Consider the following 461,373-nt stretch of genomic DNA (forward strand, 5'->3'; position numbering starts at 1 on the left):
GCCCAGGCGATCAAACAGGTGGTCCTGATCGCCTTGAAATCCCCCCGCTTCCTTTATCCGACGTTGGACGCGGATCGTTCCGTCAGCCAGCGGGCTGCCAACCGTTTGGCGCTGACCCTGTTCGATTCGCTGCCATCGGGCCCTTGGTTGAACGAGCAAGTCGCCAAAGGCAATCTAGAGAAGCGTGACCAGGTCGAAAAAGCGGCTTGGCGGATGGTTTCGGATTATCGCTGCGAAGCCAAAATCCGTTCGTTCATCTACGAGTGGTTTGATCTGGCGCATATCGAGGAAGTCACCAAGGATGGCGATGCCTATCCAGGATTCGACGATCGGTTGGTCAGTGACCTACGTCACTCGTTTGCCGCGTTTGTGGATCACGTGCTGGCCAGCGATGGCAGTGATTTTCGCCAACTGTTGCAGGCGGATTGGACGTTCACCAACGACCGCTTGGCCCAGTACTATGGCGATGCTTGGAAATTGGCGGACGTGCAAGCCGAAAGCGACGAAGCCAAAGATGGTCAGAAAAGCGATCCGCCAAGCGGTCACCCCCTAGGGCGCAGCGTCAGTGACGCCAACGTGCATGTCGGATTACTGACACACCCGTTGTTGATGAGCGACCTTGCCTATCACCGGACGACGTCCCCGATCCACCGTGGCGTGTTTTTGACACGTCACATTTTGGGGCGGGTGCTGCGTCCGCCGAATGAAGCGTTCACGCCGCTAAACCCTGATTTGCATCCGGGGCTAACGACTCGCCAACGCGTCGAATTGCAAACGGGCGAAGTGAATTGCCAAGTCTGTCATGTGAAAATCAATGCCCTCGGCTTTGCCCTGGAAAACTTTGATGCGACCGGACGTTTTCGAGATCTGGAAAACGACAAGCCGATCGATGCGACCGGTGGCTATTTAGCACGTGACGGCGGCAGCAGTGAATTCGTCGGCGCCCGGGAATTGGGCGATTTTCTGGCGGGCAACGAGGATTGTCACCGATCATTCGTAGAGGCGGCCTTTGAATATTTCGTCAAACAACCGATCGCTGCCTTCGGTGCAGATCGTTCGGACCAACTGACCGAGTCCTTCCAAAAAAATGGATTCAATGTGCGGCAACTGATCGTAGACATCGCCGTCATTGCGTCCGAGCGGAGTCCCGGCGGCACGCCGCGGACGTAATCGTTACAGTAAGGAGCGAAACCGAGTCGATGGTCGACGCTTCTTCGAACCAGCAAGCAATCAATCAACTTTTTCCGAACGTTTCAACGCAGGACCTACCGATGACTACCGCGTCTTCACGTCGTGACTTTATTGTCAAGCTTGGCGTCAGTGCAGCGGCAGCAAACTTTGCGTTTGCACTGCCTAGCCTGGGGTGGGCTGCCTCGGCCACCAAGAAAAAACGTTTGGTGTTTGTCTTCACTCCCAACGGTGTCATTCCGGATCATTTCTGGCCCGACGAAGAAGGCACGCATGGTGACTTGAAGCGAATCCTAGCGCCGTTGGATCCCTTCAAGCAACAGATGCTGACTCTGGAAGGCGTCGACAACAAAATCAAGGGTGACGGTGACGGTCACATGCGCGGGATCGGTTGCCTGTTGACGGGCGTCGAACTGTTCCCCGGTGACGTTCAGGGCGGATCCGATACGCCGGCCGGATGGTCGATGGGGATCTCGGTCGATCAACACATTCGCAACAAACTGCAAGCCGACGCGCAGACCCGGACTCGATTTGGGTCGCTTGAATTTGGCGTCATGGTTCCACAGCGTGCCGACACATGGACACGTTGGTCCTATGCCGGTCCCAATCAACCGGTCGCGCCGGTTAGCGATCCCTACCAGATGTTCAACAAGCTGTACGGTCAAACTCAGAACCGCGCGATGTTGGCCAGTGTGTTGGACGATCTGCGGGAAGACTTCAAGAGCATCGAAAAGATGGTCAGCGCCGAAGACCGTCAGATGCTGTTGCAGCATGTCGACATGGTCCGCAGTGTCGAAAAAGAATTGAAGTCCGAACTGGCCCACCAGTCGAAAGAGAAAGAAGCTGGCCACTCGATCCCCAAGCTGCCGCCGAACATCGAAGAAGAAAACGACAACATGCCGACGATCGCTCGGATGCAGTCGGATCTATTGGTCAACAGTTTCGCTGCCGACTTTGCTCGCGTTGCCAGCGTCCAAATCACCAACAGTGTCGGCAACGCTCGGATGCGATGGTTGGATATCAACGAAGGCCACCATGCGATTTCGCACGAACCCGACAGCAACGAATCGGCGTACGAAAATCTGATTCGAATCAACACTTGGTACTGTGAACAGATCGCTTACTTGGCGAAACGATTGGCGGACACTCCCGAACCAGGCGGTGATGGATCCCTGTTGGACAACACGACGATCGTTTGGACGAACGAACTGGGCAAGGGGAACTCTCACACTCGCAACAGCATCCCGTTCGTGATGGTCGGCGGCGGATTAGGAATGAAGATGGGACGAGCGATGAAGTTCGACCACGTTCCACACAACCGATTGTTGCTCAGCCTGACCGAAGCGATGGGATATCCCGAAAAGTCGTTCGGTAACCCGGACTACTGTGGCGACGGTTCGCTGACCGGTCTGAATGGCTAATCGCCAGCGAGCGTTCGAGCCGGTACAGCGCAAGGCGATGCGTCGCCTGCGCTGTTATCCCCGTTCGTCAGTTTGGCCGTCAGTTTAGGCCTTCGTCAGGGTGGATCTGGCTACTGACCGTCTGAACCGTTGGCCCAACCTTGGCGAACGATGTCCCACAGCCGCGTGTCGGTCAACGAATCTGCCACAAGCTGGGCACCGTCAAACGACTGGCCGCGAGTATGTTGGCTCGGGATCGCAACCGTGTAAGCTCCTGCGGCCACGGCCGCTGCACAACCATTGCCGCTGTCTTCCAGTACCAGCATCGATGCGGCCGGGATGTCCAAATGGTTGGCAGCCGACAGGTACATCTCTGGATGCGGTTTGCCACGGCTGACGTCATCGCCGGTCAACACGAACGTCAAGTCGCTGTGCCAATCGACCGAGGGCAGAATGATGTCGACAAATCGTCGTCGGCTGCTGGTCGCAATCCCAAACGGAATGTCCATCTGTTTCAGAAAATCGATCCAGGATTGCAGTCCGGGCATCGGTTGAATGTCACCCGACAATTGCTGGTAGTAGAGTTCGTCGGATTCCATTAGCAGGTCGTCGGGGGAATCGTCCAGTTCGTGAAAGTCGATCATCTGTTGCATCGCGGCAACGCCCACGCGTCCCATCATCCGCTGTTGCAATTCATGGCTGAATCGGTGGCCACGGCGAGAAAGAACGGTGTCACCGACAGCCCAGAACAAGCGTTCGGTGTCAAACAGTAGACCGTCCATGTCCAGGGCAACGCCAAGGATTGGGTTATGCATCAGGTTATCGTTCCGGTGTGATGGAAATCAAAACGTAGCGAATGTCGCCAAGACTTTCGGCCCAACCCTCCCCCCATTTCCATGATCCCGCCTCTCCATGACCTCGCCTGTCGACGATCCCGCCCCTTAACGACCGGACACGAATTCGGCCCTCGGAATCACTCCTCGCGAAGTCCCTCTTCGACCTGAGGCAGGTCGTCCAGGCTGTCGAGTCCGAACAGGTAGAGGAATCGTTCGGTTGGATAATAATGAGGCTCGGCGCGACCACCGCCCTCGGGTTTGACACGGTCGAGTCGCAGCAGTTGTCGGCGGACCAATTGATTCAATAGCGAAGCGCTTTCGCGACCGCGTTGGTCTTGCACCTTTTGAAGGGTGATGCCGGGCTGATAGGCCACCAACGACAGGACTTCGATTGCCGTTTGCGTCAGCTTTGCTTCGCGTATCTTGCCCATGAACGACCGGCGGACGCTTTCGACCTCGGGTGCCACGGTCATCCGGTAACCCTGGTCGTCGCCGACGATCCGCAGCGCCTGGTCGTGTTCGCGATACGATTGGTTCAGTGAACTGATCATCTCGATCACCTCTTCGGGGGTGACATCTCGCATCAGCGACGCCAGCCGATGTTCGGAGATCGGTTTCCCCTCGGGATGCCCCACGAACAGGGCGCCTTCGATGATGGTTTCCGGTGTCACCAGATGGTCTTCATCGGGATCCGGGGCGTCGTCGATCAGCGCGGCGTCAAGATCGTCGTCCTCAATCGGTGTTTCGGGATCGACAACCGGCGCGAATGTTTCGGGATCGTGTTCGGCCGCGGCACGGGCGTAGGCTGCTCCCAAATCGTCTAGCGAAAGTTCATCCTGGTCGTCGCCGAATTCTTCACCCGGCGATGGTTCTTCATCATGGATCACGCGAAGGCTCGTCAGTTAGCGGGGACAACAATCGGAAACGGTTGGATCGCGACGCACGATCGACCGAAAATCGACGGGGCGTCGTGCGAGTTCACTAGGTGGCTACAAGGTCGTCTGAATTTAGCCGACCTGGTCAGCGTTTGGTTGCCTAAACCCATTCTTGGGTGGTCGGCTTGATCACGATCTCTGGCACATTGGCACGTGGCGGCAGGTGACAGATCGAAAGGATCACCGACGCGATGTCTTCGGGCTGCAAAATCGCATCTTTGTGTTCTTGGCTGACCGGCGAAGGTCGGTTGTCCAAGATCGGTGTGTTCACTTCGCCGGGGTAAACGTTCGTGATCCGAACGCCTTCTTGCCGGACTTCGTTCGAAATGGCGGTACCGAGCGCCGTCATCGCAAACTTGCTGGCACAGTAGACGACGCCGCCTAGCGAAATCGCACGCTTGCCAGCGACCGACGAAATGTTGATCACCAAACCGTCTTTGCGAGCACGCATCGCGGGCAGGACTTCTAGGATGCAGCGATAGGCACCCGTGGCGTTGATCTGCATGACGCGATCCCAATCTTCGGGGATCATTTCGGCCATGGTCCGCTTTTGGATGTTGATTCCGGCGCTGTTGACCAGGATGTCGACTTCACCCACGTTTTCGTGAACGTCTGCAAAGAATCGTTGGATGCTATCGGCGTCGGCGACGTCGATTTGCACCGCGCGAATCTTGTGCTCGCTTTCCACCGACGCGGCTAGTTCTTCCAACGGTTCGATGCGGCGACCGCCAACGGTGACCTTGCATCCGGCCTGTGCCAGAACTGTTGCGATTCCAGCGCCGATGCCAGTACCACCACCGGTGATAGCCACGACCTTACCAGCCAAATTTGTCACGATGAACGTCTCGTTAGATGGGGGGAACGGCCGTGAACCTTTTCGCCGGCCGATCGGCAGTTTACCAAAGCGGTTCGGTTTCCCAAGGTCCGAAGAACACGGAAACCCATCGGCGGCGGCGTCCTAGCCCTGGTTGCCGACCGCCCAAACGGATGCCAACGAAAAAACGTGACAACCCTTTTCAGAATTGCCACGTTCGGATCATCGGAACGAGAGCTCCGCACGGTTTTAGCGAGCCGTCGAATAGCCGTCGGGAAGAGTCGCGATTTGCGGGGTCGAATCGATGTTCGCGGCATCCAGTGGCCGGTTCACCATGTTGACCGGTTTGGCTCTCGCGATCCGGGCCGGGTTGTTCATGAAGCTGCCGCCCGTGCCGTTGAATCCAACCGCCTTTTCACGTTGGTCCAGGACGGTTCCGCTGCGAAATGGCCCCACACCCAACACGTAGGTGTCGTTGTTGTGGGTCAGTGCCGTCGATTCGCCGCCCAGCCCCATCGCTTTGCCCGTCTTCGGGTCATAGCAAACCAGCCCCAGCTTGGCGGTTCCCATTTGAGTGTTGCGTGAAGCGAATTTGATCTCGGGCAATTCGATTGGCATGCCAGGGATTCCCAATGACGGGATGCCCACAAAACTCTCTTGCGAATCCGTGCCCACTCCGCCGCTGCGAGCTTCTAGCACGAGGTCGGCGGCATCGGCGGACGCTGCGATACTGCCGCCTGCCTTCAAAATTCGGTGGCGAAGCGATCCCACCAGGTATCCCTTGTCGACCGAATCGAGGTACTTCTCTTCGATGAAAATCTTGTAGCCGGCAAAGTCTTCGAATTGAACGTTCGACATCGCTCGGTCGATCGCGGACGAAATCAGGACCTGTTCCGAGGCGGTTCGCGCCGTGTTGCTGGTCTTGGTGGTCGCGCATCCCGATGCGGTGATCGTGGATGCAGCGATGGCGATCAGAGTCAGAGCCGCCAAGGGGCGTTTTCGAGGTGTGTTATTTCGCAAGTGACGCGGCATCGCCGTTGGGTGGTTGGATTTCATGGATCTTCATTTCTCAGAGGAGACTCGCCCATCTTCAATCGCTGTCGAGCGAGGGGGGCGTTTCGGCTGCCGCAAAGGCGCCGTACCCATGGGATCGGCGTTTGTGTTCGTACGACCACAGGTGAACAATTGACAAGCAGAAGGTTGACGCCCGGTGCCTGGCTTGCCTGCTTTCGCTAGTCGCTGCCAAACTGCCCTGTTTGACAGTTGGTGTTTTGGTTCCTGGTTCCTAGTTCCTGGTTCCTGGTTCCTGCGTGGGCCGCACTGGGTGGATGGATACGGGGATGGTCGGGGGAATAGGCGGCAGCAAGGTTCGCATCTGCGTTTCTGGCCCGCCAATCAGCCGCCTGATCGGCGTTACCGCACCGCTGCCCTTCGCCGCAGATGAACGTAGAAAAACGTCTTTCGCGGCATCTCGTTTTTTAGGTAGCTTCGGCGATAGACTTCCGCCGAATCCGACTCGTCGGTGATGGCTTGCGATGTTGTCCCGAGGATGAGAGCCGAGCATGACTCCGACAGAGAAACGCACCGTTGCGGCCGAGGTTCCGATTTTTGGGAAGCCGATCGCCGAAGAAGTCGCTCGTTTTCGGATGGCCAGTCTGTTGTGGATGGCGGGCATCACGTTGTTGATGGTGCCGATGGCAACCTTGGTCGACGTGTCGATCTCGCGTTGGTTTTCACACGATCCATTGCCCAAGGAAATCGCCGAAGTCCTGGATCTGTCCAGTTACTATGCCCACGGTGCCGGCGTCTTCTTGATTTTGTTGGGCGTGATCGTTTTGGCGCCTCAGCGTCGTTGGTACGTTCCTCGCCTTGCAACGTTGGCGATGGGCAGCGGCGCGGTGGCCACATTGACTAAGATGTTCGTGCTGCGAATGCGTCCGAACAGTTTGAATTTGGACGCAGCCGGTTTCGACTATGCGTGGGTATGGTCGTTCGATTGGAAACTGGATCACATCGCGAATTTTGACGCCAGCATGCGAGCGTTTCCGAGTGCTTCGCTAGCGACAGCGACGGCGTTGACCGCTGGGCTTTGGGTGGTGCTGCCGTTGGGGCGGTGGTTGTTTGTGATGATCTGTATCGGCACGATGTTGCAGCGATTGGCCTGCGGTGCCCACTTTGTCAGCGACCTGTTTGGGTCCGCATCGATCGGGCTTGCGTGGGCGTTTGTTTGTTTCCACCCCAGTCTATTGGGCAGCCTGTTCGACAAGATGGAACCCGATCGCAGTCCAAGACGCCGCCGCCGACGTTATTCCGGCGATGGACGCATGATGATGGGATCGGAACGCCAGGGATCATTGATGACCGGCCCGAAAGAAGCAGCCATGGATCCAGATTTCAGCGACAGCGAATCGGCTGCGGTGGACCGTGGCCAGGACCGCTTTGCCGCTTAGATCACGCGGCGTTCATTTTTTGCTGCGCAGTTCATCCCGCAACGGCTGGATGATTTGACGCGGTACAAACTTGGCCAGTTGTTCGTCGTCATCGCTCAGCGCTGCGATCTGTTTCAGGAGCGAACTGCTGACGTGCGCAAACCGTTCGTCCGCCATCAGGAACAGGGTTTCGATTCCCGGATCCAACTGGTGGTTGGCCATCATCATGGTGAACTCACCTGCGATGTCGGTCAGGGGGCGGATGCCACGGATCATGACGTGGGCGTCGACGCTGCGGACAAAGTCGACGGCCAAGCCTTCGAATGTCTCGACGCGAACGTTGTCCAGGTCGCCGGTCACCGCACGGACCAAGTCGACTCGTTGCGAAGGTGCGAACAGCGACCTTTTTTCAGCATTGATTCCGATTCCGATCACCAGCTGATCGAACAGCGGCGCTGCACGCTGGATGATGTGCAGGTGACCAAGTGTGACCGGGTCGAATGATCCGGTGTATACGGCTGTGCGTGATTCGGTGGTCACGGGCATGAAAGGATCCGTCGTGGATATTTTGATCGATGATTTTGGGATCGATGCGAAAGTTTCGATCTATACAAATGATTTAGCTACGTCGACCAACCGGGCGATATCATCGGCGTCATTGTACGCATGCACGCTGGCACGGACCCCGCCGCCGCGGCAACTGACGACGACATTTTTTTCTAGGCCTCGTTCTCGGAATTGCCCCGGATCAATTCCCGGCAATTGAAAGTTCAAGATTCCGGTTCGGTTTTCGTGGTGCGACGGAAACGCGGTCAGGGCACCCAGCCCGCGAAGTTGTCGGTCCAGTTCCTCGGTCAAACCGATCACGCGTTGGCCGATCGCTTCGGTCCCGTGGACACGGCGAACTTGCAGGAACAGGTCGATGCTTGCCCGCAGAGCCGCGCCGCCAACCATATTGGCCGAACCGGATTCGAATCGCTTCGCATCGTCTCGGAGGTTGAATGATGGGACAGCATAGTTAGTGGAATCTTTGACGCTGCCCCAGCCGACGTTGATGCAGCGAAGCCGATCGATATGTTCGCGGCGAATCATGGCCACGCCGGCGCCCTCGGGTCCCAACAGCCATTTATGTCCGTCCGCCGCCAGGAAATCGACGGGCGTTTTCCCCAGGTCTAGCGGATACATCCCCAGCCCCTGAATCGCATCCAGAAAAACCAGCACTCCACGGCGATGAGCCTCGCGGACCAGAGTATCGATATCCATTCGAAACCCGGTGGCGTAGCCGACCCAGCTGACGGCGATGATGCGGGTTCGGTCGTCCATTTGGTCGATCAGATCGGCCACGTGGACTTCGCCGCCGCCCGATTGCGTGTTCCGTCTAGGCACCACTCGCAGTTCGACACCCCGGGATTGTTGGTTCATCCACGGAAAAAGATTGCTGGGAAATTCCCCGTCGGGAATGATGACGTTGTCCCCGGGCTGCCAGGGCCAGCCTTCGGCAACCAGGTTGATCCCGGTCGTTGTATTGGGGATCAGACAGATTTCGCGGGTGTCACAGCCCATCAGTTCGGCCGAAGATTCTCGCAATCCGCTCAAATTCGACGCCCATTGTGGCCAAACCGTGTCGCCCTGATGGGCCGCCTGATTCGACCATTGGCTGATCGCATCGGCCGCCGGCTGGCTTAGCGGGGCCACCGCAGCGTGGTCAAAATACGCCCATTTGCCCGTGATAGGCATCTGTGATCGCCACCAAGACCAAGGATCGGTACGCAAAATTTCGTTGCTCCCAACCGACCCAGACCCCGCGTCCGATGGTATCCTTGTCGATCCATCATCAGAAATGGAAGTTTTTTCGGTGCCTTTTGGGGCCGTTGTCATCCGTTCATTCCATCAAAAAGCACGTCAAGTCCCGGGCAATCGTCACAGACAGAAGCTGGCGAGCCCAGGTTTACTTTAGCGGCCTTTGGTAGGCTTGGGAAACCAGAGGATTTGCAACTATACTGCGACCCACCTTTGACTCTGGCACCTTTGATGAACCTATTCTTACTCCTTCATTCGCAACGAGGTAATTGATGCCCAAGGCTCTCTGTCTCATCAGCCTTGTGGCGTCGATTCTGATCGTGGTGTTGTTTTTAGCCGACGCCGCGATGGGTTTCCTCGGAATGCAAGACGTCGCGCCGCTCCGATCGGCCAACCTGATGATGGATATCGCATTCGTCGTCCTGGGGGGCGTTCTGATCTACCTCAGCTGGGCGACCTTCCGCGAACAGCGCTGATCCGCCGATTCTCGGCCCGGCTGATCCGTCGGCCCGCCCATGACTGGCGAACGACGCAGACCCCGGCTAGCGGATAACGCAGACCCCGGCTAGCGGATAACGCAGGCCCCGGCTGGCGATCGATCCGTCGACGCGCAACTGTCGACGCGGAATATCCACTGCGATCGGGCCACTGAACTTTTCCTTGCCCTCGCTTCATCGGGGCTGATGCATCCGGATTGGGATGTCGGCAATTCGTCATCGTCACGACGTGGCTGCGCTGTGCTGAAATTCCCAAGCTGGACGGCCAGTGTTTCGATGTGTATCGGCTGAAAGCGGCATAGCCAACGGTTACAATCGGTCCTGTTCAACGATTTACAAATCAAAGCAGGTACAGATGCGAATTACACGTCGAAAGTTTCAGCAGATGACAGCCGCGTCGATGTGCGGCGGTTTGGCTTCCCTGGCGACTCAACCGTCGGGGCACGGCACCGCATGGGCAGACCAGGCGAAGCCTAGCGATACCGGTCCGCTGGAAACTTTCGTCCCCACACGTGCGATCACCCGCGGCCCGCTGAACCACTGGTTCGGCTACTACGACAAGCAAGAATTTGATCCGACGGGACGGTTCGTGCTGTCCAACGAAATCGATTTCGAAGGGCGTTCACCCACGGGCGACGATTCCATTGGCGTTGGATATGTCGACACTCACAACGACGATGCGTGGACATCGCTTGGCCGCAGCAATGCCTGGGGGTGGCAACAGGGTTGCATGCTGCAGTGGGTTGGCCAAAACGGCGACCGAATTCTGTGGAACGATCGCCAAGAGGATGAATTTGTTTGCCGGCTGTACAACAAAACCACCGGCGAAATCAAAACCTTGCCGCGTCCGATCTACACAATTTCGGCAGACGGGCGTTTCGGATTGTCGGTCGATTTTCGGCGGATCGATAACCTTCGTCCTGGGTACGGCTACGACGGTCTAGCGGATCCGAACGTGGCCGATCGGGCACCGCAGGATTCCGGCGTCTGGCGCGTGGATCTTGAAACCGGTGAATCGAAACTGATTTTGTCGCTTGCCGATGTCGCCGCGATCCCTTGGCCGGATGGCGATCGTCACGCCGACGCATGGCATTACTTTAACCATCTGTTGATCAATCCCTCGGGAACACGATTCACCGTGCTGCACAGATATCGACCTGGATTCGATCCCAAAACGCTGCAGTATCAGGGTGGCTTCGTCACGCGGATGTTCACCGCCGACGTCGATGGTGGCAATCGGTACGTGTTGGACCCCAGCGGGTACACGTCGCACTTCATCTGGAAAGATGATCAGCAGGTCACGATGTGGACCAAGCCCGAAGGCCGTTCCAACGGGTTCTATACCCTGACCGATCAAACGGATCAGATTGTCGCCGTTGGCGCCGACAAGATGCCGGGCAACGGACACAACACGTACCTGCCGGCCCCGTATAGCGACTGGATCCTTAACGATACCTATCCCGACCGAAAAACGTCGCGTCAGACCGTCTATCTGTACCACGTGCCAAGCGGCCGAAGAGTCGACCTCGGTCACTTCCCCGCGCCCAAGGCATACCGAGGCGAATGGCGCTGCGATACTCACCCCCGAAGCAGCAGCGATGGCACTCAAGTCGCAATCGATAGTCCCCACAATGGCGGTCGCCAAGTCTACGTGATGGACATCAAAGAAGTCTTGCAAGGTTAGTCGCCCGCTGCGGCTGACTAGATCCTATGGTCCTGGCTGCCAAAGTCCGCCTCGCTGGCTTGCCACGAAAGCGATGTGCCGCCGCCGGGCAGGCGGAGCACTCGCCTGCAAAACGAGCGCCCCGCGATCGCGTTTCCTGTGCCTCTGGTTAGATGTCTGGCATTCGTTTCGCATCCGGAGCAAAGATGATCTTTCGAATCAAAGAAAAGTTCTGGTCATGGGGCAATGACTTCAGCATCGATGACGCCGATGGGAATCTGTGCTACTACGTGGACGGGAAAGCGTTCTCTTGGGGAGACAAGCTTTCGTTCCAGGATCGCGACCGCAACGAGATTGCGTTCATTAGCCAAAAGCTGTTTTCGTGGAAGCCGCGATACCAAATCATCATCGACGATGCGGTGTTCGCCGAGGTGATCAAGGAATGGACTTGGCTGAGGAAAAAGTTCACGTTGGATGTGCCTGGCCCGAACGACTACACGATCGACGGATCGTTTTGGGAGCATGAGTTTACGTTTCAGCGCGCGGGAAGAACGGTAGCAACGGTCAGCAAGAAGTACTGGTCGTGGACCGATTGCTACGGCGTGAACGTGATCGATGACGGCGACGCCGTGGCCGTGCTGTGCGCCTGCATCGTGATCGATCAGGTTCTGCACGACGAGTCGAGCCGCAGCAGTGCGAACGACTAAGTCGCGCAAGCCGCCGGATGGTTCGCTACGAAGAATCAACGCGGAACCGGCAAACCACGAATCACACGAATGACACGAATGGGAAATGCCCGTCGCCATTGTAGATTCGTGTCATTCGTGTGATTCGTGGTTTGGAACGTCTTCCCCGCTCTCGTATGGGCGCACCCACACCGGTCGAACCAGGGTATGAGTGCACGGGATGGTTCGCTACGAAGAATCGACACGGAACCGGCAAACCACGAATCACACGAATGACACGAATGGGAAATGCCCGTCGCCATTGTTGATTCGTGTCATTCGTGTGATTCGTGGTTTCGAACGTCTTCCCGCTCTCGTATGTGCGCACTCATATTGGTCGAACCGGGGAATGAGTGCACGGATTGTTCGCTACGAAGAATCGACACGGAACCGGCAAACCACGAATCACACGAATGACACGAATGGGAAATGCCCGTCGCCGCGTATTCGTGTCATTTGTGTGATTCGTGGTTTCGAACGTCTTCCCCGCTCTCGTATGCGCGCACTCACATTGGTCGAACCGGGGAATGAGTGCACGGATTGTTCGCTACGAAGAATCGACACGGAACCGGCAAACCACGAATCACACGAATGACACGAATGGGAAATGCCCGTCCCCATCGTAGATTCGTGTCATTTGTGTGATTCGTGGTTTCGAACGTCTTCCCGCTCTCGTATGCGCGCACTCATATTGGTCGAACCGGGGAATGAGTGCACGGATGGTTCGCTACGAAGAATCAACGCGGAAACGGCAAACCACGAATCACACGAATGACACGAATGGGAAATGCCCGTCGCCGCGTATTCGTGTCATTTGTGTGATTCGTGGTTTCGAACGTCTTCCCCGCTGTCGTATGCGCGCACTCACACCGGTCGAACCAGGGTATGAGTGCACGTGCTGTGATCTCGTGGATTCAGCTCGAGCTCTGCATGCGATCTACACGAAATGATCGACGGTGCCACGGGTGGCTAGCAGCTTGCAGGCGACTCACTACAATTCAGCGAAAGGCAGCTTGAATGGATTGATCTGTGTTCGAATCCGCTGAATCACTTCTGCCAAAACTTGGCTATTGAAATCAAAGAGACTTGTGTGGACTTCCCTGTAATCGTGACAGTAGTATTCGGAGCCTTTGTGGTCTTTGGAGGAATCATGGGCTACGTGAAAGCTTCAAGTAAGGCTTCCTTGATCGCAGGCAGCATCACTGGCGGACTCCTCCTTCTGTCTGCATTGCTGATCGCGAAAGACATCACAGCCGGGACCATTTTAGCGATCGTGGTTTCACTTCTGCTGATCGGTCAGTTTGGCCCCACGTTGCTCAAGAAGCTCAAGGTCATGCCGAACCTGCTGGTCGTCATCCTTGGGTTCATCACTGTGGGAACCCTCGTTTTCAGCCTGTTCCGATAGGACCTATCAGCGGACTGCTGTCATGCAGCAAATCCGCGTTCGTCTTGCTGCCTCGCAGTTCTACAGTTTTTCGGTCAACAGGTTTTCGGTCAACAATTTGTTGTCGATCAACCAATCGCACATTCGTTGCGGCCAGTCGCCAGCGGCGGTTTGAGTGCCGGGGCGGAATCCGAATCCGTGACCTGCGTTGCTGTAGACGTGCATTTCGCAGGGCACATCGGCCTGCTTGTATTGCAAGTACACCTTGGCCATGCCGATGGAGATGTCATCGCGATCGTGGAAGCCAAATGCGATGAACGCCGGTGGCATGCCGGGCTTCACCGTGAACGTGCTCGATTTGCCAGGATAGATCAGCCCCTCGAAGTCGGGCCGACTACTGACACGCTCGATTGGGTCATCGCTGCTGGCATCGCCGTCCTGCGGATTCATTCCGGCATAAGCCGCCAATTCACCACCGGCGGAAAATCCGACGATGCCGATTCGATCTGGATCGATATTCCAAGTCGCCGCGTTGGCTCGTACGGTCCGAATCGCACGGCGTGTGTCGTCCATCGCATCGCCTTCCAGCGTGTAAGTCGAATCCGGTTCGCGGCACAGTCGATATCGCATCACAAACGCAGCGATGCCATGGTCAGCAAACCACTGTGCGAGTGCGTCGCCTTCGTGACCCAAGCAGAGTTTTTGGTGGCCGCCGCCAGGGGCAATCAAGATCGCGGTACCGGTCGATTTCCCCTGGGCAGGAAGATACGGCGTGATTGACGGGTGATGAACGTTGCTGACATTGGTCCCGTCCAACTTTTCCGGTTCGTGCATCCGGTCGACAGAGCCAGGGGCGCCGCCGGTCCACAGCGGAATTCGTTCAGGGGAATCAGCCGCCGACGAATCGGCTGAACCACCGGCCAAAAGGAAGCTGAACAAGCAAAGCGATAGAAGTCGTGTCATGGTCGCGCCAGAGTCGCTCGGGGAATGGATTTCATCAACATTGTAAACGCAGGGAACCGATGTTGATCGATCCACTGCAAAGCCACCAAGCACTCGGGTTGGCGACCGTCTCTTCTTCAAACTCGTTGGTTGTGGTTGAAGCGGTATGTGGTGCTGACCGTCAATGGCATCAAGATTTGAGTTGCGAGTTGCGAGTGTGGAATCCATTCGCGAAAACTTAAACTCGAACTCGAACTCGAACTCGAACTCGAACTCGAACTCGAACTCGAACTCGAACGATTCTTCCCTACCAACAACCGAAACCCGCCAGCCCTGGGATCATCCCGAACCCGCTCGCTGGCCAGACCGCAACCGCGCTCGGCTAACTCAAAATTCGATTCCAACGACCTACTTCGCCTTCGCTGCCTGCAGCATCTTCCGCACTCGCGCTTGTTCTTTTTCAAGTGCCCCGGCTGGGATTGGCATCGGCGTAAAGTCCGGCGATGGTCGGAGCGTTTCTTCGGCAGGGATCGATCGCATGCGGAGGTTGCGATACCACACCGGTTGGCCATGATCTTGCAGCCATAGTTCACCGCCACGACCGGTCAGATCACCGCCGCGAATCGTCAGCAATTCCACCATCGGTGCCCATTTGGGATCGGTGTAATCGAAGTCCAATACTTTTTGGCCATTGAGCCAATGTTGGATCACGGTTCCCTTGCACACCACGCGGCCGCTGTTCCACTGGCCCACAGGCCGCGTCGCATCTTTGTTGGGGGCCATACAGAAGAACAACGACGCGGCAGCTTGCCGAGGGTTTTCACCGTAGGGACTATCGATGTTGTCCAGCACTTGATATTCCACCTGGCCCGGTCGGTAATAGACGCCGCTGTTGCAGCCCTTGGACACTTTCCACTCGAACCGCAACTCGAAGTCGTCCGGCACGGTTTGGCCTTTGTAGGTCAACGGTCCACCCGACTCGGCCCGATAGTAGGCTCCGTCTTCAAGACGCCAATTTCCACCATGTTCCCAGCCGTCGAATGAATCGTCACTTGAAAGCGGTACGAACCCACGGTCTTTTTCCCGTTGACGATTCGTGGCTGCATCGCCCGCCAGCGGGCGGCTGATCAACATCTTCCGTTTGGATTTTGGCGCCACCATCTTCTTTGCCAAAATGTCTTCTTCGGTGAAGCGTGCCATCAAAATTTCGCCATCTGCCGACCGGTTGCGATCGTACGAGAGATAGATTGTGCCGTCGGGGGCTTGGAAACCATCGGGATAGGAGATCCCCTTGCGATCATCCAGAACCAAACCACCCTTCCACGACTTGCCATCGTCTTCGGAAAGCCAAGCACTCAGTTGCACTCGCCCGCTGTGCGAATCAAGTTTGTCGCCATGTTTCACCAGCAGGATCCGACCCGAGGCGAGTCGGCGGAAGTGGAACCGTGCATTGGGGTGTCGAATTCCATCCGGCCGAGTCGCTGTCGACCAAGTACGTCCATGGTCGGTGGATGTGGATTGCATGATCCCTTTGGCGGTGCGTATCAGCATCCAAAGTGACTTATCTTCCCGCTCGACAATCATGTGTTCGTGCCAATCCGGCGACGGTACTTGGGCGGCACCGCGACGCGTCCAAGTCTGGCCTTCGTCGGTCGATACAAACACGTTCGCACCGCGCAGGGGATCCAGTTCGGCAAAGCAACCTTTGAATTCACCCAGACCGCCTCGTTGGTCCAATGAAATGGGCAGCATCCATTCGCCGTTGGAAAGCACGGTCGGCTTGTTCAGTGTGACGCCATGCCAAATTCGTTTGGGTTCCGACCACACCGGTTCGTCGGCGTCGGGGTTTTCACAGATCGTCGCCCATACGCCGCCGCGTCCGTCAAACATGTCCATCGATTGATCAAAGAAGATCCACAAACGGCCCAGTGGATCGGTCCACAAGTTTCCGACAAGCGTGCTGCGTTTTCGTGGCAGATCTTTCGAATCCGTATCGATGACCAAACGCGGCGGCGACCAGCTCTCGCCGTCATCGTCGCTGGTGGCCAGCACGAAAAATGCATCCGGGCTATCGCCGCCGGCTACCCAACATGCCCACAGCCGTCCGCCGGGGGTGCGTTCGATTCCGATCGTCATGCCGTAGTCAAGTTTGTCAAAGCCGTACTGCGGCAGCGGCGTCGTATTCAGAACCGGCGTGTCGAGCGCGTGCGCTGCGATCGCTTCCAGTTCCGCAATTCGCATCGATTGGGTTTGTGCGAGCGTTGTGGCCGAAGGGGCAACAAAAAACGCGATGACGGCCAGGGAATGCAGAACGGTGGGCAGGCGAAGCATGAAAGGTGGGCTCTGAGGTGGGGCAGGATTCTGGATTTGGGAGGCAGGGTGACGGGCATCGATTCCGATTTCTCCGATAGCCAAGATCGGTCGTGCGCAACGTCGGGCAATGGGATGGCACCAGCGAAACCGGTGGCGAACACTCCATTTTTCGTGCTGCGGTCGCTCATTCTAATCATAGCGGCGGTGTGGGATGGGCATGACGGACCAGAAGTCGCCATCGGCACGCGGGTTGGAACCCGACCAAATCTTCCGTTGGCGAGTCGCCGCGATTGACAGATTCGGGTGGGGGGCGCATGGTTAGCTACGCTTCGCAGGCCGTTCCTAGCTAGTACCCGTGCATGCACAACCTCGATCAGGAATCATCGTTCATCCGTCGATCGATCTCGATCCTCGCGCTGGTTGTCGCTGGCGAAGCCGTCTTCTTTTTGCCGTTTGTGCTTCCCCGCGTTTTCCGTCCGACGCTGTTGGATGTCTTCGGTCTGACCAACCTAGAACTAGGGATCGCATTTTCGGTTTACGGAGTGGTCGCGATGTTGGCGTACTTCCCGGGTGGGCCGCTGGCAGATCGGTATCCGGCGAGAAAGCTAATGGCGTTTGCGTTGCTGGCGACATCGATGGGCGGCCTGGTGATGACTTCGATCCCATCGTTGGCGGCACTGAATGGGTTGTATGGTTTTTGGGGTGTGACGACGATCCTGTTGTTTTGGGCGCCGTTGATTCGAGCAACACGTGCGTGGGGCGGGGCCAAACTACCGGGTCGCGCCTTCGGGATACTCGACGGAGGCCGTGGATTGGTGGCTGCGGCCATTGGCAGCGGGGCGGTGGCGCTGTTCGCATTCTTCATGCCCGACGAAGTTCAAAGTGCATCTCCGGAACAGCGGGAAAGCGCCTTTCGAAACGTGATCTTGCTGTTTTCGGGAATCACGTTTGCCGCGGCGGTATTCGTGTGGTTTGCACTTCCACAGCAGAGCAGCACGCCGCGTGAAATGCCGAACCGATTCGAACCGAAAGGACTGAACCGTGTAATACGGATGCCGACGGTGTGGCTGCAAGCGATCGTGGTCGTCTGCGCGTACGTGGGTTACAAGGGGCTGGACGATGTTTCGCTGTACGCCCACGAAGTCTTGGAATTCGACGAAGTTCAATCGGCCAGGGTAGGCACACTTTCGATGTGGATGCGTCCCTTCGCGGCGATCGCTGCAGGCCTGCTTGCCGATCGCTTTGGCGTCGCCCGATTAACGACTCTAAGTCTGTTGATGCTGGCGCTTGGCAGCACCATGATGGCAGCGGGTACGTTTCGTCCCGGCATGACAGCGTTCTTTTTTGTGACACTGATCGCCACCAGCTCAGCAGTGTTCGCTTTGCGAGGACTGTATTACGCGATGATGGAAGAAGGTCGCGTGCCATTTGGGGACACCGGCAGCGCGGTCGGCATCGTATCGGTTGTCGGATACACGCCTGACATTTTCATGGGACCACTGATGGGGATCCTGCTGGATCGATGGCCGGGGCCGTTAGGCCACCAGTACGTGTTCGCGGTGCTGGCCGTATTCGCGTTGGTCGGTCTGTTGGCATCGATTCTGTTTTGGCGTCTTGTGCAACGATCGATCCAAGAACCGATCCGACCAGCGACGTCGCCCTAGTCCTGGATACCATGTTGTTCCAGGAAATCTTCTGGAATCGAAGCCGTCAGACGCCCGACCAAGGCATAGTAGAACAGCTGCGTCCCTTCCATCGACAGGCGATGTCGGTAGAGTTCTAAATGATAGATGTCGAGGTACTTCGAGAAGATCAATTCGCGAACGAGACGCGAAAACCCTGTGTTCTCGGAAGGATCCAGGAACGTTTCTTTAATATTGAAAGCCAGCCAACCGTCGGTCTGAACCAGCTTCACCGCATTGAAAAACGCTCGTGGTGGGATGTCGCCAAAGCCGAGTGCTGCGACGCAGGTTAGGCAGTTGAACCGCCACTCGCGGATTTCATCCAACACGTCCGGGTCGGGGCTTGCGAAGTCGTGGACATAGTAGTCGTCATAGACCGTGGATCGGTCTCGGTACGCCGCATCGCGAGCTTCGGGAATGATATCCGCACCCACCAGTCGGGCGACGCCGTCACGTTTCAGCACCTCGCCCATCATTCCATTACCAGCTCCCAAATCGATCACGCGCAACTCGGTTACCGATTCGCGGGCGGTATTGAGTGCACGTTGCAGCAGATCGGCAACTTTCTCGGGCGAGTTGCAACGAAGTCGCTCGTAAAACAGCTGTTCGTACAAGCCGGGCCGCTGGTAGATTTCTTCGTAATCGTGGAACCGCAATCGTTTTTCTTCACCATCCTCCATCAGGGTAAAGAAGACTTCGTCTTGCCCTAGTTGTTCGGAATTGGATGGCGGAAACTGGATTCGGTGGCGTTTAGGCATAGTAAACAGCGTACCGGTACAGGGTGCCGCAACAAAGGCCCCGCAACCGAGTCACGGCGAATTCGCCAGTCTGCAGAACGGGCATCGATCCAATCAGCGCCGCCTCCGTCGTGGGATTCGCCAAAATTCCCTTCATTAGTAACCCCGGCTGGAAATGATTTCTGGCGAAGACCACTACGTTGGCGGTGGCGATCAATGTCTTAGCCAATACCGATTGAAAGTTTGCCTGGACCAAATTTTGTTACGCGATACGCAAAAACTCTCGGAATGATTGCCGCAAAGATCGCCCTTCTTGAGACTACTTATGTGACGGGCTTCATCGGGAAGCGCTTTCCGCAAAACTAGAGAGGGCCCCGTTGTGTCAAGCGACCGAGAGATCATCGAAACAGTACTCGCCGGCGAGACCAATGCGTATGCGGCGCTTATTAGCCGCTACGAACGTCTTGCTCGCGGGACCGCCAAGCGAATCGTTCAGGATGACCATCTGGTCGACGATATCGCTCAGGATTCTTTCATCGCAGCATTCAAGGGGCTTTCGACGCTTAGAGATCATGGCAGTTTTCCTGCATGGCTGGTGGGGATCGTTCGACGTCGCGCATCGTCAACCGCCGCAAAGCAGATACGCAATACGCCCGCTACGCTCGACCCAGATACCGCAGTCGATTCCAGCGGATGGACCAGCAGTTCGATGGAACTGTTGGAATTGATCGATCGACTGCCTGATCAAGAGCGGATCGCTATCGCACTGAAGCACTTCGAGGGGCACAGCGCCCAGGAAATTGCCGACATGCTCGGCTGCCCCGTCGGCACCATTACAAAACAACTTTCTCGCGCACGCCAGCGACTACACGCATGGCTAACCCAAGAGGAGTGTAGGAAGCATGAGCCAACTCAATGAACTGGATGCTCGTTTGGAGCAACTGAAAATCGACTTGTCTGGACCTCCCGATTTCACGCAACAAGTTCTAGCGAAGATCGCGAATGAACCAGTCAATGAACGCGTTAAAGTCGACCGATCGGCACGCGGATCACTCCGACGCTTTGCAGCGTTGGCGACCGCCGCCTCGCTGCTGTTTGCCGTCGGTTGGTGGATGATGCAGCCAAAGTCGCTGTACGCGCAAGCGGTTGCGGCCTTGCAGAAGGTGGACGTGGTCCATGCAACCGGTTGGGCAACAAAAGTGATTCGCAAATGGCCGTTGGAAAACGGTACAGACACAGGCGAAGGGAGACACGCTATCGACGCTTGGTACTGGACCGACGGAGATCGAAACGTGCGGTCCTATGAAGCGATGGGGCCGATCACGATTACTCGTAACGCCGAAACGTTGAACGAATATCAAAGCGATGCTGACTTGCTTTTTGTGATGAAGGGAAATTCGAAAGATTCCATCAGTCGATTCGAAACGTTGAGCAAATTTTTGCGGCTGTTGAAGTTAGAGGGGAACGAGATGATCGATCTTGGATCACGTGAAATGGACGGCAAGAATCTTCGCGGAACACGATTGAATCGGTATGGTGTAAGCACGGATTTCTGGTTTGACGACCGCACGAATCTGCCCGTGTCCTTGACGCGAAACCGTGTCGTGGATGGGCAGCCGGTCACTGAGCTTGAATTGAACCTTTCGTTTGATGAACCTTTGCCTGATAGGATCACTTCGTACTCTCCACCGGCCACCGAGAACGTTCGGTATGGGGGGCAGATGGATGACAAGGTTGCCGTTTGGAATCAGCATGTTCAAAATGTCGGCGCCGCCATGGTTCAGCAACCATCGTTACCGTTGCCAAGGATCGTCGAGCGGATGGAACAGAAAGTCTTTTCGTTCCAGCATACGAAGCTGACTCCGGACGGACGTTTCTGGGTTGTTCCGTTGGACACTGGCCAAGCGGAAGAGATGAATGTGCGAGATTTCGTGCGTTTCCGCGTCGCGAGTCCAGAAGACGAGCGTGATTTGTATCGGTGGCGTGTTGAAGGGGACCTAGCAGACGTCACCTTTGATCGGTCTGACCTGGTTTGCGAAAAGAACACACCATGGCAGGATTGGACCTCTTTCACGCTGGCAACAGTCGGTTTGGAATTCACGATCGTAGAAGAGGAACGCCAGTTTTGGATCGCTAAGCATGACGGCGTGACCAACAAGTCGTACAAGGAAGTCAATCCACCGGTCCCCGCTCTCGTCGAAGGTGGGCGCCGGCTACGGGGCGTGGTCAAGTTAGGCGTCGGCCATCGGTTGCATCCCGTTTCATTGCCGCAACTTATTCAAGACTTCCACGAGCTGCAGAACGCCCGAGTGATCGGTGGCACACACCCGATCATTGTTGATCAGACGGGGCTTCCGAAACCGCCCGAGTTTGACCGAAGCAAGTACGATTCGTGGGACGCCTACACAAAGTCTGTGAACTACGACCAGTATCTGGTCGCTAGCGATTCGCCCTGGTTTGTCGGGAAGGGATCCCTTCCGATGGCTCGACAGTGGTACCAGGACGAACTCGGAATCACGTTCGAATCGGAGACGCGAAAGCTGAAGACTTACATCGTTCGTCGCAAGAAGTAAACTTCGACCAAGCGGACTGGTTTTATCGGTACGGAATCCGTCGCGACGAGTGGTTTGGCAAATGCTGAACCGCTCGCTTGCGTTTACCGATGGTGCTTTGGCACGTCATCGATTTGGCGGGACGCAAAGCGGAGGACTTTGATGGGCTGGATTAGCCGTTTTCGGATCGGTCCTGTCGATCCATTTCTTCTTCGTACGCCAGGTCGATCATGTGCAGCACGGAATCGACGTCGGCGGACTCGGTCGAAAATTTGAACTTGCCGGTCAGTTTCAGATCGGGATCCAGTTCGCTCTTTTCGTGCAGTTCCCACATCTCTTCGGCGTAGTGAGAATCCGCTAGTTCCGGTGCATACTGTGCGTAGTACTGCGTGATGTTTCGAACATCACGCTGCAGCATCGTCTTCGCATTGTTGTTTCCGGATGCGTTGACGACTTGTGGGAAGTCGATGATGACAGGTCCCGATGCATCCTGAAGAACATTGAATTCCGATAGGTCGCCGTGCACCAGTCCAGCGCATAGCATGCGCAGCACATAGGTCATGACGGTGGCGTGATCTCTGACCGCTTGTTCGGCCGACATCGAGATGTCGTTCAACCGCGGTGCTACGCCGCCTTCGCCGTCAGTGATCAGTTCCATCAACAGCACGCCATCGAAGAAACCGTATGCCTTGGGAACTCGGACACCGGCAGTGGCCAGTTTGTAAAGCGCGTCCACTTCGGCCCGTTGCCAAACGACTTCCTGTTGGTCGCGTCCGAATTTCGAACGCTTTTCGATCGCCCTTTGTCGGCGGCTGTTCCGGATTTTCCGGCCTTCCTGGTACTGAACGGCATTCTTGAAACTGCGTTTGGCTACATCCTTGTAGACCTTGGCGCAGCGAGTCTCGTCGCCGCAGAGGACAAGAAAAACCTGAGCCTCTTTGCCGCTCATCAGTGAGCCCAGGACTTTGTCGACGAGCCCGTCTTCGATCAGGGGTTGGATACGCTTAGGGACTTTCAAGATGCTACCGATGGGGAAAGCGTGGGAGCTTCCGCAGGGAAGGGATTGGTCAATGGCCAGGAGACAGCGTCCCGGATGCAACGCAGTGTCCCTGAATTAACACTGCATTCCGAGCGTAAGGTAGCACGACGTCTCAATTGTCGCAAAGAGGCTGTCAGGCGGGCCCTGGAACCGTCGATCCCGCCGAGATCGCCAATCGGTCGTTGGCTTGCTTTGCCACAGGGGGGGCGGTCCGGTTTTAGCCTGCGAATCGATCGATAATGTGGTCTGCGATCGCGATCGATGCGGTGGCAGCCGGCGATGGTGCGTTAAGGACATGGATCGCATGATCACTTTCCTCGATCAAAAAATCATCGATCAATTGCCCGTCGGGCGAAACCGCCTGTGCCCGCACACCCGAACGGCCCGGTTTCAGGTCGCTGGGCCGGATCGAGGGGATCAGGCGTCGCAGGGCGGCAACGAAGGCAGCTTTACTGGCCGAACGATGCATTTCGCCCAGTCCCATCCGCCAATGTCGCTTTGCCAGCGATCGGAAACCCCGGAACGCGATGCTGTCGATCATGTCGCCTAGATGGACGTCTCGCCATCGATACCCTGACCGCGACAAGGCAAGCACCGCGTTGGGGCCGCACTCGACACCCCCATCGATCATCCGCGTGAAATGAACCCCTAAAAAGGGGAACGATGGATCGGGGACTGGATAGATCAGATTGCGGCAAAGCGATTCACGGCCGGCGACCAGATCATAGTATTCACCTCGAAATGGCACGATTCGCACCGTCCGCGTACCGCCAGCCATTTCGAATATTCGGTCACTTCGTAGGCCGCCACAGTTGATCATCCGGGCGGCTTGGACGGTATCGCCCGAACGCGATTTCAGCGTCAGCGATTGCCCGACACGTATGATCTGCTGGACCGAGAAACCGACGCGCAACTCGCCTCCCGATCGGCAAATCACATCACGCATGACTTGGCAGACTTTGCCATAGTTCACGATGCCGGTTCCGGGCACGTGCAGCGCCGCTAGGCCCGCCACATTCGGTTCCATCAACCGCAGGTCATCGGTATCGATCCGTTGGTGGGGAACCTTGTTCTGGACGCCTCGCTGGGCGATCGAATCCAAACGATTCAGTTCGTTTGGAGTGGTTGCGACGATGACCTTGCCGCAGCGGTCCCACGCGATTTGGTGCTGATCGCAGAACGATTCCATCGCGGCTTTGCCGATCAAACACATCCGTGCCTTTTCGGAATCGGGGCGGTAATAAATGCCCGAATGCAACACACCCGAATTGTGACCACTTTGATGTTGGCCCACGTCCTGTTCGGCCTCGACGACCAGCACGCGCTGATCCGAAAACCTTTGGCACAGCCTCATCGCCGTGGCCAGTCCGACAATCCCACCGCCGATGATGATAATGTCGTGGTGCTGGGGCACGAGGAATCAGTCCTTGGGATCATGAACGTGAAAGCCACGATGATCGTCAGACAGGTTCGTCAATGCAACCCAGCGTTGGATTCATGGTTGGTCTGGCACCTGCACCGGGAATTCGCCAAAATTGACTCTCGCCGCGTGCCCACCGATCGTGTATCCGGTGGGGGACCAGCGTTTTGACGGATGGAGTAAAATCCATGTATCTGCGTCCCCCTGGGGCGAGGCCAGTGCACGCTCGGGGGTGGTGGGACGTGATCCAATCGCCCCGTATCCACCGGTCAGCGGTTAGCGGTCAGCGGTTAGCGGTCACCGGTCACCGGTTAGCGGCCAGCGGTCGGGCGACCTCGGCTTGCGGCAATCCCCGCGTCCGGTGGCGATAGAACACGGCGGACCGGTTTTGTGAATGAATTCGAAAAGGTACTCGATGGGCTGGATGACGATGCGTTGGATCATTGGGTTGGCGGTTTGCTTGGCCGCGAGTGCGCCGACAAACGCCGAATCGGATTCCGTGCTTGCGCCGCAAAGCGGTGCCCAACCAACTTCGCTTCGGCAGGCTCAGCAGCAGCTCGAACAGGGGCATTTGGATCTGGCTGCGGAGAACTTTGCGTCCATCGCCCAGTCAGCCACTCCGGGCTCGGTTGCCTTTGACGTCGCCACCTACAACCAGGCGATCGCACTGTACGGTTTGAATCGGTACGCCGAGGCGGCCGAGAAATTCCAGGCGGCGTCGGCATCGGACGATACGTCCATCGCTTCCCGAGCACGTTACAACCTTGGCAATGCGATCTACCGCCAGGCGATCGCAATCGTGCAGGACGAGCAATCCGGTCAAACTGACGCGGCGATCCAGCTGCTTCGGGCCGCGGTGGGGCATTATCGCAGCGGGCTACGACTGGATCCATCCGATGAAGATGCCCGCGCTAATATAGAAGCAGCGGTGCGACTGATCCAGCGTCTCGAGGACAGCGATCCACCGGATTCAACCGATCCAGAAAACCCCGAAAATCAACCGGAAGACGAAAATCAACCGGAAGACGAGAATCAGCCGGAAGACGAGAATCAGCCGGAAGACGACCAGGAGAAGGCCGAACAAGATCCACCGTCCCCATCCGATGAATCGCAGGCCGATGATTCAAAGCCAGATGATTCGCAGCAGGCCTCCGGCGATGCTTCGACAAAATCGAAACCGCCCGAAGATGCGGGTTCCGAATCTGAAAAATCAAGTGACTCGGGGCAGTCGCCTGAACGGTCCACCAGTGGTAGTTCGTCCGAGGGCGATTCGTCGTCGCCATCGAACGATTCAGCAGAAGAATCAGCCGACGATTCATCGATGGGCGAACAGTCCTCGGGAGCACCAGACGATTCAGACGCTCAGCCGAATCAGTCCCAAGGAGACCAAGCACAGGGAGACCAAGCACGGGGAGACCAACCACAGGAGCAGTCGTCGCCTGATGGTGAAGGTCAGCCAGCCGCCGATGCGGCGAGCCAAGCCGATCCTTCGGAACAAGCGGACCCCACCGATCCCACCTCGCCGTCGGGCACCGATCAGGCGTCGGACGAAGAGAAGTCCGGGGAAGATGGCAGTCGAGGCGATTTGACGGCTGCGAATGCGGATCCGAGCGATGGTGGACAGGCATCGGGTGCACAGGATGCCGGCCAAATTGTCGAGGCGCCTGTGACCGGCGATATGACGCCGCAGGAAGCACAGAAAATGCTGCAAGCGATTCGCGACCGCGACATGCTAAGGCGGTTCCAGCGGCGGGAAGCGATGCGTCAGCGCCGAGTCATTGTCGACCGTGATTGGTAAATATCAGTACATCTGGATCTTGTGTGACCATCGAAGTTGTTGTTGGCAAGGAGCGGTAGCGTGATGCGGACGTGGTTAAGCGTTGTACTTTGGATTGGACTGGTCGGATCCGCCTGCGCAAACGCGGCGGAAGTTGCGATCGCGATTTCGTCCCCGCAGACCTATGTCGGTAAGTCGGTAACGTTGCAGATCGCTGTCGACGGCAATCTGAAAAGCGAACCGGAGATTCCCGATGTCGATGGATTGTTGATCGAGCCCGCTGGGCAGTCGTCTTCGAGACGACAGATGATCGGCAGCGACGGACGAGTCCGTCTGCACAATTCGTTGGTGTTGCAATACAGCGTCACACCGCAGCGAGAGGGGGAGTTTGTGATCCCGCCGATCAAGATCCATACAGAAGGTTCGCGGACGATCACCAAGGCGGTGCGATTGGGGGCCACGAAGAGCGAAACTGGCGATCTGATGTACGTCGCAATTCGTGGCGGCAAGGACCGTGTTTTCGTTGGTCAGTCGGTCGATCTGACTCTGCAGATTTGGGTTCGACCCTATCAAAACGAAGACTACGGAGTCGAACTAAGCGAGGGTCAGACCTGGGGCCTGATTTCTCGCAGAACCCGTTGGGGGCAGTTCGGAGATGTGTTGCAGGACCTGGCCAAGCAGAGGCGGCGACCCGGCCATGGTCGTGAAGTCTATCGCAAGGATGCCGACGGGCTGGATCGCAAGTATTGGTTGTACGAGATCAGTGCAACCGTCTATCCGACCCATACCGGACGTATCGATGCGGACGACATCCGCATCGAAATGGATTACCCGACAAAGATCGGACGTCAACGCGATCCGTTCGAAGACTTTTTTGGCGATTCGGGATCGCCCCTGGGTGGTTCCATGTTCGGTGGAATGATTCCGACGGATTCGTTGTTTCGATCTCGCTCTGGTTTAGCTGTTACCGAAACTCGCCCGATCGCGGCGGAAGCCGTCGTGGATCCGATCGATGTGGTTGCCATTCCTCAGGATGGTCGCCCCGCGAGCTACCGTGGCGCCGTTGGCCGGTACACAATCGACGTCGAAGCAAGCCCACGGGATGCAAACGTCGGTGACCCGATCACGTTGACGATCAACGTCCGCGGCACCGGTCCCCTGGATTTGGTCCGGGCACCAGACTTGGCATCCCAGTCGCAGCTTGTCGATGGCTTCAAAGTGGCGGACGACGACCTGGCTGGTTACGTCGATGGCAACCAAAAGACTTTTCAAACCACCATTCGGGCTCGGCGGGAGGGACCGCAACAAATTCCCCCGATCGAGTTCAGTTACTTTGACCCCGATGCCGAAAAGTTTGTCACCGTGGCGTCGGATCCCATTTCGGTCGACATCCAACCAGGCGACTTGCTGAAGCTGGACTCGATCGTCGCTGACCGAAAGGCTGCGCCGATTGCCGATGCCACGGAACCGTTCCGGTGGGATTCATTCGCAGGGACAACGGTGAGTGACCGGGGCTTTTCGGCCGATGAACTGATGTTCCAACGCGGCAACCACCAACCATTGGGGATGCGATCGATGCTGTGGCTAGGCCTAGCACCGATGCTATGGGTTTTGGCTTGGGGATTCGCATCACGCCGGTGGTTGTTCGGATGGCGTTCATCGAAGCGTCGATTTCATCAAGCGATTGATTCCGCACAGACCGCCAACGAGGTTGCGGCGGCGTTGGCTGTCTATCTTGCCGGTCGGTTGAAGCTAGATGGTGATCATGGTTTGGATGACAGAGTGGTGGGGACGCTGCGTCGGGACGGGCAGAGCGAACTGGCGATCAGGACCGAACGAGTGATGTCGATGGGCCGCAGCGAAGGTGCTGTGATCGCCGATCCCACAGGCGATGCGGGTTTGCAGTCGATGAAAGACGAGGCCCGCAAGATCGCGGCAGCGGTGAGCACGAAAACTGGATCGCGGCCGCTACGCACGGGGCAGCTTCGTACCACCGCCGTACTGGGCGTCGTCTTCGCGGGTAGCCACCTCTTTTCGTCCGCGGCGGCGGCTCAGGACCAGTCGTCGCTGTTGAGCGATCAACAGCAAATCGCGATCGCACGGGAAGCGGTCGATTTGTATCAACAGGCGATCCAGGATCCGGGCACCAGCGATTCGATGCAGCAATTCGAGTTGGCGGCAGAGCGATACAAATCGTTGGCCGAAGGCGGCTTGGTGAACGACCGGCTGTACTTCAACTGGGGCTTAGCGGCCCAGAAATCGGGGCGCGTCGGTGAAGCCATCGCCGCCTATCGCAAGGCGCTGCGGATCAATCCCGAAAACGTGCGTTACCACGACCATCTGGCCCAAGCCGAGAGCGACGCCGGTGTCGATCACAATCCGACCGTATCGGCCTGGTTTGCTTGGGCAAACGACCGCCTGTTGCGAGTGGTCCGACCTGCGGCGATGCGAGTCATCGGGCTGGTCGGATGGTGGGTGTGTTGGGTGGCATTGGCGGCGTCGGTGTTGATTCGAACTCCCGTGCGGCGTGCTTGTCGAATCGTCGCGGTCATCGCTGTCTTGGTTGCCGCGCCGGCGGCGGTTTCGTATTGGTCACGCGTACTGCCTTTGGCACGTGACGGTTCGGCCGTGATCGTTCATTCCCCGCTACAGATTCACGAAGGGGACGGGAAAGAGTTTCCGGTTCAGGACGAGCTGATCGACCGCAATGGAGAATTGGTGCGTGTGGTGGAGCAGCGGAAAGGTTGGGTCAAGATTCGTCGCCGCCAAGGATCCGAAGGTTGGGTGCCGGACTCGCAGTTGACGGTGATCTGAATCGCTGGCTTGAAAGGGTGTGCAGGCCGTCTGTCCGGGAACGGAAAGCGGCCTCGGACGCTAGCGAACCTTCGTAGGGGAAGTCGTCAACGGTTTGTCAACTGAGTCGAACTTTCAGCGGCAATGGTGATCCGCATTGGCCGTGATGCCACGGGCATTGGGGGGCCGGCCGCTCACGGGATCACGGCTCGCTCAATCGACACCCCCTCAACGGTTTGTCGATTCAAGCCAGTTGCAAATCTTAGTGCTAGCGTTAGGACGCAAGCCTTCCGGTCTTTGCCGACATTTCACCGAACGGATCGCGCCGTTTCTTTTTTTCCCCTCACTCTAACTCTCCCCCGCAAACCGCTGCGCGGCGGGGGCGAGATGACTTGAATCGCGACACTGATGGATCGCTCGTTGCTAAAAAGGAAGTCGCCGTTCGGGCGATAGCGGCCTGCTGATTCAATCGTTTTCCTGAACTTAGCGTGCAGATCCTAGCCCGAAGCGTGAGCGAGGGATCAACGGCTCACTGAATCGACACGACGTCTAGACTTTCGGTGATCCCAGCCTTTCGTTCAGGCGCAAGCGGCTTGCCGATTGGAGGCTTCTGTTTCCGTAACGCGCAAAAAAAAACGGCAACGTGCTAGAAGCACGTCGCCGTTTTGTGATTCGATTCAAATCGGTTCGCTTACTTGGATGCGACCAAGTCAGCTTTCTTCTTGGCTTCGATGATGTCTTCTTGGATGTTCGATGGGACTTGGCGATAGGTCGCCAGTTCCATGGTGAACGTTCCCTGACCTTGGGTCATGCTTCGCAGGTCGGTGGCGTAGCCGAAGGTTTCGCCCAATGGGACTTCAGCCTTGATGACACAGTTGCCTTCGATCACGTCGGTGCTGGTCATCAATCCACGACGCTTGATCACGTCGCCAACGACGGGGCCCTGGAATACTTCCGGGCACTCGATTTCGACGTTCATGATCGGTTCGAGCAGTTTCGGTGCAGCCTGCTTGAAGTATTCGCGGAAGCAACCTTGGGCAGCGGTATAGAAAGCCTTTTCCGACGAGTCAACTTCGTGGAAGCTACCGTCTTCGAGGTCGATCCGAGTTCCCACCACGGGGTATTCAGCGACAGGGCCCTTTCCAAGGCTATCGCGGAATCCCTTTTCGATCGCTGGGATGTACTGCTTTGGAATGCGTCCACCGGTGACGTGATCTTCGAATTCGAAGCTGTCTTCGCTGTCCGATTCGATCGGCATCAGTTTGCCCTTGATGTGTGCAAACTGTCCCGAACCACCCGATTGCTTCTTGTGCTTGTAATCGAACGAAACTTCCTTGGTCGGGCTTTCGCGGTAGCTGACCTTGGGGGCACCCACTTCGATGTCGACGCCGTATTCGCGACGGATCCGTTCGACATAGACGTCGAGGTGCAGTTCGCCCATTCCGCTGATCAGGATTTCCTTGGTTTCTTCGTCGGTGAAGACGCGGAACGTAGGGTCTTCCTTGCGGAAACGTTGCAGGGCCTTGCCCATCTTGTCGCTGTCGCTGCGGTTCTTCGGGTTGACCGAAACCTTGATCACAGCGTCCGGGATGAACATCGATTCCAGGGTACAGAAGTCACGCTCGGAAGCGTACGTGTCACCACTGGCCGAATCGATCCCCATGACGGCGACGATATCGCCGGCGGAGGCCGAGTCGATTTCTTCTCGCTTTTCACTGTGCATGCGGACGATGCGGCTGAATCGTTCGGTGCGTCCGGTACGTTGGTTGACGTATCCGTCGCCTTTTTTGATCGTGCCTTGGTAGATACGCATGAAGGTCAACTGGCCGAAGGGATCTTCGACGATCTTGAATGCCATGCCAACGAAAGGACGGGTGCTGTCGGGCAGCAGTTCGATTCGCCGTTCTTCGTCCGAAGGGTCACGACCTTTGATTTCGCGATCCAACGGGCTGGGCAGGTAACGGGTGACGGCATCCAGCAAAGGTTGAACGCCTTTGTTCTTGAACGCGGTTCCCATGTAGACCGGGGTTGCACCAGCGTTGACGGCATCACGGGTGACCTTGTAGATCAGTTCCTTGGTGATTTCGTCTTCGCTAAGCAGCTTTTCCATCAGCTCGTCGCTGTACATCGACAGGGCTTCGAGCATTTCGCCGCGTTTTTCTTCGGCTTCGTCTTGCAGGTCGGCCGGGATCGGCACGGTCTTCACGATTTCGCCTTCATTGCCTTCGTGCAGATAGGCGACCATTTCGATCAGGTCGACCACGCCACGGAAGTTGTCTTCGGCGCCGATTGGAATTTGCATCATGAACGCGTCGGCGTTCAGCTTGTCGCGCAGTTGTTGCACAACGCGGTAAGGGTTGGCACCGGTACGGTCCATCTTGTTGATGAACGCCAGACGTGGAATTTGGTACCGCTTCATTTGGCGGTCGACCGTGATCGATTGGCTTTGCACGCCACCGACGCTGCACAGGACCAGCACGGCTGCGTCCAGAACGCGAAGCGACCGTTCCACTTCGACGGTAAAGTCAACGTGTCCGGGCGTGTCGATCAAGTTGATCTTGTAGTCTTTCCATTCCACCGACGTGGCGGCACTGGTGATCGTGATCCCACGCTCTTTTTCAAGCTCCATGTGATCCATCGTCGCGCCGTCACCGCCACCTTTGACCTCTTCGATCTTGTGGATCCGGCCTGTGTAGAACAGGATTCGCTCGCTGAGGGTCGTTTTCCCCGAGTCAATGTGAGCGCTGATCCCGATGTTTCTTGTTTTCGCCAGACTCATAACTTTTCACCTAAACGTGCGTGCGAGTCACCGAGGTCCTTGGGGATACGGACAACATTGCCGCATCTGAAATTTGGAATGCCCAAGACCGTGGCTTTCGCACGCTCAGTTTTCTTAAAATTGCGTCGCCAAATTCAGCATGACCGGCATTCACCGGTCAGCATCAGGCTGTCGCTTGTACGGAACGTGTGTCGAACAGGGTGTCGTTTCGGACACGGCGGAGCTGCGTCGCGTTCGCCGATCGGATCGCCTTCTGTGGCATTCTGCCAGGACAGAGGGATTTTGGGAACGCCACCGAAGTGCGGGCGCACCCTGACCGGCGACCTGGAATTTCACCAATTATCGAAACGATTGGGAAATATGGCAAAGCTTGTGCGCCAGCGGAAGGGCAAATCTTGGTCCAAATATCCCCTTGCGACAAACTTTTTCACAGGACATACTTTTCGGATCGGTTCAGCCAGCACTGGTTGCCGATAGGTGAGTCGGTGGCCCTGGAATGTAACGTTCCTTGGATGACCGCCGGCCAATGTCCGTTCACCCCCCCTGTTAAGAAGTACTTGATGGCTCCACGCCCGATGAGCACGCGTAGTCGTGCCCGCAAACGTAGTCGCGTCCGATCGCGAACCAAAAAGAAAGATCCGATCTTCGTCGATGGCCACCGCCCGCGGCCGATGTACGTGGATTACAAGGACATCGACCTGCTAAAGAAGATGATCAATCGCCAAGGTCGCATCGTCGGCCGTCGCAAGAGCGGTTGTACGGCTGCCAGCCAGCACGCGGTCAGCGCTGCTGTCAAACGCGCCCGTTTCATGGCTCTGTTGCCGTACGTCGGCGAGTAGACCGTCGGATGCGTGATGGCGGTGTTTTCCTAGCTTGGACGATCTAAATCGCCATCCCTTTTAGCGTCGATTCTGTGTTTAGTACCCAACGCCGCGTCGAGTTTCGTGATACCGACGCGGCCGGAATCGTTCACTTTTCGGCGTTTTTCCCAATGATGGAATCCGCCGAGCATGAAATGCTGCGGTCTTTGGGCATTTCTGTGCTGCCAAAGCCGGTCGATGGCCAACATCCGATCAGCTGGCCTCGTGTGGCCGCCAATTGCAATTATTTGTCGGCGGCCCGCTTCGAGGATGTGCTGCGAATTGACGTCCACGTGGCGAAGATCGGTTCCAGCAGCGTTCGCTACGAATTTCGCTTCTTGCGAGATCCGGTGCCGGAATTGGCCGACCGCCCCAATGTCGCTGGATCGCCGGATCGCCATCAGGATAGCGCTGGATCAGCACCCAGCGACGGTGTTTTGATTGCCGAGGGCAGTATCACGGTCGTCTGCTGTCTGATGACGCCCGATGGGCTCTCGAAAACCCAGATCCCGGCGAACCTGCGAGAGTTGTTCCAAAAGCATCAATGATGGCAAACCTTTTTGGGTTCTGATGCGTAACAGGCTCATCGAACCTTCCCGACCCACGGTCGGTGGCGCCGATCATTTGTCTTGAAACGCTTTTCCCCCCCTGTTGCTTAAGAAACGGTCGGTGGCTCGAAATGAAGTCCTGCCTCGCTGAATGGATGTCTGGAACGAACGGATTGATTGGCGGCTGGGCCGTCTCGGATATCACGACGCCGGGAGTCTCTGACGCCCATTTGTCGAATTTCGGGATGATCGATGCAGCGTCGTCCTTGGCCGGTTCGAGCCTCTTTCTGGCTCAAGGTGCCAACTGGGTCCCCGCCTGGCTGACGCCGCTTTATCTAATCGCCGTCGGTCTGTTGTTGGGCGTGGTCGTGGCTGCTGTGGTCTACGGACTGCTATCGCTATTGTCATTCGTCCCGGTGCTGGGGCGATTGGCGGATACACCCAAAATCGCGATCACGGCATCCTTGGTCATCGGTGGAATCATCGGGGCCGCGTTGTGCATGGTGTATGTGCCCATGGTGGGTGGGGATGATTTTGCCTATGCGTTGATCATGCCGCTGATGACCATCGGGCTGCTGCTGGGGTTCGGGTTCATCTACGGGATGTGGCATCGAACGCGATCGGAATGGTTCGAGATTCTGGGCGAAGGGGTCGTGCCGTACCTATTAAGTGTGGCCGGTTTGTTCATCGTGATTGGTTTGGCGTCGACGCCACTGGTCGTCGAACCGATGAACTTTGTCCGGTCGATTCCGGCGGTCAACTTCTTTGGTGATGGGACGACTGAATTATCGGTCACCGTGCCGGGCGTGGGAGATGGGGACGCGGATGAATCGCCGTTCCATCCGGCCAACGTCAACTACAATCTTCGCAATATGTCGGTGTTGAAAATCCGCAGCGACAAAACGGTCTTGTTGGCCGACTCCGGCGATACCTCATCGTTTTCCAGCGTCCCGTACCGGGTCAACGCTGACGATGAGTTGGTGTTTCGGTCCGCCGAACGCGAAACGCCACCGGTTCCCGTAGACGCGACGCGGCTGCACATTCAGAACCGTGAAATCAATCCAGCGACCGTTGTCTTTACGATCACCAGTCTGCCACCGATTCCGCAGGCGTCGTCGATCGTCATGTTGGCGGTGTCGTTCTTTTTGTCGATGACGGCGATCATGGCGTTCCGCCAGGCGGCGCCTCGCGTTTGGGCGTTGGCTCTGTCGACTGCCAAAAACGAGATGGCTCAACCGCTGTATCTGCTCCTGTTGGCGCTGGGCATGTTCGGTGTGGTGTTCTTTGGATTCTATCCATTCAACACGCTGGGTGACGACATTCGATTGCTGAAGGATAGCGGTGTCACGCTGATCATGGTGATGGGCATGTTGCAGGCCGTTTGGAGTGCAGGGACAACCGTCAGCGACGAAATCGAAGGGCGTACCGCCCTGACCGTGCTCAGCAAGCCTGTCAGCCGTCGATCGTTCATCCTGGGCAAATACGCCGGGATCATGCTGTCCGTGTTGGTGCTGTTTGTGATCATCGGCGCGGTGTTGCTGATCGTGATCAGCTACAAGCCAATCTACGATGCTCGCGAAACATCGCGTGCCGCCACGACTTGGCAAGTCGGTCACGAAGAAATCATGACGACGATCCCGATCCTGGGACTGTACTTCATGGAAACGATGGCGATCGGTGCGATTTCGGTGGCTCTGGCCACTCGTCTGCCGCTGCTGGCGAACTTCATCACCTGTTTCGTGATCTACGTGATCGGCAACCTGACCTCGCCCTTGGTCGCTTCGACGGAGGGGAACAACGAATTGGTTGGCTTTGTGGGCAAATTGATAGCGGTGGTGGTGCCCAACCTGAACATCTTTAACGTCCAATCCGCGGTGGATGCTGGAAATCCGATTCCGCTGATCTACTTAGCGGGTGCATTCAACTATCTTGTATGTTTCGCAATCGCGATATGGATGCTCGCGATGTTGCTTTTCGAGGACCGCGACTTGGCCTGATCGGTTTGCCGATTTTGACCAACGCTGAACCGAACGATTTCAGATTCCCAAAACCCACAGCCGGGAGCCGAAGAGGTTGAGCCGATTCAGCACGCTATCGCAGCCAAGAAGTGAACCACAAGCCCGCGGCGCCGTTTTAGCCTACCTATGGGCGGCGTTGGCTGGATTGTTGGTTCCGGTGTTAGTCATCTTGGTGGGCGTGATCGCGTTGCTGTTGAATTCCAACGGGCTAAGCGGTACCGAAGTTCGTTTGGGAGCCTTCCTGCGGATCCCGATCAGCAACACGCTGACCGAGTTGGCCCCGCTGACTCAATTGACCTGGTTGGTCGGGCTGACGTTCATGGTCGCTACGATCTTTTCGGTATCGGTCTGGCTCCATCGCCGGGCCGCCGATGCCCGCGCCTGTCGAATCGTTAAATCTTTGCACCAACGGGTGCTTCGTCAGAGTCTTCGACGCGCCGAACTGGAAGGCGCCGCGGCGCAGCATGTCCGCGCGGAATTGTTGATCGGCAAACAGTTGCCGCTGGTTCAGAAGGGACTATCGCTGTGGTACCGCGCGGTTCCTCGCAGCCTGTTGACTCTGGTCGGATGTGTCGCCGTCGCGTTGATGATCAATGTTTGGTTAGCACTCTTGGCGGTGGTCAGTGGCGTTTTGCTGTGGCAATTGTCGCGTCGATTGCGACGTAACGATGAATCGGAATTGAACCACTGGGAAGTCCCGCGTTCGCGACGACGGATGGCGGAACTGGTGGGGCAGGCGCCTTTGCTGGCTCGACTGCATTCCCAGGGTTTGGCGGACCACGCGTTTCAGGCAGAATTGGAATCCTTGTATCGCCGGATTTACGACGAAGATGCGCGGCTGGGCCGAATTTGGCCGATCCTGTTCTTTGCATTGTCCGCGGCCGTTGCGGTGATGTTGCTAGGGCTGGGGGTGAACCTGTTTGGCGTCGACAACGGTCTTAGCCTTCCCGCCGCGCTGGCGATCGGCTTGGCGCTGGGCGGCGCCATCGCAGCAGCGGGGCGATTGATAGGGTTGGCTGCCCAGTTAAGCGATAGCGGCGAAGCCAGTGACGCGGTCTACCAGTACTTGCACCGCAGTAGCGAGATCGCACCAAGCGAACAACGCGTTGGCCTGGCTGGGCTACGCGACGGCGTTGAAATCCGCGACGTGACGCTGGGGGATTCCAACGGCAACCCGATCCTAAGCCACCTCAGTCTAAGCCTGAAACCGAAGTCCTTTGTCGCGATTCTGGGCACCGACCCGGTTCCGACGCGAGCACTGACAGAACTGTTGATGGGATTCGGAACGCCCAGCGAAGGCCGCGTCGCCTTGGACGGCATCCAATTGCGTGACGTGCACCCACAGGCATTGGCCCGGCACGTGATGTGGATCGAACCGGATGGTCCGGTTTGGGAAGGGACCATCATGGAAAACATGCGTGGGGACGACGAATCGATCAACAACAGCGATCTTGTGGCGGCGCTAGAAGAAGTGGATGTGTACGAGCGGTTGCAGCGGATGCCCGACGGGCTCAGCACGATCATCACGCCTGGCGATTCTTCGTTGACGGTCGAAACGACTTATGCCATGGGGGTTGCCCGAGCGCTGCTACACAAGCCACCGATCGTCCTGGCCAGCGAACCGCCACCGCCCGCCGAACACCTGACCAATGATCCTTGCTTGGCAGCGCTGCGAAAGCTCAGTGAGAATGGTTCGCTTGTTGTCGTCCTACCACGACGCCTGCAAACGCTTCGCTCGGCTGACCGAGTGGTCCTGTTGAACGGCCCGCGTTTGGTCGGTGAAGGAAAGCATGCCGAGTTGCTAGCCGACAGCGATCTGTATCGCCACCTGAATTACCTGCTGTTCAATCCCTATCGCCACTCCAAGGTCTAGGGCCGAGTAAGCTTTTCTCGGCCGAAGGGAATGAGCTTCGCTGCAAACGTCGTAGCGGAAGTCGTCAAGACTTTCGTAAGTCATGCCGATTCCGAAACTCTTGACGAGTTCCGTTACCTGAACACGAAGCTGCCATGGCACCGTGGCAAGGTGCAAGCGTCGTAGCGGAAGTCGTCAAGACTTTCGTAAGTCACTTCGATTCCGAAACTCTTGGCGAGTTCCGCTACCTGAAAACTAAGCTGCAACGGCACCGTGGCAAGGTACAAGCATCGTAGCGGAAGTCGTCAAGACTTTCGTAATTCACGCCGATTCCGAAACTCTTGACGAATTCCGCTACCCGAACACGAAGCTCCCACGGCACCGTGGCAAGGTGCAAGCATCGTAGCGGAAGTCGTCAAGACTTTCGTAAGTCACTTCGAATCCGAAACTCTTGACGAGTTCCGCTACCTGAACACGAAGCTTGCATGGAATCCTACGACGTTGCTGAAACTAGACCGCGAAATCTGCCGGGGCAATTTCTTCGCTGCGGCTTCAATCTCCCGGGCTGCCAACGAGTGGATCGCATTGGTCCACTCGCTGGCGTCATCCGGTTTTCGTCATCCGGTCTCTCTTCGAAGACCGGCGAACCGCTTAGTTCTTTGTCGTCGGCTGCTCTAGCAGTTTCAGCAACGATGCGATGATCTTATCGGACGCTTTCAATTCGACGCTGTTGGTGCCCAACCACGTTTCGTAGCCGCCAAGTCGATGTTGATACGGGGTCGGCAGGTAACCGAACGATCCGTTTGCTAGTTCGATGGTGAAAGTTTCCCCTGTTGGGCTGCGGTCTTTCAGTTCCAATCCGATCTCTGCGAACGCTTCGAACGGGATCGCTGAGATCCCAAGGTCGCCGATCCGAAACGCCTGCAAGGGGACTTCGATTTGCTTCGGCGATTCCAAGATGTTGGCGATACGCCCGGCGTAAATTTGTTCCTTCTTACGCGGGCCGTCGGACTTGGTGTCCTTGGCTTCCATGTAAGGTTTCAGGTGTTCCAGCATCTCGGGGGTCGGCTGTCGCACTTTCAGTGGAAGATTAGTCGAAGCCGCGGCCAGGGGCACCCAATCATGGAACGTTAGATCGTTGTGTGCTTCGGCGACACGGCTGGCAACCTTTTCAGCAACCTCCGCCATTTTTTCATAGCTCTTGTACTTCTTGGGGTTCTTGTCTGCATAGTTATTGTTGTTGATGTCGCCACTGGTGCCATTGCTCAGGATGCCGACAAAGGGTGGCGTTTGTTCGCTGGCGTTCAGTTTCTTTTCAATCTTGTTTGCAAAGTAACCGAAGTAATCCGCGGAAATGTCACCGTTGGGGACACCGCCGACGTAGTGCAACGAATAGTTGGCCAACAACGCGATCGGACGTCCATCGGTGCTTTGGACCGAGATGAAACAGATTTCGGGGTCGGTTGGACCAGCCGGACGATCCAACGCCTCGTGACCACGCGGTGGGTTCATGCGCACTTGGTCGACTCCGCCAAGCGGATTGTTCAGCAGGGCGACGTTGTTGACGTGCCAGCGGCGATTGAAGACTTCCGAAGGTTCTTCAGTCCGTCCCCAACCGATTCGGGCTGGTTCCATGTTCGCGATCGCGCGACGAACACCATCGGAAATTCGATGTGCCACGAACTTCTGGTAGTCATTGAGTTCTTTCGTACGGATTGTCTTCGACGATCCGCGTGCCGACGTGGCCGAGTGGGTGTGCGTGGACGCCATCAGCACGTGGCTGGCCGGCATGCCCGTTGCAGCGAGCACTTGTTCCTTGGCCGCATCGAATACTTCGGCGGGGATGCCGACGTTGTCACAGATCACAAATGCTAGCCGGTCTTGTCCATTATCCAGGACAAGGCAGCGGGCATGCAGTTCGTCGTGAACGTTCGTCGCAGGGATCGGTTCCCAGTTACCAACAATCGAATCGCCCAAGGGCGGCGTAATGTTGCTGGTCGACGCACCAGCCAGGAAGACCTTGTCGGACTCATCTGCATGAGTGAATCGGCTAGGCAGGATCAGAAACGCGGCAACGGCCACGGCTGAAAATACAAACGTGCTTGGCTTCATTGGGGGGCCTTGGAGGTGGCGGGGGATGGAGAGGGAGTTGTGTCTGTGGCGCTAGCGCCCGGGATGGCATGGATGGTCCAGTAGATTTCTTCGTCGAAAGAATCGCCGCGCGCGTCTTCAATGCTGACAAGCAATCGAAGTTGATCGACCGGTCGAATGTCGGGAATGTTCAGTCGAACCTGCTTTCCATCCGCCGAAAGCTGGACGGAATGGATCTCAAGCTGCTGCGTCCCAGGCTGATCGGTACGCGGATCGTACTGGTCCGAACCGTAGTTTTTGCTCCATTTGTAGTTCCACTGCAGCCCGCTGAACGCATCCGCGGTCGTTTCGCAGTTGTCCGAAACTTGGAAGTTGAAATCCAGTTCGATGCCATCGGCGGTAACGCGTGCGTCGGTGATCATTCGCGGTGGGACGCCAGTGTAACGAACTCGCTGGATTCCTCCGTCGGCAAGCCCCGCACGCCCGCCACCGTTCCAACCCTGCAGACCAGCGGCGTAGACCTGGCCGTCATGCGGATTGACGTTGCCACGCATGATCCCGGTGACGAAATCCAACGGCAATTTGATGATCGCTGCCTGCGAAGTTTCGCCCACGTCTTGGATCATCAGATAGGACATCCATCCCTTTCCAAAACTGGTGTGCAACAGATGGTTGGCAAGCGGTCCGAAACGCGGATCATCGACCCAGATTTCACCGCCGGATGAATTGTCAAACTCTTGCGGCATCCACACCAACGGTTGATCAAAACTCTTTGGTGGAACCACGGCGTCGATATCTATTTTGCCGCCATCGGGTGCCCAATACGGTGCCTTGTTGTAGGTCGGAACCCAACCGAAAAATGCACCCTTGCGAACCAGGTTGATCTTCGATGCTGGCATCCACTGGCCCTGGTTGTCGCTGACTGTCAGTCGGCCGCCGGGCATGCTGCCCATGCCGTTGGGAGACCGGAAGCCCGTGCTGACGACTTCGCGTTGACTGCCATCGGGCGAAATTTTCCAAACCGCGCCCGGCAGCGAAAAGTCCGCACCATGGCCGCTCTTGGCGTAATAGAAATTGCCCTCGTCATCGACCTGCAAATCAAAGTTGAAGGCGTGGAAATTGGTCGATACGTCGGTGTCAGCGCTGAAACTGTTGTAAAAGTCCGCCTCGCCATTTCCGTTGACGTCACGCAGTCGCACCAGACGGTCTTTGCAGGTGACGAACACGTCCTCGCCCACGACTTTGACACCCATGGGCTCGTAAAGTCCAGCGGCAAAGCGTTTCCAGCGAAGGTCCAGCAGTGTTTCGTCGATGCCCGAAACAATCCAAATGTCGCCACCGTGAGTCGACACGGCCATCCGCCCATCGCTAAAGAAATCAATCCCAGAGGTTCGGAACCAGGTGTTCGATGGCGTGCTGTCGGGAAGCGATAGCGTGTCCAACGCATAGCCGGATTTTTCAAGTCCTAGATAACCGACGGTATGAATCGTTTCGGGCCACCGCAGCGGCCCACCTTCAGTCATTGACTTTAGATCAGGAACCAGCTCTGTCGGTTTGATTTCGGCAAAGGCCGGCGAGGCGACCGATGGCGACGGATTCGCGCTGACCGTGATACGCACTTGCCTAGGCTGGTCGTCCGGTGCAATGGACAGCACCAAACGTGACTGTTCGTCTTGTTCCCAACGAATGCCGCCGATGTCGCCATCCATTCGGACTAACATCGACGAACCATCCGCTGCGGATGCCGCAATTCGAACCGTGTCCGATGTGCCCGGTTCCTGTTTGAACTTGGCTGACTTGGGAGATGAACCCACGCACAACACCAAGGGGCCACCGGGTTCGATGGCCATGTCATGAATCAACGTACCGGGATCCGGGGAACCGAGACGTTCTAAGATTTCGCGACCGTCAATCGAATAGCTCAGCACGACGTCGCTACCGTGCAAATAGTGGCCGTGATACTGCATCCATTTCGCTGGCAGTGGCCCGCGTGGCAGCAGTCCCTCTTGTGAATAATCGATGGTGGGCGTGCCGCCATCGGCATGTCCCCAACGCCATCCGGACAGCGATTCGATGGATTCGCCCGCCGGATTCGCGGTGCCTTCGCCGCGCGGCAGCGAATGCTGGGTTTGGCTAAGGTCTAGAAAATCACCCGACCAAACCTCCGCTACATCCATTGTGTGCAGATCGACCGCAGCGGTGGTTTCGCCCAAGCGGATATTCAGAACGCTTGCGTAGTCACGTCGCAATTGGGATGCAACGGCCGGACCAAAATCACGTTCGACCAACTCGACTTCGGTCCCATCCTTGGTGCCTTCGGGAAGCGATGCCAAGTAATCCTTGTCGACCGTGAAAAAGTCGTCGTTGCGATCCTTCATGAAGGCCTCGCGAATGTAGTGAACCACCTGATAGCGTTGTTTGGGCGACAGGTACGACATCGGCGCCATCAATCCATTGCCCTTGGTCAATGTCATGAACATGCGATAGGGATCTGATCCGAACTTCAGCTTTTGGGTCCCGAATGCACGCGCGGTTGCCAGCGATGGTGTGTTCCCATCGTTGCCGTGGCAATTGGAACAATCACCATGGAAAAGCAGTTTCCCGGCATCGAAGTCGTTGCTTCTTAACCCTTGCAATATGCCCGCATGGTCGAGGTCCAACGAGTCGTCTTTGACCGCTAGATCATCTGCGGACGGACGCAATTGATTGGCGGTGGCGATCCCGCCATCGGCGACTTCCATGACGTAGCGGACTAGGTCAAGAAACTCTCGCTGCGATTTCAGTGATGCAACGATCCCGTCGGGCATCATCGAAGTCGAGTTCTTTTTCATCACTTCGATATCATCGCGGTCGACAATGAAATCTTTGTTCAAATCCTGTGCCAGCCGTAGCGTCACGGATTCATCCGATTGGTCGGCAAGCATTCCCGTGTGGACATTGCCATCGACCGTGATCAATGAATACGTTTCAAAACCCTTGCGAATATGCAGCGATGGTTTCAGCAACGCGTCGACCCAGTGTGCGTCGGTGGCGGCCGGCCCAAGTGCGGCCAGGTTGGGGCCCAGCGGAGACACCTCGTCGCCGCTGCTGTGGCATCCCACGCAGTTTGCAGACGACTTAAAGAACACAACCGCGCCCCGTTTTGCGTCTCCTCGCCGCCTCGCGTCGGCGGCAAGGTCCGCAGGGGCAGAACTTTCTAACTGGGCCAACAACGACGGTGGGTGTCGCAGCGTTTCGGCACCGGCGGTACCGGTCAGGATCGCGGTATACGCGGCAACCAAAACACAGAGTATCGATAGCCGAATGGGACCAGTCATCAAACGGATTTTGCCAAAGGAGTCAAAGGGCATGAAGGTTCAGCTCGCGTTCATTAAATATTGGATCAAGTCAGCCATCGCTTGACCGTCCAGCTTTTCTTCAAAGCCCTCTGGCATGATCGATAGGCCCGTCGATCGCATTTGGTCGATGTCGATCTTCAAGACCGTTTGTGCTTTCCCGTCGCTGCCGCGAAGCGTCACACTGTTGCGATTTTCGTCGACCAGCATTCCCGAGAACACCTGGCCTTGGTTGGTCAGCACGACAAAACCGAGATACTGCGGATTGACTTCGCGGTTGGGGGCCAAGATCCCGGTCAACAGAGTTTCTGCGCCGCGGGTCTGGACGGCAACCAGGTTAGGACCGACCGCATTGCCCACGCCTTCGACGATGTGGCACGCGCTGCAGTGCTGTTTGAACAGTTCCTTCCCACGGTTCGTGTCGGCTGCCATCTGCAGCACCGGGCGGTATTTGCGAATCCATTCGGTTCGCTTTTCTTTTTGCTGTTCCGTTTGGGCGGTGGCCGGTCCAGCATCGGTGGATCGATCCGCGGTCGGTGCATTTTGATCGGTCGTTGCATGCGGCGATCGACTGCGTGCATCGATCTGTTCTTTCAACGATTTCAGGAAGACCTGTGCATTGGGGCCTTCGAATCGATCGCTGTTTTGCAGTTTCGTTCGCAGCGCGTCGGCATCCGCCCCGATCGCGATTGCCACAGCAAAGCGAATATCGGGCGAATCAAGATCGTGTTGAATCATCGACGCTAGCGTGTCGACTTTCCGTGGACCGGAAAATTCGGACATCGTGAACGCCAACTGATATCGCACTTCGATCGATTCGTCATCGCTAAGTGCAAACAATGCATCCGTGATCGGACTGGATACCTTGCTAGGGTCTGCGATCACCGAACGAGCCAGGCGAACGGCGTGGCGTCGCACCTGCGGATGATCATCACCCAGAGCGATCAACAAGTCCGCTTCGCTCAGCGAATCCAATCCGTCAAGCGCGTACATCGCATGCATCCGCCCCAACGGATCGGGGCAGGTTTCCGCCAGCGCCCGTATCGCAGCAGTGGCATCCAAATCACGCCGCTGGTAGATCAGTCGGGCGGCTGTCTCGCGGTGCCAAGCGTTGGGGCTGGCCAGGTTCTGTACCAGTACATCGGTGGGCTGGTTCTGTAGCCAAGTCACCTGTTTCGGATCGGAATCGATGGCAGATATTCGATAGATTCGACCGCGGTCGCGTCCGGCCGTCAGATCCAAGTGCTTTTTGATTTCCGGTGGCAACGACTTGGGGTGTTCAATCACCTCGCGATAGACGTCAATCACATGCAAGGTTCCATCCGGTGCGTTGGCGAACTGTGCCGGTCGAAACCAAATGTCGCTGGATGTTACAAATTCACTTTCTTGGTCGATCCGTTTACCGATAAAACGGATGCCATCGGGATGCAGGCGTTTGCGGTGAATCAGGTTGCCGCCGACGTCGCCGACCACGGCCAACCCTTTCCACTGGTTTGGCCAGGCATCACCGCGGTAGATGGTGACACCGGTCGCACCGGTGAAATATCCTGCGGCTCGTCCGCCGCCTTCGATCGGCCCCGACGCTTTGCCGGACACACGCAGTTGAGTGCGCAAAATTCGCCACGGTTCGACAGGGCTGTCGCGGTACACTTCTGCTTGCGGGCCATCCGCAGCGATCGAGATTCGTGCCGGTGGCGTGATCACATAGGGATTGCCGGCAATGTCTTGTTCGTCGTACAGGACCTGTTGCAGGTGATCGCTGTTGCTGGAAACGAATTTGCGTCCCCAATCGTCAAATGACATGCCGTGCTGCGCGGCGCCGCTGGTGGGTTCGAACTGAAACGTGCGTGGGTTCAGGGCAAGGTCACGTCCGCGGATGCTGACCGTCGACGAATTCGGATCGCTGTAGGCGGGGCGAATGTCGCCACCAGTACTGCTGCAGGCAATGTGAATGCGGTTATCGAGTCCCCATCGGAACGAATTCATCAGTCCCTGAACATTCGATGTACCGAACCCCGTCAGTACCCGCTGCTTTTGGTCGGCAACACCGTCGCCGTCGGTGTCTTTCATGTACCACAGGTCGGGGGCATCACCGATGAATAGTCCGCCGTCATAGGGGAACAGCCCCGTTGGCCACGCCAAACCGTCCGCAAAGATGGTGCGTGCATCGTAGACGCCATCACCGTCGGTGTCTCGCAGCCGAGTGATTCGCGACACCCCATCATCGCGATCTTCGCTGTATCCGCGCATCTCGCAAACAAACATCGCTCCGGACGCGTCCCATTCGATCGCGACAGGGCTATTGACCAACGGCTCGGAAGCGACCAAGTCGACCCGGAATCCGTCGGCAACACGCAGCTTTTCGATGGAATCGGCGGCGGCGGTCGGCGCGATTCGAGGCAGTTGGTCCGCGTACTGCGGATCATCCGCGATCGCGGCACTGCAGCCCATCGACCACAAGCTTGCCATCAGGCATGTACGTAGGCGGCGAATGATCATTCTTTCGGCTCCGGTGCATCCAGAAGGACTCGCATGCCGTCCATCAGGACCTGTTCGGTTTCGGGAGCCACGTTGGAAGCCTTTTGGCTGGTTTCATAGCCACCCTGCCCGTAGGCAGCTTCGGTGCCGATGTATCCCGGGCCGTAATCGCCGTAGGCCGCCATGGCGACATGCAGATCAGGACGCATGGCTTTGGCCGCCAACTGGTACTCGACGAACAGTTCACCGGGCATGTGCAACACTCGGACTTTACCAACCGACAGGCAGCTTAGCGGAATTTGGTAACCACTTTCGCAGCGAAGCAACCACGCCAATTCGTCCGGTGCGCCAAAGTATTCATTCGTGCCCCACTGACTTAGTTGCTCTGTCAGCGTTTCGCGATTCAGATGAACCGCGGGTGGCAGCGCAACTTTGCATTCGGACCACGAAACGTCGTTCGGGCCAATCGGGAAACGTTCACAGTTTGCCAGTGCCGAGGTCATCGCATCGGCGATTCGGTTCGCTAGGACCATGCGGTTCCCGTGCGAACCGTCGTTGTACTTACCGGCGCCAATATTGCCGCCGGCGCCGTTGAAATGGACATGCAGTGCGGTCGGCACGCTTTGCCCCATCATGAATCGGGCGATGCCCGGAAAGTCTGGGCTAGGAATCCCAGTGCGATAGTAGCTTTGGGGATGGCAGGCGTAATAGGTCAAGACCGCCATCGGTTTATCTTGGTTCCAAAACGATAGCGAAGTTAACTGACGGTCGATGGTGCCTTCGGGAAGAGCTCGCAGCTTTGCATCACGCGTCGCTGTGTAACGGGTCGCCACCACCTTTCCGGTTTCGTCTTGGATTCTGCGGTTGGATGCCACTTTTTCGACGTCGGCTGTACCGATCCCAGCGTGGGTGATCGGCGTCGCATTGGGCACTGCGTCACGGATGGCGGTCGTCAATCGGTCGATCACCCGGCGTGCAAAAGCGCCGTCATGGGCGCCTAGGTCAGCGGACCCGACCTGGTTCAACAACGATTCGGCACCAAAGTCGCATCGTGGTGCATCATGTTGATGCAAGGTGTGGACGACGACGCGTGATGGATCGGTTCCTGCGGCGGTCGCGATCCGTTGGCGAAATACATCTTGGCTTTGGTTCCCGATGCCAATCCAATCGACGGCGCACATGACAATCGGTTTGCCGGATCCCATCAACACGATGCCGCGACAGCGAAGGCCCAGTTCGTCGACACGGCGGACTGGATCGTATGCCATTGCAAAACCAATATCCGGCGTCGCATCCACATCAAATGTTGCCAAGGATAGCTGTGCCCGTTCGCTCGCTTGATTCTCGGGCGATTCGTCGCTGTACCCGGTCGCGGGTACGATGCACAAACTGAACGTCACGGCCATCACGGCAATCAAACGCACTGGCTTGATTGCACGCGGGCGCATATTGGGATCCAATCGCATGGGGAATCTTGTGTCGAAGGTGGGTGGATGCTCGATCGCGGACCGATGGTGCGCAGCTTCAAGCGGTGGGAATGGAAAAGTGTAAACCCTAGAGACCGGCGACACAAACTTTTGCGTCACCGGAGGGGAACGATTAAAACGAGTTCCACGCGGATCCGACTTTTTTTCTGGTGACAAGGGATACCATTCATGCGGCCGACCCGAACCTGTGCACAGCGACTGGCAATACCGCGACGAGCAATACAGCGACTAGGAATGTTGTTGGCCGTCTTTGCGACCATCCCGGTTGCGCCGGCCAGTGCTGACACTGCGGCCAGCGATGCGCCTGCCAAGCGGATGAACGTGCTGTTCATCATTGCCGATGACCTGACGTCCACCGCCTTGTCGTGCTACGGGAATTCGGTGTGTCAGACGCCGAACATTGATGCGCTGGCCGATCGGGGAACGCGGTTCACGCGGGCCTACTGCCAAGCGACCTACTGTGGTCCATCGCGAGCGTCATTCATGTCCGGGTATTACCCCCATGCGACTGGCGTGCTGGGGTACACCAACCCACGCCCCCAGATTGGTGATCGCCCCATGTGGTCTCAGCATTTCAAAAACCACGGGTACTTTGCGGCGCGGGTCAGCAAGATCTTTCACATGGGGGTTCCCGGCGGAATCGAAACCGGCGGTGATGGCCGCGACCACGATGGCGGCAATGGTGCCGATGACGAACTTTCATGGACCGAGCGATACAACAGTCCAGGGCCGGAATGGAAGGCTGCTGGCGACGGAGAAACGTTGGAAGGCAATCCCGATGGCACGCGTCCGGTCGTCGGCGGCAACACTTTCGTGGTGGTCGAAGCCGACGGCGATGATGAAGTCCATTCCGATGGAAAGACGGCTGCCAAGGCGTGCCAGCTATTGCGAGAACACGGCGATGATCCATTCTGGTTAGGAGTTGGGTTTGTCCGTCCGCACGTGCCATTTGTTGCACCACGCCCGTACTTTTCCGACTTCAAACCCTTCGACGATTTGTCGTTGCCCGACCGCGTCGCCAACGACTGGGACGATATTCCCAAGGCTGGGATCAACTACAAAACCAGCCGCAATATGAAGATGGACTTGCGGCGGCAACGCAAGGCGATGGGTGGCTACTACGCATCGGTCGCATTCATGGATGCACAGGTCGGTAAGGTGCTTGCCACACTTCGCAGCGAAGGACTGGAAGACAACACGATCGTGATTTTCACCAGCGACCATGGCTATCATCTTGGCGAGCATGATTTTTGGGCGAAGGTGTCGCTGCGCGAAGAGTCGGCTTCGGTACCCTTGATCGTTCGCGTTCCCGGCAAGCAACCCGCCGTTTGCAATAGCTTCGTCGAACTGCTGGATCTGTATCCTTCGATTTCGAAACTATGCGGATTGCCGGTGCCCGATCATCTGCAGGGCAAACAGATCGGCAGCCTTCTGGATGACCCCGACGCGAAAGTCCGCGACGTCGCGTTCAGTGTCGCTCCGATGCGGAAAGGTTTCCTGCTGCGTGATGACGATTGGGCGTACATCCAGTATGGCGAAGACGGTGCCAAAGGCGCCGAGTTGTTCGACATGCACGCCGACCCCAAGCAGTTCACCAACCTGATCGATTCGCCTGAACATCAGCAGGTTGCCGAACGCTTTCGTCGGCTGTTGGCGGTCAAGCTGCAGCAGGTTCGCGACAACGACTTGGATCTTTCGACGATTCGTCGGTGAGGTCGTCGTCGTTGGTAGGCTGCGGATGACACGAATCTTTCGCGGCCAGTAGCCAGCCTGTGCGACCGGATCGCGCCGACTATAGATCGGCGAGTTCACCGTTGCTGTCACCAAAACTTTCCAGTTCCATGCCGTGCTTTCGCAGCATCGATAGGTACAGGTTGCAAAGGGGAACTTGTCCTTCGGCGGCCAAGTGTCGGCCCGGTTGAATCGCCCCGCCGCCACGGCCCGCCAACAGAATCGGCAAGTTGTCGGGATCGTGTCGGTTGCCGTCAGAGAAACTGGAACCGAACATGATCATGCTGTGATCCAGCAGCGTTCCGTCACCTTCGGGGACCGCTCGCATTTTTTCGATCATTCGCGCAAACCGCGCGACGTGCCATTCATTGATCTTCTGATACTGAGCGATCTTGGTTTCGTTGTTCTCGTGGTGCGACAGTTCGTGGTGGCCGCCACTGACGCCGTCGACGAACGAGAAGTTGCGTCCGGAAACGTCGTTGGCAAACATGAACGATGCAACGCGAGTCGAATCCGATTGGAACGCTAGTACCATCAGGTCCAGCATCACATCGATGTGTTCAGGAAACTCGGTTGGCATCCCGGGTTTCGATCCGGCGAAGGCCTTTTCCGCGGGACTCGGTTCATAGGAACGGTCACGTTCGTTGCTGGCGAATTCGATTTGCCGTTCGACCGAACGGACCGAATCTAGATATTCGTCCATTTTGAATTGGTCATCGCGGCCAAGTTTCTTGCGAACGCTGGTGGCGTCTTCGAGGACATAGTCCAGCAGATTGCGATAGGACGCTGCGGTTTCCGTATCGCTGTTGATCCGCTGGCCGAACAATCGTTCGTAGACGACTCGTGGGTTGATTTCTTTGGCGACGGGGCGCGTAGCGGTTTGCCACGAAATATGCGAACCGTACAACCGAGTGTATCCGACGTTGCTGTCGATGCCGCTGATGACCGGTTCGGTGCCCAGTTCCAGTGACGGCAATGGCGTTTGGTCTTTCATGTGACTGGCCAGCAATTGGTCAATCGAAACGCCGCCGCTGCTGATGTCTTTGCCCGTGGTTTTGGCGACCGGCATACCTGTCAAATAATTGGCGGTCTTGGCATAGTGGCCGTCACCACCGTGGCTGTTCTTTTTGTCCAATCCGGAAAGCACCAGACATTCGCTTTTCACCGACTGCAACGGACGCAGCGACGGCGACAGTTCGTAGTCCGAACCCGTGGTGGTGGGGACCCAATCCTTTTCCCAGACACCGTTGGGAAAGTAAATGAAAGCGCTGCGAAGCGGCGGTGATGGATCTTGGGCAGATTCGCTTTCCGCCGATGCCAAGGAAGCAAAAAATGGAATTCCCAGCATCGCGCTCGATCCGCGCAGAAACTGTCGCCGGTTGGGATCTGTTTTTGATGGTTGTGTCATTGGACTTGCATCATCGAAGGTTGGATCGGGATCTGGTCGGGAATCTGTATCGGCGCCGCATCGTGTTTTACTTCGCAGGGGCGTCCGGCGTCGCAGGTTTGAAATAGCGATATTGGAACGGGTAACTGGTAACAATCGTTTCGATAATGGCCGATGATCGATGTTGCCGCTTGGCTAGCGTTTTCTGGCAATCCTCGATCACGCATTTGTCGAATTCGTTCAAGCTGCGACCGAGTGCGAAGCCCAGCATCTTTCGCGACAAGTGTTTTTCGAATTCACCGGAACGTTTCAATAGAATCTGTTTCAGTTCGACAGGCCCACTGAACGTTTCGCCGGATGGCAGTTTTCCGGAGGCGTCGATCGTTTGTCCACCGTCGTCGGTGCGCCAACGCCCCAATCCATCATAGTTTTCGAGTCCGAACCCAAGTGGATCCATTCGGTTGTGGCAGGAAGCACAGGCCGGGTTTTTTCGGTGTTCTTCCAGTCGCTGTCGCTGAGTCAAGTGTTCCGCTGATTCGGTCTCTTCCAATGCGGGCACACCCGGTGGCGGTGGCGGAACCTTCCCGCCTAGCAATTCCTCTAGAACCCAACGGCCGCGAAGCACCGGGCTGGTTCGCCGGGGGTACGATGCCGAGGTCAGTACGGCGCCCAGGGTCAGCACACCGCCACGACGTCCATCATCGGAATCGACGCGTTGCCAGTTTGCATCGGCCGGTAAGTCCATCCCATAGTGAGATGCAAGTTTGCCGTTGATTTCAATCTGGTCGCTGTCGATCAGGTCCAACACCGATTGGTTTTCGCGAAACACCCGGCTGACCAAGCGGACCGCTTCCTCGTGCATATCCCTAGCAATGCCGGGATCGTAATCGGGAAAGACCTCCGGGTCGGGACGCACGCTGGAGGTAAAGTGGGTCAATCCCAGCCACTGCAATCCAAAGCTCTCGCCGATGGCGCGGGCGCGATCGTCGGCAAGCATTCGCTCGGTCTGTGCCAAGATTTGCTCGTTCGTGCGAAGTTGGCCCCGGTCCGCCGCGTCCAACAGTTCGTCGTCCGGAATCGATGACCACAGGAACAGGGCTAACCGTGTCGCCAATTGGTGATCCGTTAGGCGTTGGACACCGCCTTCGGGTTGTTCGGTTTCAACCACAAACAGAAAGTTGGGTGACACTAAAATGGCGGTCAAAGGTTCAGCGATTGCGGTATCGAAGACCTGACCTCGGTCAATCGAAGCATCGAACAGAGCCAGCAATCGTTCGACCTCTTCTTGCCCCACCGAACGACGCCATGCGCGGCGTGCCAGCTGCGACACAATCTTGGCGGCGTTCTCACGGGTCTGTGGATGGCCGTCGCCATCGCCCATGATCCGGGGGCGATTCGGGGAATCCGTGCGCAGGCATTCCGAGATTACCGAGTTTGCAATTTGCAGATAACGTTCGACGTGGATGGCGGACGTGAACAACGCATCGCCCGCGGTATCGAACCCTTCGCCGCCGGACCCGTCGGATGGAATCGACGACGGATCCGCCACCGATACTCCGACCAAGTCGCGTACTGCGTTGCAGTATTCGGTCCGCGTCAATCGACGACTCATCACGTAACCGCGGTACCAAGCTTTGGTTTCATCGGTGGCAAGTTGCGAACAGATGTCTCGCTCGGGCTTGGAATCGATCCATCGGTGCAGCAACGATTTTTGCTGATCGTTCAGTCCCGGACTGCCTTCGGGAGGCATCTCGTTCAAACGCAGCCGCTTGCCAACTTGATCCCAAACATCCGCTTTGGTTTCCAGGTGTGTTTCGGCTGCGAATTTTGCCAAGTCAAATCCGCCATCCGCTTCGTCGCCATCGTGACACTCGGCGCATCGTTGCTTCAAAACGGGCAAAACTTCATCGACGTAAGCTTTTTCCCAAGCGACCAACGCGGCTTTATCGTCGGCACACACCGTGGTGATGCGGGCAGCAAGCGGTAACAGGACCACGCATGCGAACATGGCGATCACTCGAAATCGCACGAAAGGCATCGGCGAATCAGGGGAGTTTTTAGGTGGGGATTCGAGGCAGGACCGTCCACTATAAACGGCTCGATCGGACGCGTCTATCATAGAAATCAGGCCAAGGGGCGCTTGCCCAAATGGGCTACACTGGCCAGCCTGGCAACAAACCGTTTCCCCCCCAGTGAGAATGAGTCGATGATGAATGCAGCGTGTTTTCGATATGGCGTGTTGTTATGGATGTCGTGTGCCTGGGCCAGCGGGGTTTTGATCGCTGCGGATGCCAAACAAGACGGTGATGCCAATGGCGCCGATAGCCGTGTGTTTCGAGCCGGCGCCTTCGCGATGGACATCACACCGGTGACATTGCCGATCGGATCGGCCGGCAGCATGACGCCTCGAGAGGTAACTCGAGTTCACGATCCGCTTCATGCGCGTTGTTTGGTTTTGGACGACGGGAATTCGCAAATTGCGTTTGCGATTTGCGATAGTTGCATGATCCCGCGCTGGGTGATGGACGCAGCGAAGGAGAAAGCATCGGAAAAGACGGGCATTCCGGCTGACCGTATTTTGATTTCGGCAACCCACACACACACTGCGGTCACTGCGACACATGTGTTCCAAAGCCCAACCGAAACCGAGTATTGCGAGTTTTTGGCGGACAAGATCGCCGACGGTATCGCTCGATCCATCGAATTGCTTCAACCCGCCAAGATCGGTTGGGCGGTCGGAAACAATCCCCGACAAGTCTTCAATCGCCGCTGGTACATGCGTCCCGGATCGAACGTTTCGGATCCCTTTGATCAAGGCACCGACCGAGTGCGAATGAATCCACCACGCGATAGCAAAGAACTGCTGAAACCGGCCGGATTGGTTGACCCCGAAGTCGCGATCTTGGCGGTCGAGTCAACCGAAGGACGACCTATCGCGGTGCTTGCGAACTATTCGCTGCACTATGTCGGTGGTGTGCCAGCGGATTCATTGTCGGCCGACTATTTCGGCGAATTTGCCCGCCAGCTTGCCAATCGCTTTGCTGCGGAATTTGAGTCTGATTCAGCGTCCAAATCTGGCGACAACGAACCCGCGTTTGTCGGAATTATGTCAAACGGCACCAGCGGCGATATCAACAACATCAACTTCTTTGAAGGCATGCCTCAGCAGGACACGTTCGAACAGATTCGTTTAGTCGGTGCCGACCTGGCCGATACCGTGCACTCGACTTACCAACGAATCGAGTTCTACGACTGGGTGCCCTTGCAGATGCGCGAAGCCGAACTGAATTTGGGCGTTCGCCGTCCCAGCGATGATGATGTTCGCCGGGCAAAAGAGGTGCTGGCCGCCGCGGGAGACCCGCCGTATCGCGACAGACAAGCGATCTATGCCAACGAAACAGTGGATATGGCAAAGTATCCCGAGTCCGTTTCAGTCAAGTTGCAAGCGATGCGAATTGGCGATCTTGGGATCGTGTCGTCACCCTGCGAAACGTTTGTCGAAACAGGACTGGCGATCAAGCAGCAAAGCGCGTTGAAGCCAACCTTTACGATCGAACTTGCCAATGGATACAACGGCTATCTGCCGACGCCCGAGCAGCATGCCTTGGGGGGATACGAGACTTGGCGAGCGAAGTCGAGCTATCTGGCCGTGGATGCGGAACCACAAATCCGGGCGACGCTGCTAAAACTGCTGGGCGAACTAGTCCAGGAATGATCCGGCGTCGTTCGTGATGCGTGCGGGTTACAGCGATGCGTAGCGGACTGGTCAGCGGTTCGACGGATGACCAGTCGGATGCGTTTGGTTCGTAGTGCTGTGCTGTGCTATCAGGAGCAGAAGCAGAAGTTCGAGTTCGAGTTCGAGTTGCAGACTGGTGTCGAGTTCAAAAACTTAAACTCGAACTTAAACTCGAACTCGAACTTCTCTTCCTTTCAGTCCCCCCCACACCGGTCATCGCCGACGATTGGATCCTGTGGTCCAACCGGTGACGACTTTCACCTAGCCAACAAGTCGAACCCCGCAGCGTTCTATTTCGCTGGTTTCGCGGCGGCGTTCAACGTGACTTCGACCACGATCGGCAGGTGATCGCTGGCGAAGCGACCTTCGGGGGTCTTAGGGTCCAACGTTGTGTGCGAAAGCACTTGGACCTGATCGGTGACCAGGACGTGGTCAATGCGTCGTCCGTCTTGAATCGCCTTGAAACCGTTCCAGGTTCCAGTGGGGCCGCTGGCGGGAGTGATCGTCTGGGTGCGAGCGCTGCGTAGGGGGGCAACGGTGCCTGAACGTAGATTCTTCAGCGGCTGGGAATCGTCGGTCGCATTGAAGTCGCCCATCACGACGACTGGGACATCGCCCGACTTTTTGTCGACCAAGCTGGCGATGCCCTTGCCCGAATTTTCCCGTGCTTGGCTGCCACGGTGGTCAAAGTGCGTGTTCAAGATGTACCAGCGGTTCGCGTTGGCACGGTCTTCCAACAGCATCCAGGTGACGGTGCGTGGCAGTGCGGCGTCCCAGCCCTTGGAACCCGCGACGTCGGGGGTCTCCGATAGCCAAAGGGTGCCCTGGTCGATCGCTTTGAACCGATCACGACGAAATCCGATGGGAGCCGACTCGCCGCCGGTTTTCCCGTCGTCACGTCCGAGACCGTACCACTGAAATCCTTCCGTGCCCGCTTTGACGGCGTCCAACTGATCCTTGACCACTTCCTGCAATCCAACCACATCCGCCTTGGATATTGTCGAGATCACGGTGTCGCTGCGATTGGCCCACACGTCCTGGCCGTCGTTATTGTTCAGGTAGCGGATGTTGAAGGTCATGACTTCGAAGGGGGCGGCCTGATTCGAATCCGCCCCGGAATTCGTCTGGGCAGGCGCAGCCGATGAAAAGACGGACAAAACCAGCAATGCGAACGCGGATAGGCGGGCAGCGGAGGAGGCGATTCGGTGGGGCACGGTCAACGAGTCCTTGAGTGGAGGTACGGGGAAGGAATTTACATTAGAATCCAGGGACGGCCCCAATGCGACACGTTGGCGTCGCATCCCGTGGACAAGTCGGGGTGCAGACCGCCGGCGGCCAATATCGGCTCGGCCAGTGGTTGTTCCATCTTTCCGGATCAACGCCCCCCCTGGTGTCGTACACGCCCCCCTTTCCTGCCCACCATTTTTCCCACCTTCCACTGATCGGCATCCATGATCATCTCCCGTTTGCGACCGACTGCGATCGCGTTTGTTTTCCTCGCCTCCCAGAGCCTGCTATCGCTCTGCGGAATCTCACACTGCGAATCGGCCACTGCGGCCGACGATAATGGCCGGTCCGGCGCATCGAAGGCGCCGGCGTCAGATCCATCGCCATCGCCGGTACGTGTTTTGGCGGTCGGGAACAGCTTCACCCAGAACGCGACTCGGTTTCTGGAGCCTCTGGCGGCCGCATCCGGGCACGATCTATCGGTGCACCGACTAACGATTGGCGGATCCTCGCTGCAACAGCACGCCGCCAAAGCGAAAGCGTTTTCGGTCGACCAAAGTGATCCACAAGGACTGTATCGCAGTGGTGCTAGTTTGCAGGAAACCTTGCAATCCGAAGACTTTGACTTCGTCACCATCCAACAAGTCAGTTTCAAGAGTCACGACATCGGAACCTATCGGCCGCACGCGAACGAGCTGGCCGACGTGATCCGCCGTTACTCGCCCGCGTCGCAGTTGTTGGTGCACCAAACTTGGGCCTATCGAAGTGACGATCCGCGTTTCAGTGGCAAGTCGCCCAAGGCTGGCGAGCCAAGCGACCAGGCCGAGATGTATCACGGTCTGACCAACGCGTACCGCACCATCACGCAAGAACTAGGTGCCAAACGGATCCCGGTGGGCGATGCGTTCTTCCTGGCTGACACCGACGAAAACTTTGGTTATCGCGAACCCGCGGATTTTCAACCCAAGTCGCTGGTTTCGCCTGCGTTGCCGGATGCAACCCATTCGCTGCATGTCGGTTGGAATTGGGGCACGGCGGACGGAAAGCCACAGCTGCGGATGGACGGGCACCACGCCAACACCGCGGGCGAATACTTGGGCGCGTGCGTCTGGTACGAATGCGTCTTGGGAGTCAGTTCAGTGGGGAATTCGTTTCGTCCCGAAGGAATGGATCCACAGTACGCGAAGTTTCTGCAGTTGACGGCCCATCGTGCGGTCGCAGGTGCAGATGATGCTCCACGGCCCGCCGCAAAACGCAGTGCCAATGGTCAAGTCGCCGCAGATCCGAATCCGCAGCAGTACCGGCTCGCGGCGCGAGCGAGTGAATTGGACGACCGAGTCAAGGCACATCCCAAGATCGACTTTTTGATCGAAAAGGGCGGCAAGCCTCAAGATGTTCAAAATGCGTCGGTGGATACTAGAGTCCCGTCACAGGGCAAACTGGTGATCTGGTTGATGGGTCACAACACGGCTTTGTTCGATCGATTGAACAGCTATGGACTGCATGCGATCCAAGTCAGCTATGCGAAGCAGTGGTTCGGAAAACTCTGCCGCCCTACCCCTCGCGACGCTTACGCGCGTGGAAACATTCGCCTAGAAGCTGCCACCGGACTCGATTTCAGTGACGAACTGGATCTGACAGTGCCAGACGGTGCAGCGGAGCGGACTCGCCAGATGATCCGTTGGCTTGCAAGCGAAAACCCACAGGGGCAATGGTCGCAATTTCTTAGCGACGATGGAAAACGAGTCCGCTGGGACAAAGTGATCGTATCGGGCAGTTCGCACGGCAGCACGACCGCTGCTCGCTTTGCCAAACATCAGCGTGTCGATCGCGTCGTGATGCTATGCGGTCCCCGTGACCAAGATCAGGATTGGCAGTCATTGCCATCAGCGACACCTGCCAATCGATTCTTCGGTTTCAGCCATGTGCTCGATGGCGGTTGGTCGGGAGATCACTATTGCCGGTCCTGGGAAATGCTCGGAATGCATGCGTTCGGACCGATCGTGAACGTCGACGACACCGACCCTCCCTACAGCAATACGCGGCGACTGATTTCGGCGGCGGATGTCGGTGGCGATGCCGGCAAGGCTCACTCTTCCGTCGTGCCGGGCAGGGCATCCCCCAAGAATAAGAAAGGGGAGTTTCTGTTCGAACCGGTGTGGCGATATCTGTACACACATTCGGTCGACGAAGTTGGTGCACCAACCCCCGAAGACAGTGATTGCCTGCGCGAACACGTCAAGTACTAACGCTGTGTCAGTCCGGAAGTGCCGGTGCACGACCTGCGCCGCCGCGTGACCCCGCACCGCCCCAACCCGTAGCGCAAGTCGCCAAGACTTTCGGCCCACCCCAGGCTGAGCCGTTTGGGCGATCGCCCCAACTCGTAGCGCAAGTCGCCAAGACTTTCGGCTCACCCCACGCTGAGCCGTTTGGGCGATAGCCCCAACTCGTAGCGCAAGTCGCCAAGACTTTCGGCCCACCCCACGCTGAGCCGTTTGGGCGATCGCCCCAACTCGTAGCGCAAGTCGCCAAGACTTTCGGCTCACCCCACGCTGAGCCGTTTGGGCGATCGCCCCAACTCGTAGCGCAAGTCGCCAAGACTTTCGGCCCACCCCACGCTGAGCCGTTTGGGCGATAGCCCCTACTCGTAGCGCAAGTCGCCAAGACTTTCGGCCCACCCCACGCTGAGCCGTTTGGGCGATAGCCCCAACCCGTAGCGCAAGTCGCCAAGACTTTCGGCCCACCCCAGGCTGAGCCGTTTGGGCGATCGCCCCAACTCGTAGCGCAAGTCGCCAAGACTTTCGGCCCACCCCACGCTGAGCCGTTTGGGCGATCGCCCCAACTCGTAGCGCAAGTCGCCAAGACTTTCGGCCCACCCCACCCGAATTTCCGTATGGACCGGCGGACCGCAGATCGTCACGGCCTGTCGATCAAACCCCGTTTCGAATCTGAACGTGAGCCGTTTGGGCGATAGCCCCGGTTCTTGGGCGACGAAACCGAGGCTATCGCCTAACGGCTCATTCATCGAAAAACCGCCAACCGTTCCGCCCTTCACTCCAACGGCTATTGGAGATTCCGATTCGCCCGGCTTGATTCTTCCCAATTCGTTGATCACTCGCAACGCATCCAATGCCGTCACATTCTGGTCGCCGTTTTGGTCGTAGTACACGCCCGGCCATGACGTGACGCCTAACGGGTCGTCCAGCAGACCGTCGTCCGAATTTCGTGACGACCCGAGTTCATTGATGATCACCAACGCGTCCAGGGCCGACAGATTTCCATCGTTGTTGATATCGCTGGGCCGCAAAGAGTTCTGCCAAGGTCGCTGGAAATTCAGGGTCAGTTCGGCTGACGAATTTTCGTTCTCGGTCGGGGAAGCAATCTGCCGTGCGGCGCCCGACGAAGTGCTGAGCGATGTCAGTCGCCACTGCGAAAAATCGACAACCGATAGCGTGTCGTTCTGGTCACCCACAATTTCCAGTGATCCCAGGATTCGATCGGATCCGAATTCGGCTGACCCGATTTGAAACAGGTCCGCCCCGCCCTGCCCCGACGCCGTGATCCGCACACCGACCGGCAGATCCAAAATTTCGATGATGTCGTCGCCGTCCGCGGTGCTGACCTGCCACTCGGCGGCGCGGGTTGCGCTGTCTAGTGCGCTGATCGAAACCGTTTGGCGGGTGCCGATTGCAGAGATCCCAAACGAATGGCTGGGCGATGCCGTGGTGATCGTGAAACCGCTGGACAAGACGATTTGATTGACACCGTCCGCTGGGACTGCATCGTCTTGAACGCCTATGACTGCGTCGTCAATGTCGAACTGCCACTGGCGTCCATTGGCGCTAGACGTATCGACGATTTCGCTGACACCGGTGAACGATAGGTTGGTCGATGGCGGGTCGCTCTGGTTCGCTAGACCAAACGTTGCCTGGATCACGCCGGTTTGGTCGTCCAAGCTGGCATCGATCTCGTTGATATCCGAGCCGACAAGATGAAGGATGCCGCCATGAACTTCCGTCGATTCAAATCCATTGAACCGGACGGGCACGTCGATCGGGCCACCATCAAAGTCAATGGTCAATGTGTTGGCGTCCAGCGATCCCGTGATCAGTATGTCGGTCACCTGGCCAATGTCAATCGAATCGATCACGTCGTCGGTGTCCGAGTTGCGAATCACCCAATTGCCCCCCGCGCGTGCCAGGGTGATTCGAGCGGCGCTGGATGCAATGGCCCATTGGGCCGGTTGGACGACAGTGGATGTGAACGAAATAACGATCCGCTGATTGTCGTCTGCATCTTCTGAACCGTCGCCGGTTGGGCCACTGACTTGGACATCGATTTCGACGTTGCCCTGGTAGGCGTCCGGGACAGTGACGGTCAGTTCGCCAGTGGCGGCATCGATCGAGGCTAGGACGTCCGACGGCGACCCGACGACGCTGGCCGAGTAGACCACGGGATCGTTTTCGATATCGACGCTGGCCAACTGGATCGTCATCGGTACGCCACTGGTTCCGGACAACGGTTGCGGGATCGGCAACAGGAACGGTGGGCTGTTGACTGTGTCCGCGATGACCGTGACTTCGACGGTTTCAGAGTATTCGTTCCCGTCCTGATCGGTCACGGTGAATGTGACCGATGTCGTGCCGGTCTGCAGCCCCGTCGGCCTTAACATCACGACGGCGTTTTCGGTATCGTCGAAGACCTCCATCATGTCGATTCGAACGTCGAATATCGGGCGGTTCTGGACTCCATTGTTGACGGCGGTCTCGCTGATGGATTCACGGACGTCGAACCCTTCGACCAATTGGCCGAAGACCGAGTGATTGAAATCTAAGAAGCGAGTGGGAGTTTCGGTGATGAAGAACTGAGAGTCGTTGGTGTCATCGTCGCGTTTGGCGAACGACAAGACGCCTTCGCGGTTGTGTTGCAGTTCAGGGTGAAAGTCGTCGTCGAAATCGGGAAGAGACGATCCGCCGGCTCCGGTGCCGGTGGGGTCGCCTGCTTGGATCACAAAGTCATCGACAACACGGTGGAAAGAAATCCCGTCATAGAATCCCTCTTGCGCAAGCTGAATCACTCGACCCGACGCGGTCGGTGCACGCTGTTCGAACAACTCGAACACCATGTCGCCGTAGCCTTCCATGTCGAAACGGATCGATCGATTTCCGCTCGGCACCGTTGCATCGATCAGGCTGGGATCGGCAACCGATACGGTGACCGTCAGCGGGCCGCCATCCGGGTCGAAAGCGTCGATGGGAACATGCAGCGGGCTGCCGGTTTGGACGACCAGGTTCCCGATCGCTTCGAATGTCGGGAGGTCGTTCTGCGGGATTGGAATGCCAGCAGCGGTGGCCAGGGTTTCCAGTGTCTGAGGGCCGACCAACTCGGTTCCGTCGGTAAATTTCCAGGTCGGGATCGACGTGATGCCTTCGGCCAAACCGATCTCGTTCAAGGTTCGTTGAGGCGTCGATACGTCAACGTAGTTCAGGTCGTTTCCCCCGTCGCCGAAGGCCTGTTGTTGCTGGGTGCATGGGGCACACCAGGCGGCGCCGAACAGGATAGCGCCGGCATCGCGAAGGTCCTTGGCAAATTGGACCAGATCGACCGGCAGTTCACCCTCGGCCGAATCATGGGCAGCACTGGCCTGCATCGGCCAAGCGACTTCGGGATGGTCGCTTGTGGGGGAAGTCGCCGAATGCGCCTGCAGGGGCGCGATGCCGGCCGCCAACGACGGTACCTGTGTGATGGGTGCGACTGGCAACACGGCAGCTGAATCCAAGCCGGCGGTCAGCATTCGACGGTTTTCAAGCGTCTCGAAATGCAAAACCTTGCGTCTTCGCTGCCGGCTAGCACGGCCTGCTGCGAGATGTTTAGGAGAAGGCGTCAATGGAGTTCAGGAAAACGGGGCCAGCGGATTGGGGGGCGTCAGCAATGAAGTTCGTCAATTCTAGTCACTGTCGCAATAGGCTTTTTGATCCCGCGGTTGCCATGCCGGATCGGTCGCGGCGATGAATTTGCAAAACGGTACAGGAAATAGTCGGTTTGCCGATTGTTTTCCTGGGCGGCGACAGTACATTTCGCAAATGCGCCTTTGCATTCTCCCTGAATCAATCCAGCCTTTGCCCCGTCAATGACAACAACTCACGCCTGTCTTTCTTCCTTTCCTTGGTTTGCAAAGATGGCAAAAGTGAGCTCGGCGGTTGTGCCCGCTTGCTTCTGTGCCAAGCCGCCCCTTGGCTGGATGGTTCTATTCGTTTCGATCATCACGGCGGCGAGTGTTCCCGCACCGGATGCGAGTGGCCAAGATTGGTTGGCGTGGCGCGGTCCACACAACAACGGCACGGTGGACCAAGGTGGTTTGATCGAACGATTCAATCCACGTGGGGGACCCGACAGCGGCGTCGTTTGGAAAAGCGAACAAGGGGCGGGAATCTCGACTCCTGTTGCGATGAACGGTCGCCTATTCACGATCACTCGCCATCAGCCGGGAACGCCGACCGAGGCCGAGAAGGTGGTGTGCTTGGATGCCGAATCGGGCCAACTTGTATGGGAGAATGTCACCAATGTCTTTCTGTCGGATGTGCCGGCTGAACGCGTCGGCTGGTCCCATGTTGCCGCCGACAAACAGACCGATTCAGTCTTTGCGATGGGCGCGTGCTGCTTGCTAAAGTGCATCGACGCGGACACCGGTGACACGCGGTGGAGTCGATCGCTGAGCGAAGAATTTGGGATGCTTAGCACCTACGGTGGCCGAACCAATACGCCGGTGATCTTCGATGATCTGGTGATCATCAGCGGGGTGACGACGGGCTGGGGCGATGACGCGCAGCCGGCGCATCGATTCTTAGCGTTCGATAAAATCAGCGGCGAATTGATTTGGAAGACTGCCACCCGCACGTTCCCCGAGGACACCACCTACAGCACGCCTGTGTTCGGTGTCGTCGCGGGGAAGGGTGTGATGGTATCGGGCTCGGGAGACGGTTCGCTATACGTGTTCGATCCGCGAACCGGCGCTCGCTTGGGCAGTGTCCAAGTTTCGCGCCGCGGCGTGAACACGTCGCCTGTGATCTCCGATGACGGTCGCGTCTTCATTGCACATGGCGAGGAGAACCCGACCGGTACGTTGATGGGCGCGGTCGTGGGTGTCGATCTGGACGGATTGGCGTCGGGATCGACTGGATCGGAACTATGGCGGACCGAAGAATTGATTGTCGGCAAGAGTTCGCCGCTGTTGGTGGGTGATCGATTGTATGTAGTGGAGGACTCGTCTCGGCTGCACGTTCTTGACGCCGATACCGGCACCGAGATCGGTGAACCGTTGAAACTGGGCACATCGATGCGAGGCAGCTTGATCTTTGCCGACGGTAAGATCTACGCGTGCACCGCCACGGGTTACTTCTATGTCTTGCGCCCGTCGACCGATGGCGTGGAAGTGGTTTCCAAGACGCGATTGCCCAAAGGACATGACGTCGGTGGATCACCAATCGTGGCCTTCGGGCGAATCTATTTGCCAACCACCGGCGGAATCTTCTGTTTGGCAACCGAGGCGGCGGCGAACGTTTCGCCAGATTCGGCGGATGGCCCAGCTGCTAATGAATCAGCTGCTAATGAATCAGCTGCTAATGAAGCGGCCGTCGACGAAGCGGCCGTCGACGAAGCTACCCCAGTCGCATCCGATTTGGAGGTGACGCAGTGGCAGATCGTTCCGGCCGAAGCGATCGTGCAGCCCGGGCAGCACATGGTCCTGCGTCTGATTGGTTACAACTCGGCTGGGCGAGCGGTCCGCGAATCCCAACCATCGGTTCAGTGGACCGTCGACGGGGATGGAGCGATCGATGAAAACGGGAATTTGACGGTCGGCGATTCATCCCACCACTCTGCGTTGACGATCAAGGCCGTCGTCGGGGATGCAGTGGCCACTGCCCGCTATCGGATCATCCCTGCCCTGCCCTGGAATTTCGATTTCATCGACGGGCAAGTTCCGATCACGTGGATCGGGGCCCGCTATCGGCACGAGGCTCGCCAGATCGACGGAAATCACGCGATCGTGAAGATCACCACGATTCCCAAGGGAACACGGAGCCAGACTTGGTTCGGATCACCCGAAATGAGCGACTACACGGTCACCGCCGATGTTCAGGCGGCCGCTGGCAACGCCAAGTTGCCGGACATCGGATTGATCGCCCAACGCTACACGATGGACTTGATGGGGGAATCCCAACAGCTGCAGATCCGGACCTGGTCGGCTCAGCTGCGAATGGCGAAGAGCGTTCCCTTTCAATGGACCGCGGGAACGTGGTATCGGTTGAAGTTTCGTGCAGCCAACGAAGACGGCAAGGCAGTGCTGCGGGCAAAAGTTTGGCAGCGAGATTCGGACGAGCCCGAGAAGTGGACTCTGGTCGCAACCGACGATTCCCCCAATTTGACCGGCAGCCCCGGTCTATTCGGCAATTCAACCAATGCCGAGATCGTGATAGGGAACGTCGCCGTCGATTCCAATGCTGGCGAACGCTAGTGTTCGCAAACGTCGTAGCGGAAGTCGTCAAGACTTTCGTCAGCCATGTCGAATCCGAAACTCTTGACGATTTGCCGATCTAGTGAGCCGTGATCGCGCGAGCGGCCGGGCATTTTCCGTTGTCAGTCGCCTCACGGCCAGCGGCACTCTGAATCGACGCAAATGATTTGCGCCAGAAAGAGGTTCGAGTCAAACGTCGTAGCGGAAGTCGTCAAGACTTTCGTCAGCCGTGTCGAGTCCGAAACTCTTGACGATTTGCCGATCTAGTGAGCCGTGATCGCGTGAGCGGCCGGGCATTGTCAGTTGTCAGTCGCCTCACGGCCAGCGGCACTCTGAATCGACGCAAATGATTTGCGATCGGGAAGAAGTTTGCGTCAAACGTCGTAGCGGAAGTCGTCAAGACTTTCGTCAGTCATGTCGAGTCCGAAACTCTTGACGGTTTGTCGATCTAGTGAGCCGTGATCGCGTGAGCGGCCGGGCATTTTCCGTTGTCAGTCGCCTCACGGCCAGCGGCTCTCTGAATCAACGCAAATGATTTGCGCCGGGAAGAAGTTCGAGTCAAACGTCGTAGCGGAAGTCGTCAAGACTTTCGTCAGTCATGTCGAGTCCGAAACTTTTGACGGTTTGTCGATCTAGTGAGCCGTGATCGCGTGAGCGGCCGGGCATTTTCCGTTGTCAGTTGCCTCACGGCCAGCGGGTCGCTGAATCGACGCAAATGATTTGCGCCGGGAAGAAGTTCGAGTCAAACGCCGTAGCGGAAGTCGTCAAGACTTTCGTCAGTCATGTCGAATCCGAAACTCTTGACGGTTTGTCGATCTAGTGAGCCGTGATCGCGTGAGCGGCCGGGCATTTTCCGTTGTCAGTTGCCTCACGGCCAGCGGCACTCTGAATCGACGCAAATGATTTGCGCCGGGAAGAAGTTCGAGTCAAACGTCGTAGCGGAAGTCGTCAAGACTTTCGTCAGTCATGTCGAGTCCGAAACTCTTGACGAGTTGTCGATCTAGTGAGCCGTGATCGCGTGAGCGGCCGGGCATTGTCAGTTGTCAGTCGCCTCACGGCCAGCGGCTCTCTGAATCGACGCAAATGATTTGCGCCGGGAAGAAGTTCGAGTCAAACGCCGTAGCGGAAGTCGTCAAGACTTTCGTCAGCCATGTCGAATCCGAAACTCTTGTCGAGTTCCGCTACCCGAAAACCGAAGTGCTCGTCCAAACGCATGGCGAGCGGCTCTCTGAATCGACGCTAATGATTTGCGCCGGGAAGAAGTTCGAATTGAACGTCGTAGCGGAAGTCGTCAAGACTTTCGTCAGCCATGCCGAATCCGAAACTCTTGACGAGTTCCGCTACCCCAAAACCGTAGTACGCGTCCAAACGCATGACGAGCGTCTCGCTGAGTCGACGCAAATGATTTGCGCCGGGAAGAAGTTCGAGTCAAACGTCGTAGCGGAAGTCGTCAAGACTTTCGTCAATCATGTCGAGTCCGAAACTCTTGACGAGTTGCCGATCTAGTGAGCCGTGATCGCGTGAGCGGCCGGGCATTGTCAGTTGTCAGTCGCCTCACGGCCAGCGGCTCTCTGAATCGACGCAAATGAGTTGCGCCGGGAAGAAGTTCGAGTCAAGCGTCGTAGCGGAAGTCGTCAAGACTTTCGTCCGTCATGTCGAATCCGAAACTCTTGTCGAGTTCCGCTACGCGAAAACTGAGGTGCTCGTCCAAACGCATGACGAGCGTCTCTCTGAATCAACGCAAATGATTTGCGCCGGGAAGAAGTTCGAGTCAAACGTCGTAGCGGAAGTCGTCAAGACTTTCGTCAGCCATGTCGCGTCCGAAACTCTTGACGAGTTCCGCTACGCGAAAACCGAGGTGCTCGTCCAAACGCATGACGAGCGGCTCTCTGAATCGACGCAAATGAGTTGCGCCGGGAAGAAGTTCGAGTCAAACGTCGTAGCGGAAGTCGTCAAGACTTTCGTCAATCATGCCGAATCCGAAACTCTTGACGAGTTCCGCTACCCCAAAACCGTAGTGCACGTCCAATCGCACGGCCAGCGGCTCTCTGAATCGACGCTAATGATTGGCGCCGGGAAGAAGTTCGAGTTCGAGTTTAAGTTCGAGTTTAAGTTTGTGTCGTGCCAATCAATACGCCAAAAAACTTAAACTCGAACTCGAACTCGAACTTGAACTCGAACTTTTCTTCTTCTTCTTCTTCTTCTTCTTCTTCTTCTTTCACTCCTGTTCTCGACGCAAATACTGCCAGTACCCGTCGATCGAGTTGCACCGTCAACTTCGATTCCAAGTCCTAGCGATTTCTGCCCGGACTCGGTGGCAGGGCGAATCGTGTGATCGCACTGTCGCCTGTGCATCAAAAAATGCGACCCTTTCCCGATTTTCTTCGTCACGCTCGTGTAGCGAGTCCTTCCAGCGGCTAGCCTTAGCGGTTCGGCGGATATGTTTTTTCGCTTGATCATTCGATCGCGACCGCCTGTTACTGATCCGCGACTAAGGAAGAGAAGAATCGATGCCCAGCCGTTTGTTCATTTGGTCTTTGACCGCTGCTCTGGCCGGGTTCCTGTTTGGTTTCGATACCGTCGTGATCTCGGGAGCCGAAAAGACGATCCAAGAACTGTGGTCGTTAGGCGAATTCGAGCACGGCTTGGCGATGAGCATGGCGCTGTGGGGGACCGTTTTCGGTTCGTTGATCGGCGGCTACCCGACGGATCGATTTGGGCGAAAAGCGACGCTATTGTGGATCGGGATTTTTTACGTGGTGTCGGCGGTCTGGTCCGGCCTCGCGACCGACGTGTACTCGTTCATGGTGGCACGTTTCATCGGTGGTGTGGGAGTCGGTATATCGACGGTTGCGGCTCCGCTTTACATTTCTGAGATCGCGCCGCCGGAGCGTCGTGGTCGCTTGGCGGGCATGTTTCAGTTCAACATCGTGTTTGGAATCCTGGTTGCGTTTGCATCCAATGCGGCAATAGCCGGGATCGGACCCAACGCGTGGCGATGGATGCTGGGCGTCGAAGCGATCCCCGCGGTCATCTACAGTTTGATGTGCATCGGGCTGCCAGAGAGTCCCCGTTGGCTGATCGTTCGGCGTGGGGATGTCGCCCGTGCCAAGCAAACCATCGCGGCGGCCAATCCAGACGCGACCGAGGCGCACGTGAATGATCTGGCTGAGCAGATCGAAACTTCCCGCGATGGTCAGGCGACCAGAGGCGGATTCTGGAATTTGCGTCTCCGCGGCCCCGTCAGCTGGGCGTTTTTGATCGCGTTTTTCAATCAGCTTTCGGGGATCAACGCGATCCTGTATTTCGCACCGCGGATCTTCGAAAAAGCGGGGATGGGGGAACAAACGGCTCTGTTGCAGTCGATCGGAATCGGCGTCACTAATCTAATCTTTACCTTTGTCGGATTGTGGTTGATCGACCGACTAGGCCGGCGGACGCTGATGTTCGTCGGGTCGATCGGATACATCGCATCGCTGGGGCTGTGTGCGTGGGCTTTCCAAAGCGAAACCTTCGCCATCGTGCCGATGTGCATCTTTGCGTTCATCGCAGCGCACGCGGTCGGTCAAGGTGCTGTGATCTGGGTGTTCATCTCCGAGATCTTTCCCAACCAATATCGCGCGGTTGGTCAGTCCCTGGGGAGTTTCACGCACTGGATCTTTGCGGCCCTGTTGACGTTGTTCTTTCCTAGCATGGTGACGGCGTTTCCCGCGTCACTGGTGTTCTTGTTTTTCTGTTTGATGATGGTGATTCAATTGTTGTGGGTCATCTTTGTGATGCCCGAAACCAAAGGGGTCCCGCTGGAACAGATCGAGCGGAAGTATGCGGCCAGCAAGTCAACGCGATAGTCCCATTCGGGATGCCGCGGTGTCGTGAATCCTGCGGCATCCCTGTTTATCGCGAACCGCTACTTCGATTTAGCGGACTTGGTCGCAGCCTGGTTCAATCGATCCGTCAATTGTTGTTTCAGCTGGGCGACAACTTCGGGTTCCTCTTTCGCTAGGTTGCGAGTTTCGCCTTCGGGAGTTCGGTGATCGTACAGTTCTAGCGAACCGTCGCGATGGACGGTCAAACGGTGGCTTGGGCTACGAATGGTTTCCGCTTTGCTGTTGTAGGCGATCGCAGTGCCATCGTGATTGGCGTTGTTCTTGATCGCAGGGACCAGCGACTGGCCGACCAATCCATCGGGAGCGTTCAGGTTGGTCAGTTCGCACAGCGTTGGAAACAGGTCGACCGTTTCGACCACTGCGTCGTTGGGCACACCATCGCTGGCGGTGCCGACAGCGCGAATGATCAGTGGCGATCGCAGCGATTCTTCGAACAAGGCATGCTTGCCCCAGATCGCGTGCTCGCCCAAGTGCCATCCGTGGTCGCCCCATAGCACGACAACGGTATTGTCGGCCGCTGGGCTGGCTGACAACTGATCCAGAATACGGCCCACCATTGCGTCGGCGTACGAAACGCAGGCAGCGTAATGGCGACGCACTTCCAACGCGAACTCGGCGTCCTGGTTTGGATTGCGGTCCCATCGGTTGTAGGTCATGAATTCACCCGACCCGTGCCACGTCGTCTTTCCCGCCGGTTTGGTGGGGTGAGGGATCGCTGGCAGTTTGGCATCGCGATAGGGCTGCATGTACTTTGCCGGTGCACCAAAGGGCAGGTGTGGGCGGATAATGCCGACGGCCAAGAAAAAGGGTTGGTCGCCGTCGTTTGCCAGCGCGTCCAGTTGGCTGATCGCTTCGTTGGTGATCAAACCATCGGGGTAGATTTCGTCGGCGCCTGTGGTCGACTGGAACACGTCCATTTTAGATCGATCCACGCGGATCTCGCCATTGGCAAGCCCGTGCATCGCGCCACGCGGATGTTGCCATGGACCTGCCGGCAATAGATGGCGGTCCCAGGCACCGGGCATCTCGGGGATCGCGGGATCATCCCAGTTCGGCCCGCCACGGCCGCCGGGGTGGTGCGATACTTTGCCTACCGAAACCGTCGCATAACCGTTCTGCCGAAACCATCCCGGCATGCTGACCGGAACCGGTTTGTCTTGTTCCATTTGTTCGGCCCGCTGGAACAATGCGTTGTTGGAACGTCCACCGTAGACGCCGGTCAGCAGCGCGTTGCGCGATGCACCACAAGTGGGAGCTTGGACGTAATGGTGCCGAAATAGGCGACTTTGCGACGCCAGCCGATCAATGTTCGGCGACTGGATGTAATCGACTCCATAGCATCCTAATTCCGGGCGCAAATCATCGATGCAGATCAAGAGCACATTCGGACGCTGGGCCGTCGATTCCGCGTGGACCAATAGGTTGGCGGCTGCGATGACCGCTAAGGTGGCGATGGTTCGAAACATAGTCCAAGCAAGGTGGATGGAGGTGGGGATAGACGCGCGACGGCGATGGATCAACGCATCAAATATAGATGGAATCCAACACCGATCGCCACCATCTTAGGTTCTCGGCGGACTGCATGCCGCCAATTCAGCAATCCGACTCGAAGGTTTTGACGCGAAGGTTTCCGCGCCAAGTCCCAGCGATTGGGATCAGCTGATTTGGCTCGATGGCTTGGGTGGGGCGTCTGTGCCGTCAGGCTTCGAAGCGTTGCTTGCAGACTCGAAAAAACGAATGCAGTCTCGACGGAACAACACGTACCCGGCGGCGATGGTCACCAAGCAGTACAAGCCGATTGTCCACGGCGACACTCCCGCCGAAAGCATTCGTGGAGTATCCAACAGCGGATCACCCGACACCCAGGCTAGCGCCAAATAAGAACCGTTGGCAAGCACACAGAAGTCGGCGACCAGCCAAGCCCATCGGTATCGAAGCACCGACGCGATGACCAAGGGCGCGACAACACCAAAGATCGGGCCGGACCATAGCGTCAGACGAGGGACGGGATCCGGTTGATGGATCGAATAGGGCAGTCGCCACGGGGCCAAGTCAAAGTCTGTTAATTCCGCGCCACCGATGAAACCGCCGATGATGTGCCCGATCTCGTGAGTCACACACATCACCACCCAGGACACGACCATCCAGAACGCGAACGTCATAGTGGTCTTGGGATTCGGCATCGTTGCAACCCGAGGAAAATGCAGGAAAGCGATCGGCGTCGGTGCAGTCTAGTCAATGCACGGTCAATCAGCTTCGCAAACGAGTGGTCTGTGCCAGCTAAATCTTTGGGTTAGCGGCCTGCTGATCTGATCGTGTTCCTGAACTTAGCGTGCAAGTCAAAACCCGAAGCGTGAGCGAGGGATCCTTTCGAATCCCTCGCTCACGCAGCGGGTTACTAAATCAGCAGTTCGCTAGCGCCTAAACGGCTAGCTGTGCCGACCCTAAAACGAAGGTGTCCCAGACCACTAGAAGTTGATCGAAAAGCGACCGTTGCCGAAACTGATGCCACGGCTTCGTGGTACCGAGATGCCATGTTGCGGAGCGTGATGACCACCGTGATGTCCCGCACCATGACTGCTTCGGTAAGACCGTTGGATGTCCGAGTACGTGCGGTAGCTGCGAACCGGAGCAACGGTGGGACGGGTGACAACGACACGACGAACCGTGTGACTGCTGGTTTGCAGCGAACGCAAATCGTCTTGCAAATGATGGATGCTATTTTCAATCGAACCTAACAGCCGATGGACATGGGATGTGTGTCCGTGAATGTGGCCGTGACCATGGTTCGCTTCGTGTTCAATCCGGCCAATCACGCTTTCCAAGTGATGGAACTTAGAATCGATTTCCGCTAGGTCGGATTGCAGGTGATGCAGGCTGCCCTCGGCATGTGCGACGTCATGCATGTGACTGGCCAATCGGCTCAGGTCGCGGGCGTCCGCTTGGAGGTGTCGGTATTCACGTGAATGGCGATAGTGGCGGGTCTCGTTGACCAACTGCTTGGTCTCGCGGTCGATGGAAAGTGCCAGTTGATCGATATGGTGATACGTGTCAGCAAATGCGGATGTGGCGGACATCGAAAGGATGATTGCCAGTGCTGCGGCGATTTTGGTGATGGGTGTCATGGGAGGACTCTCGGGTCGAAGTGAAAAAGGTGCCGCCGGGCTTATGCCCGACAGCAGTCCTTTCACGCAGCGCCCGTGCCAAACTGTTTCACAGCAAGCCAAACAGCGTCCAAGACGGCGGTTTTTACGGTGTTTCACGAGCATTCACGCCGGCAATGGCGGCGCCGACATGTGAGGTCGTTTTGAGCACACTGTTGATTCGCGTGTCGTCAGATGGACCGCGTTGGGGCGAGTTGGATCAGGGGGCCAGATCGGAGGGGATTGGCGACCGCATCGCGGCGCTGTCCGCTAGGGGCCGCTGAAATCATGGAGTACGGACCGTCCGATGCCTGTTCCCTGGTTGCCCGGATGTTTCGCAGCGAAACAATCAAACCTACACGGCGGAATCGATCGTCAATCGAAACAAAGTACTGATGCCAAGACGACTTTACATTTGCTTTCTGGGTTTGCTCGCCGCGGCGCCACCACTGGCGACCGACATGTACTTGCCGGCGATTCCATCGATCACCCAGCAGTGGCAGGTCGAGACGTCACAGCTGCATCTGTCGTTGGTTTTGTGGTTCGTCGCGTATAGCGTGACGTTGATGGTCTGGGGCAGTCTGTCCGATCGGTTTGGTCGGCGTCCGATATTGCTAACCGGCTTGGCGTTGTTCACGATTTCGTCGCTGCTGTGCGGTCTTTCGCAAAACGTGATGCAATTGATCGCTTGGCGTATTCTGCAGGGGACAGGGGCGGCGGGCGCTTCGTCGATGGTGATGGCGATCGCGCGCGACCAGTTCGAAGGAAAGGAACGGCAACGAGTGCTCGCATGGATCGGCGTCATCCTAGGAGTCGCGCCGATGGTCGCACCGTCGATTGGCGCTGCGATCATGCAGTTCGCAAGTTGGCGCTGGATCTTTGTGATGCAGGCGACACTGTCGACATTGACGTTGGTGTTGGCGCTGGTGATGTACCGCGAAACGGCCTTGGCGTTGGAGGCAACCGGGGTGGCCGGCATGTTCCAACGCTACGGGCGGCTGGCGATGAACCGAAATTTCATCTTCATCAGTGCGACGACCGCCGTGCTTGCCGCGCCGCTATTAGGCTTCGTCGCATTTTCGCCAATCGCATTCATGATTCATTTTGGCATGAACGAGCAACAGTTTGCGTTGCTGTTTGGCGCCAATGCAATTTGTGTCATCCTCGGTTCGGTGGCATGCACCAAGGTGATCCATCGGTATAGCGAATTTCGATTGCTGACGATTGCCTTTGTAGGCTGTTGCGTCGGCGGCGGTGTGATTTTGGTCACGGGGAATTCCGGGTGGCCATACTTTTCCGCTGGCATGGCGCTGTATTCATTCTTCTTTGGTTTAAGTCGACCCTTGGTGACTCACTTGGTTCTAGAACAAGTGGATCGAGACATCGGAGCCGCGTCGTCCGTGATCGTGTGCCAACAATTCCTTTGCGGTGCCTGCGGGATGGCGATCAGCACGTACCACTGGGACCAACCCTTTGTGGTTTTTGGAATTTTGGCCACGGTCAGTCCATTGGTGACGTTGGCGTGTTGGCCATGGATTCTGAGATGGATTTCGCATCCGGTGCCGTCGGAACCACAGGCTCAAGTCAATCGCGTCCGATAGCGACGCGCTGATCCGTCTGGCGACTTTGCGGTCCGTCTGGCCGTGATGTTTGCGTGCGCATCAGCATGACCGGGGGCGAAGACTGGTTTGCGACTAGCTGTGGTTCCGCTGCAAATTTCAAATCCAATCCGCGCAGCAAACGCCGCTCGGTTAGGCCGAAGCTGAAACCGGGTTGCCACTTCGATACAATTTTGGTCAGCCGAATCGAAACCGATCGGCTACCTGTGCGGATTTTCTAAGCCCCATCTCGGAACCCCAAGAGTCTGCTGTTATGACACGCAAAGAAGCGCACCAGTTTGATCAGGCCATCATTGATCTATACGACGACTACGCACACGGTCGATTGACACGTCGCGATTACGTCAAGCGGTTGGCGGCGTTCGCAGTGGGCGGCTTAACGGTCGAAACCTTGGAACAATCGCTCGCCCCCAACTACGCGCTGGCTCAGCAGGTCAAGCCGGACGACGCACGCATCGTCTCGGAAATGATCACATACGATTCGCCCCACGGTGGTGGAAAGATCAAGGGACTGTTGGCTCGGCCAGCGAAGGGGGAAAAGTTTCCGGCCGTGTTGGTGATCCACGAAAACCGTGGCCTGAATCCGTACATCCAAGACGTCGCGCGGCGATTGGCCGTGGATGGATTCCTGGCGCTGGCCCCCGATGCGTTGACTCCGCTGGGTGGTTATCCGGGCAATGATGACGAAGGGCGGGCCATGCAGGCTCGTCGCGACGGAGCCGAAATGACACAGGACTTCATCGCAGCGGCAAAGTGGTTGGATACAAGCGATCAATCGACCGGCAAAGTCGGTGCGGTCGGATTCTGTTATGGCGGCGGCGTTGTCAATCAATTGGCCGTGATGATTCCCGACGTGATCGATGCGGGAGTTCCGTTCTATGGGCGCCAACCCGATGCAGCCGAAGTGTCCAAAATCAAATCACCGCTGATGATCCAGAACGCCGGTTTGGACAAACGGATTTTGGCCGGGGCGGCGGCTTATGAGGAAGCATTGCAGGACGCGGGAGTCGAGTATCAGTCGTTTGTTTATGAAGACGTCAATCACGGATTCCACAATGACACGACCCCACGCTACGACGCAGCGGCGGCGAAGTTGGCGTGGCAGCGGACGATCGCATTCTTTCGGCGGACGCTAACGAGTTGATGCGGTTGTGACGCATCTGCGACAGACAAGCCGTTTCGAACCAACTTTCAAGATGTTCGCGGCTGTTTTTGGGTTGCTGCCCTGGTATCCTCTAACGATCATCATGGGCCGGGGCAGTCCCACCATCCCGCCTTCCCACCTATCCGCCGCGCGTCGGCACCGCCCTGCCCTGCTGCATAGCCGCGGTGCTGCCCCGCCCGCCCCTGCCCCGCCCACCACATCCGCAATCTAGAGTCCTGGTCGTTCGTTGGACGAACATGGCTCCCCGCCTGAGAAAACGGAACCGTGCCCCCACCAATCCCTGACGTACCAGCGATTTCCAATCGCTCGGCAAGCTTCCCGATTTCGGCGGGCTTGGCTCTGGCTGTATCGACCGCTGTTGTCTTGTTATCGGCTGGCTGCCGACCGGCGGACGTCGCCGATGACGGTGCCGACCAGTCTTCCGAAATGCCGACGATTTCAGCCGACACCTTCACCGTGCAGCTGCAGAGTTGGCCGACGATTGTCCGTAGTCAGGGAAGCCTGCATCCGGATGAGCACGCGGTGGTCGGCGCAAAGATCGGTGGTCGCGTGGATTTGGTGCACGTGGAAATCGGCGACTTTGTCCAACAGGACGATCCGCTGGCGACATTGGATCAGCAGGAAACGCTGCTCCGTATCGTTCAAGCCGAAGCCCAATTGTTGCAAGCCCGTTCGACGGTGGGATTGCTGGAAGGTCAGTCGGCCGACGACTTGGACCCGAAAAATGCACCTCCGGTTCGCGAAGCAAAAGCGATTTGGGATGAAGGGGTCGCCGCGTTTGAACGAGCCAAAACACTCAATCGCCGCAACGCCATGTCGGCTGCCGAATTCGAACAAGCGGCAGCCGCCGAGCGAGTTTCCGAGGCCCAGTATGTTTCTTCGCTCAATAGCGTGGCCGAGCGACTGGCGTCGATTGCCGTCCGCCGGGCCGAACTAGCGATCGCTAAACAACAGCTGGCGGATTCCGTCGTGCGCGCCCCGTTCACTGGCTATATCCAACAACGCGATATCGCCCCGGGGACCTATGTGGCGACGGGCCAGCCGATCGCGGTCATGGTACGCACCAGCCCGCTGCGTTTTCGCGGCGCTGTTCCTGAACGTCACGCCCAGGCGTTGCGTTTGGGCCAGGAGGTCCGATTGACCATCCAATCGGTGGAAACACCTTCGATTGCAACCATCACACGGATCAGCCCCATGCTGGACCCGCGTTCGCGAACTCTGATGTTCGAAGCCGAAGTGGGCAACGATGACCATCAGCTACGCAGCGGGTTGTTCGCCGAAGCAGAGGTGGTGATCGATCCGGCCGCCCAGGCGATCGTGTTGCCGGAATCTGCGGTCGTGGAGTTTGCGGGCAACCAAAAAGTCTGGAAGGTCATCGAAGGCGTTGCGGCGGAACAAACCATCGTGACCTCGGATCGTCGCGACGGATTTCGCCGCGTTGACGATGGCCTCGTCGTTGGCGATCAAGTGTTTGTCGACGGTTCGCAAGGCATGGTCGCGAAGGTGTCGGTTCCTGGTCCACAGGCCGTTGTTGCCGCCAACGAATCGGCGACGGGCGATTCGAAACACCTCGGCGACGGGGCCGGCAAGACCGACGCCGCCGAGGTTTCGGATTCAAGCGTTCCCGCCAATTCTCGCCCGCAAGACGATCCGAACACGCGAGAGTCTTCATGATGTGGATTCGCCACAGGGTGTCGACTGCCCTGGGACCTGACCGCAGGACGCCCCGGGCCGAAATTTCCAACGCCGCCCTGCCCTGGGCAAAGCAAACCAGCCCCTGGAACCTGATCGCTGGTCAACTGATCGCTGGTCAACTGATCGCTGGGTTCGCCTGCGCTTGTCACCTGATCGCCTGCCAGCACGGAGACCGCCATGTACTGGCTCGCTGAAGTCTCGGTCAAACGACCGGTGTTCGCGCTGATGTTGATCACAGCCTTGGTGGTCGCTGGAATTGTGGCCTTTCCTTCGCTAGGCGTTGACCGATTTCCCAGCATGGATATGCCGGAAATCTACGTCAGCACCGAGTACGTCGGGGCGGCGGCCGAGGAAATTGAATCGGAAGTCAGCAGCGTCATCGAAGATGCGGTCGCGACCGTCGCAGGGATCGAAGAATTACGATCCATTTCACGCGATGGTCGTTCGTTTGTAATCATCACTGTCGAACTCGACCGCGACATCGACGCTGCGATTCAAGACGTGCGCGATGCGGTCGCCGGGGTGGTCAGACGATTGCCCGCGGGCATCGAACCGCCCGTCGTCGAAAAACGCGACATGGAATCGTCACCCATCATGACGTTGGCCGTTTCGGGGCAACGTTCATCACGCGAACTATTCGTGTTGGCCGAACGGAACGTCAAGAACGTCATCGAATCGTCACACGGTGTGGGCGAGGTCGTCATCGCGGGGGCAGCCGACCGCGCCATCCAAGTCGACATCGACGCCGACCGATTGGCGGCCCATCAGCTATCGATCCTGCAGGTTCGCGAAGCCCTGGTGCGACAGAACGCGGAAGTGCCCGGTGGCCGCGTCGACGAAGGCGGTCGCGAATTGACGATGCGGACGCTCGGGCGGTTCGAGAACTCTGCCGATTTTGCCGACCTGGTGGTGAACACCGTGGATGGCGTCCCCGTTCGACTAAGCGACCTGGGCAGTGTCACCGACGGCACCAAAGAAGTTCGCACGTTGGCTAGTTTGAATGGTCAGCCAGCGGTGGTTTTGGAAATCCAACGCCAATCGGGACAGAATACCGTCGCTGTGATCGATGCAATCAAACAGCGACTGCCACGTTGCAACGCTCTGCTGCCCGATGATGTTACGGTCACGATCATTCAAGACCAGTCGCGTTACATTGTCGAAGCGCTTCACGAGATTGAACGTCACTTGATTTCTGGCAGCATCCTGGCCTGCCTGACGGTGTTGTTGTTCATGCGATCATGGCGATCGACCGTCATTGCAGCGGTCGCCATCCCGGCGTCGATCATCGCGACGTTCGCGTTCATGCGGTGGTTCGATTTCACGTTGAACAATGTCACGATGCTGGCGTTGGTGTTGATGGTAGGCGTGGTGATCGATGACGCGATCGTTGTGCTGGAGAACGTCTTTCACTGTATCGAAGAAAAGGGGATGGACCCGATCGAAGCGTCCATCCAAGGCACCCGAGAAATCGCATTGGCGGTCTTGGCGACCACCGTGTCGCTGGTGATCGTATTCTTGCCAGTGTCGTTCTTGTCCAGTGTTACCGGACGAATGCTGTTCCAGTTCGGCGTTACCGCGACCGTTGCGATTCTGATTTCGATGCTGATCAGTTTCTCTTTGACGCCGATGATGTGCAGCAAGTTGTTGCGACGAAGCAAGAAAGTGGATGCGGGCGACACCGCGGCATCACGCCGAGGATTTTATTCCTATGTGGAACGCAGCTATCTGTGGATGTTGGCGTTGTCACTGCGTTTCCGTTGGGTCGTGCTTGCCGTCGTCGTTCTGGTGATCGCGTCGAATGTCCCGCTAAGCCAACTGGTACAGCGTGATTATGTTCCGCTGAATGTCGATGAATCCGAATTCGAAGTGCGTGCCGAGGCGCGTCAGGGGGCCAGCATCTTGGCCATGCGGCAGGCGATCGAAAGAGTCGAATCGGTGCTTCGCAACGTCGAAGGCGTCGAAACGGTGTTAGCGACCGTCGGGACGCGTGGCGGAGGCGACGTGAATCGAGCCGGATTTTTCATTCGATTGCAGGACAGCAAGCAGAGATCGTTTTCTTTGTCCCGGTTGGCAGACGGATTGTTGGCCGGAGACGTCGGGGCGGCGTGGCGTGGGAATTTTACCCAGCGTCAGAAAATGACCGAGATCCGCGCTCTGCTAAAAACGATTCCCGACTTGCGATTGTCGGTGCGAAATCTGACCTCGCTTCGACAAGGCGCCCCGGTCGACATTGACTTTGCGATCACCGGTTCGGATGCCGATCGATTGTTGGAATTCAGCGACCAGCTTCGGCAACGTGCCAAGCAGATCCCGGGGCTGGTGGACGTGATGTCGACGCTGCGAATTGACAATCCGGAATTGCTGGTTCACATCGATCGACCACGGGCGGCCGCGATGGGTGTAGCGGTTCAAGAAATTGCAGACACGTTGCGAGTCGCCGTCGGTGGCGACGATCGTGTTTCTCGCTACTTGGATCGATCCGCCGGGGATGCCTACGATGTGGAGTTGCGGTTGGTCGGCATGGACCGAAACGACGTGCCATCGATCTCGCAACTGTTCGTGCGGACCAACCCGAACGCCGCCAGTCGACCGAGCGAAAATTTGGTAGCTCCCGTGTCGACATTGGCAAGTCGCAACGTCGTCGCCACCAACACGGTGCCGGGAATGGCATCGCTGACGCGATTGGACAACGTCGTCACCTTCGACGTCAGCACGTCGGCATCGCGGATCGACCGGCTTAGTCGGCAGCGAATGGTAGCCGTGCGAGCCAACATTGCAGACGGCTATGCCCTGGCGGACCGGATCGCGGCGCTGCAGGCAGCAGCCGACGAAATCGGAGTGCCGCCCGGTTTCAATGTCGAGGTCTTGGGGGGTGGGCGTGAATTGGAGCGGACGATCGCCGATTTCGGTTGGACGTTCCTGTTGTCGTTCGTGTTCATGTACATCGTGTTGGCGGCCCAATACGAAAATTTGGTTTACCCCGTTATCATCCTGTTGTCGCTTCCGATCGCCGTTCCGTTTGGTTTGATCAGTCTGTACTGGGGTGGTGAGACTCTGAACTTGTACTCGGCGCTTGGGATTTTGGTGCTGTTTGGCGTCGTCAAGAAGGCCGCCATTTTGCAAGTCGATCACACCAACACGCTTCGTTCTCAAGGACTGCTGCGACACGACGCGATCATGCTGGCCAACCGTGATCGATTGCGGCCCATTTTGATGACCACGATCTCGTTTGTTGCCGGTCTGCTTCCACTGTTGATCGCCACCGGTCCGGGAGCCGAGGAACGTCGCTCGATCGCGGTGTTGGCGGCCGGGGGGCAAACGTTGTCGTTGCTTTTGACCCTGCTGGCGATCCCCGTGCTGTACACTTTCGTCGATGATTTAAGCCGGATCGCTTCAAGAATTGGAAAAGGAAGCTCGGCAAACGAAGCCTAGGTTTTTCCAGTTTTGCATTGCACATGAAAACTTATCAGCACTGGATCGATGGCCAAGATGCAGGCGAACCCGACGCGTGCGAACCCGACGCAGGGGTTTTTGATGTACTGAATCCCGAGGATGATTCGGTGATCGCCACGGCGGTTCGCGGCACGGTCGATGACGTGGCCCGTGCCATCGCTGCGGCGGACGCGGCATGGGCGACTTATCGAAAAACGAGTCCGAGCCAGCGGGAAGGATGGCTTTTGGCAGCCGCCGATCTGCTGGAATCCGATGGGCAGCGGCTGGTGGAGCTGTTGGTTTCCGAGGTCGGTTCACCGATCAGCAAGGCGCGGCGGGAGATCGCCACGTCCGCCGGTGTCCTGCGATCCGCCGCCGGGACCTGCCGCCGCCAAACCGGGCAAACGATCCCAACCGATGTTCCGGGGCGTGTCAGCTATAGCGTCCGCTGTCCGTTGGGGGTGGTCGCGGGGATCACGCCGTTCAATGTGCCGCTGATCAAAGGAATCAAACACAGTGCGATGCCGCTAGCGACCGGCAACACCGTGGTGCTGCTGCCGTCGCCCCAGGCCCCCGGTGTGGCGATCGAGATTGCCCGACTGTATCACCAGGCGGGATTTCCGCTGGGTGCATTCAACGTGGTGTTGGGCTATGGCGATCAGATTGGCGACGCGTTGACGGGGGCATCTGCGGTTCGCGCCGTCGGTTTTACCGGATCCAACGATGTTGGGCGGCACATCGCCGGCCGGTGCGGTGCGAGCCGAAAACGGTTCACTTTGGAAATGGGCGGCAAGAATCCGTTGATCGTGATGGACGACGCGGACTTGGACCAAGCTGTGAAGGCCGCCATTGCAGGGGCGTTCCTGTTTCAGGGGCAAATCTGTATGTCATCCAGCCGGATTCTGGTCGCTCGATCCATCATCGATTCATTCACGCAGCGACTTGCCGCGGCGGCACAAGGTTTATCGTTGGGGGACCTGCGTGAACCTAGCACGATGATCGGCCCCATCATCCATGAACGTCAACGCAGCAAGATTCGGCGGCACGTCGATGACGCGATCCGGCGCGGTGCCACGCTGGTCACCGGTGGCAAGTGGGTTCAGAATCGATTTCAGCCGACCGTGCTAAGTAATGTCCCGGCGGATGCTGTGATTCACCGCGAAGAAACGTTCGGGCCGGTGGCAGTGATCGAACCCTTTGACGCCGTCGACCAAGCGATCGATTTGGCAAACTCAACCAACTTCGGTCTGACCGCGTCGGTGTTCACGTCCAGTCTGAAAACAGCGCTGCGCTGCGTCGATGAAATCGATGCGGGAATGGTCCACGTCAACGAGATGACGATCCAAGAAGAAGCTCACGTTCCGTTTGGCGGGAACCGCGACAGTGGGTTTGGACGCGAAGGCAGCGAAGTGGGCATCGATACCTATACCGAGTGGAAATGGGTGACGATCCACGGCCTGGGTTAGCCAACCCATCGTCCGCAATCGCCTGATGCTGTTTTGTCGGCCACCCGATGATCGTGCAAGAAAAAAGTGTCCGACCCAAATGGCACTGAATCTGCGGCAGGTCTTTGCCGAGTGAGATCGACCATCGGTTGACAGTAAGCAGGTTCAATAGCTCGGAGCCTGGCAACGACCTCACGCCGGCCTTATACCATTTCCACCCACCGATTCGGCGGAAGAGCCAGAAGTTTTAACCACGAATCACACGAATGACACGAATATGAAAGGCACTGTTCCTTTCCCATTCGAGTGATTGGTGTCATTCGTGGGTTTTGCATTTTGGTTCGGCGCTGCAATGCAGCACAGCCCAATCGTTTCACCGCGTGGGCAACGCCCCGCGCGTCCATACACTGAAACGCGCGGCCCGCCGGGCACACGGCTAAACGACGCGCAGCAATGCAACACAGCCCAATCGTTTAACCGCGTGGGCAGCGCCCCGCGCGTCCATGCACTGAAACGCGCGGCCCGCTGGGCACACGGCTAAGCGACGCGCTGCAATGCAACACAGCCCACAGCCCAATCGTTTAACCGCGTGGGCAACGCCCCGCGCGTCCATACACTGAAACGCGCGGCCCGCCGGGCACACGGCTAAACGACGCGCTGCAATGCAACACAGCCCAATCGTTTCACCGCGTGGGCAACGCCCCGCGCGTCCATGCACTGAAACGCGCGGCCCGCCGGGCACGCGGCTAAACGACTCGCTGCAATGCAGCACAGCCCAATTGTTTCACCGCGTGGGCAACGCCCCGTGCGTCCATACACTGAAACGCGCGGCCCGCCGGGCACACGGCTAAACGACGCGCAGCAATGCAACACAGCCCAATCGTTTCACCGCGTTGGCAACGCCCCGCGCGTCCATACACTGAAACGCGCGGCCCGCCGGGCACGCGGTTAAACGACGCGCTGCAATGCAACACAGCCCAATCGTTTAACCGCGTGGGCAACGCCCCGCGCGTCCATACACTGAAACGCGCGGCCCGCCGGGCACACGGCTAAACGACGCGCTGCAATGCAGCACAGCCCAGTCGTTTAACCGCGTGGGCAACGCCCCGCGCGTCCATGCACTGACACGCGCGGCCCGCCGGGCACACGGCTAAACGACGCGCTGCAATGCAGCACAGCCCAATTGTTTCACCGCGTTGGCAACGCCCCGCGCGTCCATACACTGAAACGCGCGGCCCGTTGGCCAAGTTGGGAAAACCATCGTAGGTTTGCTGATACTTCGAGACGAAAAGTAATCATTCGATTGCCTGGCTTCTTCACGAAGCGAATCGAGCCAATCGGTGTGATCGAACGACTACAAGCGATTACTGTATCCACGAGGCTGCTGAAAGTTTGTTCGATTGAGATGCCCGAACTCCCCAACAGGCTGTGCGAAAAAGTGAGCGACGGTGATCCGGAAATCGACCTCAATCACTTCCAATGCGTCAGCAATGATGTCTCGTCGATGAACATCGAAACGATAAGCGTTGTCGATGTCTCGGTAAGTCGTTCCTTCATAGAACGTATGCCGGTTTGGTTCAAAGGCGAGTGCATAGCCACTGTGCCGGTAGTAGCCGAGGTGGTTGAGAAACTCTTTGCAGTCTGGTTTATCATCAATGACCAGTCCTCTCGATTCGAGCAACGCCATTTGGTCGTCAATCGAAAGCCAATCCTTGTCGTAAGACTTTGTCATTCGTCGCTCCCTGTCTTGGGGAGCGGAGGAAGAGGCCAGCCAAGATGCACACAAGTGTCGATATCGACGCTCAAAGCAGTAGCGGCAGTAGCAACACGGGTTTTCCCGCCCAAGGGTCCTTAGGTTGATCAAGAAACCCGCCTTTTATGCACGTCACTGAAGTGGCGATGGACCAGTTCCAGGAGAGATGCAGCGTGAGTGTTGCATGAAGTATCGGTTTCGTCTCGCCGAGAATTGCGGTGGACCATGGCTCGGCTTCGTGATTGACACTGAATTGTCGCCATTTTGGCGGAAAAACCGCGAAAACTCCTTGCTTGACCACGACGTTCTATTTGGAAAATTGTCGGAAACATTCGAGGATTGTCTGCTGGTGCCGTCATTTTTACTCCTCCATCATCCGGTGAAAGCTGAATAACAGCGTTACGCTAGTTCGCTGGCGTAGTTGTCCTTCGATTTGCTCGAGCAGTTCGTCTCGACGTTCGTCGATCTCGTCTTGGGCTTGATGCAACCGTTTGGGGCGTTCTTTATCAGTGTGTTCCGACGTCTTGGTGTGCTACTGAGCGGCTAGTATCAGCCGATGAGGAGGCCAGAGCGGCGACCTCTCTAGCCTCTCGAATTTCTTTGTCGATTTCCTTGATTCCCAATCCCAAGCCCTGCTTCAACTCGTCGGACCAGCGACCCGGCTTCAAAACCTCATCGTCAAAATGCAGGAAATTACGTTGTTCGACTTCTTTGACACGGCTGGTCATTTCCTCTTCACGATGAGCTGAAAAATCGGGGTGCTTGTTTACGTAGCGGAAAATTGGTGTTCGTGAATTTGGGCTGAATCGACCAAAATTCGTGAGTTATGGATGTGCGCAGGATCACGACCGATTGCCCCGATTGGAAGCCGTTGCTCGAAAAGCAGCAGGCGATCATTGACATGCTAGTCAAGCAGGTCGAGTTGCTTGCTGGCCGTCTCGAAAAAGTCGAGTGCGAAGGAAAGCGTCAGGCCGCTCCGTTCCGTAAGAAGCGCAGAGCCGATCCGAAGAAGCCAGGACGCAAGAGCGGTGAAGACCACGGCAAGTATCATCGCTGAGCGGTGCCTGAGAAGATCGATGAAACCTACGATGCGCCGCTTCCGAAATACTATCCTGACTGTGGGCACGGCGAACTGACCAAGACCGAAACGCTCGTTCAGTTCCAATCCGGTATCCTCCCGTCGTCATCAATCGACATTTCAGTATCGACGCGGGTACTTGGCATTTCGGCGTGGAGTGAATGACGTGTTGCTCGAGGCATTCGAATGCCGTATCCGATTTCGGCGAGATGCGATGACCGCTCATGGGATGAAGGTAATTGCCGGGCGATTGACGATGCAGATGTGGGACTTGGTCCTCCATCGGAAAACGCACCGCGGTAGCGAACGCTTCGCGAAGTTCCTTGCAAATCATTTCGACGACCTGTTCACGTTATTGCGACATCCCGGTGCGGCTGCAACGAACTGGCGAGGCGAGCAAGCCATCCGTCTAGCGGTCGTGTATCGAAAAGTCTGGGGTGCAATCGAACCAAAACCGGAGCACTTGCTTAATCAAGAATCGTGAGCGTGATGCAAACCTGCAGACAACGACTGGCCGGCCCCCTCGATTTTATCTATCGTCAACTGACCGCGACCAGCCCGCTGGCGATGCCACTACCCAACACCGCTCGTTAAACAAGTACGGTCGATTTTCAATCCACGCGCCCGTGAAGGGCGCGACTCGTATCGCCTTCTGGTCCGTCCTCTTGGCACATGTTTCAATCCACGCGCCCGTGAAGGGCGCGACTTGGCATGACGTCCCGTTTCCATCGATCGCACCAGGTTTCAATCCACGCGCCCGTGAAGGGCGCGACCGTTCGCAATCGACAACCCGCTCTGGCTGCATCAGGTTTCAATCCACGCGCCCGTGAAGGGCGCGACAGTGAGCCTGCACGATCGCAACCGGGTCGTCAGCGGTTTCAATCCACGCGCCCGTGAAGGGCGCGACCGGCTGCCCGGCCAAGTAACCTCGACCTTGCTGCGGTTTCAATCCACGCGCCCGTGAAGGGCGCGACATCCAGCGGGTCCATTCTTTCGTCCGCTTCGGCGCTGTTTCAATCCACGCGCCCGTGAAGGGCGCGACATCGCCGATCCTGCGGACTGGTCTGCGTCACGACGTTTCAATCCACGCGCCCGTGAAGGGCGCGACCACCTAACGCATGAATAACTGGTCATGGGTGTGGTTTCAATCCACGCGCCCGTGAAGGGCGCGACGAAAGATCGACCTCAGCGGTTTGGCTGATGTCCAGTTTCAATCCACGCGCCCGTGAAGGGCGCGACACCACCGCAATCCGTCCAACACAGGCCGCGAGTTTGGGTTTCAATCCACGCGCCCGTGAAGGGCGCGACCTATAGCGATCTGCTCGACAACGCGGACTTCGAGGTTTCAATCCACGCGCCCGTGAAGGGCGCGACCGCGGCGTTGACGGGTCGCAGAAGGGCATGGTGGGTTTCAATCCACGCGCCCGTGAAGGGCGCGACAAAACGGAATCGAACATCCGCTTGCGACTCTCGGTTTCAATCCACGCGCCCGTGAAGGGCGCGACAAGTTCAGATTGTCCTCATCGACGTAACGGAAAACGTTTCAATCCACGCGCCCGTGAAGGGCGCGACGTGGAGTCGAGGGTGGATTCCTAGACGGCTCGATGTTTCAATCCACGCGCCCGTGAAGGGCGCGACCGGGAGAAGGATTTTGACGCCGTTCTTATTTGATGGTTTCAATCCACGCGCCCGTGAAGGGCGCGACATGTGATTACTGGTGCGGTCATGCGGTTGGGTCCGTGTTTCAATCCACGCGCCCGTGAAGGGCGCGACGCGCTAAACAGCCTAGTGGCATCGTCGCTATCCTGTTTCAATCCACGCGCCCGTGAAGGGCGCGACGATTCCTAGACGGCTCGATGAAACTGTCGGGGATGTTTCAATCCACGCGCCCGTGAAGGGCGCGACAGTTGATGAGTTGAACTTGTAGCTCTCACCAACGTTTCAATCCACGCGCCCGTGAAGGGCGCGACCTGCTGTACTGCCACGGAAACAACGGCAGCGACGTTTCAATCCACGCGCCCGTGAAGGGCGCGACACGAATCCCTTGGCGTTCCACGTAACGCGACCAAGGCGACGTTTCAATCCACGCGCCCGTGAAGGGCGCGACGGGTTTCGCTCGTGTTGCTGCCTGCTTCGGCATCGGTTTCAATCCACGCGCCCGTGAAGGGCGCGACCGACGGCAAGATCACGTCGCCGATCGCCGACCAGTTTCAATCCACGCGCCCGTGAAGGGCGCGACACCAATGCTGAAATCATTTTGCTTTCCTCGTTAGTGTTTCAATCCACGCGCCCGTGAAGGGCGCGACTTGGCTTGAAGAAAGGTCCGCAAAGTGAGCATTCGAGTTTCAATCCACGCGCCCGTGAAGGGCGCGACTCGAAGCGGACGATGGGGTAAGCACGCCGTATGATGTTTCAATCCACGCGCCCGTGAAGGGCGCGACATAAATGCGGTGGCAGGCCCTTCGATCCTTGGCCAGTTTCAATCCACGCGCCCGTGAAGGGCGCGACCGCCTACGTCAACGAATCGACGGCGGCTCAATAGTTTCAATCCACGCGCCCGTGAAGGGCGCGACCATCGTACGCAGGCTCAGTGTTCACGCTTGACGGTTTCAATCCACGCGCCCGTGAAGGGCGCGACGACGGCGAAGGCAAACGGGCTCCAGCGGCCAAGCTGTTTCAATCCACGCGCCCGTGAAGGGCGCGACATCCAGATCAAGCAAATCGAGATCATGAAGGCCAAGTTTCAATCCACGCGCCCGTGAAGGGCGCGACGGTCCGGAGATCCGGTCGAGTACGCCGCATTCACTGGTTTCAATCCACGCGCCCGTGAAGGGCGCGACCGCTGGGAGCATCATCGAACTGGCGCACCTGAACGGTTTCAATCCACGCGCCCGTGAAGGGCGCGACTCGCCGCACCGAGTAATCCCGACGAGGTGTGGGTGTTTCAATCCACGCGCCCGTGAAGGGCGCGACGGGCCATCGCTGGCCAGGCTCTGCAGATCGCCGGGTTTCAATCCACGCGCCCGTGAAGGGCGCGACACGAAGTCCAGGTTGCGATGTTGAAGACCAGATTGTTTCAATCCACGCGCCCGTGAAGGGCGCGACGTTGATCGTCTTGGCTGGTGTTGCCACGTCGAAGAAGTTTCAATCCACGCGCCCGTGAAGGGCGCGACCTCGTTTGTGATGATTGAAATGCTAGTCTTCTCAGGTTTCAATCCACGCGCCCGTGAAGGGCGCGACCATTGGACTGGATCCGGTAGCTTGATCACGTCACGTTTCAATCCACGCGCCCGTGAAGGGCGCGACGCAAATCGAAGAACAAGCCAAACAGCACCGGGAAGTTTCAATCCACGCGCCCGTGAAGGGCGCGACTGATTTACTGCCATGGCAACAATGGTTCCGACGAAGTTTCAATCCACGCGCCCGTGAAGGGCGCGACCGTCCACCGGCCGCCGGCAGGACGGTCGATGGATGTTTCAATCCACGCGCCCGTGAAGGGCGCGACGCAACAGCGACCCGGGGTTGGTGTGGTGAAAGTGGTTTCAATCCACGCGCCCGTGAAGGGCGCGACGAACTAGCCGCGAAGGACAATTGATGGACTGGTTGGTTTCAATCCACGCGCCCGTGAAGGGCGCGACCAAATCGGGTTCGTCGCACCCAAGCCGTACATGCGTTTCAATCCACGCGCCCGTGAAGGGCGCGACCGACCGTTTTTTGTACCGGGATCAGCACGGCCAGCGGTTTCAATCCACGCGCCCGTGAAGGGCGCGACTGTCCGAGACATCGGTCGTTAATTGCATCTCTGATGGTTTCAATCCACGCGCCCGTGAAGGGCGCGACGTTGGACGGCCGCATGCAGCCCACGATCGAACGCGGTGTTTCAATCCACGCGCCCGTGAAGGGCGCGACATCCAGATGACGATGCAGGATCCGACCGTCGTTGTTTCAATCCACGCGCCCGTGAAGGGCGCGACGAAGCGACCGGGCAAAGCCTCCAATCGGCGATGATGTTTCAATCCACGCGCCCGTGAAGGGCGCGACTGGTTCTTTGCACAACCGAACGAAGCTGGCGAGTGGGTTTCAATCCACGCGCCCGTGAAGGGCGCGACGCGAAGGAACGTCATTGCCGCAGGGTGGGACCGGTTTCAATCCACGCGCCCGTGAAGGGCGCGACTTGTGTCTGTGATGAGGAACGGCAAGTGATCGATGTTTCAATCCACGCGCCCGTGAAGGGCGCGACAGCACGATTCACGGTCAGCGATTGTTCTCTTGGGAGTTTCAATCCACGCGCCCGTGAAGGGCGCGACTTCTACCGCACTGGAAAGAACGGATCGAAGACAACGTTTCAATCCACGCGCCCGTGAAGGGCGCGACGGACGTGATCCAGGTGCCGAACGAGTCATCTGTGTTTCAATCCACGCGCCCGTGAAGGGCGCGACATTTCTTGACCGCAAGTGTCGCACGCCACCTTGGTTTCAATCCACGCGCCCGTGAAGGGCGCGACGATATCGACTTCGCGTTGTCGGCTTCACGCAGCTTGTTTCAATCCACGCGCCCGTGAAGGGCGCGACCCAGTCAGGCGAACGTCATGGACAATCGTAGCTCCGTTTCAATCCACGCGCCCGTGAAGGGCGCGACCTGGCGTGGACAACTTGCAAATCGGAGTTGCGAGTTTCAATCCACGCGCCCGTGAAGGGCGCGACCGTGATCTTGACGATGACGAGCGGATCGAGCGGAGGTTTCAATCCACGCGCCCGTGAAGGGCGCGACATGGTGTCCTCGAAGTGGCGTGATTCCAGATCCAGTTTCAATCCACGCGCCCGTGAAGGGCGCGACCGGACTGTTCGTCGGCGTACAGAACCTTGGCCGGGTTTCAATCCACGCGCCCGTGAAGGGCGCGACCACAGCTAAAACACGAGGAATCGCTACTGCAAAAGTTTCAATCCACGCGCCCGTGAAGGGCGCGACATGACCTGATCAGGAACTCGGGGATGAACTCAGGGTTTCAATCCACGCGCCCGTGAAGGGCGCGACATGCAAATCATCCCGACAAACATCAGGAAGAACATGTTTCAATCCACGCGCCCGTGAAGGGCGCGACTTGGGGGCCTTCGTCCGGCCGAAATCCTTTCGCGGGTTTCAATCCACGCGCCCGTGAAGGGCGCGACTGCAGTTCGTGATTGCGTTCGTTCAGGCTTGCGAGTTTCAATCCACGCGCCCGTGAAGGGCGCGACCGCCACCAGCCCGTTGCTGACACGTAGGCATTCAAGGTTTCAATCCACGCGCCCGTGAAGGGCGCGACACGGGATCTTGAAGCGATGGCACCTGTGCAAAAAGTTTCAATCCACGCGCCCGTGAAGGGCGCGACTTTTGATGGTCCGCTGACCGAGCAGGATTATCGGTTTCAATCCACGCGCCCGTGAAGGGCGCGACTCACCTTTCGTGTTTGAAAATTCATCGTCCCTAGTTTCAATCCACGCGCCCGTGAAGGGCGCGACGCTTTGCGTCGGCAGCCAGAAATACCGGGTGCCTGTTTCAATCCACGCGCCCGTGAAGGGCGCGACTTTCGAGCGGCATTGATAACGGCCTTCAAGTCGAGTTTCAATCCACGCGCCCGTGAAGGGCGCGACCCGCCATCCCGGCGGCACAACAAACGAATGCAAAAGCGTTTCAATCCACGCGCCCGTGAAGGGCGCGACGCAAGTCGTCAGCCGAACGGTCAGCGTTGATCGGTTTCAATCCACGCGCCCGTGAAGGGCGCGACCGCCATCCCGGCGGCACAACAAACGAATGCAAAAGCGTTTCAATCCACGCGCCCGTGAAGGGCGCGACGGCATCTATATAATCCATCTAGCCGCACAACAAAGTTTCAATCCACGCGCCCGTGAAGGGCGCGACCCTGGCAGACGGACAAAGCCAACTGATCGACGAGCTGTTTCAATCCACGCGCCCGTGAAGGGCGCGACGTTGGCTACTCGTCCGAACCCATCCGAAGCAAGAGTTTCAATCCACGCGCCCGTGAAGGGCGCGACTTTTCGTTAGCTGCACGGATGAAAGATTAGCAACGGTTTCAATCCACGCGCCCGTGAAGGGCGCGACACTTTGGCCGGCAACCCCGAGTCGATCATCTTCTGTTTCAATCCACGCGCCCGTGAAGGGCGCGACACCGGTGAATCGAATGCCGGACCTTTGCCCGCTTGTTTCAATCCACGCGCCCGTGAAGGGCGCGACACGTCATAAATCGACTGACGCGGGTCGGCATCAGTTTCAATCCACGCGCCCGTGAAGGGCGCGACAATCCAATGCACCCGATTGGCCGGTCGGGTTAATTTGTTTCAATCCACGCGCCCGTGAAGGGCGCGACCGCCGCTCGGATCCGGGCGGCGTTTCTTTTCACCGGTTTCAATCCACGCGCCCGTGAAGGGCGCGACAGTCGCATCCTTGCCCGCTGGTGTTGAGATCATGTTTCAATCCACGCGCCCGTGAAGGGCGCGACACCCATTCCTAGCGGCGCTGTTGGATTCTTTTTTGTTTCAATCCACGCGCCCGTGAAGGGCGCGACTTGATTTACTGCCATGGCAACAATGGTTCCGACGAAGTTTCAATCCACGCGCCCGTGAAGGGCGCGACCTGCACATAGCAAGACCTCGATAACAAAGAATTGGTTTCAATCCACGCGCCCGTGAAGGGCGCGACGACCTGCTGCCATGGATTTCGACATGGAAAGAGGTTTCAATCCACGCGCCCGTGAAGGGCGCGACGTCGTCGAACTCGTCTTGCTCCAGCGACAGATACAGTTTCAATCCACGCGCCCGTGAAGGGCGCGACTCCATGACGTTCGCCTGACTGGGATCAACACGCCGGTTTCAATCCACGCGCCCGTGAAGGGCGCGACTCATTTTTTGACGTGATAAACAAAACGCTATCCGGTTTCAATCCACGCGCCCGTGAAGGGCGCGACCTGGATTGCGACAACGGGCCGAAACCGAAATCGGTGTTTCAATCCACGCGCCCGTGAAGGGCGCGACGACATCGGCCGGAGACCTTCCGCCGTCACTGCGAGTTTCAATCCACGCGCCCGTGAAGGGCGCGACCCGATCGCTGGTCGAATGACGCTCAGCGGTACCGTTTCAATCCACGCGCCCGTGAAGGGCGCGACTGCGGTGGTCGTTCGACGCAGCCACCGTTGCCTTTAAACGTAGCGATTCGCGAACCAGGCGTGTAGTGCGGCATTACCCGGCTTCCTGATCAGACGCTATCGATTGAAGTGCCGCCCCGGCGGGCTTGAAACCGCTTTCGCGAACCAGCCAGCTTTGGCGTGGGCGCTTCACGTTCGCGGTCACGCCAAAAGTGTCCCGCCACTGAGGTCCGTTGAGGGGTTCGTGCCAATGTGCTCCACCCGCTCACGCCATTGATTGCCCAGCCGGTAGAAACGCAGGCTGTCCTCCTCCGGCTCCATCGTATCGAGCAGCCGCGCACGGCATTCGACCCACTTCGCATGATCCAAATCCAACTCGAAAACGCTGTTTTGAACCCGCTGGCCATAGTCCAAGCAAATTTTGGCGATCAAACGCAAGCGACGTTTTCCCGCCGCGCTCGCCGTGCTCACATCATACGTCACTAACATCACCATCGACGCCACCTTTGAATCGTGCTGATTTCAATCTTGTCACCAACCGATGTTCACTTCCAAATGAACGCCGGGTATTCGTCCAAATCGCCTCGCAGATGCCGTGCGAGCAACCGTGCCTGCAAGTGCACCAACAGCCCCATCGTGGTTTTCTCGCCCAAGAACGGATGTTCAATGGTGTCTTGCTTGCGGGTTTGATAGGCCGTCAGTACCGTTTTTCGGGTCTTGTCGTCCATTCGCACCGCTCCCGATGAAGTCACCTCGAAGCCTTTGCAACTGACCTGTTTACGATTGATCAGTGAGAACGCCAAACGGTCCGCCAAAACAGGGCGAAATTCCTCCATCAAATCCAACGCACACCCCGGCCGCCCCGGACGATCGCGATGCAGAAATCCCACCGCAGCGTCGAGCCCACATGCCTCGCAAGCGCTGCGGGCGTCGTGCGCAAGCATCGCGTAAAGAAACGACAGCAATGCGTTGATCGGATCCAGTGGCGGTCGTCTCGATCTTCCTTTCATTTGAAACCCGTCCACGGATGTCAAATCACCAAAGGACGCAAAGTATTTTGACGCCGACTCGCCCTCATACCCCCGCACTGTGTCCGCGTCATCGGCCTTGGCGACCCGCCGCAAGATCGGTGCCAGCTGTTTCGCGGCCAGCTTTAACCGGCTTGATCGGTCCTCGTCCTTGGCGTCACGGGCCGCCCGCAGCAGTACACTGCGAGAGTTCGCAATTTTGCCGGAGATGCAATTGCGTGCTATCCGTGCGGTCAGCTCGGGGTCGTCGGCCGCCCGGTACTGTTGGCGCCGAAGTAGCACGTTGCCAGGCGAGAACCCGACGACGGCGGCTCGAAACCGTCCATGCGGCGACATCAGTGAAATCGACACACCGGCTTCGGCACAGGCGGCGGCCAATTGCGAACTGAATCCAACCCGACCAAAGCAAACGACGCTATCCAAATTATGCAGTGGCACACGAAGCAGCGTTTTCTTCTCGAACCGAACTTGCACAGCCGCACCGTCCTTGGCCAAGTAGCTGCCTTCAGTGGTTACAAATAGTGTGTTCAGATGACGCTTCATTCGTCCGTCGTTTCGTCTTGGAGATGGGCATTCAATTGTCGGCTCATAAAGCGGGCCACACTGCGGTCACCGCCGGTGGCATCCGGCAAGCAGAGGTCGATCAGCGAACACTTCTCACACGCCTTGGTTCGGACCGCCGGAGGTGTCACGCGGCCTTCGATCATGGTTCGCAACGCATCGATGGTTTGCATCGTGCGTCGACGAAGATCATCATCGAAGACGACCTCGGTTCGCCGCCGCCGAGTGCCATAAAAGAGCGCACCTTCGGTTACCCCGGTGGAGCACATTTCCTCCAAGCACAAAGCCTGAGCACACAGTTGAACGCGATCGCAATCATTCGCCTTGGGTTTGCCACGTTTATACTCGACCGGGATGATGCGGGGGGAATCAGACGAGTCACGTGGATGGTGAAATTCCACGATGTCTGCCTTGCCGATCAACCCCAGTTCCAGCGACCGGATCGGCAGCGCCCGTTCGACGCGAATGCGAACGCCATCGTGTTGCGGTCGAGTCTCGTGCGTCGGCGAATCTGCCCGCTCGTGCAACAGTAACCCCTCCATCGTCAACTGGTTTTCAGCCCAAACCTGTTCCAGGTGAATCAGGGCGCATTGCCTGGGGCAAAACAGGTAGTGCTGCAAAGCCGAAATCGGCAGCAATTCGTCATCGTGGTAGGTCATAGATCGTGCGGTTTTAGAATCGAATGTTGCCAGGGTTTACATCCGCAATGTGGATTCCCATCCACCGAAATTCAGCAAGAATCTTCTCCACAGTCGGCCAATTGTCTTCGAAATCCTCGGACTTTTCCTCTCTCCAATCCCGCCACACTTCGGGCGAGTAATCCGGTGGCTGGTCCAAGTAGGCTCCGCCAAAGTCGAGACAGAAGGGAGGCCGGACGGTGGACATTTCGATGGCCAGCAGATCGTCGTCATGGCCAAGCAGCTGGGGAACTTGGTGGCCACAGACTTCGCTCGCGTCCAGATCTTGCAGACGCAGGTAGACGCCGACTTCGCGGTCATAGGCAACCTGGCGGAGATGAAACTTGACTGCGTAAAGACTCAGATGGCGTGGATTTTTTGCGGTAAAAACGGTACCCTGAGTACCGGTGCCGAGCGATCGTCGCAGCACCGCCAGATGCTTTTGGCAGTACTCTTCGATCTGTTCTTCGTAACCAACGGGTAAATCCATGATCGCGTCCAATCTTCCTCGTTCAGCCGAAGTTGAGTTGTGGTTGCATTGTGGCGGGAAGCGATACGAACTGGGTCAGGTCGGTGGGAACTTTGCCATTCTTGCAAGACACGAGGCTATTGTCGGCGGGGAAGCGGTTGTCGAAACAATCATCGACGGCCAAAGCGATCATTTCCCCGTTGGTGTCATCGAAGACCACACTGCAGAGTCAAAGCGAATCACCTTTTCGCCGCCCTCCACGCAAGACGCTAGTGGTGGCTAAGCACCATGGTTCCGCGTCTTACCGTAACGAAATGAAGCAATCAAAACATCCGCTCAATCGAAATGCCTGCGGGAAGATCGGCTTCGTCAATTTGGACGTCGTAGTCATCGCTCGAACGTGCCGGCGTGGTGACGTCTTTGCGAACAACACTGACGCGTTTTTGTAGCTGATGAGCTGGGGCGTTGCCCAATGCGTCGTCGTGTTGAAACACGACTAGTGCTTGCGGCGTCATCTGCCCACGGCTAGCCGAGCGATCCAGTTCAAACATGTTTTGCAGCGACTTCCAGAAAAGTTGCAAATCGTCTTCGCTGAAACCGGTTTGACGTGCGAAGAATGGATTGATAAATCCGTGGCAACGATACATGCCGTAAGGAACTGTGAATTTACGTCCCATTGTTCGATTGTCGCCATCTTGTTTTTCGGCTTCTTTTTCCGTGGCTACAGCACAGCGTGTGATTGAATGTTCTAGCGAGACAATTGGGTCAATGCTTCGGGAGAACGCCATTTGAACCGGACCTCGCACTTGGCCACAATTGACCTTGGTGCTCATCACCGCACCGAACGTGCGCACGTCAAAGAAATTTTGGCACATCCAATCGCGACATTGATCAACTTCGGTGCGTTTCGCCTTTGCCGCGTCCAACTTCAACGCTTCATAGGCTCGGGAGTGTTGATTGTTCAACACTGCCCGCTCCTTCACATAAATTTCAAACGGTGGCGCTTCGTCCTTTACGTTGGCGACGAAATTGCGAATCTTCCGTTTCAAACAAACGTCGGTGACGAGCCCGTGTCCGGTTTCCGGATCGACGCGTGGAAGGTTGCCCGCATCCGGGTCGCCATTAGGGTTGCCATCGGTAACATCAAACAAGAAAACAAAATCGTATCGGTGGTCCATGATGAATCCTTGGGAGGGTGAATCAAAAATCGAGAAAGGGGCGTGAGAGTTTATTGGACGGTTTCAGCCGGTTTTTCTTTCTTCGTGAAAAAGTCTTGCCGCTGATGGTAGTAACCGATTGAAAATAGACCTTGGTCAACGATTCCAAGATGCGAAGGGAAATCATGCAGACGTCCCATGATTTCTTGGATTCGTTTTTCAGCGACAACCTTCTTACCGCCTTCGAGCTTACCGATGTGGTGCTGGTTCATTCGGATCAGTCGCGGGAAAACCGTTCCGGGCGTGGCAGATGCCGCTCCGAAGTAGCGATCTTTGATTGTGGCGTTGAGGCCGGGCAGGGCGTCTTCCTGCGCGCGTTCCAGGCACGCAAACAATCGCCCAAGTAGATAGGCAGGGTCGGGGCGTTCGCGATCGAGCATGACGGAAATTTCCTTTTGGTGGTTGTGGTTCAAAATCGCTTTGATTGTGGCTGCCTTGACGTGTCGAATTTCCTGTTCGGCACGGATCCGACGCAGGATTGCAGCGAGCAGGGCCTCGGGATAGCGACCGCCTGCAAGAACACTGCGAAGCAAAGCGCCGCCAAGCAACGGCGGCACTTCTTTGGATTCGCGAGCCGTTTGAGCAAGGATCATCCACAAAGGAATCCAATCGGAATCCTTTCCGCCGCGAACGATTTCAAGCCTTCGTTGATGCTCAGCGACTCGGCTGACCATTTCGATTGCCGAACCGGAGATCCAAAACCGTATTGATAGCCGCGAGGCGTTTGGGGACAAACCGAGCACATGAAAAGCGGCACCGGGATCCGGCAGAACTGCGTTGCCGTCTATGGCTTGACTGAGCACATTGCCAACTGCCGCAGCACGCCCTTCATCTTCGAACCGTCCAGGGTCAAGTCCAAACGAAAACACATCTTCAGCGATCGTGTCCTTGGCGTCAGACCAAAATACGCAAGTCGCATCACCGACTTGGAGGGTCCGACCGTTCTTGCGATCGAGCAAGTAATTCAGTGCGGTGGTGTATTTGAATGCGGCCTGTTCGCCGACAGGAGAATTGAAACTTTGAGTTTTGCCGAAACTTTCAAATGCCGATTTGTTAAATGAGACGATCGAGGCACCAGACGATTGGGCGTCGCGGACACCTTTGATACTGCCGTGCAATCGAGCCAGTGATGTCCGTTCACCGGTGACTAGGCAAATTCCTGACACGTCATCGCCGTCGCGGTTCATCTGGTAGCCTGACCAAAACCGACGCAGTGGGCTGCAATCGTGCAGGAACTGGCGATCACCGTCGATCCTAAAAACCCCGAAGCCGGTTCCCAGTTCGTCAATCAATGCCCGTTGCTCGACTGAAAGACTCGACAGTTCCCAGGACGAATAGAACCGACAGAGTACGACGTAATCATCGTCTTCGATCGAATCGGCAAATTCCAAGTGCGTTTGTTTGGATGCTTCGAAACATTTTGAAACGCGATCGACTTTCTTCAGTCGCTTCTTTTCATCAGATTCACTTTCGCCGATCGGCGGATCACGAAGTTCCGGCGACAGGTACCCCAGCAAGTACTCCGCTTTGTCCCAAAGGAACATCGCCTTCACGCCGCTGGTTCGTCCCTCGAATGGCAACCGAAGTGAACGCGGGATCTTGCGTTTACCCTCGGTCGATCGCAGGTCATTGATCGCGGCAACAAGACCATCGCGAGAAAGCACAATCTCAAAAGTGACTTTTTGCGGGGCGAAACCTTCCTGTGCGATTTCGATTTCCGGGTCCCTGTCGATGACGTCGTAGTACTCGCACAAGCGTTGCAGAATCATGACCGCACCTCCTCGCTTTGGATCCGCGGAACCTCAATCACACCGTCGATCATGGTCGCGCGAAAGAACTTGGGTGTCATCTCGTGCTCAAAGTCAATGTCGTGCAGCATGAACCCCATATCACGCTTGCCCTTTAGAGATTCATCAACCGCCGGCCCATCTCCTTCGTACCAAGCAAAATTTGCGACAAATTCACGACAACCGAGGTAGGGTTGTTGAAAGCATTGTCCTTTGGATGCCCGCCGTTTGAACATCTCGAAGTGCTTTTGCGGGGCTCCGTTGCCATTGCGGACTTCGTAGTGTGCTTCAATCAAGTACTCGACATCCTGCAATAGCGTAGCGGCACGTTGCTGCCGATCGTCTTCGATGATTTGCATCAAGGGTTCAGTTTTAGTACCGCTCAAGTACGGTTTCAGCGTCCGATCCGAGGGGCCGACGCTACCCAGTTCGTTGCGGCGAATGTTGGTGAAGCGAATCGGCTTCAGGACGTGCAACCGATCGATGACCCAGACGATCTGCGGCTTCCAATAGATGGCTTCCAATACGCCGCGTGCCGCCGATGGTGTGATCACGTCGTATGACACGCGCTCGACCTTCATCTCAGGCCGGGTGAAACAGGCAAAGTCGCCCCAAATTCGCAGGGCAACTCGATTTTTTGATAGGTCCATCGATTCCTCTCGTTTTAGCGACGACTTCGCGTTAGTTCTATACGTACCTAAAACGCGTGTCAAGGGTTGTAACTAAACGGATTGTCGCGAGACTTAATTGCACTATTGAGAACTCAGCCAATCGACTTCCGATTTTTCGTCGTAGTGGGCATCCGTTCTTTGGTTAGGAGCATTGGCGTCCCGTGTCGCTGGATAAACCAGCGTGGATTGAAACGCGTTAGGTCTGTACGTTTTCGGAGTTAGGTAGACGCAGCGGCATTGCCGCTGTGTCTACCTGAGGATTGTCGATAGAGTCGTGCGTTGATCAGCACTCCTCCACGCAACTCTGCCACTGCCTCAGCACATCAAGTCACTTGGCGGGACAACTCCGTCAGCTTTCGATAGCACCAGTCCAAGTTTTTGGTCGTACAAATGCCGCTGCGTCAGCGTGTTGTAGCCATGGAAGGACAATACCGCGCCGGCAGCGTGCAGTTGCACCATTTCGTGACGGCGCAGGTTGATCGAATAACGTTGCAAACGGCGTCGTAACTTTCGGTCAGGCGGATAATCCGATTCACTTAAGCTTCGGATTAATTGCTCGCCTTTTTTCCAGGGTACGTAGAGTGTTTCAGCTACTTCTTCGATGAAGCGATAACGGTCGGCGATCTGACGAAACTGAAATTCCATTCTGCTGGGATCACGACCGATCGCGTCCATCACCTGACGGAAATCCCAGCGTTCTTTTTGCTGCCAATAGTGCAAGCGGAAGTACGCTTCGATGGCTTCAGGACTGAGTAAATCGTCGAACTGACGAGCTATTTCTAGACCATGATCGGCCGACATTCGCAGCGTGCCCGGCGGTGGTCGTCGCTCGCCTTGGAAAAAATACACGCTGCCTTCGGCGGCACGTCCTTCGCGGTTGCAACGTCCAGCGGCCTGAGTTAACGAATCGATGCCACACACGTCGCGGAACACGACCGGGAAGTCGACATCTACCCCGGCTTCAATCAATTGGGTGCTAATAACACGACATTGCAAACCCTGGTCCAGTCGGGGACGAATCTGTCCGTCGAGCACATGCAGCCGGTGCGCCGCACACATTCGTGTGCTCAAGTGAAAGTTCGCGCTGGACTCATCAAGTTCCGCAAACAGCTTGCTTGCATGCGGCCGAGTGTTGACAATGCAAAGGACCCGATCTTCGGCATTGATCCGGGCGACAAGCTGCTCGTCGCTCAGCGCGCCGATCGGATGTACGGTTGTCCGACGCAATCGGTCATGGAGCTTCTCGGTCATCGGAATGATGTTGCGGATCTCGTGCAAGCCGATCGCAAAGTCTTCTTGCCACTGAAACGCTGGCTGGGTGGCGGTGCAAAGCACGACCGTGCAACCGAACGATTCGACCAATTCGCGAATGGCCAACAATGTGGGCGTCAGCAATTCGACCGGCAACGATTGCACTTCGTCCAGGATGATGACCCGCCGTGCGATCCGGTGGAGTTTTCGGCAGCGTGAGGCTCGACACGCGAACAACGATTCAAAGAGTTGGTTGTTGGTGGTGACCACCAAAGGCGCGTCCCAATTCTCCGATTGTAGACGACTCTGAGTGGTTTCCTGTTCAGGGTCAGTGTTGCTGTGGTGTTCCAGCACAACGCCTTCGCCAAGCGATTCGAAAACACCGCGATACACCTTTGCGTTCTGTTCGATGATGCTCGTGAACGGGATGCCGACGACGACACCATCGAGTCCATGATGCGCGGCATGACGCAGCGCGAACTGCAAGGAAGCAAGCGTTTTGCCACCACCAGTGGGAACGTTCAGTGAAAATAATCCGGGGACGAGTTCAGCCGCATCGACACATGCTTTGCTAACTTCGTCACGAATCTGATTCACCGGTGAAGGCTCCGCTTCGGAGCGAAGGCATCCAAGGTGATTATCGATTGCTTTTGCCAAATCGGTCATGTTCGCCGAAACGTTTGCCCGATTGATTGACTGCTCTGGCGACATGAACGCTTCGGTGGACAGAAAGTCAGCATCGACCAAAGCTGAAAATATCATACGAGTCAAACAGGTGACTCGAAACGAAGCGATGCGATGCTTACAAAACGTCTCGCGCGTGTGAGGCGGTCGAATGGGAATCGATTCCGGAAGTCCTAATGCCTCCAGACCCTTTGTCGCCTCGGCTCGCCAGCACGGTACTTTTTTGTCGAGTCGTTGCTTCAAGCCTGATCGCCCCGTCGCCACGTCCCAGTCCGGCAAACCCGCGTGATGTCCCGCCAACGTATAAGCGATCAATTTTCCAAGTGGCGAAGACTTGCTACAGGCCAACTGAGCACCCGCAGTCGAATGATCGACTTTGCCTGAGACTTCCGAACTGTGAACATCTGAATCGCCATTGGACGCTAAATAGCACTGAAAGTCTTCACTATACTTTCCAATGTCGTGCCATCGTCCGAGTAGGTCCCCCCAGGCAGCAAGTCCAGGGTCGATTCGATTGAGAAAACCAGCAGAAAGTTTAGCGACTGCCTGCTCGTGCTGCCCCAGCGTCTCCCACTTCGATCGATCGGGATTGCCGGGAAGGCTGTGGGCGTAGTGGGGCATCGCAGTTCGCATGGGCAGCGGTTCGGGAAAACCAATGTTTTATCACGACCGATGACACGTCTGGTCACTCCGCGATCGAATTCTATCTAGCCCTTTTTCCCTGCAGCACGGACCCACAACTGCCATGAATGAAAGCCGTGGGGTGCTGAGTGTGAAACGAAGGGGCATGGTAAGAGCTCGTCGGATCTTGTTTGACTCCGGTCGGTCGTTTGTTCGTAGTACCAGCGTCAGCCGAAGTTTTTTTGGCTCGGTTAGCTCCGATTTCTCGGGTCCGCTTCCGCCTGAAGGCGGTACTACAAACAGAGCCAATGCAGCGTGTGTCGCCTGACCGTGAACGGCGAACCTAGTGTCTGGAACAGGGTGTCAACCTATTTGGTTGGCCGCTGCATTTGTGATCGGCTAGCGTATTGCTGCTTGCCGGATTGGATCCATCGCCGGGTGGGACTGGCGCCTGGTTGATCTTTTTCGTTCCCTCGTCGCTGCCGTCGAAGGGCCGCATCTGTTCAATCGTGCGCAAGCCATTCTCGCTACGTTGATTGCAGACTCGGTACATCGCGGTGACGATGTCGTACTGGCGGTCGCCCCGAACCATTACACAAGGACTAGCGGCCTGTCGGTTGAGTGCAGTTTCAAATTTTGATGTTAGCCGTTTGGTCGCTAGCCTCCGGTTCTTGGGTGACGAAACCGAGGCTAGCGCCTAAACGGCTAACTAAACCGACAGCCCGCTAGCCGCGGATGAAGTGCCATTCGTGCCAGGGCGCTCGTACCGCAAAAAGTCCTGGCACTTTCTCGGATCCCCAGATCACCGAGCATACAGTCATTCGGCGGCAGCCTTCGACGATAGGCCCGCATCAGTGGGTCTAAGACTGAATCGCCCGAAAGTCTGATTGTTGACGATCGACGCGACGATCGGCGACGTTGACCGGGACCGAGCGGACGATCTTTCCGTCATGTATGATCGCCACCTGACGAGGTGACACCGGACGAATGGACACAGAGTCATCGCTTAGGAACGACGAATAAATAGTCCTCGCCACATCGCCTATAATGTGATCTACCGTTGCGGTGGGAGGCACCGCTCAGAATTCACACGGAGGGTAATTCCATGGCGTTTCAATTTGAGTCCCCGTACTCCAAGCAGATCGAAGAACGCATGAAAAATGTTTTCGATAGCTTGTCTGAAAAGGATCGTCGCCGCTACGCCGCCATCGAGACGGAGAAGCTTGGATATGGTGGTCAACGCTACATCTCAGAGCTATTTGGTTGTTCCGAGCATGCGATCCGGCATGGTTTGGATGAGATTGAATCGCTGCCCGAGGATCCTCTGGGCGATCGACAACGGGCTGAAGGTGGAGGAAGAAAGCAGAAAATTGACGAGGAACCAGAGATCGAAGATCAACTCTTTGAAATCGTGGATATTCACATCGCTGGCAGTCCCGACGAACCCGATATCATCTGGACTCATCAGTCGCCGCAAGCGATCGCTGCGACGTTGACGCACGATGGCACACCGATCAGCGCGCCCACGGTGGCCGATTGGCTCGAAGGCCAAGATATCCGTCGACGCAAAATTGAAAAGTCGATTGCCGGCGGACAGAGCCCCGATCGCGATACACAGTTTCAGGAAATCGATCGATTCCGTTCGCTCTTCCGAGAGGCTGGCGACCCTGTTTTCTCCATTGACACCAAGGCGAAAGAGCTTCTTGGCACGATGTATCGCGACGGCCGTGCCTACCTGAGCAGTCCGATGCGAGCATTCGATCACGACTATCCGAGTTGGTCCGATGGCGTTTTGATTCCCCACGGAATCTACGACCCGGTTCGCAACCACGGACACCTTAACTTGGGGCTCAGTCACGATACCAGCGAGTTTGCCTGCGATAGTTTTTGGTGGTTCTGGCGTCGTGTCGGGCGATTCCATTATGCAGGGGCCAAAAAGATACTTTGGTTGTGTGACGCCGGTGGCAGCAACAATGCTCGGTACTGGATCTTCAAAGAAGACTTGTCTCGCTTGGCTACGCGGATCGGACTGCCGATCCAGGTTGCTCACTACCCGCCATACTGCAGCAAGTACAATCCGATCGAACGGCGGTTCTTCTCACAGGTGGGCCGAACTTGCAGCGGGCTGATGATGCGATCAGCCGAGTTTGCAGCAGAGCTAATGAGACAAACGTCAACAGCGACCGGTCTGAGCACGACCGCCCATATCATCAAACGAGCCTACGAACTCAAACGCAAGGCAACCGAGGAATTCATGACACGAATGCCAATCACATTTTCGAACCTACTGCCTCGACTAAACTACACGGCCAACCCTTCATAGCAGCGCGTCTTATTTATTCGTCGTTCCTTAGGCTCGTCTCATGCCGACATCGATTCGCTCTTTGACTCACTTCTTCAGTAATCTATACCAGAAAACTGCTCAAGACCTGAGTCGCTAGTCGGGTTATTTGTCTAGACCTCTATGGCCAGCGGCGAATGCCTGAATGATCGATCGAGATGAGTGGAATAACCATGAGTGCTTCCGATGAAGGCGTCGCCGCTGACTTTGAATATTCTCGCTTCGAGTCCCGGCTTGGGTTGCCCCAAGGTGACGACCGGCAATTGAAGGATGCGGCTGTCGCTGTTCGCCAGGAGTATCGAGATGGGTCACGGTGGAAACGCTTGAGTTGCCACCGCGTCAGCATCTTTGCTGAGAAAGATCGTGGGACCATTTTCGTCGTTCATGTCGGCTCGTCGGTCGAGTTTGATTGGACCTGGGAAGGAGCGAAAGCGTTTCGCCCGAAGTCGCTTGACGACGACGGACGTGACTCTGATCGGTTTTATGAAGAAGCCGACTATGAGGACGACATTGTCTGGTCGAGTGAGATCGTCGAAGTGGACGAGCGGAACGGTTGCTTGTTCATCAGTCTTGATGATCCTGAAAGGACGCCGACGGCCGGACCGTTCTTTGTTCGTCCGTTTGAGTTCATGTCGGTCTTGGACGCGGTCTATAACGCAGACGAGTTTGAAGAGGTTCGCAGGCATATACCGGCGAGACTGAACGCCAGCGAGGGCGATGTGCATCCGAGAGTGGCGCTGCCGTGTGAGTTCGGCTTGCCAGAGTTGCGTGATTGGTGGCAGCACGCGTGGAGCGTTCTTTGGGGACCGCCCGGCACCGGCAAAACTTGGACGACCGGGCAGCAGATCGCCAAGGTCATGCAAGATGAGAGCGAGCGAGTTCTGGTGGTATCGACGACCAACCGAGCGACGGATGCCGTCGCTATCTCCATTGGCGAAGCGGCAAAGGGATTCTGCCCTGATGAACTCGGTGATGACACGCTGCTGAGAATCGGGAAGGGTGCGTCGTACCAAACGTTCGTCGGAAAAGAGCTCGATCCGATGCTCCGGGGAACCGAGTCGGAAGTCTTGTCACAGATCGATGGACTGGCACAGCAACTGCAACTGTTTGAATCGTCCGAAGACAAAGCCCTGACACGAAAACGGATCAGCGAACTGCGAGCCTCCGGTAACGACCAAAGCAACCGAATCTTTGTGGATGCTCAGCGACGAGTGGTGGTCGCCACCGCATTCAAAGCGATGAGCTATTTGAAGGACGAGTCCATCCGCAAGATGGTCGAGGATGGCGGCGCCCCTTTCACCACAATTTTCATTGACGAAGCGGGGTTGATCTCCAGGGCAGCGGTCGCTGCGTTGTCGCTGTTGGCCGCCAGACGAGTCGTGTTGGTCGGGGATTCAAAACAATTGGCTCCGATCAGTCGAATCTCACGGATTCTGCCAACTCGCCAGCAAACGTGGTTGGCGAGCAGTGGGCTGAGCCATCTGGACGATACGGAAAACATCCCCCACGCGGTTCACCTCCTTTCGCAGCAGCGGCGAATGCACCCGGACGTTTGCAGGGTCGTGTCGAGCTACCAGTACGATGGCGTGTTGACGACCGCACCGGACCGAGCCGAGTTGGAATCTACGCTTTCGCCATTCATTGCCGGTCAATCGAGAGCCATCTGGTACGTCCTGGATGAAGAGGATGCCAGTCTCGCTTCCATTCGTGCCGCACGTGGACCGGGCAACCGAAGCTGGGTTCGTGGAGTAACGCAGTCAGTGCTGCAAAAGCTGTTTTCGGATGCCGATGTTTGCTCAGCAAACGGCTTGTTCATCTCGCCATTCAAAGCCCAAGCTCAGCAGGTCGGGAAGCTTCTGGCTGGTTGGGGGATGACGAATTGGGAAGCTTCGACCGTCCACAGTCAACAAGGTTCGGAAGCGGACATTGTCATCTTTGATACGGTCAATGCGGGCAGTGGGACGTGGCAAGTCCCCGAATGGAAAAGGCTTGTCAACGTTGCACTTAGTCGGGCCAGGGAAGCGGTGATTGTTCTAGCAAGTCGTAGCGAGATGGAAGAACCGTATCTGCGCCCACTGAAGAAGGACATGACCGCAGCGTTCCTTGCGCGAGACGACGAGCGTTTTGTTTGGCGAAAGCCGGGTCATCGAGAGTCAGGTCAACGAGATCCAGGCCAAACGGTAGGGTTCGGAGCATCGATTGCGGCTGAGCAAAAGGGAAGCTACAAGAAAAAGGCATCTTGTCGCATGGGCGATCAGTTCGTTGATCGCAAGGGAATGAAGCCCATTCTTTCCCAAGAACAGCAACGGCTGACCAATCTTGAACTTGATGGAAAACCCCGCTTGGTTCGTGGAGTAGCGGGCAGCGGAAAGTCGATTGTTCTTTGCAATTGGCTCGCCAAGACGGCGAAGCGTTTGCAAGATCAGAAGGATGCCCGTATCTGGGCCGTCTACGCCAATCGAAGTTTGCAAAAGCTGCTTCGCGAATCGATTGAATCGGCATGGACCAGCCTTAACGAAGGAGACCTTTTCGATCAATCAGAGTTCCCTTGGGATAAAGTGTCGCTGCTTCATGTGAAAGACGTTTTGGCCGGGATGCTGCCAAGCGTTCGGATGTCGATCGAGTCGATTGGTTTTGATTACGACCGTGCCGCCGAGGAGTTCCTGAATCGTCAGGATGTGGACGATCTGCTTCCCCGTTGCTCGGCTTTGTTCATCGATGAAGCTCAAGACATGGGACCGGCAACGTTGCGGTTGCTGTTGTCCATCGTCGAGCAAGCGGACGAAGGAGACGCCAACAGTCGTTCGGCACATATCTTCTACGACAACGCACAAAACGTTTACGACACCAAGACTCCGAAGTGGTCCGAGTTCGGTCTCGACATGCGTGGTCGTTCGACGATCATGCGAGAGAGCTTTCGGTCAACCACGCCGATCACCGAACTTGCTGTCAACGTGCTGAGCCGACTTTCGGAATCAAGCAAGCGACAAGATCAGCAAGAATTGCTTCAACTGGGATTGCTGGAGAAAATCCATCGAAACGACGAAGACTGGTTGCGAGTGCGGTACAACCAGATCGATGGACCGAAACCGATCTTCCATAGCTTCGAGAACCGAAGCCAAGAAATGGCTTCGATTGCCGGTCACCTAAAGCACTTAATCCAGAACGATGGGATTTCGCCAACCGATATCTGCCTCATTTACAACGGTCGAGTTCGGAACGTTTTGCAATCCAATCTTGCACCGGCACTTGCAGCGATCGGTGTCGAACTCTCTTTTCAAAAGAATCGTTCGTTCGAAAGACAGCCCAACACACTGGTTGCCACCACTCCACATTCGTTCAAAGGTTACGAATCAGAAGTCGTTGTGATCCCGTGCGTGGACCACTATGTGGCTCCCGAAGGCAAAACCTTGAAGAACAGCCTTTACGTGGCAATGACTCGCGCTCGCTCGCTGCTGGCAATCTATGGAGTGAACCGTGGATCGGAAGCGAGTCGAAAGATTGGCGAAACGATTGGTACGTGTATCGCGATCCAAAACACTCAGCCGATCGTTCAGGATTTGGGCGATGGGTAGCCAGGAGTCTTTCGATTGATTAGCCGTTTTGGCGCTAGTACCGGTTCATAGGTGACGAAACCGAGGCTAGCGGCCTGCAGATTTAGTAACCCGCTGCGTGAGCGAGGGATTCAACAGGATCCCTCGCTCACGCTTCGGGTTATGATTTGCACGCTAAGTTCCGGAAAACGAATTAGCACGCCGCTAGCGACTAAACGGCTAACTAAATCGACAAACCGTCAAGAGTTTCGGCCTTGCCATGATTTACGAAAGTCTTGACGACTTCCGCTACGACGTTTGCCCGAACGTCTAGCTGGCATTGCGCAAACTCACTCAGTCCTAAACGACTTCGATGATCGCCTTGATGACACCGGTTTCTGGCTTAGTGAACGATTCGAAATCGTTCAGGACGCCGTCAAAGCTGGTTCGGTGCGTGATCCACGGATCGGTGTTGATGGTGCCGTCTTCGATCAAACCGATGATGCGTGTGAAGTCTGGTGGAAGCGCGTTTCGCGACGCCTTGATCGTGGCTTCGGGACGGTGCATCACCGGATGTCGGAACGACAATTCGTCGGTCGTGATTCCCACGTAGACCAGCGTTCCGGTCGGTGCCAGATACTGGAACGCGCCGGACATCGAATGCTTGTTGCCGGTTGCGTCGGTGATGACCTGATACATATCGCCGCCGGTCAATTCCTTCATCCGATCGATTTCGCTGCCGTCGCCTTTGAACAGGACCGTGTTTTCGATTCCGTAGTTGTCTTGGACGAACTTCAATCGGTCGGGATTCATATCCATCACGCTGACGGTCGCGTCGGTCAAGCGAGCGAACTCTAAAGTCGCCAGCCCGATTGGGCCCATCCCGATGATCAACGCATGATCGCCACCGGTCGGTGCGCCTCGGTCGTTGGCGTGACAGCCGATGGCCAGGGTTTCGACCAATGCCAATTGGTCGTAGGTCAGTTTGGACGACGGGTGCAATTTGTCGGCGCGAACCAAGAACGATTCGCATAGTCCGCCGTCGCACATCACGCCGATGACCTTCAAGTTCTGGCAGCAGTTGATCGCCCCTCGGCGACAGGCATAACATTCGCCACAGTTCATGTAGGGTTCGATGCTGCAGGCGTCGCCCGACTTGACGTTGGTGACGCCATCGCCGACCGAGACGACTTCGACGCCCAGCTCGTGTCCCGGGATCCGCGGGAAATCGAAGAACGGAAACTTGCCCAAATAGCAGCTGACGTCGGTGCCGCAAACGCCCATGCGATGGGTTTTGACCAACGCCATGCCGGGGCCGGGTGCGGCCGGGGCGTCGATTTCGATGGACTTGAGTTCTTTGACGTTCGAGATCTGAATGGCGCGCATTCTATTTCCAAGCGTAAGAAAGGAGTTGCGGGTTGGTTGGGAATGGGGGTGTCGTTGTGTGGCAGATGCATGGGGATGTCAGGCCCCTGCGGGTGCATCAAGCCAGGCTGTAGGCTCGGATAGCGTTGTCGGCAAAGATTGCTTGTTGTTCGTCAGCCGTCAGTTCCGCGGCTAGTTCGCGTACGGTATCCAGCCAACGGCGATGATGGGTCTTTAGCAGACAGACCGGCCAATCGCTGCCGAACATCAATCGGGACGGTGTGAACGCTTCCAATGCGACGTCCCAGTACGGGCGGATCGTTTCGATCGACCAGTCGGCATCACGCACTTCCGTGGCGACACCCGAGAATTTGCAGGTTAGGTTTGGTCGCCGAGCGAGTTCGCGAAGATGGTCGGCCCAAGTTTGATCAAACTCTGCTGACGCGATTGTCGGCTTGGCGATGTGATCCAAGACCATCGGCAAATTGGTATGAAGATCTGCAAACTCAATCGCCGCAGGCAATTGTTTAGCGAAGATCAAAACGTCGTAGACCAATCCACGATCGTGCAGTTGAGAAACACCGCGATTGAAGTCCGCGCCCAATAGGAATCGGTCGTCGGGTTCGTCTTGGACCACATGTCGAATGCCCTTCAGCTTTGCGACACCCTCGAAGCGATCCAGCGCGTCGCCAACATTGGGATCCGCCAGCGGAACCCAGCCGACGACGCCGCGAATCAGTGGTTCGTTGTCGGCGATTCGCAACAGTTCCTCGGTCTCTTGAACCGTTTGCCTGGCTTGCACCGAAACAAACCCATCGACGCCGCTTTCCGCGGCAACTTGACGTAGTTCGTCGCCAAGAAAGTCCCGCCGCAGGACCGACATCGATTCGTCGATCCATCCGTATTGTTCGGCCGAATACTTCCACAGGTGATGGTGGGAATCAATCAACATGCTGAAATCATCTAATCAGAGAAAGCCAAAGGGTGACATTGCGACGGTACAAGTTACCGCAAATCGCGACGGGGTTACCCCAATAATGCGCGGGCGATGTTGATGTAGATCACAATGCCCAAAATGTCGACGATTCCCGCCACGAACGGGTTGCTCATCATCGCCGGGTCCAGCCCTAGCCGTTTGAAAACGATGGGCAACGTCGCCCCGCACAGGCAACCGCAAACGATGACCGACAATAAGGTGAACGGAATGACCATCGCGGCACGCGGCGACGGTGCGATGAACAGGGCAACCGCGAAGCCGATCATGGCAAGAAAACTGCCCAACCCGAACGCCACGATGACTTCACGTCGCAGCACTTCGGGCCAGTCGCGGAACTTGACCTCGCCGCTGGTCATGGCGGTGATGACCAGGGTGGCCGACTGGCTTCCAGAGTTGCCGCCGGCGCTAATGATCAACGGAATGAACCACACCAACCACGCAAATTTGTCGAGTTCGACTTCGTAGTGTCGCAGTGCGAACGCAGTCAACAGGGCGGCGAAGAATAGGATCGTCAGCCATAGACCGCGTTTCCACGATAGCGTCCACAGACCGACCTTCAGAAAATTTCCCTCCAGCGGCTCGACCGCAGCGATCCGCTGAGCATCTTCGGCGAGTTCTTCGCGGACGACATCGATTACGTCATCGTGAGTGATGATGCCCAGCAGTTGTCGGCCGCTGTCGACGACGGGGATGGCCAACAGATTGAATCGTTCGACTCGTTCGGCAACGGTTTCTTGGTCATCGGACACCAGGGCCGCGATGACATCCGATTCCATGATTTCGCCAAGCGTGCGTGTCGGCGTTTTCAGCGAAGAAACCAATTGACGCGTGGAAACGACACCGCGAAGCAGATTTTTATCGTCGACGACGTACAGGTAGTAGATGGTTTCCAGTTCGCTGGATTGCCGCCCCAATTCCTCCAACGCTTCGCGAACCGTGAGGTGTTCCTCTAGCATCGCCACTTCGCTGGTCATCAGCGCGCCGGCGGTTTCGTCCGGATAGGACTGCAACCGTTGGATGTCGCGGCGGTCCTCCAGCGGCAGCAGCGGCATGATCTGGTCGGCACGCTGGCCCGACATCTCTTGGATCAAGTCGACGCGATCGTCCGAGGGAAGTTCTTCGATCAATTCGGCCGCTTGGGCCGACGGCGACTGTTCCAACAGCGTCAGTTTGCGTTGATGCGGAAAGTAGCCAAAGATTTCCGCTCGTCGCGTCGGGTCGGCAAACTGGAGCACCTGCCAGACCTCATCGTCTGCGAGTCCCTCCATGAACTCGGCAGTACGACCAGCGTTGAGCGCTTGGCAAAATTCTTCGAGTTCCGCCCGGTTCGCAGCGGCCAGCATCTCTCGCAGCTCAGGCAAGAATAGCGTGTTGTACATGGCCGGGACTTTGGGGGAACGAAGGATCGATCAAAACGTTGGCTGAAGAACAACCTTCAACAGCAATGGTGAGCCGCTGGCCGTGAGGCCACGGGCAATTCCCGGCCTGCTGACTTAGTTAGCCGTTTAGGCGCTAGCCTCGGTTTCGTCATCCAAGAACCGGGGCTGGCGGCCTGCACCTTTCGTAACCCGCTGCGTGAGCGAGGGATCTAGTGGTATCCCTCGCTTACGCTTCGGGTTGTGATTTGCACGCTTAGTTCAGGAAGACGACTGAATCAACAGGCCGCTAGCTTGCTAACGGCAAACATTCATCATCCAACACAGCGCACCTTTGGTAACCCGCTGCGTGAGCGAGGGATCTAGTAGTATCCCTCGCTTACGCTTCGGGTTGTGATTTGCACGCTTAGTTCAGGAAGACGACTGAATCAACAGGCCGCTAGCTTGCTAACGGCTAACATTCATCATCCAACACAGCGCACCTTTCGTAACCCGCTGCGTGAGCGAGGGATTTGGTAGGATCCCTCGCTTACGCTTCGGGTTGTAATTTGCATGCTTAGTTCAGGAAGACGACTGAATCAACAGGCCGCTAGCTTGCTAACGGCAAACATTCATCATCCAACACAGCGCACCTTTGGTAACCCGCTGCGTGAGCGAGGGATTTGGTAGGATCCCTCGCTTACGCTTCGGGTTGTGATTTGCACGCTTAGTTCAGGAAGACGACTGAATCAACAGGCCGCTAGCTTGCTAACGGCTAACATTCATCATCCAACACAGCGCACCTTTCGTAACCCGCTGCGTGAGCGAGGGATCTAGTAGTATCCCTCGCTTACGCTTCGGGTTGTGATTTGCACGCTTAGTTCAGGAAGACGACTGAATCAACAGGCCGCTCGCTTGCTTTGGCTGACATTCATCATCGAACAGTGCGAACCGTCCTCTTTGACCACCCGCGTATCAGTTGCTGACGCGTTCGACGTATTCCCCGGTCCTGGAGTCGATCTTGATGACGTTGCCTTCCTTGATGAATCCAGGGACCAAGAACTCGGCTCCCGTTTCCACGATCGCAGGCTTGGTGACGTTGGTCGCGGTGTCGCCCTTGGTGCCCGGTTGGGTTTCGGTGACCTTCATTTCGACTTGGTTGGGGGCTTCGACGATGATCGCGTTGCCGTTGTAAAGCGTCATGGTGCAAACCATTCCGTCCAACAGGTACTTCCAGATATCGCCAGCCACATCCGCGGAAACTTCGTACTGTTCGAACGTCGTTTGATGCATGAACACAAAGTCTTCGCCCTGTCGATACAGGAACGAAACCGATGTGGTTTCGACGTCGGCCGATTCCAGCGAATCGCCGCCCTTGTAGGTCCGGTCCAGGCTGTTCCCGCGGACCAGGTTTTTCAGGCGGCATTTGTACATCGCGTTCCCCTTGCCCGGTTTGACGAACATCATGTCCGTCATCAAGTAGGGTTCGCCGTCGATTTGGACCTTCAGCCCTTTTCGGAAGTCACTTGTGTTATAAGTAGCCATAAGATTTGCAGGCTCCGTGTCGAGGAGTCAAAGAGGTAAAATTGTGCGGGGGATATCGTTGATTCGAGTGACTGAGAACGACCGCAACGAGCATCCGGCGGTCCAACCATCGCAGGCTGAGTTCCCAGGTTCAACGAACCAGGTGGGCGAAATTCTAACGGGAACGACGGATCTTGTCCCGGTCCCTTCGCAGTCGCCCCAAAACCCCGAAAATCCGGGCGTTTGCGGCGAAGTCAGTTGGCAAACCGCGATGAAGCGGGCCATCCGCCGGTCGAACCAGTTGCGGGCAGCAGTCGGGTTGCCGGTGACCGCAGAACCGCATGCCGAGGCGGATTTCCCTACTTTTGCCCCCCTGGAATACGTCCGCCGGATGATCCCCGGCGATCCCCACGATCCGCTGCTGCGTCAGGTGCTGCCCATCGCTGCAGAAGACCAGACCGATCAGCCCGGGTTTTCCTCGGATCCGGTCGGCGACATGGGGGCGTTGGTGGCCGGCGGCCTGTTGCACAAATATCACGGCCGAGCCCTGGTGGTGACGACGGGAGCCTGCGGGGTCCATTGCCGGTATTGTTTCCGCCGCGAATTTCCCTACTCGGAATCGGGCTCTCAAAACCAGGACTACGCGCCAGCGATCGAATACCTGAGCCGGAAAACCGACATCGACGAAGTGATTCTCTCCGGTGGCGATCCGCTGACGTTGGTGGACGACAAAATCGATCGTTTGCTGAGTCAGCTAGAAGCGATCCCGCACCTGCGTCGGCTTCGCATCCATTCGCGAATGCCGATCGTGATTCCCCAGCGGATCACCGAACTGCTGGTCCGCCGTCTTCGGCAGAGCCGGCTGGCTACCTGGATGGTTGTCCACGCGAACCATCCGGCGGAACTGGATCACCACGTGATCGATGCCTGTGGACGTTTGGTGGATGCAGGGATCCCCGTCCTGAACCAAGCGGTGCTGCTGCGCGGGGTCAACGACGATGCCGACACGCTGGAATCCCTGTGTCGGCGTTTGGTCGATCATCGGATCCAACCGTATTACCTACATCAACTGGATCGTGTCACCGGTGCGGCTCACTTCGAAGTCAGCGAAGCCGAAGGTCAATCTTTGGTCGATACGCTGCGCACCCGTTTGCCTGGGTATGCAGTGCCGACCTATGTGATCGAACAATCCGGTCAGGCATCCAAGACGCCGATCCCCTAGGCAAACCGCCGTCGATTTGGCGTCGGCTCGCCATTTCGACGCAGTCCACTTTTTTGGCAACCGCACCGATCCTGTGAACACTTGATGTACGTTTTCGAAAACCCTGTGCTGCAGCGTGAACTGTTGGTCAATCTTCGGACCAACCGTGCGTTTCTATTGTTGGCGGCTTACCAATTGTTGTTGGCGGCCGTGGTGTTGGTTGCCTGGCCGACGGACCAGCGATTGGATTTGACGACCAATCCGCCCAGTGCGAAAAAATTGGTCAACATCTTTTTCTTGGGCCAATACGTGATCGCGTCGTTGATGGCGCCAAGCTTTGCAGCCGGGACGATCACCGGCGAAAAAGAACGCCGCACCTACGAAATGCTGTTGGCTAGCCCGCTGCGTCCCGGTGCGATCGTGTTCGGGAAAATGGTCGCCTCGTTGACTCACCTGGGCATGCTGATCCTGGCGTCGCTTCCGATCATCGTGCTGTGCTTGCCGCTGGGCGGGGTCAGTGTGTACGAGGTCTTGGCGGCGTATTTCTGTTTGATTGTGTCGGTGATTTTGTTTGGTGCGATCGGCGTTTTCTGCAGCAGCTATTTTTCGCGGACCAGCAGTTCGTTGGTGGTCAGTTATCTGATCATCCTGCCATTGGTGATCGCCGCGATCTTGTTTTGGTGGTCGCTGGAAAGTCAGGGGGAACTGAGACTGAAGTTGGCCGTGCTGGTCTTGCCGGCGTTCATGTTGACGGCCGTCATCTTGATGTGTTCGGCGGCTGCCGGGCGGATGCTGTATCCGCCTGATGTGGGCAGCGAAGGCAAAGAGGTGATCGACCTTGCGAAAGAATCCGAAGAGGCGGTTGGATTGGTGATCCAGCCGGACCAATTCCCCGATCGTCTGTTCGCGCCGCCAAAGAAACAGGAACTGATGCTGGATGGGACCAATCCCGTCTATGACAAGGAAATCCACAGCGAAATCTTTAGCCAAGGCACTTTGATGCTGCGGTTGGTGATCCAGATCAGCATGCTGTTGGCGATTCCGTTGATGGGCGTGTTCTTGTTTTGGATGATGGACAAGTGCGCCTGGTTCGCCGTCTACGTGATCGTGTTCAACCTATTGGTCGGTCCCGTATTTTTGGCCGGCAGCATGACGAGTGAACGCGAACGCGAGACCTTGGATTTGTTGCTGACGACGACGCTGACGCCCTGGCAAATTTTGTGGGGCAAGTTCGTGGTTGGATTCCGAATTTCCGCGGTGCTGACGGGGTTCTTGTTGTGGCCGCTGTTGTTGGGAACGGCGCTGAACACCAGTTTTTGGACCAACTGGGCAGCCGTGGTCGGAATGTTCTTGGTCGTCTTGATGGTGTGTCTTGTCAACGCCGTGGTGGCACTGACCAGTTCGTTGTTCACCAAGAAGACCTCGATCGCCCTGCTGACGACCTATGTGATCTTGCTGTTGCTATACGTGGCACCGCCAACGATCGTTTCGCTAATGCAGATCCTGGAATTTGCACCGGAGAAGATTGCCACGGCCCAGTGGACCGGCATCACCAGCCCATTCTCGGCGCTGTTTTCGATCCCGCTGGACGAGAATTTGAAACGAGAGCCGGATAGCGAGCCCGCGAATATCGGCAACTTGAAAGTCTTGATCGGCTATTTCGTATTCAGTCTGACGTTGGTCCTGGCGTCCACCGGAGCGATGGTGGCGAGGTTAAGAGCCCGACGCGGACTGTCCGAATAGGACCTTTTGCACGTCCATTTTCGTTTAGCCGCGTGGGCACCGCCCCGCGCGCGTCTGCTGCATGAACGCGCGGCCCGCTGGGCAGCGGCTAAACTAGATACTGACTTCGGATCGCCGCCCTCACTGGGGTGGGACGTCTAAGGATAAATCGAATCTTCGCCAGCATCCTGCGGTGACCCAGACAGCTACGCCGGCGATGCCCCAGGTGGCGGCGACGGCGCCGGTCACCATGGCAATGGCTGCGGCGGGTTGTGGCAGGTTCGATTGGCACCACGTGGCCCATCCGGCCAGTATCGCTAACGAAGCGATCATCAGCGCGGCCTTGCCCAGGAACGTCAATTTTGCCCGGATCATCATCGCAATCCCCTCTGCCTTTTCGTGATGAGGGAATGCTAGGAACAGTGCGTTTTCGATGGCAAATGTGAATAAGGACAACGCGGAGAGCATTCCGGTCCACAACATCACGGCGGACCATCCGGGCATCGTCACCGCGGCTGCAATGGCGATGGTGATCCACTGAAACAGGCAAGTGATGAACACTGGGATCGCCAGTTGTCCGATCACCATGGCGATCGGTCGCACCGGCAACGATCGCAGCAACTGCATTCGTTTGAGGTCGCGGCGAAAGTCGATGCGCAGTGCGGGTGGCGCCAACAGGACCGTACACAAGGCAATGCCGCCGACCACAAAGAACCATTGGTCGGTGATCCGTCCGGTCGCCAGCGGCGATAGGCAAAGCACTGTGGGGACGACGAAACTGAAGACGATGGTGCCCGAGTATCTGCGCACGCTGATCCATTGACGCGACATCACGGCCGCCGCATCAGCCCAGCCCCAGCGACTGAGCCAGTTGGAGATCCCGACGAAGCTTGGGCGGTGGTTTGGATCCGCTGAAAGATCTTGATCGGAACTGCGGTAGTCGTTGCGTTGTAGGTGGGCAAGTTCGGCTTGATGGGCGGCTGTGCGACTGCGCGAATCGATTCCGACCAGCGTCAGAATGGCAAGCGGCAGAATCGCGATCGCCGATGCAAACTGGACCATCGTCCACATGCCGTAGGTTTCGGCGACGGCCAGGTGGGCTGTGGGAATCCACGGCAGTGACATCCACTGGACCGCGTCGCTAGCGGCCGTTTGCCCGATCGCCGAGAACAGATGGATCACATAGGTGACGGTGGGGGCGCCCATCGGCGTCATCGCAACCGTCCGCAGAATGACCTGCAATGCGATCGCGGTGGCGATCAAGGTTGTGACGACTCTAAATTTTCGTCGCCCGGTTTCCGACAACGAAGACGCCCAGCGACCGACTGTCAGCCGGACAATCTCCATCAACAATAGTGACGTGAAGACGCCGATGCACATCAATTCAAGATGCTTTGCATCGACCGCCAAGACGACGGCCAACAAGGCGGTCTTCAAGGCGGTCGAAAAGACCAAGCCGGCAACGTGGTAGATGGCTAACGACGAACGGCGAATCGGGGCACCGCCCAACCAAAGAATTTCGGCCGGACTCATTTCAAGCTCGGCGGTTTGTCGTGACCATGCGCATCGAAGTGCGTGATACACCCCGTACATCACCATTCCGCCGGAAAGCCACCATCGCATCCGCTCGGGATCCGCTGGTTGCCGGGTCGAAAGGATCCACCAACCGTTGGCGATGTACAGCACCAGAAACAACAGTGTCAAAGTCGTGGCGACGATGCGACGTGGTGATCGAATCCGGTCCATCGTTCGCGCAAACCGGAATCGACCGCGCAGCACCAACAACCGCAACAGTTCGCGGTGCGTCGCCCATTGGTCCCAATTGTCCGATTCGCGGTCGACCGGGTGTGTCGTCTCGGATGCGACCCCGATCACAACGCCGCTCCCGCCGCTGTCGCGATGGGGGGCATGGGCAGCGCAGCGACATTGGCGGCGATGCTTGGATCAGTCGTCCCAGGCGATGTTGCGGCAAAGTAAGCCGCTTCCAATGTTCGCGCGTGGGGGAAACGTAAACGAAGATCCTCCGCCGCCCCGAAGTACTCGGCTTTTCCATTCTGCATCACCAACAGGTGGGTGCAGACGTCTTCGATCATCGCCAACAGGTGGCTGCTGATGATCACTGTCGCCCCGGCAGCGGCTCGTTGATGAATCGATTCCAACAGGGTGCGAATTCCGGGGGGATCCAGGCCGGTCAGTGGTTCGTCCAGCAGCAGCACGTCCGGGTCGTAGAGGTACGCGCAGGCCACGGCCAGTTTTTGACGCATCCCACGTGACAGCGTCGTGGCGCCGGCGCGTCGTTTTTTGATCAGGTCGAATTGTTCCATCAGCGCGACGCACTTGGCGGCGTGATTTTCGACCCCGTAGACACGCCCGATAAAATCCAAATGCTGCTCGACGGTCAGGTCATCGAACAACGGTGGATCATCGGGAACGTAGGCGAGCCGGCGTTTGAGTTCGATGGGATCGTCGCCGCAGGGGATTCCCGCGACTTTCAGGGAACCCTCAGTGGCGCGAATCAGACCCGCAATGCAACGCATCGTGGTTGTCTTGCCCGCTCCGTTGGGGCCGACCAGTCCGCAGATTTGTCCGCGACCGAGTGAGAACGAAACGCCATCGACGGCTAGATAGTCTTCGTATAGTTTCCGAAGCGATTCAACGATGATCATGGGCAGCGGCGATGGGTTTCCAGGCGTCTACAATCCGGCGTTTGTCACTGAAAACTTAGCACGTAACTTTGTGCCACCTACAGAATCCGATCCGACGATAGCGGTTGCACCGATCGTTTCGGCAAATTGCCTCGAAATCGATCAACGGCGAAATCATTCAACATGTCCAATCTTGATCAACGTCCAAGTCCGGCTGACCTAAACCAGGAAATCTCTGGCCAGGAAACAGTCGGCGAAACGATCCCCACCCCGGCGGCGCCAAGCGATGCGCTGGCCACCGGTTCGCGACCGCCCTCCCCTGCGGTGGTGGATGCGGGCGACAGCCCCTCGCCCTGGGCACCCTTGGCGGTTCCGCTGTTTCGTGCTTTCTGGCTGGCATCGCTGGTTTCGAATTTGGGGACCTGGGTTCATGAAATCGGTGCCGGCTGGTTGATGACCAACCTGGATTCGTCTCCCGAAATGGTTTCGGCGGTCCGCGTTGCGATGTCGTTTCCGATGACGGTGTTGGCGATCCCGGCGGGTGTGTTGGCGGATCGAATTGACCGGCGGCGGCTGTTGATCATCACTCAGTGGGTGATGCTGACGACGACCGCTACTTTGGCCACATTGACGCTGACCGGTCAGATTACCGCTTGGACGCTGCTGGGGCTGACGTTTGTGATCGGTCTGGGCATGGTGCTGCATGTGTTGACTTGGCAAGCAACCATCCCCGAACTGGTGCCGCGGTCACAGCTATCGCGGGCGGTTGCGTTGGGCAGCATCAGTTTCAACTTGGCCCGATCCGTCGGTCCGGCCATCGGCGGCATCTTGATCGCCGTGTCGGGCCCCTGGATCGCGTTCGCCGCCAACGCGTTGTCATTCGCGGCCGTGTTGACGGTGTTGATGCGATGGAAGCGAGAAAACACCGAGTCGTCCAACGGGCTTTCCTACCGCCGGTCGCTGGCCGAGGGGATTGCCTACGTTCGAAACCACCGCCAGATGCGGCGAACATTGATGCGGTTGTCGATGTTCATGCTGCCTGCGTCCGCGTTGTGGGCGCTGTTGCCGTTGGTCGCCCGACAGCGGCTCGGTTGGGATGCCGAGGGTTTCGGATTGTTGGTGACCACGGTTGGTGCGGGGGCGGTCAGTGCGGCATGGTTGCTGCACCGCATGCATGCCAAGATCGGGACGGACCGTACGATCGCGATTTCCGTACTCGCGTTCGCTGGCGGAATGCTGGGGATCAGTTTGGCGACCGGCGCCGCCGCTGCGATGACGTCGATGTTCGTGATGGGGGCGTCGTGGATGACGACGCTGACCACGCTGAACTCCGAAGCCCAATTGGCGCTGCCGAATTCGATGCGGGCCCGAGGGATGAGCTGCTATGTGACCGTGATGGCGATATCGATGGCCGGTGGATCCGCCATTTGGGGGCAGATTGCCGGCGCAATCTCGGTACCCGCCGCCCAACAGGTCGCGGCCGCCACGTTGGTCGTGACGGCTGCGGTGATCGCCTTGGGGACGCTGCGTCCCCCAGAGACCGATGGCCCCCCAACCGCCTAGCTGAACATGTAGCCTTCTTCACCATGGTCGGTGACGTCCAGGCCGCGTTGTTCACTTTCGGCAGGCACTCGAAGTCCGATCACGATGTCGATCGATTTCAGCAGCACGAAGCTGCCGATTCCGGCGAACAGGAAGGTGATCAGCACGGCCACGATCTGCCCGATCAACAAGGTTGGGTTTCCGCCCGATTCGATCAGGCCGATCGGCGTCCCCTCGCTGACATCCAAGCACGCTCGTGTAGCAAAGACACCGGTCAGCACTGCGCCCAGCGTTCCGCCCACGCCGTGCACACCGAATGCGTCCAACGCATCGTCGTACTTCAGCAGGAACTTCAACTTGGAACATGCCCAATAGCAAACCACGCCGGCCATCAGTCCCATGAAAATCGCTGGCATCGGTTGCACGAATCCCGCCGCAGGGGTGATGCAGACCAATCCGGCAACGGCACCAGAACTAGCACCCAGGACGGTCGGTTTGCCTAGCACGACCCATTCTGTCATTGCCCAGGCGACCGCGCCGGCGGCGGCCGAAAAGTGAGTGACCGCGAACGCGCTGCTGGTCAATCCATCGGACAACATCTCGCTGCCGGCATTGAACCCGAACCAACCGACCCAAAGCATCGATGCACCCAGTGCGGTGTAGGTCAGGTTGTGGGGTTGGATCGGTTCCTTCAGGAAGCCCATCCGTGGTCCGATCAGGATGGCTGCGACCAGGGCCGAGATACCGCTGCTGATGTGCACGACGGTTCCGCCGGCAAAGTCCAAGGCACCGCCGGCAATGCTGCCTTCGTTGTACGATAGCGGTCCGCCGTCCCAAACCCAGTGGCATAGCGGACAGTAGATCAGTGTCCCCCAGACAATGGAGTAAACCACCATCGCGCTGAACTTGATTCGTTCGGCGAACGCACCGCAGATCAGTGCAGGCGTGATGATAAAGAACATGCCTTGGAACAGCATGTGAGTCAGTCGGGTCATCTCGCCTTCCATCGGCGTGACCGGTTCGCCCAAGGTTTCGCTGTAAACTCGCTGGACGCCGTTCATGAACAGGTAGTCGCCGTTGCCGATCCAGCCGCCATCGCCACCAAAGGCCAGCGAATAGCCATAGATGGCCCAGATCACGGTCATCAGTCCCATCAAAAAGATGCACTGCATCATCACGCTTAGCACGTTCTTTCGCCGAACCAGTCCGCCGTAGAACATGGCCAATCCAGGGGCGGTCATGAACAACACAAGCGCACAGCAGACCAACATCCACGCATTGTGCGCGGCATAGGGTCCGTTGGCGATTTCGTCGTCCGTCAGCGCGCCTTCGGGGACGTCCGAGGGCGCTGAAATGTCACTGACGACCACTTGGGTCACTTCGTCCACCGCAGCTTCCACTGCGGCCGTATCGGCTTCCTGCCCCAGGGCGGAGGACATTGGCAATGCCAGGACGAACAATAGCCCTGCGCTGAAAATCAGACGTTCAGATAGATACACCGTGCTCACCTAAGTAATTCGAATTCCATCGTTTCATGATGGCAACATCTCCGAATGTGATTCGCAAACCGAAGGTCAGCGAAGCGATCCGCGAACGGCTGGCCGCCTGTCGCCCCCAAGCCTCGAAACCCGAGCGTTCGATTCCGGGGGGACACCAACCGAGCACCTAAAAAGATGTTCGGGAAAAGGACCGTCTGGCATGTCGAGACGGCATCGCCAAAAAGGATACGTGTTGAAGATTGTGGTGGCAACGCGTCCGCTGCAATACGGGGGTGATCGTCCCGGAACGCCTGGTGACCAGACCGCGGGAATCCGTGCTGTGCAGGCATCGGCGGACTGCGGTTCCCCGAAGTGCCGATCTTTGCGGCCGGGGGGGGAACCCCAGCGAATCAATCGTTATTCGCCGTCGCTAAGCACAGCCATGAAGGCTTTTTGGCTGATTTCGACGTTGCCAATCGCCTTCATTCGTTTTTTGCCTTCCTTTTGTTTTTGCAACAGTTTTCGTTTTCGCGTGATGTCGCCGCCGTAACATTTGGCGGTCACATTTTTTCGCATCGCCGGCACGGTTTCTCGCGCGATCACGCGGCTGCCGATGGCGGCTTGCACGGCCACTTCGAACATGTGCCGTTCGATCTCTGCTTTCAACTTCTTGGCAACCGCTCGGCCACGGCGATCGGCATCGGCCCGATTGCAAACAATGCTGAGCGCATCGACGCGGTTGCCGTTGACCATGATGTCCATCCGGCAAAGGTCGGCCGGTTCATAGCCAACCATTTCATAGTCCAGCGTCCCATAGCCGCGTGTACAGCTTTTGATTTTGTCGTGAAGGTCGTAGACGACTTCGGCCAAGGGGATGTCGTAGGTCAACATCGCTCGGTTGGCACCGAGGTATTCTTGGTTCTTTTGGATCCCGCGTCGTTCTTGGCAAAGCTTCATCACCGCGCCGATATAGTCGCCCGGCACGATCACGTTGCAGCGGACGATCGGCTGGCGGAATTCTTCGATGTCGCCCGGATCGGGAACATCCTGCGGCTTGTGAATCGTGACGGTCTCGCCACGTTTGTTGACCACTTCGTAGGTCACGTTGGGCGCCGTTTGCACCAAGTCGATGTTGGATTCGTTTTCCAGTCGCTGCTGGATGATTTCCATGTGCAACAGCCCCAGGAATCCACATCGGAATCCAAACCCCAACGCGTCGCTGGTCTCGGGTTCAAATTCGAAGCTGGGGTCGTTCACGGCCAGCCGTTCGAGGGCGTCGCGAAGTTCGGAAAAGTCCTGGCCATCGCTGGGGAACAAACCGCAATACACCATCCGCTTGGGACGCGAGTATCCGGGCAATGCCGGGGCGTGTTTGTCGCCGGTGATGGAAACCGTGTCGCCGATGTGGACGTCCCCGAGGCTCTTGATGTTGCAAATCAAATAGCCGACTTGGCCGGCCGAGAGGGTGTCGCAAGGTTCCCGCTGGGGGACGAACTGTCCCAGTTCCACCACTTCGTGCTGGCTGCCGGTGCGGATGAACTGAATCTTTTGACCCTTGCGGACGGTTCCCTGCATGACTCGCACATAGGTGATTGCACCTCGGTAATCGTCATAGTTGGAATCGAAAACCATCGCCTGCAGCGTTGCATCGGGATCGCCCGACGGCGCCGGGATCTTGGCAACGATGGTTTTTAGCAATTCATCCACGCCAATCCCGGTTTTGGCACTCACACGCACACAGTCGTCTGGATCAGTGCCCAGCGCGTTCATCATTTCTTCGGCGACTTCCTCGGGCCGTGCCATCGATAGGTCGATCTTGTTGATCACCGGCACGATGTGCAGTTCGTGTTCCATCGCGGCGAACGCATTGGCCACCGTTTGCGCTTCGACGCCTTGGAACGCGTCGACCAACAACAGGGCGCCTTCGCAACATGCCAACGATCGCGAAACCTCGTATTGAAAGTCCACGTGGCCGGGGGTGTCGATCAGGTTCAGTTCGTATTCCTGACCGTCCTGTTTGTACCGCATCCGGACCGCACGAGCCTTGATCGTGATGCCACGTTGCTGTTCCAGTTCCAGATCATCCAACATCTGCTCTTTTTTGTCACGGTTCATCACCGTGCCGGTATGTTCAAGCAGACGATCGGCCAGCGTGCTCTTGCCATGGTCGATGTGTGCGATGATGCAAAAATTGCGAATATTGGCTGTCATGATTCTTGTGAAATGTTGACCTTGGTGTGACCTCGGGATTTCCACGAAGCCTGCGGGTGCAGAATACCGTTGCCCATACAGAAATGGATGCGGCCCGCTGCTGTTCTGGACGGCTTGGCGTTTTCAGCCGTCCCGATCTATCCAACCTGTTTGCTCTGTTTTCGGGCGTATCCGGCAACGCCCAGATAGCCGGCATCGGCACCGAGCGACGCGAATTGAATCGACGTGCCCTCAAAAACGTTCTCGAAGGTTCGGCTTCGAAATTCGTCCGAAATGCCTTTCAAGAAACGTTGCCCAACCGGGCAGTTGGCGCCACCAAAATTCATGGCTCCGCCAAACACGACGGCGCCCGGGTCCAGGGTGTGCACGAAAGTCGTCACACCGATTCCCAGCCATCGCGCGGTTTCGTCGATGATTTCGAGTGCCAGTTCATCGGACTCCACCGCGGCTTCGTAAACTTTCTTTGCCGTCAGTTCGTTGTTTGTGCCGTGCAGGTGGCCTGCCAACAGGCTGTTGCGGCCCTCGGTTAGTCGTTGACGGGTTCGCCCGACCACGGCACTGGCCGATGCGTAGGCTTCCAGTTGTCCGCGTCCCCCACCCCACACGCACAGTTGGGCGGTCGGCGATGAATCAACAATGATGTGACCGCATTCGCCGCCAAAGCTGTTCACCCCGTTGACCATTTCGCCATCCAGGATGATTCCGCCGCCGACACCGGTTCCCAGGGTCAACAACAGCATCGATTGATCGTTTTTGCCGCTGCCGAGCCAAAATTCGCCGAAGGCCGCCGCGTTGGCATCGTTCAAAAACGAGACGGGGCGTTCCAGCATTTTGGCGACGGTGTCGCGAATCGGGAAATCCCACCACGTTGGCAATTGCGGCGGAGCCACCAGGTACCCACGGGGCAAATCCATCGGTCCGGGGGCCCCCAAGCCAACGCGTTTGACTTGGTGTGAAATATCGAATTGTTCTTCGTAGTCGTTGACGACTGCTGCGACCCGCTGCATCGCTGCGGTGGGCCCCTCGTTTTCGCGAGTCGGCATCGTTTCGAACGCAAGGGTCTGGCCTAGATCGTCGACCAATCCGATCTTGATCCCTGTCCCGCCGACGTCGATCCCCCAAAAAAAGGGAGCTTGCGCACTAGAAATCGGCGTGATGTCGGGATTTTGGGCCATGAGCCTGTTTGCAGGTCGGTAAAGTGTGTCTTCGGCTGGCAATCACGCTTGGGTGACTGGTGCCGTGCGGACGAAAAATCAACGCGAAGTATAGGAACGGTCCCGTTTTGTCACAACGAGCATTCTTTTTATGGCTGACTTTACCCCCCGGGGTGGCAACGTGGCTGTCAGGCTGGACGCTGTTGAGACGCGACGATGAAAGCTGTTTTTCTGACCGCCGGGGCTGCCGGGATGTACTGTGGCAGCTGCATGCACGACAACGCGATCGCCCGAGCAATGATCGCTCAGGGCGTCGATTGCTTGCTGCAGCCGGTCTACACGCCGATCCGGACCGACGAAATCAGTGTCGCCAGCGACGAGGTTTTCTTTGGCGGGATCCAGATTTATCTGCTGCAACAAATGCCGTGGCTTCGTTTTGTGCCGGGGCCGCTGCGACGAACGCTCGATTGGCCGCCGCTGCTGCGATGGGCGACCGGCCGGACCCATTCGACGGACGCTGCGAAGCTGGGTGATTTGGCGGTGTCGATGTTGCGGGGCGAGCAGGGGCGGCAGGCCAGTGAAGTCAAACGGTTGGCGCACTGGTTGGCCGACGATATTCGTCCCGATGCCGTGCTGTTAAGCAACCTGTTGATCGGCGGATCCCTGCCCGCGATTCGCAGCGCTCTGCCGAACACGCGTTTGGCCGTGATGCTGCAGGGCGACGACATCTTTCTGGATTTCTTGCCACCCAAACAGCGTCAGCAGGCAATCGAACTGTGCCAGGAGCTGGTCCCGTCGGTGGATCGATTCATCGTGCACAGCCAATTTTATGCGGACAAAATGCAGCGGATGCTAAACATCCCGGACCACCAATTGGTCGTGACTCCCCTGTCGATCGACGTTGCACCTTTTGCCGAAACGATCACGCCATTGCCGAAGCCGGCCGACGAATTCCGACTCGGTTACTTGGCTCGAATCGCCCCCGAGAAGGGTCTGCACCATCTGGTGGACGCGTTCACCCGCTTGGCGGCCGACGACGAACACCATGACATGACTCTGCACGCCGCAGGTTGGTTGGGCGGGAATCATCAAACCTATTTGGATGATCTGCATGCCAAGATCGAACAAGCGTCGCTGAGTCACCGATTTACCTACCACGGCAGCCCGTCGCTTTCGGAAAAAATCGCTTACCTGAGTTCGCTGGACCTGCTTTGTGTGCCCACCGATTACGAAGATCCCAAAGGGCTATTCGTGCTGGAAGCACTGGCCGCGGGCGTCCCCGTATTGCAGCCCGACCACGGCGCGTTTGGTGAATTGATCACGTCCACCGGCGGCGGGCAGACGTATCGACCAGGCAACCTTGACGATCTGATTCGCGCGATCGAGGACACCAAACGCAACCCTCAGCAGCGGTCCCAATGGGCCAAAGCTGGATATGACGCGGTGCATCAGCGACACTCGGTTCAGCAGTCCGCGGCTGATCTGGCCAAGATTTTGTTCGACTGATTTTGGAGAGAGGCGAGGGAGGTAAGTTGCGAGTTGCGAGTTGCGGACTGGAATCGGCTTTGGAAACTTAAACTCGAACTCGAACTCGAACTTAAACTCGAACTTTCTTTCTTTCCTTCCTTCCTTCCTCGTCCTTCCGATCCTGGTCCCACCGCGAATCGCTTGACCGAAACTCTAAGGCACAAGAAAAACTTGCAGTTTGCGACAGCCATGCGCCCCCAGGACCAAGCTCTGTTCAATGTCCGCTGTCTTGCTGGGGCCGGAAACGAAGACGCCGAATCCGGGCTTGGGAGTTCCGATGCGTTGATACGCTTCGTGCATGTTCGAAACGATCTCGTTTCGTGACACGACGATGGCCAAGTATTGGGGGATGAACAACATCACGCGATGCGGCAATGTCGATCCATCGACCCAGATGGCGCCGTTTTCAGCCACCATGAATTCGCCGCGGGCGATCACCCAATCCAACGACGACAATGCGTGCGGGTCATCCACCTGGCTGGCGTCCACGTTGCCCTGGATGGCGGCCGGGACGACGGACGCGATTCGGGTCGCATCGGCGAAAACGGGGTTCTTCGATAGGATCTCGCGGACCTCTTCGATCCGGTCCACTTGATGGGCTTCGCCACCGACAAAGGCCAGCATCTCGGCGAACTTGGCGATCGGGTCCTCAAATGTCGTCAACCGTGATGGGTCGATCGTTGGCAGTGGATTGGCATCGACGACGCGGCTTGTCAGTCGGTCCAGGATCGCTTGTCGGCTTTCTGTGGTCGCCATGGTTGGTTTCTAAGTCGCAGTTTCAATGATGGATGGGACGCGGCGTCACGCTTCGGCAGGGGGGGGGCTTCGGCGGGGGTGTCTTCGGCGGGGAGCTAACCGCGGTTTTTGCGATACCAGTCGCGAAAACTCTCTTTCGGCGGCAGCGGCAATTCGCGAGCGATCGTCCACTTGTTCAGCCGGTTGTGAGTTGCGAAGTGCGGCAGCCAGCGGAGGGCAGTGCGGCCGGCTTTGCCTGCCAATGCGAACAGCTTGGGATGCTGGAACAAGTACGATGCCGCCTTCATCGGTACCGTCTTGGATTTGGGCATCCGATCTTGGCCAACCAACTCTTTTCGCCACGCCAACAGTTGGTGGTGCAGCGGGATTTTGACGGGACAAACGTCGGTGCATGATCCACATAGGCTGCACGCATATGGAAGGCTTTTGTGAGCCTTCGAATCGCGTGCCGGCGACAGCACCGATCCGATCGGACCGGGGACGGTGGTGCGATAACTGTGTCCGCCACTGCGTCGGTACACCGGGCATGTGTTCATGCAGGCACCGCAGCGGATGCAGTGCAGCGCGTGGCGAAACGTTTCACTTTCGCGAAGCTTGCTTCGGCCGTTGTCGACCAACACGATGTGCAATTCACTGTTGGCGTCGCGTGGCCCATGGAAGTGCGACGTGTAACTGGTGATCGGTTGGCCGGTGGCGCTGCGGGCTAGCAGCCGAGTGAAGATGGCCAGATCCTGATGCCGTGGCAACAGCTTTTCGATCCCCATGCATGCGATGTGCACTCGCGGCAATGATACGCCAAGGTCAGCATTGCCTTCGTTCGTGCAGACCACGATGCCGCCGGTGTCGGCGATTCCGAAGTTCACGCCGGTGATCCCGATTTCGCCGGAAAGAAACTTGCCGCGAAGGTGCCCACGTGCTGCTTCGGTCAAATACTGCGGATCGGAAGCACCTTTGTCGGTGCCAAGGTGCGTGTGAAAGGTTTCACCGACCTCTTCCTTTTTGATGTGGATCGCAGGCAGCACGATATGGCTTGGTGTTTCGTGCCGCAGTTGAACGATCCGTTCGCCGAGGTCGGTATCAACGACCTCGATCCCGTTGTCCTCTAGATAGTGGTTCAGGCCACATTCCTCGGTCAGCATCGATTTGCTTTTGACGATCCGCAGAGTGCCGTGATCCTTCAGAATCTGGTGCACGATGCGGTTATGGTCGGCGGCATCGCTGGCCCAGTGCACGGTGGCACCCATCGCGGTCGCATTCTTTTCGAATTCGACGAGATAGCGATCCAGGTTGGCGATCGTGTGCGTTTTGACCTCGGACGCTTGTTCGCGCAGGTATTCCCATTCGGGTACCGAATGGGCCTGTTTGTCTCGTTTGCTACGCACGAACCACAACGCTTCGTCATGCCAATGCGACCGTGCTTTGTTGGTCACGAATTCGCGAGAAGCGTCGGGGTGATCGATGATCGGTAAAGCGCCCATCAGGGGCCTTTCATGAGAAAGCGGAGACTAGTTTTGACGGCTAGCAGACAGGTGGCGGGCCGTTCGCCGGTGAACCACGTCTGGGGATTCAGCAGCCGCGGCAAATCTTTACCGCAGCAAACCACGCTTGGATTATTCGGTCTTGGCTAGTTCTTTGATCGGACGCCCCACCAACACCTGTGCGATGTGCATCACTTGTGTGGGGTTCTTTTCGCGGCGAATCAAACCCTGCATGTGCATCAGGCAACTCATGTCGGCCGACACGATGACCTCGCTGCCGGTGGACAGGTGATCAGCGATGCGGTCGCGGCCCATCGATGCCGACAGTTCCGCTTCATCAACCGCAAACGTACCGCCAAAGCCACAGCACTCGTCGACACGCGTGGGCAACGACCATTCCAGGTCAGCCACCATGTCCAACAGGCTTCGCATCTTGTCCACGCGAGGTGTCATCACTTCGCTGGACGGGCCTAGTCGCAGTTCCCGCAGTCCGTGACAACTCTGGTGCAGCGAAACTCGATGGGGAAAGCGAACGTCCAATTTGCGGACTTCCAGCACGTCGTACAGGTATTCGCACAGTTCAAACGTGCGGCTTTTCACATGCTGAAACGCTGTGTCGCCGGAATCAAAGAACTGGTCGTAGTGATTTCGGACCATCGACGTGCAGGACCCCGACGGGCACACGACGGCGTCGTAATCGGCAAACATCGCGACGTTTCGTTTGGCCACCGGCCGGGCATCTTCGGTGCAACCGGTGTTGGCCATCGGCTGTCCACAGCACGTTTGTCCTTGCGGAAAGACCACATCCACGCCCAGGCGTTCCAGCAATTCCAGCGTCGCAATCGCAACGTCGGGATAGAACTGGTCAACGTAGCAGGGAACAAAAAGAGCGACGGACATGTTGCAATTCTGGCGGCAAGTCTGGCGGACGAGTAAAACGGCCCCGCCAGTATAGTCGACCGAGGGGCTTTTTCTTACTGCTTGGCCTGCAGAGCCGCGTCGATTTTGGCAATCAGCGCAATCACATCCTCATGAACCGATTCGGTGGTCGACACCACCAGCACCGGTCCCACCATTGTCGCCGTGCTAGGCCCCCCCAATGTATCCCAGGTATCGGAGACGACCGAATTCTTCAGGGCTTCCATGAAGGGTTGGTCGTAGGAAAGGATCGCCTCCGGCAAACGGTACGCCCGGACGGTCAGGCTGTGTTCGGCTGCCTCGATCGTCGTCACCATCAGCACCTCGTCACGGATGACGTACGTCAGTTCGTATTCACGCAGCATCAGTTTCAGAATGCTGCGCAGGCTGACGTTCGACAGTTGGACGTTGACAGGTTCTTCCGGGGACAGGCCGATTTCTTCGAGTGACCGCGAATCGATCACGATCGGCACGTCAAATTGGGCCGACAGAGATACGACGGCGTCGTTCAGGGGCATATCGACGATACTGACGCTGTCCCGCGAACCGAGTGCTTTCCGGATCGCTTCATGGGTGGCCGCGGCATCCACTGGAATGGATTCCGCCTTGGGGTACGCAGGTTGCCCTGGATGCGCCGATGACCGATTCCGATTCCGAGCGGGGCGAACCGATGGATGCCCGGTGTCGGCAGCAGATTTCACGGTCGGCGGCGGCGGGCTAAAAAACGGATCGGGTGAACCGCCGCCCCCGAACGGATCGTCGGCCGGTGACGCTTGCGCAAATCCAAGCGGAATGGCAAGCAAAAAGCAGGCGGCGACCAAGGTTCGTGATGCAGACATGTTTGCAACCTTCGCGAGAAGAAAAGTGGATCGAACAGAGATCCCCCAGGCCGCAATGAAGTCGATCGTGGGCTCGAGTCTCGGTTCGCCATTGGAAAAGTAGCGTTTCGCAGGCGGAAAAGCACTCAGCCGTCATTCTTGACCATCCGGTGGCGCCGATCAAGCAAATCTGTTGCGAACCGGTTGAATCCGGTCCCGGGGGCACCTGCCGTCCATGCCAGCTTTCCGGTAGTTTGTTGGCAGAATTCAAACGACTTTTGGGATCGCGGATTCGAATGCCCGACCCGCCACTGCGAACTTTCGTCGAGACGTGAATGTTTGTCCAAAAGCCGACGCCGGAAAACGATGATCGACCCAACATCGTGTTCATCATCACGGACCAGCAACGCTACGACACGATCGCTGCACTGGGGTTTCCGCATGTGGACACGCCTCATTTGGACCGACTGGTTCGCGAAGGCATCTCGTTTGACCAATGCCACGTCACGGCGGCATCCTGTGCGGCGGCCCGGGCTAGTTTGTTCAAAGGATACTATCCGCACACCACCGGCATTTTGAAGAACGCCGATACGTGGCGGCGCAGCTGGATCCAACTGCTGAACGATGCTGGCTATTACTGCACCAACATTGGCAAAATGCACTCGTGGCCGTTCCAGAGCGAACTCGGATTTCACGAACGGTTTGTGGTCGAAAACAAGGACCGCTATCTGGAAGGTCGTTACTTTTTCGACGAATGGGACCGCGCACTTCGATACCGTGGTCTGGTCAAACAGCAGCGAGAATCGTATCGGAAACGGGCCGATTATACCGAGTCCTTGGGGGCCTTTGATTGGGAACTTCCCGACGACACGCACCCCGACGTGTTCGTCGGTGACATGGCCAAGTGGTGGATCGAATCGAAACCGAAGACCGGACCATTGTTCCTGCAGATCGGTTTTCCAGGGCCTCATCCGCCCTACGATCCGATCCCCCGCTACGCTGAACCGTACCTGAACAAGACGCTGCCGATGTTGGCGGTTTCCGACGATGAATTGGATTCGCAACCGGCGGCGTTTCAGGAAATGCGTCAGCACAATTCCGAGGTGGATCACGATTCGGTCGTGATGCCGCTAGCGCCCTCGGACGCTCAACGCCACCGTCAACGCGCCTACTATCTGGCCAACGTGACGATGATCGATGAAAAGGTTGGCCAGATCATCGACGCGCTGGACGCCAAGGGATATCTGGACAACACGATCGTGATCTTCACCAGCGATCACGGCGACTGTTTGACCGACCATGGTCAGAGTCAGAAATGGACGATGTACGACCAGATCACTCGCGTTCCGATGATCGTCTGGGCGCCGGGGAAACGTTTTTCGGATCATCCCGGCGGGTTCGGCCCGGCACGGCGAATCGAGGGGTTGGTTCAACAGATGGACATCGGCCCGACCATCCTGCAGTGGGCGGGCATCGACGTGCCAAGCGACTGGGAAGCCCAATCGCTCGCCGCCGCCTTTGATCCCACCCAAACGCTAGCCGGGCGTCCTTACGTTTATTGCGAACAGGTGGGGGACGCTGTCTTGACGGGCGCCAACTTTGTGACCATGGTTCGCGACCGAACGCACAAACTTGTCCACTTCTTGGACCAGCCCGATGGGCAGCTCTTCGATTTGGTAGCGGATCCGGACGAAGTTCACAATTTGTGGAATCACCCGGCCGCTGCCAACCACCAAGACCGTTTGTTGACCGAACTTCGCGAATGGCGCATCCGCAGTGGTGTGCACACCAAGGATTGGTGTCAAGATTGGCGCTGATGCAACCGTTTGAATCCGACGAAATCCAACTTTGTCACGCAGCGATCCTGTACTTCATTAAGGACCCCAAGATGAGACTTATCGTTTTGATTGCCACCTTCGCGTTTGCATTGCTGGCGATGGTGCAGGACACAGCCGCATTGGCCCAGGAAGCAACTGCGGGCCAAGACCAGGCATCCAACCAGGGCCAATCCGGTTCAACAGACAAGGTTGCCGGTATCGACCAGTCGTTGTTCAGCAAGGCCGTTTCACCGGGCCAGAACTTCTATCTGTATGCCAATCAGGTTTGGTTGGATAAGACCGCCATCCCCGGCGACAAATCCGACTACGGCACGTTCACGATTCTGGACGACCTGACACGCCAACAGGTCCGTGTGCTGATTGAAACCGCTGCGGAAACCAAGAGTGCAAAAGGATCACCGGCGCAAAAGGTTGGGGACCTGTATCGCAGCGTCCTGGATGTCGATGCACGCGATCGCGCGGGCGTGGGGCCACTGGCGCCGATGCTGGAACTGATCGACTCGGCAACCACCATCGATCAACTGGCCGCCCGCATGGGTCAGCTGAATCGGATGGGCGTCTATGGTCCGTTGGCACCCTACGTCGACGTCGATGCACGCAACAGTGATTCGTACGCCGTGATGGTCACGCAAACCGGTCTGTCGCTACCCGATCGCGATTATTACCTGGAAGACGAGACTCGCTACGTCGAACTTCGCCAACAACTGAAAACCTACATCGCCGACATGTTGGGACTGCTGGGCACCCCGGCCGACCAAGCAACCGTCGATGCCATTTACGGGATCGAACACGCGATCGCTGAAAATCAGTGGTCCAAAACGGACAATCGCGACCCGGTCAAGACTTACAACAAGAAGTCCGCCGCTGAAATGAAGACGTTGCTGGGCGACTTCGATTGGGCTGCCTACACGCAATCGCTGGGTTTGGGCCAACAGGACGCGTTTGTGGTTCGCCAACCTAGTTACCTGGAAAACATCGGCAAGATGTTCGGCACCACTTCGTTGGATCACTGGAAGGCGTATCTGCGACTGCGTGTGATCGATACCTACGGTGACAATCTAAGCGAAGCGATCGAAAAACGACATTTCGAATTTCACCGAACGGCCATCAGCGGGATCACTGAACAGGAACCGATGTGGAAGCGCGGCGTCAACATCACCGGCAGCGTGCTGGGCGAATTGGTAGGGCAGCTTTACGTGGAAACTCACTTCCGCCCCGAAGCCAAAAAACGCATGAACGAATTGGTCGACAACCTGAAAAAAGCGTTCGCCATCCGAATCGAATCTCGCGACTGGATGGGCGAAGGCACCAAGAAACAGGCACTCGAAAAACTGTCGATGTTCACGACCAAGATCGGATACCCCGATCAGTGGAAAGATTATTCCGATCTGCAGATCGATTCGCCCGTGTTGGCCGATAACCTGATCGCCGCATCTGAGTTTGAAACCGCTCGCGAACAAAAGAAGTTGGGTGGTCCGATTGATCGCAACGAATGGCACATGACGCCGCAGACGATCAACGCCTATTACAACCCCACGATGAACGAAATCGTTTTCCCAGCCGCGATCCTGCAGCCGCCGTTTTTCAACCTAAAGGCTGACGACGCAGTCAATTACGGCGGAATCGGCGCCGTGATCGGCCACGAACTTTCGCACGGATTCGATGACAAGGGCAGCAAGTACGACGGCAAAGGCAACCTACGGATGTGGTGGACCGATTCCGATCGGGAAGAATTTGAACGCCGTGCCACCGGGCTGGTCGATCAATACAATTCTTTTGAACCCATCAAGGGAAACTTCGTCAACGGCGAGTTGACGCTTGGCGAAAATATCGGTGATCTTGGCGGCCTAAGCGTTGCCTACGAAGCCTATCGCCTGTCCCTGGATGGGAAGGAAGCACCCGTGATTGATGGCTTGACCGGCGATCAACGTTTCTTTTTGGGTTGGTCCCAAATTTGGCGACGTTTGTATCGTGAACCCGAACTGCTGAAACGACTGGTAACCGACCCGCACAGCCCTAGCGAATATCGGGTGAACGGGATCGTGCGGAACATCGATGCGTGGTACGACGCATTCGGGATCACACCGGATTCCCCGTTGTACCTAGCACCATCCGACCGCGTTCGGATTTGGTAAGTCGTTGGACGTGTCGACTGGTGTCGGTGGACGATGGATCGGTGGACGATCGATCGTCGATTGGGGTTGGCTGACATGTTGGCCATCCCAATGCGGGTCAGCGGCACCATCGGTTTGAACGATCAACGGTCCGCGGACGGATTCGCGGGCCAGCGACTCAACACAGCTCTTATCCCACTGGGCAATGCATGTCACCCGTCGAAACTGAAGTCAACCAGCGTCCTTGGGAAGAGCTTGCCCGGACGGTTGGAACCGGAAATTCAGAGACTGTCAAAGCCTATCTGGATACGCTTGCGTCGACCGAGCAGTCGCTAGCCCTGGATCGTCTCAGTGACGAAGAACGGCACGCGGTTTTGACCACGTTGGTTCCCGAGGATGCGGCGGACCTGGTCGCGCTGCTGCCGGACGTGCAGGCGATCGAACTGATCGAAGACCTGACGCCTGGCGAAGCGGCGGCGATCATTGACGAGTTGCCTAGCAACTTGAAGGCCGACTTGATCGGCGAACTAGAAGATGATGACGCGGCGGCGATTCTGAATGTGATGGAGCCGCAGGCCGCGGCCGACTGTTTGCGTCTGTCGGAATACGAAGACGACGAGGCGGGCGGGTTGATGGTGACCGAGATGCTGAAGTATCCGGTCACGTGGACCGGTGCCCAAGTGATCGCGGACCTGGGCGACAACGCCGACCTGTATCGTGATTACGACGTTCAGTACGCGTACCTTGTCGACGATCAGGAACGGTTGATCGGGGTGCTGCGGATGCGCGATCTGCTGCTTTCCAAACGCGGAACACCGATCATTGAAAATATGATCGCCAACCCATTGTCGGTCGAAGACAAATCCAAGATCGGCGAATTGATCGACCTGTTCGATCGCCATCACTTCTTTGGCGTCCCGGTGGTCACGTCCACCGATGGTAAGCTGATCGGGGTGGTGCACCGCGCGGCCGTCGAAGAGGCGCGAGCCGAGCAACATGATTCGGACTTTCTGAAAACTCAAGGGATCGTCGGCGGCGAAGAAATTCGATCGATGCCGTTGATCGTCCGGGCCCGCCGGCGGTTGGCTTGGCTTAGCGTCAACATCGTGCTGAACATGTTGGCCGCCAGTGTGATCGCGGTTTACCAGGACACGTTGTCGTCGGTGATCGCGTTGGCTGTGTTCCTGCCGATCATCTCGGACATGTCCGGGTGCAGCGGAAATCAAGCGGTCGCGGTCAGCCTGCGAGAACTGTCGATGGGGCTGGTTCGCGAATCCGAATGGATGCGTGTTTGGTTGAAAGAAGTGTCCGTGGGGATGATCAACGGGCTGGCGCTCGGCGTCTTGATCGCCGGAGTCAGTTTCGTCTGGAAAGGCAACGTGTACCTGGGGCTGGTCGTCGGATTGGCGTTGTGCTTGAACACGATGATCGCGGTATCGATCGGTGGCCTCGTGCCGTTGGTGCTGAAGCGATTCAAAGTCGACCCGGCGATCGCAGCCGGTCCAATCCTGACCACGGTGACCGACATGTGCGGATTCTTTCTGGTGCTCAGCATCGCCAGTTCGATGTTGGACAAGCTGCAATAGAACTTTGCTGCAGCTTCGAAAAAATGCGGACACTTATGTTCCTTCGCTGGACAACGCCGCTTTCGCTAGCCGTTTCGGCGCGAGCGGCCTGCTGATTGAGTGAGCCGTGATCGCGTGAGCGGCCGGGATTCCCCATTCCCCGTGGCCCATTGCCCGTGGCCTGACCGCCAGCGGCTCACCATTGCTGTCCACCATTCGAATGAATCAGCACGCCGCTAGCGCCACGATAGTGGCACTGTGCAGCTAACCGGATTTTGGCAACCACTGGGTCAGCCAGGAGGACAGATCGCCCTCGACGTCCAGGTCGATCATGATCGCGGAAAGCGGTTTGCCGCCCAAGCGATCTGATTTCAGTTTGACCAAGTCTTTATGAGTGCAAACGACGCGATCGATTTGGCTTCCCAGGCTGGCAATCCATTCACGAATTTCGGCGACCGTGTCGGGCGAATAGGGATCGTGATCGCCAAGCTGTTTGGTGGCGATTGGCGTGGCACCGCACTGCCGCACGGTTTGCTGGAACGCGTCGGGGTTTCCGATGGCTGACAGGACAGCAACGTTCTGGCCGGCCAGCGTTTCGATTGGCAAGGTGGTCTGCGGATACTCACGCAGCCCGCTGGGGCGGTGCCGAGACCGGAACACAGGCAGCTTGGGATTCACGCTTCGGACGGTGGTTTCGATCGCTTGCAAATCCGATGGTGACACGGCGTCACATCGTGTCACGATCACCAGGTCCGCGCGACCCAGGCCGGCGACGGGTTCACGCAGCAATCCGCGTGGCAGCAGGTATCCGAATCCGAACGGACAGGTCGCGTCGATCACGACGATGTCGGCGTCACGATGCAAACGTCGATGTTGAAAACCGTCGTCCATCAGGATCAGTTCGGCTTCCAATTCATCGACCGCGATCCGTGCGGCTTCGACGCGGTCAGGATCTTGGATGTGCGGCACGTCGGGCAACCGATCGTGCATCTCCATCGCTTCGTCGTTGACATCGTTTTCGCCACGTCCGTAACCGCGGCTGACGATCATCACTCGCACGCCCTGGGACCGAAACCATTTGGCCAAGTAGCACACAATCGGGGTTTTGCCCGTGCCACCGGTCGTCAGGTTTCCGACGCTGATGACGGGCACGCCTGCGGAGTGGATGGTGGTCTTGCCCGTGTCGTAGCCACGGTTTCGCCGGCCGACGACGATCCCGTAGGGGAGCGATGCCAATCGCAGTGCGGTGCGGAACAAGCCGGCGGCAGGGCCGCGTCGCTTGCCGCTCATGATTCTTTGATGATCCCAATTCATGGTCGCCACGATAACCGGTGGCAGCCGATCGCTACAGGTCGATGCCCGGTGTCAGATCAAGATCGCTGCGGAAACCATACAACCCGGGTATTTTGACTGCGGTGAATGTGTGCAGGTGCCCCGGACGGGCCCAATCGGGACTGTCCCGTCCAGGTATTTCGATGGTACGATTTGCACACTCAGTTTGCATCGCGAATAGAAAGACCCCCATATGTCCGATCCGTCCACCAAAATCATCTACACCTACACCGACGAAGCCCCGGCACTGGCAACCCATTCGCTGTTGCCGATCGTGGGCGCCTACTGCGACGCAGTGGGTGTGAAAGTCGAAACCCGCGACATTTCTTTGGCGGCTCGGATTTTGGCGAATCTTTCGGATCATCTTAGCCCGGACCAGCAACGCCCCGATTCGCTCGCCGAACTGGGCGAACTCGCGAAAAGTCCGGAAGCCAACATTATCAAACTGCCGAACATCTCGGCCTCGATCCCGCAATTGAACGCTGCGATTAGCGAACTGCAGTCCAAGGGATTTCCGATCCCGGACTTTCCGGATGACCCGCAATCGGATCAGGAAAAAACGATCCGGGGTCAATACGCGAAGGTGCTCGGAAGCGCCGTGAACCCTGTTCTGCGCGAAGGCAACTCGGACCGCCGTGTCGCGGCGCCGGTCAAAGAATACGCCCGCAAACACCCGCATTCGATGGGAAGTTGGTCGTCGGATTCGAAGACTCATGTCGATTCGATGGCGGACGAAGATTTCTACGGCAGCGAAAAATCGCACGTGATGGAAACGGCCGGCAAAATCCAGATCAAGTGGATCGGCAGCAACGGCGAGACCGCGGTCCTGAAAGACGGCCTGGCACTGCTAGATGGTGAAGTCATCGATGCGTCGGTGATGAGCAAGGATGCCCTGCGAGCGTTCTTGGCCAGCGCCATCGATGATGCCAAGAAACAAGACGTTTTGTTCTCGTTGCACATGAAGGCAACGATGATGAAAGTGTCCGACCCGATCATCTTCGGTCACTGCGTCAGCGTTTTCTACGCCGATGTGTTTGAAAAGCATGCCGCGTTGTTCGATGAAATCGGCGTGGACCCCAGCAACGGTATCGGCGACGTGTATGACAAAATCCAATCGCTAGATGCCTCCAAACAGGCCGAGGTCAAAGCGGATATCGAAGCGGTTTACGCGAAACGTCCTTCGCTAGCGATGGTCGATTCGGATAAGGGCATCACCAACCTGCATGTGCCCAGTGACGTCATCATCGATGCTTCGATGCCTGCGGCAATTCGGTCGTCTGGCAAAATGTGGGGCGCCGATGGAAAACTGCATGACATGAAAGCGGTCATCCCCGATCGCTGCTATGCCGGCATCTATCAAGCGACGATCGATTTCTGCAAAGCCAACGGTGCGTTTGACGTCACCACGATGGGCAGCGTTGCGAACGTCGGGCTGATGGCTCAGAAAGCCGAAGAATACGGATCGCACGACAAGACTTTCGAAATCGCTGGCGACGGCAAGGTCCAAGTGATCGATCCGGCGGGCAACGTTTTGATGGAACACGAAGTCCGAAAAGGCGACGTGTGGCGGATGTGTCAAACCAAGGACATTCCGATCCGCGACTGGGTTCGATTGGCCGTCGCGCGAGCACGAGCCACCGGGTCGCCAGCCATTTTCTGGTTGGACGAAAACCGGGCTCACGATGCGAATCTGATTCAGAAAGTCACCGCGTACTTGCCCGAGCACGACACCGATGGACTGGAAATTTCCATCATGTCGCCCAACGATGCGGCCACCCAGTCGTGCCAGCGTGCGAAGGACGGCAAGGACACGATTTCTGTCACCGGGAACGTGCTGCGTGACTATCTGACCGATTTGTTTCCCATCCTAGAACTGGGCACCAGCGCCAAAATGCTTTCGATCGTGCCGCTGTTGGCTGGCGGTGGACTGTTTGAAACCGGTGCCGGCGGATCGGCTCCGAAACACGTCCAGCAATTGGTCGACGAAGGCCACCTGCGTTGGGATTCCTTGGGCGAATTCTTGGCGATCGCAGTGTCGCTAGAAGACTTGGCCGAAAAGACCAAGAGTGCCGACATCCAGGTGTTGGCATCGACCCTGAATTCGGCAACGTCGCGGCTGCTGGACGAAAACAAATCGCCTGGCCGCAAAGTTGGCGAATTGGACAACCGCGGCAGCCATTTCTACCTGGCCCTGTATTGGTCCGAAGCGTTGGCGGCACAGTCCGACAGCCCTGCCCTGCAGTCCAAGTTCAGTGAACTGGCCAAGACGCTTGCCGAAAACGAAAGCAAGATCTTGGAACAACTTTCCGCCGCCCAGGGCAAGCCAACCGATTTGGGTGGTTACTACCTGGCGGACGAATCCAAGATTCGATCGGCGATGCGTCCAAGCGGAACGCTGAACGCAGCCATCGAAACGTTGGCTAGCTAGTTCCGCCGCAGTGAACGGATTCGTAGCGGCGCGACTCGGCAGCGATCGACGCCGCTACTTCGAATTCCGGCGACCTTCTTCGACCAGGTCGTCGGCTTCACTTGGTGGCTGTGCCAACATCTCGTCGGTGCTTTGAGGGTCGATTTTTCGGCAGGTCTCGGTCAGCCGATCGGCCAATTCGTCCAGCGGGTCTTCCCAGGTTTCGACCGTCGTTTCCAGCGGCGGAATGTTGGCCATTTCGTCCAACAACAGGATCATCCGCAGGCAGTGCCGAAACAGGATCCCTTCTTCTTTTTGCAGTTTGCGGGCGGTGACATATTTGTTGAAGTCGCCGCCGAATTCCATCAATTCGCCCACGATCCAGACCGGGCGAACGTTCACGTCATGAACGCGTGGGAATTCGTTTCGGAACATCCGCAGGATTTTCTCGCCGATCGTCAGCGGCCAAACCTTTTGCTCTTCGAACATCACGCGACCGAATCCTCGGTTCGTGATGTCTTCGTCATCGTTGGGATTCTTGGCACCCAATTCTTCGGATGTTGCCAACCCTAGAGTCAGCAATTGTGGATCCAGTCGCGTGGTGGCAAGCGTTCCGGCCGGCATGTCGTCATAAGATGGCATGCGGCAGAACCGGGCGACCGTTCCGGGCACCTCCAGCACGCTTTCCAGTGCAGCGATGCGTTCGCTGGGATCCGCGATCGCCAACTGGTCCGCCAAGAAGACACCGAACAATGGATTGATGCTGCGGATATGCACCAGTCGTTCCAGCCGTTCAGTGGGCGTCGCCGTCTTGGGGCGGTAGGTATCGACTTCGTACCCGCGGCTTTCGATCAATTTGGGGTCGGCGTTGTCCACCGGGTCTGGGTTCGTTTTGTCAGGTTCCTCCACACGCATTTGGTCCAGGATGTCACCGAACAGCCCTGCCGTCTTGGCGGCTTTCTTTTCTTTGTTGGTCGGTGGTGGCGGCTTCACTTCGGCCGCATGGGGCTTGGGATCCAGTTCCAGATAACCGGCGGTCCACAGCGTGATCAGCATCCGGTTCAGATCGCGCTGGGCTTCCTCGATCCCCTTGGGAGGCAGCAGGCGGCGGCCGACCATGTCGCGGATCGGTTGCACGTTGGGATCTTTGCCGAACAGGTAGGCCAGCAATCGCCAGGGCAATCGACCGCGACTTTCTAGGTTGGCCGAATCGGCCTGTTGAAGCTGTTCAAACTGAGCGGCGGTCCAGTAGGATTCGCCAGCCCGCCGTTTGGGCATCTTTTTCTTCAGCTGTTTCTTGGCCTTCATCAATCCCGGATCTTTGGTGTCCTCGGGGATCGAGTCGTATTTTTCTCGCCATCGGTTGATCTTCACGTCGTCTTCGTGAGCGAGCGAGAAGACATAGCCGACGTCATCGAATTGCGGACGACCGGCGCGGCCAAAGATCTGTTGCGCCGACGCGATCTCACACAGCTTCTTTTTGTCGCGCGGCCCTTTCAGCAGGCTCGGCAAGACGACGCTTCGGGCTGGCAGATTGATGCCCGCGGCCAACGTTTCGGTGCAGACGCAATACGCCAATAGTTTTCGCTGAAACAGTTCCTCGACCATCCGGCGATACCGCGGTAGCACACCGGCATGGTGCACACCGACGCCCCGCATCAGGATCTGTTTCAGTTTGGGGCCGGCGCCTTCGGACATGTCCGCAGCGTTCAGGTACTCGGCGAGTTCGGCTTGCCGCGTCTTGTCGATCACGCTTTTGCCCTTCAGCATTTCGGCAGTCGTCCAGCACTGCGAACGGCTGAAACTGAACATCAGGGCCGGGGTGCGGCGGGCCACGGAATCGCCAGCGGCAATCCGTTCGGAAAAATCAGCCAGCAATTCGTCGTCGACCCACGAATACTGCAGCGGAACTTTACGCTCGGTCCCGACCACCAATTGCAGTCGACGGTTGTGGGCCCGTGTAAGCCACGATGTGAACTCCATCGCGTTGCCGACCGTGGCGGACAACAGCAGCGTGCGGATATGGGCGGGCAGCAGACCGAGCGTCAATTCCCAGACGACGCCCCGTTCGCGATCGTTGAACGAGTGGAATTCGTCCATCACGACCGACGACACTTCGGTGAAGTCAAACGATTCGGTGTTCAGCAGGCGATTGAGCAAGATCTCGGCGACCACGACCAAGACCGGCGCGTCGGGGTTCACCGTGCGATTTCCGGTGACCAAGCCGACCTGGTCGGGACTGAACCCCCAGCGGACCGCTGATTGCCGCAGTTCGTCCAGTTTCTGGTCCGTCAACGCGATCAACGGGGTCGTGTAGTACATCCGCGTTCCGGTCCGCAGAGCCTCGTAGACGGCGGCTTCGGCGATCATCGTTTTGCCCGTTCCCGTGGGCGCGCAGACCAGGACGCCTTGGTCGCCGGTAAAGTAGGCCAACATCGCCTCTTCTTGGACCGGGTACGGCGCAAAGGGCAACAGGTCGAAATACTCGGCTGCTAGTTCGTCGCGGTCGGGAACCGTTTCGGATTCGGGGTGCTTGTTCGTCATGACAAACAACTTACCTTGCATGGTCACCCTGGGGCGAGACCGGGCATGCGAAGTGCAAAATATCAGGAGCTTTGGCCAGTGAACAAACCAAGACAAGATGCGACCGAAATCTGGACCGCGGGCGTCGACAGCGTTCGGGCCGAGGGGCTTGTCCGTCGGGAAGTCCAGGTCGATGGCGACGTGTTGTCGATTCACGGCCATGCATTTGATCGATCCGATTTCGACCGCATCGTTGTGGTCGGCGCGGGGAAAGCCGCCGTTGCCATGGCGACCGGTTTCGTCGGATCCGCCGCCGCGTGGCGTCCCATCACCGGGTGGGTCAACGCTCCCGAGGGGACGATGGCGGACGCACCGTCGGATCAACAGGTTGGCGGAATTCGACTGCATCCCGCCCGGCCGGCCGGAGTGAATGAGCCGACCCCAGCCGGCGTTCTTGGCACTGGCCGGATATTGGACCTGGTCGCGGCTGCTTCCCCGCGTGACCTGTGCGTCGCCCTGATTTCCGGTGGCGGCAGCGCGCTGATGCCGGCTCCCGCCGATGGTGTGTTGTTGGCCGACAAGCTTGCCGTGACGCGATTTCTGAGCTCGGCCGGCGCCGACATCGTTCAATTGAATACCGTTCGCAAACACTTAAGTGCGGTCAAGGGCGGCGGAATCCTGCGCCGCTGCCGCGCCGGGCATCTGGTCACGCTGGTGCTGTCGGACGTTCTGGGCGACCCGCTAGACCTGATCGCATCGGGACCCACCGTTGCGGATACGTCGACCGCGAAAGATGCGATCGACGTGCTGCGCAGATTCGATCCCGATCGCGAATTGCCCGCAGCGATCTATCAAACGCTGGAAGCAAAACAGCAGGCCGCGGATGCCGTCGCCCTAGACAATGTGGCTGGCGCGGTGACTGATCCATCGATCGGGCGCGAGGTGCCAAATTCCGTGTTCGTGATCGGCAACAACGCGGTGGCGGTCGACGAAGCGGGGATCCAAGCCGAAAGTCTTGGGTACAACCATGTCATGCAGGTTGCGCGGCAATGCGAAGGCGCCGCTGAAGATGTGGGCCATCACTTGGCCAAAATGATCGTGGGAATGTTGCGGTCGGATCCCGCCGATCATCGTCTGGATTGTCTGATCACCGGCGGCGAACCGGTGGTTGCATTGGCCCCGCCGGAAACTCGTGGCCGAGGCGGCCGGAATCAACAACTCGTGCTGGCGGCATACGAAGCGTTGCTGAAAATCGGGCTTCGATCCGAAGAATGGGACCGGCTTTGCTTGCTGTCGGGCGGCACCGATGGCGAGGACGGGCCGACCGACGCGGCAGGTGCCATTTTGGACGGTGATGTCCATCGCCGCGCCCAAGCTCTCGAATGGAACGTCGCCGACACGCTTGCGCGGAACGATGCGTATACGTTCTTTGACGCCGCCGGCGGTCTGTTGATCACCGGGCCGACGGGAACCAATGTGTGCGACGTCCGCGTGGCGTTGGTGTCGCCACCGAACTGATCTGGCCGATCAGTGTCCGTAAACGAATACCGGGACATAGACGCGTCGGGGAGCGTATCGGCTTTGCGTCATCGGAATGGCGGTCCACTGTGGCCGCAATGGATCCACGCCCAGCCATAGGTTGCGCTCGATCCGCGCCGATCGCTCGTCTGCCCGGCGGATGGCTCGTGCCAGTCGCAGGTCAGCCATCGCGGGGGCGACCGATTCGGACTGGGATCGTCCCTTCACAATGGTCGGCTTTTCAAGCGAATCGAACAGGTCCATGCGATCGATCGCACCGTTCGAAGCGTCGCTAGGCGGCCGCGTTGTGTCTTGGGCGAAACCGACCTGGCTTAGCGCCAATGTGCCAGAAATCGCAGCAGATGCGAAGATTTGTCGGATGTTCATGACGGGTCCAAAGCCAAAGGGCGGTCAAAGTTTGCGTTGTCCAACATTGCGAATCGACGTCCTAGGCCTGCCGGGTTGAACCGGACCCCAATCGTCTGCGAACTTCGCCGGTGGGGCGATCAGAACTGCGCGTTGTGACGGTTGTGACTTTCCGCGATCCCGGATCCGCCGCAGGCCGGTGCGTGAAAGTGGCGTTGGTAGGTTTTCCGCCGATAGGTCGGCGTCGGCGCAATCGCACCCCCCTGTATCCCTGTCGAAGCAATAAATTCGGGCTGTCGCTAGGAGAAAATGGAATGTTCGGATACGATGAAGAACCGTATTTCCCCCCTAACTGTTCGTGGAGAACCCTCGCCGTGAAATCCGTTTTCACCCTTCTGCAAGCCCTGACTGCCGCATTTGTGATGACCTGCACCTTTGGTTGTGCACCACCAGCGCCCGTCGAAGTCAACACTTCCACCGATGTGACGGAAAGCTCCAACACAACGACCGGTGCCGAAGCGCCCGGCAGCAACACGACCACCGGTGCGGACGCACCTGCAGTTGAAGAACCCGCAGCCGAAGAACCTGCTGCAGAGTAGTCACACGCACCACGCACACGCGTGTGGGACCTTTGGGGTCCATGGAATAAAAAACCCCGATGTCTGGCAGTGCCATCAGCACTGGCCGGACATCGGGGTTTTCTTTTGGCCATCGCTAGGATGGCGTTTTCACAACAGCCAGCGGCACCGGTGGGTGCCGCAATCTTAGCAACGCACTGATCAGTTCCGCCGACTAGGCGACCGGCTTTTTCATGAACGCGGTTTCCGCGGCAATGTCGCTGCCGTCTGGCACTGCATCGTTATCGATGTCGAACCATTCTTCCTTGAACTGCAGGTGTCCGCCCTTGCCGGCGTTCGCATTCTTCAGTGCGACGTTGGTCCCCAGCGCGATCACCGCATCGCCCATGGCGACTTCGGGATAGCATCGTGGCTGGTTTTCTTTGTCCGGGTTGCGGATGCAGTAGGCCCAGTGTTCGATCTCTTCGCGATAGCCGCGGCTGACCGGCCCCGAGTCTGCTGCCTTGGCGATTGGCGCGGCGAAGTCGCCACTGCTGCTGGTGTCCAACGCATAGCCACCGGCTTGCTTGGCAACGCCAACCTTGCTGCTGGTGTCACTGTTTCGGTACAGCAGTGCGTCGGTTTCTTTGTCCAGCACCAAGGTGCCCTTGGTCCCCATGACCACTTCACCCCAGCCGCCGAATCCGTTTCCGTTGATCGACGAATAGGTGACGACGACCTTCTTATTCGGGTCGTTTTCATAACCGGGAACAGCCCCGGTGCGTTCCCATTGCTTGCTGGACTTGTTCATCACGCTGGCGGGATAGTTTTCGATCTGATCGTAATATCCGACGTCGAACGTCTTTTCGTACTCTGGGCCAGGGAACTCGTACATGCAGTAAACATGGTCACCGACGGATCGGTCTTCCGGCATGATGTGCAGTCCGCCAACGGCGTGAACGCTTAGCGGGTGGACCTTCTTGCCGTCGTTTCGAAGCGAGCTAAGGAAGATGCTGACCGCGTCCAATTGGTGGCTGCCGAGTTCAGCCATCAATCCGGCACCGGTTCGGTCGTACAGACGCCAACGGTGCAGTTCTTCCATGGCGGTGACGACTTGGTCACCCATGGTGAAATCTTTGTAACCGAAGTCCGCCGGGTTCACGTTCTTGTCCGCATCCCAAGCTTGGAACATGGCCAATTCTTGTTGCAGTCGGACGATTTCTTCCGGATCGGTTGCTGTCTTCAGACGGCCTTGGCGATTGCGAATGTCGCCGGCGATTTTGTCGAACCGCTTTCCGCCGGCGCCCTTTTCGCCACCGGGCAATGGCATCTTCCAGCTGTCGGCCCCGGGCACGTTGCTGCGGTGCCACTGGGCACGGATGTGGTGCAGTTGTCCCAGAAGTCCCCAACGGATCAAGTTGATCGCGTTGTCATACTTGACGTTGTAGTGACGTTGGTGACCGGTCGCCAAGTGCAGGGGATTGCCGGCGGTGTCCTTCAATTCGCCTGCCATCCGCGACATGACTTTGCACTGGGCCACGTTGTGTGCCATCAGTTTTTCAGTCAACACGTGCAGCCCACGTTCCATCGCTTGGGCAGCGACCGGAGCGTGCAGCCACAGCGGCAGCGCGATGATGATGGCTTCGATATCGGGATCGTCTAGACAGGCCATGATCCCGCCATTGCTGCCGTCGTAAACCTTGACGTTGCGGCGAGCTTCGGCTTCGTCTTTATAGCCAGCGACGCTAAGGAGTCCGGGGCGTCGCGCAAGCGCCGATGGGCTGGACCAATCGCCGTGGAAAGCACGGTGCTGGCTGAACGGGCGAATGTCACAGATCGCTTTGACTTCGACGTATTCCGGATTGCAGCCGCCGATCAGAACGTTTCCTTCGTCGCCGGTACCGATGACCGCGACGCGTACAGGATCGTTGACCTTGCCGTAACCAAAGTACGCGGCGCCCAATCCGGCGCCACTGACGGCTCCCGCCGAAACGATGCCGCGAAGGAAGTCGCGACGGTTGACGTCGTAATAGCTGCCGACGGCGGAGTAGTAGTTGTGTTCGCCGACTTCGCGTTGCTCGCTGGTGAGTTTATCGACCATGGGATGAACCTACAGAATGAATAAATGGTTGAATGGTTGGGGGATTACCGATTTTGGATGTCGCCGGTAACCGACTTAGGTTGCGATTTCTGGTTCATCGCGGTACCAGAATTTGCGAACGATCAAGTGCAGGAAGAAATCCAGTCCCGCAAAACGACCAGCACCGGTCGATGCCAGCACCAAACAGGCCATGCATTCGATCAACTGATAGTTGCTGGAACTTGGACCCGTCGTTGGTGGGTACTGGCTCAAGAACACCGACCCCAAGAATCCGGCTGCGGCTAGCCCCGCGATCGGGGTAAAGAATCCCAACAGTAGGCACAGTCCGACTGCGATATCGAAGTACGGAATGATCCCGTCGATGACGCTGGTGTCGATCCGTCCAGTGCGTGGTTTGACCAATTTTAGGGACGCGTGGGCGTCGGCTTGTTCGGGCGTTGCGACGGCGTTTTGCGCAGCCGCGTAGTTGTCCCAGATTTTGTCAATTTGCGACAACGCGGGTGCCGCTTTACCGAGCCATTCGCGGCGAATGGTGTCCCGTTGGCCACCCAAACTGGCGACTCCATCACGCAGGGTGCGTTCGGATTCGTCCGTTTCCAAAAGTGCGATGCGATCGCGGCCCAGTTCGAACTCTTCTAGTTCCGCTGAATTCTCGGCGATCACCCACTGGTACTGCTCGACGGCGTCCTTGTAGTTGATCTGTGCCCGACGCGTCTGTGCTTCGTCGAAACCGTAATGGGCGATGATTTGGTCACGATAAACCGCCCAATAATATTGGTTGGCTGCTTCGTTTAGCCGCAGTTTGCCGTCCGCATCCCAGACCATGCCACGAAACTGGCCTGCCATCGGCCCCTTCGCATTGGCGAAAAAGGGGGCTGCACTGAAGTTCCCAGCGGCATACTTATCCATGCCCTCGCTGTAGAAGTGCCAGCCAACAGAAATACGCAACAGGACCAACATGACCGCTGCTATCAGGCTCAATAGTCGCGGCGAGAAACCCCACCCGACGCTTAAACGAAGCGGAAACAGAAATAACTTTCGCACGGAACAACTATTCCAAAAACAGGTTGAAGGTGTAGGTGGAAGCGAGAAGGGTGGCGGTGACGCGAATCGGACCCGCTAAGCCTGTCCAACGAGGTCGTCGATCGAATCCCGTCCGTAGCTTACACGAGAAACCGCCACATTCGCCACTGCGGCAACGAAATCACCGCAAACGATACCGCGAAGGCGGTCACCGGGTCACTTGGGAACCCAGCCAAAGCTGAAAACGGGTCATCCGGCCGGTGGGCTATTCCGTTTGCGTTACCGAAACGGGTCGAGCCTGGATTTGACGATCGTCGGCCGCCGGATCGTGATTCCCCTTGGTGCTTGTCGGCACGCCGATCTCGGGTTGGTCACCCTTTGTTGCCACCGCCGAATCGGTTGACGACATTTTCCGGGCAATTCCCAGGGGGGCGGCCTCAGCAGCCGAGCGGCGGAATTGCTGGACATCGATCCGCGCAGGATCAATGGTGCTGGCCAACATCCCGTACGGGTGATTCGCCGTCCGACTCCGGAACTGTTCCATTTCCGCGTCGGCGAAATCCGGATCGCCACTGTCCGGATCGGCACCGTCCAGGTCGGCGGAATCTTGGTCGGGGATCTCTTGGTTGGCGGTGCTCTGGTCAGCCAATTTCAGGGCGTCCGGTTCCATCGATTCGGGATCGGGGATCGTTTCGTCTGGCTGGGGGTCGGCGGGCTGGGGTTCGGCGGGTTGGGGGTCGGCGGGTTGGGGGTCGGCGGGTTGGGGTTCGGCGGGTTGGGGTTCGGCGGGCTGGGGTTCGGCGGGTTGATTCGTCGGTGCGGACGTCAGTGCCAAATTGCGGTTGCTGCGATAGGTCCAGGACGCTTTCCGGAAGTTCGTCAACCGTCGCTGGATTTCGCCCCTGAATTCCGGTTGGAAATCGGCGAATGGTTCCGAATCCAATTCGCCCAAGTCGACCGCCATGCGAAGGTTCGACTGCAGCAATTTGGCGACATCGGATTGCGTCAGATCGCAGCGATGAACAATCAGGCTCTTCAAACCCTGCGACTGGGCAAGCGTGTCGAGTACTCGCGAATCAAATTTGGACTCGGAAAGATCTAGCACGTCTAGCGATTCGTTCGCCAGCAGATGGCTGATGTCTCGATTGGTCAGATCGACGCCGCGAAGCGACAGACGTGCCAGTTGGCTCATTTCACAAAGTCCGCTGATCGCTGCCTCGCTAAGCGGGACGCGATTCAAGGACACCGATCGCAACGATTCGATCGAGCTAAGCCAGGCGATCGTGCGGACGTCGACATGGGTGTCGTCCAGATTGACTTCCCACAACGATTCCAGATTCTGCCAATGGTCGGTGACCGAATCATCCAGGTCGGTGCCCGGTACCACAAGCACGGTCAAGCGAATCATTTCCCCGATCTTGCGTAGGCTTTCCGTGGATAGCGACGGATAGGCAAGCGTCAGTTGGTCCAGGCCTGGGCACCGCGCCAGTTCCTGGAACAAGGAATCGTCCAGTTCCGGACCGCCAGCCGAGAACCAACGCAGGTCTCGCAGACCGGACAGCACCGCAGACGGCGGCCACGGATGGGTCACGGCCAATCCGCGCACCGAACGAGCTTGACGGATTTCAAGCTTCGACAACGGGTGTTCGATGCGTATCGTCAGACACAATTTCGGCTGGTCCTTGATCCCCAACTGATCCAACCGGACCAAGGGACCGACGTCTAGGAAACGCAAGTTCGGATGACCCTGCAAGTTGATCTCCGTCAACTGCGTGCCATTGATTCGCAAAAACGATAGCTCGGGAAACTCCTGAACGAACCACGACAATTGATCCTCGTGGATTTCGCAAAAGCCAAGATCCAACTGCGTCAGGTTTTTCATCGGCTGCAGGTTTTTTACCTGATCAAACGTGACAGTCGATTCCTTCAAAAGCAGATGCCGGATTCCCGCGTTGTTTGCCAAGCCGCTTAAATCGACATCCTTTAGCGGTAGCCCCGAAAGCGTCAGTTTGGCTGGAACGCCGCATCGCCCGATCGTATCCAACCAGGTCTGAATGCGTTCGGGCCGGTTCACATTGTCTAGCGAGTCGCCCGCGGACGAAGTCAAGAACGCGCTCAGTTCCAGTTCACGTAAACGTGGCAGGTCTTCCAGGTCCAGCGTTTGAAGGTCGCCGGCAAAACAGGTCGTTCGAACCAAGCCCGGCAAATTTTTGAGCGTCAGATTCTGGTACCAAGACAATCCCGGGACCCATCGGTTTTGCGACGACATCATCAACTCTTGAGTCACTTCGTCATCGATCGCCATCAATCGAGGCAGATTTTCGGCGTGCAAGTTGTGCTTTTGGATCCGGTCGATTCGCAGCGTTTCTAATTTCGGCAAATTTACCAGACGCAGCGTCAGCGGTTCGTCGTTCAATTGTTCCGTGCGCCGGGTCAGCGTCAAACTTCGCAGTTCTGGCCAACCTTCGATCGTTAACGAATCGCGAATGCCCTGGGCCGGACGTGAAAGTTGCAGCGTTTCCACATAGTCAGCCCATTGCGGTCGGCCCAGTTCCGACAACCGCACGTCCGTGTTGGCCAGGCTGATCGTCCGCAAACTGATCATCGAACTGGTCCGCGCGATCATCGCGGAATCCACGTCTGTCCGTTTCAGACAAATCGATGACAGCCACGGCAATTGCACCATGACGTCGATGTCCGCGTTCGACAGACTTTGGTTCGCTAACGTAAAACCGGCTAGGTGGATTCGATCGATCAACGGCGACATCGCCTGACCCTGGAATCGTCCGTAAAACGATTCGAACAGATTCAACGTTGGCAACCTGCAAACCGTTCGGATCAACGCGTCATCGGCTGCAACGCACTGAACCCGACGCACTCTGCTGAGACGTTCGACCAATCCTTTCGGCAATCGGTCAACCATCGGGGCCGGCAACCAAGCCGACATGTAACAGTTGCCGCTGCGATTGACTCGGTTGGCGATCTGTTGGTGTTCCTTCCATTCGAAATGCCACCGCGTCAACATCACCGTCGGGACCAAGACGATCAGACAAGCCAGACCGATGTCAAAGATGGTCTGCATTCGGCGCGGGTTGCCTGCCGACGCGATCCGCCGCACTCGGATTTGCACGATCGCAAAAACGATTCCACAAACGCCGATCGATACCAGAACGTTGGTCACCAATCCCAACGTCGACCAATAACGCCAACGGTTGCCGTCGGCGGCGTAATGCACGGAATAGCGGTAGGGCCAGCCCGCCATTCGTGGCAGGGCCTGGGATCCAAATCCAATCATTCCGTCGACTTCGGCAACACCTGTCCAGTGTTGGTTCGCAGCAACATACTGATACGGAAGGTTCGCCGCGATCAACAGCACCGCTGCGATCGACGCGAGCACGATTCCTGCAATCACGACCTTGCGGTCGTCTTGGATAGATAGCATCGATTCGAGTACTCCCGGACTCGTTTTCTCCGGCGTCACGAGGACAACGGATGGAATATTGATGCGAACGGGGTGCCACAGAGGGCGGGATAAGGACGACGAAGCGGTTAGCGATCGGCGACCAGATCATCCTAGCAGACGCCGAACTGGCAATGTTCTGTTGTGTCCTGCCAAGATTCGCGATCTGATCACGAATCCAGTTTGGCAGACGGTTTTTTCCAAGCACTAGCTATCATGGATCTACCGCACATCAAGGCGACCGGAGCACTCGGCCGTCCAACAAAAATCTACAAGGCAAATCCTATGGCTATCCCACCCTGGACGATCGATCTGTTGCGACGAGGGCTCAGCGACGTGGCAAAAAAGGCCCGCGAGCCTGAGGTGATGGAGAAGATCAAGAACCAAGCCAGCGAAATTCTGCAGGATTTCCCGCAGTCCGCCGCTCGCAGCATCGATGCGGTCATGCGAACCGCCGACACCGGTCGTCGATCGGTCCAACGTTGGGCCCGCCAACATACGACGGTCGCTGTCCCGATGTTGAACGCCTCGGGGACACTGCTGACCGAGCGAGGTACCGGGGTTCCGTTGGCCGACGCGGTTACCGAGATCGGGTGCGAATTGATCGGCGGCGACACGGTGGGCGGATCCGAGTTTCGCCAACGGATTCAGCGTCGACTGGATCGTTGTCTGCCAGATGCGTCAGGGCAATCGGTTGCCATCGCCCACCGGTTGGAGGCCGCGGTGGCTGCCATCACGCTGATCGGTGACAATCGCGAAATCGTCATCCATCGCAGCCAAGCGATCGGGCTTGCCGGCGGTCAATCGTTGCCCGATGTTTTGGTGGCGGCGCTGGCATCCGATGGTCAACGGAAGTTGTCGGAAGTGGGAAGTTCGAATCGTGCTGTCGAATCCGATTTCGGTTCTCGTGACCATTTCATCACGGTCTTGGCGGACGATGGCAGCCTGCCGGTGGCCGCCTTTGACTTCGACGGCCGCGACGTCATCCAAGTCGCGGTCCTGCCGATCGCGACGCTAGGACGCAGTGATCGTGATGACCAGATTCCATCGGTCGAATCCGTCTTGGCCGCGGGAGCCGACGTTGTCGTGTTTTCGGGCCAGGGTATCGCCGGCGGACCGGCCTGCGGCATCCTGGTTGGACCCAAGGACTTGGTCCATCAGATCCAGGCTTGCCCCGCGTGGGCATCCTTGGCAGCATCCGAAGCGACCATCGCGATGATGACCGTCGCATTGGAAATCACGTCATCATCGACGCCTGTATTCAGTTCATCGACGACGATGCCGATCGAAAGCTTGCTGGCGACTTCGGCCGAAAATCTAAAAGGTCGGGCCGAACGCATGGCGATCCGTCTGACCGCCGACGATGGGATCGCCCATTGTCAGGTGACCGCCGACGATGCCGGTTTGACGTCCGGTGGCCGATGGAAATTCCCCTCTCGGCAACTTCGCTTGCGACATCACCATCGGTCCGCCACCGAATGGGCCAAGCGACTTCGCGCCGACATCCCATCGGTGTTGGCAGCGGTCGATGGCGACGATCTGGTGATCGACCTGCGTTGGATCGCCGCGGCCGACGATGGCAAACTGGCGACCGCGCTCGGGGGCCATGGTGATTCGTCCGCGATCGAATCGCCGACCGATGATTCGCAGGGCACCCAGGCACCGCAGGCGGATTCGATTCGCAACAACTCCGACCTCGACGCCGCTACGATCCCCGATCCACCGCAAGCGCCCAGCTAGGCGCGTCCGGCGGAATCCGGGCTACGTGCTCGCCCGATCGATTGGGCAGGTTTGCTTTGATTTGGCTGAATCCAACACCGGTCGGGAAACCTTCTCGGCCGTGAAACCGAACCATAGCCGACAAGATTTGCCGGTTAAGCGGTTTGGACTGGATGATCGGGTCAGACTGGTCGATACCGAATGAAGGAAATTACGTAGACAACGCCAGTCTTCGATGCGCCGCTCGGGGCCTTTGGGCCACGGGACCAAGGTGCTTTGGGCCAATGTGCCTTTCGTTTGGCCAATCGGTCGCGAAACGATCGGTCACGATCGACGTCTGGTGTGGTCGTTCACGGTGAAACCGTCAGGAAAGATCATGGGCAAAAAGGATCCAGTGCCCTCGCGCCGTTATCTGGACATGTGGGCCTTGCCAGGGATGCATCCCAGCAATGTCGATATTCTGCAGCAGATGAAGACGGCCGATACCAACCATTTCACCACGCACATGGACACCGTCGGCACGGTCGCTGAACAAGATCTTGAATCCGGTTCATGGGCGACGACCCATATGTTGGGGCTTCGAACCGACGTCTGGAAAGTCGATGGCGCGGAATTGGAAGACGCGCTGGAAGTGATGCGTGATCAACGTCGTCAAACACTGAAGAAACAGATCAAGAAGACGGGGCGACTCTCCGCCAAGCAAAAAGCGGATCTGGATGCGCAGCTTGAAGATGACGACGTGATGCAGATGGAACCGGGCGAGATCGAGAAACGCCGCTTGGTTTTGAAGTTGTTCAAGACGTCGACCGATCGAGTGCGTTGGTGTGGCACGATCGAACAAGTCACCATGACCGAGGTGCACAATTCGATCGGTTCCAAACGCAATCTGCTGACGATGGTGGTGATGCTGCCGCGGTCCGAACACGTGACGTACATCCAACAGAATCACCGCACGTTCCGAATCCCATCAATTTTTACGTTTGGATTCTTCGACGGCCAACAAATGCATCACGTTGCGATCAAACGGAAATGGGTTTCGATCGGCGCCGATTTCGAAGTGGAATGCGACGGGGAATCGATTGGCGAAATCGATGGCCGGTTGTTCTCCTTTGGCGCCGATAGCTATCTCGATATCGACCCCGGACCGCTCAGTGAGAACACCGGGTTCATCGATCTGATGACTCTGTTCACCGCCAGTGTCGGGTACCACAAAGCGATGCGGAAAAGCGTCGACCGGCGAGTCAAAGCGACTCTCAGCGGCCAGTCGCATTGCCATGTCGTCTGCAACGAAGAACTAAGACTTCGCCACAACGGCCGCGCCGCCGCCTAGGGCATCCCTCACGGCGCACGAACACCGCAACACGTCCCACCAGACGTAGCGCAAGTCGCCAAGACTTTCGACGCGTCCCCACCAAGGCTCCACCAAGGCCGAAACTCTTGGCGAGTTGCGCTTGCACGTTGGTCCACCCCGTTTCGCTGCGATTGCGGCGAATCTTTGCGACTTACAGCTTGGCTTTGGGGTACGCGCCCAACACGGTTAGTCGTTGGGCTTGGGCGGCTAGTTCTTGGATCGCCGCGGCGACGGCTGGGTCATCGCGATGACCGCTCAGTTCGACAAAAAACAGGTATTCGTTGGCAGCATCTGGCGACGGGAACGATTCGATCCATGTCAGGTTCAGCGATTGTTTTTTGAACACGACCATCGCATCGGCCAAAGCGCCAGGGACGTGACTGACTTGAAACAGGATGGCTGTTTTGTCGTCACCGGTGGGGGCTTGGCGTTCTTTGCCGAGCACGGCGAAACGGGTGACGTTGTTCTGGTTGTCTTCGATGTTGACGTCGATCACATCCAGTTCATATTGCCGGCCCGCTTCCAGGCTAGCGACCGCAGCGATGCCCAATTTCTGAGACGCTAGCTCGGCCGCCGCCGCGGTACTGCTGATCTCTACCAACTGTGCGGCTGGCAGATTCTTCGTCAACCAGGCTCGGCACTGCGACAGCGCCTGCGGTTTGCTGTAGACGTGAGTGATCTCGTTTCGTGGCGATTTCGACAACAGGTTGTGGTGGATCGGCAGCAGCACCTCGCCGCAAATCTGCATCTCGCGACGAACAAACATGCCCAAGGTATCGACGACGCGGCCGTCGGTACTGTTTTCGATCGGCACCATCCCCGTCGCGACGTCGCCGCGTTGGACCGATTCAAAGACCGCTGGGATGGACGATACGGGCACCAGTTCAACGGCATCCCCGAAGTACTTGAGCGCCGCAAGGTGGCTGTAACTGTGCTCGGGGCCCAAGTACGCCACTCGCAGCTCATGCAGGGACTGCAAGCAGACACTCGATAGGTGACGCAGCAGTCCAGATACCTCATCGCTGGGCAACCCGCCGGCAAGATCACAGTGCGACGCCACGAGTGAATCGATCTGCCGCGCAGCACTGGCGACCCGTCCTACCACGGCGGCATCGTGATCCACGACTTCTGCCCGGACGATCTCTGCCCGCCGCTGGAACAGGTCGATCAGCTGAAGATCGATGTCCTGGATCAATTTCGGCGCAGCATCCTGTGGTCCCGAATCGCTGGATCCGGACTGCTTGCAACCCGACGGTTGGGGCTGGGACGATTCAGACGAAGATGGACGCGATTCGGTCATGGGCCGGGTTCATGGCGATGGAAGGGAGCAGCGGAACAGTCCGTAGCGTGATCTGCACACTAGGCTACGCGAGTCTGTCAATTTGACACACCGCACATTGGACCTTTCGAGGGCGAAATTTGAAACCTGTCAAAAAAGTATTGGAGGGATGCCTTTCGCGTGTTTCCGGGACGAAGTTGGCTAGGAACGGCCATGTTTTCGAGTTTCCGAGGCTCGCATTCCGACAAATGGCACAAACTTTGCCTTCATTGAATCTCAACGCCAAACGACGACGAAATCGACAGTCGCCGGCGACTCAAATTCAACGGACCGCTGTTGCGGTGAACCGAACAAGATAGCGTTCCCAGACAATTCAATCCCACCCGCGCGACAGAGCGACCTTTTCACGGAGAGACCTAACATGGCCCAGGGCGAAAAAATCATTGGCATTGACCTCGGTACGACGAACAGCGTTGTGGCGATCATGGAAGGCAGCGAACCCAAAGTCATCCCGAATGCCGAAGGCAATCGGCTGACACCTAGCGTCGTTGCATTCACAGACAAGAACGAAACGATCGTCGGCGAACCTGCCCGTCGACAAGCAGTGACCAACCCCAAACGCACCGTTTATTCGGTCAAGCGGTTCATGGGGCGTCGTCACGCAGAAGTCGAATCCGAAGAAAAGATGGTGCCCTACGGCGTCGTCGGAAATGCGGACGAATACGTCAAAATCGGCATTGGCGAAGACAACTACACCCCGCAAGAAATCAGCGCGAAGGTGTTGCGGAAATTGAAGGAATCGGCCGAGTCCTACCTAGGGCACAAGGTCAACAAGGCTGTCATCACAGTCCCTGCGTACTTCAACGACGCCCAACGACAAGCGACCAAAGACGCTGGCCAAATCGCCGGCCTAGAAGTCGCGCGGATCATCAACGAACCGACGGCGGCCGCGCTCGCTTATGGTCTGGACAAGAAGAAAGACGAAAAGATCATCGTCTTTGACTTGGGCGGCGGTACCTTCGACGTTTCCATCTTGGAAGTTGCCGATGCGGGCGACGAAGAACAGGAAAGCCGAGTTTTCCAAGTGGTCAGCACCAGCGGAGACGGTCACCTTGGTGGTGATGACTTCGACGATGCATTGATCAACTACGTCGCTGATACGTTCAAAAAAGACAACGCGATCGATCTGCGAAACGATCCGATGGCTTTGCAACGGTTGCAAGAAGCATGCGAAAAGGCAAAGAAAGAACTCAGCACGCTGCCTGAAACCGACATCAATCTTCCGTTCATCACGATGGACGCATCAGGTCCAAAACACCTGACGATGAAGATTTCACGCAGCAAGTTCGAAGAACTCGTTGACGACTTGGTCGAACGTTGTCGCAAACCAGTCATGCAAGCACTGGAAGATGCAGGCATGAAACCGGGCGATATCGACGAGATCGTATTGGTCGGTGGTAGCACACGTGTGCCAAAAGTGCGCGAATTGGTGAAGGCGATCTTCGGCAAGGACCCACACCAAGGTGTGAATCCCGACGAAGTGGTTGCCGTTGGCGCCGCGATTCAAGGCAGCGTTCTGGCTGGCGATCGAACCGACGTTCTGTTGCTAGACGTCACCCCGTTGACGCTGGGCATCGAAACCGAAGGTGGCGTGATGACCGCATTGGTCGAACGCAACACCACGATTCCTGTCGAAAAGAAGAACGTTTTCAGTACGGCTGCGGACGGTCAAACTGCGGTCACCGTTCGGGTGTTCCAGGGCGAGCGGAAGATGGCGACCAGCAACCGATTGCTGGGCGAATTCAACTTGGAAGGGATCCCGCCTCAACCGCGCGGAATGCCACAGATCGAAGTCAAATTTGACATCGACCAGAACGGCATCCTGGCGGTGTCGGCGAAAGAACTGAAAACCGGTAAAGAAGCATCGGTCCAGATCAAGGAAGCCGGCGCGCTTAGCGAAGACGAAATCGAACAAATGCGAAAAGATGCTGAATCCAATGCGGATGAAGATCGCAAGCAGTTCGAACTTGTCGAAGCCAAGAACAAGGCTAGCCAACAAGTTTATCAGCTCGAAAAGTTGATGAAAGAAAACGACGACAAGCTGACCGATTCGGACAAAGAACCGATGAACAAGGCGATCGAAAAGGTGAAATCCGCCTCCGAAGGCGAAGACGCCGACGCGATCAAACAAGCGACCGACGAATTGGATGCCGCGTCGCAAGCGTTCAGCAAGGTCTTGTACGAGAAGAACGAAGCAGCCGGTGGCGATGCAGCCGGCGCCGGTGCAGCCGCTAGTGCTGACACCAGCGACGATGATGCCATCGATGCCGACTTCGAAGTCAAAGACTAGTTGATCGGATCAACCGCGGCTCCGGCCGCGTTTCAATAGCGAAAGGCGGGCGTTCATTTTTGGACGCTCGCCTTTTTTTATGCGCTAATCGTTTCGGGTCAATGCGCCGTCCATCGATGCTTCTGCGTCGATGTGTCCGCGTCCTTCCACACCCGTTTGGTTCCCATTGGTCCACCCTTTGCTCTCTGTGGCCAATACAAGGAGATACACTGCCATGACATTTCGATTCGATAAGTTAACTACCAAAGCTCAGTCCATTGTTGCCGAGGCTCAGGCCAACGCGGCGTCCACCGGAAACCCCGAGATATCAACGCTTCATATCTTGTCGGCGATGTTGGACGAATCCGAAGGGATCACACGTCCACTGTTGGACAAGATGAAGGTCGATGTCGGCCAACTGGTCAGCACGGTCCAAAGCGAACTAGGACGACTGCCCGCAGTGTCGGGCGGTCGTCAACCGGCGATGGCGTCCGAACTGCAGAAAGCGTTCGACGCGGCCGCTGATGCCGCCGCATCGTTGAAAGACGAATACGTTGCAACCGAGCACCTGTTGTTAGGGTTGGTTCGTGCCGATGGCAAGGCGCAGCGGTTGCTGAAATTGGCCGGGGTGTCCGAGAGCGATGTGCTAACTGCGATGGCCGCGGTGCGCGGATCCGCTCGCGTCACCGACCAGAACGCCGAAGATACCTACCAAGCACTGGAAAAGTTCGGCATCGACCTGACTCAATTGGCCGCTAGCGGCAAGTTGGATCCGGTGATCGGTCGCGACAGCGAGATTCGCCGAGTCATTCAAGTTTTGTCGCGTCGAACAAAGAATAACCCTGTGCTGATCGGGCAGCCCGGCGTGGGCAAGACGGCGATCGCCGAAGGGTTGGCGCTGCGAATCTTCGAAGGTGATATTCCGCAAAGTCTGAAGGACAAGAAAGTCGTCTCGTTGGACATGGGCGCCCTGGTCGCCGGTGCGAAGTTCCGCGGCGATTTCGAAGAACGTCTGAAATCGGTCCTGCGGGAAGTCAAAGACAGTGACGGTCAGGTCATTCTATTCATCGATGAACTGCACTTGGTCGTGGGTGCGGGCAAGGCGGAAGGGTCGCCGGACGCAGCGAACTTGCTGAAACCGGAACTGGCCCGCGGTGCGCTGCGATGCATCGGAGCCACGACGCTGGATGAATACCGGCAACACATCGAAAAAGACGCAGCGTTGGAACGTCGTTTCCAACCGGTCTACGTCGGCGAACCCAACGTGGAAGACACCATCGCGATCCTGCGCGGGTTGAAGTCACGCTACGAATCTCACCACGGTGTGCGGATCACGGACAGTGCAATCGTCGCGGCTGCCAATTTGTCGGACCGCTACATCGCTGATCGATTCTTGCCAGACAAAGCGATCGATTTGATCGACGAAGCGGCTAGCCGGTTGGCGATCGAAAAGGAAAGTGTGCCAGAACCGATCGACCAGATTCAACGTCGGCTTCGCCAGTTGGAATTGGCGCATCGGCAGTTGGTGGCCGAAGAGGAAGATTCTGCGGTCGCCAAGCGAACCGAGATCGAAGAGGAAATGGAATCCTTGGGCCGCGATTTGGCGAACCTTCGCGAACAATGGGATGCCGAGAAAATCGGCCTCGACGATGTTCAGACGATCCGACAAGAAGCAGAAGCGCTGAAGCATCGGTTTGCGACATTGGATGCCGAAGCGAAACAGAAACAACTTCGCGGTGAGAGCCCCGAACAGATCTATCAGGAAATGTTGGACACCCGTTCCAAGCAAACCGAACTGGAGAATCGCTTGGCGGAACTGGAGTCGCGCGAAGCGGCTCCCGAACCGGACCCTGTGGATTCCAAGCGTCGCTTGCTGCGCCGCGATGTCACCGAGGAAGAGATCGCCGAGGTCGTCAGTACATGGACCGGCGTTCCCGTCACTCGAATGCTGGAAACCGAACGCGCCAAGTTGCTGGTCATGGAAGAGCGCTTGCATGCTCGCGTGATCGGACAAGACGAAGCCGTCGCAGCGGTCTCGGACGCGGTACGTCGAAGCCGTAGCGGATTGCAGGATCCGAATCGTCCGATTGGTTCGTTCCTGTTTCTAGGTCCGACCGGCGTCGGCAAGACGGAGCTTTGCAAGGCGCTTGCCGAAGTGATGTTCGACGACGATTCCGCGATGGTGCGGATCGACATGAGCGAGTTCATGGAACGGCACAGTGTGTCGCGATTGATCGGTGCACCGCCCGGATACGTCGGTTACGAAGAGGGTGGCAAGTTGACCGAAGCGGTCCGGCGTCGGCCCTATGCGGTGTTGCTGCTGGACGAGATGGAAAAGGCTCACCCCGATGTTTTCAACATCCTGTTGCAGGTGCTCGATGACGGCAGACTGACCGACGGGCACGGGCGAACCGTCAACTTTTCCAACACGGTCATCGTGATGACTAGCAACGCCGGCAGTCAGGTGATCCAACAGGTCACCGAGGAAGGCGGCAGCGAGGAAGATATGCACGTTGCGGTCAACGAGGCGCTGAAGGCAAGGTTCCTGCCAGAGTTCCTGAACCGGATCGATGACATCGTGATCTTCCACCCGCTCAACAGGGACGAGATTCGAAAGATCGTCGGTTTGCAACTGAACCACTTGGCCACCCGACTGAAAGAGAACGACCTGACATTGCAGTTCAGCGACGCAGCGATCGACGAGATTGCCAAGGTGGGTTACGACCCGACCTATGGTGCACGTCCGCTGAAGCGAGTGATCCAGCGTGAGATTCAGAACCGCTTGGCCACGGCATTGCTGAAAAATTCGTACCCGGACGGATCCGTCGTTTCGGTGGATTTCGTCGGGGACGAGTACGTCTTTACGGGGTCAAGCGAGGTGGTTTCCTAGCCTGTGGATCCGGTGAACGGTCAGTTTTGTTGATTGACCATCACCGGGGCGCGGCCCGGAATGATTCGGACTTCGATGTCATCGAGACTCTTTTGACGAAGCGTGTCTTCGTTCGGGGTCTCGATGTCATCGAGTGTCCGATCGCGAAGGTAGGGGCGGCGTGGTTCTTCATCGTCGGTGTTGGGCCCGTCTTCGTCCCAGTTTTCGTTCTCTTGCATATCACCATCGTCGCCACGCTGTTGCTTCTTCAACTGCTGACGCTCGCGGATGATTTCGTCTGGATGATCGGGTTCGTCGCGATTGGTCAACGCCGCCATCTTGGCGCCACCGGGGTCAAAGACGCTGCCGACGCGTCCCGAATCGCGATTGGTACGCTGCCAGGCTCCGCCATATGCCGGATAGGCAAGATCTTCGCAGTCGGCGCAAATTCGACATCCGCCAAGCGGCAGTGCGGCGATCATCAGCACCGCGATCGACCAGGTTTGAACCAGTCGCGGGCGGAGCGATTCCGTACGGTGGGAGATGTTTGACATGGTTCAGACTCGAAGCGTATGCGATCTCGCAAGGAAACGTCGACGCCCTGTGGCATCGATATCAGGTTGTATCGGTTAGTCAGGCAGGTGGCCTGAGTGAAACTGTTCCGGTTGGGCGAAGGTTTTTGTCTCGGCAGATCGTGCGGCCATCCTGGCAGTCGGGGGGGGGGCGATTTCGTGGAAATTTCAAGGATTTGCTAAAGTCGCCCTTCCGGGGGAACGCCTCTAGATGGCATGAAGGGACTTGGGCCGCAGGATTCGCGGCCTTCTTATCTTTTAGAACGCGGAAAATGGAGTTTCCCAGCGTGCCTGATCTTCCCCAAATTACAGCCATCATGGATGCTATTCTGCTACCGTTGATGGGAAGCGTTGCGTTGGTATTCGCCAAGATGACCCAAGGCGAAGCCGCTAGATGGGCCGAAAAACAGTTTTTCGCCGCTCTGGTCGTGATTACGATCGTGACCGTCCGTACCGTCATCATGTGTGACGAAACGTGGCTGCTGCACACCGCGACTTTGGCCACCATGATCGTGGGCGCGCTTGTGGTTCCCGGATACGATTCGTCGCTTGCCACTTAGACCGTTGACAATCATTCGCCACCCGACGCTTTGATGCCTGACCCAGATCCCACCGCGATCCCGTTCGTTGAAATCGTTCCGCCGGGCCGCGTGGATGGTCGCATCCGCCCGCCGGGTAGCAAAAGCCTGACCAATCGAGCCCTGATTTGTGCGGCCTTCGCCGACGGGAACTCGATTTTGACCGGGGCGCTGCGGAGCGAAGACACCGAAGTAATGATCGACGCGGTCCGATCGATCGGTATCAGCGTCGATGTCCAGGATGGCGGTCGGACACTGTCAGTCGATACGTCCGGACGCAGCCGTGGCGGTTCGCCCGATCAACCGACCCAGATGTTCATCGCCAACAGCGGGACAACCATCCGCTTCTTAACGGCGGCACTGTCTGCCTTTGGTGGTTGCTATCGTTTGCATGGAGTCGATCGCATGCACCAGCGACCCATCGGGGACCTGGTCACTGCCATCGACGATGTCATCGATGGATCGATCGCTGCGGTGTCCGCCGGTGGATGCCCCCCGGTTACCATTTCATCCAACGGGTGGAAGGGAGACCGTCTTTCGGTCGCAGGCAGCGTCAGCAGCCAATACCTGAGCGGATTGATGATGGCCGCGCCAATTGCCAATAGTCATTCGGCCACCAGTGGTCATTCGACTGCCGCGAATTCATCCCCCACCAAACGAATCGACGTCGTCGGTGAACTGGTGTCGCGACCCTACGTCGACATGACGGCCAAAGTCATGCAGTCGTTCGGCTCGGACGTCACCATCATCGATCACGATTCATCGGTCGCTGTGGAGACGGGCGCGGCGGCATACCAAGGCGTCCAGTACGCCATCGAACCGGATGCGTCGGCCGCCAGCTATTTCTGGGCGACGGCGGCCATCACCGGTGGCGAAATCACGGTGGACGGTCTGTGTGCGAATGCGATGCAAGGCGACGTGGGCTTCGTGGATGTGTTGGAAAAAATGGGATGCCAAGTCCGGCACACCGATGATTCGATCACCGTCATCGGCGGCCCACTGAAAGGCGTCGACGTGGACATGAACGTGATCAGCGATACGGTGCAAACGTTGGCCGTCGTCGCCCTGTTTGCCGAAGGACCGACTCGTGTTCGCGGAGTGGCGCACAACCGATTCAAAGAAACCGACCGCATTGGTGATCTGGCGTGCGAACTTCGCAAGCTGGGCGCACGCGTCGATGAACACGAAGACGGTTTGACGATTCACCCGCCGGTATCCCCCACCGCGGCCACGCTAGAGACTTATCACGACCACCGGATGGCGATGAGTTTTTCGTTGGCAGGTCTGAAGATCCCGGGAGTCAAAATTTTGGATCCCGCCTGCACGGCAAAGACGTACCCCGAGTACTTCGCCGACTTGGAACGATTGATTGGCCACGCGCATCGTTGGTCGCGTTAGCAGATTCGTAGGCGTGCCGATCGGCTGGTCAGTGGTCGATGCTGACCGTTTCGGAATAGGCCAGTTCGCCGGTGCGGCCGTCAAAGTATTGAAAGATGACCTGGGGATGCGGGAACGCCACCAACCGTTTGCCGCCTAGTTGTTGCGGCATGTTGAACACATTGTTGATCTGCACGACACAGTAGTGCGGGTACATGCGTTCCATCCGTGGCAGGTCGGGCAACAGATAGCTGCTCCAGCGGATGTCCATTTCCCGTGGACCGAACTTCCATTTGCCGGTTGCCGGTCGGCCGCTTTCGTCCAGGTCGGGGACGTGGTTGACGCTGTTGTGCGGCCCACAGCAGAACTCCCACACGTTGTCGGTCACCTTGATCGCAAAACTATTGTGCAGGTCGCCCGTCATCACGAACACTTTTTTGCCCATCGCATCCCACGCATTGATCAATTTTTCGCGTTCGTCAAAGAAACCGGTCCAGGCTTCTTCTTTGTTGGCCGAATCGGCTTCGAAACCGCCGGCCCCGCTGTGGGGGATCATGAAGGGAACCGAGGAAATCACAAAGTGAAAGTCGGCGTCGCTGACCTTCATCGTCTTTAGCAGCCAATCGTGCTGAGCTTGTCCGAGCATGGAAACGCCCGGTTTGTCACGCTGGGACACATCGTGCATGTCACGGTGGCCGCGAGTATCAAGGATGTAGAACTCGCAATTCGCCACACGATAGTTGCCATAGCTGCGTCGACCGATCGAATAGCTGATCGATTCGTCATCTACTTTGGCTGGCATGTGCAGTCGCAAACGATGCGGGTCGATCACTTCGACGATGTCGTAGACATAGGAATTGGCGGCGCCGGAATCGTCATCGAAAACCATGTCGTTCACGCCGGCTTCGGGCGTGCCCCAGTGGACATGCAAGTTCGACATTTCATGAATCGGCATCGCGGAAAAATCGGCTTCGGCATCGTACAAGACGTCGCTGCCAGCCTTCATCGCGCCGGTGCTGAAGTGAACTGGGTGGTCGAACGCCATCGGGTTTGCCCAGCCCAGGTAGTCGAACCAACCCTGAGTTCCGATGTCACGGAAAACCGTTCGGCGATGTCGTTTCCCGGCTTCACCGGATCCCCAGATGTCGTTCACCAATTCATGGTCATCGAACGTGAACATGCTAGGCACGTGACGATGCCATTTGGCCAGTTCGACGCCGCGGCTGAGATACAATTTGTAGTTTTCCCAAACGCCGACAATGGTGGGGGCAACCTCGACCACTTTGGGGTTTTCCTGGACCCCTTGGATCAATCGCCATGCTTCGGCGGGGAAGGTGCGAAGTTCTTCGTACAGCCAATCGCCGTTCATGATGTGAAAGTGGACTTTGTCCGCCCAGTCGGCGTTCAAGTGTTCGTAGGTGGTCATCCGGTGCCCGGCGCCATGCAGCGGGTTTTGGTTAGCACAGGACCCGATCTGGAATCGAAAATTGAACAGTCCCGCCGGGTTGTATTCGGCGTTGCGTGATTCTTCTTTGCTGGGCAGGGTGATGAAACTGCCGGGCAATCCATGCGGCCGCTGGTTGACCCAGATTTGATAGTGGTATCGGGTGTCGGCCTGTAACCCAGTCAGAGTCAACCATCCGGTAAGGTCGTGATCGATCGACGTCGTGCCGGGCGAGCTGATCTGGTTCAGTTTGTCAGCGGCGGTTCCATAGTGAACCTCGAATTCGCCCGCATCGGATGTCCGCGCCCAAACCCGAACCGTGCTATCGGTCGGGACCCCTAACATCGGACCGTGCGTCAATCGGATGGGATCACGGTGGGCCGTCTGCGCCATACTTTCCAAATTGGCAGAAAGGCACACGAGGGCCAGCAGGCAAAGTCGAAACGTCATGGTGTGGCTTGGCAAGAGAAGATCAGAAGGGAAGCGAGCGCTTCGTCAGAATCTGATTTTAGAGTATCCAACCCCGGTCAGGGGCCTGTGTCGACCAAGCCAATCATGGACCGCGTGTTCATTCCCGTCACAGGCCCGCCACCAAGCCACCCACCAACGTCCCGAATCCGCGCCCTCGCCCTCGCCCTGCCCCTCGTAGTCGAACCCGAACCCGAACTCGCCCTCCCCCTCGAACCCGAACCCGAACCCGAACTCGAACCCGAACCCGAACCCGAACCCGAACCCGAACCCGAACCCGAACCCGAACTCGAACTCGAACTCGAACTCGAACTCGAACTCAAACCCAAACGCGCCTCCACCGCAACCCAAAACCAATCCATCAACTCAACCGACCAACCTTCCGCCTACGGCAGCAGATCGGCAACCGCGGTTTTCCCCGCATTGTTGGCATGATCCTTGGCCGTGTCATTGTCGGCATCGACAACCGATGCGTCCGCGCCGGCGGCCAACAGTGCTTGGACCACTTCGGCTTCACCGAGCGCCGCGGCCGTCATCAGGGCCGTGAATCCTTCGGTCGTTTCGGTGGCGTTCACGTTGGCTCCCGCTTCGATCAGCGTTTGGACGGTTTCCACGTAGGGTCCCGACGATGCGTGCATCAGAGGCGTTTTGCCCTCGAAATCTCGTGCGTCAACGGCGGCTCCTTTTTCCAACAGCAGTTTGACGACGTTGGCGTGGCCGTTGTAGGCCGCCATTAGCAGCGCCGTGTACTTGCGATCGGGATCGGCCGAATTGACATCCATGCCCGAGGAAAGAGCCCGGCGGACGATGTCGATGTTTCCGTCGTGGGCGGCGACCCGGAATGCTTCGCCGCTGTACTGGACCGTGGACGAATCGCTGGTCGATTTCGGACTGCCGGCGTCCGATGCGGCATCTTCGCTGGCATCGCCATGGTCGTGATCCTGCTGGTGATCATGGTCGGCGGACTTGACATCCACTTCGTCAGCCGATGGCTTCGACGTCTCTCTGGCAGCATCGGGCGTTGCGGAGCTGTCCGCAGTGGGCGACACCGATCCGCCACAACCGGCCGTCAGCGCGACAACCATGACAATGTTGGTCCAGATGCTAATCGTCAACTTGCGGACCCCGGGCAGTTGATTTGCAGAGTTTCTATTCATGGGCTCCAGCTTACCGGATCTTCGCCGATCCGATCAGTGGATCCCCAGCCGATCAGCGGCCTGTGAGTCGATGAGGAATTGTTTTCGATTTTTGGGCGATTCGAAGAAACCAAGTTTCTGGGCAAGTGTTTCAAATGAGTCGGAAACGCAATCAACAGCCCCCCGATGCGACTTCAGACCGTTCGCACTCACGGTCAACGACGTCTTGGCCCCATTTAGGCGAGCCCATCTACCCATGTCACTGCTACAAAAACTGTTCCTTGGTTGTGTCGTGATCCCTGTCGGATTCACCACTTTGACGCCCGCGATTTCCGCCGATGATTCCGTCGTAGCGAAGCGTCGCGTCGGCTACAGCGAAGTCCGTCCGGACTGGTCACGATCTTGGGTGATCGTTTCCAAGGCCGCATTCTGGCCTCTGTGCTACGAATCGATGGAACAACTCAACAGCGCCAAAGAACTGATCGGAAGCGGCAAGAACGAGGAACTGGCGACGGCACTTGAAAAGTGCGAAGCATGGCTGAACCTTTCCGCTTCGGCGTCGATGACCGATGGCAAAGGTGGGATTCAGGATGCCGCTAGCATCTTTGGAATGGCCGCTGACGAACTCCGCTCTGGCGAAGCACCATTCACCGACGATCAGCTGAAGTCATTGATCGACCTCGGGTTTGTCTCCACCGCCAAGTCGCACGTGATGCGTGCGAAAGCCTTCGATGCGGGCAGCGGCAATGCCGACGATAGCAAACAGAAAGAGAACACGAGCACTAAAGTTCTGAAGGAAACAGCACGCGAGATCGCGGCCGAAAACCTGGATCGCGCCGCCGCACAGTATCGCTTCGATACCGTTCAATCCTTTCGTCACCTGGTCGTTGCGCAGGCCTACGTAGAGGGTGCGGTTGTCAGCGGCAAGGTAAAGGTTAGCGAAGAAATGTTGGCCACGATCCCAGAATTAGGTGCCCAAGCATCTCCTTGGGAAATGGGCGACTACACGGTGCACGAAATTCGTACACGTATCGATGCGATGCTGCCGGCCCTTTCCGCGATGCAAACCGTGCTGAAAAAAGGTCTGCCCGAGTAGTCTGACGACCACTCTGGCACCGTCACCGCCCAGATCCAATCTCCCGTTCACCGATCTCGCCTGAGATCGGATCGGGTTGGATCGGCGGATTCGCTTGACACTCGGCTCAACGCAACCGGGACCGTTCTCTCGGTCGATTGCTGGTCGGATTGGGCAACCAATTGGTTGCGAATACGCGTCAATGCTTGGACCAGTCGATCGGGTTCGAACGCAGCTCGGTGAACCAAATCGGCTTCCAATGCTTTGGGGTAGATGAACTGTTCGCGTCCGGACGGCAGCGCCGCTTCCACTCCGGTCACGGATGCGACACCCAGGTCAGCGATCTGTTTCTCGATCGCTGGATCCAGTGGCGAACCTTCGCTGCGCAATTCGTCTGCGATCGTTTGCACAGCCCACACGACTTGGCGTGCGGAATCGTAAGTCAGCATCCGTTGCTTGGGTGTTCGAGTCAGTCCCAGCAACATTTGTTTGGCGATCCGCTCGGTGACCGGTTTTCGTTCGACTTGCTCGATGGCCACTGCGATCTGACGGCGAAGTTGTTCCGCCACACCGCTGACCCGATCTGGATCGCCGAAGGGGCGGTCCGCGAACAGCCCGGTCAATTGGTTCTGGTTGGCACGCACTTCGTTGACAGGTTCCTTCGTTCCGGCCGCGTAACCATAGAACTGAAGAGCCAGGGCCAGCAGTGTGTCGGGCCATTCGTTTTCGCGGGGACGTCCGGGGGCGCCCGGAAACCCACGCCGCTGGCGGTCGCTGTTGCTGGCCAATTCATGATGGCAGGCCGCGCAATCGTACAGCGAATAGTCTGCCCACTGGTGCGAGTTCGCCGATTCGATGTACAGGTCCAATGCCTGGGCACGGGCGACCAAGGCGCCGACCAACATCTTGCGTGTGTTCCAGAAAATTTTGTCGGCATCAACCGTCTGGGTCAGTCCCGGATAGTTGGTGCGGAAGTACTCGTCGCGCCCGGCGGAATCTTTCAGCGAAGACGACAATTCCGATGGGGTCTGCCAGTGTTGTGGCATCTCTTTACAGAACGCCTGCAGTTCGATCGACGGAATCGGTGGATGTCCGGCGGCGTACATTTCGTGGGTCACAAACATGTTCTTGGATCGATTGCCGACGTGACAATCGAAACAGAGTTGTGCTTGGTTGGATGTGTCGACAAGATCTCGCATGCCGGCCGCGGTTTTTTGATCAGGCGGCAGCATTCGCCACTCAGACGCCGTCGTCAGCGAGGCGTGATCGCTGACCCATTTTTGATTGTCACCGATTTGGTGGCAGTACAAACAATCGATGCCCAGTTGTGAATCGTCGTGGGACGACAGATCAAAGCCTTGGTCGCCCTTCTGGTAGCCGCCGTGACAGGTCAAACACTGGTCGCGGAACTTTTGGTAACCCGCCTCTGTCTTGACGCTTCCCGAACCCCACAGCTTGTCGCAGATTCTGCGGCTAAGAATGTTGCTCTCACCGATCCATTGTTCCGGGACCTTGGTGAATCCGATCTGGCTGAGATCGACCGGGCGATTGTTTCTTTGCAACGCTTCGATCGCGACGCCTTGTTGGCGTTTGACCCGAGCCATCAATTTCATCAGTTCGTCTTCGCTTTGCTGGTCCGCGAAGGGCTCGATTCGACGGCGGGCGATCGTGTGCTTGTCGTTGGTCAGCCATCGATCCATTTCGATACGACGCGCAAAGTCGACAAACAATCCGGCGATCAGTTCCTCGTCCGTGGGCCCCCGGAAATGGCAACTGACACAACCTTCGACTTTGGCGGAGGTGATCCATGTCAAATAGACCGGGTCGCTTAGCCGCTGTTCCAACGTCGGCCCGGAATCTTGGGCCGAAACCGACACGGGGCTGGATAGGGCCAAAGCAACGGCCAAGGCAGTCGCGGCGCACGCCAACGGCGCCGTCATTCGAGCGGTCACGATCCGATTCATGGCGGTTCGATCGGTTGCCTTTCCCATCAAGCCGGCGGCCCAATCGGAGCGGTGGTTTGGTGTCTGTCCCATCGTGCGTTTGTTTTCGCGATCGAGGTCGTCCGACGATGGCTCGCTAGGGACGAGCCTGTTGACGTTTGCGTTGCTCTTCCAGCAACTGTTCGTCGGATTTGATTATGCGTTTCGGTCTTACCGTTTCCTTGGCCTTCGTTTCGGTGGGCATCGCTTCGGCGTTTGGATTGGTCTGTTCAAACTGTCGCTTTCGTTCCGCTTCGGATGCTGTCCAACGTGCTTCGATCCGTCTTAGGATCGATTGCAGTTCGATTCGCATCGATTCCGAAATCGTTTCGTCGTTGGTGCGATCGCCGACCGCTGATGTCAGCGGGTGTCCAGCGTCCAGGGACACCGGTCCCAACCAGCCCGCGATTTCGATTCCCAATCGCATCGTGTCGTTGACCGAAAGAGTCGGCTTCACGCCTGCGGATCGTTTTGCGTACCGGCTGACGTCGATCATTTCCGGATAGCGTAACCCATTCCGCATCCGGTCCGCACTGTTTTTGATGGGGCCATTCCACCCGCCGGGCCAGCTTTCCCGGGCGGCAACGGCCGCCAAGTAGAACTGGACGGCTGATTCCCACGTTTGGAACGTGTTTGTTTTTCCTGCGGCCGAAGCGACCACGCGGCCAAGCCGATCGCTGCGGAATATTTGCCGTTCTTGGATCCCGGCCGTCCCGTCGACCCATCGTGCCAGCGCCTGGCGGGCGGCGGCGGCCTCACCGGCGACGTGCGACGCATCCGGTGCAGGCCCCGATTCCATTTGGTCACGAACCTGGTCCAGCGCGGCCAGCAACTCGAAATCTTGTTGCGTGCCCGCACCGGTTTCCATTCGATAGTTGATCAGCCAACGTAGACCTGCGTCATTCCATTGGCTGTATCTGCCGACGGCTTTGCGAGTATCGGTGATCGGGCCTCGCTGGTTATCCAGCCCAAGGTCATGGTGGCAAGATGCGCAGTCCAGCGAAGCGAGTTCCGGCCATTGGCTCGCGGTATGCCCATCCATCGCACGGGTCTGCAACAGCGATAGCGATGCGTCGGTTGCGGCAACCTGACCCGCCAACCACAACTGGGCTTCGTATCGGGTCGAGTCCGCCGCTTCGTCGTCACGCCAGTGTTTGGGTTGCCAAGCATGGAAGGTCGCAAATTCGTATCGCAGTGCCGGATGCCCTGCCGCGATGATGTCGTGGTTCATGTCACGATCTTGATCGCCGATATGGCAGGATGCGCACATGCGAGCCCGGACGTACAGATCGCCGGCTTCGACAAATCCTTGTCCGGTGGCGTCCTGGGACGCCCAGTCATTCGCGAAATGGGTCTGGATCCAAATTTCGCTGGGGCCGTGGCACGCCGAACAACCGACTCCTTCACGTTGGAATCGATGGACGTCGTCTGGCATGCTGGCGATCGGCTGGTCGCGACAAACGGCACCAGCGACTTCGTGGGTGTTCGCGTGGCCACTGGTTCGTGGTTCGTTGTACCGACGAGTTGAATTATGGCAGGACAAACAGTTGTCAAAGCCAGCCTGGTCAACGATCTGGTCCCCCACCATGATCTTCAACCGCTTCATCATGTCGACGCTTTCATCGCCACAGATGGTTCGCCAGCTATTGGCGTGCGGATCGTTCTCTAGCCACAGCGAGTATTCCGATCCGCGGCTTGCCCAGGGCTGGGCAATGCCCGGTCGAGGCCCCGCGTGGCAGCTAGCGGTGGCGCAGGACTGTGCACCGTTGATCTTTAGGTCTTGCCGCAGCAGTGGGCCATGCCACCGGTCCAAGGTGCCCGGAATGATTGGCGAAACAGGGACGAATCGACCATCGTCAATGCCAGCGATGTCAGCCTGCGGGAATGATGGGTACTGGCCCATCGCCGGTGGTTGTCCGATCACGAACAGACCGAGCGCAAAGAACGCCTGGAAGGTTCGAGCAAATTGATCGGATCGGATGAACCACATAATGACTAACGGGGCGTCCGCGGATAGTTGGATGGGGTGGGCATCACCCCGATGTCCCCCACATCAGTCCCTATCGGCACCACCGTTGGCTGCAGCATGACCATTCCCGCATCGTTACGAGTGTCTAAAGCGTTTCCAGCCAATGAATCGGACTAACCGGAATAGATTGACATCCGCGATCTTTGCGATGTAGCTAGTTTGACTTGCCCACCGATTGGGATTAAACATGTCGCACGAACGGGTGGGAGAAAAAGAGACGCCGGGTAGCGGTTTTTGTTCACGATTGCTTCCTGTTCGGTCGCAATATCGAAACGCTGATTCCGAGCCGAAGGGCCAATAAACGTGTTGATCAATCGCGGCCAATCCAGACTACATCTGATGTTCGGAATTCCGACGCTGTTGGTGACCCTTGGCCTGATCGTCATCTATGTTCGCGAATCCATTTCGGCAGGTCAGTGGGTCGGTGGCGGCAGCGGCAGTGGTTTGTTGTGTGGAATCGCTGCGGGATTGGTCATCGTGTTCGAAATGTTGCTTTGGCCACGCAAAGCACTTCGTCGGCTCCGGTTGATCCCCGCCAAGTACTGGTTGGCTGCTCACCTCTGGTTTGGTTTGGCTTCATTGCCGCTGGCCATTGTTCATTGTGGGTTTCATTTGGGCGGATGGCTGCCGACCACGTTCATGGTGTTGTTCGTGTTGTGCATTGTCAGTGGCATCTACGGGATGATTGTCCAGAACGTGTTGCCCAAGTGGATGCTACGCAACCTGCCATCCGAAACGATCTACAGCCAGATCGATTACGTGTCCGAGCAGGCGGTCGAGGACGTTCGGCAGTTATTGATCAGCGCTTGTGGTCGAGTAATGTCGGCCGACGACCGGTTGACCGATGAACCTGAAATCGAAGCTGCCAAATCCACGGCGGTGATCGTGGGCGCTTTGCGTCAAGCGGGCAAAACCAGCGGTCGGACGTTGCAGACCCGACGCTTCAAATCGGCAACGGCCGATCGCGACACGCTTTGGACGGCATTCGAAGAGATCAAGCCGTTCTTGCTGACCGGCCGCTTGGCAGAAACTCCGGTCACCGACCAACGCAATTCGTCACAATGGTTTTCGCGTCTGCGAGGGGTGTGCGGGGAAGAGAGCGAATCGATCATCGACGTGCTCGAAAGCACCTGCCAACAGCGACGTCAATTCGATGTGCAGGGCACCGTCCACCGCTGGTTGCATGCGTGGATCCCCATCCACGTCGGCCTTGCGGTCGCTGTCACCGTTCTGTTGGCGGCCCATGTTTGGACCGCACTGAAATACTGGTAACGTTCGTATTGGCAACGGCGAAAGAATCTGATGGCTCGCGAAACCGGCAAGCAACGATCTCAACGAATCCAAATCGACTATTTTCGTCGCCGCGGTGGTCTGCAGACCTTTCGCACGGTCTGCATTGCGATCGGACTTGTCGGTGCGGGGCTGTACGCTGCCTTTGTCCTAGCCTGGGGCGGCGGTTCGCAGGTTTCGACCGGCCAAATCGCTCGTCCACACGCCGCGTTTCAAAACGATTGCCAACTGTGCCACGAAGATTTTACGCCCATGGATTCCGAGGCGATCCAGCTTGACCTGACGATGGTCGGTGTCAAACGCGAAGCATCGATCGGACGTTTGGAAGCGGCTTGCCAGGCCTGTCACCAAGTGGGCGACCACTATCGCAATGCGATGACATCATCGTTCCGGCTGCAAGACCAAAACTGCGGTGCCTGTCATTCGGACCATCAAGGTTTAGGACATGATCTTAGCGCGGTCGCCAACCAAAAATGTGCGGTCTGTCACGCCAAGCTCGCTGACACCTGCAAGGCAGCCCCGACCATCAAACCGGATGTGGCATCGTTCACCAAAGCTAGCCACGGGGACTTTGCGTCCCTGATGACTGATGACATTGGAACGATCAAGTTTGATCACCACCAACACCTGATGCCCGGTCAAGTCGACGATGGTCAAAAGGGGGCGTTTACCATTGAAATGTTGGACGCCGCGCTACGTCCGCGATACCGGAAAACGGGCCAGTCGGATTCCGATGCGGTGCAACTGGACTGCGCCAGCTGCCACACCTATGCCGGCAATCCCGACGATCTGGCGCGTTACCCTGAACGATCCTTGATCGCTGATCACGAATTGGGACGCTACATGGCGCCCGTTTCGTATCGCCAGCACTGTGCGGCTTGTCATGCGATGAACCCAGGCATCGCGACCGCCGACACGACTCCCATTCCCCATGCGGTTGCATGGTCCCAAGTGGATCTGCTGATCGCGGCCGACATCGTTGGCGTGCGATCAACCGGCCAAGCGCGCGGCGCCGGGGATGACACACAATCCACCCCGCAGCCGGGCGAAGGGATCGGCAGCCGGATCGACCGCGACGAAGCTATCTCGGCGAAGTTGGTTGCTGCTAGAAAACAGATCGAATCTCAATGTCTGAAATGCCATGACGATGCGTCGATCAGTGACACGGCGATCACTGCGGCATTGGATGGCACTGCCGCTCCGATGATTCCGCCTCGCTGGTTGATGCATGGGCTGTATGATCACGCCGCCCACCGTGACATCGATTGCCGATACTGTCACCAAGCTGCCTACCCGGTCGCCGGATCGCCCCCCCGACCAGCGATCGATCATACGATTGTGATGATCTCGGGGATCGAAAGTTGCGACGGTTGCCATCGCTCGGCAACGACCCCGACGCCCGCTTCGTTAGCCAACCCAAGTGTTGCCAACATGCTGCGCGGACAATCCACTTGGGCGGCCGACGATTGCACGATGTGCCATCGATATCACACCTCGGGTGCGCCGGCCAACCAGACCGAATCAGCCAACCTGAACGAATCGGCGATCAGTGATCTCGGCAACGAGGCCAGCGTCCACGCTGATATCCACGCTGATTTGCGAGACGCCATTTCCGCGGTCTCTGCGGGGGCGACGCCATGACGTTGAATGCCGTCGGCGTGAAACCATTTCCATCGCCGCCGTTGCTGGTTGTCGGTTGGTGGGGCGCCGGGATTCTGGCGATCGCGTTGTGGACATCCACGACAAATGCCGCGGAACCGATCCGATGGGTGGGCAGCGATTCCTGTGCTACGTCGACATGCCACGGCAACGTCGAGGGCCGTGGCCCGGCATGGAACCATGCGATGTCGACTTGGATGGCCAACGATCCGCATGCCGGCGCAGGCGACGTGCTGCGAAGCCAACTCTCACGCCGAATCGTGTCCCGGCTGAACCCGGCCGCGTCGCAGTCGCCGGATGAATTGGATCGCACACTTCGAAAACGTTGCATCAGTTGCCATTTGACCGCGACCCCCCAGGACTGTGACGATGACGCCCTACTGCCGCCCGACTTTGTGGCGGCCGGCGTATCCTGCGAAGCCTGTCACGGACCGGCCGGGCAATGGTTGACGGCGCACACGGGCCGTGACTGGGTGGGGGATTCTCGATTCAGCAATGGGCTGGGAATGCGAGACACCGAGTCGATCATCGGTCGGTCGGACACGTGTGTTCGTTGTCACATCGGTTCGCGCAGCGAAGATTCGATGGTCCGCGACATGAACCACGATTTGATCGCCGCCGGTCATCCCGCGCTGCGGTTTGATCTGCTGATTTACAACCAAAATCTGCCACCGCACTGGGATCCCCAAGGGGAACCCGAGCGACCGTTCATGGAATCGCCGATGCGAGTTCGATCGGTCAGCCGTGCAATCAATTTGGCCACCGCCGCAACGTTGTCGGCACAGCGGGCCACCGCTTTCGTTGCCGACCACAGCGTGCCATGGCCAGAGTTCGCTGATTACGACTGCTTTGCCTGTCACCAATCACTTTCGATCGAAGAATTCAAATTGCCGCCACGTGATCGGACCAAGTCGCCACTGCATGTCAGCGACGGTTTGCCGGTTTGGAATTCATGGCACACCGTCCGGCAACTGGAACTTCGCGATTCACCTGACTTGCTACAGAAACTTTCGCCGCATCAAAGTGATCCACCGCAGATTGCCAAAAGTGGTCTTTCCTTGGCTCAAAAGTATCGCCAAGTTGCCAAGTCCAAGCTGACCGAGACCGCCAAGCCCTATGATTCGATACGCGATGTCCTGCGATTGATACGGACTCGGCAACCCGTGGATTGGCACGAAGCGGCGATTTTGTATTTGGATCTCGACGCGGCAGGGCGTCAAATCGCATCCCAAGATGATAGCGCTGATGCCGGCCGCGAAATCCTGTTGGGATTAGAGGATGTGGAACGCATGCTTCGGTTCGACCCCGATCGGAGCGTCGACCAACCGTCCGTGATCCATTCACCGGCGGCCTTTGATCCCGCCATGTTCGGCCCCACGCTGGACAAGATTTTTACCGACAAGCTGCCCACCAACCTTGAATCGCCATGATCATTCCGGCCCTTTATGAACGGCAAAAGAAACGTGGCGGCTACCTAACCGACGCTGATATGAATTCGGTGGCGGAAGAACTTGGCGTTCCGCTGCACCGGATCCATTCGCTGGTGACGTTCTTTCCACACTTCACCACCACGCCTCCGCCCAAGGTCGAAGTTCATGTCTGCCGCGACATGAGTTGTCACTTGAACGGATCGGTACCGATGACGGGCGAAGTTGCCGATTGGGCCAAACAGAAATTTGGATCCGACGTGCACGTATCGGGGGTCTCTTGCCTGGGACGATGCGATCGCCCACCGGCGGTGATGATCAACGAGCAACTGATCGCGTCCACGTCCGCCCAGGACTTGAAGGATGCGATCGACGCTGTGATGGACGACCGGCCACCCAATCTAAATAGCGACTGGGAACTGGCGCAGGCCAAAGTCGGCCAGTGGGACATGGATGTCTACGACGGCAAAGGTCGCTACGACATGGTCCGTGACTATGTCAGTGGTGGCGGTGATCCCGACAAGGTTTTGTCGGCACTCGAAAAAGCAGGGCTACTAGGGATGGGCGGTGCCGGTGGTCGTGCCTATCTGAAATGGGGCGACGTGATGCGTGCCGAGGGCACGACGGGTGAAAAATTTGTCGTGTGCAACGCCGATGAAAGTGAGCCCGGTACGTTTAAAGATCGCGAGATCCTGCTTGCCGCACCCCACCTGACGATCGAAGGGATGATCATCGCGGCGCTGGTCACCGGTGCGACGCGAGGCTGGATCTACATTCGCCACGAGTATCCCGAACAGATCCAGAAGTGCCGCGAAGAAATCGACCGTGCCGTCGCATTGGGGGCCTGCGGTCGCAATATCTTCGGCAGCAGTCGCTCCTTCGAATTGGACGTCTTCCCCAGCCCCGGTGGTTACATCTGTGGCGAACAAACGGCGCTGATCGAAGCGATGGAAGACAAACGGGCCGAGCCCCGGAACCGCCCGCCCGAATTGATGACCAACGGTTTGTACGATCAACCGACGCTGCTATCCAATGTCGAAACCTTCGCCTGGGCACCGGCGATCCTGAAAGACGGCGGCCAGTGGTTTGCCGATCAAGGCATCAAAGACGGCCCGTTGACGAAGGGATCCAGCGAACGGATGACCGGGAAACGGTTGTTTTCGATCAGCGGTGATTTGAATCGACCGGGTGTCTATGAAGTTCCGACCGGGACGACGCTGGGGCAATTGATCGATGACCACTGCGGTGGCATGAAACAGGGCAAATCGATTGCGGCCGTTGCACTCTCGGGGCCGTCCGGTGGTCTGCTGCCAGCAAAGATTCCCGTCCAATATCTCAATCGCCGTTTCGTCGAAGCAAACGTTCCGGCCGACGTCAAGGAAATCGACATCCGCGACCTGCCACTGGACATCAATGTCTCCCGTGCGGTCGGATACATGTTGGGCGCTGGGATCGTCATCTATGGCGAAGGTTGCAACGTGCTGTCCGAAGCCGTCGCGAACAGCAACTTCTATCGCAAGGAATCTTGTGGGAAGTGTGTCCCCTGTCGCATCGGGTCGGAAAAAATCACCGAGATGGGCAAACGACTGCTCGACGGTGACGTCGACGAATCCGAACTGGCGACGATGCAGCCGATTGCGATGCAGTTAAGCGGTGTGATGCAGGCGACCAGCATTTGCGGGCTGGGGCAAGTCGCCAGCAACCCGTTCCAGACCTTTCTGACGTATTTCCCCGATGCCGCTCGGGCGGCGTGCAAGAAAAAGTCCTAGCAACATCGACGCTGGGCCAGACCCCGTACTTTCCAGCGTGCTGAAACACCGCGTCACCCCACTGCCCGCCGCATTCCAACGGCTCCTGTTACTTGTTCTTACTTTGTTAAGTAGATCCCATGAGCAACGCGTCCGACCCCAGCGACAAGCCCGTTAGCTTTGACGTCACCGATTTGGTCGAAGGGACAAGGCCGGATGACGAAGGGTTGTTCGCGCGGGACGTCGACGGCCAACTGATCCGTGTCGAACGGGCCACCGCGTCGGAATTGGACGAAGACGTCGCGCTAACGATCGACGGGCGGGCGATCACGGTCAAAAAAGCGGTCCCCACCCGGGACGCACAAGGCAACATTATCCGTGACGACAACGGCGCGCCCAAGCCGCGGTTCACGACCATCTACGATGCGGCAAGCGAAGCGTTTGTTCGCAAACCGGGCGACCCGCATCCGATCCCCGCACTGTGTCACAAAGAACACTTGCCCCCGGTGGGCGTGTGCCGAGTTTGCGTTGTCGAAGCGACTGAAATGACACGGCGTGGACCTCGCAAAAAACTGGTCCCATCCTGTGTGCAACGGGTCAACGCCGGGATGATCGTCAACACGATCAATAGCGAAGCGGACCCCGATGCGGCCGAACGCGTCAAAGCATCCTGCCAAACAGTCGTTGAACTATTGGTTGCCGATCACCTGCCCGATTCGCAACAACACACCACGGGCAACGAATTGGCAGCCATCGCACAGCGGATGGGTGTGACTCAGTCGCGGTTTGCTGGTCGATCGATCCAACGTGGGCAAGACAACAGCAGCAAGATGATCATGGTCGACCATGACCAGTGCATCATGTGCGGCCGGTGCCAACGGGGCTGCAACTGGGTCAAAGGCAACAACGTGATCGGGCGCGCCGAGAAAGGTTACGAGTCGCGGATTGCATTCGACTTGGATTCACCCATGGGGCACAGTCACTGTGTTTCGTGTGGCGAATGCGCTGTCAGTTGTCCGACCGGTGCGATGCAGTTTCAGCCCTCGTTCATCGAAACCCAGATCAAACGTGTCCAGGACGACATGGTCGCCGAAAAGAAGGACGGCGAGATCGTGACGGCGGACGAGCTTGTCAAAATCGACCTGTTTTCGGGGATTCCGTACAAGTTTTTGCAGTTCAATGGTGCCGCGGTGGTTCGCCGTATGATGGCGCCCGGCGATGTCCTTTGCCGCGAAGGCGAATACGGATCGACGGCCTTCATCATCCTAGATGGCGAGTTCGAGATCTTTCTGAACACGACTCGTGGCGCCGTTCGAAACGAAAAGGCCAGCGGCCTGGCCGGTCTGTTGGGCGGACTGAAAACGGTCGTCGAAAAGGTGGGCGGCCGGGCGCGATTGGCCGACGTGGGCGCGGCACAGCTTTTGGACAACCAACGTATCCTGCGTAACAAAGAAGATGTCGTCCTTGGCGAAATGACGTGCATGAATCGCTATCCCCGTAGCGCCACCGTCGTCGCCACCCAGCCGGCCGAAGTGTTGGAAATCAAACGCAACGTGCTGTACATGTTGCAGCGAAATGCCGTCAGTCGCGAAATCTTGGATCGGGTCTACCGTGAACGATCGTTGCGAGGCCAATTGGCATCGTTGCCGATCTTCGATTCGCTTGATGAAGCCAACCGTAACCTTGCCGCCGACTACCTCAGCAACAAAGCCGATCTGGTGTCCGTGGATCCCGGACAAACCATTTTCAAGCAAGGCGATCTGGCAGACGACTACTACATCAACAAACTTGGCTTCGTCAAAGTCACGCAGGCCTACGGTCGTGACGAACGCGTGCTGAACTACTTGGGCCCTGGAAACGGGTTTGGCGAGATTGGTTTGTTGAGCAGTCTTGGCAACACGTTGAAAGAATCGCTGGGCGGCGAAATTCGACCGGGGGTCCGAACGGCAACCTGTTCGGCCCTGGATCACGTCGAATTGATTCGAATCCGTGGCGACGACTTTCGTGCCCTGCTGCAACAGTTTCCTGAATTGAAACAGAACCTAGCGGCGAAGGCGAAAGAGATTCTGCAGCGTGACCAGGAAGCCCGCAGCCGGCTGCAGGCTGTCGAAGCAGATGAATTCTTGGACCAGGGTTTGTACCTAGCCCAAAGTTTGTTGGTTCTGGATCTAGAACGCTGCACTCGGTGTGACGAATGCACCAAAGCGTGTGCAGACACACACGATGGCGTCACTCGGCTGGTTCGTGACGGGCTACGATTCGACAAGTTCCTGGTCGCCAGCAGTTGCCGATCCTGCATGGACCCGTATTGTCTGGTGGGCTGCCCCGTCGATGCGATCCACCGCGGCGGTGACTCGTTAGAGATCGAGATCGAGGACTACTGCATCGGCTGCGGCCTGTGTGCGGAGAATTGCCCCTACGGCAATATCAACATGCACGGGTTCGACAAGCAGGAAGTCGATGCCAAGGGCAAACTCCGCAGCGTCTATCAGGAAGTCGACGGAAAGAAGTTGCCAGTGGTTCAACAGCGGGCAACCACCTGTGACCTCTGTCGCAGCGTCGACGGAAAACCCAGTTGCGTGTACGCCTGTCCCCACGAAGCGGCGTTTCGGATGACCGGAAAGCAACTGATGGACATGGTCAGCCGATAATCGCTAGGCCAACCGCCCAGTCCAAACACGCAAACGTAGCGCAAGTCGCCAAGACTTTCGGCGTCCCCAGTATCCAGGGCCGAAACTCTTGGCGAGTCTCGCTACCAAGACTTTCGGCCATCCCCACCATCCAGGGCCGAAACTCATGGCGAGTCTCCCTACCAAGACTTTCGACCAACCGCATCGTCCCGTAGCGCAAGTCGCCAAGACTTTCGGCCATCCCCCATCATCCAGGGCCGAAACTCTTGGCGAGTCTCGCTACCAAGACTTTCGACCAACCGCATCATCCCGTAGCGCAAGTCGCCAAGACTTTCGGCCATCCCCCATCATCCAGGGCCGAAACTCTTGGCGAGTCTCGCTACCAAGACTTTCGGCCAACCGCATCGTCCCGTAGCGCAAGTCGCCAAGACTTTCGGCCATCCCCCACCATCCAGGGCCGAAACTCTTGGCGAGTCTCGCTACCAAGACTTTCGACCAACCGCATCATCCCGTAGCGCAAGTCGCCAAGACTTTCGGCCATCCCCCATCCAGCCCTCTGTGCCAACATGCGTGAGACAACTTTGAATTTCATCAGAGTTGAGGGCATGGAGCATTCGCATGACCGATACCGCCAACAAAAAAATTGAAAAAGATCCCGAGGTGACACAGAAAGCGGCCCGTCGCCGCTTCACCGCCGACTACAAACGCCGTATCGCCCTGGAGGCCGAAAGCTGTAGCGAGCCCGGAGAAATCGGGGCGTTGCTCAGACGCGAGGGAATTTACTCCTCGGTCCTGGCAAAATGGCGTCGTCAATTGCGGGAGGAATCATTGTCATCATCGAAAAAGTCTAACGGCAAAACTTCACCAGCCGATCAACTCAAACGTCTTGAACGTGAGAACGAGCGGCTCAAGGAGAAGCTCCGCCACGCCGAGCTGATCATTGACGTCCAAAAAAAAGTCTCGGAGATGATGCAGATACGATCACACGAGAAGGACGACTGACAGCCGCCAAACAACTGAGTGAAACAGTCGGCGTCGCGGCTGCTTGCCGTGCGATGAATGTGTCGCGTGCGACGTTCTATCGTCGCCGCGACCCCGATCGACAAGCCGCGCCGAGGCCGGCGCCCGCTCGAGCTCTATCACCGCAAGAACGCCAAGAAGTACTTGATCAACTCAACAGCGAGCGTTTCGCTGATCATGCACCACGACAGGTCTACGCCAAGTTGCTCGACGAGGGCGACTACCTGTGTAGCGTGCGAACGATGTATCGCATCTTGGCCGACAATCAAAGCACACGCGAACGACGAAACCAGCTGAAGCATCCCGAGTATCGCAAACCAGAACTGCTCGCCACCGCGCCCAACGAAGTCTGGTCTTGGGACATCACCAAACTCAAGGGCCCCGAAACATGGACGTACTACTACCTCTACGTGATTCTGGACATCTACAGCCGCTGCGTCGTTGGCTGGATGCTGGCCGATAGCGAGAGCGCCGACTTGGCCAAGCAGCTGATTGAAACCACGATCGACAAGCAGAACATTCCACCCGAACAACTGATCATTCACAGCGACCGGGGACCTTCGATGACATCTCACAGCGTAGCGCAGCTACTCAGTTCGCTGGGCGTCACCAAATCACACAGCCGACCGCACGTCTCCAACGACAATCCGTTCTCGGAAAGCCAATTCAAAACGATGAAGTATCGACCTGAGTTCCCCAAACGCTTTGGCTGTTACGAAGACGGCTTGCAGTTCTGTCGCACGTTTTTCACCTGGTACAACAACGAGCACTATCACAGCGGCATCGGGTTGCTAACTCCATCATCGTTGCACTTCGGCCGCGCCGAGGAAGTAACTGCCGCTCGCACGCAGACTCTTCATGGTGCGTGGAAAAAAACACCCGAGCGTTTCGTTCACGGAATTCCCAAGCCAGCAAGTGTTCCCCAAGCCGTCTGGATCAACCCTCCCAAACCAATCGATGAACGCAAAAGGGAAGCCCCCGAGCCAACCTGCCCGGGAGCTTCCGAAGAAACGTCTTTGACGCACCCTCGATCCGATTATCCCTTGGACGGTTGCGTCCCCGCAGAGCCGCCTTCCGTTTCACCGGACGAATCAACCTTACCACCGAAAACACCTTTGAACACCCGAGCGATGCCTGAAAAAATCCCGGGGGTTTGGGGGCTGGCCCCCAAGTGCGCTGGCATCAATCACTGAACCGTTTAGAAAGTTGTCTCAATGTCGTTGACACATTCCGCAGGGCCGAAACTCTTGGCGAGTCTCGCTACCAAGACTTTCGACCAACCGCATCGTCCCGTAGCGCAAGTCGCCAAGACTTTCGGCGTCCCCCATCATCCAGGGCCGAAACTCTTGGCGAGTCTCGCTACCAAGACTTTCGACCAACCGCATCATCCCGTAGCGCAAGTCGCCAAGACTTTCGGCCATCCCCACCATCCAGGGCCGAAACTCTTGGCGAGTCTCGCTACCAAGACTTTCGACCAACCGCATCATCCCGTTGCGCAAGTCGCCAAGACTTTCGGCCATCCCCCATCCAGGGCCGAAACTCTTGGCGAGTCTCGCTACCAAGACTTTCGACCAACCGCATGATCCCGTAGCGCAAGTCGCCAAGACTTTCGGTGTCCCCATCATCCAGGGCCGAAACTCTTGGCGAGTCTCGCTACCAAGACTTTCGACCAACCGCATCATTCCGTAGCGCAAGTCGCCAAGACTTTCGGCGTCCCCCATCCAGGGCCGAAACTCTTGGCGAGTCTCGCAACCAAGACTTTCGACCAACCGCATCATCCCGTAGCGCAAGTCGCCAAGACTTTCGGCGTCCCCAGTATCCAGGGCCGAAACTCTTGGCGAGTCTCCCTACCAAGACTTTCGCGCAAACGCATCATCCCGTAGCGCAAGTCGCCAAGACTTTCGGTGTTCCCATCATCCAGGGCCGAAACTCTTGGCGAGTCTCGCTACCAAGACTTTCGACCAACCGCATGATCCCGTAGCGCAAGTCGCCAAGACTTTCGGTGTCCCCATCATCCAGGGCCGAAACTCTTGGCGAGTCTCGCTACCAAGACTTTCGACCAACCGCATCATCCCGTAGCGCAAGTCGCCAAGACTTTCGGCCATCCCCCATCATCCAGGGCCGAAACTCTTGGCGAGTCTCGCTACCAAGACTTTCGACCAACCGCATCATCCCGTAGCGCAAGTCGCCAAGACTTTCGGCCATCCCCCATCATCCAGGGCCGAAACTCTTGGCGAGTCTCGCTACCAAGACTTTCGACCAACCGCATCATCCCGTAGCGCAAGTCGCCAAGACTTTCGGCCATCCCCATCATCCAGGGCCGAAACTCATGGCGAGTCTCGCTACCAAGACTTTCGACCAACAGCATCATCCCGTAGCGCAAGTCGCCAAGACTTTCGGTGTCCCCAGTATCCAGGGCCGAAACTCTTGGCGAGTCTCGCTACCAAGACTTTCGACCAACCGCATCATCCCGTAGCGCAAGTCGCCAAGACTTTCGGCCATCCCCCATCATCCAGGGCCGAAACTCTTGGCGAGTCTCGCTACCAAGACTTTCGCGCAACCGCATCGTCCCGTAGCGCAAGTCGCCAAGACTTTCGGCGTCTCCCACCATCCAGGGCCGAAACTCTTGGCGAGTCTCGCAACGAAATTCCGCAACGAAATTCCGCCAAAATCGCCGGCTCGCACTGCCGCCGGATCGCTGCATTCTCTCCGGATAACCGGGACGACCGGGCGACCCGCTCAAACGCCCCTGCCCTACCGGGCGATCGACCGAAGCCAGCAACCGTGGCTTCATTTGGGTGCGTCTCGGGGACGGCCAAAATATAGTGGGGAACACGAGGGCTGGTCGGGGCGTCGAAAGCCTGACCGGTGGAAGACTCGGGAATCGGCTGATTTCGTGCCATCGCAGGCCGATTTGCAGCGGTTGACCGGGCCGATCCGTCCTCGTCTCGTCGCCACTTGCACCCGTCTGTCGCGGATAATTGGTTCCGGCACTGTTGAAACGATCGCGTTTTGGCCCCTATCGAATTGGGGGAAATGCAGCCCCTTGGCAGCAAATGTTAAATGGTAGGGACTACAGCGGATTTGTTTGTCCTGCCGCTTATGCGGTGCCGATTCAACCCGATGACTACCCGACCTGAGCCGGATTCTGCGTCCTTGCAGACGGCAAAACGTCATCCATCGTGCCCACCAGAGAATGCTGGTGGACCACGTTCGTCAAAAATGCTCAATCGCTCGAAATTCTGAGATTCCAGATGCGTTCTTCCCAAGCTAAGTCAGATTCCTCGGCCTCCACCGGCGGTGTTCGTCGCTTGCTCGAAAAATTCATCCTCGGCCAGTCCAGCCCTCCCAACCCCAAGAAGGGACGACTGCTGCTGGAATCGCTTGAACAGCGACAATTGATGGCCGGCGACATGGATCTGCTATTCACCGATGGCGACGGCGTGGCAGCCGCGGCGATGGATAGCCAAACCAGTGTCCAGAGTTCCAGCAGTGGCCTGCAAACCACGACCACCGCCGAGGGTGAATCGGCCCCGGACCTGGTCCAGTTTGCCAAAGACTTGGCCGATGCAGGCGTCGTTTTCTATGGTGCCGGTTGGTGCCCGGCATGCACGTCCCAAAAACAACTCTTCGGTGACGGGCAGCACAGTTTGCCGTTTGTCGAAGTCACCAATCCGGACCGCAGCCTGAATGCGACCGGGACCGCCGAAGGGATCAGCGAGTTTCCGACCTGGGATTTCCCCAGCGGAACGCGTTTGGTGGGCGTCCAGAGTTTGGCGACGCTAAGCCAAACGGCGAACGTCCCGATTCCGCAAAGCGATACGCCGTCGTTTCAACCGATCGGCAATTTGACGGTCCAGACCGGCAGCCCAATGCACATTCCCATCGATGCCTATGACCCCGGCGATGGCCCGTTGACGGTCACCGTCTCGGTTGCCGATCCGACTCTGTTAGAAGCGTCGGTGTTGTCGGGCAACCGGTCGATCCGAATCGACCTGCAAGGGTACGGCGACATGGTGTTCGAACTGTTCGAACAGCGTGCACCCACGGCATCGGGACGAGTCGCCGACTTGGCCGAATCGGGATTCTATGACGGGATCATCTTTCACCGTGTCGTTGACGACTTTGTCATCCAAGCTGGTGATCCCACCGGCACCGGCACCAGCGGTTCGACCCTGGGCAATTTCGATGACGAATTCCATCCCGAACTGCAACACAATCGCGAAGGCGTGCTGTCGTTCGCCAAAAGCGCCGACGACACCAACAACAGCCAGTTCTTTATCACCGAGACACCGACTCGGTTCTTGGACTTCAACCATTCGATCTTTGGCCAGTTAGTCGAAGGGTTTGATGTCCGTGAAGCCATCAGCGAAACCGCTGTCAACAATAGCTCTCAGAACAAACCGATCAACGACGTCATCATCGACACCATCGATGTGTTCAATGACACCGAAAACTCGGTCGTGATGCTGAAACCGATCGGGAATAAAACGGGGACCACCACGGTCACGTTTACCGTGACCGATGCAGACGGAAACACATTCAGCCAGACCAGTACCGTCACGGTCACGGCGGATTCCGAGAACAGCCAACCGTTCCTGAACAAGATCACCTCGCCAATCACCGGCACCGCTGGCCAACCCGTTACGCTGCAACTCTCCAGCGTCGACGTCGAAGGCGATTCGGTCTTCTACACCGCACGATCGGCTTCGTCGACCGCCAATGGGACCGTTTCGGTGGACTCGTCCACGGGCTTGGTCACGGTCACACCGGCCAGCGGATTCACGGGCACCATCCTGGTCGATGTCGGTGTCAGCGATACCGCGATCAGTTCCAGCCAAACGGCCGACGACAATCAACGTTTGACCTTCACCATCGAAGGCGAAAATGTGGTTGCCGTTCCGACCGCGGTCGATCTGCAAACCGGCAGCGACACTGGTACCAGCAATATCGACAACATCACCAACGCGGGCTCGTTGACTTTCCAGGTCAGCGGAGTCACCAGTGGTGCGACGGTCGAACTGGTCAACACCGCGACCGGATCGATTGTGGGAACCGCCATCGCCTCTGGAACCACGGTTTCCATCACCACGAACAACATCGCCGCACTGGGCGATGGGACCTATCCCATCGCTGCCCGCCAACGCGTCGCCGCCACGACCAGCGGTCTTTCGTCGGCCCTGTCGTTGGTCTACGACACCACCAGCCCGGCGTCGGTGATCGCCAGTGCAGCCACCCAGGCCAACGTTGGCCGAAGCTACGTGACGGATTTGATCAGCCCCGAAGAGGGCAACGGGTTGACCTATACGTTGACCGCCAACCCCACCGGGGCGACCATCAACGCAGCAACCGGCGTGATCAACTGGACCCCCACCACCGCTCAATTGGGCACCAACTCGTTCACGCTGACCCTGACGGATGCCGCTGGGAACACTCGCACCGAAAATCTAACCGTGAATGTCGCGGGCGAACCGGTCGCCGAGATCAAACTGGAAGTGACGGACCTGCAAGGCAACGTGATCACGTCGATCGCCGTGGGCCAAGAATTCCTGCTGAACCTGATCGGCGTCGACGCTCGATCGTTCACCAAACCCGGCATCTATGCCGCCTACGCCGACGTCCTGTTCGACAACAACTTGGTTCGCGTCGTGCCTGGATCGACGATCGATTACAGCGACGACTTTACCGTCGTCCCCAAGGGCACCGTTCAAGCCGGATTGATCGACGAATTGGGGGCAGTCAATAACCGGATTGTCGCCAGCAACGAAGCGGAAAGCTTGATCGCAACGGTGCGGATGGAAGCGCTGGCCAGCGGTATCGTCAACATTCGCAGCGAACCGGCGGACGAAAGCGACAGTGATGTGTTGATCTTCGGCGAGGACAACCAGGTTTCGGCGGACAACGTCGCCTATGGGAACGTCTCGCTGACCGTGGGCAAATCGTTCAATGCCAACCCCGACACGTTCTCCGTTGCCGAAGACAGCGCCGCGACCACCCTGGACGTGTTGGCCAACGATACGATCATCACTGGATCCGGAAATCTGTCCGTCGTTTCGGTCACCCAGCCTGCCGCCGGCGGTACGGTGACGCTAACCGGTGGCGTGCTGAAGTTTCTGCCCACCGCCGATTTCAACGGCACCGCAGTGTTCACCTATCGGGCTAGCGACAGCGCTGGGATCCAAGAAACTGGCAGCGTCACGGTGACCGTCACACCGGTCAACGACGCCCCCAGCGCCAACAACGATACGCTGACCGTCCAGCAGGATTCGACCGACAACGCGCTGGACCTGCTAAGCAATGATTCCTTCGCCCCAGACACCGGCGAAACGTTGACAATCACCGCCGTGGGGACAACCACCGCCGGTGGTACCGTGTCGATCGTCTCCGGTGGTGGCTCGGTTCGCTACACGCCGCCAGCCGGTTTCGTGGGAACGGATTCGTTCACCTACACGATCAGCGATGGAACGTCGACAGATCAGGGTTCGGTTTCACTGACCGTCGAATCGACCGATGATCCGCCTACCGCGATCGGCGACTCGTTCACCGTCACCGAAGACGCTGCCGAGGCCGCTTTCGACGTGATGGCCAACGATACTCGAGACGTCGACAATCAGTCGTTCGTGCTCAGCGCCGTCGGCACGCCCAGCCAGGGCGGGACCGTTCGCATCAGCGGCGATGGTTCGCAGTTTTTCTATCGTCCGGCCGCCAATTTCAACGGCACCGAAACGGTGACATACACGATTCGCGATACCGGTGGCGGGGTCGCAACCGGTACGGCGACCTTCACCGTCACCGCAGCCAACGATGCACCGCCCATCTTGGACAAAACGGTGCCGATCAATCGCGGCGGAGCGACCGAGTTCGTGGTGTTCCGATTGACCGAATTGCCCGCCAACGTGGACGCTGGCGAAACGTTGACCATTGCCACCAGCACGTCGACGACGACAACCGCTGGCGGCACGGTTCGAATCGACGCAGCCTCGGGGACCATTTTCTACACGCCACCGAGCGGCGATTTTGTCGGCACCGATTCGATGACCTATTCGATCAGCGATGGCTCACTGACCAGCACCGGTACGCTGACGCTGAACGTCGCCGACTATGCCGAGCGGAATATCGTCGTGCAGTTCGGTTCGGGCATCCAAGGCACGATCAACGGTTTGACGTTGACCGGCACCAACCTGTTGAACGAAACGGTCGAACAGGTGCTAGCGTTTAACGCCAACGGAAGCATTTCGACAACCGTGCTGCCCGGCAGTTACACCGTCAACGTGCCCGCGATCCCGTTCCTGCAGAATGCGTCCCAGTCGCAAACGATCACGATCGAAAGCGGCGCCGACGATGGTGACGCGACCATCAACATCGAACTGGGCCTGTTGAAGGCACAATACATCTCGCTTCGCGATTGGATGGGGCGTTCGTCTCGCCAATCGCTGTTGGTCGCCGTTTCACCGGGCGAAGATGGTGTGTTGGTGGTCCCTTCGGCACAGATGGATGTGATCGATCAAGCCAGCGTTTCGCTCAGTTCCGATGGTACCAACGTGACCATTCGCGGCACGACGAATGACAGTGCGTCGGCGGCATCCAAGGTCACCACGACCTTGACGACGATCAACAACCGCAACGTCCAGCCTCGCGGCGAATCCGGCGATCTGCAGCTCTATCGGGTCAGCGTCGATGAAGACGAGGTCGTGTTCAACCCCGACACCGCGGCCAGCGCGACCACCACAACGACCACGACAGGATCATCCAGTACCCAGGCGTTGCAAGCGGTTGCACCGGAGTCTGCCAGCCAGGAAACCGCCTCCGCTGCGGCGGCCTCTAGCCAGTGGTTGCTCGGTGATTCGCAGGCCGAGGGCGAGTCCATTGCGGCACAAAGTGTCACCGTTGCCGACGCCTTTGTCCCGGCGTTGATGTCGGCATCGGCCGATAGCCGAGCGGCTGTTTTGCCGCTGGAAGAAGGCGATTTGTGGGTCGAATCCGGACCGGACGATCAGGGCCAGTCGGCCATCGATCAGGACAAGATTGTCGACGCATCTTCGGTTGATTCCGCAATGCAATCGGTTGCCGATTCGTTGACCGTGATCTCGCCATCTGCCGAAGCGATGGCCGACAGCGAGTCGCTTGGAATCGACGCCATTGACCGTCTGCACAGCAGCAATTTGTAGGTTCTGGCACCCTCGGCGGCGACCGCTGGGGGGCTGATAAACGCCCGTCCATAACGCTCATGGACGGGCCAACGACGCAGGCCGAGGGACCATTTTGGCTGTGTCAAGTCGTCTAAATCGACACTTTTGGGTGTGTTCCAGATGATGGCGGCTCGCAAAAATCCCCGGAAAACGTGGGCTTTTTTGCGTCAAGCCGGGTTGCAACGATGGCGACGGGGACATAACACTTTGCCCTTAGCGATCAACGATGCGCCGGCTGATCGCGTCGAAACCATCTAAGACACTCTCAACACTACTCGAAAAGGTTTTCTCTCATGGCAAAAGCAGCAGCTGCTCCGAAGGCCCCTACCAAGACCCAGATCCTCGCTAACATCGCAGAATCAACCGAACTGTCGAAGAAGGACGTCGCAGCCGTCTTCGACGCTCTGACTGCCGAAATCGCCAAGTCGCTTGCCAAAGGTGGCCCTGGCCAATTCGCGATCCCTGGCCTGTGCAAGATCGTCCTGAAGGACGTTCCAGCCAAGCCAAAGCGAAAAGGACGCAACCCTGCCGATGGCCAAGAAATCTGGTTGAAGCCAAAGCCAGCTAGCAAGAAGCTGTCGATCCGTCCTTTGAAGGGCCTGAAGGAAATGGCCTAAGGCCTGACCTTGATCTGCGATGGTTGACCGGCTCGCTGTGCGGGCCGCGACTGTTGCAAACGATATTGAATTGCGCCTCGCCCAATGAAGTTGACCAACGAATTCGTTGGCGAGGAAACAGGAACGTGCCGCCCCCGATTGAACCAAGGGTTTGCACGTTTTCTTGCTCTCTTCCCCCCCAAAAAGATCGATAGCAGGATCTTGATTCCGCCATCTCTGCCGGGGGCTCCGACGCGGCATTCCAGAACACTCATTCAGCACTGAGTGTCCTGGGGTCGTTTCCGCAGTCGAGGCAAAGACGAGGGCAATGCTCGGTCCAGTCACGTCGACGAACCGTCTGGTCCGTCCCCTGTGGCGTCCACGGCGTTCTACGGCCGTCCGTGTGCCCTCCCATCGCTCTGCACCGCAGCTGGTCACTGTGAGCCGCTCCACGGATGTCCACAAATCACCCCGTAGCGCAAGTCGCCAAGACTTTCGGCCATACGCATCGTTCCGTAGCGCAAGTCGCCAAGACTTTCGGCCATACGCATCATTCCGTAGCGCAAGTCGCCAAGACTTTCGGCCATACTCATCATTCCGTAGCGCAAGTCGCCAAGACTTTCGGCCATCCCCACGCATCATTCCGTAGCGCAAGTCGCCAAGACTTTCGGCCATCCCCACGCATCATTCCGTAGCGCAAGTCGCCAAGACTTTCGGCCATCCCACCCCATGATCCGTTTATCGATCACCCCCGATTCCTGACGAAACCAAACCGAATCTCTTGGCGATTTTCGCTACGAAAAACCGCTCCGAACCGTGACGCCACCGGCCACTAGGGTTCCGTGGGCGGCTCTTCGGGCAGTCGTTTGATCTCCATGACCGATTCGATGCGAACGGCCTTCTTGCCTTTGAACGCACCGACGCGTGCGTTGAACTTCGGCACATCTTGAACGGCCAACTCCAGCGGCGAATTCACTTCCTTCTCGGTCGTGATCACATCGCCGACGGCTAGTTCCAACAGATCGGCTGTGCGAATTTTGGACCTGGCTAGCGTCACCACAATGTCGACCGGCGCGTCATTCATGCTGGTCGAAATGCGGCCGCGGGACTCATTGGTCGGCAACGCTTTCCCGTATCCGACCCATCCGTTTCGCGACAGCCGCGAATTGAAATTTTCGATCGTGTTGAACGGGATGCACAGATTCATCATGCCCCGATTCTTGCCCAACAGGATCTCGAACCCGACCAAAATCACGACCTCGTTGGGCGGCACGATTTGCACAAGCTGTGGGTTGCTTTCGACCTTCTCGACCTCCAGGTCCAATTCGACGATGTTCTCCCAGGCTTCGGTCAGCCGTTTTAGGAACAGGTCGACCACGCGTCCGATCAGCCGGTTTTCGATTTCGGTCAGCGGACGTCGCACCGCTTCGTTGGGATCCGGGTCGCCGCCCAACATCCGATCGATGATCGCGTAGGAAAGCGTGGGAGCGATGTCCAGGATCCAGTTGCCGTTGAGCGGTTCAGGTTTCAGCACGTTGAAACAGCTGGGGTTGTCCAAGCTGAAAACGAACTCGCTGTAAGTCAGTTGGTCGACGCTCAGCAGCTTCACTTCGATCATCGTCCGCAGCATGCCGGATACCGACGCACCAAAGTTTCGGGCCAACGATTCGTGCAGCGAGTGCATCGCCCGCATCTGGTCCTTGCCGACACGCTCGGGCCGCTTGAAGTCGTACGCGGTGACGCGCGGTGCGGCGCTGGCCGGTGCGGCTGCGCGCGGGCCCGCGGTCGGACTCTTCTCATCACTGAACTTGGGTGGTTGCGGTTTCGCGGGAGCCCCCTCGACCGTTTCCATCGCCTTCAGCAGGCTTTCGACTTGGTTCTGACTCAGTGATTCATCGGACATATCCGTGTCCCTTCCATCGGTAACGCTGGGATGACGTGGCCGGTGGGCTCCGCGTCTTGTTGGTTTCTGAATCGACTCTCGAACAACCGCTTAGGACTGGACGACACTTCTTCCTTGCACGATTCTCACTCGCGAACCTGCCCGTTGCCTCGCACCACGTACTTGTAGCTGGTCAGTTCACGCAGCCCACAGGGGCCACGAGCGTGGAACTTGTCCGTCGAAATGCCGATCTCGGCGCCCAATCCGAACACGCTGCCGTCATTGAACCGGGTGCTGGCGTTGACCATCACCGCGGCACTGTCCACTCGCGTGGTGAACACGTCGGCCGATCGCAGGTCCGACGTCACGATCGCATCGGTGTGATGCGACCCGTAGCGATTGATGTGGTTGATCGCCTGGTCCATCGAATCGACAACCGCGACGCTGATCTTGGGACCCAGGTATTCGGTGCCCCAGTCGTCGTCGGTGGCGGGGATGGAATTCGTCAGGTGCTTGGCCGCCCGCGAATCGGCTCGGATCTCGACGTCGTACTCGGCCAGTTTCTTTTCGATTTCCGGCAGCGCTTCCGCAGCGATGCCGGCGTGAATCAACAGCGACTCGCACGCGTTGCAGACGCCCATGCGTTGGCACTTGGCGTTTTGGATGATGGCGGCGGCCATGGGCACCTCGGCGCTGGCGTCGACGTAAACGTGGCAGTTGCCGTCGTAATGTTTGATCACCGGCATGGTCGCCTCGCGAGCCACTCGCCGGATCAGGCTCTCGCCGCCCCGCGGGATCGTCACGTCGATGGCATCGCCCATGGACAGGAATTCGCCGACCGCTGCGCGGTCCGTGGTCGCGACCAATTGCACCGCATCGGCAGGCACGCCGCAGCGAACCGCGGTTGCCGACAGGATGTCGACGATCGCACGGCTGCTGTGGATCGCTTCCTTGCCACCACGCAAAATAACTGCATTGCCGCTTTTGACACAGATTCCCGCCGCGTCTGCGGTGACGTTGGGGCGGCTTTCGTAGATGAAAAAGACGACGCCCAACGGGACCCGTCGCTTCAAGATTTGTAGGCCGCCTGGGCGCGTGAATCCATCGATGACTTCGCCGATGGGGTCCGGCAATGCGGCGATCTCGCGTAGGCCGGTGGCGATCCCGGCGACTCGTGCCGCGTCCAGGCGCAGTCGGTCGACCGCGGCCTCGCTCAGTCCGTAGCCGGGGGCAGCGGCCAAATCCAGCTCGTTGGCGGCAAAAATGGCTTCGGTGCCAGCTTCCAAGGCAGCGGCCGACTCGATCAGCCACTGGTTTTTGATGGTGGTGTCCAAGGCCGCCAGTTCGTAGGAAGCAGCTTTGGCAGCATCGGCGGTGCGACGGCAGTATTGGCCGAGATCAAGTTCGGCGGCGGTCGATGACATGAATCAGTGCGTAAAAGGAGGCAAATTGCGGCGGCTAGAATGGCTTGCCCCGGATTCTCTGCAAAGCGGCCGTCAAGGTCAACGTCGATCCCCGCATCGACCCGGCTTTCGGGGCCCGAAACGCCGTTGATTGCGGCCGATCGCCCGGCACAGCGGCAGCGATGGGAATCCGATCCGAATCCGGTGGGGGCCGGCGACGGCAAAAACACGTCGGCCGGGGCGTTGACGCGCCACCGCAATCTGAGACACTTTCCCGGCCCAGAAAGATCGACACGACAACGCGGCCGTGGCGGAACTGGCAGACGCGCTAGGTTGAGGGCCTAGTGGGAGTTAATCCCGTGGAGGTTCGAGTCCTCTCGGCCGCATCCGATAAACCCCGTGATTCACGGGGTTTTTTTTATGCTCCGCCGGAATTTCCCGATGTCGGCAGAATCGTCCAAATGAGCAGCAATGCCCCCTAGTTTGCGTCCGTCCCCTGAATTTGTTGCAACCAATGGTGCAACCTTTCGCGGGCGGTCGAAATCTGGAAGTGATTCGACGGCAGCTGCCGTGTCCAGCAATCGCGGATCGGTGTACGTCGTCATCGTCAAGCTGATATTGCTGTGTCGCATCGCCGCCTGAGCAACTCGAGGGGTCACGCCGGCCCGGGACAAGTGAGTCCCGAACGAGTGTCGCAGTGCATGGACGTGAACGACTCGGCCTTCGTCGTCGATCTTGGGGATTCCAGCAGCTTCCAGGTCCTTGTCCAAAATGTCAGTCAAACTCGATGAAACATGGAACACCCGATCGGAAGGCGATTTGTCCGCAGTCCATTTCCGCAGTTCGCCAGCCAAGTCAGACCGGATCGGCAGCGTCGAACCCTGTCGATTCTTTTCGTTGCCGGCTTTTAGTTTGACGAACGAAACGTCGCCAAAGGACAAATCGCCGACCGTCATCGATCTCAATTCCCCTTTTCGCAATCCGGTCAGGATCGCGGTTTTGTAGATCAACGCTCGCTCCGCCCCCAGACGCTCCAGTTTGGCCCTGCGTTCATCGGTCAGCACGATCACCCGTTGGCCCTTCTTGGGCCCGCGTCGAACGGTTTCGGCAGCAATGACGGGACGTTCCCGTGCCGATTGCAGCAGCCGCGACATTTCATCTTCGGTCAGTGCCCGAGCAACGCGGCGGCGGTCCTGGTTGGTGTCCCGCTTGCCGATGCCACCGAATGGGTTGACCAGCATCCGTTTTTCGCCCTGCATGTTCGAGCGGTGACCGTTGACCCGTTTGCCGATCAACCAGTTTCCAAACGCAACCCACGCGTCGATATAGCCGTTGTAGACCGATGCCGAAATCAATTTCGGCGGCTCTGGATGCTCGCCTTCGGTTGCCGCCTTGGGTGTTTCAGTCAGCACCGACAACCACTTTTCCAGCCGATCGGCGTTCAGATCCGACAACCAACGAAAATTGCATTCGTTGGCCGAACGATTCAGTCGCGTTTCGTAATTCTTGACGTGATGGGCGTTGCGTCCCCGATCGCGCTGATAGCCGATGTATGCGGCGATGTGGTCGGCAACCGGCGTCCTTTGGTGGTCGGCCACCTTGTCCTGATCCGGCGATAGAATCTTGGCTTTGACCAGTTCGGACCGGTCGGTCAATTCCTTCAGTATGGCTGCGGCGGCCTGTCTGTCGCGGCAACCCGTCGCGACTTCGCGAATCACACCTACGCCGTCGCGATACTTCGCTGTCCAGGTGGCTGCTTCGGTCTTGATCCGTGTGGAGCCGTCTCTGCCGGTCGTCAATTCGGCCGTGCGTTTCTTGCCGCTTCGAGTCTTCCATTGTGCGATCTGTTTGCCTTTGCGGGTGACGATTTTCGCATTAGCAGGCATCGGACGCGTTGTCTGTTTTTTTAAGAGAGCTGCCATCTTTGTCCCTCATGTGTGCAGTAAGTCTAGCTGTCGTGATCAAAAGCAAGATCGCCTGGTGCGATCAGAATTTGTTGTGCCTGGATGCTGTGAATCTGTTGGTTCATTGGCTTGTTCAGGGGATTGCCACCTAACGCCTATTAAACCACGGAAAAGTAGCGTTTTGTATGCGTTTCATGGCAGTTCCGGTCGGCAAAGTGCCGTTTAGGGGGACTGCGATTCTCGTTTTGCCCATTTCGCTCAGCGGAAAGGAATCCCCCCCCCCTCAAGTCCGCTCAATCAGCTCCGGTGCTGCCGCGTAGACATTCAATTGGTTGAATCGCTGCCTCATATGATTCATTTCGCTCGGCAATTTCTCACGCCGATGGGGAGGGTTGGGGTGGGCTAATCCCGTCCCTCTTTAGATTTGGACAATCCGTAAGAGAGACAGAACATACCCACCCCAAGTCACCCCAAAACGCCGCGTTTCGGAACGTGACATCGTCACGCCCAAAAGGCAGGCTTGGGGTGGGCTAATCCCGCCCCTCTTCGATTTGGTCAATCCGCAAGAGAGACAGAACACACCCACCCCAAGTTACCCCAAGACGTTACTCGTCAGAGCGTGCCATCGAGATGCCGCGATAGGCGACTTTATCTCGATAGGGCCCGGATCGAGGAGACAGCTTTTCGAATCGATCGGTAAGTTCTCTTCCAAATGCTGTCTTCGATAACTCACCACCCCAACGCTTGTAGGCGTCGAAAATTTCCGCACTGGAAACCGTGGCAGTCTCGTCAATCCGGCAGCGTTCTTTTAGGAAGCTACCCAATGGATCTTGACCGCCCCGATAACTGGAACCGATTTTGACGACACATTCTGGCTCAACAAATCCATGCCGCACGTAGTCTCGATAGCCAGCCATCAGCCAATTGAAAATTCCTGGGCCCTCCTCGTTGACGATCACGCGGTGGTAATCAGGGACCAAATTGACATGCTCACGAAGATCAACCTCGAACGGAATGACCTTGATGCGACGCCAGATGGCTTCGTCGGTTCCCGTCACCTGCGGTAGGTGATTCGTCGATAGCCAGAAGGTGTGGGTTCGAGGAAACGTCCAGAAGTCTTCGTGCATTCGCCGAGCAGTAATGACGGAATCGCCGGTTAGTTCCTTCACCCTCGATTCACGCATCCGGCTGCCACGCTCCGGTTCCGATATGGCCACAATCCGCTTCTGATACAGACTTGCCTTCTCGGTCGGATGTCCAGGCTTATCGCCCAGCAGCAGCGATTCGTTGGCGACAAAGCCGTAGTCCCCAGCAATTTTCAGTACGGCATTCCAAACGAACGACTTGCCGTTGCATCCTCGTCCGTACGCAATGGGCAAAATGTGTTCGCCGGGATTCCCCGCAAGCGAATAGCCAAGTATTTGCTGAACGTAACGAATCAAGCCTTCATCCTCTCGGAAGATCAGCATCATCGCCTCCCGCCAACGCGGACATTCGGCGTCCTCAACGAATTCGACGTCGGCTACTTGCGTCAACAAATCTTGCTGCTGATGCGGCCGAAGCTTTGCCGTCCTCAAGTCGTAGGTCCCATTGAGAAGATTCAAGACCATTGGATCCTGGTTCAGATGATCATGCGAAATTTGCACCCGATCATCCGCTTTCGCAAGCTCTAAAATGGCCTTGATGCCATTGGCTCGATTGGACGACTTGCAGAACTGCCGAACCGTTGAGCATTGCTCTCGACTCACGGTCAGGTCACTGGCAATCGCAGTGAAGCTCTTCCAAAGATTACGCACAAATCGTCGACAGGCACCCAGTGTCAAAGTGTCGCCAACATCCACAACAAACCTCTTGCCATCCCAGACAAGATATTTGTGCCAGCCTCGAACGTATCGAAACTCACTTCCGCAGGCGTCAACGAACTTCGTAGCCAGGTAATTCTCATTCCGATTGGTTGAATCACGCAGCCAAGAATCCCCGGTCGAACGAATGGAACCAAACGGCGGTCCCACAGGCTCAACAGAAGTGGCCTGATCGCCTTTTCCGTCGATCGCCGTGCGCTGTGCCTTGGGCGCAGGCTTGTTAGCCAAAGCCTCGTCAATCAGACGTTGCACAACGTTTGCACCATCGCGTTCAATGACGTCACGAACGTCCTTGCCCTTTTTGCCCACAATCGGTCCGGGCAATTGTACCTTGGTCGTCGATGCTGAAACACCATTGAGCTGTTCGATAGCACCCAAGGCACCTTTTTGACCAGCTGCATCAAGGTCTGGAACCAGGATGACTGTCACGCCAGCGAACAACCTCACGTACTTCTCGTTCAGCGTCGACGTGGGCAATCCGCACGCGTTGTAGCCGAGGCCAGATACCGCGGCAGCGTCCTTCACACCTTCAACGATTACCCAAACCTCACCAGGGCAAGGCAGCTTCCCGGGAAAAAACAATCCCGAGTTGCCGGCACCTTGCTTGAACTTTCCTTTATCGCCAGGATCGGCAATGAGGTCGAAGTGAGAATGGATTTCGCCAAGCTCGTTGCAAACGGGGATCCTCGCCACATCACGCCCGCCTCGTTTGGCCGAAGTGGCGCCGAAGCGACGCAGCACGTCACCATCAATTCCCTTCGCCCTAGCGACTCGGTCAACGATGTCATTCGTGGCTTCTGAACGATCCGATGCCAGTGGATGGGCCGAACCGTCCAGGAACTCAGCAATACGCCTTGCTGCGTCGCCTTGGCTTGTGCCGGCGAACGCGGCGACTGTTGCAACCACATCGCCAGTGGGCTGATCCCCCGTGCAGGTTCGGCAAGCGATTCGTCCATGGTCATTCGCATTTCCTTCTGCGGGCCATATGACCGTGTCTCCTCCGCAAACCGGACACGGATGATCTTCAGCCCCCTTTTGGATCACAGTCGACGGGAGTGGAGTTAACGCGGCGATGACCTCGCCACAACGACCAACCGATTCCCGGTTGGCTCTTTCAATCAAAGAACTCATCGGCGGCCTCCTTTCCTGATCTTTGGGCATCCATCCGAAATCCACGCCCTAACGGCACTGGGTTCCCAGCGGACGAGCCGTCCGATCCTGAAGGGACGTGGCATTCGCCCCGAGTCAGCAAGACGCCGGACGTGAGCCGGCGAGCATTGGAGCAAGGTAGCGACATCGTCAACGGACATGGCCACATCAGAAGGCGGCTGTTTAGGAAGTTGCGTCATTGCACTTCTCCTTTCCAGCCAGGATCCATTCAAGGACCTTCGGTTCGATAAAATCGGTGTCCGATTCGGGGAATCCTTCTTCAGCCAGCTCGAGCCAAGTCTGGCAGGCACTCAAATCGTCAACTGAATACAGGTTGAAACCGGACATTCGGAAGCAGGGGATCGGTCCGTCCGGCGCCGTCAGCACTACCAGCTGATACTCGCTAATTTCGAGAATTTCCGCAGCCTCAATTTGACCGACTAACTTCGTAACTTTCGACATGGGGACTCCAAAGGTTTGATGGGCCCGCGAAATGCAGGCCTCTACCTATGTCCCAGCGTTCGGGCAAATTCCGTCCGAACACGCTATTGCCATCCGTTGCCACGGCCAGGAACCTGCGGTTCTACCGACGCAAATGGCAAGCAAGAAAAAATTTTTCCGATTTGCTGTTCGCCCGAATAGTTTCCCGAATGGTCGAACGGTTTGGGGAGTATCCATCGTCGCTGGAAAAGATTTGTCCAGATACCTGAACATGGTGGAGTCTGTGAACCTGTGCATGCCTCGAAATCCCCAAGGCGAGAATCGGGAGATCGCCTCGGTTCACGGTGCAGAGGCGGTTGTGGCTAAGTGCGAGGACGGTCTGCGGATCCGACAGGGGGGCAACTGTCACGGGGCGCTCGAAAAGAAACCACCTGTGGGCGCCAAAAACGCCCCCACGCAAATGGATAACGCAAGCCAATTCGTTTTTTGGATTTACAGCCCGTTGCCCCGTCCTCGGGGCTTTAAATCCGAAGAACGAATTTGCGGACACACCTCAAATTGGTGGGGGCACGAAAAGCGCCCATTGCTGGTCCCATCGAGGCGCCCCGTGACAGGCAACGCTGACAGGAACGTCGGTGGGGAGCCTGAAGAGCGCGTAGGATCGTAAACACAGACGAACAACGCGGGTGCTGAATTTTCCGTAGATTCAGTCGAATAAAGGCTCCAGCGAAGATGATCCCCAAACTATTTGATCGGAACCGCGCCCCGTCACGGAAACGAAGCGGATTCCTCAGGCTACCCGGTGTGCGCGAGACAGCTCGTCTTCACCGTCACTCGCCGACCGATGTGGCGGGCAAATGGCTGAAACGTGTTCTAAACGGCTTGTTGAATGTTCACGCCATGTCGGGCAACCTGGCTCATTTGCAAGTGTTCCGCCAAGAGGTCGGCAAGCTTTGATTCACCGAGCTACGTGGAAGATTGCAACGCTACCGCTGTACGTGGGCAGGGATGCGTAACTTGATTGACAAGTGCCTAAAAACTTCCGGTGATGCGTAACCGTACACCAAAACCATTGTAGGCGCAGGTTTTAGGCTATTGGGTTTACCTTGCTTCCCAATGGAGAACCCTATGAATCGAGCCGAAACCGCGAAGCTTTGGACGGAGCGTCTGCAACGATTTGAGCAAGCTCAGATGACGGTCGCTCAATTCTGTTCCGCCGAAGGTGTTTCGCAGCCGTCTTTCTACAACTGGAAACGCAAGCTGCGGTCGACGCGGGATCCGAAAGTCCCCGTCGTGGCCAAGTTTGTGCCCGTCTCGTTTCAAGCCACACCGGATCGCCCCGCTCCCGCAGCCAATCTCGCGAACGCGACGATTGAACTTCCCGGTGGCATCCGCATTCGTATCGAAGTGCCAACTGATTCTCAGCCGAATCCACTGCGCAAGGATCAACCATGATCGGATTGCCTGATGGCATGCCGATCTATCTGTGCACCGAGCCGGTCGACTTTCGAAAAGGCTTTGATGGTCTGACCGGAATCGTCACCACCTCGTTGGGCAAGAGCGTCACCGACGGTTCGCTGTTTCTGTTTGTCAATCGAAAGCGAGACCGCATCAAAGCCCTCTGGTGGGAGACTGGTGGATTGACCTTGTGGTACAGGCGACTCGAGCAAGGCACCGTCGAGCTGCCAACGCCTCCCTGTGATCAAACGCACGTCACGATCGATTCGGTCGAACTGGCCATGTGGATCGCAGGCGTCTCACTGAAATCGGCCAAGACAAGACGCAAGCGAATGGTGGCGTAGGGCCGTCTGGCCGGCCAGTTCCACTTCGCATCAATCAGTTCCACTTCGCATCAACCGGCTTCGTGAGAACATTCTCGCGGGGCCGGTTTTCTTTTGGACTTTCGTGGGGACGCACTTGCGCTTTTGGTGGCGAACTTTATAATGTCGCCATCATGGATCCCAAACCACTCCCCGCCGACCTCGATGCTGCTCATGCGTTGATTCAAAAACAAGCCGTCGCACTGGAGTTGAAAGACAAGCTGATTGAGGAACAAGCCCACAGCGTCTTAGAACTTAAGTCCGACCGTGACAAACTCGACGAGAAGAACATCGAGCTGAACCTGACGATCGAGAAACTTCTCAAGCAACTTTTTGGTCGCAAGAGTGAGCGACGCATCGACTGTGACGGCCAGCTGCATTTCGACTTGGGCGAAGAGCCCACGCCCGAAGTCATCAGCGCACTCGAAGAAGCGATCTGCGACGCTCGACAAATTGTTGACGATGCCGAAGAAGACAAGAAGAAGCGACGACGAAATCGCTCCGCAACCGGCGACCGCAAGTTCCCCGAACATTTGCCGCGCTATGAACGCATCGTCGATGTGCCCGAAGGAAAACGCGAAGGCTTGACCCTGATCGGCTATGACGAAGTTGAAACGCTGGAGTGGGTTCCCGCGGATCTCAAAGTCCGACTAACCAAGTATGCCAAATACGTCCACCCAACCGACAAAGCGCAAGGCATCGTCAGCCCCGAGCGGCCCACGGGCCTCGTCGAATGGGATCGCTTCGACGCCTCGATCGGTGTCGAGGTGGTGGCCTGGAAGTACTTCTATCACCTGCCGTTCTATCGTCAACAAGACATGTTCGGGGCCAGCGGCTGGACGCCCAGTCGCAGCACACTGCAGAACATCGAAACGGCCGTCGAGTTCGCCCTGCGTCCGCTCGCCGAGCACTTGCAGAGCATTCTGAAACAAGATCCCACCGTTGGCTGTGATGACACCGGCGTGCTGTTGATTACGCCCGCCGCGATGCCGGACTTATCGGATCACCCGCGCGGTAAACGTATCACCGAGGTCCTCGAGAAGGCGATGACCACAGGCAAGCCAAGCATCAAAGCGAACTTCTGGGGCTACTACGCTTCACGGCTTCCGGTTGTCGCTTTCGACTTCACGGTTAGCCGTCACCGTGATGGTCCGGACGACGTGCTGAGTGACTTTGAAGGTAACCTGATTGGCGACTGTTGGTCGGGATTTCAGAAGATCCAAATACGAAGCGACTCGCGAATCACTTTCGCAGCGTGCTGGGCACATGCGCGTCGCAAGATCGACGAGTGCCGCAGTGCGTTCCCGATCCAAGTGGCGAAACTTGAGTCGTTGATTGGAAATCTTTACGACGTGGAGGATCAATGCAAACACCTTACTGCGCCGGAGCAACTTTCGCGACGCCAAAGCCTGTCACGTCATGTTCTGGATCAGATCGAAGCCTATCTTTCCAGTGAAGCGATGCAGTCACCGAAGGTGCTTCCCAAGAGCAACCTTGGGATGGCGGCGGCCTACGTCCGTCGGCACTGGGAGGCACTCCATCGTTTTACCGAAGATGTATCGATCCCGCTGGACAACAACGACTGCGAGCAGTTGATGAAGCGGGTGGCGACGGGTCGCAAGAACTGGATGTTCAAAGGCTCGGTGGCCGCGGGCGAACGGGCTGCAAACTTAATGACAATCATCGGGAGCGCGATCCGCAACAACTTGGACGTGCGAGCGTACTTGGATGATGTCCTGCGGCGTGCGCTATCCGGCGAAACCGACTGGCAATCAATGACGCCCCATGCCTGGAAGGCAGAACATCCCGAATCGATCCGGCAATACCGCGACGACGAACGTCGCCAAGCCGCCGACCGCAAGAAAACTCGCCGCGCCCGCCGCCGAACCCGCAAAAAGTAACCAACCCCAAGCGCCCAACTGGTGCTGGTGTACGGTTACGCATCACCAAGCAGAAGTGCTTCCCCAATATCTAACAGCGGGAGCATTTCCATTAGCCCGCTCATCGAATCTGGAATCAGCCGTCCGACGACGGATTGATCTCGATCGTTGGTCAAACGAAGAACCAGGAAGTTGTTGCACTGGCTCAGAATCGTTCTGCTGACATCAGAGGGGCGTTGACTGACAACAACAAGCGAAACGCCATATTTCCGACCTTCTTTTGCGATGCGTTCAAATGTGGCAAGGGCCTGTTTCTCAACCGCATCGGCGTCGTCTTTCACCGGTAGGTAGAGATGGGCCTCATCGCAGATGATTGAAAACGGAGTGCGTTTCTCTGGACGCAACCAAAATTGCAGATCGTAGAGCAAGCGAGCAAAGGTGCCGGTGACGATCGGAAGCACGTCAGTTGGTACTTCCGAAAAGTCAATAATCTTGATGCCGGGCCGATCCGGGTCAGACCGTAGTGCTGAGACAAGTTGTTTTGCCAGCCAGTCGTATTCCATCGCCGCTTGCGGCGGATGAAACAAAAATCCGTAGCGTCGATCGTCTAGCTTCGCCTTCATTCGTCCCAGAAATCTAGTTAGCTTTCCGTTCCAGTCACCCTTGACTGGTTTTGCTGTTTTCCCCGGCACCATCTCGGTGTCATCGTGCTCAACCCTGCTTACCAATTCCCCGATGTCGTACGGAATCGGAGAGTCGACCGTAAACGTCATTTCTGTCTCGGTTTGCTTCTCCGCTTGCAAGGTCTGCAGTTTCAAATCTCGAACGTGTGACGTAAACCTCGATGCTTGATTGGGAGCGTTTTGGTCACTGCGGTCGAGGATCATCGAGAGCATTTCGTCACGATTCAGCAACCAGTATGGAAGGAACAAGACGTCATCACCAGGCGCATCAAGATCGCCAGGCCCTGCGATTCGGTAACGGGTGGCGTAACCATTTTTTTTGTCGGCTAAAGGTTCGTACTCGCCGTGCATATCAAAGACGATGATGTTCGGGTGCTTGAGCTTACTTGCCCGTTCGAGCAGCAGCGCGACCGCGTAGCTCTTGCCCGATCCTGTGCTGCCAAGAATCGACGCGTGCCGTTGGAAAAAACGATCACCGCTCGCGACGGCTTTTGCATTCGGGTCGATGACGAAATTCCCGAGCTCTAACCTTTCTTCTTCCTTCAATTCAGCGCCAAGCAGTCCCATGAACCGTTGCAGGTTTGCTCCTTCGATGAAGTAGCAGTCACGGTCAATCTGCGGAAAGGTGTCAGCGCCCCGCTTGAACTTGTTGGGTTCGTCGCCCTGTACTGTTCGGAAGGTACCCACCAGAACCACGCGAACCACGTCGTCCGCTCGGAACCCAAGTTCAAGAGAATCACTACTTTCCTGTTCTTCGTCGAGAAACTCTTCGCGAATCGAGCGTGTTACTTTTTCGGTGATTCCGATCAGGAATTCGTGTTCGGTCGAGCCCTTCACCGCAATCAAATTGCCGATTCCGACTCTTGTGATCAGTTGCGGATCAGAGACACCAATCAACACTCGCGTAGTGTCGACCGCTGCGACCTTTCCTAGAATATCTGTGGACTTGAATTGCAATGCGGCATCAGGCATGTCCAAAAACCTCCGAAACGAAAACATTGAGGTCCCAAAGCCTTGGGCCTGGGAAGAATTTTTCTTTACCGCCATGGTAGATGACTGCGCCATCTGCTTTGGACTCTTCCGCATTAGCAACGATGGCGGTGATTGCGTTCGATTTAGTCATCAGTTCACGCGCGTTGTCGGAGAGCGAATGCGTGATTAACAAGGTTGGTGCACCGTGAATGATTTGATCATTCAAATGTGTCTGTAGATGACTATCATTGAATCCATAGCCAAGAATTAGGAATCGTGAAGCTTCGTCTATTTTGCGATTTGCTTTCTCGCGGTGAGCGTCAAATGGCCGTTCGTACCCACCCTGATATTTATTCAGTCCTGGCGTGATGATCAGTCTCTGGCCTTTTAGCGGAAAAGAACAGCGAACCGGTTCGTTGCCCTTGCGAAACCAATCAAGGCTTCCGTGCGGTTTTAAAATAAGGGCGTGATCGCAAAACTGACGCTCAACCCTCTTGTTTCGTGAGCTTACGCTTCGGCACAGGCTGTGGCGACTACCGGTAGGATCATGCTTGGCTAGGTGGTGTCCCGTAAAGAGTGAGTCGATTCCTAGTCCCATTGACTCAACTGCGATCTCAATCAATCGATCGTAATTGACCGTGATGATCGTCCTCGGAACACCATTGCTTGGCTTCAGCATGTGTGGAATAAGCTTTGAAAAACTAAGGACACGACCCTCATTCAACACCTCGTCAATGATCTTGCCTTCCTCACATAAGATTAGGTCGGCTGTGTGCTTGATGATCAGGGCCTCTAGTGCATCGTCAGGAGGATTGTCGAGCAAAATCTGCTCAAGATTGCATTGATCTTCAGAGAGTTCGTGAGCGATCTTCTCCCATCTAGTCGACGAAGCTGGAGCAATTTCCGAGGGGATTCTGGCAAGCAGGTGCTGGGCAAGCCCTGCCATCCCGGAGACGCCCTCGGCACACGAAAGCCCCGATCCGACGATCGTGACGAGTCCATCGGAAAAGTGTTCTTGGCAAAGCTGCTTGATTTTGCCCAAATTCATTACTTCACCAATCCCATCAATTTTTCATAGCTGTCGACAACGTCGTATCTGACGTTGTCGTTGGTGATCTTGGCGAAGAACTTTCGGGCGCAGTCGATCTTGGCGGATTCGATCTTCTTGAGCTCCAACGAGCTCATGCTGCCTTTGGTTTCGGCGATGAAGAAGACGTGCTTGACTTTGCCTTGCTCGAAGGCGATGGCCCAGTCGGGGTTGTAGTTGCCGACGGGCGTTGGGATCGAGAACGCTTTGGGCAGCTTGGCGTAGACAACGACTTCGGTGGACTTGTCGAGGGTTTCGACGAAGGTCCGTTTGGTTTTGCTGTCGGTGATAACGTAGTCGTAGACGTGGCGTTGGGCTTCGTACGCGGATGAGATGTCCGCTTTCTTGTCGGCGGTGAAGATGTCTGTGTAATGCTGGCCGTCGAGCGGGTTGTAGACGAGGTGTTCGATGATGATCGTCGCCTTTTGCTCGTTCATCAGACGGGCGGCTTTCGCCAAGAACTCTTCCGGGTTGATCCGGAACTGCTCGAACGTGTTGGGGAGAATCTTGGACAGAACACTGACCACGGTCTTTCGCGTTAGCTGAGTCGATTCGCTAAGCTTGCCGACGAGGTCGTATCGAATGTCCGTCGAAATGGGGGCGTCAACCGTGTCGGTTTGGTTCTCCTTCACCTCGAACGCGGTACGGTTTTCGAGGTCATCGACGGTGTTGGCCTCTCTTTGAATCCCTCGGTTGACTTCGTAACGCAGCTTGGAGACGTGCAAGTCTTGGTTCAGAGCGGACACGCAGTTGGTAATCAGTTCATTGGTCTCGAACTCCACCGCGTAGACCGCTTTGTGATTGATCCGTTTCCAAAGGTCTTGGAACTCTTTGCGGTCTAAGTTCTTCTGATTGATGGGGTTGCCCTTCGGACTTCGGCCGTTGCTGAAGTCCGGCAGCTTGGTGTCGTCAAAGACACTGTCGATCAGTCGAAAGATCGGTTCAGCCAGCGGCTGCAACTCTTCGGGAAGATCGGCCAAGGTGCCGGCTGCTTTGGCCTCGTGGTACGTCGACGTGATCCGTTTCTCAAAATCGGTGTAACCATTCTGAACCAGATAGAAATAAATCTGGGACGCCATCTTTGCGTTGACAATCGTTTCGTCCGTCTCGGTTCGGAGCAGTTTCCCTGTAAAATAGTCTTCGCTGGCGAATCTTGGCCTCGCCGACAACGAGTCACGCATTTCGCCTTGCAGCTTACTGACGAAGTCTTGGAAACTCTCGTTTGCGACAACGGTCAAAACATTGACGTCGTGGACGATGGTCGGATCGTCGATCCGCTGGCCGACCGAGTTCACGCACAGCCGCAGTCCGCGACCGACTTCTTGACGACGCGTCACGGTCGAGCCTTCGTAGTCAGTTGGCTTCAGCATTCCGATCACGAACACGTTGGGATTGTCCCAGCCTTCGCGGAGTGCCGAGTGCGAGAAGATGAATCGCACCGGTTCGTCGAGCGAAAGCAATTGTTCTTTGCGTTTCAGAATCAGTTCGTAGGCGGAAACGTCATCGGTTTCCCCTTTTGTCTCTCCACGGCCAATGACCTTCGGGTCGGTCAGCTGACCTTTCTTGTCGATTGAAAAGTAACCGGCGTGAGTTTTGGCCGTTTCGATTCCGTCGAGATACTTTTGGTACTTCTCGTCCTCGGCAAACATCGTCCGCTGTTCTTCGCGGATTTTGGCGTACTCCTCTTCAAAGTAGCGGGCATAGTCCCCATCGACTCGATTGCCATCGGCGTCGTACTGGCGATACTTCGCGACCGTGTCGATGAAGAACAACGACAGCACCTTGATGCCCTTGGCGTAGAGTTCCTGTTCCTTCTCGAAGTGGGCCTTGATGGATTCACGAATCTGTAGACGGCGCAGCGTGTCTTCGTTCGTGTCACCGCTGGTTGTTCCGGCGGTCAATCGCTCGCCGTTGGTGAATTCGACGTAGCCTTCGCCGAATCCTTCGACGCCGCGAGCGTCAATGTCGGCGACCACGAAGCCCTTGTACTGGTCAAGCTCTCCCGACGCGACGAACAGGTCCGTGCCCTTTTCTACCAGCTTGCGAATCCGCTTGATACCGCTGGCCGTTTTCTGTTCGATCTCAAGCACACCGACGGGCGGCTTGCTTTTGCTCAGACGGATACCTTCCAGGTAGACGTATCCGTTGGTGCCCTTGAGTCCCTTGGTAGCGATGCCGCGAACGGCAATCTTCTTGACCAGTTTCTGATTGTACGCATCGAGGGCATCGAGTCGGTAAACCTTGTTGTGTTCAACCTTGTGTGTCGCCGAATACCGCAGGATCAACATTGGGTTGAACTGGGCGAGTGCCTTGACGGTGGCTGGTCCACCCATGCGTTGCGGCTCGTCCAGGATCATGATCGGACGGTTTTTCTTGAGCACGTCGATCGGTCGGCGGGACTGGAAGTCGTCGCGAGCACTGAACATGATCCGTGCGGCCTTGTTCGTCGCATCCTCCTTGAACGCGTTGAACGCTTGCACGTTGATGATCATCACGTTGATGCCAGCGTCGGACGAGAAACTTTCCAGCTCGTGCAGTTGCTTGCTGTCGTAAGTGAAGCAGCGGGCTTGACGCCCGTATTGCTGCAAAAAGTGTTCAGCGGTGATCTCGAACGACTTCTGTACGCCTTCGCGAATCGCGATACTGGGCACAACGATGATGAACTTGTTCCATCCGTACTGCTTGTACATCTCGAACATTGTCTTGATGTAGCACAGTAAGTCTTGCCGGTGCCGGTTTCCATCTCGACATCGAGGTTGATTTTGCAGGTGGCGCCCGAAACCAGCGACGTTGATTCCGGAATATCCTGTTCCAGCTGGATTCGCTTGATGTTTGCGAGTAGCTGAGCGTCGGTCAGTCGCAGATCGGCGTTGCGAAAGCCTTCCAGTTCTTCGGCATCAAACAACGGCGTCGGAGCGGCGGAGGCGCTCAGGCCGGGATCGATCGCGTATTTGGGCGTCGTGATCAACGGCTGGCCCGTGAAGCAGTCGACAACCGCAGCCACCGCGTCGGTTTGATATTCTTGGATTTTGAACTGAATCTTCATGGAGTTTTTTCTAATTTATTCCTGCGTTCTTTCTGCATTTCGACCACGCAGAAAGGCAAAAATGCCGTGTTTCCCGCACTTTGCGACCACGATTCTTTCTGCAAACTCGACTTCCTTTCTGCAACACTCTTGCACGTCAACTCTGTTCCTCGCCCAACTTCCATCGGGGCTGGGTTCTGGAACCAGCGTTGTGAATCGTGCCAGCCCGCCTCATGGCCGTCAGCAGGTTGCTGACTTTGGTTCGCTTCTGTTCTTCGCCCAACGCTTCGCTCAGATTCTTCAGAAGAAGTTCGTCGACGTCTTCGCGTGACGCAGATCCAAATCGTCCTATGAAGTCTAGGATCAACTGCTTGTAGTGCGCATCGTCTTGCGCCCGCGTCCGAATGTATCGAGCCTTGTCACCTGTGATCGAAGCGACTTGCTCGGAAACGTGGAGCTGGTTCTTACGTCCCTCCACCAGCTTGGCGCGACGCAATCGCTTGAGGGCCTGACTTTCAATCGGAAGCCCCTTCTGAACACGGTCGAGCGCAAACACATCCTCCAGCGGAAGATCCGTCTTTTGAATCAGAATCCGGCTGTACGCTTCATCGACCAGTGCGCCCGGAATCGTCAAACGCACCGTACCATGTTCGGAAACGTCGTAGTCGGGCAAGGGAAAATAACGCCGAGCCTGTCCGACGTACATGCGGTGAATGCCATACCCAAGCGTGTCGATCATGTTCAACCGCGTCATCGCCTGCATCAGGAACGGATTGCGGTAGCTGCGTGGGGTCTTGGTTCCGAAAACGTAATCGTCGGGGTGCCCTTCAAAGAAGTCGCCCGAGTTCTCCAAGACGATACGGTCAAGCATCTCTGTGACGACGATGCGTGCGCCCAAGCGGTAATCTTGGTGAGCGATGCAGTTGTGGATGGATTCCAGCACGATCTTCTGGTCGTATTTGGCGACTTCGACTGCAATCAGCGAGTCCGCCGGCAAAATCCGAATTTGCACATTGCGGATCCGTTCATACAAAGCGGATGTTGCCAACAAATAAGGTGGCGTGAAGATCTCGTTGCCCTGTTCCGGACCGACCAACTTCCAAACCAACTGCGCGAGATACGGACTGAGCAAGTGCGTCGAGGTCGGCTCGCCCACCAATAGCAAAGCGGCTCGTGTGATTTGTCCGTCAATTGTCAGAGACGCACGATCCAGGAACGTTCGGTCATCCCAGCTCGTCACTTCATCCACGTCTACGGATCGAGCGTGCTTAATGGCGAAGTTCTCTCGCGCCTTTTCGATCGCATCATCCGACAAATGACGTCGCTCGGCATCGGCGACGATTCCTGCGGTCCAATCGCTTTCCAATGTTTGTCCACGAATTTCATCTTGTTTGGCAATGGAAAGCGGGCCGAGGCTTTCTCCGCTGCGGGCGTAGTAGTGCCCGTTCCAACTGATGGCGATACCACGGGGAGCTGCTGGGATCTCGAACATCAGCACCCGATCTCCTCCCACGTCGATCTCGTGAATTTCGCGGAAGCAGATGGACGGGGAACTGTCCTCAGTCATCTGTTGCTTGAGCCCATCCAGCCGCGCCCGATCGCGGCGGTAATCCGAATCGACGATTTCCCGCGTCTTATTATCAACACCAAACACCAACCACGCCGTATCAACATCACGCAGGTTGGCTTCATTGGCCAGCGCCGTTAAGTATTTTCCGATATCGGAGGTGGAGTACGAATCGCCGACATTTTTGAACTCCACGACTTCGCTTTCCCAAGCTGCAATCAGCCTGGTCAGCGTTCGTTTCAGTTCAGCGTCGGTATGTTTCGTCATGATAGTTGGATCCCAGATTTGAAACGCGGAGGGGCGGAGGGGCGGAGAAGCGGAGGTTCGCGGAGTCAAAAATTCAACACTCTCTTTCTCCGCGATCCTCCGCTCCGCTGCGTTCGACGCGTTTCAAACTCACTACAAGCTCCTCAGTTGAGTTTGTGGTGACATCTGCTTGAAGATTTGTTCGACGTTGATTTTGTCGGCGTCGGTGGCAAAGCATCCGTCGCGGAAGACGGCTCGCAGGGGTGATTTGGCCGCGATGGTTTTGACCAGCAATTCAGGCACTTCGGCGTCGAAGCAGGCGACCAGATCGGGAGCGGCGTACTCGGAGTCGTTGACGAAGAATACTTCGCAGCCTTCAATGGTCTCGGCCTTGATCGGTAATCCCAGATCCACGCCGCAGTCCAACAAGACTTGGAACAGCAGGTCTTCGCCGGACCGATCCGACTTGATGTTATCGACTAGCCCACCCAGCATCGCTTGCGAAGTGTCGGCCGGCGAGTAGTAAACGTCCTTCATGTTGGACGAGTCGATTTTCAGGACGCGGAAGCCGTGGTCCAACGATGACGACACAAGCGTGCTTTCTTCAGACGCAAGCTGTCCGACAGAACGAATGCGTTGCTTTCCAATATCTGCAATCGTTTCAAGTCCTTCGGAAGCAGTGTCTCCTTCACGACAGGGATCAGGAAGTTGAACCATAATAAAGCGACGATTCCCACCATCCTCACGATTGAGTGAAATAACTGCGTGAGCACTAGCCGCGCTGCCAGCAAAGAAATCTACAATCACATCATCGTCGTCGGGATTTGAAACAATCCGGAGCGCGTACGCAATTAGCTTGGATGGCTTTGGTGTATTGAATCCGCTATTCGGGACAAGGCGATTGAGTTCCTGCTTTGCTTGCTGATTGTGGCCGACCTCTTCATAGCTCCAGATTGTCGTTGGAACTCGACCTGATTTAACCTCGCTCAAAAAAGTCTTGTAAGATGGGACTGCATTTGTCTGCCGGAGGCCCCACCAGACTCGGTCTTGTTGCTCACGCTCTTGGTGAAGCTCTTCTGAAACGGCCCACACCCTAGTTTCTTTCGGAAGAACAGAATCACCCGCCGGATTGCGAATTGGGTAATACAGGTTCGGTCTTTCCGCGCGCGTCTTGTTGCACGTTGCATCTGTTGCCTTCCAAGGCCCGCGAGGGTCGTTGTCGGGATTCGTGTAGGCAGAGTCCTGGTCAGCTGTGCGGGGTAAAGGAATTGGTTTCCAGTCATCCTTGCTCTTGCAATACACCAGGATATGGTCATGCATGTCACTGAAATACCTCGCGTCATTTTGCGGCGAGTACTTTTTCTCCCAGATTATGTTCGCAACAAAATTGGATTCGCCAAACACTTCGTCGCAGAGCTTCCGGAGATTGCCAACTTCGTCGTCGTCAATTGAAATAAACACGACACCATCATCCTTCAATAGATTGCGTGCGATCCGCAATCGAGCGAACATCATAGTAAGCCAATCGGAATGGAAACGTCCATTTGCGATCGTGTTCGCAACCAGCCGCTTTCGCTCAAAGTCTTCTTGGCTAGAGGATGCGAGATATTCAACTTTGGACGATGAAAAGTCGTCGTCGTAAATAAAGTCATGTCCCGTGTTATACGGCGGGTCGATGTAGATCATCTTGACTTTGCCGAGGTACGTTTCCTGTAGCAACTTCAGCGCTTCGAGGTTGTCGCCTTCGATGAACAGGTTTTGGGTGGTGTCGAAGTCGACGCTTTCTTCGCGGCACGGGCGCAGCGTCTTGGAGATTGGCGCGTTGGCGGCCAGCATCGCTTCTCGCTTGCCGGGCCAGTTGAGGTGGTATCGCTCGAGCGGCCCTTCGACAATCTCGTCGGACAATTCTTGACGCAGCAAATCGAAGTCGATCTTGCGCGTGACCTGGCCATTTTCACCGGCGGCTTCGGTCACACAGTTTGGGAACAGCTCGGCAATGCAGTCGATGTTGGAGCCGACTAAATCGGGTGAGTGCATCTTGAGTTTTTCAGGCATCGGCTTCCTGCGACGTTGGTTGAATGAGTTCTTGGATTTTCTGTTGAATGCCGCGCAGTTGAGCGTTCCATTCGACTTTGCGATTGAGTTGTTTCTCGGCGTTCATCTTTTTGGTGATCTGCTCTACTTCACGGCGAAGAGCAAGGATCTGGCCGTGTCGCTCGAAGTGGGCTCGCAGGGTTTCACCTTTGTCAGCGGGAATGTCTATCATCGACCGAAGCAGGCTGGCGTAAAGGTTGGCTAGATTGAGAGATTGGGGAAGCGGCGAGCGCGACGCGTCTGCGGCCCGCCATGAGCTGGCGACGTAGTGGCTGATGACCCACGCTTTCGCGTCGGCTTCGCTGGATCGTTTGAACGCCGCTGTCTGCTGGACTCGACCGCCTGCGTGGACTTCGTGGATGGTGGGGTTGGGGATCGCCTTGTCGATGGCCATCAGCACGGCGGGATCAAGCTCGCTGCCGCTGCACTGGATCTGGATGACTTCGATTTCGGGCACGTCTGGGGTTGCAGGAATGTTAAGCGTCGCAGGGGAGAGTTTGTGGGACCAGCGAATACGGGCGACTTGGTCCGTGAATAGAGATTTGAGTTTGCGATTGTTTCGCGCACCGGCGTAGAAGCGTTCTTTATTAAGAACGCGATCGAATTTCGCGGCGGTGGGAAATCGGTACAGCACGGATTTTTGAAACGCGGAGTCGCGGAGGCGCGGAGAAAAAGAGATTGGGAGAGTGAGAGGTAGAGGGATAAGTTACTATGTTGGTTTGGGGCCTTGGTAGTTGTTGACGATGCGGTGCAGGCCGTCGATCAGTTTTGATTCGTGGAAGTTGATGAGCAATCCGACATTCAAGTTCATGAGTCTTAGGTGGGACAGAGTCTGGGTTTTATCGATTGCGTGGATTGCCTGCTTGGCCTTGAGTTCGACAACGATCAATCCGTTGACAACGATGTCCGCCCGGAACGCACATGGGTCGTGGAGGTCGTCATAGTCAATCGGGACAGGCAACTCCTCGACAACTTCAAATCCGCGTTTCTTTAGTTCGCAAGCAAGGCAACGCCGATAGACGGTTTCAAGCAACCCGGGACCAATTCGCCGATGCACCTCGATCGCCGCCCCGATGATCGCTTCGGTTAAGTCATTTCACAGTCTCCTTGGTTTTCTCAACGTTCCTCCATTTCTCCGCGAACCTCCGCTTCTCCGCCCCTCCGCGTTTCAATTCTTCTCCGCGAGATCAAAGATGACCAAGAAGGTGATGAGTTCAAAATCGTCCAGTCCCTTTATGTCACCTTCGAGCGCCGTGGTGGGGCCACCGGAGAAGAGGCTGTCGACGTCCGTTTCGGCCTTGCGGTCGATGATGCTGCTGATTGCGGTATCGAGCAGGTCGCTGTAGACCTTCATGTCGCGGCCATCGTCGGTCGCTTCGTTGAACGGTTTGCAGACTTCTTCGACGTGCTTATTGCGGCCCTTGCAGGCGGACCGGGCCAAGTCGAGCAGTCGTTTGACTTCGGTGTGGTCAATCACAACGCTGCCGTCGCTGGCGACATAGACGAGGTAATAGGGATGCAGTCGATTGTGTCCACCGACATTCACACTGGAATCGCGGTTGCGTAGCGTGAAGATGACACCGGGATGCAGACCACGATCCGGGTCGGCCGGCACGACGCTGTGCATTCCGTTGGGAACGTTGGCAAGGTCGCCGGTTTCCTTGACGTATGCCAGCAGGTCCATTCGGAAGTCATTAAGGCCCAGGTCGGTGATGGAGACGCCTGTTTTGACGTCTTCCATCTCGATGACTTCGTCTTGGAGTCGCCGGAGTTGTTCTTTTCGGTAGGCGACTTCGCTGTTTTCGGCGTTGCCATCCAACAGCACGTTGTCGTCACCGGTGGCGGTCATGTCGGCGATGACCATTCGGTTCTCGACACGTTCTTTCAGGTTGATGTAGTCATCGAGGGTGATGTCGGGCCAGTAGTTGACCAATTGGATGCACGAGTTGGGCGATCCGATGCGGTCGACTCGTCCGAAGCGTTGAATGATTCGGACGGGGTTCCAGTGGATGTCGTAGTTGATGACGCAGTCGCAATCCTGCAGGTTCTGGCCTTCGGAGATGCAGTCGGTGCCAATCAGCACGTCGATCTCGGCCGGCTCGTCGGGCATGATCAACGCCTTTTCTTTCGACCGAGGCGAGAAAAGGGTGAGGATGGACTGGAAGTCGTACCGACGTGGCCGACCGTTGGCATCCTCGATTGTGCTGCGTGGCGGGAAAGTGCCTGAGACGGTTGCGGTGTGACCGCCGCTGTGGTTGATCGTTCCAGCGGCAGCGTCCGCGTAGGCAGCGACGGCGGGTGCCAGATGCTCGTAGAGGTATTCGGAGGTGTCGGCGAACGCGGTGAAAATAAGCACCTTGCGATTGCCGGCGTTGATCGGCGAAGCGAACTTCTCTTTCACGTATCCAAGCAGGTGCTGCAGTTTGGCGTCGTCCTTGGGCGTGACCTTCTGCATCTCGCCAAGAAGCTCGTCGATGATTTCAAGATCGCGTCCGAGGTCGGCTTGCCACGAGGGCAGGTCCATGTCTTCGAGACGAATTTGCACCTTGCCGGTCGTGACGGCGTCCGGATCGAGCACTTCGTCTTCGTCGTATTCGCCTCCGCCGTAACGCGCGCCCGCATCGGCGACCTGCATCGACTTTCCAGTTCGTTGGAACTCGTCAATTTTGGCCAGCAAACCACGATGGTTTCGCTGCAGTTTTGACAGAGTGATCCGGAACGCTTCAATGCTGCTCTCCAGTCGTTTCAGCAGGTTGACGGTCATCAAGTTCTGCAAACTGCGTTCGCGGTCGATCTGCTTGAACTTGTTCCCCGTTGGCGTGTCGACATCGTACTGTTCGGCGTAGTGTGCCAGCCGGCTGGGATGGATGTACGCAACAGGTGCGTACACGGCCAACTTAAGCGACGCGAGGCTGTTGTAGATCTCGTTAAGATTAGGGACGTCGCCGCGATGCGTAAGCGGGCAGCGGTACGATTGCGGTGGCAAGCGTGTGGGGAATGTTCCAACCTCGGCGGTGTCGTAGAACGTTTGGATGTGGCGCCGTGACCGGGCAATGGTGACGCTATCGAGAAGTTTGAAGAAGTCGAAGTCAAGACTTTTCAGGATGGCATCGCCGGTTCGCTGGTCCGCTGGTAGTTTGGTCCACGAGTTGAACGCTTGCTGAGCCCGACGGAAGATTTCGCTAATATCACGTGACGTGTCCAGCTTGCGATTGATCGCTTCTGAGTCGCCCTCATAGGCTAACGCGAGTTGGTTCTTCAAGTCGTTGAAACGATTGTTGACAGGCGTGGCGGAAAGCATCAACACTTTGGTTTGAACGCCAGCACGAATGACGGCGTTCATCAATTTTTCGTAGCGTGTTTCTTTCTCGGAAAATGAATCTGCGTTGCGAAAGTTGTGGGATTCGTCGATGACGACGAGGTCGTAGTTGCCCCAGTTAACCTGGTCGAGCCGAGTGCCAAACGACTCACCACGGGTTCGGCCAAGGTCGGTGTGGCACAGGACGTCGTAATTGAAGCGATCTTTCGCGAACAGATTGGTCTTCACGTTGCGGTTGAACGTCAGCCAGTTGTCCGAAAGCTTTTTGGGGCACAGCACCAAGACGCTTCGATTGCGAAGTTCGTAGTACTTGATGACGGCAAGGGCGGTGAAGGTTTTACCGAGCCCGACACTGTCAGCAAGGATGCAACCGTTGAAGGTTTCAAGCTTGTTGATGATTCCCGTTGCAGCATCGTGCTGGAAGTTGAAGAGTTTGTTCCAGACGAGTGTGTCTTGGTATCCCGTCATTTCGTTAGGTAGCGTGTCGCCCGAAACGTCTTCGAGGAATTCCGCGAAGATGTTGTAAAGCATCTGGAAATAGATGCGTTCGGGCGAGTTTTCCTGATAGATCGACGCGATGTGGTCGCAAAGCCGATCGGTCACTTCGTCGATACGTTCGGAGTCGTTCCAGATTTGATCGAATAGTCCGATGAAAGTCTGGGTGAACGAGTCTTCTTCGCCCTTGTTGATGAAGTTCGAGACGGCATCGCCTTTTTGATAACCCAGGTCGACTGCCGTGAATCCATGCAGCGGCATGTAGACGGCATCACTGGCTACGTCCTTTGACGTGCCCGAGACGCAAGCGAATTGCTGCATCGGGGCTTTGGTCCGGTTGGATCGGAACTGTGCCTTTCGACGCATCCACTCCGCACACTCTTTTGCGATTGCACGTTGGGTAAGCTTGTTCTTGAGCTGGATTTCAAACTCGGTGCCGTAGACATTGCGTTCACGCTCGGCCTTGGGGATGAAATACTCCCTGGCAACCTTTTTACCGCTATCGGTGACATCATTCGGGATGAAGGTAGGCGACGTGAAGATGAACTGCAGAGAGTCGATCTTTTCGAGTTCTGCCCGAAGTGCCTCGAACGCGTAAATCGAAAAGCACGACGCAGCAATGCGCAGCTTTGCACCGGGACGAATCGTTCGCCGAAGATCGTCGCCAAGCAGCGAATTAATGTTGTCGATCAGCTCCATCGCTGAAATTCCCCTCACTGCCATGATTCAGTGGAACCGAGCACGCTCGATCCCTAGGTTTGACCTGAAAGTGACAGTAGCATAAGCTCATTAGAGGGGCGTCACAACTAGCCGAAGATTCGGCGGTGCTTTACGGACAGCTTTTCTATGTCAGCCAGGAAAACAAACGTCGTTCGTCCGCTTGCATTAGACAGCGAGGCTTTTGGCGAACGCGTCCGGCAGTTGCGAGGTCTTCGGTCGCTAACACAGACGGAGCTAGCTGCGCGAATGAGCGTAAGCGTTTCCTACATCAGCAAAGTCGAGAACGGGAAGCTCCATTTTGGCGACTACCCGTCGGAGAAGTTCATCCACACATTGGCCGTTGAACTAAAAGCTGACGAGGATGAGCTGCTGCTACTCGCGGACAAGGTGCCGGCTGCGATCCGCACACGGATTCGGCAACGTCCGGAACTTTTTAGGAAACTTGCCAAATTGGACAGGCAGTCGCTGGATGCAATAGAGGCGTCACTGGATGCAGCTAATTAGCGATCACGGAATCAAAGGCGCAGCGTGGAACGAAAGTTTGACTGGCTAGTGATTGGGCTCTTTCCCGCCGTCGTTGCGATAGCAGGGGTTACGCCAATTGTTCTATTCGTTACCTATTGGCGTCGCCAGCAATCGAAGAAAACAAGACAAAAGCCGCTGACTCTACCAAAGCTCCGATACGCTCGTCTCTCGTTGCACACGCGAACTGACGATCTAGATATTGGCGTCGATTCTCTGATGATTGCCTCAATGCTCGTATTGCCGTTGCCCCCGTTCACCAAACCTAGACACGGCTTGTCACGGCGATGAATGCCCACTTGGAAACACGATGCTAAAAGTCCCCTACCTTACCGATCTCGACTCGCGGGCTGCCGTCAAGGGTTCTCGTGACCCGCTCGGGATTCAGCAGGTTTGGACGCGGATGGGGCGTCATGTGGTCGGCAACCTGACAACGGTTAGCAACTCGGTTCGTGATTTTTCGACGTTACTGTTGGGCTATTACTTTGCCGAACAGCTTGCCGACGAGCTGGGGCCGGGTTCGAAATTGGCGACGTTTTTGAAATGGGAGCAGTTAGCGGCGTACTCGCGAGCCAGCGTCAATGGCGATTTCAGCTTTCGTGGAACCGAGCGTGTGAAACGAAATCTTAGCGAGAGTAACCGGGTTACTTTGTCGGATGAACGTAGTCACCAGATTCTTGCGAACCAAAAGATCTACGGCCTGTGGGGCCTATACACGATGCCATCGCGAGCCTCGGGTTTGGTCAACGGAAGCCCAACGCGTTTAACGCCGGTCGCGATGGATTTCGTTCAGACGCACTGTTTGCCGATCCTGACCAAAGCCGGTGCAGGTAAGGACGCAAGTCGAATTGTTACGTTACTCAAGGCGAAGTCGACTCGGTTCGACGTGAAGAAACCTGATGCGCCGGTCGTCGCGGCGGGGCAATTCCTGAAGCAAAACATTCGCAAAGCAGAGCGAGAGTTCTTTTACGAACATTTAGTTGAGGGTGGGCCAACGGACGCAACCGAAGGGCGGCAACGTCAACTCGCATCGTTACTTGCGGACTCTTTAAGCGATTCGTCGTTCAAGTGGACTCCCGCGACGATGCGGCATCTGGTGAAAGCTGCGTCTAGTCGCGGTGATCAATGGCAACCATTGGCGACAGATCTGGAACGCATCCGAATCACCGAGTCCGTGCTCGCGCCATCTTCGCTTCTGTTTAACTATCTGTTGGGCTCGGATGGCCAAACAATCAAAGAGATCGCTGGCGCGGTTGAGAAACAATGGGGCCGCGGCCTGACGACGATTGAACCCGGCGTGCTCGATGGGATGCACGGACAGTGGAGTGGGGGTGACTCATCGGTCGGAGATCGGTGGGTTGCGATTGGACATGCGTTGTCGAGCGGTCGTTTTGCAGATGTTGTCGAGCAACTTATGCAGCAGAACGCAAGCGTGATGACAACACGTGGAGGCGCGGCATGGGTTGAAAAGAATCGTGGCAAATTGAACGTGCGATTTAAAGATGAGAACGGAAAACTGCCCGACGAAGACAAGCTTGGCGAGCTTTGGCGTTTCCCCTATTTCTTGGACTCGCTGCGTAGTGTCGTTCGTGTTTTGAGGGAGAAGTCCAGTGACTAAGATTCCCCGTGAGGCATTGTCGGACCACTTTCAGCTTCGGATGGAAGGGCGTCGCCTGCGTTCAGCGGTGCTGATGACTTACCAATTCGATCCAGGATTCTTTGAGCAAGAAGTGCTGCCCGCGTTCTTTGACATTGGCCTTAGCCACGCTTCGCCCGTTCGGCTGTTGCAGTTGGAAGACATGATTCGCGATCTCGCCGGCGAGATCGCCGTGTATTACGACGCCGGCGGTCTGGTCGTGGGCGATGCGGGATCCGCGAAATTGGATGTCCGCTACGTACCGATCCAGCACAACGCCATTTTCCACCCAAAGAACGTGTTGTTACTGGTAGAGGACGAGGAAGCGGACGAGGGCGGCTTCCATCCGCTAACGTTGCTGGTTGCTTGCTTGTCGGCAAATTTGACGCGATCGGGTTGGTGGGAGAATATCGAATGCTGCCACGTTGAGGAAATCGCAGAAGGCGACAAGACGCGATTGAAGGATCAACTGACCAAATTCTTGCAGTCCATCAAACGACGCAGCCCCGACCAGACCAGACATGCTGCGATCGACGATGTCCTAACGTTCCTCCGAGCTAGCGAACAACGAAAACAGCGGTCGGTCGGTGGCGAATTGCTGTCGCACTTCTACCGAGGAGGCGAAAGCCTGCCTGAGTTTCTCAGCGGGCATATCGGCAATCAAATGCAAGGCTGCTATTTAGAAATCATCTCGCCCTATTTTGATGATGCCGAGGAGTGTCAGCCGCTGAATGAATTGATCCGGTTGTTCGATCCGAAAGAAGTCCGTGTATTCTTGCCGCGAAGTGGTTCCGGCGAAGCGCTCGTGCGAAAAGAGCTGTTTGAATCGGTCGGAGAGCTGCTAAACGTTGGTTGGGGACGCCTCCCCAAGGACATCATGCGACGGGGATCGCGTGAAGAGGCAGGCGAAAGGTTTGTCCATGCCAAAATCTATCGCTTCTTCACGCAGAGTCCCAAGCGTGAGATTTCCTTCCTTGGGTCACCTAATCTGACGCGTAGCGCCCATCAGAAAGACGGAAACGTAGAAAGCGGCTTCTTGGTCGAAGTTCCGACTCCGCGCCGACCCTACTTTTGGTTGAGCCCAGATTCAAAAACGCCAACTGAGTTCGCGGTTCGCGGTGAAGACGACGGGGCCAGCGATGTAAGCTCGCCGCTGAATTTGCGGTACAACTGGGACACAGAGAGAGCATCGGCGTTCTGGGATCACAAAGTAACCTCGCCGGAATTGCGAATAGCCGATCGGAACGTGGCGATCGGAAAAATCAGCCCGCTCGCTCCACGAGAATGGACTGAGCTAGAGGAAGGGGTAGCCTCCGCGATCGCGAGCTCGCTTCGTAACACTTCGTTGGTGGAGGTTCACGGCGACGGCGACAAACCGGCATTCGTTCTCATTCAAGAAGAGGGGATGTCGCACAAACCGTCGTTGCTGTTGCAACTGTCGACGGCGGACATTCTGCGATATTGGTCGTTGTTAAGTGCTGAGCAACGTGCAGCATTCATAGAAACACGAGCTACTGATTTGGCGGGGAACGGAACCGGCGATGATCTGGTGGTTCGAGCCAAAATCGCCTTGGACAACGATACGCTTTTCGATCGGTTCGCAGGATTTTTCCACGCGTTTGGCTGCCTGGAACGTGCCGTCCGAAAGTCGCTCGACGACAAGGATGATAAACTGAAGCGACAGGCAAACTATCGCTTATTTGGTCGCCGGTACGATTCGCTTGGAACGCTCCTTGATCGCATCTCAGCGCAGCGAGAAACGCTGGACGCCGTCGACGGATATGTCATTTTGATGTGTTGCAAGCAACTATGCACTGAGATTGGGAAAGACCACCCGGAGTATTGGAGCGAGCAGGCTGAGAATGCAAAGAAACTCTTGGGGCGGTTTACCGAATTGGAATCGGTCCGTGATCGGTTGCTGAAAGAGAATGGCGGCGACTTCGGTGAATTCCTGTCGTGGTTCGACAAATGGTTTTTGAAGCGAGCAAAACCGGTGGAGGCGTCAAATGGCTAACACGTTGCTTGATACAAAAGTCGCATCACAACTGCTCGACTTTGGGAGTCGAATTGGGGCAGGAGCAAGAGCAGACGAACAGCTCGAAGGAGCTGTTGCAATTCACAACATGCTGCAGTCCCACGGTGTTGCCTACCTGGCCGACGAAGTCGGGATGGGAAAAACATACGTTGCACTCGGAGCCCTGGCTCTATTTCGCCATTTCAATCCCGGCTTTCGCGTTCTTGTGCTCGCCCCACGCGGCAACATCCAATCGAAATGGATTAAGGAACAGCGAAACTTCGTTGCGAACAATGTCCGCATCTGCGATATGCGAGTCAAATCGCTTCACGGATCTCCGGCACGTCCGCTTGTTTCCTGTAGCAATTTGCATGATCTGGTGCACGAGGTAACGGCGGATCCGAATCGCGATTTCTTCGCCAAGATGACGAGTTTCAGTTTTCCGATCACAGGCAAGCATGCTGTAAATCGAGAACGGGGCGAGAAGATTCGAGACGCATTTCGATCCAGTGTTCCCTGGCTTCGCAATGAAATCTTCGATCTCCGCAGCAAGGAAGCTTTCAAAGACAATTTCGCGAAGGCGCTGTGCTGCGTTCTACCTGCGTTTGATCTTGTGATTGTCGACGAAGCTCACAACCTAAAGCATGGCTATGGGGAAAGCGTTTCCTCTCGTAACCGCTTGTTAGCTTTGGCGATGGGACATCCGAGCGCCGAGATTGACTCGAAACTTTTTCCGGGGTACACGTCGCGAGCAACACGCGTCTTGTTTCTATCTGCAACGCCAGTCGAAGAGACCTATCAGCAGCTTTGGAACCAACTGGATGTCTTCGGAAAAGCCGGCCCATACAAAAAACTCTTGGACAAGAAAATCAGCGATGAAGAGCGAAAGGCTGTTGCATCAGAATTTTTGATTCGGCGGGTGACGTCAGTGCGAATTGGCACGGACGAGTTGACCAAGAACGAATACCGGCGTGAGTGGCGACGGGGTGGCGTCGCCTCGCATGACGAACCGATCCGAGTCGAGGATCCGAAGCAACGAATGGTCGTGGCGTTAGTTCAGAAGAAGGTCACCGAGTTGCTGGGACACGAGCGATTCAATTCATCATTTCAAATTGGGATGCTTGCGTCGTTCGAGAGCTTTCTTGAAACCGCCAAGCTAAAACGAGAGGACGACGAGACAAGCAACTTTGATGACTCGGACCAGACTGAAAACGCAATGGAGAAAGAAGGTGTCGATGTCAACAACATCAACCGCCTGGCACGTTCCTACCGTAGCAAGTTTCATGCGGAGTTACCGCATCCTAAAATGGATGCGTTGGTCGAATCGCTTTCGCAATGCTGGGATACCGGGGAGAAGGCTCTTGTATTTGTCCGCCGGGTCGCCTCCGTTAAGGAGTTAAAACGAAAACTGGATGACCGCTATAACGAATGGTTGATGAATCGTCTACGAGCCGAACTGCCTCAGCGGATGCAGGAACCGTTGGAGTCACTGTTCGAGACTTTTCGACAGCAGCGGCTCGCTGCAGGAGCCAAACAACTTGATTCCTCCGCTGATGCCCCTTCGGACCGTGGCAAGGATTCGGATTCCGGAGGATTGGATACGTTTTTTGCCTGGTTCTTTCGTGGCGAAGGGCCGGCGAACGTCATCAGCGGCGCGAATATCCAACGCCGGTTTATTCAACGCGGTACCGTGTTGGCAACATTCTTTGCCGACAATTACGTAGCAGATGTTCTTAGGTGCGAACCCGCTGTGGTCGAAACTAAACTCTGCGAATTGCTTGGGTTGACGCCAACATCGCTTCGAGAGGTGCTTCAAAAAGCGGCCGGTAGATTCCTAAGCGGCGCGGCGAAAAAGCAAACTCGCGCCGATCGCTTTGACGCCGTCCAGGCTGCGGCGATTGAATTGCTAAAGGATAAGAAGTGCGATTTCCAAGAGGATGCTCGCGTTGCTTGGCACGAACGTTTTGAACGGCAAATTCACGCCAACCCTGCGGCGCAGGCGTCTGACATCGAAGGATTGCTTGCCGTCGAAACGTTCTTTACCAAGTTGCGTCACAGACCGGAACTTCGAGCTGCTCTGTGGCCTGAGCCAGTTGACGATTGCCCCACAATGCGGTTTCGCAAACGTGAGTGGCGGGGCAGTATGTTTGCATCGGTCGCTCGATTGGGTCACGCGTTTATTGATCTGTACGTCTTAATCGCGGCTCGTTTGGAAAGTCTCGATCAACGATCTCAGCAACGCGGATCCGACGATGACTTGCCGTCCAACACGGACCAAGTGACTGAATACCTCGATCTTCTCGAACAACAGCGGATGACGGATCGGAAAGCTCGGGGCTGGCGAGCATTCGATGAATTGGCCGATGTTGCGGCAAACTTTGACTTGATCGTCGATGTCAACGCTCCAGACATTCGTGACCAGCATGTCGATGATGCGGCACGGGACTTTGGCGTTCTTCTGGGTCGCCAACAGCCTGTAGGCGGGATGTCAGGAAAAGTGAATGAAACGTTGGTCCGTCAATTTCGCATGCCAGGTTATCCGCTGGTACTGTTTTCAACGGATCTGCTGCAAGAGGGTGAAGACCTCCACACGTTCTGTTCGTCAATACATCACTACGGGATATCGTGGACTCCGTCTTCGATGGAGCAACGGATTGGGCGAATTGATCGTGTTCGATCTCATTCGGATCGTCGCCTTTCCGACTTGCAAGTAGATCGGCTTGGCGGCGACGAGAAACTGCAGGTTTTCTTTCCCCACTTAGAAGACACAGTGGAAGTTTTTCAGGTCCATCGAGTGCTGGATCGTATGAACGTGTTCTTGCGGCTTATGCATGAAGGTCTTACTGTCGCCAAAACGGAACAACGAACGATCAATACGAGCGATGAATTTGCAAAATCACGGAAGCCTCCGGAGCAGATTCGGGGTCGATTGAAAACTGCGTTTCCCGTCCAAAAAACACATTTGATCGGAACTCGAGAAACGCTAGCCGCAACCAATCGTATTCAGACACAAATTCACGAACAATTTAAAGAGTTCGCGAGCCATGAGCTTTCGGGCTTGGCCATTCAATGGGAGCCAGTGGTTGCGGCAGGTGTGCTAATGGGGACAGCGAAGCTGAAGCAACGCATTCAGCCTTTTACTCTTGTCCTTGACTCCATCGACCATTTCCCATGCGTCCGGTGCATTAGTCCAGTTGGACGCGTTGATCCCGGATGCGAGATGGAGGCGGTTCTGCAAGCCGCGTCTATCAGTCCGATGAAGATTGGGGCAATCGTTAGTAAAGACGATCGCAGCTACGATTTGACGACCGAAGGTGAAGTGCTTCTGGGCGGCGATGATTCGGTGAATCGAAAGCGGGTGGCAGATCTGATTTCTCGAGTAGTGCATGATGCAGATACGCTTGAGCTGGAGCTTCTGCCGGGACGAGATGAGTCGCTGGACAAGTTTCGAGAAGAACTTCGCAAGGAGGTGTCCCATGACGACTGATTGGGTTCAGATGTCAAAGCCAGCAGACTTCAGCATCGAAGGTAGCCAAGTTGAAGTATCGCTTCGTGACGGTCGTAAGCATCGCGTCGAAGTGATTGAGAAGAACAGCGAACTCGTGCTTCGAGCTTTCGTTGTGAAACAAGCGGTCGTCAACTCGTTGCCTACCTTGCCGTTAACAATTTGGGAGCGGAACAGAAGCGTAACATTGGTCGCGTTCCGCATAGACCGAAAGAACCGATTGATTGCTGAGTGCCGCGTGCCGGCTTCTGGGCTCACGCCGGAAGAGTTTCAGTTCTATCTCCGAACCATTGCGATCGAGGCCGACCGTCTTGAATTCTTGCTGACAGGACGAGACCAAGAGTGACTGTGATAGATGTTTTTTGCCAACACGTACACTATGCTTCCCTCGAAGCGAACCCACAAACGCCAACAATAATGGAATTCTAAAGTTGAACGGACGATCTATACGCATCTTTCTCGTCGACGGTGAAGCATCGGGCCTACTCACGGCCGAAGTAATGAACTGGAGCGGCAAGATGCTGGTTTCGGCTCGAACCAAATTGGCGGAGCTTGCGAAACGAGAAGAGATTACGCGAACAGGCATCTACATTCTGGCCGGACCGGATCCAGAGAATCCGATTGGTGAGGTTGTCTACGTCGGCGAAGGCGACAACGTTTTCAAGCGTCTAGCATCGCATGACAGGGATGAGAAGAAAGAGTTTTGGACACGCTGCGTCGCGGTAATCAGCAAGGACTTAAATCTAACCAAGGCTCACGTTCGATACCTGGAAAGTCGCCTGATCTCGATGGGTTACGCAGCGGGACGAGCAAAGATCCACAATGGAACCGCGCCGCCGCTGCCACCAATGCCGGAAGCAGACGTCGCAGACATGGAAGGGTTTCTCGAGCACATTGAGTTGGTACTACCAGTACTTGGGTTTTCATTTCTGAAGCCGAAGCCTACTGTCAGGCCGACGACGAATGGGAGCGTCGATCCATCTGATGCTTCACCGGTATTTGAGTTCTCCTCAGGCGAAGCAACTGCCAAAGCCCAGGAGATTAACGGTGAATTTGTCGTGTTGAAAGGTTCCACCGCGACCCTTAAGCCGTGGGCGAGTTGGACGAGTTATCGAAATTTGAGGGCGCAGCTAGTGGATGAGAAGAAACTGGTTGAGATCCCTGCCAAAGGGCTGCTGCGATTCACCGAAGACGTCTATCTCACTAGCCCTAGCGCGGGTGCAGCGATCGTCGCCGCCGTCAACACGAACGGTCGGACGGGCTGGAAGACTTGCGACACCCGCCAAACCTACGGCGACTGGCACCAGTCGCAATTTCCAATCGACGACGGCGAATGACTCGTGAGAACCCCTACCGTTCGCCAGCTGACCCCGACCGTCGGATGGACGACTCATTGCCAAGTGAAAAAGCGACGGCAAATTCAAGGGCAGCCGGTCTGTGTGCACTTTGGGCGATCTGCTTGTCCATCACTACTGTCGTGATGGTTCTGTGGGGCCTCCTATCGAGCTGATCAAAGGCAGACTATCTGGCACCCTTCAGGCGACACCGTGGCCGTCCCGGTTCTGAACCGCGACGACTTCGACCGCCAAGCGGACCAAGGTGTCGGATTCCCACATCGCTGATCCCTGACTGCGTTCTTGCCGACGACGGTTCAGCGACGCAACTCCTCATAGAGCGAGAATTTACGTCCCTGCGTCCCTGCGTACCTACGCCGATGAGCTGGGATCTGCTTCTGTACTGCCCGGCATCGCGATGCTGTCACCCAAGTATCATCGGTGACATGAGCGCCACTAATGGGCTATGTAAAGCCTCCGCTTTACGAGGAGGGCAAATGAACCGGAACGTCAGTGGGACTAATCGCTTATCGCAGCGTCAAGCGTGTCAATCTGGTAAACCGCTTGGAAGTGATAGAGGAGCTATTAAAATGGGCAAAAACTTTTCAGCCATTTGGTCCCAGAAACATGCGGCTTGGCTACTTGCACTTGAATAGCTGTTCTATCCCCTATCAGGAAGGATCATTCGACGCTCATGAATCAGAACGCACAACTTCGGGCAGTTGCGGAGTTAGACAAAGCAGAATCAAGACTTCAGATGGCCCTGAACCAGCCAGGATTCAGAGATTTCGTTCGAACAAAATCTGCTGTGCATTTTGAATGGATGAAGGACCATGCCGAGGCTCTATTCGCACTGGAGGCGGAGAACTCGGCAAAAATCACTGATGCAATTAGGGCGGGCGGCAAACGGGCTGTTCACGACCTGCTCAACAATCCTGAAATAGAACAATTTCTGGCGACACAAGTTGGAACGTCGGAGGCTGGAAGCACGGCTGCAGCTCATCCTCTGCGGGATGATTCAGAGAGTGAAGAATTGTTTGCAAGGCTAGTTGACGCTCAACAGGCTGGTGGCATGCAGGCGGTTCATGCCCTCTTCGATAATCCCGAAGTAACGAACACACTGGCACGGTTTAGCAAAGCTAAAAAGGCTAGGGTCGAGCAGGTTGCTGAAGCCTCATCCTGCGAATCAGAAAGCGAAAGGTTCATCGCGACACTCGCTGCAACTCATGAAGAGGGATGCTTGAAGGGATCGGATGTTCTGGATCGCGGAGATGAGTACATAGAGAAGATGAAAGCTCTTGAGTCTGACCCCCGATGGGACATCAAACTTCCGCACGGCGATGAGGACGTTTCTTTGCCGATACGGTGTTTTGCTAGTGCCATCTTCTGGGATTCACGTCGGAAGAATGGCGGCGAATGCCTGGGAAATATCGACCACCAGGATGCTGCATCAAAGAAAGTCATGGAGCAGATAGACAGACTTGTTGACGAGGCCACGATTTCTGATCGCTGGCCGAGAATGGATTCTGTCGTCAATTCAGTAGTAAAAGACTTCGAAAAGACCATTGTTCACGAAGCCCCGGACGCCGACGCGATGGACTCTGCAAAGGGTTCGACGTCGAATCTCAATGGCCGTAAGCTCAGAAGAACAAACCGAATAGCGTTAACAGTTCGAAGTAACGAATCCAAAGAACTCTTTTTGATTAGAGCGTTGTCGGACCATCACGAATACGATCGCAGCCTTGGCCTAAACCACGAGCCGATTCGCTTCAAAGAACTTTGCAAACGTGCTAGTTGTTCCCCCGCAACAGCATCGAAGTTTTTCAAGGTCCACTGGGGAAGTTTCAAGCAGTACGTATACGCATGCAGATCAAAACGCGTGATTTATCAGCTACTTCAATTGAATGGCGATGAACAACGACACGCCCAACTCCATCCGGAGACGGAAGAATCGCAGTAAAAGCCGTCCTCCGGGATAATCCTTGCTCGTATGATTCACTCATATTGCTCCTGCTTTGAGTCGAGCGTGAAGCCGGACATTGGATACCGATGCATCACCGTAACCGTACACCAGCACCAGTTGGGCGCTTGGGGTTGGTTACTTTTTGCGGGTTCGGCGGCGGGCGCGGCGAGTTTTCTTGCGGTCGGCGGCTTGGCGACGTTCGTCGTCGCGGTATTGCCGGATCGATTCGGGATGTTCTGCCTTCCAGGCATGGGGCGTCATTGATTGCCAGTCGGTTTCGCCGGATAGCGCACGCCGCAGGACATCATCCAAGTACGCTCGCACGTCCAAGTTGTTGCGGATCGCGCTCCCGATGATTGTCATTAAGTTTGCAGCCCGTTCGCCCGCGGCCACCGAGCCTTTGAACATCCAGTTCTTGCGACCCGTCGCCACCCGCTTCATCAACTGCTCGCAGTCGTTGTTGTCCAGCGGGATCGATACATCTTCGGTAAAACGATGGAGTGCCTCCCAGTGCCGACGGACGTAGGCCGCCGCCATCCCAAGGTTGCTCTTGGGAAGCACCTTCGGTGACTGCATCGCTTCACTGGAAAGATAGGCTTCGATCTGATCCAGAACATGACGTGACAGGCTTTGGCGTCGCGAAAGTTGCTCCGGCGCAGTAAGGTGTTTGCATTGATCCTCCACGTCGTAAAGATTTCCAATCAACGACTCAAGTTTCGCCACTTGGATCGGGAACGCACTGCGGCACTCGTCGATCTTGCGACGCGCATGTGCCCAGCACGCTGCGAAAGTGATTCGCGAGTCGCTTCGTATTTGGATCTTCTGAAATCCCGACCAACAGTCGCCAATCAGGTTACCTTCAAAGTCACTCAGCACGTCGTCCGGACCATCACGGTGACGGCTAACCGTGAAGTCGAAAGCGACAACCGGAAGCCGTGAAGCGTAGTAGCCCCAGAAGTTCGCTTTGATGCTTGGCTTGCCTGTGGTCATCGCCTTCTCGAGGACCTCGGTGATACGTTTACCGCGCGGGTGATCCGATAAGTCCGGCATCGCGGCGGGCGTAATCAACAGCACGCCGGTGTCATCACAGCCAACGGTGGGATCTTGTTTCAGAATGCACTGCAAGTGCTCGGCGAGCGGACGCAGGGCGAACTCGACGGCCGTTTCGATGTTCTGCAGTGTGCTGCGACTGGGCGTCCAGCCGCTGGCCCCGAACATGTCTTGTTGACGATAGAACGGCAGGTGATAGAAGTACTTCCAGGCCACCACCTCGACACCGATCGAGGCGTCGAAGCGATCCCATTCGACGAGGCCCGTGGGCCGCTCGGGGCTGACGATGCCTTGCGCTTTGTCGGTTGGGTGGACGTATTTGGCATACTTGGTTAGTCGGACTTTGAGATCCGCGGGAACCCACTCCAGCGTTTCAACTTCGTCATAGCCGATCAGGGTCAAGCCTTCGCGTTTTCCTTCGGGCACATCGACGATGCGTTCATAGCGCGGCAAATGTTCGGGGAACTTGCGGTCGCCGGTTGCGGAGCGATTTCGTCGTCGCTTCTTCTTGTCTTCTTCGGCATCGTCAACAATTTGTCGAGCGTCGCAGATCGCTTCTTCGAGTGCGCTGATGACTTCGGGCGTGGGCTCTTCGCCCAAGTCGAAATGCAGCTGGCCGTCACAGTCGATGCGTCGCTCACTCTTGCGACCAAAAAGTTGCTTGAGAAGTTTCTCGATCGTCAGGTTCAGCTCGATGTTCTTCTCGTCGAGTTTGTCACGGTCGGACTTAAGTTCTAAGACGCTGTGGGCTTGTTCCTCAATCAGCTTGTCTTTCAACTCCAGTGCGACGGCTTGTTTTTGAATCAACGCATGAGCAGCATCGAGGTCGGCGGGGAGTGGTTTGGGATCCATGATGGCGACATTATAAAGTTCGCCACCAAAAGCGCAAGTGCGTCCCCACGAAAGTCCAAAAGAAAACCGGCCCCGCGAGAATGTTCTCACGAAGCCGGTTGATGCGAAGTGGAACTGATTGATGCGAAGTGGAACTGGCCGGCCAGACGGCCCTACGCCACCATTCGCTTGCGTCTTGTCTTGGCCGATTTCAGTGAGACGCCTGCGATCCACATGGCCAGTTCGACCGAATCGATCGTGACGTGCGTTTGATCACAGGGAGGCGTTGGCAGCTCGACGGTGCCTTGCTCGAGTCGCCTGTACCACAAGGTCAATCCACCAGTCTCCCACCAGAGGGCTTTGATGCGGTCTCGCTTTCGATTGACAAACAGAAACAGCGAACCGTCGGTGACGCTCTTGCCCAACGAGGTGGTGACGATTCCGGTCAGACCATCAAAGCCTTTTCGAAAGTCGACCGGCTCGGTGCACAGATAGATCGGCATGCCATCAGGCAATCCGATCATGGTTGATCCTTGCGCAGTGGATTCGGCTGAGAATCAGTTGGCACTTCGATACGAATGCGGATGCCACCGGGAAGTTCAATCGTCGCGTTCGCGAGATTGGCTGCGGGAGCGGGGCGATCCGGTGTGGCTTGAAACGAGACGGGCACAAACTTGGCCACGACGGGGACTTTCGGATCCCGCGTCGACCGCAGCTTGCGTTTCCAGTTGTAGAAAGACGGCTGCGAAACACCTTCGGCGGAACAGAATTGAGCGACCGTCATCTGAGCTTGCTCAAATCGTTGCAGACGCTCCGTCCAAAGCTTCGCGGTTTCGGCTCGATTCATAGGGTTCTCCATTGGGAAGCAAGGTAAACCCAATAGCCTAAAACCTGCGCCTACAATGGTTTTGGTGTACGGTTACGGTGATGCGGTGTTGCTGCCAACTCGAATAAAGCTGGACTGCCCCGCCATTCCACCAGCCAGCGGCACACGGGATTTCTGGCGAGAATGGGGTGAAAACCAACCCGATGCCAAATCAATCGAAGAAGCGGTCGAAACGCTTCGACGACAGACGCGGCCAAGCTAGTTCGCAGGGCGTTAGCACTTATTGAAGTTGCTGCGAAAGGCTTGGGGGATGCACTCACTGTTGTGAGCGACGTGTGCCTGTTGATCCGATTGAGGTTTTCATCCAAACAGTTTTTTTAAGGGCATGCTCGCGCGATCATTAACGCCGGGGCTCTGATTCTTGGACAGACGAGCATTCAGGGGCTTCAGTTGACACTTTGAATTCTTGTTCCGAGTGTCAACGGGCCTAGGCTGACCAGAGGAATGGGCCACGTCCCTTGCGATCGATGTACTTGATGAGTTGTCGCATCACGGCAGGAAGATTGACCGAGCCTCCCATCACATTGATGCGTTGCGAGTGAATTCCATCCAGCACGTGAATGCATTTTTCTTTTACTCTGATCGCGGCGTCCGAGTCATTTGGAACAAATGATTCATCGAAAATTCTGCGTCTGAGCATAAAGGCTACAGACATTGTTCGGTAGCGGAAATCAATGCCGCCGTATGAATTGGAGTTTTCGAAAGCACGGGTCACGGAACGGAAAATGTTTGACGCGGTCGTTTCCGAGACATAACGAAGCGCCTCAGCGCGATAAGAGGTCAGCTCTGCAATTGCCCTCGTTTGATGTGGGTTCAGTTCAATTGAGTTGCGATGTCGGTCACAGTTTTCAAGAAATCTTGCAATCGTTTCTGGAGATCTGAGACAGTTTCCGACTACTCGCAATTCGGCATCGTCGGACAGCGATCCGGTGACCAGACGTTTGTCGATAAACGACTCCAGCTCGGGTGAAGTGAACGAGGTGTAGGCAATGCAGCGAAGTGCCGTTTCTCGAAGGAAATTGTCAACGTTCGGGCGATGGATCACTGTTAGGCAACCGTCGACGATTTTACGCAATGTATCCATGTCGTCATCGGGAGGGCGCCCATTGGACCCAATCGCCGTAGTGTTTCTACCTTGCTCCGCATTGTTGTTCTGCGCGGAATTGTACTTTTCTCGAAGGGAGGTCCTTACTTCGCCAATGAGATTCGCAGTCCATGTGCTGGGCAAAGAGTTAAGCAGAATTCTGGCTTCGGACTTAACTTTTATCCATTTGTTAAGGTTCGAAAGACGTGGTAAAAGTGATGGCGCGAGTCTGGGGTAGTCAGCTAGGTATTCTTTCGCATCCAAGGTTTTACCATCGACATTCTCGTACTTCGCCATGTGGCTCAAATCTGCAACTACGGGATGACGAGTCCGAGCCATGCCAGTTGTTCGCAGTTCCACTCTGGCGTTTCCCTGCCCCGGAGTAATCGCAACGTGGAGCTCCGCCCGCTGATTGGGTTTATAGCTTGAAGGGATCGCAATCTGCGACTCCCGGACCTTTTCAAGATCTTCATGATCAATCGCGAGCGTGAGCACTTTTCCACTTGGGATTGAAAGGCCCGTAACAGGCTCAGAGCGAGCCCATCGCTTTCCGCCCATCACGTACGCGTCATCTTCGGACAATAAGGAGATCCACTCAGGTTCGCCAGTTCGACTAATGACGGTGCGCAACAGCGGCAGCTTTGTAAGGAACGATGGCTCCCCATTGTCAATCCGACGGCACTGTTCAGCTGCACCGGTAGCGAGCAAGTCATCGGGGCCCGTATGGCCGGCAACACAAATTTGCGAGGGGGAGACATGTCGACCGACAAATAGTTCACCGAGTGTTTTTCCTCCAATGCGTATGGAGGCTAACTCGCCAGTGACAATCGCGCCGTCAATTTGCCGATTTTCACGGGCCGTCTGTTGGAGGATCCCCTCGATCCACTGTTTTGCGTCTCTGAGGGCGATCGTTGGCCATGCTATCCCTTGGCAATCAACCATCGTTGAATTGGACTGCGGCATTCCCGTGATGACCTCAGGATCATAAGTCGGTGGACACTCCGCTGAATCCATTCTGTGTGGTTGACCTTTCCAATTAGCCAGTTTGCGTTTAATCCAAGGCGTTGCCCACATTTGACGCCAAGCATTTGGCATTGCTTCGCCAGGAACGGCATTATTTACTTGCTCGAGGAGAAGATCCGACATGAAGCCCGCAAGATAAGACGTGTTAGCCCCTTTGTTTTTCGACGTTCGCTTCCGAGCGGGGATGATTGTTTTCTTTCCGGCATCTGGTTCAGCAATCAATTCGATCAGTGAGTGTTCACATCCAAAAAGCCCGAGATGGAAGCAGTGAATCTGCCCAACGGGCTGCCGACTACTGGAGGTCGCTTGCTTATCGCGGAGGAATTTTCCAATGTCTTGGCCAATAAAACGATCGATCCAATATGTTGCTGCCGCGATCGGCAACCATGACAATCGCCACTTGATCCCTGTCCCTGACAATACATTTAGCAAGGTCTGTTGTTGATCCTGTTTAAGCGAATTTGGGATGACCAATCCAACTGAATGGGGCGAGCCAAATTCTCTTACAGAATCGGCCGCAGCTTGGCCGATTGCCTCCATCGGGTCGATCGATGTTTCTGTATCGACTTTCCAAACTTGCTCTCGGCGAGCCAAATCCCAGAGCAGCCCGATCGGCATTCGCCGCGAGAAGCCATCAGCAACCCTGGATTCTGGTGGCCACAGTTCGCCGGATCCAATCGGACTGGCGGGAAACCATTGGTCTAGCTGGAGCCGTTTCTGCGTTGTTGAGACACAAACCACAGCCGGTGGGACGGTTTTGGTCCCATCAACCGGAGTTTTATCAATCGCTTTGCCTGTTGCAACCACGTGAGCAGATACTGGCTCCAAGCTAAGTCCTAACGTCTTTTCATAGGACATGTCGAAAACGCTCCATCAATAATGCATTCCAGTCGTCTCTGAAGTCTTGCAGCATCAAAGGCGTTGAAGCCCACGCGACTGAGCAACTCAATTCGCCCGATTCGATACGGTCGCCGCCTCCAGTGACCACCAAGGATTTCCATCCAGGGACGTGGCCCACATGTTCCATCGCGTTCACCAAGTGTTTTGCGGTGGTGGTTGCCGTACTTTTTGGGGAAAGCGGATCCAGGTTGGACCAGATCGCGAGCCCCCGACACTCTTGTCCGATGCACGCGACAACAAAGTCAGGACAGCATCGAGATATGCTTTCGGGTACAAAACTGCATTCTCGAAGCTGACGCTGTGGTAATAGGTGAAGAGTCGAAACCTTTCCACCGAAATGAACCCACCAAGGACCAATCGAATTTAAATGGCTAAACCGTCCGCAGTTTGGTTCATCAGACAGTGATAACAGGGTCCTGTGTGCTGGAGACTCAAAGGAAAAGGACGAGAGTGAACTCGCAATTCCGAACCAAAGCCACTCACTCCAAAGCCGATCTCTCCACATCCACGTTGATTGAGTTACTTTTTCGTGCCGAACAAGTCGTTGATACGCGTCCCACAGAACTGAGTAACGTTCTTCATGCTGCAAGACATAGTTAGGCTGTGCCGTACCAACTAGTTTCCCAACGGCTGAAATTGCAGAGCGCCGAATCAACCGATCGCATAGCTTCACAAAAGTTTTGACCTTAAGATAACGTTGGCTTGCTTCGAACTCATTGTGTCTGGCGATGTAGATTTCACCGGCACGCTTGCATCGCCGAAGAAGGTCGAGGGCGACTCGATTTTCGGGCGTGTTGCAGTCTTCTCGGCGAACAACTGCCATTAGTCGCTGGCGTGGGCCTGCCTTCTCGGCCAGCGTTCTTCCCGGCTGGCGACTCATCCAGCGGATGCAGGCGGCATCGACCTGTTGTATTCGAGTCGCCAACTCGAGTTCCCTCTGCCGCCGGAGAATCACTCTTGGCTTTCGGCATACATTCTCGAGGACGTCTGGGATTTCATCGGCAAGTCGAACGATCAGCGACAAGGGCGGAACTTTCGAATGCCCAACTTGGTTCCACTGCTCACAAACGGACTTTGTCGACCGAAAGCCAAGGCCGCGATAGTCCGTCTCAGTGAATGGCCCAGTCGTCTGCCTTGTCTGAAGCAACTGATAGACCAGGTCGGAATGACGGTCGATAAGCTTGATGGCCTTCGATCCCTTTCTTGCATCATCTTCGAAGCCAGACGCGGCTAGCAAGTCATTCGCCTCATCGTCCTCGCCGCTGCTGTCCAATTTTTCAACTTCGTCTAGCAGACTTCGTGCCGGAAGCCGTTGTCGGTCGAGAATCTTAAGGTCACGACTACCCGCGGGGCCTATACATCTGACGATCGAGATGCCGTCACTAGATTCGTAATTCTTCGGCAGCTCAAATCGACGCCACAAAGAACCATCCCGTTCAATCATTTCGCCGACGGATACAAGCTCGCCTAGGCTGGGACTGAAGACTTGTTCAAACTCAGCATCGACCCAGAGAAAGGTTCTTAGCCCGTGGCTTTCTTCATGTGCACCCTTGGATGACGGCCAGGGTCCCCTGGAAAGAAAGTAAAGTGCCTCAGTATTGTCGGTGGTGGAGGGTTTCACACTGCTTGCCCCTCAATTGCCCGATCAACGCCACTCCAGGCAATCTGGTGGCCATTACGGCTTTCTCGTAATGCTTCCAGAAATTCCGCGTCCTCCAGTTCCTCAATGACACCGCGAATACGGTCCAAGGCGTCGCGAACCTCAGGATCCGATGGGTCGAGTCCTCGAAATTTGGGAAGTAACTTTTGCTCAATCTGGTCAGCCATAGCGCAATTGAAGGTTGCCTCACCAATTCGGGGATAGTTGGCGACATAGGCCCGAATCGCTCGGCTGGTCCGGTGAGCGAAGGGGCGTCGAATAATCGACATGGCCTCGTTCAAGGATTCGATTATCTCGTCGGTTCGTTCGCGATCGTGGTCCATGTCCTCTGTCGGAACCAACCAATCGTTCCAATTGCTGGCGGCTAGACGAGCAGAGGGGCGTGCGTACGTGTCACCAGTGTTTTCAAGACTCAACGTTTTGGGACGTCCGAAGCGGAGTAGGTTAGATCGGTCAATCACTTTGTCTGACAATGTTTGTGTTGTCTCGTCTTCGTTCATCGTTCCCACAAACAGCACATTTGGCCCAACGAAGACGTTCATTGTCGGGCTGCCGATCCCGGTTCTGCCGATTTCAAGTGACAGTTCAGCCTTACGCCGCGATTCCGGATTGTTTGGATCCACACCGCGACGAGTTTCTAACTTGCTTAAGAAATCACTGAAGTAGTACTCGACTCGGGCAAGGTTCATCTCGTCTAGCAGAACTAGCAGCATCTGACCCGATAAGTTTTGGTGTGAATCCGGTATCGATGACGGCCAACCTCGTCCTGCTTCTCCGGCATGCGAGTCCATTTGCACGAGTGCCCGGCCTAGCTCTGTAGCGCGAAATCGATTTTCGAGGTAGTTGAAAAATCCGAACATGTCTTGCGGACTATCCCATCGCGGTTGGACAGCCAACGGCAGGAAATTCATTCCTACGGCCTCAGCGTATCGTCGCGGAAGTTCGCTCTTACCCGTGCCGCTGATACCTGCAAGCACCGCAAGCGGCGATGCTTCCGCAACTTTCAGCGATGTGTGAAATGCATAAACCATGCGTCGGCTGAAATAGAGTCCGCAGGATTTGAGATAGGTTTCCACCTTTTCCAAACACATCTCTTCAGAATACTTGACTGCAACCTCTGCTGGTGCAATGACCGGCTGCCAAAGCTCGGAGGTTCTTTCCGCGTCGTCGCCACCGCCCGTCTGCTGAAGTAGGCGATCCCAAACCTTTTCAAGTCGCTCAATGTCCTGCTTCAATTGTAACTTTTGCTCCTTAAGTCCGTCAACTTCACCGCCGAGCTTCGATTGAGACTTCTGCAGTTGCTCGACATTTGTCGATAGTTCCCTAAGACGCTGGTCTAGCGAATTGGCTTCGTCAATCTTCTCTTGGAGGCCAACTTTCGCATGTTCAAACTCAATCTGAAGACTCGTCAGTTGTTGATCAAATTCATGTTGCGTTTCGTAGAGTTGCTTTCGCCTCTCTTGTTGGACGCGTTCCTTCTGTCTTGAAATCTCGCCCTCTAATTCCCTGAGGCTGCTCTTCAGTTCATCTCGATGCTCTTCGATTTCTCTTTCGGCTTTGCGTTTGGCTTTCATGAAATTTTGGTCCAAGACACTAAGCCGTTCTACCGACTCACCGACCTTCTTGTTGTACTCCCTTTGAAGTGTCGCGACCTGCTTCTCAATGCCTGCAATCTCTCCACGCAGACCGTCACGACGAGACAACAATTCATCGATCTGTCCACGGATTTCTTTACCGAATCCAATCAGTTCTCGAGCTCCTTGCACCTCACTTTCGTACCCCTGCAGCAAGCTTTCCGTTTCCGCAATCTTGATGCGAAGATTTTCGAATTGCGTTGCGTCGGGCAACCGTTTTTCACGTTCGTGGACCCGTTTCGCAGCCGTTCGGTAGGCAGAGAAACAGAGTCCTGTCACTAGCAGTGCGATGAAAATTGAGACTATGCTGAGCAGGCTAATAAGTTGTTCCCAGATCATTGTTGATCCTCTGTTGCATCTTTGAGATTGGGAGAGCCTAGTGCACTCTCAGCATCCGTTTCTCCAATTGATTCTTCTTTCGATTTGGGATCATTGGTTATCACCTCGGAATCTCCCACAGGTATCCGGGAAGACTCACGAGAAGCTGCAGCCAACTCATTCTCGATTGCATTCCTTCTCAATTCCAGCTTCTCTAGATCCAGAACGAGTTGCTCTCGTCGATCAGAGAGCCTTTTCGCTTCCGATTGGATATCAGCAAGAATATTCCGTGCATTTTCCGTTTGCTGTTTGACCCCAGCCAATTCGATTTTGGCGGTAGCAAGCATCGTCGTCCGGTCATTGTTCGACTTAAGTTCAGTTTCTTGACGCTTTAACTCGGCGATATTGTTTGCTAGCTGGGCGGCCGATTGTTCGAGCAGCTTTTCAGTCTCGGTAATTTCGGCTTTAGCGGATGTGTATCCTCGCTGAAGCTCACCTGTTTCGTTTTTCAGGACCAGTTGCCTTGCCTTTGTAACTTGTAATGAAGCCTCGGCTACGGCTAAGTCGTCACGGGCAATTTTGAGTTCTGCAAGCGTTGTTTCCATCAATTGCTTCGCCTCCTCTGTTCTCTTTTGTGATTCCTTTTCGGAAAGAGACAGTTTTGAAATCTGGCTTTCTCGCATGGCCAATTCAGAACGCTGTGTCTCTAGGCGCTCCAACTGAGCGGAAGTCAATTTTTTCCATGAGCCAACTTGCTTTTGGTAGTCGTTTTGAATCTGCTCGTAGTTTTCCAAGGTAGCATCGCGTTCGATCTGGTCTTCCATCACGCTCAAATGCGATCGCAACGCAACGATCTGGATGATCAGTACCAGCGTAAATATCACCAAGCTGCTAGCGAATAGAGTAGTTGACGGAAACTCGCTCGTGATTCCCTGCTCGTTAGTTTTACTAGCGCGTGAAAACGCTCTCTGCAAAAGATTCGGCTTGGCCTCGCCTCTTTTTCCTTTCTGGTGCGATGACGTTTCAACTTGAACATTTGTTTGGGTGGAGACGTGATCTAAGTCGGGATCGGGTGTGATCAACGGTGGATCGTTAAACATCGATTCAGTATCTGTGCCTCCGAAATGATCGTTGCCGCCCATCCGAGATGACTGCTGCTTCAGCAGACTCTCATCATCGGATTGGTCATCCGACTCGCGAGAAAACGTATTCATGCTGTCGTTCTAGTTCGAGGAATCATTGTCATTCACACTTCGCATGCGGATCTGCTGAGAGTTTGGCATATCTGGCGTCTGGATCATGGACTCGGCGACAGGAAGGCGTTCGATTTGCTCCGCGAGAGTGTCACTGCTGCCAGATCGAACAAATCCTGAGACCTTTCTGGAGTCAGGGTAGTTCACTCGAAAGATGACCTTCGTACCCGCATTACTCAAAACCTGGTCGTGAAAATCTCGGACATCCTGACTCGCTACTACCACTGCAATTCCGAACTTTCGCCCTTCTTTCATGATTTTGGGCAGTGTCACATCCTTAGCCAAACGATGTGCCTCATCCAACACGATCGCAAGCCGGATCCTGTCAGCTGTACCCCAAGTAAACATTGCTCGATAGAGTTTGCGGAGAGTGAACGCGCCAGCTGCAAGCTGAAGGGTTTCACTTTTCAGTTCATGCACATCGATAACCGCACCCTTTGTGAATTGCTCGGAGATTCCTTCTGTGGGATTGTCCGCAAAGAGTCCGAATTCGAAGAGTGGTCTGCATCTTGCGATCACATTCTTGACGTTTCCGTCGCCTTCCTCTTCTCGCAGGAAATTGGCGACTGAAGCAAGCGAAGGTGTCGCTCCAGCTGGGACTGCTGCGTAGGCACGCTCGAATGCTTGATAGATGGCATCTCGCTGGATATCGCCCAAACCACATACGTATTGGCAGATTTCAGCAAGTTCCCAGATCCCCTCTTTCGCCCTCGGTCCGCTTCCGTTTTTGGGTTCCAAAATGGAAAACGGCAATCCATCAGCAGCATTCAAAATTGCTGGTTTTGCAAGTTGGTTGAACGGTCCGTCTGGATCGGCAAATTCACCGTGAAAGTCCAGGACAAGTGCCGGAACACTTTGCGTGGTCAGTTCGCACAGGATTCGAGTCGTCGTGACAGACTTTCCTTGTCCGGGGATTCCGATAACGAAGAGGTGAGGGCTACCTGAAACCGACGGCCTCCAGTACGCGGGGCCTGATTCTCCGTCGCCCAAAACGATCGCGACGTCTCCTTTCCTCATATTTGTTGAATCAGAATGAGAGGAGGCTTGCGAAGCCTGATCTGTGAGATCGTCAGCGGGCCTTTCGGGCCCCGGCACCTCACAATCAGGCTCATCGAATGTCGGGACTTCTACCAGATTGTCTTGGTCTTTGACTTCTTGGTGCGAAACGAGCGGTTCGACCGGGAGGTCTACTTCACTCCGGGACTCCAGTACAGGTGCGTTCGCATCGTCATCCTGGAACAAGTCCTCAAAGAGGTCGTCTAGCTCCGAACGTTCGGGAGTCTGGGGCAGTGCAGGCGTCGGAGGCTGCTTAGGCGGTGTCTCGTGGACAATTGGGGAGGCTGAGTTGGCGTCCCGTAAGTCTGATTGAGAAGCTACTTTCTGTACGTCGTCAGAGGAAGCGATTTCTGATGAATCAACAGGCATGGCCGGTTCCGACGATGAGCGATTCTCCCCGGTCGTTGAGCCTGGCTCAGACGGTTCTTTGTCAGTGACTTCATCGAGGCCTTCAAAAAGGAAAGCCTGTTCGAGACTTGGGTTCGACGTTACGGATGCCTCAAAATCCAAGCTGATATCGCCGACGACCTCAATTTCGAGATTGCCACGGTAGAAAACTTCAGGCATAGCCGATGTGCAGACAACGATGCCCCTCTGTGTCGTTTTGATTTTGATTTGACCGTTCGTCAGACGTTCTAGGATCGCATTCCAATGATCCGTATCCGTAACGGTTCCAAAACCTTGGGCACGGCGTAAGTGATATTCGAGAATTTGGCGAAGCCGATAAAGCTGAATTGGCCGGTCGTACCGTTTGGTGTTGCACCAAAGTGACTGAACGAGCCGGTCCGTCGATTCAACTTGTTCTTGAATGGCGGCAAACACATCTGGCGAAGGACGGTGTGTCCGTCCCTTGACTTCAATCAATTCAAATTCAATTTCGTTCTGGCTGCTCGGGCGGACAAGTAAAAGATCGCATCGCCGTCGCTTTTCCGGTCGCCCCTTGCGTCGAAAAGGCGTAAACATTTCGATGTGTGAATCGACAGGGACCAAGATAGTATCGTTCAGTTTGCCATCAAAATGCAGTTTCTCGACGGCAATGGCCAGGGCCGCCGCTTCACGCTGCGACGAGCCAGAACTGAGTGCGCGAAGTGCCAGGCGACCGCTTACCTGTTGAAGCCGATGCAAGACACGAGTTACAGCCGTGTCCGAAGCATCGAATCCAAGATCGCTAAGCGTCTCGCTGATAACCTGCTCGGCCTCTTCGCGATGGCCGGTAGTGACAAACAATCGTCGGGAAAGCCCATCGGTAATGTCAGGGCTATAATCCAATAGGTACCGCATTCCGGCGTGTGACTCTACCCATGCCGGTTCGACAAATCGATCGAGTGTGATCACCCAATCCGATTGTTCATGAATCGCAGTCAATCGGCGAACGTCACCTGCGATTCCAACATTCAGCACTGGCAGTCGCGGTCCACCCCCGTGATTCAGTTCAAGAACAGACGCGAGAGCCTGTTGGTGTTTTAATAGCGTGCTCGAAAGTATTCCTGAATCGGATTCACTTGGCGCCGAAACACAATATTTCCATGGTGGGCCTCCAGGAAGTAAGCGAAACGGGCAAAGCAGTCCGCCAAGCACGGCCGTGCCTCGATCCTCAGAGACATCTTCAGTTGTTACCATGACCGTGGTGATGTCCATCAACATGGTCAGATGCGACCCGCCTTCGGCAAGTTCGGTCAGCTGCTCACTATCGCGGATAGATGTTTCCAAGAGCGGTTGAAAAGCCGATGTCGCATGGGTTCCGCCCCGCTGCTCTAGGCTTTGGCGAAGTGGTACCATTCCTGGCATCGTCGATGGTAGCGGCTGGCGAAAATGGGCGAGTAGTTCAATGCTTTCGATTCCGCCGTCATTCACCTCCCCCGATTCCTCAACGTCATCAATCTGAAAGCCTCGAACCGAATCAATCAATACTTGAGAGGCAAATGATCCGTCTCCTGCGTTATCAGTGACCACGCGAATTTTTCGCGCATGCGGGTGAAGGCTGACGTAGTTGTCGATGTGTCTCGCACTTTTTGCTAACAGTGCGTCTCCAATTCCTTGGTCGTTTGAAGACAAACTCAAAACCTGACTTACCAATGACAACGCACGTGCGGGATCTGGCCAATCAACGGGCAACGCAGCCGTCCAAAGAAAGTCAAGGCATCCGCTGGTCAGTCGTACCGCTCCGTCAATGGCGGTCGTAAGCATAGGGCAACCTGTTGGTTCGATCAGCTCAAATGAATCCAGGTCAATGTTGGCCTTGCGTTCGGACACGGCACTGGACGAACGACTTATTTCATCAATTAGGTCCGTCGTTGTCTGCAGATACGTACGGAACCAGGCGACACGAAGCGGGTGAAGCGGTGACGTCAGAGACGCCGAGATCGTCCGGCCGTCGCATCGAAGAGCAATTAAGCCCGTGTCGATCGACAATGCAAGTTGACGTTCGGAGGTATCAGCGTCGCCAATCCAGTTGAGGTAGGCGTCGACGTATGCATCGGCGGAGGCCAGTAAGTCATCGCTCCAGTGGGCGGTTGCGATCCAACGCCGTGGACCTTGGTTCCTAAGCTGCCCCCAAAAGTGCTGTCGTGCTGCTTGAAAACGTTTTCCGGCGGTTGTCTTCACAGAAGTTTCATGGTCTCGGAGCCCTTGAATCGACAAGGTTTCTCCAGCAATCGCATCGACCTCCCAGATGCCAAGCAGATTCGGGTGGTCAAGTGTTCGGCTTTCAATTTCTTTCAGCATTGGACTTAGCGAAATCCGGATCCGATCACCCGAATTCAAGCTCAACGTGAACACATTTTCTCCTGTTCCTGACCATTGAAACGCGGTCTCTGCGAGAGCCACATCCTCTCGTTCAACGGCAAGTCGAAGCTTCGCAAGTGGAATGTCGCGATTCGACTTCACCGACTTACTGGCTTCCACCTCGGTACCCGCCTCGTCATCGGACGGTCTTAATTGAATTTCTTCGCTTATGGCTTCGTAAGGTTTGTCATCATCATTTGCCAGTTCCGCTCCCGATTCAGAAAGCGCGGTTAGTCGCACTTGAACCACAATGGACGAGGTGTCCTCGGGCCAATCAACGGTCGACAGTTTGATCGTCGATCGTTTGACGGTTCCTTTTACCTTTTTGACCGGTAGTGCAACGTCCGGGCTTTCGGATGTCGCATAGAAGTCCAATGACGGAATCATTTCGATTCGCCATTTATCCAGTCCCTCGGGGCTCTTAGGGTCGGATTCCCAGCGAACTTGTATTTCCCCCTTGTGGCCAACCACGGCAAATGGCTGCGCGCCGATTTCAGTCTGAAGCAGTTTGCTCCACTTTTGAACCTTTCCTTCTGAATCCAACCAAGGCGTGAAGGCGAGTTTTCGCAGCTGCGAACGACTGCGAGAAATCAAATCCCAATTGGAGAAGAAGTACGAAGCGTCATCTTTCTCAGCAATCGCATGCATCCAAGACCGCCAATCGCTCAGTTGATGACGATCGAGCAACGACTCTATGTCACGTCGTCGCAGTCCAGCTTGTACGCCCACCTCATCGAGACGGTCGGAAAGTGAAGAATACGACTTGACCGGTCTGGCGATCTCTTTTGCCGCCCGGGCATTCGCCAGTAGGCGTTCAACTTCGAATCCAGCGTCGGGGATCAATCCGATGCGATGGCAATGCGTCGCGGCCGCTGAACGCTGACTATCCGCACAGGCGATCGTGGCACAATAGGTTGCTCGATCTTCTTCACTGATGCCTGGCAGTTTGCTCGTAACCGTCCACCAGTGCCATTAAGCGTTGCGGGTTGACGGTTACTTTTTGATTCGTCGACGGCGAGCGCGGCGGATTCGTTTGCGATCGGCGGCTTGTCGGCGTTCGTCTTGGCGATACTCGCGGATGGATTCCGGGTGCGATTCTCGCCATGTGTGGGGAGACATCGCGGCCCAGTTGGTTTCGCCGACAAGTGCTCGACGCAGGACGTCTTCCAGGTACGCGTGAACGTCCAGGTCGTTTCGAATCGCTGTTCCGATGATTGTCATCAGGTTGGCGGCTCGTTCACCTGCCGACAACGAGCCTTTGAACAGCCAGTTCTTTCGCCCCGTCGCGACACGTTTCATTAACTGCTCGCAGTCGTTGTTGTCGATCGGGATCCCAGCGTCGTCGATGAAGCGACCCAGCGCCTCCCGGTGACGACAGATGTACGCGGCCGCTTGCCCGAGATTGCTTTTGGGAAGCACCTTCGGCGAACTCATCTGATCGCTGGCCAAGTACTCGTCGATCTGCCCAAGCACATGACTCGACAAGCTTCGGCGTCTGGCAAGTCGCTCCGCGTCACCCAACTCTTTGATTTGATCTTCGATGTCGTAGAGCATGCGGATCAGTGATTCCAGCTTGGCGACTTGGATCGGGAATGCGCTGCGGCACTCGTCGACCTTGCGGCGCGCATGCGCCCAGCACGCCGCCAACGTGATTCGCGAATCGCTGCGCACACCGATCTTTTGAAAGCCCGACCAGCAGTCTCCGATAAGTGTTCCTTCATAATCCCCCAGTACGTCGTCCGGACCGTCGCGGTGGCGACTGACAGTGAAGTCGAACGCCACCACTGGAAGGCGTGAAGCGTAGTAGCCCCAGAAGTTCGCTCTGATACTCGGCTTTCCCGAATCGATCGCCTTGGCGAAGACCTCGCTGATCCGCTCACCGCGAGGATGGTTCGACAAGTCCGGCATCGTTCTTGGCGTGATCAGCACGACGCCGGTATCGTCACAGCCAACGCAGGTGTCTGTTTTAAGAAGCGATCGCAGGTGCTCAGCCAACGGACGCAGCGTGAACTCCACGGCCGTTTCGATATTCGCCAGCGTGCTGCGACTGGGCGTCCAACCGCTGCCGGCGAACAAGTCCTGCTGGCGGTAAAACGGCAAGTGATAAAAGTATTTCCAGGCCACCACTTCCACGCCGACCGAGGTGTCAAAGCGGTCACCTTGGACGAGTCCGGTCGGACGCTCGGGACTGGTGATGCCTTGGTTCTGATTGGCTGGGTGAACGTACTTGGCGTATTTATTGACCCGCACGCGAAGCTCGGGCCGAATCCACTCGAGCGTTTCGACTTCGTCATAGCCGATCAGCTTGAGACCCTCGCGCCTGTCTTCGGGTAGGTCGATGATCCGCTCGATGCGAGGCAAGTGTTCGGGGAACTTGCGGTCGTTTTTGATGAGAGATTTGGACTTGCGTTTCTTCTGTTCTTCTTCGGCATCTTCGATGACTTGCTCGGCTTCACGGACGGCTTCTTCGAGCGCGCTGACCACTTCGGGCGTGGCTTCGTCGCCGAGATCTAGAAAGAGCTGGCCTTCGCCATCGGTGCGGCGTTCACTTCGCCGGCCAAAGAGTTGCTGAAGTAGCTTGTCGACTCGGAGCTGCAGGTCAACGTTTTCCGACTCGAGTTTGTCGTTGTGATTCTTCAACTCGAGAACCGAGTGGGCTTGCTGCTCGACTTGCGATTGCAAGCTCGCGACCAACCTCTGAAGATCTTTCACATCGCTGGGGAACTGATCGTCGGTAAGTTGCTTTGTATCCATGATGTGTGATTGTACGCATCATGGATGCAAATGGTTTGGCTCAAGCGGCTTTCATTCGCTTACGTCTTGTCTTGGCGGATTTCAGTGACACGCCCGCGATCCACATGGCCAGTTCCACCGAATCGATCGTGACATGCGATTGGTCACCTTGCGGCTTTGGCAGCTCGACGGTGCCTTGCTCGAGTCGTCGATACCACAGCGTCAGCCCGCCGGTTTCCCACCAGAGAGCTTTGATGCGATCCCGCTTGCGATTAACGAACAGGAACAACGCTCCGCCGGTGACGTTGTGACCGAGCGATGCGGTGACGATGCCGGTCAGTCCGTCGAACCCCTTTCGGAAGTCGACCGGCGTGGTGCAGAGATAGATGGGAGTGCTGGTGGGCAGGCCGATCATGACCGCACCGACGTGGGGCCCGTCGCCTCGAACCGGATACGAACGCCGCCGGGGAGCTCAACGGACATCATGGTAACGGTTTCTGTCGGCGGGCTCAGTTCTGCTTGCCGGTTTGGGGGCAGACTGACAGGGATGAACCGGGGGAGCGACGGCGATGATGACGGGGTGTCGGCTTGCAGCATGCGACGCCACCGATAAAAGGAGGCGGGTGAGAAACCTTCGGCAGCACAGAACTGGGCAACGGTTTGGCTGCTCTGCTGAAATCGATCGATCCGATCGATCCAGGATCGGCGAGTGGCGGCGTGGGAACGGTCAGTCATCGGCACGAGCTCCTAGTCACGAGAGAACACAAAGCTCCAACGCTAACCCACGCGCCTACAACGGTTCTGGTGTACGGTTACGTTTGCTCAACCGAAGCGCCTTCGAGACGTATTGGCGGACATCTTCATCGAGTTCCTTTATTAGCTCCTGTTGAGACGCAAGCCAGTACTTGTCCAGGTCGAATACTGCAAATGCATTGCGTAATGAACTTGCGGTCGAATCGGTCAGGCCAGCAGGCACCAATAGAATGAATGCCTGCGGTTTCCGATTACGAAGTTCGATCGCTCTTTCTGTATTCAGCTCCGATGTCGAAAGATCCTCTTTGCTCTTGCTGGTCAGTACATAGCATCGATCCATTTCGACGTACTGGATGATGCATTCACATAGAAATCGAGCGATAGGATCGTCAAGATGGTCGACACGAAGGCAGTGACCTTGCTCTCGCTGAGTGATCTCGTTGGAAAGCTTTTTGGCCAGCCGTCGAAAGATGAGTTGTGTACCGGAATCAATCATGCGGTGGTGCCCTCAGCTGCTTTCCTGCCTAGAGAAACGGTGAGGTTCTGGACGTTGAAATCGTCAGACAGCCCTCGGAAGAATCCGGTTTGACGCAGCCGACGCTTGAAGGCGTTAAAGTTTTCGGCCGTCGCCGCACGGCTGCTCGTCGACTCCATCTCTCTGGGAGGCCGATCAATCAGAATGCCAAATCGCTGATGCATCCAAGTCAGGAATTCATCTAGTCGGATGCTGCCGACTGGCTGAGCCTCATTAATATTGGTCCGGTGACGATCGACAGCATTCAGATACACGAGCGTGCGCAACAACTCGTCCGTCAAAACATATCGCCAATTTCGGGGGCCCTGAGTGTTGCCGAGCAACAGACCATAGGGGCGGTTGAGGCCGCCAACTCCCTTGTACCATTGCGTGTAAGCTTGCACACCTTTGGTTCGTTGTGAGTTGCAAAGAATCGCGTTCAGCGCAGAGATCGGTCCGTCACGCGAGATGAGTTCCTGTAGATCAACTCTTGCTTGCTCGCGTTCAGCCTCTCCGGACAAATCGCTTTGGGTCTCGATCAAGATTGACTCCAACTCGATCTCTGCTCGGCCTTGAATGTCACTCGACTGTTCTGCTGCTAGAAGTGCCTCGAGATACTGCGAAACGGGTGTTTCGGCGTCGTGCGGAATCAACTGCTTAAGAGTATCTGAACGTTCTCGCATCCGATGCAGCGTAAACAGCCGAAGATTGTCGCGAAAGAACCTTCCCGTCGACTCTAGGTCACGTTCTACACACGACCGGGCGAGTGAATCACTTTGGCTGGTTCGATCCCCCGTCACATCGACATAAACTTCGGGGTAATATTCATCGCCTTCTGGCATCTTGCCTGTCTGGCAAAGGGAAGACACATTCCCCATCAAGCGAAGGCTATAGGTGAGCAAATCCAAATTGATCGTTGCCATCAGCATTCGGCTTACGAATGCTGGGGGCAAAAGTTGACGATATCCACGTAAAATCAATGCAATGTTTTGGCCAGCCTGTTTCGCTTGGTCCGGCAAACAGGGCCTGGGTTCACCCAATTCCTGATTGCTAATCGCCCCCGTTTCAAATTCTTCTAATACGCGAAGCGTTAGCAGGGTGTGGATATCTACTTCCGTGACGTCATCATAGTGGCCTTCGTAAGGAGGCGTGTCTTGCATCTGCAGCCCCGCGCCAAAAACGTCTTTTAGCCACTGTTGCAGATTCAATCGCCGCTCGTTCAGGGTTCCGCCGAGCCCGCAATTGCACATTGACGAGTACAGAAAACGTGGCACATTTCGCTGTCGACTGGAGGGTTTCGGCATTCCCGTTTTGTAGGTGAGCAGAGTGTTGGGACTTACGAACTCTAGTTTTTCCCGGGTCTTTCCTCGTCCGGCTCGGCCCACTGTCAATGACACCGCGCGAACCCATTGCTCCAAGAGTGCTTTGTCGTCGCCTGAAAACCCCTCGATGCTTGAATTCTTAGCTAGTCCGTCAACGTAGCTGGCGATCGACCGGCTTTCGTTTTTCCCAGACGTTCGGTTTCGGCCGCGTGTGACCACAAGATTGAAAAGCGTGGGCAGAAGTCGTTCGACATCAAAGTCATTCATCTCAATCGACAATAACAGGTCAAACTTCGTTCTCCGAAGCTGTTTTGGAATTTTAAACATGGCTGATGATCGCCTCCTCCTGACGCATGATCTTGCCTTCGCAAGACGTTACCAGACTCCGATCACCACCCGACGTCACCAGAACGACCTGGTGGGTTGGCGATGTCAACAGTTGTGCACGCAACCTTTGGAAATCCATCAACAGAGATTGGTGTTCCGCCGCATCGGGCGTGGTCCCATCCGCTGCACGCATAAGCAGTTCAAACATTTGTAAACCGATAGTCATCTCAGGCCAACCACTCACATGTCGGAGAATGAAGTGATCCGGGAGGTAATTCAAAAAGCGATTTGACGTTGTAGGTTGAATGAGTTCAAAAGCGTCCGCAGGCCATTGCCGGATCACGATCAGGGACTCATCACTTGAATCAAGCCGCAGAGCAAGTCCTTCCGCCGCTGCGTGTTTCGGGACTCGGTCTAAACGCCGAAGTCCAGTTAGAAGCCGGTCTTTCACGAGGGCAGGGTGCGTTTGACCCGACACGATGTCTCGAAACAGATGTAGAGATCGTGACGGAATCAACGTGCTCGGATCCGGCAGGCCACCCAGAACATCACGAGTGAGCTCGAAAAAGTAGCGACGCTTCAATTGATGCAATGCTTCGCGATCCTGGTCTTCGCCGATCGGATACTGGATGCCCGAAAGTGTGAATAGCGAATCCACATTTGGACGCGTTAAGCGACGCTCTAAAGCGGGATTAGAAACGCTGCCTGGATCAAGGCCCTTAAATGCATCTAGAACAAGGTCTTCACCAGATTGTGGATCGAATGCGAGGTTGTAATAGCGTCGGTGGGCCAATTCGCTCGTAGCAGTGCTTGCGTGGATGTCCGAACAACCACGATCCCCCGTGATCATCCAAGCCATTGCACTCCGTAGGTCACGAATCGTAGGACGCCGTTCGGCAAGAAAGTAGACACCGGCCAGTAGATCGACAAGCTTTTCGCGGGGCTGCGGATGTCGAAGCACTTGGGCGTTATGTCGGATTGGACATTCGTCGAATGCAGAGCAGCATCGGCAAACCTCGAAATTGTCCGGACGGACGAACGCGTCGAGTAACCCAAGGAACAGGGATTTCTGTTTGGGATCAGCCGAGATAGGGGCTCGATGCTTCAAATCGATCAGCAAGACTTCTTCCCCAGACACTTCGCCGTCCATTTGCTTTCGAAGAGCATCGCAAAGCCAACGAAAAGATAGTCGTTTCTTGGTGGTCAAATCTTTCAGCTTTCCGTCATTGATTGCCAACAACGCGGTGAACTGAATCTGGGGAGCTTTCCGTCCACTCAGCGGTTCAATCGCAGCCGTCAGCAATTCGTCCGACGAGAGATCTTCATGAGACTCCGAGGCATCGAAGACAGAGCAAAAGACGTGTTCTTCGAGCTGAATTCTCCAACCTGCCGGATTGCGTTCCAACTCCCGTGCCCCCTTAGCCAGAAGTGCGCGCCGAACCTCTTCCAAAAAGGCCGTCTTGCCATCTCCTGGATTGCCACTGAGAGCAATGCACTTCCATCTGCCATCCAGGATTTCTGGCAGTAGGCGATCGTCGAGTTCCGTTGGAACGTAGGTGTCGCGACTGAAACCATTGTCCATCCCGCGGTTGTTCGCGTTTCCGAGCGTGCTATTGCGAAAAACCTGTCGCAATTCCGTCACAAAGTCATTCGTTTCTTCTGACCTGTCCTGCGGTTCTGGAGCGATGGAGGCATTCCGCATTTGATCATCAGTTGGCTGATCGACCTCCGGTACATGCAGTTCCACTTCCTCTTGCTTTTGGCGGCGGTAGGATTCGTTATAGACATCGAAAATAGCCTTCCGCATCGTACCCGCGTTTTCAAACCGCCGCGATGGTTCAGGGCAACACGCTTTTTCGATCATCAGGCGGCACACCGATGATGTGATTGAATCTTCATCCGTCGAAAATGGGATCAGATCTGTCTTGTGCCTCTGGTTCCCTTCGACTCGGTAAGGCAAGCTACCCGAAAGCAATTCGAAGAGCACAACCCCCAGGCCATAGAGGTCGCAGGCTGGTGACCACACCGGAGATGGATGCTCGATCTCGGGGGCAAGGTAAAGCGGGGTGCCGACCCGACTGACGGCATCGGCTTGGTGTGAAGCGAGTCCTAGATCGATTAGCAAAACACGGGCGTCGTCATCCTCCGGCAACAGGATATTACCAGGCGTCACATCACGATGCAGCGTGTTTTGTTGATGCAAGTATTCCAACGCATCCAACACGTCACCCGCGATCCTTCGAGCGAGTTTTTCAAGGATCTCCGGAGTTTGGCCACGCAGGCTTCGCCAAGCGTCTTTCAGTGACTGGCCCTCTACATACTCGAACTTCAGATGGTAGGGATCGTTCGGGCCGTAGACATCAATCAATTTTGGCAAGCAAGGATGCGTCAAGCGTCTAAGTGCTTGGAATTCAGCGTCGGCAAGGTACCCATGAATATCCGGTCGAATGATACGTTTCAAAACGACCAGTTCGTTACGCACTAAGTCGCGAGCAAGGAAAGCTTCGGCCGTCCCGCCCTTGCCCAGTTTTTCCATGACCTCGTACCGAACATCCGTGGGCCGCGACTCATCTGTGGACGAGGATTCCGACGAGGCTTGCGTCGCCTTTTCGATACTGGATTGATAATCTCTAAGCGATGACGCAATCTCTGCCGCGGTGGGACGCCCGTTTGGTTCCAGTTCCAGTCCTTTATACACGGTCGATTCAATCACCGACGCGATGCTTTCGCCGATGTCTTTCCGCAAATCAATCAATGGTCCTGGTGCCCAGGTATCATCGCCTGGAGGTTCAGTCCCAGTGATCCAGTTCAATAGTACCGTCGCCAAGCTGTAGACGTCGCTTTTCGGAGATGCCGCCGATAGGTCGATACGACATTCTGCGGCGCGATAGGGATGGTCAACGTCGAAAAGGTGGGCGGTACCAACGATGGTCTCCACCCCATCGATGTGTGCGATGACAAAATCAGAAAATTGAACCGTGTTGGACTTGGAATCCCACCAAACACGATCGGGGCGAAGACTGCGGTGCACTACGCCGCTAGCGTGGACCTTTGACAAAGTCTCAAAGGCACAGATTGCCATCGGGACAATCTGTTCTGGGCTCGGACCGCTGATAGCCATTTTGCTGAATGACACTCCACGGGGAGATTCGAATGGAATCACCAGAGCCCGACCATCATCCCAGGTAAAATAGGGCGACACCGATGGACAGAGATCCGCGCGGGAAAGTCTTTTCTGAGCGTCATATTGTCGCCGCACCGAAGAATCGTCCGCCGGTGCTTCGGACAAAGCGTCTTGACCGTAGAAGACCTTAAGAATTCGTTTGCTTCCGTCTTCATGCTGGGCTCTGAAGACTTTGCAGCCGAGTTGTTCGTCTAGCGCTTCCAGAAGTTTGTACTGTGCGATTGACGCCCATTCTTTGGGACGCTGCGGAAGACGCGTCAGTGATTGAACAATTTCGTCTTTAAGTGCTCCAAATGCCGGATAGGTGCGTTGCTGATCGATTTCTTGCAATTTGCCAGCGGCATTTGATAGCGTAACGACACGTTGACGGGCTCTCGGATCCGAAAGATTGAGCGTCGCCGACGGCGAAGACATCAGAACGACCGCTTTGACTAATTCCGCACGATAGGCCGCCAGTTTTTGCGGCCAACGATTCTTCAGTACACCGGCGAGAACTTTAGCGCACATTTCGCTTTGGTTGATAGGGTTGCCGCGAATCTCACCACGCACAAGCCAACCGTTTTCGGTTCCACGAATAGCGCCCGACCAACCTTTTTCTTCGATAGTAAAAACAGTTCTCTTGGCGACACAGATAAAATCAATTTCACGACTGAGTGTGCCTGACGAGATTTGCTTGTTGCAAATCAACGTCCAGTCAGTCGGCAATTCCGCTGCCAGTTGTTCTGCAACGGCACGTTCGTTCGGTCCGGAGAAGTCGTCAAAGGAATGGATTTGTGCCATATTGTTTAAGTCGCTTATGACGTTCTGGTGATTTATTGGTTTGTTGTGACGGCCTGGAAGTCATCCGGCCACAGTTGTTTGACAACTTGCGTTCCCTGCAGAATCTCCGCAGGAATCTTTTGCGAGCTATAGACAAGGTACAAAATGTCCGCCGCACGACTGCTTGCGACGTAACGGCGACAGGCATGCTCGGGAGTGTCCATCAAGTCTGCCTGATCCCAGCCCAACACGAATACACAACTCGCTTCGTGTCCCTTGGCGACTTCAGGTGAGGCGACCTGGATACCAGCTGCCGCAGCGGCATTCAATCGCCCCGGCGTTTGAGTGTTGAAACCTCGATCAGCAAGGGCATTAATCAATTGCCGACGTCCTGGCGTGGAAAAACAGACCGCCATGATTTCTGTCGGCATCAAATTGACCTCAGAGATCAGCCGGGCCATCTCGGTGACAACCATTTCCACACACTCGTGCGGATTTTCAGCCCAAACAAGCCGAACGGGCTCGGCGTCATCGTTCTCTTTGATCTCGAAATGTCTGCTCGGTCGACATCCGAAGAAGTCTGAAAAGCCCTGGATCACGTCAGTGGATCGGTAGCTCCGATTGAGCCGCTCGAATTGAACGGGTTGCCGCCGGGCCGAATAGTCGATTGCAGGGCGGACTCGAATATTCTGGCTCGGATCGAGGGAAAGCGTCAGTCCGCCACGCCCGGGCCGAACCAATTGTTCGACCAACTCAATCAGAACGCCGCCAAAGTCTTGGGCCTCGTCGATCAGAATCGCATCGTACTGGGGCTCGAGGGGCAATCGCCTTAGCAAGTCTCGGCAGCGATGGTCCGCATCGCTGGGATCCGCCAACGACAAGTCGACGCCATGGCGAGATAGCACATCGGCAAAAACCAGAGTCTGGATATTGTCGCCGCTAAATTTCTGCTTTGGACCGCTCAATTTTGCCAGCCAACTCGAAAGTGCATCAGCGAGCGAGCGATTCCAAGTGATCAACAAGACGTTTGCGTTCTCGATTGCTTCGGATAGCCAAAGGGCACGTGCGACAAGTACTAGTGATTTACCTGATCCCGGGCCGCCTTCGATAATCGTCGTCCCCGGATTTATGCGGCTTGTGACTTCGTTCTGCAAGCGGTCCAGTGTTGCCCGACGTTCAACTCGAGCCATCCTCCCCTGATCCCGAACAAGTTCCACTCGCTTCCATTCTCGTTTCGGAAAAAGAAGACTTGAGAGCGTCGCGTAGTCAACGTCAGAAAGCGCTTCGAAATCTGGCGCAGTATTTGGAAAGTCAGCCAAATTATTTCGGAATTGGGTCTGATCGATCGGCAACAGACCCTTAAGCGATTCTGAATCTGTCGAGTCGACGCCAGGCAGCAGTACAAAGGCATCCAATTCGGCGTCCACGCCGGTTGAACCAATCAGCGTTTCCAGCTCGTCCAACGAATCGGCTAGCATCGACTCAATCTGCGTACCAAATGCGCCGCATTGCTCGATCACATTCGGAATCGAACCATCCAAAATCAGCAGAATGCGAATGTGGTGATCGCGGTCAAGCGAAACGAACAACTGGCTGCACTGGTGCCGAAGGGCTGGCTGCCCAGTTTCACCAGCATGCTGGAAACGTCGGATCGTTTCGGAAATACCGTCGGTCATTTGTATCGATTGTTCGAGTCTGTGATTTGATCAACACCTAGGCAAATCGCAGACGCCTCGTTTTTAAAGATGAAATTCATTCGTTGTCATGGAAAGCCTAGCAGACCCCCTTGTGTCAGACGCGATGAGACGACATCCAGTACGCAGCGAATCTAAAATGATCGACGTGCCATTCCTTCTTTCCGGGATGCGCATCTATTGACGATGCGATATTCCTATTGATATCCCGGCTAAAACACAATGCGAAGCAGGCATGTGCATGAACAAGGACAATGAAGCTGCGACGATTTGTCGAGGGCAAATGTCGAGTGAAGTTTTCTCTTAGATGCCATGATTCGTTCCTGGTGTTTCTGCTTGCCATCAGAGCCATGGCTGTGGGGGCAGCGATTCCCGCTGAGCCATACGGTCGCTGTAGCATTCGAGTAGAGGGGACGCGCAGAAGTTGTTCTCCATCCAGGCCAACGGGTGTCGGAGAGTACATCGCCCGGATCTCGACTTCAGCGGGGATGTCGCAGTTCGAAGTGATTCGTCGAAGAAGTGAAAATGAAGTCTCTCTATTTTTCAGCTGGTCCAGAACTCCAATCCCGTATGCAGGGTCAAGAAACCGTGGTGTCGCAGATTCGACACTGTAGGTTCTCGGTACATCAAGATCCTGTGAGAAGCTGAGATCGCGTCGGTGGGGCAGGAAAGGCAGATTGGCAGCGACGCCACTCGACCAAAGTTTGAGCATTTCTTAACCCGTCAACACTCGCGGCGAGCTTGCACCGAAACGACACGGCCAGGAGAGGTGTAGGTTGGATCCTCTCTTTCCTCCCGCCTGTGCCAGGATTCCCGATCCAACTTTTCGATGCAAAGAATCGCAGTGTCGCAAAACCGACAGCGAGAGCACGCGATCTCTCCAGAACCTATCAGGAACTGATTACACCTCGGCGGCGTACGAACTCAGGGGTGCAGCGACCGTTCACGTCCTGGCCGCGGCAACTCCGCTCACTGATGGGGTAGGAACGATGTCGAGATAAACAGGCGGCTGATCCTCCGTCGGAAAACTGGTTTCCCAACTGACGGAACGGGTAATCACGAGTGGTCGGTGGATTCCCGCCTACCGCTACAACAATCGAGTAGATATGAACGCCGGAAGTTTTGTCCATCGTGTCCGACCGACGAGGGAGAGATCATTTCACGTACCTCAAACAGCGTTGGGGAGGTTGCAGCGAAACGTGATTGATGGGGGGAGGTGAAAATGAAGTCTCGCTATTTTTTGACTCGGTCCAGAATTTCAATCCGGCATTTTGGGCAAAGAAACCATGGTGTCGGTTGGGGCCCCAGAATCGTCGGTGTACGAACTGAGAATAACCAGGTACCCGGTGGAACTGAAATCGCCTCGGCGGGTCAAAAAACCAGGTTGGCAGCGATCCTTGCACATCGGTCCATTCTTGATCCCTGTGTGTCACCGCCATCTGCTACCACGCTGTGCCATGCTCCTCCCCCTGCCCCATTGCTCTGACCACTACACGGCCTCGTCAGCTGTTGGGAACCATCGAACGCACGTTGGTCGTGTGCGTGTTTTGGCGGGACTGGCACGACCAAGGGGGCGACTGTAGGCCGAGCGCGGCGGAAATCTGGTGGGTCCGCGGTAACTGTCGTGGAAGCGTGGATGGGGCACGTTGGATCTAGATCACGTCGTCCTCGCATTCCTTTGGGTGTGCGATCTGGCTTCCATGCCCGACTGCTAGGCCCGTTGATCGATGATTCGATAGACAGTCGGCCTGCTGACGCTTGTCGCTCTCGCGATCGCGGACTTGCTCTTTCCTTCGCCGTGCAGTCTTAGGATCATCTCGACCTGGTCTTGAGTGACTGACAGGAGGCGCCCCTTCTCGGATCCTCCCCACGTCTTGCCGTCCGCCTTTGCCCTGGCCTGGCCGGCGAGCACCCTTTCGGCCCGGACTTCGGTTTCGAACTGGGCTACCGATGCCAGCACGTTGGCCATCAGCCGTCCTGCCGCTGTTCCGAGATCCAATCCATCCTTGATCGACACCAGACGCACCTTCCACTTCGGTAGGTCGTCGAAAAGGGCTGTTAATCCCTTTGCGGTTCGACCTAGGCGGTCCAGACGCCAGCAGATCAACTTCGATACGCGTCCCGCCTGCATGGCCGCTTCCAGCTTTGACCATCCTGGACGATCCATCACCTTGCCGGTGAACTTGTCCCGGTACCACTGAACCGGTTCGTCGCCAACGTGGGCTTGAACCCATTTCTTGAGATCCGCTTCCTGCGAGGCGGTGTCTTGGGCTTTGGTGCTGACGCGAACGTAAATGGCGATGTGTCTCATGCCCTTAGAATAATCGGCGAAGTGTCCATGTCAACTATAGAACACGCGATACATCCCGGTCGCGTGTTAAGCGACCTGAAACCATTGCATTTTGACCCTGAATCCGTCGAGACTGACGCTTTACAGTTTCCGTCGACGGTTCTGCCATCGATTGGACATCGAAGTGACATCAGCGTGCGTCTGAAATCGATGTGTTCTTCCAAGGCGATCGGAAGAGGCGTCATCTAGCGTTCGAAGTGAGCTGCCTATTCATGCCGCGTAGGCATAGCCCCATCCCTGGCTGAAAATGTCGTCGAAATCGATGTCCCACCATCCAGGTGAGTAGGCATCGAGTATTCGCTTGACGACCCGCTCAACCGACTCACGATGCTCATACGCCAATGGCCCCGTCTGTGTGAACTCGATCCACGCGACGTTGCGATCGAAGGCTGTGCCGTGATCATTCAACTTCGGTGAGATGCAAAGTTCACCGAAACTCCAATCAGCAATCTCGATACCACGAGCGTGCATGTGCCGCTGCCAAGCATTCGCCCATTGGTCGTCTGGAACATTCGCCCAATCATCGTCGCTATCGATGGAATTCCAAACATCGAGTTCCCGTAAACTGGCAAGTGCGTCCGCCATTTCGTCAATCATAAGTTGCATACTCTCGTTCCTCTGTGGGGTTACCGAGTCCCGTGCCGCCTCGCTTTCTGTCCGCCGTTACGCGACTCGTAATCGTAAAATCAACATCGTGTGTCGATCAGTTGATAACCCAAATTCGGCGCCCTCGCAAAGCAAAAGACGCTCAGTCCACTGGAGTCATGTTGAGCATATTCCTGCAAACTTACCGCTGGAATCGTTCGGTGAAGTGCATTTTGCGTGGTGGTCTGCTCAGCCACGCGATTCTTTCGGGTTTGGCAACGATTGCGGGCGTGGGCCAGCGATGGGATTGGCCACTGAGGAAGGGGGCTGCGCCGACTGGGCAGCGCGCCGTGTCCGATCGATCGCCGGAACCGCTGTTGCCGTGCACCGCCAAAATCGCAACAACATTGTTTTGCTTTACGGAGGTTGCAAATGAAAACGAACATCGAAATGCGGGCACTGAAGTCGCTCGTGAGCTGGAAATCGCTCTTTGCCGAGGAAGTGACCGCGGAAGCGAAGTTGCTTGCGTCACAGGGTGCTGCTCCTGAAACGGTGACGTTGGACGATTACCAGCGAGCGGCTCCCATTGCTGCAGCGACCTTGCTCGAACGAATTGCTTCCGAAACGACCGCGAGTGCTGATTCAAAAGACGTTTAGTCCATCCATCCAACCTCAGATGGAAACCGTTTCGGAAGGGCAGCATCTCACACACGCAGGAAAATGCGACGTCGGTACAAAAAGAACAGTAGGCACCATTTGACGATCAAAACGCCGACCAAAAGAACCAGTTTTTGATAGTCACCCGATACCCGGGCCACACCACCGAAAAAGAACTCTGCGATCTGGCGGAAGTCGACGAATTCCTGAGCGATGTAAATCGTAATTGCGTTGCTTCCGATCACCACCCAAAACAACGCCGCCCTTTGCCATTGCCAAACATCAATGACTAGGTAGAAAATCGCCAACAGCAGCAGGCTCCACCCGCCCGCGACCAATACAAAACTGCTGGTCCACAGATTCTTGATCACCGGGAAGCTTGCACCCCATCCGTATCCGATCACGAGACACCCGATTCCGGCTGCGGCTAGCGACAACACCTTGCGGTACGGGGTCAAGGTTGATCGCAATAGCGTTCCTGCCAGCACCCCGAGCAAGGCGGTTGCTATCGCGGGGATGGTTGAAAGAATGCCCTCGTTGTCACCATAGCCGTAGTATTTCTCTAGAATCTTTCCGGGCAACACGCTGCGGTCGATGTAGCCAGCCAAATTGCCCTCCATCGAGTAATCGCCTGCCACGCCACCGGGCGGCGGGATGAACGCGAAGATCGCCCAATACCCGAGCAGGATTGCCGCAGTGATCACCAACTGCATTCGCCAACGGGTGTGCAGGAAAATCAGTCCGGCAGCGACATAGCCGATGCCGATCCGTTGCAGCACCTGCATGTATCGCATGTTAGCGAAGTCAAATTGCAGGATACCGTTGTATAGCAGCCCCAATAAAACCAAGGCCACGCCGCGCCGAAACAATCGACCGTAGACGGCTCGTGGCGTCTCCGCATACTTTGCTAGCGAATACGGCAACACGCAGCCCGCCAGGAACAAAAACAATGGAAAGACTAGGTCGTAGAGGCGGAAACCTTCCCACGCGACGTGATAAAACTGTGACTCCAGACGTCCGCGAAACGAATCGGTATCGCTGCCAGCAAGGATCTCTCGCGCAATCGCGCTGCCACCGATGATCCACAACATGTCAAAACCACGCAGCGCGTCAATTGACACGATTCGTGGCTGAATCGTCGTTGACGATGCCGATCTTGAGTCATCGGAATGCTCTAGTGGGGATTCAGTGTTCAAAAACTTATCCCGTTCAAAACAAGTCGATGAGATCGCCACGCATCAAGCAGCGAGGGGCGAGTAGCGGCAACGACACTGGAGGCATTGCGTAGCATCTTCGCAATCCGTTCAACGTCCCGAACCGGTCGACGCTCGGCTAGCGTCGACCGCACAAGCAGGTCGATGAACTCAGGAGCGGTCAGGTCTGGCTCAATCAAGATTGTGATGTCGTTCAATTTTGGGGCACGCGGAGACTAGGTGTAAGTTCAGTCGGTTAACGGCAGCCGTCACCGGGCACGGCGAGTCGATTTTCCATTGGTAAAAACATGATGCCGTCCTTTGTGTCCACGGCATTGTTATCCGCAGCGATTGCGTCACAGCGGAGACCAGCAAAGGTAAACCGGGGTCAGATGACAAGCAATCCATTGTTCATTCTTCTGGAAGATCCGGACGAGATTCATTTGGCGAAAATACCAAGCGAACCCCATGTGCGACCATGAATACGAATCCAACGATGACCCCTCCAAGATATCCCCAGAAAGCGCCAAAGACCGAGTTAAGCACGATCATTGAGGGCAGTTCGTCAGGCGTCGGGCCGTATGGACCTACCAGGGAATAGGCAATCAGCACGATGACAAAGAAGGCCGAACCAACTAACGCCGACGCCCTGCGAGGATGTTTGGCCCCGAAGAGAATTGCTTGCCCCAATGCGACCGATGTAAAGAATGCGGCCACGATGAGTGTTGCCATCGCGGGAAAGTTGATCGCGCGCAGCAACGCAAAAACGGCGGCATATGCAGTCGTCACGACAAGCATTGTGGACAGGTCGAACTTACGGGGTGCCGAGAAGAGGCCGGCACTATCGGTTGGCGTTGCGGTGTTCGCCATCACTTGTCAGTCGGATAACGGTGCGGTTCAGCGGGCGGCGGCGAACGTCTCAACCATTGCCAGAACAGCGTCCACCGCCGCTTTGTTGCAACCGATGGTTTCCTGCCTATTTTACGGTTTTCTGCCGACGACATCGAGCCTGTCCAACGCAGCCAGCAGTGATCGCCCAGGGCAAAGTGATTCCAGTCAACGCCGTCCCGATCGCACCGAACCAAGCATACGCGGATTCCACTGACGATAGTTGAATGACACTCGATGTGCCGTTCGTTGGATTGGGCTGGATGCGTCGAGCCATTGTCATTTCGCCGTAGAACGCCGGAGCAGTCGGTACCACGAGTAGCAGTGACCAAAGCGTGCCATTGCGGAAACCGCTTTTAAATCCTTGCCATCTTGTTGGGTGTGTCGGCAGCGCAGATTCAGCCTCGGCGACAGTTGGAGGCTCATACGGATTGGAAGACGTTGTAGCCAAGGCGGCATCGGTTTCAGTCGGGGAACGGTGGTGTTCAGCGGGGACGGGCGAACGACTTGCAAGCAGACGAGAAAACGGACCACCCGTCCTCCGTTGCATAACATGGTTACCCGATTCTTACTGATCGTACACGAATCCATGGTGAATCGAAATCCAAACCATTGTCTCGCAAGTATTTCGCTTTGTCGCAGTATAGTTCAGTGCCATCTAATACGATCTTGAGTAGGGTATCGTAGTAGTGAGCATTGTAGAACGAAAAATCGCGGGCAAGTTGGATTAAACCATCCTCGATCACGCCCTGAGTCTCGAATGGGTCAGACCAGTCTTTCGAATTTGACGAACAAGATATCACGACGTCACTTTTAGGGGCATTCGGAAGTTCGTTGTCATGTGGCAGTGGCAGCGCCACCCAGTTAAGGTTGTCAATACGGCGTGGCGATTGAACAGGTGTAAATCCAAGAGACAACCAAAATGGCTTGGACGTAATCGGTGCACACTCGACGTAAAGTCCAATCAAATCACGAGACAACGCGTGGTCAATCGCATGCTTTGCAAGATATCGCCCAAAGCCCTGACGACGCATCCGGTGGTGGACTGCAAGAATATCAACGTTCCCATCACCGAGAGAAAACGCCACTGGAAGACTATCTGAATCGCGGACCAACGCAAAAAGTGATCCGTTAGTCTGGCCAGATCCGATCAACGCGAAGTTGCAGAGAAATGACGCACCATCGTTTGCCTCATGCTCCTCGGTAAGCCATTCGTGGATTCTTGCAAGGTCGTCTTGCGTTGCGGCGCGTATTGTGAATCCGTTCATGCTTTGCCTGTCGGGTAACGACCGCCATCACCGAGTACGGCGGTCTGATTTTCTATTCGTAAAACCCCGATGCCGTACTTCGGTGCATGGCATGGTTCGCCGCGTTCAAGTTTCACTCGCCGAGTGAGACGACACCCTTTGGGGTGATCGTCATTGTGCTCAAGTCTGGCCGCTGTGAAACATTAAACAATTCTGCCTTAAAGGTCTGTTGCTGTCCGGCCTTAAGATCAAGAACAATTAGCGACTCAACGTCGCTCAGCTCGCCAGCGACATGGAAGTTTAAATGATATGTACCCATTTGAACATCACGCTGCCCTGCGTTTGCAACTTTGCCAAGGAGCCGAAACCGGTCGCCAACGGCTTGTAGTTTTAGATCGGAGAATTGAACATTGCCAACGCGAACGCCATTTGCATCGTTAGCCGGCCGAGGATTGTCTTTGCCAAAGTTTGAAACGCGTTTCTCGTCGAGCCAGCCTGCGGCTTTGGTCGTAATCGCAACGATCTGACTCAATTTCATTTTGGACGGATCGAACGACGGGTCGCTGTCCTTCGCTCCCATCACTGAGATTTCGATCTGCGCGTAAAGTTCCAAGGCCAGCGGATTAAGATCATTCGCGTTCTGAACAGCATCGCTAAGCTTCCTTGAGGCAAGTCCATTTCTTATCAAGCCAAACACCCACGTACCAGTAAGCGCTATCTTCTCCTCGTCTGTTGCTGACTGCCACTCCGCATAGGTGGGGTCGCTCATCGTATTCTTTAGTGTGAACTGAGGATCACCACCCTTCTGCGAATTTTCAACGAGGATTCGTGATGATTCGTCGAGCCGATCCAACGGAATTGTCTTGGGAACGAGAAGCGTGATTGTGCCAGCGTCCTTATCGAAGCTGTGAAGCATCGCTTTTGATTCGTGCCCATCTGTTGTCTTCCAGGTTTCAAGTGTCGGCGGATCTTTACCGACTACCGTTGACCCAACAGCGATCAATGCGAGTACGCAAATTGCCCCGTGTCTAATCATTCCGTGTTGCTTCCGTTGAAAAAATAGTGTGTCGGATAACTTGTATCTCACCGGACGGACCGGATGAGAATAGGGGTTTCTGAGTGGTTCTCATCGGTTCCCATCCCAACGGAACCTATTCTCTTTGCTGCCGAGGGTCAGGGCAAGGTTTAACCCGCCCTCTTTGCTGGCGATTAAAGGCCGATCAATCACGTTTTTGATTGCCATCCTGCTTTACGTCCTACGAAGTCGGTTGTGCGATGCAAAATTGCCTGCGTTGGGGATGCCGTTGCTGCACAACACTCGGTCGACCCGCCGAGCCTTTGACCAGGTTCCCGTGTCTGCCACATGAGTCGCTGTTCATGCGGGCTCAGGATCCTATTGGAACGAAGACGCATGCTAGGTTGCTTGATCAACCAGGCATTCCGCTGCGTAGCCGGAAGACCATGTTCCACAGTCGGTCGATTTCGCCGCGTTCGATCACTTCCAGTGGCTTCAGGCCATCGAGTGCATCGTTGGGGGTCTGGAACCACAGGCCCAGCGATTCGGGATCGACTACTTCGCTGAGTGCTTGCCACAAACGATAGACCTCGTTGTAGGGGCGCTTCAGCTTGTCGGCGTTATCGCTACTGGATTCGACTTTGGCGATCGTTCGCTCCGACACGTTCACGATCCGGCCGAACATGGTTCGCGGCATCGCCAATCGGTCACGCAGTTCCAGCTTGGATTCGCGTCCAAACTGAATCAGGCCCTGGCCTTTGAGTCCTACGATTCGCTTGGAGACAATCGCGGAACGACCCGCGCCCGCTGGGGACACCTTCTTCGCCCGTGCTCTCAAGGGCGATTTCGAGCGGGATTTGGCAGTCGGCTTGGTTTTAGCTGTCATTTCGGAAGGTCCTCCTCATGAACTGTATCGACATGCCAGCACAAAAGCAAGTATTCTTTCCTGCAAATGTGCAGGATGCGAGGCCGGTGGACGCGTTTAACCGGTGGCCACGTCTAGCGGGGCAATTGGTCTGCGCCTAACACGCGGATTTCGCTGCTATTTGCCAGTTTTTCCGGGAAGATCACGATGTTCTTACCGCCCGGGTGCTGGGCCGACGGAACGATGATTCCCTCGAACCCGGCGATGCAGCATCCGCGTCCAATCGCCTGGGTCCATGATTCTTCTCCGCCGGATTGGATCGCCTGCCAGTCTTCGCCCGCCAGGTCAGCGAGTGAAAAGCCAATCGCGCCGAGCACTTCGCCGTCGGTCAAATCCAGAACCTTGCCGAGCGACACCTTGGCACCGGCGGTCACGCGAGGCTGGATCGCCGTCATCGGAAACCCGAACGCGACGAAGTTCTGGTAGGCCTCGTGAGTCGCTGTGATCACGTCCAGTGAAGCATAGATCGCGGGCAGCCCAACTCGATTCCACCGACCACCCGATCTCGCTGCTCCGGCGCCCGAGAAGAAGTCGTTCTCGTTGGCGTACTTGATTCCCACCGAGCGTACCATCACTCCGCCGAAGCCATTGGCATCGGCAAGCCGCGACGCAATCGCTTCGAAGAGTTCGATCACCTCAGGCAGATCGACCGGCGGTGCGGATTTCCTCTTACTCACGAAATTCCATCGCGGGGAAAAGTCGTTCGGACATACGGGATCCACTCGTCGGTGTTGAGAGTCTGATGATGGTCGGGCGTTGCCAGGGCGCCCAGGTGCAAGACGCAGTCGTGTCGTTTTCGCGAGGCCGACCCCATGGTAACGCCGCTGGTGCAGCCGCGATAAGAAGGCCAGTACGCAGTGCCGCGAAGCTGCCTCGAAATACGGCGTCGAAACTACTGACCGTCCGTGTTGTGTTTGGATGCGAGTTTCGCCCACGATTCTCTGGAACGCGTGAGCAAAGCGTCAATCAATCGATCGATTTCGGTCAGGTTCAGGGCGTCTGCCAAGGCATCCGCCACCAGCGAAATACCTTCGTTTTCGCCCGCAGCGATTCTCGGGTGCAACCATTGGTGCAACCAGTCGCGGTCGTCGCGCTGCGTCTTGTTGTAAGCCGCGTTCGCGTCGTTGGTGGAGGCGGTTGAGGGCCTAGTGGGAGTTCATCCCGTGGAGGTTCCGCTCCTCTCGGCCGCATCCGATAAACCCCGTGATTCACGGGGTTTTTTATGGCCGGCCGGAATTCCTCGATGTCGGGAAATTTGTTAGGCGAAGGTCGCTGGGTAGCGAACCGCTGCAAGGGTGTCGATTGAATCGAACTTTTAGCGGCGATGGTGAGCCGCTGGTCGTCAGGCCACGGGCATAGGAGGGGGGGATTCCCGGCCGCTCACGCGTCGCGGCGCACGAAATCGGCGAACCGCTGCATTTGGTTCGATCGCAACGTCGGCATTTCAATATGTAGCGGAAAGACGCCCGCCCTCCGGTGACGCAATCGGCAGCTGTCGCCGCTGGCATAAGCTGGACTTGCCGCCAGACGCCTCGTTCGCCAATTGGTTGCCTTTCGAAAATTCAATCTCCCAACTTCATCTGTCTTCGCCTCGCCTGTCGCAGCATTTACATAGCGCATGAAGTGAACAGAGTTTCGAGGAAGTGGGGCAAGGCGAACGCTCATCACCACGGATCGACGCTCATCAAAAGCGGATACCTGATGCACGTGAATGATGAGTGTGTGGTTCGCGAAGATGAGTGTTCCCTTCTTTCGGCTCCAGTCCGACTGCGTCCATATTCTTCCGTGCCGACATTTCACGATTCACTCTTTCCGCTTCGAGCAGCCCATTGGAATTCTTCCCCCGCTCTCTAACTCTCTCCCCCGCAATCCGCGGCGCGGCGGGGGGGAGATGAATTGAATCGCGACACTGATTGATCGCTCATTGTTAAAATGTCGGCTGTGCAAACGACGGCGTCCGCCAGTGACGCTGGCGTGCTGGTTCGCCGTCAAGATTGGCTGCCAGGCACGACGGACGGTCGCCACCGAATCCTTTTTTAAATTCAAAGCAATCCTCAACGAGCATCCTTCACGAGTCGTGGTGATCCATCATGGGATTTTATTCAAGAGTCGTCTTTCCTGCCTTCTACGATTGTGTGATTGACAAGCCGTATTGGGACGAGCATCGAAAGCGACAATTGGCGGATGTGAGCGGCGAGATACTGGAGATCGGTGTTGGCACAGGACTGAATCTTCCGCACTACCCTGATCACGTTCGCAGGATTACCACCGTCGATCCGAATCCGGGCATGAATCGCAAACTGGCCAAGCGGATTGCTGCGTCCGAAATCGAAGTCGATCGACGAATGCTGTCCAGCGAAGAACTTCCGTTCGATGACGAGACGTTTGACTGTGTGGTCAGCACCATCACAATGTGCAGCATCGTCAACGTCGATCAGGCTCTGGGCGAACTTTTCAGAGTGCTGACGCCCGGCGGCCGATTCCAGTTCTTTGAGCACGGAGTCTGTCCCGACCCTGCGGTCCAGAGGCGGCAAGTGCGGTGGAACTGGCTTCAGGGAATGATCGGCGATGGTTGTCGGCTTGATCTGGACCTTGCTGCATTGCTGGCGAATCAATCCTTCACCACCGTAGAGATCGACAACTTCTACATGCCGCAGACGCCTCGCACGCACGGCTACATGTATCGCGGCATCGCAACGAAATGAAGGCTCCGCCCCCAAGGACCGTTCCATGCCGTCGCTTCCACCAGTCCAATGTGCCGTTATCTAAAACGCAACTCGGCCAAGGCGTTCTTTGCGAACATACTTAGCGGCCAAGCGAATCGATTCCTCTGTTCTTTCTCGTGCGGATCGCCTCAGGCGTTCTAGACGCGATGCTTCTCGTAACCGCGACTGTCGGATCGGCCTTGGGGAAGCAATTCCCCTTTACATTGGACGAGGCCGATTCGCTTGTCGTAAGGCATGCTTCCTGAAGAGCTGGCCGATCCAGTTGTCGAGCCGCAAAATGAACGCAACCACAGCGATCGGGATTGCTGTTTGAGTTTACAATGGGCGAAACAATTCTTGGATCCGGGACGTTGCGAATTGAGTGCTCTTGGTTACTTGGGATCGATGACTTAGGTTGTTCGGCATGAAGATGAAGCAAATCGTCGAAGGGGCGGACACATTGGCAGGTCGTGCATTCGACTTGTCAATTCAAGCGATGATCGTAGTCTCGATCGTTGCGTTCAGTGTTGAAACGCTTCCGAACCTTGAACCGAAGACTCAGTCGGTGCTGGCGGCGATTGAGCTGATTTGCGTCGCTATCTTTACGGTCGAGTACATCCTGAGGTTCGCTGTAGCGGACGATCGGGTTCAGTTCGTCACCAGCTTCTTCGGAGTGATCGACCTGTTAGCAGTCTTGCCGTTCTACCTAAGCCTCGGCATCGACTTGCGATCCGTTCGCGCTTTCAGACTTCTTCGGCTGTTCCGGATCCTCAAGCTCGCACGATACAACAAAGCTGTCCAGCGGTTTCATCGAGCCATGGTGATCGCCCGTGAAGAACTCATCTTGTTTGGCGCCGTGGCGCTCATCCTTCTGTATTTGTCGTCGGTTGGCATCTATTACTTCGAGAGGGACGCTCAGCCGGAGGCGTTCCAAAGCGTCTTTCATTCGATGTGGTGGGCTGTGGCGACTCTGACCACGGTTGGTTATGGGGACATCTATCCGGTGACCGTCGGTGGGCGGTGCTTCACATTCTTTGTGTTGCTGGTGGGCCTCGGAATCGTATCGGTGCCCGCTGGCTTAGTGGCCTCTGCACTCAGCAAAGCACGAGAAGATGATTGATGACGATCTGTCTGTTGGTCCTGGTTGTGTGAACATAGCAGCCGACTCTGGGGTCGCGATGACTCGCTGACACTGACGTTGGTGGTGCCGCAGCGATTATCATGGATCAAGAACGTGCTTGGTCTCGATTCCGCCTAAAGGCGGTACTGCGAACGGTGGGTTGGTGGTGTGGTTGCCGGATCGGCGTCGCTTCGCTCCTTGATCCGGCCTACTTTTGGTGCGGTGCTTGGTGCCGATTCCGCCTGAAGGCGGTACTACGAACGGAGGGGTGGCGGTGTGGATGCCGGATCGGCGTCGCTTCGCTCCTTGATCCGGCCTACTTTTGCTGCGGTGCTTGGTGCCTGTTCCGCCTGAAGAGTGCGTTTCGCTGACGACAGCCTCGGAGAGGCGAAAGCGTTGTGCCGGTGGCCTCGGCCACCGGATTTGACATCGACCAATGATTTTCTTGTCCGGGCCGCCGGAGCGCGGCCCGGCCGAGAAGATCAGGATTGCGACAGTCATCGGTTACCGTGGGGCCTGCCCCACGGCAAATAGCTGCCGCCGCTCCGCGGCTAGGTTGGACGCTCTCTGAAGGCGGTACTGCGAACGGTGCTTGGTGCCTGTTCCGCCTGAAGAGTGCGTTTCGCTGACGACAGCCTCGGAGAGGCGAAAGCGTTGTGCCGGTGGCCTCGGCCACCGGATTTGCCATCGACCAATGATTTTCTTGGCCGGGCCGCCGGAGGGCGGCCCGGCCGAGAAGATCAGGATTGCGACAGTCATCGGTTACCGTGGGGCCTGCCCCACGGCAAATAGCTGCCGCCGCTCCGCGGCTAGGTTGGACGCTCTCTAAAGGCGGTACTACGAACGGTGGGGTGGTGGTGTGGTTGCCGGATCGGCGTCGCTTCGCTCCTTGATCCGGCCTACATTTGGTGCGGTGCTTGGTGCCTGTTCCGCCTGAAGCGTGCGTTTCGCTGACAACAGCCTCGGAGAGGCGAAAGCGTTGTGCCGGTTGCCTCGGCCACCGGATTTGACATCGACCAATGATTTTCTTGGCCGGGCCGCCGGAGCGCGGCCCGGCCGAGAAGATCAGGATTGCGACAGTCATCGGTTACTGTGGGGCCTGCCCCACGGCAAATAGCTGCCGCCGCTCCGCGGCTAGGTTGGACGCTCTCTGAAGGCGGTGCTACGAACGGTGGGGTGGTGGCGTGATTGCCGGATCGGCGTCGCTTCGCTCCTTGTTCCGGCCTACTTTTGCTGCGTTGCTTGGTGCCGATTCCGCCTGAAGCGTGCGTTTCACTTACAACAGCCTCGGAGAGGCGAAAGCATTGTGCCGGTGGCCTCGGCCACCGGATTTGACATCGACCAATGATTTTCTCGGCCGGGCCGCCGGAGGGCGGCCCGGCCGAGAAGATTAGGATTGCGACAGTCATCGGTTACCGTGGGGCCTGCCCCACGGCAAATAGCTGCCGCCGCTCCGCGGCTAGGTTGGACGCTCTCTGAAGGCGGTACTGCGAACGGTGGGGTGGTGGTGTGGTTGCCGGATCGGCGTCGCTTCGCTCCTTGATCCGGCCTACATGCTACATGCCTCGTCCTATGTCGCAGCATCCATGGATGGAGGTTGTTGGGCATCGCTGCTGGGGAAAAACATACATGGCGATTGGTGTGTCCGTTAGGATCGACGGGGTTCTCGTTTCTTGACGATTGGCGGAGATTGCAAATGTTGATTCGTAGGTTGGTTGCGATCGTGGTGGTTGCTGGCGTGTATCTGTCCGGCACTGGCTCTGTTTTGCATGCTGAAACACCTGCCAAGGATTGGATTCGGGGAACGTTGGATCAATTGCAGGTTTGTTTGCGAGGCGAGGTCTTTCTTCCGGATGGTCAGCCAGCACAGGACATGGTTCTTGGAGGTGGCATCAACTCCGTCCTGGCGTCTCAGTCGCTGAATGCCGTCGTCGATGGCAATTGCTTCGAGATGTGGATCCCGGTGAACCAACAACGGTGGCATTCGATGTGGCTGCGAGTTGCGTCGAAGGACGGCGCACTGGTCGGTTATCAACGTGTCCGCATGCATCAGATTCGTCAGGCCGCGATTGACGGCATCAAGATGACGCTGCAGCGTCCGACGCGAGAATTGAAAGTGAGAGTCACGCATCAAGGCCAGGTGATTCCCGCTGCGGCTGTCAAAGTCGATCTAGGGTTCGGGATCGAACTACACGAGCGAACGGGGGCCGACGGGATCGCGGTTTTTCGACTTCTCTCCACTCAAAAGCCGTATCGGATGACGGTGTGGACCGACGACTATCGCGTTGGCGGATTTAGTTTTAATCGAAAACCAACGCGTGACCCATCCGCAGATCAGCATGATGTGGAACTGAGCCAATGTCGCGATCAAACACTTCGGTTGGTGGATCAGGATGGGGCACCCGTGCCTGACATCCCCTTCGTGCTGCAGATGGCAAAGATGCCCTACAACAACTACATCGGAACCAACGAAAACTCGCAGTTGACAACCGATAAGAATGGCGAAGTCCACTATCAGTGGTTTCCCGATTGGGATCGGCACCATTTCTATCCCGAACTGCAAACCAGCAACTGGGTGCGGGATGGCGAGGTGGAGATGGTCGGTGGCGTTGCCGTTTGGAAGTTGAGAAAAGGGACCGTTCGAAAACGAATCATCGGCCGAACGGTGTTGCAAGGATCTTCCGAAAACAAAGGTTTCTTTGTGACTCTGCGATCGTTCCAGGGAGAACAAGAAAACCATTCGGACTTGCTAACCGTGTTCGCCGACACAAAGGGCGAGTTCGCTTTGGATGTGCTACCCAATGCAACCTACTGTGCTTGGACGCTGGATTCCCAATGGGTCGGTGAACTGAGTCACTTGATTCCTTATCAGTCAGAGAGCGATCAAGTGACGGCGCCCAAGCTTGTCGTGAAGCGAGGTCAAATGGTGAAGGTGATCGCAAGATCGGGCGAGACCGAAAGGCCATACGCGGACTTGGCGATTGGCTTTCAACGAGAGCATCGATATACGTGGCAGGAGGACGGGGAAGAACGCAGTGGCGTGGGGGGACCCCAATGGTTTGAGCCAACGAATGCCGAGGGTGTCGCCACGACGTTCACACTTCCCGGAGTGTTGCGAACTCGAGTCAGCACGCCCTTGTGGCGGACGGCAACCGAGGTCGAAGTTGCTGAAAGCACCGATCCGACGGTCATCCGATTGCATCGCGAGGTTGACAAGAAACGGACCGTGACGGGCAAACTGGTGCTCAGCGAAGCTGTTCGATCGAGTTTGGAAGGTGCTGAAATCAAGATCGGTTCCATCGATGGAGAGAATGCCGACGAGCAAGCGTTCGTCGTCAATCAGGACGGAGCGTTTTCCTTCGAGACTCGTTCAACCAAGATCGGAATCTTCGCCAGCACGCGGGATGGCAAAGCTGCGGTTGCGGAAGTGATCGAAAAGTTTGATTCACCCATCGAGTTGCGATTGCAGCCGACGGTCGACTATCACGGGCAGTTGTTGGGCGACGCCGATCAGCCACTGGCGTGGCACAAAGTCTGGGCGAGCGTCCAGATTGTGGGCGAGGTGGATTTCACCAGACGCAATTTCTTCTCCACACGTTTCTACGTAAAGCAAATCGAGACAATGACCGACTCATTCGGCAACTATACGCTCGCGAATCTGCCTAGCGAAGTGACGATTGGTCTCCGTACGGACGCGATCGACGGCTCGGCTGCAACGCGTTATCTGGACGACCTGTATCTAGAGCGCGGAGAGACCCGTCCGCTCGCCGTCAGCCACTTGGGCAAAAAAAGTGGCTCGGCGAAAGCTCCATTGGGACGTCGGTATGCAGCGACACTTCGAGACTGTTCCTTGATGGGATTTCGCATGATGCTGATCACGTCGGCTGGTGACAAACCGTCGACTGAGTTCATCGGCAAGAACTTGATGAACTATCGAAACAACCAAGATGTAACTTCGTTCATGCAGCTGGTCGTGGAGGGCAGCCCGCACGACCTGCCGCCGTCGGATATCGTATTCCTGAAGGAACAAGATTTTCCGTTGCCCGATGCTGGCAGTGTGATGGCATTCGCAATCGACTCGCGAGGCAACGAACTGGGGCGTTTGGCATTGGACGTGGCCGAGGACGGGGCAGCCGAAAAGGCCGCTGATTTCGTCCATCGGCATTTGCCGGACCAGGTCGATGCGGAGACGAAGTGGGACGAGGCGTTCGATGAAGCCAAGACGTCGCGGCGAAAGGTCTGGGCCCGCATCAGCCAACGCTATTGTGGTCCCTGTTTCCGGATGGCCCGTTGGTTAGACGACAACCAAGATCTGCTGGCCAAAGACTATGTGATGCTAAAGATCGATAATGTGCGGGACAAGAACGGAGTTTCGGTTGCCGATCGGCTGACCCGTGGTGGTCAGCACGGCGTCCCGTTCCACGCGATCTTCGATGTCGATCAGGATCTGTTGGTGGACAGTGAAGGACCGCTCGGCAATATCGGCCATCCCAGTGGTTTCGAGGGCAAAAAGTACTTGCGGACGATGCTGATGCAGACTCGTCAACGTTTGGCGGACGCAGAGGTCGACATCATCGTTGCCAGCCTAAGTGATTGAGCATTTCGCCAGGAGAGATTGGGGGGGATGCCGTCGATCGAGATCGCGTCGTCGACGAATTCCATGGGTTGGTCTTTCACGCTAAACTGATCGAATGAATGCACCGCAACCCAATAATCCGCTCCACGGGATCACGCTGGAGGCGATCCTGAACTACTTGGTCGCCGAGTATGGATGGGAGGAATTGGGGGACCGCATCCAGGTCCATTGTTTCAATTTCGACCCGAGCGTGAAGAGCAGTTTGAAGTTTCTGCGGAAGACGGCTTGGGCACGAGCGAAGGTGGAACGGTTGTATCTGGATTCGATCAGCTACGAACAGCGGCACGGTAAACGGCCCTCCGCACCGGAAGTCGGCGAGAGCATTCCCGACAATGTCTGGGATCGCGGGCGGTCGAAGTAGTCGCCACCGACGCAGGCAGCGGCAGAAAAACGAACGCCGCCAAACCGATCATCCACGAGTCGACATTACATTCGGATCGTCCGGTTGGGTTCTCGATTGAATGCTACGGTCAAATGCTTTGGGCGAAGCTTGCTGCGTTGCTGCTGCTTTTGATTTCGAGTCCAATGGTCCGTGAGGATCGCGGCGCATGATCCACCATGGCATGAACTCCAGAACAAAGTGCGAATCGCATGAGAACACTGACTGTCGCGATGCACGGTGTGACCGGGAGGATGGGGACCAACCAACACTTCATCCGATCCATTCTGGCGATCATGCGTCAGGGCGGCGTGACGACAAGTGGTGGCGAGACCATCGGTATCAAACCAATTCTTTTGGGACGCGATGCTGCGAAGCTAAAACACTTGGCTGAATCGGTTGCGAATGAACAGATCGGCCATCATGTCGACTGGTCGACGGATGTTGACAGCGTCATTTCCGACGCCAGCGTCGATATCGTGTTTGATTCGTCGAGCACACAGATGCGTGCGTCGATGGTGCGGAAGGCGGCTGAACATGGCAAAGCGGTCTACTGCGAAAAACCGATTGCGATCGATACGGACGAAGCAATCGCGCTAGCCGAAACGTGTGAATCGGCTGGCATCCGAAACGGCGTTGTCCAAGACAAGCTATGGTTGCCCGGTGTCCGGAAATTGCGAATGCTTCGCGACCAAGGTTTCTTTGGCGACATTCTTAGCGTACGCGGCGAATTTGGTTACTGGGTTTTTACCGGCCACGATCCCGATCAACCGCCTCAGCGTCCGTCGTGGAACTATCGCAGCGAAGACGGCGGCGGGATGATGATCGACATGTTCTGTCACTGGCAGTACCTGATCGGTGACCTGTTCGGTCCGATCGATCGAGTGCTTGCGCATGCCGCGGTCGACATCCCCGAACGGATTGACGAATCGGGCAAGCCGTATCCATGCACCGCCGACGATTCGGCGTACGCCATCTTTGTGACCAAGAGCGGCGTGACCTGCCAGTTCAATAGTTCATGGACCACTCGGGTGCGACGCGATGACTTGCTGACGATCCAGGTTGATGGGACCAAGGGGTCGGCGGTGGCCGGGCTTCGTGAGTGTTTGGTGCAGGACATGGAATCGACGCCGCGGCCAACCTGGAACCCCGACATTCCACAACCAATCGATTTCTACAGCGGTTGGGAACAACTGTCGGATCAGACGAATTACGACAATGCCTTCAAGATCCAGTGGGAACTGTTTCTGCGGCATGTTGCCGGTGATGGTGAATTCCCATGGTCGCTTCGCAGCGGTGCCCACGGCGTCGCGTTGGCCAACGCGGGCGAGACATCGTGGCGGCAACAGCGTTGGGTGTCGATCGAGTCATGAATGAAACGAACCCACACCAAACGACATCACCCGAACTCAGTCGTTTAGCCGTGCATACGATCACGACCAAACCCTGGTCATTTGCCGAAGCGGCAGATCAGTATTCGCGGCAAGGAATCGGTGGGATCAGCGTTTGGGTGGAAGCGATCGATGGGATCCAACCAACCACCGCACGGCAGATCGTAGACGACGCCGGGTTGAAAGTTCCGGCATTGGTGCGAGGCGGGTTCTTTTGCGCGGGCGACCAACGCCAGCGAGATGGACGAATCGATCACAACCTGCGGTTGCTAGAAACCGCTGCCGAACTGGGCGCCGAAATGTTGGTGCTGGTCGTCGGTGCGACGCCAGGCGTGGCTCTTGAAACCCAACGCGGTTGGGTGCGCGAAGGCATCGAACAAATTCTTCCGCAAGCTTCCTCGCTGAACGTGCGGCTGGCCATCGAACCGCTGCATCCGATGTACGCGGCCGACAAGAGTTGCATCAACCGAATCACGGAAGCTCGTCAAATTTGTGAAGCGATCGACGATCCCGTTCTAGGCGTCGCAGTGGACGTCTATCACGTTTGGTGGGACCCGGATCTGGCGATCGAGATCGAGTTGATAGGGGCGCAGAACCGCATCTTCGGCTTTCACATCTGTGATTGGCGTGTTCCGACCCGAGACATGCTGAACGATCGCGCGCTGATGGGCGAAGGCTGCATCGACATCCGGTCCATTCGCGCCATGGTCGAAGCCGCTGGGTTTGACGGCTGGAACGAAGTCGAAATTTTCTCGGAAGAACACTGGCGCGGGGACCAGAAGCAGTTTCTAAAGCGGATCGTCGAAAGCTACTGCGATTGCTGATCTCCCGCGCGAATGGGTTCGCAGGGAACACGGCAAAGTGCGTCTATTGCGATTACCGTTTGGAATCTTTCGCTCGATGTTGACGGAAGTGCAGGTGCAGTTCGGTCACCTTCTCTGGAAACTTGCTAGCCAAGTCGGTCATTTCCCGGGGATCGTCTTTCAGGTGGAACAGTTGCCAATCGGCTTCCGTTTTGGGGGCGCCCCGACCGTATTTGACGATCTTCCAATCTGCCAGCCGAATGGCCCAGCGATTGGTGCTGTGGTTCCATGTCCAGTACAGAGACCGAGTCGGCAACGATTGGTCATCAAATAGGACACCGGAAATGTCGACACCATCCCAAGCGGTTGACTGGGCTGGTCGATAGCCGATCAAGTTCGCAAGCGTTGGAAACCAGTCGACGATGTGCATCGGATCCGAGACCTCTTTCGCATCGATTCGCCCCGGCCAATTCGCGAACGCGGGGACATGGATACCGCCTTCCCATACATCTAGCTTTTTGCCACGCATCGGCAGCGGCTGATTGAAATCGGTCAGATGCAGGTCGTCGGGGTACGCGTTGCCTTTCCAATTGCCCTGAGGTCCGTTATCGGACGAAAACAAGATCAGCGTATTCCGTCGCTGTCCGCTGCGGTCGAGTGCAGTGACCACATCGCCGATCGCGTTGTCCAAGTGATACGCTGCCGCAAGCAGGAGTCGTTTTTCGGCGTCGGGTTCACTTTGGATCTTTCCGTCGGGATCGTTGAACCATTCGATATGGTCCTCGTTCAACCATCGATCGGGCGAATCGGGGTCTAGCTGAGTCGGGCGTTGGACAAACGTGCCTCGTTCATCCAGCGGTGTGTGGACCGAATGAAAAGGGATATACAAAAAGAACGGTTTGTCTGCGGTGCGATCACGCTGGATGATGCGGACCGCTTCGCCAGAAACAAGGTCAGTGGCATGCTGGCCGTTTTCCCATCCATCGATCAATTTGCCATTACGATGCCAGGTTTCGTAGAACTCACCTTCCCGATAGCGATGGTCGTACATGCCGACCGCACCAGCCAGCGATCCGTAGGTTTCGTCGAATCCGAAATGGTTCGGTCCGTGTTCGGGTTGGGTGCCGAGATGCCATTTTCCGCATAGATAGGTTTCATAGCCACTTTGCTGGAACATGCTGGCGATGGTCGGCGTGCCGATGGGGAATGCCGCTTCGTTGCTGGCCTGCATCGCTGGCCCACCAAACCGTCCTGGATACCGCCCCGTCATCAGTGCAACTCGAGTCGGGGTGCACTGCGGCATCACGTAATGTTGGATGAACTTTGCACCGGTGTTGGCCAGTTCGTCCAAGTTGGGGGTGTAAACGTTCGGATTGTTGTACCCAATATCCGCCCATCCCTGATCGTCGCTGATGATCACGACGACATTGGGTTTCGGTTCGGCGGCGACGAGGACCGAAGGAAGTGCCAGCAGCAATACGGGCAGGATGCGAAATGGATTCATGACGGCAGTGGGTTCGCGGAACGATTCGGACGGACTGACAAGTCGACTGCTTGGCGGCCGGATTTCGTGATGCGAACGAGTCGTCGCAGAGGATCGTTCGTCGTGTCGACCGAAGCAATGATTGACCGCCTAGAACCCGTCGCGGCCTGATTGTAGAACGATCCGCCGCGGCATGGTAATCCGCGATCCCGTGGCTCCGATTCGCAGGCAATGAATCCGACGCGCGGCAATGACGCGGTTGACGCATTGTCGCCCGGGAGCTTGACGCAAATGACCGTCAAGGCGATCGCGTGATGCTAAGCAACGAGCGATCACTAAGTTTCGTTTCTCTCTTCCGCCTCTCTCTACTCTCCCCCCCCGCAAACCGCTGCGCGGCGGAGGCGAGATGACTTGAATCGTGACACTGATTGATCGCTCGTTGCTAAGGCGATTTCCGTTCTACCGCTTCGGCGTCAATGGTGTAGCCGCGCGGGTTTCGGTGCAGCTTTTCTCCGGATTGCGGCCCATTCAGCGGAGATCCATTCAGCGGAGATCCGTCGAGCGGGGATCCGCTGATTGGGGAACCACTTGACCACGTGTAGCTTTGGGTTTGGTGGCCGGTGGCGCTGGTCGACGAGGTTTGGAACTTGGCCGAAAACCGTGACAGGAACAGTTTGCGGAACACGTTTCGTCCGGCCGGCAATAGCAGCATGAAGCCCACTGCGTCGGTGATGATGCCGGGGGTCAGCAGCAGTGCGGCCGCAAACACGATCATCAATCCGTCCTGGATTTCGCGACTGGGCATCCGCCCTTCGGCCATCGCCGATTGGAAACGGAACCAAGCCATCGCGCCTTCGCGGCGAGCCAAGAAACTGCCGAACACGCCGGTGACGATCACGATCAATAGGGTGGTCGCTAGGGACGTCGCTTCGGCGAGCTGTAGCAGCAGATACAGCTCGATCAGCGGAATCAGGACGAAAAGGACAAATAGGCGAATTAGCATGGCATGGGCCGTCAACGTGGCAGGTGCTTCAGACTTCCACCACAATGACGCACCTTCCATGCCGAAACGCCATTTTTACGGCTGAATTCGGCTCGTTGGATAGTCAAACGCTTCGCCAGGACCTATTTTGACGGCTGTCCAGAGAACCATTCATCCGATAGGGACGCACTTCATGTCAGCTTCGATTCGCACTTTATTTGCCGCCGCCCTCGTGTTGGTCGCGACCGGGTTGGTTGATGCCCAGGACGAAAAGTCACCTGCGCAGACGGCCGCCAAGCCGATTCGAGCTCTGATGGTCACCGGAGGTTGCTGTCACGATTACGAAAACCAAAAGCAACTGATCAGCGAAGGTTTGTCGGCAAGCATTGGCGATATCGAGTGGACCATTTGCGACTATGACGACAAACGCGAAACGAAGGCAGCGATCTACGAAGAGGACGACTGGATTTCGCGTTTCGACATCGTGATTCACAACGAATGTTACGGCGCCGTGGAAGACGGTGACTTTGTGCAAAGCATCGTGGATGCCCATGTTCGTTCGGGCGTTCCGGCAATGGTGATCCACTGCTCGATGCACTCGTACCGCGCCGCGCCGACCGCGAATTCTTGGCGTGGGTTGCTGGGCGTGACCAGCCGCCGGCACGAAAAGGTCAAGCGAAGTTTGAAGGTGGTGCCGACTGCCGAGGGCAAATCGGATCCGATCACCGCAGCACTGGGTGATGGTTGGTCGACACCCAATGGCGAACTGTACATCATCGAAAACGTGTGGCCCAACACCAACGTTTTGGCCACCGCGCACAGCGACGAAACCGGCAATGACGAACCGGTGGTGTGGACCAACGAATACCAAGGGGTGCGATTGTTCGGGACCACGCTAGGGCATCACAACGAAACCATTCAAACCGAACAGTGGCAATCGATGGTCGCCGGTGGATGGCGTTGGGTGTTGGAAAAGTAATCGCCGACGGCGCAACCTACATCGGACCTGTTCCCCCGCAGACGTCTAGCATGGATGGCACTGGATTGATCCCGGAAAAGATTGCGGAAAAGATTCCAACGGGCCGTGACAGACGGCTGCGCGGCTATTTCTGGCATCCCGATTCAGAAGTTCGCGGCGTCCTGGTTTTCGTGCACGGGTTGGGGGATCACGCCGCACGATGGGGTGATTTTGCGAGCGGTGTGTGCGCAAGTGGTTGGGCTGTTCTGGGGTTTGATTTGCCCGGCCACGGTCGCTCCCCCGGCAAGCCGGGCCGCGTGGATTCGTTCGATGGTTTGCTGGCGGATATCGCGACCGCGGTCGAATCGGCCCGGGCCCGCTATCCGCAATTGCCGATCGTGTTGATGGGACACAGCATGGGCGGCAATCTGGCATTGAACTTTGCGCTGCGGCAGACGGGCACCGATGCGATTGATGCGGACGCTTTGCCGCTTGCCGGGTTGGTGCTGGCCGCCCCCATGATCCAGCCGCCGCAGTCGTTGCCACGTCCCATCATCATGGCGGCCTGGCTTACCGGGCACCTGTTTCCGTGGCTGCGATTTCGGCGACCAATCGATGTTAGCGAGTTGACAGGGGACGAAGCCGAAGCGGCCGCGATCCGGGCGGACCCCGAAATGCATTCGGAGATCTCGATGTATCTGGCCACTCAATTGGTGTCGCAAGGTCGCTGGGCTTTGGACCATGCTCGCGATTGCAAGACTGCGACGCTGGTGATGTACGGTGAAGACGACACGTTGATCGACAAGACGGCGTGCGACCACTTGGCGATCCGTATGGGCGAATCGGCCACGCTGGTGAAGTGGCCGGAAACCAGGCATGCTCTATTTCACGAACGCAGTCGCCCCGCCGTTTTGGATCGACTGACCAAGTGGTTGAACCAAAGGGCCATGTGAAAACCGCCGACACGCCGGTTCGGGGGGGGGCGAAGTGATGGATCGGCCCACGCTATTCGGCGTTTCGGAATTCACCGTTGGATTGTTCCGCCAACGTTTTTAGAAACTGTTCGGTTTCACCAGCGATCGCGATCCCGATCGTATTGAACTTCACATTTCGCAGACGGTTCCGGCCGATGATGTCAGCAACGATCTGTTGCGGGTGCGTGATCCGTCCCATCGTGGGGCGTCCGTCGGAAAGCAGGAACACGACTTCCAATTCGTCGTCGAACTGCAGCGAATCGTACAGGGCGCCATAGGTGTTGGTGCGTTGTCCATATCCCAACCGATGAACGAACTTCATCGCCGCATCCTTGTTCTGCTGCGTGGCGGGAAGCAACTGGTCTTTCCATTTTCGCACGGATTCTTCGAAGAAGATAATTCCGAACTCGCTGTCGCTTGGCAGGGCTTGGACCGCTTTGGCCAGTTCGATCTTGGCCCGTTCCAATCGAGTCATCCCACCAGAATACTCCTGCATGCTTCCCGATCGATCGATCAGAAACAGCATGCGTTTAGCGTGTATATCGATGTCATAGTACTTCTGCGGCTTTCCAAAATTCATCCGCGAAGTCGATTGGGAACCAAAGCTGGCGCGTTGGATGACGACTTTGGGTTGACGGGACGCCTTCCAACGCAGGTACCTGTCTTGGTCATCCAGAAAGTGCTTTTCAGTGACCTCGGCCAACAGCGTTTCGACCTCAAAACGCAGTTGCCCTTTCAGATTGGCTTCCAAACTGGTCAGGAATTCAACCGCATCGGGATGCCGCATCAACGCCAGTGCACGGACCAAGTTGAACCGGAACCCATAGTTGGATTGGAAGATCGGGCGATCGACCTGTTTCTTTAAAAATTCGATCGTGTCTCGGCGGCGATTTTGCCCCAGCGAATCTGCTGCGATCATGGCGATCGCGTAGCTTGGATGATCCAGCATTTCGACCAGCAAACCCTCGGCGTCCGATTCGCGGATCGTTCCAATCAAATGCAACAATCGATCCAGGCTGAATGGGACAGTCCCGTCGGCGTCGACTTTATCCGCCTGGATTTTGACCGCATCGATCAAGGTGGGCAGAGCACTGCGAGCCATCTCGGGCTGCCCGCTGAACCGCATCAACGCCTGCTGTCGAACTGATTCGTTTCGCGCCGTCAATTGACGGATCAGCACTTCGCTTTGGCGGTCGCTGTCCTGTGCAGTGCTCGGCTGCACGATGATCAGCGAAGCCGCGATGATCCATCCGGTGACCAGCAATCCGTTTCGTAGCGAAGCGGCAATGGATTCATGCAGCATGACGATGCCGCCAAGACAGACGCCTAGAACACGCGTCCAGGCCAATCCGAAGGACGCCGCCAGATACTGGAATGCAAAAACGCAGGACCGAAGCATCGTCGACCGTGACCTCCATCGAGTTTCAAGACGTTGATGTGATCAATCCTAGCGACTATCGACGGACTGGCAAAACGCTTTTACGAGTTCATCGCAGTCATCTTGGCTCTTTCGATCGATGCGTCTAGGTCATCGAACATATTGCCCGCGTCCTCGTGAAAGACGCGTCCGATCAGCAGGTCAGTCACGTTTCCACGGTGCTCGGGGTGTTCCTTCATGAACCGTCCGATGCTGAATTCGCTGGTATAGAACGCTTGCACCAGTTTGCGGACCCAATTGGCGCCCTTGGCGTACGATTCGTTCCATTTTCCTAGCTGCTGACCGCTGAGATCGTCGATTTGAAACCCTTCGATGATCGCATCGCCGGCCCGGATCCCCATCTCCAACGCAAAATAGACTCCCGAGGAATAGACCGGGTCGATGAACCCGAAGGCATCCCCCACGAGGGTCCAACCGTCGCCCGCACTTTGGGTGGTCGAGTACGAAAATTCTTTCGCAGTCCGAATTTCGCCTAGCTGGGTGGCGTTTTCGAGCCGCCGCGTTAGGCCGGGGCACTGCATCAATTCATCTTGATAGACCTGTTCGGGTTTCCCCCGCCCTTTCAGCAGATAGTCGTTGTCGGCAACGCAACCGATGCTGGTGATCCCACGCGAAAGTGGAATGAACCAAAACCAGGAATTGCGACTCTCGGTGTGCATGATGATGGTGGCACCATCGTTGTCGCCTTCGCCACGGACGGCGCCGCTGAAGTAAGTCCAGATCGCAGCCTTCTTGAGGTTTGGATTGACTTCCTTGACCCCCAGTTTGTTGGCGATGAAAGATTGTTGGCCCGAACCGTCCACCACCACGCGGCATGAAATGTCGTGTTGTTTTCCATCGCGATCGCGAACGGAAACGCCGGTTGCTTTCCCGTCGGAATCGAAATGAACGTCTAGCACACGCGATTGATCGTGGCATTCGGCGCCTAGTTCGGCCGCTCGGTCGAACAGCATCTTGTCGAATTCGCTGCGTTCGACTTGCCAGGTGGTGCTGCATTCCCGGGTGTCGTGATCGCGAAAGAAGAACGGTTCAGATTCGCGTCCGTTACCGGAAACGAACTGGACGCTCTGTTTGGCTTGCCAACCGGCTTGCTGGATCCGGTCGGTTAGCCCAAGCCGTTTCAGTGGCCAATAGGTCTCTGGCATCAGCGATTCGCCGATGTGGAACCGAGGCATCGCTTCGCGTTCCACCAACAGGGTGTCCAATCCAGCGCCGGCGACAGTGGCAGCTGCCGAGCTACCGCCTGGGCCGCCACCGATCACCACAACGTCGTAACTCGATTTCATCTACGCTCGTCCTCTAGTACCACAGAATGCATTGGGAAGCTCATTTCAAAGGCCTGACACTGTATCGGTTCGTGAACCCCCCACGGTCGAGCGGGGGGCGTTGGGCCCGGACCGATATCAGCGGCCACGCAAATGGCGATCGAAAAACTGAGTGGTTTCGTCGATTGTGCGGTCCAAATCGGGGCCCCCCCAGCCGTGCCCGGCGTCGATCAAAAATTCGACTCGGCCCGGCACATCGGCGTCCGTCATCGCTTCGACCATGACCATGGCCTGGGTATAGGGTACCAACGGATCGTCGGTTCCTTGGAACAGCAGCATAGGGGCATCGCCTTTGGTGACATAGTTCCGTGGGGATGCGTCATGGAAGGCCTGTGGCCGCTCGTCCGCTGTGCCGCCCAAGAAATCGTGCACCAGCGGAGCCGTCCGCGGGTTCAAATCATGGGCCGTGAAAAGTGTTGGTCCATAGAACGAAACCACCGCCTGGACCTTGCTGGACTGGTCCGGGTTTCCGCCGTCGCCCTCCATCGCGTCCTCGGCATCCATGGTCCCCAGCATCATCGCGAGATGGCCGCCAGCCGAGAAGCCGACTGCACCGATTTGCGTCGGGTCAACGCCATACTTTGCTGCGTTGGCCCGGATGTAGCGGACGGCGCACTTCACGTCTTCGACCTGAGCCGGAAAGGGGAACTGCGGACAGAATCGGTATTGAACGGTCGCCGATACGTAACCCTGCTGGGCAAAGCGACGAATCTGGGTGATGTGAGACGACTTGTCGCCCTGACGCCAAGCACCACCGTGGATCACGATGATGCAAGGTACCGGTTGGGATGCCTCGGCCGGCGTCGCGATGTCCATGTGCAGTTCGACATCGCCGCCCATTCCGTAAACAACGTCACGCTGGATGGAGACATCGTCGGTACCCTTGGCTTGGCCGTTTGCCAGGGGGCCCGTGAACAGCGTCGTGGCCAGGCCGATGGCGGTGCAGAAGACGGGAGCGAAACGATTCATTGATACCATGGCAGCGAAGTTAGAATGGCAGCGAAGTTAGAATGGGGCAGTTTCGAAAGACTTGGGGCGCAGCAATCGCCGTTGGGCTGGCCGCGAACGACGTGGGGCGGCGTCGGACCGATTTGGATCGGGAGGGATTGTCCAGATCGGGGCGGGGTTGAAGAGGGGGGGACGAGTTCGAGTTCGAGTTCGAGTTCGAGTTCGAGTTCGAGTTCAAGTTCAAGTTCAAGTTCAAGTTCAAGAACGGGGCTCGGGGGCTACGAGGCCCGTTTTCTTGGACGGGCTCGTAGCCTTGGCTGATCCTCGACTACTCTGCTGCGGGTCGGATGCTACTCGACGGGGAAACCGCGTTTTCTTAGCAGTGCGCCGGTGTCGACGTCGCGTCCGCGGAAGCGGCGAAATCCTTCGGCGGGATCGATCGTATCTCCGACGCTCATGACATTCTGGTACAGGCTCTTGGCGACTTCCTCGTCATAGAAGCTGCCCGCTTCGACAAATCGTTCGGCCGCGTCGGCGGTCAACGCGTCGGCCCACAGATAGCTGTAGTAACCGGCCGAGTAGCTGTCGCTGCTGAAGATGTGCGCAAAGTGGGGCGTTCGGTGACGCATCGGCAGTTCGGATGGCATCCCCATCTGGGCCAACGTTTCCCGTTCGAACTTGTCGGGATCGATGTCGGCGTCACCGGCCAGGTGCAGTTTCATGTCCATCAGGGCACTGGCCAAATACTCCACCGTGTCGAATCCCTTGTTGAACGTGGATGCCTTTTTGATTTTGTCGATCAATTCTTGAGGCAATGGTTCGCCGGTTTTGTAGTGGACTGCAAACTGGTTCAACACTTCGGGAGTGTCCAACCAGTGTTCGTTGACCTGTGACGGGAATTCGACATAGTCACGCGCAACATTCGTACCGGCTTGGGATCGGTATTTGACGTCCGACAATAGGCTGTGCAAGGCATGTCCAAATTCGTGGAACAGCGTGACTGCGTCGTCCCACGAGATCAGGGTGGCGCCGTCACCGGATTTCACAAAGTTCGAATTGTTAGAAACGATCGGCCGGATCTCGGACGTCACGTTCTGCTGTTCGCGGTAGTCGGTCATCCAAGCACCGCTACGTTTTCCTTCGCGGGCGAATGGATCTAGGTACCACAGGCCTGCCAATGAACCGTCGGCTTTGCTGACTTCCCAAACCGTGACATCGGGATGGAACACGGGCAGCCCCGAAACTTGCTTGAACTGCAATCCGTACAAACGTCCGGCCGCCCACATCATGGCTTCGCGAAGTTTATCCAACTGCATGTACGGTTTGACTTCGTTCAGGTCCAAGTCGTACTTGTCCTTGCGAACTTTTTCGGCGTAATAGCGATAGTCCCAGGGTTCGATCTTGATCGATTGTCCGGCCGTCGTTTCGGCGTCTGCGATCGTCTGCATATCGGCGACTTCTTCTTTGACTCGCGCGACCGCCTTGGGCCAAACCTTCATCATCAGGTCCATCGCCGCCTGCGGATCCTTGGCCATCGTTGGTTCCATTCGCCAATGGGCGTGCGTGGGGTAGCCCAGCAATTTGGCTCGCGCCGCACGCAGTTTCAGGATCTCGGAAATGATCGCGTTGTTGTCGTGTTCATCGCCATTGTCGCCGCGGTTGTAATAGTTGCGCCAAACAACTTCACGAAGCCCGCGGTCATCGGCGTAGGTCAACACGGGATCCATCGACGAGCGAGTGTTGGTGACTGCCCACTGGCCGTTGAGATTGGATCGTTCCTTGGCGGCCGAGGCCATTGCGTCGACGACACTGTCGGGCAAACCGGTCAGTTTCGCTTCGTCGTCAATCCAGGTGACGTACCCTTTTTCATCTTCCAGCACATTCTGGCTGAATTCCGTGAACAAACGAGCCAGTCGCGTGTTGATCTGAGACAGTCTTGCCTTGTCCGAATTGCTAAGCCGGGCACCTTTGCGGATGAACGTCTTGAACAAATCATCGACCAGACGTTGTTGGGCCAAGGTGAAGGTCTTGTCCTTCATGGCGTCGCTATCGTGCACTGCGCTGATTCGTTCGAACAGCTTTTGGTTTTGGTAGATACTGTCTTCGTGAACCGACAATTTCGGCACCACGCTCTTTTCGATATCAGGAATCGGTCCCACGTTCAGGTTGGATGCATGAACAAAGAACATCGATTCCAGACGACGTAGATCCTGGCCCGCATTCTCCAGTGCCAGGATGGTGTTTTCGAACGTCGCCGGTTGCGGGTTATCGGCGATCGCGTTGATTTCTTGATCAGCCCGCTCGATCGCGATATCGAATGCCGGAATGAACTCTTCGGTACGAACCGACGTCCATGGCGGCACACCGTCATAGGGGCCTGTCCATGGTTTTAGTAGCGGCGTGTCGAGATCCATCGTGGCGGTCTTTCCTTTCGAAAGCGATTTTTGCGGGGCCGGATCGTCATCCGAAAATGAGACGGCCGGAGTCAGCAAAATCAAAATCGCGGGCATCAGGTACGGGCGTAACATCACGAAATCGGCGTCCTATGTGTCGGTGGAAGTAAAAGCGCGAAATAGTGAATGCGCGAAATCGAGCGAACCGAAGTTTAGCATCTGTTGGCAACTGTGTTGGGGACCACCGGAATCAGAACTCGGGTTGCGATTCCGCTTCGGGGGCCACCGCGGGCGGGGCCAAATGTTCTGGGAAATAGGCCTGAACCGAGTTTGCGAACGGATAGATCCGGTCCGGCATTGGTGCCATCGCAGGCACGTGCAGCGACAGACAGTGCAGTTCACCCTGCAACTGCTTCATGCTGGTCATGTCGATCGTTTCCACCGTATGGTTGGGCAGCAGGCGTCGGTAGGCCGCCACTGCGGACTGAATCATGTTCGGTGGGTCACTGTTGAAGATCGGCATCAGCACGAGGTCGCCCGAGATTACGATGTTGGTGTACGCGCTCCACGACGTGCCTTCGCGAACCGGAATGTCGATCCGGTGAACTCGCATCGGTTGCTGGCCGACAACCAGTTTGGACAATCGAGCCGCATTTCGGTCCAAGATCGCTGCGTTGATCGGGTCGGCGTGCCGGTCCAGTTGGGCCACCAAGACATCCGCTGCCGACAGGAACGTGGCGAACATGTCGACGTGCTGGGTCGATTCGGACTGCAACGGTTCCAGCACGGCCAGTTGGTTCAGGTTACAGAACTTGACGAATTGGTCGACGACCATTTTGCGGCGTTCGAACTGGACGTTCATCTGCGGCAACGGACTGGGAAAGGTGATGTGGTTGTCTTCAAAGATCCGGTTGGTCGTCAACCCGATTCCTTGACCGTTGCTGATCAAGTTACCGCCCTGCAGCGTCCACGGGACCTCGACATACTGGATCCCCGTCCGGCGGGCCCAAACCAGAGGCAGTCCATCGTCTTTGGGGCGTGTCCCCTCGTAGTAGAAGTCCAGTGCTTGGATACCCGTGGCGGTCTGCGCAAACATCGGGCCAAAGTCGCGCAGCCAAACCGTGTCTAGCGGTATCTCACAAAAATACACATGCGGAAAGTCGTTGCCCGATTCCAGCAACCAAGCGGTGGTGTCTTTGATCTGCCAGGTGTCGTTGCACAACACCATCACATTGGCATGACCGGCGGTCTTGTGGGCCACTTCGATCAGGATTTCGCGGTGGTGGGGTTGCCAGTCAGCGACGCCGAACATCAGCAACCGAGTCGGTTCGAACTCGGCCGCCAGCCGCGGATAGGGACTGGCAGCGGGCCGTACGACATGGGCCCCGCCGGCTTGATCCAGCGTCATCGTTACCGGTACATCGGCCCACCCGAATGAATGCCACAACAACATTGCGGCCATAACGCCGACGAGAAACGATTGTTTCAATCAAGCACCTGGATGTGGCAATGGACGTTGGGTGGTCAGGGACGTTGGGTGGTCAGGGACGGTGGGTGGTCAGGGACGGTGGGGGACAGGAACGGTGGGGGACAGGAACGGTGGGGGATAGGGACAGTGGGAACCCATGGGAAGGTTGCCCGTTTCGGCGCCAACAGACTTCGCCGCGAATGCCGTCCCGAAGCGATGGGGCCAACGGGGATGGCCGGTCGCTAGGCCGGGTGGGATGTCACAGTTCTCTGTTTTCGGCGTGGTATCGAACGCCGTACAAATCCAGTCGACGGTCGTTCCAGTTCAGAACGCTGCCCTGGACGCGGTGTCGACGAAGCAATTCTAGATCGACATCGTGAATGATCACCATCTCAATATTCGTATTCGCTTCGGCTCCGATGGCATCGCGGGCAAAGGTGACGTCCGACGGGGTGAAAATCGCGGATTGGGCATAGTGAATGTCGGCGTTTTCGACGGCGGGCAGGTTCCCGGTACATCCCGCGATCGCCGTGTAGACATGATTTTCGATACAGCGGGCCTGAGCGCAGGCGCGGACACGCAGATAACCATCGCGAGTGTCCGTGTTGAACGGGACGAAGATGATGTTGGCACCCTTGGCTGCCGCGATCCGGGAAAGTTCGGGGAATTCGCAGTCGTAGCAGACCTGGATGGCGATCTTGCCACAATCGGTATCGAAGACTTCGACCGCGTCGCCGCCCGACACACCCCACCACCGTTTTTCGCTGGGCGTGATGTGCAGCTTGTATTGTTTTTCGATGCTGCCGTCGCGTCGGAACAGATACGAAATGTTGTAAAGCGTTTCGTCTTCGACAACAAAATGTGATCCACCGATGATGTTGGTGTTGAACGCGACCGCCATTTCGGTGAACAGTTCCAAGTACTGTGGCGTGAACTCGGACAACGCACGCGCCGCGCTTCCGGGACGTTGCGGTGGCAAACACGAAAGCAACTGAGTGGTGAACAGTTCAGGGAACAGCAAGAAGTCGCACTTGTAGTCCCCGGCCACGTCGACAAAGTATCGCGCGTATTTGGCGAAGTCGTCAAAGTCGGTGACGCTGCGCATCTGGTACTGAACGGCGCCGATGCGCACCAGGTCGACGTTGCGACGAAAACGCCTGCCTGTCGATTTGCGTTTCAGGTCGATGTTTTTCCACTCTAGAAATGTCGCATAGCCACAGCTTTGATGGTCCGATGGAAGGTAGTCTTCGATCAGGCCTTGGACCGAAAATCCATTGGCAATCTGTGCGGTCAAAACAGGATCGAAAATCGACTTTTCGACGACGCGCTCGATGTATTCCCGTGCGCTCATTTGGTCGGCATGTTGATGGTAGCCGGGAATCCGACCACCGATGATCATGCGAGCGATGTTGCGTTGCCGACACAGTTCCTTTCGCGCGTCGTAGAGTCGGCGGGACAGTCGATTGCCACGGTACGCCGGGTCGACCATGATTTCGATGCCGTACATCGTGTCGCCGGAATCCCTGTGATTGCGGATGGATCCGTTGTCCGAGGTTTTTTTCCAATCGTGCCATTCCAGGTCGTCGTCGTAATCCAGCAACAGGCTGCTGGAGGACGCGACAAGTTTCCCGTCGCATTCGATACAGATCTGGCCTTCTGGGAAATTCTTGATCTGGCTTTTGATCTGATCTTCGGTCCACAGTTCCATACCGGGAAAGCACTTCGCCTGCATTTCCACCAGTGCAGCATGATCGTCGACTCGCATATTGCGAACGATCAGGTTCCATTCGTATTTGGACAGGTCCAGTTCAGCTTGGTCAGACATCGATCAATTCGTGTGGCGATAAATGAATACGGGAGGGACTGCCAGGCGTGCGGTGGACGCCGGTGGCTGCCGCCCAGCAGAATAGGTCAGCCCATGCGAAATCACCAGCGGCGGTCCATCGCGGTACCAATCGTCCCCGATAGAATCTGGGTGATTTGCTGGATATGATATCTTGTCGCCCGGCGGCCCGATGGAATCGCAGATCGAGCGCGGCGCCGCTGATCGAAGACACTTTTCACATGCACGAGAAATTCATGCCGATGTCGCAGGAAGCGTACGAGACCTCACGTTCACTGCGTCAGAACATTGAACGCGTGGTACTGGGAAAGCCCGACGTGGTGCAGATGTTGACGGTTGCCCTGTTGGCGGGCGAACATGTTCTGTTGGAAGACGTTCCGGGGGTCGGCAAGACCTTGGCAGCGAAGGCGCTTGCGCAGAGCATCCATGGCAGTTTTTCGCGTTTGCAGTTCACGCCCGACCTGCTGCCCAGCGACATTACCGGCAGCATGATCTATCGATCCGATACGCGTGAGTTCGAATTTAGCCCGGGCCCGATTTTTGCCAACGTCATTTTGGCGGACGAAATCAACCGGGCTCCGCCGCGGACGCAGTCGGCGTTGTTGGAAGCGATGAGCGAAGGCCAGGTTTCGATCGACGGAAAAACGCACCCGCTGCCCAAGCCGTTCATCGTCGTGGCGACTCAGAACCCGTTCGAGTTCGAGGGAACCTACGCGTTGCCGGAAAGTCAGCTGGATCGATTCCTGCTGCGTACTTCGATTGGATACCCCAGCCGCGAAACTGAACAACAGGTGATGTTGACTCACCGGATGGGCGAACCGGTCGATTCTTTGGACGCCGTGATCGGTGTCGAGGGAATCATGACTGCCCAGCGTTTGGTGCGCGAGATTCGCTTTGACGAAACACTGGTGGACTATTTGCTAGACATCGTCGAAGCGACTCGGAACCATGATGGATTTCAAGTGGGCGTCAGCACTCGTGGAGCACTCAGTTTCTATCGCGGATGCCAGGCGCGGGCGCTGACGGAGAACCGGGACTTTGTGACCCCGGACGACATCAAGGCTTTGGCGGTTCCGTCGCTATCGCACCGCGTGTTGCCAGAGGGGATTTTCCAAGGCGCCAGTCGCGAGGCGGTCGAGACCCAATTGGCGGATCTGTTGCAACAGGTGCCCGTCCCGGTTTAGCGGACCAAAGATCAACAAGCCGCCGGCTGCGTGGCATACGGGACGTTGGCGTGGGTGTTAGGATGGAAACGCTGGCCAGTGTCGCACTTTTGTCTTCTTCGGGGATGTCTGTCACGTGAAATCGACTCGCCGATCTGAACCAAGACGAAAGCACCGTCTGACCCGGTTGGGATTCCATTTTCTGTTTGTCAGTTCGTTCGCCGTTTTGGGTGGCGCACTGCGCGGGTTCAATCTGTTGCTCGTGCTGGCTGGATTGTTGGTCGGTGCATTGATCATGCAGTGGCGATGGTCCAAGCGGTCGGTGGAATCGGTGTCCGTGACGCGGCGTCTGCCGACCGAAGCGTTCGCCGGGAAGTCGTTTCGGATTCGATACCTGCTTCGCAATCACAGCCGGTGGATGCCGGTTTGGATGATGCGAGTCGAAGATCGAATCGAATCGGTCGATAAGGTCGATCAAGCTGCTGCGGTGTGCGCGGCGGGCGTGATTTCGCCGAATCAAACGGTTCAACCCTACTGTGATTGTGTGGTTCGTCGACGTGGACGCTACCGATTTGGGCCGATCCAGCTGATGACGACGTTTCCGTTTTCGTTGTTTCGATCGTTAGAAATCAATGATGACTTTGAACCGTTGCATGTGTTTCCCGAACTGTTGACGCTGCGGGGGGATTGGCGGGCGCGTTTGATCAGCCGTTCGGGCGGGATGGCAACGACGGGACAACGCAGCGGGCCAAGCGAGGGTGATTTTTTTGGGCTGCGAGAATGGCAGACCGGCGATAGCCCCAAGTGGATCCATTGGCGGACCACCGCGCGGATCGGCGAGCCCATCGTTCGCCAATTCGAACAGCAACGTCGGTTCGATGTCTGTATTTTGGTGGATGCTTTTCAGGACGCCCCGACGACCGCTGGATCCACCGGTTGGCTCAGCAAAGATCCGCGATCCAAGGAACACGATCCACTGGATCCTGATCCGTCTGCGGATGTTGAAATGGCGATCAGTTTGGCGGCCACGATCATGGTGCACCTGATCAATTCGCCGTCGAATCGAGTGGTCTTGGCCATCGCCGCCGATGAATCCGAAGCGATCATCGGATCGGGATCGGTCGTCGGCAAGCGACGAATGCTTGAATTGTTGGCGGACGTTGTCCCCAGCGCCCTGCCCAGCGTTCACGAGGCTGCCCGCCGCACGTTGCGGATCGTCGGCAATACACAGGATTTGATCGTCATCAGCCCACGATCGATGGCGGAAGCCAAGCGTTCGGATCCGAAGTTGGCCGAGGCGATCGCGCCGTGGACCCGGCGCGGTTCGTTCCGGTGGTTGGATGTTAGCAATCGTGAACTGGACCGCTGGGTCGCCCGAGACGCCAACTACAGCAAGGTGGCGGATGAAGATCGAACCGAAACCGGGACAGGGAAACCAGGTTTTGGTCGGGCCCCGTCCACCCCATCGAAATCGGGTTCGGAGGTATCGGCATGAGCGATCAGACCGCAAAGACGGATCAAGATTCACGCCGAATTGGGGCCCGTTTAAAATTCTATTTCGCAGTCCTTTCGTGTTTGGGCGGATTGGTGCTGACGTCCGGCACATCGATGGAATCGGTCACCGCGATCGCTGTTTTTCTAGCCGTGTTTGGTTATGTGTTTGTCGATTGGCTGGAACTGTTCGCGTTGCCGCCGATCGCTGCCTATGCCGCGATGGGTTTAGCGGCACTGTACTGTGTCAGCGATTTTGCGGACTTCGACGCCGCGGGCAATCATCAGATGGAGGCTGTTGCTCAACTGTTGGTGTTTGTGCAGGGGATCCTGATGCTGCAGCGGAAGACGCGCCGGATCTTGGAACAGTTGGGCGTGTTCTGCATGTTGGAACTAGTCGTCGCTGCCGTGTTTAACAACGCGATCAACTTTGGTTTGTTGCTGATTCCAATCGGCATCGTCGCCGCTTGGGCGCTGAGTTCGTTATCGGCCGTGTCAGCCTCGGACGGGTTGTTGGCCGATACAGGGCTGGACGACGACGATGATGACGGGGTGGGGCCTAGCCGCCGTAGCAAGACACGACCCAATATCCAGGTTTCGGCGCCCGATTCGGTGGCTGGCTTGTTCCGTACTGCGACGCGGTTGCCGCGAATCGCCATGTTCGCCGTCGCACCATCGGTGTTGATCGTGGGGGCCATCTTTTTCTATGCGTTGCCGCGAACAACCCAAGCGGCCAGAGGTATCAGCCGAGGCAACGCCCTGGTCGGCTTTAGTGACAAGCTAAGGCTAGAACAGATCGGCCAGATGATGCAAAGTTCGGCCATCGCGATGCGGGTGAAGCTGACCGACCGTGCCACGGGGACTCCGTACAAGGTCAACGATGGTTTCTACCTTCGTGGTCGGGTGATGGAGCGATACACGCCTCAGTTTAGTGGCCGGAAAACATCAGCAACTTGGAGCGAGCTGGGCATTGCGGCCGTTTTGACATCCAATCGATTGCCGCGGGAGTTCATCACGCGGCGCAGCACCGACGAAAACTTCTTTGATGCCGTCAATGTCTCGGTGGTTTGCGAGTCGTCGCGCAGCAGTGCCTTGTTTGCGGTTGCTCCCTATTTCCATGCCAAAAAGGATTCCGATATCGATCACTGTTGGGATCGTTGGACGCTCCAACGCAGCGATGGCAATGGCATGTCGTTTCCTCGCATGACCTACAATTTTGGCACTCACGCGTTCAACCGTGGCAACCAGAGCGATCTAACGGCCTATCAGGTGGCTGATGTTCCATTGGCTGGCCGAACTGCGGGGGCTTCAGAGACGACCCCGTCATCCGGGACGACCCAGTCATCGAATTTGAATAGGAATAGGCAGGGCCGGCAGTTGGGCGACCGGCGTGACGCGCTGGATCAGGCCGAGCGTCGCCGTGCCCAAGTCAACGAGCAACAGAGGATCGAAGGGTACATCAGCGATCTGTTGCAATTCGATCGCGAATCGATACCGACCGCAGAATCATTAGCCACGCGGCTGGCGAGGTCGGTCGACGGCAACCCCGTCACAGACTACCGGGCCGCGCGGAACATGGAACGATATTTCGCGTCCAGCGGCGAGTTTCAGTACACGCTAAATCTGGATGCTGAAACGTATCCGGGGATGGATCCAATCGAGCAATTTTTGTTGATCGATAAACGCGGGCATTGCCAGTATTTTTCGTCGGCTTTGGTGATGATGTTGCGAAGTCAGAACATTCCCGCTCGCGTCGTCGTTGGCTATCACACCGATGAATACAACGAAATCGGATCTCACTACGTTGCCCGACAACTGCATGCTCACGCGTGGGTCGAGGCGCTGATCGATCGTGACCAACTGGATGACAATCGAACGGTCTACGGGCAGCCCGAGTCGGAAAAATACTGGCTCCGTTTGGATCCGACTCCCGGAACCGGACGTACTCGCACGGAAGCGGGCGGTGTCGGGCAGGTGTTCGACATGGCGCAAAGCATGTGGGACGACTACGTGGTGGACATGGACGGCAGCCGACAAGAACAGGCATTCCTGGGCAGTCCAGCGGTCAATCCATTGCACCGATCGTACGCCCAGTTTGTGGAACGATTAAGCACCGTGGTGGGGCGAGTTCGGGCCGGTGAATTGGGCGGCGGATCGCTGGCAAGTGGCAATCTGTTTTCTTGGCCGGCGGCGGTGTTGGGATTTGGGTTGGCACTGTTGGCGGTCATCTTGTTCCGGTTGCCGACACCGGCTTGGGTGCGACGACGGATGGGACAATTGGAATCCAATCCCGTTGCCCGCCCGTCCATCGATTTTTATCGTCAGACTTTGGATCAACTGGAACGCATCGGTATCTATCGAAAAAGTGCCCAGACACCTAACGAATTGGCGGTCGATGCGACCGAGCGATTTCGGGAATCCGATGCACCATCGGACGATGAACCGCTATCCATTTTGACCGATGCGTTCTATCGACTTCGCTTTGGACGCCCCGGCAATCGCGACAGCCAGGCGACCTTGGAGGGGCCAACGGCGAGTGGGCACCTTGATGGATCAGCGGGCTTCAAGCATGATCCGGGCCAGGAAACCGATAAAGTCCAATTAGCCCTGGCTGCACTAACGCAGCGTGTTGACCGCATGGTGATCAGTCAGGAAACCGCGGAGCAGAATAAGTGATCGTGACAATCGATGGTCCCGCCGGGGCTGGGAAAAGCAGCATTGCTCGCCAGGTCGCTGACCGATTGGGTTTCGAGTTCCTGGACACCGGGGCGATGTACCGTGCCGTCACGCTGGGGGCGATCCGAGCTCAAATCGAATTTTCGGACGTCGACGCACTGGTTGCTTTCGCCGGTACCGCGGATTTGAAGTGGAAGGGGTGTCGGATCTCGTTGAACGGGGTCGACGTCACCGAAGAAATTCGCACTCCGACAGTCACCGGGGCGATCCGCTACTTGGCTGATCTGCCGGACGTTCGTCGGCAATTGACGCTGCAACAACGCCGCATCGCCGCCGGCCGAAGCATCGTGACCGAAGGACGCGATCAGGGAACCGATGTGTTTCCGGACGCCGATTGCAAAATCTTTCTGACCGCGTCACCGCACGAACGCGCGCTGCGTCGCCACCAACAATTGGCCGATGCAGGACGACACATGGCGATCGAGGATGTGATCGCAGCCCAGGATCGACGGGATGCCGAGGACCGTTGTCGCCCAGTGGGTGCGCTGCGACCGGCTGACGATGCCGTCACGCTGGACACCGACGGAATGAGTCCGGATGAAGTCTTGGACAGAACCTTGCAGATCATCGAATCCGCGGTCCAGCGGGATCAGGTCAAAGATTGCTCGTGACCTGAACCGGCGACTCGGTGCAGCGGCGATGCCTTGGTGTGCCGTTTGGGGCAACCGGGCGGTTACAGGAATTGATTCAACGTTTGATTCAATTCCGCCAAAATCCACTGGAACGCGGTTTGGATGCGAGTGGACGTTCCCAACCGGTCACCGAGACCAGGCAAAGCCATCAGGGTGAACAGGAATAGCACGAATCCGCCAAAGGCAGCGGCTGAGTAGCTGGGGTCGTCGTATTGGCGGCCACCGTAGCGGGAAAGAATCGATTTCTTTCGTTTCGGCGGTGGGGTCAGGTCTCGCAGACGACGCAGTCCAAGTTGGACATGTCCGTCGGGTGAATTGAACATCCATTGAGGGTGGACTTCAATCTTTGCACCCTCGTAATGCAGGACCCAACGCTGGCTGATCTTCAGCATCGCGGCGTAGTTCGGTGCGACTAGAACCGTGAAACCGTCGATCGAAGTCTCTTGGACTTCAGCTTTCGTTTTCTTTCGTCCAACATGGATAGTGGCCTGACGGTGATCCGACGCGATGGGGCATCGGAAGAAACCTTCGGACTGTTGCGAATCGGTAGCGGGGGCATGATTCATTTTGGCGTTACTCCGCAAATTCATCGATTGAATTGCGTCGAAGCGATGAGGAAAAGACAAGGATGCGTGGCCCTCGATCCCCCGATGTGGCCAGCAACTGAAACATACCCGGCAAATCTTGCTTAGGTCGGAAAGTTTCAGCAATCCGGATTGTTTGACAGTTTCTTGCAGGTTTTTGGAGGCGGTTGTAACGATTGCGCCAGCCGCGCAGATCGCCCACCTTGCTGGCAGGCCTCTATCGATCGACGTTTGCTAGGTCACCGGCGTCGCGAGTTTGACAGGCCGGACGCTCGGTTTGCAGGGGCGTCAGGATGGGTGGTCGGCAAAACGACGTCGGCGGTTGGCGCGGATCAGATTGACGTCGACTTTTCAGCGGCTTTTGTGGTATCAAAATGCTGCTCAATCGTCGCGAGCGGCCGTCTTTTGCAAGTCCACCGACAGGTAGCTGGAATGATGTTTTCCTACGAATCACCAAATGCTAGGCCCCCAGCGAAGGCGACCGCAGCGTGGTGGCTGCCGCTGGCCGTCGTCTGGATTAGCGTCTTGGTGGGGTGCAGCAACGCAGAAGAATCAGCCCAGCAGCGGCCGCCGAGTTCGCAAACCATCCCGGAAACCGGCCCCGCAGATCACATGTCGGCAGACCACATGGCGGCGACCGAATCGGGTGGATCGGGCCAAGCCGGATCTGGCCAAGCCGTTAAAATTCAAGAACGGCCGCCGGTCTTCCAGCTGGACAATCCGCCGGTTATCCGCGACGCGACGGCGACCGAAATGTCGCCGCCACCGATGATCACAGGATCGTCGCGGTTCGAATCATTGTCCGCACGATCAGCGGCTCCGAAATCAGCGGCTCCGAAATCAACGGCTCCGAAATCAACGGCTCCGAAATCACCCGGTTCGCAGCCTGTCCTGCAGCATGCAATCGAGCAGCCCAGAGTCGAAGCGTTGGCGATGCAGGCACCACCGTCCTCCGCGTCCGCGCCAGCACCGATGCCCAGCGCTCCGGACGGCTTCGACGAACCCATGTCCAGTTTGCCGGCTGGATCGACTCGGAACGATGAGGGTGGGTACGCGACGATCGAAGTTTTTTATGCCACGGATCGATCGCGATCGACTCTGCCACTTTCGGCCTATGAAGTGACTGGTCAGAAGCGGCTGTTCATGTCGATCTGTTTGGTTGCGTTGATGACCTTCGGATTCGCACTGTTCAACTGGTTTCGTGGTCGATCGAAATTGGCGATGGGGTCGGCCTTGATCGGAATTGCCGCCGGCTGTTTTGCCACAGCGGTCGTCACGATGGGCCAAACGAATATTGAAAAGCACGGCGTCACGTACAACGCCGATCGCGGAGTTTTGACGCGCGGGATTTGTGAAGTGACGGTCCCGAATTCACATCAACGTGGACAGGTCGAACGGCCAAGCTTGTTGCGTTTCGAGTTTCGCGAAGACCAAAGCGAGCACATGGTTTTGACTTCGGCGGTCGAGCTTGGCCAGGCCGATTTTGGCAAGCGTATGGCGGAGCGTGTGGGGCAGTCGCCTCGTCGTGATCTGCTGTTGTTCATCCATGGGTACAACGTCGATTTTCAGTCCGCGGTGCAACGGACCGCTCAGATGGCAGTCGACTTGCCGTTTGAAGGTGTGCCGGTTTGCTATTCCTGGCCGAGCCAGGGGACATTGATTGGGTATCCGATCGATGAAAACAATTCCGAATGGACGACCACGCATCTGCGAGAGTTCTTGTTGGAACTGGCGAATGAAAGCGGTGCCGAGTCGATCAATGTCGTTGCCCACAGCATGGGGAACCGAGCGATGGTGGCAGCGATGCAGCAGATCAGTTGGCAATTGCCCGAGCAGTCACCACCGCCGTTCGATCGCATCGTGATGGCAGCCCCGGACGTAGACGCCGATCGCTTTCGTCGTGACTTGGCGGGACCTCTGACCAAGGTCGCCAATCATGTCACGCTCTACGCATCCTCGGACGATCAAGCCTTGATCGCATCGAAACAGGTCCACGGCTATCCGCGGGCGGGTGAAAGCGGTGACAACATCGTGGTGGTGGCGGGTGTCGAAACGGTGGATGTCAGCGGGATCGATCTCAGCCTGCTGGGGCATAGCTATTACGGCGACAATGAATCGATGCTTCGCGAGTTGTACGATGTAGTGCGTGGTCGATTGCCGGCCAGACAACGACCCGCGTTGATCACCCGCCGCGATGGCGAACTGGTGTATTGGCAATTGGCATCTCAATCAGACGTCAACGGATCCGATGTACCACTGCGCTGATCGTTTGGGACAAATCGTCCGCAGCAATGACAAGCCAGTTCCGTCCACCAGTCACCGTTCGTAGTACCGGCTTCATAGCGCGTCCAACTTCTGACAGCCTCGGAGAGGCGAAAGCATCATGCCGGTGGCCTCTGGCCACCGGATATGGCGTCCCCCCAATGATCTTTCTCGGTCGGGCCGCCTGCGGGCGGCCCGGCCGAGAACATCAAGATTGTGTTAGCCATCGCTAACCGTGGGGCAAGCCCCACGGCAAATATCTGCCGCCGCTCCGCGGCTAAGCTGGGCGCCCTCTTCAGCCGGAATATGCCGGCTCTGGAAACCGACGCCGATTCCGCCTAAAGGCGGTACTACAAACAAAGGCATACCGCTCGGTCATCCACCAGTCACCGTTCGTAGTACCGGCTTCATAGCGCGTTCAGCTTCTGACAGCCTCGGAGAGGCGAAAGCATCATGCCGGTGGCCTCTGGCCACCGGATATGGCGTTCCCCCAATGATCTTTCTCGGCCGGGCCGCCTGCGAGCGGCCCGGCCGAGAACATCAAGATTGTGTTAGCCATCGCTAACCGTGGGGCAAGCCCCACGGCAAATATCTGCCGCCGCTCCGCGGCTAAGCTGGGCGCCCTCTTCAGCCGGAATATGCCGGCTCTGGAAACCGACGCCGATTCCGCCTAAAGGCGGTACTACGAACAAAGGCATGCCGCTCGGTTATCCACCAGTCACCGTTCGTAGTACCGGCTTCATAGCGCGTCCAGCTTCTGACAGCCTCGGAGAGGCGAAAGCATCATGCCGGTGGCCTTTGGCCACCGGATATGGCGTCCCACCAATGATCTTTCTCGGCCGGGCCGCCCGCAGGCGGCCCGGCCGAGAACATCAAGATTGTGTTAGCCATCGCGAACCGTGGGGCAAGCCCCACGGCAAATATCTGCCGCCGCTCCGCGGCTAAGCTGGGCGCCCTCTTCAGCCGGAATTTGCCGCTCTGGAAACCGACGCCGATTCCGCCTAAAGGCGGTACTACAAACAAAGGCATACCGCTCGGTCATCCACCAGTCACCGTTCGTAGTACCGGCTTCATAGCGCGTTCAGCTTCTGACAGCCGCGGAGAGGCGAAAGCATCATGCCGGTGGCCTTTGGCCACCGGATATGGCGTCCCACCAATGATCTTTCTCGGCCGGGCCGCCCGCAGGCGGCCCGGCCGAGAACATCAAGATTGTGTTAGCCATCGCTAACCGTGGGGCAAGCCCCACGGCAAATATCTGCCGCCGCTCCGCGGCTAAGCTGGGCGCCCTCTTCAGCCGGAATTTGCCGCTCTGGAAACCGACGCCGATTCCGCCTAAAGGCGGTACTACGAACAAAGACGCGTCGTTTTTTAGTGGCTTGGCGATGCTGACGGAGGGCGCGTTTTGGTTGCGATCGAAATTAGCATTCAGTCAGCAACGCGGCTGATTCCGGGGGAGGTCAGTGGATTCTATGGTCATCCCGCTGGGGCTGTATAATCTGGCTCACTCTCCCAGCCGCCTTTGTCGATCGGACAATGGATCGGCAGCTGGTTTTTCTTGCTTTTGCCTTGGCCGCCCACGTGACCCACGATCCCTTTTCTGAACAATCGGCTGTTCGATTCGAATCATCCCAGCCTGCCGGTCGTGTTCCGCGAACCAGTTTATGGGTGACCGGCGGAATCATCACCGCGTTCCTCTTTTGCCTTTGCGCGGGATTGGGCACCGCCGTTTGGTTCTTTGCAGGACAGTGGGACAGTTCGACGCCGCTAGCCGATTTACCGCCTCGTGAGGACTCGGTTTCTTCGTCGTTCGGGTCGGATGCGGAAGTGTTCAATCAAGGGTTGCTGGAATCGATCTCGCAATCGGAGGCTGAAAGAGCGGATCAACACTTTGCCGCCGACGATGCGGAATTGCCGAACCTGGCTGCTGCTTCGGATCGCGATCTGCAGGTGCGAAAATTTATTCAGCACGCGGCCCGATCGGCGAACGAAGGTGGTCCGATCCCGTTCCACCGTGACATGTTCATCGCCGCGATCGCGCAGAGTCCTGAAACGGTTGGCAGCCTTCACTGGGCTGATCGGTTTGCGATCAAGGGTTGGCTTGATGATTACGAACCGGTGCCTGACGAAACGGACCAGTACATCCGAATCGTCAATATCCACTGGGATGACAACCCGATCTTGGCGACGGTCGACGTGATTTTCTATTCGGACGAAAACCAAGCCGATTCACAGCGATGGTTCTTGGTGCACGATGACGGGAAGTGGCAGGTCTATGATTGGCTTTCGCTTGAATATGGTCGCCGGATGTCTGACGAGTACGCGGTGTACGTGGCGGGCGAGACTCGGTTGGCCGAAGGGTTGGATTTGATCATCAATCAACTGGGCGACGCTCAAACCGCCTGGGATGCCGGCCGCGAGGACGTGGCGTTGGCGGCTGTCAAAAACTGCGAGACGACGCCGACGATGCCCCAGGATCGTTCGATCGTGTTGCTGCGAATCGCCTACACGTGGATGTATTTCGGTAGGTACGGCGATGCTTTGAAATCTCTGCAGAAGATCACCGACCCGGACCGACGCTGGGGTGTTTGGCCGATGGTGGCCCTATGCCATCTGAACATGGGACGTGACGAGATGGCACTTCAGGCAGCCAACAAGGTGCTCGATCAGTCGCCGAATCACCCTCGCAGTCACTGGTTGCTATCGATCGTTCATCAACAAATGGATCGGATGGACTTGGCCGCCGACGAGGCTGTGTTGGCGTTGGCGGGATGTCCTCGCGACCAATCGTTGGTGGATTCATTGATGAGCTATCAGCGCCAGCAGGACATTCCTGCGCTGTTGGACGCGATGCGGCATTCTACGAGCGGAACCTGGACCGGACTGGCCGATTGGGCGGCCTACGATCGATCCTGGGCAGACGCATTGGTCCAAGCGGTGGATAGCCGAACGGACCTCGACATGCCCGATGGGATCCGAGTCATGATCGATGCAAACCAGGCGTGGTCGAAACAGGAATTTGGCCGGGCAGCCGAGTTGTTTCTGCAAGTTCGTTCGGAGGCGACTGATCGCGATATTCGCCGCGTCGCATCCCAAGATCACGCGGACGCAAGGGTCGAAACCAGCCAGTTCGAAGAACTGTTTCGCGAGTCCGAAGATCCCACCGCTACGTTTTCGATGCTGGTTCATTGGTGCTTCGAAGGGGACTTCTATGGGGACCCCGAGAAACTATTCTCTGCGATCGCGGCTTGGGACGAATCCGCATCTTCATCCGATGAAGATGAACGCTGGTTGACCGGGCTGCGCGGATGGTGTCACTGGCAGTTGATCGATGCGGTGACGACCAAGTTCAGTGACGATCCGAATCCCGATCTGGCTGCCGTGCACGCCGTCGCCGCGCTGGAGGATCTGTCTGCGTTCGGTCAATGGCGACAATCGGTGGTTGAATCGCAAGCCGAGGCCGACGGCATGGATGGCGAAGACGACGACGGCGACAGTGACGAATCACTGATTTCCGCGGTCGATCGTTCGATCGCATCGGTAAGGCTTTCGCAGGGCCAGTGGGCGGAAGTCTTGGATCAGTTTCCCGACGATGTCCTGATTCAAGACCGGTTGCTTCATGGATTGCGTTTGGGTGGCGCCGAGGCGATGCAGTCGGCATTGGATTCCAGCGATGATGAATCGGGACCAGAAATTGAATTTTTCCGAAATCGTTTGCGAGCCGAACTCGCTTCGCAATCAGGTGAAATGGAGGCCGCGGATCGTTGGTTCGGGAAAGCGACGGAGGCCGTGCAGGATCTAGATCCGGAGGGATACTACGGGTTGCACCCGAGTGTTTTGGAGCAGCGTGCGGATGGTCTGGTCGTGCACCGCATGCTGCCGAGCGAAGTCAAGATCGATGAGGGTGGCTTCGCTGACCTGGTTACCAGGGTTGTGCGAAGGGCCGCGCGGTGGGGGGATTCTCGATCGGTCCAGGCGTGGTCGGGGCGGGCCGTGCCGGACTCGTTCGACGCCGAGCAATTGGCAGAAATTCGTGTGCGTGTCGCTGAAACGCGATTTGCCAACGGTGATTTTGAAACGGCAGCATCGGGTCTGGGCGGCGACCCATCGTCGGACAGTCGCTGGTCACAACGGATCCATCGTTTGCGATTGCAGGCCTTGCTGGAAGCAGACGACTTCGATGCCGCATCGGAGCTGGTCAAACAGACGGTCAATCAGGCAGGGGATGCTATGCCCCAATCCGATTCTGCCGACCACCGCACACCACCGCGTGAAATGGCGCTGATCGCACTGGCCCGCCAGGATACGGTGGAACTGCAGCGATTGTTGGCGGAGTTTCCAAGCGACGTAGTGGCCGAGTGGATGGAGGGCAGTCTGCAGCGTCGATGGTTGGTGCGGATGGCGTCTAAGCCAGAGTTGCTTCCCATCTTGAATGAGTACAGCTACACGGTGGGTTCGGTGATGTCCGAATCAACGGGGCGGTTGTTCATGCCCCAAGATCACGAATTTTCAGAGCGTTCAATTTCCGCCGCCCTGCAGTCGGCTACCGCAGAAACGTTTCGGATGACAGCGTTGAAACCGTCGGATGATTCCGGCGACACGGCATGGATGGCCGATTCACCCAGCGGTCAACGGTTTCTGATCATGAACTCGACAAACAATGTGTGGACGACACCCCAGATGAGTTCCGGTTCCGGTGATGCCGTGATGATCGCGGTGTTGGACCAGATGCCACAGGCCAACCGGCGTCTGTTCCAGGTCGCCGCAGCGATGGCGGGCGATGAAGCGGTCGCGTTTTCTTGGCTCGACGAGGGGCTGAGCTGGTGGGAGGGCGATTTGCGTGATCGCATCCAGTGGGATGATCGTGTGCCGGTCGATCCAAAGGTTCTTCATCAATCCATTCAAACCAGAAAAAGATCGCCTGAGTCCGCAGAACAGGGGAGCGCGGCGGCCGAAGGTTCGGATCAGATCGCGAAGCTCCCAAGTGGCAGCGTGGTTGATTTGGTCGAAACGTGTATGGGGGCAACCAACCGCATTTCAGCGGATTTGATCGGTGTGGATCTCGATCAGGGGCGTGTGATGGTTCGCCCCCACGCAGACGGCGTGATCGATCCGTTGATTCGAAAGGACGTCGACTACTACACCCGAATCGGGCTTGTTCAACTGGCAACCCCCGATCCATAAGTATCGCAGTGGATGTCGCGGTCAAGGCCAGCGGTCATCGACGACTAGCGTACAGGTTGGATCGCCCGCACCGCTCGGGCAACGCCCAGCGCGCCTGTACGGTTGAAACGCGCGGCCCGTTGGGCACGCGGTTAAACGATGGTGTGGGCGCGCGCTAGCTCGTTTAACCGCTTGGGCAACGCCCAGCGCGCCTGTACGGTTAAAACGCGCGGCCCGCTGGGCACGCGGTTAAACGATGGTGGGTGTGCGCGCTGGATCGTTTAACCGCTCGGGCAACGCCCAGCGCGCCTGTACGGTTGAAACGCGCGGCCCGCTGGGCACGCGGTTAAACGATGGTGTGCGCGCTGGATCGTTTAACCGCTTGGGCAACGCCCAGCGCGCCTGTGCGGTTGAAACGCGCGGCCCGTTGGGCACGCGGTTAAACGATGGTGTGGGGGCGCGCTAGCTCGTTTAACCGCTTGGGCAACGCCCAGCGCGCCTGTGTAGGTGAAACGCGCGGCCCGTTGGGCACGCGGTGAAACGATGGTGGGTGTGCGCGCTGGATCGTTTAACCGCTTGGGCAACGCCCAGCGCGCCTGTACGGTTGAAACGCGCGGCCCGCTGGGCACGCGGTTAAACGATGGTGTGGGGGCGCGCTAGCTCGTTTAACCGCTTGGGCAACGCCCAGCGCGCCTGTGCAGTTGAAACGCGCGGCCCGCTGGGCGCGCGGTGAAACGATGGTGGGTGTGCGCGCTGGATCGTTTAACCGCTCGGGCAACGCCCAGCGCGCCTGTGTAGGTGAAACGCGCGGCCCGCTGGGCACGCGGTTAAACGATGGTGTGCGCGCTGGATCGTTTAACCGCTTGGGCAACGCCCAGCGCGCCTGTGCAGCTGAAACGCGCGGCCCGCTGGGCAGGCGGTTAAACGATGGTGTGGGGGCGCGCTAGCTCGCCCGCACCGCTTGGGCAACGCCCAGCGCGCCTGTACGGTTGCAACGCGCGGCCCGTTGGGCACGCGGTTAAACGATGGTGGGCGCGCTGGATCGCCCGCACCGCTTGGGCAACGCCCAGCGCGCCTGTGCGGTTGCAACGCGCGGCCCGCTGGGCACGCGGTTAAACGACGATGGTGTTTGCGGGGGCGGTGACTTTGGGTCGCGTTCCGCTATGGCTTTAGGTATCGTTGGACGCCTTCTAGGACGCCGCTGGTGGCTTTCTGTTTGGCGATGTACAGGCGGTCGGCCCAGCCTTGATTGTCGTGGACTGCGGCGACGCGATTCACTAGAGATGGGTCCGCGTTGCCTACGATGATGCTGCGGAAGCCGGCCGTCAGGGCGGCGAAGTCGTTGCCCGAATCGCCCGAAAATACGATTGAATCACGAGCGTGATTGTAGGCGTGGGCCCACCAGTCCAGTGCGCTGGCTTTGGACGTGTTTTCCGGCAATAGATCAATCAATCCATCGCCGTTGAATGGATCGACACTGGCGATCATCGTGTACGGTGCAGCCCGCTTGTGTAACAGGGACTGGACCTCGGTGGTCAGCCGCTGCAGTTGTGGTTGGTCGACGTAGAAACTTAGCTTGAATGGCCCCTGTTTGAACGGTTCCTGCAAACGCAGTCCGTCGATCGTGGACAGGTGATCGCGAAGCGTTGCGATAGGCAACGGGTGGATGATCTGGCGAAGAAAATCTGCGTAGCCGCCGATGGGTGAACAGTCGCCGTTGGCATCCACCGAAACGATCGAAGTGCCGACGTCACAGATGATCCATTTGGGACGCGGCAGTTTGCCGGATTGGAAGAGATCGCAAGCCGATTCCAAATGTCGGCCTGTGACGAACACCAGGTCCATGTCGCGGTCGGCTAAAAGCTGGTTCAGGATCGGCAAGTCGCGGTGGTTGTCGCTGTCGCCATCGAGCGGCAGAAAGGTGCCATCCAGATCCGTCGCCAGGATACGTGGCAACGATAGTGAAGCGGTCAAAGGCGAGACATCCATGTTGGTCGTCGTATCAAGGGGAAACGGTACGGTTGGCAGTCCATTCTCTACGGAGAATCAAACGCGATTGAGCCACAGGACTTGATAGGGTTCCAGGATCAGATCGCTGCTGGTGGCGAACGTCGATCCGGCCAACGCATCTTCGAAAAATCTTCCGTAGCCAGCTGTTCGCAATTTATTGCCGGATACCGATTGGGGTGTTTCGGAAAAATTGGCCAGGATGGTCAATCGGTGGCCATCGTGGGAACGCACAAAGCTAAGCAAATGTGGGTTGCCGGTTGAAATCAGTTCCATTTTCTGGCCGGCCAATGCGGGCAGCATCTTGCGCACCGTGATCAAACGCTGCAGGGAACGAAAGATTCTAAGACGCAGCGACGTGCCGCCGGAGGTCATTTGATCGTCCAGCTCTTCTAAGAATTCCCATTTCATACGCGGGCGGTGAACCCACCTTGTGTCACCAGCTTTGGCCGGGTCTTTGACAAAGTCGTAATCGTTCAGCATCCCCCACTCTTCGCCCAGATACAGCAGCGGGATTCCACCGATGCTTAGCGAGATGCTGTGCAACAACAGGATTCGGCGAATCGCCATCTCGATCTCGTGTTCCGATTCATTTTCGATCGCCAGTTCTAGGCCTGCAAGCGAGGCTAGCGTGCCAGCGATTCGCATGTCGCCCGTAGCTACGTTTTCTTGGAACGGGATTCCCCGCGCAAAGGAACCTTCAAACTGTCCCGTGTAGAAATGGTTTAGAAAGCGGCGATGGTCATAGGCATTGATCCCGACTTGCGATGCGTCTTTGTCGTCAAACGTCCAGCCGACATCGTCATGGCAGCGCAGATAGTTGACCCACGCGGTGTTTTCGGGCAGTTGGTGTCGGTGGCTTAACGATTGCGATAACAGCCGGGTTTGACGGGTCGCCAGCGATTCCCATAGCAACGCCATCAGTGTCGGGTTGTACGAAATCTGACACTCGTCTTCGCCGATGTACTTCACCACGTCATCGGGGTGTACGATCGCTTCGGACTTGAACAGCAATCCGGGGGTCGCGATCCGAGCCAGCACGTTGAAGGCTTGAATCAACGTGTGCGCCTGCGGAAGGTTTTCGCAGTTCGTTCCCAGTTGTTTCCAAATGAAAGCGACCGCATCAAGTCGAAGCATGTCGACGCCGGTGCTGGCGATGAAGAACATCTCCTCCAACATAGCGCGAAAGACGGCGGGATTGTGGTAATTCAGATCCCATTGGAAGTTATTGAAAGTCGTCCAAACCCATTTGGCCATCCCGTCGTGCCAAGTGAAATTGCCGCGCCGCACCGTCGGGAAGATTTCTCGTAGCGTGGCCTCGTAGCGGTCGGGCATCTCTCGGTCAGGAAAGATGTTGTAGAACTGCTGGTACTCGCGATCGCCGGACTGTGCTTTCTTGGCCCACAGATGTTCGTCCGAGGTGTGATTGAAGACAAAGTCCAATACCAGCGTGATGCCCGCGGCGCGCAGGTCGTCGGCCAATAGACGCAGGTCTTCGATGGTGCCCAGTCGGGGATCAACCGATCGGTAATTGCTGATTGCGTACCCGCCATCGCTGTTGCCTGGACGTACAGCGAACAGTGGCATCAGGTGCAGGTAGGTCAGCCCCAGTTGTTTGAAGTAACCGATGTGCTCGCGCAGTCGACCCAGATTTTCGCTGAACAGATCGACGTACAACGCTCCGCCGACGACCTGTTCCGATTCGAACCAGTTCGGTTCGATCACGCGGTGCCGATCGACTTCTCGCAAGCATTCGGGACGTTCGGCCCAAGCGGTGGCCGCCGTCAACAGAATCTGTTCCAAGTGATAGAAAAAGTCGTACCGATTGCCGTACAGTTCGTGCAGCAACCGAAACAACTTATCCCATTGTTGCAGCAAGCGTGATTCGAATTCTTCGCGCACCGATGCCGAGACATCGGCCGATTGCCACACGGTTTCCAGACGCGGCAGCAGACGTTCTAGCGTCAGCTGGCCTTCGAATGACAGATCCGAAATCGGTTGGTCGGCTTGATGGCTCGCGAAGCCGTTGTTATTCGTTCCGATCATTCGGGATGACGATGTTGCCTAAGAATTGGTAATAGTTGATGCCTTCTAGGATGCCTCGTGCATTGCAGCCTTCGGCAAAGTAGACGCGAGGTCGGCCACGAAGGACTTCCAGTTCCTTGCCGTGGTTGCCAACGACAACCCCCAGCGTTCGGCCAAGCAGCATCCCCTCGTCGTTGCCCGAATCGCCGACGACCAGGACGTTTTCGGGGGAAAAGCCCCATTTCCACAGCACATGACGCATCGACAGCTCGCTGCCCCCGCGGACGGGGATCACGTCCAGGTAGACGCCCAGCGACAAGATAACCTTAGCTCGCACACCGGCTTCGCGAAGGAGTTTTTTCAGATGAGCCACACTGGGGGCTTTCTCCTGGTCCAACTGGTAACAGACCTTGAACTCGCTTTGATGACGTTCCTCTTGCACGTGGACGCCCGGCAAAGAATCCAACACCGCATGAACCTCGTCCGGTTTCCACGCAAAGCCGATCTGTTTTCGCCAGCTTTGGTCGGGCGTCAAAGCGGGCCCGTAGTGCAACTGAGTGCCCGAATCGGTTTCGATCAGATCGGGCTGAGGCAGGTCCAGTTCCTGGATCATCCGCATCGCCGAATCGAGCTTTCGCCCGGTCGCGATCCCGAATCCAATCTGCGTGTTTTCTTGGATCAGCGATTTGAATTCGGCGAGCGCTTCATCGTCACCGGTCAGGGTGTTGTCCAAATCCGTGATGATGATTCGGTCGAATTCCGGTAGGCGACGGACGCGCGGACTACGCACCAATTCGGGGGTTGCCGAACCCTTCATGATGTCGGCCAGGTCCCGCACATAACGGCGTGCATGGTTGGCCCATGAATAGTGTTTTCGCGTTCCCTTGATTCCAGCCTCGGACCATTTTTCCCATTGATCCGGTTCGGTCAAAGTTCGCAGCAGAGCCTTTTCGATCGCATCGCTGTCCATCGGATCGATCAACAGGCCGTTCCCACAATTCCCAATGATGTCGCGTGGTCCACCGTCATTGGTGGCGACGATCGGCAGCCCCGTGGCGCCGGCTTCCAGTAGGGTTAAACCGAACGGTTCGGTCAGGGCCGGATTGATGAACACGCCCTTCAACCGCGTCGCCCATCGGTAAAGTTTGGGGACGTCGCTGGGGATGTGCGTCTTGGGATAGGCAACCTTGCCGTACAAGTCGTACTTGTCGATCAGATTGAAAACGTTCTTGATGATCTGTTGCTGACTCTTGGGCAATTCGGCCAGGTCATCTCGCGTGCCCATGATCATGACCAGGTTCGCAGCCTCCTGAAGCTGCTTGCTTTGACCGTACACCTCGACCAGTTTTTCAAGGTTCTTGCGTTCGTCGGGACGGGCCATCGTCAGGATGACGGGCTTGTCGGGTTCTTGTAAAAATCGTTCGATGTCACGGGTGATCGCGGGCTTCTGGTTAGACTCGTCTTCGTCGACAACACCCGTGCCTGACGAATCGTGATTGGGCGACGCGTCGTCCGATGACTCCGTGTCGATGGGCGGCGAAAACAGGCTTAGGTCGACGCCCGGCGGAATCACTTCCATCCGATCGGGTTGGTAGTGATCGTACAGTTCGTACTGCTGTTGGATCTCTTGGTTGGTGCTGGTGACGACCATTGACGCGGTTTCCAAAGCGATCTCTTCCGCTTCGGTACGCGTCGTGAATTTGTACTTTCGTTCCAGCCCATCGACGCTCTTCCGACCCACCGACAAACGTTGCAATTTCACGCGGCCCAACGAGTGTCCGGTGAAGACGTAGGGGACGTGCAGCAAACGAGCTAGTTCGGCGCCAGCGCGTCCGGCATCGGCATAGTGACCGTGGATGACGTCCGGAATCCCGTGGCGACGGAAGTGGACCAGCGTTTGGTCGACGAACATTTCCAGGTAGGGCCAAAGTGCTTCTTTCTTGAGGTAGCGTTTCGGCCCAAACGGGATGCGGATGATTTTGGCGTTTTCCGATATCTGTTCTTCGACTTGGGCGTAGCTGTCGTCGATCTTCGGGTCGATGATCTGACGCGTCAGAAGTTCAACGCTGCCGATCTCTGGCTGCAGGGCAAGTTCGTTGGCAAGTTCCAACACGTACTTGATTTGACCGCCGGTGTCCGCGTCACGTCCAAGTTCGCAGTCCTTGGCTCGGATCAGCCCATGCAAACTGATCAACGTGATTTTCAGCGGTCGGTCTTTATGGGGGAAAGTGACATGGGGCGTGGGCATCTGCAGGTTGGGTTGGGTCATTGATTTTTTCGTCCCGTTGGACCAGACGCACGACCCATGGCGGGTCACGTTTGCCGGTCAACGGAAATACGTGGGAATCAAAATGTCTTGCGACGTGTCTTCAGTGCTAAGCTCGAATCGACGACTTTCGATCCAGACGGCTCGGCATCAAGGCTGTGCATGAACCTAGAAGCTTTGGCCACAAAAGTCACGCGCCGGACGCAAATTAGCGGTTTGGAAGACCTAATACGCAAACCCTATGCCAGAGCGTTTTAGGGAAGATTCTGTCTCATTAGCGTCAACCGTTGGCACGCGAGACGACGCCGCAGCGAATTCGTCTTTCTTCGGCTACTGCGAATGGTTGCGGATCAGTCGGGCTGGTCGGTTTCTAACCAGCGGTCGCAGTCAGTGGCCTGCTGAATGAGTCGTTGTCGAGATAGCAGCGTTGCAATCAGAACCCGGCGCGTCGGCGAGTGGATCCGTCGAATCCCTCGCTCACCGGCGTGTTACCAAATCAGCAGGCCGTCAGCGACGGTTGTTTGAGGCACGGTTCGGGTTCCCTGAGGCGATTCAGATGCCTAGATTCGAATCCAATTCATCATCATCGTCGTCGTCATCGAGGTCCTGATCGCCTAGCAGGTCGTCGCCTAGCAGGTCATCGGGACCGAACAGATCCTCGTCGTAGTCCGGTTCTTCGCCGCGTTCCAACAGGTCGTCGGGAGGCACCGATCCGTCTTGGGGAACCCAGCGGATCGTTTCTCTTGGTGGATCGGACAGTGCGTCGTGGCATTCCATGGCCGCCCAGGTCACGTCGCCGGGCCCGTCGGCTGTATCGCCGTCTTCGACGTCCTCGTCATGCTGCATCATGTACAGCGATGCCGTCCGCAGGAACGCTTCGACGTCGCTGGGGTCAAACTTTTCGGAATCGTAGATCGCTTCCAGGTCGGGCAGATCAAGTTGGGCGTTGCCCACGGTGTCAATCAACGTCCACTTATCGGTGGCGTGAAATAATCGCACGTTCGTCCACATATCTAGCGGCGGCATTTCGTGGCTCCATGCGTAATTCAAGCCGCGCCGCAGTGAGTTTTCGTCTCGCAATACTTCGCCACCGGGATTGAAATAGCAGATCGCGTCGTCGTCTTCCAACAGCGTGGTGACCGCGCGGGTGATGAAGTTCAATTCGTCCAACGGGTCATAGTCGTCGGGGATCAGCGGCAAATCGTCTTCTTCGTCGGTGGGGTCTTCGGCACCAAGGACGTAACTGATCAACAGGCGTACGTGAGCGGTGTGGCTCTTGGATTCTTCCTCGCCCTCTTCCCATCCCCAGCACTGTTCCGAAGCCCGTCGCAGACAACCGGGGAACGCCAGCGGTCCGAACTGACCCAAAGACCATGCCACAAATCGTTCGGGCGATTCATCGGGGTCGCCCATGTCGTCTGGCCAGGGCGAATCCGACGGCGTGACCAACAGGTGGCCGCCAACTTCGGATCGGTAATCGAATACCAGCGTTTGGGGGGCGCTATCGTCGTCGATCGAATCGTGGCGACCGACCAACTTGAATCCCTTCAACCGCTCCTCCAGGGTCGCAATGGCGATCGGGCGACGCAGCAGCACGCACATTCCCTGCGTGAACAGACCTTTCGCCATCAATATCCTCACCAAACCCTTCGAACTACGATTAATCCATCGTTTTAACGAAACATTCGTCGCAGAACGAGGGGCACCGATTCTGGCCGCAGGCAAACCGGTGCATCAGGTCGCAACAAGCACTCGCGGCGGATCGCATGCTATGCGGCGCGTCGGGGAGGAATGTTCTGACTCCGGCGGATCGGCAGACCGACGCCTGAACCATGCCCCGGGGCGGCGGTGGAGTCGTCCGAATTTGTCGAGTCGGGATCCATCGCCCCCGATTCTTGGGTGCCAGGATTCAGGCTGCCGCGTCCCCAGGGGATCGAAATCGTAGCGTCCGATTCATCTTCATCGCGGCGAATCGTCGGTGAGTTTTCGATTTCCGATTCAGCAAGCTGCTGGCCCGTCGCGGCGTCGGATCGTTCGCTAGGCAGCGAGTATTGGAACCCCAGAATCTTTCCCAGCCGGGTTCGTCGCACGAGTCCTTCGTAGGTGGCGATCGAAAACGCCACGCTGATGGTGGCCGCGAATATCATTTTCGCCACCGGGCTGAATCCGGTGGCGAACCACTTCAAATCGATATGGGCCAGGCCCAAAATTGGGTGGTGAACCAGATAGATCCAAAACGATGCTGCGGCGACGTACTTCACGGCGGTGGAGACCGATAAAACGTGTCGCATCGCCAACCCCATGATCACCAGCGTGGCCAGGACGGCGGTGGTCGCGGTCATCACTGCCGTGATGGCGTGGGACAAGTTGGATCGGAACAGGTATTCGCCTTCGATCTGCATCGAAACCATCTGCGACGACAGATCGACGGAAATCGGTGATGGATCGACGGCCAGCAATTGCCATTGGCCCAGACGGATCGTGGCAAATCCCATCATCAATGTGGGGATGGCCAGCCGGGGTGCCCAGCGTTTTAGGCCGTCGAGTTGCGGATCGTTCCAGGCCAACGAGACACCCAGTGCGAAGAAGATCGCGTGGTAGGTCCATTTGCTGGCCACGGGCAGAAACGCGTGCTGGAACCCCCAAACCACTTCCGGGCGGAAGATCAGCACGATGCTGGCGGCTCCGGCCAGGGCGGCGATACAGATCGAATCGATGGTTCGTGAACCAGGCTGGATTTGCCGCAGCATGCCCTGCCCGAACTTGGCGGTCCGCTGCCCCCACCGATCCCAGGCTGCTTTGGCGGCAGCCAGGATCGCGACGTAGGTGAACAGATACGGCAGGAACCACAGATGGCTGAGTCCCCACAGATTTCGATCAATCGATCCGTCGAATTTTAGGCTCTTCATTTTCACCATCGGGACCGCACCATCGGTCACCCACCCCAGCACCCACAGGTACAGGTCCAGTGGCAAGACGACCAGCATTCCGAACAGCAGCGGGATCAGCAGACGTTTGGCTCGCGATCGGACGACCCCCGACGGTTGGCTGCGGCCGAGCGAACGCCAAGTGAAAAAGCCGGCGATCACCAGGAACAGTGGCATCACGATCAGTTCTAGCGACCAGAACGCAAAATCGACGGCTTCGCTGGGCGTGTCCTGCACGGTCCAACCGAGCCCTGGCATGGGATGTTTCAGGTACGGAACGCCGGCATGAAGTGCCACGACCGCGATCGCAGCGGCAGCCCGAACGAGGTCCAAGCCGGCGAACGTCGTCTCGGAACCAGAGTTTCCGATGGATCCCATGACGGGCTGGTCGGTTGGAGGCATCGGTTCACTCGCGGAAAGCAGGTTGTTGGTTCGTGTGGCCTGGGGAATACCAAATCGGAATGCCCCCAGGAAAGTCCATCCCAAAACCAGCAAACCCCCGTAGCGCAAGTCGCCAAGACTTTCGGTCTATCAGCAAACACCCGTAGCGCAAGTCGCCAAGACTTTCGGTCTACGCTTTCGGGAATCGATGTTGGAGGCCGAAAGTCTTGGCGACTTGCGCTACGGAGAGAGAGGGGGGGGGATCTTGATTCGCTGGCTGCGCGACACGCGAAATTCGCCCTCACCTGCAGAGGCTCGATTTGGATTCTGTTGTTGGCGAGCGCTTTCGGATTGGTTTTCCGGGGGTGTTGTTTGTCGGCACAGCCGCAAATACCGGACTTTTCCGCCTTGCTGTGGCTCTATGGGAGCGAATTTCGTTGACGCGGGAGGCCCATTTCGTGGATACTAAGGTCGCGGCCATCGAGGCTGCATTCGACGCTCTTCTCTTCCGGTACTCGCTGCCGATCACGCTTCTCACGGTGGAAAACCCATGAGTCATCGCAAACGTTCGTACGATTCGCGCCCGATCGCCCTGTCGGCTGATCCCGATCATGGGGGGGCTGTTGCACGCGTGTTGTCGATGGATGCGGATTCGACGACCGAGCGAAGTCGTGGAACGATGGTGTTAGCGGTTTTGATCGCATTCGTTGCCGCGATGATCTGCTCGACGCGCGTGATCGGGCAGGAAGCGCCTGCCCAGGGCAAATTTGAACATTTCCCTCTGCACCAGGCGCTGCAGAATCCGGCGATGGTGAAGAATGTCGAATCGAAAACCAAGTCTTACGCATCGACGGGAAATGGCGACACGCGGATGGTGAAGGCTTACTTCACGCTGTTAGTGCCAGCCCGATTGACCGCGGCCGATGCGCCCAAGGACATGAACGAGATTGTCAGCGACGTCAGCACCTACATCGCTCGCGCGGCCCGTTCGAATCGTCCCGAAGTCACTCAAACGATCACTCAAAACGCCTACGCTGGTCTTTCGCGCGTTGCCCAAGGGAACTATCCCCCGCCCGGGCGGATCGCAGCAATCCTGATGCTCGGTCGGCTCGATCAACGGCCCGCCAACAGCGCCGCCAAGACGCCACCTATCCCCTATCTGGCCGCACTGCCGACGCTGGTGAAGCTTTACACCGATGAAAACAACATTGATGGAGTCCGAGCTGCTGCGTTGCAGGGGATCCATCGCCAGGTCAGCTACGGATTTCCAGGAATTCCCCAAGACACTCGAACCGAAATCTCGGCCGCGATGACCGCGCTGCTGGATTCCGAACCACCGATGACTCGCACCGACGACGTGCATGCCTACCTGCAACGATATGCCGTCGACATCCTGACTTCGCTACGTGCGGCTGACGACAAGGCTTTGGGAGTCAAGTTGATTGGAATCAGCACCAAGGCCGACACGCCCGATCTGCTGGCCCTGCATTCGGCGGCTAGAGTCGGCGATTTGGGAGCGACGATGCAAGGAAAAGTGGACACCCCGGATACCGTTTTGCAAAGTTGGGCTGCGAGAGCCATGCGGGCTTTCGAGAGCGAAGTGGACCGACTGAACGCGCTGGAACGAATTCCGAACGCAGCCAGTCAGCCTAAGAAACCTGCCGATTTCTTGCGGAAGCCGAGTGAAAACACCGGACGTGGGGCTGCCGGCGGCTATGGCATGGGCGGCATGGATGGGATGGACGAAATGTCAGGCATGGAAGACATGATGATGGACAGCAGCATGGGCAGCATGGAAGACATGATGATGGACGGTGGCATGAGCGGCATGGACGAGATGTCGATGTACGGAATGGGAGGCGGAATGATGGCCGCCCAAGCCAAGCCACAGCCGCCGGAAGTGATCTCATCGCGACGCCGGCTGAACCACGTGCTGCAACAATTGCATCTGGGCGTCACCGGAAATGGTTCCGCAGGAATGCCGTCGCGTAACCCAGGCGGACTGCTTGTGTCCGTGCCGAACGAGAAAAAGAAGCTGGTCGAAGATTGGTTGACGTCGATGAAAGAAGTCGTCGATGCCCTGAACGACGATATGCTGGACGATCGCGACAAGTACATCGAAGGCTTGGAATCGCAAATTGAGATGCTGAAAGTGATCGTCGGCGATCAGGAACCCGAGCGAGCGATCTTCACGGATGACGACGATCTGGCAAACGCACCAGCCGCAGCTGAACCCGAAGCCGCCGCACCAGCCGCCGCAGTCGGCTTCAAACTGGACGAGTAATCGACCTGGGTCAGGCAACGCTCGGTATTGGACTTCGCCAGAAGTCCCATCCGCTGGCAAACCCCCCGCTGGCCAATCCGCCGATTCCCGCGGCGGATTTCCCGGGTGCCGGCGGTTTTGACCGCCGGCAGATCCGTTGCCGCTCGCTCTACTCTGCAGCTTCCTGTTCGGCTCGTGCCGTGGATGCTGCGGCAAAGTCGCCGGCTACTGCTGTCACCAACTTGCCAGGATGGATGTACTTGCGAATCGCCTCGTTGACGCTTTCGACGGTGGCATCCTGGATCTGGCGATCGTGGGCCGCGTAGTACTCCATCGTTCGGTCGTTGAACATCGTGCTGAGCAGTTCACCGGCTAACGAAGCGTCGGCGACACGACGAACTCGAGCGGACTGCAGGTACGACACTTTCGCCTTCTCCAGTTCGTCTTCGGTGATTCCCTGGTCACGAATTCGATCGATTTCTTCCAGCAGAACCTCCGTCAAACGATCCTTGTTTTCAGGGTTGGTGATCGCGTAGATCGTAAAATCGACACGTCCATCCTTGGCTCTCGCGGACAATCCGCTGCGGACACCGTACGACAAACCTTCTTGTTGGCGAACTCGATCCCCCAGACGGCTGCTGAGCGATCCACCACCGAGGATGAAGTTCCCCAGGACCAGCGAAGCATACTCGGGCTGATCGTCAGCCAAGGCGTACTGTTGGCTGGTGTAATAGACCGCGTTCGCTTTGTCTGGCGTTTCGATGATGTCGGTCGATCCAGGCAGTTCCGGATGCGGATCCCGGTCGACTCGCACGTACGCGATGTCGGTATCCCAGTCGGTCAATTCCGCCTTCATCAGTCGTTTGACTTCTTCGGCATCAAAGTCGCCAACAACCGACAGTTCACCCGCTTGGTTGCTGAAAAAGTCCGCGTGCAGTTGTTTCAGTTCGTCGATTTCGACGGCCGAATACATCGCAATTTCTTCTTCCAGCGTTTGCACGTATCGGATGTCATCAGGCCCATAGGGTGATAGCGTCCGTCGAACACTGCGCGGCGCCAAAGCTTGTGGATCCGTCGTGCTCTTTTGCAAACTGGTGACGATTTGGCGTTTCAGCACGTCCAGTTCCGTCGCATCCAATCGAGGGCGACGCACGATGTCACCGATCAATCCGATCACTTCGGGCAGGAACTCACGTTTCGTTTTGACGCTCAATTGCATCAGTCCGACGGTCGTGTTGAGCGACAGTTCGGCCCGCAGCCGAGTCAGTTCGTCTTGCAGTTCGGTGTAGTCCAGTTTGTCGGTCCCACGTGACATCACGATGCCAAGCAGTTCGACGGCACCGATTTTATCCTTCAACGTATCGGCGGTCCCGAATCGAAGGGTCAGCATCAAGGAAACCGTTTCGCCGCGTGTCTTCTTGGGCAACAACGCGTATTGGATTCCGCCAACCAGATCGCCACGCTGGGTACGAGCTTCGATGGCGTCCGGCGATGGGTCGAATTGTTCGCCCGCAGCAATCGCTGCTCGCCCCTTGTAATCCTTGAAAACGGTCTTTAAATCGGGGGCTTCGGGAACTTCGATACGGTCCGACGTTTCGCTCGGGATGAACAAGCCGACCGTTCGGTTGTTTCGCACAAAGTACTTTTGGGCCACGCGTTGAACCTGATCCAACGTCAATGCTTCGACATTATCGCGGAACAGGAAATACAAACGCCAATCGCCTTGGGCGGCCCAGTCGCTAAGGCTGACGGCGACTTTGTCCGAGTCCCCGGCGGCCAATTCGCGATGTTTCAGGATCTGTTGGACCGCACGGTCCAGTTCCTGTTGGGTGATGGGATCGGTGGCGAATGATTCTTCCATCACATCGATCAACTTGACCCGAGCAGCCTCGATCGACTTGTCGACGTTGACTTCGGCCAAGGCCATGAACAGGCCTGGTTCGGTGAACGCGTTGGCCATCGCATAGACATTCGACGCGATTTCCGTTTGGACCATCTGTTTGTACAGTCGGCCACTCGGTTCATCACCCAGGATGTAGACCAAGGCCTTCACAGCCGCAAAATCGGGGTGGCTGCTGGACGGAATGTGATAGGCCGTGCCAGCCAATTGGATTTCACCGACGCGGCGAAGCACGACGGTGCGTTCCCCATCCTGGGCAGGTTCGGTGGTGTAGGTGTCGTCGATCGGTTCATCCGGTTTGTGCAGCGAACCGAAGTACTTTTGCACGTACTGAAGCGCTTCGTCGGGATCAAATTTGCCGGCCAAGGTGACCATGACGTTGTCTGGCCGGTAAAATTTGCGATAAAACTTTCTCAGCCGTACGACTGGCACACGTTCGATATCGCTGCGGTTACCGATGGTCGAACGGCCGTAGTTGTGCCAATCGTAGGCACCGGATTGGATCCGCTGCATCAGCACTCGGATGGGCGAATTTTCGCCACTTTCGAATTCGTTCCGCACGACGGTCATCTCTTTTTCAAGATCTTCGCCGCGAATGAAGCTGTTGACCAATCGGTCAGCTTCTAGCCGGATCGCGAATTCCAGGTTGTCGCCGACCGCGGGTAGCGTCTCGTAATAGTTGGTGCGGTCGGTCCAGGTGGTCCCGTTCATCGAATTGCCCGCACCGCGTTCTTTCAACGCTTTGGGGATATCCGGATGCATCGGCGTGCCCTTGAACAACATGTGTTCCAACAGGTGAGCCATGCCGGCTTCGCCGTATCCTTCGTGGCGTGAACCGACAAAGATAGTCATGTTGACCGTCACGACTTCTTTGCTGTCGTCGGGGTACAACAGCACGCGAACGCCATTTTCAAGCTGGTATTCCGAAATGCCTTCGATTTCGGTGACCTTCACAGGGCTAACTTCGGTAGCTCCATCCACTTCGGGATCTTTCGTGTTTGCGGTAGCGGGCGACTGAGCCGTGGTTGGCTCCGAACTCGGCTCGTCTGCCCGAATCAGGCCGAGGGGGAAAACGCAAAGGCATACCAATGCGATGATACCGGCAACAAGGCGCTTTCCTTGCTTCTGCCGATCCGTGCAGGGTCGATCCTGCTTGGGACACTGTTTCGCTGCCGCCGTCGTCAAGCGATCGCAGGTCGAAACGCCCTCGACCGTCGCGGGGTGTAAATGATGGAAGGTCACAGCCATACTCCTTAGGTGTTCATTGACCCAAACGCGAGTGACGGCGCCTGTCGCACCGCTCGTCCCCTACGCTTTCCCGAATTGTAACGTCACTGCAATCACGGGATACCGGACCCGGGCGGTGAAGGGTCCGTCGACAAACCTCGCTGTGAATTGAATCTTCATGAATCATCAATGGACCCCTGTTGCCCAAGCAAGTGAGATCGCCGATGGCGAGGCGATCGAGGTCGTGGTCGGCGAACAGATCTTGGCGATCTTTCGTTCCGATGGGCAATGGTTTGCCATGGACGGGATGTGCGCGCATCAAGGCGGGCCGATCGCCCAAGGAAAGGTTGCCGATGGCTGTGTCACCTGTCCGTGGCACGGGTGGCAATACGATCTGGCGACTGGCATTCAAACCATCAATCGACAACCGTTGATGCAAACTTTCCCGATCCGCGAAGTCGACGGAACGATCGAAGTCGAACTAGAAAAGTAGTTGGCACCTGCGAACACCCGTTCCGTGTCATCGAGAACTCGGTGGATCCAGCGTTCTGCGATCAACTCGACATGCGCTAGGCGTGGTTCGCCCGAATCGGCTCGTCGATAGCATCCGATCCGCTAGGCGGCGGGCTGCCAATGTTGATGGTGGATCGATCTGGCTGCCGATCGTCGCAGCGATCCACAACGGTTCGATGCGTCGTTCCCGCTGGGGATTAAGCCGACTTGGCGGCTAGGTAGCGATCCAACGAAAGGGGCGGGTAACCGTCATAGAAGCGACGGATCCAGTGTCGGCCTTTCCAGTCTTCGAGGTGACGTTGCCACCCCATGCGGGTCATCAATCGATCGCTGATGTTGCCGTTGGACACGTGCGCGACGATCGCCGCTGCGCCGCGGATATGAGCGATGTCGTCTAGGATATGACAGGCCGCCGAAAACGACTGGTAACCGGCAAAGGTGCCGGCGCGGATATAGTCCAGCGTCAAAAACGTTGGCAATCCCAACGGTTGGTGATAGTCGATCCAGCAAACGTCGTCGTCGCTGCGGCCGTACTTTGCCTGCCACCATACCTGGGCCATGGAAACGCTGCCGCAGGTCAGTCGGCGTTGGACTTCGATCATCTTGCCACCGCGCACCAGGATGCGGCCATACCGCCAATTGCGGATCTTGGTGAAGTCGTTTCGTGGGTCGGTGGTGGCGTCTAATCGCAGCATGTTTTGTCTTTCCTGATCGACACAACCCGATCGTGTCGTATCGAAAAGTAGCACATTCTGCGGTGTCAGGCCCCGGCCTGCCCCCAGTCCAGACTCGGTTGGCGGCGGAATCGGATAGGATTATCGGGGTCACCCGATTTGCTACACGTTGTTTGTGGCTTCACGTGGTTTGTGGCTAGATGCGGTTTCCGGCGACGTGCAGAATCTTGCTAGACGTGGCGTCCACGACGCTCGACACTGAATGATCGATGCGGCCAGGCACGACGCGGTGGCAGGTCGATTGTCACGGGACGCTGCATCCGCTTGGGGCGTGACCACTTTTTCTACGGCTACGTTGGCTTGGACTGAACGAACTATGTCGAACGATGATTCATCTTCCGCAGGCAAGCCTGCGACCTCCACCGGCGCTGAATCGGAACGGCTAAAATCCAGACCGCAGCGGCCCGAAATGCACCAGCCGACAAAGCGGCGAACAGGACGCAAAAAGCACAAGGTCGTTCGCAGTCGCGGCGCTCGGCTGGCGATCTCGATCGTGCGGATCGTGATCCTGGGTTACATCTCGATTTTGGTCGCGCTGGTCTTCATGGAAGATCGGTTGGTGTATCCGGGCGCCTACATGGACGACGATTTCACCACGACCAGCGAATCGCCCGTGAAAACGGTTACCTATGATTCGCCAGGAAAGATCACTCTGGCCGGCCGATTGGTCGAACGGACCGGAAGCGGCAACGTGGTTTTGTTTTTCCACGGCAACGCGACCAAAGCCAAGTGGTTGGACCGTTGGCTGATGCAGCTGTCCGATACATTCGATGCCACGGTGATGGCGGCGGAGTACCGTGGTTTCGAAGACGATGTCACCCCGTCCGAACGCGGCGTGTTGGAGGATTGTTTTGCGGCACGCGACTTCCTTTGTCAGCGATACTCGATCCAGCCCACCGATATCATTTTGTACGGAAGATCGCTGGGGGGCGGATGTGCTGTCGCATTGGCCAGTCGCGGTGGCGCCAAGGCGTTGATTCTAGAGAGCACCTTTGACCGTTTATACAAAGTTGCCTCGGACCGATATCCGTTCGTGCCAACTCAATTGCTGATGCGAAACCGATTCGATTCGACTGCACGGCTAACGAACTACACCGGTCCCCTGATCCAAATCCACGGAACCGACGATACGATCATCGCGTTTGATCGTGGACGGGCGCTGTTCGATTCGTCGCATTCCAAGCAGCGGCACTTCATCGAAATCGAGGGAGTCGATCACAACGATGCGATGCCGCGACGGGTGATTACCGAAGCGGCGGAAATGCTAGATCAGTGGAGCTCCGATCAGCTGCCTGCGGGGGAACCGTCGGCTGCGGCCGAGCGTGAACCAGGCGATGTTGCCGACGCGCTGAGCACCGATTGAATCGCGGCCACAAGTGCCGCGGGATCTTGGTGGGTGTAGGCGACATCGGTGGTTTCTTTGGTCGCCAGTGTCTTCAGCTGACAGCGATTTTCGTCCCACTCGTTCCCGCCGGCAACGATCACGGCAGTGAATCCACGTCGGTCAGCGTACTTCAGCTGGGCACCCAGTTTTTTCGTGTCCGGATAGACCTCCACGCCGATGCCCGCCGCACGCAGGTGTGCGGCCATCTGCAGATAGTCGTCGCGGTGCGAGTGATCAAAATTCGTGATCAGCAGCGGTGCGGGAGTCGACGCCTCGGGCAGCAACTTTAGCTGCTCCATCGCAGCCAACAATCGATCCAACCCCAACGACGCGCCGATTCCGGGGAGGTGCTGTTTGGTGTACAGGCCTGCCAAGTTGTCGTAGCGGCCACCACTGCAGACGCTGCCAATTTCAGGCAAATCGTCTAGCGTCGTTTCAAAGATGACGCCGGTGTAATAGTCCAGTCCGCGAGCAATCGATACGTCCAGTTTTAGACGTCTTGCCGGTACGCCGGACGCCAGTGCCCCGCGGTAGATTTCGGTCAGTCGCTGAATTCCCTCGGCGGCGATTGGGTTGCCAGAGGTGATTTCGGGCAATTGAGCGAGCACCGATTCGGCGTCGCCGTCGCACTGAGCCAACGCCAGCACCGCGTCGGCTTGGGCCGCATCGATCTCCGCCACGCGGCACATTTCTTCGTGCGTTTTCTCTCGACCGATTTTGGTCAGTTTATCCAGGCTGCGAAGCACCGGCACCGACTTGTCGGCTAACCCGAATTGGTCCAGCAGCCCGGTCAGGATGGTGCGATTGTTGACGCTGATGGTGAAGCGATCAAATCCAATTGCTTCAAGCAGTTGGTTGATCACGGCAACGGCTTCGATGTCCGCCAGAACCGATAGTGTTCCGATCGTGTCGAAGTCACATTGGACGAACTCGCGATAGCGGCCGGCCTGCGGATTCTCGCCACGCCAAACCGGCGCGATGTGATAGCGTTTGAAGGGAGTCCCAAGGGTGCCGATGTGCTGGGCTGCGAATCGAGCCAGCGGGACGGTCAGGTCGAATCGCATTCCGACGTCGCGGCCGCCGTTGTCCTGGAACCGGTAAATCTGACGATCCGTTTCGTCGCTGCCTTTGCCCGACAAGATTTCTAGGTATTCCAACACCGGCGTATCAATGGGTGCAAAACCAAACGAGCGAAATGTGTCGCGCGCGGTTTGCATCATCTGTTCCCGCGGCATCATCACAGCCGGCAAGTAGTCGCGAAAGCCCTTCAGCGTGCGGGGTTGGATCAATGACATGCGATCAGGTTACCGGGGAGTTTCGGGTGGTTGATGATGGACGTGGACGGGACGGGGTGTCGCCGTCAAAAAATTCGTCGTCAATGATCCGGCGACGATGATACTGGCGACGATGCGACGCCTTCGTGTCGATGGAAAACGCTGCTGTGCACACACCGAGTCCGTCGACTGGGATCGGCGGTCGGTGGACCAGGACCGTTGATGGCTAACGATGGGCGGCGGCGGTGGGGCTAGGCGATCGGAAGTCCCGATGGTTTCCGGCTTCGCAGCAAATGTTCTTTCTTGCGACCGGGCTCTGGAAACTGAGGCCCGAACAGAGCGTCGGCGTATTCATCGATCTGTTCGGGGCTTTCAAAGTACTTTTCGTAGCACCAATCGTCTTCGAATTCGCATTCGGCGGTGGTGTAGTCACGGCAAATTTGGGGACGCGTTTCGTAGATCCCGCACATGTAGTCGTCACGCAGGTGTTTGCAGGTCGTGTGGACCAGCAGGTACCAGGTTTCGTCGTCCACAAACAGGCTGGCCCGGTCGTGCAACAGGTACCAACGCATGAAATCAAAGTCGCGACGTTCCACGGGTTCGTCGATCGCCAATGCGAAATAGTGACAGCACTTGGCGGTGCAGTGTTCGCACAGATTTTCGCCTTTGGGATAATCGCTGCGGCGGCGCTTGGTCGGAGGCGAAATGACGGACATGGTGCGAATCCAAAAGGTGAGCGAAATTCAACGGCGACGAAATGGCAATCAGGCAATCCAAGCCGATGGGATCCACAGCATCCGTCGGCGGATCGAAGGTTCGGCGGCTGCCGCAGGCGATTGGCCCAAAACGGTAGCAAAGCCCGGGGTCGGCAAAAAAGCCCCCACATAAGATACTGTGTCGATCCGGTCGCCCCCAGTGCGGGAAGATCCGACCGTCTGAGTGTGGAAATATTAGTCACAGGATCGATCATCATGGAAGTCGTCATCACCGCTCTGGGGCCGGACAACGTCGGTTTGGCCGACCCGATCATTCACTATGTGACCGGCCAGGGGGCCCGGATCGCCGAGATCCAGATGTATGACCACGACGAAGAACAGTTGTTCGCGATGATTTGTCGTATCGACATCCAGCGCAATCAGTACCAGCCCTTGGTCGATGCGATGCGGCAAATCGGCCAGCACACGAAATTGGCGATTCGTGTCTGGAGTTCCGAAAGACGGGCCCCGGATAAGCCGCGTTTGGCGATCTGCTGTACGTACAAGGACGATACGCCGCGGGCTGTTCTGGAAGCGATCGCAGCCGGAACGATCGGTGCCGATGCGGCGGTGTTGATTTCTAACCGAGGGAAGTTGCAGGGATTGGCCGAGGAATTCGGCGTGCCGTTTTCGATGATCGGTGATGAAAACGGGGCCGCTGACGATGCCGCGATGGTGGACGTGCTGGACGAATTCGACGTCGACTACGTGGTTCTAGCCCGCTACATGCGCGTGTTGCCTCCATCGACCTGTTGGCAGTTCGCGGGCGGTCGGATTGTGAATCTGCACCACGGGTTGTTGCCCGGATTTCCGGGGTTTCGGCCCTACCACGATGCCTTCGCCGCTCGGATGCTGACATTCGGGGCGACCTGCCATTTCATTATCCCGGAATTGGACGCAGGCAATCAAACGATCAACCAGCGGACCTTTTCGGTTTCCCCGGGAACCCCGTTGGATGCGATCATCGAACAAGGCGGCCGCGAAAATGAACCGGCTTGTTTGGTCGAAGGGGTCCGCCGGGTGGTGGATCGTGAAGTCTATCTGCACTTTCACCGCGTCGTCGCACGGTCCACTCCGTAGCGCAAGTCGCCAAGACTTTCGGTGATCCCACCGCCGATCGGCCCCACATTCCGATCGCTTTTTCGTAGCGCAAGTCGCCAAGACTTTCGGTGATCCCACATCCGAGGCCGAAAGTCTTGGCGACTTGCGCTACGGTGATGAGGATGACGACGATGATGGCGTTGGGAGGATCGATTCGGCGGCCTTTTCTTTCACCGCGTCTTCTCGCGATCCACTCCGTAGCGCAAGTCGCCAAGACTTTCGGTGATCCCACATCCGAGGCCGAAAGTCTTGGCGACTTGCGCTACGGTGATGAGGATGACGACGATGATGGCGTTGGGAGGATCGATTCGGCGGCCTTTTCTTTCACCGCGTCGTCGCGCGGTCCACTCCGTAGCGCAAGTCGCCAAGACTTTCGGTGATCCCACATCCAAGGCCGAAAGTCTTGGCGACTTGCGCTACGGTGATGAGGATGACGACGATGATGGCGTTGGGAGGATCGATTCGGCGGCCTTTTCTTTCACCGCGTCTTCGCGCGGTCCACTCCGTAGCGCAAGTCGCCCAGACTTTCGGTAATCCCACATCCGAGGCCGAAAGTCTTGGCGACTTGCGCTACGGTGATGAGGATGACGACGACGATGACGTTGGGAGGATCGATTCTGCGGCCTTTTCTTTCACCGCGTCGTCGCACGATCCACTCCGTAGCGCAAGTCGCCAAGACTTTCGGTGATCCCACATCCGAGGCCGAAAGTCTTGGCGACTTGCGCTACGGTGATGAGGATGACGACGATGATGGCGTTGGGAGGATCGATTCGGCGGCCTTTTCTTTCACCGCGTCGTCGCACGATCCACTCCGTAGCGCAAGTCGCCAAGACTTTCGGTAATCCCACATCCGAGGCCGAAAGTCTTGGCGACTTGCGCTACGGTGATGAGGATGACGACGATGATGGCGTTGGGAGGATCGATTCGGCGGCCTTTTCTTTCACCGCGTCTTCGCGCGGTCCACTCCGTAGCGCAAGTCGCCAAGACTTTCGGTAATCCCACATCCGAGGCCGAAAGTCTTGGCGACTTGCGCTACGGTGATGAGGATGACGACGATGATGGTGTTGGGAGGATCGATTCGGCGGCCTTTTCTTTCACCGCGTCGTCGCACGATCCACTCCGTAACGCAAGTCGCCAAGACTTTCGGTAATCCCACATCCAAGGCCGAAAGTCTTGGCGACTTGCGCTACGGTGATGAGGATGACGACGATGATGGCGTTGGGAGGATCGATTCGGCGGCCTTTTCTTTCACCGCGTCGTCGCACGATCCACTCCGTAGCGCAAGTCGCCAAGACTTTCGGTAATCCGCCGCCGATCGCGCCCCACATTCCGATCGCTTTTCCGTAGCGCAAGTCGCCAAGACTTTCGGTAATCCCACATCCGAGGCCGAAAGTCTTGGCGACTTGCGCTACGGTGATGAGGATGACGACGATGATGGCGTTGGGAGGATCGATTCGGCGGCCTTTTCTTTCACCGCGTCTTCTCGCGATCCACTCCGTAGCGCAAGTCGCCAAGACTTTCGGTAATCCCACATCCAAGGCCGAAAGTCTTGGCGACTTGCGCTACGGTGATGAGAATGACGACGATGATGGCGTTGGGAGGATCGATTCGGCGGCCTTTTCTTTCACCGCGTCGTCGCACGATCCACTCCGTAGCGTAAGTCGCCAAGACTTTCGGTAATCCCACATCCGAGGCCGAAAGTCTTGGCGACTTGCGCTACGGTGATGAGGATGACGACGATGATGGCGTTGGGAGGATCGATTCGGCGGCCTTTTCTTTCACCGCGTCTTCTCGCGATCCACTCCGTAGCGCAAGTCGCCAAGACTTTCGGTAATCCCACATCCAAGGCCGAAAGTCTTGGCGACTTGCGCTACGGTGATGAGAATGACGACGATGATGGCGTTGGGAGGATCGATTCGGCGGCCTTTTCTTTCACCGCGTCGTCGCACGATCCACTCCGTAGCGCAAGTCGCCAAGACTTTCGGTGATCCCACATCCGAGGCCGAAAGTCTTGGCGACTTGCGCTACGGTGATGAGGATGACGACGATGATGGCGTTGGGAGGATCGATTCGGCGGCCTTTTCTTCGGCGGCGCTTCGTTTCAGGTAGCGGGGTACCAGTTGCATTGGGTCGACCAATCGGCCCTGAATCGCCGCTCGCAATCCCAGCATCCCGACTCCGACGGCGTCACAGTCACTTTCCAGTCGTCGCTGGGCGTGGTCGCCAAACGCTTTTGCGTCGCCGGCAAACGCGTAGGTTTCCGCTAGCAGCGGCAAATCTTTCTGGAACGACTTGATCGATTGCACCTGGGTGGAATCGCGGTCGGCCGACCAATGCTTGTCGATTTTTAGATCTTCCAGCGGCGGTAAAAGTTGGCTGCGACAAAATTTCCCCTGAAAGATCTCACCACGAAACGCATCGATCGCTGCAAGCACCTGATCGACACTGGGGTGCTGGGCCATGCGGCAGGCGGCAATGGCGGCCAGCGAATCCACGCTGACCAGCGGGATTTTCAACGCGTAGGCCAGTGTTTTTGCGGTCGTGACCCCGATTCGGAGCCCGGTGAACGACCCGGGGCCATCGGCGACGGAGATGAACCCCAAACGATTGGATTCCAGCGACGGATGATCAGAGCACCACTGGATGATTTCCGCGATCGCAGGAGCCAACGAGGCCGCGGTTCGCAGTCCAGGATCCAATGAAACACGCCGCAGGACGAGTTCCTTTGAAAAAAGAGCCACCGATCCGGTTCTTGACGTCGTTTCGATTGCCAGTTGCAGGCTATGCTGTGCTTCGGCGAATTCCCCGGAGGGAGCACCGCTGGTGGGATTGCCGTGAATTTTTGATTCCCCTTACAATTTGTTCGATCACGAACCTGGTACTTGTGGCCGGTTCAGGACGACATCTGAGCCGACCGTTCGTCAACGTCTGCCCGTCACCCCCCGTTCTATTGAAATCTCAGGAAATCTCCGGTGAAGCGAGCGTTGATTAGCGACATCCACGGCAATCTCGAAGCTCTCGAGGCCGTGCTGGCCGATATCCGAGCGATGTCCGTCGACGAAATCTACTGTCTGGGTGACATCATCGGCTATGGGCCGAATCCTTGCGAGTGCCTGGACTTGGTGATTCAGAATTGCAAAGCAACGATTCTGGGCAACCACGATCAGGCAGCATTGTTTGATCCCGATGGTTTCAACCCGATGGCGTTGCAGGCGATCTATTGGACACGTGACCAGCTTGATAACGGTCCGGGCAATTCGGCTCAGGTCAACAAGCGTTGGGATTTTCTGGGCGAACTGCCGCGTCAGGTCGAAGTCGACGAGTACAAGTTTGTGCACGGATCGCCACGTGATCCGACCAACGAGTACGTGTTCCCCGAGTACGTGTTTGACACCCGCAAGATGGAAATCTTGTTCGGCAAGGTCCAACAATATTGCTTCATGGGCCACACCCACCTGCCGGGCGTGTTCACGACCGAATGCGAATTCATTTCGCCCGACGAATGTGACCACCACTATCAACTTGGCAGCGAAAAAGTGATGGTCAACGTCGGCAGCGTCGGCCAACCACGCGACGACAACAACAAGTCGTGCTATGTGATCCTTGATACTGATGCAAAGACATTGACCTTTCGACGGATCGATTACGATCGCGACAAGACGGCCGCCAAAATTTACAATGTGCCTGACCTGTCCGATGCACTTGGCGATCGGCTGAAGCACGGTCGTTAGACATAGCTTGTCCTTTCCCCGCCGCCATCGTTGGCTTGGGGGGGAAAGGTGATTAGGGGACGCCGTCGCCCCGTGTCGATGGGTATTTTCCGGTTCCGCATTCTTGACCCTGACCGTTGATACGCCGACTGTGACACGCACCGCGATCCTAAGCGATATTCACGGAAACCTGACGGCACTCGAAGCCGTGCTTGCCGACGTAGCCGACCAGAACGTGGATCGGATCGTCTGCCTAGGCGACGTGATCGGCTACGGCCCAGCACCCTGCCAGTGTTTGGACAAGGTGATGGAGTTTGATTTCTGCGTGCTCGGAAATCACGACAGCAGCGCATTGTTTGATCCGGAAGGTTTCAACATTGCGGCCGAGCAAGCGATCTTCTGGACGCGTTCGCAAATTGAATGCAGCAGCGATGGGCCTGCGGCCAGCCAACGCCGCATGAAGTACCTCTGCTCGCTGCCTCGCATGGTCGACGAAGGGTCTGCGATGTTCGTTCACGGGTCGCCGCGAAGCCCGACCAATGAATATGTGTTCCCCGAGGACACCCAGAACATCAAGAAGATGGAAAAACTGTTTTCGCTGATCAAACACCTCTGTTTCCAGGGACACACTCACGTCCCCGGCGTGTTCACCAGTGATCTGCGGTTTGTCCGTCCGGTCGACACCGGTTCGGGATACAGCATCGCCAATACCAATCAGCGATTGATGGTCAACGTGGGCAGCGTGGGGCAGCCTCGCGATGGTGACCCACGAAGCTGCTATGTGGTTTACGACGAAGATGTGCTGCAGTTTCGCCGAGTGGAATACGACATCGAAAAAGTCGTCAAGGCGATCGAGGCTGAACCCGATCTGGATGACCTGCTGGGGTACCGGCTACGCGAAGGCAGGTAACGCGCCGCCGGGTCACTTGTCGTAGATGTCGACGCCGAACGATTCCAATTTCGTGATGTGATCGGCTTTCGCTTTTTCGTCGATCGGGTTTTCGCCCAGATAGACCTCTAGGTAGGGTGCGAACCGACGATCACCTTCGGCGTCCTTCTGGCACATTTCGACCAGCGGATTCAGGTCGGAAATTTTGTTGCCCGAGATCAGCAGCATGTCCAGTTCTCGCAGTTCGACGATTGGCGACAGCGATTCGATTTGGTTTCCTCGGGCGTCCAAAGTGGTCAGCCATCCCAGTTTGGCTACCGGCGATAGATCTTTGATCTTGTTGTCCGAAATGTCCAACGACCAAATCTTGCTCAGCGGCGCGATCGGATCGATCGTTTCCAGGGTGTTCTTCGCGAGGTACAGGGTGCGCAGATTGGACATCTTTTCCAACGGCTTCAGGTCGCTGACCTGATTGTTCGACAGATCCAGCAGTTGCATCGATGTCAGGCCGGCCAGCGGTCCAATGTCGCTGATCTTGTTGCCCGCCAGCGTGACCGATTGCAGCCGTTTCAGGTCCGCGATCGGTGTCAGGTCGGTTACCTGATTGGATTCCAGGTCCAACAGCATCAGCGCCTTGCAGTGCTGAAGTCCACTGAGATCTTTGATCTTCTTGTCTTTGCCGACGACTCGCGAGATGTTGGCAACGTCTTCCGGCGTGATCGGTTCATCGTTGTAGCGTTTAGCGAACACCTCGGCTCGCACGGCAGCCTCTAAGTTCGCATCGGGAAAAATCGAAGCCGGTTTAGCATCGGCTTCCTTCGCCGGCGGTTCGTCGGCCGCTACGGTCGAACAAGTGATCAGGCTACCGAATGTGATCGCGGCGAAAATCGTCAACAGGCGTTGCATGGCAGATCGAAGCATTCAAGGAAGGGAGGGATAGGAGGTGGGATAGTTACCCTCAATTCTAATTGCCGGCGGATCCGGCGCGAATCAAGGTTTTTTGAAGGGGGGAGGTGCTCGAGTTTGAGTTCAAGTTCGAGTTCGAGTTCGAGTTCAAGTTCAAGTTCAAGCACGAGAGCTGGTGCAGCTCTGGCACCCCTCTCCCCCTCGTCGGCCGCGAGTTCTACTCGCGTCCGGCGTGGGGGAGAGGGGCCGGGGGTGAGGGGGGGCGACCGTCCAAAACCTCTCGCCGCACTTGCAGCTCTGGCACCCCTCTCCCCCTCGTCAGCCGCGAGTTCTGCTCGCGTCCGACGTGGGGGAGAGGGGCGGGGGTGAGGGGGGGGGCGAGCACGACCAAAAACGCGAGAGCAGTTGCAGCTCTGGCTCCCCTCTCCCCCTCGTCTGCCGCGAGTTCTACTCGCGTCCGACGTGGGGGAGAGGGGCCGGGGGTGAGGGGGGCGACCTTCCAAAAACTCTCGCCGCACCGCGGCGGCCGCGTTTCTAAGTCGACAGGCTGACCAAGTACTGGCCGCCGGTGGACGCAATCTGGCTTTTCAGCGTCAGGTTGGGAGCCAATCGCGACATTCGATCGACCAACCAGTCGGCAACGGCGTCGGCGTCCTGGCGGGTGGGGCAGCGAGCCATCGCTTCGCGTCCGCCTTTGCGTTCGAGTCGCTCGGCGGCTGCGATGATCGACGCTGGTTCGACAACGATCAGGTGTTCGGGCCACGCGATGACAGCGTCCTTGGCACCCTTGCCCGTGTTGCATCCCTTGTGGGCTAGCCGCTCGGGAGGAATCGGAGTTTTGTCCTGTTTCATCTTCTTCACCCGAGCCTTAGTCAAGCGGGTGTCGACGGTCGCACTGCGTGAATCGTTCGGCGGCATATCGCGGTCCACCGGTTCATCGCAAAGCCAGCATCGCCATCCATCGGTCTCGCCAATTTCGTCCAGTTGTGCCATTGGTGTTCCTAGTTCGGTTTTTTCTGGGGCAGATCAAAGGCGGCTATCGATCGCCGGTTTCCGGCAGCCATCGCCGAGTGATCGTGAATTAGTGATTCGGGTTCCAGGTCAGCACTTGTCCGTCCGCGATAAGTTTGGTCTTCAGTTGTTCGCGATCGACATCTTGGACGGCAACCTGTTGGTCAATCGCATGGCAAGCCGCGGTCGCTGCCGATTGGCTGGTGACCATCAGCACAGGTTCCATACGGATACTGGCAAAGGCTGTGTGGCTGGCGGACAACGCAAAGGTTACCAGCAGGTTATCGCATTCGCTCTGTTTGGGGACGATCGCACCATAGCCGATCTGGTAAGGCCCGAACCCGCCTCGACCGCCCGCAATCTTGCCTTCCCGAGTGACGACGCCATCTTTGACGATCCGGCGTATTTCGTGGACGTCGGTCCCATAGGATCCCAATCCCACTGGATCCGCTGCGATGGTCTTTCCAAAAGTATGCTTTTCCGTCAGCACCAGATCGCTGACCATCCGGCGGCCTTCGCGAATGTACAACTGATGCGGCCATCCGCCGGTGTCGCGAAATTCATCCTTGGGCAGTCCAAATCGACGAACATCTTGCCGCAATTTTGGGGGAACACGCGTGTCGGTCGCAAGGAAGTGCAGCAGACCGCGATGGTAGTCTTCGATCTGCTTGGCGATGACGGTTCGGCGGTCATAGGTCGCCTCGGGCCACTGCCAACTGACGCCCGGCAGATTGCCACCAATTGTGGCGGTGTTGAAATCCCATTTTGAATTTGGCAGCGGGTCATGCTTGCTGAACCATCGCAGATCCATGTCATCGCCATTGGCAATGCAAGCTTCGATGAACCGAGCGACCAACTCGTACTGCTTGGGATCGTAGTTCGCTGGCGGGGCGATCGGGATCATGTTGTCCGGATCCGTCGTCAGGCATAGTCGAAAGCAATACGCCATCACGCCGGGGGCCGCTTCGCCCTGTTGTCCGGGGGCGCCGGAGTCGACCAGCGGAAGCAGGCCGCTGGTCGGATCGCCCTTCACCACGTAGGGATCCAAGGGAAAGTCGCGATCCCAAACTCCCTGGCCGCCGGTCACACGTCCGTTGCCACGGGGTTGTAGGTGGCCGGTGCGAGGTTCGTACTTGGGTGTGTAATGGATCCCGTTGTATTGTTCGCCGTATGGGGCATTGCCTTCGCGAGTCAACGTATAGCTGACGCCCGCAGCCGCCATCAAATCGCCTTCGTAAGTCGCATCGATGAACATTTTGGATCGGATCGTTCGTCCATTCGTGGTCCGTAGTTCGGTGATCGCAGCGCCTTCTTTTTTGACCTGATCCAAGCGAGCGTTGCGCAGCACCACGACGCCCGCGTCGGCCGCCATTTCGTCAAAGACGCGTTCGGCCACGTGCGGTTCGATCGAATAGGCGCCACCGGTCGCAGGCCCCCCCTTGGACTTGAACGGTTGATCCCAGTTCAGTTGTTTGCCATAGGTCGCGACCAGCCGCGTGAAGTATTCACGAGCGATGCCGCCAATGCTTCTCGGATCGCCGATGTCCACCGCGCTCAATCCGCCCGACGTCATACCGCCCAAGTGCCCGCCGGGTTCTACCAACACCACACGCTTGCCCATCCGAGCCGCCTGAACCGCCGCAATGACTCCGCCGGAAGTACCACCGTAAACACAGACGTCGGCATCGATGTCTCGCTGGGCTGAATTCGCAGGTGCCAGCAGAGCGAAGGTCATGCACACGGCGGTGAACGGGACGCAGATGTTTCGCATGGGATCGATGGTGGATGCGGGGCGGACGGCATAGGCAGGGGAACTTGTTTGTCGAACCGGTGGCTATGCAAAATGCAGGCCGGTATCGAATGCCGGGTGGCACCAAGTTATACCGTCTGCAGGACGCCCGGATGAAACCGCTCGTTCGGTTTCCCATACCCGTTGAGGAGACGAACGATTTCCAATCGATCAAGTCAGCAGCCGCCAAGCTCGCGAGTGCTTTCGATATTGGACCACCGATCCAGTCCACTTCGTGGCTGTCATGCAGGAAGTCCCGGAGGGACGACAGCTTTTTGCCGGTGGCCCCCGGCCACCGGTGCGGATCGATCAAAGTTCGTTTCTATTGCCCCGTCCGATCGCCGCCTTTCGCGGCGATCGGACGGGGCAATAGAAAGTGTCCGCGCCGGCTGATGCCCGTGGACCAAGGTCCACGGCAGGGAGCGATCGCCACTTCGTGGCTGGAAAAACTCAAACTCAAACCCGCCTCATCGAAGCGACTGGCTCGCCTGGCTTCCGAGTCGGTGGCACTGGACTCTGGCCGGCGGTTTCCGCGATGCTTCGAATGCTACCCAACCGGGGCTGGCGTGTGGGAGCCAGGTTGGATGCTGCGTCATTCCGCCATGCGGGCCCGCACATCAAAGGCGGGCTCGCAGGTAAGTCGCGTTGCTTAGAATCGATCGCGTGGATCGGTCAGGCCGTCGGCGAGGCGACGCAGAGCTTCGGTTTCGATCTGGCGAACACGTTCGCGAGTCAGCCCCAATTCGGCTCCGATTTCTTTCAACGTTTTTGGTTCTTCGCCGCCCAGGCCGAATCGCAGTTTCAGGACCGTGGCTTCGCGTTCTTCGAGGTCGCCAAGCAGCTCCATCGCGTGACGCAGGATGTCGTGATCCAGCATCTCTTCGTCCGGCGCCTTCAGACGCTCGTCCATCACCATTTCGCCCAACGACCAACCGGAATCGGTCTGGTCGCTTTGCGGGGTGCTGTTGCTGATGCGGATTGCTTTGCGAATGATCGGCAGCTTTTTCTTGGGCAGCCCCAAGACGCGTGCAACTTCTTCGTTGGTCGGCGTACGACCGAGTTCTTCGTTCAGTCGCGCCGTCGCTCGTCGCCACTTGCTAAGCAGTTCGACCATGTACGCCGGGATGCGAATCGTTTTCGCACTGTTGATCAGTGCACGCTTGATCGATTGTTTGATCCAGTAACTTGCGTAGGTACTGAATCGCGTGCCGACCGCTGGGTCGAAACCTTCGACGGCTCGCAGCAGACCCAGGTTGCCCTCTTCGATCAGGTCCTGAAGCCCCAGGCCTTTGCCGGTGTAACCGCGAGCGATGTTGACGACCAATCGCAAGTTGGCTCGGACCATTCGGTCGCGAGCCATCACGTCGCCTTGAGCGATCCGGCCGGCCAGTTCTTTTTCTTCCTGGGCCGACAACAATGCGGTCTCGTTGATCTCCCGAAGGTAAGTCTCTAGCGGTGACTGTGCCGTCCGTGAACTGGGCGCGACACGACGACGGGTGTTGGAAACGGCTTCCTTCAGTTCGGCGTCTTCAGGATTGACGGCTGTATCGTATTGACTCATGGAATAATCGCCACGCAAGAATCGCTGGGACCAATCCAGTGCTCGATGAGGCGTCGAAAGCAGCGCGAATCCAGACCAATGGGAAGTTTGGTCTGGGCTCAGCTTTCGGTTCGATCAAACGGGAAGGATCCCAAACCAGGGAAGATGGATTGGGTGAACACTTGGTTCATCGGCGCGCCCGCCGCAGCGACTGAAAGACTTAGCTAGCAAAGCTGGATTTGCCGCCCGTTCGGATCAATGTGGTTGGTGTGGTTGAACGAATTCGCACCGATGCGCCGTCACGGCCCAGGCGTGACGCCTTTGGATCGGCCCGTGACGCCTGTTCACCACGAAAACTGCCCTGCGCCAAACGCATCAACGGCTTAGCGATTCTCATCCCTACGACCGGCCAAACGATATCGTTGCTTAGCCAACGTCAGCGAATTTCCCAAGCTCGTCACTTGGATGGCGCATTTGTCGTAGGACGCTGCTACTTTGCGACCCTCTTGGCTTGCCGTTGGATGATCGCTTCCAGTTTCTTGGCTTCGGCCTTCAAAGTGTCTGCGGGAATGACGGCCGGTTGGACATCGCTGTGACCGATGTCTTCGGTCTCCGGAATCGAACGCATTTGAAGATTGCGGTAGCACACCGGATCGTTGTGATCAATTGCCGCTGTGTTTCCAGCCATCCAGGTTTGCGCCGTTGAAAATCGGCTGCAGAGTCGTGCGAGGCGATTGGGCCGACGCGGGACTTAGCGGAACATGGATCAAACATACGCAACCAACAGCAGCCAGTAAGAATCTCGTCATCGATTGAATGCTCGTCATGGAAGTGGCCAAGGTGACAGAATGCGAACTGCCGATTGTTTGCCAGCAGGCTATTCGGCCGGTGGAAGCGTTCGTTCGATTTCATCCAGGCGATAACCGAACCCAGGTCCGCTGAGCGTCGACAGATCCAATTTCCCATCGCGGCGTCGGTAGATCCCTGGATGGACTTTCGCTTCTGGGGCTGATGCGTCGGGATAAAACTGCATCCCGTTTGATTCGACACCCATGATCGTGCCGGCATGGGCTGCTAATCGGACGTGGGGGATTTGCGCCAGCATCGGGTTGGTCAAATCTTGCACCATCAGCGGCATTCCATGTGCCTTTGCCCAGCACAGGCTAAGCAGTGCGCCGGTTTGGGTTTTGCATGTTTTCAGTGCCACGCCGGTCCAACCCAAACGTTTGCCCAACGCCACGAACCGCCAATCGTGCGCACTTTCGTCTAGGAACAGCGGTTTCCGCTGGGACACGCTATGCACGTCGATCTGATACTTTTCCAGATCGTAGGGGAATGGCTGTTCGACGTAGATGATCAGGTCGCTGATCGCCGGATGTTGTTGTTTCAGCTGGTCCAAGATGTCATTGACGTACTGGGCTTCTTGGGCGGTGCAGTTGAAGTCGGCCGAAAGGGCGTCGATGCCAAGTTCCAGAGACATTTCACCGACGCGAACCAGCCGATCGAAATCCCAGGCCGCATCATTGCCACGCAGTTTGACCTTCAAACACGTCAATCCGTCCTCGGCGATCCATTGCCTTAGCGTGACCGGATAACCGTCATCAGGCTCACTGCCCGACAAGTCCGATTGTTCCAGCGGATCCAGCCCGCCGACCAAGTGCCAAACCGGTAGCGACGTCGGGGCGTCCGCGACCAAATAATCGCTCGGGAACTGTCCTTCAAACGAAAGGCCCGTAGCCGATTCCGGTGTCGGGCCCGATTCCGGTGTCAGATAGGTAGCCAGGTCGTCTGACATGTAAGTCGAGTTGTACGTGTCATAGATATCGACGTCGTGCAATTGACCGTAGGCATCGTGGGTCGCGATGTCGAAAGCGCTGGCCGTGATCAGTGCGGCCAAGTGAGGCATGGATTGATCGCCGCGGTTGGCGTTGAACGAATCCAGCATCTGGTGCATCGACGAATCCAGAAATGCATGGCCGATTTCCATCGGATGTCCAGCGACCGGAATCGATTTCCAGGCGGACGCAATTTCAGCACAGAACTGAGTCATCGCATCGTAGCGATCGGCGTAGGTCATCGTGGCCGATGGCCATGCCCAAGTCACTGACAAAGGCGTTTCGCCCCAACCGGTTGCCGACTTGCCATCGGCGTCGACAACGGTAACCGCGACGCGTACACAGGTGACCGAAGTGACCGATTCAGGTCCGAACTTCAACGGCATCCGCATTTGAACGGGCAGGTAATGAACGTCGACTGATTCGACGCGAACATCGGTAGGTTTGCGAAATGATGGCATGGGGCAGCAACAGGGACGGATCCGCGGATGGTGAAAAGTCACCAGTGTACGGCAAAGGTCCATCGCCGGCGCGGGCCAACGTCATTCCGATTGAATCGCCCCGACCAATTCGCGAAGGTTCCTTGGGTTCTGGCCCAAATCGCCTTTGCCCAGCCGCGATTGACTTTCCGCCTGAACACGAGTGCCCTGGTCGGTCGGTTCCAGCGAAACGTTGATGTCGTCGGCGAACCCGAAAAACCGGGTGCGTCTGACCAGGTGAAGCCGGACCGGTTGGTCCGGCGTCCCAACGGGCTGCGGCAAATCATCCGCCTGCGCTGAATCATCCGATTCCAGTGTCCATCCCGACTGCGTCGAAACCCAGTTTCGTATTCGGTCGGCCACGGCCTGCGGTTGCTGATCGATTTCCAAGGGGCGCAGTTGCGGGTCGGACGCGGTGTCCGAGAGCGCGGCGTGATTGGTGGTCAATCCCCGGACGATGCTGTTAAAATTCATGCACGCCCACCCCAGGAAAGGAATCGCGATCAGCCACATGATGGGCCTACGCAGTTTGGTTCGTCTGCGGATCATCGGATCCGGTACTACAGCAAGCCATCTTTTTCGAGCATCTCTTTGTATTGGTCCCGTTCGCGGCGAGTCGCTTCGAGGTCAAAGATCAGATACTTCATATCCAATCGCAATTGCGACAGGGCTTCTTGGACCAGGTTCAGGATGCGTCGACGACGGGTGCTGCATTCGACAACACGTGCCATCGCGGGAGCCACGACTTCGCGGTATCGGGCTGGAAGCGATTCGATCGCTTTGGCCATCTCCTGCAATTCGATCGGGGTTTCGTCGGCGGTTTGGGTCTTGGATCCGATGGCGTTAGGGATCATTCAGGGTCGCTCCGAGTGAGTGCGGGGAGGCTGTTTCGTTGATAGGCCATCCATTGCATTTGCAGTGCCGCGTCCCAGCGGCAAATCACAACCGTCAAGCGAAAGTCTTTATCAGTAAACGACTTAGGTCGATTGGTTTGCTGGCGATGCGTCCACGCAACGTTGCATTTTAACAACGCGGTTTCGGCTTGCCGGCAGCACCTAAATCATGATACAGAAACGTCTTACGCCGTTGGTGGTGGCTGGCGATCCCATGTGGTGTTTGTTCAACACCGGTGTCGCATTGTCCACACACGCTCGTATTTTCGACTGGATCGGTCGGAGTCCTCGGCGAACAGATGATCGCACCAGGACGTTTGACGACAGTTCGTGACCAACACTTCCGGTTCGTCCAATGACGGACTGCGAAGTGCGAGACGAAACAAGATCGAGACGACGTCCGCGATTGTTCCGGCACCTGCCCCTGTGGTCAACAATCCAATGCCCTCAAGTCTTTCGCCGCAACGGAAATCGACGTCGGATCTGCCGACCAGGCAAAGCCTGCGTGCGCTTGCCGTGCATTTGCGTCGTTGCTGGACACTCGGTTGTTTCGTGGTCGCCTGTTGGTTCGCATCGTCGCTTGGCAATCCGGCATCCGCCCAGATCTTTGATGGCTTGGATGCGTACCCGCCACGCTGGCATCTGGACAGTTCCGATTGCCAGGCGCGCGTGATCGACCAGGACCACATCGTCGATGGCGGAGTCGATGGCGGCACCTGCGAATCCATCACCTTTGTCGCGGCCAACGGTACCGAAGCATTGTTGGTCTATCCGATCCAACCGGTTCGCCCGTTGAACGACCTGCTTGCCAAAGTGTCGGTGATGAGTGCCAGGGCCGGAGCAAAGATTGGGTTCCGAATTCGCTACCCCTACCTGCGTAACCCGGAAACTGGTCGGCCCGAATCGGTCACCGTTTACGGCGCCGAATACACGACGCCGGGCGAGTTTGCGACGATCGGAATCGGGATGATCGAGCGAGCATTGAAGTTGAAACACATGGCGATGCGTGGCGAGTATGGCAGCCAAGCCGATTTGTCAGACGCCTTCGTCGACGGTATCGTGATCAACGCCTACGCCGGGCCGGGGAAGACGGCGCTTCGGATGGACGAACTAAGTGTCGATGGGCTGGTCGACATCTCGGCTGGGATTGTCACCGGCAATGCCCGAAGTCGTGACGACTTGGACGGAGACGCTCTAGCGGGCGGGCTCCGCACTGGATTGGGCAGCGACCAACAGATGGCTGGCCGGGTTGACCAGGACGGACGAACTTCGCCCCTATCGCTGATCCAAAAACGTGCTTTCCCGGTCGGACGCATCACGCGAATTTTGCAGCACAACGGCGAACCGTTGGCTTGGGTACGATCGCTTGGTTTTGATGCCGTGCTGCTTTCATCGCCACCCAATGCGGCGATCTTGGCCGAAGCCAATCAAGCGCGGATGGCGATCTATGCCCCGCCACCGACTTCGCCCGATCCATCGATCGAAGCACTGTTGGAACCCGTTGCCGCATGGTACGTCGGGATTGGCGAAGCACTTGATAGTCGCCAAGTCAATTCCACGGCGATGACATCGGCAACTTTGCGGCGCTGGCCCACGCGTTGGCAGCGTCCATTGGTGGCCGCGCCGTCGGAAACTTGGCGCAGCTACGCGCCTTTGTTGGATGCGATCATCGACGATCTGCCGCCTCGAGTCCGTGGCGTGCGCGGCGGCGAAGAAGTCGCTCAGATGGTTGCAACGCGTCGACAGGTGGGGGATCGAGTCGAATCAGGCGTCGGGATCGACAGCATGCCGCCCGAGTCGATGCTTCGCCAAACCGAAGCGATTGCCCAAGCGATCGGAGCGCCCGCGCCCGATGGATTCCGGTGGCATTCCATGTGGCTGCAAACCATGCGGTCGCTGGAATCGACTCCTGCGGCGATCCTGTTTCGTTCCACTCGGCCGTTGTCGTCCGGGTCGATGTTCGATCACAGCCGCGCCATGTCGCTTAGCTACGTCAATCGGATGGTGGCCATGATTGCACCCTGGGTGGTTTCTGCGACACCGTCGCCGCCACCGCCGATGGTTGGCGCCCCCTATCGATGCACACGGCTGACTACCGAGGGCACCGACCTGTTGATCGCAACGTCCACGGCAACTCGCGGCAGCGAAGTGTTGGCGGGAGACGGCGAGACACTCGAAATTTTGTTGCCGCCCGACGATGCGGCCAAGACCGCTTGGCGACTGACCCACTTTTCGGCCGAACGGTTGACGCCGGAAGCCACCACGACCGGTGCCCGACTGCAAATCGTTTCGCCAGACGCGGCCGAATTGATCGTGCTGAGTTCCGATCCATCGGTCGGCGCGTCGCTGGCCCAATCGGCGTCGCGTTTCGTTCGCCAGGCCGGGTTGGACCGGTGGCAGTTGGCGATGGAATCAGTGCGGCGGACACGCGAAAGTTGGAACCGTGCGACTGCGGCGCGAGCATCCGACCGCCGGGCGCCAACGAACTTGGTCGCTGTGGCCGAACAGACGCTGCGTCAAGCCGAACCGCTGTACCGGGCAGGTGACACCGACCAGACTTTGCGGATGGCACGTCGGGCTGACGCTTGGGCGCTGCGAAGTGATTGGCAACTTGCCGAATCTTTGATGCCCGATTGGCCCAAACCGACCAGCAGCCCGCCGATGGATTTTGGCGCTGCGGAAATTCAAACCGTGTGGCGGCCGCTGATGGACGATGCCGGCTGGGGTGACAATATTCTGACCAGCGGATCGTTGGACGATGCCAATCTGATGGGCCCGGGACGGTGGAGTTTCGGGCAGCGAATGGCTTCCCGTGCAACCAGCGAAGTGCAGCATGTGGTGCGTGGCACCTATCAAGGACCCGGCGCACTGACCGCTCGCGTGACTCCCATCGGGGACGACCCATTGCCGGGTGGTTACGAAGGCACCGTGATTCAAATCCGTAGCCCGTCGGTGCGAGTCGCGGCGGGAACTGCGATCCGGATCGATGCGGTGGTTCGCACGATCGGGTTCGGGGCGCCGCATCAAGGTGTGCTGGTCTACGATTCGATTGGCGGACAGGAAATGGGCGTGCTGGTTCGTGGTCGATCGGATTGGACTCCGGTCCGTCTGTACCGACAGGCGATCGACGCCGGCGAAGTCAGTGTGATGTTCGAATTGATCGGTGCCGGCGAAACCACCATCGATGATGTCCGGCTAAGCGTTTGGGAACCCGAGTCCATCCTTCCCAAACCGGTCCCCTACCCCATCGCGACGGCGTCTAACGCAGCGGATCCCATCGCAAGCGATCCCGGCGTCAGCACAACGCAGCAGTCAAGCGACGCCCGGCGAGACGTCGGACTGGACGACATGGACGCCACCCGGATCGGCCGCGATGCAGGCGACGACCAGCCGACGCCGCGGTAGCGTCGCCTGGTAGGAAATGCCGCCGGGCCAGGGGGCATTCGGCATGGGCGATCGACCAGCGTGGTCGGGCCAGAGATATCGGGCCAGAAAAATCGGGAAAGGGGAATTGGGTAAGGAGAATCGGGGCCGCCGAACCGATTTTTGCAGCGACGGTTTCTACCCAGACAGGACTCGCAGAGACGGGGCCTGTTACAATCGCGGTGGTAGATCGATCGCGTTTGTCCATCGATCGACCGTGGACCACCATCCCCTAGAGAATCAGCCGTGCAGCAGATCAAGATCTTCAAAGGCGTCGATACAGAAATCACCGAGCTGGAGCGCCAGATCAATCGATGGATGCGAAAGAGCGGGGCTCGCGTGCTTTCGGTCACCGGGAATCTGTCACCGCAAAGTGGCGGTGGCGGCGGGCCATTGAATTCGTTCGCCGCTGGCGACGTGATGGTGATCTTGCATTACGAAATTGATGCACCCACGGGCTAATCCCTCCTCTCCTGCCCCCACTTTCGCTGGGGCAAGCTAAATCAGTTTGGGGGCTGCTGCTTAGGTTCCGCTGCTTAGATTCCGCTGCTCGGATTCGGGGAATTCGAGCGGCAGCGCGAACCAGCTCCCTGCCGGTCGCGTCCCTGGACTTCGTCTGCTGCAGTTGTCGCCCGGCGGTAATTTTCTTGACCGGGAATTGACATCGGGAGATAATGAATGCAGTCGGATCGCGATGACGCGTCGCGACAGACCCTTTTCGAACGGCGAAGGGCCCCTTCTGGTTCGCACCTGGGCCCGGACCGTCAAACCGATGATTTGAAAGGAGGTGAGCAAGTGCAAGATTGCTGTATTAGCGAACGGGGTGATAACCGTTAGCAGAGTCGGCGGACCGATGCTTCGGCATGGTCACCCCACCTCGTTCATCGGAAGATCGAACGAGCAATACCCCCGTTTGTCGAGATGAACCTTGGTCTCGGCAAGCGGGTTTTTTTATTGGGGATGGTCGACTGGTCAATGACGTACAATGATGGGTGATGTTCGGGTGTGGAATAGGGACCACCCATCGTGGAATTCACGTCGAATTCGCTGCGGTGGAAGTGGATGCCGGGGATCTGCAGTCGGACCGACCGCCATTTTTACTGCCAAAGTGCTACCCACGGACTGTGAGCGAACCGATGCGTCATCTCCTTTGCCTCTCTGCCGCTGTTGTGCTGGCGCCCGTCATCTTCCTGTCGGCCGGTTGCCAAAACGCGACCACAGCAACCGCCGCCGTGGTGGACGATTCGGGTGCGGGAAGTGAAGGCGGTAGTGACACCAAAGCCGACTCGGCGGTCGGTGAATCGGACACAGTCGAAGCAAGCAAAAGCCGTTCATCTCGCCCTTACCTGCAGACAGACACAGGAAAGACCTTGGAAAAGCAATCGAAGCCCCCCATCATCATTGGCCCCTACAATCCGCTAAGCCAGGAAGAAGCCTACGTCATCCTGCAGAAGGGTACCGAACGGCCCGGCGATGGTGGCTACACGATGACCAAGGATCCGGGCATCTACCTGTGCCGCCAATGCAACGCACGGCTGTACAAGGCCGACCACAAGTTCGTTAGCCACTGCGGTTGGCCCAGCTTTGACGACGAAATCAAAGGTGCGGTCGCTCGTCACCCCGATGCCGATGGCCGGCGTGTCGAAATCGTGTGTGCCAACTGTGATGGTCACCTGGGGCACGTGTTCAGCGGCGAACGTTTGACCGAAAAGAACACTCGCCACTGCGTCAATTCGATCTCGATGCGTTTTTTTCCCGAGGGCAAAGAGTTGCCTCCGGTCATTCAGGCCGAAGTGAAGGCCAAGGGAACGAAAGAGCCCAAGCCGGCTGAAACCGAGCCGAATGCTGCGGACGCCCCCAAGTCCTAATCCGACTTTCGGACATGGACTGCGCCCCATCGGCGGCGCCGCGATCCAGGTCACCCGCACCGGGGGTGGCCAAAAAATCCGCTCTCCACCGGCTGCCGAGCGAAATCCGCCCGCTCGAAACTCCGCCACCGGGCCCTACCCACCTGCGTTTTCCGCACAAACGGAAACTTGCTTCGCTGCCAGGCGGCACAGGCGAGCGTTTTTTGCTGATTCGTCACGCTGGTACGATCACGAACTATCATGACGGCTTGTCCACCCGTGGGTGCCTTGCTGCTAGAAAGAATTCGTTTTGACCCGTGTACTGATTACCGCCTTTGAGCCATACGATCGATGGCCCGAAAACAGTAGCTGGTCGGCGCTGGTCGATCTGACCAACTGGTATGACGGCGTTGCCGAGATCACCACGCGTCGCTACGCCGTCGATCTGACTCGAATGAGTCAGAATTTGCGGAAGGATCTGCAAGAGGATTACGACATCGCGATCCATCTGGGGCAATCGCCCGGGCACCCGCTGATCAAGCTGGAAGCGGTTGGTTTGAACGTTCGCAGCGACGGTTCGCCGCTGGTGCCAGGGGCCCCCGAGGCGTATCGGTCCTCGCTTCCGCTGGGGCGGGCCTGCAAGAAACTGTTGGACGCTGGGATCCCAAGTGAAGTTTCGCACCACGCCGGAACGTACCTCTGCAATGCCGCACTGTTTCTGAGCCAGCATTATGCACAGTCGTTCGGCATGAAAACGCGTTCCGCCTTTGTCCACATCCCGCTCGCACCCGCCCAGGCGGCTCAGAACCCCGACGCCCGACTGCCTAGCATGAGCACCCCGATGTCGAGTGCTGCGATCGCGATCATCGTGGATCAATTCGCGATGGCCGGCTGAAGGCCACGAATTGCGAGTCACGCTAAATAGCGGATCTCGCTAGTCAACGAATCAAGCGGGCCAGCGAATCAGGCCGGCCAGCGAATTCGATCTGCCCGGCTTGCCGATGGTCGGTTCATGCGGTGAAGATTCCCGCCGGATCGCCGGATCGCCGGATCGCCGGATCGACGTGTTCGCCGGCCCGACGTGTTCGCCGGCCCGCCGTGTTCGCGTGGCCGCCTGACACAGCGAGGGGGGCAGGCTCCTTGGCTCAGGTTTCTTAGCCCAGGTTTCTTGGCTGAGGTTTCTTGGCTGAGGTTTCTTGGCTGAGGTTTCTTGGCTGAGGTTTCTTGGCTGAGGTTTCTTTGCCCAGGTTTCTTTGACTCGGCGGCTCGCCCGGCTCGTTAGGTTCCGGGTTTTGCGGCGGTGGTCAGGCCTAGTTCCGACGCCAGGTTCCCGCCGACGGGGGTGTTGCCCCAGGTCGACGCCAGCATGACGCTGTTGATCCCCGATCCGATACCTAGCATGGCGGCCCGGTTTCCCGGTTGCAGCTCACCTGCGACCGCTGCGGCGGCTAGCGTCAACGGCAAAGCGACCGACCCGGTATTGCCCAGGCGTGGGAAGGTGATGCTGTCGCGTTCGATCGGCAACCCCATCGCTTCCAGCATCGCGGCGCGGTGGCGGGATCCCACTTGGTGGCACACCGATCGGTCGATTTGATCGCGGTTCCAACCCGACTGGTCGATCAATTGTTCAAACGCAGCGGCGCCGGTCGCGATCCCTTCGGCCATCAGCCGTTCGGAATCGGTGTCCATCAACGGCGCCATCTCCGATCCGGCGGTGTCCTGGTTGCTGCGGCAAAGATCGTTGAACTGAGTCCGCGAATGGGCGATCGCAGCCTCGATCGACGTCCCGCCTTGGGACAGCCGGCGATGGCAAAGCAGCCAGGCGCAGCTGCCCGAACCGATCGTCAGGGATGCGAAGGCGGGCTTCACCGATTTGCGAGTGATCGATTCATCGGCGTTCAGCGTCGCGATCGTTTGTTCCAGCAGCGGGCGGCTGTTTTCGGTTCCCACCACGATCCCGGCTTCGATTGCCCCGGCTTCGATCATCAATGCGATCTGGACGGCCCCGTTGATCAGGCCCAGGCAGGCGTTGGAGACGTCATAGACCCAGCAGCGATCGTCCAGTCCGATCCCATGGTGAACCCGCGACGCCGTGGCGGGCTCTAGAAAGTCACGGCAAACGCTGGCGTGAATCAGGCAGCCGATTTGGCTGCGGTCGATTCTGCAGTGGTCGATCGCCTGGTTGGCACTGCGGATACTCGGTTCGCTGGGCATGGTCCCCGGTTGCCAAACCCGCCGCTCGGCGATCCCGCTCATCAGCTCCAGCCGACCTTCGGGCAACTTCAAACGCTGATACAGCGGCTGCAACCGATTCTCGATCGATTGGCTGGTCCAGGTTTCTTCAGGGATTTCCGCACCGATCGACTCGAGGCAGACATTAGCAAATCGCACGCTTTAGCCTAAGTATTGGAAAACACGGATGTTTCGTGGATTGTACCGGACCAACACCTGCACAAAAAGGATCCCGCACCGATCACTTGCTAGCATTGTTTTGCAATGCTAGCACGACGGGTAGTGCTAGCGTTCGTGGTGGTGGGGAATATGTAGATAAGGTTTGGTTGGTTTGAAATCGCTTTGTACGCTCACGCACCAACAAGGACGAGGCCATGTCACCTCGCCCAACCAGCCCAAGGAATAAGGTTTAACAACGACGAGTAAGCTCTCAAAGACATCTTTTCTTTCACGTTTGAAATCCTGGGCGGGCACCAAAATCGGAGTCCAGGCAACGTATCGAGAAAGCGTCTTTGAATTGCCCGTCGATTCGGAATGAATCCGACTGCTGCCGTTTGACTGGCAGGCGTTGGAACAGACTGAGTTGAATCTTGTTCTCCTCGAGTTGGTCGATGCAAGACGATTTTGCATCTCCATATCGTTCGCGAATTCGAAGAGGACCTTCCGGATGTCGAATAAACCACTTATCGGAATGAACGCCGATTACCGCGCTGCCGCCCGCAATATGCCGGCCTACAGTTACATCGCGGCCGGCTACTTTCAGTCCATCATTGCAGCCGATGGCATTCCTGTGGTGATTCCACCCATGGACGATCCCGTCTCGATCAGTCGAGTTCTGGATTCACTTGATGGGTTCGTGATGATTGGCGGTGCCGATTTGGACCCGCGAAACGACGGCTTCATGCTGCATCCTAGCGTCCGGCCACTCGATCCGGTCCGCGAAACAAGCGATCGACTGCTGATGGCAGACATCGCCGAACGCCGTATGCCGGTCATGGGAATCGGTACCGGGATGCAATTGCTGAACGTACAACAGGGCGGAAACCTATTCCTGCACCTGAAAGAGGACTTGCCATCGGCAGTGCCTCACCATGATCCTCAAGACGCCAATCACCGTCACACGTTGGATGTGGTAAGCGATTCATTGATCGGTCGTGTTTACGGCGACGGCGAAATCCGCGTCAGCAGCCGGCACCATATGGCGATTGACGAAGTGGCACCGGGTTTCCGAGTGACCGCACGATGCCCCGATGGCGTGATCGAAGCGATCGAAAGCGAAATGATGGACTGGTTTGCTCTGGGCACCCAGTTCCACCCCGAATGTGGTGCAGCATCCGCCTTGGATATCCGCATCTTCGAAGAATTCGTTGCCGGCGTCCTAGAACGATCCGAACAAGATCTGCGATTGGTTGCTTAGAAACAGATTGCTTCGCAAATTAGGACACCACCCCCCATGCGGTGTTCCCTTGTCCAAAGTCAGTTTTGATCGAAACGGGCTCTGCCCATCGGTCCAGTAAAAGGTCAGTGTCGTTGTCCCCCGCAAATGAGATTGCCCGCAATGAAGCGGGGCTGCTGGGGATCCAGATAGAAAAGTATAGGAGAAGATTCTTCCGCTGAGGAAGTGACGGGTCGCACGGATGTGACCTTTTGCCAAGTCGACAGTTGTGACTCGGGTTGATTCGTTTTGTTCTAGCGCACGGACTCGCGCATCCATCGCTCAGCGATGGTTTAGCCATGCAAGATGCAACGGCAGGATGACACGAATAGACGACCTTAGTTCGATCACGGACGATCAAGATTCACCGCAGGATGCACTGAATCACACATGTCGAATTGGCGTTAGCCAGGATGGCTCTGAGGCCGGACGCGCAGCGAGTCGAAGCGCGTCCGGCCTCTTTTTATGCGCCAACATCAACCGCAAGCACCAGCGGGAGAGAAACCGCTGAGTCAGCAGGCGGTGGTGATCGGGGGCTGGGTGCTGGAGCGTTGAAGGTGGTGGAGCGTTGAAGGTGGTCCGCTGTGCTGTCTTCGGTAGAGCGAAAAGAGAAGTTCGAGTTCGAGTTTAAGTTCGAGTTTAAGTTGCTTGCTGGATAGCAGTCCCGAAACTTAAACTTAAACTTAAACTTAAACTTAAACTCGAACTCGAACTCGAACTCGAACTCGAACTCGAATTCGAATTCGAACTCAAACTCACGCCCCAGCCGGCCTTTCATCGCTACCGTTCCGCCAAACGCGATGACATCGCACCATCGCGGGGAGGCGGCGATCGCGGTCGGGGCCGTTAGATCGCGGCTATCAGATCGGGGCGACGACCTGCTGTTCGGCAGCGGGAACTCCGCGGACCTTGGCGAAGCCGGAGATTCCAACGATGATCGCCGCAAGGATGACTAGCACGGTCAGCCATTTCTTTCGCTGCTTGCGAAATCCAGCCAGTTTCTCGCTGCGGCCAACCAAGGCGGCGGCCAAGAAGAACACGACCAGAGCCAACAGCATTTTGATGCCGATCAGCATGTGGTACGTGCCGTCGCCTTTGTGTTGGCCGGCGGCGCGATAGAAGTTGTAAAAACCGCTGACCAGGAACAGGGTGACTCCGATGTGGACAAACTTTTTCCAGCGTCGGGTGATTTCGGCACCGAGTTGTTGGTGGGGCGAATCGTCCAGCTGACTCGCCGAGGGCAGAAGCACCAGCAAGGTAAAGATGCTGCCACCGACTAGAGTGATGGCGGTGCCGACGTGCACGATTCGTGAGAGAACATCGATCCAAAGCATGGAAGGTTTGGCCTAGCGAGAGAGAAGTGGGGCAAATTTGCGTGCTGCGGTTCACGCGTCCAAAGCGAAGGTCTACCGCGCCGTCCATCCGCCGTCGACGACCAGCATGCTGCCGGTGGTGTAGCTGGCGGCGTCGCTGGCCAGATAGATCGCGGCCCCTTGGATTTCTTCCATACGGCCCCAGCGGTTCAGCGCGACAGCGCCGACGATGTGTTTTTTGGCCTCTTCCGTATCGGCGATCGGCTCGTTCATCGGAGTCAGAAACGGTCCGGGGCAGATCGCGTTGACGGTGATTTTCTGAGGTGCCAGTTCCAGTGCCAGCGCCCGCGTCATCTGCACCACGGCGCCCTTGCTGGATGCATAAGGCGTTCGGTTGGCGAGCCCGACGATCCCCAGCGTGCTGGCCAGGTTGATGATTCGGCCATGCCCATGGAGTTTCAGTTCAGCAATCGCCGCTCGCGACGTGATCCAAACGCCATCAACATTGACCTGTTGGACGCGGCGGAAATCGTCCAGGCTAAGTTCGTTGATCGGGCCGCGGACGTTGATCCCCGCATTGTTGACCAAGATATCCAGTCGGCCGAAGTAGTCGACCGCTTGCTGGATCATCAGTTCGACGGCTGGTTCGTCGGTGACGTCGGTTTCAAATGCGATCGCGTCGACGGAGAAGTCTTTGCGAATTTGGTCGGCCGCCGATTCCGCTTCATCTGCGTGCCGGCTGACGACAGCGATCCGGCATCCGGCCGAAGCCAAGCCGGCTGCCATCGCAAACCCCAACCCCTTGGATCCACCCGTGATGACGGCCGCGCGGCCTGTGAGGTCGAACTGTTTAATTCCGGGCAGCATAATCAGGTTTCCAATCGTTTCTCGTTGAACCGCGTGCCCATCGGGCCGCGCGCCGATGGGCGACAATCGCCCCGTGTTCTCGGTGCGCTGACGGCCCCAATCCGCCCAGCTTGTGACCGGACTCGCACACTGGAGTTTGACAGATACGCGGCTGCGCGCCCACGACGAGGAGGTCGATCCCCGACGTCTCCGTCATTGCTAGGCAGGGGGTCGATCGGGACTTGCTGGCGGCTGGTTTGGTTTCGCTGGTGGGGGCTTGGTCGCGCCGGGGGGGCCAGCGTTTCTGGGGCCCATATTCTTCGGACCACCATTCTTCGGACCACCATTCTTTGGGCCAGCCGTTGCAGAGGCGGCAGGCTGGGGGCCTGGGGTTTTCGCGATCGCCGGGGTAGCACGAGCGCGGTTGGTTTGGCGGCGTTTGATGGGGGCCAGGGCGTGTTGGCTTTGGTACGCGACTTCGGCGATCAGCGAATCGACACGGTTTCGGCACACCGCATAGACTCCCAGCGAAGGGATGGCGACGATCAGTCCGCCGACCGTCGTGACCAGCGCTTGATAGATCCCTTCGGCCAGATCGCCCGCGCCCGCAGCGCCACGTGTGGTGGCAACCTGTTGGAAAGCGAAGATCATCCCGGTGACCGTGCCTAGCAAGCCGACCATGGGTGCGATGTTGCCAATCACCGACAGGTATTCGATTCGCCGCATCAGCCGCGCGGCCTGGCCAGCCAGTGAATCTTCCAACGCCTTTTCCACCTCGGTCCAACCGAATTCCAGTTCCGACAATCCCGACAACAACACGACGCTCAGCACACTGGGGGCGCGCCGGCACGCGGCATCGGCATCTGCCACGCGTCCAGTCAGCAGGGATTGGCGGACAGCATCGCTGACACCGTCGGGCACGATTTCGCTGCGTCGCAACGTCATCACCTGATCGAACAACAGGTACGCTGCCGCAACGGACAATGCAAACAAGATCAGCAGGATGATCACGCCGACGATACCGCCGGACAGCAGGATTTCGGTCCATCCATTGCCGCTGTCAGCAGCGACGGCATTGGCAGCATCCGCGCCTGTTTGGGCGACCAGGTCAATCATGTCGTCTCCGTGTCGGCAGCGCCGGCGGACAATAGAAATTCAGCGTCAGCCAGCAGGGGTTCGTCCCACCGCAGTCGCAGCACTCCGTCGCGTTGCAATTGTTCGATGGCGTCGTGGTGATGGTCGCGGATCTGCAGTTCAGCGCGACGCACTCGCGATCGGCTTTGGGCGACCGACAGGACGATCATGGCGAACAGTGCGGTCGGCAAGACGGACAGGATCAGGCTGGTCAACATCATTGCAAAGTCGGGTCTGGGGAACGAATCCAGGTTGCCCGAAAGATCTCGCAGCGTCGCGTAGCTGGCGTCAAAATAGCCGCGGTACAGTGCGATCACGGGGCCGGCCATCAGGAACCAAAAGATCGCCGTCCCAATCAACCCACACAGGATCGCGGGGGTGCGTGAAATCGAAACGCGGTCGACAGCATCTTCGAAGATCCGTTGCGATCGTTCCTGCAGCGTGTCGATTCCCGAAAGGTAGGCGACCTGGCCACGCGACGGTTCGTCGGTCAGCGACGAGGCATGTTTCTTTCCATCGCGAAGCGCCGCGACCTCGTCACGAAAGCGAATCGCAAGCGGGCCCAGTCGGTCGGCGACCGCGGCGTCGCTGCGTTTGCGTAGTCCATCGCGGACGTCGTCCCGTGCGTCACGTTCGCTGGTCAGGTTCTTGGTCGAAGTCCAAACGGCGCTGACCAACGAAGGCAGCGATCCCGAAAGAGACATCAGCACGCGATCCCACGCGCCATGGGTCAAGTTCAGGATGCCCAGCTGAGTCCGGTAGGGGAACCAAAATGCGGCGGTGTCGTTCAAGAGGGAAAGACGCAGTCGCGACCGCACGGCGGCTTGCAGCGATCCGCCGCTGCCGACCAACGATTCGGCGACCTCCAGTGGCAACTTTCTAGCCTCGTCGTTCAGCCGACGGACCGCAGCGGTTAGGTCGGGCAGTCGGTCGCCCAGGACCGAGTTCAGTGCGGATCGAAACCGAGCATCCATCGCAGAGAGTCGCGTGCTGCGGCGACGATCGCCTTCCCAGGATTCGCCGATTTCGGTCTGTAAACGTTCGGCCACCGTCTCGGCCGCCGCTTGTCCCACCGCCGCCTCGGTCTGGTCGCCGATGTCATAGTCTTGGATGATCACCGGTGACACCACGCGGCTGGTCGGTGCGGCCTTTCGCATGCGGGCGACGAAGGCGTCGATGTCCGAGTCCAGCATCGAGTCGTTTCGGACCGCATTGACGACGGGGATCACGATTGTTCCCTCGCTAGCCTCGGTCAGCATGGCCACCGTTTCGCTTCGCAGTTGCTCGCGTCGTACCATCAACAGCAGCACGCCGGCCATCGACAGTGCGCGTCGCGCGACCGCAGCAATGGCCGGTCGATCATCGGTCGCCCCCGGTGCGTCGACCAACAGATAGGGCATCCCGATCGATTGCATTTTCGCGGCCGAACAGTGAATGAACTGTTCGTTTCGCAGGTCCAGATCGGCGGGCGGGAACGGTCCAACCCAAACCAATTTTTCGGTGGCTTCGTCCAGGTTGTTGCCGCTGCGGATGGCGGATTCGGCAGCCGATCCGCGCACCAGCTGGCGAATCAGCCACGATTTGCCTTGCCCGGTGGCCCCCACGACGGCGATCACCGTGCTGCCTTGACTGCGATCTTCCAAGATCATTCGTCGTGCTTCGGCATGTTGGTCACAAAGTTCTAGCACTTCGCGGCCGGCCGGGCTGTCGCCCAACACATGCGCCGTCGCACGACGAACGCGTGTCAGGAATTCATGCCCCGGCTGCCCCAGGTGGCCAACGGGTGCGCCGGAGTTCCCAGAGGCGGATGATGGAGCGGAATGGGGCGATGGGCCAGCCGACGAACCCGTTTGCGAGCCGCCGGAATCCGATGATGAAATGAATGGGTTCACTTGGCTGATGGTCCGCCTCGGGGTAACACGTTTTTCAGTTCACGCTGGAATTCGTCGCGGACGCGGTACAGCGCAAGCGTCGGCCCGTAAGCTTCACGGGTAACGATTTTGGACGCGACCAATTTTTCGTTCAAACCTCTGACCTTGATCGACGGCATCTGCGTCTGTCTGGCCACACCAAAGGTATCGCAAAGCACGGCGTGAAAATCGGCCAACTGTTGCCGCGCCGCTTGTTGGCCAACGCTGCGAGTGCTCTGTCCACCCGCCCAAATGGTCGCGTACGCACCCAGCCCCAAGGCGGCGAATAGTTCGGGGATCGACGCGGACGCGATCACGGTGGTGCCGAAATCTAACGGGATCATCAGCACGCCAGCCAGCGCCGCCAAAGTCGCAGCAAGCGGGGTCAATCCGGCAGCCAGTTTTTTGTGCGCCGGTACCTCGCTCCACATCTTCGTAACCGCTTCGTCCAGACGACGCGGATCCAGCGATGTGAAGTCGTCGCGTTCGAATCGAAGGATCGCGGCTTCCGCGGCTTCCAACCAACGTTGCCGATCCTCGGGGTTGGTCATCGCTGGCCAGTGTTTCAACGAAGTTTCCCCACCGTAACGATCGATCGCATGCAGCAAACGTTCGGGAGTCATCAATCCGCCGTACTCGCCGCGGCGAAACTTGTCTTTGATTTCACCGGCGGCTCGTTCAGCAACGGCCGATGGAGTCAGTTGTCGAACGAAATCGCCCGCCCCGCCAAACACGCGGCGCATTTTCGAATTCAATCGCACGCCCCACCGTGCGTACCACGGCGCGGTCACCGCGAACGATTCTGACAATTGGCGAATGATCCGCTCGCTTTGATGCAATCGCAGTTCGGTGACGTCGCCGCCCAGTTCTCGATGGGCAAAGAAATCCAACGACGTCTGCAGCAAGCAATCTTGAGCCTTGGCGGTCAACCCAACCGATGCATCGGCGTCCTTGTCGATCCGCGAAAAACCATTGTCCCAGACTTCGCTGCGTAAACTGTTCTGGAGCGCTAGCCGGAACTTTTCAAACAGGGCTCCGCGGTCCAATCGGGCTGGCATGGCCGACAACAGTCGGTCATCGGCGATCGCCGCCGGTGGGTTCTGGTCTGCGTCTTCCGATACCGAAAAGAACACGGGCATGGGGTCCGCATCGGGATCCAGCGCCGGTGCCGCGGACGTGCCGCTGCGGGGGATGAATGGACCGCTGGTGGGGATCTCGAAATCGTATGCCGCGTAGATCGTTTCGATGCCATGGGCCCGCGCCAACGGCGAGAACGTTTCGTGCACCAGGTCCGGCGTCTGCTTGGGACGAACCTTGTTGACCGCCAACATCCGCGGCACGCCGGGCATCAGGTCCGCGGCGATTCGCAGCAGGTCACCCAAGGTTGCGTCGCGGGATGATTCGGCGCTGGTGACGACCAGGAACGCCGAACACAGGGTTGCCGCACGCCCCAGCAGGACGCGTCGCTCGGACGGGGATCCCAATTGTAAATCTGCATCCGAAACGATGTCGGGACAATCCAGCAATCCGATGCCGGCCTCGTCCAGCGCCGTGTCGGTCGCCACTAGCGGGACGGTCAACGCATTCCCATCGCCGTCGCGGTTGTTGTACTGCTGATGCGCCTGATCGGGATCGTCGCTCAGCATTTCCGGCGGACTGCCAACGGCGTCGCCGATCCGTGCCATCAACAGTCCCCATAGTTCAGCGTCGTTGCGCCAAGCCGACGGCAACCACAGCACGAACCGGTGGGTACCTTCGCTGTTGCTGCTGCCACGCAGAGTTCGCAACCGCCCCGCGCGGCTCAGAAAAGTCGCAACCAACGACGTTTTGCCGCTGTTCAGCATTCCGGCGATGGCGACCGTGGGCCACTGGGCCAACTTGGCGGCGGTTTGCAGTTTACGCCCCGCCGACATCAGATCGGCCATGGCTTTGGCGTCCAATCGCCTCAGCGCGCTGAGGTAGCTTTCGCGTCCCTCACTTGGGTAGGTCCGCTCTATTGCCGCGCGTCGATCATCGTCTTCCAGCAGCGAAAGCAAGCTGGACCAATCGATGGATTCGTCTTTTAGGCCTCGAAAAGATCCAAACATAGGGCTAATGCGCGGTCGTGATCGCTTCTCCATCGCTGTTAGGGGGACTGTCGTGGGTTCCGTCGGTGTCCGGTCGACCCTCGCGTGTGGGCCTATCGTCCAGTACAAGGGACCACCAACGCAAGGCGTCCATATCATCCCAATGACCGGCGTCATCGCAACTGCGCAGCGCAGCCGCCAAATCGTCCACCGAATGCGGCCTCTGATCCGGGTCTTTTCGCAAACAGCTCATCAGAACGTTCTGCAGGTCGTCCGGCAACTTCCGGTTGATCCGTTGGGACGGTCTCAGCGGGTCTTCTTTCAATTGTTTCATGCACACATCCACCGATGTATCGCTGTCGAACATCGGTACGCCGGATAGCAGTGCGTACCCGACCCCACCGACCGCATACAGATCGCTGCGTTGGTTCGACGCCGTTGCGTCGCGAACGGTTTCGGGCGACATGTACATCGGTGTGCCCGTGATCCCATCGCTGGTCGTCAATCCAAGTTCGGCGGAACTGGCGACCACGTCTTTTACCAACCCAAAATCCAACACCTTCAGCACATCGTGCATGCCGGGTTCGGTACTGATCATCAGGTTGGCCGGTTTGATGTCGCGGTGAATGATCCCGCGCCGATGGGCTTCGGAAAGCGAGCCGCAGATCTGCAGTAGCAGATGGATCACACGGGCCGGTGGTTGCTTGCCATACCGATCGACCAATCGTTGCAATGTGATTCCCTTGATGTATTCCATCACATAGAACAGGTCGCCCGCATCGGTTCGCCCAAAGTCGTACAGGTCGATGGTGTTGGGATGCCGCAGACTGGCCGTCAATTGGGCTTCGCGTTCGAATCGCGACACCGACACGCTGTTCTGTGATGCGCTGCCAAGGACTTTGATCGCGACTTCGCGGCCCAGCAGGTCGTGACTGGCTCGGTACACCGCACCCATTCCGCCGCGGCCCAAGGATTCCCCCAGCTGGTAATGGCCAATCCGTCGCTGTTGTTTTTGCGCCGTTCGCAGTCGCTTTCCCATTCGGCGCAGCAGCATCGCAAGGGCGATTAGAAATCCAGCGGCCAAGGATGCCACCACCAACAAAGCCAATAGCAATCGGTTCATCAGGTTCAGCGGTGCGTAGGCTTCTTCGGCGTTCATTTCCGAAGCCAACCCCATCGAATGGTTGCCCAGCCACGTCCACGCACCGACGACCTGGACGCCGCGATAGTCGTTGTATCCGCTGACGTTTTCGCCCGTACCGCCTCGGGTCGCTTCGTCGGCCATCACGGTCAGCGGCAACTCGGCCAATGACAAGTTGCTGGGGGTGGACTGCGTGATGTCGATGCCCGGATCACGAACCGCGACTCTTAGCGGGCTGCGGATCGCGGATTCGGACCCCAGGATCTTGGCTGCCCGCAACTGGGTTTCGAAACGGCTTTCGCTGATCAGCCAACCTCTGGAATCGAAGGCATAAACTTCGCCAGTCTGGCCGATCCGCGAAACCTGCAATAGTTGACTGGGCGGGCCCGAGGGGTCGATCAACAGTGCCAGCGTCCCAACCCACTGTTTCTGGTCCACGATCGGTGCCATTGCCGCCATCAATGCCGAACCGGCAATCGACAGGGGGCCGTCACTTTGGATCGCGATCGGACATGCGAATCCGGGGCTGATCGCTGGCTGCCCCAACCTTGCCTTTTCAGTGGTGGCTGCGGGAATCAGGAACGATTGTCCGATCAAAGCGGGGATCGACGAAGCGACGATATGGCCTTCGCGGTCAAGCAGCGTCCATCCGACATAGATGTCCGGTGCCCAGCCATCATCGATCGCATCGAGCGCAGGCCTGTTCCCTGCATCGTCGGCGGACCACTGGAACCTCTGCACCGATTCGGCGATCAATTCGGCCGATGCTTGTTGGATCCCAGGGGCCGCAGTGATGCGTTGGACCTCCCGTTGCCGATCGGAAAGCCACTGATCCAAGATGACGACGTTGGTCGCCAAATTGCTGCGCATCAAATCGCCGACCCATTGCCGCATCGACACGCGGAGCACCCAGACGACTGTCAAGGCAACCACGATCAGGGCGATCGCAAACATCGCGGCGATCCAGGGCCCGAGCTTGCGAGCCAGAGCGCTGGTCGGATGATTCAACGTCCACAACGTCTGCGCGATCGCGCTGTTGGACACCGATCCACCGGAAACCGATCGATGGGAATGGGTGCCCGACGGATCAGCCCGGTCCATCAAATGGCTGGCCAGAGCCGTTTCGATCTTGTTGAAAATGGAACGCATGGCACCAGCCTACTCGCGATGACCCTGTTTCTGGAACGGCTCGCTTTCGATGATCGCGACCAACAGGTACGCAAACTTTCCATCGGCTCGGTCGACGTCGGCGACAATCTGGTCGATCGCACACTTGTCGTAGTATTCGGTGCCTCGGCCGAGTCCGTAGATCAGCAGCTTTTCCGCCAAGCAGCGAACGAACTGTTCCCGACGATCGGTCGATAGCAACCGGCGAAGGTCTTCGACTCCCTTGAACTCAGTGCCGTCGGGCAACGCGCCGGATGCATCGATCTCGTCACGCCCGTCTCGGCTCCGCCATTGGCCAACGGCATCAAAGTTCTCCAATGCAAACCCCAGCGGATCCATCATGTTGTGGCAAGCTGCACAGGCTGGGTTGTCGCGATGCTGTTCCATCCTTTGGCGAAGCGTTCCGACCAATCGGCTCTTTTCCAATTCGGGAATATTCGGCGGCGCCGGCGGTGGAGGCATGTTCAGCAGGTTGTCCAAGATCCACTTGCCGCGTTTGACCGGGCTGGTGCGAGTCGGGTTGCTGGTGACGGTCAGAATGCTGGCGTGGGTTAACAGGCCTCCGCGCGGTGTGCCGGCTAGCGAGACTCGCCGGAAATGATCCCCGCTGACGCCGGGGATGCCGTAGTACTTGGCAAGCGTTTCGTTCAGATAGGTGAAGTCGGCGTCCAGCAAGGTGGTGACCGGCAAGTTGCCTCGCATCACGGCCGCAAAGAACGTCAGGGTTTCGCGCCGCATCAGTTCGCGGACTTCGTCGTCGAAGGCTCGAAAGATACGCGTGTCGGGATTGACGTTGTCCAGATTACGAAGCTGCAGCCATTGGCCCGCAAAGTTTTCGACAAAACGGTTGCAGCGAGGGTCTCGCATCATCCGTGCGACTTTGTCCAACAGTTTTCGTCGGTCGCGAATTTCACCGCGATGGGCTAGCAGCAACAGTTCGTCGTCCGGCATGCTGCTCCACAAGAAATACGAAATTCGCGTGGCCAGTTCATAGTCGCTGATCGGTGGCATTTTGCCCGATGGGCCGATCGATCGGTGCTGTTCGACTTTGAACAAGAAATGCGGGGACACCAGAATCGCTTGCATCGCGACCTGCAACCCTTCCTCGTAACTTCCGCCTTCCTGGCGAACGGTTTGGGCCAGCTGCACCAAACGTTGAACTTCGCCTGCGGTGGCCGGTCGTCGAAACGCACGGCTGGCAAATCGGCTCAGCACGGCCGCTGATGCTTGGTCCTCGGAAAGCTTCTCACCAGGATTCGCAAACACGATCCGCCGGTGGCTGGGTGGTAACTTTTCGGTGTCGATGAACATCGGTCGACGTTCCTCGCCCCGCACGTGCACGTGATGCAGGTGAAGATTGCGGTCCTGGCCATCTTTGTAATAGTCGTTGATGAAACTGATGTCGATCTTGCGAGTTCCCTTGCCAAGCCGCATCGTTACTTCGTAATCGGCAGCGTCTTTCTCGGGGACATCGATGATCTTTTCGAATCGACCACTCTGGATGCTCATGCGACACGGATCGGGACCGCCTTGGTCGCCGGATGCTGTGATCGTGATGGTGTAATTGCCACCGAATGGCAGCGTTGGCTGCAGCGATACCGTGCCGTTGCTTGCGATCACCACGCGACCGCTACCGCCGCCATGGTCTTCGGCGCCGATCAGGTCGGACGCTGTTTTGTCCAGTTCGTAGATCTCGCCGGGCGGAGGCGTGTAGATGGCTTTGCCGCTGATCACTTCGGCCGCGTCCAGATACTTTTCAATCAGCACCGGTGGCAAAGACAACACGTCACCGATGTTGTCGAAACCGTATCCAACATCGTCGCCGGGGAATCCATCGGATGGTTCGTAGTCGACGTCGGTCAGGTCGCGGATGGTATTGCGATATTCGATCCGGTTCAGACGCCGCAGCGCGACCTTGCCCGCGTTGGGGTTCTGGACACAGTCAACCGCATTGGCAAGTTCGTCGATCAATTTTTCCATGCGCAGGCGGTTGGCCGCGTCCATCATGTCGCCATCGGCCGGCGGCATCGATCCCAATCGAACCTGGGCCAAGGCACGGATCCACAGGTCCCGGTTCTTGGTGATATCGAGTGCCGAGTGCGTATCGGCCAGCGACACTTCGCTGCCCTCGTCATGACAATCCAAGCAATAGGTCCGCAGCAACGGCACCAACGATTCGTGAAAGGCCGATTCACGCGCTGCATCGTCGGCATTCGCGATCGTCAAGCAACCAAGGATCGCCCAAATTAGGGCAGCAGTCGTGGGGCGAAAAGCGGTCACGAAGAATCGATTCGTTCGAGGACAGATGGCGTCTACGGGCATAGCGGGCACACAATCGCAGGCTGTTCAGTTACCGCTGCCATTCTAGTCTCTTTCGTCACCAAACACGCTGGTCGTCGCAGCTTGTGCAACCGATACAAACCGACTTGCAGTGAAAAGGTCGCTTTGGACGCCTGGCAGCGGTCTTGCAACCTGCACCAACATTGCATCCAGGGGAAACGGGCGAATCTGCGTTCCGGATTTGGAACCGGACTCTACAATGGGGGTGGCTTGTCATCCCCTCTCCGTCGGTCACGCGTTTTCATGACTCAGACTATCGAAATCAAATGTCCCAAGTGTGGGCTGATGCTTCGATTGCCGCAGCCTCGCGGGCGGTCGCAAGTGGTTTGTCCCAAGTGCCAGCGAAAGATTGGCTTGTCGGCCGAAGGGAAGGTGATCAGTGCTGCGCAGTTAGATGAATTTGCCAATCTGCCAGCGCCGGTGGTCGCCAAGGCAGCGCCTAGCCGCCCCAAAAACTTCACCGCCGCCCCTGCCCCGGTTCGCCCGCAAGTGGAAACGTCGCCCAAGCCGCCGCCGGGTACCTTTCACGCTCCGCTGAATCTTCGCCCTGCCCGAAAGACACCGGCTTGGGTCAAGAAATTGATCGTGCCCAGCATCTGTTTGGCGTTGACGATGATCGCCGCGGCGGTCTTGTATTCCTATCGCGATTCGATTCCGCTGGCCAAGTACTTGCCGATCGAATCGATCGTGGCATCGATACCGTTGATGGACTCTCATGAAAAAGTGCTGAACGAATTGGGCGACGTATCCGATTCGTCAGTCGAATTGCTGCGCAGTTTGCGGGACGCCAATGGTCCCGGTGACGAACAGGCGATGTCCAAAGCGGTGGTGTCGTTGGTTCGGATGAAGGACCGCTGTGAAGATTTGCGTCGCCGCGCGGTCGCTCTGCCACCGGCCAGCGAAAGTCAGTGGGTGTCGCTGATGGAGTGGATGGAGTCGAAGTCCGAGGCAAAGAAGCAAGAACTGAAGACGTCCGTCGACAACACACCAACGCGGACCCCGTCGCGAGTGGCTCAGTCGGCGGCATTTCGTCAGGCCGCCATCGACTTGATGTTTGCGCTCTCCGATGCGGGCGATACCATTCGTTCGGCCTGGAAACCGATCCCCGAACCAACGTCGCGCGAGGAAACCATCGAGTACGAAGCGTTGATGGCGAAACGGTCGATCTGGCAAGCGGTAGTCAGTGCCGAAAGCGAAGCTGACTATCTGGCGATTGCGGACGCGTACGAAGCTGCCGCGGATCAATTGGACGCATTGTTGCCTCGGCTGGAAAAACTGGCGCCCAACAAGGCGATGTACTCCGTCGGTTCGCCCTATTTTGGCGAGTCGCTTTCCTTGGACAGTGGCATTGCGTTCGGATTGCAGCCGCTGGAAAAACAGTTCGGTGACTTGGATCAATCCGCTGTCGATCGCTATTCGATCAGCTTGTCACGGTTGACCCAGGTCGGGACACCCGGTGGGTATGGGGATTCCATGGTCGGTGGGCCGCCGCCCGGTGGCCCCGGTCGGCCGGGATCCCGATCAGGACCCAACGGCTCTGGCCGGCCCGTTTATGCTCCACCGCCTGGGTTTCATAGTGTGCCACTAGAAGAACGCATCGAACGTGCGATCCGTGGAATCCGCGCTCATCATCCGATCGATCGGACCGTGCTGATCAAAGTCGACAATCGCGTGGATGGGCCGGAGGGCGACAAACTGGTTGATTCACTCGAACAAGCCGTCCAGGCCAGAGGTTCGGCATCGTTTGGATTCGGGACAACGGGATTGATCGCGCTGTTCGGTCCGATGACTGTCCAGGCGACCGCCGATGCGGTGGATTGGGCAGACGTGTTGTCGATCGACGAAAATCAGCGCATGATTCACGTACGAACCAAGCCAAAGCTGCCAGAATGATTGATCCCATGCATGACGCTTCATCCACACCTGACAACAACACTCCGGCCGCGGGCCACGAAAGCCTGGCCCAACTGACCGCCGAAATCGAGATTCACAGCGAACCTTTCCGGCGCTTGATCAACGAAGTGGGCAAGACGATCGTTGGCCAAGAAGGGCTGATTGGACGAATGGTGATCGCGCTGTTGGCCGGTGGCCACCTGCTGATCGAAGGCGTTCCCGGACTGGCCAAGACGACTGCGGTGGCGTGTCTGTCCAAAGGCATCAGCACCAGTTTCCAGCGGCTTCAGTTCACCCCCGACCTGTTGCCGGCTGACCTGATCGGGACGCAAGTCTATCGGCCTCAGACGCAAGAGTTTGTGGTTCAGAAAGGTCCGATCTTTGCCAACATGATCCTGGCCGACGAAATCAACCGGGCGCCGGCCAAAGTGCAAAGCGCCCTGTTGGAAGCGATGCAAGAACGGCAGGTGACGATCGGCAGCGAGACGTTCTTTTTGGAAGAACCATTCTTGGTGATGGCGACCCAAAACCCGGTCGAACAAGAGGGCACTTACCCGCTGCCCGAAGCCCAGATGGACCGCTTCATCATGAAGGTGGTCGTCGACTATCCCAACCGCGATCAAGAACTGCAAATTCTGCGGCGAATGTCGAAAACCAATTCGAAAATCGAAGTGGAATCGGTCACCACGCCCGCGGAAATCATGACGGCCCGCGAATTGGTGGACCGCATCCACGTCAGCAGCCCCGTCGAAGAGTACATCGTGGACCTGGTGATGGCCACGCGGAACCCGGCCGCCTACGGAATGGATCTGGCGGAATTGATCCAATACGGGGCGTCGCCCCGAGCCACGATCAACCTGACATTGGCGGCGAAGGCCAATGCGTTCCTCAGCGGCCGCGCCTATGCGACCCCCGAAGACGTCAAAGCGATCGCGATGGATGTGCTGCGGCACCGCGTCATCATCACCTACGAAGCCGAAGCGGAAGAAAAAACGGCCCAGGACATCGTTCGAACCATCTTGCAAACCGTCCCCGTTCCCTAGTATCCCAGCGTCGGTTTCCCACTCCCTGCACTCCCCCCACCCCCGCACAACATGATTCCTCGCGAAGTGATGCAGAACATTCGCCGGATTCAAATCAACACGTCGCACGTCGTGGACGATTTGCTGGCCGGTGGTTGGCATTCGGCGTTCAAAGGACGCGGAATCGAATTCGAAGAAGTGCGTCCCTACCAAGTTGGCGACGATATCCGAACGATCGATTGGAACGTGACGGCGCGTGCGGGCGAGCCGTTTGTCAAACTGTTTCGCGAAGAACGCGAAATGTCGGTCATGTTGCTGGTCGATCTCAGCGCGTCCCAGTCCTTTGGCAGCCATCATCAGACCAAACGCGAATTGGTTACCGAACTGGGGGCGACGTTGGCGTTCAGTGCCATCAAAAACAACGACAAAGTCGGTTTGACCCTGTTCACCGATCAGATCGAAAAGGCCTTGCCACCTCGCACCGGAACGCGGCACGTGCTGCGTTTGATTCGCGAACTGCTGTATTGCGATCCCATTGGCCGTGGCACCGACCTTCGCGCCGCGTTGGATCACCTGGGCCGAACCGCTTCGCGCCGCAGCGTGGTGTTTCTGATCAGCGATTTTCAAGACGAGGGCTTCGAACGCACTCTTCGTGTCACTCGCCGCAAACACGACGTCGTGCCGATCCAAATCGTCGATCGTCACGAAGTCACGATGCCCAACGTCGGGTTGATTCGGCTTCGCGATCCCGAATCGGGCAAGACGGTTTCGATCGATTCGTCCAGCCGTCGGCATCGGCGTGCCTACGCCGAACTGATGGCCGCACGGCAGGCGTCCACCGATGCCATGTTTCGTAAAATGCGGATGGAACCGATTCGGATTTTCACCGGCGAAGACTACGTCGAACCGCTGCAGCGATTTTTTCGTCGTCGGGAGTCGCACGCGTGATTCATGGTTCAGGATGTCATATCGTTGCACGCGTGATCGTGATAATCTTGCTGGTCAACTCGTTCGCCTGGGGTGATTCGACACCTCAGACGATCATCGACGGCCCGGTGCGAATGGAAGTCAGCGTCTCCCGAACCGAGACCGCGATTGCTGTGCCGGTGACGATGACGGTTCAAATCGAATCGCCCAAAACGACCAAACTGCAGCCGCCCGCGATCGAAGCATCGTTCGGGGATTTCCAGGTCGTTGACCAAACTGCCGTCGGGCCTCTGCCGGTGGACGGTGATCCCAATCGCACGATTCATCGATACTTGTATCAGCTGGAATCGCTGCAGTCGGGAACTCTGGTCGTTGCTCCGATCCATTTTGGTTACCAGATCGCTGATGCCCCCATGGCGGCCGCGTACAGCCACATTGACACAAACCAAAATCGAAGCGGGACATTGGTTAGCCGTCCGATCCAAATCGATGTCGCTAGCTCGCTGGCACCCGATGCGGACCTGACCGACGTTCGCCCCTTGAAACCGATGGTGGTACTGCCGGAAAAGCGACCAACCGACCTCAGGTGGTGGGGACTTGGCTTGGTGATCGGGCCAGCCATCTTGGCGGCCTTCCTGTGGCGACGTCGACGACCGCGACCGGCCGACAAACTTGCGATGGCCCAAATCCACCGAATCGAATCCGAGGTAGCCAATCGCCAAATCAGCGGCGATCAAGGGGCACAGTCGTTGGCCGTCGCACTTCGTCGCTTCATCCAAGATCGCCATGCGATCCCAGCCACGGCGATGGCGACATCGGAATTGGTCACGGCCGTCGGCGAACTTGGCTGGCCGCAGGACCAGGTTGCAATTTTGAAATCGTTTTTGGGGTCCATCGATCAACGTCGCTTTGCAGCGTCCCGCTTGGGGGCGGATACAATCGACGCGGATGCTAACGATGGTCCGTCGGGGCAGGATCGTTTTGCCGGTCAGTGTCAGACCGTTCGCCAGATCGTCCGCAGCGTTTCGATCCAAAACGTCCCGGCTGTTTCGCGGTCATCTGAATCGCGGTCCTTTCGGTCACCGTCATCTGGTTCACGATCAAGTCAATCACCATCCACTGGCCCGTCGTCCAATAGCGAGGCCGAGTGATGTTTTTGCACCCGTGGTGGTTCACCCTGTTGCCGATCGTCCCCTGGCTGGCTTGGCGGATGTGGTCCGGTCGCGACCGCTCCGCACTCGGTTTCAGTTCGGTGGTGACTTCCTGGAACCAACGGCCGAGTTTGCGTCAGCGACTGGCCTGGTTACCCGCTGTCCTGATGCTGGTTTCGTTGACGCTGATGATCATTTCGCTGGCTCGTCCCCGCTATGGAAAGGATCAAACGATCGTGACCAGCGAAGGCATTGCGATCGAATTGGTCGTTGATCGCAGCGGGTCGATGAAGGCGCTTGATTTCCAGATCGATGGTCGCAATGTGGACCGTTTGACCGCGATCAAAAACGTCGCGTCGAAGTTCATCTTGGGTGATGAATCCAGCCCGATGGTCGGCGATGACGAGGAATGGGTCTCTGGGCGGGTCAGCGATATGATCGGCTTGGTTACCTTCGCAGGCTATGTCGACGCGATCACTCCGCCAACGCTGGACCACGGATTTTTGGTGGCCTCGTTGGAAAATACCGAGATCGTGACCGAACGGGATGAGGATGGAACGGCGATCGGCGACGCGATCAGTCTGGCCGTCGACAAACTTAGCTCGTTGGGACGCCAGGATCGAAAACAGGACGACGACGCAACCGCCAACGAATCTTCTACCGGTCAGGGCAAGGTGATCATCTTGTTGACCGACGGCGAAAACACGGCGGGGCAGATTGATCCTGCCGAAGCGGCCGAATTGGCCAAGGCGATGAACATCAAGGTGTATACGATCGGTGTAGGCACCAAGGGACAAGCACCCTACCCCGTCCGGCGACGACGCTCGGGACAGATTGTGGTCGACTATTTCCGCGTCAACATTGACGAAGAAACGCTAAAGATGATCGCCGACACGACTGGCGGCAGGTACTTCCGGGCCACCGATACCGCGTCGCTGGAAACGATCTACGACGAAATTGATCAACTGGAAAAGACCAAGGTCGAAACGCAGCGGTACACCGATTTTCGAGAAATGGCGGTCCAGTCGGTGCGGATCGGCGGTTGGTGGATTCCGCCAATCTTGGGCGTGGCACTTGCTTGTTTGACCACGGGCGTGCTGTTGTCGTTGACCGTGTTTCGCAGATTCAATTGACTCCGGCTGAGAAGGTTTACGGTTACACGGAATGAACATTCGCGACATCGAAGTGGGGGCGATCGGCAATCTAGTCCTGCTGGGATTGGTGGTTCTGGTGTGTGTCGCTGGTCTGCTGGGTCTCTGGGCCAAACGACGGGCGATTGCTCGTTTCGCGACCCCAGACGTCCGTGGCCGATTGCTGGGCCGGAGCTCGCTTTGGCGTGATTGGTCCTTCGTGCTGTTGTCGGCGCTGACGATGGCATTGCTGGTGTTGTGTTTGGTGGATATCCGCTGGGGGCAAGTCAGCCGATCGGTCCCGCAAAAAGGGATCGAACTGATGTTTGTGTTGGACGTCTCTCGCAGCATGTTGGCCGAAGATGTGACGCCCAATCGGCTGCAGCGGGCCAAGCAGATGATTCGCGACGTGGTCGACGAAATGGCTGGTGATCGCGTCGGATTGGTGCTGTTTGCCGGCGAAGTCAAACAGCAGATCCCGATGACCAGCCACTATGACGACTTCAAAGAACGTCTCGACGAAGTGGGTGTCGAGGACATCGTGCGAGGCGGATCGCGTTTAGGCGATGCGATCCGAGTCGCTGCGACCGGTTACTTGACGAAAACGAACGAGCATAAGGCGATGGTGCTGCTGACCGACGGCGACGATATGGAAAGTGCTCCGATCGAAGCGGCGAAGGCAGCGAACGCTGAAAATGGCGTGACCATTTTTACGATCGGCCTGGGGGACCTCCAGCAAGGAGCCCGAATCCCGGTGCGGACGCGGGCCGGGCGTGATTCGTACATGCAGTACGACGGAGAACAGGTGTGGTCCAAATTGAATCAAGAGGTGCTGTCCAAGGTGGCAACCGCAACAGGCGGCGCCTACATCCCGGCTGGAGTCAAACAAGTCGACATGGCCAGCGTCTATCACGGCTACATCTCTGCGATCGAGCAGCAGGAATTTGAAACCGCCAAGGTCAGCGCCTACGAAGCCCGGTTCGCCTGGTTCCTGGTCCCCGCAATCGCACTGATGGTGCTCCAGCTCGCGACAACGAAAATGCCGTAGCCCGCCCGCATCAACCAAGCTCAATACCAAAACTCGTACTCGTACCCCGCCCAAACCTGCGGCCAAAAAGAACGCGATCACCGTCCGAACCATTCTGATGCGGATCAGCCGCTGTCGCGAAGCGTTCTCCAGCCCGTGTCAAAGGGCGAGATGCTGCGTTGCTTCGGTGGAACGCGAAGAAAAGTTCGAGTTCGAGTTTCAGTTCGAGTTTAAGTTGCGTGCGGGAGAGTGGTCCGAGAACTGGTGCTCGAACTTAAACTCGAACTCGAACTCGAACTCGTACCCCGCCCAAACCTGCGGCTAAAAAGACGATGACCGTCCGAACCATTCTGATGCTGATCGGCCGCTGCCGCGAAGCGTTCTCCAGCCCGTGTCAAAGGGCGAGATGCTGCGTTGCTTCGGTGGAACGCGAAGAAAAGTTCGAGTTCGAGTTTAAGTTCGAGTTTAAGTTGCATGCAGGAGAGTGGTCCGAGAACTGGTGCTCGAACTTAAACTTAAACTCGAACTCGTACCCCGCCCAAACCTGCGGCTAAAAAGACGATGACCGTCAGAATCATTCTGACGCGGATCAGCCGCTGTCGCGAAACGTTCTCCAGCCGGTGTCAAAGGGCGAGATGCTGCGTTGCTTCGGTGGAACGCAAAGAAAAGTTCGAGTTCGAGTTTCAGTTCGAGTTTAAGTTGCGTGCGGGAGAGTGGTCCGAGAACTGGTGCTCGAACTTAAACTTAAACTTAAACTTAAACTTAAACTTAAACTTAAACTCGAACTCGAACTCGAACTCGAACTCGAACTCGAACTCGAACTCGAACTCGAACTCGAACTCGAACTCGAACTCGAACTCGAACTTAAACTCGAACTCGTACCCCGCCCAAACCTGCGGCCAAAAAGAACGCGATCACCGTCAGAATTATTCTGACGCGGATCAGCCGCTGTCGCGAAGCGTTCTCCAGCCCGTGCCAAAGGGCGAAATGCTGCGTTGCTTCGGTGGAACGCAAAGAAAAGTTCGAGTTCGAGTTTCAGTTCGAGTTTAAGTTGCGTGCGGGAGAGTGGTCCGAGAACTGGTGCTCGAACTTAAACTTAAACTCGAACTCGAACTCGTACTTACACCCCGCCCAAACCTGCGGCCCAAAAGAACGCGATCACCGTCAGAACCATGCGGATCAGCCGCTGCCGCGAAGCGTTCTCCAGCCTGTGTCAGAGGCGAGCCGCTGCGTTGCTTCGATCGAACGCAAATGGAAGTTGCGTTCAGGCAAGTGTTCCGAAAGCCCGCAGTCAAACTTTCATCCGGCTCAACACTGCTCAGCCCTCGCCCAGAATGCCTGGCCCTCGCATCTCAGCGCAGTGGGCGTCGACCAGCCAGTCATCTGCATTGGCGGTCGAGTGACTGGCATCGATCGTCGGCCGCAAGCCAGAACATTCGGCAGCGACGGAACATCTGCCAAAAAAATTAAACCAAATTTTCTTCGACCTCGTCATCCATCGTGACTCCCAAGCCCTTCAGGACCTCGGTCAACTTGGCGTCCAACGCGTCCAATTGGTTCAGGACATCGTCTTGTCGTTGTTCCAGTTCACGCAGCAGTTGGCCGGGTTCTTGATCGGCGACCTGAGATGTTGGCGTTGGTGACATCGATGGCTCAACAGGTGTAGCTGGGACAAAGGCGGAAGCAGGAACACGAAGCGAAAAAGCCCCGAAAGCTGCGGGATTTCGTGTTTTGCGATTCAGAGCGAAGTCCGCAGCGGCGGACTTGTGCCTGCCAAACTGATCGACCGAAACGGGCGGATTCGGGACCCGAGGTACGGTCGCACCAGTCGGCCAAGGCTGGCAAAGATTGACGATTTTTCCGCGCGTGCCGGTCCGGTAAACGGTTCGTCCGATTGGTCCGAGTTTGCTCAAGCGACCTTGCTGATTTGGTCGAATGGAAAAAGGTTGACGGTAGGCGGTATGCCCATTGCTAGGAAAGGTGATGAAAGGCTAAACTGCCGAGCCAACGCGTGCCCGCCATGTGGCGGATTCCATTGCAATTCCCTCAGTTAGGGAGAAAATTCTCTCAGATGAATTCGGAGCAAAGATGGTTAAGTTAGTAGTTCGGGACAGGGAAACGATTCAAGAAGCTGTCCGCCGATTTCGGAAATTGGTCGAGCGTAGCGGCATCAAGAAAGAGATGCGCCGCCGCGAATACTACGAAAAGCCAAGCGAAACCAACCGTCGTGCCCGCCTGCGTGCCGAGCGCCGAGCTCGCCGCACCCGCCTGTTGAGCCGCTAGGTTCGCAGGTCGCCAGCGACCGACAAGTCAAATTACCAGCGGCCCGTGAACTTCAGGGCGGCCGCCGCTGGTCTAGATCATCAGCAGAACAGATCGATTGAGTGGTTCAGGACTCCTGGCCACCGCTCAGGGGCGATTAGCTCAGTTGGCTAGAGCGTCTCGTTTACACCGAGAATGTCGGGGGTTCGAGTCCCTCATCGCCCATCGCAAAGACCCCTGAACCAATAAGTTCAGGGGTTTTTTGCGTTTCTAGTGTGCCGCTTTCAGTGCTATGCAGCCCGGTGCAGTCGTCTGCTGTGCCGCTTTCGTGTGCCGCTTTTTCATCGACACCCAGTCCGACGGATTGGGCTTTCGTGAAAGCCTCTTCGCCGACCTGCCAGTAGCTTTGCGAGGCTACTTGAATCGAGTGACCGATCCAGTTGGATACCGCTTTGGGATGGTGCCCAGCGTCGATCAGATCATTTTCGCAAGATGCCCGCAGGTTTTGAAACAGTTTCGGCCACGGTGCAAGACCGGCTCGCTTGATGATCCGCACGAATGACGTGCGAAGATTCGAGTTGTTCCGTCGATATCGCCTGATGACGTACTCAGATCCGGTCGGTGCCAGTTCCTGGACGTCACGGAGATATGGGACCAGTTCTGGGAAGATCGGACAGACTCGAATCCCACCGTCGGCGTGGTGCTCCGTCTTGATGGAGTGGATCGTCATTCGCATTTCCGACCAATTCAGATCCTCCCACTTCAATCGAAGCACTTCCGAAGGGCACCGGAGCCCCGCGAAACGGCACAGTGCGATGATCGCTCGCCATTCGGCATCCGGTGCGGCGTCTAGGATTTTGTAGATCCATTCACGCGGCACGCGGAATTGGCGGGCTGTGTTCGTGCCCGTGGTGCACGGTAAGCCGGATTCGGTGACGGGGTTCGTCTCGATCAGGTTCTTTCGCACTGCCGCCGAAAAGATCTGCTTTGCGATCCCGGTACGCCGACGGACAGTGCTTTCTGCCAGTTCGGTGCGTTTCTTCTTCGTGTCGCGGCGGTTGCCCTCAGCTTTGAGCCAGTTTCGCCACGTTTCCACGTCGTACGCTGTGATCGAGTCGAGTCGGCGGTCAGGGGTGAAGTAGTCTACGAGATTGCGTTGCACCTTCTCGATGACTTGCTGCGTTGACTTCTTCTTGATCTTGCGATTCTTGATGTATGAATCGGTCCAGCTTTGCACCGTGGCCGCTTTGGCGACGGGCTCACTGCCTGGGCGTGGGGCGACCAGATCGGCCCGCTCCAATCGGCTACGAATCACATCATCCAGTTCGCCCAGCCATGCGGCGGTGCGTTTACTGATGCCTTCGCCATCCCCACGACGGTCGGCAAGCTCCTGAACCCGATCGGAAGACTCGGCAGCAACCTTGTCGCTGACCAGCCCTAAGCGAATTGTCCTACGCTTTCCATCGCAGCATTTAACAAGAACTGACTTACGGCCACTCGGCTCGTTTCGAATTGTCGCCAAAACTATCTTCCCCATAGATACGGTTGTGCAGACGGTGAGCCGATGCGGCAGCCATCATTGTTGAACAGCAGGGCAATCACGAGCCCCGCATCGATTGAATTTCAGTGGCAGTAAGAGCACGGTCGCAGAAATGTGACTGCCGATGACCGGGTGTATCGCATCGCATGCCTTGCATAGGTGCAGCCCTGCCGATGGTAACAGTGGCCATTTTTGGTAACCAAAACCCCTGCTGGTGACGTTGTTTGCTCAAGGTGTTTACGCCATGAACGACCAACATTCTCACGAATCAGTTTCATCCGGGACTCTGCCTGCTGATCAACGCCAATGCGGGCTAAATTTTGAACGCGGGATGAATGAGTCGAGGAATGAAAATCCTTGAGCAGTGCCTTGGTCGGCGTGTCCGAATGGAACCGCGAGAGGTACATAATGCAATCAGCGCACTTATAGCCTTGATTGATCGGCTCTAAGCAGTGATTGCACAATTTGCGGTCCGCTGGCGACTCTGGATCAGCGTGAATTAATTCAAATGGAACGTCTATCGGCGTCATAGTCGGCTCCGGATGCCTGTGGCTCTGTAGTAGTTCTTGATCGCAGGATCCAAGCCGTTCAGCCCCCCGCCTTTGCGATCGCTCCCGGGCGGATGGAAGTCGAGTGAAAGGCTCCCGCCCGCAAGATCAGCCAACGCTGCCAACGCCCCAATGCTGGGGTCACGATGCCCAGTGAAGTAATGGGAAATCACCATGGGCGATGTGCCGAGTGCTTTGGCGATTTCGGCCTGAGTCTTATCCGCTAAGTGAGGTTTGATCTGCCGAAGAATCGCGGACACGCTGATGCCGAACTGTGCGGGGTCAATCGTTGTCGATCGTTTGCCGACCCCTTTGCTCCCACTCTTGGCCTTCGCTTTTACCTTCGCGGGCGACTTTGCCGCCCGCTTCTTGGTCGCTTTCTTTTTTGCCACGGTTTAGCTCTTTGCAAGACGAGTGAGGTTTGCCGATGCCACTTGCGTTGCCGATCCAATGCCGTACCAGTGTCGGTTGCCGTTGAATCGCACGCATACAGTGCAACCGCCGCCGTACGAATTGCCGTCAATCATGCGGCGGCGGTTGCAACTATCGACGATCGCAACGGAATCGAAGCACTGCGTGTTGCCGAAAGTGCCGGTCGGAACGCCGAACCCGTCGAACTTAAACATGCCACGGTTTGCGTGCAGGAGTTGGCCGTTTTGGAAGATGCTGATGGAGGGAGTGTTCATTTTCGTGCCAGGTGCGGGAGTTGCTTTCGACTCCCGAAGTATATCAAAAAGATATTCCGTAGGCAAGTAGTTGAGCCATCATTTTCTCATCAATTTTCAGGACAATCAGAACGGCTGATCGTCGTCGCCGTCGCCAATCGGCTCGGTTGCCAAGTGATAGGCACCCCGAAGTCGTTCCGCCGCCTCGGTCTGGTCGGCTCCCTCGGGGATCTCAACAATCGACCCGATGATCGCGGACGCATCGCGTGCCGAATGCAAACACTCATCGGCGATGATCGTGCCGAACTGCCCGACGATCGCGTCACGCTCAATTGTGGTGGCTTCTGGGCGAGTGTCGGCGATGAACAACCATCGCGGATGGTCTGACAACGCAACAACGTGCCGGTCGGTGGTCGACGGGATGGCATCGACGACGGCTAGGAGTGAGCGGCAGAGCCGAGTAGCGTCGGGCATGCGGTATGATTGGACTTCGTCGCGGAAATGTTATTCGCGAGCGTTTTCACGCTATGGAAGAAAGGCAAGGGGCCATCTCTGCGACTGAGTTATTTGATGCCGGTGAAAATGTTGTATTGGCTGTGCGTTCCCACCCAGTACCAAATCCTGGTTTCTTTGTCCGAAGACATGGCATAAATTGCTCTCAAATCCATTGAGATCGAAACTGAGAAGCTATCGCTTTTGTGTTTCCCCCTGCGATTTGCCGAAAGTTCATGATGACGGAAGCTCTTCGCCAAGGGGTTGGCGTCGAACGCAGGGCCAGTCAAGCGAATCAGCTCTTGAGATTGTTTAGGGAGTTTCTTATAGAGGACACGGAAAGATCTTGCCGTCCTATTTCTCGCTCGAAAACCACTCGGCAGTTTCGCCACTTTCATGCTCTCGCAACGCGTCAAGTTCCAGTTCCTCTAACGCGTCGGTCATCTCGTAGCTAGGATTTGCAATTAACCGAGCTTGATCAATGCAGCTGAGCAAGTCTTCCTTGCCATCAACCACATAGTGGCGATCTTCACATTGCTTGATCCATTGCATTGCACGATCGGACTGCCCAAGCCATTGGATAAGTGTCGAAGAAATGAAGTCTTCGAGTTCACCGAACTCTTCGCTGTCGATTGCGATCCCCATTTTTCCAGAGAGGGCAGCGAGCCGCATCTCTTGGTCGATCCAAACTAGATAGTTGAACGCATCGATTCCAGCACGCAGAAAAGACTCACAATTCAAGCAGTCAACAGCCTGTTTGCTCTCTGCGATGATCCGTTCCTCGAAAGCAACATAACCAGCAAGCCGGCGATTCGCTTCTTCAAGGTACAAGGGTTGCATGTTCATCTGTACAGATAGTGAGTTGTGGTAGTTCGTGACTCTAGGTCTGTAGTCTATTATATAGCCTATATCTCATCGGCTAGTTTTCAATGCAACATTAAAAGACGTTTGCAAGAATATAAGCCACATGGGGGGTTCCTGCAGGTGCACCCCGGCCTTACCGTGAAGCGGTAAGGCCGGGGTGCACCTAGGAATAATGCCCGATTTGCGTTCGCAGCGATCGGGAAATCGTGCTATTGGCGTGAAATCGCTGAAGTTTCTGTGTTTTTTCACCTCAGTGCAGCCACGGCTCTTTGCGACCAGTTCACGCCGTAAGCGTTGTCGACCCTTCGTGCTCGAAGATATTCCATTTTCAGCAGATCAACCGCCCGCCGTCGGACCGTTTTTTCCGATACGGCGATCGCGTTGATGCATGCCTGACGCACGGACGTGTCAATCTCTTCATTAACCAAGGCTTCGCTCGCAACGATCACGTCAACAATCGAGTCCACGTCAGATCGCTGAATGTCGATGCCTTTAAGAGATTGAGCCGCCAGCAGTCGAATCACGAAGTCGACTGCCTCACTGGTTTGGACATTCGGTCGAGTTAGCAATGAAAGCACGGGAGCAACCCTGTTCAGTTGCTGGAGACATCCAACGCCCAGCTTCAACCCGTCTTGCGACCACGGAAGCCATCCTTGTGCCTCGCCCCCGTAAAGCTGCCAGTCACTGCACTCAAGCAGATCCCATGTTCCGGCATCTTCGTAACGCCGGGGGTCGAGTGAAACTTTCATCCTGACCAACTTTCCGTCAAGACCACTCTCTACTGACTCAGCCATCCCATCAACAAGCAAGCCGCTAAACACTTTAGGGATATACACATGAGCCCGCCCCAGTCGCGTCAAGTCGGTGGACAGCTCAGAAAAGTCGGTTGCAAAGTGCGTTGACTCGGCATTGTCGTATCCGTAATTGTAGTAGCTGCTTGGCGAGACTACACCGACGATGATCACCTCTTCCCCGAGGAACTCAGTTGGCTTCGCTTTGATACGGATGAGCGAAGTTTCGTCACCGACCAGCTCGATTTTCTCTAAACGCTTCCGGTTCTTCGGCGGAACGGGGACCATCTCGACAATCTCTTTGTCGATGAATGCGAGCACGGGTTTAACCGAGTCCTCAGGAAGGTTACCTAATGCAATCAGCTTGGCTGCTGCTGCATGGCGAATTGATTGCTTCGGGTCGGATAGCTGCGACACTAGCTCATCACCACCAGCGGCAAGGAACTTTGCATAGTCCTGATCCTGCTTGCGAAGCCGCGACAACGGCAGGCTAACGGTGGACTGGTCGTCTTTTTTTAGTGTCAGAGACTCGCCATCTTCCGATATCGCGACGAAGTCTGCTTGCACCCGATGTTTCCCCGTTGAATCAACCCATTCCCGACCGTACGAACTCACGGCGATCGACAGGAAAGCAAATAGAATCGCGGCTCGCATTTTGGCTTGACCTCAAGTTAACGTGTAGTGCCTCTGTACGATCCGAGTTTATTTAACATCACCCCGCCAGTGGGGATCCGTTCGTTTTTTTATCCCATTTCGAGAACGGGACGCAATCACCCTGAATCTGCACCACCCGCTGAATCGGTGTGTGGGGCGGAATGGAAAGCGGTGCGTGCGTCGCACCGAATAGATATGTGAATGCAGATCAACCGATTGTTCGTGCGGTGTCGTCGCAGCACTGAATCATTGATCGGGCGTCCATCTCACACAGTCGTGCTTCGGCGGTGTGGTATCCGGCACGCCGATACCGTTGGGCGACTGCTTCGGCGTCCATTTCGTCGGCAAACACACGAGGGTAGACGCCCGCAAGAGGAAAGACGCCCGCATTGTAGTCGCTCGGCTGATCCTCGGTGACGACGACCCAAAAGCTGATTTCGGCGGCGTTGTTTTCTTCAAGTTCTTGAGAAAATGCCATCGTTTGAATCCCTGCGTTTGCGTGTTTGGAGTTGAACCACGCACGCATCATTGCAAGAAAAACGACGTTGTGAAGGGCGATTTTTGTCGGGTGCCGATCGGATGAATACACTAGATCGCATCTTGCATTGTTCATGTCCACATAATGCACCGGAGAATCGCCAGACGTCCGTGAATTTGGCGATCCCTCGATTTGTCTTGATGCATCTTGAAAGCAAAAATAATTTCGCTTTTTATCCTGCCGCGACGGTCGTCGATCTCGGATCGTCCAGCTTTGCCGAGATGGCTTGCAAGAACTCATTCGATTTCTCGGCAAGTGCGGTTCGCTTTTCTGCGAGTTCGCGGTCGCGTTGCTGGTCGACGTTCTTCTGAACAATCGTGTTCAGACCCGCAAAGTCAGTCCGCTCGACGGAGCCACGGCTCATTAGCTCGCCAATTTCCTTTAGCTGAACCACTGGCATCATCCGACCGTTGCCGTCACGTTCTTGAGTCACGTCGAAGGTCGATCGTTTGAACGCATCCGCCATCGCGGGGTCGTCGATCGTCTCGGCGAAGCCTTGGATCATCTTGGGCAGATCCGCAACCATCGCATCGTATTGCCTACCTTCATCGGCTCGAAGAACATCACCCCGTTGCAGGTCCGCTGCCGCCATCGTGGCACGCTTGGGCAAGCCTTCGAAGTCGATGCCGGTGGACTCGCCGAATGCTGCCGCACGGTCTGCCATGGACGCTCCCAGGCTATCTGCCATAGTTTGGAACATGTTGGCCGTGTCGCCAAGCTGACCCGCGATATTCCCGCCGACTGCGGTTAAGCCTTCGGTGATCGATGTTGTCGGCTTTTTCTCAGGTTCTTTTGTTCGCGGCGTCTGGTTGTTCACGACGAAGTCCGACGCGGCATCGACTGCCGATTTCCCAACGCCGGTTACGTCGTCGAATATCCGCTTGCCCGGCGTGACTGCACCTGCTGTGAACTTGGCGACGTCGCCGAACAATCCGCCGGTGGCTTCGTTCAAGTTGCCGTATAGCTTGGATGCACTAATAGCCAAACCGGCAACTTCGGTGGCGACGGCGGGGGCTGTAGATTTGACCGCGTTGACTGTACCGCCCGCTCCTTTGATGGCTAACTCGGCCATCATGCCTAATTGTGCGATGAACGGTCCGGCAGCTTCACTGACGCCGACCAGTGCATCGGTCAGTTCATCGAACTCGTCAGTATTCATTGCCGAGTTGAGTGATTCAAGTGACTCCTTGAGCGGTTCCATCAGAGGAAGACTTACCGACCGCGAGAACGCCTTCATCTGGTCTGCTGCCTGATCGAGTTGCCCAATTAGCAGCTTCGATTGGGCTTCCAGGCTTCCGCCGAAGTCAGTTCGAAAACCTGCGAGCAACCCGTCAATTACCTCATCGATGCTGATCTCGCCGTTCTGGCTTTTTTCGGCCAAGTCACGCGATGACATCCCCCACTGGCTCTGTGTGACGCGTTCCACATTGATTCCAAGGTCGGAGATTTGCAGCAATTCTTCCCCCATCAGGCGACCATTCGCACGTATCTGTCCGAATGCCCTCGTCAATCTGTCGAGTCCCTCCCCGAGACCAACGCTAGATGCCGCCGCCGTGTCCATCAACGTCGTCAAATCCGAAGCGAGGGACTCCGGTGCAAAACCACTAGCGGCAAGTTTCGTCGCAGCTTGGCTGATTTGTTGAAGATCGGCGGGAAGTTTCAAATCGATCGCTTCCAATTCGGCGAACAACTTCGCTGCCTTGTCACCATCTTTGAGGATGATCGAAAGAACCGACTTAGTTTTTTCGATGTCTGCGAGCGAACCGATGCCGGTGCTAAGCGTCTTGCCAACAACCGCACCGCCTGCCGCTGCACCGCCCGCCGCTAGAGCGGCACCGCCAGATATCGCGCCGCCTGCGAGCCCACCGGCTAATCCTGCCGTTGCGAACCTGCCGAAGAACCCCGTTTGGGCACCATGCCCGCCCGCACCACCACGACCACCCAGAGGGCGACCGGCAAGTGATCGGAAGTGGCGAAGCTGACGCTCGGCTTCTTTGGTATCCGCTTGGATCTTGATTGTTGCCGGTTCGCGGGCTAGTCGACGTGCCTCAGAACGGATCTGCCCCATCGCACGCGAAAACGGACGTTGGTCAATTGTGGGCGTTATCCTGGCCTGCGTGCTCGCAATTTGGCGAGCCAGCATTTTCAAAAAGAACTCGGATCGTGCCGACTTCGTGAAGGTGACCGGAACAACTGCTGAAGTAGCGGCGAGTCGTCGTGCGGTGAGCAGATCCTTTTTAAGTTTCGAAAGATCGGCACGCAGTCGGACAATGAATTTTTCGTCGGTGGTCATGGATTGGTTTTCCAAAGATGGGGTTTGTGGACTGGCTTAATTTGAAGTTTGGCACGATGCCAGAATTTCGAAGAACGTCGTTTCGTCGCGGCTGCGGTCGTACATTTCTTGGCCACGGATTCGGCTAAGCTGACGATCGATCGAAGCCGCCGCACGTGCGTGATGACCCAAGATGCCTTTCGCGGCGGACGCTGCCACGTTCGGGTCTGCGTTGACCAAGAGACCGACCAGCGTGTCAATTGCCAATCTCTCAGCATGCACGACCGATTGAACGTTGGCATCGGCTAGCTCAGTCACACGAGTCGCGAATGCCTTTCGGTACGCCGGGGTGCAACTGAGCTTGTATCCCTTCGATTCTGACCAACCGAGGGTTTCGGACGCGGTGCCGATCGAGCACCGCTCGCTGAGGACGGTAGCCGCTAGCAAATCAGCTTCCGACTGACGGTCTTTTTTTGCATTTTCTGGCATGGATTTTCATCTTCAAAAGTTCCCCCTTTGGGAATCGGTAGAGTTCACGCGTCGATAACGTCGAGCCCCAGTCGTCGCCCTGCGTCGATCAGTTCGGCCAACGCATCGCCCGCCCGATCATCGTCGTAGATGGACTGAATCCACCAGCGGACACGGTCGTCGTCGAATCGTTGCGACTCGATCGTGAACAGCAGACGCCTGGCGTGGTTTGCAAGCCGACCGACAATGATGGTCAGCATTTCCGAATCATCCTCATTCGGATCGGTGATCGTGAGTGCGTACCGATTGCCTTGCTTGTTCCGGTGCAGGACACCAATGCCGGAGACTCGTTCGAAGCGGTCGCTGATTGCGAGCATTGCGATTTCCCGACTACGGTCGACGCCGGTCAGTTCGGGGTCGATCGTCGGGCGGGTCGGCATCGCCGGATCGCCGAGCAAACGGCGTTCGTAAGCACGCCAGCGGGCATCGAGCGAGGCGACGGATTCGCCTGGGCGTCTGGCTGGTCGTTTCGGTTTGGGGCATCGCCGAGGCATCAAATAGGTCTTGTATATGAGAGGTGAAAATTTGGATTTTGGGTCGATTAGATTTAGTAATTCTCGAAACACACCATCACACCATGACACACCAAACATTCCCTTTGCTGTGTCATATAGAAAGCCGTAAATTCCCGCACCGGATCGACTCCCGACACGGCATCACACCACTTTTGCGATTTCTGAAAATTTCACTCAGATGGTGTGACATTGGCTAGATGGTGTGTCGAATCAGTAGTTGCCGATGGCGATTCCCTCCAGCTTTTCGATGTTCGTGGTTGACAACGGCCATAAGCGTTTCCGGGTCGCGGTCGATCCGTTCCCAAGTTGCGTGATCTTAGATTCGGCTCCGGCTAATCGAAGTACTTTTGCAAGACGCTTCCGGGTTAGCTCAAACATTCTGTCTTCAACCGATAGCACGCTGTGTAGATTCTCAGCGTGAAGGTAGACGGTTCCGCTGATACGAATCGACCCACGCCGACCAACCAAATCCCAATCCACTGCTGCGGCATTTTCAAAGCTAAGCCAACCTGCTGCATGTCTAAGCACAGCGGACGCGATTACGCATGTGTAGTCTTCGGACGCGTCTGGTCGCTCGACCGTCATTACTCCGGGGCGTGCCAGCCGATCAGGAAGTGTTTTCCACTTTCGGCACACCGCCATAGGTAGCGGCCTGTGTGTCTGCTTCAGAAATTCTTTTTTCATTGCGGGCAAAGATGGTGCCCAGTCCGATAGCTCACAGAACTTTTCGCTTACGGATAGGCAACGAAAGCGAAACGAAACAGGGTCACCATCGATCAAAATCAGTTCACAGTCTTGGAGACCTTGAGCCTTTTTATCTGCATTGCCGGGAGGCGTTTCACTTGCACAGCTCAAGCCGATTTCATCCGCGTCAAGAGAGTCCGCGTATCCAACCGGATCCGGCTTCCAAAATGATGCATTCGCAATTGCATCTCGGACCTTCGCTTCGCCTTCCTCTGTCAGGAGAATGTCCCGAACATCCTTGCCTTTGCTGGCGAGAATCTCGCCAGGTAAGCGAGCAACGCGAACCGACTCGGCAATGCCAAAGAGTCGTCCGCCTGACTTTTGGGCTCCGACTTGCCCCGGCATATCCAAGTCGGGCACCAGCACCACGTTTGCACCGCGAAATAGCGGTGCAAACCGCTCGTTTAGTTGGCTACCGGAATACCCAAACGCTAGATAGCCAAGCCCAGTCAACGCTGCGGCGTCCTTGACGCCTTCGACGCCGTGCCAAGTCTCGCCCGCTGCCGGGACTCTGCCAGGCAGGAACAACCCAGTATTACCTTTTCCGGGCTTGTTGAGGGCTTTATCGTTGGGAGTGAGGTCGCAGTACGAAAACATCTCGCCGTGCTCGTTCCAAAATGGCACTCGAGCCACTTCGATCAACTTCCCACCTGTCTTTCGCTTTTCTGGCTTTGCTCCAAACTTGCGGAATGCATCGAGTGGCATTCGCTTTGCTTTCGACACAGCTTCCACGATGCCCAATTTTGGCAAGGTAGGCTTTGGCTTGCCCACGTCCTCAGCCGACCAAATTCCGAGATACTCAGCGATTCGCTCAGCAGCCTCATGGCTGTCAAAACCGCCGAACTGTGAGACGGTATCGCGGGGACCGCCCGTATGAATGTTGCATCGATGGCAGTTAACGCGACCATGCTGGTCGACGTCCTCGTCAACAAAGAACGAGCCGTGTCCGCAAAGCGGGCACGTGTGATCGTTCTTCTGATTGCTGGGGCGAGGTTCTAGAATGTCTTCGCTGATGGGTGTCAAGGCACTGATGATCGATTTGCACCGACCAGTTGCTTCCGCGTCAACCTCTGTGAAATCCATCGTGAATGTAGAGGTACTCATACACCACCACCCTTCGCGTCAGGTGCTGACACATCGACGGTGATGATCTCCGCATCCTGCGGCACCATGTCGTACCATTCCGATCGCGGATCATGCCCCTCCGGTAACCAGCCGAGATAATTCGGGTCGCCATCGTCGAGCGGTTGCTGCGTCTCGGTATTGATCGAAAACAAGAACCCATCCGCCATCACCAGGGTGACAGCGGGCACCGACAGGATGCGATCAGTGTCAGCGTCACGCCAGTATTGGCGGTGCGGATGACCACCGATCGCGGTCACTTTCCCCGACGGAAAATCGTCGCCGGGTGTTGATTTATTGGGATTCTGATTGTACACTTTGGGTGTTCCATAATTGCTTGCGGTAGTTGCTGGACAAAGTCGCGACGAGATCTCCCCTCCCTCACGTAGCGACATCAATACACGCCAAACGCTCGGATCTCCCCAGGTCCGGGCGTTTGTCGTTTCTGGGGTCACGTCATTGGTCGACACCTCCGTTGATGCGACGGTCAAGCCAGTCCGATAGACCATGTACCGGCACCAAGCGACGATTGCCAACCTTTGCCGTCTGGATTTCACCATCAGAAATGATTTTGGCCATGGTGCGTTCGGACAAACTCAGCATGGATGCCGCCGTCCGAACCGACACTGCAATCGGATGCACCGGAGCTACAGAGCATCCGTCGATGACCATATCGGGGCGGATCGGCAGCGGGGCTGATGATTGTGTGGCTACCGTCATTGGCTCAGCTCCATCTGAGACTCAGACCGACTTCGGGTCCGCATATAGCAGACCAACTCAGCCAGATGGCGGTCGTCGTATCGACGCCATCCGTTTGCGGAACGCTCAATATCGGTGACGACACCGATCGCTACGGCGTGCTCGAGATGATGCCGCCGCGTGGGGCGGCCCGTTTCCCTCTCGGCTAACGAGAGTAGGGTTTTTCGGTTCATGGTTTTGCCCAAGCAGCAGGAGATACAGTTACCTATCGATAGCGATATCGATAGCCGTCAGTGCAATGCGTGTGTTGCGTACATTTTGTAACTGCGTGGCCTTGGGCGGCACTGCTAACCCAGTGGTACACCTCCGATGCCTCGGAGGTCCGGGTTAGTAGCTGAGAGACCCGCGAACCAAAACAAAGGATGGTCCACGAGCTTCACTTGGTGCGAATTTACGCTTTTGTCTGCTCCCGTCAATCAGTTTTGGGACCGCTGGCGAAAAATAGTTTCTCAGGTGCCATTCCCCTGTCATTGCGAAGCTATCGACAAGATCTCGGCTCGCTGTTTGGCGGAAAGGCCAGGCCACAACTCGATGAGCGTGCGAAGATTCGAATCCAGTGTTTCGTCTGCCAAGTGTGCCGCTTTCGTGTGCCGCTTTCTACGCGAAGCACCTGAGACCATTGAATCAGGCGATTGTTCGAGTCCCTCATCGCCCATTTACCCGCGTTTTCCCGATGTCTCGGGGATTCAGCGGGTTTCTTTTTGTCCGTGTTTTCCGGGCTTGGTGGCTCGGGACGCAATGGGGCCCCCTCCTGATTTGGTCCACGGATTGGTACACAGGATTTCTCGCGTACCACTTTCGGATCGGTTCCACCGGAAGCAGCGCGGCGGCGGTTTTCCGTCGCCATCGCGTAGTGCTCCCCAACCATGCATACTTCTCGGCCTCGTGCTTGATCCGGGTTGCACCACCTTCTGCATCGAGGGCATTCGTCCGAATCCGCTTTCTGGCAATCGCCTGGAAATCGTCACGGCCTTTCCAGCGACAATCCTATCCGCATTGGCAGTCTTTTTCTGAAACGTCAGCAGGCTGAAAGCCACGTTCACCGACGAGGCAAAGATGATGACGGCCGCCATGGAGGGAATCGTTTCCATCGCGTCGGCGAACGCTACTGCCGGTGACACTTAGCACCCACGAAAAATAAGCGTCACTAACGTCGTGGGCTTCGCCAGAATTCCCCTTCCCTTCCCCCACCTCCAACCCAACGATCAGGAATTCTGGCGAGTCCCACGACGTCGCAGGCTAAATCGTTTTCCGAGCGGACTCTTAACCTCATCCACCACGACAGACATTTCCTGCACTGGCTTATTCGTGTCATTAGTGTGATTCGTGGTTCACCGATTTGCGACTTGCTGCAGGCGTGACTCGAAATCCAACAGCGCCAAAAACGCTCGGAAAAGTCTGTCGTCGTTGACTTGATGAATCGGGATCCAACGCATGCTCCCGCTAGTCACCTTTCCGACCGGCAGGGACGTCCGCAGGAGAATGCAGCCAAGTCGTTTCAACCACGAATCACACCAATGACACGAATCGGAAGCGCACCCGCACTGGCATCGCAACGCACGATCGAAAAGCATCGAGACTAGCGTCGTGGGATTCGCCAGAATTCCCCTTCCCTTCCCCCACCGCCAACCCAACGATCAGGAATTCTGGCGAATCCCACGACGGCGCAGGTTCGATCTTTACCCGAACGGACTCGTGGCCTCATCCACCACGACAGACATTTCTAAAACTCGCACGCCGGTTCCAGCAGCGTACGCCGGCTACCTGACGCCTAGGTGCGAGTTTTAATGGGTGCGATTCTTCGATCGCCAGACCCCATACCGTCCTCATTCGCACCTCATGGTGACCGGCCGCCAGAGGTGTCTCTTGGTAGTCGGAAGTCAAGGGGATTCAATTGGCGCCCAGCTTATTGCACGCCCGGTATCAATGCAACGAAATGCGCATCTCATCATCAAACCAATGAGGGCTTGAGCATCGGCTCGCAAGTTCGCGATGTCCAAGTCCAGCTTGGCTATCCGCCGTCTGGTTTTGTTCTGGGCGACAGCCCATGCCGGGCAGCCCATTCGGCATTCCATCCGTAGATCTTCACGTGGTCGACGCAGGTGACCTCCATGTCCTGGTTCTCAAGTTGAGTCTTCGTAAGTTGGGGCGCATTTGGGGGCGAGCTGAAAAGATGCGTATGCGGGCAGTCGTTTGTGAGCAAGTCGTCTCGCAGGACATTGAGTTCATGGATCAGCAAGTCAATTCCTGCGAGGTCCGCGTGGATTGAAACCATGCTTCCATCAGAATTCGTTACAAAACTTAGCAAGTGGCGAGCTTCGATCATTGGATTCCTCTGCCAGTCGGAAAGCGTCCAGCCGTCGCAGAGTACGACCAGACGATGCTCCGTTTGTAAGAAACGATGACTTACTTTGGTGAATGAAACGCTAAACAAATCTGTGACGCTGCGGTTCGGGGGCGCTGCCGAAGAACGTCTTCCCGGTCACCGCATCGCGTCTATTCTACAGCGAATTGCCACGCTCACTGGCGGAAAGTGGGTGGCGTTCCTAGAGATCCGCCGTCCGTCGTGTCGGTAAGCGGGCGGCAAACTCGTGGGTAGGCGATCGAGAGTCCTGCGCCGTTGTATCGGGTCAGATGGACAGGCGCGAATCCGATCGGTCTCGCACCGCTACGCAGGACGTAAGTCCCGGCATAGCAGTCACGCAAGGATTGCCCCTCGGTGTCCGCACCAAGCCAGATCAGATCAAGCAAGAGGTTGAATGGGCCGAATAACCACATCATCATCCGAAAGGTCATCGTGAACAGTGACGGTCGTTCGCCTTTGGTCGTCACAATCATCAGTCCAAGCAAGCGATAGCCGATCGTGCGTAAACGGGAACGCTTCAGCGGAACCAGGTACGCCCAGGCACCCGCGGCCCCAAGGAGAAATATGTATCCAGACGGATCAATAGCCGGGGCAGCAAACCAGAATGCCGTCAGAATTGCGATCCCAAGTGCAACCCAGGCCACAACAAGCACAGCAGTGTCAACCACCATGACAGCAACGCGCTGGGAAAAACTGGCGTAGTCGTCGAGCTCGTAATACGCTCCTGTTCCAAGTGATCGGTCAAGCGTCATGTTGGGTCACGATTGATTTCATTCGGATTACGGTGGGCATGACAGGGGACGAGCGGTAACGCTACGTGGAAACAAAAGTAGGTGAAAATAAAACTCGTTTTCGAGTGCGCTTTAGGTGTGTGTCACGGTTCTGCTATTTCTTCGTGTCGCTCGTTGCTTAAGGACGCAGAAAGTAGGTTGCGAACCGCAGCAACATTTCAGCGAAGTCGGGAAATCCGTACCCCAATGCACCGCCAACGATGGTTCCGAGTACGGCGGCGGCAATCATCGAACCAGTTTCGGCTCCGCCAGTGAAGGCGAGTCCCACGACGGCAATCGCCACTCCAAGCATGGCTCCGCAGAAGACGCCAACGCAGCGAACGAACCACTTGCGGCTAAACTCGTCTGTATCTTTGGACATGAAGTTGGTGGGACAAGGGATGAATCGGCATGCGCATCGACCGCGCCCAGTCGGATGACGGTGGATATCAGCGGGGGCGAGCGGATGAGCGACTGTATTCTAGTCGCTTGTCACTCGTCTCATCGTGACGGGGAAAAATTGTCCAGCGAGAAGCACGAGTCGGTCGGCTAAATCTTGCGAATCCGCTGCAGCAAACCCCACAGTGCAACTGACGCTCCAACGCCCTAAGCGACAGGGGAACCAGCTGGACCAAATGCGAAGTACCCAAAGCCAAAGCACGCAACGCAGAATGCGGAGTAGATGTCGGGTCGACTGACGTCACGGTGAAGCATCGGTATCAACCTAGAATCGTTGAACAGTACGCATCAGCGGGGCCAGTGATTGGAGCATCTAGACGAGAAGACTGACCAACGGGCTTTTGTCTGCATGCGAAGGTTGTGCAGATCGAGTTTGCGCCCTGAAGAGACCGCCCAGCTTCCGACAGCCTCGGAGAGGCGAAAGCATCATGCCGGTGGCCTCTGGCCACCGGACGTGGCATCCCCCAATGATCTTCTCGACCGGACCGCCTGAGGGCGGCCCGGCCGAAGAGATCAAGATTGCGGCAGTGATCGCTAACCGTGGGGCAAGCCCCACGGCAATAAGCTGCCGCCGCTACGCGGCTAAGCTGGACGCTCTCTGAAGCCGGTACTACGAACGGCGCGGAACGGAGCGAACGATAGCGTTGACGGTCGTGAGCCGGGGGCTTGAGTTGCGAACAGATCGTGTTCTTGTCCTCTGCGACGAGAATGGTCAGCCGCCTGTTGAGCCTCACTCCATTGCATGATCCCGTTCATCACCTAATGGGCCGGTATGACGTGTGCGGGCAAAGGCAACCAAGGCGCTTCAACCACGAATGACACGAATCAGAAACCTACTTTCGCTGGCCTGTTCGTGTGGACGTGGTTAACCGTCTATGCGTTACCCACAAGTCAGCAGCCCGACTCCATCCGTATCTGGCCATGAAACCTGTCCGGCGCATGGCAAAGCGTTGGCCGATCTCACAAAACCCACGAATGGCCCAACGAAATTGTCCGGGTAGCAACCGCTCCGACAACGTGTCTCGCGCTTCCCACCTCCCCGCGAAAGGTTGCCATCTTCCCGATTGTTCCAAAGCAATGACGAGAAGCCGGGAATTCGCTCGGCTTGTGGTGTCCGGTGCTAGCCATGGCTACTCCGCTTTGTCCACACCGGTCGGCAATCGGTCGGCCAATCCACCGAACAAGGCGTATGCAACGAGGACGCCAAGTCCGATGTAGCACGTCGTGGTCAGTGGGATTCGGGACCAAAATGCAATCTGGGCAGCGATCATCATCGTGATCGCTGCCGGTATGCCATGCAATCCAGCACCGACAAATATCAGAGACCAGTGAGAGGATTGCTTGACGCTGCAACAATCGGTTTCGCGTGGTCGGGCGTCTGGAGAAGGCGTTGACGTCCTGTGGGACGAGCCGGAGCTTGCTTCACAGGCAACGCACACGACTGCCGAGTTGTCGATCGGTTCTCCGCATTGATTGCACGGTCGCATCGCGATTCAGCGTTGTCGATTTTGGATGGGGGAATGTCTGCGATCAGCTGGCGGCGACCGAAGATCTACCAGTTTAAAACGCCCGATTTCGACGCTCGGTTGCATCGTTCGGTGTGGCGTTTGCCGTTGCCAGTGCAGGTCGCCAAGAAGCCAACGTCTGCGATGTGTAACCTACGGCTGCCGTATTGTACGACCAAACCCGTCCGAAAAGTGTGCGATGCAGCGGGGGGAAGTCGATCAGGATCAGGTCATGAGATCCAAAAGGGAACAGTGGGCGAGCAGAGCGTGCATTGTGTTTCATCTTCCACGGGCGACCGATTCGAAAGTGGCAGTCGCGAGCGTCGCAACAAATCACGTCATCGCCCCAGCGAAGCGTCAGGATGGTTCCATACAGCTCCACAACCGGCAATTGCTGGTCGCCCGCGAATAACACCGGGCCCTTCCTCCAAAGTTGCAGCAAGTCGTCGGGAATCGTTTCGACCAAGCGATCGGTGTTGTTGTCCACGTCGGTCATGATGTGAATTCAATTTCCTTCACCGGCGTGCGGTAGCAATCACCGATGGGTGGCGAATCACTTGCAATCAATCAAGAGAACAACACCGCCGCGCCGGTGCAACGCTTAGGTGCGATTCGATCCTCGTCCGGTCATGAAGCCACACCAGTGGGAAACAGGGACCGAACGTCGCAGGCAATTCTACAGCATGACGCACACATGGGCTGCAACATCCAGGCACCAACGAGATATCGCTAGAGGCCAACAGTACTGATGAAATACATGGCGATCAGAAAAGCTAGGAAGTGTGGAAGCGTCAACGAGAGTAGTCCCCCGATGGATGGCAACCTGAAGAATGCCGGAATCATCGAGAAACCACCGATGAACAGTCCATTCGCGTATAGGGTTACGACCTGCTCACCTTCGCCTAAATCACCGAAACGATCAGAAAGCCAAAGCAAACAAGCAAACAAAAACAGCGGAACGAAGCAGGTGGCAGCGGCTAGGTAGCGAGAGCGAAAATAGCAGCCAACAATGGCACCAACAAAGGCAAAGCCGACGACGAACGGAACCGCAATCATTCCAACGTATGCGTTGTCGTCGCTTGCGAGCGAAAATGGCGTACCAGTGAGTGCAATCGCGCCCATTACCATCAGTCCAAGCGAGGCGTACCCCAGCGATGCCCAAGTCATTGCTATCGCGTCAACGGCCCAGTGCATCTCCACGTGGTGACGGACAGGACTGCCCGTGGTGTCAGTTGGTGAGTGCTGATTCAATGCGCAGGTTTGATTTTGAGGAGGACGCGATCAGTTGGGGAACGAGCTGCAATCCGATCGTCGGTCAGGTGTGAAAAATCCCAATGGTTCATGGTGGGCTCGCCAAGCAAACCGGACTCCATCCCCATCACGGATCGTTTGCACGGGGGCCCGCGGTGGATGAAGTCAGCTCGGCCATCGCCCGTTCGCGGCGATGGCAACTCCCCCGGCACACATTGCTAAGTAGGTCGTCGGTCCTAGACGCCCGATCTCGGGTTGTGGATTCACAAACGAGTTCAGCAAAACACCCGCTAACGCAAGGGCGGTGATGCCGCCAACCAAGCGGATCGCCGGGGTGCGGTGCTTGGAGCTTAAGCATGCAATCGCGATAAGCAGCGGGAAAACACTGATGACGGCAAAAATGATTGGCTGGCGTGCGCTAGACCCCGTCAGGGCAAGGAACAGTGCGAGCGAAAGCAGAAGTGTCGCGAAAACCGCAGAAACGATTCCGGAAAGCAGTGTCAGAGTTTGTCGTGTTGTCATGGCAGGTGCGTTCGGTCTCGAATTGCACGCGTGCGATTACGTGCGATGGTTTCAGTCGGAAAACGAGTTGCGATCGATCGATCAAAAAGCAGTTTACCAGATGCGGCTCGGGATACCCGCTGCGGGTGGACACAGACCGTTTCTCGGTTGCTGTCCAATCGGATAGAGGTTTCGTTGATTCCTTGGATTGATGGAACAGTCTTTCGGCTTTCGATGTCAATCTTGCACGCGCGAGTCAGCAATCGCTTGGAGTGTTTCCTGGTACATGCGGCGTCGGTAACGCTCAAGCGATCACCGTTGCTGATGACAAAAATGGTTCGCAACCATTTGGCCCGAGACGGAAGCGAGGCGAACGGATTCTGAAATTTCAGGCGACTCTTAGCTAGGAACCGACCAACATTTTCTCCGAACGGACGATTCGATCCGTGATGATCGATCGCAGTGTGCCCCACGCGTAGCAAGTGGGAATGCGGAAAAACCTGGGTCGACCGGATTTGATTGCCGTCCAGGAGAAAGGATCCTCCATTCAAACCGGAGACTTCGGCGTTTGCGCCAACGAGTGGTCCATCGCAAATTTTTGAACCCCATCCATTTTCTAACCCATTGTTCTGGAGTACCGATCCATCCTCCGATCCGCATTTGTGAAGGATGGCCTCGAAAGCAAAACTCCATGCGTTTCAATGGATCAAAGTGAAACCTGAGGTCGTCCGACTGGAAATGGCCATTTCGTCATTGGGGAAGAAAAGATTCGCGGGTTAGATGATTTGGGTGTCTGAAGATAGCGGATGACTTGTGAACCGTTCGGCCGCGATGGGGCGATGGAATAGGCGTCAGAAGATTCAACCTGCTTTGAGACTTGCCTGTGCGATGACGACTGTATGATCGTCGACCTGTCTGATTCGGCTTGCGTCGGTGGAAAGAGATTCCTCTGATTCCGAGACGGAGGCTGCTTTCCCGGCCGCGGTTTTCACCATCTTGAATCCCTCCAGCTTGCATGCTGATCCAACGGGCAACTCTGCGAATAGGAATGGGACCTCGTCGCTTACCGCCAGCGGGAAGACTTCATCGTCAGGGTAGAAAATCATCGCTTTGCTGTGCGATGAAGGTAGACCGCAATCCTGGACCTGGACCGCACGGCGGGCATCCAGTTTTCTATATCTGTGGCCTTGGAATTGGAAGTCATCCAGGTCGGACACGTCTCGGAATTCGCACTGCATATCTGATCACCATGGTAAGCCGATGGGGAAGGTGAAGGAACGGTTCACCCCCGAGAGGGCCGCAAAGATCGTGCCGGACTACCAAGTTGCGGTTGTCCATCGGGACGCGGTCGCTGTGGGCCCGGTTGCTGGGGGGCCCGGTCGCTGGGGACCCGGTGCCTATCGAGAAAGCACCAACGAACGGGACAGCACGTCAGTGAGCCATCCAGACGTCCTCGGCGACGCCGCCGACGTTCGAGGCGTGCCGGCGTAACGATGGCGAACGAAAAGCAGCAGCGTTGGTCGATCGTCGATCCGTTGACTGTTTCCGAAAAGTGGCGATTGGGAACCGCCGCAGGCATTCGTCCATTCGCGTTCTGGGAGGTAGAATCCCGACGTACCTGTTCTCCACATGCCCTGCGTGCAACCTTGTCTCTATGATCCCCAGCGAAAATCCCTATCGCCGCCAGCGATTCGTTGAGGCTGCTACGATCGCGATGGTCGTCACGCTGCTGGTGACAGGTGGCGTCCTGAACTATCGCGGATTTGGTCAGCTGCAGCAGAATCGAGGACGCATTCGACACACCAACGAAGTGCTGATGACTCTCGCCTCGACCGAAATGGCATTGAAGGATGCCGAGACGGGTCAGCGTGGATTCATCATCACCGGTGAAGACTCGTACTTGGATCCGTTCAAAACGGCAATGGCCAAGATCGACAATGTGGTGGACCAGTTGGACCAGCTGACACTGGACGATCCGGTTCAGCACAGCAAGCTGCCGCGACTTCGCAAGTTGATAGGGGAACGAATCGCAGAGCTCCAAATGGCCATCGAAGCTCGTCGCGTGGGAGGGCTGGACGCGGGAAAGGCTGCCGTGGATACCGACATCGGCAAGCAAACGATGGATTTGATCCGCACGCACATCGGCGAGATGCGAGACATTGGAACTTCCGCTCTGTCGCAGCGTCGTGAAGCAGCAGAGCACTCCTATGTCGTTGGTCGGTGGACCTCGGTTGCGGTCACGCTGGTTGGATTTTCCTTGATCGCAGGAATGCTTTTCTTGATCGAACGGAATCGGCGTCTGGATTCGCGGATGCGTTGGTTTCTTGAGCAAATCCAGGACTATGCAATTTTCACGATGGATGCCAACCACCGCGCGACAAGCTGGAATCGAGGTGTCGAACAGGTGCTAGGTTATTCCAGTAGCGAGTTCATCGGCCAAGATATCCTGACCCTGTTATTTCCTGATGATGCGATTGCCGACGGTTCGGCGGAAGCGGAATTTCGGACCGCCGCACAGCACGGAGTCGCCAATGACGATCGCTGGATGCTGCGGGCAAATCGCGAGCGGTTCTGGGCCTCGGGTGCGACCAACGCCATCGTGAACGATCGTGGAAAGCTGATGGGATTCAGCAAGGTGATGCGAGATCTGACTCACCGCAAACGGGCTCAAGACGAACTCGCGGATTTAGCGGCAAAGCTTTCGGAGGTCGATCAACGAAAAGACGTCTTCCTTGCCACACTGGCTCATGAGCTTCGCAATCCGCTTGCACCGATCAAACATGCGATCGAGCTGATGGGCATGAACCAACTTGATGACGAAGTCGAAGAACTACGACAGGTCATGTCCAGGCAGTGTGATCAAATGGTTCACCTGATTGACGACCTGCTGGACGTTTCGCGTATCAGTCGAGGGAAGATCGAACTGCGAAGCGAAGTGATCGATTTGCACAAAATTATCCAGACATCCGTCGAGTCAACGACGTCGCTGGTTTGCACCAACGAACAACACATCGAAGTGCAATGCGAAGCAGCGGAGGTTTTTGTCAATGGTGATCCCGGGCGACTGACGCAAGTCGTTTCGAACCTGTTGACCAACGCATCCAAATATAGCGGGAAGGGCTGCGAGATCAAAGTTTCGGTGTCGGTAGAGCAGACCACCGGAGGCGAGTGGGCAGTGATCTCCGTTGCCGACAACGGGATTGGCATCGCAGCGGACCAGCTTGATTCGGTCTTTGAGATGTTCGAACAGGTCAATGACACCTTGGAACGTGGCGACGCCGGACTCGGCATCGGTTTGACTCTGGTTCGCACATTGGTCGAACTGCATGGCGGCGAAGTCACGGCGTACAGCGAGGGCGTTGGGCGCGGAAGCGAGTTCGTGGTTCGGTTGCTTCGATCGAACGAGGTCGCCGCTATCGAGGAAACGAAGCCGCAACCGGCAACGCTGACCACACGACCATTTCGTGTTCTGGTCGTGGAAGACCAACGGGCACTACGAGTCATTCTCGCTCGGTTGCTCGAAAAAATGGGACATCAAGTCGAAACCGTCGAAGGCGGAGCCGATGCCATCCGTATTCTGGATCGATTTTCGCCCGAGATCATCTTTTCGGACATTTCAATGCCCGGCATGACTGGCTACGAACTGGCTAGCCGCCTGCGGAAGCGGGAAAGCATGAAAGGTGTGACGATCATCGCGATGACCGGCTACGGTCAGGCAAACGATCGTGACCAGGCAATCGAGTCCGGCTTCGACGAACACCTTGTTAAACCGGTCGATGCCGATCTGTTGAGGCTGACTCTCGCTCGAATCGCAGAAAAGTCGTAGCGGTCTCGTCGCCGGCCGGACCATCCGGTTTCGCCAACGCACCAAGCAGGATCCCGCTCTAGAAACGGCTGGACCGCCGTCGAGGACCCGATCCGCGTGTGTGAATGTCGAGAGTCCCTGTGGGCAAAGCTCTTTCGAAAAGCAAGAATCGACGGTCGCATCTGGCTGGACGGATCAGCAAGAAGCAAGTCGACGCTAACGCAGGTGTCGGCGGGCGCCACGCTGCCGCGACTGCGGTGCATCGCGGTGGCTATTTGTCTCTGGACGAATGGACGTCCAAGGGATCCATTGTCAGAGCAGCAGAGAGTTTCGCAGGATCGACGATCGCGGGGTGAATGATTGGTGACCGAAAACCACAGTAGTCGAGGACCATTCCCGTCATCAGTTGACAACCTTCAACGACCTTTCTGCACTTGGGGTTTTCATGCAGAAAGACCGGCAGAAATCGAAGGGCTTCTTCAGCAATCAAAGCAAGCCGATCGTCCCCATGGTCCGAACTCGGCGACCCTGCAAAAAATGCGAGTGAATCCGATGGGTCAATGAAGAAACCAATGCCTCCGCATACAATGGCTTCTCCAGCATCGAACCTTGGTTCCGGTCTCACGAATCGTGTTGCCGGTTTCGAAAGGAACCGTACAACTCGTGACCAAATCGTTACGGGGGGCGAACTCGGTATCGGCGGTTGGTAAGGATTTGGCGATTGAGTCAACGGGGTAAACCAAAAGCGTCAGTGTGGGGCTGCATGACACGGGATCGAGGTTGCGTCCGGATTTACGTCGCGGTGTTCAGGTTCTGTTCAACGGGCCGCATTGTATCCGATGGTCAGTCGTCACCATCGGTTGGTGCAGGTTGGCCATCGTAGGATCGATAGCCATGGCTTGCCTGTTTTGCATCGGTGCGAAGCTGGCCGGTACCGGCGATTCGCGTTGCGACGAATTCGTGAGGATTGAACCCCAGATGGCCGTACTTGCCTTTCGGGCTCAAATAACCATGGATCCGCACGCGGCAATGACGGTGTGGGTTGCCCATTCCGGGAAGAATCTGTTTGTTGTCTGAGAGGGGGGCATTCAAGCCAGACGGCATCGGTTTCCACTTTAGCCGATCTTCTTTGCACTCGCGGCTGACTGATAGCCACCACGAGTCCTTGAAATTCGGTGCGTTGTCTGGCTTGAACACCGACACCTCGAAACCAGTGATCCAGACGCCATCGTAGGTGGCTGGTGTATAGCCGTAGGAGGTGAGGACCTGATGTATTGCGTTTGGGTGTCGGTTGCGATACTCGATTCCGGCGACGAATCCCGCCGGGTCGAAACAGGCGTTGGGAAGCAATCGGGTATCACGGTATCCACGCAAAAAGTCAGAACCGAACTCGCGCACTTCCCGCTGCACATCGAGCGGTTTTGAAGACAGGGACGCAAAGTGCGACTGCGCCATCTCCTTGACGAAACGCGGAACTTCCCGAGTCGCGTCCGCTGCGGATAATGTACATGGGGTGCACGCAATCACGATCAACGGGATGCATCTTGTGGCTAACATGTCACTTCACTGATGAACGGAGCGGATTTGTCGTTTCGCATTCCTTTGAATCATCGCAGGCCAGTTCCTCTTCTGGTTCGCTTAGGTCGCTTGCGCTGCGCGATCCAACGCGTCCAGCCTGGTTCGCAGCTCACGGTTTTCGTCGCGTAGTTGGGTCAGGTACGCGCCGACAAAAAAGAAACACATGGGCATGAAGAGCATGAAGACCATCGTCGCGGAATTGTCCGAGCCGCCTTTGCGGTAGGCCCACAAGTTGGCGACCGTGGTAATCACGGCAAGCACTGCACAGAATCCTGCTGGAAGCCAGGGAGCAACTTTTTCACGCATCGGGGAGAACCTGTTGGAGACTTACTGGGCTCAGTCGTGACAACAGCGGCAATCGAAGCATACCGTCGTGTGAATGAAATCGGATTGCAATCGTTATCGCTGATGTGGAACTCTTGAGGATCTAGTTGTAGCACTGTGCAAGGCCGCCATGGTCGCACGGACGCCGATCCGTCGAATCTGTTCCCGTCATGGATGTGTTGGTGCAGCCAGCGAATCGATTCCGACGCGGCGTCATCCATCCGATCGAATGCCGGTCTGTCGATCTGCCTGCCTGTAGGTTGGAAGCGCGAGATCCCAGGCCAACAGCACAGACGACCCATTGGATCCAGAGTCCGCTGGTTGGCGGAATGGATGAATGAAGTGCATTCACGGCGAAGATCGCGTTTTCCGTTCCAGGCCGAAATGTTCAGAGGGATCCATCGGCCCGAAACGATTGATTGTGGACGTGCGATGCAGTCCAGAACGGGATCTTGCGATTTTGACTTTTTTCGGAGCGAGCGAATGGGAACAGGTTTTCGCGAGTTGTGTTGCACGGGGGCGACAGATGCGAACGAGTCGCTGTGGCGAATATTTCGTAGGGTGAGCGTCCCGCCAGTGTCACGACTGATTCAGCGATTGGATCGATCGTCTGCCGCCAGTTCTGTGGGAGGGAGTGCTGTGTTTGTTAATTTTGGAACTTCTGTGCCCAGGTTTGCAGGCCCCGCATGATCATTTCAATGGAAACCGTTCCGACATACAACGCCGTCACACGGCCCGCGATTTCGATGTATCGATGCACAAGGTGCTCTTGAGTCGACTTTGCACGATCGTGCAGGGATTTCAAGAGGAGCATTAGCGACAAGGAGATTGCGACCGCAACGATGATCGCGCCGCACGCCAAAAGCGGTTCAAGCTTTTTGCCGATCACCACACTTGCGCTCAACGTCCCAGGTCCGACCAGCACCGGCATCGCGATCGCGCCGACCAAATGTTGGGATTCCCCACGCAGCATTTCGATCGTGTTGGTTCCCTTAAAGACAAACTGCAGACCGATCATCAAGAACACAATCCCTCCGAAAATCTGAAAGGAAGCGAACTCTGCTTGAATGATGCTGGAAAATATCAGATCGCCAGCCAGAGCGAAAATGCAGAAGACAGTGGAGGCGATCAATCCAGCGCGGACCAGCACATTGCGGAAAGTGCTATGGTCGAGGCTTTGGACGACTCCAAAAAGGTAGACAATGACCAAGAAGGGGTTTAGCAAGGCCAGCAGAAGTGAAACGGATTTGACGAAGTCGAGCATCGTGTTGCGGCAAAGAACGGCGGGTACAACGAATCGCGACGCCTAGTGGACCATTTTGAAATCTGCCGTATACCCGACTCGAATTGGCCCGTCGCTGAATCGTCCATTTTGGAAAATTCGGGGCTGTGTGGCGTGTGATCGGGGAATCGCGATCCCGCGGCCTGACAAACACTCGCTGTGACCCTGATCATCTCCATGGCGATCGATCCTTTGCCTGTCCTCAGATCGTTTGCCATATCTGTGTGTCGTGACCTGACCGCTGGCTTTTCTGACCGCTGGCTTTGCTGAGAAACTAAGCTATTGCACAATCGATCTCGGACTTCTTCCCGGACTTGGACCAAGACATGACGACGCGAACCCGCTGCATTTGGGTGACGATGTTTTTGCTGCTGACCGCATCGCCGGTGGTTGGGATGGCAGATGAGGCGGCAAAACCGAACTTCATCGTGATCTACTGCGACAACCTCGGGTACGGTGACATCGAACCTTTTGGATCGACTCTGCACCGGACGCCGAATCTGAACCGCATGGCACGCGAAGGCCGAAAGTTCACTCATTTTTGCGTCACGGCTGGCGTCTGCACTCCATCGCGTGCCAGCATCATGACCGGCTGTTATGCACAGCGAGTCGGGATGCATCTGAATCCACGCGATGGTGTCGTGCTGCGACCTTTGTCCCCCTACGGATTGCACCCGGATGAGATCACAGTTGCCGAGGTGCTGAAGCAGCAGGGGTACGCCACCGCGATGGTTGGCAAATGGCACTTGGGCGACCAGCTAGATTTTCTGCCGACGCGGCAGGGGTTCGATTGGTTCTTCGGCGTGCCCTATTCCGACGACATGACGGCGCGAGTTTGGGACCGGGACGGATCCCAATGGCCACCGCTGCCGCTGATGGAGAACGAAACGGTCATCGAAGCGCCCTGTGACCGTAACGGTTTGACGCAGCGGTACACCGAGCGAGCGATGGATTGGATTGCCGATCACCAGGACGAACCATTCTTTTTGTATTTCCCCCAAGCCATGCCCGGCAGCACCAAGACTCCGTTTTCCAGTGACGCGTTTCGCGGGAAGAGTCAGAACGGACCATGGGGCGACGCGGTCGAAGAACTCGACTGGTCGATCGGCCAGATGCTTGACCAGCTGGTGCAGTTGGGCATTGCTGAGAACACGTTTGTGATCTGGACGTCGGACAACGGTGCTCCGATCCAGCGTGATCCCAGCGATCTTAGCCGCGGTTCGAACCTGCCGCTTCACGGTCGTGGTTATACGACCAGCGAAGGGGCGTTTCGAGTTACGACGATCGTCTGGCAGCCGGGCAAGGTGCCTGCCGGGACCGTGTGCGATGAACTAGCGACGACGATGGATTTGCTGCCCACCTTTGCTCATCTGGCTGGCGGTGATCCACCGTCCGATCGCATCATCGATGGGCATGACATCGCGCCGCTGCTGTTTGGCGACGCGGATGCTAAGACGCCCTATCAGGCATTCTATTACTACCATCAGGATCAATTGCAGGCGGTGCGGTTCGGGCCGTGGAAGATGTTTTTGCCCATCGCAGCGTCAGGCGGGCACCCGCATTTCAGTGGCAAGCAGAAGTCCGCGACGCTGCTGTTCAACGTGGTCGACGACATCGCTTGCCAACACAATGTTGCATCGGAGCATCCCGAGATTGTTGCCCGAATGAACGAACTGGCAGATCAGGCACGAAGCGATCTTGGTGACAAGGGCCATCCGGGGCCCGGCCAACGTCCGATCGGGAAAGCCGCCAGTGTTACGCCGCGACGTTTGCCCCAGTGATGGATGTCCGGCGTGGCGGATTCACGGCGTGATCGGGGGGGGGGCGTGACGGGGTGTTGGCGTGATCTGATCGATCGCGCCGCAGGCCAGCTATCGGGCCAGCCGGTCTTCGAACTCTAGTTTCGATGACGAGTTCAGCAGGACGTAGTTGAACTTCTTGACCGCATCGAATTTCGAGATTCGCATGTAGCGGGCGTAGAGATCGAAATCGCCACATTTCGCTAACTGGTCCAAATCCGTTTTGCCGCTCGTTTCGTGTTCGGCGACACATGCTTTGATGACGACAGGGTCCAACGTCGAAATGAATTGGTCGAACAGCGAACTGTCGCGAGTTTCCAGGACATCGGTGAACAGCGGGTTTTGACTTGCACGCCAATCCCCTTTTTTAGATCCGATCGCTACATATGCCAGCGACGAAGAGACAAACAGACACAGGGTGACAGCAGCGATACGCATTCAAGACTCCTAACAGCCGACAGGACATGGTTTCCAAGCCTAGGTTGCATTCCCACGCGAGGGGGGGGCTGCTAGGTGGTGACCGGGGTGAATGCCGCAAACAGCAGGCGGTACATTCGGACGCACCCGCACCAATCATCGTTTCGTTCTCACCGTCACTGTCCCGACGGACCACACAGAATTCCAATTCGCGGAGTGTGGGTTGGTGTCGTGGGACGTTGGAAGTCGTGAAGGGGGAGGGAGAGGAGTTCTAGGGAGGCAACTTGCGGGGACGGAATTCTGGCGAATCCCGTTACTGCCTTCTAGTTCAGGAGGTTGTTGCGGCGTGCTTTCCAGTAGGCTGCGATGTGGAAGACGACTCCGCAGCTAGAGCAATGTTGATAGTCCGTCTGTGTTATCAATTGGCGGATAAGTTCCACCGATTCGGTTTGGTTTTCAGGTGCCTCGACCATCCATTGGATCACGGCGGTTTCTCCCGCTTCGCGAGTCAGGTGCCAGACCTGGCGATACGGTCCCCACTGGGGATTGGGATAGCCGGTTTGGTTGAGCCATTTTTCGACATGTCGCCAATCGGGGCCAAGCATCTGCATTTCCTGTGGTCCCTTGTTCGCAATCGCCGTCATCGTGTGCTTTTGTTGATTGCTGGCTAGCGAAGCGACGTGGTCCATGATTTTGGAAATTTGGATCTGCAAACTTTCATCGGTTTCAAGCACGCGAAGCAATTCCAACGAAGCTTGCATTTGCAACAGCGCGTAGGCGGGCGAGTTCTTGCTGGGGGTCGCGGATTGTTCCACGGCCGGGGTGATGTATTGTCGCCAAAGCTTTCGGTAACGTTCCTGTCCTGTGGTGTCCCAAGCAGCGGCATAGATCATCGGCAAACGGGCCGCTTCGTGTGCCTGCACATTCCACATCCGGCAGATCCCCAGTGGGCATCGCGTTCCGTCGGCTCGGCAGAAGTCATAGTTGTTTTCAGGGGTTGCAAAGTCGATCATTCGGTTGGCAACGTCTGCCAGCAGTGATCCGATCTGCTGCTTGGTCGCGTCGTCGGCAAGAGGGCTGTGGTGGAATTTCCACAGACCATGAACGAAGTGGGTGACTTGGTCGCGCGACGAGTTGATGTAGACGCTTGTTTTGTCTTCGGGGCAAACGTTGCGAGCGATAAAGCCGGGGACGCCATGCACCGTTGCACTGCGATGCATGCCACTGAATACTTGGTTTGCTTGTTCGCGAAGGCTTTCGTCACCGGTAACGGCATACTGATCGCAGATCGCGCTCAGCATGGCACCACCTAGGATCATGCCGTCTTCCATTCCCGAACCGTATCCGCAGGGATTGGGATACTGGCGGCCGACCTCTTCCGCACTGGGCAGGTGTGCCAGTTCTTTTCCCGCTTCGTAGCTGCTCAGGTAGTCCATGAAAGTTTGCGAATCGGGGTGGTAGAACCGACTCCAGGCAACATCCCATGCTTGCTGGATCTGCGTTTGAATTGAGGGCGATGGGCCTTCAGCCCCAGCAGAAAGTGGAGCCGCGATCAATAGAATGGCGGTGATCCAGATTTTGAAATTCATAGGTCGTCGCACGCGTTATTCGGACGGGAGGGCAGGGGCAGTCAGTTGCATCGGACTGTCGTGGTTTCGATCGGCCAATGGCGGGGCGACATCCCAAGGACGCGGCCCAGGATCGAAATGGTAGGGCGGTTAAGTCTACCGTTTCCGGCAGCATCGTGATCGGATGATAGAATCGGATCGGCAGAAGCCAGCGATCAAGGCTTCGCAAACTTTCGCTTCAGGTGGTCGCTGGTCAGGTGTTTAAGGACATCCAATGCTTGGCATTGATTGTCGTCCCCATAATCCACGTCGATGGGCCCGATCGCCTTGGCGGCGGCAATCGCTTTTTTGTTCAGCGCTGGGGTTCGCTTGCCGATTCCCATCAACGCGCTGGCCATCGCTTCGCGTACCCACATATCTTCGGCTTGGATGGTTTGGCGGATGCGCTGGATGCGATCGGCCAGAAACGCGTCGTCCATTCCCTTGGGATTTTTCTTCGACAATTCGTAGAGCAGCGAGTATCCGCATCGCCGCTTGGCTGCATCGTCGTCGTCCATCCACTCGGCAGCGAGTTCCAACGCGAATGGAGTCTTCGCCAACGGGGCACCACAGGAAGCGAAGACGTGCGACATCATCCCGTCGCCCAACTGGGTAACCTGCGATTGGGCCTGCTGGCGAGTCATCAACTTAGGATCGTCAACGAGCATGCCCAGGATGCGAGCGTCGTAATGATCCGAATCCCAGAGGTCAGCGGCAAGTTTGTGATCCTTGCCGATCTGTTTGGCGAAGGCCCGTAGTTTGGTCAGCCCGATGCCAAAACTTTTCAGACCGCGAGGCTTCTGATTCCAGTGCGCGATTCCTCGCTCATCCCGGTTCTCTTTCAGCCACCGCAAAACTTCGTTCTTGTTCATACTCACCCGTCCCTTGAGCCATCACACCTCGCACCCATAAACGTCGCCCCGCCCGCCGCCGTGGGATTCGCCAGGAATCAATGTTCGCGACCGACTGATTTCGTGATCCGCGACGCGTCAGCGGTCGGGCATTGCCGTTGAACGTTCGACACAATCAACTGTCGGCGAGCCGACACTCTCGATTGAAAGAGCGATTCAGCGAAGGCGCATGAGCAACAGAAAATCGAATTGACGTTCTGCATCGAAGGTCGATCCATTCGCTTTTAACGTCGAGTCGGCTCTGGATTTGGCCATCCCGAACTTTCGATCGCAGACAATTGCGGCGGGGATCGTGCTTAGTCGACCAAGGCGTATAGACCGTCGCCGGTGTGTCGCAGTTTTCCGGTGTTGGCAAGTTCTCGCCACACGGCTCTGGGAAATTGGTCTGGTGGCCGGATGGCGAACACGCCCGAACGCTGTCCGGACGACATCGGACCGTGGCCCAAACGCGATTCATCGTCCAGTTGCGTCAGCTTCAGCCGTTTGCGGAACGCTTTGAGCGCCAGACGCAGCTCTTCGGCGGATGGCGGGGGCGGTGCGGCTGGCTTTTCCGCGGGTGAGTCTGGTTTGGGGGTTGGGTCCGTCATGGAGAAACTGGCTGGTTGGTGGATAATTTGGGCAATGATCGCTGAAGAGTGGGATTGCCGACCATCGATGGTTTGCGTGCATTGTCGTCTCGCGGGCGGCATGAATCAACCGATGGGGGGCGACCGACTTCGCCATCCCGCATCAGCCGTCTTCCCGACCGGCACCGTTCCCGACCAGAGATCCACCCGGACCGCAGTTTCGGTGGATGGGGGGGGCGGCGAAGAACGATCGGTCGAATGTCGGGATTGGATCGTGCAGTTGGATGATGCTGAGAAAGGAACCCGATTTGGGGGGGATCGCGGCGGCGGTTCAACGGTTCCTGGGCGGGGAATCTAGCGTCATCGCTTGCCAGACGATTTTGCTTTATGATTTCGGCCCGTATCACCGCCCAAGACCGTTTTCCAGGAAACGATTCCATGACCGATTCGCATCGTCCCGGTACTCTCGCACTGCACGCCGGCCAAGAGCCTGACTCGGCGACCAACAGCCGGGCCGTTCCGATCTACGCGACGACCAGCTTTACGTTCAACGATACCGATCATGCGGCTGCCCTCTTTGGCTTGTCGGAATTCGGCAATATCTACAGCCGGCTGATGAATCCAACCGTGGACGTGTTGGAAAAACGATTGGCGGCAATGGAAGGTGGAGTCACCGGTCTGTGTTTCGCGTCGGGCCAAGCAGCCATCACGGCGGCCGTGTTGACGCTAGCCCACAGCGGCCAAAACATTGTCAGCAGCACATCGCTGTATGGCGGCACTTGGACTCTGTTCACCCAGACCATGAAGCAAATGGGAATCGAAGTTCGATTCTTTGATCCCGATCATCCCGAACAAATCCATGATTTGATCGACGAGAACACGCGTCTGGTCTACATGGAAAGCATTGGCAATCCTAAGAACGACGTACCTGATTTCAAAGCGATCGCGGACGCCGCTCACTCGGCCCCGCACGGACCTCTGCCGTTGCTGTGCGACAATACGACCATGACGTCGATGTTGCTAAAGCCGTTCGAACACGGCGTGGACATCGTGATCTACAGCACGACCAAGTTCTTGGGTGGTCACGGGGTTCACATCGGTGGTGCCATCGTCGACAGCGGCAATTTCAAGTGGGCCGATCAGCCCGAGAAGTGGCCCGAATTTTGTGCACCGTCGCCTTCCTACCACGGTGCGGTTTTCGAAGAACACCTGCGTCCGATGGGCAACATTGCCTATCTGTTGCACATTCGTACGCACTGGCTGCGTGATACCGGCGCGGCGATGAGCCCGTTTGCGGCGTTCTTGACGCTGTTGGGTGTCGAAACCTTGCACCTTCGCATGCCCCGCCACTGCGAAAACGCTTTGGCGGTTGCCAAGTTCTTGGAAGGCCACGAAGCGGTCGAATGGGTCAACTATCCCGGACTGAAATCGCACAAGGACTACAACAGCGGCCAAAAGTATCTGCCCAACGGTCAAGGCGCCATCATGGGCTTTGGCATCAAGGGCGGCATGGAAGCTGGCAAGAAGTTCATCAACGCCTGCAAGTTGTGCTCGCACTTGGCGAACATCGGGGATGCCAAGACTCTGGTCATCCACCCAGCCAGCACGACTCACCAACAACTCTCTGCCGAAGAACAGGCCAAGGCAGGCGTGTTGCCCGAGTACGTCCGCGTGTCCGTAGGAATCGAAGATGTCGAAGATATCATCGATGACTTGACGCAGGCCTTGGCCGCTGCCACGGCATGACTGAGAGTACGCGGTCTGCTGATACCACCAGCACCGACGATATCCGATCGGCATCACCGCTAAGGCATGTCCAATCGGTCGATTTCGAAGGGCCGATTTCGTTGTCGCTCGGTGGTGAACTTTCGCGAGTCAGCTGCGCTTTTGAAACTTGGGGGCGACTGAACCAGGACGCCTCCAATGCGGTGCTGGTCTGTCATGCAATCTCCGGTGATTCACATGCCGCACGCCATGACGAAAGCGACGATCCCGGATGGTGGGAAAAGTTGATCGGTCCCGGCAAGGCAATCGATACCGATCGATTGTTTGTGGTTTGCCCCAACGTGTTGGGGGGGTGCCGCGGAACGACCGGTCCCAGCGACATCGACCCTGCGTCGGATCCGCCGCGACCCTACGGCGCCGATTTTCCACGGATCACCATCGCCGACATGGTCGACGTCCAACACATGTTGGCCGGCCATTTAGGGATCAAGCGTTGGCATGCCGTGGTGGGGGGATCATTGGGCGGTCACCAAGCGATGACTTGGGTCACACGCTATCCCAAATCAGCGCAGACATGTGTCATCATCGCGTCGTCCCCTCGATTGACCAGCCAGGCGTTGGGGTTTGATGTGATCGCACGCAATGCGATTCAAACCGATCCGTACTTTGCCGGCGGACAGTACTACGATCAGAACCATCGACCTGACACCGGATTGGCGATCGCACGCATGCTGGGGCACATCACGTATCTGTCCAGCGAAGCGATGGAGGACAAGTTTGATCCCGATCGTCACGACCCGCGGCAAATCGCATCCAGTTTCGAACAGCGGTTCAGTGTCGGTTCGTATCTGGCGCACCAGGGCGAAAAATTTACAACTCGGTTCGATGCCAATAGCTACGTGACGTTGTCGATGGCGATGGATCTTTTTGATCTGGGTGCCACTCGACTACAGTTGATGGAAACGTTCAACGATTCAGATTGTGATTTCCTGTTGGTCAGTTTCAGTAGCGATTGGTTGTTCACGCCTCGCCAGTCGCGCGACATCGTGGCCGCACTGACGGCTCTAAACAAACGGGTGACCTACGCCGAGATCACGTCAACGGCTGGGCACGATTCGTTCCTGGTGGATCGTGACATTGAACAGTACGCCGGGATCGTGGAAGCTCGCTTGGGCAAGATCGAAACTCGCCAGTCGGATCTTTCGCCGGTCGAAGAATTGATCCTGTCGCTGATCCCCAGCGGAGCGTCCGTGTTGGATCTAGGGTGCGGTGACGGCAATCTATTGGCGGCCCTGCGGGGCCGCGGCCATGATGATCTGGTCGGCGTGGAAGTGGCACAAGCCAATATTTTGAAAGCGGCCGGTCGCGGATTGAATGTCATCGACTACGACTTGAACACCGGTTTGCCTGCGTTCATCGATGCACAGTTTGATTTTGTCGTCCTGAGCGCCACCCTGCAGGCGGTTTCCAATGTCGCTGAATTGTTCGACGAGATGCTGCGGGTTGGCAAGCGAGTGATTGTTAGTTTTCCTAACTTTGCCTATCGCAAGCTGCGCGAAGACTATGTGGTTCGTGGCCGTTCGCCTCGCGCACCAGGGGAATTCAACTATCGCTGGTATGACACGCCCAACCGGCGGTTCCCGAGCATCGCGGACGTCTTGGATCTCTGTCGAGAAAAGCAGATCGAGGTCCAGCAGGAAGTCTATTTTGACTCGGAAACATCGGCCGAAATATCGCCCGAGGATGATCCGAATCTGAATGCGGACACCGCGATCTTGGTGATCTCGCAACCTGGATCGCCAACCAATCCCTAAAGCAGAGCACTGTCATGAATCGAGTTTCGTTTTCTGCGTCTCTTGTTGGCTTGATTCTGTTGGCAGTGCTGCCGCTGCGGGATTGCCACGCGGCGGATCAACCGAATGTACTGCTGATTTTAGCCGATGATCTGGGATACCAAGATCTTGGTTTTCAGGGCTCGCCGGATATCCAATCACCCCACTTGGACCGGATGGCGGGCAAGAGCATTCGGTTCACCGATGCCCATGTGACTGCGTCGGTGTGCAGTCCGTCACGAGCCGGTTTGTTGACGGGCCGATATCAACAGCGGTTTGGGCACGAAGCGAATTCGCCGCCGCATCCTCAGGGGATGGATAGAAGCGAAGCGACGATGGCCGACCGGATGAAGTCGCTGGGATATCGAACTGCCGCGATCGGAAAGTGGCATTTGGGAGCCACCGATGACCAGTACCCAACGCGGCGAGGATTCGACACGTTTTATGGTTTGCGTGAAGGAGGGCGTGGATACCTTTACGACCAAGTTCGCTACGACAAGCCGGGCAACCATCGCGCGATCGAACGCGATGGCAAACCGGTGAAGTTTGCTGGCTACCTGACCGATGTGCTGGGGCAACAAGCGATCGACTTCATCGACCTGCCATCGTCAGACCCGTTTTTTGTCTACCTGTCCTTCACCGCGCCGCACGGGCCGTTGCAGGCGACCGAAGAAGACCTACAGCGTTTCCAGCACATCGCGGACAAACGTCGGCGAACTTACGCCGCGATGGTATGGGCCATGGACCGCGCGATCGGAAAAGTGATGGACCATCTTCAGCAGATCGACCAGTTGGACAATACGATCGTATGGTTCCTTAGCGACAATGGCGGCGCAACCAACAATGCATCCAGCAACGTTCCCTTGGCGGGACACAAGGGGATCAAGTTCGAAGGTGGGATCCGGGTTCCGTTTCTGATGCACTGGTCCGGGCGTTTTCAAGCTGGTCGAACGGAGGATCGGATGGTCAGTTCAATGGACATCTTGCCAACTTCTTTCGCAGCCGCCGGCGGTGATCCGAAGGTGATGTCCGATGGAAATCGTCCGGTCGATGGCGTGAACCTGTTGCCGTTTTTGTCCGGTCGGGATGATGGTGTGCCACACCGGAAATTGTATTGGCACAAACTGTGGTTCAGTGCGATGCGAGACGGGCCCTGGAAATTGATCTACGTCCAGGACTACGGCTATGCGCTATACAACGTCGCCGATGACGTCAGCGAAACATCGAACTTGGCGGCGAGGATGCCTGAACGTACCGAAGCTATGGTGGCGGACATGAACCGTTGGAAACAGGATATGGCTCAGCCGCTGTGGAGCGAGGGTACGCGATGGTTCAAAGAGCACAGCAAGAACCACATTCGAATCATCGAAGGTGGACGCTAGCTTTCACCGTAGCGAAAGTTGCCAAAACTTTCGCCCGACGAAACCACGCGACGAAACCACGCGACGAAACCACGCGACGAAACCACGCGACGAAACCACGCGTTGAAACCACGCGATGAAACCACGCGATGAAACCACGCGTCGGTTGCGTCCAACCCCCGCGCACGATCCCCCACCGCCATCTGCTCGCCAATCACGAATCGCCGTGAAGCGAATGTCACAGCATCGGCAGAGAGACCCGGCAACCGCCTTCGGTAATTCGGGATCAATCGTCGACGGATTTGCTGGCTGCGGTTTGCGTTTGGAATCGCCGATTTAGTTGACTTCGCATTCGGTGCCGATGACACTAACGCGTTCTCGTTGGTCGGCAGATCAGGTTGCCGTTTACCGACGCTGTGTTTGCAAATCAGTCCAGAGGCCCTTTCCATGTTGCTACGTCGATCTTCGCGCCCGAGTCGGTTCGGTCCTTTTTCGGCCGGAGGTTCTGTGATTGGTCGTTGCAGATGGCTGTTCATCGCTTTCTGTTGTGTGCAAACGATCGCGTTGTTGCCATCGCGTTTATCGGCCGCCGAATCTGTCGATGCTGCCAAGCCCAACTTTATCGTGATCTTTACCGACGATCAGGGGTACAACGATCTGGGATGTTTCGGATCCAAGAAGATCAAGACGCCCAACATTGACCGTATGGCTCGCGAAGGACGCAAATACACCAGTTTCTATTCGGCGTGTTCGGTTTGTTCGCCATCGCGAACGGCGCTGTTGACCGGGTGCTATCCCAAGCGTGTTGGCATGCACCGGCACGTGTTGTTTCCGCAAAGCGATTATGGGTTGAATCCAGCGGAATACACGATTGCGGATCACTTGAAGGCCCAGGGCTACGCGACCGCATGTGTCGGAAAGTGGCACCTCGGGCACCACCCCGAAACCTTGCCGACATCCAACGGATTCGATTCGTATTTTGGAATCCCCTATTCCAATGACATGAACCATCCGGGCAACCAAGGCAAACCACGCGTGCCATCGAATCAGTTGTGGGCTGACCAAGCGACCAGTGTCACGTTGTGGAAAACACCGCTGTTTCAAGATGAAGAGATTGTCGAGTTGCCTGTTGACCAACGTACGGTCACGCGCCGGTACACCGACCGCGCGATTGAGTTTGTGAAGTCGAATCGTGACGACCCGTTCTTTTTGTATCTGCCGCATTCGATGCCGCATATCCCGTTGTACGTGCCCGATGACGTCTACGATCCCGATCCGGCTAACGCGTACACCTGTGTGATCGAGCATATCGACGCCGAGGTGGGACGATTACTAGACACTGTTCGGGAACTTGGCTTGGATCAAAATACGTACATCATTTACACCAGCGACAATGGCCCATGGCTGCAGTTCAAAAACCATGGTGGCAGCGCCGATCCACTGCGTGATGGGAAGGGCACTACGTTCGAAGGTGGCCAACGCGTGCCGTGTGTGATGTGGGCGCCTGGACGCGTGCCAGCAGGCACATCCTGTGACGAATTCACCACGACGATGGATCTGTTGCCTACGATTGCCAAACTGTCTGGCCAGCCGCTGCCCAGCGATTTGGTCATCGACGGTTTTGACATTTCAGGAACGTTCGATGAGAAGTCTTCGCCGCGAAACGAGATGGTTTTCTACAGTTCACGCGGGCTGTTGGAAGGGATTCGTGTGGGCGACTGGAAATACCTAAACAAGCAACGGGGCAAGCCTAAGAACGCGGGCAAGAATTGGAAACCGCAATCGCAGCAGTTCCTGTTCAATCTTGCCAACGACATTGGCGAGCAAGAGAATCTGTTCGAATCCCATCCTGAAATCGTCGCCAAACTGAGTGCTCGCATGAAGCAGGTCGACGACGAGGTCACCGCCAACGCTCGTCCAGTTTGGCGACGTCAGCCGGTGGCAATCGCAAAGTAAGGTCGATCTGCATCGAGCCATCCCATCGCAAAATGCGTTGCGTCCGGATCGCCGGGCCGCCCGGGCAACGCGCGGCGCGCCCGAGCACGCGGCGACTCGACGGCGGGATGTGCGCGTTGGATCGCCCGCACCGCTTGGGCAACGCCCAGCGCGCTGGTGCGGCTGAAACGCGCGGCCCGCTGGGCACGCGGCGACTCGACGACGGATGTATGCGTTGGTTCGTTTAACCGCTTGGGCAACGCCCAGCGCGCTAGTGCGGTTCAAACGCGCGGCCCGCTGGGCACGCGGTTAAACGATGGTGGGTGTACGCGCTGGTTCGTTTAACCGCTTGGGCAACGCCCAGCGCGCTGGTGCGGCTGAAACGCGCGGTCCGCTGGGCACGCGGTTAAACGACGGCGGGTGTACGCGTTGGTTCGCCCGCACCGCTTGGGCAACGCCCAGCGCGCCAGTGCAGCTGAAACGTAACCGTCCACCAGTGCCATTAAGCGTTGCGGGTTGACGGTTACTTTTTGATTCGTCGACGGCGAGCGCGGCGGATTCGTTTGCGATCGGCGGCTTGTCGGCGTTCGTCTTGGCGATACTCGCGGATGGATTCCGGGTGCGATTCTCGCCATGTGTGGGGAGACATCGCGGCCCAGTTGGTTTCGCCGACAAGTGCTCGACGCAGGACGTCTTCCAGGTACGCGTGAACGTCCAGGTCGTTTCGAATCGCTGTTCCGATGATTGTCATCAGGTTGGCGGCTCGTTCACCTGCCGACAACGAGCCTTTGAACAGCCAGTTCTTTCGCCCCGTCGCGACACGTTTCATTAACTGCTCGCAGTCGTTGTTGTCGATCGGGATCCCAGCGTCGTCGATGAAGCGACCCAGCGCCTCCCGGTGACGACAGATGTACGCGGCCGCTTGCCCGAGATTGCTTTTGGGAAGCACCTTCGGCGAACTCATCTGATCGCTGGCCAAGTACTCGTCGATCTGCCCAAGCACATGACTCGACAAGCTTCGGCGTCTGGCAAGTCGCTCCGCGTCACCCAACTCTTTGATTTGATCTTCGATGTCGTAGAGCATGCGGATCAGTGATTCCAGCTTGGCGACTTGGATCGGGAATGCGCTGCGGCACTCGTCGACCTTGCGGCGCGCATGCGCCCAGCACGCCGCCAACGTGATTCGCGAATCGCTGCGCACACCGATCTTTTGAAAGCCCGACCAGCAGTCTCCGATAAGTGTTCCTTCATAATCCCCCAGTACGTCGTCCGGACCGTCGCGGTGGCGACTGACAGTGAAGTCGAACGCCACCACTGGAAGGCGTGAAGCGTAGTAGCCCCAGAAGTTCGCTCTGATACTCGGCTTTCCCGAATCGATCGCCTTGGCGAAGACCTCGCTGATCCGCTCACCGCGAGGATGGTTCGACAAGTCCGGCATCGTTCTTGGCGTGATCAGCACGACGCCGGTATCGTCACAGCCAACGCAGGTGTCTGTTTTAAGAAGCGATCGCAGGTGCTCAGCCAACGGACGCAGCGTGAACTCCACGGCCGTTTCGATATTCGCCAGCGTGCTGCGACTGGGCGTCCAACCGCTGCCGGCGAACAAGTCCTGCTGGCGGTAAAACGGCAAGTGATAAAAGTATTTCCAGGCCACCACTTCCACGCCGACCGAGGTGTCAAAGCGGTCACCTTGGACGAGTCCGGTCGGACGCTCGGGACTGGTGATGCCTTGGTTCTGATTGGCTGGGTGAACGTACTTGGCGTATTTATTGACCCGCACGCGAAGCTCGGGCCGAATCCACTCGAGCGTTTCGACTTCGTCATAGCCGATCAGCTTGAGACCCTCGCGCCTGTCTTCGGGTAGGTCGATGATCCGCTCGATGCGAGGCAAGTGTTCGGGGAACTTGCGGTCGTTTTTGATGAGAGATTTGGACTTGCGTTTCTTCTGTTCTTCTTCGGCATCTTCGATGACTTGCTCGGCTTCACGGACGGCTTCTTCGAGCGCGCTGACCACTTCGGGCGTGGCTTCGTCGCCGAGATCTAGAAAGAGCTGGCCTTCGCCATCGGTGCGGCGTTCACTTCGCCGGCCAAAGAGTTGCTGAAGTAGCTTGTCGACTCGGAGCTGCAGGTCAACGTTTTCCGACTCGAGTTTGTCGTTGTGATTCTTCAACTCGAGAACCGAGTGGGCTTGCTGCTCGACTTGCGATTGCAAGCTCGCGACCAACCTCTGAAGATCTTTCACATCGCTGGGGAACTGATCGTCGGTAAGTTGCTTTGTATCCATGATGTGTGATTGTACGCATCATGGATGCAAATGGTTTGGCTCAAGCGGCTTTCATTCGCTTACGTCTTGTCTTGGCGGATTTCAGTGACACGCCCGCGATCCACATGGCCAGTTCCACCGAATCGATCGTGACATGCGATTGGTCACCTTGCGGCTTTGGCAGCTCGACGGTGCCTTGCTCGAGTCGTCGATACCACAGCGTCAGCCCGCCGGTTTCCCACCAGAGAGCTTTGATGCGATCCCGCTTGCGATTAACGAACAGGAACAACGCTCCGCCGGTGACGTTGTGACCGAGCGATGCGGTGACGATGCCGGTCAGTCCGTCGAACCCCTTTCGGAAGTCGACCGGCGTGGTGCAGAGATAGATGGGAGTGCTGGTGGGCAGGCCGATCATGACCGCACCGACGTGGGGCCCGTCGCCTCGAACCGGATACGAACGCCGCCGGGGAGCTCAACGGACATCATGGTAACGGTTTCTGTCGGCGGGCTCAGTTCTGCTTGCCGGTTTGGGGGCAGACTGACAGGGATGAACCGGGGGAGCGACGGCGATGATGACGGGGTGTCGGCTTGCAGCATGCGACGCCACCGATAAAAGGAGGCGGGTGAGAAACCTTCGGCAGCACAGAACTGGGCAACGGTTTGGCTGCTCTGCTGAAATCGATCGATCCGATCGATCCAGGATCGGCGAGTGGCGGCGTGGGAACGGTCAGTCATCGGCACGAGCTCCTAGTCACGAGAGAACACAAAGCTCCAACGCTAACCCACGCGCCTACAACGGTTCTGGTGTACGGTTACGCTGAAACGCGCGGCCCGATGGGCACGCGGCTAAACGATGGCGGATGTACGCGTTGGTTCGTTTAACCGCTTGGGCAACGCCCAGCGCGCTAGTGCGGTTGAAACGCGCGGCCCGCTGGGCTCGCGGCGACTCGACGACGGATGTACGCGTTGGTTCGTTTAACCGCTTGGGCAACGCCCAGCGCGCCGGTGCAGCTGAAACGGGCGGCCCGATGGGCACGCGGTTAAACGATGATGGGTGTACGCGCTCGGTTCGTTTAACCGCTTGGGCAACGCCCAGCGCGCTAGTGCGGCTGAAACGCGCGGCCCGCTGGGCACGCGGTTAAACGATGATGGGTGTACGCGTTGGTTCGTTTAACCGCTTGGGCAACGCCCAGCGCGCTAGTGCGGTTGAAAAGCGCGGCGCGCCCGAGCACGCGGCGACTCGACGACGGATGTATGCGCTGGTTCGTTTATCCGCTTGGGCAACGCCCAGCGCGCTAGTGCGACTGAAACGCGCGGCCCGCTGGGCACGCGGCGGCTCGACGACGGATGTACGCGTTGGATCGCCCGCACCGCTTGGGCATCGCCCAGCGCGCTAGTGCGGCTGAAACGCGCGGCCTGCCCGAGCACGCGGCGGCTCGACGACGGATGTACGCGTTGGATCGCCCGCACCGCTTGGGCAACGCCCAGCGCGCTAGTGCGGCTGAAACGCGCGGCCCGCTGGGCACGCGGCGACTCGACGACGGATGTACGCGTTGGTTCGTTTAACCGCTTGGGCATCGCCCAGCGCGCCGGTGCAGCTGAAACGCGCGGCCCGCTGGGCACGCGGTTAAACGATGGTGAGTGTACGCGCTGGTTCGTTTAACCGCTTGGGCAACGCCCAGCGCGCTGGTGCGGCTGAAACGCGCGGTCCGCTGGGCACGCGGTTAAACGACGGCGGGTGTACGCGCTGGTTCGTTTAACCGCTTGGGCAACGCCCAGCGCGCTAGTGCGGCTGAAACGCGCGGCGCGCCCGAGCACGCGGCGACTCGACGACGGATGTACGCGTTGGTTCGCCCGCACCGCTTGGGCATCGCCCAGCGCGTCGGTGCGGTTGCAACGCGCGGCCCGATGGGCACGCGGTTAAACGATGATGGGTGTACGCGCTGGTTCGCCCGCACCGCTTGGGCAACGCCCAGCGCGCTGGTGCGGCTGAAACGCGCGGCCCGCTGGGCACGCGGCTAAACGATGGCGGATGTACGCGTTGGTTCGTTTAACCGCTTGGGCATCGCCCAGCGCGCTAGTGCGGTTGAAACGCGCGGCACGCCCGAGCACGCGGCGACTCGGCGACGGATGTGCGCGTTGGTTCGTTTACCCGCTTGGGCAACGCCCAGCGCGCTGGTGCGGCTGAAACGCGCGGCCCGCTGGGCACGCGGTTAAACGACGGCGGGTGTACGCGCTGGTTCGTTTAACCGCTTGGGCAATGCCCAGCGCGCTAGTGCGGCTGAAACGCGCGGCGCGCCCGATCACGCGACAACTCGACGACTGATGTACGCGCTGGTTCGTTTAACCGCTTGGGCATCGCCCAGCGCGCTAGTGCGGCTGAAACGCGCGGCCCGCCCGAGCACGCGGCGACTCGACGACGGATGTATGCGTTGGTTCGTTTAACCGCTTGGGCAACGCCCAGCGCGCTAGTGCGGCTGAAACGCGCGGCGCGCCCGAGCACGCGGCGAATCGACGACGGATGTGCGCGTTGGTTCGTTTAACCGCTTGGGCAACGCCCAGCGCGCCGGTGCGGCTGAAACGCGCGGCCCGATGGGCACGCGGTTAAACGATGACGGGTGTACGCGCTGGTTCGTTTAACCGCTTGGGCAACGCCCAGCGCGCTGGTGCGGCTGAAACGCGCGGTCCGCTGGGCACGCGGTTAAACGACGGCGGGTGTACGCGCTCGGTTCGTTTAACCGCTTGGGCAATGCCCAGCGCGCTAGTGCGGTTGCAACGCGCGGCCCGCTGAGGCTGTGAATAATTGAGTTTTGGCTTGTTGGATTTCTGCATGGGGCTAAATTATTTGCATGAAAATTCCAACCGATGCTCAGCAGCGTGGTTCCGCTCGCACCCACCGCCCCGAACGCAGCCAAGTTGAGATGCGGTTCTATTCGCTTGACCAGATGGTGGCCCGCGAGCACCGCGTTCGTTTGGTATGGCAGTACTGCGAATCGCTCGACCTCGGACCGCTTTACGAGAAGATTAAATCGAAAGTAGATGGTCGTGGTCGCACCCCGATCGATCCGCGAATCCTCTTCGCCCTGTGGTTCTACGCAACGCTCGAAGGGATCAGTAGCGCCCGCCGTTTGAGCGATTTGACCACCCGCGACTTCCACTACCTGTGGATCTGCGGCGATGTCACGGTTAATCATCACACCCTGAGCGACTTTCGCAGCGGCAACGCCGAGTATCTCGAGAAGTTGCTTAGCGACTCGATCGCCGTGCTGCTGAGCGAAAAACTGATCACGTTGGATACCATCGGGCAGGATGGCATGCGGGTGCGTGCCTCGGCCGGCAGCAGTTCGTTTCGGTCCGAATCGACGCTCCAACAGATGCAAGAGGTTGCCGAAGACTATGTAAAGGAACTCGCCGAGCGATCCGACGAGGAAGCTGCCGCGGCAACTCGGGCCGAACAGGCCGCCCGCAAGCGTGCTGCCGACGAACGACTCGAGCGTATCAAGGCGGCTCAAGAGAACCTCAAAGAACTTGAGCGACGTCGTAAAGAGAAACGATCACGCAAAAGCAAGTCGACCCCACGAGCCTCCACAACGGACCCCGAAGCGGCGCGGATGAAGATGGGAGACGGCGGTTTTCGCCCCGCCTATAACGTCCAATTCGCCAGCGACGGCGACTCTCGAATTGTCGTCGGCGTGAGCGTTGACAATCAGGGCAGCGATCAAGGTGAGATGCTTCCGATGTACGAGTCGATCTGCCGCACCTATGGGGTGACGCCGGCACACTACTTGGTCGACGGCGGGTTCACCAAAGCGAGCGATATCGAAGCGATGGACGCTGCGGGGACGGAGGTTTACGGTCCACTGAAGGACATCAAAAGACAAGTCGCTAACGGCAAGGATCCCCATGCGAGCAAGCCGGGCGATAGCGACGCGATGGCGAGGTATCGAAAGAGGATGGGGACACCCGAGGCGCAGGAGATGTTGAGACGACGTCCATCGATAGCTGAATTTCCCAACGCGGAATGTCGTAATCGCGGTCTTCATCAGTTCCGGGTTCGTGGCCAGAAGAAAGCAATGGCCCAAACGCTTTGGCACGTGCTGGTGAACAACTTCAATCGATTGAACAACCTAGGATTTTTACAAACACTGATGAGGCAATCCTGTACTGCGACGCCTTGAGGTTGGCCTCCGGTCTCCAATCGTTGGACGCATCGCGTCCAACGAAGCTTCAAAGCGATCCACCAAGACAAAAGAACCACCGAAGCTTCAACCTGAAACTTTGACGACGACCGGCAATCCAAAATTTTTGAAAAACCACTTCAAAAACACGGCGTCAAGCCACAACCGGCCAATTATTCACAGTCTCGATGGGCACGCGGCGACTCGACGACGGATGTACGCGTTGGTTCGTTTAACCGCTTGGGCATCGCCCAGCGCGCCGGTGCAGCTGAAACGCGCGGCCCGCTGGGCACGCGGTTAAACGATGGTGGGTGTACGCGCTGGTTCGTTTAACCGCTTGGGCAACGCCCAGCGCGCTGGTGCGGCTGAAACGCGCGGTCCGCTGGGCACGCGGTTAAACGACGGCGGGTGTGCGCGTTGGTTCGTTTAACCGCTTGGGCAACGCCCAGCGCGCTGGTGCGGCTGAAACGCGCGGCGCGCCCGAGCACGCGGCGACTCGACGACGGATGTGCGCGTTGGTTCGTTTAACCGCTTGGGCATCGCCCCGCGCGCCGGTGCGGCTGAAACGCGCGGCTCGTTGGGCACGCGGTTAAACGATGGTGGGCGTGCTCGCTGGATCGCCCGCACCGCTTGGGCACACGGTTAAATGATAGTGGACGTACGCGTTGGATCGTCCGCACCGCTGGGGCGGCGCCCAACGCATTGGTGCGAGTGAAACTTGCGGGCCGGCCGAGCACGCGGTCAAACGATTCTTGGTCAACCCGGCGGGCGACACAGTGCTTCGGCGTCGAGTTTTTTTGCCACGATGTGGCGACAGCCTTGGCCCGGCGGGCTTGCCGACCGGCTAGCGAATGGTGCCGCGTAGCGGGTAGGCAGATGATGCGTCCGCCGAGTATTCGCTGGGGCCGCTGACGATCGGTCGTGTTCCGATTCCGGTGGATGTGTTCGGACTGGTGCCGGTTGCGGCCATCGGCATGCCGCCCGACAGAGTTGTCAGGTCGACTTGGCGTGATGCTGACGTGGGCATGGTGAACAGGTTCGGGTCGCCGCTAAGCAGTTGGTTGACGGTATAGTCGCTGATGTCGATTCGCATCGTCAGCGGTGGGCCCATCCCGGCGCCGGGGACTAGGTTCAAATCGACACGATGCGGCAGCACGCATTGTTGGGCTTCGTAATACCGATGGTTGGACGCCTGGCTTTGGGCCACCAGTTGCCCCGATGGGTTGTACAAATATTGATCGGTCACATAGCCGGCTTTCGGTTCGATGAACAGATCGCGTTGGTAGTTGCCGATGGAGGAAGCGATGGTGCTGCGTACTTGCAGTTTTCCATCGGGCAGCAAAATCGGACCGGCGACCACCGTGTTCGGATCAATCTGGGCTAGACCCAAGGCATCCATGATCCAGGTCGGGTCGACGGGAAGGATCGCGCGGTCAAGCTGTTGCTGATAGGCTTGATGGCTGGCGTAATACAGCTTTTTGGACATGTCTTCGGGAACTTCGAACCAGAAGACGTCCTGGTTGCTTCCCATGTCAAAGCCCATCCCCAGCAGGATGGGGATACTTCCACGCAGGCGAAAGTTCTTTTCTCGCTGCAGATTCATCGTAGCGCTTAATCGCGGCACGCTAGGCATGCTTAGCAGTTCGATCGAGGCTGAATTCGTCGACAGTTGTTGGACGTTGGCGGTTCGATTGACGACCGTCGCAACTTCCTGCAATGTCGGTGTTTCGTTGAACACCACGGGCGGCGGTGGATAGGGTATCGCAGGCTGGCGACGTGCGCAGGTTGCGCCGCCAGAGACGAACAGGACGAATCCCATGGCGATGATGCCGAAAGCTCGCATCCGTGCGTGACTCCTGCGCAGTAAATAATCAATAGGAATGGGTTGGACAGGACGTTGGTTTCAGGCCGCCATGTCGGGTTGCTGCGTCAGGCGACGACGTCTTCGTCGGGGGCGGCTTCGCAGTACAGCAGTTCGTTCAATTCGTCGCGAAGCGTTTCAGATTCGCTGCGGGAAATTTCGCAGGTTTCGATATCGATTGTCGATCCATCCGCGATCACCTCGATTCGCATCTGGTTCTCGGCGAGTTCGGATTTGTCGGATTCAGCCGCGGGGCGGATCAATCGCCGACGCATCAGCATCAACGCCAACAAATAGCGGCTCTTGGCCTTCTCCGGAAACGGTTCCATCGACCGAAGCAAATCGATCAGCACCTCGGGTGGAGCGAGCACCATTTTTCGTGCCGCCGAGGTCGGCATTTGTTTCTTCCACCAACCGACGGCACCCTCGGGTGGTTCGGTCCATGATTCCGCTGAATAGTCGTGTCGGACGTAGTCGTCACCGGATTCGCTGATGACGCTGTAATACCATTCGCCTTCGCGCAGCGGTCGCTTCAATGCATGGCATTGGCGAGTGCAGCGGTTCAGTTTGTATTCACCAAGCATCGAATTGACCAAGGAACAGGTTCGCCAACGGGGGCGGGCAACCGGGCGTTTGCGGGATTTCGGTATCGAATATCCAACTTTGCATGCCCCCCCGGTACGTAGGTTCCCGGCGGAAATGCAGTAGTTTGATTTTACCCTAGCAAATTGGTGCCCAGCGGCGAAAGTGCGTCTTGGCCCGCATTCCTGGTCGAATCGAGCATGGCCGCCGCGGCGATGGTAGCAGGACCGCGGGGACGGGGATTTCGGCTAGCCCGCGGAGAAGAAGCGGGCACTTGATCCGCCCCCGCCGATCGGCACATTCACCTTTGACAGGCACATGGGGCAGTTTCCGATGTACGCATTGCCGCTGTTGTTGCGATAGATGCGACCGTAAGTACGGCAGCATCGAAATTGAATTCCCAGAAATGGCCTGGGTTGGCGAGGCGAGGAACCGAAGGGGATTTCGGGACCATCGGGATCGCTGCTGGAATCAAATTGAGAGCTGTTCATCGTTTCGAACGTACCGTCGATAGGTCACAAATCCTTCCTTGGGATTCGATGATCTATCAAATTGGTCGGCTCTATGGCGAGAACAACTTGGCACCGGGGGGCGGAGCGTGGCCTCGCAAAAAGTCGGTCGCCGGCATTTCTCGCTTCCCGGCCGGCTGCAAGCGGGTGATCTCGATGATTCGGTCGCCGCTGGCCACCAACAATCCCTTTCGTTCGAAGGGGGCGCCGTCGATGATCTCGCCCGCACTGTGACCCGATGCATCCAGATCGGTCGCGGTCACCGACTTGATCGCCAACCGTACGGGCGGTTTGCTTGGATCGACCAGAATGTGGGTGAAGGCCACTGGCCAGGGTTGCATGCCGCGGACGTGAAAATCGATCTCGGCAGCCGAACGCCCCCAGTCGATGTCGCCATCGGATTTTGCCAGTCGCGGTGCCTTGGTCACTTTCGCAGCGTCTTGGACTGTCCCGATCGTTTGTTCGCCGTCCCATTTCGAAAGCGTTTCCACGGATTCGAGCGTGGCCGCGATGCCGATTTCGGAAAGCCGTTGTTCCAGTTCACCCGCGGTTTCATCGCTGTGGATAGGGGTTTGTGCCGATGCGATGATCGGCCCACCGTCTAGTCGCGGCGTCATGTGGATGACCGAAACACCCGTGACGGCATCGCCGTTTAGCAGCGACCATTGCACGGGGGCGGCACCGCGATACAGGGGCAGCAGCGAACCGTGCAGGTTGATGCCGCCGATGGTGGCTGTGGCCAATGCATCGGGCTTCAAGATATGTCCGTAGTCACACACGACCAGCAGCCACGGATTCAGGGCGCCGACCTTTTCAATCGCATCAGGATCGTTGATCGTATCGGGTGCAAAAATCGGCAGATTGTGTTGCTCGGCCCACGATCGGACGGGCGATGGGGGCGGTCCTTTGCGGCTTTTGACCGGCGGCATCGGCTTGGTCACGACCAACGCGATCTCGTGGCCGGCAGACCGCAGGGCTTCGAAAGATGGCACAGCGAAGGGGCCGGTGCCCATCAAGACCAGACGTTTAGAATCAGTCACGGTTTACTTCGGTTGGGACAGGCGGGTTCGGCGTGGCAGTTGGCGGGTTTGGGCAGTTGCCCCCGCAAATCAGGTGTACTTTTCGTACCAGGGAGTCAATCGTTTCACCAATTCTTCGTCCGAAGGGATACCGCCGGATTGTTGTTTCGATCGAAAATCGGTCTCCAGTTCGGCCAAGCCGTCTTCCAGGTCACGCCGTCCCTCGTCGCTCATCCGATCATAGAACATCACGCCGTCGAGGTGATCGTTTTCGTGTTGCAAGATACGGGCCAGGAAACCATCGACGGTACGTTCGATGGGGTTGCCCTTGAGGTCAAACGCGCTGAGACGAATCGATTTGGGGCGTTTGACTTGACCGTACAGCCCGGGCAGGCTGAGACAGCCCTCTTGAGCGGTTTCGTTGCCTTTGGGACGCTGCAATTCGGGATTGATCAGGATCAATTCCTCGCCATCGCCCCGTTCGCCGGCTGGATTGACGACAAATAATCGAATCGGCAGATCGACTTGGTTGGCGGCCAGCCCCACCCCGTTGGCCTCGTACATCAAGTCCAGCATTTGATCAACGATCGCTCGTAGATCCCGGTCGACGCGGCGGATCGGCTTGCTGCGTGTTCTCAGCGTCGGGTGCGGATGCGGAATGATGCTCAATTGCATGGTTAGATCGAATCAGACGCGGAAGGTCGGTCGGTGATGGCGGACGCCTAGGATGATCGATTTTGCGTCATTTGGGTAGCCAAGGGCAGTCCGTTCTTTTGCCAGGCGGCGGCCGACCCGTTCTAGACATCGGGCATGGGATGCACGACGATTTGGTCATGATGCTAAACCAACTGTCTTATGAATTGTTTCGCCGGTCGATCGACAACGCTGCGGGTCTGAACTGCCGTGTCGCATCCGTTGGCGGTGCCCAGATCCTAGACGCGGGGATCGATACCCGCGGTTCCTTGGCGGCCGGATTGGTGCTGGCGCGACTGTGTTTGGGGGATCACGCCAGCGTGAAGATCCACCCGGCGGACCCCGATCGGTTGGTGTCCGACAATTCAGTCCATGTTCAATGCGACCACACGTTGGCGGCATGTCTGGGATCCCAGTACGCGGGCTGGCCGATTCAGACCGACGACTTTTTTGCGATGGGCAGCGGCCCGATGCGGATGTTCCGTGGCCGGGAAGCGACGCTAAAAGAACTGGATCTTTCGGAAACCGGTGAACATGCGGTGGGTGTTCTGGAATCCGACAAACTGCCCACCGAGTCGGTCATCGCCATGATCGCGGAACAATGTGGTGTCCAGCCATCGGGAGTTTCGCTTGCCGTGGCGCCCAGCACCTCGATCGCTGGTTCAGTCCAGGTGGTGGCCCGCAGTATTGAAACCGCGATGCACAAGCTGCACGAATTGAAATTCGACGTCCGGACGATCGTGTCCGGTACCGGCAATTCACCCCTGCCGCCTCCGGCCAAGCCCGGTGACATGGTTGGCGGGATCGGTCGCACGAACGATGCGATGTTGTACGGCGCCAGCGTTACGTTGTGGGTGGATACCGATGACGAGGCGATCGAAGCGGTTGCCGAACATGTGCCCAGCCGCGGTTCGAAGGACTACGGCCGACCGTTTGCAGCCATCTTTCAAGACTATGAATACGACTTTTACAAAGTCGATCCCATGTTGTTCAGTCCGGCAGTGGTCACGATCCATAACCTGCGTACCGGACGAACTTGGATCCACGGGCAAATCGCTACCGATACTCTTCGCGAATCGTTCCTGTCATGATCAGCGATGCTGTGCCCCCGCAGGATAATAGCTCGGTAGACCGTCAGCCGGTTAAGCGTGAACAACGTCAACCAAACGATGGCCAACGCCGCCAGCGGTTTTTGGTGCTCGGTGGTGGCGAGGGGTGGCACGCCAATCAGTTGCGATCGGCGGCGGATGATCGAGGCTGCGAAATCGCGTTTGGGACTTACCCTAGTCTGTCTGCGTCGATTGGTCCGGCGGGTGGGACCACGATCGATTGCGACGCAGGTTCCTTGGCGACCTTTGACGCGATCCTGACCAGGACGATGCCGATGGGAACGATCGAAACGTTGACGTTTCGGTTGGCGACCTTGCATGGACTGTCCGATGCTGGGATCACCGCGGCGCTCGTCAATCCGGCTCGATCGCTGGAGATTGCGATCGACAAGTTTGCTACCTTGGCAAAGGTTGCCTCGCTAGGCTATCCGGTTCCCGAAACGGTGGTGGTCCAGTCGCGGTCCCAAGCGATTGATGCATTCCGGTCGTTGGGCGGGGACGTGGTGGTGAAGCCGATCTTTGGTGGTGAAGGCCGGGGGGTCATGCGAGTGCGTGATCCGGAGCTGGCTTGGTACACGTTTTCGACTTTGGAATCCCTGGGCGCGGTTGCCTACGTGCAAGCGTTCGTGCCGCCGGGCGGTCGCGACCGACGGTTGTTGGTGATCGGCGATCAGGTCTGGGGTTTTCGTCGGACCAACGAACGTGATTTTCGAACCAATGTTTCCGGTGGCGGCGAAACCCTGCCCTTCGATGTCAGCGACGAACAATCGACGTTGGCGAAACGAATTTGCCAATCGATCGGATTGAAATTCGCGTCGGTCGACTTGCTGGACTGCGAAGGCGGCCCGGATTGTGTCGTCGAGGTCAATGGGATTCCCGGTTGGAAGGGTGCCCAAGCGGTTTGCGAGACCAACTTGGCGGACCAAATCATTTCACTTCTTTGTCATCAAGCGGCGATCCGCCACGAGGTCGCTGCATAATGGCCACCCAAGTACCCGATGGAAATGTTGCTGCACGTTTACGAGTCGTTGCGGCGTTGATGCCCGGGGCGGTGGCGATCGCCCAGCCCGATGGTCCGCCGGTCCCTAACCAGGATCGGGCCTATGCGTTGACCACGTTCGGCTGCCTGGACGAAAGCAGCGAAGCGATCGCGAGAGGGCTGAATGCTTGGGGGCTGAAGCCAGGCATGCGTGTGGCCATGTTGGTCCCGTTTGGCGCCAGCTTCATTGAACTGACTTTTGCATTGTTGAAAGCGGGCGTCGTCGTGGTGCTCGTGGATCCTGGCATGGGCCGCAATCATTTGGTGCGTTGTCTATCCGAAGCCCAGCCGGACGGATTCATCGGAATCCCCAAAGCCCAAGCGATTCGAACCGTTCTGCGATCGAAGTTTCCCAACGCCAAGTGGAACGTGACTGTCGGACGACGTTGGTTTTGGGGAGGCAAGACGCTGGCCCAGATCAAGGCGATGGGCAATGCGGTCAAAGGTCCGGATCCACTGCCTCGAATCGAACGAAGCGATCCGGCTGCGGTCATCTTCACCACCGGAAGCACCGGTCCGCCCAAGGGTGTGCAGTACACGCACGGCACCTTCCACGCCCAGATCGACCGGATTCGCGAACGGTACGACATTCACCGCGGATCCCGTGATCTGGCTTGCTTCCCCTTGTTCGGATTGTTTGATGCCGTGATGGGCGTCACCACGATCATCCCCGACATGGACCCCACGCGGCCCGCCCAGGTGGACCCTCAACGTTTGGTCGAAGCGGCAACGCAGTGGGAAGTGGATCAGGCGTTCGGGTCGCCAGCGCTGTGGAACACCGTCGTGCGTTGGGCCGAAGCCAATGGTCACGGTCGCGTCTTCCCGACGTTGAAACGCGTTCTGTCCGCCGGGGCGCCGGTCCCGGCTGCGACGCTGGAAAAGCTGCGTGGATTGATCGATCCCGACGCGATGGTGGTCACCCCCTACGGCGCGACCGAGGCACTGCCGATCGCGTCGATCGAATCACGTGAAATCATCGCCGAAACCGGGCCGGCGTCAGCCAAGGGCAAGGGGGTTTGCGTTGGGACTCGGTTCGAAGGAGCCGAGTGGCGAGTGATCCAGATCGAAGATGGACCGATCAGCGATGTATCGCAAACCGTCGAAATGCCGCTGGGCAAGATCGGTGAATTGATGGTGAGCGGCCCGATGGTGACCACCCAGTATGTCGTGCGTCAGGACCAGAATGCGTTGCACAAGGTCGCGGACGGCGATCGAATCTGGCACCGGATGGGCGACGTCGGGTACCTGGATGGTCGCGATCGGTTTTGGTTTTGTGGTCGCAAGGCGCATCGTGTCACGATGGAAAAACGAACGCTGTTCACCATCCAGTGCGAAGCCATCTTCAATGCCCATCCGCGAGTCTATCGATCGGCCTTGGTGGGACGCGGCCAACGCCCCCATCAAACGCCGGTTGTCTTCGTCGAACTGTTTGCCGATGCCCAGCCTAAGAATGATGCCGATCGAAACGAGTTGCTGTCCGAGCTGAAAGAGTTGGCGGCACGCAATCCACTGACCCGGCGCATCGAGGAAGTCGTGATTCGCCAAGAACCGCTGCCGGTCGACATCCGACACAACAGCAAGATTTTTCGAGAACGTTTAGCCGACGAACTGAACTAGCGTTTCGATGACCGCAGGACGGGCCATTGAAATCGATCCAGCGTCTTCTCCTTGTCGGGGAAATTCGGATGCATCGGCTGTAATCTCTGGCAACGATACGAGAGAGAGAAACGATGGACTTTTGGGACAATCACTCGATCTGGTTCGTACTGTTTATGTTCATGTTTCCCAGGCTGACCATGCTGTTTGCCACCACGTTCGGCGGTGGTGTGCTGTATTGGATAGGCTGGCTGTTTGCGCCTCGGTTCACGGTCGCGGTCATTGCGACGATGCTGTACGGGGACACCAATATCGTGATGGTTGTCTTGGCATGGCTATGGGCACTGGGCGGCGAGACGACCGAGAAAACGGTGGTCAGCCGGCGGGCCAGTCGCCAATCTTAGTCTTCGCATTCGCCGCCGCGTTGATCGACGCTGTACAACGCCCCGATGGATTTCGATGAAATCGCCATGGATTTTGCCAAGCCGATGGCGGCCCATTCCAGCGGTTTGAATGCCACATAGGTTGCGTCCGCAAACCAAATGTTGGACCGACAGCGATGGGCTAGCGGTGGTCCAATGCGGTCATAGCAGCGTCGGATCGATGCGTGGGTGTTGGGCAGAGCGGTGGCGATCGCGAATTCGGCAAACTTCAGTCGCTGCATTTGCGGGTTGACTAAAATTTGGTCTCCGTGACGAGGTCGTGATGCGACCAGCCGACGGTGGCCACCGGCGGCGGCCGACGTGACATAGCAATTCGGAGCCGCGGTAGGCAACTTGGCGTACTCTTTCATCATGATGTCGGTCGCCAACACCCATGCAGCCCACCATGATCCGATCCAAGCGATCAGGAAACCCACGCCCAGCGGCGTCAAAGTTGACGGCAGGTTGCCGCCGGATGCCGCCCTTTCATGGCGTAGGTACAACGATGCGCGGATGAATGTGACCAGGCAAAGCACCGGAGATGCGGCGCTGCCGATGAACCAAAGTCCTAACAACAGTTCCATCGATTCGAACCCGGATCCAGTCCACTGAATCAACGCGATCAACAATGCGGCGATGGTCGTCAGAATCAAAAGATGGGCAATCGTGAACCGCCCGATCCGAGACAAAATGCTATTGAACGCGAAAACGGTCAGTGCCAAAACGGGCGCGGTAAGAGCGGCAAAAACGTACGTGAAGGGGCCGTTTGCGATTGTTGTCATGACAAGGAACTGAAACGACAACGCCACGCCGGCGTAGATGCACCACCGCAAGATCAGGAATCGAGAACTCGCGGGGCGGACGAGCCACAGGGTCAGGCATGCCATGCAGCATCCGACCAGCGGCAAAAACGGGCCATACCCAGGCCACGTCATCAACATCGCGACGTAGGCGTCAAGCTGGCCGGATTGCCACAGAGAGCTAATCGAGATTGGCGATGAAGCCGTCACGATGAACGCCGATATCGGAAATAGCACACCTGTGATCAGGAACTTGACGCGCAACTGTACCGATGCCGTTCGGGCGGGCGTGGAGGGCCCCGTGTCGGTGCGGGCTGCGACGATTAACAGGTCGTCCATGTCGTGACGTGAAAAATGGGGGTGGGAGGTGTCTTTGTCAGTGAAACATGAACCAGGGGTGGGGGCGTTCGGCGCCGATCCGGTATCGTCGCATATCGAATCGAGGTGACGCAGGCGAATTGAATGGATGCAGTGGACCTTGGCCGCGGCCGCCATTGCCAGGGGACGCAGGACGGCGTGCACAGATTCCGACTTCGCGATTTGTGTTCCGGGCGTTACATTTGTGCAAGTTCACCGCCGTTCACTGCATCCCTATCAAGCTTAGCCGACGTCAAAGTCATGCGTATCGTTCTTTGTTATCCGGTCAACCAAAATCACATCGCTGCGATCCAAGCGGCCGCACCGGAAGCCGAGGTGGTCGATGCCGGTCAGGACCGAATTGACGAACTGTTGCCAACCGCGGACATCTTTGTCGGGCACGCCAAGGTACCGGTGGATTGGGACCGCGTGTTGGCGGCCAAGCGTTTGAAATGGATCCAATCCTCCGCAGCCGGTCTGGATCACTGTTTGGTTCCCGGCGTGATCGATTCGGACATCATCGTCAGCAGCGCGTCCGGGTTGTTCGCCCCGCAGGTCGCCGAACAGACATTTGCATTGCTGTTCGGGCTGCTGCGCCGGTTGCCACTGTTCTTTCGCGCCGAAGCCAGCCGAGAATTTGTGCGATTGCCGACGGATGACTTGCGAGGCAAAACGGTAGGAATTGTTGGCCTGGGCGGAAACGGTCGGATGTTGGCCAAGATGCTGGCACCCTGGGATGTGCGGATCATCGCGACCGACTATTACCCGGTCGACAAGCCCGATGAAGTCGACGAGCTGTGGCCGGCAGAAGAACTGGATCGATTGCTAGGTGAAAGCGACATTGTGATTTTGGCACTGCCGTTGTTTTCCGAAACGCTGGGGCTGTTCGACCATCAACGAATCGCAAAGATGCGAAAGGGCAGCTATCTGATCAACGTGGCACGCGGTTCGGTCGTTGTCGAAGACGCCCTGGTTTCGGCGCTGAGGTCGGGACATTTAGCGGGCGCCGGTTTGGATGTGACCGAGGTGGAACCATTGGATCCCACCAGCCCGTTGTGGGACGACCCGAAGGTGATCATCACGCCACACGTCGGCGCCCAGTCGTCGCGCCGCGTGGATGACTCGACATCGCTGGTCTGCATCAACCTGCGTCGGTACTTAAGCGGTGAATTGCCATTGAACCGGGTCGACAAGAAACTGGGCTTTCCCCATCCGTCGGTGGTTTACCGCGGGGCGTCGCAGTGAAAATCCGTCCGATTAGCAGCAGCAACCGCAGTCATCGACTTCCCGACGGGGCGTGCGAGGCGGTGTTGGCAAACCGAGATGCGGTTGCCGGGCCGGTCCGATTGCCGCTTTCGCGGGCCAGCGACTTTGTGGACCAGTTCAATCGAATCTATGGACGATTGGGATTGAATTTGGCGATGACGCCTGCCGCTGATGCCGCTGATGCCGCTGATGCCGCTGCGGCGACGCAAGTGCTGCTAGAGAAGTTGTGGGAGCAGTCTGCGGATGGATCGGCAGACGTTTCTGAGAAGCCATGAAAAAATCCCCGCCAACTTTTCAGTTGACGGGGATTTTTGTGTTTAGCTTTAACGTGGCTCGTTCAAATGCTTACCGATAGAAAAGAGCAAGTGATCAAGCCAAGTGGATTAGAAGCCACAGCCACAGCTGGGTTCTGCACCGCAAGTAGGTCCGCAAGGAGCTGCGATTTCGCAACCACAAGCTGGTTCGATTGCACAGCCGCTATCGCAGCAGCTGTTTCCACGCTTGAACAAGCGTGACAGCAATCCCTTGACTTTGCTTCCGCAAGAAGGTCCGTCACAGCAAGGGTCAACCATTTCGCAGCCACAAGTTGGTGCAACAGCGATTTCGCAACCGCAAACAGGTTCGACTGCACAACCGCTGTCACAGCAGTTGTCATGACGATGGAACAGCTTTTTCAGCAGGCCCAGTTTCGGTGCACAACCCGAGTCACAGCAAGGGTCGACGACTTCGCAGCCACAGACAGGAGCAGCGACTTCGCAGCCACATGCAGGCTCGACGTCACAACAGCTGTCACAGCTGTTTCCGCACAATTTGTCAAACAGGCCGAACGCACTTGCGTTGACCGAGCTCGTGGCGACCAAAGCGACTGCGAGCAAAGCAGGAATGAATACACGACGCATCGTGATATCTCCATGGAGTTAGGTTTTGGAAGGATTTGCTGAGTCTAGGCCGCGGCACGCCCGTCCGGCTTTCTTGGCAGTTTCATCAGCTGTTCCCGACCAGACGTGGACGTAGGTCGGAAGTCGCTGATGAGCCAAAAAGGCCGATCGGCAAGTGGTGGCTTCTCAGCCCACCGCACCGAAGTGAATCGGTCGGTGTTCAAAGGTAGCTATCGGAGAGTCTTACCCAAGAACAATGGCGAACTCGATCCAATTCAATGAAGAGCAAAGATTGACGCGTTGGTCGCAATGCTTCTGCCACGTCGATCGGTCGTGTCGGTTGTAAGTCCCGCTCTGCAGAGTGGTTTGGTACGGCAAGCTTACCAAACCGCCAAGGCCAGCCAGGAGGGCGGGGATCAGGGACACCCCACGCAGGACTAGACGGTTCATCGTCAAAGTCGCCGCCGCAATTCTCTTTCGGCTGCGTTGTGGCACTCTCTGCCGATTGTCTCGATCATGACGGCGCGCGACAGAGGTGGATGCAACGATCGGTGGCCCGTCGAGACGCTCGGCGGGTGTTGGTCGCAGGGCACGGCGTAGGGCCAGTGGCCGCTGGGTGGATGGCCGTGTGGTAACGCAACTGGCGAAGGGCCATTGGACATGGGTGGATGGCCGAAAGTCTTGGCGACATTCGCGACGGCGTGGGGCGTTGTGGGGGAATCGTGGCTTGAATTCGACCAGGGCGGGGGGCACACTATCGGTCGGCGTTGGCCGCATCGTTGCTGGCCACGACTCGGTGTTGCTCGGAATCGGCAACCAGAAACTTGGCTCCGTCCAAAACTCGAATTCCATGCGGGCGTTTCAGCGGCGTTGTTGTCTTTGCCGCTTTGCCGCCTAGCACCGTTTCGATTTGGTCCGTTCGAAGGTCGATGCGGCGGACGGCGTGGTTCTCGGTATCCACGACCAGCAGCCTGCCGCGATCATCGATGTCCAATCCCTTGGGGCCGCTGAAGGTCGCGGTTTTGGGGGAACCGCCATCGCCGGAGTACCCTTTCTTTCCCGTCCCGGCCACATGGTGGATGGCTCCGGTTGCTCGATCGATTCGCCAGATGCTGTTTCCTTCCCGCAGTGCGACCCAGATCGACTTGTCATCGACGGCCAATGATCGGGGGCCGAACAGCGGCGATTCGCTTGCCTTCGCGCCGTCGGTTGGCAATTGCTTTTGGCCGTTGCCTGCGATGGTTTGCACGATGCCGCTGGTTAGATCGATACGGCGTAGTCTGTGATTAACCGTATCGGCCACGATTAGGCCGCCCGCATCATCCAGCACCACGCTGTGCGGTTGCCGAAAACGAACTCGATCCCCGGATTCGCCGTCACCGGCAAACCCCTCGGTCCCATCGCCGGCGATGGTTGTGATGATGCCGGACTCGGAATCGATTCGGCGTATGACGTGATTGCGAGTGTCCGCGATGTACAGGTTGCCGGCCGGATCACTGCGAACCTCGTGCGGCCAATTGAAGGTCGCGTCTAGCGCTGGTCCGTCGTCACCGCTGTATCCCTGTTGGCCGGTTCCGGCAACGCGGCTGATCATGGGGTGGTCCAATTGCCCGTGATAGACGCAGTGATCGTCGATCGTTGTGATCCAGTATCGATCGCCCCGGACTTCGATGCCGAAGGGATTGCCCAGCAACAGATCGTTCCGATTTTGAGTCATCGGGCCGTTGGTAGAGGCTGTGGGATCAAGTGATCCAGAGGGCTGGCCAGACGACAATGGGGTTCGTCCACAGCCTGCAAAGATTCCGTAGCGTTGTCTGCCCGAGTTTTCCCAGACCGCCGATGATTGACCGCCGGTGCTGGACTCCTGCGTCCCCACGGACTGTGCGCCCACGGAGTCTGGGCGTTGCGCTGGCAAGCGATCGGGCGGGGCGATGGCGAGGGCTAGCAGCGCCAATGCCGGAATCAGTGGTGTCCGCGTCATCATGATCGGGTTCTCCGAGAAAGGGGGAGACGCGATTATGAGTCGGTGGGCTCCCGTTTGGAATACGCGTGCATGACTTCGGGGCACGAAAGCAGCACATCCACGACATCAGCGGCCCATTGCTGTCCGCGACCACCCTGGAAGATCGCGACCACCTTGTCCAGCGGCATGCCGCTTCGGTACGGTCGGTCACTGGTCATGGCATCGAACGCATCGGCAACCGCCAACACTTGTGCGTCACGCGGAATGTTGGTGCCCACAAGCCCGTCGGGGTATCCCGTTCCATCCCACGATTCGTGGTGGTGGCGAACGGCCGGCAAAATCTTTCGGAACGGTCGAATGCCCTTCAGGATTTCGTAGCCCAACACGGGGTGCTGTTTGATCTGTTCAAATTCGTCTTCGGTCAACCGACCGGGTTTGCAAAGGACCGAATCCTGGACGCCGATCTTGCCGATGTCATGAAGGATGCCGGCCATTCGAATGCGGGCCACGCCGTCTTCGTCAAATCCAAGGCGTGTTGCTAGTTCGACGGACAGATCCGCGACTCGCGTGCTGTGACCCGACGTGTACGTGTCTTTCGCATCCAACGCCGATGCCAGCGATCCGATCATGCCTTCGAACATGTGCTGCAGCGCCATGAACTGACGTTGATTCACCAAGTGAACCCCCAGCATCATGGAGGTCGACTTCATCAAGTCGGCTTCGACTGTGCCGAATTCTTCGCTCTTGTACTCTCGGATCGCAATCATCCGGCCCAGCAATTGATTCTGTCCGTGGATCGGTACCACGATGAAACGCCAGGGTCCGGATTCGTCGACGACGACATGGTTGTTGACCATTACGGCTTGGTGAGAATCATTGTGGTAATGCTCGACACATTCAATCGCATGTCGGATGAAATCCGGTGAATGCAGTTGGCCGGTCGAGAACATTCGCGACCGAACGCCGGATTCTTCATCCCGTTCGATGTCGATCAGCAACGTGTTTGCAGTGATGCAGGGTGCCAGTTCATTCAGCAAGCAGTCGCAAAGCGTGGCCGGATCCTCGTCCAGTTTCAGCTGTTCGCTCAACTGGTGGATCAGCGAGAGTTCTTCGAATTTGATCGATAGCGCCTCAGTCAACCGTTCCATCTCGTCCGCCATCGTGTCCTCGGGCGACCGATTGTCGGGTGCGGGAGGCGATGGCATCGGCATCGGAATTGTTTTTGCGATGGGCATCCACGGTTTCACGCTCGCATTTGCGCTGGCGTCCGACGGTGATTGGGCGGCAGAACCCTGTGCCAATTGCGTCGTCTCGAATCCGTTGCGACCGGATTTTTCAGTGGTAGATGCAGGCGCAGCCGGATCGCGGTGGCTCGGATCTCGCTTGGCCGGGGCCGACCTTGTTGCAGGAGTTTGCGTCGGCAAGGCGATCGTCGGTGCGGACGATGACGAAGTCGCGTTCGCGGGGGTGACGGATGCAGATGACATAATCGGTGACGCGTGTTCTGGAAGGGAAGGTCGTGAAGTTGGTCAGCGACCTGCCCGTCGAATCGAACGGTCTTCGCTGATCAACGCCTTGCCCCAAGCGCGACATCCCCGTCGATGGGAACGGATCGATACTGAAGGTAAGACATGGGAAGCCTAGCTCGGTTCGTGTGGTCGAAATGATCGGAATTGCGCGAATGGCGTGGGGAACCGCCGGCCAGGCTGCCCAGCGGTGAACGTTATTCCGATTGCAACGTTTCTGACGCGTCCGATCGACTATCGGCTGCGATCACTGGCCAATGGACTGGAAAAACGCCAGCCATCCGATTCGAATTTTGGCCCCGTACTCCCGGCAAAACGGTTACGACCGTATCATGCACGGCTGTTTCTACGGACCCCTTTCCCGCGTTTTGCGAAGGCATGATCGGGGACAGCAGACCGAATGATCCGGATTCATCTCCGATCGTCCGGCGCCGCGATATCGACGACCCGCCGCACCCGCTGTCGCACTGACCTTTCAGCCCTCACAACTCGCTAGCGACTCGCAAGCAGAGCCAGACCATCCAATGACTGATTACCGTACCGAACGCGATTCGATGGGCGAAGTTCGTGTTCCTGCCGACGCGTTTTACGGGGCACAAACTCAACGAGCGGTTGAAAATTTTCCGATCAGCGGTTGGCGGTTGCCGCCGGCGATGGTTTCCGCGATGGGGATGGTCAAGTACGCCTGCGGAGTTGCGAACCGTGATCTGGGAAAACTGACCGGATCGGGCAAAAATCCGATGCTGGAGGGGCAGGTCGACGCGATGTTGCAGGCCGCAATGGAAGTTGCCGAGGGCAAATTGGCGGATCAGTTCCCGATTGACGTCTTCCAGACGGGCAGCGGAACTAGCAGCAACATGAATATCAATGAAGTGATCAGCAACCGTGCGATCGAAATCGTCGGTAGTGACCGAACGGCCAAGGAAAAGCCGATCCACCCCAATGATCACGTCAACATGGGACAGAGCACCAACGACACGTTCCCCACGGCGATTCATGTCGCGGCTGCGGTTCAGATCGAAACCAATCTGTTGCCAGCGCTGCGGCGGATGCATGCGTCGCTAGCCGAAAAGGCGAAACAGTGGGACAAGGTGATCAAGATCGGCCGGACCCATTTGATGGACGCCACCCCGCTAAGGCTTGGCCAAGAATTTGGTGGCTTTGCCCGCCAACTGGAACTGTCGATCGCCCGTGCCGAATCGGCCCGCGATGCCGTGCTGGAATTGCCCGTCGGTGGGACTGCCGTCGGCAGCGGTATCAATACTCATCCCGAATTTGGGGCACGTGTCGCCAAAGTCTTGGCCGATCAAACCGGCGTCGCCTTTATCGAAGCCGTGAATCACTTTGAAGCGAACGCCCAGCGTGACGCCTTGGTGCATTCGCACGGCGAACTGAAGTGCATCGCCCAGACGCTATTCAATGTGTCCAACAACATCCGTTGGCTAGGCAGCGGCCCGCGTTGCGGATTCTATGAAGTCAAGTTGCCGACTCGCCAACCCGGCAGTTCGATCATGCCCGGCAAGGTCAATCCCGTGATGTGCGAATCGATGATGCAATTGACCGCGCGAGTGATGGGCAACGACACCTGCATGACCGTCAGCGGCGCCAGCGGCGGGAACTTCCAATTGAACATCATGATGCCCGTGATGGCACATACGATTCTGGAATCCGTTCACCTGTTGGCACAGGGGACCAACGCGTTCGTCGAATTCTGTGTCGACGAAATGGAAGCGAACGTCGAAAGCTGTGAAGCGTCGGTCGAACAGAGCCTGTCGATGTGCACCAGTCTGAACGCGTTGATCGGGTATGACCAAGCGGCCAAACTTGCCAAAGAAGCGTTCGCGTCAGGGCAAACGATCCGCGAACTGTGCCGCGAAAAAGGCATCCTGCCGGAAGATACCCTGACCGATGCACTGGACCCCTGGAAGATGACCGAGCCGCAGGCGTAACTTGGCCGGCTGGTCTGGCACCGGCATGAACCCGATCGATCCGATCCCAGATCGAGCGCAACTGGATCGAACGCAACTGGATCGCATGCAACCGAAGCAACGAGCGATCAATCAGTGTTGCGTTTCAAGTCATCTCGCCCCCGCCGCGCTGCGGTTTGCGGGGGAGAGAGTTCGAGAGAGGGGGGGGGGACGAAAGAAGCGACGCTTGTTGGTCGCTCGTTGTTAAGAATTCCCCCATCGAAGGATGCCGGAATCGCAGGTTGGATGGGCCAAGGCTCTGCGGGCCTGCGGCGTCAAGCCATCGATCGCTGGACGATTCGTTGCCGGTACAGCCGATCGGCGATCTGGCGCAAATGGAATGGCATCCACACCTGATTGGTGTAAATGCCGTGTCCAAATAGTTTCCGGTTTCGGCCGGTTCGATCATCCGGGTAGTCGACCAACAGCGTTTTGCCGTCGATCGATCTTCGACGCCCGAGTCGCAGCCGGTCGATCAGTCCAGACCGGGCCGATTTGACTTCAAACATGTCACGCAGAATTCGATTGCGTCTGATGTCGGCCACCGATTCCAGAAGCCCGCTTCCCAGTGCTGGGAAATCGGTCCCGGCGATTCCAACGTGCTGTGCATAGTCACCGGCGGTTGCGGCGATGATGTCGTTGATCGATTGGGGCAGCACCGCCTTGGTTTCGTGTTCGGCGTCCAGAGATCGGTGTTGGACGAAATGCAAAATCCGGCCACATACCGTCGTGTTCCAGCGGTAGCGTAACGGGACCCCGAAAGTCGCCACGTCGATTGTGGGCAGGCGATCCAAGTCCAGTTCGACGAACCGGCGTTGATGTTCCTCGGTTCCCCATACGGTGTGAACGGGGTTGCCGACCGGGTCCGTTGCTGTGTCACCGATCGCATCGTTCGTCGTTTCATCAGCGATCCGATCGTTCCGCAGGATCGCTTGCGGATGGAAGGCTTGCTGGTAGAACGCTTGTCGTGCAGCCGGATCGGCCGCGATCAGCTGGGACAACATCGCCATGACGTTGCCGCCATGCGAATGAGCCAAGATGAGCGTTCGTCGGTCGGCGGCCGCCCGACTGTCGATCAATCGATCGAACAACTGCAGTGCGCCTTGGGCTCGGCCGAGGGTGTGGTTTTCGCCCGACCATCGAAGCCGCTCGACCACAATTGGAAGCCGTCGATGATCGTGACGTTTTGCGCGCAGGTTGCCGGCATCCGGTTCCATCGATCGAAAAGCACCCGCTTGCGAAGCACCGGCCCCGCGGAAACCCGGCGGTGCGGTTTCGGTTTTCCGGTTCAGCGCGATCGACATGGATCGGGCATACGCGTCGGTGAAATTCCCGACATCACCGATCACTTGATCGACCCATCGCTTTGCCAATTCCGACATCCAGGCGGCTGATCCGGGCGCGATCCGTGCTAGTCCTCGTATCATCCCCATCGCATCGTCGCCGGCGAAGGTACCGTGCAGTAAGAGCACGCGACCAACGCCTGCGTCACGCAAAGGATGGGCCGGGACATCGTCGTTCTCTGTCTCGCCCGCTTCAGGCGAAAGCAATTCGTAATCGCCTTCGGGTTCATCGGCCGCCAAGGTGTGCGACAAGAACGACACCTTGGACGCAGCGTTGTCCGACCCGCCTGTGGAACGCGGATTCATCGGGTTAGCTGACCAGTTGCAGACCGTCCAACAATGCAGTCGCCGCGTCGCTTTTGTTCAGCACGTAATAGTGGATGCCAGGGACATCGTTTTCGACCAAGTTGACGGTTTGCATTCGGGCGTGTTCGACACCGATGCGAAACTGCTCGTCAGCATCCTCGGTCGCGTCCATCGCCTTTTCCAGATCGTACGGGATCCTGGCTTTGCACATCGTTGCGATCCGCTGGGCCTGTTTGAAATTGGTGACCGGCAAGATGCCTGGCACGATCGGAACATTGATTCCAGCGGCGACACAGCGGTCACGAAAGCGGAAATAGTCGATGTTGTCGTAGAACAACTGCGTGATGATGATATCGGCTCCGGCATCGACCTTTCGCTTCAGATTTTCCAGGTCCGTTTTTGCATCGGGTGACTCTTGGTGCACTTCGGGGTAGCCCGCGACAGCAATGCCCAGGTTCGAAAACTTGCTGTGGATCAATTCCACCAATTCGTTGGCGTATCGCAGCCCACCTTCCACAGCGACGAATTCTTCGGTGCCTTTGGGGGGATCGCCGCGCAGTGCAACGATGTAGTCGGTGCCCTGGGCGGTGGCTTCGTTGAGGTACGATTCCAATTCTTCTACGGTGGAACCGACGCAGGTCAGGTGAGACGCAACCGGCAGGTTCGTGATCTCACGCACCTTGGCGAGCACCGATAGCGTGGTGCCACGAGTCGACCCGCCGGCACCGTAGGTGCATGTAAAGTAGCTGGGTTTGAACTCGCACAACCGGCGCACATTGTCGGCCAGCGATTCCAAGCCCTGAGCGGTCTTTGGCGGGAACAGTTCGAACGAGATTGCGCAGCGAGAATCTTTGTAATGCGAAATCAGACTCATCGGTTTACCTGTAGAAATGGATCTTATGGATTGGTTTTGGCGGCAGCGTATGCAGGCTGTGGCAGCGTGCGTGCAGCGAATGGCGTGGGTGCCCGAAATTCGACGGGGCAATTTGGCGGTTGATTTGCCGGTTGATTTGCCGGTTGATTTGGCGGTTGATTTGGCGGTTGATTTGCCGGTGCGTTTGCGGTGGACTTTCGATTTCAAGGAAATCGGAACGAAGGTCCCCGATGTCCGGCGCTGATTTGTCCGGCGCTGATTTGTCCGGTGTTCATTGTTCAGTGGCCCGTATTTGTTTTCCGAAACTGGGGGGGCGTTTTCAGAAAATGGCGTTCGTTTTTTAGAATAGACGAAAGGAAAGGCCATCTAGTCGTTGGATGGTCGTGCGGCACCGGGCCACATCGATTTGTCGGCCGATCCCTTCACGCTGACACCTTTGGCATTCCACCCCAGATACGCGGTCACATCGGCCGGACAGTAGCGAAGCGTCAGCCCGCAACGCCGGTTGGGGCTGCGGTTCGGGGCCGATCCGTGGACCAGCAGGTCGCTGTGGATCGAAATCTGGCCAGCCTGGATGGGCGTTTGGCGTAGGGTGCCATATTTTTCGGGATTCTTGACCGATTGATCCAGCACGTTTCCTGCTTCGCCATCACTGACTTCGAAATCGATCAGCCCATGTTGGTGGGACCCGTTGAAAACTTCCATGCACCCATTTTCCATCGTCGAATCGTCGATCGCCAACCAGACTGTGACCGCCTTGGTGGGGGTCAGCGGCCAGAAACTGCAGTCCTGATGCCAGTCGACACTTTTCCCGTCGCCAGGCATTTTGCAGAAAAAGTGGGCTCCCCAACCAATGACATCTTCGCCCAACAGATCACTGACGTAACCCACGATTCGGTCATTGGTCAGCATATCCCATACTCGGCCGTGCTTCAGGTGGGCGCTGCTGATCGAATAGCTGTCGCGTCCCTCGGCGATCGCCTGAGCCAACAGAGAGTCGAAATAGCTGCGGATATCGGAGATCGATTCGGGGTCGTAGACGTCCAGCGGCCCCAGATAGCCGTCTCGGTTCCAAGCTTCAATCTGGTCGCGTTCTAGGACCGCAGGAGTCTCATTTTTCGACGGGAAAAAACGAATGTCGCGTTCCACCGTCGCGATGGATTCTCGATCGGGAATGATGGCAAAGTCGTTCGTCGATTGCATCGGAGATCTCTTGCGTAAAACACATCATTTTCGGTAATAGTCAGCCAAACTGATTGTAGTCGTCGACAGCTAACGATGTCAGTACGACCAGTGACCCGAGTCAAATCGGTTGCGGTGACGAACACCGTTATCCTGCGACCAACTGGAAACGCGATGGAGAGCGTCCAATGACCGCCAAACCCGAATCATGGACTGCCCGGTTGTGCAGTGAATCGCCAGCGGAATTAGTGGCAACGTTACAAGAAATGTCATCAGACACCGGAATTACCGGCTGTACCGCGGCAACCATCCGGCTGGCGGAGAGCCGCAGCGACGATGTCCGGCAATGGGCAGCCGAGGCGTTGGAAAACTCGATCACCCCCACCCTTGAAGATGTCGACGAACTCGCCGAGATGCTATTTTCGGCCGAAGGTGGCGAGATCGCGTATTGGTCAGCCACGATGCTAGGGCGATTGGGTGAAAGCCTTGGCAGCAATTCGAAAACGGCCGTGGCCGCGCTGGAATTTTGCGTGGGGGATTCGATGTACCTGCCGGCTCGCGAGCGGGCGGTATGGGCGCTAACGCAAATTGGGCCTCCCGCAGCCTCAGCCGCGTTGACCCTGCGGCGAACGGCCGAAGATGCGCCGCCGCGATTGCAGCGGTTGGTCGAAAAAGCCTTGTTGATGTTAGGCGACGCTGCCTAGGTCCGTGCCGGCACGCTCCCGCTGGTCGGTTAGCCGAACTTGCTTGGGCAGACCGGTTCCAGGTTTCTGATCAATTGAACGTCCGCTGAAAAGGAGGTCGGAATGATGAAGTTTTTCCGTCGACTTTTGGGCCGACGCCGCCGCACGCCGCGCAGTCGCAACACCAGCGTTACCGTCGACATTCCGTTGTTGCGCTGGGTAGGACCCGTCGTTACCGTGGTCGCGATGTTCATCATCTTGGGAATGGTGGTCGGTGGGCAGATCAACTTGGCTGCCTTGGACGACTATGGCGATGGGGAAGACGGTTCATCGCAGCTCGCTGGCTTGACCCCCGTGCGATTGGATTCCGGCGGTCCGAAGTCCAACGAAGCGATCCGAATTGCAACGCTGCATGTTGACCGGTTGGGTGACGGGGATGGAGTGTCTGCCGAAAGCGTTACCGCGCTGGTGTCGATGGTTTCTCGATTTGACATCGTTGCACTTCAGGGCATCCAGGGATCCGGGGCGGCATCGATCCGATCGCTCGTCGACGTCATCCGAGTGTCCGGTGGCCGATACACTGCCAGCATCAGCGAGCCGATTGGTCGTGGGAACAACCTTCAATCGTATGCATTGATTTGGGATGAATCTCGGATGCGGATCGTGCCAGGTGCGGTTGGCATCGTGGACGACAGTCGCGATCGGATGATGTTCGAGCCTATGTACGCATCGTTCGAAACGCGTGTTGGATTCGCCGACGGTCGTCGGCCGTTTCGGTTCACGCTGATCAATGCTTGGGCCATTGATCAATCGCAAGGTGGGCCCAGCGACGAGACGTCGGTCCTGGTCGACGTCTTCACCAGTGTTCGAAACTACGGGTACGAACTGGCTGGCGAAGAAGACTGCATTTTGTTGGGCGACTTGGGGGCAACTTCCGATCGGCTAGGCGCGTTGGGCCAGATTCCCGGTGTGGTATCGGTGGTTGCCGATGGCCGCAATTCGCAGCACATTCTATTGGACCCAAATTACACCGCCGAATTCACTCGCCAGGCCGGGGTGTTGTCCGCCAGCGATCTGCCAGAGGTCAGCGCCGATGCACTGCGCAGCGTCAGCAGCCAGATGCCGGTGTGGGCCGAGCTGAGTGTGTGGGAGGTGCCGACGATGGAAACCGGTGCCTCGTCCCGCACCGAAGTGATTCGGTAGCGGGTGAGTGGTCGGGCGTGCAATTCCGGTCGATCGCGTTAGGCGCGCGAGAGGAACTGGCCTGTGCGGGTATCGATTTTCAGTCGTTCGCCTTCTTTGATGTATTCCGGCACCTGCACCACTAGGCCGGTTTCCATCGTGGCCGGTTTGTTGCGGGAAGTGGCCGAGTTGCCCTTCACGCCGGGATCGCACTGGGTGATGGTCAATTCGACCGAGGCGGGCAGGTCCAAGCCGACGCAGGCGTCGTTGTAGATCAGGGCTCGGATCCCCTCGAGTCCTTCGGTCATGTAGGGCAATTCTTCCTCAGCGTCTTCCAATGCCAGTTCGTACTGCTGGTAATCTTCCTTGTCCATCAGGTGCAGGTGAGTGGCGTCGGTGTACATCATCTGGACGTCGCGCCGCGAAAAGTCGGCTTCGTCCATCGCATCGGTCCCCTTCATCGTGATGTCGACCTTGTTGCGGGTCAGCACGTTGCGGGCGCGAAACTTGTACAGGGTTGCGGCGCCGCGGGCCGAGGGCGAGTGGACGGAGATGCCCTGGATCACGACCGGGTTCCCTTCGTGCACGACTACGGTTCCGGTCTTTACCTCTTTTGCCAGCATCGGTGTTCTTTCGGTTTGACGGACGTCGCGGTTCGCGGCAGCCGCCGGGTGGATCTTGTCATTCCGCTGCGGAGCCAGCCTAGCGCTGGGAAAGTCGCCCGGCGAAGCGTGACAGGTAATGTGCGATCGAAGTGACCGCGCAGACCATCACAGCAGAATTTAGAAAGTTGGTTGGGGTGTGAATCTCGTTTCGCAAGCTGGCGGGACCGCCGATCGCGGTCCTCGCAAGACGAGCGGGCAGAATTGTCTATCGCCAAAGCCAATCGCGAAAGCCCTCGACCACAAGCGCGCGATCGCCGAAGCCTTTCCAGGCCAAAAACGCGATCAGCAAAGTCGTGATCGTTAGCATCGCAAACCCGCGGCGAGGTGCCGGGGCCGGGCTTTGCGCCATTTCATGCCGCAGATTGCCAAGCAAAGCGTTCCAGAATCGGGGCGAACCCACGGGTTCAAACGCCAGGATCCGAGCATGGTCGAGTCCTCGTTGCCCGTCGACTCGCAGGTGGATGCCGAGGGCCGGAAGATGAACCTGCAGTTGGTTGGCGTCTCCGATGGTGCTGGGGTCAAGCCGCGTCGCGGCACGCAGCAGCGGTGGATAAGTTTCCTCGGGCGTACGTCCAAAGACCACCAACTTGGGCGCCGACGTCAGCGCGATCAGCGAAACGACCAATCCGTAAAACGCAGCGAGCGCCAACCACACGATCGGTCCAAACACGGTGGCGGCCGTTGACGGAAAAAACAGTTCGGCGGGGCCAACGGCAAGCATCCCCGCAACCGCGATCGCGATCGCTGCGATGTCGCGGCCACCCGATGTCACCATCGATCGGCCCGATATTCGGATCCAACTGAACATCGCCAAGTATCCGATCAACGGGACCAGAGCCAGCATGACGGTGAAGGGATCGATGGACGAAATCACGTTGTTCTTTGCAAAACGAGAAACCTACCTGCGACAGCTTTCGATGCCGCTTCGCAGGTGCCGAGCGTGAAATCGGTGTCGAGCCCGCCCGTCCGACCCAGCGGCAAGTTACCGCTTGGTCGATGTCGTGGGGCGTACTAGCTGGTGAACTCGCGTTCGACGAACTTCGTATCGTGCGTTCCGGCGATGAATTCAGGATGCTGCAGAACTTTGTCGTGGAACGACGCCGTGGTGCTGATTCCTTCGACTTGCAGTTCGGCAAGCGCCCGCCGCATCGTGGCGATCGCTTCGGCCCGCGTGGGACGATGGATGATCAACTTGCCGATCATCGAATCGTAATGTGGTGGCACCGTATAGCCGGTGTACACATGCGAATCGAATCGGACGCCCAGTCCACCCGGTGCAAACATCGCGTTGATCTTGCCAGGGTTGGGTTGGAAATTCTTGTCCGGGTTTTCGGCGTTGATCCGACATTCCAGCGCGTGCCCGGTGCACACCAATTCGTCCTGTTTGAACGACAATGGTTCGCCCGCGGCGACACGGATCTGTTCCTTGATCAAGTCCACACCGGTGATCATTTCGGATACGGGGTGTTCGACCTGGATCCGTGCGTTGACCTCGATGAAGTAGAAATTGTCGTCTTGGTCGACGATGAATTCGACGGTGCCCGCGTTGCTGTAGTCGGCGCCTTTGATCATACGGACCGCAGCGTCGCAAATTTCGTCGCGCCGTTTCGATGGCAGGTTCGGGCTCGGTGCCTCTTCGATCAGTTTTTGGTGTCGTCGCTGGACACTGCAGTCGCGTTCGAACAGGTGGCACACGTTGCCGTGCGAGTCGGCGATCACTTGGACTTCGATGTGCCGAGGTCGGCCGATGTATCGTTCCAGGTACACGCCACCGTTGCCGAAGGCTGCTTGGGCTTCGGTCCGCGCCTGATCGATCGCCTTCAACAGCGATTCCTCGTTTTCGGCGACTCGCATGCCTTTGCCGCCGCCACCCGCGGTGGCTTTGATCAGCACGGGGAAGCCGATTTTTTTGGCGGTTTCGATCGCTTTGCTGTCGTCTTCGATCAGTCCGTCGCTGCCGGGAACGACGGGGACGTTGTTGGCGATCGCCATCGATCGGGCGGTATTCTTGTCGCCCAGTTTTTCCATCGCGGTCGGGCTGGGCCCAATGAATTCAAAGCCGCTGGATCGACACACTTCGTTGAAGTGCGCGTTTTCGGCAAGGAAGCCATATCCCGGATGGATCGCATCGGCGCCGGATACTTCTGCGGCAGCGATGATTTGATCGATCTTCAGGTAGCTATCGCTGCTGCGTGGTCCACCCACACAGTAGGCTTCGTCCGCTAGACGAACGTGCATCGATTCGGCGTCGGCTTGGCTGTAAACAGCGACCGAGCCGATGCCCATTTCGCGGCATGCACGGATAATTCGAAGCGCAATCTCGCCTCGGTTGGCGATCAGTATTTTTTGAAACACGTTGTTAGGCGTCCGGCGTCAGTCGAAACATGGGCTTACCAAAATCGACGGGTTCCTGATCAGAGACCAGGATCTCGACAATCTTGCCGCTGCATTCGGCAGGGATCTCGTTGAAGACCTTCATGGCTTCGACGATGCAGACCACCGTTTCGGGGCCCACGTGATCGCCGACTTTGACGAAAGACGGGGATTCCGGATTGGCCTTGCTGTAGAACGTCCCGACCATCGGTGCGTTGATCGTGATCGTGCCGGCGGTAGGATCGGCCGCCGGTGCAGCACTTGCCGCCGCCGGTGCCGCCGCAGGCGGTGCGGAATAAATGGGAGCCGAGCCGCCGCGGCCGAGCTTGATTTTTTCGTCGCCCTGCTGCAGGTCGACTTCCGAAAGGTCGTGCTCTTCCATCAATTCAATGATCTGACGGATGCGTTCGACATCAAACACATCCTTTGGCTTTCCGCCTTTGCTCATGCTGGACTCGCGGTCGGGTTGGTTCGGATTGATGGGACTAGTCTTTTCTGGGGAAATCTTAGAAAAGGGATCGGGATCGTCTTCGTGGCGATCCTGCGACGCAAATCGCAAGCCAAAGTTTTACAGCAACCACTCTGACTGTTCGAGTCCCTTTGGTAACCGGCTTAGCACCTCGTGCCCAGACGGTGTCACTAAAACGTCGTCTTCGATGCGAATTCCGAATTCTCCGGCGAAATAGACACCCGGTTCGACGGTGACGATCATGCCGGCGGAAAGGGCTTCTGGACTGCTGGCCGACATTCGGGGGGATTCGTGGATCTGCAGTCCGGTACCGTGACCGAGTCCGTGGATGAACGCGTCGGCCATTCCGTGTCGCTGCAGAACCCCGCGTGCGATCGCATCGATATCCGAGGCTTTGGCGCCAGGACGGATCGCATCGATCGCTGCCAATTGAGCCTCTAGCACCGCCGCGTAAGCACGGCGAAATCGATCGCTGGCGTTTGGCAGGTGCAGCGTTCGCGTCAGGTCACTGGCATATCCTTTGTATTTGGCGCCCCAGTCCACCAATAGAGTGGGTTCGCCACCGAGCGATGGATCGATCAGTTTTTGGTCTCGTGGGTGATAATGAGGCAGGGCGCCCATCGGACCGGCTGCCACGATTGGCGAGAAACTGCAGCCCTCTGCACCAAGGAACCGCATCTTGGATTCCAATTCATGAGCGACTTCGCGTTCGGTCCAGCGACCGGGCAGCATCGGCAAGATTGACTGGAAGGCTCGCTCGGCAATGTCGACCGCACGACGTGTGATGGCGATTTCATCGGCATCCTTGATCATCCGTTGCCCCTCAACCACGCCCGTCGTTTGGACCCAGCCGACGCTGGTGCATGTCTGGCTCAGCATGTTGAACGCCGCCAATGTCCATTGGTTCGATTCGATGCCGATCCGTTGCAGACCCGCGCTGGCAAGGAATTCGGCAATCAACTGCGTCAATGTTTGGTCCGGTGGACGGATCGCCGTCAACAAGGTGGGGCATTCATCGGCCAGCTGGGTGTCGTAACGGCCGTCGCTAAGGACAGTGGTTTGGTCGGTGGTGACCAACAATGCCGAACTGTCACCGGTGAAGCCGCTGAGGTAACGCACATTCACTTCGTCAGTGACCAGCATCGCATCGATTTTTAGCGAATCGAGTTTGGCGGCCAGCGTTTCTAGTCGCGGATTGGATCGTGAATTCATGTTGGATCGGTGACTTGGGTGGAGGTGACTTGGGTGGAATTGGATCGCGTCAGGACAGTATCAAACGAACGACAACCTCCATCGAACGATCGACCGCGGGCGGCAGCCTCACGATGACGAATCAGCTTTGGGGGGCTTGGGGATGGCCCGTTTTGCGTTGCAGTTGCAAGCACTCGGTCCCGTGGTACGTCAGCAACAGGCTTCCGATGGCGGCGTAGCGATCAAAAATCGCTTCGCTATGGATGTGTTCTCCGGGCCATGGATACATGAAAACCAGGTCGACGTCACTGAGCTGGATTTCAAGTTCGTCATATCCGTGATGAAGATCGGTTTCGATGTGCAGGGATTGTTCGTCGCACGGTATCCACGCTTCGCCGCCTGCGGGGATGAAGCTGCCGATGGCAAAGTTGGCCTCGATTTCGTGATCTTCGGCGAGTGCCTGTGCCTGGTCGACAAGATCCGGATCGACTTCGATTCCCGACGCCTCCCAGCCCCGCAGTGCCGCCATCATGGTAACGACTCCGAAACCGCTGCCCCATTCACAAAATCGTTCTCCCGACGCCAACGATTCTCGCTGGATCCACTCCAGGGCAGCGTCGACGAGCCGGAAGTCGCACACCACAAAATTGTCGATCAGCGGTCCGCGACGCATAAAATCGACGATTCGCTGGTCGGCATCCCGAAGCAATTCGCTGGCTTCGGGCGACAGAGGGGACGCCCATAGGTCGTCGGGAACGGCGATGGATTCCAACATCGATAGCAACCTCGGCAAGCTTCCGTAAAAATGTTCCTCGATTTAGCGGCCAGGTTGTGTCCGTTTCAATCTTGATGTGGTCGGCAGCAACTTTGTATACGGAGATCAACTCTAGCTGGACTGCGCCACCTTGGGTCCGCCGAACGGGGTTTGCCATGGTCGAATTGAAGATGACCTGGGGCCAAAGCAACATTCGGCGATGCCATCCGGGAACACTCCAAAAACGGGCAATGCCGACCGATGTGGCACTGTCCAGCCAGAGTTTCGGCTGCGTGACCGAGATCGGCCTAGCAGCCGACGCCGGGATTCACCGACAGCTGGATTCCGATACACCCATCTTGCGAGGAAAACGATGAAATTGGACGAAATCGCTGTCCTGGTGGATGGTCGACTGACCGGCAATGCCGACCTGGTATGCACCGGCGCCAACCCGCCCGATCAGGCACAGGCCGGCGAAATCACGATGCTGGACGATCCCAAGCGGGCCGCCGCCGTCGCCGGTTCGGGGGCTGTCGCCGTGATCACGTCGTCGTTGATCGATGATTGTTCCTGTGCTCAGGTTGTGGTCGACGACCCCCGCGACGCGTTCGCAAAAATTGTGTCGCATTTCCGCCCGCCCGTGGATGCTGCCGACTGGAACGATGGGATCAGCGCAGATGCCAGCGTGCATGCCACCGCGATCGTTCATCCGCGAGCGATCATCGCTGCCGGTGCGGTCGTCGGAGCCCGTACCAGGGTCGGCCCCGGAGTTGTGATCTCGGCTCGCTGCCAAATCGGCCAAGACTGTGTCTTGAACCCGAACGTCACCTTGTACGAATACACCGAATTGGGCGACCGTGTCGTGATCCATGCCGGCGTGGTCGTCGGAGCGCACGGTTTCGGATATCGCCAAAAGGACGGTCGCCATATCCCCACGGCACAGTTGGGCTATGTCGCCATCGAATCCGACGTTGAAATCGGTGCCGGGGCGACCATCGATCGCGGTACCTACGGTGCCACCCGGATCGGCGAAGGCACCAAAATTGATAACCAAGTGATGATCGCGCACAACTGCCAAATTGGAAAACACAATTTGTTGTGTAGCCAAGTCGGCATCGCCGGCAGTTCCTGTACCGGTGACTATGTGATCTTGGCTGGACAGGTCGGGCTGAAGGATCACGTTCATCTGGGGGATCACACCATCGTTGGCGCCCAAGCAGGTGTCATGGATGATTGCCCAGGCAACGAAGTCTATTTGGGATCGCCTGCAACGCCTCAGCGAGAACAGATGCAAATCATGGCCGTCGAGCGGCGGTTGCCAGAGATGCGACGGGAAGTCAAAAAGCTGCGACGCGAACTCGATGCGATCAAGGGTCAACTGCAATCCGAGTCGACGCCCGCGGCGTCCTGCGAATCGGAATGCAACGCGGCATGATGGATCGACCTGAAACCCAACCGATCGCAATTCGCCCGACCGGGTATCGCCCGGCCGGTGCACCGTCGATCATGGCGCACCACAATGCCAATCGGTCGTTGCCTGCCATCGGGATCGTTGCCGGATGGGGAAGCTTTCCCGTCGAAGTGGCGCAGCAATTGGTGCACAGCGGTCATCCGGTCTGTTGCATCGCGATCAAAGGGCACGCCAGTCGGTCGTTGGAATCGATCTGTGACCACGTGCTATGGTCGGGTGTCGGCAAAATCGGCAAACATTTGCGATACTTTCGCCGCAACGGTGTCCGCCACGTCACGATGGCCGGCAAATTGTTCAAAGCGGACTTGTTGTACAGTGGTTCAATCTGGCTTCAGCATTTCCCCGACCTGACCTGTATCCGTACCTTTGGCCCTGCCCTGCTAGGACGCAATCGTGATGCTCGCGACGACAGTTTGTTGTTAGCGGTGACGAATACCTACATCCGCAGCGGCATCGAAATTTGCCCTGCGACCGACTTTGCCCCGGAGTTGCTTGTGAACCACGGATTGCTTTCAGGGAAAACCCCGGCGGCTAGGCTGCAAAACGATATCGATGCCGGCTGGAAAGTCGCCAAGCAGATGGGCGGTATGGACATCGGGCAAACGATCACCATCAAAGATGGAACCGTGATCGCTGTCGAGGCGATTGAAGGAACTGATGCCTGTATCGAACGTACCGGAACGCTTTGTCGACGCGGTGGATGGACGTTGATCAAGGTCAGTAAGCCGGACCAGGACATGCGTTTTGATGTTCCCACGATTGGTCCGCAAACCATCGAAAAGGTCCATGCGGCCGGTGGAACAGCGATCGTCATTGAAGCTGAAAAAACCATCATGGTCGAACGCGAAAAGACGATCGCAGCGGCCAATGCGGCCGGCATCACGTTGATCGCGATCGACGACGCTTCGCAGGCTGCCAGTCAGCGATCCAAGCAGACAGCGAATTTTGTTGCCGGCAGTATCGATGCCGAGAACAACCGTGTGCACCCGAGCGACGGGCTGGCAACCCGGCGATCTGCATGAACGCCGATGACACTAGCAAAGACGAATGCAGCGGTGATTCATCACCTTTGCCGTCTGGGACCGTCGTGCACACGCGTGCCCCGGCCAAGCTAAATCTGTTTTTAGAACTGTGTGCTCGTCGCGACGACGGTTTTCACGAAATCGATACCGTCATGGTGCCAATCGATTGGTGCGACGAAATCACAATGTCGCGAACCTCCACACCGGGGGTCCAATTGTCGGTGGATTGGATGCCGTCGAAATTGGTCCGATCCCAGCGTTTGGGCATCGCCGATGACCCCGCCGCGATCGACGCGTTGCTAGGGATTCCTGCCGACGAAACCAATCTGGTCAGTCGTGGATTGGTGCGAATGATCCAGCGATTCGGGATCCAGGGCGGATTTCGATGCGATCTGCGTAAATCGATACCGGCGGGCGCTGGTATGGGCGGCGCTAGCAGCGATGCGGCGGCGGCGATCCGCTGCGCCGCCAAGCTTTGCGGGATTTCAGCTCAGTCGCCCGAGCTTTTCCAGATTTGTGCTGAAATCGGCAGCGACGTGCCGTTCTTCCTGGGGCACGGAAATCAACCGCTTGCGGCGGCCAGGGCGACCGGACGGGGAGAAATCCTGAATCCGGTTCCTACCGCCGGGCCGCTTGATATTGTCGTGATTTACCCATGTGTCAGCCTATCAACCGCGAAAGTTTACGCAGCTTCCCAGGTTCCACCGGATCCACAGGCCGCAGACGCCGTTGTTTCCGCACTCGCCCTTGGCGATGTTGGTAAGATTGGGTCAGCGATGATGAATCGATTGTCCGACCCAGCGCGAATACTTGCACCGCAAATCGATGAAATACTAAAATCGGTGTGGCGGGGCGGGTACAGAACGTGTCAATTGACTGGCAGTGGATCGGCGTGTTTCGCGTTGGTCAATTCGACGGTCGAGGCCAGTCGGTTGGCAAGCAACCTACGGGCAAAATTCGAACGGTCATCAAACGCAGGGTGCGGAGCGATTGTGGAAACTGCTCGGACCACCCGAGTTCCTTCGATCGTTAGTATCCAGTAAACAACACGGACTCGCAGACGATCCACGCACTTTGGTTGTGGTTCGTTCGCCGGTTAGGGAGGGTCGGAACGTGGAGATCACCGAGATTCGTATCAAGCTGATGGAAGGTTCCGAGGATCGACTTCGGGCGTTTTGTTCCATCACCATCGACAACGCATTCGTCATCCGAGACCTAAAAATCATTGATGGGACCAGTGGTCCCTTTGTGGCAATGCCCAGCCGCAAATTGAGTGGGCACTGCGGGCGTTGCAATCACAAGAATCACCTTCGTGCTTCTTACTGTAATCACTGCGGTGCGAAGCTACAGAGTGATGGCGGTGATAATTTTGATTCACCTCAAAAACTTTATGCTGACGTCGCGCACCCGATCAACAGCGAGTGTCGCGAACTGATCCAAAATGCGGTGATCACAGAATTCGATGCCGAACTAAGCCGTTGTCAGCAGCCCGGGTATCGGTCTCGCTATGACGACGACTTTGGCTACGACGAAAACAACGTGGCGACCAACGTCGTCGAACGGCCGAATGCGAACCCGACTTCGCCAAATCGAAGTGAATCAGGTCCGCCTCGCCCTCACTTCATCGATCAACCAAAACGACGATCGGAAACGGCTGCATCCGAAGGTGAAGTCGAAGATGATGATGCGTTTGGCGCTGGCGTGTTCGGCGGTTAAAGCGTCGCCGGTCATGCGAAACCACGGCGATCGGTCAACGAACCATCGCACCAGGAAGTAGCAACTTCCATCGCGATTCGGTCGCAGATGACGAGCGATGTACCCCCGTCGTTAGCCAAAGATTAGGCCCCAGCCAACGGCCAGCCCCACCGAAGCAAGATTCGGTTTTCACGCTCCCGTTGGCCCCCCCAAAAAAAACTCGAACTCGAACTCGAACTCGAACTCGAACTTGAACTCGAACTCGAACTCGAACTCGAACTCGAACTCGAACTCAAACTCGAACTCGAACTCAAACTCAAACTCGAACTCGAACTCGAACTCGAACTCGAACTTGAACTTGAACTTGTTCAAGTTTCGAATACCAGCACCTTCGACTCCGTGCTCTCAGCAGCCAACAGCCTTTGATCGGTCTGTTTTCGATCCATTCGATTGTCTGCAGTCATCTCGCATCAATGATCTCCGGGAATGGTCCCAGTGGGTCGTCGGGCCCGCAAACGTCGAGTCGAACTTGGGGGCGGCTGGGATTGGTTGCAGCACCAAGAGCTACTTTTTCTTAGCCGCTTCGTTGGCCGGCAGGATGTCCTCGGTCGGCTTGGCAACTTCCTCCGTTTTGCCATTGTTTTCGTCCGTTGGCAGCGGGATCGGCATCAGAACCAGACGTACGGGGGTTCCCCGCTCGGGGATCGCCTTGGTCAGCGGCGAGTACTCCAGTTCGCTTGCTTCTGCGCTGCTGGCAACGGGGACGTCCATCATCGCGGTCGCAAAGTTGGATACACAGATCATGTCGCCGGAGTCGGCCCGGTAATATTCCCGGCCGCTGGACGGGTCTTTCCACATCCCGCTGCCTGCAAACACCCAATCGACCGACATCGTGTCGTTGGTGCCGGTTTTGCGAATCCAATTTCTGGCGTCGACGACCTTGAATTGGTTTTGTTTGTCACGGTAGCAAACCCAAACGCGGATTCGCTGACCCGTCGCTGGAACATATCGGGGCAAGAATCGCACGGTGGTGCCTGGCATGGCGCCGACAGCCAACAGGGCGGCATGCACTTCGGCTGAATGAGCGATTGTTGCGACGACGGATTCGTGTTCTTTGGTGCCGGTTGGGCAGGCAAACATTTCCAGAGGCCCATCGTTCATCGCGACATAGCCGTCGATGTAGACGCGAGACGCTTTGCGGTCGACCCAAAGATTTCGTGAACTCAGCGACTTTGCACCGGGGGGCGGGGCGAACGCTTTTGCGGCGATTTCATCGGGGCCAACGTATTCGTCCAGCGGCGACTTCTGTTCTTCTTCGGTCAACGGGTCGCTGATCGAAGGCAGCGTTCGCAGCGTCGGGGGGGGCGATTGCTTGCTGCTGGCGTCCTCTGATTCGGAATCCGTAGCCGCGGTCCCGCTGCCACCGGCGGTGTCTTGGCCCCAGGCCGCGTTGCCGGAGGGGCCACTCATCGAAAATGCCAGCGCCCAGGCCGTTAGAACAGGGATCTTCAGGACGGCTGCAAATTCGTGAGCGTTCAAGGTTCGTTTTCCAAGAGGGGCGTTTTCAGTGACGGATCGTGATCGTCTGGCTGGCAGGCGGGTTCGCAGGCGTCTCGCAGCCCAACACGCTTGTCTACCGATCATACGTTCTGGGGCGGGCGAGGACCAAACAGGACCCGTAATCCGGTGGCGTTGCCTAGATTAACAGCTATGTTATCCTCCGATCATGCGAACGATAATCCAGGCAAAGGGACCGGCGATCCGTGGCTCACGGATCGGGGATAGGCGTGTCCATTGTGATCGGAACGCCCCTGCAGCGTATGCACTGCATCGCCCGCAGAACCGAGAAGATTCGGCGAAGGTTGCCGAGTCGACTGGCCGGTTGAATTGCGTTCGAGATGTTTTTATGGCTTTAGGTGGTAGGGCTCGGTGTTCAAAACGAACCGGAAGCCAACTTTTCGCACATCATGTTTGTCTGGTTCATTAATGTCGATCGACTCTTCTGAGATCCCGGATTCATCATCCCAGCCTTTGCCACCGAAACGTGACTCCGACGCGAAGAAACGGTCCAAGGCGAAAGCCAAGGCAAAGCGGAAGCCCGCGACGGTGAAATCCGAATCGGTGGCCGGTTCACCGTTGGCTGATTCAGCTCAGTCGGATTCACCAGAACATTGGGATGCGTTTCGACAGAAGATCACTGCCGGCGCCCCATCCTCGGCCGCCGAATCGGTCTTTGCCAAATCAGCTAAAGATGGTGCAGCCTATCGCTGGGGTGTCGCGGTCGCGACAGGCGAGGGATGTGGCCCGCTGTTGCAGACTCTCAGTCGTCTGGCGTGCGAAGCATCGGTGCCGGCGAAGTTCGCGGTCGACGATTTGCCCGTCGAGGCTGAATTGTTCATCGAAGCGATCGAGTCGACGTCGACAAGCGATACCCCCTTGGCTTGCCAGGCCGTTGTGTGGGCTGCTGCACTGCCCGCATTGTGCAGCCAACTGGAATCGGATCTTAGTTTCCGATTGATGACGGCGTTGCGTGAATTTCACGATGCCGTGCTGACTCGCAATCAACCCTGCTCGGCAACTCACTTGATCGTTGCTGGTGAACTCGGCCTGACCCTTGCATGGCGTTTGTCCGATGTTCCGTCTTGTCGGTTGCTGCAGCAGAAATCCTTGACGGCTGTTAACGATTGGTGCGACCAGTATGACCAAGCGGTTGCTGATGCGGTCGAAGGCGCCGTCCATGCTCGGATGGTGTTGGCGTCGCTGTTCCGCTGTGGTGACTTGATTCAGGCAACCACGAAACAGAAGCCAAAGAAAAACTACGTCAAGACGGCGGACTTGTTGTCGACATGGATTGCCGCACTGACCACGCGTGATGGCGGATCGGCATTCAGCCAAGTCGGCGGCAAAGAATTGGTAGATGATCTGGCTGGCCACGGTCTGCTTGATCGCGCGATCGCAGTTGATCCCGAATCGCTCAAGCCCGCCTTCGATGCTGCGACCGGGAAGACCCAAACCGGCGGCCGATTGGCGTGGGAAGTTTCGCTGCCTGAAACCATGTGGCACGATGCGGATGCCAAGATCGCTGTCATGCTGCCCGAATGGGACGTCCGAAAGGGACGCACCCACGTGGACTACTCTGGCGAAAATGTCGCGATTGAAATGTTTGCCGGTCGCGCCAAATTGATCAGTGGCCAATGGCAAACCATGATCGAAGTCGACGGCGAGCAGCAGCATGCTTGCGGCAATTGGTCCGAGGTTTGTGAGTACACCGATGACGACGTTCACTACCTAGAACTGGAACAACCTTGGACTGGTGGTTTGCTGTTGCAGCGGCAATTGATGCTGGTTCGTGAAGATCGCACCTTGCTTTTCGCGGATGCCATCGTGCAAGACCCGTCGTCCGGTGACGGTGTGTCGTTCGACGAAGATTTGATGGCGAACCAAGGACGACGGATCAAGTATTGGGGGCGGCTTCCCATCGCAGATGGCATTTCGCCAGATCCAGAACCGGAGACTCGCGAAATCTTCTTGGCCGACGGGAAGCGACGCGCCATGATCGTTCCCCTGGCCGCCAATGAGTGGCGAGTCGGGCCGACGTCGGCGACGTTGACCACGTCGGAAGACAACTCGTTGGTGTTTACCGCCGAAGGCAAGGGGCGTCTGTATTGTCCGTTGTGGATGGATTGTTCCCAGCGTCGTTTCAAACGCAAACGCACATGGCGTCCATTGACGGTGGTCGACAATTTGCGTGTTTGCCGCAAAGACGAAGCGGCTGGCTATCGAATCCAGGTGGGGTCCGAGCAGTGGATGGTGTACCGGACGCTTGGCGAACCGAAGACGCGCAGCATCCTAGGAAAACACCTGATCGCCGACTTCTTTGCTTCACGCATCGACATGACTTACGGCGACCATGATGCGTTGGTGACTGTCGATGACAGTGAGCCTTCGGATGATGACTCGGGCCAGGAGTGAACGGTGACGAATAGGACCCCGGCACAGCAGCTTGCAGAGAACTGGAATCGCGTCGTCGATGAGGTTCGGCAAGCGACCGAAGATGCTGGCCGTCCGGTCGGCGATACGGTCGTGATCGGCGTGACGAAGTACGTGGACGCACAGGTCACCGGATGGCTGGTCGATGCCGGATGCCAAAATCTAGGCGAAAACCGTCCCCAACTGCTCTGGCAGAAAGCCGACGAATTGGCTCTCGATGATTCGGTGCGCTGGCACGTGATCGGTCACTTGCAGCGGAACAAGGTTCGCCGGACGCTTCGTTACCGGCCGCTGATTCACTCCATCGACAGCCCGCGGTTGCTGAAAAGTGTGGCGGACGAGTCTGCCAACTTATCGCTGGAATCGCACGTGATGTTGGAAGTGAACATCAGTGGCGAGGATGCGAAGACGGGAATGACGCCGGACCAAATTCGATCGGTCATCGGCGATCTTCCCAGTGCTGGGATCAAGGTCGTGGGCATCATGGCGATGGCCGGATGGGGCACCGATTCGAAAGCCGCCCAGGCTCAGTTTGCCAGTGCTCGCCAGTTTCGCGATCAGCTCGCGGCGGAATTCGATCTGTCGCTGCCACACCTGTCGATGGGAATGAGCGGGGACTTTGTCGAGGCGATCGCCGAAGGGGCGACCATGGTTCGAATCGGGTCGCGTTTGTACGAAGGCGTCGTTGACATTGGCTAGTTTGCGGATCGAAGTGCACGCAACAGCTTCCGCCCGGCGCAACCACGTGGGTGGATCGCATGACGGTGCGCTGCGAGTCTCGGTGACCGCCGTTGCCGACAAAGGCAAAGCGAACAAGGCGATCGCAAAACTGCTGGCAAAGTCGTTGGGCGTCCGGCCATCTCAGGTCGAATTGATCCGAGGTCAAACCAATCGCCGCAAGCTATTCGAAGTCAGCGATCCGCCGGCAAACCTGCAAAAAACAATCGACCAGTTGATGGCCGAGTAGGCGAGAGACGCATCCACCGGCGGTAGTAAGTCCTCCCATCCAGCGACCTTCCCCATCGTTTAACCGCGTGCCCATCGGGCCGCGCGTTTCAGCCGCACCAGCGCGCTGGGCGTTGCCCAAGCGGTTAAACGAACCAGCGCGTACACCCGTCATCGTTTAACCGCGTGCCCATCGGACCGCGCGTTGCAACCGCACTAGCGCGCTGGGCGTTGCCCAAGCGGTTAAACGAACCAGCTCGCACACCCACCGTCGTTTAACCGCGTGCCCATCGGGCCGCGCGTTTCAGCTGCACCGGCGCGCTGGGCGTTGCCCAAGCGGTTAAACGAACCAGCACGCACACCCACCATCGTTTAACCGCGTGCCCATCGGGCCGCGCGTTTCAGCCGCACCAGCGCGCTGGGCGTTGCCCGAGCGGTTAAACGATCCAGCGCGCACACCCACCGTCGTTTAACCGCGTGCCCATCGGGCCGCGTGTTTCAACTGCACCGGCGCGCTGGGCGTTGCCTAAGCGGTTAAACGAACCAGCGCACGCATCCACCGTCGTTTAACCGCGTGCCCATCGGGCCGCGCGTTTCAACTGCACCAGCGCGCTGGGCGTTGCCCAAGCGGTTAAACGAACCGAGCGCGCACACCCTCCGTCGTATAACCGCGTGCCCATCGGGCCGCGCGTTTCAGCCGCACCAGCGCGCTGGGCGTTGCCCAAGCGGTTAAACGATCCAGCGCGCACACCCACCATCGTTTAACCGCGTGCCCATCGGGCCGCGCGTTTCAGCTGCACCAGCGCGCTGGGCGTTGCCCGAGCGGTTAAACGATCCAGCGCGCACACCCACTATCGTTTAACCGCGTGCCCATCGGGCCGCGCGTTTCACCCGCACCGGCGCGCTGGGCGTTGCCCAAGCGATTAAACGAACCAGCACGCACACCCACCGCCGTTTTGCCGCGTGCCCATCGGGCCTCGCGTTGCAGCCGCACCGGCGTGCTGGGCGTTGCCCGAGCGGTTAAACGAAGCGACCCGCACGCCCGCCGCCGTTCTGCCGCATGGCCAACGGGCCGCTAGAGAGTCTTGCCGCCCAAACATCGCAGTTCGTTATCGACTCGGATCAGCAGTTTGCCGCCGACATACGCCGGGGTCGCGCCCACCGGCCCGCTCAGATCGACTTCGCCCAACTTTTTGAACTCGTCGGCGGCCTGAATCAACGTCGCCTTCCCGTCTAGGCTAATCATCAGCATTTTGTCACCGACGATGATGGGGGACGCACCGTAGTTGCCGCCGATTCGCTTAGTCCAAAGCACTTCGCCGGTTTCAACCTGCAAGCATTGAGCGATTCCGCGGTCATCGACGGTGAACAATCGACTGTCTTTGACCACTGGGGTCGGGACGTACGGTGCGTTGCGTCGAATCCGATACAGTTCTTGTGGTTGGGCGCCCGGGGTGGTGGGGATACGAACGGCAACCAATTGGTTGTTTCCGCCACCGCCGCTGCCACTGGATCCCAACGCGATGTCACCGACAATGATCGGTGTCATGCACGAACGTTGTTCCATCACGGGGATCGACCAAGTCATTTTGCCGTTGCTCGGATCGATCCCAAACATACCGTTGCCGGTGTTGGTTGCGATGATCTGTGTTGGCTTGGCATCTTGTTGGAAGGTCGCTGGCACGCCATAGCAGGTCCGGGTTGTGGTCAATGGCGTTTCCCAACGCGTCGCGCCGGTTCGGCGGTCGACGGCGATCATGCGGCTGCTGCCCGGTCGCTGGCCAGGTTGAAGCTGTTCGCCTTGTTGCGAATTGAACAGCACTACCATGTCGCCGATGATGGCTGGGGATGTACCGAAACCATGTTGCGATTGCCAAGCGCCAAAGTCACGTGACCAGACTTCGGCGCCATCGTGGTCGAAGCACTTCAGCATCGTGTGGTCGGCATCGGCCCATGCGGCGAAGACAAAATCTTCGTCCGCGACCGGCGTGCTGGATGCCAATGTGTTTCGTTGGTGAAGGTGGTGTGGGATTTGGTCGAACGATTCGGACCAGCGGGGTTTGCCGGTTGCCAAATCCAACGACTCGACGGCAATCTTTTGTTGCTTCGGATGGGAAACCAACATGTAGATGCTGTCACCCTGCACGATCGGCGATGACACGTCACGCGATCCCAAGTTGCGTCGCCACGTATAGTCGGAATCCGTCCAAGTCGAAGGGATGTTTCCATCGGTGCTGTAACCATGACCATCGGTGCCGTGGAAACGGTTCCACGACGATGGTGCGTCGCCCCATGCGACGGACGTCCCGGAACCGCAAATACTGGCTGCGAATCCGGTCACCATGACCGCCCATGCGATGGTCAATGGACGACGGGCCAGACGGTCGCTACCTGGAACTGCGTGGGCAACCGCGGTTTGGACAGATGGCAGCAGCTTTGGAATGAAATGCCGTAGCGGCGATTGGGTGGGCATGGCGGTCGACTTCGTACCAGGAGGGGGCGACGGGGTGGTTGACTGTGGTGACGGGATGTCGGGGACTGGACTTCGGGGACTGGACATCGGGGACTGGACATCGGGGACTCTGGTTGGCCGGTTGTGCGGGCTGCGCAAGATGCGCCAGCGGGCTGCCACCGGCATGCGGTGCATTGTAATGGGAATGGTGACTTCCCGCGTGATCCTGTCCGGGCGCGTCGTAGTCTTTTTGACTGACATTCGGCAATGGCGCGGGGGCATGCGTGGCACGGTCGAACCAGAATTCCAGTCGAATCCCAACGTTGCCAACCAAAAGCTCGCGAATCTTCTATGTTCACCATCGAAACGACGGACGATCTTGAAGGGTTTCTTGCCAACCCTGAGCAGTGGAACCGTTTGTCCCAAGGCGTCCCGTTCCGCGAAACATCATGGCTAGGGCCTTGGTGGCGTCTGATGGGGCAGGGCCGGCGTGCTCACCTGTTGGTCGCTCGCGATTCCGCGGGGACCGTCCGAGGACTGTTGCCGATGTACCAGTCCCATGCGGCCGGCGTCTTGTCGATGATCGGTGATGGGGAAGCTTGTACGGATCATGTTTCGGTGCTGGCCGAATCCGACGACGCAGTCGCCGTGGGCCATGCCATGGGACGCCACCTTGCGGCCACGGCCAGCGATCCAGATCAGGGCTGGGAAATGCTGGATATCGACGGCATCGTCGAAGGCGATATCGCGATCGCGGCGTTGATGTCCGGACTGAAAGAGGGCGGGGCGTCGCTTCACGCCCAAAGTCGGATGAGTGTTTGGTACCGACCTGCGGATCAATGCTGGGATGAACACCTCAAACGCCACGGAAAGACTCAGCGGCGACAGATGCGTCGTTGGTCGGATCGCTTGGCGGGAATGAACAAAGTGGTCGCAGGCACGCCCGAGGAAACCAAACACCTTCTAGGGGTGGTCATCGATATGCACCAGCGCCGTTGGAATTCGGTCGGTGAAGCCGGCAGCTTTGCTAATCCAGCGTTCTGTGACTTCATCCACGCCACCAGCGAAGATTTTCTAAGTCGCGATCAGCTTTACCTGGCCGTGATCGAACACGAGGGAACACCGATCGCCGGCGAACTGAAGTTCATCGGCCGCAATGGTGTGCTGTATTGCTATAGCGCTGGCTATGACATCGTCTACGCGGACTTGGAACCGGGACGATTGATGTGCATCGACGGCATCCAAGAAATGTATCGTCGTGGCTGGAAAGGAATCGATTTCATGCGTGGCGACGAAACTTACAAATCACGCTATGCAACCGAATCGCATTGTTTGTTGCGAGTGCGTGTTGCGGCGCCGACATTATTGCCGCGACTTCGCCATGCCGCATGGTGGACTGGTTTCGAATTGAAACAGTGGGCCCGACGACAAAGTGGTCGCCCAGTCATCGCTGTGCTGGACCCCACTTCGGTGTGCGGGCCCGCCCCGGTACTGACACCCTAACGATCGTTCGACCTAGAACAAACGTGGGTTTTGCAAGTATTCGATCATCGCACGATCATGGTCATCGTGGTCGTGGATCGACGCGGCAATTCGATCGACCGCCACGCTTGACTCGGTTGCCGATTCGCTTTCGCCAGAGATGCGAGACATCTGATTGATCACCTGCAATGCATCCAAAGCGCTGACCAGGTTATCGCCGGATACATCAAAGAATGCGGCGATTCGGACGTCGGGGTCCACCGCCGTACCGGGACTTTGACGGGCCAAGTAGTTGATGATCCGCAACGCGTCGTTGGCGCTGATTCTGTCATCACCGTTGACGTCAAACGCGTTCACGGTATTGTGCAGCGGCGTTGCGCTCGATTCGATGGTGATCGTGAAGAACAGGGATGATGTCAGCGACTGGTCGTCATGATCGGTGACGGTCAATTGGATCTCAATTTCACCCACGATGATCGTTGTCGGAACGCCCACGATCGTCATCGAAACCGGATCAAACGTCATCCAAGCGGGCAGATCACCGCCGGCAAAGGTTGCCCCGATGTCCCATGCTGGACCGCCGTCTGGATCGACCACCAATCCGTCGGGCAGCACCATCGAAAACGCCGATCCCGTGGTGCCCTCGACGTTCGTCACGCCACTGGTGAAAATCGGTGCCTCGTTTTCGTCATCGATCTGGATTGCAAAATCCGCCGACGTGGTGGAGCTTGGCGAACCGTTGTCGGTGACCGAAATCACCAAGGTGAATGAATCATTGATTTCATGATCCAGGGCGGCGTTTTCGGCCAACGTAATCTGTCCGCTTTGCGGATCGATGTCGAAGTGACCGGCATCGTTTCCGCTTGTGATCGCATAGGTCAATGTTTGACCGGCATCTGGATCCGACGCGATCACGGTTCCCACAATCGATCCGCCCGAGGCGGATTCGGTGATTGAAAACTGACCCGGCTGGATGGTGGGCGATTCGTTTTCGTCATCCACTTCGATTTGAACGGTCGCCATCTGTGTCAGGGGTGGCTGACCATCGTCGCTGACTTCCACTTCCAACGTGAATCGTTCACGCGATTCATAGTCAATGGCTGCGGTTAACTTGATTTCACCCGTGGTCGGTTGGATCGAAAAGAATCGGACGCCACTGCCGCCGACAAGCTGGTAGGTCAGGCTTTGCCCTTGATCCGGATCGGATGCAGCGACAGTTCCAATCGATGAATTGATTGCGACGTTCTCGGTGACGTGGAACGTTTGGTTCGCGATCACGGGGGATTCGTTGGTGTCGGTAATGCGAACGATAAAGATCGCGGTGGATTCGGCATTCGATGGATCGCTGGCGATCACTTCCAATTCAAATACGGACTGTGTTTCGAAGTCGAATTCGGCATTCTCGGTCGTGGTGATTTCACCCGTCTGGGCATCGATCTGGAATTCGTCGGGACCATCGGCGCCGAATCGATAAGAAACGTCGTCTTCCTCGGGGTCCACTGCGGAAACGGTGCCCACGTCGGTGCCACCGATTGCCGTTTCGCTTAGCGTGAACGAACCGGCGCTGATCACCGGGGCGGCGTTGGGCCCGCGAACGAAATCTTGCTTGTAGTTTTCGTACCGATTGACTGCGATCGTGGTTCCTTCACCCGAAAAACTGCCATCCTCGACATGCAGCCGATAGTCGTTGGGGAACAGGTGGTCGAGTTCGTAGTTGCCGTTCTGGTCGGTGATCGCGAATGGTTCTGATTGAGTGTAAATCAAATCGTCAAAACGAGTCCACGGATCGCCTTCCTCGTCGTTGATCTGTTCGTCGGCAAACGCCATCACGTAGGCAATGTTTTCCACCGATGACGAAACCGAGATTCTTTGGCGTCCGCTGTCCACTAACAGTCCGCTGACGTCGGAATCGATCAGTTCGCCGGACGCCGTGTAGGCTTCTAACTTGCCATAGACCTTGGACAACGTGTTGTCGCTGCCGATCGCAACGATGGACGCTGAACTGACGGGTTCATAGAAATCGAATCTTAACGAACCGCTTTGGGTAAACCAGTCGATCCCGCCTTTGGCAAAGATGCGGTTCTCTAGAGTCTGTGGGAAATCGTCCTCGGCTTCCGAACTGACTGCGTGAGCGGCGAAGGAACTTAGCGCAAAGTTCGTGACCGTTACACCGGGGAATGCGTTCAGCAGCGGATAGTCCAGACGCCCAACGATGCTGACCGGCGGATTTTGCGGATCGACCACATCGTCGGGATCGACGCGAAACGTCAACGTGTCACGAATTCCATTGTCGTTGGTGTCGGCGAATACCGTTGCATCTGCAAGTGGCATGTTGGTGACACTGTCAAAGACATTTCCCTTGACGCCGCCGACGAAGTTGGGGCCGCCGACGTGATCCAGGTCACGGCCCGAGAATGGATACTGGCTGGGAGTGCCAAACAGGTTGTCCACCAATGCCCATTGCGGATCAGCCCCGACCAGGGTTCGGTTTTCGTCTTGAACGGTCCCCACGACCCAGTCGCTGGGGTCACTGCCGACTGACTCGCCGACGCGACCGGCGTAGCCAAACCCTTCCGTGCGGACGAATGCGACGCCATCAGGAACGTTGACCTCGGCTGGCGACGGGCCGTCTTCCGCGAAAACAATGTTGCCATAGGCGATGTCGCCGCCGCCGACAAAGGGATGCAGAGAAATGGAATCCTGGATATCCCAAGCGCTCGCTACCAAAGGGTCAATCACGCCGTCGTCGTCGGCATCGATGTCCATTTCGAGTTGAGGGGCAATGTCGGTTTGGATCAACAGATACGCGTTGGCACCGATGATGAAATCGATGCGTTCAGAGAGCGAGTGTGAATCCGAGTAGATGTCGCCTGGTAAGCCACCGAAACCTTCTTCGGTGGATCGCAGGACGGTTGCGCCAGCTTCCACCGAATGCGGACTGTCCTGTTGCAGTAGGACCAGATAGCCGTTTTCGCCAAACGACTGTCCAGACAGATCAAAGATCCCGTGGACCACGCCAACATCCAAACCGCGTTCGTAGGCAGTCACGAAATAGGTGCCTTCGGGGAGCGTGGTGCTTGGCTCGCCGCGAAGCTCGACCATCTGCGCCTTGTCGTTGTCGCCGAAAAGTGGACTTACCAATAGTTCACTGATATGGGCAGCTAAAAGTTGGCGACTCTCTAGGGCTTGGAAACCTAAACGCCGCGACGGCCCGCTGCGAAAAGACTTTGGCAGACGTCGGGTTTTCATGCTCGTACCTGTAGCGATCGGATCGATGGCCAGCACGCAGTTGATTCAAAACTGATTCAAAACGACGAAAACGAAGGTGTCCCGCGATGCCGTAGCCGTGGAACAATTCTAACCGGCCGTCCAAGGCCTGTGTTGCGGTGACGATCGAGAACGGCAAATCGCGATGTCGCTGGTGTGCCCGCCGGCCCCCGGACACTCGGATGCGCGTCTCGATCGCGGCCAGACGATCGCATCTGGCCCATGCGACAGGGCCGATTACGCGTGCCAATTGCACCGTGCGGCTCGATCTTCTTCTCCTGGTCCGACGCGTGCCGCGTCACAGGATTTGCACAGGCGGTCTGCTACTTCGAGATGCAGTAGAGATGCGTCTTGCTGCGTAAGAAGATTTGTCCGCCAACGATGGCTGCCGAGGCGTCAATTTCATCGTCGAGAGTGTTGGTCGCGATCACTTCGAAGGTTTTTCCGTGCTTGATCACCAACGTCGTGCCTTCGCGTCCGGTCAGATAGATACGGTCAGCGGCGGCGACCGGCGAAGCGTAGACCGACTTGATGTCGGGCAGACGGGTTTGGTCGATTAGTAAATCACCGGTTTTCGCGTCACGCGACAGCAACACCCCGTTATTGGATTTCAGGAAGTAGAGTTGCCCCTGATACAGAACCGGTGACGAGACGTACGGTGCGGCGTCTTCTTCGTACCAAGTGACTTTGTCGGTGTCGGTGATGTCGCCGGTCGAATCCAGTGGGATGGAGTAGATGGCGTATCCACGGTACCCGGTCATGACGATGACGTTGTCTTCGAAACGAACTGGGGTCGGGATCGGGTTTCCCGCTTGGCCACCGCACTGCCAAATGATCTTTCCGGTTTCCAGGTCATAGCTGCGAACACGATTGCTGCCGTTGGTGACCACTTGCGATCGACCGTCCCAATCGGTGATCAGCGGGGTCGCCCAGGTGGTTTGTTCGTCGCGTGGTTGTCGCCAAATTTCGTTGCCGGACTTTGTATCCAGAGCAACGATGAACGATTGCCCTTCGTGATCAAACGGGACGACCATGACTCCGTTGTGGACGGCTGGTGAACTGCCTTCGCCGAATTGGTTTCGCGTCTCCATTCGTCCTAGATCTTTCGACCATTGCTTGTTGCCATCTAGATCCATGCAATAGACGCCGCGCGATCCAAACGAAATGTACAGCTGCTGTCCATCAGTGATCGGCGACGATGATGCGAACGTATTGGTGCTGTGCCCCGATTCGTGTGGCACCTGGGATGTCAACGTACTGCGCCAGACTTCACTGCCGGTTTCACGGTCGTAGGCGATGACCATAAAATCGTAATAGTTCGCCGGTGCTGATCCGCCCCGGCCAGACCCACCGCGTCCGCCACCACGCCGGCGTCCGGATGGTTCGGATCCACGTCGTTGGGAATCGCCAGCCGCTGCATCGCTGGATCCCGCGTTATCGACCGCATTTTCAGCAACTCGGTCCGTCTTGAAGGCGGTCGCGACATACACGCGATCCCCCAAAATGATCGGGGTACTGCTGCCAACGCCGGGTACGTCGATCTTCCAATGGATGTTTTCGTTCTCGCTCCAAACCGTCGGCGGATCCGCATCCACCGCGACACCCGAACCGTCGGGGCCACGCCACTGTGGCCAACCTGCCTGGTTGTCGTTGGCCAGCAAGCTTGCGGAGAATAAGAGTGTTCCGGCGATCGATAGCAGCAACTTCATCACAGTGCGTCCTGGTGCGTTGACAGAAAAGTACTTTTTGGCGACTGGTTTGATCTCGTCGTTCGATGCTGCCAAATGCAAGAGCGAGCGACCAGCGTCGTTTCGGGCTGGACCCGACGGAGCGGACGATTGCCCTTCTAGTCACCCGATCGCAGCAAACAGCAATCCCGAGGGCAAAGAGCGGTTATCCTACCTTTATCATCCATGTCGCGGCCCGCTGGCGAAAGAGGGCTGGTCGGACGTTGAACCCCGGCTGAGCGCCAAAGTTGCGGCGATACCAGCTGCTTTTCGCAAATTGGCAATGGACGCCCGAAATACCAAAACCAGATCCAATGGACTCGCATCCGCTGCATTCAACTGACCCGACCCCGTCGCTGCGGCACTTTGGTATCCGTCCGATGGATTCGCTACTTTGTGTGGGCGATCCGCTGATCACTGACAAAACCCCACCTCTTGTTCCGTCCTCTCGCGATCGATTCCTCCATGATTCGAATTTCATCGACGTTGTTATGTCTAAGTTGGTCGCTTGTTGCGTTTGCTGTGGATGATCCAAAAACGGTCGTCGTGGATCGCTCCACACTGACCGGCAAGGTAATGTGCGGCTATCAAGGATGGTTCAACTGCGACGGCGACGGTGCAGATCTTGGCTGGACACACTGGTCACGTGATCGCCGGAACATGCCCGGCCCTGGCAATGTGGTCGTTGATCTTTGGCCGGACCTGACGGAATACGGGCCTGATGAAAGATTTGCCACCGGATTCAGGATGGCGGATGGACGTGCCGCAGAGGTGTTCAGCAGCGGAAATCGAAAAACGGTGCTGCGACATTTCCAGTGGATGCAGCAGTACGGCATCGACGGCGCGTTCCTGCAACGATTCGCATCCGGCCTTCGACGCGGGCCGACCAAAGCGCATAAGGATCGTGTCTTGAAACATGTCCGTGACGGCGCCAATCTTTCGGGACGTGCTTTCGCAGTCATGTACGACCTATCGGGGATCCGCGCCGATGACACCGAACTGGTTCAAGACGATTGGCGTTCTATCGAGCAGGAAATGCGTCTGGCGGACGATGCAGCCTACCTTCATCACGAAGGGAAACCCGTGGTTGCGATCTGGGGGATCGGATTCAACGACGACCGACCTTATAGCCTGAACGATTGCCACGAATTGGTCCGTTGGTTCAAGGAACAGGGATGCACGGTGATGGTGGGTGTGCCGTCGTTTTGGCGCACTCTTCAGCGCGATTCAGTCGACGATCTTTTGCTGCACCAGATCATTGAATTGGCCGATATCGTCAGCCCGTGGAGTGTCGGACGTTATCGATCTGCTGACGAAGCAACTCGGCACGCGGCCGATGTCTGGGCGGCGGACCAACAGTGGTGTCAGCAACGGCAACTGGATTTCTTGCCGGTCGTCTTTCCTGGTTTCAGTTGGCACAACCTGAAGGGAGCTGACTTGGCGGCAATCCCACGCCGGAAGGGCGAGTTTCTGTGGAGCCAGATTGTGGCTGCGAAAAATGCGTCTTGCCAAATGATCTATGTTGCGATGTTTGATGAGGTGGACGAGGGAACCGCCATCTTCAAATGTACCGATGAACCACCAACGGGTGATGGAGTCCAGTTTTTAGATTTCGAAGGGCTGCCGAGCGACTTTTACCTGAAAATGGTGGGCCAGGCCGGCAAGCTGCTCCGCGATGAAATCCCAATCCGTCCCCTGCCCTAAAACTGTTGCGTTGGGCACCTGACGCACGCCGTCGCGCTCGCTGATCCAGATTCGCAAATCTGACATCCGGAAACCGCCGTCGACTTGATCATCCATTCGTTCGTTCCGTTGGTAGTCCCGGCTTCAGCCGGCCTGTTCCCCCAACAAGCCCCAGGCCCAAAACGCAGCGATCCCGCCTGAAGGCGGTACTACAAACCGAGCCAATGCAGCGGTCCTCGTCTGCCCGTGTCGCTCGCCCAACAGTACGGCGACTGTTGGGCGGCGACGATTCAGCGCGACGCTTGACCGGCAAACCGATCGAATGGCAGCAGACGGGGGCTAAACCGATAGGGTGGGCCCAGCGACATCGTCACTGGTTCGATTTCCCGCCTCCGTGGCGGGACCCGTCGCTCGGAACGTTGGATTGACGTTGCGTTGGCGCTGTTGTTCCTGATGTCCTGTTCCTGCATCTTCCCGTTTGGCGTGCTTGCGCCTGCGGACTTTTCGTTCATCGTCAACCAATTCACTCTCCTGTCCTTGATGGACTTCCAGTCCGCTATCTTCCAGTTCGCCCGGTTCGAAATCGATCGGAACCTGGCAATTGGATGGCTCGATCCGGTTAAGTTTCCAGTCCAGTCGACGTAGCCAGGAAAGAGTTTTTTCCCATTGTTTGACAGTGTCACGGATCCGGATCGCGGCAGGGTGATCTGGTTGGCGAGTTTCTCGCAGCACGTCCAACGCTCCGCTGGGCGATCCGTTCATGAGCAATGCCAAGGCAAAATTGCGTTTGTAATGCTTGCTGAGATCGGAGCGTTCGGAAACGCTGCCCGGTGCCAATACGAACTGGCGGAAAACCGCCACCGCGTCGGCTGGACGTCCCAGTCGCAGCAAGCAGACCCCCAAGGCATTACGAATCGACGGATCGCGACCTGCCGATTGAAGAATGCCCATGGCGGCTTGGTAGTCGCCCCGGTGCATCAACCGGTACGTTCGATCAAGTACCGGGTTGGAATGGACGATCGGCGGTGCGATGGATCTTGGATCCGATGTTTTTGCAGCGGTGGCTTGCTGGGGTTGGCTGCTGTGAGTTTTGGAGCGCGCGCGCATGATTGGACTCTTCTTGTTTCAGGAGTTTGCATAGTCAAAAGCAGATGAATTTGGAACCAAACGGTTCGCCTAGATCTGCAATCGAACCTGCAAGTTCACAAGAGTCGTGGAATCGCACGATGCCCACACGGGCAGTCCGCAGCCAAGCGTTTGTCGCAATCGTTGCAACGACGTTGGTGAGGCACCTGCGAAGCAGACGCCAGGTTGCTTCGAAGGTTGGGGGCGAAAGTCGAATGACGGACCGCTGCCGTTCGCTGTCAGGCACGAAGTCAGTGCCATGTCCACGCTGGACACGCTATGGTCGACACCCTGATCCGCCTGCGTCTCGAAGCAGTGCGACGCGGTGCACTCCGGCGGTACCAAATGAACCGCAGAAACCAGCAAGATCAGCGGAAATAGGAATGTCCGACAAGCATTGCGCCATGACCGCGGCATGAATGCCGCAATCGCGTGATCGCTAGGGACTTGCGTGTCTGTCATCAGTGCAATGCATGGGGCCAGGTCGATCGAACTTAGCCAAGAGAGGTGGATACGGTTGCAGGCGGTCTTCATTGGGATTGCCGCAGCCGACCATTTCATTATCGGATGCGAATCAATCTAGCCAAGAGCACTGTGGCCAAAAATGAAAAGAATTGTTGTTCCAAGATGTCAAGCGTTCTTTCACCGGATGAACTCCTCGCCCCACAGATTCGGTCTTGTGTCTCGACGATCATGGCGTTTCGCATCCGGAATCCGCCGCTTCGTCATTCCGAATTCGCGTGCCCAAGATCTGAATCCAGCAATCGCTTGGGACATCGCTGTGCCACGGCGGGGGGATCGGATTTGTCACGCAGATGTGATCTCAATCGGATCTCCTTAGGACCAGGAAATCACTGGAATCCCGAGTACTGCTGGACACCCATCTGCCGCTCCCATTCGACAAGCTTCTCGGTCAGCTCGCTGACTTTTTCTGGGTTTGCGGTGGCGACATCGCTTTGTTCGGCCTGGTCGATCGCAATGTTGTAGAGGCTGGCGGCGCCGCTTCGGTAAGCCAGCAGTTTCCAATCGCCTTCGCGCACCGATGCGTAAAGGTCTTGGTACGCCCGGTATCCAAACAGTGGTTCGCCACGATCCAGCAAACGGTTGTCGCGGATCACGGACGCCAACGAAACTCCGTCCAGGTTGGGATCCAGCGACGGATCACCGCCAGCGATTTCCACCAGCGTTGGAAATAGGTCCGTCGACTGAACGATGCTATTGTTTTTCGTGTGGGGTTTCGTCACGCCGGGCCAATGGACAATCAATGGCACGCGGGCACCGCCTTCGCACAACGTATCCACACGCTTGTTGCCCCGAAGTGGCAGGTTCGGGTACCAACTGCCTTGATCGGACAGGAAAATGACAATCGTGTTCTTGTCGATACCGGTGGCCGACAGCGCGCTGCGGACGCGTCCAATGGATTCATCGACCGCTTTGACCTGCGCGGCATAGATTGCGTCGGCATCGTTGTGCCCCTTCGCTTGGAAGGCCGCAACCAAGTCCGGTCGGCCAACCGCAGGTCGATGAACGTTGTAATACCACATCGAAAGCATGAATGGCTGATCGCGATCGTAGGTGCGAATGAAGTCGATCGATTGATCGGTCAGTACGTCGGTCAGATAGCCTTCCTGGACATCCGACAAAACGTCCGAGTGTTTGAAAAAAGGCGGTTGATACGACTTGGGGTGTCCGGCATTGGTGGTGCCAAACTGATTGTCGAATCCTTGCTTGACGGGATGGTACGGTTCGTGCCCAAGGTGCCACTTTCCCAAAAACTGATTGTAGTACCCGAGTTCACCGAGCGCCTCGGCATAGGTGGTGTGTTCCAACGGCAGCCAGTTGCGAGAGGGCACGTTTGCTGGATCACCCTTCCAAGTATTGAACTCCTGCTGCGTCCGGCCTTCGAGATCGAATCCATTGGCTGCGTCCGCAGGGATGTGCCGAACCATCTGAAGCCGGGCTGGGTGCTTTCCCGTCAACAGTGTCGCCCGACTCGGACTGCACGTGGGACTGGCGATGTAAGCCCTTGTGAAGTCCAGACCTTCGTTTGCGAGTTGGTCAATGTTGGGGGTATCAAATTGCGGATTTCGATAGCCCACGTCGTTCCATCCAAGGTCGTCCACAAAGAACAGCACGATGTTTGGCTTCGAATCCTTGCTGCGTGCGCTGGGGGCATCCACCGTCTGCTGTGGTCTTTCGTTTTCTTGCGTCTGTGCTTGACCAGCATCCGATCGCGTTTCATTCAACGGCGGTCGATCCACAGCGGTCAGTTTGCTGCTGCGGATCTGAACGTTGTCGCATGGTTCCATCACGAGCGACGGCGTCTGGCCGCTTGGTTGGGATTCGCCCGATAGGACGCCTTGATCAGCACCATCGACAACCTCGGCGCGGACGCCCCGGTCGTCGATCGCGATCGTGATTGCGACAAAGATCGTCAGCACAGAAATCAGACGTCTCATCTTTGCATTCAACCTAGTTTGGGCGGGCCGTCACGAGAGGAACCATGCGCTGAATCATTCCGACAGACCAGCAATGGTCGTGAGGCATAGGAAACATGTCACTGGAATCGTTTGTGCCTGAGTGCGAAACGATTCGACTCGATCAGGCACCGTGCACAAGGATCGATTTCGAAAGGAACCGGAAACGTGACAACGATGCAGGTTCATCGAGCCTGAAGTTTATCACAACCACGTGAAGGGCTGCGACGGCGTGTGCCCGAATCCGATTCCGTGCTTTTTCCAGGCGATTCGACGCCGCGGCTGATCGGATTGCCTAGAAGCCGATTCCGAAACCGCGGCTTCGTCCGGAATGCCAGCGGGCAAAATGAATGGTTGATCATGCCGGGGGAACGCCTCGGCGCCACGAAGTGATAGCGCGTGGTGCTATTGAGCGGACACAGGGGCGGGAATCGCGGCGAGGGATGGTTCGCTGATTTCGGGAGGCACGATCGTTTCCCCTGTGAAGCTGTTTCGCATCGCGCGGCACGCGTTGAGCAGTTCAAAAGCTTCGGAAACCAGCAATTCTAGCGTGGCATCTTCGCTGGTCACTTCGATGGCGTGTGTCGCGGCGGCCGCGAGTTCTGGAACTTGGCTGTGTTCGGCGGTTTGACGTAGTCGTTCGGCTAAAGTGACGAAGGTCTTTCCATCACCGCTGTCGGCTGCGTTGACCAACCGCTCGACTTGTTCGCCGATGTTCAGCATCACTTCGTCAGCGTAATTGGGGCTGTAGGAAGCGACGGGTTCATGGATTCCTGACTCAATGATCTGCACGAACATTTCGACCAGATCAGGGTCAAACTGCGTTCCGGCATGCCGGCGCAGTTCTTGGATGGCGTCTGCCTGCGGCATGCCCTTTCGGTATGGCCGATTGGACACCATCGCATCAAAGGCGTCGCTGATCGTCAAGATGCGTGCGCCTACCGGAATGTCCGTGCCCCAGACCTCTTGCGCCTTGCACTTGATGCCGCCGTATCGATAGTGGTGATACTTGACAATGCCCGTTAACTGCGGGCACTTGAACGACTTGTTCAGAATCTCGACTCCGATTCGATCATGTCGTTCCATCAGTTTCCATTCTTCCTCAGTCAACGGTCCTGGTTTCAACAGAATCGAATCGGGCACGCCCACCTTGCCGATGTCATGCAGCAGGGCACCCATTTCGACGACGTAAACGTCTTTGGGGCTAAGGATGCGCTGGGCCAACAGTGCTGCGTAACTTGATACGCGCATCGAGTGGGAACCGGTTTGATGGTCTCGATACGACAGCGCGGACAGCAACGCGGTGACGGCTGCGTAAGGAATGGTCGGGCCGGCACAGGAAGCTTCGGCGGGCTTTTCGCGAGAAATTTTCGATTCGTCAACGATCAAGTCGGCAGGAACGGTATCGAAACGAATCACCTGGTTACGACCGTTGCGTTTGGCAACGTACAGGCACTTGTCGGCTTGGTCCAACATGTCCTGCGGATCGGTACCGCCAAGGGAGGCACCGGAGACGCCAAGGCTGGCCGTGATTGTGAACTCCGGGAACTGCATTTCGCTGAGCCCAACACGGATCTTTTCAGCCACTGCTTCCGCCGCGTCTAGATTCAGTCCCGGCATCAGGATCGCGAATTCTTCACCACCGTATCGGCAAACGACATCCGTTTCGCTGGTGGTTTCCAACAACAACCGCCCGGTTTCGGACAGAACTTTGTCGCCCATGCTGTGACCGTAGGTGTCATTGATGGACTTGAAGAAGTCAATGTCGACCATCATGGCGCATAGCGGCGTACCGCTGGCAATCGTTGTTTGCCAATGGTTTTCGAACTGTTCAAAGAACGTTCGTCGGTTGATGCACGACGTCAACGGATCTCGGGTAGCCAGATAAGTCAGTTTCTCGTTCTGTTCGGTGATCGCCTTCTTGGATTGGCTAAGGTCTTCCAGTGTGTCCAGCAGCGCGGCCCGGTTGCGTTCCAGGGGTGTCACGTCGGTGAACGCCATCATGACACCTTGATAGGCGCCTGCATCGTCAAGAACCGGCGATGAATTGACTGAGAAGATTGTCAGGACCTGACCATGATCGTCTAGCAGCTGCATCCGTGTTCCGCGGGCCGTCCCGATGGATCCTTCGTGCCCCTCGGAGGGCGAGATTTCGGACGACTGCCACGGGATGTCCCATAGCCGAGTCCCCATCAGTGCACTTTGTTCCCGACCAACATCACGTGCAAACTTTTGATTGACCAAGACAATGCAATCTTCCTTGTCGACGATCACAACGCCTTCGGCAAAGTTGTCGAGCGCCTGACGAACGCGTGAAGGGACCGATTTGCCCGGGTCAAGGTATTTCAGGATTCGCCGCAGTTGCAACCAGCAAGCGGTTCCCACTAAAACGACCACAACACCCAGCAGGCTCCATAAAGAACCGCTCAGGATTCGATCTTTACCGACGTAAACCGGCTGGAACTGGATTTCAAGCTTTCCCCATTGACCCATTTCAGTTTGGATCGGAACGGTATAGCAGCCGTCGCTCTTTTGACGAATGGCTGTGGTCCAAAGATCTTGGTGGTTACCAATTTGGGCTGCGTAATCGCCGTTGGTTCGGCGCAGACCGATCGAGATCAGATCGTCGTTCTGTCCAGCGAACGACTGCATCTGCTGGCCAGCCTGACGGACGTCGTGCCGGTTGATCAAATAGCTGATGTTGGTTGCGACGGATCCGCACAACTTGGCCCGGTTGATCGACGTCAACAAGCGCTCGTCCGGAATCAACCCGATGGAGGCAGAGAACACGATAGCGGCTACGCACAACGAGACAACACTAAAGTTGATTCGTGCAACGCTACTGATTTTCATCGTGCTGGTTCCTTACCGCCGCCCGCCCCGTGATTGGCAATGATGTCGGCAACCGACGCATCATCACCATCCCCGATTGTCGTTGTTTGATGAACGACATAGATCGGATCAAATCGCCCCCAAACCGGCATCGATGAAAACAACAGTGACGCCAAGTAGGTTCCGCTCATGCACCACAACGCCAATCCCGCGGTGGCTCCGATGAATACGCTTGTGGTCGCCCCGGCAGTGACCGAAAACAATGATTCTTGTTGTTCGGTGGCTTGTTCAAACTGTTCCATCGCCAGGTCAATTGCTCGTTGCTGGGCAGCGAACTTCAGCTGCGTAAGTTCTTCGACTTCGAACGCGTTTCGGTCCACGACAGTGGATGTTCCAGCGTCCTGGATGACTTCCCAGTGCTGTGCCGCATTGATTTTTGCCCGCTGAACATCGGCTTGTTGTCCTGTCAGAGCCCCCAAATCTAGCTCACCAAACGGATCGAGGTCTGACTCTGCGGATTCGATTTGGGATTTATCCGCACTTGCCTTGTTCTTGGTCGTCGTTGCCGCATCCGAGCTGGTTCCGGTTGTTCCGCCTTCGCCGGTT

328 protein-coding genes, 2 tRNA genes, 2 pseudogenes and 1 CRISPR repeat array (2 of these 333 running past the window's edge) are annotated in these 461,373 nt (G+C 57.1%); of the genes and pseudogenes, 135 read left to right on the forward strand and 197 right to left on the reverse strand.

Going from position 1 to position 461,373, the window contains the following annotated elements; all coding sequences use genetic code 11:
• On the forward strand, positions 1 to 1,170 hold the 3' end of the coding sequence (locus K227x_RS11465) for a DUF1592 domain-containing protein (RefSeq protein WP_218933940.1). Its footprint begins 1,206 nt before the window's first position; 1,170 of the gene's 2,376 nt are visible here — the last part of the coding sequence; the start codon falls outside the window, past its left edge; it ends in the stop codon at positions 1,168 to 1,170.
• A 101-nt stretch (positions 1,171 to 1,271) separates the two neighbouring features.
• Positions 1,272 to 2,609, forward strand: a complete 1,338-nt coding sequence (locus K227x_RS11470) for a DUF1552 domain-containing protein (RefSeq protein ID WP_145169618.1) — start codon at positions 1,272 to 1,274, stop codon at positions 2,607 to 2,609.
• A 110-nt stretch (positions 2,610 to 2,719) separates the two neighbouring features.
• On the opposite strand, the gene K227x_RS11475 is transcribed toward K227x_RS11470, so the two are convergent.
• From K227x_RS11475 to K227x_RS11490, 4 genes are all read right to left on the reverse strand, one after another.
• Positions 2,720 to 3,403 (reverse strand): HAD family hydrolase, encoded by a 684-nt coding sequence (locus K227x_RS11475; RefSeq protein ID WP_145169619.1) that lies wholly within the window; start codon positions 3,401 to 3,403, stop codon positions 2,720 to 2,722.
• A 158-nt stretch (positions 3,404 to 3,561) separates the two neighbouring features.
• The gene (locus K227x_RS11480) at positions 3,562 to 4,311 is read right to left on the reverse strand and encodes an SMC-Scp complex subunit ScpB (RefSeq protein WP_218933941.1); all 750 of its coding nucleotides are present in this window, start codon (positions 4,309 to 4,311) and stop codon (positions 3,562 to 3,564) included.
• A 148-nt stretch (positions 4,312 to 4,459) separates the two neighbouring features.
• Complete coding sequence (locus K227x_RS11485; protein WP_218934056.1) at positions 4,460 to 5,197, reverse strand: SDR family oxidoreductase; 738 nt, start codon at positions 5,195 to 5,197, stop codon at positions 4,460 to 4,462.
• A gap of 225 nt (positions 5,198 to 5,422) precedes the next feature.
• Positions 5,423 to 6,229, reverse strand: a complete 807-nt coding sequence (locus K227x_RS11490; RefSeq protein WP_145169622.1) for a DUF6655 family protein — start codon at positions 6,227 to 6,229, stop codon at positions 5,423 to 5,425.
• A 506-nt stretch (positions 6,230 to 6,735) separates the two neighbouring features.
• Between K227x_RS11490 and K227x_RS11495 the strand changes: the two genes are divergently transcribed.
• Entirely contained in the window at positions 6,736 to 7,623 is an 888-nt protein-coding gene (locus K227x_RS11495) for a phosphatase PAP2 family protein (RefSeq protein ID WP_145169623.1), read from the forward strand.
• A gap of 12 nt (positions 7,624 to 7,635) precedes the next feature.
• Here K227x_RS11495 and coaD read toward each other — a convergent pair whose 3' ends face one another.
• Entirely contained in the window at positions 7,636 to 8,148 is a 513-nt protein-coding gene (gene coaD / locus K227x_RS11500; protein WP_145169624.1) for a pantetheine-phosphate adenylyltransferase, read from the reverse strand.
• A 60-nt stretch (positions 8,149 to 8,208) separates the two neighbouring features.
• Positions 8,209 to 9,339 (reverse strand): aminotransferase class V-fold PLP-dependent enzyme, encoded by a 1,131-nt coding sequence (locus K227x_RS11505; protein ID WP_145169625.1) that lies wholly within the window; start codon positions 9,337 to 9,339, stop codon positions 8,209 to 8,211.
• Positions 9,340 to 9,674: 335 nt separating this feature from the next.
• Between K227x_RS11505 and K227x_RS11510 the strand changes: the two genes are divergently transcribed.
• From K227x_RS11510 to K227x_RS11525, 4 genes are all read left to right on the forward strand, one after another.
• Positions 9,675 to 9,878, forward strand: a complete 204-nt coding sequence (locus K227x_RS11510) for a hypothetical protein (protein WP_145169626.1) — start codon at positions 9,675 to 9,677, stop codon at positions 9,876 to 9,878.
• Positions 9,879 to 10,254: 376 nt separating this feature from the next.
• Positions 10,255 to 11,583, forward strand: coding sequence for a hypothetical protein (locus tag K227x_RS11515; RefSeq protein ID WP_145169627.1), 1,329 nt, complete (start codon positions 10,255 to 10,257; stop codon positions 11,581 to 11,583).
• Between the two features lie 185 nt (positions 11,584 to 11,768).
• The gene (locus K227x_RS11520; RefSeq protein WP_145169628.1) at positions 11,769 to 12,269 is read left to right on the forward strand and encodes an LURP-one-related/scramblase family protein; all 501 of its coding nucleotides are present in this window, start codon (positions 11,769 to 11,771) and stop codon (positions 12,267 to 12,269) included.
• A gap of 1,081 nt (positions 12,270 to 13,350) precedes the next feature.
• Positions 13,351 to 13,692 (forward strand): TMEM14 family protein, encoded by a 342-nt coding sequence (locus tag K227x_RS11525; RefSeq protein WP_218933942.1) that lies wholly within the window; start codon positions 13,351 to 13,353, stop codon positions 13,690 to 13,692.
• Positions 13,693 to 13,752: 60 nt separating this feature from the next.
• On the opposite strand, the gene K227x_RS11530 is transcribed toward K227x_RS11525, so the two are convergent.
• Entirely contained in the window at positions 13,753 to 14,634 is an 882-nt protein-coding gene (locus K227x_RS11530; protein ID WP_145169630.1) for an alpha/beta hydrolase, read from the reverse strand.
• Between the two features lie 387 nt (positions 14,635 to 15,021).
• Entirely contained in the window at positions 15,022 to 16,944 is a 1,923-nt protein-coding gene (locus K227x_RS31130; RefSeq protein ID WP_145169631.1) for a family 16 glycoside hydrolase, read from the reverse strand.
• Between the two features lie 341 nt (positions 16,945 to 17,285).
• On the opposite strand from K227x_RS31130, the gene K227x_RS11540 reads away from it, so the two are divergent.
• Positions 17,286 to 18,590 (forward strand): MFS transporter, encoded by a 1,305-nt coding sequence (locus K227x_RS11540; protein ID WP_145169632.1) that lies wholly within the window; start codon positions 17,286 to 17,288, stop codon positions 18,588 to 18,590.
• Here K227x_RS11540 and K227x_RS11545 read toward each other — a convergent pair.
• On the reverse strand, positions 18,587 to 19,366 hold the full coding sequence (locus K227x_RS11545; RefSeq protein ID WP_145169633.1) for a class I SAM-dependent DNA methyltransferase: 780 nt from the start codon (positions 19,364 to 19,366) through the stop codon (positions 18,587 to 18,589). The genes K227x_RS11540 and K227x_RS11545 overlap by 4 nt on opposite strands.
• 358 nt (positions 19,367 to 19,724) lie before the next feature.
• Between K227x_RS11545 and K227x_RS11550 the strand changes: the two genes are divergently transcribed.
• Both K227x_RS11550 and K227x_RS11555 read left to right on the forward strand, forming a co-directional pair.
• Positions 19,725 to 20,264: an RNA polymerase sigma factor gene (locus K227x_RS11550; RefSeq protein WP_145169634.1), complete on the forward strand. Its 540-nt coding sequence runs from the start codon at positions 19,725 to 19,727 to the stop codon at positions 20,262 to 20,264.
• On the forward strand, positions 20,248 to 21,918 hold the full coding sequence (locus tag K227x_RS11555; protein WP_145169635.1) for a hypothetical protein: 1,671 nt from the start codon (positions 20,248 to 20,250) through the stop codon (positions 21,916 to 21,918). The genes K227x_RS11550 and K227x_RS11555 overlap by 17 nt, the downstream gene beginning before the upstream one ends.
• A gap of 151 nt (positions 21,919 to 22,069) precedes the next feature.
• On the opposite strand, the gene K227x_RS11560 is transcribed toward K227x_RS11555, so the two are convergent.
• Entirely contained in the window at positions 22,070 to 22,915 is an 846-nt protein-coding gene (locus K227x_RS11560; protein ID WP_145169636.1) for a PA4780 family RIO1-like protein kinase, read from the reverse strand.
• Between the two features lie 238 nt (positions 22,916 to 23,153).
• Positions 23,154 to 24,350, reverse strand: coding sequence for an L-2-hydroxyglutarate oxidase (gene lhgO, locus K227x_RS11565; RefSeq protein ID WP_261343433.1), 1,197 nt, complete (start codon positions 24,348 to 24,350; stop codon positions 23,154 to 23,156).
• 400 nt (positions 24,351 to 24,750) lie between these two features.
• On the opposite strand from lhgO, the gene K227x_RS11570 reads away from it, so the two are divergent.
• Together K227x_RS11570 and K227x_RS11575 are read left to right on the forward strand one after the other, a co-directional pair.
• Positions 24,751 to 26,154, forward strand: coding sequence for a hypothetical protein (locus K227x_RS11570; protein WP_145169637.1), 1,404 nt, complete (start codon positions 24,751 to 24,753; stop codon positions 26,152 to 26,154).
• Positions 26,155 to 26,217: 63 nt separating this feature from the next.
• Positions 26,218 to 28,947 (forward strand): BatD family protein, encoded by a 2,730-nt coding sequence (locus K227x_RS11575; protein WP_145169638.1) that lies wholly within the window; start codon positions 26,218 to 26,220, stop codon positions 28,945 to 28,947.
• A gap of 670 nt (positions 28,948 to 29,617) precedes the next feature.
• Here K227x_RS11575 and fusA read toward each other — a convergent pair.
• Positions 29,618 to 31,705 carry an elongation factor G gene (gene fusA / locus K227x_RS11580; protein ID WP_145169639.1) on the reverse strand — a complete coding sequence of 696 codons (2,088 nt, stop codon included), beginning with the start codon at positions 31,703 to 31,705 and terminating at the stop codon, positions 29,618 to 29,620.
• Between the two features lie 560 nt (positions 31,706 to 32,265).
• Here fusA and rpsR point away from each other — a divergent pair.
• The 5 genes from rpsR (at position 32,266) to K227x_RS31395 (ending at position 37,169) form a co-directional block, all read left to right on the forward strand.
• Entirely contained in the window at positions 32,266 to 32,544 is a 279-nt protein-coding gene (gene rpsR / locus K227x_RS31135; protein ID WP_246146742.1) for a 30S ribosomal protein S18, read from the forward strand.
• 74 nt (positions 32,545 to 32,618) lie between these two features.
• A complete protein-coding gene (locus K227x_RS11590; protein ID WP_246146743.1) occupies positions 32,619 to 33,113 on the forward strand; it encodes an acyl-CoA thioesterase in 495 nt (164 codons plus the stop codon).
• 131 nt (positions 33,114 to 33,244) lie between these two features.
• On the forward strand, positions 33,245 to 35,110 hold the full coding sequence (locus K227x_RS11595; protein WP_246146744.1) for an ABC transporter permease: 1,866 nt from the start codon (positions 33,245 to 33,247) through the stop codon (positions 35,108 to 35,110).
• A 76-nt stretch (positions 35,111 to 35,186) separates the two neighbouring features.
• Positions 35,187 to 37,004, forward strand: a complete 1,818-nt coding sequence (locus K227x_RS11600) for an ATP-binding cassette domain-containing protein (RefSeq protein WP_145169640.1) — start codon at positions 35,187 to 35,189, stop codon at positions 37,002 to 37,004.
• 30 nt (positions 37,005 to 37,034) lie between these two features.
• The gene (locus K227x_RS31395) at positions 37,035 to 37,169 is read left to right on the forward strand and encodes a hypothetical protein (protein ID WP_261343434.1); all 135 of its coding nucleotides are present in this window, start codon (positions 37,035 to 37,037) and stop codon (positions 37,167 to 37,169) included.
• A 465-nt stretch (positions 37,170 to 37,634) separates the two neighbouring features.
• On the opposite strand, the gene K227x_RS11605 is transcribed toward K227x_RS31395, so the two are convergent.
• From K227x_RS11605 to K227x_RS11620, 4 genes are read right to left on the reverse strand one after another with little or no spacing between them, the layout of a single operon-like run.
• Complete coding sequence (locus K227x_RS11605; protein ID WP_145169641.1) at positions 37,635 to 39,095, reverse strand: neutral/alkaline non-lysosomal ceramidase N-terminal domain-containing protein; 1,461 nt, start codon at positions 39,093 to 39,095, stop codon at positions 37,635 to 37,637.
• Positions 39,092 to 42,424 carry a DUF6797 domain-containing protein gene (locus tag K227x_RS11610; protein WP_145169642.1) on the reverse strand — a complete coding sequence of 1,111 codons (3,333 nt, stop codon included), beginning with the start codon at positions 42,422 to 42,424 and terminating at the stop codon, positions 39,092 to 39,094. The genes K227x_RS11605 and K227x_RS11610 overlap by 4 nt, the downstream gene beginning before the upstream one ends.
• Positions 42,425 to 42,430: 6 nt before the next feature.
• Complete coding sequence (locus tag K227x_RS11615) at positions 42,431 to 44,908, reverse strand: PVC-type heme-binding CxxCH protein (protein WP_145169643.1); 2,478 nt, start codon at positions 44,906 to 44,908, stop codon at positions 42,431 to 42,433.
• Positions 44,905 to 46,353 (reverse strand): hypothetical protein, encoded by a 1,449-nt coding sequence (locus K227x_RS11620; RefSeq protein WP_246146745.1) that lies wholly within the window; start codon positions 46,351 to 46,353, stop codon positions 44,905 to 44,907. The genes K227x_RS11615 and K227x_RS11620 overlap by 4 nt, the downstream gene beginning before the upstream one ends.
• A gap of 255 nt (positions 46,354 to 46,608) precedes the next feature.
• Between K227x_RS11620 and K227x_RS11625 the strand changes: the two genes are divergently transcribed.
• Complete coding sequence (locus tag K227x_RS11625) at positions 46,609 to 48,087, forward strand: sulfatase-like hydrolase/transferase (protein WP_145169644.1); 1,479 nt, start codon at positions 46,609 to 46,611, stop codon at positions 48,085 to 48,087.
• A gap of 79 nt (positions 48,088 to 48,166) precedes the next feature.
• Here K227x_RS11625 and K227x_RS11630 read toward each other — a convergent pair whose 3' ends face one another.
• The gene (locus K227x_RS11630) at positions 48,167 to 49,513 is read right to left on the reverse strand and encodes a DUF1552 domain-containing protein (protein WP_145169645.1); all 1,347 of its coding nucleotides are present in this window, start codon (positions 49,511 to 49,513) and stop codon (positions 48,167 to 48,169) included.
• A 67-nt stretch (positions 49,514 to 49,580) separates the two neighbouring features.
• Positions 49,581 to 51,530 carry a DUF1592 domain-containing protein gene (locus K227x_RS11635; RefSeq protein WP_246146746.1) on the reverse strand — a complete coding sequence of 650 codons (1,950 nt, stop codon included), beginning with the start codon at positions 51,528 to 51,530 and terminating at the stop codon, positions 49,581 to 49,583.
• 168 nt (positions 51,531 to 51,698) lie between these two features.
• Here K227x_RS11635 and K227x_RS11640 point away from each other — a divergent pair, with 168 nt between their 5' ends.
• The gene (locus K227x_RS11640; protein ID WP_145169646.1) at positions 51,699 to 53,207 is read left to right on the forward strand and encodes a hypothetical protein; all 1,509 of its coding nucleotides are present in this window, start codon (positions 51,699 to 51,701) and stop codon (positions 53,205 to 53,207) included.
• A gap of 311 nt (positions 53,208 to 53,518) precedes the next feature.
• Here the strand turns inward: K227x_RS11640 and K227x_RS11645 are convergent, their stop codons facing one another.
• The gene (locus K227x_RS11645; RefSeq protein ID WP_246146747.1) at positions 53,519 to 54,442 is read right to left on the reverse strand and encodes an endonuclease/exonuclease/phosphatase family protein; all 924 of its coding nucleotides are present in this window, start codon (positions 54,440 to 54,442) and stop codon (positions 53,519 to 53,521) included.
• Positions 54,443 to 54,679: 237 nt separating this feature from the next.
• On the opposite strand from K227x_RS11645, the gene K227x_RS31140 reads away from it, so the two are divergent.
• On the forward strand, positions 54,680 to 56,704 hold the full coding sequence (locus K227x_RS31140) for a BPSS1187 family protein (RefSeq protein WP_246146748.1): 2,025 nt from the start codon (positions 54,680 to 54,682) through the stop codon (positions 56,702 to 56,704).
• 392 nt (positions 56,705 to 57,096) lie between these two features.
• Here K227x_RS31140 and K227x_RS11660 read toward each other — a convergent pair whose 3' ends face one another.
• Positions 57,097 to 60,249 (reverse strand): peptidylprolyl isomerase, encoded by a 3,153-nt coding sequence (locus tag K227x_RS11660; RefSeq protein ID WP_218933943.1) that lies wholly within the window; start codon positions 60,247 to 60,249, stop codon positions 57,097 to 57,099.
• A 384-nt stretch (positions 60,250 to 60,633) separates the two neighbouring features.
• On the opposite strand from K227x_RS11660, the gene K227x_RS11665 reads away from it, so the two are divergent.
• Together K227x_RS11665 and K227x_RS11670 are read left to right on the forward strand one after the other, a co-directional pair.
• Positions 60,634 to 62,970 carry an outer membrane protein assembly factor BamB family protein gene (locus K227x_RS11665; RefSeq protein ID WP_246146749.1) on the forward strand — a complete coding sequence of 779 codons (2,337 nt, stop codon included), beginning with the start codon at positions 60,634 to 60,636 and terminating at the stop codon, positions 62,968 to 62,970.
• A 1,083-nt stretch (positions 62,971 to 64,053) separates the two neighbouring features.
• Positions 64,054 to 64,476: a hypothetical protein gene (locus K227x_RS11670; protein ID WP_145169647.1), complete on the forward strand. Its 423-nt coding sequence runs from the start codon at positions 64,054 to 64,056 to the stop codon at positions 64,474 to 64,476.
• Between the two features lie 602 nt (positions 64,477 to 65,078).
• Here the strand turns inward: K227x_RS11670 and K227x_RS30485 are convergent.
• Positions 65,079 to 65,246 carry a hypothetical protein gene (locus tag K227x_RS30485; RefSeq protein WP_218933944.1) on the reverse strand — a complete coding sequence of 56 codons (168 nt, stop codon included), beginning with the start codon at positions 65,244 to 65,246 and terminating at the stop codon, positions 65,079 to 65,081.
• 234 nt (positions 65,247 to 65,480) lie between these two features.
• On the opposite strand from K227x_RS30485, the gene K227x_RS11675 reads away from it, so the two are divergent.
• Positions 65,481 to 66,818, forward strand: a complete 1,338-nt coding sequence (locus tag K227x_RS11675; RefSeq protein ID WP_145169648.1) for a sugar porter family MFS transporter — start codon at positions 65,481 to 65,483, stop codon at positions 66,816 to 66,818.
• 59 nt (positions 66,819 to 66,877) lie between these two features.
• On the opposite strand, the gene K227x_RS11680 is transcribed toward K227x_RS11675, so the two are convergent.
• The 3 genes from K227x_RS11680 to K227x_RS11690 all read right to left on the reverse strand — a co-directional run bounded on the left by K227x_RS11680 (position 66,878) and on the right by K227x_RS11690 (position 69,982).
• Positions 66,878 to 68,323 carry a sulfatase gene (locus tag K227x_RS11680; RefSeq protein WP_145169649.1) on the reverse strand — a complete coding sequence of 482 codons (1,446 nt, stop codon included), beginning with the start codon at positions 68,321 to 68,323 and terminating at the stop codon, positions 66,878 to 66,880.
• A gap of 189 nt (positions 68,324 to 68,512) precedes the next feature.
• Positions 68,513 to 69,040 (reverse strand): hypothetical protein, encoded by a 528-nt coding sequence (locus tag K227x_RS11685; protein ID WP_246146750.1) that lies wholly within the window; start codon positions 69,038 to 69,040, stop codon positions 68,513 to 68,515.
• Positions 69,041 to 69,325: 285 nt separating this feature from the next.
• A complete protein-coding gene (locus tag K227x_RS11690) occupies positions 69,326 to 69,982 on the reverse strand; it encodes a hypothetical protein (protein ID WP_145169650.1) in 657 nt (218 codons plus the stop codon).
• A gap of 413 nt (positions 69,983 to 70,395) precedes the next feature.
• Between K227x_RS11690 and K227x_RS11695 the strand changes: the two genes are divergently transcribed.
• The 6 genes from K227x_RS11695 to K227x_RS11720 all read left to right on the forward strand — a co-directional run bounded on the left by K227x_RS11695 (position 70,396) and on the right by K227x_RS11720 (position 79,377).
• The gene (locus tag K227x_RS11695) at positions 70,396 to 71,601 is read left to right on the forward strand and encodes a multidrug effflux MFS transporter (protein WP_145169651.1); all 1,206 of its coding nucleotides are present in this window, start codon (positions 70,396 to 70,398) and stop codon (positions 71,599 to 71,601) included.
• A gap of 271 nt (positions 71,602 to 71,872) precedes the next feature.
• Positions 71,873 to 72,763 (forward strand): dienelactone hydrolase family protein, encoded by an 891-nt coding sequence (locus tag K227x_RS11700; protein ID WP_145169652.1) that lies wholly within the window; start codon positions 71,873 to 71,875, stop codon positions 72,761 to 72,763.
• Between the two features lie 285 nt (positions 72,764 to 73,048).
• Positions 73,049 to 74,458, forward strand: a complete 1,410-nt coding sequence (locus tag K227x_RS11705) for an efflux RND transporter periplasmic adaptor subunit (protein WP_145169653.1) — start codon at positions 73,049 to 73,051, stop codon at positions 74,456 to 74,458.
• Positions 74,455 to 74,673, forward strand: coding sequence for a hypothetical protein (locus K227x_RS11710; protein ID WP_218933945.1), 219 nt, complete (start codon positions 74,455 to 74,457; stop codon positions 74,671 to 74,673). The genes K227x_RS11705 and K227x_RS11710 overlap by 4 nt, the downstream gene beginning before the upstream one ends.
• A complete protein-coding gene (locus tag K227x_RS11715) occupies positions 74,657 to 77,911 on the forward strand; it encodes an efflux RND transporter permease subunit (RefSeq protein WP_145169655.1) in 3,255 nt (1,084 codons plus the stop codon). Before K227x_RS11710 ends, K227x_RS11715 begins: the two co-directional genes overlap by 17 nt.
• Positions 77,912 to 77,934: 23 nt before the next feature.
• A complete protein-coding gene (locus K227x_RS11720) occupies positions 77,935 to 79,377 on the forward strand; it encodes an aldehyde dehydrogenase family protein (protein WP_145169656.1) in 1,443 nt (480 codons plus the stop codon).
• 1,333 nt (positions 79,378 to 80,710) lie between these two features.
• On the opposite strand, the gene K227x_RS11725 is transcribed toward K227x_RS11720, so the two are convergent.
• The 7 genes from K227x_RS11725 to K227x_RS11755 form a co-directional block, all read right to left on the reverse strand.
• The gene (locus tag K227x_RS11725) at positions 80,711 to 81,088 is read right to left on the reverse strand and encodes an Abi family protein (RefSeq protein ID WP_145169657.1); all 378 of its coding nucleotides are present in this window, start codon (positions 81,086 to 81,088) and stop codon (positions 80,711 to 80,713) included.
• 527 nt (positions 81,089 to 81,615) lie between these two features.
• Entirely contained in the window at positions 81,616 to 81,837 is a 222-nt protein-coding gene (locus K227x_RS11730) for a hypothetical protein (protein ID WP_145169658.1), read from the reverse strand.
• A gap of 176 nt (positions 81,838 to 82,013) precedes the next feature.
• Positions 82,014 to 82,274 (reverse strand): hypothetical protein, encoded by a 261-nt coding sequence (locus K227x_RS31145; RefSeq protein WP_246146751.1) that lies wholly within the window; start codon positions 82,272 to 82,274, stop codon positions 82,014 to 82,016.
• 521 nt (positions 82,275 to 82,795) lie between these two features.
• Positions 82,796 to 89,346: direct repeats of the CRISPR family, unit length 32 nt; unit sequence GTTTCAATCCACGCGCCCGTGAAGGGCGCGAC.
• A gap of 180 nt (positions 89,347 to 89,526) precedes the next feature.
• Positions 89,527 to 89,820, reverse strand: coding sequence for a CRISPR-associated endonuclease Cas2 (cas2, locus tag K227x_RS11740; protein WP_218934060.1), 294 nt, complete (start codon positions 89,818 to 89,820; stop codon positions 89,527 to 89,529).
• Positions 89,821 to 89,870: 50 nt separating this feature from the next.
• Positions 89,871 to 90,896: a type I-C CRISPR-associated endonuclease Cas1c gene (gene cas1c / locus K227x_RS11745; RefSeq protein WP_145169660.1), complete on the reverse strand. Its 1,026-nt coding sequence runs from the start codon at positions 90,894 to 90,896 to the stop codon at positions 89,871 to 89,873.
• On the reverse strand, positions 90,893 to 91,573 hold the full coding sequence (gene cas4, locus K227x_RS11750) for a CRISPR-associated protein Cas4 (protein ID WP_145169661.1): 681 nt from the start codon (positions 91,571 to 91,573) through the stop codon (positions 90,893 to 90,895). The genes cas1c and cas4 overlap by 4 nt, the downstream gene beginning before the upstream one ends.
• A gap of 13 nt (positions 91,574 to 91,586) precedes the next feature.
• A complete protein-coding gene (locus tag K227x_RS11755; RefSeq protein ID WP_145169662.1) occupies positions 91,587 to 92,081 on the reverse strand; it encodes a hypothetical protein in 495 nt (164 codons plus the stop codon).
• On the opposite strand from K227x_RS11755, the gene K227x_RS11760 reads away from it, so the two are divergent.
• Entirely contained in the window at positions 92,080 to 92,343 is a 264-nt protein-coding gene (locus K227x_RS11760) for a hypothetical protein (protein WP_145169663.1), read from the forward strand. The two genes, K227x_RS11755 and K227x_RS11760, sit on opposite strands and share 2 nt — an antisense overlap.
• Before the next feature lie 40 nt (positions 92,344 to 92,383).
• On the opposite strand, the gene cas7c is transcribed toward K227x_RS11760, so the two are convergent.
• The 4 genes from cas7c to cas3 all read right to left on the reverse strand — a co-directional run bounded on the left by cas7c (position 92,384) and on the right by cas3 (position 98,291).
• Positions 92,384 to 93,238, reverse strand: a complete 855-nt coding sequence (gene cas7c, locus K227x_RS11765) for a type I-C CRISPR-associated protein Cas7/Csd2 (protein WP_145169664.1) — start codon at positions 93,236 to 93,238, stop codon at positions 92,384 to 92,386.
• A 50-nt stretch (positions 93,239 to 93,288) separates the two neighbouring features.
• The gene (gene cas8c, locus K227x_RS11770) at positions 93,289 to 95,046 is read right to left on the reverse strand and encodes a type I-C CRISPR-associated protein Cas8c/Csd1 (protein ID WP_145169665.1); all 1,758 of its coding nucleotides are present in this window, start codon (positions 95,044 to 95,046) and stop codon (positions 93,289 to 93,291) included.
• Positions 95,043 to 95,714 (reverse strand): type I-C CRISPR-associated protein Cas5c, encoded by a 672-nt coding sequence (gene cas5c / locus K227x_RS11775; RefSeq protein ID WP_145169666.1) that lies wholly within the window; start codon positions 95,712 to 95,714, stop codon positions 95,043 to 95,045. The genes cas8c and cas5c overlap by 4 nt, the downstream gene beginning before the upstream one ends.
• Before the next feature lie 336 nt (positions 95,715 to 96,050).
• Positions 96,051 to 98,291, reverse strand: a complete 2,241-nt coding sequence (gene cas3, locus K227x_RS11780) for a CRISPR-associated helicase Cas3' (protein ID WP_145169667.1) — start codon at positions 98,289 to 98,291, stop codon at positions 96,051 to 96,053.
• A gap of 1,105 nt (positions 98,292 to 99,396) precedes the next feature.
• Here cas3 and K227x_RS11785 point away from each other — a divergent pair.
• Together K227x_RS11785 and K227x_RS11790 are read left to right on the forward strand one after the other, a co-directional pair.
• The gene (locus tag K227x_RS11785) at positions 99,397 to 100,614 is read left to right on the forward strand and encodes an ISAzo13 family transposase (RefSeq protein ID WP_145169668.1); all 1,218 of its coding nucleotides are present in this window, start codon (positions 99,397 to 99,399) and stop codon (positions 100,612 to 100,614) included.
• Between the two features lie 191 nt (positions 100,615 to 100,805).
• The gene (locus K227x_RS11790) at positions 100,806 to 104,207 is read left to right on the forward strand and encodes an AAA domain-containing protein (RefSeq protein WP_246146752.1); all 3,402 of its coding nucleotides are present in this window, start codon (positions 100,806 to 100,808) and stop codon (positions 104,205 to 104,207) included.
• 318 nt (positions 104,208 to 104,525) lie between these two features.
• Here the strand turns inward: K227x_RS11790 and K227x_RS11795 are convergent, their stop codons facing one another.
• From K227x_RS11795 to efp, 4 genes are all read right to left on the reverse strand, one after another.
• Entirely contained in the window at positions 104,526 to 105,551 is a 1,026-nt protein-coding gene (locus K227x_RS11795) for a zinc-binding alcohol dehydrogenase family protein (protein WP_145169670.1), read from the reverse strand.
• A 97-nt stretch (positions 105,552 to 105,648) separates the two neighbouring features.
• Positions 105,649 to 106,482 carry an amidohydrolase family protein gene (locus K227x_RS11800; protein ID WP_145169671.1) on the reverse strand — a complete coding sequence of 278 codons (834 nt, stop codon included), beginning with the start codon at positions 106,480 to 106,482 and terminating at the stop codon, positions 105,649 to 105,651.
• Between the two features lie 74 nt (positions 106,483 to 106,556).
• Positions 106,557 to 107,906 carry a magnesium transporter gene (mgtE, locus tag K227x_RS11805; RefSeq protein ID WP_145169672.1) on the reverse strand — a complete coding sequence of 450 codons (1,350 nt, stop codon included), beginning with the start codon at positions 107,904 to 107,906 and terminating at the stop codon, positions 106,557 to 106,559.
• 951 nt (positions 107,907 to 108,857) lie between these two features.
• Complete coding sequence (efp, locus tag K227x_RS11810; protein ID WP_145169673.1) at positions 108,858 to 109,427, reverse strand: elongation factor P; 570 nt, start codon at positions 109,425 to 109,427, stop codon at positions 108,858 to 108,860.
• A gap of 67 nt (positions 109,428 to 109,494) precedes the next feature.
• Here efp and epmB point away from each other — a divergent pair, with 67 nt between their 5' ends.
• Complete coding sequence (gene epmB, locus K227x_RS11815) at positions 109,495 to 110,628, forward strand: EF-P beta-lysylation protein EpmB (protein ID WP_246146753.1); 1,134 nt, start codon at positions 109,495 to 109,497, stop codon at positions 110,626 to 110,628.
• Positions 110,629 to 110,712: 84 nt separating this feature from the next.
• Complete coding sequence (locus tag K227x_RS11820; RefSeq protein ID WP_145169674.1) at positions 110,713 to 112,350, forward strand: ABC transporter permease; 1,638 nt, start codon at positions 110,713 to 110,715, stop codon at positions 112,348 to 112,350.
• Positions 112,351 to 112,470: 120 nt separating this feature from the next.
• On the opposite strand, the gene K227x_RS11825 is transcribed toward K227x_RS11820, so the two are convergent.
• Positions 112,471 to 114,204 carry a hypothetical protein gene (locus K227x_RS11825; RefSeq protein ID WP_145169675.1) on the reverse strand — a complete coding sequence of 578 codons (1,734 nt, stop codon included), beginning with the start codon at positions 114,202 to 114,204 and terminating at the stop codon, positions 112,471 to 112,473.
• Positions 114,201 to 114,995 carry an ABC transporter ATP-binding protein gene (locus K227x_RS11830; protein WP_145169676.1) on the reverse strand — a complete coding sequence of 265 codons (795 nt, stop codon included), beginning with the start codon at positions 114,993 to 114,995 and terminating at the stop codon, positions 114,201 to 114,203. Before K227x_RS11830 ends, K227x_RS11825 begins: the two co-directional genes overlap by 4 nt.
• Positions 114,996 to 115,157: 162 nt before the next feature.
• Here K227x_RS11830 and K227x_RS11835 point away from each other — a divergent pair, with 162 nt between their 5' ends.
• Complete coding sequence (locus K227x_RS11835) at positions 115,158 to 116,537, forward strand: MFS transporter (RefSeq protein WP_145169677.1); 1,380 nt, start codon at positions 115,158 to 115,160, stop codon at positions 116,535 to 116,537.
• Here the strand turns inward: K227x_RS11835 and K227x_RS11840 are convergent.
• Positions 116,534 to 117,955 carry an ammonium transporter gene (locus K227x_RS11840; RefSeq protein WP_145177784.1) on the reverse strand — a complete coding sequence of 474 codons (1,422 nt, stop codon included), beginning with the start codon at positions 117,953 to 117,955 and terminating at the stop codon, positions 116,534 to 116,536. The genes K227x_RS11835 and K227x_RS11840 overlap by 4 nt on opposite strands.
• Before the next feature lie 95 nt (positions 117,956 to 118,050).
• Here K227x_RS11840 and K227x_RS31400 point away from each other — a divergent pair, with 95 nt between their 5' ends.
• Positions 118,051 to 118,185 carry a hypothetical protein gene (locus tag K227x_RS31400; RefSeq protein WP_261343435.1) on the forward strand — a complete coding sequence of 45 codons (135 nt, stop codon included), beginning with the start codon at positions 118,051 to 118,053 and terminating at the stop codon, positions 118,183 to 118,185.
• 226 nt (positions 118,186 to 118,411) lie between these two features.
• On the opposite strand, the gene lepA is transcribed toward K227x_RS31400, so the two are convergent.
• Both lepA and K227x_RS11850 read right to left on the reverse strand, forming a co-directional pair.
• Positions 118,412 to 120,205 (reverse strand): translation elongation factor 4, encoded by a 1,794-nt coding sequence (gene lepA, locus K227x_RS11845; protein WP_145169678.1) that lies wholly within the window; start codon positions 120,203 to 120,205, stop codon positions 118,412 to 118,414.
• Positions 120,206 to 120,342: 137 nt separating this feature from the next.
• Positions 120,343 to 121,380 (reverse strand): ROK family protein, encoded by a 1,038-nt coding sequence (locus K227x_RS11850; RefSeq protein WP_145169679.1) that lies wholly within the window; start codon positions 121,378 to 121,380, stop codon positions 120,343 to 120,345.
• Between the two features lie 195 nt (positions 121,381 to 121,575).
• On the opposite strand from K227x_RS11850, the gene K227x_RS11855 reads away from it, so the two are divergent.
• Positions 121,576 to 122,865 carry a glycosyltransferase family 4 protein gene (locus K227x_RS11855; protein WP_145169680.1) on the forward strand — a complete coding sequence of 430 codons (1,290 nt, stop codon included), beginning with the start codon at positions 121,576 to 121,578 and terminating at the stop codon, positions 122,863 to 122,865.
• Between the two features lie 174 nt (positions 122,866 to 123,039).
• On the opposite strand, the gene K227x_RS11860 is transcribed toward K227x_RS11855, so the two are convergent.
• The 4 genes from K227x_RS11860 to K227x_RS11875 all read right to left on the reverse strand — a co-directional run bounded on the left by K227x_RS11860 (position 123,040) and on the right by K227x_RS11875 (position 126,877).
• The gene (locus tag K227x_RS11860) at positions 123,040 to 123,642 is read right to left on the reverse strand and encodes a LutC/YkgG family protein (RefSeq protein WP_145169681.1); all 603 of its coding nucleotides are present in this window, start codon (positions 123,640 to 123,642) and stop codon (positions 123,040 to 123,042) included.
• A gap of 95 nt (positions 123,643 to 123,737) precedes the next feature.
• On the reverse strand, positions 123,738 to 125,120 hold the full coding sequence (locus K227x_RS11865; protein ID WP_145169682.1) for a lactate utilization protein B: 1,383 nt from the start codon (positions 125,118 to 125,120) through the stop codon (positions 123,738 to 123,740).
• A gap of 132 nt (positions 125,121 to 125,252) precedes the next feature.
• On the reverse strand, positions 125,253 to 126,020 hold the full coding sequence (locus K227x_RS11870; RefSeq protein ID WP_145169683.1) for a (Fe-S)-binding protein: 768 nt from the start codon (positions 126,018 to 126,020) through the stop codon (positions 125,253 to 125,255).
• 74 nt (positions 126,021 to 126,094) lie between these two features.
• Entirely contained in the window at positions 126,095 to 126,877 is a 783-nt protein-coding gene (locus K227x_RS11875; protein WP_145169684.1) for a hypothetical protein, read from the reverse strand.
• Between the two features lie 314 nt (positions 126,878 to 127,191).
• On the opposite strand from K227x_RS11875, the gene K227x_RS11880 reads away from it, so the two are divergent.
• From K227x_RS11880 to mgtE (K227x_RS11890), 3 genes are all read left to right on the forward strand, one after another.
• Positions 127,192 to 128,673 (forward strand): sulfatase family protein, encoded by a 1,482-nt coding sequence (locus tag K227x_RS11880; protein WP_145169685.1) that lies wholly within the window; start codon positions 127,192 to 127,194, stop codon positions 128,671 to 128,673.
• A 119-nt stretch (positions 128,674 to 128,792) separates the two neighbouring features.
• Positions 128,793 to 130,829, forward strand: a complete 2,037-nt coding sequence (locus tag K227x_RS11885; RefSeq protein ID WP_391540446.1) for a M13 family metallopeptidase — start codon at positions 128,793 to 128,795, stop codon at positions 130,827 to 130,829.
• A 188-nt stretch (positions 130,830 to 131,017) separates the two neighbouring features.
• Positions 131,018 to 132,394: a magnesium transporter gene (gene mgtE / locus K227x_RS11890; RefSeq protein ID WP_145169687.1), complete on the forward strand. Its 1,377-nt coding sequence runs from the start codon at positions 131,018 to 131,020 to the stop codon at positions 132,392 to 132,394.
• A 243-nt stretch (positions 132,395 to 132,637) separates the two neighbouring features.
• Here mgtE (K227x_RS11890) and lpxK read toward each other — a convergent pair whose 3' ends face one another.
• Positions 132,638 to 133,663 (reverse strand): tetraacyldisaccharide 4'-kinase, encoded by a 1,026-nt coding sequence (gene lpxK, locus K227x_RS11895; RefSeq protein WP_246146755.1) that lies wholly within the window; start codon positions 133,661 to 133,663, stop codon positions 132,638 to 132,640.
• Between the two features lie 235 nt (positions 133,664 to 133,898).
• Between lpxK and K227x_RS11900 the strand changes: the two genes are divergently transcribed.
• Positions 133,899 to 136,133, forward strand: coding sequence for an NADP-dependent isocitrate dehydrogenase (locus K227x_RS11900; protein ID WP_145169689.1), 2,235 nt, complete (start codon positions 133,899 to 133,901; stop codon positions 136,131 to 136,133).
• Between the two features lie 54 nt (positions 136,134 to 136,187).
• Here K227x_RS11900 and K227x_RS11905 read toward each other — a convergent pair whose 3' ends face one another.
• Positions 136,188 to 138,656, reverse strand: coding sequence for a DEAD/DEAH box helicase (locus tag K227x_RS11905; protein ID WP_246146756.1), 2,469 nt, complete (start codon positions 138,654 to 138,656; stop codon positions 136,188 to 136,190).
• Between the two features lie 78 nt (positions 138,657 to 138,734).
• On the opposite strand from K227x_RS11905, the gene K227x_RS11910 reads away from it, so the two are divergent.
• Entirely contained in the window at positions 138,735 to 140,153 is a 1,419-nt protein-coding gene (locus K227x_RS11910) for a glycerate kinase type-2 family protein (RefSeq protein WP_246146757.1), read from the forward strand.
• Positions 140,154 to 140,162: 9 nt separating this feature from the next.
• On the opposite strand, the gene K227x_RS11915 is transcribed toward K227x_RS11910, so the two are convergent.
• Complete coding sequence (locus tag K227x_RS11915; protein ID WP_145169692.1) at positions 140,163 to 140,540, reverse strand: hypothetical protein; 378 nt, start codon at positions 140,538 to 140,540, stop codon at positions 140,163 to 140,165.
• A gap of 353 nt (positions 140,541 to 140,893) precedes the next feature.
• On the opposite strand from K227x_RS11915, the gene K227x_RS11920 reads away from it, so the two are divergent.
• On the forward strand, positions 140,894 to 141,118 hold the full coding sequence (locus tag K227x_RS11920; protein WP_145169693.1) for a hypothetical protein: 225 nt from the start codon (positions 140,894 to 140,896) through the stop codon (positions 141,116 to 141,118).
• A gap of 193 nt (positions 141,119 to 141,311) precedes the next feature.
• On the opposite strand, the gene K227x_RS11925 is transcribed toward K227x_RS11920, so the two are convergent.
• The 3 genes from K227x_RS11925 to K227x_RS11935 form a co-directional block, all read right to left on the reverse strand.
• On the reverse strand, positions 141,312 to 143,177 hold the full coding sequence (locus K227x_RS11925; RefSeq protein WP_145169694.1) for a Gfo/Idh/MocA family protein: 1,866 nt from the start codon (positions 143,175 to 143,177) through the stop codon (positions 141,312 to 141,314).
• A gap of 75 nt (positions 143,178 to 143,252) precedes the next feature.
• The gene (locus tag K227x_RS11930; protein ID WP_145169696.1) at positions 143,253 to 144,221 is read right to left on the reverse strand and encodes a DoxX family protein; all 969 of its coding nucleotides are present in this window, start codon (positions 144,219 to 144,221) and stop codon (positions 143,253 to 143,255) included.
• A gap of 244 nt (positions 144,222 to 144,465) precedes the next feature.
• On the reverse strand, positions 144,466 to 147,642 hold the full coding sequence (locus tag K227x_RS11935; protein ID WP_145169698.1) for a leucine-rich repeat domain-containing protein: 3,177 nt from the start codon (positions 147,640 to 147,642) through the stop codon (positions 144,466 to 144,468).
• 303 nt (positions 147,643 to 147,945) lie between these two features.
• On the opposite strand from K227x_RS11935, the gene K227x_RS11940 reads away from it, so the two are divergent.
• Together K227x_RS11940 and K227x_RS11945 are read left to right on the forward strand one after the other, a co-directional pair.
• On the forward strand, positions 147,946 to 149,400 hold the full coding sequence (locus K227x_RS11940; RefSeq protein WP_218933946.1) for a hypothetical protein: 1,455 nt from the start codon (positions 147,946 to 147,948) through the stop codon (positions 149,398 to 149,400).
• 334 nt (positions 149,401 to 149,734) lie between these two features.
• The gene (locus K227x_RS11945; protein WP_218933947.1) at positions 149,735 to 150,709 is read left to right on the forward strand and encodes an LURP-one-related/scramblase family protein; all 975 of its coding nucleotides are present in this window, start codon (positions 149,735 to 149,737) and stop codon (positions 150,707 to 150,709) included.
• Positions 150,710 to 150,881: 172 nt separating this feature from the next.
• Here K227x_RS11945 and pheA read toward each other — a convergent pair whose 3' ends face one another.
• The gene (pheA, locus tag K227x_RS11950) at positions 150,882 to 152,030 is read right to left on the reverse strand and encodes a prephenate dehydratase (protein WP_145169701.1); all 1,149 of its coding nucleotides are present in this window, start codon (positions 152,028 to 152,030) and stop codon (positions 150,882 to 150,884) included.
• Between the two features lie 400 nt (positions 152,031 to 152,430).
• Here pheA and dnaK point away from each other — a divergent pair, with 400 nt between their 5' ends.
• Positions 152,431 to 154,359, forward strand: coding sequence for a molecular chaperone DnaK (dnaK, locus tag K227x_RS11955; RefSeq protein ID WP_145169702.1), 1,929 nt, complete (start codon positions 152,431 to 152,433; stop codon positions 154,357 to 154,359).
• 84 nt (positions 154,360 to 154,443) lie between these two features.
• Here the strand turns inward: dnaK and K227x_RS31405 are convergent, their stop codons facing one another.
• Positions 154,444 to 154,575: a hypothetical protein gene (locus tag K227x_RS31405; RefSeq protein ID WP_261343436.1), complete on the reverse strand. Its 132-nt coding sequence runs from the start codon at positions 154,573 to 154,575 to the stop codon at positions 154,444 to 154,446.
• Here K227x_RS31405 and clpB point away from each other — a divergent pair.
• A complete protein-coding gene (clpB, locus tag K227x_RS11960; RefSeq protein ID WP_145169704.1) occupies positions 154,574 to 157,228 on the forward strand; it encodes an ATP-dependent chaperone ClpB in 2,655 nt (884 codons plus the stop codon). The genes K227x_RS31405 and clpB overlap by 2 nt on opposite strands.
• A 20-nt stretch (positions 157,229 to 157,248) precedes the next feature.
• Here clpB and K227x_RS11965 read toward each other — a convergent pair whose 3' ends face one another.
• Positions 157,249 to 157,761: a hypothetical protein gene (locus K227x_RS11965; RefSeq protein WP_145169706.1), complete on the reverse strand. Its 513-nt coding sequence runs from the start codon at positions 157,759 to 157,761 to the stop codon at positions 157,249 to 157,251.
• A 335-nt stretch (positions 157,762 to 158,096) separates the two neighbouring features.
• Between K227x_RS11965 and K227x_RS11970 the strand changes: the two genes are divergently transcribed.
• Both K227x_RS11970 and aroA read left to right on the forward strand, forming a co-directional pair.
• Positions 158,097 to 158,339 carry a hypothetical protein gene (locus tag K227x_RS11970; protein ID WP_145177786.1) on the forward strand — a complete coding sequence of 81 codons (243 nt, stop codon included), beginning with the start codon at positions 158,097 to 158,099 and terminating at the stop codon, positions 158,337 to 158,339.
• A gap of 33 nt (positions 158,340 to 158,372) precedes the next feature.
• Positions 158,373 to 159,755, forward strand: coding sequence for a 3-phosphoshikimate 1-carboxyvinyltransferase (gene aroA, locus K227x_RS11975; protein ID WP_145169708.1), 1,383 nt, complete (start codon positions 158,373 to 158,375; stop codon positions 159,753 to 159,755).
• A 28-nt stretch (positions 159,756 to 159,783) separates the two neighbouring features.
• On the opposite strand, the gene K227x_RS11980 is transcribed toward aroA, so the two are convergent.
• The 3 genes from K227x_RS11980 to K227x_RS11990 are packed head-to-tail and all read right to left on the reverse strand — an operon-like array spanning position 159,784 to position 162,803.
• Positions 159,784 to 161,628: an alkaline phosphatase D family protein gene (locus K227x_RS11980; RefSeq protein ID WP_145169710.1), complete on the reverse strand. Its 1,845-nt coding sequence runs from the start codon at positions 161,626 to 161,628 to the stop codon at positions 159,784 to 159,786.
• 45 nt (positions 161,629 to 161,673) lie between these two features.
• Positions 161,674 to 162,003 (reverse strand): hypothetical protein, encoded by a 330-nt coding sequence (locus tag K227x_RS30490; protein WP_218933948.1) that lies wholly within the window; start codon positions 162,001 to 162,003, stop codon positions 161,674 to 161,676.
• A 29-nt stretch (positions 162,004 to 162,032) separates the two neighbouring features.
• The gene (locus K227x_RS11990; RefSeq protein ID WP_145169712.1) at positions 162,033 to 162,803 is read right to left on the reverse strand and encodes an ankyrin repeat domain-containing protein; all 771 of its coding nucleotides are present in this window, start codon (positions 162,801 to 162,803) and stop codon (positions 162,033 to 162,035) included.
• 235 nt (positions 162,804 to 163,038) lie between these two features.
• Here K227x_RS11990 and K227x_RS11995 point away from each other — a divergent pair, with 235 nt between their 5' ends.
• Positions 163,039 to 163,878 (forward strand): hypothetical protein, encoded by an 840-nt coding sequence (locus K227x_RS11995; protein ID WP_145169714.1) that lies wholly within the window; start codon positions 163,039 to 163,041, stop codon positions 163,876 to 163,878.
• A 47-nt stretch (positions 163,879 to 163,925) separates the two neighbouring features.
• On the opposite strand, the gene K227x_RS12000 is transcribed toward K227x_RS11995, so the two are convergent.
• Positions 163,926 to 165,893: a cytochrome c3 family protein gene (locus tag K227x_RS12000; protein ID WP_218933949.1), complete on the reverse strand. Its 1,968-nt coding sequence runs from the start codon at positions 165,891 to 165,893 to the stop codon at positions 163,926 to 163,928.
• A gap of 43 nt (positions 165,894 to 165,936) precedes the next feature.
• Positions 165,937 to 167,829 (reverse strand): hypothetical protein, encoded by a 1,893-nt coding sequence (locus K227x_RS12005; protein ID WP_145169716.1) that lies wholly within the window; start codon positions 167,827 to 167,829, stop codon positions 165,937 to 165,939.
• 378 nt (positions 167,830 to 168,207) lie between these two features.
• Between K227x_RS12005 and K227x_RS12010 the strand changes: the two genes are divergently transcribed.
• The 5 genes from K227x_RS12010 to K227x_RS12030 all read left to right on the forward strand — a co-directional run bounded on the left by K227x_RS12010 (position 168,208) and on the right by K227x_RS12030 (position 176,643).
• Positions 168,208 to 169,140 (forward strand): hypothetical protein, encoded by a 933-nt coding sequence (locus K227x_RS12010; RefSeq protein ID WP_145169717.1) that lies wholly within the window; start codon positions 168,208 to 168,210, stop codon positions 169,138 to 169,140.
• Positions 169,141 to 169,170: 30 nt separating this feature from the next.
• Positions 169,171 to 170,799: a cytochrome c3 family protein gene (locus K227x_RS12015; protein WP_145169719.1), complete on the forward strand. Its 1,629-nt coding sequence runs from the start codon at positions 169,171 to 169,173 to the stop codon at positions 170,797 to 170,799.
• 17 nt (positions 170,800 to 170,816) lie between these two features.
• Positions 170,817 to 172,247, forward strand: coding sequence for a cytochrome c family protein (locus tag K227x_RS12020; protein WP_218933950.1), 1,431 nt, complete (start codon positions 170,817 to 170,819; stop codon positions 172,245 to 172,247).
• Positions 172,244 to 174,013 (forward strand): NAD(P)H-dependent oxidoreductase subunit E, encoded by a 1,770-nt coding sequence (locus K227x_RS12025; protein ID WP_145169723.1) that lies wholly within the window; start codon positions 172,244 to 172,246, stop codon positions 174,011 to 174,013. The genes K227x_RS12020 and K227x_RS12025 overlap by 4 nt, the downstream gene beginning before the upstream one ends.
• Before the next feature lie 119 nt (positions 174,014 to 174,132).
• Positions 174,133 to 176,643, forward strand: coding sequence for a cyclic nucleotide-binding domain-containing protein (locus K227x_RS12030; RefSeq protein ID WP_145169724.1), 2,511 nt, complete (start codon positions 174,133 to 174,135; stop codon positions 176,641 to 176,643).
• A gap of 158 nt (positions 176,644 to 176,801) precedes the next feature.
• Here K227x_RS12030 and K227x_RS30495 read toward each other — a convergent pair whose 3' ends face one another.
• Both K227x_RS30495 and K227x_RS12035 read right to left on the reverse strand, forming a co-directional pair.
• On the reverse strand, positions 176,802 to 176,963 hold the full coding sequence (locus tag K227x_RS30495) for a hypothetical protein (protein ID WP_218933951.1): 162 nt from the start codon (positions 176,961 to 176,963) through the stop codon (positions 176,802 to 176,804).
• Positions 176,964 to 177,001: 38 nt separating this feature from the next.
• Positions 177,002 to 177,214, reverse strand: coding sequence for a hypothetical protein (locus K227x_RS12035; RefSeq protein WP_218933952.1), 213 nt, complete (start codon positions 177,212 to 177,214; stop codon positions 177,002 to 177,004).
• Between the two features lie 26 nt (positions 177,215 to 177,240).
• Here K227x_RS12035 and K227x_RS12040 point away from each other — a divergent pair.
• A pseudogene (locus K227x_RS12040) lies at positions 177,241 to 178,604 on the forward strand (IS3 family transposase); the annotation flags it as partial.
• A 249-nt stretch (positions 178,605 to 178,853) separates the two neighbouring features.
• Here the strand turns inward: K227x_RS12040 and K227x_RS12045 are convergent.
• The 3 genes from K227x_RS12045 to K227x_RS12055 form a co-directional block, all read right to left on the reverse strand.
• Positions 178,854 to 179,411 (reverse strand): hypothetical protein, encoded by a 558-nt coding sequence (locus K227x_RS12045; RefSeq protein WP_145169728.1) that lies wholly within the window; start codon positions 179,409 to 179,411, stop codon positions 178,854 to 178,856.
• A 144-nt stretch (positions 179,412 to 179,555) separates the two neighbouring features.
• The gene (locus tag K227x_RS12050; RefSeq protein ID WP_145169729.1) at positions 179,556 to 179,747 is read right to left on the reverse strand and encodes a hypothetical protein; all 192 of its coding nucleotides are present in this window, start codon (positions 179,745 to 179,747) and stop codon (positions 179,556 to 179,558) included.
• 38 nt (positions 179,748 to 179,785) lie between these two features.
• Positions 179,786 to 179,947 carry a hypothetical protein gene (locus K227x_RS12055; RefSeq protein ID WP_218933951.1) on the reverse strand — a complete coding sequence of 54 codons (162 nt, stop codon included), beginning with the start codon at positions 179,945 to 179,947 and terminating at the stop codon, positions 179,786 to 179,788.
• Between the two features lie 24 nt (positions 179,948 to 179,971).
• On the opposite strand from K227x_RS12055, the gene K227x_RS30505 reads away from it, so the two are divergent.
• The 3 genes from K227x_RS30505 to K227x_RS12065 all read left to right on the forward strand — a co-directional run bounded on the left by K227x_RS30505 (position 179,972) and on the right by K227x_RS12065 (position 186,448).
• Positions 179,972 to 180,118, forward strand: coding sequence for a hypothetical protein (locus K227x_RS30505; protein WP_218933953.1), 147 nt, complete (start codon positions 179,972 to 179,974; stop codon positions 180,116 to 180,118).
• A gap of 778 nt (positions 180,119 to 180,896) precedes the next feature.
• A complete protein-coding gene (locus K227x_RS12060; protein ID WP_145169731.1) occupies positions 180,897 to 185,810 on the forward strand; it encodes an Ig-like domain-containing protein in 4,914 nt (1,637 codons plus the stop codon).
• Between the two features lie 314 nt (positions 185,811 to 186,124).
• Complete coding sequence (locus K227x_RS12065) at positions 186,125 to 186,448, forward strand: HU family DNA-binding protein (RefSeq protein WP_145169733.1); 324 nt, start codon at positions 186,125 to 186,127, stop codon at positions 186,446 to 186,448.
• 413 nt (positions 186,449 to 186,861) lie between these two features.
• Here the strand turns inward: K227x_RS12065 and K227x_RS12070 are convergent, their stop codons facing one another.
• The 3 genes from K227x_RS12070 to K227x_RS12080 all read right to left on the reverse strand — a co-directional run bounded on the left by K227x_RS12070 (position 186,862) and on the right by K227x_RS12080 (position 189,733).
• Positions 186,862 to 187,056 carry a hypothetical protein gene (locus K227x_RS12070; RefSeq protein WP_145169735.1) on the reverse strand — a complete coding sequence of 65 codons (195 nt, stop codon included), beginning with the start codon at positions 187,054 to 187,056 and terminating at the stop codon, positions 186,862 to 186,864.
• A 203-nt stretch (positions 187,057 to 187,259) separates the two neighbouring features.
• Positions 187,260 to 188,330 carry a flagellar motor switch protein FliM gene (gene fliM / locus K227x_RS12075; protein ID WP_145169737.1) on the reverse strand — a complete coding sequence of 357 codons (1,071 nt, stop codon included), beginning with the start codon at positions 188,328 to 188,330 and terminating at the stop codon, positions 187,260 to 187,262.
• Positions 188,331 to 188,455: 125 nt separating this feature from the next.
• Complete coding sequence (locus K227x_RS12080) at positions 188,456 to 189,733, reverse strand: glutamate-5-semialdehyde dehydrogenase (protein WP_145169739.1); 1,278 nt, start codon at positions 189,731 to 189,733, stop codon at positions 188,456 to 188,458.
• 280 nt (positions 189,734 to 190,013) lie between these two features.
• Between K227x_RS12080 and K227x_RS12085 the strand changes: the two genes are divergently transcribed.
• Positions 190,014 to 190,098 (forward strand) — tRNA-Leu (locus K227x_RS12085).
• 18 nt (positions 190,099 to 190,116) lie between these two features.
• Here the strand turns inward: K227x_RS12085 and K227x_RS12090 are convergent.
• The 4 genes from K227x_RS12090 to K227x_RS12105 form a co-directional block, all read right to left on the reverse strand.
• Positions 190,117 to 191,634 carry a tyrosine-type recombinase/integrase gene (locus K227x_RS12090; protein ID WP_145169740.1) on the reverse strand — a complete coding sequence of 506 codons (1,518 nt, stop codon included), beginning with the start codon at positions 191,632 to 191,634 and terminating at the stop codon, positions 190,117 to 190,119.
• A gap of 587 nt (positions 191,635 to 192,221) precedes the next feature.
• Complete coding sequence (locus K227x_RS12095; RefSeq protein ID WP_218933954.1) at positions 192,222 to 194,609, reverse strand: phage/plasmid primase, P4 family; 2,388 nt, start codon at positions 194,607 to 194,609, stop codon at positions 192,222 to 192,224.
• The gene (locus K227x_RS31585) at positions 194,606 to 194,827 is read right to left on the reverse strand and encodes a helix-turn-helix transcriptional regulator (protein WP_145169744.1); all 222 of its coding nucleotides are present in this window, start codon (positions 194,825 to 194,827) and stop codon (positions 194,606 to 194,608) included. The genes K227x_RS12095 and K227x_RS31585 overlap by 4 nt, the downstream gene beginning before the upstream one ends.
• Positions 194,811 to 195,089 (reverse strand): hypothetical protein, encoded by a 279-nt coding sequence (locus K227x_RS12105; protein WP_145169745.1) that lies wholly within the window; start codon positions 195,087 to 195,089, stop codon positions 194,811 to 194,813. The genes K227x_RS31585 and K227x_RS12105 overlap by 17 nt, the downstream gene beginning before the upstream one ends.
• A 783-nt stretch (positions 195,090 to 195,872) precedes the next feature.
• Between K227x_RS12105 and K227x_RS30510 the strand changes: the two genes are divergently transcribed.
• The 4 genes from K227x_RS30510 to K227x_RS12120 all read left to right on the forward strand — a co-directional run bounded on the left by K227x_RS30510 (position 195,873) and on the right by K227x_RS12120 (position 198,789).
• On the forward strand, positions 195,873 to 196,025 hold the full coding sequence (locus tag K227x_RS30510) for a hypothetical protein (protein WP_218933955.1): 153 nt from the start codon (positions 195,873 to 195,875) through the stop codon (positions 196,023 to 196,025).
• Positions 196,026 to 196,196: 171 nt separating this feature from the next.
• The gene (gene tnpA / locus K227x_RS12110; protein ID WP_145167548.1) at positions 196,197 to 196,523 is read left to right on the forward strand and encodes an IS66 family insertion sequence element accessory protein TnpA; all 327 of its coding nucleotides are present in this window, start codon (positions 196,197 to 196,199) and stop codon (positions 196,521 to 196,523) included.
• Positions 196,520 to 196,870: an IS66 family insertion sequence element accessory protein TnpB gene (gene tnpB, locus K227x_RS12115; RefSeq protein ID WP_145167546.1), complete on the forward strand. Its 351-nt coding sequence runs from the start codon at positions 196,520 to 196,522 to the stop codon at positions 196,868 to 196,870. Before tnpA (K227x_RS12110) ends, tnpB (K227x_RS12115) begins: the two co-directional genes overlap by 4 nt.
• Positions 196,871 to 197,022: 152 nt before the next feature.
• A complete protein-coding gene (locus tag K227x_RS12120) occupies positions 197,023 to 198,789 on the forward strand; it encodes an IS66 family transposase (protein ID WP_145167544.1) in 1,767 nt (588 codons plus the stop codon).
• A gap of 35 nt (positions 198,790 to 198,824) precedes the next feature.
• Here K227x_RS12120 and K227x_RS12125 read toward each other — a convergent pair whose 3' ends face one another.
• The 8 genes and pseudogenes from K227x_RS12125 to K227x_RS12160 form a co-directional block, all read right to left on the reverse strand.
• Positions 198,825 to 200,423 carry an ATP-binding protein gene (locus K227x_RS12125; protein ID WP_145169747.1) on the reverse strand — a complete coding sequence of 533 codons (1,599 nt, stop codon included), beginning with the start codon at positions 200,421 to 200,423 and terminating at the stop codon, positions 198,825 to 198,827.
• Positions 200,416 to 201,471, reverse strand: a complete 1,056-nt coding sequence (locus tag K227x_RS12130) for an SIR2 family protein (protein ID WP_145169748.1) — start codon at positions 201,469 to 201,471, stop codon at positions 200,416 to 200,418. Before K227x_RS12130 ends, K227x_RS12125 begins: the two co-directional genes overlap by 8 nt.
• On the reverse strand, positions 201,471 to 204,305 hold the full coding sequence (locus K227x_RS12135; RefSeq protein WP_315854355.1) for a restriction endonuclease: 2,835 nt from the start codon (positions 204,303 to 204,305) through the stop codon (positions 201,471 to 201,473). Before K227x_RS12135 ends, K227x_RS12130 begins: the two co-directional genes overlap by 1 nt.
• A 387-nt stretch (positions 204,306 to 204,692) precedes the next feature.
• Complete coding sequence (locus tag K227x_RS12140; RefSeq protein ID WP_145169750.1) at positions 204,693 to 206,369, reverse strand: RNA-binding domain-containing protein; 1,677 nt, start codon at positions 206,367 to 206,369, stop codon at positions 204,693 to 204,695.
• 132 nt (positions 206,370 to 206,501) lie between these two features.
• Entirely contained in the window at positions 206,502 to 208,403 is a 1,902-nt protein-coding gene (locus tag K227x_RS12145; RefSeq protein ID WP_145169752.1) for a site-specific DNA-methyltransferase, read from the reverse strand.
• The gene (locus tag K227x_RS12150; RefSeq protein ID WP_218933957.1) at positions 208,396 to 209,076 is read right to left on the reverse strand and encodes a DUF4391 domain-containing protein; all 681 of its coding nucleotides are present in this window, start codon (positions 209,074 to 209,076) and stop codon (positions 208,396 to 208,398) included. Before K227x_RS12150 ends, K227x_RS12145 begins: the two co-directional genes overlap by 8 nt.
• Before the next feature lie 75 nt (positions 209,077 to 209,151).
• Positions 209,152 to 209,526: pseudogene (locus K227x_RS12155) on the reverse strand (GxxExxY protein); the annotation flags it as partial.
• A gap of 84 nt (positions 209,527 to 209,610) precedes the next feature.
• Entirely contained in the window at positions 209,611 to 212,955 is a 3,345-nt protein-coding gene (locus tag K227x_RS12160) for a helicase-related protein (protein WP_145177790.1), read from the reverse strand.
• A gap of 147 nt (positions 212,956 to 213,102) precedes the next feature.
• On the opposite strand from K227x_RS12160, the gene K227x_RS12165 reads away from it, so the two are divergent.
• From K227x_RS12165 to K227x_RS12195, 7 genes are all read left to right on the forward strand, one after another.
• Positions 213,103 to 213,480 (forward strand): helix-turn-helix domain-containing protein, encoded by a 378-nt coding sequence (locus tag K227x_RS12165; protein ID WP_145169757.1) that lies wholly within the window; start codon positions 213,103 to 213,105, stop codon positions 213,478 to 213,480.
• Positions 213,481 to 213,808: 328 nt separating this feature from the next.
• On the forward strand, positions 213,809 to 215,116 hold the full coding sequence (locus tag K227x_RS12170) for a hypothetical protein (protein WP_145169759.1): 1,308 nt from the start codon (positions 213,809 to 213,811) through the stop codon (positions 215,114 to 215,116).
• Positions 215,109 to 217,148, forward strand: coding sequence for a phospholipase D-like domain-containing protein (locus K227x_RS12175; RefSeq protein WP_145169761.1), 2,040 nt, complete (start codon positions 215,109 to 215,111; stop codon positions 217,146 to 217,148). Before K227x_RS12170 ends, K227x_RS12175 begins: the two co-directional genes overlap by 8 nt.
• 109 nt (positions 217,149 to 217,257) lie before the next feature.
• Positions 217,258 to 220,635 carry a DEAD/DEAH box helicase gene (locus K227x_RS12180; RefSeq protein WP_218933958.1) on the forward strand — a complete coding sequence of 1,126 codons (3,378 nt, stop codon included), beginning with the start codon at positions 217,258 to 217,260 and terminating at the stop codon, positions 220,633 to 220,635.
• On the forward strand, positions 220,625 to 220,999 hold the full coding sequence (locus K227x_RS12185; protein ID WP_145169764.1) for a YbjN domain-containing protein: 375 nt from the start codon (positions 220,625 to 220,627) through the stop codon (positions 220,997 to 220,999). Before K227x_RS12180 ends, K227x_RS12185 begins: the two co-directional genes overlap by 11 nt.
• A gap of 85 nt (positions 221,000 to 221,084) precedes the next feature.
• Positions 221,085 to 221,990 carry a GIY-YIG nuclease family protein gene (locus tag K227x_RS12190; RefSeq protein ID WP_145169766.1) on the forward strand — a complete coding sequence of 302 codons (906 nt, stop codon included), beginning with the start codon at positions 221,085 to 221,087 and terminating at the stop codon, positions 221,988 to 221,990.
• 691 nt (positions 221,991 to 222,681) lie between these two features.
• Positions 222,682 to 223,947 carry a hypothetical protein gene (locus K227x_RS12195; protein ID WP_145169768.1) on the forward strand — a complete coding sequence of 422 codons (1,266 nt, stop codon included), beginning with the start codon at positions 222,682 to 222,684 and terminating at the stop codon, positions 223,945 to 223,947.
• Positions 223,948 to 224,085: 138 nt separating this feature from the next.
• Here the strand turns inward: K227x_RS12195 and K227x_RS12200 are convergent, their stop codons facing one another.
• From K227x_RS12200 to K227x_RS12275, 16 genes are all read right to left on the reverse strand, one after another.
• Positions 224,086 to 225,852: an IS66 family transposase gene (locus K227x_RS12200; protein WP_145169770.1), complete on the reverse strand. Its 1,767-nt coding sequence runs from the start codon at positions 225,850 to 225,852 to the stop codon at positions 224,086 to 224,088.
• Between the two features lie 152 nt (positions 225,853 to 226,004).
• Complete coding sequence (tnpB, locus tag K227x_RS12205) at positions 226,005 to 226,355, reverse strand: IS66 family insertion sequence element accessory protein TnpB (protein ID WP_145167546.1); 351 nt, start codon at positions 226,353 to 226,355, stop codon at positions 226,005 to 226,007.
• On the reverse strand, positions 226,352 to 226,678 hold the full coding sequence (tnpA, locus tag K227x_RS12210) for an IS66 family insertion sequence element accessory protein TnpA (protein WP_145167548.1): 327 nt from the start codon (positions 226,676 to 226,678) through the stop codon (positions 226,352 to 226,354). Before tnpA (K227x_RS12210) ends, tnpB (K227x_RS12205) begins: the two co-directional genes overlap by 4 nt.
• A 466-nt stretch (positions 226,679 to 227,144) precedes the next feature.
• Complete coding sequence (locus K227x_RS12215) at positions 227,145 to 229,682, reverse strand: hypothetical protein (protein WP_145169772.1); 2,538 nt, start codon at positions 229,680 to 229,682, stop codon at positions 227,145 to 227,147.
• Positions 229,672 to 231,345, reverse strand: a complete 1,674-nt coding sequence (locus tag K227x_RS12220) for a DUF2357 domain-containing protein (RefSeq protein WP_145169774.1) — start codon at positions 231,343 to 231,345, stop codon at positions 229,672 to 229,674. The genes K227x_RS12215 and K227x_RS12220 overlap by 11 nt, the downstream gene beginning before the upstream one ends.
• Positions 231,342 to 233,357, reverse strand: a complete 2,016-nt coding sequence (locus K227x_RS12225; RefSeq protein ID WP_145169775.1) for a hypothetical protein — start codon at positions 233,355 to 233,357, stop codon at positions 231,342 to 231,344. The genes K227x_RS12220 and K227x_RS12225 overlap by 4 nt, the downstream gene beginning before the upstream one ends.
• On the reverse strand, positions 233,354 to 234,550 hold the full coding sequence (locus tag K227x_RS12230) for a hypothetical protein (protein ID WP_145169777.1): 1,197 nt from the start codon (positions 234,548 to 234,550) through the stop codon (positions 233,354 to 233,356). Before K227x_RS12230 ends, K227x_RS12225 begins: the two co-directional genes overlap by 4 nt.
• A gap of 9 nt (positions 234,551 to 234,559) precedes the next feature.
• A complete protein-coding gene (locus K227x_RS12235) occupies positions 234,560 to 239,272 on the reverse strand; it encodes an ATP-binding protein (protein ID WP_145169778.1) in 4,713 nt (1,570 codons plus the stop codon).
• 150 nt (positions 239,273 to 239,422) lie between these two features.
• Complete coding sequence (locus K227x_RS12240) at positions 239,423 to 241,183, reverse strand: IS66 family transposase (RefSeq protein ID WP_145169781.1); 1,761 nt, start codon at positions 241,181 to 241,183, stop codon at positions 239,423 to 239,425.
• Positions 241,184 to 241,223: 40 nt separating this feature from the next.
• Complete coding sequence (tnpB, locus tag K227x_RS12245; protein WP_145169783.1) at positions 241,224 to 241,577, reverse strand: IS66 family insertion sequence element accessory protein TnpB; 354 nt, start codon at positions 241,575 to 241,577, stop codon at positions 241,224 to 241,226.
• Complete coding sequence (tnpA, locus tag K227x_RS12250; RefSeq protein ID WP_145169785.1) at positions 241,574 to 241,897, reverse strand: IS66 family insertion sequence element accessory protein TnpA; 324 nt, start codon at positions 241,895 to 241,897, stop codon at positions 241,574 to 241,576. Before tnpA (K227x_RS12250) ends, tnpB (K227x_RS12245) begins: the two co-directional genes overlap by 4 nt.
• A 55-nt stretch (positions 241,898 to 241,952) precedes the next feature.
• The gene (locus K227x_RS12255; RefSeq protein WP_145169787.1) at positions 241,953 to 242,411 is read right to left on the reverse strand and encodes a hypothetical protein; all 459 of its coding nucleotides are present in this window, start codon (positions 242,409 to 242,411) and stop codon (positions 241,953 to 241,955) included.
• Positions 242,408 to 243,637, reverse strand: a complete 1,230-nt coding sequence (locus tag K227x_RS12260) for a hypothetical protein (protein WP_145169788.1) — start codon at positions 243,635 to 243,637, stop codon at positions 242,408 to 242,410. The genes K227x_RS12255 and K227x_RS12260 overlap by 4 nt, the downstream gene beginning before the upstream one ends.
• Positions 243,638 to 244,070: 433 nt before the next feature.
• Positions 244,071 to 248,042 carry a protein kinase domain-containing protein gene (locus tag K227x_RS12265; RefSeq protein ID WP_145169790.1) on the reverse strand — a complete coding sequence of 1,324 codons (3,972 nt, stop codon included), beginning with the start codon at positions 248,040 to 248,042 and terminating at the stop codon, positions 244,071 to 244,073.
• A 32-nt stretch (positions 248,043 to 248,074) separates the two neighbouring features.
• Positions 248,075 to 249,697 (reverse strand): UvrD-helicase domain-containing protein, encoded by a 1,623-nt coding sequence (locus tag K227x_RS12270; protein WP_145169792.1) that lies wholly within the window; start codon positions 249,695 to 249,697, stop codon positions 248,075 to 248,077.
• 1,729 nt (positions 249,698 to 251,426) lie between these two features.
• Positions 251,427 to 252,026 (reverse strand): recombinase family protein, encoded by a 600-nt coding sequence (locus K227x_RS12275; protein ID WP_145169793.1) that lies wholly within the window; start codon positions 252,024 to 252,026, stop codon positions 251,427 to 251,429.
• Positions 252,027 to 252,053: 27 nt separating this feature from the next.
• Here K227x_RS12275 and K227x_RS12280 point away from each other — a divergent pair, with 27 nt between their 5' ends.
• Positions 252,054 to 252,254: a hypothetical protein gene (locus tag K227x_RS12280; RefSeq protein ID WP_145169795.1), complete on the forward strand. Its 201-nt coding sequence runs from the start codon at positions 252,054 to 252,056 to the stop codon at positions 252,252 to 252,254.
• A 21-nt stretch (positions 252,255 to 252,275) separates the two neighbouring features.
• On the opposite strand, the gene K227x_RS12285 is transcribed toward K227x_RS12280, so the two are convergent.
• A complete protein-coding gene (locus tag K227x_RS12285; RefSeq protein WP_145169797.1) occupies positions 252,276 to 252,671 on the reverse strand; it encodes a hypothetical protein in 396 nt (131 codons plus the stop codon).
• A gap of 411 nt (positions 252,672 to 253,082) precedes the next feature.
• On the opposite strand from K227x_RS12285, the gene K227x_RS12290 reads away from it, so the two are divergent.
• Positions 253,083 to 253,307: a hypothetical protein gene (locus K227x_RS12290; RefSeq protein WP_145169798.1), complete on the forward strand. Its 225-nt coding sequence runs from the start codon at positions 253,083 to 253,085 to the stop codon at positions 253,305 to 253,307.
• Between the two features lie 47 nt (positions 253,308 to 253,354).
• On the opposite strand, the gene K227x_RS12295 is transcribed toward K227x_RS12290, so the two are convergent.
• The 6 genes from K227x_RS12295 to K227x_RS12325 all read right to left on the reverse strand — a co-directional run bounded on the left by K227x_RS12295 (position 253,355) and on the right by K227x_RS12325 (position 259,252).
• A complete protein-coding gene (locus K227x_RS12295; protein ID WP_145169800.1) occupies positions 253,355 to 254,428 on the reverse strand; it encodes an acyltransferase family protein in 1,074 nt (357 codons plus the stop codon).
• 483 nt (positions 254,429 to 254,911) lie between these two features.
• Positions 254,912 to 255,370 carry a hypothetical protein gene (locus K227x_RS12305; RefSeq protein WP_145169801.1) on the reverse strand — a complete coding sequence of 153 codons (459 nt, stop codon included), beginning with the start codon at positions 255,368 to 255,370 and terminating at the stop codon, positions 254,912 to 254,914.
• Positions 255,371 to 255,945: 575 nt separating this feature from the next.
• Positions 255,946 to 256,656, reverse strand: coding sequence for a GNAT family N-acetyltransferase (locus K227x_RS12310; protein ID WP_145169803.1), 711 nt, complete (start codon positions 256,654 to 256,656; stop codon positions 255,946 to 255,948).
• 112 nt (positions 256,657 to 256,768) lie between these two features.
• The gene (locus tag K227x_RS12315; RefSeq protein ID WP_218933959.1) at positions 256,769 to 257,638 is read right to left on the reverse strand and encodes a hypothetical protein; all 870 of its coding nucleotides are present in this window, start codon (positions 257,636 to 257,638) and stop codon (positions 256,769 to 256,771) included.
• A gap of 424 nt (positions 257,639 to 258,062) precedes the next feature.
• Positions 258,063 to 258,536 (reverse strand): antitoxin Xre/MbcA/ParS toxin-binding domain-containing protein, encoded by a 474-nt coding sequence (locus tag K227x_RS12320; protein WP_145169807.1) that lies wholly within the window; start codon positions 258,534 to 258,536, stop codon positions 258,063 to 258,065.
• 113 nt (positions 258,537 to 258,649) lie between these two features.
• Positions 258,650 to 259,252: an RES family NAD+ phosphorylase gene (locus tag K227x_RS12325; protein WP_145169808.1), complete on the reverse strand. Its 603-nt coding sequence runs from the start codon at positions 259,250 to 259,252 to the stop codon at positions 258,650 to 258,652.
• 1,413 nt (positions 259,253 to 260,665) lie between these two features.
• On the opposite strand from K227x_RS12325, the gene K227x_RS12330 reads away from it, so the two are divergent.
• From K227x_RS12330 to K227x_RS12355, 6 genes are all read left to right on the forward strand, one after another.
• Positions 260,666 to 261,280: a class I SAM-dependent methyltransferase gene (locus tag K227x_RS12330; RefSeq protein WP_145169810.1), complete on the forward strand. Its 615-nt coding sequence runs from the start codon at positions 260,666 to 260,668 to the stop codon at positions 261,278 to 261,280.
• A gap of 424 nt (positions 261,281 to 261,704) precedes the next feature.
• Positions 261,705 to 262,400, forward strand: a complete 696-nt coding sequence (locus tag K227x_RS12335; protein WP_145169812.1) for an ion transporter — start codon at positions 261,705 to 261,707, stop codon at positions 262,398 to 262,400.
• Positions 262,401 to 264,096: 1,696 nt separating this feature from the next.
• Complete coding sequence (locus K227x_RS12340; RefSeq protein ID WP_145169814.1) at positions 264,097 to 266,997, forward strand: thioredoxin family protein; 2,901 nt, start codon at positions 264,097 to 264,099, stop codon at positions 266,995 to 266,997.
• A 94-nt stretch (positions 266,998 to 267,091) separates the two neighbouring features.
• Positions 267,092 to 267,397: a VF530 family protein gene (locus tag K227x_RS12345; protein ID WP_145169816.1), complete on the forward strand. Its 306-nt coding sequence runs from the start codon at positions 267,092 to 267,094 to the stop codon at positions 267,395 to 267,397.
• A 230-nt stretch (positions 267,398 to 267,627) separates the two neighbouring features.
• Entirely contained in the window at positions 267,628 to 268,788 is a 1,161-nt protein-coding gene (locus K227x_RS12350) for a Gfo/Idh/MocA family protein (protein ID WP_246146759.1), read from the forward strand.
• Positions 268,785 to 269,630, forward strand: coding sequence for a sugar phosphate isomerase/epimerase family protein (locus K227x_RS12355; protein ID WP_145169817.1), 846 nt, complete (start codon positions 268,785 to 268,787; stop codon positions 269,628 to 269,630). Before K227x_RS12350 ends, K227x_RS12355 begins: the two co-directional genes overlap by 4 nt.
• A 52-nt stretch (positions 269,631 to 269,682) precedes the next feature.
• On the opposite strand, the gene K227x_RS12360 is transcribed toward K227x_RS12355, so the two are convergent.
• Positions 269,683 to 271,113, reverse strand: a complete 1,431-nt coding sequence (locus K227x_RS12360) for a sulfatase family protein (protein ID WP_145169819.1) — start codon at positions 271,111 to 271,113, stop codon at positions 269,683 to 269,685.
• A 421-nt stretch (positions 271,114 to 271,534) separates the two neighbouring features.
• On the reverse strand, positions 271,535 to 272,095 hold the full coding sequence (locus tag K227x_RS12365; RefSeq protein WP_145169820.1) for an FxsA family protein: 561 nt from the start codon (positions 272,093 to 272,095) through the stop codon (positions 271,535 to 271,537).
• Between the two features lie 172 nt (positions 272,096 to 272,267).
• Between K227x_RS12365 and K227x_RS12370 the strand changes: the two genes are divergently transcribed.
• Positions 272,268 to 273,053, forward strand: coding sequence for a ThuA domain-containing protein (locus K227x_RS12370; RefSeq protein WP_145169822.1), 786 nt, complete (start codon positions 272,268 to 272,270; stop codon positions 273,051 to 273,053).
• Positions 273,029 to 273,985, forward strand: a complete 957-nt coding sequence (locus K227x_RS12375) for an alpha/beta hydrolase (RefSeq protein WP_145169824.1) — start codon at positions 273,029 to 273,031, stop codon at positions 273,983 to 273,985. Before K227x_RS12370 ends, K227x_RS12375 begins: the two co-directional genes overlap by 25 nt.
• A gap of 52 nt (positions 273,986 to 274,037) precedes the next feature.
• Here the strand turns inward: K227x_RS12375 and K227x_RS12380 are convergent, their stop codons facing one another.
• From K227x_RS12380 to K227x_RS12410, 6 genes are all read right to left on the reverse strand, one after another.
• A complete protein-coding gene (locus K227x_RS12380) occupies positions 274,038 to 275,405 on the reverse strand; it encodes a VWA domain-containing protein (protein WP_145169826.1) in 1,368 nt (455 codons plus the stop codon).
• A gap of 80 nt (positions 275,406 to 275,485) precedes the next feature.
• Positions 275,486 to 276,730: an NAD(P)/FAD-dependent oxidoreductase gene (locus tag K227x_RS12385; protein ID WP_145169828.1), complete on the reverse strand. Its 1,245-nt coding sequence runs from the start codon at positions 276,728 to 276,730 to the stop codon at positions 275,486 to 275,488.
• A gap of 117 nt (positions 276,731 to 276,847) precedes the next feature.
• Positions 276,848 to 277,738, reverse strand: coding sequence for an alpha/beta hydrolase (locus K227x_RS12390; protein WP_218933960.1), 891 nt, complete (start codon positions 277,736 to 277,738; stop codon positions 276,848 to 276,850).
• A gap of 329 nt (positions 277,739 to 278,067) precedes the next feature.
• Positions 278,068 to 280,245: a M3 family metallopeptidase gene (locus K227x_RS12400; RefSeq protein WP_391540447.1), complete on the reverse strand. Its 2,178-nt coding sequence runs from the start codon at positions 280,243 to 280,245 to the stop codon at positions 278,068 to 278,070.
• Between the two features lie 115 nt (positions 280,246 to 280,360).
• On the reverse strand, positions 280,361 to 281,599 hold the full coding sequence (locus K227x_RS12405) for an agmatine deiminase family protein (protein WP_246146760.1): 1,239 nt from the start codon (positions 281,597 to 281,599) through the stop codon (positions 280,361 to 280,363).
• Between the two features lie 238 nt (positions 281,600 to 281,837).
• Positions 281,838 to 283,403, reverse strand: a complete 1,566-nt coding sequence (locus K227x_RS12410; RefSeq protein WP_145169836.1) for a carbon-nitrogen hydrolase family protein — start codon at positions 283,401 to 283,403, stop codon at positions 281,838 to 281,840.
• Positions 283,404 to 283,708: 305 nt separating this feature from the next.
• Here K227x_RS12410 and K227x_RS12415 point away from each other — a divergent pair, with 305 nt between their 5' ends.
• From K227x_RS12415 to cmk, 4 genes are all read left to right on the forward strand, one after another.
• Positions 283,709 to 284,605 (forward strand): AAA family ATPase, encoded by an 897-nt coding sequence (locus K227x_RS12415; protein ID WP_145177796.1) that lies wholly within the window; start codon positions 283,709 to 283,711, stop codon positions 284,603 to 284,605.
• A 115-nt stretch (positions 284,606 to 284,720) separates the two neighbouring features.
• Positions 284,721 to 286,079: a DUF58 domain-containing protein gene (locus tag K227x_RS12420; RefSeq protein ID WP_145169837.1), complete on the forward strand. Its 1,359-nt coding sequence runs from the start codon at positions 284,721 to 284,723 to the stop codon at positions 286,077 to 286,079.
• The gene (locus K227x_RS12425) at positions 286,076 to 288,751 is read left to right on the forward strand and encodes a transglutaminase TgpA family protein (RefSeq protein WP_145169839.1); all 2,676 of its coding nucleotides are present in this window, start codon (positions 286,076 to 286,078) and stop codon (positions 288,749 to 288,751) included. Before K227x_RS12420 ends, K227x_RS12425 begins: the two co-directional genes overlap by 4 nt.
• On the forward strand, positions 288,748 to 289,422 hold the full coding sequence (cmk, locus tag K227x_RS12430; protein ID WP_145169840.1) for a (d)CMP kinase: 675 nt from the start codon (positions 288,748 to 288,750) through the stop codon (positions 289,420 to 289,422). Before K227x_RS12425 ends, cmk begins: the two co-directional genes overlap by 4 nt.
• A 62-nt stretch (positions 289,423 to 289,484) precedes the next feature.
• On the opposite strand, the gene K227x_RS12435 is transcribed toward cmk, so the two are convergent.
• The gene (locus K227x_RS12435) at positions 289,485 to 290,009 is read right to left on the reverse strand and encodes a hypothetical protein (RefSeq protein WP_145169842.1); all 525 of its coding nucleotides are present in this window, start codon (positions 290,007 to 290,009) and stop codon (positions 289,485 to 289,487) included.
• A gap of 450 nt (positions 290,010 to 290,459) precedes the next feature.
• Here K227x_RS12435 and K227x_RS12440 point away from each other — a divergent pair, with 450 nt between their 5' ends.
• Positions 290,460 to 292,292: an alpha/beta hydrolase gene (locus K227x_RS12440; protein WP_145169844.1), complete on the forward strand. Its 1,833-nt coding sequence runs from the start codon at positions 290,460 to 290,462 to the stop codon at positions 292,290 to 292,292.
• A 1,575-nt stretch (positions 292,293 to 293,867) separates the two neighbouring features.
• Positions 293,868 to 297,470: a tetratricopeptide repeat protein gene (locus K227x_RS12445; RefSeq protein WP_145169846.1), complete on the forward strand. Its 3,603-nt coding sequence runs from the start codon at positions 293,868 to 293,870 to the stop codon at positions 297,468 to 297,470.
• Between the two features lie 1,140 nt (positions 297,471 to 298,610).
• Here K227x_RS12445 and K227x_RS12450 read toward each other — a convergent pair.
• From K227x_RS12450 to K227x_RS12470, 5 genes are all read right to left on the reverse strand, one after another.
• On the reverse strand, positions 298,611 to 299,438 hold the full coding sequence (locus K227x_RS12450; RefSeq protein WP_145169848.1) for an HAD-IIB family hydrolase: 828 nt from the start codon (positions 299,436 to 299,438) through the stop codon (positions 298,611 to 298,613).
• Between the two features lie 57 nt (positions 299,439 to 299,495).
• Complete coding sequence (locus K227x_RS12455) at positions 299,496 to 301,502, reverse strand: alpha-amylase family glycosyl hydrolase (RefSeq protein WP_145169850.1); 2,007 nt, start codon at positions 301,500 to 301,502, stop codon at positions 299,496 to 299,498.
• Positions 301,486 to 303,729 carry an HAD-IIB family hydrolase gene (locus tag K227x_RS12460; protein WP_145177798.1) on the reverse strand — a complete coding sequence of 748 codons (2,244 nt, stop codon included), beginning with the start codon at positions 303,727 to 303,729 and terminating at the stop codon, positions 301,486 to 301,488. Before K227x_RS12460 ends, K227x_RS12455 begins: the two co-directional genes overlap by 17 nt.
• Positions 303,730 to 304,299: 570 nt before the next feature.
• The gene (locus tag K227x_RS12465) at positions 304,300 to 305,376 is read right to left on the reverse strand and encodes a DUF4261 domain-containing protein (RefSeq protein ID WP_145169852.1); all 1,077 of its coding nucleotides are present in this window, start codon (positions 305,374 to 305,376) and stop codon (positions 304,300 to 304,302) included.
• Positions 305,377 to 305,516: 140 nt separating this feature from the next.
• Positions 305,517 to 307,076 carry an acyltransferase family protein gene (locus tag K227x_RS12470; RefSeq protein ID WP_145169853.1) on the reverse strand — a complete coding sequence of 520 codons (1,560 nt, stop codon included), beginning with the start codon at positions 307,074 to 307,076 and terminating at the stop codon, positions 305,517 to 305,519.
• 299 nt (positions 307,077 to 307,375) lie between these two features.
• Here K227x_RS12470 and K227x_RS12475 point away from each other — a divergent pair, with 299 nt between their 5' ends.
• Together K227x_RS12475 and K227x_RS12480 are read left to right on the forward strand one after the other, a co-directional pair.
• Entirely contained in the window at positions 307,376 to 307,609 is a 234-nt protein-coding gene (locus tag K227x_RS12475; protein WP_145169855.1) for a hypothetical protein, read from the forward strand.
• On the forward strand, positions 307,606 to 309,339 hold the full coding sequence (locus K227x_RS12480) for a hypothetical protein (RefSeq protein ID WP_145169857.1): 1,734 nt from the start codon (positions 307,606 to 307,608) through the stop codon (positions 309,337 to 309,339). The genes K227x_RS12475 and K227x_RS12480 overlap by 4 nt, the downstream gene beginning before the upstream one ends.
• Before the next feature lie 148 nt (positions 309,340 to 309,487).
• Here K227x_RS12480 and K227x_RS12485 read toward each other — a convergent pair whose 3' ends face one another.
• Positions 309,488 to 312,199 carry a M16 family metallopeptidase gene (locus K227x_RS12485; RefSeq protein WP_246146763.1) on the reverse strand — a complete coding sequence of 904 codons (2,712 nt, stop codon included), beginning with the start codon at positions 312,197 to 312,199 and terminating at the stop codon, positions 309,488 to 309,490.
• A 424-nt stretch (positions 312,200 to 312,623) separates the two neighbouring features.
• On the opposite strand from K227x_RS12485, the gene K227x_RS12490 reads away from it, so the two are divergent.
• Complete coding sequence (locus K227x_RS12490; RefSeq protein WP_145169861.1) at positions 312,624 to 312,938, forward strand: Rieske (2Fe-2S) protein; 315 nt, start codon at positions 312,624 to 312,626, stop codon at positions 312,936 to 312,938.
• Between the two features lie 217 nt (positions 312,939 to 313,155).
• Here the strand turns inward: K227x_RS12490 and K227x_RS12495 are convergent, their stop codons facing one another.
• Complete coding sequence (locus tag K227x_RS12495; protein WP_145169863.1) at positions 313,156 to 313,653, reverse strand: hypothetical protein; 498 nt, start codon at positions 313,651 to 313,653, stop codon at positions 313,156 to 313,158.
• 355 nt (positions 313,654 to 314,008) lie between these two features.
• Between K227x_RS12495 and K227x_RS12500 the strand changes: the two genes are divergently transcribed.
• A complete protein-coding gene (locus tag K227x_RS12500) occupies positions 314,009 to 315,055 on the forward strand; it encodes an alpha/beta hydrolase (protein ID WP_218933961.1) in 1,047 nt (348 codons plus the stop codon).
• On the opposite strand, the gene hisS is transcribed toward K227x_RS12500, so the two are convergent.
• Together hisS and K227x_RS12510 are read right to left on the reverse strand one after the other, a co-directional pair.
• Positions 314,977 to 316,365 (reverse strand): histidine--tRNA ligase, encoded by a 1,389-nt coding sequence (gene hisS, locus K227x_RS12505; protein ID WP_145177800.1) that lies wholly within the window; start codon positions 316,363 to 316,365, stop codon positions 314,977 to 314,979. The genes K227x_RS12500 and hisS overlap by 79 nt on opposite strands.
• A gap of 236 nt (positions 316,366 to 316,601) precedes the next feature.
• Positions 316,602 to 317,066 (reverse strand): YkgJ family cysteine cluster protein, encoded by a 465-nt coding sequence (locus tag K227x_RS12510; RefSeq protein ID WP_145169866.1) that lies wholly within the window; start codon positions 317,064 to 317,066, stop codon positions 316,602 to 316,604.
• A gap of 255 nt (positions 317,067 to 317,321) precedes the next feature.
• Between K227x_RS12510 and K227x_RS12515 the strand changes: the two genes are divergently transcribed.
• Positions 317,322 to 318,185 carry a formyltransferase family protein gene (locus tag K227x_RS12515; RefSeq protein WP_145169868.1) on the forward strand — a complete coding sequence of 288 codons (864 nt, stop codon included), beginning with the start codon at positions 317,322 to 317,324 and terminating at the stop codon, positions 318,183 to 318,185.
• A 2,045-nt stretch (positions 318,186 to 320,230) separates the two neighbouring features.
• Here K227x_RS12515 and tsaB read toward each other — a convergent pair.
• Complete coding sequence (gene tsaB / locus K227x_RS12520; protein ID WP_145169870.1) at positions 320,231 to 321,046, reverse strand: tRNA (adenosine(37)-N6)-threonylcarbamoyltransferase complex dimerization subunit type 1 TsaB; 816 nt, start codon at positions 321,044 to 321,046, stop codon at positions 320,231 to 320,233.
• Between the two features lie 132 nt (positions 321,047 to 321,178).
• On the opposite strand from tsaB, the gene K227x_RS12525 reads away from it, so the two are divergent.
• A complete protein-coding gene (locus K227x_RS12525; protein WP_145169872.1) occupies positions 321,179 to 321,937 on the forward strand; it encodes a metallophosphoesterase family protein in 759 nt (252 codons plus the stop codon).
• 130 nt (positions 321,938 to 322,067) lie between these two features.
• Positions 322,068 to 322,826: a metallophosphoesterase family protein gene (locus K227x_RS12530; protein ID WP_145177802.1), complete on the forward strand. Its 759-nt coding sequence runs from the start codon at positions 322,068 to 322,070 to the stop codon at positions 322,824 to 322,826.
• A gap of 12 nt (positions 322,827 to 322,838) precedes the next feature.
• Here the strand turns inward: K227x_RS12530 and K227x_RS12535 are convergent, their stop codons facing one another.
• From K227x_RS12535 to K227x_RS12570, 8 genes are all read right to left on the reverse strand, one after another.
• Positions 322,839 to 323,711: a leucine-rich repeat domain-containing protein gene (locus K227x_RS12535; protein WP_246146764.1), complete on the reverse strand. Its 873-nt coding sequence runs from the start codon at positions 323,709 to 323,711 to the stop codon at positions 322,839 to 322,841.
• A 534-nt stretch (positions 323,712 to 324,245) separates the two neighbouring features.
• The gene (locus K227x_RS12540) at positions 324,246 to 324,704 is read right to left on the reverse strand and encodes a hypothetical protein (protein WP_145169876.1); all 459 of its coding nucleotides are present in this window, start codon (positions 324,702 to 324,704) and stop codon (positions 324,246 to 324,248) included.
• A gap of 88 nt (positions 324,705 to 324,792) precedes the next feature.
• Positions 324,793 to 326,493 carry an FAD-dependent oxidoreductase gene (locus K227x_RS12545; RefSeq protein ID WP_218933963.1) on the reverse strand — a complete coding sequence of 567 codons (1,701 nt, stop codon included), beginning with the start codon at positions 326,491 to 326,493 and terminating at the stop codon, positions 324,793 to 324,795.
• 667 nt (positions 326,494 to 327,160) lie between these two features.
• Entirely contained in the window at positions 327,161 to 328,072 is a 912-nt protein-coding gene (locus tag K227x_RS12550; RefSeq protein WP_145169878.1) for a sigma-70 family RNA polymerase sigma factor, read from the reverse strand.
• Positions 328,073 to 328,541: 469 nt separating this feature from the next.
• A complete protein-coding gene (locus K227x_RS12555; protein WP_145169880.1) occupies positions 328,542 to 328,739 on the reverse strand; it encodes a hypothetical protein in 198 nt (65 codons plus the stop codon).
• A 189-nt stretch (positions 328,740 to 328,928) separates the two neighbouring features.
• Positions 328,929 to 330,347, reverse strand: coding sequence for a mandelate racemase/muconate lactonizing enzyme family protein (locus K227x_RS12560; RefSeq protein ID WP_145169882.1), 1,419 nt, complete (start codon positions 330,345 to 330,347; stop codon positions 328,929 to 328,931).
• Between the two features lie 81 nt (positions 330,348 to 330,428).
• On the reverse strand, positions 330,429 to 330,914 hold the full coding sequence (locus K227x_RS12565; protein WP_246146765.1) for a DUF1499 domain-containing protein: 486 nt from the start codon (positions 330,912 to 330,914) through the stop codon (positions 330,429 to 330,431).
• Between the two features lie 11 nt (positions 330,915 to 330,925).
• Complete coding sequence (locus tag K227x_RS12570) at positions 330,926 to 331,219, reverse strand: transcriptional regulator (protein WP_145169886.1); 294 nt, start codon at positions 331,217 to 331,219, stop codon at positions 330,926 to 330,928.
• 480 nt (positions 331,220 to 331,699) lie between these two features.
• Between K227x_RS12570 and K227x_RS12575 the strand changes: the two genes are divergently transcribed.
• From K227x_RS12575 to K227x_RS12590, 4 genes are all read left to right on the forward strand, one after another.
• Positions 331,700 to 334,663, forward strand: a complete 2,964-nt coding sequence (locus K227x_RS12575) for a hypothetical protein (RefSeq protein WP_218933964.1) — start codon at positions 331,700 to 331,702, stop codon at positions 334,661 to 334,663.
• Positions 334,664 to 334,927: 264 nt separating this feature from the next.
• Positions 334,928 to 335,143: a hypothetical protein gene (locus tag K227x_RS12580; protein ID WP_145169890.1), complete on the forward strand. Its 216-nt coding sequence runs from the start codon at positions 334,928 to 334,930 to the stop codon at positions 335,141 to 335,143.
• 674 nt (positions 335,144 to 335,817) lie between these two features.
• Complete coding sequence (locus tag K227x_RS12585; protein WP_145169892.1) at positions 335,818 to 336,549, forward strand: methionine-R-sulfoxide reductase; 732 nt, start codon at positions 335,818 to 335,820, stop codon at positions 336,547 to 336,549.
• A 289-nt stretch (positions 336,550 to 336,838) separates the two neighbouring features.
• Positions 336,839 to 337,423: a pyroglutamyl-peptidase I gene (locus K227x_RS12590; RefSeq protein ID WP_145169894.1), complete on the forward strand. Its 585-nt coding sequence runs from the start codon at positions 336,839 to 336,841 to the stop codon at positions 337,421 to 337,423.
• Positions 337,424 to 337,806: 383 nt separating this feature from the next.
• On the opposite strand, the gene K227x_RS12595 is transcribed toward K227x_RS12590, so the two are convergent.
• Complete coding sequence (locus K227x_RS12595) at positions 337,807 to 338,919, reverse strand: 3-oxoacyl-ACP synthase III (RefSeq protein WP_145169896.1); 1,113 nt, start codon at positions 338,917 to 338,919, stop codon at positions 337,807 to 337,809.
• Between the two features lie 508 nt (positions 338,920 to 339,427).
• Between K227x_RS12595 and K227x_RS12600 the strand changes: the two genes are divergently transcribed.
• On the forward strand, positions 339,428 to 340,177 hold the full coding sequence (locus tag K227x_RS12600) for a gamma-glutamyl-gamma-aminobutyrate hydrolase family protein (RefSeq protein ID WP_145169898.1): 750 nt from the start codon (positions 339,428 to 339,430) through the stop codon (positions 340,175 to 340,177).
• A gap of 878 nt (positions 340,178 to 341,055) precedes the next feature.
• On the opposite strand, the gene K227x_RS12605 is transcribed toward K227x_RS12600, so the two are convergent.
• From K227x_RS12605 to K227x_RS12635, 7 genes are all read right to left on the reverse strand, one after another.
• Positions 341,056 to 341,529, reverse strand: a complete 474-nt coding sequence (locus K227x_RS12605; RefSeq protein WP_145169900.1) for a hypothetical protein — start codon at positions 341,527 to 341,529, stop codon at positions 341,056 to 341,058.
• A 72-nt stretch (positions 341,530 to 341,601) separates the two neighbouring features.
• The gene (locus tag K227x_RS12610; RefSeq protein ID WP_218933965.1) at positions 341,602 to 342,375 is read right to left on the reverse strand and encodes an SDR family NAD(P)-dependent oxidoreductase; all 774 of its coding nucleotides are present in this window, start codon (positions 342,373 to 342,375) and stop codon (positions 341,602 to 341,604) included.
• 198 nt (positions 342,376 to 342,573) lie between these two features.
• The gene (locus tag K227x_RS12615) at positions 342,574 to 343,470 is read right to left on the reverse strand and encodes a MotA/TolQ/ExbB proton channel family protein (RefSeq protein ID WP_246146766.1); all 897 of its coding nucleotides are present in this window, start codon (positions 343,468 to 343,470) and stop codon (positions 342,574 to 342,576) included.
• Entirely contained in the window at positions 343,467 to 345,380 is a 1,914-nt protein-coding gene (locus tag K227x_RS12620; protein WP_246146767.1) for a GTPase, read from the reverse strand. The genes K227x_RS12615 and K227x_RS12620 overlap by 4 nt, the downstream gene beginning before the upstream one ends.
• On the reverse strand, positions 345,377 to 347,485 hold the full coding sequence (locus K227x_RS12625) for a hypothetical protein (RefSeq protein ID WP_145169902.1): 2,109 nt from the start codon (positions 347,483 to 347,485) through the stop codon (positions 345,377 to 345,379). Before K227x_RS12625 ends, K227x_RS12620 begins: the two co-directional genes overlap by 4 nt.
• A 4-nt stretch (positions 347,486 to 347,489) precedes the next feature.
• Positions 347,490 to 349,754 (reverse strand): serine/threonine protein kinase, encoded by a 2,265-nt coding sequence (locus K227x_RS12630; RefSeq protein ID WP_145169904.1) that lies wholly within the window; start codon positions 349,752 to 349,754, stop codon positions 347,490 to 347,492.
• A 9-nt stretch (positions 349,755 to 349,763) separates the two neighbouring features.
• On the reverse strand, positions 349,764 to 352,052 hold the full coding sequence (locus tag K227x_RS12635; protein WP_246146768.1) for a DUF1592 domain-containing protein: 2,289 nt from the start codon (positions 352,050 to 352,052) through the stop codon (positions 349,764 to 349,766).
• A 303-nt stretch (positions 352,053 to 352,355) separates the two neighbouring features.
• Here K227x_RS12635 and K227x_RS12640 point away from each other — a divergent pair, with 303 nt between their 5' ends.
• The 7 genes from K227x_RS12640 (at position 352,356) to K227x_RS30515 (ending at position 360,197) form a co-directional block, all read left to right on the forward strand.
• Positions 352,356 to 354,005, forward strand: coding sequence for a hypothetical protein (locus tag K227x_RS12640; RefSeq protein WP_145169908.1), 1,650 nt, complete (start codon positions 352,356 to 352,358; stop codon positions 354,003 to 354,005).
• The gene (locus K227x_RS12645; protein WP_246146769.1) at positions 354,002 to 355,048 is read left to right on the forward strand and encodes an AAA family ATPase; all 1,047 of its coding nucleotides are present in this window, start codon (positions 354,002 to 354,004) and stop codon (positions 355,046 to 355,048) included. The genes K227x_RS12640 and K227x_RS12645 overlap by 4 nt, the downstream gene beginning before the upstream one ends.
• A gap of 51 nt (positions 355,049 to 355,099) precedes the next feature.
• Positions 355,100 to 355,975, forward strand: coding sequence for a DUF58 domain-containing protein (locus tag K227x_RS12650; RefSeq protein WP_145169912.1), 876 nt, complete (start codon positions 355,100 to 355,102; stop codon positions 355,973 to 355,975).
• Positions 355,976 to 356,007: 32 nt separating this feature from the next.
• Entirely contained in the window at positions 356,008 to 357,105 is a 1,098-nt protein-coding gene (locus K227x_RS12655; RefSeq protein WP_145169914.1) for a protein BatD, read from the forward strand.
• Positions 357,105 to 358,238: a vWA domain-containing protein gene (locus tag K227x_RS12660; RefSeq protein ID WP_145169916.1), complete on the forward strand. Its 1,134-nt coding sequence runs from the start codon at positions 357,105 to 357,107 to the stop codon at positions 358,236 to 358,238. Before K227x_RS12655 ends, K227x_RS12660 begins: the two co-directional genes overlap by 1 nt.
• A gap of 31 nt (positions 358,239 to 358,269) precedes the next feature.
• Positions 358,270 to 359,283, forward strand: a complete 1,014-nt coding sequence (locus tag K227x_RS12665) for a VWA domain-containing protein (protein ID WP_145169918.1) — start codon at positions 358,270 to 358,272, stop codon at positions 359,281 to 359,283.
• A 692-nt stretch (positions 359,284 to 359,975) separates the two neighbouring features.
• Positions 359,976 to 360,197 (forward strand): hypothetical protein, encoded by a 222-nt coding sequence (locus tag K227x_RS30515; RefSeq protein ID WP_218933966.1) that lies wholly within the window; start codon positions 359,976 to 359,978, stop codon positions 360,195 to 360,197.
• A 531-nt stretch (positions 360,198 to 360,728) separates the two neighbouring features.
• On the opposite strand, the gene K227x_RS12675 is transcribed toward K227x_RS30515, so the two are convergent.
• Positions 360,729 to 360,908, reverse strand: a complete 180-nt coding sequence (locus tag K227x_RS12675; RefSeq protein WP_145169920.1) for a hypothetical protein — start codon at positions 360,906 to 360,908, stop codon at positions 360,729 to 360,731.
• A 442-nt stretch (positions 360,909 to 361,350) separates the two neighbouring features.
• Here K227x_RS12675 and rpsU point away from each other — a divergent pair, with 442 nt between their 5' ends.
• Both rpsU and K227x_RS12685 read left to right on the forward strand, forming a co-directional pair.
• Positions 361,351 to 361,545 (forward strand): 30S ribosomal protein S21, encoded by a 195-nt coding sequence (rpsU, locus tag K227x_RS12680; RefSeq protein ID WP_145169923.1) that lies wholly within the window; start codon positions 361,351 to 361,353, stop codon positions 361,543 to 361,545.
• Between the two features lie 130 nt (positions 361,546 to 361,675).
• Positions 361,676 to 361,749: transfer RNA gene (locus K227x_RS12685), tRNA-Val, on the forward strand.
• Here K227x_RS12685 and K227x_RS31590 read toward each other — a convergent pair.
• From K227x_RS31590 to K227x_RS12705, 4 genes are all read right to left on the reverse strand, one after another.
• On the reverse strand, positions 361,709 to 363,061 hold the full coding sequence (locus tag K227x_RS31590; RefSeq protein WP_145177810.1) for a tyrosine-type recombinase/integrase: 1,353 nt from the start codon (positions 363,059 to 363,061) through the stop codon (positions 361,709 to 361,711). The genes K227x_RS12685 and K227x_RS31590 overlap by 41 nt on opposite strands.
• 529 nt (positions 363,062 to 363,590) lie before the next feature.
• Positions 363,591 to 364,004: a helix-turn-helix domain-containing protein gene (locus K227x_RS12695; RefSeq protein ID WP_145169925.1), complete on the reverse strand. Its 414-nt coding sequence runs from the start codon at positions 364,002 to 364,004 to the stop codon at positions 363,591 to 363,593.
• 3 nt (positions 364,005 to 364,007) lie between these two features.
• Positions 364,008 to 364,298, reverse strand: a complete 291-nt coding sequence (locus K227x_RS12700) for a hypothetical protein (RefSeq protein ID WP_218933967.1) — start codon at positions 364,296 to 364,298, stop codon at positions 364,008 to 364,010.
• Positions 364,299 to 364,403: 105 nt separating this feature from the next.
• Entirely contained in the window at positions 364,404 to 364,751 is a 348-nt protein-coding gene (locus K227x_RS12705; protein ID WP_145169929.1) for a hypothetical protein, read from the reverse strand.
• Between the two features lie 27 nt (positions 364,752 to 364,778).
• Here K227x_RS12705 and K227x_RS30525 point away from each other — a divergent pair, with 27 nt between their 5' ends.
• Positions 364,779 to 364,928 carry a hypothetical protein gene (locus K227x_RS30525; RefSeq protein ID WP_218933968.1) on the forward strand — a complete coding sequence of 50 codons (150 nt, stop codon included), beginning with the start codon at positions 364,779 to 364,781 and terminating at the stop codon, positions 364,926 to 364,928.
• Between the two features lie 195 nt (positions 364,929 to 365,123).
• Here the strand turns inward: K227x_RS30525 and K227x_RS12710 are convergent, their stop codons facing one another.
• From K227x_RS12710 to K227x_RS12780, 15 genes are all read right to left on the reverse strand, one after another.
• Entirely contained in the window at positions 365,124 to 365,609 is a 486-nt protein-coding gene (locus K227x_RS12710) for a hypothetical protein (RefSeq protein WP_145169931.1), read from the reverse strand.
• A 269-nt stretch (positions 365,610 to 365,878) separates the two neighbouring features.
• On the reverse strand, positions 365,879 to 367,078 hold the full coding sequence (locus K227x_RS12715; protein ID WP_145169933.1) for an SHD1 domain-containing protein: 1,200 nt from the start codon (positions 367,076 to 367,078) through the stop codon (positions 365,879 to 365,881).
• 208 nt (positions 367,079 to 367,286) lie between these two features.
• Positions 367,287 to 367,556: a hypothetical protein gene (locus K227x_RS12720; protein WP_145169935.1), complete on the reverse strand. Its 270-nt coding sequence runs from the start codon at positions 367,554 to 367,556 to the stop codon at positions 367,287 to 367,289.
• Positions 367,557 to 367,788: 232 nt separating this feature from the next.
• Positions 367,789 to 369,909 (reverse strand): tape measure protein, encoded by a 2,121-nt coding sequence (locus K227x_RS12725; protein ID WP_218933969.1) that lies wholly within the window; start codon positions 369,907 to 369,909, stop codon positions 367,789 to 367,791.
• Positions 369,910 to 369,945: 36 nt separating this feature from the next.
• A complete protein-coding gene (locus K227x_RS12735) occupies positions 369,946 to 370,377 on the reverse strand; it encodes a hypothetical protein (RefSeq protein ID WP_145169940.1) in 432 nt (143 codons plus the stop codon).
• 44 nt (positions 370,378 to 370,421) lie between these two features.
• Positions 370,422 to 370,910, reverse strand: coding sequence for a hypothetical protein (locus K227x_RS12740; RefSeq protein WP_218933970.1), 489 nt, complete (start codon positions 370,908 to 370,910; stop codon positions 370,422 to 370,424).
• 231 nt (positions 370,911 to 371,141) lie between these two features.
• Positions 371,142 to 372,779, reverse strand: coding sequence for a toprim domain-containing protein (locus K227x_RS12745; protein WP_145169944.1), 1,638 nt, complete (start codon positions 372,777 to 372,779; stop codon positions 371,142 to 371,144).
• The gene (locus K227x_RS12750; protein WP_145169946.1) at positions 372,776 to 373,114 is read right to left on the reverse strand and encodes a hypothetical protein; all 339 of its coding nucleotides are present in this window, start codon (positions 373,112 to 373,114) and stop codon (positions 372,776 to 372,778) included. The genes K227x_RS12745 and K227x_RS12750 overlap by 4 nt, the downstream gene beginning before the upstream one ends.
• A gap of 139 nt (positions 373,115 to 373,253) precedes the next feature.
• Positions 373,254 to 373,517 (reverse strand): helix-turn-helix domain-containing protein, encoded by a 264-nt coding sequence (locus K227x_RS12755; protein WP_145169948.1) that lies wholly within the window; start codon positions 373,515 to 373,517, stop codon positions 373,254 to 373,256.
• A 2,559-nt stretch (positions 373,518 to 376,076) separates the two neighbouring features.
• A complete protein-coding gene (locus K227x_RS12760) occupies positions 376,077 to 376,673 on the reverse strand; it encodes an RDD family protein (RefSeq protein WP_145169950.1) in 597 nt (198 codons plus the stop codon).
• Between the two features lie 157 nt (positions 376,674 to 376,830).
• A complete protein-coding gene (locus K227x_RS12765; RefSeq protein ID WP_145169952.1) occupies positions 376,831 to 377,073 on the reverse strand; it encodes a hypothetical protein in 243 nt (80 codons plus the stop codon).
• Positions 377,074 to 378,280: 1,207 nt separating this feature from the next.
• On the reverse strand, positions 378,281 to 378,451 hold the full coding sequence (locus tag K227x_RS30530; protein WP_218933971.1) for a hypothetical protein: 171 nt from the start codon (positions 378,449 to 378,451) through the stop codon (positions 378,281 to 378,283).
• 259 nt (positions 378,452 to 378,710) lie between these two features.
• Entirely contained in the window at positions 378,711 to 379,151 is a 441-nt protein-coding gene (locus K227x_RS12770; protein ID WP_145169954.1) for a hypothetical protein, read from the reverse strand.
• 233 nt (positions 379,152 to 379,384) lie between these two features.
• The gene (locus tag K227x_RS12775) at positions 379,385 to 379,822 is read right to left on the reverse strand and encodes a hypothetical protein (RefSeq protein WP_246146770.1); all 438 of its coding nucleotides are present in this window, start codon (positions 379,820 to 379,822) and stop codon (positions 379,385 to 379,387) included.
• Between the two features lie 1,445 nt (positions 379,823 to 381,267).
• A complete protein-coding gene (locus tag K227x_RS12780; protein WP_218933972.1) occupies positions 381,268 to 381,513 on the reverse strand; it encodes a hypothetical protein in 246 nt (81 codons plus the stop codon).
• Between the two features lie 548 nt (positions 381,514 to 382,061).
• Between K227x_RS12780 and K227x_RS12785 the strand changes: the two genes are divergently transcribed.
• The gene (locus tag K227x_RS12785) at positions 382,062 to 384,233 is read left to right on the forward strand and encodes a hybrid sensor histidine kinase/response regulator (protein ID WP_145169958.1); all 2,172 of its coding nucleotides are present in this window, start codon (positions 382,062 to 382,064) and stop codon (positions 384,231 to 384,233) included.
• Between the two features lie 822 nt (positions 384,234 to 385,055).
• On the opposite strand, the gene K227x_RS12790 is transcribed toward K227x_RS12785, so the two are convergent.
• The 3 genes from K227x_RS12790 to K227x_RS12800 form a co-directional block, all read right to left on the reverse strand.
• On the reverse strand, positions 385,056 to 385,667 hold the full coding sequence (locus tag K227x_RS12790) for a hypothetical protein (RefSeq protein ID WP_218933973.1): 612 nt from the start codon (positions 385,665 to 385,667) through the stop codon (positions 385,056 to 385,058).
• 183 nt (positions 385,668 to 385,850) lie between these two features.
• Positions 385,851 to 386,096, reverse strand: coding sequence for a hypothetical protein (locus K227x_RS12795; protein ID WP_145169961.1), 246 nt, complete (start codon positions 386,094 to 386,096; stop codon positions 385,851 to 385,853).
• 664 nt (positions 386,097 to 386,760) lie between these two features.
• Positions 386,761 to 387,378, reverse strand: a complete 618-nt coding sequence (locus K227x_RS12800) for a MarC family protein (protein ID WP_145169963.1) — start codon at positions 387,376 to 387,378, stop codon at positions 386,761 to 386,763.
• 344 nt (positions 387,379 to 387,722) lie between these two features.
• On the opposite strand from K227x_RS12800, the gene K227x_RS12805 reads away from it, so the two are divergent.
• The gene (locus K227x_RS12805) at positions 387,723 to 389,177 is read left to right on the forward strand and encodes a sulfatase family protein (protein WP_145169965.1); all 1,455 of its coding nucleotides are present in this window, start codon (positions 387,723 to 387,725) and stop codon (positions 389,175 to 389,177) included.
• A 90-nt stretch (positions 389,178 to 389,267) separates the two neighbouring features.
• Here the strand turns inward: K227x_RS12805 and K227x_RS12810 are convergent, their stop codons facing one another.
• From K227x_RS12810 to K227x_RS12825, 4 genes are all read right to left on the reverse strand, one after another.
• Positions 389,268 to 389,633, reverse strand: a complete 366-nt coding sequence (locus tag K227x_RS12810) for a hypothetical protein (RefSeq protein ID WP_145169967.1) — start codon at positions 389,631 to 389,633, stop codon at positions 389,268 to 389,270.
• 302 nt (positions 389,634 to 389,935) lie between these two features.
• Positions 389,936 to 391,201 carry a hypothetical protein gene (locus tag K227x_RS12815; RefSeq protein WP_246146771.1) on the reverse strand — a complete coding sequence of 422 codons (1,266 nt, stop codon included), beginning with the start codon at positions 391,199 to 391,201 and terminating at the stop codon, positions 389,936 to 389,938.
• 194 nt (positions 391,202 to 391,395) lie between these two features.
• Positions 391,396 to 392,091 (reverse strand): DNA alkylation repair protein, encoded by a 696-nt coding sequence (locus K227x_RS12820; RefSeq protein ID WP_145169969.1) that lies wholly within the window; start codon positions 392,089 to 392,091, stop codon positions 391,396 to 391,398.
• 335 nt (positions 392,092 to 392,426) lie between these two features.
• On the reverse strand, positions 392,427 to 392,717 hold the full coding sequence (locus K227x_RS12825) for a hypothetical protein (protein ID WP_145169971.1): 291 nt from the start codon (positions 392,715 to 392,717) through the stop codon (positions 392,427 to 392,429).
• 417 nt (positions 392,718 to 393,134) lie between these two features.
• Between K227x_RS12825 and K227x_RS12830 the strand changes: the two genes are divergently transcribed.
• From K227x_RS12830 to K227x_RS12845, 4 genes are all read left to right on the forward strand, one after another.
• A complete protein-coding gene (locus tag K227x_RS12830; RefSeq protein ID WP_145169973.1) occupies positions 393,135 to 394,442 on the forward strand; it encodes an O-acetylhomoserine aminocarboxypropyltransferase/cysteine synthase family protein in 1,308 nt (435 codons plus the stop codon).
• On the forward strand, positions 394,439 to 396,235 hold the full coding sequence (gene metX / locus K227x_RS12835; protein ID WP_145169975.1) for a homoserine O-acetyltransferase MetX: 1,797 nt from the start codon (positions 394,439 to 394,441) through the stop codon (positions 396,233 to 396,235). Before K227x_RS12830 ends, metX begins: the two co-directional genes overlap by 4 nt.
• 14 nt (positions 396,236 to 396,249) lie before the next feature.
• Positions 396,250 to 397,635, forward strand: coding sequence for a sulfatase-like hydrolase/transferase (locus K227x_RS12840; protein ID WP_145169977.1), 1,386 nt, complete (start codon positions 396,250 to 396,252; stop codon positions 397,633 to 397,635).
• Positions 397,636 to 398,061: 426 nt separating this feature from the next.
• Positions 398,062 to 399,570, forward strand: a complete 1,509-nt coding sequence (locus tag K227x_RS12845) for a sulfatase family protein (RefSeq protein ID WP_145169979.1) — start codon at positions 398,062 to 398,064, stop codon at positions 399,568 to 399,570.
• Between the two features lie 502 nt (positions 399,571 to 400,072).
• Here K227x_RS12845 and K227x_RS12850 read toward each other — a convergent pair.
• From K227x_RS12850 to tnpA (K227x_RS12860), 3 genes are read right to left on the reverse strand one after another with little or no spacing between them, the layout of a single operon-like run.
• Entirely contained in the window at positions 400,073 to 401,833 is a 1,761-nt protein-coding gene (locus K227x_RS12850; protein WP_145169781.1) for an IS66 family transposase, read from the reverse strand.
• Between the two features lie 40 nt (positions 401,834 to 401,873).
• Positions 401,874 to 402,227 (reverse strand): IS66 family insertion sequence element accessory protein TnpB, encoded by a 354-nt coding sequence (gene tnpB, locus K227x_RS12855; RefSeq protein ID WP_145169783.1) that lies wholly within the window; start codon positions 402,225 to 402,227, stop codon positions 401,874 to 401,876.
• Positions 402,224 to 402,547: an IS66 family insertion sequence element accessory protein TnpA gene (gene tnpA, locus K227x_RS12860; RefSeq protein ID WP_145169785.1), complete on the reverse strand. Its 324-nt coding sequence runs from the start codon at positions 402,545 to 402,547 to the stop codon at positions 402,224 to 402,226. Before tnpA (K227x_RS12860) ends, tnpB (K227x_RS12855) begins: the two co-directional genes overlap by 4 nt.
• Positions 402,548 to 404,661: 2,114 nt before the next feature.
• On the opposite strand from tnpA (K227x_RS12860), the gene K227x_RS12865 reads away from it, so the two are divergent.
• On the forward strand, positions 404,662 to 405,990 hold the full coding sequence (locus K227x_RS12865) for an IS1182 family transposase (RefSeq protein ID WP_145169287.1): 1,329 nt from the start codon (positions 404,662 to 404,664) through the stop codon (positions 405,988 to 405,990).
• A gap of 844 nt (positions 405,991 to 406,834) precedes the next feature.
• On the opposite strand, the gene K227x_RS12870 is transcribed toward K227x_RS12865, so the two are convergent.
• From K227x_RS12870 to def, 5 genes are all read right to left on the reverse strand, one after another.
• Positions 406,835 to 407,833 (reverse strand): hypothetical protein, encoded by a 999-nt coding sequence (locus K227x_RS12870; RefSeq protein WP_145169981.1) that lies wholly within the window; start codon positions 407,831 to 407,833, stop codon positions 406,835 to 406,837.
• A gap of 86 nt (positions 407,834 to 407,919) precedes the next feature.
• Positions 407,920 to 408,435 (reverse strand): hypothetical protein, encoded by a 516-nt coding sequence (locus K227x_RS12875; RefSeq protein ID WP_145177816.1) that lies wholly within the window; start codon positions 408,433 to 408,435, stop codon positions 407,920 to 407,922.
• Between the two features lie 246 nt (positions 408,436 to 408,681).
• Positions 408,682 to 408,924: a hypothetical protein gene (locus tag K227x_RS12880; RefSeq protein ID WP_218933975.1), complete on the reverse strand. Its 243-nt coding sequence runs from the start codon at positions 408,922 to 408,924 to the stop codon at positions 408,682 to 408,684.
• A gap of 71 nt (positions 408,925 to 408,995) precedes the next feature.
• Complete coding sequence (fmt, locus tag K227x_RS12885; RefSeq protein WP_145177819.1) at positions 408,996 to 409,955, reverse strand: methionyl-tRNA formyltransferase; 960 nt, start codon at positions 409,953 to 409,955, stop codon at positions 408,996 to 408,998.
• 96 nt (positions 409,956 to 410,051) lie between these two features.
• Positions 410,052 to 410,636 (reverse strand): peptide deformylase, encoded by a 585-nt coding sequence (gene def, locus K227x_RS12890; protein WP_145169983.1) that lies wholly within the window; start codon positions 410,634 to 410,636, stop codon positions 410,052 to 410,054.
• A 158-nt stretch (positions 410,637 to 410,794) separates the two neighbouring features.
• On the opposite strand from def, the gene mch reads away from it, so the two are divergent.
• The 4 genes from mch (at position 410,795) to K227x_RS12910 (ending at position 414,802) form a co-directional block, all read left to right on the forward strand.
• Positions 410,795 to 411,745, forward strand: a complete 951-nt coding sequence (mch, locus tag K227x_RS12895) for a methenyltetrahydromethanopterin cyclohydrolase (RefSeq protein WP_315854350.1) — start codon at positions 410,795 to 410,797, stop codon at positions 411,743 to 411,745.
• Positions 411,742 to 412,743: an ATP-grasp domain-containing protein gene (locus tag K227x_RS12900; RefSeq protein WP_145169987.1), complete on the forward strand. Its 1,002-nt coding sequence runs from the start codon at positions 411,742 to 411,744 to the stop codon at positions 412,741 to 412,743. Before mch ends, K227x_RS12900 begins: the two co-directional genes overlap by 4 nt.
• Positions 412,743 to 414,419, forward strand: a complete 1,677-nt coding sequence (locus K227x_RS12905) for a fatty acid CoA ligase family protein (RefSeq protein ID WP_145169989.1) — start codon at positions 412,743 to 412,745, stop codon at positions 414,417 to 414,419. Before K227x_RS12900 ends, K227x_RS12905 begins: the two co-directional genes overlap by 1 nt.
• A gap of 113 nt (positions 414,420 to 414,532) precedes the next feature.
• Positions 414,533 to 414,802, forward strand: a complete 270-nt coding sequence (locus K227x_RS12910; protein WP_145169991.1) for a hypothetical protein — start codon at positions 414,533 to 414,535, stop codon at positions 414,800 to 414,802.
• Here the strand turns inward: K227x_RS12910 and K227x_RS12915 are convergent.
• Positions 414,799 to 415,959: a DUF6688 family protein gene (locus K227x_RS12915; RefSeq protein WP_145169993.1), complete on the reverse strand. Its 1,161-nt coding sequence runs from the start codon at positions 415,957 to 415,959 to the stop codon at positions 414,799 to 414,801. The two genes, K227x_RS12910 and K227x_RS12915, sit on opposite strands and share 4 nt — an antisense overlap.
• Positions 415,960 to 416,238: 279 nt before the next feature.
• Between K227x_RS12915 and K227x_RS12920 the strand changes: the two genes are divergently transcribed.
• Both K227x_RS12920 and K227x_RS12925 read left to right on the forward strand, forming a co-directional pair.
• The gene (locus K227x_RS12920) at positions 416,239 to 417,222 is read left to right on the forward strand and encodes a D-2-hydroxyacid dehydrogenase (RefSeq protein ID WP_145169994.1); all 984 of its coding nucleotides are present in this window, start codon (positions 416,239 to 416,241) and stop codon (positions 417,220 to 417,222) included.
• Complete coding sequence (locus K227x_RS12925; RefSeq protein WP_145169996.1) at positions 417,219 to 417,518, forward strand: hypothetical protein; 300 nt, start codon at positions 417,219 to 417,221, stop codon at positions 417,516 to 417,518. Before K227x_RS12920 ends, K227x_RS12925 begins: the two co-directional genes overlap by 4 nt.
• 1,357 nt (positions 417,519 to 418,875) lie before the next feature.
• Here the strand turns inward: K227x_RS12925 and K227x_RS12935 are convergent.
• The gene (locus K227x_RS12935) at positions 418,876 to 420,105 is read right to left on the reverse strand and encodes an NHL repeat-containing protein (RefSeq protein WP_145170000.1); all 1,230 of its coding nucleotides are present in this window, start codon (positions 420,103 to 420,105) and stop codon (positions 418,876 to 418,878) included.
• 32 nt (positions 420,106 to 420,137) lie between these two features.
• Complete coding sequence (locus K227x_RS12940; RefSeq protein ID WP_246146773.1) at positions 420,138 to 421,289, reverse strand: HD-GYP domain-containing protein; 1,152 nt, start codon at positions 421,287 to 421,289, stop codon at positions 420,138 to 420,140.
• A gap of 845 nt (positions 421,290 to 422,134) precedes the next feature.
• On the opposite strand from K227x_RS12940, the gene K227x_RS12945 reads away from it, so the two are divergent.
• Positions 422,135 to 423,559 carry a class II fumarate hydratase gene (locus tag K227x_RS12945; RefSeq protein WP_145170004.1) on the forward strand — a complete coding sequence of 475 codons (1,425 nt, stop codon included), beginning with the start codon at positions 422,135 to 422,137 and terminating at the stop codon, positions 423,557 to 423,559.
• 293 nt (positions 423,560 to 423,852) lie between these two features.
• Here K227x_RS12945 and K227x_RS12950 read toward each other — a convergent pair whose 3' ends face one another.
• The 3 genes from K227x_RS12950 to K227x_RS12960 form a co-directional block, all read right to left on the reverse strand.
• Entirely contained in the window at positions 423,853 to 425,226 is a 1,374-nt protein-coding gene (locus K227x_RS12950; protein ID WP_145170005.1) for a hypothetical protein, read from the reverse strand.
• A 4-nt stretch (positions 425,227 to 425,230) separates the two neighbouring features.
• Positions 425,231 to 426,100 carry a methylenetetrahydrofolate reductase [NAD(P)H] gene (gene metF / locus K227x_RS12955; RefSeq protein ID WP_145170007.1) on the reverse strand — a complete coding sequence of 290 codons (870 nt, stop codon included), beginning with the start codon at positions 426,098 to 426,100 and terminating at the stop codon, positions 425,231 to 425,233.
• A 366-nt stretch (positions 426,101 to 426,466) separates the two neighbouring features.
• Positions 426,467 to 427,303, reverse strand: a complete 837-nt coding sequence (locus K227x_RS12960; RefSeq protein ID WP_145170009.1) for a phytanoyl-CoA dioxygenase family protein — start codon at positions 427,301 to 427,303, stop codon at positions 426,467 to 426,469.
• 167 nt (positions 427,304 to 427,470) lie between these two features.
• On the opposite strand from K227x_RS12960, the gene K227x_RS12965 reads away from it, so the two are divergent.
• Positions 427,471 to 427,986, forward strand: a complete 516-nt coding sequence (locus K227x_RS12965) for a hypothetical protein (RefSeq protein WP_145170011.1) — start codon at positions 427,471 to 427,473, stop codon at positions 427,984 to 427,986.
• A gap of 102 nt (positions 427,987 to 428,088) precedes the next feature.
• The gene (locus K227x_RS12970) at positions 428,089 to 429,168 is read left to right on the forward strand and encodes an exonuclease/endonuclease/phosphatase family protein (RefSeq protein ID WP_145170012.1); all 1,080 of its coding nucleotides are present in this window, start codon (positions 428,089 to 428,091) and stop codon (positions 429,166 to 429,168) included.
• 38 nt (positions 429,169 to 429,206) lie between these two features.
• Here K227x_RS12970 and K227x_RS12975 read toward each other — a convergent pair whose 3' ends face one another.
• The 6 genes from K227x_RS12975 to K227x_RS13000 form a co-directional block, all read right to left on the reverse strand.
• Positions 429,207 to 429,770 (reverse strand): elongation factor P, encoded by a 564-nt coding sequence (locus K227x_RS12975; RefSeq protein ID WP_145170013.1) that lies wholly within the window; start codon positions 429,768 to 429,770, stop codon positions 429,207 to 429,209.
• Positions 429,771 to 430,017: 247 nt separating this feature from the next.
• Positions 430,018 to 430,686, reverse strand: a complete 669-nt coding sequence (locus K227x_RS12980) for a hypothetical protein (RefSeq protein WP_145170014.1) — start codon at positions 430,684 to 430,686, stop codon at positions 430,018 to 430,020.
• Positions 430,687 to 430,823: 137 nt separating this feature from the next.
• The gene (accC, locus tag K227x_RS12985) at positions 430,824 to 432,167 is read right to left on the reverse strand and encodes an acetyl-CoA carboxylase biotin carboxylase subunit (protein ID WP_145170015.1); all 1,344 of its coding nucleotides are present in this window, start codon (positions 432,165 to 432,167) and stop codon (positions 430,824 to 430,826) included.
• Positions 432,168 to 432,171: 4 nt separating this feature from the next.
• Complete coding sequence (locus K227x_RS12990) at positions 432,172 to 432,633, reverse strand: acetyl-CoA carboxylase biotin carboxyl carrier protein (RefSeq protein ID WP_145170016.1); 462 nt, start codon at positions 432,631 to 432,633, stop codon at positions 432,172 to 432,174.
• Positions 432,634 to 432,753: 120 nt separating this feature from the next.
• Positions 432,754 to 433,866: a M24 family metallopeptidase gene (locus K227x_RS12995; RefSeq protein ID WP_145170017.1), complete on the reverse strand. Its 1,113-nt coding sequence runs from the start codon at positions 433,864 to 433,866 to the stop codon at positions 432,754 to 432,756.
• Positions 433,867 to 433,987: 121 nt separating this feature from the next.
• Complete coding sequence (locus K227x_RS13000; protein ID WP_145170018.1) at positions 433,988 to 434,620, reverse strand: methyltransferase domain-containing protein; 633 nt, start codon at positions 434,618 to 434,620, stop codon at positions 433,988 to 433,990.
• 155 nt (positions 434,621 to 434,775) lie between these two features.
• Between K227x_RS13000 and K227x_RS13005 the strand changes: the two genes are divergently transcribed.
• The 5 genes from K227x_RS13005 to K227x_RS13025 all read left to right on the forward strand — a co-directional run bounded on the left by K227x_RS13005 (position 434,776) and on the right by K227x_RS13025 (position 438,808).
• Complete coding sequence (locus tag K227x_RS13005; protein ID WP_145170019.1) at positions 434,776 to 434,976, forward strand: hypothetical protein; 201 nt, start codon at positions 434,776 to 434,778, stop codon at positions 434,974 to 434,976.
• Positions 434,973 to 436,034 carry a UDP-3-O-(3-hydroxymyristoyl)glucosamine N-acyltransferase gene (gene lpxD, locus K227x_RS13010; protein WP_145170020.1) on the forward strand — a complete coding sequence of 354 codons (1,062 nt, stop codon included), beginning with the start codon at positions 434,973 to 434,975 and terminating at the stop codon, positions 436,032 to 436,034. The genes K227x_RS13005 and lpxD overlap by 4 nt, the downstream gene beginning before the upstream one ends.
• A gap of 71 nt (positions 436,035 to 436,105) precedes the next feature.
• Complete coding sequence (locus K227x_RS13015; RefSeq protein WP_145177821.1) at positions 436,106 to 437,092, forward strand: LpxI family protein; 987 nt, start codon at positions 436,106 to 436,108, stop codon at positions 437,090 to 437,092.
• Positions 437,089 to 438,135, forward strand: coding sequence for a 4-(cytidine 5'-diphospho)-2-C-methyl-D-erythritol kinase (locus K227x_RS13020; RefSeq protein WP_145170021.1), 1,047 nt, complete (start codon positions 437,089 to 437,091; stop codon positions 438,133 to 438,135). The genes K227x_RS13015 and K227x_RS13020 overlap by 4 nt, the downstream gene beginning before the upstream one ends.
• A gap of 70 nt (positions 438,136 to 438,205) precedes the next feature.
• Entirely contained in the window at positions 438,206 to 438,808 is a 603-nt protein-coding gene (locus K227x_RS13025; RefSeq protein ID WP_145170022.1) for a SpoVG family protein, read from the forward strand.
• 168 nt (positions 438,809 to 438,976) lie between these two features.
• Here the strand turns inward: K227x_RS13025 and K227x_RS13030 are convergent, their stop codons facing one another.
• Both K227x_RS13030 and K227x_RS13035 read right to left on the reverse strand, forming a co-directional pair.
• Positions 438,977 to 439,159, reverse strand: coding sequence for a hypothetical protein (locus K227x_RS13030; RefSeq protein ID WP_218933976.1), 183 nt, complete (start codon positions 439,157 to 439,159; stop codon positions 438,977 to 438,979).
• A gap of 192 nt (positions 439,160 to 439,351) precedes the next feature.
• Positions 439,352 to 440,326, reverse strand: a complete 975-nt coding sequence (locus K227x_RS13035; RefSeq protein ID WP_145170023.1) for a YdjY domain-containing protein — start codon at positions 440,324 to 440,326, stop codon at positions 439,352 to 439,354.
• Between the two features lie 567 nt (positions 440,327 to 440,893).
• On the opposite strand from K227x_RS13035, the gene K227x_RS13040 reads away from it, so the two are divergent.
• Genes K227x_RS13040 through K227x_RS13050 form a run of 3 tightly spaced genes read left to right on the forward strand, consistent with a single transcriptional unit; the run spans position 440,894 to position 443,744 of the window.
• The gene (locus K227x_RS13040) at positions 440,894 to 442,759 is read left to right on the forward strand and encodes a hypothetical protein (RefSeq protein WP_145170025.1); all 1,866 of its coding nucleotides are present in this window, start codon (positions 440,894 to 440,896) and stop codon (positions 442,757 to 442,759) included.
• A gap of 3 nt (positions 442,760 to 442,762) precedes the next feature.
• Entirely contained in the window at positions 442,763 to 443,476 is a 714-nt protein-coding gene (locus K227x_RS13045; RefSeq protein ID WP_145170027.1) for a YggS family pyridoxal phosphate-dependent enzyme, read from the forward strand.
• On the forward strand, positions 443,463 to 443,744 hold the full coding sequence (locus K227x_RS13050) for a DUF167 domain-containing protein (protein ID WP_218933977.1): 282 nt from the start codon (positions 443,463 to 443,465) through the stop codon (positions 443,742 to 443,744). Before K227x_RS13045 ends, K227x_RS13050 begins: the two co-directional genes overlap by 14 nt.
• Positions 443,745 to 444,797: 1,053 nt before the next feature.
• On the opposite strand, the gene K227x_RS13055 is transcribed toward K227x_RS13050, so the two are convergent.
• The gene (locus tag K227x_RS13055; RefSeq protein WP_246146774.1) at positions 444,798 to 446,195 is read right to left on the reverse strand and encodes an outer membrane protein assembly factor BamB family protein; all 1,398 of its coding nucleotides are present in this window, start codon (positions 446,193 to 446,195) and stop codon (positions 444,798 to 444,800) included.
• A 330-nt stretch (positions 446,196 to 446,525) separates the two neighbouring features.
• Between K227x_RS13055 and K227x_RS13060 the strand changes: the two genes are divergently transcribed.
• Positions 446,526 to 447,677, forward strand: coding sequence for a GNAT family N-acetyltransferase (locus K227x_RS13060; RefSeq protein ID WP_218933978.1), 1,152 nt, complete (start codon positions 446,526 to 446,528; stop codon positions 447,675 to 447,677).
• A 12-nt stretch (positions 447,678 to 447,689) separates the two neighbouring features.
• Here K227x_RS13060 and K227x_RS13065 read toward each other — a convergent pair whose 3' ends face one another.
• Together K227x_RS13065 and K227x_RS13070 are read right to left on the reverse strand one after the other, a co-directional pair.
• Positions 447,690 to 450,905 (reverse strand): cadherin domain-containing protein, encoded by a 3,216-nt coding sequence (locus K227x_RS13065; protein ID WP_145170031.1) that lies wholly within the window; start codon positions 450,903 to 450,905, stop codon positions 447,690 to 447,692.
• A 341-nt stretch (positions 450,906 to 451,246) separates the two neighbouring features.
• A complete protein-coding gene (locus K227x_RS13070) occupies positions 451,247 to 452,632 on the reverse strand; it encodes an outer membrane protein assembly factor BamB family protein (RefSeq protein ID WP_145170033.1) in 1,386 nt (461 codons plus the stop codon).
• 483 nt (positions 452,633 to 453,115) lie between these two features.
• Between K227x_RS13070 and K227x_RS13075 the strand changes: the two genes are divergently transcribed.
• Positions 453,116 to 454,354, forward strand: a complete 1,239-nt coding sequence (locus K227x_RS13075) for a glycoside hydrolase family 71/99-like protein (protein ID WP_145170035.1) — start codon at positions 453,116 to 453,118, stop codon at positions 454,352 to 454,354.
• Positions 454,355 to 454,672: 318 nt separating this feature from the next.
• On the opposite strand, the gene K227x_RS13080 is transcribed toward K227x_RS13075, so the two are convergent.
• The 5 genes from K227x_RS13080 to K227x_RS13100 form a co-directional block, all read right to left on the reverse strand.
• Positions 454,673 to 455,440, reverse strand: a complete 768-nt coding sequence (locus K227x_RS13080) for a tetratricopeptide repeat protein (protein WP_145170037.1) — start codon at positions 455,438 to 455,440, stop codon at positions 454,673 to 454,675.
• Positions 455,441 to 455,509: 69 nt separating this feature from the next.
• Positions 455,510 to 455,992, reverse strand: a complete 483-nt coding sequence (locus K227x_RS13085; protein WP_218933979.1) for a hypothetical protein — start codon at positions 455,990 to 455,992, stop codon at positions 455,510 to 455,512.
• Positions 455,993 to 456,309: 317 nt separating this feature from the next.
• Positions 456,310 to 457,917: a sulfatase gene (locus tag K227x_RS13090; protein ID WP_145170041.1), complete on the reverse strand. Its 1,608-nt coding sequence runs from the start codon at positions 457,915 to 457,917 to the stop codon at positions 456,310 to 456,312.
• 423 nt (positions 457,918 to 458,340) lie between these two features.
• Positions 458,341 to 460,788 (reverse strand): sensor domain-containing diguanylate cyclase/phosphohydrolase, encoded by a 2,448-nt coding sequence (locus K227x_RS13095; RefSeq protein WP_145170043.1) that lies wholly within the window; start codon positions 460,786 to 460,788, stop codon positions 458,341 to 458,343.
• On the reverse strand, positions 460,785 to 461,373 hold the 3' end of the coding sequence (locus K227x_RS13100) for a tandem-95 repeat protein (protein WP_145170045.1). 18,935 nt of this gene lie beyond the right edge of the window; the window shows 589 of its 19,524 coding nt (coding positions 18,936-19,524); its start codon lies off the right edge, out of view; it ends in the stop codon at positions 460,785 to 460,787. The genes K227x_RS13095 and K227x_RS13100 overlap by 4 nt, the downstream gene beginning before the upstream one ends.

This window comes from Rubripirellula lacrimiformis, assembly GCF_007741535.1.
GTDB lineage: Bacteria > Planctomycetota > Planctomycetia > Pirellulales > Pirellulaceae > Rubripirellula > Rubripirellula lacrimiformis.

What these genes read in the sequence shown, in the direction of transcription:
- K227x_RS11470 (WP_145169618.1), top strand. Translation starts at nt 1,272, where the DNA reads ATGACTACCGCGTCTTCACGTCGTGACTTTATTGTCAAGCTTGGCGTC.
- K227x_RS11475 (WP_145169619.1), bottom strand. Translation starts at nt 3,403, where the DNA reads ATGCATAACCCAATCCTTGGCGTTGCCCTGGACATGGACGGTCTACTG.
- K227x_RS11490 (WP_145169622.1), bottom strand. Translation starts at nt 6,229, where the DNA reads ATGAAATCCAACCACCCAACGGCGATGCCGCGTCACTTGCGAAATAAC.
- K227x_RS11495 (WP_145169623.1), top strand. Translation starts at nt 6,736, where the DNA reads ATGACTCCGACAGAGAAACGCACCGTTGCGGCCGAGGTTCCGATTTTT.
- coaD (WP_145169624.1), bottom strand. Translation starts at nt 8,148, where the DNA reads ATGCCCGTGACCACCGAATCACGCACAGCCGTATACACCGGATCATTC.
- K227x_RS11505 (WP_145169625.1), bottom strand. Translation starts at nt 9,339, where the DNA reads ATGCCTATCACGGGCAAATGGGCGTATTTTGACCACGCTGCGGTGGCC.
- K227x_RS11510 (WP_145169626.1), top strand. Translation starts at nt 9,675, where the DNA reads ATGCCCAAGGCTCTCTGTCTCATCAGCCTTGTGGCGTCGATTCTGATC.
- K227x_RS11515 (WP_145169627.1), top strand. Translation starts at nt 10,255, where the DNA reads ATGCGAATTACACGTCGAAAGTTTCAGCAGATGACAGCCGCGTCGATG.
- K227x_RS11520 (WP_145169628.1), top strand. Translation starts at nt 11,769, where the DNA reads ATGATCTTTCGAATCAAAGAAAAGTTCTGGTCATGGGGCAATGACTTC.
- K227x_RS11530 (WP_145169630.1), bottom strand. Translation starts at nt 14,634, where the DNA reads ATGACACGACTTCTATCGCTTTGCTTGTTCAGCTTCCTTTTGGCCGGT.
- K227x_RS31130 (WP_145169631.1), bottom strand. Translation starts at nt 16,944, where the DNA reads ATGCTTCGCCTGCCCACCGTTCTGCATTCCCTGGCCGTCATCGCGTTT.
- K227x_RS11540 (WP_145169632.1), top strand. Translation starts at nt 17,286, where the DNA reads ATGCACAACCTCGATCAGGAATCATCGTTCATCCGTCGATCGATCTCG.
- K227x_RS11545 (WP_145169633.1), bottom strand. Translation starts at nt 19,366, where the DNA reads ATGCCTAAACGCCACCGAATCCAGTTTCCGCCATCCAATTCCGAACAA.
- K227x_RS11555 (WP_145169635.1), top strand. Translation starts at nt 20,248, where the DNA reads ATGAGCCAACTCAATGAACTGGATGCTCGTTTGGAGCAACTGAAAATC.
- K227x_RS11570 (WP_145169637.1), top strand. Translation starts at nt 24,751, where the DNA reads ATGAATTCGAAAAGGTACTCGATGGGCTGGATGACGATGCGTTGGATC.
- K227x_RS11575 (WP_145169638.1), top strand. Translation starts at nt 26,218, where the DNA reads ATGCGGACGTGGTTAAGCGTTGTACTTTGGATTGGACTGGTCGGATCC.
- fusA (WP_145169639.1), bottom strand. Translation starts at nt 31,705, where the DNA reads ATGAGTCTGGCGAAAACAAGAAACATCGGGATCAGCGCTCACATTGAC.
- rpsR (WP_246146742.1), top strand. Translation starts at nt 32,266, where the DNA reads ATGGCTCCACGCCCGATGAGCACGCGTAGTCGTGCCCGCAAACGTAGT.
- K227x_RS11595 (WP_246146744.1), top strand. Translation starts at nt 33,245, where the DNA reads ATGAAGTCCTGCCTCGCTGAATGGATGTCTGGAACGAACGGATTGATT.
- K227x_RS31395 (WP_261343434.1), top strand. Translation starts at nt 37,035, where the DNA reads ATGAGCTTCGCTGCAAACGTCGTAGCGGAAGTCGTCAAGACTTTCGTA.
- K227x_RS11605 (WP_145169641.1), bottom strand. Translation starts at nt 39,095, where the DNA reads ATGAAGCCAAGCACGTTTGTATTTTCAGCCGTGGCCGTTGCCGCGTTT.
- K227x_RS11610 (WP_145169642.1), bottom strand. Translation starts at nt 42,424, where the DNA reads ATGCCCTTTGACTCCTTTGGCAAAATCCGTTTGATGACTGGTCCCATT.
- K227x_RS11615 (WP_145169643.1), bottom strand. Translation starts at nt 44,908, where the DNA reads ATGATCATTCGCCGCCTACGTACATGCCTGATGGCAAGCTTGTGGTCG.
- K227x_RS11620 (WP_246146745.1), bottom strand. Translation starts at nt 46,353, where the DNA reads ATGCGATTGGATCCCAATATGCGCCCGCGTGCAATCAAGCCAGTGCGT.
- K227x_RS11625 (WP_145169644.1), top strand. Translation starts at nt 46,609, where the DNA reads ATGTTGTTGGCCGTCTTTGCGACCATCCCGGTTGCGCCGGCCAGTGCT.
- K227x_RS11630 (WP_145169645.1), bottom strand. Translation starts at nt 49,513, where the DNA reads ATGACACAACCATCAAAAACAGATCCCAACCGGCGACAGTTTCTGCGC.
- K227x_RS11635 (WP_246146746.1), bottom strand. Translation starts at nt 51,530, where the DNA reads ATGCCTTTCGTGCGATTTCGAGTGATCGCCATGTTCGCATGCGTGGTC.
- K227x_RS11640 (WP_145169646.1), top strand. Translation starts at nt 51,699, where the DNA reads ATGATGAATGCAGCGTGTTTTCGATATGGCGTGTTGTTATGGATGTCG.
- K227x_RS31140 (WP_246146748.1), top strand. Translation starts at nt 54,680, where the DNA reads ATGATCATCTCCCGTTTGCGACCGACTGCGATCGCGTTTGTTTTCCTC.
- K227x_RS11660 (WP_218933943.1), bottom strand. Translation starts at nt 60,249, where the DNA reads ATGCTGACCGCCGGCTTGGATTCAGCTGCCGTGTTGCCAGTCGCACCC.
- K227x_RS11665 (WP_246146749.1), top strand. Translation starts at nt 60,634, where the DNA reads ATGGCAAAAGTGAGCTCGGCGGTTGTGCCCGCTTGCTTCTGTGCCAAG.
- K227x_RS11670 (WP_145169647.1), top strand. Translation starts at nt 64,054, where the DNA reads ATGATTTGCGCCGGGAAGAAGTTCGAGTCAAACGCCGTAGCGGAAGTC.
- K227x_RS11675 (WP_145169648.1), top strand. Translation starts at nt 65,481, where the DNA reads ATGCCCAGCCGTTTGTTCATTTGGTCTTTGACCGCTGCTCTGGCCGGG.
- K227x_RS11680 (WP_145169649.1), bottom strand. Translation starts at nt 68,323, where the DNA reads ATGTTTCGAACCATCGCCACCTTAGCGGTCATCGCAGCCGCCAACCTA.
- K227x_RS11685 (WP_246146750.1), bottom strand. Translation starts at nt 69,040, where the DNA reads ATGCCGAATCCCAAGACCACTATGACGTTCGCGTTCTGGATGGTCGTG.
- K227x_RS11690 (WP_145169650.1), bottom strand. Translation starts at nt 69,982, where the DNA reads ATGACACCCATCACCAAAATCGCCGCAGCACTGGCAATCATCCTTTCG.
- K227x_RS11695 (WP_145169651.1), top strand. Translation starts at nt 70,396, where the DNA reads ATGCCAAGACGACTTTACATTTGCTTTCTGGGTTTGCTCGCCGCGGCG.
- K227x_RS11700 (WP_145169652.1), top strand. Translation starts at nt 71,873, where the DNA reads ATGACACGCAAAGAAGCGCACCAGTTTGATCAGGCCATCATTGATCTA.
- K227x_RS11710 (WP_218933945.1), top strand. Translation starts at nt 74,455, where the DNA reads ATGATGTGGATTCGCCACAGGGTGTCGACTGCCCTGGGACCTGACCGC.
- K227x_RS11715 (WP_145169655.1), top strand. Translation starts at nt 74,657, where the DNA reads ATGTACTGGCTCGCTGAAGTCTCGGTCAAACGACCGGTGTTCGCGCTG.
- K227x_RS11720 (WP_145169656.1), top strand. Translation starts at nt 77,935, where the DNA reads ATGAAAACTTATCAGCACTGGATCGATGGCCAAGATGCAGGCGAACCC.
- K227x_RS11725 (WP_145169657.1), bottom strand. Translation starts at nt 81,088, where the DNA reads ATGACAAAGTCTTACGACAAGGATTGGCTTTCGATTGACGACCAAATG.
- K227x_RS11730 (WP_145169658.1), bottom strand. Translation starts at nt 81,837, where the DNA reads ATGACCAGCCGTGTCAAAGAAGTCGAACAACGTAATTTCCTGCATTTT.
- cas2 (WP_218934060.1), bottom strand. Translation starts at nt 89,820, where the DNA reads ATGGTGATGTTAGTGACGTATGATGTGAGCACGGCGAGCGCGGCGGGA.
- cas1c (WP_145169660.1), bottom strand. Translation starts at nt 90,896, where the DNA reads ATGAAGCGTCATCTGAACACACTATTTGTAACCACTGAAGGCAGCTAC.
- cas4 (WP_145169661.1), bottom strand. Translation starts at nt 91,573, where the DNA reads ATGACCTACCACGATGACGAATTGCTGCCGATTTCGGCTTTGCAGCAC.
- K227x_RS11760 (WP_145169663.1), top strand. Translation starts at nt 92,080, where the DNA reads ATGATCGCGTCCAATCTTCCTCGTTCAGCCGAAGTTGAGTTGTGGTTG.
- K227x_RS11755 (WP_145169662.1), bottom strand. Translation starts at nt 92,081, where the DNA reads ATGGATTTACCCGTTGGTTACGAAGAACAGATCGAAGAGTACTGCCAA.
- cas7c (WP_145169664.1), bottom strand. Translation starts at nt 93,238, where the DNA reads ATGGACCACCGATACGATTTTGTTTTCTTGTTTGATGTTACCGATGGC.
- cas8c (WP_145169665.1), bottom strand. Translation starts at nt 95,046, where the DNA reads ATGATTCTGCAACGCTTGTGCGAGTACTACGACGTCATCGACAGGGAC.
- cas5c (WP_145169666.1), bottom strand. Translation starts at nt 95,714, where the DNA reads ATGGACCTATCAAAAAATCGAGTTGCCCTGCGAATTTGGGGCGACTTT.
- cas3 (WP_145169667.1), bottom strand. Translation starts at nt 98,291, where the DNA reads ATGCCCCACTACGCCCACAGCCTTCCCGGCAATCCCGATCGATCGAAG.
- K227x_RS11785 (WP_145169668.1), top strand. Translation starts at nt 99,397, where the DNA reads ATGGCGTTTCAATTTGAGTCCCCGTACTCCAAGCAGATCGAAGAACGC.
- K227x_RS11790 (WP_246146752.1), top strand. Translation starts at nt 100,806, where the DNA reads ATGAGTGCTTCCGATGAAGGCGTCGCCGCTGACTTTGAATATTCTCGC.
- K227x_RS11795 (WP_145169670.1), bottom strand. Translation starts at nt 105,551, where the DNA reads ATGCGCGCCATTCAGATCTCGAACGTCAAAGAACTCAAGTCCATCGAA.
- K227x_RS11800 (WP_145169671.1), bottom strand. Translation starts at nt 106,482, where the DNA reads ATGTTGATTGATTCCCACCATCACCTGTGGAAGTATTCGGCCGAACAA.
- mgtE (WP_145169672.1), bottom strand. Translation starts at nt 107,906, where the DNA reads ATGTACAACACGCTATTCTTGCCTGAGCTGCGAGAGATGCTGGCCGCT.
- efp (WP_145169673.1), bottom strand. Translation starts at nt 109,427, where the DNA reads ATGGCTACTTATAACACAAGTGACTTCCGAAAAGGGCTGAAGGTCCAA.
- K227x_RS11820 (WP_145169674.1), top strand. Translation starts at nt 110,713, where the DNA reads ATGTACGTTTTCGAAAACCCTGTGCTGCAGCGTGAACTGTTGGTCAAT.
- K227x_RS11830 (WP_145169676.1), bottom strand. Translation starts at nt 114,995, where the DNA reads ATGATCATCGTTGAATCGCTTCGGAAACTATACGAAGACTATCTAGCC.
- K227x_RS11835 (WP_145169677.1), top strand. Translation starts at nt 115,158, where the DNA reads ATGTCCAATCTTGATCAACGTCCAAGTCCGGCTGACCTAAACCAGGAA.
- K227x_RS11840 (WP_145177784.1), bottom strand. Translation starts at nt 117,955, where the DNA reads ATGTCCTCCGCCCTGGGGCAGGAAGCCGATACGGCCGCAGTGGAAGCT.
- K227x_RS31400 (WP_261343435.1), top strand. Translation starts at nt 118,051, where the DNA reads ATGATGGCAACATCTCCGAATGTGATTCGCAAACCGAAGGTCAGCGAA.
- lepA (WP_145169678.1), bottom strand. Translation starts at nt 120,205, where the DNA reads ATGACAGCCAATATTCGCAATTTTTGCATCATCGCACACATCGACCAT.
- K227x_RS11850 (WP_145169679.1), bottom strand. Translation starts at nt 121,380, where the DNA reads ATGGCCCAAAATCCCGACATCACGCCGATTTCTAGTGCGCAAGCTCCC.
- K227x_RS11855 (WP_145169680.1), top strand. Translation starts at nt 121,576, where the DNA reads ATGAAAGCTGTTTTTCTGACCGCCGGGGCTGCCGGGATGTACTGTGGC.
- K227x_RS11860 (WP_145169681.1), bottom strand. Translation starts at nt 123,642, where the DNA reads ATGGCGACCACAGAAAGCCGACAAGCGATCCTGGACCGACTGACAAGC.
- K227x_RS11865 (WP_145169682.1), bottom strand. Translation starts at nt 125,120, where the DNA reads ATGGGCGCTTTACCGATCATCGATCACCCCGACGCTTCTCGCGAATTC.
- K227x_RS11870 (WP_145169683.1), bottom strand. Translation starts at nt 126,020, where the DNA reads ATGTCCGTCGCTCTTTTTGTTCCCTGCTACGTTGACCAGTTCTATCCC.
- K227x_RS11875 (WP_145169684.1), bottom strand. Translation starts at nt 126,877, where the DNA reads ATGTCTGCATCACGAACCTTGGTCGCCGCCTGCTTTTTGCTTGCCATT.
- K227x_RS11880 (WP_145169685.1), top strand. Translation starts at nt 127,192, where the DNA reads ATGTTTGTCCAAAAGCCGACGCCGGAAAACGATGATCGACCCAACATC.
- K227x_RS11885 (WP_391540446.1), top strand. Translation starts at nt 128,793, where the DNA reads ATGGTGCAGGACACAGCCGCATTGGCCCAGGAAGCAACTGCGGGCCAA.
- mgtE (WP_145169687.1), top strand. Translation starts at nt 131,018, where the DNA reads ATGTCACCCGTCGAAACTGAAGTCAACCAGCGTCCTTGGGAAGAGCTT.
- lpxK (WP_246146755.1), bottom strand. Translation starts at nt 133,663, where the DNA reads ATGAGCGGCAAGCGACGCGGCCCTGCCGCCGGCTTGTTCCGCACCGCA.
- K227x_RS11900 (WP_145169689.1), top strand. Translation starts at nt 133,899, where the DNA reads ATGTCCGATCCGTCCACCAAAATCATCTACACCTACACCGACGAAGCC.
- K227x_RS11905 (WP_246146756.1), bottom strand. Translation starts at nt 138,656, where the DNA reads ATGACGAACAAGCACCCCGAATCCGAAACGGTTCCCGACCGCGACGAA.
- K227x_RS11915 (WP_145169692.1), bottom strand. Translation starts at nt 140,540, where the DNA reads ATGAACATCCGACAAATCTTCGCATCTGCTGCGATTTCTGGCACATTG.
- K227x_RS11925 (WP_145169694.1), bottom strand. Translation starts at nt 143,177, where the DNA reads ATGGTCGATAAACTCACCAGCGAGCAACGCGAAGTCGGCGAACACAAC.
- K227x_RS11935 (WP_145169698.1), bottom strand. Translation starts at nt 147,642, where the DNA reads ATGCTATCTATCCAAGACGACCGCAAGGTCGTGATTGCAGGAATCGTG.
- K227x_RS11940 (WP_218933946.1), top strand. Translation starts at nt 147,946, where the DNA reads ATGGCTATCCCACCCTGGACGATCGATCTGTTGCGACGAGGGCTCAGC.
- pheA (WP_145169701.1), bottom strand. Translation starts at nt 152,030, where the DNA reads ATGACCGAATCGCGTCCATCTTCGTCTGAATCGTCCCAGCCCCAACCG.
- dnaK (WP_145169702.1), top strand. Translation starts at nt 152,431, where the DNA reads ATGGCCCAGGGCGAAAAAATCATTGGCATTGACCTCGGTACGACGAAC.
- clpB (WP_145169704.1), top strand. Translation starts at nt 154,574, where the DNA reads ATGACATTTCGATTCGATAAGTTAACTACCAAAGCTCAGTCCATTGTT.
- K227x_RS31405 (WP_261343436.1), bottom strand. Translation starts at nt 154,575, where the DNA reads ATGGCAGTGTATCTCCTTGTATTGGCCACAGAGAGCAAAGGGTGGACC.
- K227x_RS11965 (WP_145169706.1), bottom strand. Translation starts at nt 157,761, where the DNA reads ATGTCAAACATCTCCCACCGTACGGAATCGCTCCGCCCGCGACTGGTT.
- K227x_RS11970 (WP_145177786.1), top strand. Translation starts at nt 158,097, where the DNA reads ATGGATGCTATTCTGCTACCGTTGATGGGAAGCGTTGCGTTGGTATTC.
- aroA (WP_145169708.1), top strand. Translation starts at nt 158,373, where the DNA reads ATGCCTGACCCAGATCCCACCGCGATCCCGTTCGTTGAAATCGTTCCG.
- K227x_RS11980 (WP_145169710.1), bottom strand. Translation starts at nt 161,628, where the DNA reads ATGACGTTTCGACTTTGCCTGCTGGCCCTCGTGTGCCTTTCTGCCAAT.
- K227x_RS11990 (WP_145169712.1), bottom strand. Translation starts at nt 162,803, where the DNA reads ATGAATAGAAACTCTGCAAATCAACTGCCCGGGGTCCGCAAGTTGACG.
- K227x_RS11995 (WP_145169714.1), top strand. Translation starts at nt 163,039, where the DNA reads ATGTCACTGCTACAAAAACTGTTCCTTGGTTGTGTCGTGATCCCTGTC.
- K227x_RS12000 (WP_218933949.1), bottom strand. Translation starts at nt 165,893, where the DNA reads ATGGGACAGACACCAAACCACCGCTCCGATTGGGCCGCCGGCTTGATG.
- K227x_RS12005 (WP_145169716.1), bottom strand. Translation starts at nt 167,829, where the DNA reads ATGTGGTTCATCCGATCCGATCAATTTGCTCGAACCTTCCAGGCGTTC.
- K227x_RS12010 (WP_145169717.1), top strand. Translation starts at nt 168,208, where the DNA reads ATGTTCGGAATTCCGACGCTGTTGGTGACCCTTGGCCTGATCGTCATC.
- K227x_RS12015 (WP_145169719.1), top strand. Translation starts at nt 169,171, where the DNA reads ATGGCTCGCGAAACCGGCAAGCAACGATCTCAACGAATCCAAATCGAC.
- K227x_RS12025 (WP_145169723.1), top strand. Translation starts at nt 172,244, where the DNA reads ATGATCATTCCGGCCCTTTATGAACGGCAAAAGAAACGTGGCGGCTAC.
- K227x_RS12030 (WP_145169724.1), top strand. Translation starts at nt 174,133, where the DNA reads ATGAGCAACGCGTCCGACCCCAGCGACAAGCCCGTTAGCTTTGACGTC.
- K227x_RS30495 (WP_218933951.1), bottom strand. Translation starts at nt 176,963, where the DNA reads ATGGCCGAAAGTCTTGGCGACTTGCGCTACGGGATGATGCGGTTGGTC.
- K227x_RS12035 (WP_218933952.1), bottom strand. Translation starts at nt 177,214, where the DNA reads ATGAAATTCAAAGTTGTCTCACGCATGTTGGCACAGAGGGCTGGATGG.
- K227x_RS12050 (WP_145169729.1), bottom strand. Translation starts at nt 179,747, where the DNA reads ATGGCCGAAAGTCTTGGCGACTTGCGCTACGGGATGATGCGGTTGGTC.
- K227x_RS12055 (WP_218933951.1), bottom strand. Translation starts at nt 179,947, where the DNA reads ATGGCCGAAAGTCTTGGCGACTTGCGCTACGGGATGATGCGGTTGGTC.
- K227x_RS30505 (WP_218933953.1), top strand. Translation starts at nt 179,972, where the DNA reads ATGGCGAGTCTCGCTACCAAGACTTTCGACCAACAGCATCATCCCGTA.
- K227x_RS12060 (WP_145169731.1), top strand. Translation starts at nt 180,897, where the DNA reads ATGCGTTCTTCCCAAGCTAAGTCAGATTCCTCGGCCTCCACCGGCGGT.
- K227x_RS12065 (WP_145169733.1), top strand. Translation starts at nt 186,125, where the DNA reads ATGGCAAAAGCAGCAGCTGCTCCGAAGGCCCCTACCAAGACCCAGATC.
- K227x_RS12070 (WP_145169735.1), bottom strand. Translation starts at nt 187,056, where the DNA reads ATGGCCGAAAGTCTTGGCGACTTGCGCTACGGAATGATGAGTATGGCC.
- fliM (WP_145169737.1), bottom strand. Translation starts at nt 188,330, where the DNA reads ATGTCCGATGAATCACTGAGTCAGAACCAAGTCGAAAGCCTGCTGAAG.
- K227x_RS12080 (WP_145169739.1), bottom strand. Translation starts at nt 189,733, where the DNA reads ATGTCATCGACCGCCGCCGAACTTGATCTCGGCCAATACTGCCGTCGC.
- K227x_RS12090 (WP_145169740.1), bottom strand. Translation starts at nt 191,634, where the DNA reads ATGGCAGCTCTCTTAAAAAAACAGACAACGCGTCCGATGCCTGCTAAT.
- K227x_RS12095 (WP_218933954.1), bottom strand. Translation starts at nt 194,609, where the DNA reads ATGAGTTCTTTGATTGAAAGAGCCAACCGGGAATCGGTTGGTCGTTGT.
- K227x_RS31585 (WP_145169744.1), bottom strand. Translation starts at nt 194,827, where the DNA reads ATGACGCAACTTCCTAAACAGCCGCCTTCTGATGTGGCCATGTCCGTT.
- K227x_RS12105 (WP_145169745.1), bottom strand. Translation starts at nt 195,089, where the DNA reads ATGTCGAAAGTTACGAAGTTAGTCGGTCAAATTGAGGCTGCGGAAATT.
- tnpA (WP_145167548.1), top strand. Translation starts at nt 196,197, where the DNA reads ATGAATCGAGCCGAAACCGCGAAGCTTTGGACGGAGCGTCTGCAACGA.
- tnpB (WP_145167546.1), top strand. Translation starts at nt 196,520, where the DNA reads ATGATCGGATTGCCTGATGGCATGCCGATCTATCTGTGCACCGAGCCG.
- K227x_RS12120 (WP_145167544.1), top strand. Translation starts at nt 197,023, where the DNA reads ATGGATCCCAAACCACTCCCCGCCGACCTCGATGCTGCTCATGCGTTG.
- K227x_RS12125 (WP_145169747.1), bottom strand. Translation starts at nt 200,423, where the DNA reads ATGCCTGATGCCGCATTGCAATTCAAGTCCACAGATATTCTAGGAAAG.
- K227x_RS12130 (WP_145169748.1), bottom strand. Translation starts at nt 201,471, where the DNA reads ATGAATTTGGGCAAAATCAAGCAGCTTTGCCAAGAACACTTTTCCGAT.
- K227x_RS12140 (WP_145169750.1), bottom strand. Translation starts at nt 206,369, where the DNA reads ATGACGAAACATACCGACGCTGAACTGAAACGAACGCTGACCAGGCTG.
- K227x_RS12145 (WP_145169752.1), bottom strand. Translation starts at nt 208,403, where the DNA reads ATGCCTGAAAAACTCAAGATGCACTCACCCGATTTAGTCGGCTCCAAC.
- K227x_RS12160 (WP_145177790.1), bottom strand. Translation starts at nt 212,955, where the DNA reads ATGGAGCTGATCGACAACATTAATTCGCTGCTTGGCGACGATCTTCGG.
- K227x_RS12165 (WP_145169757.1), top strand. Translation starts at nt 213,103, where the DNA reads ATGTCAGCCAGGAAAACAAACGTCGTTCGTCCGCTTGCATTAGACAGC.
- K227x_RS12170 (WP_145169759.1), top strand. Translation starts at nt 213,809, where the DNA reads ATGCTAAAAGTCCCCTACCTTACCGATCTCGACTCGCGGGCTGCCGTC.
- K227x_RS12180 (WP_218933958.1), top strand. Translation starts at nt 217,258, where the DNA reads ATGCTGCAGTCCCACGGTGTTGCCTACCTGGCCGACGAAGTCGGGATG.
- K227x_RS12185 (WP_145169764.1), top strand. Translation starts at nt 220,625, where the DNA reads ATGACGACTGATTGGGTTCAGATGTCAAAGCCAGCAGACTTCAGCATC.
- K227x_RS12195 (WP_145169768.1), top strand. Translation starts at nt 222,682, where the DNA reads ATGAATCAGAACGCACAACTTCGGGCAGTTGCGGAGTTAGACAAAGCA.
- K227x_RS12200 (WP_145169770.1), bottom strand. Translation starts at nt 225,852, where the DNA reads ATGGATCCCAAACCACTCCCCGCCGACCTCGATGCTGCTCATGCGTTG.
- tnpB (WP_145167546.1), bottom strand. Translation starts at nt 226,355, where the DNA reads ATGATCGGATTGCCTGATGGCATGCCGATCTATCTGTGCACCGAGCCG.
- tnpA (WP_145167548.1), bottom strand. Translation starts at nt 226,678, where the DNA reads ATGAATCGAGCCGAAACCGCGAAGCTTTGGACGGAGCGTCTGCAACGA.
- K227x_RS12215 (WP_145169772.1), bottom strand. Translation starts at nt 229,682, where the DNA reads ATGTCCTATGAAAAGACGTTAGGACTTAGCTTGGAGCCAGTATCTGCT.
- K227x_RS12225 (WP_145169775.1), bottom strand. Translation starts at nt 233,357, where the DNA reads ATGATCTGGGAACAACTTATTAGCCTGCTCAGCATAGTCTCAATTTTC.
- K227x_RS12230 (WP_145169777.1), bottom strand. Translation starts at nt 234,550, where the DNA reads ATGAATACGTTTTCTCGCGAGTCGGATGACCAATCCGATGATGAGAGT.
- K227x_RS12240 (WP_145169781.1), bottom strand. Translation starts at nt 241,183, where the DNA reads ATGGATACAAAGCAACTTACCGACGATCAGTTCCCCAGCGATGTGAAA.
- tnpB (WP_145169783.1), bottom strand. Translation starts at nt 241,577, where the DNA reads ATGATCGGCCTGCCCACCAGCACTCCCATCTATCTCTGCACCACGCCG.
- tnpA (WP_145169785.1), bottom strand. Translation starts at nt 241,897, where the DNA reads ATGACTGACCGTTCCCACGCCGCCACTCGCCGATCCTGGATCGATCGG.
- K227x_RS12255 (WP_145169787.1), bottom strand. Translation starts at nt 242,411, where the DNA reads ATGATTGATTCCGGTACACAACTCATCTTTCGACGGCTGGCCAAAAAG.
- K227x_RS12265 (WP_145169790.1), bottom strand. Translation starts at nt 248,042, where the DNA reads ATGGCACAAATCCATTCCTTTGACGACTTCTCCGGACCGAACGAACGT.
- K227x_RS12270 (WP_145169792.1), bottom strand. Translation starts at nt 249,697, where the DNA reads ATGACCGACGGTATTTCCGAAACGATCCGACGTTTCCAGCATGCTGGT.
- K227x_RS12275 (WP_145169793.1), bottom strand. Translation starts at nt 252,026, where the DNA reads ATGAGACACATCGCCATTTACGTTCGCGTCAGCACCAAAGCCCAAGAC.
- K227x_RS12280 (WP_145169795.1), top strand. Translation starts at nt 252,054, where the DNA reads ATGTCAACTATAGAACACGCGATACATCCCGGTCGCGTGTTAAGCGAC.
- K227x_RS12285 (WP_145169797.1), bottom strand. Translation starts at nt 252,671, where the DNA reads ATGCAACTTATGATTGACGAAATGGCGGACGCACTTGCCAGTTTACGG.
- K227x_RS12290 (WP_145169798.1), top strand. Translation starts at nt 253,083, where the DNA reads ATGAAAACGAACATCGAAATGCGGGCACTGAAGTCGCTCGTGAGCTGG.
- K227x_RS12305 (WP_145169801.1), bottom strand. Translation starts at nt 255,370, where the DNA reads ATGGCGAACACCGCAACGCCAACCGATAGTGCCGGCCTCTTCTCGGCA.
- K227x_RS12310 (WP_145169803.1), bottom strand. Translation starts at nt 256,656, where the DNA reads ATGAACGGATTCACAATACGCGCCGCAACGCAAGACGACCTTGCAAGA.
- K227x_RS12320 (WP_145169807.1), bottom strand. Translation starts at nt 258,536, where the DNA reads ATGACAGCTAAAACCAAGCCGACTGCCAAATCCCGCTCGAAATCGCCC.
- K227x_RS12330 (WP_145169810.1), top strand. Translation starts at nt 260,666, where the DNA reads ATGGGATTTTATTCAAGAGTCGTCTTTCCTGCCTTCTACGATTGTGTG.
- K227x_RS12335 (WP_145169812.1), top strand. Translation starts at nt 261,705, where the DNA reads ATGAAGATGAAGCAAATCGTCGAAGGGGCGGACACATTGGCAGGTCGT.
- K227x_RS12340 (WP_145169814.1), top strand. Translation starts at nt 264,097, where the DNA reads ATGTTGATTCGTAGGTTGGTTGCGATCGTGGTGGTTGCTGGCGTGTAT.
- K227x_RS12345 (WP_145169816.1), top strand. Translation starts at nt 267,092, where the DNA reads ATGAATGCACCGCAACCCAATAATCCGCTCCACGGGATCACGCTGGAG.
- K227x_RS12350 (WP_246146759.1), top strand. Translation starts at nt 267,628, where the DNA reads ATGAGAACACTGACTGTCGCGATGCACGGTGTGACCGGGAGGATGGGG.
- K227x_RS12355 (WP_145169817.1), top strand. Translation starts at nt 268,785, where the DNA reads ATGAATGAAACGAACCCACACCAAACGACATCACCCGAACTCAGTCGT.
- K227x_RS12360 (WP_145169819.1), bottom strand. Translation starts at nt 271,113, where the DNA reads ATGAATCCATTTCGCATCCTGCCCGTATTGCTGCTGGCACTTCCTTCG.
- K227x_RS12365 (WP_145169820.1), bottom strand. Translation starts at nt 272,095, where the DNA reads ATGCTAATTCGCCTATTTGTCCTTTTCGTCCTGATTCCGCTGATCGAG.
- K227x_RS12370 (WP_145169822.1), top strand. Translation starts at nt 272,268, where the DNA reads ATGTCAGCTTCGATTCGCACTTTATTTGCCGCCGCCCTCGTGTTGGTC.
- K227x_RS12375 (WP_145169824.1), top strand. Translation starts at nt 273,029, where the DNA reads ATGGCGTTGGGTGTTGGAAAAGTAATCGCCGACGGCGCAACCTACATC.
- K227x_RS12380 (WP_145169826.1), bottom strand. Translation starts at nt 275,405, where the DNA reads ATGCTTCGGTCCTGCGTTTTTGCATTCCAGTATCTGGCGGCGTCCTTC.
- K227x_RS12385 (WP_145169828.1), bottom strand. Translation starts at nt 276,730, where the DNA reads ATGAAATCGAGTTACGACGTTGTGGTGATCGGTGGCGGCCCAGGCGGT.
- K227x_RS12390 (WP_218933960.1), bottom strand. Translation starts at nt 277,738, where the DNA reads ATGAATCGTTTCGCTCCCGTCTTCTGCACCGCCATCGGCCTGGCCACG.
- K227x_RS12400 (WP_391540447.1), bottom strand. Translation starts at nt 280,245, where the DNA reads ATGTTACGCCCGTACCTGATGCCCGCGATTTTGATTTTGCTGACTCCG.
- K227x_RS12410 (WP_145169836.1), bottom strand. Translation starts at nt 283,403, where the DNA reads ATGTCTGACCAAGCTGAACTGGACCTGTCCAAATACGAATGGAACCTG.
- K227x_RS12425 (WP_145169839.1), top strand. Translation starts at nt 286,076, where the DNA reads ATGAGCGATCAGACCGCAAAGACGGATCAAGATTCACGCCGAATTGGG.
- K227x_RS12435 (WP_145169842.1), bottom strand. Translation starts at nt 290,009, where the DNA reads ATGAATCATGCCCCCGCTACCGATTCGCAACAGTCCGAAGGTTTCTTC.
- K227x_RS12440 (WP_145169844.1), top strand. Translation starts at nt 290,460, where the DNA reads ATGATGTTTTCCTACGAATCACCAAATGCTAGGCCCCCAGCGAAGGCG.
- K227x_RS12450 (WP_145169848.1), bottom strand. Translation starts at nt 299,438, where the DNA reads ATGGATGTCTCGCCTTTGACCGCTTCACTATCGTTGCCACGTATCCTG.
- K227x_RS12455 (WP_145169850.1), bottom strand. Translation starts at nt 301,502, where the DNA reads ATGATCGGAACGAATAACAACGGCTTCGCGAGCCATCAAGCCGACCAA.
- K227x_RS12460 (WP_145177798.1), bottom strand. Translation starts at nt 303,729, where the DNA reads ATGCCCACGCCCCATGTCACTTTCCCCCATAAAGACCGACCGCTGAAA.
- K227x_RS12465 (WP_145169852.1), bottom strand. Translation starts at nt 305,376, where the DNA reads ATGGCGAAAGGTCTGTTCACGCAGGGAATGTGCGTGCTGCTGCGTCGC.
- K227x_RS12470 (WP_145169853.1), bottom strand. Translation starts at nt 307,076, where the DNA reads ATGCCTCCAACCGACCAGCCCGTCATGGGATCCATCGGAAACTCTGGT.
- K227x_RS12480 (WP_145169857.1), top strand. Translation starts at nt 307,606, where the DNA reads ATGAGTCATCGCAAACGTTCGTACGATTCGCGCCCGATCGCCCTGTCG.
- K227x_RS12490 (WP_145169861.1), top strand. Translation starts at nt 312,624, where the DNA reads ATGAATCATCAATGGACCCCTGTTGCCCAAGCAAGTGAGATCGCCGAT.
- K227x_RS12495 (WP_145169863.1), bottom strand. Translation starts at nt 313,653, where the DNA reads ATGCTGCGATTAGACGCCACCACCGACCCACGAAACGACTTCACCAAG.
- K227x_RS12500 (WP_218933961.1), top strand. Translation starts at nt 314,009, where the DNA reads ATGTCGAACGATGATTCATCTTCCGCAGGCAAGCCTGCGACCTCCACC.
- K227x_RS12510 (WP_145169866.1), bottom strand. Translation starts at nt 317,066, where the DNA reads ATGTCCGTCATTTCGCCTCCGACCAAGCGCCGCCGCAGCGATTATCCC.
- K227x_RS12515 (WP_145169868.1), top strand. Translation starts at nt 317,322, where the DNA reads ATGGAAGTCGTCATCACCGCTCTGGGGCCGGACAACGTCGGTTTGGCC.
- K227x_RS12535 (WP_246146764.1), bottom strand. Translation starts at nt 323,711, where the DNA reads ATGCAACGCCTGTTGACGATTTTCGCCGCGATCACATTCGGTAGCCTG.
- K227x_RS12540 (WP_145169876.1), bottom strand. Translation starts at nt 324,704, where the DNA reads ATGGCACAACTGGACGAAATTGGCGAGACCGATGGATGGCGATGCTGG.
- K227x_RS12545 (WP_218933963.1), bottom strand. Translation starts at nt 326,493, where the DNA reads ATGCGAAACATCTGCGTCCCGTTCACCGCCGTGTGCATGACCTTCGCT.
- K227x_RS12550 (WP_145169878.1), bottom strand. Translation starts at nt 328,072, where the DNA reads ATGAGTCAATACGATACAGCCGTCAATCCTGAAGACGCCGAACTGAAG.
- K227x_RS12555 (WP_145169880.1), bottom strand. Translation starts at nt 328,739, where the DNA reads ATGGCTGGAAACACAGCGGCAATTGATCACAACGATCCGGTGTGCTAC.
- K227x_RS12560 (WP_145169882.1), bottom strand. Translation starts at nt 330,347, where the DNA reads ATGCCATCATTTCGCAAACCTACCGATGTTCGCGTCGAATCAGTCGAC.
- K227x_RS12565 (WP_246146765.1), bottom strand. Translation starts at nt 330,914, where the DNA reads ATGATCCGCAGACGAACCAAACTGCGTAGGCCCATCATGTGGCTGATC.
- K227x_RS12570 (WP_145169886.1), bottom strand. Translation starts at nt 331,219, where the DNA reads ATGATCCCTAACGCCATCGGATCCAAGACCCAAACCGCCGACGAAACC.
- K227x_RS12575 (WP_218933964.1), top strand. Translation starts at nt 331,700, where the DNA reads ATGCCCTCAAGTCTTTCGCCGCAACGGAAATCGACGTCGGATCTGCCG.
- K227x_RS12585 (WP_145169892.1), top strand. Translation starts at nt 335,818, where the DNA reads ATGCGTCATCTCCTTTGCCTCTCTGCCGCTGTTGTGCTGGCGCCCGTC.
- K227x_RS12600 (WP_145169898.1), top strand. Translation starts at nt 339,428, where the DNA reads ATGTCGAATAAACCACTTATCGGAATGAACGCCGATTACCGCGCTGCC.
- K227x_RS12605 (WP_145169900.1), bottom strand. Translation starts at nt 341,529, where the DNA reads ATGCTTTGGATCGATGTTCTCTCACGAATCGTGCACGTCGGCACCGCC.
- K227x_RS12610 (WP_218933965.1), bottom strand. Translation starts at nt 342,375, where the DNA reads ATGCTGCCCGGAATTAAACAGTTCGACCTCACAGGCCGCGCGGCCGTC.
- K227x_RS12615 (WP_246146766.1), bottom strand. Translation starts at nt 343,470, where the DNA reads ATGATTGACCTGGTCGCCCAAACAGGCGCGGATGCTGCCAATGCCGTC.
- K227x_RS12625 (WP_145169902.1), bottom strand. Translation starts at nt 347,485, where the DNA reads ATGTTTGGATCTTTTCGAGGCCTAAAAGACGAATCCATCGATTGGTCC.
- K227x_RS12630 (WP_145169904.1), bottom strand. Translation starts at nt 349,754, where the DNA reads ATGCGTTCCATTTTCAACAAGATCGAAACGGCTCTGGCCAGCCATTTG.
- K227x_RS12640 (WP_145169908.1), top strand. Translation starts at nt 352,356, where the DNA reads ATGACTCAGACTATCGAAATCAAATGTCCCAAGTGTGGGCTGATGCTT.
- K227x_RS12645 (WP_246146769.1), top strand. Translation starts at nt 354,002, where the DNA reads ATGATTGATCCCATGCATGACGCTTCATCCACACCTGACAACAACACT.
- K227x_RS12650 (WP_145169912.1), top strand. Translation starts at nt 355,100, where the DNA reads ATGATTCCTCGCGAAGTGATGCAGAACATTCGCCGGATTCAAATCAAC.
- K227x_RS12660 (WP_145169916.1), top strand. Translation starts at nt 357,105, where the DNA reads ATGTTTTTGCACCCGTGGTGGTTCACCCTGTTGCCGATCGTCCCCTGG.
- K227x_RS12665 (WP_145169918.1), top strand. Translation starts at nt 358,270, where the DNA reads ATGAACATTCGCGACATCGAAGTGGGGGCGATCGGCAATCTAGTCCTG.
- K227x_RS12675 (WP_145169920.1), bottom strand. Translation starts at nt 360,908, where the DNA reads ATGTCACCAACGCCAACATCTCAGGTCGCCGATCAAGAACCCGGCCAA.
- rpsU (WP_145169923.1), top strand. Translation starts at nt 361,351, where the DNA reads ATGGTTAAGTTAGTAGTTCGGGACAGGGAAACGATTCAAGAAGCTGTC.
- K227x_RS31590 (WP_145177810.1), bottom strand. Translation starts at nt 363,061, where the DNA reads ATGGGGAAGATAGTTTTGGCGACAATTCGAAACGAGCCGAGTGGCCGT.
- K227x_RS12700 (WP_218933967.1), bottom strand. Translation starts at nt 364,298, where the DNA reads ATGAACACTCCCTCCATCAGCATCTTCCAAAACGGCCAACTCCTGCAC.
- K227x_RS12705 (WP_145169929.1), bottom strand. Translation starts at nt 364,751, where the DNA reads ATGCCCGACGCTACTCGGCTCTGCCGCTCACTCCTAGCCGTCGTCGAT.
- K227x_RS30525 (WP_218933968.1), top strand. Translation starts at nt 364,779, where the DNA reads ATGTTATTCGCGAGCGTTTTCACGCTATGGAAGAAAGGCAAGGGGCCA.
- K227x_RS12710 (WP_145169931.1), bottom strand. Translation starts at nt 365,609, where the DNA reads ATGCAACCCTTGTACCTTGAAGAAGCGAATCGCCGGCTTGCTGGTTAT.
- K227x_RS12715 (WP_145169933.1), bottom strand. Translation starts at nt 367,078, where the DNA reads ATGCGAGCCGCGATTCTATTTGCTTTCCTGTCGATCGCCGTGAGTTCG.
- K227x_RS12720 (WP_145169935.1), bottom strand. Translation starts at nt 367,556, where the DNA reads ATGGCATTTTCTCAAGAACTTGAAGAAAACAACGCCGCCGAAATCAGC.
- K227x_RS12725 (WP_218933969.1), bottom strand. Translation starts at nt 369,909, where the DNA reads ATGACCACCGACGAAAAATTCATTGTCCGACTGCGTGCCGATCTTTCG.
- K227x_RS12735 (WP_145169940.1), bottom strand. Translation starts at nt 370,377, where the DNA reads ATGCCAGAAAATGCAAAAAAAGACCGTCAGTCGGAAGCTGATTTGCTA.
- K227x_RS12740 (WP_218933970.1), bottom strand. Translation starts at nt 370,910, where the DNA reads ATGCCTCGGCGATGCCCCAAACCGAAACGACCAGCCAGACGCCCAGGC.
- K227x_RS12745 (WP_145169944.1), bottom strand. Translation starts at nt 372,779, where the DNA reads ATGAGTACCTCTACATTCACGATGGATTTCACAGAGGTTGACGCGGAA.
- K227x_RS12755 (WP_145169948.1), bottom strand. Translation starts at nt 373,517, where the DNA reads ATGACGGTAGCCACACAATCATCAGCCCCGCTGCCGATCCGCCCCGAT.
- K227x_RS12760 (WP_145169950.1), bottom strand. Translation starts at nt 376,673, where the DNA reads ATGACGCTTGACCGATCACTTGGAACAGGAGCGTATTACGAGCTCGAC.
- K227x_RS12765 (WP_145169952.1), bottom strand. Translation starts at nt 377,073, where the DNA reads ATGTCCAAAGATACAGACGAGTTTAGCCGCAAGTGGTTCGTTCGCTGC.
- K227x_RS12770 (WP_145169954.1), bottom strand. Translation starts at nt 379,151, where the DNA reads ATGACCGACGTGGACAACAACACCGATCGCTTGGTCGAAACGATTCCC.
- K227x_RS12775 (WP_246146770.1), bottom strand. Translation starts at nt 379,822, where the DNA reads ATGACTTGGGCATCGCTGGGGTACGCCTCGCTTGGACTGATGGTAATG.
- K227x_RS12780 (WP_218933972.1), bottom strand. Translation starts at nt 381,513, where the DNA reads ATGATTTTCTACCCTGACGATGAAGTCTTCCCGCTGGCGGTAAGCGAC.
- K227x_RS12785 (WP_145169958.1), top strand. Translation starts at nt 382,062, where the DNA reads ATGATCCCCAGCGAAAATCCCTATCGCCGCCAGCGATTCGTTGAGGCT.
- K227x_RS12790 (WP_218933973.1), bottom strand. Translation starts at nt 385,667, where the DNA reads ATGGCGCAGTCGCACTTTGCGTCCCTGTCTTCAAAACCGCTCGATGTG.
- K227x_RS12795 (WP_145169961.1), bottom strand. Translation starts at nt 386,096, where the DNA reads ATGCGTGAAAAAGTTGCTCCCTGGCTTCCAGCAGGATTCTGTGCAGTG.
- K227x_RS12800 (WP_145169963.1), bottom strand. Translation starts at nt 387,378, where the DNA reads ATGCTCGACTTCGTCAAATCCGTTTCACTTCTGCTGGCCTTGCTAAAC.
- K227x_RS12805 (WP_145169965.1), top strand. Translation starts at nt 387,723, where the DNA reads ATGACGACGCGAACCCGCTGCATTTGGGTGACGATGTTTTTGCTGCTG.
- K227x_RS12810 (WP_145169967.1), bottom strand. Translation starts at nt 389,633, where the DNA reads ATGCGTATCGCTGCTGTCACCCTGTGTCTGTTTGTCTCTTCGTCGCTG.
- K227x_RS12815 (WP_246146771.1), bottom strand. Translation starts at nt 391,201, where the DNA reads ATGAATTTCAAAATCTGGATCACCGCCATTCTATTGATCGCGGCTCCA.
- K227x_RS12820 (WP_145169969.1), bottom strand. Translation starts at nt 392,091, where the DNA reads ATGAACAAGAACGAAGTTTTGCGGTGGCTGAAAGAGAACCGGGATGAG.
- K227x_RS12825 (WP_145169971.1), bottom strand. Translation starts at nt 392,717, where the DNA reads ATGACGGACCCAACCCCCAAACCAGACTCACCCGCGGAAAAGCCAGCC.
- K227x_RS12830 (WP_145169973.1), top strand. Translation starts at nt 393,135, where the DNA reads ATGACCGATTCGCATCGTCCCGGTACTCTCGCACTGCACGCCGGCCAA.
- metX (WP_145169975.1), top strand. Translation starts at nt 394,439, where the DNA reads ATGACTGAGAGTACGCGGTCTGCTGATACCACCAGCACCGACGATATC.
- K227x_RS12840 (WP_145169977.1), top strand. Translation starts at nt 396,250, where the DNA reads ATGAATCGAGTTTCGTTTTCTGCGTCTCTTGTTGGCTTGATTCTGTTG.
- K227x_RS12845 (WP_145169979.1), top strand. Translation starts at nt 398,062, where the DNA reads ATGTTGCTACGTCGATCTTCGCGCCCGAGTCGGTTCGGTCCTTTTTCG.
- K227x_RS12850 (WP_145169781.1), bottom strand. Translation starts at nt 401,833, where the DNA reads ATGGATACAAAGCAACTTACCGACGATCAGTTCCCCAGCGATGTGAAA.
- tnpB (WP_145169783.1), bottom strand. Translation starts at nt 402,227, where the DNA reads ATGATCGGCCTGCCCACCAGCACTCCCATCTATCTCTGCACCACGCCG.
- tnpA (WP_145169785.1), bottom strand. Translation starts at nt 402,547, where the DNA reads ATGACTGACCGTTCCCACGCCGCCACTCGCCGATCCTGGATCGATCGG.
- K227x_RS12865 (WP_145169287.1), top strand. Translation starts at nt 404,662, where the DNA reads ATGAAAATTCCAACCGATGCTCAGCAGCGTGGTTCCGCTCGCACCCAC.
- K227x_RS12870 (WP_145169981.1), bottom strand. Translation starts at nt 407,833, where the DNA reads ATGCGAGCTTTCGGCATCATCGCCATGGGATTCGTCCTGTTCGTCTCT.
- K227x_RS12875 (WP_145177816.1), bottom strand. Translation starts at nt 408,435, where the DNA reads ATGCTTGGTGAATACAAACTGAACCGCTGCACTCGCCAATGCCATGCA.
- K227x_RS12880 (WP_218933975.1), bottom strand. Translation starts at nt 408,924, where the DNA reads ATGAACAGCTCTCAATTTGATTCCAGCAGCGATCCCGATGGTCCCGAA.
- fmt (WP_145177819.1), bottom strand. Translation starts at nt 409,955, where the DNA reads ATGGGCACCGGCCCCTTCGCTGTGCCATCTTTCGAAGCCCTGCGGTCT.
- def (WP_145169983.1), bottom strand. Translation starts at nt 410,636, where the DNA reads ATGCAATTGAGCATCATTCCGCATCCGCACCCGACGCTGAGAACACGC.
- mch (WP_315854350.1), top strand. Translation starts at nt 410,795, where the DNA reads ATGATGCTAAACCAACTGTCTTATGAATTGTTTCGCCGGTCGATCGAC.
- K227x_RS12900 (WP_145169987.1), top strand. Translation starts at nt 411,742, where the DNA reads ATGATCAGCGATGCTGTGCCCCCGCAGGATAATAGCTCGGTAGACCGT.
- K227x_RS12905 (WP_145169989.1), top strand. Translation starts at nt 412,743, where the DNA reads ATGGCCACCCAAGTACCCGATGGAAATGTTGCTGCACGTTTACGAGTC.
- K227x_RS12910 (WP_145169991.1), top strand. Translation starts at nt 414,533, where the DNA reads ATGGACTTTTGGGACAATCACTCGATCTGGTTCGTACTGTTTATGTTC.
- K227x_RS12915 (WP_145169993.1), bottom strand. Translation starts at nt 415,959, where the DNA reads ATGGACGACCTGTTAATCGTCGCAGCCCGCACCGACACGGGGCCCTCC.
- K227x_RS12920 (WP_145169994.1), top strand. Translation starts at nt 416,239, where the DNA reads ATGCGTATCGTTCTTTGTTATCCGGTCAACCAAAATCACATCGCTGCG.
- K227x_RS12935 (WP_145170000.1), bottom strand. Translation starts at nt 420,105, where the DNA reads ATGATGACGCGGACACCACTGATTCCGGCATTGGCGCTGCTAGCCCTC.
- K227x_RS12940 (WP_246146773.1), bottom strand. Translation starts at nt 421,289, where the DNA reads ATGCCATCGCCTCCCGCACCCGACAATCGGTCGCCCGAGGACACGATG.
- K227x_RS12945 (WP_145170004.1), top strand. Translation starts at nt 422,135, where the DNA reads ATGACTGATTACCGTACCGAACGCGATTCGATGGGCGAAGTTCGTGTT.
- K227x_RS12950 (WP_145170005.1), bottom strand. Translation starts at nt 425,226, where the DNA reads ATGAATCCGCGTTCCACAGGCGGGTCGGACAACGCTGCGTCCAAGGTG.
- metF (WP_145170007.1), bottom strand. Translation starts at nt 426,100, where the DNA reads ATGAGTCTGATTTCGCATTACAAAGATTCTCGCTGCGCAATCTCGTTC.
- K227x_RS12960 (WP_145170009.1), bottom strand. Translation starts at nt 427,303, where the DNA reads ATGCAATCGACGAACGACTTTGCCATCATTCCCGATCGAGAATCCATC.
- K227x_RS12965 (WP_145170011.1), top strand. Translation starts at nt 427,471, where the DNA reads ATGACCGCCAAACCCGAATCATGGACTGCCCGGTTGTGCAGTGAATCG.
- K227x_RS12970 (WP_145170012.1), top strand. Translation starts at nt 428,089, where the DNA reads ATGATGAAGTTTTTCCGTCGACTTTTGGGCCGACGCCGCCGCACGCCG.
- K227x_RS12975 (WP_145170013.1), bottom strand. Translation starts at nt 429,770, where the DNA reads ATGCTGGCAAAAGAGGTAAAGACCGGAACCGTAGTCGTGCACGAAGGG.
- K227x_RS12990 (WP_145170016.1), bottom strand. Translation starts at nt 432,633, where the DNA reads ATGAGCAAAGGCGGAAAGCCAAAGGATGTGTTTGATGTCGAACGCATC.
- K227x_RS12995 (WP_145170017.1), bottom strand. Translation starts at nt 433,866, where the DNA reads ATGAATTCACGATCCAATCCGCGACTAGAAACGCTGGCCGCCAAACTC.
- K227x_RS13000 (WP_145170018.1), bottom strand. Translation starts at nt 434,620, where the DNA reads ATGTTGGAATCCATCGCCGTTCCCGACGACCTATGGGCGTCCCCTCTG.
- K227x_RS13005 (WP_145170019.1), top strand. Translation starts at nt 434,776, where the DNA reads ATGGTCGAATTGAAGATGACCTGGGGCCAAAGCAACATTCGGCGATGC.
- lpxD (WP_145170020.1), top strand. Translation starts at nt 434,973, where the DNA reads ATGAAATTGGACGAAATCGCTGTCCTGGTGGATGGTCGACTGACCGGC.
- K227x_RS13015 (WP_145177821.1), top strand. Translation starts at nt 436,106, where the DNA reads ATGGCGCACCACAATGCCAATCGGTCGTTGCCTGCCATCGGGATCGTT.
- K227x_RS13020 (WP_145170021.1), top strand. Translation starts at nt 437,089, where the DNA reads ATGAACGCCGATGACACTAGCAAAGACGAATGCAGCGGTGATTCATCA.
- K227x_RS13055 (WP_246146774.1), bottom strand. Translation starts at nt 446,195, where the DNA reads ATGCCCACCCAATCGCCGCTACGGCATTTCATTCCAAAGCTGCTGCCA.
- K227x_RS13060 (WP_218933978.1), top strand. Translation starts at nt 446,526, where the DNA reads ATGTTCACCATCGAAACGACGGACGATCTTGAAGGGTTTCTTGCCAAC.
- K227x_RS13065 (WP_145170031.1), bottom strand. Translation starts at nt 450,905, where the DNA reads ATGAAAACCCGACGTCTGCCAAAGTCTTTTCGCAGCGGGCCGTCGCGG.
- K227x_RS13070 (WP_145170033.1), bottom strand. Translation starts at nt 452,632, where the DNA reads ATGAAGTTGCTGCTATCGATCGCCGGAACACTCTTATTCTCCGCAAGC.
- K227x_RS13075 (WP_145170035.1), top strand. Translation starts at nt 453,116, where the DNA reads ATGATTCGAATTTCATCGACGTTGTTATGTCTAAGTTGGTCGCTTGTT.
- K227x_RS13080 (WP_145170037.1), bottom strand. Translation starts at nt 455,440, where the DNA reads ATGCGCGCGCGCTCCAAAACTCACAGCAGCCAACCCCAGCAAGCCACC.
- K227x_RS13085 (WP_218933979.1), bottom strand. Translation starts at nt 455,992, where the DNA reads ATGAAGACCGCCTGCAACCGTATCCACCTCTCTTGGCTAAGTTCGATC.
- K227x_RS13090 (WP_145170041.1), bottom strand. Translation starts at nt 457,917, where the DNA reads ATGAGACGTCTGATTTCTGTGCTGACGATCTTTGTCGCAATCACGATC.
- K227x_RS13095 (WP_145170043.1), bottom strand. Translation starts at nt 460,788, where the DNA reads ATGAAAATCAGTAGCGTTGCACGAATCAACTTTAGTGTTGTCTCGTTG.